The organism is Candidatus Thiodubiliella endoseptemdiera (assembly GCF_964212635.1).
In the GTDB taxonomy this organism is placed as follows: Bacteria; Pseudomonadota; Gammaproteobacteria; order PS1; family Pseudothioglobaceae; genus Thiodubiliella; species Thiodubiliella endoseptemdiera.
This window is the reverse complement of record NZ_OZ156463.1, coordinates 1,417,018-1,878,390: the sequence shown is the minus strand read 5'-3', so window position 1 is coordinate 1,878,390 and position 461,373 is coordinate 1,417,018. Positions and strand designations below refer to the sequence as shown.

The window sequence follows — 461,373 nt, the reverse complement described above, 5'->3', positions numbered from 1 at the left end:
GTAAAGGTGTAGGTGATGTCTTCACCAACTTTAGCGGCGTCGGACTTGTCATCAGTAATACTTAAACCAATCCCCAAACCTGGAGTTGACTCGCTGTTGTCAATATCACTGGATGTAATCTTCTTAAAACCGTTTGAACCTAATAGCCCGTCAGTGCCTGATATATCAATCTTAACAAAACCATCTGCAAAATAAACCCTATCGCCATTAGAGGCTGTGAAGGAGACTTCTTCTTGGTATTCAGTACCGTTAATATTAACAGTTCTTTTGAAGGTGTAGGTATTGCCATCTAGTGTTTGTTCGTAGTTGTTAAAAGTGCCGGTTAAATAAATTAAATCATTGCCACCTGTTGAAGTAAGCCCTGTTGCATCGACTTTGGTGCCTTGTCCTACATAGACGGCATCGTCTCCACTATTGCCAGATGCTTTTAATGCTTGTCCGTGAGATTCAAGTCCGGTGATATCGGAATACCAGTTGACGAAGAAGCCGTTGGTGTTGCTGATGAAGTATTTTGTTTGTCCTGGCATGGGGTTGTCCTTTGTGTTGTTATAACTGATTATTAATTATACATATTTACTTATTCCTTTAAGTTTAAGTTTTTTATTAGTTTACCTTATACAAGAATAAGATTATCAGTTATAAAGTGCCCTAATGCAACTGTGTCGGGAGTAGAGGAGCCACCAATACCAGAAACCCCTTGTAGATTGATAACCAAATCAGCAACATCATCTGTAACCGTGCCATCAGCATCAATCGTTAGTTTGGCACTACCTGCAGTGCCAGTATCTGACACTGTAATATATTTATCAATATTAGCAAAAAGTGTCGCTTGGTTACCACTAGCAGTAATAAAATCTTTTAAATCTAATTTATCACCACCAGCACCAAATATGAAGCCAGTTATGGTGTCTTCGCCATTATCTGTACTTGCATAAACAAAAATATCACTGCCTGCACCGCCATTTATAGTGTCGTTGCCTGCACCACCATTTATAGTATCGTCACCTGCACTACCCGTTATAGTATCGGCGTTATCGGTGCCGATATAAAAATTATATGCAAATGCCCAAGTTTTACCTGAGGTATTATCAATACCTGCAAAGTCATTACCCGAGGTGTCAGTTATAACGCCTGATGCCATTTTGATGTAATAAACACCTGAAGTTAAACTACTTGGGTTAAGAGTGAGTGTTGTGTCGCTAATATTAGCATTAGTAATGCTAATAGTTGCAACTTTTTCTGCGCTATTCCAGATTTCAACAATGCCACCATTTGTTTTGATGTTTTCAGAAAACTCAATTACTAGATTTGAAGGCTCGCCTAAGACATTGGTATCGCTGGTTTTTTCTGTAAAGGTTGGAACTTGTCCATCTACAGAAGAAGGCTGTTGATTGTAGTAGTATTTAAGGGTGCCATCAGCCTCACCCACTACCAAATCTAAATCACCATCGCCGTCAATATCGGCTAGGGTTGGTCTGGAAGAATCCCCCACATCAATGCCATTAAAAGGATTGTCATCTCCAGTTTTTGCTTCATAAGCAGGGTTAGAAGTAGTACCTGTATTTTGATAGTATTTAAGGGTGCCATAAAACTCACCCACCACCAAATCCAGGTCGCCATCGCCGTCAATATCGGCTAGGGTTGGTTTGGAAGAATATCCCACATCAATGCCATTAAAAGGATTACTATCTCCAGTTTTTACTTCATAAGCAGGGTTAGAAGTAGTGCCTGTATTTTGATAGTATTTAAGGGTGCCATAATTCTCACCCACCACCAAATCCAGGTCGCCATCGCCGTCAATATCGGCTAGGGTTGGTTTGGAGTAAAGCCCCACATCAATGCCATTAAAAGGATTGTCATCTCCAGTTTTTGCTTCATAAGCAGGGTTAGAAGTAGTGCCTGTATTTTGATAGTATTTAAGGGTGCCATAATCCTCACCCATCACCAAATCTAGGTCGCCATCGCTGTCAATATCGGCTAGGGTTGGTGAGGAAGAATATCCCACATCAATGCCATTAAAAGGATTGTCATCTCCAGTTTTTGCTTCATAAGCAGGGTTAGAAGTAGTGCCTGTATTTTGATAGTATTTAAGGGTGCCATCATACTTACCCACCACCAAATCTAGGTCGCCATCGCCGTCAATATCAGCCAAGATTGGCACAGAAACATACCCCACATCAATACCCTCAAAAGGATTATTGCCCAAACCTGTTTTTTCAATATACTCAAGCTTAGTCTTAGCCAACACTACTCTATCAGCGGTAAATACTGGTGCATTACCTGCGACATCTGTTATATTATTTAGCGTAATATCGCTTGTTGGATTGTCAATATCAAAGTCTGTGGCGACAATGCTATCTCCAGCTTGAACGCTATATTTAAACACCAGTTTCTTATCACCTGCAGTTGTAGAGGCAGTTTTATCCAAAACAAAGTCTTTGCCTGCAATGACCACTTTAGAGCCTGTGGTGTTATTAAGTTTCAAGGTCTCGCTCATTGTCAGTGTTAGGCTGATAACATCCCCTACCTTAAAAGCAGATTGTCCTGCTGGAATATTGCTTAAAGTCCATGAGTTAGTAGCCGTTGAAGTTTGGGCTTGTCCATCTACAGAAGAAGGTTGTTGATTGTAGTAATATTTAAGGGTGCCATAAACCTCACCCACTACCAAATCTAGATCACCATCGCCATCAATATCGGCTAGAGTTGGTTTGGAAGAATCCCCCACATCAATGCCATTAAAAGGATTGTCATCTCCAGTTTTTGCTTCATAAGCAGGGTTAGAAGTAGTACCTGTATTTTGATAGTATTTAATGGTGCCATAAAACTCACCCACCACCAAATCCAGGTCGCCATCACCGTCAATATCGACTAGGATTGGTGAGGAAGAATATCCCGCATCAATGCCATTAAAAGGATTGTCATCTCCAGTTTTTGCTTCATAAGCAGGGTTAGAAGTAGTGCCTGTATTTTGATAGTATTTAAGGGTGCCATCATTCCCACCCACTACCAAATCTAGGTCACCATCGCCGTCAATATCGACTAGGATTGGTGAGGAAGAATATCCCACATCAATGCCATTAAAAGGATTACTATCTCCAGTTTTTGCTTCATAAACAGGGTTAGAAGTAGTGCCTGTGTTTTGATAGTATTTAAGGGTGCCATTATTCTCACCCACCACCAAATCTAGGTCGCCATCGCCGTCAATATCGGCTAGGGTTGGTGAGGCAGCATTTCCCACATCAATGCCATTAAAAGGATTGCTATTTCCAGTTTTTACTTCATAAGCAGGGTTAGAAGTAGTGCCTGTATTTTGATAGTATTTAAGGGTGCCATAAAACTCACCCACCACCAAATCCAGGTCGCCATCGCCGTCAATATCAACCAAGATTGGCACAGAAACAATCCCCACATCAATACCCTCAAAAGGATTATTGCCCAAACCTGTTTTTTCAATATACTCAAGCTTAGTCTTAGCCAACACTACTCTATCAGCGGTAAATACTAGTGCATTACCTGCGACATCTGTTATATTATTTAGCGTAATATCGCTTGTTGGATTGTCAATATCAAAGTCTGTAGCGGCAATGCTATCTCCAGCTTGAACACTATATTTAAACACCAGTTTCTTATCACCTGCAGTTGTAGAGGCAGTTTTATCCAAAACAAAGTCTTTGCCTGCAATGACCACTTTAGAGCCTGTGGTGTTATTAAGTTTCAAAGTCTCACTCATTGTCAGTGTTAGGCTGATAATATCGCCTGCCTTAAAAGCAGATTGCCCTGCTGGAATATTGCTTAGAGTCCATGGATTGGTCGTGATTGGGATTGGGTTAATGGTGTCATAAGTTACCGCTGTGCTAGTGCTAATTGTTGAATTAGTGCCATCACTAAGCGTTACTACAGCCGTGTAGGTTTTTCCATCGGCTAATTCAGATGGCATATTGGCATGTGCCAGTGTCCAAGTTTTATCATTCGCAATGGTTGGCAAACTTGAAACTGTGGCTACTGAATTACTGCCTTCAAAAAATTCAATCTTAGTAATAGATAAGGTACCTGCTCCCGCTACTGTGCCTGAGAGTGTGGTTGCATCTTTCTCGTTATTATTAATGTAATTATCATCGGCACCTGCCCAAACAATGTCGGTAGTAAGGACGATGGTTTTAAATGCCCATTGGTTGCTGTTTTTAGCAATACCCAGTGCATCGTTGCCTGACATATCCGTTATAGCACCAGAGTTCATTTCTAAATAGTAACTGCCTGCGGTAAGTTTATTATTGGTTAAACCTAATGCTGATACATCAATAGTAAGTTTATCATTGGTAATGCTAAATTTATTTGTATCACTAGCGATATTAATCGTTGCTACTGTTACATCGCTACTATTCTTGATGAGAATACTGCCCGTACCTGCTTTAATATTTTCACTAAAGTCAAGCACTAGATCTGAGGTTTCACCTAAGGTAACACTGGCTTGTGTTGTTAGAGTTGGAACTTGTCCATCTACAGAAAAAGGTGGTTGATTGTAGTAATATTTAAGGGTGCCGTCAATCTCACCTATCACCAAATCCAGGTTGCCATCGCCGTCAATATCGGCTAGGGTTGGTGAGGCAACATTTCCCACATCAATGCCATTAAAAGGATTGTCATCTCCAGTTTTTGCTTCATAAGCAGGGTTAGAAGTAGTGCCTGTGTTTTGATAGTATTTAAGGGTGCCATTACCTTCACCCACCACCAAATCTAGGTCGCCATCGCCGTCAATATCGACTAGGATTGGTGAGGAAGAATATCCCGCATTAATGCCATAAAAAGGATTGTCACCTCCAGTTTTTGCTTCATAAGCAGGGTTAGAAGTAGTGCCTGTGTTTTGATAGTATTTAAGGGTGACATCACTCTCACCCACCACCAAATCTAGATCACCATCGCCGTCAATATCGGCCAGGGTTGGTGTGGAAAAATCCCCCACATCAATGCTATTAAAAGGATTGTTACCTCCAGTTTTTACTTCATAAGCAGGGTTAGAAGTAGTGCCTGTATTTTGATAGTATTTAAGGGTGCCATAAGCCTCACCCATCACCAAATCTAGGTCGCCATCGCCGTCAATATCGGCCAGGGTTGGTGCGGAAAAATCCCCCACATCAATGCTATTAAAAGGATTGCTACCTCCAGTTTTTACTTCATAAGCAGGGTTAGAAGTAGTGCCTGTATTTTGATAGTATTTAAGGGTGCCATAAGCCTCACCCATCACCAAATCCAGGTCGCCATCGCCGTCAATATCGACCAAGATTGGCGTGGAATAACTTCCCACATCAATGCCATTAAAAGGATTATTGCCCAAACCTGTTTTTTCAATATACTCAAGCTTAGTCTTGGTCAACACCACTCTATCAGCGGTAAATACTGGTGCATTACCTGCGACATCTGTTATATTATTTAGCGTAATATCGCTTGTTGGATTGTCAATATCAAAGTCTGTAGCGGCAATGCTATCTCCAGCTTGAACGCTATATTTAAACACCAGTTTCTTATCACCTGCAGTTGTAGAGGCAGTTTTATCCAAAACAAAGTCTTTGCCTGCAATGACCACTTTAGAGCCTGTGGTGTTATTAAGTTTCAAGGTCTCGCTCATTGTCAGTGTTAGGCTGATAACATCGCCTGTCTTAAAAGCAGATTGTCCTGCTGGAATATCGCTTAGAGTCCATGGATTGGTCGTGATTGGGGTTGGGGCTTGAGTATCTACAGAAGAAGGTTGTTGATTGTAGTAATATTTAAGTTTACCACTCTGCCCACCCACCACCAAGTCTAGGTCGCCATCACCATCAATATCAGCTAGGACTGGTGCGGAATAATCCCCCACATCAATGCCATCAAAAGGATTGCTATCTCCAGTTTTTACTTCATAAGCAGGGTTAGAAGTAGTGCCTGTATTTTGATAGTATTTAAGGGTGCCATAAGCCTCACCCACCACCAAATCTAGGTCGCCATCGCCGTCAATATCGGCTAGGGTTGGTGAGGAAGAATATCCCACATCAATGCCATTAAAAGGATTGTCATTTCCAGTTTTTGCTTCATAAGCAGGGCTAGAAGTAGTGCCTGTATTTTGATAGTATTTAAGGGTGCCATTCCTCTCACCCACCACCAAATCTAGGTCGCCATCGCCGTCAATATCGACTAGGATTGGTGAGGAAGAATATCCCGCATTAATGCCATTAAAAGGATTGTCATCTCCAGTTTTTGCTTCATAAGCAGGGTTAGAAGTAGTGCCTGTGTTTTGATAGTATTTAAGGGTGCCATCATTCTCACCCACTACCAAATCTAGATCACCATCGCTGTCAATATCGGCTAGGGTTGGTGCGGAATAAATCCCCACATCAATGCCATTAAAAGGATTATTGCCTCCAGTTTTTGCTTCATAAGCAGGGCTAGAAGTAGAGCCTGTATTTTGATAGTATTTAAGGGTGCCATCATCCTTACCCACCACCAAATCTAGATCACCATCGCCATCAATATCAGCCAAGGTTGGTGTGGAATAATACCCTACATCAATACCCTCAAAAGGATTATTGCCCAAACCTGTTTTTTCAATATACTCAAGCTTAGTCAACACTACTCTATCAGCGGTAAATACTGGTGCATTACCTGCGACATCTGTTATATTATTTAGCGTAATATCGCTTGTTGGGTTGTCAATATCAAAGTCTGTAGCAGCAATGTTATCTCCAGCTTGAACGCTATATTTAAACACCAGTTTCTTATCACCTGCAGTTGTAGAGGCGGTTTTATCCAAAACAAAGTCTTTGCCTGCAATGACCACTTTAGAGCCTGTGGTGTTATTAAGTTTCAAGGTCTCACTCATTGTCAAAGTTAGGCTGATAACATCCCCTGCCTTAAAAGCAGATTGTCCTGCTGGAATATTGCTTAGAGTCCATGAGTTAGTAGCCGTTGGAGTTGGGGCTTGTCCATCTACAGAAGCAGGTTGTTGATTGTAGTAATATTTAAGGGTGCCATCATTCTTACCCGCTACCAAATCTAGGTCGCCATCGCCGTCAATATCGGCTAGGGTTGGTGAGGCAGCATTTCCCACATCGATGCCATTAAAAGGATTGTCATCTCCAGTTTTTGCTTCATAAGCAGGGTTAGAAGTAGTGCCTGTATTTTGATAGTATTTAAGGGTGCCATCAGTCTCACCCACCACCAAATCTAGGTCGCCATCGCCGTCAATATCGGCTAGGGCTGGTTTGGCAGAATATCCCACATCAATGCCATTAAAAGGATTGTCATCTCCAGTTTTTGCTTCATAAGCAGGGTTGGAAGTAGTGCCTGTATTTTGATAGTATTTAAGGGTGCCATAAATCTCACCCACTACCAAATCTAGGTCGCCATCGCCGTCAATATCAGCCAAGGTTGGTGAGGAAGAATATCCCACATTAATGCCATTAAAAGGATTATTATCTCCAGTTTTTGCTTCATAAGCAGGGTTAGAAGTAGTGCCTGTATTTTGATAGTATTTAAGGGTGCCATAAGCCTCACCCACTACCAAATCTAGATCACCATCGCCATCAATATCAGCCAAGCTTGGTGAGGAAAAATCCCCCACATCAATGCCATCAAAAGGATTGCTATCTCCAGTTTTTGCTTCATAAGCAGGGTTAGAAGTAGTGCCTGTATTTTGATAGTATTTAAGGGTGCCATTCTTCTCACCCACTACCAAATCTAGGTCGCCATCGCCGTCAATATCGGCTAGGGTTGGTGCAGAAATATCCCCCACATCAATACCCTCAAAAGGATTATTGCCCAAACCTGTTTTTTCAATATACTCAAGCTTAGTCAACACTACTCTATCAGCGGTAAATACTGGTGCATTACCTGTGACATCTGTTATATTATTTAGCGTAATATCGCTTGTTGGGTTGTCAATATCAAAGTCTGTAGCGGCAATGCTATCTCCAGCTTGAACGCTATATTTAAACACCAGTTTCTTATCACCTGCAGTTGTAGAGGCAGTTTTATCCAAAACAAAGTCTTTGCCTGCAATGACCACTTTAGAGCCTGTGGTGTTATTAAGTTTCAAGGTCTCACTCATTGTCAGTGTTAGGCTGATAACATCGCCTGCCTTAAAAGCAGATTGTCCTGCTGGAATATCGCTTAAAGTCCATGGATTGGTCGTGATTGGGGTTGGGGCTTGAGTATCTACAGAAGAAGGTTGTTGATTGTAGTAGTATTTAAGGGTGCCATTACCTTCACCCACCACCAAATCTAGGTCGCCATCGCCGTCAATATCGGCTAGGGTTGGTGAGGAATAACCTTCCACATCAATGCCATTAAAAGGATTATTGCCTCCAGTTTTTGCTTCATAAGCAGGGCTAGAAGTAGTGCCTGTATTTTGATAGTATTTAAGGGTGCCATTCCTCTCACCCACCACCAAATCTAGGTCGCCATCGCCATCAATATCGGCTAGGGTTGGTTTGGAAGAATCCCCCACATCAATGCTATTAAAAGGATTGCTACCTCCAGTTTTTACTTCATAAGCAGGGTTAGAAGTAGTGCCTGTATTTTGATAGTATTTAAGGGTGCCATAATACTCACCCACCACCAAATCTAGGTCGCCATCGCCGTCAATATCAGCCAAGTTTGGCGCAGAAACATACCCCACATCAATGCCATTAAAAGGATTGTCATCTCCAGTTTTTGCTTCATAAGCAGGGTTAGAAGTAGTGCCTGTGTTTTGATAGTATTTAAGGGTGCCATTACCTTCACCCACCACCAAATCTAGGTCGCCATCGCCGTCAATATCGACTAGGGTTGGTGAGGAAGAATATCCCGCATTAATGCCATAAAAAGGATTGTCATCTCCAGTTTTTGCTTCATAAGCAGGGTTAGAAGTAGTGCCTGTGTTTTGATAGTATTTAAGGGTGGCATTACCTTCACCCATCACTAAATCCAGGTCGCCATCGCCGTCAATATCAGCCAGGGTTGGCGCAGAAGCATTCCCCACATCAATACCCTCAAAAGGATTATTGCCCGAACCTGTTTTTTCAATATACTCAAGCTTAGTCAACACTACTCTATCAGCGGTAAATACTGGTGCATTACCTGCGACATCTGTTATATTATTTAGCGTAATATCGCTTGTTGGATTGTCAATATCAAAGTCTGTAGCGGCAATGTTATCCCCAGCTTGAACACTATATTTAAACACCAGTTTCTTATCACCTGCAGTTGTAGAGGCAGTTTTATCCAAAACAAAGTCTTTGCCTGCAATGACCACTTTAGAGCCTGTGGTGTTATTAAGTTTCAAGGTCTCACTCATTGTCAGTGTTAGGCTGATAACATCGCCTGTCTTAAAAGCAGATTGTCCCGCTGGAATATCGCTTAAAGTCCATGGATTGGTCGTGATTGGGGTTGGGTTAATGGTGTCATAAGTTACTGCTGTGCTAGTGCTAATTGCTGAATTGGTGCCATCACTAAGCGTTACTACAGCCGTGTAGGTTTTTCCATCGGCTAATTCAGATGGCATAGCAGAATGTGCGAGTGCCCAAGTGCCGTCAGCTGCAACAGCTGGTAATCCTGAAGTTATTGCTGTGCCTACTGTATTACTACCTTCAAAAAACTCAATTTTGGTAATCGTTAAAGTACCTGTTCCAGTTACTTTGCCTGAGAGTGCGGTTGCGTCTTTTTCACTATCATTAATGTAGTTATCATCGGCACCTATCCAAGCGATTGTGGTAAAAAGTGCTTTGGTTGCAAATACCCATTGGTTAGTATCTTTAGTAATGGCAGCAGCATCGTTACCTGCTATGTCAGTTACTGTGCCTGCATCCATGGTGATATAGTAACTGCCTTGGGTTAATTTATTATCAGTTAAACCTAATGCTGACACATCAATGGTGAGTTTATCGCCAGCAATGCTAAATTTATTTGTATCACTAGCGATATTAATGGTTGCTACTGTTACATCGCTACTATTCTTGATGAGAATACTGCCCGTACCTGCTTTAATATTTTCACTAAAGTCAAGCACTAAATCTGAGGTTTCCTCTAAGATAACGCTGGCTTGTGTTGTTAGAGTTGGCGCTTGTCCATCTACAAAAAAAGATTGTTGATTGTAATAATATTTAAGGGTGCCATCCTGCTCACCTGTCACCAAATCTAGGTCGCCATCGCCGTCAATATCGGCTAGGGTTGGTACGGAATAAAACTCCACATCAATGCCATTAAAAGGATTACTATCTCCAGTTTTTACTTCATAAGCAGGGTTAGAAGTAGTGCCTGTATTTTGATAGTATTTAAGGGTGCCATAATACTCACCCACCACCAAATCTAGGTCGCCATCGCCATCAATATCGGCTAGGGTTGGTGAGGAAGCACTTCCCACATCGATGCCATTAAAAGGATTGTCATCTCCAGTTTTTACTTCATAAGCAGGGTTAGAAGTAGTACCTGTATTTTGATAGTATTTAAGGGTGCCAGCACTCTCACCCACCACCAAATCTAGGTCGCCATCGCCGTCAATATCGGCTAGGGTTGGTGCGGAAAGATTCCCCACATCAATGCCATTAAAAGGATTGCTATCTCCAGTTTTTACTTCATAAGCAGGGTTAGAAGTAGTGCCTGTATTTTGATAGTATTTAAGGGTGCCATAAGCCTCACCCATCACCAAATCTAGGTCGCCATCACCGTCAATATCAGCCAAGGTTGGCGTGGAAGAACCTCCCACATCAATGCCATTAAAAGGATTATCACCTCCAGTTTTTGCTTCATAAGCAGGGCTAGAAGTAGAGCCTGTATTTTGATAGTATTTAAGGGTGCCATCATCCTTACCCACCACCAAATCTAGATCACCATCGCCATCAATATCAGCCAAGGTTGGTGTGGAATAATACCCCACATCAATACCCTCAAAAGGATTATTGCCCAAACCTGTTTTTTCAATATACTCAAGCTTAGTCTTAGCCAACACTACTCTATCAGCGGTAAATACTGGTGCATTACCTGCGACATCTGTTATATTATTTAGCGTAATATCGCTTGTTGGATTGTCAATATCAAAGTCTGTAGTGGCAATGCTATCTCCAGCTTGAACACTATATTTAAACACCAGTTTCTTATCACCTGCAGTTGTAGAGGCGGTTTTATCCAAAACAAAGTCTTTGCCTGCAATGACCACTTTAGAGCCTGTGGTGTTATTAAGTTTCAAGGTCTCGCTCATTGTCAGTGTTAGGCTGATAACATCGCCTACCTTAAAAGCAGATTGTCCTGCTGGAATATCGCTTAAAGTCCATGGATTGGTCGTGATTGGGGTTGGGTTAATGGTGTCATAAGTTACTGCTGTGCTAGTGCTAATTGCTGAATTGGTGCCATCACTAAGCGTTACTACAGCCGTGTAGGTTTTTCCATCGGCTAATTCAGATGGCATAGCAGAATGTGCGAGTGCCCAAGTGCCGTCAGCTGCAACAACTGGTAATCCTGAAGTTATTGCTGTGCCTACTGTATTACTACCTTCAAAAAACTCAATTTTGGTAATCGTTAAAGTACCTATTCCAGTTGCTTTGCCTGAGAGTGTGGTTGCGTCTTTTTCACTATCATTAATGTAGTTATCATCGGCACCTATCCAAGCGATTGTGGTAAAAAGTGCTTTGGTTGCAAATACCCATTGGTTAGTATCTTTAGTAATGGCAGCAGCATCGTTACCCGCTATGTCAGTTACTGTGCCTGCATCCATGGTGATATAGTAACTGCCTTGGGTTAATTTATTATCAGTTAAACCTAATGCTGACACATCAATGGTGAGTTTATCGCCAGCAATGCTGAATTTAGTTGTCTCAGTAATATTAATGGTTGCTATTACTCTATCATCACTACCTTTAATAACAATACTACCTGTACTACCTGCTTGAATGTCTTCATTAAAATCAAGTATCAGGTCTGAGGTTTCACCCAATTCGGCCGAAGCTTGTGTTGTTAGGATTGGGGCAGTGTTGTCCACTACCACATCATTAGATTCAGCTGAAATAAGTGCTGTTGCAGTGAGTGCATTTGGCGCAAGGGTATCAATAACCTGAATATCATTTGCTGCAACCATATTTCTATTACCAGCAATATCTACAAATTTATCAGCAGCAACGCTAACTTCTAGATTGCCTTGAGTATCTGTATTAGGCACAACAACTAAGGTATAGGCTTTATTGGCATTAACACCTGTGGTAACCAATACTAAATCAGCAGCACCTTTAATAGTGCCATTGGTAATAACAATGTCCTCTTTGGTAAACTCTGTTACTACCTCGTTAAAGGTAAAGGTAAAGATGATTTCTTCACCTGCTTTGGTTGTAGCGTCTTCATTATCGGTAATGGTCAAGGTTGGTGCAACCGTATCAACTTTAAAATCACCTATTTTCTCTATCGCTGGGTTACTAGCAGTATCTTTTATATTGACTTTATAGCTGTAAGTTTGTCCATGGGTTAATGCTTGTAAATCTGTGGCTGTAACAGTAATGGTTGCACTATTGCTGGTAACAGTGCCTGTATAAGTTTTTTGGTTAATAACTAGTGAGACTTCTTGATTGTTTTCTACACCAGTTGTGGCAACTGTTACAGTGCCATTTCTGTTGTCTTCAATAGCGTTTAAAATATCTCCCCAGTTTAGTGTAATGTCTCCAATAGTTGGTACAACACCATCAACATTACGGTCTAATTCAATAGGATAAGTGCCTGTGGTGGTAACTATATTACCTACTGCATCGGTTACTCCTGTTAAGGCAATTGCACTTGCACTGGTAATCTCAAAATCTGCTTTATTGATACTATCATCGACTTTGACAGTGTAAGTAAAGAATAATTGTTTTAACTCATCTACTGATGCCCCTGCTTTGGCGGCACCTTTGCCGGTATCTAGTGTAAATTCCTTATTACCAATGGTCACTTTGCTACTGGTAGCATTGCTTAACGAGAGTGCTTCATTGGTTGTCATGGTTAACTCAATAACATCATCCACTTTAAAGCCTGATTGCCCATCTGTTGGTGAGTTGACTGCCCAGCTTGTTATGATTGGGGCAGCAGTGTCAATTAAAACAGGGGTGGTATTGCCACCTGTGCTTGTGCCGCCGCCTGTTGAAGATAAATTTATTTCAATTGTGTAGGTCTCGCCACTGACTAAAGTCGGTATTTTACTATTGGCTAATGTCCATTCGGTACCATTGGCAGAGGCAAAAGTGGGTAGGTTACTGGTCTCTACAACTTTGTCATTGGCTGTTGTTCCACTGGTTGCTTTAAATGTAATAGCACTGATAACAACGCCTGTTGCACCGCTAGAATTTGTTAATGTGCCTTGAATGGCAAGTGTGCTAAATTCACTGGCATTGATACCATTGTCGCTAACAGAATTACCACTTGCATCTACCCATTGTGCTGTGGTGGTGAATGAATAGACCAGAAAGCCCCAACCACTATTGCTGTCAATACCCTCATAATTATTACCTGCAGTATCTTTAAAAGTGCCTGCATCAATTTTGACATAGTAATTCTTATTGGCTATTAAATCACTACCTGGATTAATAGTGATAATTTTGTTAGTGCTATCAAGACTAACTTGGTTAGCTATATCAATCGTAATAAGAGTGCCAGGGTTGGCTTTATCATAAATGACAATACTGCCTGCTGTGTTTATTGTAACTGCCTCTAAAAAGGTCATCGTTAAGTTTTCATTAGGTGCCATATTGCCACTGAGTGTTGCTACTGGGGCTTTGGTGTCAATTGCTTGCTCGTTATTTGCTGCTGTTGTGCTGTAAGCATTGCCCGCACTGTCTGTAATTGCAGGATTAGCAGACACTGACACTGTTAAGTTAGAACCTACATCTAGGTCACTGCCAGGTACAACGGTCAAGGTATAGACTTTACCTGCATCAGCAGGTGTTGTGCTGGCAATTAAATCAGTACCTGTCTTAATAGCACCATTGCTGATGTTGATAACACTTTTATCAAAACCTGTTACTGCTTCACTAAAGGTAAAGGTATAGGTGATTGTATCGCCAGTTTTAAGGGTTAAAGTATCAGCCTTGTCATCGCTGATAATCAAAGTTGGGGCTTGAGTATCAAAACTTTGATTATTGCTGGCAGCAGCTGATTTTAGTGCTGTGTTAATTTTAGAAGTAGCAGCATCAACGGCTACTGTAAGGCTTATTATGCCTTTGCTGTTTGCAGGAGGGGTTAGTTCTAAAGTATAGACACTTTCACTACCATTAACAGAGGTAAAAGTACCTTTTGTACCGCCTGTAACTGTAATATCATTTATATCAAAATCTGTAACTGCTTCATCAAAAGTAAAGGTGTAGGTGATGTCTTCACCAACTTTAGCGGCGTCGGACTTGTCATCAGTAATACTTAAACCAATCCCCAAACCTGGAGTTGACTCGCTGTTGTCAATATCACTGGATGTAATCTTCTTAAAACCGTTTGAACCTAATAGCCCGTCAGTGCCTGATATATCAATCTTAACAAAACCATCTGCAAAATAAACCCTATCGCCATTAGAGGCTGTGAAGGAGACTTCTTCTTGGTATTCAGTACCGTTAATATTAACAGTTCTTTTGAAGGTGTAGGTATTGCCATCTAGTGTTTGTTCGTAGTTGTTAAAAGTGCCGGTTAAATAAATTAAATCATTGCCACCTGTTGAAGTAAGCCCTGTTGCATCGACTTTGGTGCCTTGTCCTACATAGACGGCATCGTCTCCACTATTGCCAGATGCTTTTAATGCTTGTCCGTGAGATTCAAGTCCGGTGATATCGGAATACCAGTTGACGAAGAAGCCGTTGGTGTTGCTGATGAAGTATTTTGTTTGTCCTGGCATGGGGTTGTCCTTTGTGTTGTTATAACTGATTATTAATTATACATATTTACTTATTCCTTTAAGTTTAAGTTTTTTATTAGTTTACCTTATACAAGAATAAGATTATCAGTTATAAAGTGCCCTAATGCAACTGTGTCGGGAGTAGAGGAGCCACCAATACCAGAAACCCCTTGTAGATTGATAACCAAATCAGCAACATCATCTGTAACCGTGCCATCAGCATCAATCGTTAGTTTGGCACTACCTGCAGTGCCAGTATCTGACACTGTAATATATTTATCAATATTAGCAAAAAGTGTCGCTTGGTTACCACTAGCAGTAATAAAATCTTTTAAATCTAATTTATCACCACCAGCACCAAATATGAAGCCAGTTATGGTGTCTTCGCCATTATCTGTACTTGCATAAACAAAAATATCACTGCCTGCACCGCCATTTATAGTGTCGTTGCCTGCACCACCATTTATAGTATCGTCACCTGCACTACCCGTTATAGTATCGGCGTTATCGGTGCCGATATAAAAATTATATGCAAATGCCCAAGTTTTACCTGAGGTATTATCAATACCTGCAAAGTCATTACCCGAGGTGTCAGTTATAACGCCTGATGCCATTTTGATGTAATAAACACCTGAAGTTAAACTACTTGGGTTAAGAGTGAGTGTTGTGTCGCTAATATTAGCATTAGTAATGCTAATAGTTGCAACTTTTTCTGCGCTATTCCAGATTTCAACAATGCCGCCATTTGTTTTGATGTTTTCAGAAAACTCAATTACTAGATTTGAAGGCTCGCCTAAGACATTGGTATCGCTGGTTTTTTCTGTAAAGGTTGGAACTTGTTCATCTACAGACAAAGGTTGTTGAGCTTGTCCATCTACAGGTTGTTGATTGTAGTAGTATTTAAGGGTGCCATCATACTTACCCACCACCAAATCTAGGTCGCCATCGCCATCAATATCAGCCAAGGCTGGTGAGGAAGAATCCCCCACATCAATGCCATTAAAAGGATTGTCATCTCCAGTTTTTGCTTCATAAACAGGGTTAGAAGTAGTACCTGTATTTTGATAGTATTTAAGGGTGCCAGCACTCTCACCCACCACCAAATCTAGGTCGCCATCGCCGTCAATATCGGCTAGGGTTGGTGCGGAAAGATTCCCCACATCAATGCCATTAAAAGGATTACTATCTCCAGTTTTTACTTCATAAGTAGGGTTAGAAGTAGTGCCTGTATTTTGATAGTATTTAAGGGTGCCATTCCTCTCACCCACCACCAAATCCAGGTCGCCATCGCCGTCAATATCGACTAGGGTTGGTCTGGAAAAATCCCCCACATCAATGCTATTAAAAGGATTGCTATCTCCAGTTTTTGCTTCATAAGCAGGGTTAGAAGTAGTGCCTGTATTTTGATAGTATTTAAGGGTGCCATTACCTTCACCCATCACCAAATCTAGATCACCATCGCCATCAATATCAGCCAAGTTTGGCGCGGAATAACCTCCCACATCAATGCCATTAAAAGGATTATTGCCTCCAGTTTTTGCTTCATAAGCAGGGCTAGAAGTAGTGCCTGTATTTTGATAGTATTTAAGGGTGCCATTCCTCTCACCCACCACCAAATCTAGGTCGCCATCGCCGTCAATATCAGCCAAGATTGGCACAGAAACATACCCCACATCAATACCCTCAAAAGGATTATTGCCCAAACCTGTTTTTTCAATATACTCAAGCTTAGTCAACACTACTCTATCAGCGGTAAATACTGGTGCATTACCTGCGACATCTGTTATATTATTTAGCGTAATATCTCTTGTTGGGTTGTCAATATCAAAGTCTGTAGCGGCAATGCTATCTCCAGCTTGAACGCTATATTTAAACACCAGTTTCTTATCACCTGCAGTTGTAGAGGCAGTTTTATCCAAAACAAAGTCTTTGCCTGCAATGACCACTTTAGAGCCTGTGGTGTTATTAAGTTTCAAGGTCTCACTCATTGTCAGTGTTAGGCTGATAACATCCCCTGCCTTAAAAGCAGATTGTCCTGCTGGAATATTGCTTAGAGTCCATGAGTTAGTAGCCGTTGGAGTTGGGGCTTGTCCATCTACAGAAGAAGGTTGTTGATTGTAGTAATATTTAAGGGTGCCATCAGCCTCACCCGCTACCAAATCTAAATCACCATCGCCGTCAATATCGGCTAGGGTTGGCCTGGAAGAATCCCCCACATCAATGCCATTAAAAGGATTGTCATCTCCAGTTTTTGCTTCATAAGCAGGGTTAGAAGTAGTACCTGTATTTTGATAGTATTTAAGGGTGCCAGCACTCTCACCCACCACCAAATCTAGGTCGCCATCGCCGTCAATATCGGCTAGGGTTGGTCTGGAAGAATATCCCACATCAATGCCATTAAAAGGATTGTCATCTCCAGTTTTTGCTTCATAAGCAGGGTTAGAAGTAGTGCCTGTATTTTGATAGTATTTAAGGGTGCCATTCTTCTCACCCACCACCAAATCTAGGTCGCCATCACCGTCAATATCGGCTAGGGCTGGTTTGGCAGAATATTCTACATTAATGCCATTAAAAGGATTGTCATCTCCAGTTTTTGCTTCATAAGCAGGGTTAGAAGTAGAGCTTGTATTTTGATAGTATTTAAGGGTGCCATCACTCTCACCCACCACCAAATCTAGGTCGCCATCGCCGTCAATATCGGCTAGGGTTGGTTTGGCAGAATATCCCGCATCAATGCCATTAAAAGGATTGTCATCTCCAGTTTTTGCTTCATAAGTAGGGTTAGAAGTAGTGCCTGTATTTTGATAGTATTTAAGGGTGCCAGCACCCTCACCCACCACCAAATCTAGGTCGCCATCGCCGTCAATATCAACCAAGATTGGCACAGAAACATACCCCACATCAATACCCTCAAAAGGATTATTGCCCGAACCTGTTTTTTCAATATACTCAAGCTTAGTCTTGGTCAACACCACTCTATCAGCGGTAAATACTGGTGCATTACCTGCGACATCTGTTATATTATTTAGCGTGATATCTCTTGTTGGGTTGTCAATATCAAAGTCTGTAGCGGCAATGTTATCTCCAGCTTGAACGCTATATTTAAACACCAGTTTCTTATCACCTGCAGTTGTAGAGGCGGTTTTATCCAAAACAAAGTCTTTGCCTGCAATGACCACTTTAGAGCCTGTGGTGTTGTTAAGTTTCAAGGTCTCACTCATTGTCAAAGTTAGGCTGATAACATCGCCTGTCTTAAAAGCAGATTGTCCTGCTGGAATATCGCTTAAAGTCCATGGATTGGTCGTGATTGGGATTGGGTTAATGGTGTCATAAGTTACTGCTGTGCTAGTGCTAATTGCTGAATTGGTGCCATCACTAAGCGTTACTACAGCCGTGTAGGTTTTTCCATCGGCTAATTCAGATGGCATAGCAGAATGTGCGAGTGTCCAGGTGCCGTCAGCTGCAACAGCTGGTAATCCTGAAGTTATTGCTGTGCCTACTGTATTACTACCTTCAAAAAACTCAATCTTAGTAATAGATAAGGTACCTGCTCCCGCTACTGTGCCTGAGAGTGCGGTTGCGTCTTTTTCACTATCATTAATGTAGTTATCATCGGCACCTATCCAAGCGATTGTGGTAGAAAGTGCTTCGGCTGTAGCGTCTTCATTGTCAGTAATGGTTACAGTTGGTGCAACCGTATCAACTTTAAAATCACCTATTTTCTCTATCGCTGGGTTACCAGCAGTATCTTTTATATTGACTTTATAGCTGTAAGTTTGTCCATGGGTTAATGCTTGTAAATCTGTGGCTGCAACAGTAATGGTTGCACTATTGCTGGTAACAGTGCCTGTATAAGTTTTTTGGTTAATAACTAGTGAGACTTCTTGATTGTTTTCTACACCAGTTGTGGCAACTGTTACAGTGCCATTGCTGTTGTCTTCAATAGCGTTTAAAATATCTCCCCAGTTTAGTGTAATGTCTCCAATAGTTGGCACAACACCATCAACATTACGGTCTAATTCAACAGGATAAGTACCTGTGGTGGCAACCATATTACCTACTGCATCGGTTACTCCTGTTAAGGCAATTGCACTTGCATTGGTAATCTCAAAATCTGCTTTACTAACGCTATCATCGACTTTGACAGTATAGGTAAAGAATAATTGTTTTAACTCATCTACTGATGCCCCTGCTTTGGCGGCACCTTTTCTGGTATCTAGTGTAAATTCCTTATTACCAATGGTCACTTTGCTACTGGTAGCATTGCTTAACGAGAGTGCTTCATTGGTTGTCATGGTTAACTCAATAACATCATCCACTTTAAAGCCTGATTGTCCATCTGTTGGTGAATTGACTGCCCAGCTTGTTATGATTGGGGCAGCAGTGTCAATTAAAACAGGGGTGGTATTGCCACCTGTGCTTGTGCCGCCGCCTGTTGAAGATAAATTTATTTCAATTGTGTAGGTCTCGCCACTGACTAAAGCCGGTATTTTACTATTGGCTAATGTCCATTCGGTACCATTGGCAGATGCAAAAGTGGGTAGGTTGCTGGTATCTACAACTTTGTCATTGGCTGTTCCACTGGCTGCTTTAAATGTAATAGCACTGATAACAACGCCTGTTGCACCGCTAGAATTTGTTAATGTGCCTTGAATGGCAAGTGTGCTAGATTCACTGGCATTGATGCCATTGTCGCTAACAGAGTTACCGCTTGCATCTACCCATTGTGCTGTGGTGGTGAATGAAGAAACCAGAAAGCCCCAACCGCTATTGCTGTCAATACCCTCATAATTATTACCTGCAGTATCTTTAAAGGTGCCTGCATCAATTTTGACATAGTAATTCTTATTGACTATTAAATCACTACCTGGATTAATAGTGATAATTTTTTTGGTGCTATCAAGACTAACTTGGTTAGCTATATCAATCGTAATAAGAGTGTCAGAGTTGGCTTTATCATAAATGACAATACTGCCTGCTGTGTTTATTGTAACTGCCTCTAAAAAGGTCATCGTTAAGTTTTCATTAGGTGCCATATTGCCACTGAGTTCTGCTACTGGGGCTTTGGTGTCAATTGCTTGCTCGTTATTTGCTGCTGTTGTGCTGTAAGCATTGCCCGCACTGTCTGTAATTGCAGGATTAGCAGACACTGACACGGTTAAGTTAGAACCTACATCTAGGTCACTGCTAGGTACAACGGTCAAGGTATAGACTTTACCTGCATCAGCAGGTGTTGTGCTGGCAATTAAATCAGTACCTGTCTTAATAGCACCATTGCTGATGTTGATAACACTTTTATCAAAACCTGTTACTGCTTCACTAAAGGTAAAGGTATAGGTGATTGTATCGCCAGTTTTAAGGGTTAAAGCATCAGCCTTGTCATCGCTGATAATCAAAGTTGGGGCTTGAGTATCAAAACTTTGATTATTGCTGGCAGCAACTGATTTTAGTGCTGTGTTAACTTTAGAAGTAGCAGCATCAACGGCTACTGTAAGGCTTATTATGCCTTTACTGTTTGCAGGAGGGGTTAGTGCTAAAGTATAGACACTTTCACTACCATTAACAGAGGTAAAAGTACCTTTTGTACCGCCTGTAACTGTAATATCATTTATATCAAAATCTGTAACTGCTTCATCAAAAGTAAAGGTATAGGTAATAACTTCACCAACTTTAGCGGTGTCGGACTTGTCATCAGTAATACTTAAACCAATCCCCAAACCTGGAGTTGACTCACTGTTGTCAATATCAGTGGATTCAATTCTCTTAAAAGCGCCTGTATTTAAATTTAATAGCCCGTCATTGCCGGTTATATCAATCTTAACAAAACCATCTGCAAAATAAACCCTATCGCCATTAGAGGCTATGAAGGAGACTTCTTCTTGGTATTCAGTACCGTTAATATTAACAGTTCTTTTGAAGGTGTAGGTGTTGCCATCTAGTGTTTGTTCGTAGTTGTTAAAAGTGCCGGTTAAATAAATTGAATCATTGCCACCTGTTGAAGTAAGCCCTGTTGCATCGACTTTGGTGCCTTGTCCTACATAGACGGCATCGTCTCCACTATTGCCAGATGCTTTTAATGCTTGTCCGTGAGATTCAACTCCGGTGATATCGGAATACCAGTTGACGAAGAAGCCGTTGGTGTTGCTGATGAAGTATTTTGTTTGTCCTGGCATGGGGTTGTCCTTTGTGTTGTTATAACTGATTATTAATTATACATATTTACTTATTCCTCTAAGAGGCCTTTGCATAAATCAACTAAAAACACATCAAACTGGTAAAATAAACACCCTCTAAATCAACCATAAAAATACTAAAATGTCCTGGAAAAACACTCAACAAAACTCATTCGCAGATTCTCTTGTCGTTGAGCATAAATCCCTATCAGAACTTGATGATGTTCACAACATCATTAACTGGAATGAGATAGAGCAAACACTTTCAAATTTGTATTCATCCAAGCGAGGTGCGCCCAGTTACCCGCCATTGATGATGTTCAAGATTCTCATCCTTCAAGCTTGGTATGACCTCAGCGATGAAGCCCTAGAGAAACAAATTGCCAGAGACTTAATGTTCAGACGCTTTATTGATTTATCCCTATCTGAGAATGTAGCAGACCATTCAAGCATATGGCGTTTTAGACAACTGCTTAATACGGAGCAACTATTAGAGACCTTTGCATAAATATGAATAATCATCAAAACGCCATCTTTCATCAAATTACAAACTTTTTAAAAACACCCTTAGCCCTGCTAGGAGTGGATTTAAAAAATTTCCAATTTAATAAAATCTGTCATTTTGCTAATCATCCCTATTTATGCAAAGGTCTCTATTAGAGCCATTACTAGAACGAATCAACAATCACTTAGAGCAAAACTCAATTATTGTAACGCTAGGTTCAATTAACATCATTGATGCCACCGTCATAGAAGCCAAACAATCGCGTAAGCGCAAGGGTAAAGATAGCAACAATACCCAAGACTCAGAAGCTGGCTATAATGTGAAGACCGCAGCCGATGGCAAACGCAAAACCACCTATGGCTTTAAAATGCACGCCAATACTGATGAATATGGCTTTGTTAAAAAAATGACCTACACCCCTGGCAATGTCCATGACAGTCAAGAAATGGATAAGTTACTCAACAAGGCTCATGGTCAAGTTTTTGCTGATAGTGCTTATGCCAACAAAAAGAACGATGAAAGACTCGGTAAACACAATAACAAAATACTGCACAGAGCCTACAGAAACAAGCCTTTAACCAAACAACAAAAACAAGACAACAAACAACGCTCATCCATTCGCTATATTGTTGAACGAACCTTTGGACTGTTAAAACTTCACCACGGATTAGGCAAGGCAAGATACCTTGGGTTAGAACGCAATAAAGCCAAAGCACAGCTTATTGCCATGAGCCATAATCTTAAAACTGGGATGAATATTTTTAAAGAAATGCAACGGTTAAAAACGCTTAGGTATTATTGTGTCCAATGAGTGGCAAAAAGTTAAAATAGAAGAAAAAGCCAAGAAAACAGGGTGTTTTTAGATTTTTATTGGAAAATTATAAGAAATTTTAGACAATATTTTTGAAAAATGATAAAAATGAAAATCAAGATAATAAATTATGAATTACGCAAAGGTCTCTCAAAGTATGAGCCGTAGAGCTAACTGTTGGGACAATGCAGTCATGGAGCGCTTTTTTAGAAGCCTCAAGACTGAACGATTAAACTATCAAAGTTTTGCAAATCATTATGAAGTCGTGCAAAATGTAGAAAGTTATATCTACTTTTACAATTGCAAAAGGATTCATTCAGCGATTGGGTATTTAACACCCGCTCAGAAGGTGGCTGAATTGGAAAAAGTGGCTTAAAATTAAAATGTGTCCAAGTTTGTTGAGCCATTACAGGTCTTATTGTGGTCGGAATCGATGCTCTTTTTGTCATAGCACCACCTTAAAGCGTAACTTTCCTTTTTTTAGCAGACAAAAAAAGACCTGCAACAGAATTACAAGTCTTTTTTAGTATTGATTTTTTGCTTATTTTCATCATAAAATTCTTAAATTAATTAAAAATTTGTATGAAAAAAGCAAAGATATAAACTAAAATTAAAAACATTTTTTAATAATAGTTTATGAATTTGGCTCCTCGAGCTGGGCTCGAACCAGCGACAAATGGATTAACAGTCCATTGCTCTACCAACTGAGCTATCGAGGAATAAGTGGAATATTATAACGATAACTGAGCTTTATAATCAATTATTTTTACTAAATTTATGTAATAAAAAAGGACGCTAAAGCGTCCTTTTTTTTAACTGTTCTTTAATAATAATTACTTAGAAGAGCCTCTTGCAACTGAATCTGCATAGCCTTTAGCGTATGCATCTGCTTGTGCCTTGGCGAAACCATCGGCTTGGCCTTTGGCAAAACCATCCGCTTGACCTTTAGCGTAAGCATCGTAAGCACCTGAAGCTTTGCCATCAGCGACACCTGAGCCACTAGCATCATTTTTGTTTTTAGTGTCAAACTTCATACCGAAGTCTGTGTCATTCATCCAGTTGTTAGCACCTTTGAATGGACCCCAGTTTGAGCCACCATTGAATGGACCCGCATTAGAACCACCGTTGAATGGCCCCCAATTGTTACCACCACTAAATGGACCCCAGTTAGTACCAGAATTCATAGGGCCGAAGTTTGATCCAGAATCAAAGGGCCCCCAATTATTGCCACCACTGTATCTGCTATTGTTGCCATTATTACCAAAAAAACTAGCTGACACTGCCGTTGTTGCGATTGTTGTTGCGATTACAACTACTTTTACTAATGTTTTCATTATATTCTCTCCGTTTTTAACAAAAATACCAACAAAATGTCAATATTTGAACTTTGATTATAACCAAAAAGATTAACCAAAAACCATTAAAGTGAGACCTTTGCATAAATATGAATAATCATCAAAACGCCATCTTTCATCAAATTACAAACTTTTTAAAAACACCCTTAGCCCTGCTAGGAGTGGATTTAAAAAATTTCCAATTTAATAAAATCTGTCATTTTGCTAATCATCCCTATTTATGCAAAGGTCTCTATTTGTTTAGGACAGTGAGTCAATCATCGCATCGCCAAATTCAGAACAAGATAATAAGGTGGCGCCTTTCATCAATCTTTCTAAATCATAAGTAACCGTCTTATTTTGAATCACACTTGACATCGCTGTCAGCACCGCATCTGCCGCCTCAGTCCAACCTATATGTCTCAGCATCATTTCTGCGGATAAGATAATCGAGCCTGGATTGACTTTATTTTGCCCTGCATATTTTGGTGCTGTGCCGTGTGTGGCTTCAAATACAGCGATGTTATCTGACAAATTTGCACCAGGGGCAATGCCGATGCCACCGACTTGTGCGGCTAAGGCATCGGAAACATAATCGCCATTTAAATTAAGGGTGGCAATCACTGAATATTCTTCGGGGCGTAATAAAATTTGTTGTAAAAAGGCATCAGCAATCACATCTTTAACGGTAATCATTGTGCCAGTATTTGGATTTTTAAATTCACACCAAGGTCCATCGCCAATTACGCTTGCACCAAATTCGTCTTGTGCAAGTTGGTAGCCCCAATCTCTAAAACCGCCTTCGGTAAATTTCATAATATTGCCTTTATGCACCAAAGTAACGGAATCTTTGTCATTGTCAATTGCATATTGTATCGCTGCTCGCACTAAACGCACAGTGCCTTCCTGAGAAACAGGCTTGATACCGATACCCGAAGTATCGGGAAAGCGAATTTTAGTAACACCCATTTCATTTTGTAAAAAATCAATGACTTTTTTAACTTCCACAGTGCCTTGTTGATACTCAATACCTGCATAAATATCTTCAGAATTTTCCCTGAAAATAACCATATCCACTTTTTCAGGGGCTTTAACAGGTGTTGGCGTGCCTGTAAAATATTGCACTGGTCGTTGGCAAATAAACAAATCTAATTGCTGACGAATTGCCACATTCAATGAACGCATACCTCCGCTAACTGGCGTAGTGAGCGGGCCTTTGATGGAAACAGCAAACGCTTTAATTGCATCCAGTGTTTCTTGTGGTAGGTATTCGCCATAAATAGCATTGGCTTTTTCACCGGCATAAATATCCATCCATTGAATGGCTTTTTTGCCTTTGTAAGTTTTTTCGACAATCGCATCAATCACTTTTTTCATCACTGGCGATACATCAGCACCGATACCATCCCCTTCAATATAGGTAATAATTGGCTGGTCTGGCACTTGAATCACGCCATTTTTAAAGGTAATTTTTTCGCCATTTACAGGTAGATGAATGTACTGATAAGTCATTATATTTCTCAATTTAAAAAACGCATTATTTTAGCATCTTCGCCATCTGCATAATATTTTTTACGCAAGTTAATCGTCTCAAAGCCCAATTTTTGGTAAAACGATAAGGCGTTATCATTTGACAGTCGCACCTCAATAAAAATTGCCTGTGTGTCCGTCGTGGACAAAAAATGCTGAAACAATTGCATACCCAAACCCTGATGCTGATACTGAGGGTGGATACATATATTGAGTAAATCGGTAAAATCTGGCGTACGCAAAGCAATGCTATAACCCACCAACTGACTATCTACACATATTAAATGTGCTAAAGTGTTGGGATTATCAAGACTCTGAGCAAACTGTACCCTGTGCCAAGGGGACTGATATGCTAATTGCTCTATTGCCAAAACAGCGTCAATGTCTTGTGGGGTAAATGGATTAAAGGAAATATTGATAGGCTTTATTGTTGGTTTCATTTTGATAAAAATAACCGAGTTCATCAAAACTACGCTCAATCTCTTCAACATTATCCACTTGCAAGCCAATCAAAACACGCCCAAAGTCCGCACCATGGTTTCGATAGTGGAATAAAGAGATGTTCCATTTGTTACCTACTTTCTGTAAGAAATTGAGCAAAGCACCAGGGCGTTCGGGAAATTCAAAACGATACAGTGCTTCATTTTCTACCTCCGCCCTACCGCCGACCATATAGCGAATGTGGCTTTTAGCAATAGAATTATCACTCATATCTAGCACATCAAATGATTGCGTCAATTTGCTAATCAAGGCTTGTTTTTCGTCAAGTCCTTTGCTGAGTGCTACACCCACGAAAATACGCGCTTGGTCGGACGGTGTATAACGATAATTAAATTCCGTGATAGCGTGTTGTTCCAATAATTGGCAAAAATTTAAAAAACTGCCTGCTTTTTCGGGGATGGTAACAGCAATAATAACTTCATTATGCTCGCCTAAATCAGCGCGTTCGGCAACATAGCGTAAACGGTCAAAATTCATATTTGCACCGCTGACGATACTAATAATATTGTTACCATGCAAGTGTTTATCGACAACATAGCGTTTTATCCCTGCCAACGCCAACGCCCCCGAAGGTTCAACAATATGACGATTTTGATTATAAATATCTTTAATCGCTGCACACATTTCATCATTACTCACCAAAACGGTATCATCAACCAAAGTTTTAGCAATGCGTAAATTTTCAGTACCTACTTTTTTAACCGCAACCCCTTCGGCAAAAGTGTCCACTTCCTCTAAAACGGCATGGGTATCACTGGTAATTGAGCGAGTTAATGCCGCAGAACCAACAGGCTCAACGCCAATAATTTTAATCTCTGGTCGTAGTGTTTTAATCACACTGGCAATACCTGTAATCAAGCCACCGCCACCTACGGGTATAAAAATATAATCAATCTCTTCTAATTGCTCTAATAATTCATAAGCAATTGTCCCCTGTCCAGCAATGACATCCACATCATCAAATGCGTGAATAAAAGTATAGCCCTTTTGCTTAGCAATATTTTGTGAAAAATCAAAGGCTTCATCGTAATTATTGCCAAATAAAATCACCTCTGCACCCCAAGATTTAACCGCATCCACTTTAATTTTTGGGGTGATTTTAGGCATCACAATGACGGCAGAAATACCTAGTTTTTTTGCAGAAAAAGCCACCCCTTGCGCATGATTTCCCGCTGAACAAGTAATCACCCCTTGGGCTAATTGCTCAGGGCTCAAAGTGCGAATTTTATGATAAGCGCCGCGTAATTTAAAAGAATGAACAGGGGTTAAGTCCTCGCGTTTCAAATAAATTTTATTGCCTAAATTCGTGCTAATTTGACTGGCAAATTCTAACTGAGTTTTACTAACAACCTCACTAACAACCTCTCGTTTGATGCGACTAACAATATTTTGCATGTAACTCCTTCAAATAATCAACACTCACATAAGTTGCATCAATAGCATCCCCTTTAATCACAGTAAATGGCTGATTTGGCTCACCCAAATTATCTAACACTACCAATGCACCCTCAAAACTGTGTGATTTGGTATATTCATTGACAGTAACAAGCGTTTTTAAATACGCCTCTGTTGCCGAAATAATACCATTATGCGAATCCTCAAAAACAACACACTCCGCCGCCTTTAAACCCATTTTATCCAATACCCAATGATAAATATCCCCCGCTGGTTTTAGATTTGATACCACATCCCCTGCACCAATCACCTCAAACCAATCCAATGCCTCACGCCCCAAAGTGTTGGCAATCAACGCATCCACATTCGCAGGCGTGGTGGTGGTGGCAATTGCCAATCTCAACCCAGCATCACGCGCTTCCTTAAACAAACGCACCACACCCGTTCTCAAAGGAATATCTCCAGCATCCACCAAACGCACATAAATTTTAGTTTTTAAAGCATGGGTCTCTTTAGCAAACAGATCAACATTATCACACTCAAACTCGGGTTTGTAGTTTTTGATGTAATGTTTAATACGCAATTGCCCGCCTGTTACATCTAATAATTTATGATAAAGTTCATTTGACCAATACCAATCCAAGCCTAATTCCTTAAAAGCAAGGTTAAAAGCAACAAGATGCCCATCACGCTCAGTGTTTGCCAGTGTTCCATCTACATCAAAAATAAGTGCTTTTAATGTCATAATATATTTATAATAGTCCGATTAATAAAATTATCATTTTAAAGTTAAAACATTATGCCAGAACCTATTTTTCAAGATATTCCTGATTATAAGTCAAAGAAGGGCGAAGATTTTATGAGTGACGGTCAAACCCAACACTTTAAAGCCAAACTAAACGCCTGGAAAGATCAGTTGATTAACGATGCTGAAACCACCATCACCCATATTCAAGAAGACTCATCAAAAGTTGCCGATATTAATGACAGAGCAACGCTTGAAGAAGAATTTGCACTTGAGTTAAGAACCCGTGACCGTGAAAGAAAACTCATCGGCAAGATTGAAAAAACCCTACATTTAATTGAATTGGGTGATTATGGTTATTGCAAAACTTGCGGTGCTGAGATTTCTTTGATGCGTTTAGAGGCTCGTCCTACCGCAGATGAGTGCATTGATTGTAAAACGATTGCGGAAAGAAAAGAGGTTTAGAAATGTTGATAAGACTGACAAGTTTTATCCAGTCCTTTTATTTCTAAACCTGATTCAACAATCACACCAATTTTTGTCAAAACAACACCCAATTTTTTTTCAATAGACTGAATGGTGTCTAATTGCGACTCTGGCACAGTAAAACAAAGTTCATAATCATCCCCCCCTGCCAACGCCACACACCAATCACCCGTATTGGCAATATATTGTGCGACTTCATTAGACAACGGCAAAGCATCCAAATCAATACTAGCACCAACTTTTGAATGCGATAAAATATGTGATAAATCTTGCTCTAAACCATCAGAAATATCAATACAACTACTAGCAACACCTAATAAAACTTGTCCTAATTTTACTTGTGGCTCTGGATGATTAAATTGCGTTAGCAAGTTTCTTGATGGGATTTTTTGGTTTTGAATTTGTTGCCACGCTAACGCCGCATCACCCAAAGTATTAGATACAAAGATACCATCACCCACCTTTGCACCTGAACGCATCAAGGCTACGCCTTGAATAGTGCCAGTAGCATTAATAGTGATGCTAAGCATACCTTTAGTGGTATCGCCACCGATTAATTTAATATTATATTCTGTAGCAAGTGCTTTGAGTGAAGAAGAAAAATCCTCAAGCCATTGCTCGTCAATATTTGGCAAAGTAAGTGCCAAAGTAAAATAATTTGGCGTTGCACCCATTGCCGCCAAATCACTCAAATTAACCGCCAAAGCCTTATAAGCAATATCAACTGGAGAAGTGTCAACGGGGAAATGCACCCCTTCAATCAAAGTATCAACCGTAGTAACAAATTGCTGATGAATACCAACATCAATCAACGCACAGTCATCTCCAATACCTGCACCCCAGTCAAAATATTTATTGATTAATTCAAACTCACTCAACATACTATTTGTAAGAGGTAGAGCCTCTAGAGACCTTTGCATAAATAGGGATGATTAGCAAAATGACAGATTTTATTAAATTGGAAATTTTTTAAATCCACTCCTAGCAGGGCTAAGGGTGTTTTTAAAAAGTTTGTAATTTGATGAAAGATGGCGTTTTGATGATTATTCATATTTATGCAAAGGTCTCTCTTACATGTAGGCATTTTGTTTTTGTGAATGGTCTGTCACATCGAGGATGCTTCTAATTTCGGGATAGATACCTTTGAGTTGTGCTTCTACGCCGTTCTTAAGGGTAACTTTGACTGATGAACAGCCTTGGCAACCGCCACCAAAATTTAGAATGACATCCATCTCATCGGTAATTTCCACCAAGTCAACGAAGCCACCGTGTGAAGCCAGTTGCGGATTGACTTCGGCAGCAATGGTATATTTGATTTTTTCTTCAAGTGGTGCGTCGTCTTTTGGCACTTCACCTTTGGCATTCGGTGCAGTGATGGCAAGTTTTTTGGCTGAACCCTCTTCTTTTAATAGCACTTCAGACTCTTTTAAATAGTCAAAATTAGCTTTATCAATGAAGGCATTAAAACCTTTATATTCAAATTTGGAATACGCTTTACCTAAATCTTTAGAATAACAAAAATTAAAAGTAACAGCAGCGGCAGGGGTGCCGGCTTTTTCGATATCAACTTTTAATGCCAAATCTTCTTCACCTTGCTGTTCAAATAAATCTGCTACATAAGTTTCTGCTTCGTTAGTAATGTTAAACATTTTCTCTCCTAAAAATTATATTGTCAATTAAACGCGTTGGACCTAAAAATACCGCACATAATATCGCAATTTTACTCGTATTATCAGTGATTTTCTTAAGGGTATTTGCATCTAACAATTCTAAATAATCCAACTTAAAATAGCGTTGCAGTTGTTCGGCAGCAGATTTCACATCCAATTCACGCCGCTCAATTTGCCCCAAAATCTTGTGTAATTGTGGTGCAATTTTTCGCTCACCCTTGCTTAAATATTGATTACGGGTGCTCATTGCCAAACCATCCGTCTCACGCACAATCTCCCCAGAAACAATCTCAACTCCCGAAGTAAAGTGTTTAACAATGTGCAACTGCTGATAATCCTTCCGCCCAAACACCGCCACATCAGGCCGAACAATCTCAAACAACCGCCGCACCACCTGCACCACCCCATTAAAAAAATGCGGTCGTGTTTGCCCACACAAAATCTGCCCTATCGCACCCACATCAACATCCAATGTCATCCCATCAGGATAAATCGCCTCAGCACTTGGAGTAAATACACAATCTACCCCCTGCGCTTCAAGCAACGCTAAATCCTCCTCCATCGTGCGTGGATAAGTACCAAAATCCTCACCCTCTGCAAACTGCGCTGGATTCACAAAAATACTCACCACCACCCTATCCGCATACTTTTTAGCAACATCAATCAATGACAAGTGCCCTTGATGCAGTCCACCCATCGTTGGTACAAAGGCAATTTTTTGTCCTTTTTTGCGCCACTCGTTCAGCGTAGCTTGCAATGCAATGATGGTGTTAAAATTTTGCATCTTTAGATTTTTTTTTGGTTTCTAAAATTTTGTCAAAAAGGGGTTTGAAGCCATCGAAATTTGACTTTTCAAAATCATCATTTTTACATTCATCAGCAAATTTAACTTTATTAAATTTTGATTTAACCTCTTGAAATGTTTTAGATTTTTTGGTAACAAATTCTATCAATATATCTATTGGAAAATAATCCTCAACTTCAAAATCACTACAAGTAAAGCCATTTTTTTTAGGATACAATTCTATATGAATATTATTTTTAATACCTCCATCAAAATCTTTTTTGTCAACATTTATGTCTAATGTTTTTTTAATGCATTTATATCCAGAATCATCGTTATCAAAAAAAGCAATTATTGTCTGTTCTGTTTTGGGTTTAAACTCTGAAATTATTTTATTCAAAGTATCTACATCCGTTCCACCCAACCATAAAAAATTAAAATCTAAGCTTTCATACTTTGAATTATCTTGTTTTAATATTTTTAATGCCTGTGATATATAAGCCTCATCAGTTTTCCCCTCAACAATTAAAATATCTTTATTGGATTGTAAAAATAGTTGCTGCTCTGATACACCCATTAAATCACCAGTTAACTCATTTAATAGCTTTTCTTGGGTGTTATAATTTTCGTTAATTTTGCCATTTTCAATATAAGCCAAATGTTTATTATCAAAACTGTGGGCAAGGGTTGGCGAATGCGTGGTTAAAATAATTTCCCTGTTATTGTAGTTTTCTAATATTTCAGGAATCAATTTTTTATTAGCAATGTGGATATGTGCATCAGGCTCATCAAACAATAATAATGAATTTTCATCTGGCAACACTTCTAACGCTAATTTTAATAATATTTGTTTTTTTCGTCCTTCGCTAAAATCTTTAGTTGTTGTGCCGTTTTCAAAATGTAATTCTAAGTTGGCAATAAGCTTATCTTTATCATCTTTTGGTAAATATGCCACACACAATAAATTAAATAATTGCCTATGGGTGTCAGCAACTAATGTTTTAAAATTCTCAATTGTTTCTGTTTTTGAGTGGCAATATTGGTGTGTACTTTCCTTATTGTTTTTAATATATGCAATATCATGAACAAATTGAGTAACTAAATTTGGTGTTTTATGAAATTTTTCAATATTTTTGGAGTGCAATCCAATATTAAAGCGTTTAATATTACTATCAATAATATCACTTACATCAATATCTGAAATAATCATTACTAACAACGCAATATCCCAATAATATTTATTGACATATAGCATTTTTTGATTATTGGTAGCAATCTCATTTCCTGAAATTATATTTTTGTTGTAAGTCAAATAGAACTGACGATAATAATAATTCCACATTCTTAACTCTTCGCCACTGTAAAGAGCAATTACTTGGGAAGGTAAATATTTGTAAACCTTGGTAGTAGAATAATTATTAATAACTTCATAAAAACCTGTCATATCTTTATGTTTAAAGTTTTTTTTACCCCTCTCTTTAACTTTAAAACCAATATCATATTGTTTATTTCTAAAACAATTAACTTCACAATCGTTAATACTATAAGTAATATCAAAATAAAAATTTACAAGATTTAGAGATGGTTTCTCAAAGTCGTATAGAAATTTAAAGATAGCACTAATTGCCTCTAATACATTGCTTTTGCCGCTGGCATTATTACCAATTAAAACAGTAATACCGTCTTGGCTTTCGAAATTAATTTTAAAATTTTTAAGGTTTTTAAATCCTTTAACTGATAACTTTTTAAGACGCATTAAAAATCTCCGCTTCAAGTTCTTTTAAGGCTAGCGTTTTGTTGTATTCTGCTTGCTGTTTTAAGTCTTGAATTTCATTTTTAATTGCTTGGATATGGTTTGCTATTTTATTTTGGATTTCCAAAGGTGGAATTACTATTGGATAAGTTTTAATCTTTTGAGAATTTAAATTTGGCTGATTGTTACCACTAGCTAATGCTCTCAAATTATGGTATTCATTTTGCAAATAAAACCAAACATAGTCAATATTTATATTTTCCATAAATTTATGTAAAACAGCACAAGCTTGGTTAGTTGTGGTATCTATATTAAGTTTTGATATCCTCCCTCTTGTTAGACCCTGCCCATACATTGCCATAATCAAGCTATTTTTAGGATAAAGTTTAAGATTTTTATTTGTCATTGCCTCATGTGTAATTTTTTCTGATGTATTTGATATGTATCCATTTCTAACTTCGGTTGTCTTTACCCACGGAATATTGCCTTTATAATAATCTAAGTTATCCCTTGAAGGGGTTCCGCCACTTCCTATACTGCAAATATCAGAGACTTTAAATACTGAATATAAACTCTTAATATTTACTTTTGTTTTTGTTGCAAAATCAAAACCCCATTCTTGTAAATTTTTAAACTCCACAAATCGCAAAATATCTTTATTTTGCACCTTCTTCGCAGGTAGCTCAATACCTAATTCTTGATACAGATAACCCTCTATTTCTTGCTCTTTTTGCCTGGCTTGTTGTTCCTGATTTTTGGCAAGATTGAGTTTTTCTTGATAGTTTTTAACCAGTTGTTGTTGAATCTCTAAAGGAGGTAATGGGATTTTTAAATTTAAAATATCTTGTGTTTTGTAAGTTTCCCTACCAACTGAGTCATTAGATGATAAATATCTTAAAAACCTTTTTAAAACTATAAACAAATATTCTTTAGTTATTTTTTTATCATCAAAAGAACAGGGGATAAATGTTGATGTTGAAACAAAAGCATTATTTGAAAATGCGAATAATCCATTTTGAGTATGTAATTTTGCAAACACTAAATCATTTTTTTTGATTTGTATTCTTTTTTTAACTTTAAATTCACGCCCTAATGCTTTTTTTCTAACTGATATTACATTGGTTTTTGATGATATTGTAGGTTCTTCATATATAATACTATCATCTATCGTTATTTTTCTTTCACCTGTTAAATCTTTTAAAACATAACTTAGTTTTACTAAATCAAAATTAATACTATAATTTACTGATAATTCACTTATAACGCTCCAATTATCTAATTCTTTATATTGAACAAATTGTAATAAAGCACTCACAATATTACCAAAGTGTATTTTGTTTTCTATACTGGGTAAAAACCTCTGCCAACTCTGGTAATTGACTATCACCTTGTTTACCTGTGGTGGTTATCCCCGCTTGTTTGATGTCTGCAATAGGGATTTCATAATTAAACTCATTTTTAATAATGGCTTTTATTTCTTGCTGTTTTTTATTTTCAACGTCTTTAAGTTGTTTCTTTAAAAGTTTCTTTTCATCTTTGATTTTTGCGTCTTTGACCTTGAGTTTTAATTGCTTTTCAATTTTCTTTATTTTCTCTGCGTATTTAACATCAATTTTATCTGTTGTTTGTTGTTTGATTGTTGCGTATTTTTGTTGTTCTTTATCAGTGAATTTTTTAAAAAATACTAGAGAAGTTTTAACCGTTGCTCCTGATGAGATAAATACATCTTGTGGTAGAGATACAATTAATAATATTTTTGCCCTTGACTCAAAATAATCTCGTGCTTTTTGCAAGTTGGATGAATTTAAAACCCCCTCAGGCAAAACAATACCCATTCGCCCACCTGCTTTTAATAAATCTAAACAACGCTCTACAAACAATACCTCGGTTGCTCCTGAGGTTTTTCCCACTTCAAAAAGTCCCCTGATAGATTTGCCAATGTTATGGGTTACTTGCTTTATTTCCTCATTGTATAACTCTTCACCATATTCTTTTCGGTATTTTTCAATAGTAGTTTCATTGGTATATCTATCATCCTCTTCAACCGTTGGTGTGGTTTTATTCAGTGTTGTGCCAAACGGTGGATTAGTAACAATCATATCAAAACGATTTCTAAAAATGCCGTTAATGTTTAACAAGCCATCATTATGATGAATACCATTATGCCCGTCACCGTGCATAATCATATTCATTTTAGATACCCTTGCCATTCGTGGATTAGCATCTGTGCCAAAAATGGATTTGTGTGATAATTTTTGTATTCTTTTTTCTTGTTCTTTATTGGCTGTTATTACAAATTCATCATATTGTTTTTTTAAATTTTCATCATCAATATTTTCTAAATTTTCGCCAAAAATCTTTTTTTGTTTTTGTTTTTTTAACTCGATATACTCATCGTCAATCTGTTTTTTGATTGTTTCAAATACTTTAATTAAAAAACCACCGCTACCTGCACAAGGGTCACAAACCAGTTCATTTTCTGATGGCTCTAATAAGTCTACAATAAAATCAACAATCGTTCTAGGTGTAAAAAACTGTCCCAATTCCCCTCTAAAAGTTCGCCCTAAAAACTTTTCAAACGCAATACCTTTAACATCAGCACTGGTTGAAGTAAGGTTGTAGATTTGTAATTCTGTAACAATTGCCTCAAAACTACCTTCTCTGATTTTTATTTTTTCATTCTCATCAAAAATACCATCTTCAGCAAAATCTTTTTTTACCTCTTCGAAAAGGTGTTGCATATAAGATGGCGGTGTTTTATTTTGTAGTTTTAATATTTCCACCTCTCCTTTATTTGCTTCATCAAAATTACCATTTTTTACATACTCTTCCTTTTTATTGTTTTGCCATTTAATTTGATTATTTACCTCCAACTTCCATTTATCAATAAATGTGGTTTTTGATTTTTCGAATTGAACTTTATCAAACTTAGCTCTTTGCTCTGGTTTGCGTTCATACATAATTTTAATAAACAAAATTTTACTAATTTCGTCAAAAGCAGCCTCTGGAGATAATTTATCATTATTTCTAATAATATTATGACATTTATGCAATAGTTTTGCGAATTCATCGCCTGTAAATTCTTTGGTTTTTGCCAATGCTTTTTTTAGTTTTTCATCATCTAAAATAGTTTTAGCATTGGGAATGTCATTAACAGGTTGCAAGTGTAAAGGCAATTCATTTTCAATAGTTTTATAAACTTGCAACTCGCTACCATTGCTAATTGCAAATAATTTGGCTCTACTCCAAGTTGCATAGTTATAACCTTGATAACAATCTTCTACTTTTAGTTTTAAATTCCCAGCTTTTAATTCTACTACTAAAAATGCTGTTTTATTTTGCTCTTTATCTTCTTTAGTTTTCCAAATGACTAAATCAGCACTTGCCCTGCCTGTGCCACGCTGTGAAGTGGTTAGTTTAATCTCTTGAGCCATTTGCTTTAATGAATAATCATACTCATTAATAAGTTTACAAATAAAGTCTTGCCTTACAATTTCCTCAGATTTCGTTTCAAGCCATCTGTCTTTTAATGGTGCAAAAATTTCTCTTTTATTATTTTTATATTGAACTTCTAACATATTGTTTTAATATTTTAATTTTAAGTTATTTTACTCTAAATGCGATTAGAAAAAATATGCCATTGGAGACCACTGCATTAACCCAGTGCAACTTGTTAACCGCTTCCACTGCACTCATAAATGTTGACAATTTCTACTTGTTAAGTATGATGTCATTTTTTGGTATCATAAATCTATGAACAACAAACACAGAGGATTTATTATGAAATACAAAGGCTATAAGGCAGTCGTTAAATTTAATGAGGGGGATGATTGTTTGGTGGGTAAAGTAATCAATATAGAATCACCTACAGCCATCGTATTTGACGCACAAAGTGTAACCGAATTAAAAACAGAGTTTCACGCTATGATTGATTTTTACCTGCAAACTTGCAAAGAAAAAGGCATTACGCCAAAAAAACCTATGAGCGGTCAAATGACAATTAGAATGTCGCCAGAAACACATGCCAGTTTATTGTCCACAGCACATACCCAAGGATTGAGTGCAAACAAATTTATTAATCAAGCAATAGAACAAAGATTACAATCCTAGTTGGGTTGTTTACCTATAATTCTAATTCTTCTGTAATATCTGATTTTTGAATAATGCTAATTTGTGCCATTATTTTTGTTTTTCCAGTAATTTTTTCATTTCTTTATCAAAATCAGACTCAAAAAGTTTGTCTTGAATAGGGCGATATTTTAGGGCAATTACTGCTTTTAAATTATAGTGTTTAGTGTTGTAGTTTTTGCCATCAGTTGCAGTTTACATTACCCCAAAACCTCAAACAACTTTCTAAATTTTCTTATATAGCAAACCCTAAGAAGCCCTCTTCTTTTTCTGATTCAATTTTATACTTTCTTGATACACATCCATTGGTTTTTTATATTTCAATGTTTCATGGAATCTTTGGTGATTATAAAACTCAATATAATCATCTACATCCGTGGTTAACTCACTGATAGTTTGGTATTCGTTTAAATAAATCCTTTCACATTTAGCACTTCTCCAGAAGCGTTCAATGCAGATATTATCTGTGGCTCTGCCTTTGCCGTCCATTGAGATAGTAATACCCAGTTTTTTGAGTCGCTTGGTGTGCACCTCACTGGTGTATTGACTGCCTTGATCGGTATTAAATATCTCTGGGTGCGGGTATTTTTCTAAAGCATCGTTGAGTACGCTCATCACTAACTGTGAATCCATTGTGTTGGATATTCTGTGTGATAAAACAGCCTTGGAATGCCAATCAATAATAGCAGCCATATACACCATACCTCCCGCAATCTTAATGTAGGTGATGTCTGTACTCCAAACTTGATTAGCGTGGTTAATACCAAGACCTCGAAGCTTATAACTGTATTTTTTATGTGCTTTGATTGGTATGGCTGTATTAACCTGTTTAACCGCTAACACCGCTTTTAACCCCAACGCTTGGCGATAACGAGCCACTGTGTTTAAACTTACCTTGTAACCGTCTTCAAGTAGTTGTTGATGCACTTTTTTCTCACCGTAAATAGGTATTTGTTCAAACACCTTGGTGATATGAGATTTAATTTTATCTTTACGCACATTGGTACGCGGTGTGTAATATAAGCCACTCCTGTTAATGCTCAACAGTTGGCATTGTTGATTAATTGATAAAGGTTGTGTTGCAGATGTTGAAGACGGCTTGAAGTCAACTAATTGTTTAAGATTAGATAAGCCCAAGCTTTTTAGCTTTTTTGCTAACCATTCCTTCTCTACGGTTACCTTGCCTACCAGAGCTGTTAAGCGCTCATTTTGTTTTTGTGATTTAACAAGCTCTTCTTTGTATTCTTTAACCGCCTTGGATGGCTCCATGGCAATTTCAGCATTAGCAAGGAAGGTTTTCTTCCAGTTTTGTAGGTTTTGTGGAAGGATGTTATGCTTGCTAGCAATCTGCACCAAGGTGCTTTCATTTTGTAATAACTCAAGCACTAATTTTGTTTTAAATGCTGAGGTGTATTTGGTTCGTTTTTTACTCATTTTTTTACTCCGATTTTTTTTGTTTAGTTTAACGGGTTTGAAATAAGAAAGTTTAGATTGTTGTCTGAAATTGTTGGGGTTTTATAGTTACCGAGAAATCCTCGGCAACTGAATTTTTATCCAATTCACCTGTTTGAAAAATATTTTTTAAATGCAATGAAACATTATCTACCGAACACTCAAATAATTGTGCTATCAATTTTTGCGTTAGCCAAACAGTTTCACCCTCAATTCGCACATTGATATTATCTTTACCTGCTTGGGTAGTGAAAATTAAAAATTCAGCGGTGGAATTTTTGATGGTTAGGTTTTTAGTCATTTTCTTTGCTCAATAATAACAAAACTAAGCCAATTAATTTATCTTTTTCACTGGGGTTTGAAGTGGCAATTAACAAAGTGAGTGTCGTCAAAGTTTGTGGGGTAATTTTTGACTGATAATCAAAGCCACTTTGTTGTAAAAACCAAATAAAACTAAAAGCCCCTGTGCGTTTATTACCATCATTAAATGGATGATTTTTAACAATAAAATAAAGCAAATGTGCAGCTTTTTCTTCAACACTTGGGTAGGCATCTTTACCAAAAACGGACTGAAAAACATTGGCAAAAACTCCTGTCAAACTGTCTTTTTTCTTTTCTTAGGGACCTTTGCATAAATAGGGATGATTAGCAAAATGACAGATTTTATTAAATTGGAAATTTTTTAAATCCACTCCTAGCAGGGCTAAGGGTGTTTTTAAAAAGTTTGTAATTTGATGAAAGATGGCGTTTTGATGATTATTCATATTTATGCAAAGGTCTCTCTTAGGCAAACAACTGAGTGGCTTGTTTTTTTATCATCAAATCATTTTTAAATCGACCAACGACTAAATACAAACTCTCTGCCTTTATTTCAATTTGACTTTTGTTTAACCCTTCTTGAGGCAGTTTATCTTCATCAAACGCCTCCAAACTAAACCAAGTATTGGCAAATGATTGAATCAATTCCAAAACATCATCACTATCAACTTTATTTTTAGCAAGCGATTTAACATCCTCCACCGCACTCATAAATGCTTGATAATTTTGCTCAATACGGTTTTTATTGATGGTATAGCCTTGAGTAATATGTTGCTTTAAGGTTTTAGTTGCCCAAATCCTAAATCTAGTACCCAAAATAGAATTAATTCTATAGCCAACAGCAATAATGGCATCTAAATTATATTCTTTAACCTGTCTTTTAACCTGTCTATTACCTTCTTTTTGAACTTGTAAGGATTCTTTACAAGTTGATTTTTCTATTAATTCGCCATCAGAAAATATTTGTTTTAAATGAATAGTAATATTTTGCGGTGTTACTTCAAAAATCTGAGATATTTGTTTTTGAGTTGCCCAAATAGTTTCTGCATTTGAATCTGTTTTTAATTCAATTGCGCCGTTTTTTGCTTGGTAGATTGTTGGGTTTTTAGTCATTATTATTTTTTGCTGAAAGTAATTTTTTACCTGCTTCTATTGCTGGATGAGACTCCCCTTTTGAATCCAAAAAAGCACCAGAATCTTTACTGATAGCTGCCAATAAATTATTCATATGTATTATTAATAACTCATTATCTTTATCATCTAAGCTTGTAATAGAGTCTTTGTAGCCAACAAACGATTGAGCTATTACTGCTTTGTGTGTGTAGGATTCTTCTAATTTTTTACTTTCAGCACGACGATTACCTACAAATATAACTAACCATAGAAAGAGTGAAAAAATAGGAACATGGGGGATAAACCCAATTAATGCTTCGTTAATATTGGTGACTTTTATATCTATACTGAGAATGGAATAAATCACCGTGCTTATTAATATTATAAGAAAACTTTTCTCCCAAATGCGACGACTTTTTTTATATTCTTTTGATTTTTCTTTAAAATTATTAGATAGACTGATGCTAGTTGTACCTGATATTAATTCCTTGTTTATTTTTTCCTCAAGTTCCTTTAATATTCCTTGAGATTCTTTAATTTCAGCTTTAATTTTCTTTATATATCCAATTTTTTCAACATCATCACCATCATCATTTACATATTTAGAGCCAAAAAAAATACTTTCTATTTCTTTAAATTCTTCATTTCTATTTGTAAATTTAGAAACCAATTTATCTAATTGTGTTTTTATACTTTCATTCTCTTCATCATCTTTTAGCACTTTATAATGCATATTAATAATTTCATCATATTTTTTTACTATTTCAATTCTACTATTTTCTATCTCTTCTAAAAATCCAATTTTCCCAGTTTCATCATATTTGTTTAAAATATCTGACTTTATATCTTCTATAGTTTTTCTACTTTCGCAAATATCGTCATGAACTGAATTAATTTTATTTGCATTATTGATTGTTTTTTCAAATAATTCTATTAACTCCGGCTTTGTCATTTTTTTTATTACTTTACTCATTTTTGTTACTCCCAAAAACTCAATTTCTGCTCTTTTGCCCAAATCTCAAATTCATTCACAATCTCATGCAAGTCATACTTTTGAATTAGACGGTTGTGCTCATCTAATTTTCTTTCGTTAAATCCATCTACTTCATAAATTTCTTTGCCTGAGTTTTTCCTGACTGCTGAGAAAATTGTTAAATCGTATTTTCTTGTTGATTTTATAAGTTCTGATAATTGCATAATTTGTTTGTTTTTTGAATTATTTTACAGATTTCACTCAGAACACGCTTGCAAAAAATACGCCAATGGGGTTGGGTTGATTTTTGCATATTCTAGCAAAATATAATACAACGCCTTGTTATGGTTGTTAATGGTTGGTGGCTTAATGCCGATTTGCAAACATTGTGCTAGCATAATCAATCGCCCGATGCGACCGTTGCCGTCGCTAAATGGATGGATGATTTCAAAATGATAGTGTGATTGGGCAATATCGCTTAGGTGTTGGATGTTGTTATATTTTTTTACCCAAAATTCTAATTCTTCTGTAATATCATTTGGATGGGTGAGTTGGGTATTGACATTTGGTAGAACTCTTTGCTTGGTGGAAAATTCGCCGGCATTATTTATCAAACCACGCATTAGCACTTTATGCCAATTTTTAATTTGTTGTAGGGTAATCTCCGTTTGAAAATTTTGGGCGATTTCTTGGGTGATGTGGTGAATGTTTTGCACCGCTGCTACTGATGTCGCTTGGAAATTATTAGGCACGGTATTATCAAGCACAATGGCATTGAAGTCCATTTCTTGTGTGCCTGTTTCAATCTCGAGAGAGCCGGCTGCCATTTGTCTAAGTGTCTTATCCATAATAGCGGGTTCAAACAAAAAATCACCCAATTTAATGCCTTTGACGACCTCGCTGATACTGCTTACATTGGGCAAAAATATATATTGACACCATAGCAAATCAATCTTATCTTGATTTTTAATTTTAATCTTTTGGGGGTTGTCATTCCATGCAACTAGCGTCATTCGGGTAATGCCTAGTGCTTGCGCAAAAGCCACTGAAGTTTGGTAATAATTCTGTAAATCACGCAACTTTTGAGTGTAAGAAATATTTTTGTAATTAAAATCCATAGTGTGTATTTTTTTGTATAGTTTTTTGTATAGTTTTTAATTATTATATACTTTGTGTATAGTTTTTTGTATAGTTTTTAATTATTATACACTTGGTGTATGGTTTTTAATTATTACGGTTTTTTTAGAGACCTTTGCATAAATAGGGATGATTAGCAAAATGACAGATTTTATTAAATTGGAAATTTTTTAAATCCACTCCTAGCAGGGCTAAGGGTGTTTTTAAAAAGTTTGTAATTTGATGAAAGATGGCGTTTTGATGATTATTCATATTTATGCAAAGGTCTCTTTAATAACTGTGTTTATCGGTGGGGAAGGTTTGATTTTTGACTGCTTGAATGAAGTCGTTGGTAGCGGATTTTATGCTGCCGTTGGTGAGAAAGTTTTTGACAAATTTGGGTGGGTTTTGGGTGATTCCGAGCATATCATAACTGACCAATACTTGCCCATCACAGTCCACACCTGCTCCGATGCCGATGGTGGGGATGTTGAGTTGTTGGGTTATTTTGCGGGCGAGTGATGCGGGTATGCATTCAATGACAAGGGCTTGCACGCCCCAACTTTCGAGTGCTTTGGCATCGTCTAGAATGTTTTGAGCACTGTCTTTGTCTTTGCCTTGCACTTTATAGCCTCCCATTGCTATGACTGATTGTGGTTGCAAGCCGAGGTGTCCGCAAATGGGGATGTTATTTTCAACTAATATTTTAAAACACGCTTCGTGTTCTCGCCCACCTTCAAGTTTGACCATTTGTGCGCCCCCGTTGATTAATTGTTGTGCATTTTGTAGGGTTTGCTCGGCATTTGTGTAACTTTGATAGGGCATATCGGCAATTAATAACGCTTTACTCACGCCTTTTGCTACCGATTGCGTATGGTAAACCATTTCCTCTGTCGTAACAGACAAGGTATTTTCATCACCTTGAATAACATTGCCGAGTGAGTCGCCTATTAGAATAATATCAATGCCACATTCGTTAAATATTTTGGCAAATGCGTTGTCATAGGCTGTTAAACAAGTGATTTTTGTGCCGGATTGTTTGTGGGTTTTTAATTGTTGGATGTTCATAATTTAATTAGCGTTGAGGTGTCTAGTTTGTCAATTAATGCCTGAATAGGGCCTAATACTGGCACTTTAAAATCGGGTTCAATTTCTGCGAGTGGCACCAATACAAATGCACGGTTCATCATTTCTGCATGGGGCACCATCAATTGTTTAGAGGCAATCACTTGCACGCCATAAGTAATAATATCAAGGTCAATCGTCCTTGCCCCCCATTTTTTCTCACGCACCCGATGTTGTTTGGTTTCAATATTTTGACAAACATAAAGCAATTCCAACGCCGTAAGATGGGTATGCACTTCACATACTGCATTAATATAATCGGGTTGTTTGGTGCCGTCAATCGGTGGTGATTGATACAAACTTGATAATGCCACTACTTTGACATCAGCTGTTGTGTTGAGTGCAATCAAGGCATCTTTAATTTGTTGTTTTGGGTTGTTTAGGTTTGAGCCTAGTCCGATGTATGCTAGCATTATTTAATCCAATTTTCAGTTTTTAGCCCTTCTACACGGTCAAATTCTCTGAGGTTGTTACTGACTACTGTCGCCCCTAAACTGCGTGTGTGAGCGGCAATCCATAAATCATTATCGCCAATAATTTGACCTTTTTTAGATAAATCTGCTTTAATTTCCCCGTAATGTTTGGCGGCTTCTTTATCAACTTGAACAACTTGAGTGAGTGCGACAAAATTACTGACAACGGTTAATGATTTGTGGCGATATTGACTTTTATTTGCACCGTATAATAATTCGCCATAAGTAATAGAGGAAATTGCCATACGATTAGAGGGAATATGGGAAAAACGGCTTAATATTACAATTGGTTTTTTCTTAATCAGGTAAATACAGATATTAGTATCTAAAATGTAATCAATCATCCAAACTTTCTCTTTCTATTGGTGGTGTATCGCCCCTTCCCTCTATCATAAAATCATCGGGCATGTCCATTAAAGCCATTAAAGCATCGGCAACACTGGACTGTTTTTTCTTAATAGGTTTCATAATTAAATTATCACCTTCTTTGGTAATATCTACTTCATTCACATCAAAACGCAAGGCTTTTGGTAAGCGAACGGCTTGGGAATTGCCTGATTGGAATACTTTTGCTAACATAATAAACTCCTAAAAATATATACGGTTCAGTATATACTATTTTAATGAAAAAATGCTGATTTAATTTTTTACCTGATTCAAAGATGGGGTGAGTGGGTGTTAAGTCTTTTAATTGCAGTGTTTTCTATCTTTTTTTGGCTTGAATATTTCTCTATTTTTTTAATTAAAGCAAAGTCAGGTGTCTTATATAAATTTACCTACTAAACAATGCAGCCCACAATATAACACCGCCAGCAATGGCTAAGCCAGTGAGAATACCTGAATCTCTTTGGCGTTTTTTGACTTTGTCTCTAACTTCATCCATTGAGTGAATACCCAAGATTTTCATATAGCCCATCATTTCAACTTCGTTGCCACTTTTTACAATTAAATCCAAAAATACTTCCATTTCATCAAATGTAGCAGTTTCTAGAATAATCTTCTCTTGGATTCTTTCTAATTCTTTATATTCTTGCTTTAGCAATGACATTATTTTAAACAGTTTAAGTATATTTTCAAAGTCACTAAGAAGCCTTTTATTTAATGCTGTTTCACTTTCTTTATCACCTAATTGTTCAATTATATCTTGTAGCCCTTGTGTTGTTGCTACGAACTTAAACACATTTTCTAAATTTTTAATGAAATCTACTGTATCCATAAAATAATTTGGATACAATATTTTTAACTCTCTAATATCCTGTATTGATAATAAAACAACCTCAACCTTTTTATCCTGAATTGCTAATTCCATTGCTGAGTACTCTTCATTAGCCTGCTTAAATTGATCTTTACTATATCTATTGCATATCTCTGTTGTTTGATTGGAAAAATTCATTTTTAGTAATAGATATTGTTCTGCTGAATTTTTATCTACACCCTCAAAAGCAATATGGATATTTTGAAATGTATCTAATAACTTTAACTTTTCAATCTTTGGCTTTATATCTTTTACACTTTCAAGAATTGCATCTACCTTTTCTTCCTCCGAAGCAGCAAACAATATACTAATATCCTTGAATACCTCTAAATATTTATTGTCGCCATAGCTTTGTTTTAATGATTGATTTAAATATGTACCTAACACTTCAACTGCTGTTGCCCAACTATGTTGAATTTCGGTTCTTATTTGTATCTCTACTTTACACTGCTTCTGTGACTTAATTTGTTCATCATACTTGTAAATCATATGAATGCTTCTGTATCCACTATGACGGGGCGATTCAATATAATTGTCCTCTTTTACAAATTTAAATTTAGAGTTTTTATATTCTTTCTTGATTTCATCTTTTATTAAGTTAACTTCATTCATATTACCCAAAATAACCCTCAAACCAACAATATCTTGCATTTGAGATAATTTCATGTTTGTTTGTATTTGAAGTTTTTTAACAATTGATGGATTTCTTTTTACTCTTTCTGCAAGAAGTGCGTTAATACCCTGCTGTTTTAATATTTCCTCTATCATCTGACGACATAAATTCATTGGGCGTTGATGAATTATTCTGAATTGTTGGAGTATTGAGTCCGCCTCTTCTGATGAAATCTGACTGTCTTTGCCAGCTAACCTTTTGCCTGCTTGGTCAATTTTTTTATTACTAATTACCATATGACTGTTAGCAACCAATTAAAGTATAGAGAAAGTATAGGGAATAATGCATTTTTATCTGAAAATAGAGATTAACATTTAATTAGTGTGCCAATAACTTCACCTACATGTAAACGGGTAAGTACATCGTCAGTTTTACCTGAAGCAATGATAGTATTAGTGCTAGTTTTAGCAGCAGTTCTGGCAGCTAAAACTTTGGTGTACATACCGCCAGAGCCAAGTGATCCGCCTGTTCTGCCAGCAACTTGTTTCAGTTTTTCATCATCCACATGGATTTTATCGATTAACTTGGCATCGGCATTTTGGCGGGGGTCGGCATCATATACACCGCCTTGGTCGGTCAAAATAACCAACTGATTTGCACCAACCAAATTTGCTACTAATGCGGCTAAAGTATCGTTGTCACCAAATTTAATTTCTTCGGTCGCAATAGTGTCATTTTCGTTGACAATTGGCACGGTACCCATTTCTAATAAGGCGTTTAGGGTGGCACTGATGTTACTGCTTTGCTCGGTATTGGCAAGGCTATCGTGTGTTAGTAGCACTTGTGCGGTGTGGATGTTGTGCTTGGAAAATAAAGATTCGTAAGTTTGCACTAAACCCATTTGCCCAACGGCGGCAGCGGCTTGTAATTGGTGAATATCTGTTGGGCGGGTTTCCCAGCCTAGGCGTTTCATACCTTCGGCAATGGCACCACTGGATACCAAAATTACCTCTATATTTTGTTTTTTAAGTTCGGCAATTTGTGCTACCCAGTCAGCAATGGCGGGTTTGTCTAAACCTTTGCCATCATTCGTAAGCAGGGCTGAGCCGATTTTAACAATCCATCTATGCTTCTTCATTTGCTTTTGTCAGTTTAAACAGTCCTGCAATCAAATCCTTGCAACCTAAGCCATTCAACGCAGAAATATAAAATACTTCGCCTTTATATTTAATTGCCTTGACGATTTTAGCGGTGATTTCGTCGCGTTCGTCTGCTGGCAATAAATCCATTTTATTAATGGTTAATAATCGTGGCTTATTTGCCAAGTCTTGGTCGTATTTTGCCAGTTCGTTTTCAATAATTAAAAAATTATCAATAGGGTCGGAACCATCGGCTGGCATCACATCTAATATGTGTAATAACGCTTTGGTGCGTGCTAAGTGTTTTAAAAATTCAAAACCTAGCCCTACGCCCTCGCTGGCATCTTCAATCAAGCCAGGAATGTCTGCCATTACAATATGCTCATCATAATACGACACCACGCCTAAAGACGGGTGTAGCGTGGTAAATGGATAATCTGCCACTTTTGGTCGGGCACTGGATATTTGCCTAATTAAACTGGATTTTCCCGCATTTGGCATACCCAGTAGCCCAATGTCTGCCATCACGCTCATTTCTAAACCAATTTCACGAACTTCACCTGGTGAGCCTGGTGTAGTTTTACGGGGGGCACGATTGATACTGGATTTAAAACGGGTGTTACCCAAACCGTGAAACCCGCCTTTGGCAACCAGTATTTTTTGTTCGTGATTAATCATTTCGCCAATCATTTCATCGGTTTCTAAATCATAGATTTTAGTGCCTAATGGAATTTCTACCACTAAATGATCGGCAGACTTGCCCCGTTTATTTTGCCCTGAACCCGGTTGCCCGTTTTTTGCTCTAAATAAACGATTAAAACGGAACTCACTGAGCGTGTTTAACCCTTCCTGCCCTTGAAAATATATATGCCCACCATCGCCACCATCGCCACCATCAGGTCCACCATCGGGGATATATTTTTCCCGACGAAAGCCCAAACATCCTGCACCACCTTTTCCAGCTTCAATACGAATTGAAGCAGAGTCAACAAATTTCATTTAAAATCACTAAAATAGACAATAACCCGACATTATACCTCTTATCAATGAACCTAATCTCTTACAACTTAATCGGATATTTACTCCTGCCGGTGATGCTGTTGCGTCTGCTATTCAAAGGCTTTAAATCGATTGGCTACCGCCAAAGAATTGGCGAGCGATTGGGGTTTGTTAATGCCATTCAAGCGGATGTAATTTGGGTACATTGCGTTTCAGTCGGTGAATTTAGGGCGGCAATTGTCTTAATTGATGCACTGATTGCACAATATCCTAATGACAAAATATTGGTAACTAGCACCACACCAACTGGCTCTAAGGCAATCATTGAGTATTATCAAAGTAAGGTGTTGCACTGTTATTTTCCTTTTGATTTACCGTTTATTATTACTCGTTACCTGCGGAAAATCAATCCTAGAATTTGCCTTTTATTAGAAACAGAAATTTGGCCAAATCTTGTTTACAGCCTAAATAAAAATAATGTGCCAACTTTATTGGTCAATGCCAGATTGTCGTCTCGTTCATTGTCAAAATACCAAAAATTTGCACCCAAACTTGTTAAAAAAACCTTAAATAAATTTACCCTAATCGCAGCACAAAATAAAAACTCTGCTGATCGTTTTGCACAATTAGGGGTCAATAATAGCAGGATAACCATCGCTGGTAATATCAAATTCGACCAAAATACAAGCATAGATTTAGCTCTATCTGAGAAATTAAAAACCATTGCCGGTCATCGCAAAATCGTGGTATTCGCCAGTACCCACAAAGGCGAAGAAGCACAAATTATTAACGCCTATTTATCCAATCCTATTGATGCATTGATGCTGATTGTGCCACGACATCCTGAACGCTTTGGCGAAGTATATGACTTCGTCAAAAAAAGTGGCTTAAAAATCTACCAACGCTCCAACAATCAGTTTTGTGCAGATTGTCAGGTGCTATTAGGGGATTCTATGGGTGAGATGATGGCGTATTTTGCAATAGCCGATATTGTCTTTATGGGCGGTAGTTTGGTGGCAACTGGTGGACACAATATGCTAGAACCTGCTGCACTTTCTAAACCGATTTTATTCGCTTCAAATGTGTTTAATTTTAGTGAAATATCTACCGACTTATTAGCACAAAATGCCTGTATTCAAGTGCAAAATGCAGATGAATTGTTAATAGAAATTGTCGAATTATTAAACAATGAAGAAAAAGCCAAAACTTTGGGTGAGAATGCCAATCGGTATTTTAAATCTCAGCAAGGGGCGGTTGGTAATTTAATTAAACAAATTAAATTATTACTGTGAGACCTTTGCATAAATAGGGATGATTAGCAAAATGACAGATTTTATTAAATTGGAAATTTTTTAAATCCACTCCTAGCAGGGCTAAGGGTGTTTTTAAAAAGTTTGTAATTTGATGAAAGATGGCGTTTTGATGATTATTCATATTTATGCAAAGGTCTCACTGTAAATGCTTTCTCACAAATGCCGCTGTGCGTTGATTGGCGTCTTTGGCGGCTAAATCATCAGCAAAAGTTCTGACATGCTCTGGGCGAAAATCAAAGCCACGACCCACCCCTGGATAGACAATTAATTCGGCATCAATGCGGTTAGTTTTTAATACTTTGATGCCTAATAAAATTGGACGCAATCTTTGGTATTGTTCGTGTTCGCCAATAAAGATTAAGGTTGGCACTTTCAAATCGTTAATCTCTGACGCATATTGATAAACCTGCTCCACTTCGGAAGCATCAGGGTCTTGCCAGTGTGGATAATATGAGACATAACACGCTACTTTTTCCGCTTGTTGTTTGTGTGTAACCAAGGCTTTTAGTGTCATATAACCACCACGAGTATGTGATACTGTGCAGACTTTGTTGCCAATAATATCATCTCGTTCTAGCAATACATCAATGCCTTTTGCCACATGGTGATCGTAAGCAGGGGTGTGTTTGTTTGGGAATGGCGGTTTGAGATAAGTACCAAACATATTCGGTGCCAAAACGATAAAGCCACGAGCTGCCAAGCGTTTTACTCTCGGCAAAGTCCAATCATCCAACCCTCGACGACCGTGCTGGAATAAAATCGGCAGGTATTTTCCAGGCTGCGTTGGCTTGAATAAAAACGCTTCAACTTTGACTTCACCATCCATATAAGTTATTTCCTGCATAGATACTTGATGATTTTGTGGTACAGGCAACTGCCCTTCTTGCCACCACGCATCATCCCACCAGCGTTTTTCTTGATCTTGCGGATAGTTAATTTCCAGCCAAGGTTTAGACGGGTGCACCCCAGCAAAAACCAAACTGGATAAACATAAAATTAAAAATGTGAGACCTTTGCATAAATAGGGATGATTAGCAAAATGACAGATTTTATTAAATTGGAAATTTTTTAAATCCACTCCTAGCAGGGCTAAGGGTGTTTTTAAAAAGTTTGTAATTTGATGAAAGATGGCGTTTTGATGATTATTCATATTTATGCAAAGGTCTCAATGTACTAATTTTTATCATTGACAAGATATATTTCACTATCGTTAGCTAAGAATTCTTCAGATTTATAATTCATCTCTACTTTGATTGCATTGATTTTCTTAATCTCTGCTTCGTCCATCGTTTTAATTTCTTGGGTAATTTTCATAGAACAGAACTTAGGTCCACACATTGAGCAAAAATGTGAAGTTTTTGCTGCTTGTTTTGGTAAAGTTTCATCGTGATATTTACGGGCAGTATCAGGGTCTAAACCAAGGTTAAACTGGTCTTCCCAGCGGAATTCAAAACGGGCTTTGGACAAAGCGTTATCACGAATTTGTGCACCAGGATGCCCTTTAGCTAAGTCAGCGGCGTGGGCAGCGATTTTGTAGGCAATAATACCCTGTTTAACATCATCTTGATTGGGCAAGCCTAAATGCTCTTTTGGGGTGACATAACAAAGCATCGCACAGCCATACCAGCCAATTTGTGCCGCTCCAATCGCAGAGGTAATGTGGTCATAACCTGGGGCGATGTCGGTTGTTAATGGGCCTAAGGTATAAAATGGGGCTTCGCCACATTCGTCAAGTTGCTTTTCCATATTTTCTTTAATCATTTGCATTGGCACATGCCCTGGACCTTCAATGAAAGTTTGTACATCGTGCTTCCATGCCACCTTGGTTAACTCGCCTAAGGTCTCTAATTCGCCAAATTGTGCTGCATCATTCGCATCAGCAATACAACCTGGGCGCAAGCCATCGCCCAATGAAAAAGTAACATCATAGGCTTTCATAATTTCACAAATTTCCTCAAAATGCGTATAAATAAAACTCTCTTTATGATGTGCCAGACACCATTTCGCCATAATCGAACCGCCCCGAGAAACAATGCCCGTAATTCTGTCAATCGTTAATGGTACATGATGCAAACGCACCCCCGCATGAATAGTAAAGTAATCAACGCCCTGCTCAGCCTGCTCGATTAAGGTATCACGGAACACTTCCCAAGTCAAATCTTCGGCAACGCCATTCACTTTTTCCAAAGCTTGATAAATCGGCACAGTGCCAATCGGCACCGGTGAATTACGAATAATCCACTCACGGGTTTCGTGGATATTTTTACCTGTGGATAAATCCATAATCGTGTCAGCACCCCAGCGAATACCCCACACCATTTTATTCACTTCCTCTTCAATACTGGATCCAAGTGCTGAATTGCCGATATTACCGTTAATTTTTACCATAAAGTTACGACCAATAATCATCGGCTCAGTCTCAGGGTGGTTAATATTCGCAGGAATAACAGCGCGCCCTCGTGCCACTTCGTCACGGACAAATTCAGCGGTAATAATATCGGGAATGTTAGCACCAAACGATTCGCCTTTTTGTTGCCCAATTTTGTCCTTATAATCTTGCCATCTGCAATTTTCACGAATGGCGATATATTCCATCTCAGGCGTGATAATGCCTTGACGCGCATAATGCATTTGCGACACATTTTTGCTCGATTTTGCTCGACGCGGCGTACTTAAATGCTCAAAACGCAATTCGTTGAGTTCTTCATTATCACGGCGTTCGTTAGAAAAGTTTGAGCTTAACCCTTCTAAAACCTCTGTATCACTGCGTTCTTCAATCCAATTCGACCTAATATTGTCAAGTCCTTTTCGCAAATCAATATTAACACTGGGGTCGGTATAAACGCCCGATGTATCATAAACATACACAGGGTCGTTCTTTTCCGCTAACTCGCCAATCGTATCAGTCAGTGTAATTTTACGCATTGGCACTTGAATATCAAGGCGAGAACCCTTGACATAAATTTTTTCTGAATTGGGTAATGGTTTAATAAACGCTTCGTCCACATTGGACATTTGCCCTAAGGTTTTGCTTGCTATGCTCATTGGTAGTATAATCCGTTAATTATTAATATAAAAAGTTACTATGACAATTTTAACCCATAGACCGCGTCGTATGAGAAAACACGCACATACCCGTGAATTAATGCGTGAAAACATACTAACAACAGACGATTTAATCCTGCCAATTTTTATTGTAGAAGGTAAAAATCAACGCCAAAACATTGATTCTATGCCTGATATTCAGCGTTTAAGTATCGATCAACTCCTAATTGAAGCCGGTGAAATTATTGCACTAGGCATTCGTGTTATTGCACTTTTTCCCATCGTTCCAGAAGATAAAAAATCACTTGACGCCAAAGAATCCTTCAATAAAGACGGTTTGGTACAAAATGCCGTTCGTGCTTTAAAACAAACACATCCAGAATTAGTTGTCATCACCGATGTTGCTCTCGACCCATTCACCACCCACGGACAAGACGGTTTAATTGACGACAACGGCTATGTTCTCAACGATGAAACCACCAAAGTTTTAGTCAAACAAGCCCTTTCCCATGCTGAAGCAGGTGCCGACATCGTCGCCCCAAGTGATATGATGGACGGTCGTATCGGTGCAATCCGTGAAGCATTAGAAAAAAACGGCTTCATTCACACCAATATTCTTGCCTACTCAGCCAAATACGCCTCCAATTATTACGGTCCATTCCGTGACGCTGTCGGTTCTGCCCAAAATTTAGGGAAATCCAGCAAAGAAACCTACCAAATGGACCCTGCCAACTCTGATGAAGCCATCCGTGAAGTCGAATTAGACATTGAAGAAGGTGCTGATATGATAATGATAAAACCCGGTTTGCCATACCTAGATATCGTCTATCGCATCAAACAAACATTCGGTATGCCAACCTTCGCCTACCATGTCAGTGGCGAATATGCCATGCTCAAAGCCGCCAGTCAAAATGGTTGGATAGATGAAGAAAAAGTTGCACTTGAAACATTATTGTCTTTTAAGCGTGCTGGTGCAGATGCAATACTTACCTACTACGCCAAACAAGTGGCAATTTGGCTTAAATAGCGTATCCTTCTCTCTATTCTAACCATATTGGAATAAAAAAAATATTTAGTCATATGGGTTTACTAAACCCTTATTATATTTTTAAAATCCGCCCTGTAAAATAAAAAATACTTGCTATTTTCTAACTGTGCTGTTTAAATTGAACGATTAACTGAAATGATTTTCTAATTCTTTTGAGAATTATAGCTTTCCGAATAGAAAATTACTTGATCCTTGTTCCATTTAAGTACCAATTCTTTTAGCTTGTCTTTTTCTTTATATATTTCACCAAAATTATTTATTTGTTCTTCGGTTATTCTATACCCATCTTTTCTTAAAGTTTCTCTTGTTTTATATGGAAAAATAAAAGAGTCCTTACATATATTTGGGTAGACTAAATATTGAGCCATTAACTTATTAAGAGTCTTTGGTTTAACAAAATAAGGATTTAACCCACCTTGAAACATAACAATCATTTTTGAGGTATTTCTTAGCTTAGAATCATAAACTTGCATAAAATCAAAGAAAATACCCAGTAAGACTCTTTCTACTATGGATGGGTTTTTCAATATAGTTTTTGCACCCTCCATACCGATACTTGCATCTCCTATTGGATGATACGTGTCATTACTTTTGTTATGATATAAAACTTGCTTAGGTGAAGCGGCATGACCAATTCCTTCATACCACAAACATTCAATATTATCATCTTCCTTAATGTAGCTCTTAAGTATTCCATATTCACCACCATTTTTGTTAGTTGTACAATGTACATTGTATGCTCTAAAAACAGTCGCTACATCTTTTCTAGTTAACAGATATTCTTTCCTATCTTTTTGCAAAATAAGAACAATGTCATTTTTAAATGTTGTATCAAAATAATCATATATACATTTTAGATTATTACTATTTCTTCTATTCTTTTGTTGACTTTGCTCATAAAAAACCCATATGCATTTTCCAATTATTGAAAATTCATGCATATCGTTATTTTTTAAATTTTTTACAGCATCTTGAAGTTCTTCGATTGAGTCTTTTAAATTATCAACAATCAATTTATCATGATTAAATTTCACAATGAGTACCTTGACTAAATTAGAATATCTGTAATTTTACAGAAAAAAAATAAGGGGTGCCTTGAATTCAGGGAAAATGGGAATGGGAATAAGAACGGAAAGAGGGGAAGGGGAGGTACTACCCTTTTTTACTTTTTTTACCCAAAGGAGTTTGTAGTACTCTCTTTATTTTTGCTATCTAAATACAACACATCAGGACAAAAATCTTGACCATTTTTCCACTGAATACTATCCATAAAAGCTTTAACACTTTTAAAATAACTTTTATCTTTAAGTTGTTTAAAAAAACCTTTATTAAGGTATGGCGTTACATCAAAGACTTTAACTTCATCATTTGTAAAAGTTAAAATCAATTTATAATCATCTGTTGGCACTACATTTTTTATTCTTGGATACATATATGCGCCTCTTATTTTAAGGGTCAATTTTAAATATTTCTTCACCATTAGAGACCTTTGCATAAATAGGGATGATTAGCAAAATGACAGATTTTATTAAATTGGAAATTTTTTAAATCCACTCCTAGCAGGGCTAAGGGTGTTTTTAAAAAGTTTGTAATTTGATGAAAGATGGCGTTTTGATGATTATTCATATTTATGCAAAGGTCTCATGCAGTTTATGCTATACTTTTAGTCAATTAACTCTCAATAATTTAAACCTATGAATATAAATATTAGCATATGGGGCTGGAAAGGTCTTGGAGTCGTTTGGGGACATATTGGACATGTAATGATTTCTAATTTAGATAATGAAGTAATATTAAGCCAATATCCGCATAAATATGGACAAAAATTTACACCCAAAGGTCCAAACACTAAATTTTCATTTAAAGATACTTACAATGAAGAAAAAAGCACACCTGATGTTATATTTAGTTTGGTTATAAAAAAGAATTTTGTAGAAAGTTTTATAGAAACTGTTAATAATCATACGGAAAGAAAAATATGGGATTGGGATCCAAAAAATCCCTCTGAAACACATTGTACCAGATCAGCTTATGAAGCCTTAAAAAGTGGTGGGGTTTTAATCGATCAAGACAATGTGTACAAAATTGAAAATAATGAAAGAAAAGAAATTTTGCCTAACTCAATTTGGTACCTGCTAGACGATTTAGGCATAAAACCAATAATGCAGAAAAAAGACAACTTATTGCAAAAAATTATTGAGGATAATGAAAAAATTATTACATTTGTTAGACATCAAGATTTGTGGAATTAAATTATTATTCAATCACTTGCAACCATTGACGCATTAGCTAAATTAAAATGTCGTTTACTAAACTCTATTCTCAATCAAACTTTCTACCACTTCCAGTTCAGCCAAGGTTGAGGGTATCACTGAGATTATCATAATCAGTTTCAGTAATTTTTCTCAAAATATGACGCATAATTTTATCGCTACGAGTTTTGGGTAACTTAGCTTAGAAATAACCTTACTAAAACCAATACTTTGGATAATGTCGCTTAGGATTATTTGAAAGATTATTGATAAGCAATGCAATAATCAGCATTAGAAAAACACCAATACTTATCGGTGTCAAAACAAATAAATACCCCATATGATGGATTTCTACACCGCTGATAACAGTAATAAGTGCTGTTGCACCTCCAGGTGGATGCATTGTACGAGTTAAATGCATTAATACGATACTGATTGAAACAGCCAATGCAGCTAATAGCGTGGTATCTAAAGGTAAATATTTATAAAGAGTTACACCAACTAGAGCAGAAACAATGTGCCCACCAACTAAATTTCTTGGCTGGGAAAATTCTGCATGGGGTGCACCATAAATCAAAGCAGCAGATGCGCCAAAAGAACCAACTAAAAACAATTTACTTAATAATTCTATATGTATCAATTGGCTAAGAATTGATACAGAATAAATACCTAAAAATGCACCCAACCAAGACCATGCAATCTGATTTAATGGCATTCTTGGTGGAGATATTGAACTACCTTTCATTCTTTTAAAATAAGACATTTATCGAACTCTATTTTTAATCAAATCATCCACTGCTTCGGGCTCTGCCAATGTTGAAGTATCACCTAAGTTACCGTAATCATCTTCGGCAATCTTACGCAAAATACGACGCATAATCTTCCCACTACGGGTTTTTGGTAGCACAGGTGCAAATTGAATTTTATCAACATTCGCGATTGGCCCAATTTCGTTACGGACTAATTTAACCAATTCTGCTTTGATTTTGTCGCTTGGATCTGTTCCTTTCATAATAGAGACATAAGCATAAATCCCCTGCCCTTTGATGTCGTGAGGGTAGCCGACAACTGCGGCTTCAGAAACACTTTTATGCAGGACTAAGGCAGATTCAATCTCTGCCGTCCCTAAACGATGACCTGAAATATTGAGGACATCATCTACTCTGCCAGTAATCCAATAATAGCCGTCTGCATCGCGTTTAACACCATCGCCAGCAAAATATTTTCCAGGGAAGGTGGTGAAATACGCTTCCATAAATCGTTCGTGATTGTTATAAAGTGTACGCATTTGCCCTGGCCAAGAACGGGCTAAAACTAGGATACCTTCGGCTGCTCCTGTTAATACTTCGCCTTTTTCATTAACAACTTGTGGCTCAATACCAAAAAATGGCTTGCTTGCTGAACCGGGTTTTAAAGCAGTGGCATAAGGCAAAGGGCTAATCACATGTCCGCCCGTTTCGGTTTGCCACCAAGTGTCAACGATGGGGCAATTGCCATTGCCGATTTTGTGATAATACCATTCCCAGGCTTCCGGATTGATGGGCTCGCCAACGGTGCCGAGAATACGCAGGCTTGAACGGTCGGTTTTTTCTACAAAATCATCGCCTGCACCCATTAATGCACGGATTGCGGTCGGCGCTGTATAAAAAGTATTTACTTGGTGTTTGTCAATCACCTGCCAAAAACGAGCGGCATCGGGGTAAGTCGGAACGCCCTCAAACATCAGTGTCGTTGCGCCATTGGCAAGGGGCCCATAGACAATATACGAATGCCCTGTTACCCAACCGACATCGGCAGTGCACCAATAAATATCGCCCTGCTGATAATCAAACACATATTTATGCGTGATAGCAGCATACAACAAATAACCACCCGTAGTATGCAACACCCCTTTTGGCTTACCAGTTGAACCCGAAGTATAAAGAATAAACAAAGGTGTTTCCGCATCAAATGACTCACATGGGCAAATATCATCCATCTCTGCCACTAAATCGTGATACCAAACATCTCGCTCACCCCACACCACCTCGCCCTTGGTATTTTGCACCACAATCACGCTATCAACACAATCACAGGCGACAATCGCTTGATCAACATTGGCTTTAAGCGGCGTCGCCCGACCGCCACGCAAACCTTCATCAGCAGTAATCACAATTTGACATTTCGAATCAAGAATTCTATCTTTTAACGCCTCAGGTGAAAAACCCCCAAATACTACTGAATGAATTGCCCCAATCCGTGCACACGCCAACATCGCATAACTCGCCTCTAAAATCATCGGCATATAAATACACACCCTATCGCCTTTTCTCACACCGAGTTTTTTCAAACCATTTGCTAATTTTGCCACCTCGTCGTGCAGTTCTTGGTAAGTTACTTTTTGACTGATTGCCGGATTATCCCCCTCCCAAATAATCGCTGTTTGATTGGCTCGTTGTGACAAATGACGGTCAATACAGTTATACGCCACATTCAACTCACCACCCTTAAACCACTCAATTAAGCCGGTGTTGTAATCCACTTTAGAAGTGGTTTCCCATTCCTTATCCCAATCTAAAAACTGTCTGGCCTGCGTTGCCCAAAACACATCAGAATTCTCAATTGAATCTTGATACATTGAAAGATATTTGGCTTCGTTAATAAGAGGGATTCTATCGGATTTTGCAATTGGATACATGGTCTTTATTTTAGTTGTTATAAAGGTATTGATAATACCTAAAAAAATACCTGTTTATTAAGACCTTGCACAATTGGTAAATTTATTCCTAGAGACCTTTGCATAAATAGGGATGATTAGCAAAATGACAGATTTTATTAAATTGGAAATTTTTTAAATCCACTCCTAGCAGGGCTAAGGGTGTTTTTAAAAAGTTTGTAATTTGATGAAAGATGGCGTTTTGATGATTATTCATATTTATGCAAAGGTCTCTCCTAATATTAACCCTGCATTAACCTATACTCCTCAAGGGTAAATAAAATAGCACCTTTCTCGCCAAAAAAAAACTCGTCAAATAACCGTCTATTTTTTTAGATAGAAAATGTACTATTTCCTATATTCCCTACGACGCACTAGGTTATTCGGTAAATATCTTTAAGATACCTTGGGCTTTGTGTTCGGTTTCTGCCAGTTCGCGTGTGGCAATGGAATCAAAGACGATGCCACCGCCTGCCCGAAAAGTGAGAGTTTGATTTTGTTGGGTTAGAGTGCGGATGAGGATATTGAAGTCCATTTTGCCATTACTACTGATGTAGCCGAGTGAGCCTGTGTAGGCTTGGCGGGGTTGTTGTTCAAGTTCGGCAATAATTTGCATACAGCGAATTTTGGGGCAACCAGTGATAGTACCTCCAGGAAATAAGGCACGGATTAGATCTTTAATGGTGATACCCTGTTTGAGTTTACCTTGTATGTTGGAAACGATGTGATGGACGAATGGGTAGGTTTCTAATGCCATTACTTCGTTAACATGGACTGTGCCGTATTCACATACTCTACCTAAATCATTGCGTCCTAAGTCGAGTAGCATAATGTGTTCGGCTTGTTCTTTGGGGTGATTGATGAGTTGGGCTTTGAGGCGTTCGTCTTCTTCGCCTTGTCCACGGGGGTGTGTGCCTGCGATTGGGCGGGTTTCTACTTGCTTGCCATCAACACTGAATAAGCGTTCTGGCGATGATGAAATGATGCTGAAACCGTCAAATTGTGCCAAAGCAGCAAAAGGGGCGGGGTTGGATTTTTTTAACGCTTGGTATATTTGGGTGGGTTTGAGTGCGTCGTTTAACTGGTATTGCCATTGTCGAGATAAATTAACCTGAAATACATCACCTGCAATGATGTAATCCCGACTGCATTTAACACCATTAATAAATTTAGACGCTTGTTCTGATGTCAATTCGCCTTGAATAGGGCTTAGTGGGATATCTTGCAGTTGTGCAATGTCTGATAGCACTTGGTTTATGCGTTGTTGGTCGTCAAATTGATCTAGCAGATAGGTTTTCTGCTGTTGGTGGTCAATCACAATAGCAGTTGGGATTTTGACGGCAATAGCAATGGGTTGACTACCATTCAGTAAGTTGTCTTTAAGTATCGGCTCAATTTGTCCGATGAGTTCGTAGGATAGATAGACAAACCAACCTCCTGTGAAGGGTAAGTCGCTTTTCATGGTAGAGGATTCCGTCTTGCGTTCTAATTCAGAGAGAAAATCAAAATCAACTAAATTATTGAGTACGATTTGCTCAATGGGATGAGAGAAAAGGATGGAATAACGATTATTTTTATTGTGATTGACGCTTTCTAATAAAAATGGATATCGTTGTGCGTTCAAATGACATAGACTGTCTAACGCTACCTCAGGGATTTCTAAGGGGGACACTACAGGTTTTTTTTTAAGAATTATTTGTAAACAAACTCAACACGGCGGTTTTTTTGCCAGCCGATTTCATTATCTATTTTACTAATTGGCTTTTCTTCGCCATAACTAATTACCTTAATTCTATCGGCAATATGGTAAAGACTCATCACTTCTTTAACGCGTAAAGCACGATTTTCAGCTAAAGCTAAGTTGTATTCACGCGTACCACGAGCGTCTGCATGCCCTTCTAGATGCAATCTTATTTGTGGGTTGTCTTGCATAAATTGCACATGTTTGATGATTTCTTGGGTAGCATCCTTACTAATTTCATCTGCATTAAAATCAAAATACAAAGTAAAACTGACATCACTGGCTTCTAACGCTGATAATATTCTTTCTTTTTCCTGTTTTGGCATTGATGCTACTGATTTTTCTTGTGATTCTTGCCATTCAAAACTTGATTGTTCACCAATAATCGCAGGTATTTCATTTTGCCCTTTGTCTTCAATCACTACCTTTTTAGTTGATTTTCCGCTGGAAAACTTGTCCATTATCGAGCAGCCACTTAATACTGCCATTAATGACAAAATAATTAATAATTTCATCTTTTTCTCCTATTTATTTTAAGTGAGTAGACCAATTTGGCTCTCTAACTTCTGCGTTATACGAAGATAATTCGTATGAACGATTACCCTCCACGGATATGACAGATAATACCCCTTTTGTTTTACGATTACTAGAAAAAATAATCATATCGCCATTTGGTGAAAAATGGGGTGATTCGTCTAATTGTCCATTGCTTATCACTGTTAATTCACTAGTTTTAAGGTTTAATAGTGCAATGCGATAGTCACTATCCACACGATGTACTAAGGCTAATTGCTTGCCGTCGGGGGAAAATGTGGCTTTGGCATTGTAACGCCCTGAGAAAGTAACACGGTTAACTTGATTGGTTGCTAAATCTCTAATATAAATCTGTGGTTGTCCAGAACGGTCGGAAGTGAAGACAATGCGCTTGCCGTCAGGGGAATAACTGGCTTCTGTGTCAATGCCTTGGTGCTTAGTCCAGCGGGTGAAGCGGTTGCTTTCTAAGTTGTAAGCATAAATGTCTTTGTTGCCCTTGAAAGACATTGTCATCAGCAAACTTTTACCATTTGGATGCCAACTGGGTGAAGAGGCGATGCCGTCAAAATGTGGCAATCTTTGCACTTTTTTATTAGCGAATGGGTGCCAAATAAACACCTCTGAACGCCCGTTTTCAAAGGAAACATAGGCAATTTTTTTGTCTTTATAGTTACGGTCTGGCGACCAGACTGGGGAAAGCATCGGACTGCTGTGCTTGATGCGACTTTTAGCATTCATCGCATCAGCATCAGCTATATTAAGTCGGTAGATTTTTTTGCCTTTACTGTCTTCTTTGACAGTAATATAAGTCAATAGCGTGTTAAATGAGCCATTTTCGCCCAAGAGTGCCTCGTAAATATTGTCACTAATTTGGTGTGCAACTTTTCTAAAATCACGGGTGTGGATACGAGTTGAGCGAGAAAGTAATTTGGCGTTGTTATAAACATCAAATAAAGTAAAAGAAAGTCGGTAAATTTTGCTACTTTCCTGCTCAATACTACCAATAACTACAGCCTCTCTGTTTTTTTTCTTCCAAAATTCTGTATTAAATTTATCTACAACAGTGCTGGGAATAATTGCATTGAAACGCCCTGAACGGGTTAAATTGGTGTGAATAATTTTTGAGATATCTTTATCTTGCGCCCCTTTACCAATCAGTTTGAATTTGCTGATAGCAATGGGAAAGGTATTTTCGTCTTTTTTGACTACGGTAACTTCTAATACCCCATGTGCCATACCGACACTGAGTATTAAAAACAACGCTAGCCACAGTTTTGATTTCATTCTCTTTCTTCAAGCCAATTCATTTGGATAGCTTCTAGGATTTTTTCACCTGATTTATCAGGGATATCGTCAAATTCTTTAAGGTCTATCACCATCTTATGCAAATCCACAAAATTAATATAAGTCGGGTCAAAGTCTGGGTGTGCCTCATCAAGGGCAATGGCAATATCTAAAGAGTCAGTCCAAAGCATAATTATCTCACTATGAGACCTTTGCATAAATAGGGATGATTAGCAAAATGACAGATTTTATTAAATTGGAAATTTTTTAAATCCACTCCTAGCAGGGCTAAGGGTGTTTTTAAAAAGTTTGTAATTTGATGAAAGATGGCGTTTTGATGATTATTCATATTTATGCAAAGGTCTCACTATAAAAAAACTAAATTATAAACCACTAAAAGACTTGGTTTGGTGTTTTTTTATTGCTACTGTCCCGTTCCACTGAATGCACAAATTCTAAACTCTTAACACTGTACATCACTTCATCAAGTATGGCGATATTAGGCACGCTGATGACGATGTTTAGCCCCTTCATAGCATGGTCATACTCTTCCACTTTGATATTTTCAATATTGACATTGATTTTGGCAATGGCATTGGCAATTGATGCTAACATACCTCGGCGATTTTCCATTTTCACACAGATTGCTACTTTAAATTCCTCATCCTCGTTTGTTTGCCAATCCACTGCCAGCCATTGCTCACCTTTTTGCTTAGCACGAAGCAAATTACCGCAACCATCACGGTGTAATACTAACCCTTTACTGTTGGTTAACACACCAAACATCCTATCGCCTGGTATCGGATAACAACAATGAGCAAAATTAATCTGATTGTTTTTTGTGCCTTTGATACTGATGCGATTGGCATCAATATCACATTCTTTAGCATGTAGCTTGTTGAGCACAAAAGAGATAAGTACTTCAGATAAGGCAATTTTGATATACAAGTCGGCTTTTGTATCGTATTTTAGGTCGGTTAAGCATTCCTGCCATTTTTCTTCAGTCACAGGTTCGCCATCGCCCTGATACTCTAGGGCGTTAGTTAATAAATACTCGCCGAGTTGTATCAATTCAGAAACAGATTTTTCTTTAAGGTTAGACTTAATGGAAGTTTTTGCCTTAGGAGTAACCACCATTTTTAGCCATGATGGATGTGGTTTGGCATTTTCATCGGTGATAATTTCAACGGTTTGTCCTGTTTTTAACACCTTGGAAAGTAGAGTATTCACTTGATCTATCTTTGCTTTGAGCGTGTGATTGCCAACTTTGGTGTGGATAGCATAGGCAAAATCTAATACCGTAGCTTTGTATGGTAATTGGATAATTTCACCTTTGGGGGTGAATACGAAAACTGTAGATGGGAACAAATCCATCTTAGTTTCTTCTAAAAATTCGACGGAAGTGCCTGAATTTTCTTGAATATCTAATAACGAGCCAAGCCAGTTGTTAGCCAGTTTTTGAGGTTTACTTCCCTTATTTTTATAGTGCCAATGTGCTGCAATACCATATTCAGAGATAAAGTCCATATCTTTTGAGCGAATTTGCACCTCAATAAAAACTTTACTCGGTCCAAATAAAATGGTGTGTAAAGATTGATAGCCATTGACTTTAGGCAAGGCAATATAATCTTTAAATTTGCCAGGTAAGGGCTTATAGAGATTGTGAATAATGCCGAGCGCTTGATAGCACTCAGACACATCTTCTACAACTACTCTAAACGCATACATATCAAGCACTTCTGAGAATTTTAGATGCTTACTCACCATCTTTTTATAGATACTATAACCGGCTTTTTTGCGTCCACTGGTCCTAATATTACTCAATCCCTCTTGTTCTAATCGGTATTTGATTTCCTCTTGGATTTGACAAATGATTTCTTTGAGGCTGCCGTAGCGTTTGTCAATTTGATGAGTTAAAACTTGGTAGCGATATGGATACATATATTTAAAGCAGAGTTCCTCTAACTCAGTTTTAATTGAGTTGATGCCTAAACGACGGGCAATCGGTGCATGAATTTCTGCGGTTTCTTTAGCGATACGGTATTGTTTTTCACGATTGACTGAGCCCAAGGTGCGCATATTATGCAGCCTGTCGGCAAGTTTAATCATCATCACTCGCATATCACTGCTCATTGCTAAGAACAATTTTCTAAAGTTTTGTGCTTGTTTTTCAATGTTTGAATGAAATTTTAAATCCGTAAGTTTGGAGACACCCTGCACAATATGTGCCACCTCTTCGCCAAAGTCTTTAACGATATCTTTTTGCATTAATGTGGTATCTTCAATACAATCGTGCAATAATGCGGCAACAATACAATAATAATCAAGTTTAAGTTCTGCCAAAATCATTGCCACATTAATCGGGTGAAAAACATACGCCTCGCCTGAACGGCGATATTGCCCATCATGGGCTGTGGCAGCTACCATATAAGCCTTATAAACGCCCTCAACCTCTGCTTTTGACATATAAGTATTTAGCACTTCGCATAGGTCGCTGATTAGAATTCTGTTTTCGGGTAAATTCATTTAACAAATAGTATTAACTAAAATATTGCTTATTATGATACAAGCACACCAGTATAATATTGCCACATATTTTATAAATAATGCCCCATACTTATGAGACCTTTACAAAATACAATCAAATTTACCCTACTTTTACTATTAACTCTGTCATTTAGCGGTTGTTTTTGGAGTGATAAAGAGCAAAGAGAGTCTATCACCAAGGGCTGGTCACCTAAAACTTTTTTTAAAGAAGCCAAAGAATCGGATTCAACGGGGGAATCTATTGCCTTATTTGAACAACTACAAGCCGCCTATCCCAGCTCCAAATATGCACTACAAGCTAAGTTAGAAATCGCTTATAGACTATATAAAAACGAGGATTACAATGAAGCAATTTCAAATCTGAATAATTATATCAAATTGTATCCTAATCATTTTTCAACGCCGTATGCTTATTATTTACGCGGTGTTATTTCAGAAGGGAAATCTCGTTCAATTTTAGATAATTATTTAACTGACAATGCTCAGAGAGATGTAGGGTCGGTGCGTGATGCGTTTAACTACTACTTGGCTTTAATCGACAAATTCCCTAAAACAGAATACACTGAAGAGGCAAAAACGCGTTTGATTATTTTGCGTAACATTTTGGCAAGACATGAGTTATTTATAGCGATTTATTACACTAAAAGAAATGCTAATATTGCTGCTATCAATCGCTCTAAATTCATTATTGAGAAATACCCAAATACACCATCAGTCCCCGCAGCATTGCATTTAATGGCACATAACTATGAACATATCGGCATGCACACTTTAGCAAAAGATGCGCGTCGTGTACTGGTAAAAAGTTACCCAACTTATAAGCCACATTACAATTTAGACAACTAATATTCGCAACAAGGTATGAATAAAAACGAGCATTTATTTGCACTTAAAATATCGTCCATTATGGCAACTCGGATGTTTGGGTTGTTTATGATATTTCCTGTTTTTTCTGTATATGCCACGCAATATGAAAACACCACACCCTATTTAATCGGCTTAGCGATTGGTATTTACGGTTTAACACAAGCGGTATTACAAATTCCTTTCGGCTATTTATCTGATCAATATGGGCGTAAACCTTTGTTGGTGGCTGGGCTGGTATTTTTCTTTATCGGTAGCGTTGTAGCAGCGAATTCCACCGATATTATTCATGTGGTGATTGGCAGGGCTCTACAGGGAAGCGGTGCGATTTCTGCCGTGCTAATGGCATTTTTGGCGGATTTCGTTTCCAAAGAGCAGCGTTCTAAGGCAAACGCTTTTGTGGGTATGCAGATTGGGTTGGCATTTATGCTTTCTCTATTAATTGGTCCAATGATTACTGTTAATTTAGGGCTTTCAGGGTTATTTTGGGTAATCGCAGGGCTTTCTATTGTTGCAATGGTAATCGTTGCCACTCTACCACATGCCAAACCATGCACGCAATATGTGCTATCTATGGCAAACTTAAAGCAAGTATTGACGGCAAAATTACTCAAATTGGATTTTAGTGTTTTCACTTTACACTTGATTTTGACTTGTATTTTTATCGTTATGCCCTTGCTACTGGTTGAAAATAAAATTGTTCTGAGTGATTTAAGTGATAATTGGCGAGTTTATTTACCAGTGATGCTGCTTTCTTTTGTGGGTATGTTGCCAATTATCATCGTTGCCGAAAAGTTTAAAAAGCACAAATTCATGATGATTTCCGCTATTTTAATTATGTTACTGAGTCAATTATTATTTTATAAAATATCATTAAGTTACACCGCATTTTTGGTTTTAATGACTCTATTTTTCATCGCTTTTAATGCCATGGAAGCAATGCTACCATCGATGATATCAAGAATTGCAACAGATGACAAACGCGGATTGGCAATGGGAATGTATTCCACCTCTCAGTTCTTAGGTGCATTCGTTGGTGGTGTCGTTGGTGGTGCTATTTATCACATAAAAGATTTAAATAGTGTATTCTTATTTACCTTATTAATGACAATAATTTGGCTGGGCGTGGTGCTCAGTATAAAATCACAAAAACTTTAAAGGAGAAATGATATGGCAGGTATTAACAAAGTAATTTTAGTGGGAAATCTCGGTGCAAAACCAGAGGTTAAATACGGTTCAACAGGCAATGCGATGACCAATTTAAGCGTTGCAACCAGTGAATCTTGGACAGATAAAAACACAGGGCAAAAACAAGAACGCACTGAGTGGCATCGTGTGAGTTTATTTGGCAAACTGGCTGAAATCGCTGGTCAATATTTAGACAAAGGTTCTAAAGTTTATGTAGAAGGTAAGTTACAAACTCGCAAATGGCAAGACCAAAGTGGGCAAGATCGTTATACCACCGAGGTCGTTGTCTCTGGTTTTAATGGCACTTTACAAATGCTCGACCGCCGTGAAGGAGGCGCACCCGCCCCACAGCAACAATCAGCCCCTGCCCAACAAGCACCTCAATCTGCACCAGCACCACAGGCACAAACTCCTGCTGCTGACCCTATTACACCAGTTGATAATGGTGGTTTTGATGATGATATTCCTTTTTAGGACTGAATTAACTCCATTAAAAAGCCCGCTATTGCGGGCTTTTTTTTGAGTTTGGAAATAGTATTATTTAATCGTTCTAGCAGTTGTGGCTTTATCATCCCAATAATTGGCTTTGTTTTTCAACACCCAACGCACCCCGCCCTTTGGGTCATCCACATCACCTACATAGCGTGGAATAAGATGCACATGCAAATGCATCACACTTTGCCCCGCAGCTTGACCATTGTTAACGCCAATATTATAGCCATTAGGTGAAAATTCCTCATCTAAGATTTTCTTAGCATCCTGCACCGCCTTACCGATGGCTAACAATTCCTCTTCTGTGGCTTCAAAATAAGTAGCAAAATGTCGTTTAGGTACAATAAGCGTATGCCCTGGTGAGGCTGGATAACTATCAATAAAAGTTTTAGTGTAATCACATTCACCTATCACCCGCTCATCTCTTAATTCACAGAAAATACAATTTTTACTCATTTTTTTATTAGATATGTTCTTATTTGAAAAGACAACATTTTACCTGTTGATAATTAAAAAAATTAATAATTCTAGAGACCTTTGCATAAATAGGGATGATTAGCAAAATGACAGATTTTATTAAATTGGAAATTTTTTAAATCCACTCCTAGCAGGGCTAAGGGTGTTTTTAAAAAGTTTGTAATTTGATGAAAGATGGCGCTTTGATGATTATTCATATTTATGCAAAGGTCTCTCTAAAACCCTAAAAACAAAAAAAACCAGCAACAAGCACTGGTTTCTTTATAATACAAATCAAATCTAATTACTTAACTTGGTTAAGTTTAGGCAGAGTCTGTATGTTATTATTGTTGTATGGATTGTAACCATAACCACGGTTGTTGTAGTTATTACCACCCCAACTATTGTTATTATCAAATTCATCAAACATATTACCCATTTCCTCAGCATACCAACGAGGATCCCAATAATCATACGGATTATAAGCAAAAAAACCATTATCTTGCTGATAACCACGACCTTGATTGTAGTTATTATAACCATTGTTATTATTAAAACCGTTATTCCATGGCATATTATTACCGTTCCAAAATGCATTTACACTCATTGTAAATACAAACATTACGACAGCTAAAATTTTCTTCATTTTGTCTTCTCCTTTTATAAAATTAAAATAAGTTTTATATCCTAGAGACCTTTGCATAAATATGAATAATCATCAAAACGCCATCTTTCATCAAATTACAAACTTTTTAAAAACACCCTTAGCCCTGCTAGGAGTGGATTTAAAAAATTTCCAATTTAATAAAATCTGTCATTTTGCTAATCATCCCTATTTATGCAAAGGTCTCTCTAATCCAAAGAATAATAAATATTTACATTTTTTTGAATTAGATTTATATTATAACAGACTAATATACACTAACTAACTTGTTTATGTTTTATACGCATTTAACGACTGAGTTGGCTTTGGGTATAATAGCGTTTATGAACACAACACAACAACTAAAATCCCTTTTACAACAACGCATTCTTGTGTTGGATGGTGCTATGGGAACCATGATTCAAAAGCACAAACTGAGCGAGGAATCCTATCGTGGCGACCGCTTTCAAGATTGGCACATCCTTGTGCAAGGCAATAACGACCTACTTTCTTTAACCCAACCGCAAATTATTCAAAATATTCACCGTGAATACCTTGCGGCGGGTGCAGATATTTTGGAAACTAATACTTTTAATGCCACACGCACTTCGATGTCGGATTATGAGATGGAAGCATTAGCCTATGAAATTAATGTAGAAAGCGCCAAACTCGCCAAACAAGCCTGTGATGAATTTTCAACCGATGACAAACCGCGTTTTGTCGCAGGAGTAATTGGCCCAACATCACGCACCTGCTCACTATCACCTGATGTCAATGACCCCAGTTTTAGAAATGTTTCATTCGATGAATTGGTCGGCGTATATTCCGAATCCACCCGTGGCTTAATTGCAGGCGGGTCGGATATTATCCTGATTGAAACCATTTTTGACACGCTCAACGCCAAAGCCGCTATTTTTGCCGTGCAACAAGTATTTGAAGACGACAATATTACATTGCCAATTATGATTTCAGGCACCATTACCGATGCCTCAGGACGCACCCTATCAGGTCAAGTAACCGAAGCGTTCTACAATTCACTACGCCATGCAAACCCCATTTCTATTGGTCTTAATTGTGCATTAGGCCCTGATTTACTGCGTCAATATGTGGCTGAACTGTCACGAGTTGCTGATACTTTTGTTTCTGCCCACCCAAACGCAGGCTTGCCCAATGAATTTGGCGAATACGACTTAGACGCACCCACTATGAGCCAACAAGTCGGAGAATGGGCACAATCGGGCTTGGTTAATATCCTCGGTGGCTGCTGTGGTTCTACCCCCGAACATATTCAAGCCATTGCCGATGCGGTTAAGGATTTAACACCAAGAGAAATCCCTGTCATTCCCCTAGAATGTCGGCTTTCAGGTTTAGAGGCCTTTAATATTGGTGAAAAATCCTTATTCGTGAATGTGGGTGAACGCGCCAATATCACCGGTTCTGCCAAATTCAAACGACTGATTTTAAATGAAGAATACGAAGAAGCACTGGATGTCTGTCGCACGCAAGTAGAAGAAGGTGCACAAGTGGTTGATATTAATATGGACGAAGGTATGCTTGACGGCAAGGCGGCAATGATTCGCTTTATGAATTTAATTGCCTCTGAGCCCGATATTTCCAAAGTGCCAATTATGGTGGATTCTAGCAAGTGGGAAATTATTGAGGCTGGGCTAAAATGCACACAAGGCAAGGCGATTGTTAATTCCATCTCACTCAAAGAAGGCAAAGACAACTTTGTTAAATATGCCAAATTATGCAAACGCTATGGTGCAGCCATTATCGTTATGGCATTTGACGAAGTTGGTCAAGCAGATACTCAAGCACGCAAAATCGAGATTTGCACCAATGCTTACAATATTCTGGTTTATGAAATTGATTTCCCACCAGAAGACATTATTTTTGACCCTAATATCTTTGCCGTTGCCACAGGTATTGAAGAACACGACAATTATGCGGTTGATTTTATTCAAGCCACCCGAATAATCACCCAAAATCTGCCTTACGCCAAAATATCAGGCGGTGTTTCCAATGTTTCATTCTCATTTAGAGGCAACAACCCCGTGCGGGAAGCCATTCACTCAGTTTTCCTCTACCACGCAGTACAAGCAGGTATGACCATGGGCATCGTCAACGCTGGACAATTAGTGGTGCTTGACGATATTGACCCCAAACTTAAAAAAGCCGTTGAAGATGTGGTGCTTAACAGCGACCCAGAAGCAGGCGAACGCTTGGTTGATATAGCAGAAGAATTTTCAGGAAATTTGGTCAAAAAAGACAACAGCAAAGACCTAGAATGGCGCACTTGGGCAGTAGAAAAACGCCTAGAACACTCACTGGTAAAAGGCATCACCAAATTCATTGACGAAGACACGCAAGCAGCTTTTGATAAATTGGGCCGCCCTATTCTCGTCATCGAAGGCCCGCTAATGGCAGGGATGAATATCGTCGGCGATTTATTCGGTGCCGGCAAAATGTTCTTGCCACAAGTGGTCAAATCTGCCCGAGTAATGAAAAAATCAGTCGCCTATTTAGACCCTTTCCTTGCAGAAGAAAAAGACGACTGTGCTGCCAGCTCACAAGGCAAAATCTTAATGGCAACGGTGAAAGGCGATGTACATGACATTGGCAAAAATATTGTTGGCGTTGTGCTTTCGTGTAACAACTACGAAATCATTGATTTAGGCGTTATGGTGCCAACCGAAACCATACTCGAAACCGCCAGAAAAGAAAAGGTCGATATTATCGGACTCTCAGGACTCATCACCCCCTCCCTCGATGAAATGGTCTTTGTCGCCAAAGAAATGACCCGCCAAGGCTTTGAAATCCCCCTAATGATTGGCGGTGCTACCACCTCCAAAGCACACACAGCGGTAAAAATTGAACCCGAATACAACAAAGGCGTGTTTTATGTACAAGATGCCTCCAAATCAGTCGGCGTTGCCAGTAGCCTACTCTCTAAAGAATTAAAACCCGCCCTCTTAGCCGACACCAGAGCCGACTACGAAAAAGTCCGCGACCGTCGTGCTAATAAAGGCAAAAGCAAACTGGTTAACATGGCCAAAGCCCGAGCCAACAAACCCAAATTAACTTTTGACTCAATCACCCAACCCAAACAAATCGGCGTCCAAGTTTTTAAAAACTACGATCTAGCAGAAATCTTCACCTTTATCGATTGGGTGCCCTTCTTCCGCACCTGGGAATTGGCAGGCAAATTCCCCGACATTCTCACCGATAAAGTAGTAGGAGAATCCGCCTCCGCCCTATTCAAAGATGCCAAAGAAATGTTTAAAAAAGTAATTGACGGCAAACTGTTGCAAGCCAACGCCGTTGTCGGTTTATTCCCAGTCAACAGCATCAACGAAGACATTGAATTATACGATGAAAACGGCGAAACCGTCATGCATCTCAACCATCTTCGTCAACAACTCGACAAAAAAGGCAATACCCCAAACTTCTGCTTAAGCGACTTCATCGCCCCAAAAGACAGCGGCATTCAAGATTATATCGGTGCATTCGCCGTTACCGCAGGCATCAACATTGACCCACTGGTTCAAGCCTACGAAGCCGACCACGACGACTACAACGCCATTATGATCAAAGCCGTCGCTGACCGCCTGGCAGAAGCCTTTGCCGAATTAATGCATTACAAATTCCGCACCCAAATCTGGGGCTATAGCAACGAAGACATTAACAATGACGAATTCATCGAAGAAAAATACCGTGGCATCCGCCCTGCCCCCGGCTACCCCGCCTGCCCAGAACACAGTGAAAAAGAAAAAATATGGCAACTACTCGATGTCGAAAAAAACATCGGTATGACCCTCACCAGCTCCTACGCCATGCTCCCCACCGCCGCCGTCAGTGGCTGGTATTTCGCCCATCCCAACGCCCGCTACTTCGGCGTCGCCAAAGTCAATCAAGAACAACTAGAAGACTACGCCAAACGCAAAGGCATCTCCACCGAACAAGCCGAACGCTTGCTTTCACCCAACCTAGAATAAAGCACAAAGAATTTATACACCAAACTCAAAAAAACCAAAATCAGCTACAAAACCATTCAATTAGAGACCTTTGCATAAATAGGGATGATTAGCAAAATGACAGATTTTATTAAATTGGAAATTTTTTAAATCCACTCCTAGCAGGGCTAAGGGTGTTTTTAAAAAGTTTGTAATTTGATGAAAGATGGCATTTTGATGATTATTCATATTTATGCAAAGGTCTCAATTAGATAGTCCGCCTACGCACAGGCATCAAAACCAGAAAATGCGACATTTTTACCGAGCAAAACCACATCTCGCTATTCATCTACCAAGATAAACCCCGCGGAAAACACGCCAAACCTAAAACTCAACTACAAGGCCAATTCGACCCCCCCTACGCAAGATACGACATCAACCGCATCAAAATAAAAGCCACCGATGCCCAAGCAGCACTGACGAAGCCATCGCCCTTAGCGCTAATCTTAATCATACTAGTGATTACAAAGGCGGCAACCTCATCCACTTCGCTAATCTTGAATACAAATCTGACATTCGTAGAGAAGACACCATCACCCTTGACAAGGTCGAACCTTGTCAAGGTAATGAGGGGTGTGAAACTGGGGGTAGCTACGACACTCTTAAAGTTTGTGTTATCTGAATTTCTTTTAAAACAATTCTTTCAGCACCCTTACTTTGTCCGCCTTCATACATAGTAGTGAGTACAAAATAACTACTTGTGAAAAGTGTGATTGTTATTGCTAAAACAATGTATTTCATTTTCTCTCCTTAATTTCGACTTCTCTCAGGGCGTGTGCAAGTTTGTCTAATGAAGCGTTGATGAGTTTGTATGCGCCTTCTGCACCATAGGTTTTGGCAATTTCTAGGGCTTCGTTGATGACGACTTTATAAGGTACTTCAAAGCTATTTTTGAGTTCGTATGTGCCGAGATAGAGAATAGCGTGTTCTACAGCGCCGAGTTCATCGGTGTTGCGACTGATGGTTGGGGTAATGAGTTCGTCTAACTCATTGCGGTTTTTTAAGATATTGATGAACAAATCTGAGAAAAAGGCTTTAGAAATTTTGCCTTTCTTTTGATTTAAAAACTGTTGTTCGATTTTCAACACCTCTCCACCTGATAGCATATATTGGTATAAGGCTTGCACGATACGCTCTCTGGAACGATGTTTTGGAGTGGTAGGTGACATTAGTTAGTCTTATCCATCAAATATAGCATTTCAATCATTGCCATGGTGGCTTCTTCGCCTTTGTTGCCTTTGTAGCCACCTGCTCTGCCGATGGTTTGCTCCATATTGCTGGTGGTTAACACGCCAAAGGTAGTTGGCACTTCATATTGATACGATACATCAGCGATGCCACGGGCGCATTCATTGCAAACAAAGTCAAAATGTGGGGTTTCACCGTTGATAACTGCACCTAAAGTAACAATACCATCGATTTCTTTATTTTTTTTAGCCAATTTTTTAGCCATAAGTGGAATTTCAAATGCGCCAGGAACATAAAAAACATCAACATTTTCTACCTTAATACCATATTTAACAAGAGTTTCCTGTGCCGCAGCCAATAATTTATCACCAATCTCTTGGTAGAAATAACCTACAATAATGGCAATTCTTTTATTTTCTAAAAAACCTTTATTTGCATCTTTATCAAATTTAAAATTCATAATTCCTACTTTTTATTTGTAATATATTCAACTACTTCTAAACCGAATCCCTTCAAGGCATTCAGCTTTCTTGGACTGCCTAAAATACGCATTTTACCCACGCCCAAATCAGACAAAATCTGCGCACCAACACCGTAAGTTTTAACATCATTACTACCTTCGTGTGTGCGAATGAGTAAAAATACACCACTTTCTTTTTGACTGATGTGCTCTAGAGCGTCATCAACCCCTAGGGAACTGCTGTTTTCTTGTAAGATATCGGTAAATATATTTTCCATATGCACACGCACGCACACAGGGCTGTCTTTGTCGATATTGCCTTTAACTAAGGCTGTGTGCATCTGTTGATGGATAGTGTCTAAGAACGATACCAAAGTAAAGTCACCATATTTGGTGTTGAATGGTCGCTCATTTATACGCTCAATAGTTTTTTCATTTTCTACACGGTAAGAAATCAAGTCTTCAATCGTACCCCATTTAATTTGGTGTTTTTCAGCAAAAATCTCTAAATCATCGCGACGCGCCATTGATCCATCTTCATTAAGAATTTCAACAATTACCGATGCTGGCTCTAAGCCTGCAAGACGGGCTAAATCACAACCTGCTTCGGTATGTCCTGGGCGAATCAACACGCCACCTGGCTGCGCCATCAATGGAAAAATATGCCCCGGTTGCACAATATCAGCAGGCTTGGCGTTTGGTGCGACTGCATCTAAAACTGTTTTTGCCCTGTCTGCTGCTGAAATACCCGTAGTTACACCTTCAACAGCTTCGATAGAAACTGTAAAGTTAGTGCCATTCGCATCGTTATTTTGTGCAACCATTAATGGTAAATTCAACTGTTTACAGCGCTCTTGTGTCAGCGTTAAACAAATTAAGCCTCTACCATGCGTTGCCATAAAATTAATGTCTTCTTTAGTGCAAGTCGCCGCAGGGATGATTAAATCACCCTCATTTTCACGATCCTCATCATCTAACAAAATAATCATTTTGCCTTGTTTATAATCTTCTAATATCGCTTCAATACTGGATTTAGTTTTCATTCTTATTATTTGTTATTTATTAATTGTTCAAGATGGCGAGCGATAATATCCACTTCTAAATTCACTATATCACCTGTGTTTAACTGCCCCATCGTCGTGGCAATCAAAGTGTGTGGGACGACATTAACATCAAACACATTTTTTTCAATGCTATTGACCGTTAAACTCACGCCATTTAAAGTAATTGACCCTTTTTTAGCAATGTATTTTACCAAAGACGGTGGCACACTAATTTTAAAACGCACAGATTCGCCCTCACTCGCTTTGTCAACCACTTCGCCCTGCCCGTCTACATGTCCACTGACCAAATGCCCATCAATACCTTGATTAAGCCTAAGTGCTTTTTCTAAATTAATCCTATCACCTATGGACAAACTACCCAAATTGGCACAATTTAATGTTTCCTGTGACACATCAGCAATAAAACTATCGCTCTCAATCTCAATCGCTGTTAAACACACGCCATTGACCGCAATACTATCACCGATTGCCACACTAGAAAAATCTAAATCACTTGATACAAAAGCAAATACTGCACCTTTGTCATGTATGATTTTGTTTTTGATTTGGCCGACAGCTTGGATAATGCCTGTAAACATAAACGCTCTAATATTGTAAAGGCATTGATTTTACGCTATTTATTTTCAAGACAATAACAAAAACACCCACCCAACAACACAATGACCCATGCCAAATAAATCCACAACATTATTAACATCAGGATAGACAGTGTGCCATAAATCAACTCGTAAACAGGAAAATATTGAATATAAATAAATAAAAGATACTTGATTATTTCCAGCCCAATGGTAGCAACTATGCCCGCTTTAAGTGCATTGGCAAATCGCACTTTTTTTAATGGCGTGGCATAATACAAAATTGAAAAACCTAGGCTAGATAAGCCCAATGTCGCCAAAAATGGCGTATAAGATGCGGTTGGCAATTGGGTAAAAAATTCCAACGCCACTACATACGAACTCACAAACAATGAAGCACCGACCAAAATCGGCCCAACAAACAACACCAACACATACGACACCAAACTCTGCACCCAATGACGACGGCATTTATCGTGCCAAATTAGATTAATGCGTTTGTCAATTTCAAGTAACAACAAAACCACGGTCAACAATAAAAATACAAAAGTAAACCCTTTTAATGCCTGTGCATGAGCAATAAACTGCTGAACATAATTTGTTGCTATATCATAGTTCTTTGGCAAAAGTTGAGAGAATAAAAATTGCTCCAAATGTTGCTGCAACTCCGCAAAATAAGGTGAAAGAGAAAACACACTTAAGCCCACCGCCAACCCTGGCACAATCGCAAACAAAGTAGAAAACGACAATATTGCTGCAGAATCAAACCCCTCTCTGTTAATAAAACGAACAACCGTTTGTTTGATAATATCTATCACGCATCCCCCCTTATAAAAGACCACTACACTGACCCAGTGCGTCGTAAGAAATATAGAAAACAATACATTTTCCACTCAAAAAATAAGAGGTATAGCCCGTTATTTGACGAATTTTTTAGGCAAGAAAGGTGTCGCTGTATATATTTCACTCTTCCGTCCTCTTGAGACCTTTGCATAAATAGGGATGATTAGCAAAATGACAGATTTTATTAAATTGGAAATTTTTTAAATCCACTCCTAGCAGGGCTAAGGGTGTTTTTAAAAAGTTTGTAATTTGATGAAAGATGGCGTTTTGATGATTATTCATATTTATGCAAAGGTCTCTAATAGATATAAATTATACCAAGTTAGCAAATTCTTTACCTTCTAATAATGGACGGTGACCATTTCTACCATTTCTACTTCTGTGATTTCAAATAATCTTCATAATTACCCGCATAATAATTCGCACCCTGCTCCGTTAACTCTACAATCTTGGTTGACAACGAAGAAACAAACTCCCTATCGTGGCTGACAAAAATCAAAGTGCCTTCGTAATTTTCTAGGGCGAGGTTAAGGGCTTCAATGGATTCCATATCAAGGTGGTTAGTCGGCTCATCCATCACCAATACATTTGGATTTTGAAGCATCAATTTACCGAATAACATTCTGCCTTTTTCGCCACCAGAAAGGGATTTAATACTTTTTTCTATATCGTGTTTGCCAAATAACATTTTGCCCAACACTGAGCGCATATCTTGCATATCTTGTTTTGGCTTTTTAAACTGTGTCATCCAGTCTAGCACTGTCATATCTTCGGCAAAATCGTCGCTGTGGTCTTGTGCATAATAGCCAATATTGACATTTTCGCTCCACTTTATTTTGCCTTTATCTGCCTTAATTTCACCAACCAAGGTGCGTAATAGTGTGGTTTTTCCAACACCATTTTGCCCAATGACAGCGATGCGTTGACCTACTTCAAATAGAAAATGAATGTCTTTTAACACGGACAAATCATCAAAATTTTTGCACAATCCGGTTACCTCAATAATATTACGATGCAACGCCTTGTCTTGCCTAAAATTAATATAAGGACTGATGCGTGATGAAGGTCGCATATCATCCAGCACAATCTTATCCAGTTGTTTAAGGCGTGAAGTCGCTTGTTTAGATTTAGATGCATTCGCCGAAAAACGCGATACAAAATGTTTAAGCTCCTTCATTTTCGCTTCTTTTTTAGCGTTATCCGCTGACATTTTTTCCTGAATTGCCGTAGCAGCAATCATAAACTGGTCATAATTACCTGGAAAAGTCTTCAATGCACCATAATCCAAATCCGACATATGCGTACACACCCCGTTTAAAAAATGCCTATCGTGAGAAATAATCACCATAGTCGCCTTGCGTGCCTTCAACACCCCTTCTAGCCAACGAATTGAGTTAATATCTAAGTTATTAGTCGGCTCATCCAGCAGTAAAATCTCAGGGTCAGAAAACAACGCCTGTGCCAACAGCACCCGCAACTTCCACCCTGGTGCAATCTCACTCATCAAGCCATAATGCTGATCCTCAGGAATATCCAAACCCAATAACAACTCACTGGCTGAAGATTCCGCCATATAACCATCCATTTCAGCAAATTCCATCTCTAATTCTGCTACTTTGGTGCCATCTTCTTCGCTCATTTCAGGCAAAGCATAAATACGGTCTCTTTCTTTTTTAATTTCCCACAGTTTTTCATGCCCCATAATCACCGCATCAACCACACGATATTCTTCGTAAGCAAACTGGTCTTGACGCAAAACACCTAACCGCTCACCATCACTAATACCAACAGTGCCTTGGCTTGGGATTAATTCGCCAGTCAAAATCTTCATAAAGGTTGATTTGCCACAACCATTTGCTCCGATTAGACCATAGCGATTACCATCACCGAATTTAATGGAAATATTTTCAAATAAAGGTTTTTCACCAAATTGCATAGTGATATTAGCAGTAGAAATCATAAATTTATTGTTGTTTTTTGAAAACGCACATTATCCCATAAGGATTATTAAAATCTTAACTAATCACTTTGTAATTTAAGGTATAAATAGCGTTCCAATTGCTTACTTATAATTTTATGCTTTCAAAACTGTTTAATGCCACGGGGCAATTACCTGATAAACATCTGCTTTTTACTATTTTAAGCCTACTCACCTTTGGTTTTATACTGTCTTCCTCTGCTTCTATTGGTCATTTTGGCTCTTATGATAAAGCTATCAATCAATTGATTTATATTGTGCTCGGTATAGGTGTGGGTGCTATTGTGATGAAAGTGCCTTTATATTTTTATAAAGAAAATCGTTATTTGTTGGTTTTACTTACCCTTGCATTATTGGTTATCGTGCTTACACCCTTAGGAAAAACTATTAATGGCTCTACGCGTTGGATTGATTTGGTGGCATTCAGGTTACAGCCTTCTGAAATCTTAAAAATTGTGATGATTTTATTCACTGCAGGATTTTTAGTTGAGCAAGAGAAAGATTTAAGAAGTCCGTTACTTGGAATTTCTAAGGCGTTAACCATTATTTCTGTTCCCAGTTTATTATTGGTTGCCGAGCCTGATTATGGTGCGACTATTATCATTGTAGCAACTATATTGGTTATGTTATTAGCAGCAGGGGTTTATATAAAACAGTTGATTTACGCAGGTTTTATTGCCATTGTGCCGATTGCGATATTGATTGCATTTAATAAAAATCGAGTGGACCGCTTTATATCTTTTTGGGAAGATGACTTTTGGTTTAATAATTCTGATAAGGTATGGCAAACCAAACAGGCGTTGATTGGTATTGCTAGAGGTGATTGGACAGGGGCGGGATTGGGCAATAGTATTCAAAAATACACTAAATTGCCTGAGCCACATACGGATATGATTTTTTCGATTATTGGTGAAGAAACAGGGATTATTGGCATGGGATTTGTGTTGTTTATCTTCACTTATATCATACTCAAAGGTTTTAACATTGCCAAAGCAGCACTTAAAGACAATCGCAGATACAGTTCATATGTTGGTTTTGGTATTTGCACTTGGTTAAGCATGCAGTTTAGCGTGAATATTGCGATGAATCTTGGTTTAATTCCGCCCAAGGGTTTTACTTTACCGATGGTCAGTTATGGAGGGTCTAGCATGATATTTACATTGATTTCGATGGCGATTTTATTGAGAATTGATATGGAAAGTAGAGCAGAATCCTCAAAACGGAAGTATTATGTCTGATAATAAAAAAATACTCATTATGTCGGGTGGCACAGGGGGGCATATATTTCCTGCGTTAGCTATTGTTAAAGAATTGAGCGTGAATCCTGTTAAGATTGAGTGGCTGGGGTCTAAAAAAGGCATGGAAAATAGGTTGGTGCCGAAACATGGTATTAAACTACATACCGTGAGTGCTGTGGGTTTGCGGGGGAAAAACCTATTGAGTCTTATTAAAGCGCCTTTTTTGCTTTCATTGGCATTGTTGCAAACATTTGTTGTGTTTATGCGTGTTAAGCCTAGCGTGGTATTAGGTATGGGGGGGTTTGCGTCAGGTATTGGTGGTGTGGTGGCGTGGATATTGCGTATTCCGTTGGTCATTCATGAGCAAAATTCTGTCCCTGGGACGACCAATAAAAGCTTGTCAAAAATTGCAACGCAAGTTTTTCAGGCTTTTGATGGGGCATTTTCCGATGACGAGGTTATTACTTCGGGCAATCCTGTGGCATTCAAACCTAAAAATAACAATAAAAAAGGGGAAAAGTTGAATGTCTTGATTGTGGGTGGCAGTTTAGGGTCAAAACCCATCAATGATATTGTTAGCCAACTCAATATTGACATCAACATCTGGCATCAAACGGGCAAACAACATTTGGATAGCGTCAAGTTACAATACAAGAATAAAAATGTAAAAGTAGTGGCATTTATTGAGGATATGGCAGTTGCCTACGCATGGGCAGATGTGGTTTTGTGTCGTGCAGGGGCAATGACGGTATCGGAATTGATGTTGGCAGGTAAGCCGAGTATTCTCATTCCCTTGCCCTATGCGATTGATAATCATCAGTTTTATAATGCGAAGATTTTAGCTGACAATCAAGCAGGGATTCTGATTGAGCAAAAGGATTTAACTCTTGCGATGCTTGAAAAAACTTTACTTAAACTAAATAAAAAGAGCATTCAAACAATGGCAAACAACGCCAAACAATTGTCTAAACCTAATGCGGCAAAACTGATTAGTGCGTATTTGCTGTCTGTTGATTGATACCCAACTTTTTAAACAAGATTTGATCAGTGCCAGTGTCTGGATTATCCGTTGTCAGCAGTTGATCACCATAAAAGATAGAGTTTGCACCTGCAAAGAAACACAACGCCTGCATTGCTTCACCCATTTCAGTGCGTCCTGCTGACAATCTCACTACTGATTTTGGCATCATAATGCGTGCCACAGCAATGGTGCGAACAAATTCGCTTTCTGTTGGTGGTGCTATTTTTTCAAACGGTGTGCCTGGAATAGGCACCAAAAGATTGAGTGGCACAGAATCGGGGTGTTTTTCAAGGTTGGCTAACGAACGCAACATTGATGCACGGTCAGTTTGTGCTTCGCCTAAGCCTAAAATACCGCCACTGCAGACATGAATATCTGCATTTTGCACAGATTCTAAAGTGTCTAATCGGTCTTGAAAATTGCGCGTGGTAATCACATTTGAATAATTTTCTTTTGAAGTGTCGATGTTATGATTGTAATAATCCAACCCTGCTTCTTTGAGTGTAAACGCCTGTTCCTGTGTCAACATACCCAAAGTAACGCAAGTTTCCATACCCATTGCCTTGACCCCTTGAATCATCGGAATGACTTTATCAAGGCTCTTATCGGTAGGATTACGCCACGCAGCCCCCATACAAAAACGCGTTGCACCATTGTCTTGTGCAGTTTTTGCCTCTGCAAGCACTGTGTCAATTTCCATCAACTTCTCTCGCTCTAAACCCGTGTCGTATTTAGAACTTTGCGAACAATAAGAGCAATCTTCAGGACAGGCACCCGTTTTAATATTCAATAATGAACTAACCTGCACCGAATTAGGGTCAAAATGCGCTCTATGTATCGTATGTGCTTTAAATAATAAGTCGTTAAAAGGCAAGGCGAATAACGCCTCAACTTCTGCCAGTGTCCAATCGTTTCTTAATGCTATCATAAAGTCGGTATTTTACGCAAAAAAAAGCCATACAACTGTATGGCTTTTTAAAAATTACTTAATTAGAGACCTTTGTAGTACATAGGTCGCTATCAATTAGCAACTATAATACATATCAAACTCAACCGGATGAGGGGAAGCACGCAATGCGGTTACTTCTTCCATTTTAAGTTTAATAAATGAGTCAATCACAGCATCAGTAAAGACACCACCTTGCTTCAAAAACTCACGATCGGCATCCAACGACTCTAATGCTTGGTCTAATGAGCCACAAACTTTAGGAATTTGTGCTTTTTCAGCGTCGGACAATTCATATAAATCTTCATCACCCGGTTTGCCTGGGTCAATCTTATTTTTAATACCGTCAAGACCTGCCATTAACATTGCTGAAAATGCCAAATAAGGATTGGCAGTAGGATCAGGGAAACGCACTTCAATACGACGACCTTTTGGGTTGGAAACAAAAGGAATGCGAATAGCAGCAGAACGGTTTTTAGCTGAATAAGCCAACATTTCAGGTGCTTCAAAGCCTGGGACTAGACGCTTGTAAGAGTTAGTTGAAGAGTTCGTAAAGGCATTTAATGCTCTAGCATGCTTAATAATACCGCCAATATAATAAAGTGCCATTTGGCTTAATTGACCATACTCATCGCCATCAAATAAGTTTTTACCGTCTTTGGCAATTGATTGGTGAACATGCATACCGTTACCATTATCAACCGCAATTGGTTTAGGCATAAAGGTCGCTGTTTTGCCATACATATGCGCAACATTGTGAATACAATATTTAAGAATTTGAGTTTCGTCTGCTTTTTTTACTAGCGTATTAAACAAAGCACCAATTTCACACTGTCCAGCAGTGCCTACTTCGTGATGATGAACCTCGGTAGTAACGCCCATCTCTTCAATAGCCAAACACATTTCTGCACGCAAATCGTGTAATGAATCCACGGGAGGAACTGGAAAGTAACCGCCTTTAATTCTAGGGCGATGTCCTTTATTTCCGCCTTCAAAATCAGAACCTGATTCCCAATCTGCTTCCTCAGAATTAATTTCATAAAACGCTTTGCCTAGTCCAAAACCTGTGTCCCACTTGACACTATCAAAAACGAAAAATTCTGGCTCGTTACCAAAATAAGCGGTATCTCCGATACCCGTTTCATTTAAATAATCTTCTGCTCTTTTAGCAATAGAACGAGGGTCTTTTTCATAGCCTTTCAAATCATTTGATTCAATAATATCACAAGTAATATTAAGGGTTGATTCTTGCGTGAATGGATCCAGAACTGCAGTTGAAGTATCTGGTTTCATAATCATATCAGATTCGTTAATCGGCTTCCAGCCTGCAATTGAAGAACCGTCAAACATTTGCCCCTCTTCTAATTTCTCAGCATCAATTGTATGTGCTGGCACACTCACATGTTGCTCTTTACCAATGGTATCAGTAAAACGAAAATCAATAAATTTGACCTCGTTTTCTTTAATCATATTCATTACATCATTTGCAGACATAGTTTTTCTCCTGTTTAATTATTAAAATTTACTGACAATCATTGTCAAAATAGCTTGCCCCATTGCAAACAAAAACAGCCAACAATTCTACCCTATTTTGTTAAGCTGATATTAAAATTTACAAATAGATGCAATGGACACAACTCCAATTCAACAACAATACTTTGCCAGTTTTATTCCAAAACTAAATTACCGCCATCAATTCAAAGTATTTAACAGAAGTAGGTAAATAGTTGCCCCTGTTAAGATAATTCTAACCACTTACAAGAGTATCGAAACCGATATTAATGATGAAATATTTAGTTTGCCTTAGTGCGGGCTATCTTTTTTATGATGAAGTAAGTGTTATATAAAAAAGATTCTATGGGGATAATTTTTGAAAATAACTTTAGAGAAAAGCTATATCAAAACTCATTCTTAAATTAAAATTAAGCGTTAATTACTTCACTCATTTCATCAGACTTCTCATCAACGGCAGTGGAGGATAATTCAGCCTCAACTTCTGCTGCAATTGCACTGTCTGCTTTTTTCTCTTGTACTGATAATTCTACCTCCAAAGCGTTGACTTCAGTTAAGATGGATGCATTAATTAAACCTGCTTCAATTTCTCTTAGGGCAACAACTGTGCCTTTGTCCTTGCCAACATCCAAAGTTGAGCGATGACCGCCAGAGTTTAATTGGTGTGCGCGTTTTGCTGCTACCAATACCAATTCAAAACGATTTTCTACAAAATCCAAACATTCTTCTACAGTTACTCTTGCCATGCTTTAACCTTCCAACTTCAAATACGATAAAATGAAGCAATTTTACACGAGAAATGACAATGGAAAGACTGATTGTTTTAGATACAGAAACCACAGGAATTGAACCTTCTGAAGGGCATCGCATTATTGAGATTGGTTGCACTGAAATTATTGACAGACAAATCACCAAAGACAATGAATACCATCAATATATACAGCCAGAGCGTTTAGTGGGGGATTCTGAGCGAATTCATGGCATTAAAGATACTTTTTTAAAAGAAAAACCAAAATTTGAAGAAATTGCCGAAGAGTTTTTAGAATATATTGAGGGTGCGACTTTGGTGATTCATAATGCACCATTTGACCTTGGTTTTTTAAATCATGAATTGGCACTAATGGGTGCCGAACAACGCATTGAAGACAATTGCAAAATTATAGACTCATTAGAAGTATCCAAAGAGCAGCGCCCTGGCGGTATGCACAATCTTGATGCACTTTGTCGGCGTTTTGAGATTGATGCCTCCGAACGAACGGTTCACGGTGCATTGCTTGATGCAAAAATCTTGGCACAAGTTTATATTGCAATGACGGGTGGACAATTTACCTTATTTAGCGAAAGTCAACATGCAGAAAATGACAGCATTAAAATCAAAAGAGTGGATTCTGACCGTACACAAATCAAAATAGTGATGGCAAATGAAGCAGAACTTAAAGCACACAATACTTATTTTGAGACCTTTACATAAATAGGGATGATTAGCAAAATGACAGATTTTATTAAATTGGAAATTTTTTAAATCCACTCCTAGCAGGGCTAAGGGTGTTTTTAAAAAGTTTGTAATTTGATGAAAGATGGCGTTTTGATGATTATTCATATTTATGCAAAGGTCTCATTTTGACAAAGTTAAAGAACAATAAACATTTGCACCCCTTAACACAGTATAATAATCTTTTTTTCGGAGTATAGCGCAGTTTGGTAGCGTACCTGGTTTGGGACCAGGTGGTCGGGGGTTCAAATCCCTCTACTCCGACCATTTTTATTTGTTGTTTTCAGAAACCTAAATAGTCACCCTCTTAAAACAAAAAAATTTGCGCCCTTAGCTCAGCTGGATAGAGCAACGGCCTTCTAAGCCGTAGGTCACACGTTCGAATCGTGTAGGGCGTACCATACAAGCTTATGATGGATAACCTAGGTAGAAAATATTCTATCAACATCCTTTTCATTGAAAAACAAATGCTCATTACAGATTTCATTGTGAATGGCAATTTCGCCACGCTCCTCTAAGAGTTTTCTGGCTTCTTCCTCCCCTAAATTAAGAACAACGGTTTCAAAGCGTTGTTTATCTTTTTGGCATTCATAGTGGACGGGAGTTTTATCAAATAATTCAACCGTTTCTTCGTGAAATAGGCGATATAACAGTAAATCTGCTGTTAACTCACAGAGTTCTTTGTCAGTAACTGTGTTTGCCAAGGTTTTGATTCGATGCCAATCTTCGCTATCATTGCTTTCCGACTCTGGCATTTTTTGTATGAGTATTGCGCACAAATTATCCTTGTCGGAGCTTACCCAAAGTTTGGACTCAAGTTGCTCTGATTGAGAAAAATAATCTTCAAAAGTTTGTAGCAATCCTGCGTCATTTCTGGGGATTAATGATTGGAAACTGGCATCAGTTTGGGCATTGTATAAGGTGGCAACGATTTGCCCTTTGCCAAGTATAGCATTAAGTGTGTTGTCAGCAGAAATATCACCATTTACACGCACCATACCACGGATTTTTAAATCGTGAGTAACTTCGACTAACAGTAAATTAACTAAGCCATCACCTTGTGATTGTAGGGTAAATTTACCTTTGTGCTTCATTCCACTGGACAACATAATGGCCAAGGCACTGATTTCACCGAATAATCGTCTGACTTTCTCAGAATAACCACGGTTTTGAATCATTGCCTGCCATTCATTAGAAAGTAACAGGTGTTGCCCGCGAATATCTAGTTCTTTGAATAAAAAGCGTCTATGGATGTCCATTGGTTTTAGTTTTGGTAAGTTTTGATGAGACCTTTGCATAAATAGGGATGATTAGCAAAATGACAGATTTTATTAAATTGGAAATTTTTTAAATCCACTCCTAGCAGGGCTAAGGGTGTTTTTAAAAAGTTTGTAATTTGATGAAAGATGGCGTTTTGATGATTATTCATATTTATGCAAAGGTCTCATAAAGCATTTTCCAAAAATAAATCAATCTTATTCTGATATTTTTGCAAAATTATACTATGGACTGGCAAAATTAGTCAATCTATGCTCAATGAGACCTTTGCATAAATAGGGGTGATTGGCAAAATGACAGATTTTATTAAATTGGAAATTTTTTAAATCCAATCCTAGCAGGGCTAAGGGTGTTTTTAAAAAGTTTGTAATTTGATGAAAGATGGCGTTTTGATGATTATTCATATTTATGCAAAGGTCTCTCAATATTATATTCTTTACAAACTTCATCAAATGGATGTATTTCGCTTAGTATTATTCATTAAAAATCAGCATAAGTGAATCTAGTTTCTCTATCTATGCTATCACGGTAGTTCATTTTTCTTGTTTTAGGCTAAATAGTTAGATTGTTACTATGTTTCTCAAAACCTATTGTAAAAGGCCATAATTTTGTATTTTTTTAAACTAATTCATCGGTAAAATCGCCGTTATGGACTACAAAGACTTTATCACTAAGCTATTCGCTTATCTAAAAAATCACATTGGTAAATTGGTGTTTACTTCCTTGCTGATGATACTTGCAACTGCATTGGAAAGTGCAATTCCTGAGATTACAGGGCGTATTGTTGATGATTTGTTTGTCGGTGAGCGTAGTGGCGATACTGCGTTACTGTATGCGGGGATATTGTTAATTGTGATTGTAGTTAGCTCGTTATTGGCATTGACTTCTACGGCAGCTAGTTCCTGGGTGTCTAATAGAGTAATTATGAACTTGCGTGAAGATATGTTTACCAAGTTATTAAAACTACCTAAGACTTATTTTGATAAAAATGCGACGGGAAAAGTGCTGTCAAAATTGACTTACGATGTCGAGCAAATTGCATCTGCAGCTTCAACAATTTGGCTAAGTTTTGTTAAATCTTCGATATTTGTACTTATTTTAATTGGCTATTTATTTTACAAAAGTTGGGAGTTGAGTCTGAGTTTGATTGTATTCTTGCCGTTGGTATATCTCATTGTCAAATTATCATCAAGCCGTATGCGTAATTCCAGCAAGCAAGTGCAGCAATCAATTGGCAATATGACACACTTATTAGATGAAAATATTTCTGGCAATTCCTTAGTGAAAATTTATCAAGCACAGCAACAAGAAAATAAAAAATTTGGTAAATTGATTAAAAACATCCGTCAGCAACGCTTTAAAGTGGATATGACCAGTGCAATTAATATGGCAGTCGTCAATATTTTGATTGGCTTATCACTCGGCAGTGTGGTGTATTTTTCTGCCACTTATTTAAAAATGAGTGCAGGTGAGTTTTTGTCTTATTTTACTGCAATGGGCATGCTAGTAAAACCCGCCAAAAGCCTGATAAACATCAACAAACCCCTACAAGGGGCAATGGCAGCAGGGGAAAGTGTATTTGGCTTAATAGCTGAAAAAGAAGAAGTTAACCAAGGAAAGAAACAATTAAAGGCTGTCAAAGGTGATATTTCATTTAAAAATGTTTGCTTTGGCTACAACGACAAATGGCAAGTATTAAACAACATTAATTTAGACATTAAAGCAGGGGAAACCGTTGCGATTGTCGGCTCTACAGGTAGTGGTAAAACGACAATTATTCAATTATTAGCAAAATTTTACTCTATCAATTCAGGCTCAATCAGCATTGATGGCACGGATATTAGTGAATTTGAATTAGACTCATTGCGTTCACAAATCGCGTTCGTCGATCAAAATGTTCGTCTATTTAATGACAGCGTCAAAGGCAATATCGCACTCGGTCAAATTAAAAATATGAGCAATGATAAAATTGAGAACGCCGCCAAAGTCTCTAACGCTTATGATTTTATTCAGAAATTGAGTGAAAAATTTGACTCACAAATTGGCGAAGATGGCGTCTCACTCTCTGGCGGACAACGACAACGATTAGCGATTGCCAGAGCGATTGCCAAAGACAGCCCAATTTTGATTTTGGATGAGGCTACTTCAGCCCTAGATTCTGCCACTGAAAAACAAGTGCAATCTGCCATCGATGAAATGCAAAAAAACCGCACCACGATTATCATTGCCCATCGTTTAAGCACTGTGAGAAAAGCAGATAAAATTATCGTGCTACGACAAGGTAAGATTATTGAGCAAGGTTCACATCAGGCACTACTAGATGCTGATGGCGAGTATGCATCACTCTATAAACATCAGTTTAATTAAATGAGACCTTTGCATAAATAGGGATGATTAGCAAAATGACAGGTTTTATTAAATTGGAAATTTTTTAAATCCACTCCTAGCAGGGCTAAGGGTGTTTTTAAAAAGTTTGTAATTTGATGAAAGATGGCGTTTTGATGATTATTCATATTTATGCAAAGGTCTCTAAATATTTAGTCGCATACAACACTTAACAGATTAGCAAAAAAAAGATTGATATTTTTCCATAAAAAAACCCGCCTAAATAAGGCGGGTTTTTGTTTTTATGGGTGTCTTACTTTATGAGACCTTTGCATAAATAGGGATGATTAGCAAAATGACAGATTTTATTAAATTGGAAATTTTTTAAATCCACTCCTAGCAGGGCTAAGGGTGTTTTTAAAAAGTTTGTAATTTGATGAAAGATGGCGTTTTGATGATTATTCATATTTATGCAAAGGTCTCTTTATACAAGAATAAGATTATCAGTTATAAAGTGCCCTAATGCAACTGTGTCGGGAGTAGAGGAGCCACCAATACCAGAAACCCCTTGTAGATTGATAACCAAATCAGCAACATCATCTGTAACCGTGCCATCAGCATCAATCGTTAGTTTGGCACTACCTGCAGTGCCAGTATCTGACACTGTAATATATTTATCAATATTAGCAAAAAGTGTCGCTTGGTTACCACTAGCGGTAATAAAATCTTTTAAATCTAATTTATCGCCACCAGCACCAAATATGAAGCCAGTTATGGTGTCTTCGCCATTATCTGTATTTGCATAAACAAAAATATCACTGCCTGCACCGCCATTTATAGTGTCGTTGCCTGCACCACCATTTATAGTATCGTCACCTGCACTACCCGTTATAGTATCGGCGTTATCGGTGCCGATATAAAAATTATATGCAAATGCCCAAGTTTTACCTGAGGTATTATCAATACCTGCAAAGTCATTACCCGAGGTGTCAGTTATAACGCCTGATGCCATTTTGATGTAATAAACGCCCGAAGTTAAGTTACTCGGGTTAAGAGTGAGTGTTGTGTCGCTAATATTAGCATTAGTAATGCTAATAGTTGCAACTTTTTCTGCACTATTCCAGATTTCAACAATGCCACCATTTGTTTTGATGTTTTCAGAAAACTCAATTACTAGATTTGAAGGCTCGCCTAAGACATTGGTATCGCTGGTTTTTTCTGTAAAGGTTGGAACTTGTCCATCTACAGAAGAAGGTTGTTGATTGTAGTAGTATTTAAGGGTGCCATCAAACTCACCCACCACCAAATCTAGGTCGCCATCGCCGTCAATATCGGCTAGGGTTGGTGAGGAAGAATATCCCACATTAATGCCATTAAAAGGATTGTCATCTCCAGTTTTTGCTTCATAAGCAGGGTTAGAAGTAGTGCCTGTGTTTTGATAGTATTTAAGGGTGCCAGCACTCTCACCCACCACCAAATCTAGGTCGCCATCGCCGTCAATATCGGCTAGGGTTGGTGCGGAAAGATTCCCCACATCAATGCCATTAAAAGGATTGCTATCTCCAGTTTTTGCTTCATAAGTAGGGTTAGAAGTAGTGCCTGTATTTTGATAGTATTTAAGGGTGCCATTCTGCTCACCCACCACCAAATCTAGGTCGCCATCGCCGTCAATATCGGCTAGGGTTGGTGCGGAATAATCCCCCACATCAATGCCATTAAAAGGATTGCTATCTCCAGTTTTTGCTTCATAAGTAGGGTTAGAAGTAGTGCCTGTATTTTGATAGTATTTAAGGGTGCCATTCTGCTCACCCACCACCAAATCTAGGTCGCCATCGCCGTCAATATCGACTAGGATTGGTGAGGAATAATTTACCACATCAATGCCATTAAAAGGATTGTCATCTCCAGTTTTTGCTTCATAAGCAGGGCTAGAAGTAGTGCCTGTATTTTGATAGTATTTAAGGGTGCCATTCCTCTCACTCACCACCAAATCTAGGTCGCCATCGCCGTCAATATCAGCCAAGATTGGCACAGAAACATTCCCCACATCAATACCCTCAAAAGGATTATTGCCCGAACCTGTTTTTTCAATATACTCAAGCTTAGTCGTGGTCAACACCACTCTATCAGCGGTAAATACTGGTGCATTACCTGCGACATCTGTTATATTATTTAGCGTAATATCGCTTGTTGGATTGTCAATATAAAAGTCTGTAGCGGCAATGCTATCTCCAGCTTGAACGCTATATTTAAACACCAGTTTCTTATCACCTGCAGTTGTAGAGGCGGTTTTATCCAAAACAAAGTCTTTGCCTGCAATGACCACTTTAGAGCCTGTGGTGTTATTAAGTTTCAAGGTCTCGCTCATTGTCAGTGTTAGGCTGATAACATCGCCTGTCTTAAAAGCAGATTGTCCTGCTGGAATATCGCTTAAAGTCCATGGATTGGTCGTGATTGGAGTTGGGTTAATGGTGTCATAAGTTACTGCTGTGCTAGTGCTAATTGCTGAATTGGTGCCATCACTAAGCGTTACTACAGCCGTGTAGGTTTTTCCATCGGCTAATTCAGATGGCATAGCAGAATGTGCGAGTGCCCAAGTGCCGTCAGCTGCAACAGCTGGTAATCCTGAAGTTATTGCTGTGCCTACTGTATTACTACCTTCAAAAAACTCAATCTTAGTAATAGATAAGGTACCTGCTCCCGCTACTGTGCCTGAGAGTGCGGTTGCGTCTTTTTCACCATCATTAATGTAGTTATCATCGGCACCTATCCAAGCGATTGTGGTAAAAAGTGCTTTGGTTGCAAATACCCATTGGTTAGTATCTTTAGTAATGGCAGCAGCATCGTTACCCGCTATGTCAGTTACTGTGCCTGCATCCATGGTGATATAGTAACTGCCTTGGGTTAATTTATTATCAGTTAAACCTAATGCTGACACATCAATGGTGAGTTTATCGCCAGCAATGCTGAATTTAGTTGTCTCAGTAATATTAATGGTTGCTATTACTCCATCATCACTACCTTTAATAACAATACTACCTGTACTACCTGCTTGAATGTCTTCATTAAAATCAAGCGTCAGGTCTGAGGTTTCACCCAATTCGGCCGAAGCTTGTGTTGTTAGAGTTGGCGCTTGTCCATCTACAGAAGAAGGTTGTTGATTGTAATAATATTTAAGGGTGCCGTCAGTCTCACCTATCACCAAATCTAGGTCGCCATCGCCATCAATATCGGCCAGGGTTGGTGCGGAATAACCCCCCACATCAATGCCATCAAAAGGATTATCACCTCCAGTTTTTGCTTCATAAGCAGGGTTAGAAGTAGTGCCTGTGTTTTGATAGTATTTAAGGGTGCCATTCTGCTCACCCACCACCAAATCTAGGTCGCCATCGCCGTCAATATCGGCTAGGGTTGGTTTGGAATAATTTCCCACATCAATGCTATTAAAAGGATTGCTACCTCCAGTTTTTGCTTCATAAGCAGGGTTAGAAGTAGTGCCTGTGTTTTGATAGTATTTAAGGGTGCCATTACTCTCACCCACCACCAAATCTAGGTCACCATCGCCGTCAATATCGGCTAGGGTTGGTTTGGAAGAACGCCCCACATCAATGCCATTAAAAGGATTGTCATCTCCAGTTTTTGCTTCATAAGCAGGGTTAGAAGTAGTGCCTGTATTTTGATAGTATTTAAGGGTGCCATTATCCTCACCCATCACCAAATCTAGGTCACCATCGCCGTCAATATCGGCTAGGGTTGGTGAGGCAGCATTTCCCACATCAATGCCATTAAAAGGATTGCTATCTCCAGTTTTTGCTTCATAAGCAGGGTTAGAAGTAGTGCCTGTATTTTGATAGTATTTAAGGGTGCCAGCAACCTCACCCACCACCAAATCTAGATCACCATCACCATCAATATCAACCAGGGTTGGCGCAGAAACATTCCCCACATCAATACCCTCAAAAGGATTATTGCCCGAACCTGTTTTTTCAATATACTCAAGCTTAGTCTTGGTCAACACCACTCTATCAGCGGTAAATACTGGTGCATTACCTGCGACATTTGTTATATTATTTAGCGTAATATCGCTTGTTGGATTGTCAATATCAAAGTCTGTAGCGGCAATGCTATCTCCGGCTTGAACGCTATATTTAAACACCAGTTTCTTATCACCTGCAGTTGTAGAGGCGGTTTTATCCAAAACAAAGTCTTTGCCTGCAATGACCACTTTAGAGCCTGTGGTGTTATTAAGTTTCAAGGTCTCACTCATTGTCAAAGTTAGGCTGATAACATCCCCTACCTTAAAAGCAGATTGTCCTGCTGGAATATTGCTTAGAGTCCATGAGTTAGTAGCCGTTGGAGTTGGGGCTTGTCCATCTACAGAAGCAGATTGTTGATTGTAGTAATATTTAAGGGTGCCATCATTCTCACCCACCACCAAATCTAGGTCGCCATCGCCGTCAATATCGGCTAGGGTTGGTTTGGAAAAATCCCCCACATCAATGCTATTAAAAGGATTGCTACCTCCAGTTTTTGCTTCATAAGCAGGGTTAGAAGTAGAGCCTGTATTTTGATAGTATTTAAGGGTGCCATTCTCCTCACCCACCACCAAATCTAGGTCGCCATCGCCGTCAATATCGGCTAGGGTTGGCGTAGCAAAATCCCCCACATCAATGCTATTAAAAGGATTGATACCTCCAGTTTTTGCTTCATAAGCAGGGTTAGTGCCTGTATTTTGATAGTATTTAAGGGTGCCATTCTTCTCACCCACCACCAAATCTAGGTCGCCATCGCCGTCAATATCGGCTAGGGTTGGTTTGGAAAAATCCCCCACATCAATGCTATTAAAAGGATTATCATCTCCAGTTTTTACTTCATAAGCAGGGTTAGAAGTAGTACCTGTATTTTGATAGTATTTAAGGGTGCCATCACTCTCACCCACCACCAAATCTAGGTCGCCATCGCCGTCAATATCGGCTAGGGTTGGTCCGGAATAATTCCCCACATTAATGCTATTAAAAGGATTGTCATCTCCAGTTTTTTCTTCATAAGCAGGGTTAGAAGTAGTGCCTGTATTTTGATAGTATTTAAGGATGCCGTCACTCTTACCCACTACCAAATCTAGGTCGCCATCGCCGTCAATATCAGCCAAGGTTGGCGCAGAAACAAACCCCTTAACATCAATACCCTCAAAAGGATTATTACCCAAACCCGTTTTTTCAATATACTCAATCTTAGACAACACTACTCTATCAGCGGTAAATACTGGTGCATTACCTGCGACATCTGTTATATTATTTAGCGTAATATCGCTTGCTGGATTGTCAATATCAAAGTCTGTAGCGGCAATGTTATCCCCAACTTGAACACTATATTTAAACACCAGTTTCTTATCACCTGCAGTTGTAGAGGCAGTTTTATCCAAAACAAAGTCTTTGCCTGCAATGACCACTTTAGAGTCTGTGGTGTTATTAAGTTTCAAGGTCTCGCTCATTGTCAGTGTTAGGCTGATAACATCGCCTGTCTTAAAAGCAGATTGTCCCGCTGGAGTATCGCTTAAAGTCCATGGATTGGTCGTGATTGGGGTTGGGTTAATGGTGTCATAAGTTACTGCTGTGCTAGTGATAGTTGTTGAATTGGTGCCATCACTAAGCGTTACTGCAGCCGTGTAGGTTTTTCCATCGGCTAATTCAGATGGCATAGCAGAATGTGCGAGTGCCCAAGTGCCGTCAGCTGCAACAGCTGGTAATCCTGAAGTTATTGCTGTGCCTACTGTATTACTACCTTCAAAAAACTCAATCTTAGTAATAGATAAGGTACCTGCTCCCGCTACTGTGCCTGAGAGTGCGGTTGCGTCTTTTTCACTATAATTAATGTAGTTATCATCGGCACCTATCCAAGCGATTGTGGTAAAAAGTGCTTTGGTTGCAAATGCCCAAGTGGTGTCAGCACCTAAATTAGTGATACCTGCAAAGACATTGCCTGCCATATCGGTGATTACGCCAGATGCCATTTTGATGTAATAAGTGCCTTCAGTTAAATCAGCAGTAGGATTAATAGTAAGTTTATCGTTAGCAATGCTAATTTTACTATTGTCAATAGCAATGGTTTCTACAATGGTATTGTCGCTGGCTTTATGAATGACAATATTGCCTGTGCCGGCTTTGATGTTTTCACTAAAGTCAATTACTAGGTTAGAGTCTTCACCCAAGATAACGCTCATTGCTTGTGCGGTGAGAGTAGCAGTAGTAGTATCCACAGTAATCGCCAAAGCATCAGAAACTGCACTTTCATTACCCGCAGCATCTGTTGCTCTTGCGGTAATGCTGTGTGGGGTTGTGCTTTGGGTTAAACTGATATCAATAGAGAATGTGCCATTAGCCTTTACTGTTTCAGAGCCTATGGCTGTTGTGTTGGTACCATTGTATAATCTTATAGTAGCACCAACTTCTGCACTGCCTGTGATGGTGAGGTTTGAGGTTTTATTAGTTAGGTTGTCACTATTACTTGTGCCTGAATCGTCCTCTGTGGCTAAATCTAAACTTATGGGTTTGCTGGGTACAACGGTATCAACTTTATGACTATTACTAGCGTATTCTGTGCCAATACTTCCTCCAATTGCCGCATCTTTTGCCACACCAACAAATAAGTCAGTTGTTGAGTTATCTGTCACTCTGACTACTAACGAATAAACACTACCACTGCCACTGAAAGCACCTTTTGTTCCACCTGTCACTTCAATATCAGTTTTATCAAAACCAGTAACATCATCTTTAAAAGTAAAAGTATAGGTAATATCTGTGCCTACCTTTGCCTTGTTAATGATGCTTGTTTCTGCTAAATCATCAGTAATACTTAAACCAATCTCTAAACCTGGAGTTGACTCACTACCGTCAATATCAGTGGATATAATTCTCTTAAAAACACCTGCTTCTGATAGCCCATCATCGCCTGTTATATCAATCTTAACAAAACCATTTGCAAAATAAACCCTATCGCCATTAGAGGCTGTGAAGGAGACTTCTTCTTGATAATCGGTACCGCCAATATTAACAGTTCTTTCAAAAGTGTAGGTGCTGCCAGCTACTGTTTGTTTGGTGTATTCATTAAAGGTGCCGGTTAAATAAACAACATCGTTACCACCTGTTGAGGTGAGTCCTGTTGCATCAACTTTGGTGCCTTGGGCAACATAGACTGTGTCATTGCCACTATTGCCAGATATCTTAAATACTGAGCCTTTGACACCAGGGGTAATGTGCTCACCGTTGTTATCAGAAATAAATACTTTAGTAGCACCACCTTTGTCAATGGCGGGTTGACTGGTTAAAGGGTCGGTGGGTGTGCTTGAACTGGAGTCAATATCAGTGGATTTAATTTTCTGAAAAACGCCTGCATTTGATAGCCCATCATTGCCTGCTATATCAATCTTAAAAAAACCATTTGCAAAATAAACCTTGTCGCCATTAGAGGCTGTGAAGGAGACTTCTTCTTGGTATTCAGTATCGTTAATAGTAACCGTTCTTTTGAAGGTGTAGGTATTGCCATCTAGTGTTTGTTCGTAGTTGTTAAAAGTGCCGGTTAAATAAATTGAATCATTGCCACCTGTTGAAGTAAGCCCTGTTGCATCGACTTTGGTGCCTTGTCCTACATAGACGGCATCGTCTCCACTATTGCCAGATACTTTTAATGCTTGTCCGTGAGATTCAACTCCGGTGATATCGGAATACCAGTTGACGAAGAAGCCGTTGGTGTTGCTGATGAAGTATTTTGTTTGTCCTGGCATGGGGTTGTCCTGTTTTATAAAAATTAAATTGTATTATACATAACTTATTCCTTCAAGTTCAAGTTTTTAAATTTTTGGACTTAGTAAACCCTGAAAATATTACCAATTTGGTATCTAATCAAGGGGCTTTATTCTAACCCTAATTGTTTCTATTTTGGTTGATATTTTTCCATAAAAAACCCGCTTTAATAAGGCGGGTTTTTTATTAGCTTGCTTTATGTAAGAATAAGATTATCAGTTAGAGACCTTTGCATAAATAGGGATGATTAGCAAAATGACAGATTTTATTAAATTGGAAATTTTTTAAATCCACTCCTAGCAGGGCTAAGGGTGTTTTTAAAAAGTTTGTAATTTGATGAAAGATGGCGTTTTGATGATTATTCATATTTATGCAAAGGTCTCTCTAAGTTCAAGTTTTTAAATTTTTAAATTTTTGGTTGATATTTTTCCATAAAAAAACCCGCTTTAATAAGGCGAGTTTTTGTTTTTATGGGTGTCTTACTTTATGCAAAGGTCTCTTTATACAAGAATAAGATTATCAGTTATAAAGTGCCCTAATGCAACTGTGTCAGGAGTAGAGGAGCCACCAATACCAGAAACCCCTTGTAGATTGATAACCAAATCAGCAACATCATCTGTAACCGTGCCATCAGCATCAATCGTTAGTTTGGCACTACCTGCAGTGCCAGTATCTGACACTGTAATATATTTATCAATATTAGCAAAAAGTGTCGCTTGGTTACCACTAGCGGTAATAAAATCTTTTAAATCTAATTTATCACCACCAGCACCAAATATGAAGCCAGTTATGGTGTCTTCGCCATTATCTGTATTTGCATAAACAAAAATATCACTGCCTGCACCGCCATTTATAGTATCGTTGCCTGCACCACCATTTATAGTATCGTCACCTGCACTACCCGTTATAGTATCGGCGTTATCGGTGCCGATATAAAAATTATATGCAAATGCCCAAGTTTTACCTGAGGTATTATCAATACCTGCAAAGTCATTACCCGAGGTGTCAGTTATAACGCCTGATGCCATTTTGATGTAATAAACACCTGAAGTTAAACTACTTGGGTTAAGAGTGAGTGTTGTGTCGCTAATATTAGCATTAGTAATGCTAATAGTTGCAACTTTTTCTGCGCTATTCCAGATTTCAACAATGCCACCATTTGTTTTGATGTTTTCAGAAAACTCAATTACTAGATTTGAAGGCTCGCCTAAGACATTGGTATCGCTGGTTTTTTCTGTAAAGGTTGGAACTTGTCCATCTACAGAAGAAGGTTGTTGATTGTAGTAGTATTTAAGGGTGCCATTAGCCTCACCCACTACCAAATCTAAATCACCATCGCCGTCAATATCGACTAGGGTTGGTTTGGAAGAATCCCCCACATCAATGCCATTAAAAGGATTGTCATCTCCAGTTTTTGCTTCATAAGCAGGGTTAGAAGTAGTGCCTGTATTTTGATAGTATTTAAGGGTGCCAGCACTCTCACCCACCACCAAATCTAGGTCGCCATCGCCGTCAATATCGGCTAGGGTTGGTGCGGAAAGATTCCCCACATCAATGCCATTAAAAGGATTGCTATCTCCAGTTTTTGCTTCATAAGTAGGGTTAGAAGTAGTGCCTGTATTTTGATAGTATTTAAGGGTGCCATAAACCTCACCCGCCACCAAATCTAGGTCGCCATCGCCGTCAATATCGGCCAGGGTTGGTGCGGAAAAATCCCCCACATCAATGCTATTAAAAGGATTGCTACCTCCAGTTTTTACTTCATAAGCAGGGTTAGAAGTAGTGCCTGTATTTTGATAGTATTTAAGGGTGCCATTATCCTCACCCATCACCAAATCTAGGTCACCATCGCCGTCAATATCGGCTAGGGTTGGTGAGGCAGCATTTCCCACATCAATGCCATTAAAAGGATTGCTATCTCCAGTTTTTGCTTCATAAGCAGGGTTAGAAGTAGTGCCTGTGTTTTGATAGTATTTAAGGGTGCCATTACTCTCACCCACCACCAAATCTAGGTCGCCATCGCCGTCAATATCAACCAGGGTTGGCACAGAAACATACCCCACATCAATACCCTCAAAAGGATTATTGCCCGAACCTGTTTTTTCAATATACTCAAGCTTAGTCTTAGCCAACACCACTCTATCAGCGGTAAATACTGGTGCATTACCTGCGACATCTGTTATATTATTTAGCGTAATATCGCTTGTTGGGTTGTCAATATCAAAGTCTGTAGCGGCAATGCTATCTCCAGCTTGAACACTATATTTAAACACCAGTTTCTTATCACCTGCAGTTGTAGAGGCAGTTTCATCCAAAACAAAGTCTTTGCCTGCAATGACCACTTTAGATCCTGTGGTCTTATTAAGTTTCAAGGTCTCACTCATTGTCAGTGTTAGGCTGATAACATCGCCTGTCTTAAAAGCAGATTGTCCTGCTGGAATATTGCTTAGAGTCCATGAGTTAGTAGCCGTTGGAGTTGGGGCTTGTCCATCTACAGAAGAAGGTTGTTGATTGTAGTAATATTTAAGGGTGCCATCAGCCTCACCCACTACCAAATCTAAATCACCATCGCCGTCAATATCGGCTAGGGTTGGTGAGGAAGAATATCCCACATCAATGCCATTAAAAGGATTGTCATCTCCAGTTTTTGCTTCATAAGCAGGGTTAGAAGTAGTGCCTGTATTTTGATAGTATTTAAGGGTGCCATCATCCTCACCCACCACCAAATCTAGGTCGCCATCGCCATCAATATCGGCTAGGGTTGGTTTGGAAGAATATCCCACATCAATGTCATTAAAAGGATTGTCATCTCCAGTTTTTGCTTTATAAGCAGGGTTAGAAATAGTGCCTGTATTTTGATAGTATTTAAGGGTGCCATTATTCTCACCCACCACCAAATCTAGGTCGCCATCGCCGTCAATATCGGCTAGGGTTGGTGAGGAAGTAATTCCCACATCAATGCCATTAAAAGGATTGCTATCTCCAGTTTTTACTTCATAAGCAGGGTTAGAAGTAGTGCCTGTATTTTGATAGTATTTAAGGGTGCCATTCTGCTCACCCACCACCAAATCTAGGTCGCCATCGCCGTCAATATCGGCTAGGGTTGGTGAGGCAGCATTTCCCATATTAATGCCATTAAAAGGATTGCTATCTCCAGTTTTTGCTTCATAAGCAGGGTTAGAAGTAGTGCCTGTGTTTTGATAGTATTTAAGGGTGCCGTCACTCTTACCCACTACCAAATCTAGGTCGCCATCGCCATCAATATCAGCCAAGGTTGGCACAGAAACAAACCCCTTAACACCCTCAAAAGGATTATTGCCCGAACCTATTTTTTCAATATACTCAATCTTAGACAACACTACTCTATCAGCGGTAAATACTGGTGCATTACCTGCGACATCTGTTATATTATTTAGCGTAATATCGCTTGTTGGGTTGTCAATATCAAAGTCTGTAGCGGCAATGTTATCTCCAGCTTGAACACTATATTTAAACACCAGTTTCTTATCACCTGCAGTTGTAGAGGCAGTTTTATCCAAAACAAAGTCTTTGCCTGCAATGACCACTTTAGAGCCTGTGGTGTTATTAAGTTTCAAGGTCTCACTCATTGTCAGTGTTAGGCTGATAACATCGCCTGTCTTAAAAGCAGATTGTCCTGCTGGAATATCGCTTAAAGTCCATGGATTGGTCGTGATTGGGGTTGGGTTAATGATGTCATAAGTTACTGCTGTGCTAGTGCTAATTGCTGAATTGGTGCCATCACTAAGCGTTACTACAGCCGTGTAGGTTTTTCCATCGGCTAATTCAGATGGCATAGCAGAATGTGCGAGTGCCCAAGTGCCGTCAGCTGCAACAGCTGGCAATCCTGAAGTTATTGCTGTGCCTACTGTATTACTACCTTCAAAAAACTCAATTTTGGTAATCGTTAAAGTACCTATTCCAGTTGCTTTGCCTGAGAGTGTGGTTGCATCTTTCTCGTTATTATTAATGTAATTATCATCGGCACCTGCCCAAACAATGTCGGTAGTAAGGACGATGATTTCAAATGCCCATTGGTTAGTATCTTTAGTAATGGCAGCGGCACCGTTGCCCGCTATGTCAGTTACTGTGCCTGCATCCATGGTGATATAGTAACTGCCTTGGGTTAATTTATTATCAGTTAAACCTAATGCTGATACATCAATGGTGAGTTTATCGCCAGCAATGCTGAATTTAGTTGTCTCAGTAATATTAATGGTTGCTATTACTCCATCATCGCTACCTTTAATAACAATACTACCTGTACTACCTGCTTGAATGTCTTCATTAAAATCAAGCATCAGGTCTGAGGTTTCACCCAATTCGGCCGAAGCTTGTGTTGTTAGAGTTGGCGCTTGTCCATCTACAAAAAAAGATTGTTGATTGTAATAATATTTAAGGGTGCCATTATTCTCACCCACCACCAAATCTAGGTCGCCATCGCCGTCAATATCGGCTAGGGTTGGTTTGGAAAAATTCCCCACATCAATGCCATTAAAAGGATTACTATCTCCAGTTTTTACTTCATAAGCAGGGTTAGAAGTAGTGCCTGTATTTTGATAGTATTTAAGGGTGCCATTCTGCTCACCCACCACCAAATCTAGGTCGCCATCGCCGTCAATATCGGCTAGGGTTGGTTTGGAAAAATTCCCCACATCAATGCCATTAAAAGGATTACTATCTCCAGTTTTTACTCCATAAGCAGGGTTAGAAGTAGTGCCTGTATTTTGATAGTATTTAAGGGTGCCATTAGTCTCACCCACCACCAAATCTAGGTCGCCATCGCCGTCAATATCGACTAGGATTGGTGAGGAATAATTTACCACATTAATGCCATTAAAAGGATTGCTATCTCCAGTTTTTACTTCATAAGCAGGGCTAGAAGTAGAGCTTGTATTTTGATAGTATTTAAGGGTGACACCATCCTTACCCACCACCAAATCTAGATCACCATCGCCATCAATATCAGCCAAGTTTGGCGTGGAATAACCTCCCACATCAATGCCATTAAAAGGATTGTCATCTCCAGTTTTTGCTTCATAAGCAGGGTTAGAAGTAGTGCCTGTATTTTGATAGTATTTAAGGGTGCCACCAACCTCACCCACCACCAAATCCAGGTCGCCATCACCGTCAATATCAGCCAAGGTTGGTGTGGAATGATCCCCCACATCAATACCCTCAAAAGGATTATTGCCCAAACCTATTTTTTCAATATACTCAAGCTTAGCCTTAGTCAACACTACTCTATCAGCGGTAAATACTGGTGCATTACCTGCGACATCTGTTATATTATTTAGCGTAATATCGCTTGTTGGATTGTCAATATCAAAGTCTGTAGCGGCAATGCTATCTCCGGCTTGAACGCTATATTTAAACACCAGTTTCTTATCACCTGCAGTTGTAGAGGCAGTTTTATCCAAAACAAAGTCTTTGCCTGCAATGACCACTTTAGAGTCTGTGGTGTTATTAAGTTTCAAGGTCTCGCTCATTGTCAGTGTTAGGCTGATAACATCGCCTGTCTTAAAAGCAGATTGCCCTGCTGGAATATTGCTTAAAGTCCATGGATTGGTCGTGATTGGGGTTGGGTTAATGGTGTCATAAGTTACTGCTGTGCTAGTGATAGTTGTTGAATTGGTGCCATCACTAAGCGTTACTACAGCCGTGTAGGTTTTTCCATCGGCTAATTCAGATGGCATAGCAGAATGTGCGAGTGTCCAGGTGCCGTCAGCTGCAACAGCTGGTAATCCTGAAGTTATTGCTGTGCCTACTGTATTACTACCTTCAAAAAACTCAATCTTAGTAATAGATAAGGTACCTGCTCCCGCTACTGTGCCTGAGAGTGTGGTTGCATCTTTCTCGTTATTATTAATGTAGTTATCATCGGCACCTATCCAAGCGATTGTGGTAAAAAGTGCTTTGGTTGCAAATGCCCAAGTGGTGTCAGCACCTAAATTAGTGATACCTGCAAAGGCATTGCCTGCCATATCGGTGATTACGCCAGATGCCATTTTGATGTAATAAGTGCCTTCAGTTAAATCAGCAGTAGGATTAATAGTAAGTTTATCGTTAGCAATGCTAATTTTACTATTGTCAATAGCAATGGTTTCTACAATGGTATTGTCGCTGGCTTTATGAATGACAATATTGCCTGTGCCGGCTTTGATGTTTTCACTAAAGTCAATTACTAGGTTAGAGTCTTCACCCAAGATAACGCTCATTGCTTGTGCGGTGAGAGTAGCAGTAGTAGTATCCACAGTAATCGCCAAAGCATCAGAAACCAAACTTTCATTACCCGCAGCATCTGTTGCTCTTGCGGTAATGCTGTGTGGAGTTGTGCTTTGGGTTAAACTGATATCAATAGAGAATGTGCCATTAGCCTTTACTGTTTCAGAGCCTATGGCTGTTGTGTTGGTACCATTGTATAATCTTATAGTAGCACCGACTTCTGCACTGCCTGTGATGGTGAGGTTTGAGGTTTTATTAGTTAGGTTGTCACTATTACTTGTGCCTGAATCGTCCTCTGTGGCTAAATCTAAACTTATGGGTTTGCTGGGTACAACGGTATCAACTTTATGACTATTACTAGCGTATTCTGTGCCAATACTTCCTCCAATTGCCGCATCTTTTACCACACGAACAAATAAGTCAGTTGTTGAGTTATCTGTCACTCTGACTACTAACGAATAAACACTACCACTGCCACTGAAAGCACCTTTTGTTCCACCTGTCACTTCAATATCAGTTTTATCAAAACCAGTAACATCATCTTTAAAAGTAAAAGTATAGGTAATATCTGTGCCTACCTTTGCCTTGTTAATGATGCTTGTTTCTGCTAAATCATCAGTAATACTTAAACCAATCCCCAAACCTGGAGTTGACTCACTACCGTCAATATCAGTGGATATAATTCTCTTAAAAGCACCTGCTTCAAATAGCCCATCATCGCCTGTTATATCAATCTTAACAAAACCATCTGCAAAATAAACCCTATCGCCATTAGAGGCTGTGAAGGAGACTTCTTCTTGGTATTCAGTATCGTTAATATTAACAGTTCTTTTGAAGGTGTAGGTAATGCCATCTAGTGTTTGTTCGTAGTTGTTAAAAGTGCCGGTTAAATAAACAACATCGTTACCACCTGTTGAGGTGAGTCCTGTTGCATCGACTTTTGTGCCTTTGGCAACATAAACCGTGTCATTGCCACTATTGCCAGATATCTTAAATACTGAGCCTTTGACACCAGGGGTAATGTGCTCACCGTTGTTATCAGAAATAAATACTTTAGTAGCACCACCTTTGTCAATGGCGGGTTGACTGGTTAAAGGGTCGGTGGGTGTGCTTGAACTGGAGTCAATATCAGTGGATTTAATTTTCTGAAAAACGCCTGCATTTGATAGCCCATCATTGCCTGCTATATCAATCTTAAAAAAACCATTTGCAAAATAAACCTTGTCGCCATTAGAGGCTGTGAAGGAGACTTCTTCTTGGTATTCAGTATCGTTAATAGTAACCGTTCTTTTGAAGGTGTAGGTATTGCCATCTAGTGTTTGTTCGTAGTTGTTAAAAGTGCCGGTTAAATAAATTGAATCATTGCCACCTGTTGAAGTAAGCCCTGTTGCATCGACTTTGGTGCCTTGTCCTACATAGACGGCATCGTCTCCACTATTGCCAGATACTTTTAATGCTTGTCCGTGAGATTCAACTCCGGTGATATCGGAATACCAGTTGACGAAGAAGCCGTTGGTGTTGCTGATGAAGTATTTTGTTTGTCCTGGCATGGGGTTGTCCTGTTTTATAAAAATTAAATTGTATTATACATAACTTATTCCTTCAAGTTCAAGTTTTTAAATTTTTGGACTTAGTAAACCCTGAAAATATTACCAATTTGGTATCTAATCAAGGGGCTTTATTCTAACCCTAATTGTTTCTATTTTGGTTGATATTTTTCCATAAAAAACCCGCTTTAATAAGGCGGGTTTTTTATTAGCTTGCTTTATGTAAGAATAAGATTATCAGTTAGAGACCTTTGCATAAATAGGGATGATTAGCAAAATGACAGATTTTATTAAATTGGAAATTTTTTAAATCCACTCCTAGCAGGGCTAAGGGTGTTTTTAAAAAGTTTGTAATTTGATGAAAGATGGCGTTTTGATGATTATTCATATTTATGCAAAGGTCTCAGTTAACATTAAGTGCTGATTTACTGTTCATTTTGCTTAATACTAAATAGCCACTTGTTCTCTCAACCAAGGTACCTACGCAAGACTTATTTTGAGAACCTGTAATTAAATCACCTTCCCAGTAACCGGCAATCATTCTATTGTCAATGTCTTTAAGTCTATAGCAAATAAGTTGATTAATTTCTGGTTTTATTGTTAAGTTCAACTGACAAGGTCCGGCCTTGTCAAGAAAATAATGTTAGATAAGGATGGTGCCGGTGTCAACTAGATGACTGAGGTTAGTGGTATTGATATCTACCGCTGTTAAGGTAATGTCAAAACTGCCGATGCTGAGGGTGCTGTCTTGTCCGCTTTTGCTGAGGGTGATGGCACCGAGTTTGGCATTTTCATCTAGGTGTTTAAGGGCGTAGGAAATATTAAGGGTGTCGTTGAAAAGGTCAAAATTGGTGATGGTGGCGTCTTTGAGGGGACTGTATTGGTTGGTGGGGGTGAGGCCGTTCCAGTTGAAGTGTTCGGTGAGTTTGTCGCTGGCGGTGTAGGTGGTGATGGCGTCCATGTCTTGGTGGTGGGTGGTTTTAACTTTGATGATGTGGGTGGTGCCTTGGGCGTAGTAGAGGGAGGCGTCACTCCAATTACCTTTTGAACTAACAAAATCTAATATTCCATCGCCATTAATATCGCCTAATGCAGGGGATCCTGACCTAATAATAGGGTATTTTGGGTCAGTGTCTTTATCAAGTGTATGGTTAAAAAAATTATCATCGCCTTGTTGGCGGGCAAAAACTGGGGTGTTAATTGTGCCGATATTTTTATAATAACTGATGGCGTCGCCATTATTCTCGTTATAGTCACTGCCAGATGTTAGGTCTAAATCGCCATCGCCATCTAAATCTTTAAAGTTTAGTTGGACATTTTTGCCTAAATCTAGTCCTGTTAGTGTATGGTCGGTTTTTATTGTGTAAGTGCCGTTATTATTTTCATAATAGGAGAGGATGCCGTCGTCAAAATTGGAGGTTACTAGGTCGATATCGCCATCATTGTCTAAATCTACTAAGGCGTGCATTGTGTTGTTGCCTAAAATAGTATTTGCGAAAGGGTTTTGGTTGCCTTCTATTTTTACGAATGTGCCATTATTATTTTTGTAATAGTGGTTATTTGTTAGGAGGTCCAAATCGCCATCTTGGTCCATGTCGGCGAAGGTGTGGGTGAGGTTGTTGCTGGTGTTTTTGAAGGGGTTGTTGTCTTGGGGGACGGGGGTGAAAGCGATTGGGTCGCCGGGGGTGGCGGTGTTTTTGTAGTAGAGAACGCCAGAAGAGTAGGTGTCGGGGCGGTTGGCGTTGTAGGCGAGTTCAGGAATGGTGTCGTTGTCTAGGTCGATTAAATTGATGGAGGTGAGGGTGGTAGAAAGATGGCCTCCGATGAAGCTGAAGGGGTTGTCGGCGCCGGTTTTGCGTTCGAAGGCATCGCTGTTCTTTAATAGAGCTAATTCTGTGGTGAGGTTGTTGATTGCTACGCCTGCGGCATTGGTTACGCCTGTTAAATGGGTGTTGTTGACGATGAAATCGCCGATGATTAGGTGGTCGCCTTTAACGACGGTGTAGTCGAAACTGAGTTTGGTTTTATCGGTACTACTGTCAAAAGCGGTTTTGTTGATGTTGAAGCGTTTGTTGGCGACGGTGATGTAGGCACTGGTGTCGGCTACTTGGACGGCTTCGCTGACGGTTAGGGTGAGGGTCATTGTGTCGCCGATGGAGAAGTATTCTTGTCCTGTGGGTGGGGTGTTGAAGACCCAGTTGTTGGTGTTAGCACTGGTGTCAGTGTTGATAGTAGGTGGGTTTTGGTCGATGACTTTGTAGTTGACTGAGGTGCTGGGTTGGCTGGGCTTATTGCCGGCGGCATCGTGCCAATCGGTGCCAATGGTGAGGGTGTTTATGCTGTCTGTAATGCCTGTATCGGGGGTGAGGATTGCTGTCCAGACGAAGGGACCTAAACCTGTGTTTTGCCTAAATCCACTGAGACTGGCATTTTCAGCGGTGATGTCATCTATTGTAAAGTCTAGGACTTTTTCTTTAAAATGGAATTCGACTAGGGTGGTGTCGCCTGTGGCGAGGGAGGTGTCGTGGATTTTAATGAGGGGGGCTTCGGGGGGTGTGGTATCGATGATGGGGTGTTGGATGTTGTGATAATAATAGGTTTTATATTCTGTGGTAACGACTAAATCCATTTTGCCGTCAAAATCAACATCTACAAAATTGGGGGTGCCTTCTTTAAAGTTATTGAATGGGTTGTTTTCTGGTGTTTGCCATTTCCATATGTTGTTGATGTTTTTATAATAATGCCAGCCAGAACTGCTGCCGATTAGCAGGTCTAAATCACCGTCTGCATCGACATCAGCGAAGGCGGGGGCACTGATAGTGCCGACATCCATGGTGAAGGGGTTGTTTTCGCCTGTTTGTTGGGTGAATACACCTTGGTGATTGGTGAAGTAATGTAGGCCTCCTTCGGTGTCGCCTATAATGGCATCTGGATCGCCATCTGCATCAATGTCAGCGAAGGTGGGGGTGGCAACTCCTGTGATGTTGATTTTGGATAGTGAGTGTGCGTTCTGGAGAGTATAACTGCCATTTTGATTTTCAAAGTATTTTAATACATTGGTATGATGGCTAAATACATATTTTTCCTCAATATAATCATAATGTGCCTTTAGCTGAGCCACAAACATATCTAAATCGCCATCGCCATCAACATCAGCAAAAGAGGCTGAATTTAGTGAACCGCCACTCTTCTGATCAGTGCTAGCGGAATCCCATTGATGAAGAGGTGTGCCCACCCCTTCTTTAAACTGCAAGCCGTCGGCAGAACCTTGGAAAAAATAAAAAGCGAGGGCTGTCGAAGTGGAGGCATACCCATGTGTTGAAATAACATCCATATAACCATCAGCATTAATATCTGCATAAAATTGTTGTATTGCTTTGCCATCAGTTGTAGGTGTATCATTATTAAGTGTAAGTGACGCAGATAATTTAAACAAGCCCTGCCCTCCTAATCCTAACTGCACCTGATCTGGCATTGTCGCTATATCAATAGCATTATCCGAAGCATCCGTAACACCTGTTAAAAAGACCTGCTCTTTATCAACAACAAAGTCAGACAAACCTAAAGTGTCTCCCGCTTTCACGGTATAAGTAAAGGTCAAAACAGTTTTATCCGTTGCACCGTCAAAAGCTGCTTTATCAACCTCAAAACGCTTACCGCTAATAATCAAATAAGCTTGCTCGTTGTCAACCTTGATATTACCCGTTAGCGTTAAGGTAATGGTAATAGTATCGCCTTGGGCAAACGCTTCTTGTCCGATAGGAGGTTTATTACTCTCCCAGTTTTGTGGTTTGATGCGGTTGGTATCGGTGAAGACTTGATAATTGCCTAAGGTTAGACTGGCGGCGGGTGTGTTGCCGTTTAGGTCGTGCCAGTTGGTATTTACAGTAATGCGGTTGTTGTCTTTGTTGATGTCGTCAGTTGGGGTCAAGGTGGCAATATAAGAAAATGGCTGGGTGCTGTGGCGATTAGGATTGAGTTTTAACTGTCCTAATGTAGCGTTGTCAGCACTGAATGTAGCGTTGTCAGCACTGAGATTACTCAGGCTAAAACCTTTCACAGCTTCACTAAAATTAAATATCACTTGGGTGCTTTCACCCTTGAGTAGTGTGGTGTTTTTAATCAGAAGGGTTACCCTAGGCGCTATGGTATCAATCACTTCTGAGTGCTGGCGTTGGTAGTATTGTAAGCCGTTTTGATCGCCTATGATTAAATCTAAGGTGCCGTTGCTGTCTATGTCGGCAAAGGTTGGTTTGGCGTTATTACTAACGGCAATATCGGCAATTGGGTTATTGCTACCAGTTTGCACAGTGAACACACCGATGGTGTTTTGGTAATAGTGCAGTTTGCCATTTGAATCGCCTATTACAAGGTCTAAGTCGCCGTCTTGGTCGATGTCAACAAAAGTTGGGCTGGCGTTAGCGTGAGTAATGTTTTGGAAAGGGTTGTTGATGGCACTGACTTTGGTAAAGGTATTTTTGGTGTTTTGGTAATAGGTTAGTTTGCCTGTAGTGTTGCCGATGATGAGGTCTAGGTAGCCGTCTTGGTTGATGTCGGCGAAGGTTGGGGTGGCGTTTGCGCCGATGCTGATGTGGCTGAATGGGTTGAAGTTTGAGGCAACGAGGTTGAAACTTTGTTGGGTGTTTTTGTAGAAATAGAGTTTGCCATCGCCGGCACCAACAATAAGGTCTAGGTCGCCGTCTTGGTCAATATCAGCAAAGGTTGGGGTGGCGTTGGTATGTTGAATGTTTTGGAAGGGGTTATTTAGGGTTATTTTGGTAAAACTGTTGGTGCCGCTGTTGTTTTTATTTTGGTAATACGACAATGTGCCTGTGGCATTGCCGATAATGAGGTCTAGGTCGCCGTCTTGGTCAATATCAGCGAAGGTTGGGGTGGCGTTGTTAGTGGTGTTGATGCTGTCAAAAGGATGGGTGCTAGGTTGATAAAAAATGGCAGATGAGTAGAGGCTTGTTTCTGCTAAAGTGGATAGATCAAGTGTGTTTCCTGCTAGGTCGGTAACTCCGTTGAGGGTGATTTTATCGGCACTAATAACGGCTTGTTGCCGTGCCATGGTTTCATTGGCTTGGACTTGATGGGTAAAGACAAGTTGTTTGTTGCTAGTGGCACTGGATTTGAATGTGTCAAGGGTAAATACTTTGTCGTCCATTATGAGTTGAGAACCAGTGGTATTGCCAAATTTTAAAGATTCGTCTGTGGTAAGACTGAGTTCAATGAGATCACCTAATATAAAGGCATTTTGTCCCGTTGGCGGGGTGTTAATATGCCACCAACTATTGGCAATGGGTAATGGCGGTGTTTCATCTATGGTGATTAATAGCACATTACTGTCTTTACTGACATTGCCTGATTGGTCTTGCATAAATGCGATGATGCCGACTTCTGTGCCATCACCGCCTAAGATTGCTTTATTAACCTCAATCAGGCACTTGCCATTGTCAATATCAGCTTGTGTAATAATATAAGGATTGCCCAGTGTTTTTGAGCTGGTTTTAAGCTGAATTTTGTCATCTTTTTTGGCATCTGGTTGTAAGGCAATTTCTATGTTAATGGTGGATTCTGTTGCATTAAGGTATTGGTCTTCACCTTGTTTGACAGCTAAGATAGGCGAAGATTGATGCTCAGAGGTTACAGATACTTGGATAGGTGCTGCGGGCGTATTGCCGGCGATATCTGTCCAGCCTGTGGTAATGAAAAAACTGATATGGATAGAATCTATGTTTTTTGTTGCTGTGTAGGTGGCGGTATAACGACTAAGATTGGTGCTATCAATGCTTAAATTAGTGAGGTTGCCATTGGCTGTGGTGATGTCATTAAGGTTAAAACTGCTTGTTGCCAGTGCTTCACTAAAATCAAAGGTAACGGTTGCGGTGTCGCCATTTCTCAAAAAATTGGTGTTGTTCATGCTAATGGCAATGGTGGGTCTTTCTAAATCTGTTGTTTGTACGGATTGTGCGCTAGTGCTGAGATTCCCTGCACTGTCTTTTGCTGCACCAGTAGCAACGCTAACGGTTATGTCATTTGCTGAGCCTGTTTGAGTAACGATTAGGGTGTAGCGTGTGTCACTCACTTTGGTGAACAAGCCTTTCTTGCCGTTGCTTACGCTAATATCAGTTTCGTCAAAGTTTATAACTGCTTCACTAAAGCTAAAGGTATAGGTGATATTGGCATTAATGCCAGCGTCTCCTGTTATATTATTGCTAATAATGAGTGTTGGTAGCGTAGTGTCAACCATATGCTCAGCATTATCGGCTACAGCAGCGTGTGTTATTACTGCTGTGTTGCCTGCAGTATCTGTAAGCGTACCACCATTTAAATTGAGCGCATTTGCAACAATTGCTAATCCATTAGCATCAGTATCACCAGTTGCAACGGTATATGTAAATATCAATTTATCTGAACCTGAACCCGATGCATAAGTTGCATATTTGCCAGATAATAGTGCAATTCTTGGGCTGTCAGTTACGGTTGTATTCTCACTCATGGTAACCGTTATTTCAACAGTATCACCTGCTTTGTAAGTCTTATCGGCACCTGGGTTACTAGTAAATACTACGCTACTAACTGTTGGGGCAGTGAAGTCGTAAGTTACTGCTTTGCTGGTTTTAGTAACCTCTGTGCTGCCGTCTTTTAAGTCAATTTTAGCGATATAAGTTTTGCCATCTGCTAAATCTGGCATATTGGCAGCTGTAATAGACCAAGATTTAGCAACACCGCTTACTGTTGCAGGCTGGGTAATATTTGATTTAGCAATGGTAAAGGCAGCAGTTGATGAAGTTACACCATTTGTTACCTCGTAAAATCTAATTTCTTCAATCGTTGGGGTTATAGTTGCACTGGTAACAACACCTGAGAGTAAGTCTGTTCCTTTCTCTGTGTTATTAATGTAGTTATCATCGGCACCTATCCAAGCGATTGTGATAGAAAGTGCTTTGGTTTCAAATGCCCATTGGTTAGTGTCCTTAGTAATACCTAATGCACTATTGCCTGCCATGTCAGTTATCATCCCTAGGTTCATTTCTAGATAATAATTGCCTGCGGTAAGTTTGTTGTTAGTTAAACCTAAATTTGCGATATTGATGGTCAGTTTGTCGTTAGTAATACTAAATTTATTTGTATCACTAGCGATATTAATGGTTGCTACTGTTACATCGCTACTATTCTTGATGAGAATACTGCCCGTACCTGCTTTAATATTTTCACTAAAGTCAAGCACTAAATCTGAGGTTTCCTCTAAGATAACGCTGGCTTGTGTTGTTAGAGTTGGCGCTTGTCCATCTACAGAAGAAGGTTGTTGATTGTAGTAGTATTTAAGGGTGCCATCATCCTTACCCACCACCAAATCTAGGTCGCCATCGCCGTCAATATCGGCTAGGACTGGTACGGAATTAAGCCCCACATCAATGCCATCAAAAGGATTGCTATCTCCAGTTTTTGCTTCATAAGTAGGGTTAGAAGTAGTGCCTGTGTTTTGATAGTATTTAAGGGTGCCATAATACTCACCCACCACCAAATCTAGGTCGCCATCACCGTCAATATCGGCTAGGGTTGGTTTGGAAAAATCCCCCACATCAATGCCATTAAAAGGATTGTCATCTCCAGTTTTTACTTCATAAGCAGGGTTAGAAGTAGTGCCTGTATTTTGATAGTATTTAAGGGTGCCATTAGCCTCACCCACTACCAGATCTAGATCACCATCACCATCAATATCAGCTAGGGTTGGTGCGGAATAATTTCCCACATTAATGCCATTAAAAGGATTGTCATCTCCAGTTTTTACTTCATAAGCAGGGTTAGAAGTAGTACCTGTATTTTGATAGTATTTAAGGGTGCTATTCTCCTCACCCATCACCAAATCTAGGTCGCCATCGCCGTCAATATCAGCTAGGGTTGGTGCGGAATAATTTCCCACATCAATGCCATTAAAAGGATTGCTATCTCCAGTTTTTACTTCATAAGCAGGGTTAGAAGTAGTGCCTGTATTTTGATAGTATTTAAGAGCGCCATAATTCTCACCTACTACCAAATCTAGATCACCATCGCCATCAATATCGGCTAGGATTGGCGTAGCAAAATCCCCCACATTAATGCCCTCAAAAGGATTATTACCCAAACCCGTTTTTTCAATATACTCAAACTTAGCCAACACTACTCTATCAGCGGTAAATACTGGTGCATTACCTGCGACATCTGTTATATTATTTAGCGTAATATCGCTTGCTGGATTGTCAATATCAAAGTCTGTAGCGGCAATGTTATCCCCAGCTTGAGCACTATATTTAAACACCAGTTTCTTATCACCTGCAGTTGTAGAGGCGGTTTTATCCAAAACAAAGTCTTTGCCTGCAATGACCACTTTAGAGCCTGTAGTGCTATTAAGTTTCAAGGTCTCACTCATTGTCAGTGTTAGGCTGATAACATCCCCTACCTTAAAAGCAGATTGTCCTGCTGGAATATCGCTTAAAGTCCATGGATTGGTCGTGATTGGGGTTGGGTTAATGGTGTCATAAGTTACTGCTGTGCTAGTGATAGTTGTTGAATTGGTGCCATCACTAAGCGTTACTGCAGCCGTGTAGGTTTTTCCATCGGCTAATTCAGATGGCATAGCAGAATGTGCGAGTGTCCAGGTGCCGTCAGCTGCAACAGCTGGTAATCCTGAAGTTATTGCTGTGCCTACTGTATTACTACCTTCAAAAAACTCAATCTTAGTAATAGATAAGGTACCTGCTCCCGCTACTGTGCCTGAGAGTGTGGTTGCATCTTTCTCGTTATTATTAATGTAGTTATCATCGGCACCTATCCAAGCGATTGTGGTAAAAAGTGCTTTGGTTGCAAATGCCCAAGTGGTGTCAGCACCTAAATTAGTGATACCTGCAAAGACATTGCCTGCCATATCGGTGATTACGCCAGATGCCATTTTGATGTAATAAGTGCCTTCAGTTAAATCAGCAGTAGGATTAATAGTAAGTTTATCGTTAGCAATGCTAATTTTACTATTGTCAATAGCAATGGTTTCTACAATGGTATTGTCGCTGGCTTTATGAATGACAATATTGCCTGTGCCGGCTTTGATGTTTTCACTAAAGTCAATTACTAGGTTAGAGTCTTCACCCAAGATAACGCTCATTGCTTGTGCGGTGAGAGTAGCAGTAGTAGTATCCACAGTAATCGCCAAAGCATCAGAAACCAAACTTTCATTACCCGCAACATCTGTTGCTCTTGCGGTAATGCTGTGTGGGGTTGTGCTTTGGGTTAAACTGATATCAATAGAGAATGTGCCATTAGCCTTTACTGTTTCAGAGCCTATGGCTGTTGTGTTGGTACCATTGTATAATCTTATAGTAGCACCGACTTCTGCACTGCCTGTGATGGTGAGGTTTGAGGTTTTATTAGTTAGGTTGTCACTATTACTTGTGCCTGAATCGTCCTCTGTGGCTAAATCTAAACTTATGGGTTTGCTGGGTACAACGGTATCAACTTTATGACTATTACTAGCGTATTCTGTGCCAATACTTCCTCCAATTGCCGCATCTTTTGCCACACCAACAAATAAGTCAGTTGTTGAGTTATCTGTCACTCTGACTACTAACGAATAAACACTACCACTGCCACTGAAAGCACCTTTTGTTCCACCTGTCACTTCAATATCAGTTTTATCAAAACCAGTAACATCATCTTTAAAAGTAAAAGTATAGGTAATATCTGTGCCTACCTTTGCCTTGTTAATGATGCTTGTTTCTGCTAAATCATCAGTAATACTTAAACCAATCCCCAAACCTGGAGTTGACTCACTACCGTCAATATCAGTGGATATAATTCTCTTAAAAGCACCTGCTTCTGATAGCCCATCATCGCCTGTTATATCAATCTTAACAAAACCATCTGCAAAATAAACCCTATCGCCATTAGAGGCTGTGAAGGAGACTTCTTCTTGGTAATCGGTATCGCCAATAGTAACCGTTCTTTTGAAGGTGTAGGTAATGCCATCTAGTGTTTGTTCGTAGTTGTTAAAAGTGCCGGTTAAATAAACAACATCGTTACCACCTGTTGAGGTGAGTCCTGTTGCATCAACTTTGGTGCCTTGGGCAACATAGACTGTGTCATTGCCACTATTGCCAGATATCTTAAATACTGAGCCTTTGACACCAGGGGTAATGTGCTCACCGTTGTTATCAGAAATAAATACTTTAGTAGCACCACCTTTGTCAATGGCGGGTTGACTGGTTAAAGGGTCGGTGGGTGTGCTTGAACTGGAGTCAATATCAGTGGATTTAATTTTCTGAAAAACGCCTGCATTTGATAGCCCATCATTGCCTGCTATATCAATCTTAAAAAAACCATTTGCAAAATAAACCTTGTCGCCATTAGAGGCTGTGAAGGAGACTTCTTCTTGGTATTCAGTATCGTTAATAGTAACCGTTCTTTTGAAGGTGTAGGTATTGCCATCTAGTGTTTGTTCGTAGTTGTTAAAAGTGCCGGTTAAATAAATTGAATCATTGCCACCTGTTGAAGTAAGCCCTGTTGCATCGACTTTGGTGCCTTGTCCTACATAGACGGCATCGTCTCCACTATTGCCAGATACTTTTAATGCTTGTCCGTGAGATTCAAGTCCGGTGATATCGGAATACCAGTTGACGAAGAAGCCGTTGGTGTTGCTGATGAAGTATTTTGTTTGTCCTGGCATGGGGTTGTCCTGTTGGTTGTGATGTGATGTAATGTTTAATGATACCTAAAAAAATGGGGAGGTAACCAAAAAAAAGATGTAATAATTGCTAAAAATTAACTGACAAGGTTCGACCTTGTCAAGGTAATTTTTCCACTCAATGGCTTTGCAGTGATTTTTTATAAAATTAGTGGATTTTAGAATGGGCAAAAAAATACCGACTAAAAAGTCGGTATTTTTTATGACTTACTAGATTACATTACCCGTGCAACACCGCTCCATGTCCTTCACTTTTAAGGAGTGCGTCCGAATACACTTCTTTATAATTAGCTTCTTCATAAGCAACCCCTGTTCCGAGATTATTTTCTATAACCCCAGCAGTGCCCTCTATTCTTTTACCACTAAAAGTATTATCATTTATCTCGGACCAGTTATATTGATCATATAAATCGTCAGTATAATCAGCAACAGTAGAAGGAGTTGCAATGTCTCCATTATAGTGATCTAGATAGATAACATCATTAATATCAGTATCACCCATAAGAGCAACATGTCCAGCATACTGTGTATAGGTATTTGGTGCCATAGAAACAGCGACTGCAATATCTTTGTCGGGTCCTGCTGCAATCTCTAGAGGGTTTTGATATATAGCACCTTGATGCGCACTAACCCACCAATTACTGTCAGCCAACATATCTGTGCCTGCAACTTGTATCTTTGATTGTGTACTCCGATTATTATCGATGTCCGGATTATAATCTTTCGGCGTTACTGTGTCAAATGACATGCTGATGGCTGCAGACTCTTGATTGCTAGCAGTGCCAGTAAAAGCACCTACACCAATGCTGATTGTATAATGTGTGGCAAAGTCAAAATCAAACTCAGGATTAATTGTAACAATTGACTTATCACCAACATTTGTGATTGTAACCATATTTGAATCAACTGCAATAGTTTGATTATTTTGGGTCGTATCACTTTTCCAACCATGTCCATCAACACCATTTGTGCTATCGCCATCAGAATCGTTAGTATCCGTTAGTACAATGTTAAAATTTGAATTAGCAGTAACTATTTCACTAAAAGTTAAGACAATTGGGGAGCGCACATCAATGTTTTGCGCTTCATTAATTGTCGAACTAGCGACTGGCTTCTCTACCACAGATATTGATACAGTTTGCTCTGTCTTATTACCTGCGACATCTGTAGCAGTGATGGTGATTTGGTCTGCTGTGGTAGATTCAACGGTTGGTTTTTCTTTGTAAGTTACAACACCTGTATCTGTATCAAAATTAAATTTAGCCATATCTGTGCCACTGATTGCATAAGTAACACTAGAATCACCACCATTAACTTCGGCATCATAAACGGCAATATCTTGACCAGCAACACCCGTACCTGTGTTACCACTGCTAAATACTGGTGGCGTAGTGTCAATCATATGGTCGGCATTATCGGCTACAGCAGCGTGTGTTATTACTGCTGTGTTGCCTGCAGTATCTGTAAGCGTACCACCATTTAAATTGAGCGCATTTGCAACAATTGCTAATCCATTAGCATCAGTATCACCAGTTGCAACGGTATATGTAAATATCAATTTGTTGGAACCTGAGCCTGATGCATAAGTTGCATATTTGCCAGATAGCAATGCAATTCTTGGATCGCCAGCTACAATTGTATCCTCACTCATAGTAACCGTTATTTCAATAGTATCGCCCGCTTTGTAAGTTTTATCTGTGCCTGCATCGCTGGTAAATACTACGCTGCTAACTATTGGGGCAGTGAAGTCGTAAGTTACTGCTTTGCTGGTTTGAGTAACTTCTGTGCTGCCGTCTTTTAAGTCAATTTTAGCGACATAAGTTTTGCCATCTACTAAATTTGGCATGTTGGCAGCTGTAATAGACCAAGATTTAGCAACGCCACTTACTGTTGTAGGTTGGGTAATATTTGTTTTATCAATGGTAAAGGCAGCAGTTGATGAGGCTACACTATTTGTTACCTCGTAAAATCTAATTTCTTCAATCGTTGGGGTTGGAGTTGCACTGGCAACAACGCCTGTCAACTGATCTTCTGCTTTTTCAGCATTATTAATAGTATTATCTAAATCCATTGCACCTTTCCAGTTAACACTGGTAGATAAATTTTTAGCGTGGATTGTAACTGTTTGTGTTGCTGTATTACCTGCTGTGTCAGTTGCGGTAATGATAACCTCGTGGTCGGCTTCTGCTGTTTGCGTTGATTTATAGGTTAACTGACCTGCGGCGGCTGCAGCAGCATCTTTGAACTCAAACAAAGCTGCGTTAGCGCCACCTGTGATTGAGTAAGTGATGTTTGCATCAGCTGCACCACCATTGTCAGTCGCACTAGCATCATAAACAACAGTAGTATTAGCAGCTTTAGTAGCGGCATTAGAACTTGCTGTATTGCTACTAAATGCTGGATCTGTAGTATCAACAGTAACTGACAAGGCAGTAGAGGTTGGTGCACTTACATTGCCTGCAGCATCGGTTGCTTTAGCAGTGATACCTGTTGAGCCTGCTGTCAAAGTAACCTCTTTGTTAAATACACCACTGCTATTTGCAGTCGTTGTGCCTAATGAAGTGCTACCATTGAACAATTCTACAGTCGCACCTGCTTCTGCTTTACCGGTAATGGTTACAATGGTTTTGTTGGTGATATTATCATCGTCGCTAGAACCTGTATCATCTGAGGTTGCTAGGGCTAAATTAGAGGGTGCATCTGGGGCTTGGGTGTCGACAGTAATCGTATTGGTAGTGGCAGCTGGACTATCAAGATTTGCGGCGTTGCCAGCAATGTCGGTGATGGTGCCTGTGTTTTTGAGTGTCAGTTTGTTGGTGTCAGCGGTAATGCCACCTGCATCGTCTGTCTCATTATTAACAATTATGTAAGCAAATTTTAATGTATCTGTGCCTGAACCTGATACATAGGTTGCTACTCTTGCATTGGCACCTACCATGATTTCATAGGTTGGTTTGTCTGTATCCTCATTGGCAGTAACTATAACTACTTCGCTCATGATAATGCTAACAATTACTTTGTCACCTGCCATAAGTGTGTCTGTTTTGGCTACATCTGCACTGTTGGTAGCACTGATAACCACGCTTTCTACGGTTGAGTCTCTGGTATCTAAGGTGTAAAAATGTTGAGCAACAGCACCAATTTTGTCAGTTTTAACGCTAGTAGCGGTTGCATCTGCACCTGTAATAGCAAGTTGAATTCTGCTGCTACCTTCATTTAAAGTGGCGTCAAAACTAACGGTTGTGCCTTTGGCTGTTGTATGCTCTGTATCTTTCCAAGTTGCACCATCATCTACGGAATACCAAAGTTTTTGACCAGTAGTTAGATCGGCATCTAAGGTAGCAGTGATAGTTTGGTCTGCTTCATTAGTAATGAAGTCAGCGTCTGTTTTTCCATTATCATCAGAAATATCAATACTTTTTATAGCAACTACATTTGCCTTTAAATTATCAGCAAAGTCGCCTATACTGTCTTGAGAAGCGACTGCATACTCTTTATATTCTTCTAATTTAGCAACGGCTATTTTGTATGCTTCTTCAGCAGTAGCAAGGGTTGCTTTAGCAGCGGCAAGGGTTGTATTTAGTGTTGCTAAAGCATCGGCATCAGTGCCGTCATCAGCGTCAACTGCAGTTTGTGCGGCTGTTACTGCGTCTTGTGCAGCTGTTACTGCAGCTGCTTTAGTGGCAACATCAGTAGTAATAGTGACTACTTCAGCAGCCATTTTAGTGTTAACAACAGTTAAACCAGTAACTAGCTTACCAGCAGTAGTGGAATCTAGTGCGCCTTTGTCTTTAATGTCAGCAGAGATTTCAGCAATAGCAGCTACAAAACCACCTGCATATCCAGAAAGTGCGCCAGCCATATAACCTGCTTTTTTTGAACCTGACTCATCACCTTGACTGTTAATCGTGTCAATTTTTGTGGTGAGAATGTTGCTGTCTAATCCAAGGGCTTCTTGAGTTAGTTTGTTGGCATTATCAATGACTGTTTTGTCAACAGCGGTATCAGGGTTGCCACCAGCAACTTTATAGGCAATCGTGGTTTGGACATTGATATTAATCGTCGTTGTGCCTGAACCAATCACGGCAACGGCAAATAAAGGAGTGCCTACTTCTTTATTAATATCTGTTGCTTCATCTTTATGCATAACAGTGTCAGCGAGTTTGACATATACAGGACCTGTGTAATTAGCATTTTCGCCTGTGAAGGTGATTGTATAACTACCGTCATCCTTAAGCGAGCCAGTGCCTAATTCATCGCCAGAGCCGTCTGCTTTCATTACTGTAACGGCATCATCGCCACCTGATACATATTTACCTGCTGAGAAAAAGCCAGTAATGGTTGTGCCGATATCACCAGCAGCACCGCCGCCACCAAGTGCAACTGCACCAGCAAGCAAGCCAAGTGTTGCCATGCTAGTAGAACTTAATGAGCTAGCGGCTTCTGAGAAACTTTCAGATGTTACGCTAGAATTGCTAGAGATGAAAGTTTCATCGCCGTAGAAATATACTAACTGTGTGCCATCTTCTAAGGTAACGAAAGTGTCAACAACATGATATAAACCATTTTCAGCAGGGAGAGAAACTAGGCAAGATAAATCTGTAGAACAAATTGTAAAATAATCATCGAATATAACAACACTGTCTTCTAAAGTTACTTCTAAGTCATCACCGACTTTTTTGGCAATCACATCAAAATTTTCTTTACCGTCTTTAACGCTTAATTCATAAGCAATGCCTGACTTAGCTTGAATATGTTGCTCACCTTTATCGGCAATAATAACTTCTTTACTTAAAGTTTCAGCAACTTTCATTGCTTTAATTTGCATTGCCTTTAGTTGTGCGGCTGTTTTAACTGTTTTGATTGTTGTGTTTTTCATTATTCTCTCCTGATATTATAATTTTGAATGAATTGTAATTGTAAAGTGTCCATTATATTCTAAATATAAGCAAAAGATTGGGAATTTTTAAAAAAAAATAAATTACACATGGAGACCTTTGCATAAATAGGGATGATTAGCAAAATGACAGATTTTATTAAATTGGAAATTTTTTAAATCCACTCCTAGCAGGGCTAAGGGTGTTTTTAAAAAGTTTGTAATTTGATGAAAGATGGCGTTTTGATGATTATTCATATTTATGCAAAGGTCTCACATGGTTAAGAAGCTTTAAATAAAATATTTGGTTTAGGAAGAGCAACTAATCTCAAGCTCTTGCGCCCAATCTGGCGCTATATTTGTATAAGTTTTAAAATCTGAGTGTTCGTCAAAAGGATTGGCGAGTAAATTAAATAATGTGTCAATCTCACTATAATCTTTTTCATTTTGGGCTTTACGAATGGCAACTTCTGCCAAGTAATTACGCAGGATAAATTTAGGATTTACTCGGTTCATTAACTCGGAACGCTTTGGGTTTTTGTCTTGTTGAATACGAGATTGGTAGGTTTTTAACCATGTTTTATAGTGTTTGTCATCTGCTAATCTAGCTAAATTAGATAGATTGCGAATGCTATTAGTGTAGTCTTTTTTATGTTGGTGTAATAGACTTAGGAAATTGCCAATCAGTTGATTGTCTTGTTCATCTTTTGTTAGTAAGCCGAATTTTTGACGCATCAAGGTTGAATAATAATGCACTAGGTGAGGTTGGTAATCTGCCAGTGCGGTTTTGGCTTGTTTGCCAGTGATTAAACTACTGAGTGCGTCTGCCAAACGCGATAAATTCCACAGTCCTATCCCTGGTTGCTGGTCAAAAGCATAGCGCCCTTCGTGATCGGAGTGGTTGCAGATAAAATGTGGGTCGTAGGTTTCTAAAAATCCAAATGGACCGTAATCAATGGTTAAACCGAGGATTGACATATTGTCGGTATTCATCACTCCATGGGCAAAACCTTGTGCTTGCCAGCCGGCAATCATTTTGGCGGTGCGTTTCACGACGATAGCGAGAAAATCCACATATTTATCATCGCCTTGGCATTCAGGATAATGCCGTTCAATGACAAAATCGGCCAGTTTTTTGACGGCGTCTTTTTGCCCACGGGAGGCGAACAATTCAAAATGACCAAAACGAATATGGCTGGGTGCAGTGCGCATGACAATTGCCCCTGTTTCAATGTTTTCTCGATAAACTTCGGTCTCACTGCCTACTAAAGTTAATGCCTCAGTAGTTGCAATATTTAACCCTCGCATTGCAATTGAACACAGGTATTCGCGAATAGAGGAACGCAACACTGCCCGCCCGTCTGCCCCTCGTGAGTATGGGGTTTGCCCTGCACCTTTTAATGAAAATTCGTATCCGTTTGTTTGCCCAATTAAACAACTGCGGCCATCGCCTAATTGCGGGGTAAAGTAACCGAATTGATGTCCTGCATAAATACTGGCAATGGGCTGGGTGTCTTGAAATTTTTGTTCGCCTGATGCGACTTTTAGCAAGGCGTTACCCTCTAAATCCAAACCAATCTTACTGTAAAGCGATTGATTTTTATGGATTAAAAAAGTATCTTTTAGGGGTTGTGTTTCAATGGGTTTGAAAAATTCCTCACCCAATGTTGCAAAATCTAACAAGTGTTAGATGTTGTTTAACATACCCAAAAGTGTGTCTTTTAAAGACAAGCGTTCTTTCTTCAAAGTGTTTAAATACTCATCAGAAGTTGGGGTGATTTCTTGCTCGATACGCACGATTGCTTTATCAACGCCTTCGTATTCGAATGCTAAGCGTCTAAAATGTGCGTTGCTCATTTTAAGAGTGTGAATGGCGTCTTTTTTGTCTGGAAATTCATTGATTAATGGATGGTGGTTTTGCATATTTTTCTCCTTGGTTGTGAGACCTTTGCATCAATACGAATAATCATCAAAATGCTCTCTTTCATCAAATTGAAAATTGTTTAAAACACTTTTAGCTCTGCTAAAAGTAAATTTAAAAAATTCTAATTTAATAAAATCTGTCATTCTGCTAATCATCCCTATTTATACAAAGATTTTATTGTAATTTTTTTCGTAGTAATTGATTGATAATTTTCGGGTTGGCTTTCCCCCCCGTGGCTTTCATTATTTGACCCACAAAGAAGCCTAAAATCTTCTCGTTGCCCGATTTAAACTGTGCGACTTGCGGGGTGTTATTGGCAATAATTTCATCTACAATTGATTCAATCTCGCCCGTATCACTCATTTGTTTTAAACCTTTGGCTGCAATAATTTCATCGGCACTGCCTTCGCCACTCCACATCGCCTTAAATACATCTTTGGCAATTTTACCAGAAATAGTATCGTCACCAATACGACTAACGAGTAACGATAAATCCGGTGCGGAAACGGGAGAATTTTGGATTTCAATTTGGTCTTTATTTAACAAGGCACTCAACTCGCCCATTACCCAATTCGCACAAAGTTTGGCATTCGATTCATTGCCTTTTAGCATAGTCTCAAAATAATCAGCCAAGGGCTTTTGTGCGGTCAATATTTCGGCATCATATTCACTTAAAGCAAACGCTTTAATAAAACGGGCTTTCTTTTCCAGTGGCAATTCAGGTAATTGTGCTTTAATCTCAAGCAATAATGCATCTGAAATTTCAATCGGCAATAAATCTGGGTCAGGGAAATAACGATAATCGTTGGCTTCTTCTTTCGAACGCATTGAACGAGTTTCGTGTTTGACTGAATCATACAGTCGCGTTTCTTGTGCCACTTCACCACCTTCTTCTAAAATATCTTGCTGCCTTTCCACTTCAAGATTAATGGCCTTTTCTAAAAATTTAAAAGAATTGATATTTTTAAGTTCAGCACGCGTCCCCAATTTTTCCTGCCCCAGCGGACGAATAGAAACATTGGCATCACAACGGAATGAGCCTTCTTGCATATTGCCATCACAAATATCGATATATTGCACCAAAGCGTGAATTTTCTTCGCATACGCCACCGCTTCCTTGGCACTGCGCATATCGGGTTCAGAAACAATTTCCAGCAACGGCGTGCCTGCACGATTAAGGTCAACAGCGGTGTAATCATCAAACATATCATGGACGGATTTACCGGCATCTTCTTCAAGGTGTGCACGGGTTATGCCCACAGTTTTAACCGTATTGCCAATGGTAATATCAATCTGCCCCTCACCCACAATCGGCCAATCAAGTTGTGAGGTTTGGTAGCCTTTTGGTAAATCAGGATAAAAGTAGTTCTTTCTATCAAAAACATTGCGTTGATTAATGTGTGCATCAATTGCTAAACCAAATTTAATGGCTTTATTAACTACCTCTTTATTTAATACTGGCAACACACCTGGTAAACCCAAATCAACCGCGCACGCCTGTGAATTCGGCTGCGCACCAAACTGAGTTGAAGCCGCTGAAAATATTTTAGATTTTGTATTTAATTGGGCATGAATTTCTAGCCCGATTACTGTTTCCCATTCCATATTTAATTCCTAATTAATGACCAATATATTCTTCCAAAGATTTTCCCACCAATGCATTTAAAGAAATATTATTTTTTAACGCTCTTTGATAAGCCATTTTATGCAATTTGGGGCTAATGCGTATATTAAAAATTCCTTTATAAGTTTTTTGCGCTTCTATCCCCAATTTTTTACAAGTACTCAGATAATCATCAACACTGTCTTGAAAATTTTTCTCCAAACCCTTAACCGTATCCGCCTCAAATGTAACTAAATCATCAATCATCTCTAACTTGCCAAAAAAACACTTGTCTTCATTGGAATATTCAACGCTACCGATATAGCCTTTATGTTCAATTGTATTGCTCATAATATCTCCTTTAATTTTTCTTGTATTTGCCTAATTAAATACTCTTTTAAAACATTGTTTGGGTGTGGTTTGTGCAAATTAATGACACTTCTATGCGATTTATGATAAAACTTCACCCTTGATCCAACACCTTCTAGTTTTGCATAGCCCAAAGAAAGTAACAAAGTTTCTAATTCGTTAAATGTTAAATTTTTTTAATGGGTTGTGCTAAAAATTGATTAAGCGGTTTATCTTTTTTACTCATTTTCTAATGATACTATAAAACAGTTACAAAAATAAATAATTTGTGTATTCCAATTTAAACAAGATAAAATAATTGGGGGTCAAAGTGTCATTTAGGCGAAATGAATTGTTAGGTATTTTTATAGTCATAAGTTATTATTTTTAAAGTAAAAAATATTATTTAATCACACACTGATTCTAATTATTATAAAATAAAAAGTCGCTTTTTGATGAATATTTTAGGTTATTAGGGGCGCCCTTCACTCAAACAACTCATTTTATAATGCTTACATATCAAGTAGTTTATTAGCCATCAATTATTCTTGATTATTTAGAAATCTTTTTGCCATTCTACCCCAATCAGCCCGAGCCTCTTGGGTGCGATCTTTTTGTTCGCCATCTGGCTGCTGGTCTTCATATCGTGCCCATGCCATCATAAGAAGTTTTAATGCATCAAAAGCATTACCTCCTTGTTTGTCGTCTTTTTCTAATAACTCAATTAATTTTGGGTAAACCGGATGGTTGATATTTAAAATAATCATAATTTTCCCACCTTTAGGGAGGACGCTAAAAAAAGCATCGCCATCAATATCACCATCTTTAATAATATACTTCAAGTCATCATCTACTATTGATGCCGCTATTTCTTTTGCATTTTCTATACCTGCTTCATCTAATCCATCAGCTATTTGAGACATTTTGTCTTGATTGCTTAAACTTTCTCCTTTGTCACTTTTTCCTATATTTCCCTCACTCTTTAGTTTGTCGGTGGCATTTGTTGCTATTTCTTCAGCGGTAACAATATTTCGGTCTGGTCTTGTATTTTTAGTTTGCAATTTTATTGCTTTTCTCATTTGCCCTATAATTGAATCTACTTTTTCTGCAATTTCTATTAAAACCTCAGTGGGATCCTTATCTGCTCTTAACTCATCCTTATATTCTAGTAAGGTCTGACCTTCATATATACCTTCATTCATATTGGCTAAGTCAGCTGTAAAATTTCTTGCAGACTGTTTGTTGTTCGCTACTCCAAATACATCATCAAGAGATGGAGGGAAATTTACCTCAACACCCCACCATCTTTCCGTCACATCATGCTGTATTGTCCACTTAGTATCTAAATCTAGTTCTCTATTAGCTCGCACAATAGAAACCCCTACATTTTGTTGTGCATGCTTTCCATGTGGAGCACTTCCAGCATTACCGTATTTTTTCACATCTCTACTGTCTTCTTTTGCATAAGTAAATTTAATACTTACTTCATGTTGACTATTGTTATGATTGACTTTAAATTTAATTTCATAGCCCTCACCTTCCCATTTTTTGAACATAGCATTATTTTCAAAGGGCTTTGGACATGAAGTCTTATTCATTAAATAAATAGGGTCATTAGCCTTAAAATTGTTATTTCCAGTATTGGATAAGGACAGTTGTCCATTTTCAGTTTTAGCAATCATTTCAATTGAGACTGCATTATCTTGGATAAAATATCGATACATACGGCCAATTATAAACTCTGAGTGTTTAAAAATAGATTTTGCAGTTTTCCACATACACCTGTCAATTTTTGACCATAAAACCAATGTCCCGCTTTCTCCGTTTATATATTCTTTAAATTCATTGGGGACATTTTTTTGAGCAGGTTCTGGCACTTCTTCTAATCCATTATTAGTAATCTCATCTAAATCAAGATAACTATACAAAACATCACCGTTATTTTGCCAAGTATAGACTTCTACTTTTTTACATTGAGAAATTGAAGAATTAGGTAAACCCATGCCAAACTTACCTATACCCTCTTGATTTTCTGCGGTTAAATGCGTTCCATTACCAAATCCTAATGATAATTCTAGTGTATCTTTGTCCATCCCGTTGCCATTATCAATCACTGCAATTTCAGATAAATTTCTTCTGCCATTATTACTGTCTTCTATGCAGACTAACTTTATTTCACTCGCACCCGCTTGTATTGAATTGTCTATTAATTCTGCTAGTGCATAAGCTGCATTTTTATAACCATTATCTCTCATTGCTTTTACAACTAAATGAGTTGCCACTATTTTTTGTGCCATTATTTATTCTCCCAAACATCATCCCAATTATTAAAAGCCTTAGCAATATTGCCAAAACCACCTAATTTTTTATCTACCACGGTAACAATCTTTGCTTTTTTTGTTGCCGCCTGCTTTTATACCTCTAATCGCTCCAACCCATAAACAATATCCTCCCACATTCGATTAATACCATTTTTAAAAAGTAATGATACTAAAAAGTGCTGATAATTGTTTGTTTTAGTACGCTTAAAAAATCGAGGATACTTATTGCTATCCTTGATTTTTTAAGCACGCTAAAACAGACAATGATTAGTGCTTTTGTATTCAATACTTTCCCATAAGCGATTAACATCTTTCTTTTCCCATGAATATGGTCTTTGATATGCAGGTATGTAGAAGCTTTTACCAGGTTTGTCTGTAAATAACGACTGTATATTTTTTGGTTCAACAGTAAATAAATTTTCTATATCCATAGTATTTTTTTTCCTTTTATAATTATCCTATAATCGCTTTTTCAATCTGTTTGGCAAACTCAATGCCATCTTTAGGGCGTATATTTTTATCATTGTGTAACGCATTAAATATCGGCTCAAATAATTTTTCAGGACCAGACCAATCTTCCTTTCTTAATACTCCTGTTGGATGTGTGTTATTAACAATCAACCAAAATATTGACGCTAATTGAAACACATCTGATGATTTACTAATATTATCATCGATGCTACAATTAAGATTATTTGCTTCTGGAGACATCCAAAAAGCAGGACCTAATTTCTCTCTATCTCTAGTAATTGAATCTTGCTCTATGTCCTCATTAAATTTACATAAGCCATAATCACTCAATAACCACGATCCGTTAGAAATTAAAATATTATCTGGTTTAATATCTCTATGAATAGCTTGCTTATGCAAACATGCTAACGCTTTGGATAATCCTCTAAATTGAGCAAAATACTCTTCTTTGGTAAAATCCTCCTTATCTTCAAATCGCTTTGTTAGGGTTTTTTCAGCAAGCTCCATAACAATAAACGGATTTTTTCTGTATCTGCCACTATCTATATATTCAATTAAATGTACATGCCTATCAATTGCTTTATTCAATTTAATTTCTTTATCAAATCTACTGGCTCTATTTCCATATAATTTAATTTGAAATTTGATTGCGTATTCACTGCTAGTAGCCTCGTTAACGCATTTATACACTCTAGCATTGCCGCCCTTTCCCACTTCTTCTAAAACACTATAAGTTGACTGACTCTCTCCCGTTACTTCGTTTGGTGGATTAAAATTATTGCTCATTTTTTTTAAGACAATTACCGCAAATAAACTGTGCATTGGTTAATTGGTGATTTATTTGTTCATTATCCCAATATAATTTTGATTTATTTACATGCCATTCTCCGCACTCATCTTCGTAACTTAAATTGTCCTCTATTTGACATTTTCCACAATAAAAATACGATGGACATCCGTATGTACCCGTTGAACTCAAGCCCACATCATTGACTTGTATTATCTCAACCCAATCAAAAGCTATACTACTGAATTGCTCGTTACTTTCAACAGAGGTATTATCAACATATGTTCCAGATAGTATATTAACTAAAAATCCAATTCTCCACTCTCTGCTTGCTTTGGAATTTGCATCGGACAAACATTTTGTAGCATAATCTCTAAACAGGCTTATATCTGAATGAGGATTAGTATATTCATGCATAAACATTAAATCTGTTCGTAAGTTTCCCAAATCTTTATTTGCAATATCATGCCCTAATCTTCTTAGTTTGCTTATTGCGAAAAATAAAGCATAAAAATCTGCTTTTTGCTTGAACCTTGTCTCACTAATAAATCCTTTAAATTTTAGTTCTTTACGATAAAGAATTGTTATTGGACCGCTTGTTCCAGTATGGTTTTTTTCATTAAAAATCAGATGTATGTCTTTAAGTATTTCAACAAATTCCTTCTCTATTTTTTCCTTTTCAATAGTGTCCCAATTAGCATAATCTTTGTAGAAATTATCTAATGTATTTTTTTTATCTTGAATGCCCCCTATTAGTCCAACTAGTAATTCAGAGACATATTCAGCATCACCAAATCTTCTTCTGTTAGTAATAGTAAAAATTTTTGTATCATCAAAAAAAGAATTGACTGCTAACTTTTCAGCTAATGTTAAAAAATCACCAGGAAAATCTGAACGCCTCAATTCTTGTTTATTAAGAACAGTGGAATATTTATTGACACGTGAATATATCTCTCTAAGTTGTTCATCTGAGGCATCATTTATCTCATTAAAATCTAATTTATACCTTAGAAAATCATTTTTTATATTTTCTGGCAATTCACTAAAATTTTTACCTAAAAGTTTTCCGTCGTAAGGCTTCTTTAAAGAAAACTCACCTCTAATAAATGCTAGAATAGCTGTAATTCTTTGTTGTCCATCTATTACCGATCGATACGGATTTCCATTTTTTACAATATTGGATACAAATATTTTCGGCATTGGTATGTTTTTTAAAATAGTATCCATTAGCATTATTTCTGCCGCACGACCCCATACAAATTTTCTTTGAAAATCTGGTCTTATTTCTAAACGGTTATTATCTGTCCAATCCTTTAAATCAAGAATACTATTTGACGATGGTTGCCAGTTAATTTTTTTCATTATCACCCCTATAAACTACAAATCAAACAAGCCTGATCCTCATCATCTTGCCCATCTTCTATTAAAATATCTTGCCAAGAGCGATTGTCTTTTTTCTTTGCAATTTGCTCTTTTCTTTTCTTGCTGTTTGCTAAAATTTCATCTTTCTGTTCAACCAGCTTTTCAAGGGTCATACCTTGTATCCATGTATAACCTTGTCCGCCTTCTTGTTTTTCCATTTCAACTGCTATTGCAAATTCTTTAGGGTGTCTTTCAGATAGCCCTATCCACTCTTCTCGGCGTTGAAAAAAGCAAAAGAAGCATCCTGAACGGCTACGCCATTCGTAATACTCTGGAATACCTACCGTTTCTCTCAATAAACTAAAAATATCTTCCCTAACTAAACCATCTTCAATAAAAGGGTAAACTGGTTTGATATTTTTTTTATTACTAATATAACCTTCACGATTTTCATCGGCACGAATACCAATATAAGAAATACATTCGTCATCGCCAATAAATTCCTCAAAAGGGGCTAACTTCATGTCTTTAGTGCACCAACGCTGTTGTGGCGATGGCAACATTCCATCTTTCATCTTAAGATGATGAAAAAAGTCTTTCTTATTCTCATTTCCTAATTTTTTTATTTCTTGACCTAGATAGATTTCTAATTTATCCAAAAAAGTATAAATTTCGGGTAATTCTACCCCTGTATCTGTAAAAAAATATTCTATCTCAGGAATTTTATTTTGTTGTTTAAGGTATATCGCCAAAGCTGCACTATCCTTGCCACCAGAAATACCCAACACATGTCTTATTTTTTTACTCATTTTGTGCCTGTTCTAATAAATTACCAATAACTCGTTTGTCTATGCCTCTTATCAACTCCCCCATAATTTCTTCTTTATTTGATGCCTCTTTTAATAACACTTGAATTTCGTTTTTAATTTGTTCATCTTCAAAGCTAAGGCGTTTATTTTGAATATGAACTGCGTATAAATTGACAACTAAATTGCTATTTTCAGATAATAATTTCATTGATGCTGCACTGTCTGTATCACTCCATTCTTTAGGGGTTTTATTCATTACAAAGGTAAATAATCTCGCAAAATAATCATCAACACCGCCATATTCTTGTGCGATATTAAAAATAAATGTGGTAATTTTTTTGTTAATAACATAATGCTTTAAAGAATTTCCATATTCCACTAATTTGGTTTTAACTTGTGCTTTTTCTTCTTTATTGACGCTTAATTTTTCAGCCAATACCTCTATCTGACTTTCAATCATTTTTTCATAAGCATTTTTAATTTCTTGTAATGATTGCTTTATTACACCACCAAAACCCTCGGCATTGCTTTTATCAAAACCGCATACTTCTGGTAACTTTCTAAATAATAAGTCTTGAGGGCTTTTGTTATTTTTAAAGGCATCCCTTACTTTTTGTGCAACATCAGAAATATCTTTAGTTTGTTTGGTGTAAGGTGGAATATCTTTTATAAACATTGCCATTGCTTGGAATAATTTTGGTGCACTTGGTGCGCTCTTACCGTCTAGTAAACTCTTTTCGTATTCCTGTAAAAATGATTGGGTAATACCTTCTATTTTGAATTGTTGGAAAGTAAAGGTATCTGGGCGTTTTAAAAAACGCTCCAAATGTTCGGTTGTAAAATACGGCACATAAAAACGGTCTTCGTAAACAGCGATTTCATCTTTATAAAATAAATAAACGGCAATATAAAAAATAGGCAATACTGGCTTTTTAACGCCAAAAGGTGGCAAAGTTAAAACTTCATCTAAAGTGGAAAAATTTTGCGCCTGTTCTTTGGCATCGTTAAAAAATTTTTCTATTCTTTTCCACACTTCTAAATAATTGGCATCTTTTTTAGGTGGTGTAATTTTCCAGCCACTTCCTATTTTTCTATGCATACCACTGTTTTCCAAAATGGCTTTATACATACTTTTTTCTGCGGGATATTTTTCAATACCTAGGTCTTGTTTATCAGAATTATTTAATAATGCTATTAGTAACTTCTTACGACCTGCATTCGCTTGTGCTGATGGATTGTTTCTATTAATAAGTTCATTTTTAACAACTGGCGTTTGATAATAAATATCCTCCAATGTGCGAGAAAGTAATTTTTGAATGTCTCTTTTATTGTTTATACCTTTCTGAACTTGATTGTGTTGATACCAGTGGCAATTGATGGGATTTTCTACAATTTTATTCAGTTCATTGGTTGTCTCCCTTTCAACATTGGCCGAATATATTCTAATTTCTCTTTGTACTACCGGGTCTTGTTGAACAACTGGATTATGTACTTTTATATATTCTAAAGCTGTTTGATTTCTAACAACTTGTTTAATTTGTTCACTATTGCTTAATAAAACACAAATATCTTGCTGGGAAAAATGTTGCACCACCTTGGTTTTAAAGATTTTTTCATCTTTTGGTGTGTCGCTTAAACAAAAAATAATTCTTGGGTTTACCGCCTGTTTATCTTGTTGCTTGTATTTTGATATATTAATAAAAAATGGTTCAAAATAAAACAAACTGTGTTTTTCGATTGAGTATTTTTTTGCGACAAATGGCAAAAAAACTGAGGTTTCATTTAATTTATCCGCAACATTTAATACACATAGTTGCGCTTCTTGATGGGCTAATTCGGCATTTATGTCAAAATCACTGCCCTGCCATACGCGATATTCATTGTTAAATTTTCGATAATAAACAATTGATTGTTTTTCAAGGTTTAGGATATTTTCTTCAAAAAGACCATCACACAACTTTAACAATGTCGTTGATGCGGGAATTTTGCTGATGATATTTAATAAGCCAATGGTTTTGAGTAAATTTATCTCTTTGGTATTGCTTGTTGAAAATCGTTCTATCGCACTATTAGCCTCAACTACTGTTCTTTGCACCTGCAAATCATTGGTTAATATTTGACCTGTTAAAAAGTAATCAAAAATATCAGCTGGCAAGATAAATTCCCCTGCCGTTAGTTCGTCTAATTTTTTAGTCAATGAAAAGGGTTCTGATCCACCTAAATAATTGAATAAAGTTCTCTCATTTTGAGCGACTTTTTGGCATAGAGTAGGTAGTAATAATGCTGTTACTGGATGTAATGGGTAGCAATTTTCAAATAAATTTTGTGCAGTTTCTGTGTCAAGTGAAATGGGTAATAAATTATTTTTTTGCAGGGTTTTAACTGCATTTTTTATTGTAATTTGTATGGGTTTTAGTTGTGTTTCGTTTAACTTATTTTGAAACACTCGCCCCATAATATGTAACGATTGGGTAACAGTTTCTACAAACGATAAGACCTCATACCTGCCTTGTATTTTTGCCCATTCATTTTTAAGTTTGGTGTTTAAATTTTTACCGTATTGCTCAAAAGATTGATGCAATAAAACAAACAATAAAATATTGTTATCGTAAGTCGCCTCAGCAAGTATCTGTAATAGAAAAATATCATCGCTTTCATGGCGAGCTGAATATTCTAAAAACTTACCCAACTCATCAATAACGATTAACAAGCCTTTACCGCCATTATTTTGAATATTATTTTGAATATTAACTACTAGATTACTTACTTTTGACAATGAAGCCTTATCATTAGATAATAGTTTATCAATCATTGCTATACTTGTATTGTCCACTATATTTAACACTGAATAATAATCAGCAACACTTGTTCTTAATGTCTTTAAAAATACGCTAATAAGTGAATCTGGGCTGCCTGTAATTAGCACCTCACAATAGCCGTTAGAACCCTTTAAGTGCTTATTGATATTGGTTGCAAAACCAGCGTTTTCTGTGCATAATTTTTTACACGCTAATTTACTAAGTGTTGTTTTTGGATTGCCGAGTAAATGACTTAAATAAAGGGCAAATGATGATTTTCCTGAGCCGTAAGAACCAATCAATGACCAAGCTTTATTGGTATTGGTATTTTTTTGTGTATTAATTATGTTCTGAATATTTTGCATTGCAGTTGAAGTTAAAATATAACTTTCTAGCAACGCTTGAGCCGATTTATCTCTCTCTAAATTAATAGATTTAGTGAGTGTTGTTTTGACAGAGATTAATTGATTAAGCGGCATAATATTTTTCTAAATATTCGTAGGTCTCAGTTGAGGTATTTTTATGTAGTTGAAAAATACCGGCGTCTTCTCTTAAGTAGTAGTCATTGTATTCTTGTGTTATTCTTTCTAAAATAGCAATTAACTCATCTTCTCTTATTTTTAAAGCGGGTGCGAACGCATTATCCCCATACATTAAATCTTGAATAGAAACGGTTTTACTGTCTTTAAATTTATCATTGATATTGTGAGCAATAACTTCAATTGGCGTGTTTTTTGGACTAAAGGAAAAATGATACTTTCCATCAAAATGTTTGATCAAACCCAGTAAAGATAAGGGAGACTCCAGCATATCTTCTATTTGGGTTTTTTTTGATTTGTGTGGTGCATACATCCTTAAAATCACTTGAATATCCATTTTTAAAGTCTCTTTTGACCCTTTCCAGTTATTCTCTCTTGCATAAGATAAAAAAGCATTTCCCGCCTCTTCTGCGCTGAACTCATTTTGATGAAAGTGATTAAACAACCAATAAATTGAAGTTGCTTTTTTTTTGTTTTGAGCCAGTGTTAAATGCAACAACCATAAAGAAGCATCATCCTCTAAATAAGTATCTTTTTCGTTTAAAAATTTACCAAAATCAGTGATAACATCATTATCTATCACTTTGGTTGCTTCCAGCCAATAACGGATAGCAGCAACCATATTTTTACCAACACCCAAATTAACTGTTGCATCGTCAGAGGTGAAAACCTCGGCTAATTTTTTACTGTCTTTTTCTTGTACCGCTTGAATACCTTTTGTTATCCAACCATAACGAAGTTGAAAAGAACCATGTCTGCCAATTGTAAAGGTGTTGCTCATACATATATTTATAAGAAAATTTTAATTAATTTTAACAGTTATTTGCCGAATTTGACTTAATAATTATGGTGTTTTTGTGTGATGGTCAGTTTGTTGCTGAAACTGATGAGCAACATTAAGTAATTTAGATTCTGACCAATAATTACCAATAAGTTGCAAGCCGACTGGCATTTTTTGAGAGAGTCCGGCGGGGATGCTCATTGCTGGTAAGCCTGCAAGATTGGCACTTAGAGTATAGATGTCGGCTAAATACATTGCCACTGGATCTTTAATTGCACCTAAATCCCATGCGGTAGTTGGTGAAACTGGACCCATAATCACATCAACTTCTGTAAAAGATTTTTTAAAGTCATCGCTAATTAAGTGTCTGATTTTTTGTGCTTTGAGATAATAGGCATCATAGTAACCTGCTGATAACGCGTAAGCACCGACCATAATGCGGCGTTTGACTTCACCACCAAATCCTTCTGTACGGGAACGAACATAGAGGTCTTCTAAATCTTTTGGGTTATCACAACGGTGTCCGAAACGCACGCCGTCCATTCTGGATAGATTAGAGGAGCATTCGCAGGGGGCAACGATGTAATAGGTGGGGATGGCGTAGGCTGAGTTGGGCAGGGAGATTTCTTTTACTGTTGCACCCATGGCTTCAAATTCTTTGACGGCTGCCATTATTTGAGAGGCTACGCCGTCGTTTAGTCCGTCTGAGAAGAATTCTTTTGGTATGCCGATGGTAATGCCTTTTATTGGGTCATTTAGGTTGGCGGTGTAGTCTTCGACATCGCGTTGGGCGCTGGTGGAGTCTTTGTCGTCAAAACCTGCCATTACATTGAGTGTTAGGGCGGCGTCTTCGGCAGTTTGTGTCATTGGTCCTGCTTGGTCTAGGCTAGATGCGTAGGCAATCATACCGTATCTTGAAACTCGCCCGTAGGTTGGTTTGATCCCAGTGATACCGCATAAACTAGCGGGCTGACGAATGGATCCGCCAGTATCGGTGCCTGTGGCAAAAGGGGTTAGGCGGCCTGCGACTGCTGTTGCTGAACCGCCTGATGAACCACCTGGAACTTTGTGGGTATTCCATGGGTTTAGGGTGGCACCATAGTAGGAGTTTTCTGTGCTGGAACCCATAGCAAATTCATCCATATTGGTTTTACCTAGCATTACCATATCGGCTTGATTAAGCTGGTGGCTGACGGTGGAATCGTAGGGGGCAATGAAATTATCTAGCATTTTAGAACCTGCTGAAGTTTTCACGCCATTGGTGCAAAAAATGTCTTTGTGCGCGTAGGGAATGCCTGTTAATATGCTCGTTTCGCCTTTAGCAATTTTGCCGTCGGCAATTTTTGCTTGAGTCATTGCTGATTCATCGGTTATGGTGATGAAGGCGTTGAGGTCTGAGGCGTTAATTCTGTTCAGATAGTGCTGGGTTAGTTCGACAGAGGAAAAATCTTTATTTTTTAGCCCTTGGGCTAGTTGGGCAATAGTTTTTGTGTGCATAGTTATTCAATAACGGTTGGGACTAGGTAGTGTCTGTTGTCAGTTTTAGGGGCGATTGATTGGAAGACTGTTGAGTTGTCTGTTTCAGTAACCACATCTTCTCGCAGGCGTTGGGTCATATGTAGCGGATGTGCCATTGGGGCAACACCATCAGTGTTGATTTCAGAGAGTTGCTCGGCAAGTATCAAGATATTATTTAACTCTTGCGTGGTTTTATCTAACTCATCGCCTTCAATGCCAAGTTTGGCTAAATAAGCAATTTGTTTGACTTGGGCACTATCAATCATTTTATTACAAGAATGGCACGCTATCAAACACACGCATTGGTTTGGAAAAAGAAGAGCGTAATTGAGAAATGTCTTTTTGCATCCACAACATAGATTTTTGCATACCAATCATATTGTTGTTCATTTCTTGCATATTTAGAAGCATTGGTTTCAGTGTGCTCATCTTGGTATTGATTTGTGACATATCATTGGAAATATTGTCTAAGCGGTTTAATTTGCCTGCAATTACAGACATGTTTTTGCTCATAGAATCCATATTTTTATCCATATTGCCAACTGAGCGATTCATTTGTGCAACATTTCTTGATAAGTTATCAATGCTAACTACCATAGAGGACATATTTTTACCCATTTTAGGATCCATCGAACCTGCTAATTTGGTCATATCTTGAGTAATGGAATAAATAATCATAAACCCGCCAAATGCCAATGCTCCAAAAACAACGAGTGCAGGCATAAAAAAGCGTTCAAATTTGGTGTCAGTGCGTTTGTCTGCATGTGATTCTACATTTTCTAACATTTTTTCTAAATCGGACATTTTAGTAGTGATCATTACATCGTCTTCATGCACTGCCTTGTTTTCAATGTCTTTGTTGTCTGTGTTATTTTTTGTACTCATAAAAATTCCTTAATTATTTGCTCTAAATTGTTTGGTTGATAATCATCACTGATAAACGCTTGTCCTAATTGACGCATTAGCACTAAACGCACTTCGTTGTTAATGGCTTTTTTATCAACACTCATTGCATTTGTAAAATCTTGGTAGTCTATTTTACTGTTGATAGCCACAGGTAGATTGGCTTTTTGTAATAAATATTCAACTTGTTTTACCTCTTCATTATTGATAAAACCTTCTAATTTAGATAACTTAGTTGCCATCAACATCCCTACTGCAACGGCTTCTCCATGTAAATACACACCATAACCCAAAGTGTTTTCAATCGCATGTCCAAAGGTATGCCCAAAATTAAGCAAGGCGCGTTTACCTGATTCCAATTCATCTTGAGCAACAATATCGGCTTTATCGGCACAGGATTGATAGACGGTTTCGATAATTAATGTTTTATCACGAGCCATCAACGCTTCAATATTATCTTGTAAATAAGTGAGGAAACCCACATTGCCCAATAAGCCATATTTAATGACCTCAGCCATGCCTGCTGAATACTGCCTATCGTCTAGCGTGTCCAGCGTATCCACATCAATCACCACACATTTTGGCTGATAAAATGCGCCAATCATATTTTTACCGAGTGGGTGATTAACGCCAGTCTTGCCGCCTACGCTGGAATCCACCTGTGAGAGTAGCGTGGTTGGGATTTGGATAAAATTAACGCCTCGCTGATAACTTGCTGCTGCATAACCTGTCATATCGCCCACCACGCCACCGCCAAGGGCAACGAGTGTGCAGGTGCGGTCAAAACGGGCTTCTAATAATGCGGTAAATATTGTGTTAACCGTGTCTAGAGTTTTATATTGTTCGCCATCAGGCAAAATAACCTCAGCCACTGTAAAGGCAGAAAGTAAGGCTTTGACCTTGGCAAGATAAAGGGGGGCAACGGTGATGTTGGTCACAATCATCACTTGCTTGCCAGCAATATGATTGGTGAGTAATTCTTTTTGGCTAAGTAAATTCTGCCCAATATAAATGGGGTAAGATTTTTCGCCTAAGTCGAGATTAAGTGTTTTCATTATTAATTATGCAAATTTTCTTTCTTCACCATCGCCAACAACATTTTCCACGCAACGACTACAAAGTTCAGGGTGTTCGTCATTATTACCAATGTCTTCACGATGATGCCAACAACGCACGCATTTCTGGTGTTCGGATTTTGATACCTTAATAAACACACCAGCACCTGCCTCAATGCAATCATCGGTTTTTTCGCTGATTGGATGAATTCTGGCATAAGAAGTAATAAACACAAAACGCAATTCATCGCCTAATTCTGATAATATTGCATTATCAATATTATCGGCACAATAAATATCAACCTCAACATCTAAAGACGAACCAATTTCTTTATTACGGCGTAATTTTTCTAACAGTTTGCGAATAAGTGGGCTGATAAGTGATCTGATTTCATGAATTTGAGCAATCAAATTAAAAGAAGTAGTTTCTCCAAAAGTACAATATTCAATATTCTCAGAATTAGAATTACTCCTATCCTGAGTTAAATATTCAGAAAATTCCGTGATATCATAATATTCCTCTAAAAAAATACTTTTCTTAGGTTTATTTGGCATACTCTGCCAAATTTCTTCTGCAGTAAACGACAAAATTGGTGCTATCCAGCGTACCATAGTATGAGTTAAATGATAAAGAGCAGTTTGTGCGCTACGACGCGCTAAAGAATTTTTTTTACAAGTATATTGCCGGTCTTTAATAATATCCAAATAAAAACTACCTAAAGTATTGGTGCAAAAACCAATAATTGCTTTAACAGCGGTATGAAATTGATATGTACCGTAATAACCTTGTTCGTGGACTATCTGCCTCTGTAACATTGCTGCATACCCTACAATCCATTGGTCTAATGGCAACATATCATCATGCTTAACCAAGTTATCGGCAGGAGAGAAATCGTGCATATTTGCCAACATAAAACGCATAGTGTTGCGAATTTTTCGATAGCCATCACTCGCACCTTTTAAAATCTCATCAGAAACCGTCATCTCGCTCGTGTAATCAGTGCTAGCAATCCACAAACGCAAAATATCTGCACCTAAATTATTTACCACCTTTTGCGGACTCATTACATTGCCGAGTGATTTAGACATTTTTTTACCGTCTTTATCAACGGTAAAACCGTGTGTTAATACTTGCTTATAAGGTGCTTTGCCGTTCATCGCTACTGATGAAATTAGTGAAGATTGGAACCAGCCACGATGTTGGTCAGAGCCTTCCAAATACAAATCTGCCACGGCTGATAACTCGTCTCTTTGCTTTAAAACAGCAAAATGAGAAACGCCTGAATCAAACCACACATCTAGCGTATCGGTGGTTTTATCATAATCTTTCGCCTCATCACCGAGGAAATATTCAATGCTGGATTCAAACCACGCCTCAATACCATTTTGCTCAATCTTATCCGCCACAGTGGCAAATAATTCCTGCGTATTAGGGTGCAATTCACCCGTTTGTTTATGTACAAACAGCGTGATTGGCACGCCCCAAAATCGTTGGCGAGAAATACACCAATCTGGGCGATTACCCACCATCAGTTCAATGCGTTTTTTGCCCCAATCGGGTATCCATTCTACTTTTGGGATTTCTGCATTGACGGTATCACGCAAGCCACTTTGCTGCATAGACACAAACCACTGCGGCGTTGCTCTAAAAATAACAGGTGTTTTGTGTCGCCAGCAATGTGGGTAAGAATGCATCAATGGCTCGTGCTTAATTAAAGTATTTGTCTTTGCTAAAATTTCAATCACGCTGGCATTGGCTTTAAAAATAAACTGTCCGCCAAGCAATTCGGTATCTTCAAAAAATACCCCACGACCATCCACAGGACACTCAACGGGTAAATCATATTTCAAACCCACCGCATAGTCTTCCTGACCATGTGCAGGTGCGGTGTGTACTGCCCCTGTGCCTGCCTCAGTAGTAACATGGTCGCCCAAAATAATCGGCACTTGCTTGTCATAAAATGGGTGCTGTGCTTTTAAACCCTCAAGTTCGCTGCCCAAAAAAGTCTGCTCGCCAACAGTAGCACTTTGCATATCATAACGAGAAAGTGCATTTTCAGCCAAGGCTTGTGCCAACAATAAATATTCATCGCCCGTATCAACCAATACATAGTCTAATTCAGGATGCAAAGCAACGGCTTCATTTGCAGGCAATGTCCATGGTGTGGTGGTCCAAATAACGATGGATACGGGTTTGTCAACACCAAATAGCGTGTTATCAAGCAAGGTAAATTTAACATCAATCGCATCGGATTGTTTGTCCTTATATTCCACTTCTGCCTCTGCTAACGCCGAGCCGCACTCGGTGCACCAATGCACAGGTTTGTATCCTTTAGACACATGTTTATTCTCAACCATCTTGCCTAAGGCACGCACAATATTTGCCTCATAAGCAAAGTCTTTGGTCAAATAAGGATTATCCCAATCGGCAAAAATACCCAAGCGTTGAAAATCAGTTTTTTGTTTGGCAACTTGCGTATCGGCATATTTTCTGCACTCAGCTCTAAAGGCATTGGCATCAATTTTATGCCCAACTTTGCCTTTTTTCTTTTCAACATTGAGTTCAATCGGCAAACCATGGCAATCCCAACCTGGCACGAGCGGTGCATCAAAGCCAGACAAAGACTTGGATTTAACAATAATATCTTTCAGCACCTTATTGACCGCATGACCAATATGAATATCCCCATTTGCATACGGCGGACCATCATGCAAAATAAACTTTGGCTTACCTTTGTTGTGCTTACGAATTTGAGTGTATAAATCGTCATCTTGCCATTTTTGCAAAAATCCACCCTCTCGATTGGCGAGATTGGCTTTCATGGCAAACTGGGTAAACGGTAAATTTAGAGTGGATTTGTAATCAGACATTGGCTCTTAAACAGTGCTAAAAAAAACATTATTATACTTGATGTAAAAGGTATTTAGCCTTTCAAATTAACTGCATCTAAGAGCAATTTCACTTGCCCTGGTTTTAGGTATTCATGCTGATTGGCTTTGAGTTTGTCAGGTAAGCGAATTTCACCAAAACGAATGCGAATGAGGCGAGAAACTTTAAAACCTAGTGCCTCCCACAGGCGGCGCACTTCTCGTTTTCGACCTTCTTTCAGCACTACTTTATACCAACGATTTGCACCCATTCCACCGCCGACTGTCACCCGAGAGAATTTGGCAAAACCATCTTCCAACTCTATACCTTCGGTCAGTTGCTTCAAATCTTCGTTTTCTACTTGTCCCAGCACACGCACCGCATATTCACGGTCAATTTCAGAACTTGGGTGCATTAATTTATTGGCTAAATCACCGTTATTGGTGAACAATAATAAACCCGATGTGTTGAGATCCAAACGCCCTACCATTACCCAGCGCGATTCTTTGGGTAATAATTCGTACACACTTTTACGCCCTTCTTCGTCTTTGTTTGAGCAAATAATGCCTGCTTGTTTATTCAGAATAAGTACTTTAGTCTCTTCTTCCTTATAACGCCCAAGGTCAATTTTTCGACCATCAATTTTGACCGTATCCGTAATCTCAGCCTTATCGCCGATATTCGCTGTTTTATTATTAACTTCAATACGCCCTTGTTCAATCAAACGCTCTGCCCAACGACGAGAACCATAACCTGCTGTGGCAATTAATTTTTGTAGTCTATCCATTGAGAATATTAATAAATTTCTCAAACTCAATATAAAGATTGGGATTGTTATTTTGCTTCCTAAGATACACAACAAAAGGTTCGGATTGTTTATAAATTGCAATAATCATAGACTTCTGTGATTTTTTAATCATCTCAATATCGTAAATATCTGCATTCACACCAACACTGATGTTTTCATAATGAGACCTTTGCATAAATAGGGATGATTAGCAAAATGACAGATTTTATTAAATTGGAAATTTTTTAAATCCACTCCTAGCAGGGCTAAGGGTGTTTTTAAAAAGTTTGTAATTTGATGAAAGATGGCGTTTTGCTAATCATCCCTATTTATGCAAAGGTCTCCTTATGTTTTATCGTGTTGTTAATCAACTAAGGGTCATTATATCATAAAAATGTTCCGTCTTTAGTAAACAATACCCATGGCTTCTCTGACTTCTGCCATGGTTTCTTGAGCAACACCACGGGCTTTTTCAGAGCCTTCGTGGATGATTTGTTTGATGAGCTCAGGGTCAGATTGATATTTAGCAATGCGTTCTTGCATTGGGCTTAATTCTTCTTTTATCGCATCAATGATAGGTTGCTTACATTCGATACAGCCCATTTTCGCATAGGTGCAACCGTCTTGTACCCAGTCGCAAGTTTGTGCGTCAGAATAAATTTTATGCAATTGCCAAACTGGGCATTTTTTTGGATCACCAGCATCGGTTAATTTTACTCGGGCTGGGTCGGTCGGCATACGCTTCACTTTGGTTTCAATTTCTTCTGAAGTATCGCGTAAAGAGATAGTGTTGCCATAAGATTTACTCATTTTTTGCCCATCTAAGCCTGGCATTTTTGAGGCTTTTGTAAGGATTGATTCTGGCTCAGGCAAGATAATTCTACCAACACCTTCAACATAACCTAACAATCTTTCTCTATCGCCCAAAGTAATATTTTGCTGCTCCCTGAGTAAGGCTTGTGCTTTATACAAAGCTTCTAAATCCCCTGTTTCTTGGTAGCTTTTACGCAATGAACGATAAGATTTTGCTTGTTTTTTGCCCATTTTAGTAACAGCTAGCTCGGCTTTTTCTTCAAAATCCGCCTCTCGTCCATACACATAATTAAAACGCCTGGCGACTTCTCGTGTGAGTTCGATATGGGCAACTTGGTCTTCGCCCACTGGCACCAAACCTGCTTTGTAAATCAGAATATCAGCACTTTGTAATAATGGATAACCCAAGAAACCATAAGTGCCCAAGTCTTTAGTTTTAAGTTTTTCTTGCTGGTCTTTATAAGACGGCACTCGCTCTAACCAAGACAGTGGCGTGGTCATTGATAGCAATAAATGCAACTCTGCATGCTCTGGCACTTTTGATTGCACAAAAATCGTTGAGGTATTTGGATTGATACCCGCTGCCAGCCAATCAACCACCATTTCTGAGACATTACCTGCAAGGTCTATTTTGTCAGAATAATGCGTGGTAAATGCGTGCCAATCGGCGACAAAAAAGTAAGAATCATACTCATTTTGTAATGTCAGCCAATTTTTCAATACACCATGATAATGCCCTAAATGCAATGCACCTGTAGGTCTCATTCCTGATAAAACTCTATTTTCCATTAATTATTTCCAATCCTGTTATGACTAAATTTTGGCAATATTCGGCTAGTTTAATGTTAACCAATTTTTGCCCCCCGCCTGTTATTAAAATCTTACCTGAAAACGCTTTACAACGGCTTTCAATGTAATCACTCAACATATTTTCTGTGCCTAATTGCCACGATTTTTGACTGTCATTGCCAGCAAATTTTTTACCCGCTTGCAATTGACAAAGCCCTGGTGCAATACCGCCGTCAATATGCTTGCCATGCTGCACAATATCAATAGTCACAAAGGTCCCTATATCTATTAGCATAAAATCTTGCTCAGGATATTTTTCAATACCTGCTACCAATCCTAAAAAACGGTCAACACCTAATTGTGCTAAATTATAATCAAAAACTAGACCTGTATAAGCCTTAGGTTGAATAATAATGGGATTAGAAAAATGCGCAATCAGTTGCTGATTTGCCACACAGGCAATGCTGCTGGTTTGATGTTGCGGTATGGCATTGGGCTGAAAATTTTTAATCTCAACACAGTAGTAATCATTGCCAATCTTCCAACCAATGCAACTGTTTCCAATATCAACAAATAAATGACTAGACACCATTAATCAAAATATGTGCATAAATACTGGCGCCGTATCCTAATGCAATCACGGGCGTCCATTTCAGATGTGAGACAAAAGTGTAAAGCCCTTTTGATTGCCCCATCAAAGCCACACCTGCTGCTGAACCAACTGCAAGCAAACTACCGCCCACACCTGCAGTCAAGGTAACCAGTAACCATTGACCTTGGCTCATCTCAGGGTTCATTGTCAGTACGGCAAACATCACTGGGATATTATCAACTACTGCTGATAAAACACCAATCAAAATATTAGCATTAGTGGCACCGAGTGTGGCATACATTACTTCTGAAGTAATCGCCAAATAGCCCATAAAGCCCAAACCGCCAACACTTAAAATCACTCCGAAAAAGAACAACAAGGTATCCCATTCAGCCCTTGCTACTTTTTTGAAAATATCAAAATCATCATCTGCCTTTTGGTGGATAAAGAACGACACTATCATCAAATAACTCAACCCCAGCATCATACCCATCGCAGGGGGCAAGTGTAAGAAGTTATGAAAACCAACAGCGGTTGCAATTGTCAAAATAAATAACGCAACAATCCATATCCCTCCCTTGTTAATTGTTACGACACCCTTTGTTGCGGAAGGAGATTCATTTTCAATGAAAAAGTGCATAATTGCTGCTGGCACGATAAAGTTAATCAATGAGGGGATGAATAAAGTAAAGAATTCTGAAAATTCAACAATGCCTTTTTGCCAAACCATTAGCGTGGTAATATCACCAAATGGACTGAACGCACCGCCTGCATTCGCTGCCACGACAATATTAACAAAGGCAATAGACACAAAACGCACATTACTGCCACCGATTGCCATTACCACTGCCCCTGTAATTAATGCAGTGGTTAAATTGTCTGCAATGGGTGAAATAAAGAACGCCAAAAAGCCTGTAAGCCAAAACAATTGTCTAAATGATAAGCCTTGACTAATCAGCCAAACTTTGAGTGCCTCAAAAACTTGTCGCTCTCTCATCGCTTCAATATAAGTCATTGCCACCAATAAAAACAAAAATAACTCTGCATATTCTAACAAATTATGTCGTAATGCTATTTCTGTGCCGTGTGGTAGCCCCTGAGAAGTATATACCCAGGCAATCATCGCCCAAATAATCCCTGCCACAAAAATGACTGGTTTGGATTTTCTAAAACAAGTAAATTCTTCCACCATCACCAAAATATAAGCAACAGCAAATAAGGCTAATGACACATAACCTACCCAATGACCTGTTAAATCAAGTGTTTGCTCTGTACCGCTGTTGGCAAAGGCAAAAACAGGGAATAGCAATGGCAAGAATACCAAAATTTTAGTTAGTTTCATAAGTTTTTAGTGTGAAAAATCAGTCAATTCAAGTAACTTGATTGGCTTATTGTTAATAAAAAGAGTTTGCCCTCTTTCAGCAATCTTCAAAACTGCAAAAAAACAATATTTTACTTGATTTAACACCGTTCCTACCGTTTTCGTGTCGTCTTCTAATGTTATTTTATCGAGTGGTAAGACTTCAAAATCGCATTCAAATTGATACAATCTTTTCTTTGGTTTTCCCAGATAATGCACGCGTGCCACCACTTCTTGCCCAGGGTAACAGCCTTTAGTAAAACTCACGCCGACTTCATCAATATCTAAATTAAGGTCTTGTGGGATGAATTTCTCACTGGTTACCAGTGTTATCTGTACCCCCTCAGCAGGATTTTCCTGATGGTTAACCCCACTAAAAATCACTTCGGCATTCAGTGCAAACATTTTCAAGCGATTGTGCACCACTGTTTGCAAGTCTGGGGCAAAATCCAAATAAAAATCATCTCCCTGCTTTTGCACCCATATCAATGCAATAATACGACCCTGATGTTGGCAATAAGCATTCAGTTGCCATTCCCCATCGGCAATTTTATCAATATCATTTGACAATTGCCCTTGTAGAAAACTTTGTGCATCTTTGCCGCTGACTTTGAGTTTTGGTGTTCTTTTTAACATAAGCGGTAGATTATACCCTTTTCAGCAGACGAAAAAAAACCGAGACTTACTCTCGGTTCTTTTTAACCAATATTGATTATTTTAATGCCATGCAATCATCGTTAATAACATTGGAATTGAAAGAATGACATTAATTGATGAAGCTAAAGCTGCATTCTTTTTAGCCGTTGCAATTTCTTCCGCTGTTGCTTCTTTCATACCTAAGATTTTTTGCTGATTTGGCCAGATAATAAACCACACATTAAACGCCATAATTGTGCCCATCCACGCACCAATGCCAATCACTTGATAACCGTCTGCAAGTGAAAATGCACTAATAATACCACTCATACCACGAGATTGTAACGCTAACAATACCAAGCCTAAAACCCAAGTCGTAGCTGCCGCCATACGAAACCACAATAACGCTCTTGGTGCAATATATTTACCAATCGCTGCTGGACCTGGTCCATCATCATCAGCCAACGCCTCTCCCATTGCAGGCACTTGCACAAAATTAAAGTAATAAAGCAGACCGATCCAAACAATACCTGCCAATACATGCAACCAAACGCTAAGTGCATAATGCTGATTAACGATAGCATCCATACCCACAAAATAAACCACAATTGCAGTGGTAACAAAACCAAGTGCAACCTTACACTGAATTAAATTAATACGATTAAACATACTTTTCTCCTTAATTATAAAGTTGACAATTATAATAGGTTATTTACTTATATTGCTACTAATTTTATTCTGCAGGTATCGCAAAGAAAATCACATAAAGTAGGATAATTGAAATAACGATATAAAGCACCCTTTGCACAATTGTCATACGAGATTTAGCTGGGCAATCTTGGCGACAATAATATAGTGCTAATAGGGTTTGTGATAAATAATAAGTCGCAAACGCTTTAGAAGCCAAAGCGATTATCCCCATCAAATCCACACTCCAAACCAGCAAAATGGCACACATCGAAACACCAACATAAGCAACTTTGGTTGATAAACGCTTATTGCTATTTTCATTAAGAAGACCGCCTGCACCACCTGTATCGGCAATGGCAGCACTGAATTGGCTCATTACCGCAGCAACCATTAACATCAATGGCAATATAAGTGCGGCTGAACCTGTGGCATCAATAATATCTGCTAACTCCACCTGCATTAAATCTATATTTTGCACAATTGGCATAAATAAAATAACCGACACCACATATAATATACCCGAGATTATTTGCGCATTACGCATACTATCAACACGAATTTTAGCAGAATATTTTTCGCCAATAAATCGTGAAGTTTCAAAGCCCTGTACCACTAACAAAGCACCTGCCAACATTTGTATTTGCGTAGAAATTGGTCTTTGCTGATGCACAAATTCAAGCGTCTCGCCTCCTGCCAAAAAATTCATTCCAAATACGCCTAAGCCAATCAGCAACGCCACAATAATTGCTAATTGCACTGTCATTGATAACGATTCTAACTTTTCTAATCCACTCAAGCCTTTGATATAGCCCACTACAGCGATAAAAATAATAATACTGGTCGTCATCCAGCGCTCATAAATGAGGCTGGAAATACCCAAATAATTCAAAGAAAAAGACGACAGTAAAGATAAATAAAACGCGACAGCAACCATATAAGCCAATACCAAAACAATGTTGCCAATATATTCAATTTCTTTAGTTCTTTTTAACAGTGTACCGTCAGCAATTCGTGGCTCAACATGGCAAATGTTAAAGCGAATCACATGCCCAATACCATACGCCAGTAAAACAATACCTAGCACAGCAAGTGGCGAAAGTTTGCCGACAATACTTGCCAACAACGGTGCCATAATCAAAAATCCACTGCCAACAATAGACGAAAGTGGTGTTAACATCGCTTGCCATTTTTGATTGTTTCTCAATACAGGGCGTGACAAAAAGACGATAACCATAAGTGAAGTTAGTACCAATAAACCATTAAAAACTATCTCATTTCCCATTGTCAATACACCTTAAAATATTGTCAAAATTATACATAAAGAGACCTTTGCATAAAGTATGAATAATCATCAAAACGCCATCTTCCATCAAATTACAAACTTTTTAAAAACACCCTTAGCCCTGATAGGAGTGGATTTAAAAAATTTCCAATTTAATAAAATCTGTCATTTTGCTAATCATCCCTATTTATGCAAAGGTCTCATAAAATAAATCGAATGCCTGAATTACCTGAAGTTGAAACCACCAAACGCGGGCTTGAACCGCTAATTGTCAATCAAATCATTGAACAAGCAGTTTTATATCGTGCCAATTTACGCTGGGAAATTCCCAAACATCTGCCAACAACACTTGCCAATCAAATGGTTAATTCAATTGCAAGACGAGGTAAATATTTACTGATTAAATTTAAAGTTGGCACGCTGATTATTCATTTGGGAATGAGTGGCTCAATTAAAGTGGTGAATAACAATACGCCACTCAAAAAACACGACCATTTTGAATTGTCCTTTACCAATGGAAAATCTATGCGTCTAAATGACCCTCGTCGGTTTGGTGCAGTGCTATTTTCCGCAGACAATACCCATTCTTTATTAGACAGTTTGGGTGTTGAGCCATTGGAAAATTTATTTGATGACACCTACCTATATAATAAGTCACGCAAAAAACAACAAAACATCAAAGCCTTTATTATGGACAGCAAAATAGTGGTTGGCGTGGGCAATATTTACGCCTGTGAAAGTTTGTTTTACGCTGGCATTGACCCTAAACGCAAAGCAGGTAGTATCAGCAAAAAACGCTATGCAATACTAACGCAGCGTATCAAACACATTCTCACTCAAGCCATCAAAGCAGGTGGAACAACGCTACAAGATTTCTCCTCTGTCGATGGTCAACCCGGTTATTTCTCACAAACTTTGTCCGTGTATGGGCGTGAAAATGAAAACTGCACGCAATGTAACGGTAAAATAATGCGTTTTACACAAAATCAACGGTCTTCGTTTTATTGCCCATCATGTCAGACATAATCACGCCACGAGAAATGCTAGAAAGCAATTGTAGCACCAATTCAGAACCTTTTGCTTTGCAAAATTTAGGTAATTATATGGAACCTGAGTTCAGTGAAAACTGTATTTTAATTATCGACCCTGGAATGAAACTTCATCTGCGTGCCTATGCTGTGGTGCGTTATAACGGCGAACTGTATTTCCGTCAATACATTGAACGAGGGGCAAATAAATTTTTAGTGCCACTCAATATACAACACGATGAAATTGAACTTGATGGTGAATTTGAAACCATTGGTTGCGTGGTACAACAAAAACAACGCAAGCAAAAAGCCCTACATTATTATCATTTAAACCCAAAAACCAAAGAAATGGATTTTACCATCTCTGGAAAAATCAAAGAAAAAGGAGAATAATATGGAAAAGAAAATACATTTAAGAGTCAGTCTCATTGAGACCTTTGCATAAATAGGGATGATTAGCAAAATGACAGATTTTATTAAATTGAAAATTTTTTAAATCCACTCCTAGCAGGGCTAAGGGTGTTTTTAAAAAGTTTGTAATTTGATGAAAGATGGCGTTTTGATGATTATTCATATTTATGCAAAGGTCTCTCATTATGTCAATATTTATGATTGGCATTATGTCGTTTGTTGTTACCTATCTAAACATCGGCTGGATTGAGCAAACGGTTGGTAAATGGTTGTCTAGTTTTGGAATTGCTTGGCTGGTCGGCTTTCCACTATTGTATATATTTTCACCGATTTTTAAAAGAAAAATTGTTAAGTCGCTATCCAAATAAGGTGTGCCATTCTGCCTGAATTTGCACCATCTCGGCGATAAGAAAAATAATCTTCCTCTTGTTCAACCGTGCATTGTCCGCCTCCTGTGATAGCTTTAACGCCCAAATCATTTAAAATAATGCGTGCCGCTTGGTAAATATCTAAATGATATTTTGTCCCTTTTTGCGTGAATGCTGCACCGAGTTTTCTATCTTTAGCCGTAAATCGTTCAAACACCTCTCCTCCCACTTCAAGGTTTTTTACAGAAATCGCCGCACCAAAATGTATCCGCAAATCCCTATTATCAAATGACTGAATAAATGCTTCAATCACCCCGTTTAAAATCCCCTGCCAACCCGCATGTGCAACGCCCACTTGCGTACCCGACTGATTAGACGCAAAAATAGGCAAACAATCCGCCGTCATCACCGCACAAACCACACCTTTTTTACGCGTAACAATCGCATCCCCCTCACAATCGTGAGAATTTGCATCAAGACAAATATTGGAATGCGTTTGACTTAACCATTTTGGCATACTGGGTAAATTAAAGCGTTGCACCAACAATTTTCGATTATGCATAACAGCATCAAGGCTATCACCCGTATGCGTCGCAAGATTAAAATTTTCATATCCATCAACACTCGCCCCGCCTATTAAATACCTTGGCGTCGTTAATAACCTCACATTATTTGGAAAATCAAACCGCATCATTAAGTATGTAAGAGGTTCAATCTCTTACACAGGATCATATTTTTCTAAAACATCAAGAATATCTCGCATATCTTGTGGTAATGGTGCTTTCCATGACATTTTTTCTCTGGTAATTGGGTGTATTAGCGTTAGCTTTTTGGAATGTAGCGCTTGGCGTTTAAAGCCTTTTAATGCATCTTTTAATACTTCATCTGCCTTTTTTGGAAAACGAGTTTTGCCTCCATACATAGGATCAGCCAGTAAAGGATGTCCAATATGCGACATATGCACACGGATTTGATGAGTGCGTCCTGTTTCCAAAATCGCCTTAATATGTGTATGGTGTGCAAATCGTTCAATCACCCGATAATGCGTAGTTGCCTCTTTACCCTCGCCTTCCTCAGCCACCGCCTGTTTAATGCGGTCTTTTGGGTCGCGTCCAATCGGCGCTTCCACTGTGCCGCCCGAAATCATATGTCCATATACAATTGCCGAATATTCCCTATCAATTTGATGCTCTTGCAACTGCTCTACCAAGTTTTTCTGTGCTAATTCACTGCGTGCTACCACCATTAAACCCGAAGTATTTTTATCCAAGCGATGAACAATACCCGCCCTATCAAGTTTTACCAACGATGAGTCAAAATACAATAACGCATTTGCCAATGTCCCCGTCCAATTACCTGCTCCTGGATGTGTTACCAATCCAACTGGCTTATTAACAATAATAATATCCTCATCCTCATAAATCACATCAATCGGAATGTCCTCACCCACCCAATCATTGGTTTTTTCTTTTTTAATCTCAAGCACCACAATCTCACCGCCCAACACTTTATCTTTAGGTTTAAATGATTTTCCATTAATAAAAGCACTGCCCGCTTTCACCCAAGCTGTGATTTTGGAACGAGAATAATCCGGCAACATAATTGCTAATGCACTGTCAATGCGTTGTCCGATTAGACGGTCTGGAATAATGATATTAAGTTGATTCATATTTTTTTTAACTGAATATTTTAAAAGAGACCTTTGCATAAATAGGGATGATTAGCAAAATGACAGATTTTATTAAATTGGAAATTTTTTAAATCCACTCCTAGCAGGGCTAAGGGTGTTTTTAAAAAGTTTGTAATTTGATGAAAGATGGCGTTTTGATGATTATTCATATTTATGCAAAGGTCTCTAAAAATTTAACGCAGTCAAAAAAGAAAAAGACGCAGCGTAAAATGGGTAATTTGGTGTCCCGTAGGAGATTTGAACTCCTGTCGTTAGGATGAAATCCTAAAGTCCTGGGCCAGCTAGACGAACGGGACAACTGGTATTTTACACTTTTTTAAGACCAAAAAAAAAACGGCTCAATTAAAAATTGAACCGTTTTGATATTTGGTATCGCCTAGGAGAATCGAACTCCTCTTACCAGGATGAAAACCTGGAGTCCTAACCGATAGACGAAGGCGACATAACATTTTCTTTACTTGGTGGAGCTAAGCGGGATCGAACCGCTGACCCCGACACTGCCAGTGTCGTGCTCTCCCAGCTGAGCTATAGCCCCAATGAAAAACTAGATGCTAAGCAAAAAGAGGTAAATTATAGTCTCTATGCCAAATTAGTCAAGTTAAAATAGCGTTATGTTGAAAAAAAAATACATAGAAAAATCGTTCACTTTAGAAATTCTTTATCATATCGGTGCATTAGAAGATTCAATTCATTTTATTTTTGACCATGATAGTAAAACTTGTGCCATTGTTGATCCTGCGTGGGATGCATCGTTATTTATCCAACGCATTAATAACAAAGGTTATAAACTTACTGATATTTGGCTAACGCATTGGCATTTTGACCATACCAATGCAGTGGATGAAATTGTGGAAAAAACAGGGGCGAAAGTTACTATAGGTGTTAATGAAGTGCCTTATTTGCAAATTGACAGTGTGCCTGAAACTGTTGAAAATAATGACACTATTTTTATCGGTAATACAGCGGCCAAAATTATCAATACACCAGGTCATAGTGCTGGCGGAATTTGCTATTTATTAGATGGGCATATTATTGTTGGCGATACTTTGTTTGTTTATGGGGCAGGACATTGTTCATTGCCTGGTGGCAATATAAGCGAGTTGTTCCATTCTATGCAAAAACTCAAGCAAATTGATGATACAGCGATGCTACATTGTGGGCACGATTACGGTTGCAAAATTGAAACCACAATGGGGGAGCAAAAACAAGGGAATGCTTATTTGTTGATTGATAATGAGGCGGACTTTGTGCGTTTTGTAGAAGGAATGTCGGTTGGTCAATATCCTTATCCAACTGAAGCATTGACCAAATCTGAGATTCAAGCAATGTTATGATTGGTTTTTTCGGTGGCTCATTTGATCCTGTGCATTATGGGCATTTAAAAATGGCTCGTGCGATTAAGCAAGAATTGGGTTTAAGTCAACTTTTTCTAATGCCATGTAAAACACCAGTGCATAAAAACAAATTGCATTTTTCTAATCAACAGCGTCTTAAAATGCTCAATTTGGCACTGCTTGAATTTAATGAATTAAAAATTGACACGCGTGAAATGGATAGGCAAAGTGCTTCCTACACCATTGACACACTCAAACAAATCAAAGCAGAATACCCAGATGAAAAGATTTTCCTGATTATCGGAGAAGACAGTTTTAATACACTCGAAACTTGGAAAGACTACTCACAATTCAGCAACTATGCACAATTGGTAGTGTTACCCAGACCTACTTATGCAAGAGGTTCAACCTCTTGCATTGATGTTATTTTTGCACAAACGCCGTTGGTTGATGTTTCTTCTACGCAAATTCACGCTAAAATAGTCGCTGGTGAGAATCTTGATGGCTTGTTGCCTGAGAATATTATTAATTATTTAAGTAAATTATGAATTTAAAAGAACAACTGAACGCCGTTACTGGCATTATTGACGAACTCAAAGGTGAGGAGGTCGTTACTTTGAAAATCTTGGATCAAAGTGCAGATATTGAGGCAATTGTGATTGCCACAGGTCGTTCTACTCAACATGTGCGAGGCATTGCCAATAATGTGAAAATTGAAGCTAAACGCCTAGGTATGAAAGTCGTCGGCATCGAAGGTGCTGAAACGGGGCATTGGATGTTAATTGATTTGGCGGAGGTAATTGTCCATGTGATGACCGAAAAAACCAGAGAATTTTATAAGCTAGAAAAATTATGGTCTGGTACAGATGAAGAAAAAGACAGAGACCCAATCAAGGATAATAACGCATAAATGCGTATAAATTTGATTGCCATTGGTAAGAAAATGCCTGGTTGGATACAGACAGGGATTGATTATTATCAAAAGCAACTACCTAGGGAGATGAATTTTAATTTAATCACTCCTGAAGGGCAAAAACGCAAAAATACCAACATCAAACAAGTCAAAGAAACAGAAGGCGAACTGTTATTGAAAAATAGCACCGGCTCAAACATTATTATCGCCTTTGACGAACACGGCAAACAAAACACCACCAAGGAAATTGCCAAGGCAATGGAAAATTGGCAACAAAATGGCGACACTGTCTCATTGCTAATCGGCGGTGCTGACGGTTTGAGCGATAGCGTTAAAAAACAAGCCACCCAATTATGGGGTTTATCCAACCTCACCTTGCCACATTCGATGGCACGATTATTAACCGTGGAGCAGATTTATCGCGCCCACTCATTATTAACCAATCATCCATACCATAGGGAGTAATTTATGCAATTAGAATTAATCAGTTTCAAACTTTGTCCATTTGCACAGCGGGCAATCATCTCACTCAATGCACAAAATATCGATTTTAAAATGACTTATATTAACCCAATGAATCCACCCGATTGGTTTAAGGAAATATCACCAACGGGTCAAGTGCCTCTATTAAAAGTAGATGATACCCCCATTTTTGAATCGCTGGTAATCACTGAATTTATCAATCAAATCAGCACTGAAAATTTCCACCCTACTGACATTGTTAAAGCGGCCAATAATCGCTCTTGGATTATTTATTCGTCTGATATACTCGGCAATATGTTTACTATTATTACTGGCGATGAAGAAAAATTTAACTCAGCGAAAACTGAATTAATGGAAAGATTCGCAAAAGTCGGTGCGGCAAAGGCTCAAGGGAAATTCTTTAATGGCGATGAATTTAATATGATTGATGCGGCTTTTGCCCCTATTTTTATGCGTCTTGCATGGATTAATGAATTTACCGACAACGCAATTCCCTTGACAGAATTACCTGAAATTGCTGCATGGAGTGATGCAGTTTTAGCCTTGGATGTGGTAAAAAATTCTGTGGTTGATGGCTTGGATGATGTCTATTTATCCAACATTGAAAATCGTGAAGGGTATTTGTCCACTTTGCTGATTGATTAATTTTTAAAGGAGAGATGAGAATGAACTGGCGACTTAATGTAGAGAAAAAATTTGAAAATTTAGCAGATTTTATTTCTGATAATAGTAAAAAAACCATTGTTGTGGTATTGCTGATTGTGGCGGCACTAGGCTCCAATCTGCCTAATCTTAAAATGGACACCTCAACAGAAGGGTTTTTGCATAAAACTGATGAATTACGCATTAAATATGATGAGTTTCGCGACCAATTTGGTAGAGATGAAAAAATCTTAATCGCTGTTAAAACCCAAGATATTTTCAACCCTGATTTTCTTAAAAAACTGGCAACACTGCACCGAGAATTAGAAGATAATTTGCCCTATATTGAAGAAGTTAATTCTTTGATAAATACCAGAAATACCCACGGCACGGCCGATAGTTTAATTGTTGAAGATTTATTTGAAGACTATAAAATTGATAAAGCCACGCTCAGTGCTAAAAAACAACTGGCAATTTCCAACCCTTTATTAAAAGATTTATTATTTAATGGCAATAAAACTTTTACCAATATTATTATTGACACCCAGACTTATTCCAGTTTTGATGAAAATGGTGAAAAAATTGTTGTCAACGAAGAAGATGAGTTTGCCGAAGAAACAATTAACAGCACGCCAAAAATCTATTTAACGGATGCTGAAAATACCAAGATTATTGAAGCAGTGCAGCAAATCACTAAAAAATATGAAGATGATAACTTTAAAATTCATCTTGCAGGGTCGGCGTTGTTTTCAGGGGCTATCAAACAAGCCATGCAAAAAGACACTAAAAGTTTTATTCAAAAAATGCTGATAATGGTTATTATTGTTTTGGCACTTATGTTTCGGCGTGTCTCAGGCGTTATATTGCCCCTTATTACGGTTATTTTAACTATCATTAGTGCAGTTTCACTCATGGCATTATTTGACGCTCCATTTACGATTGTTACCCAAATTATGCCCTCATTTTTACTGGCAGTTATTACGGGTGCAAGCATCCATTTATTAGCCATTTTTTATAAAAGATTTGCAGAAACTGGCAATAAAAAAGCAGCATTGCGTTTTGCCATGGGGCATTCTGGCTTTGCCATTGTGATGACTTCGCTTACCACTGCCGCTGGAATGTGGTCGTTCTCTTTTTCTGAGGTTGCACCAGTTGCAAATTTAGGTATTTTTGCCAGTAGCAGTATCGCGTTAGGATTGTTATTTGTGTTGATTCTCCTTCCTGCTATGATTGCCACACTCAAACTTAAGCACAAGCCAATTACCAAGCATAATTTTGCTATGGATAATATTTTGCACAAAATTGCAAATTTTGCACTCAATCGTGCCAAGTCTATTGTGATAGTGAGTAGCCTTATGATTGTGGTCGCTGTATTTTTTGCAACGCAAATGAAATTTTCTCATCACCCGTTAATTTGGTTTGAGTCCGATAATCCTGTGCGTGTTAGCGTTGAAACCATTGATAAAGAATTAAATGGCTCGATGACTTTAGAAATTATTGTCGATACTGGACGAGAAAATGGACTATATGAACCAGAAATATTACAAAAAATTGAGAGGGCTACCAATTATCTTAATACCCTTAAAGAGAGGGAACTTTTTGTAGGAAAAACCATTACCTTAGTTGATGTATTAAAAGAAACTAACAAAGCACTGAATGCTAACGATCCTGCATTTTACAAAATCCCAACCGATAAAGATTTAATTGCACAAGAGTTATTTTTATTTGCCAATAGTGGCAGCGATGATTTGGAAGATTTTGTTGATTCCAGTTTTTCTAAGGCACGCATAACGGTTAAGGTGCCTTATGTTGATGCCATTAAATACAATCTATTTTTAGAGGAGATTAAGGTCAAAATTGCACAAGAATTTGGCACTGATGCCAAGGTTTCTTTCACGGGGATTGGTGTTTTACTTTCTAGTATTATGACAAAATCTATCCATTCTAGTGCCATTAGTTATGTGCTAGCATTTGGACTGATTGCCATTATGATGATACTTTTAGTTGGTAATATCAAAATTGGACTCATTAGTATGATCCCAAATATCTTACCAATGCTAACTATTGTGGCAATAATGGTGGCTTTTGGTATTCCTTTTGATATGTTCTCAATGCTTGTGGGGGCGATTGCACTGGGTCTTGCGGTAGATGACACGGTGCATTTTATGCACAATTTTAATCGCTATCGCCTAGAAGGTAAAAATGTTGATGAAGCGACAAGGCTAACTTTGATTGGTACAGGGCGGGCAATCGTGGTTACCTCTATCGTGCTTTCGCTTGGGTTTTTGGTGTTGCTAAGTGCGAGTATGACCAATATGTTTAATTTTGGTGTTTTAACTGCTAGCGCTATTTTTGTTGCCCTTATTGCTGACTTTTTACTCGTGCCTGCTATTATGAAACTATTGGAAAAATAATAATAAAATTATCAATCTTATGCAAATCAAAAGCCCTCCTTATATAATAAGTTCAAAAATTGTTCATTTAATTGCTGAAATTAGTGAAGAATTAACTAGGATTGAGATTAACCAAAAAGAAATAATCACACCGAAATTACGCAAGGAAAATCGCATAAAAACACTTGTTGGAACTTTGGAGATTGAGGGGAATTTTTTAGGCATAGAAAAAGTTACTGCGATTTTAGAAGGCAAAAAAGTTCTAGGGACAATGTTAGAAGTTGCTGAAGTAGAGGGTGTGATTGGCGCTTATAAAGAATTGGAACAATATAAATTTGACGAACTTGATGATTTGTTAAAATCCCACCAAATTTTAATGAATGGTATTTTAAAAAATTCTGGAAATTTTAGAGGCGTTAATGTCGGGGTTGGAAATCATATAGCACCTGCTGCAAAAAATGTGCAGTATTTAATGCAGAATTTATTTAACTGGTTGAAAGATAGCGACGAACATTCATTGATAAAATCTTGTGTTTTTCATTATGAATTTGAATTTATTCATCCATTTTCTGATGGCAACGGTAGAATAAGTAGGCTTTGGCAAAGTGTCATTTTATATAATTGGAGGGCTGTCTTCAACGCCATACCCACTGAAAGTATTGTGCGAGATAATCAACAAAAATATTATGACACTTTAGAAGAATGCAATAGTCTTGGAAATAGCACTAAATTTATAGAGTTTATGCTCACTATTTTGCTTGATGCTATACGAAAAAACATCGAAAAAAATAAAAAATATGTCCATACAAATGTCCCTATAAATGTCCCTATAAAACGCATAGATAAAATTCTAAATTTAATTCAAAATAACCATAGAATAACCATACCGCAAATTGCAACTAAACTTAAACTAACCGATAAAACCATACAGAGAGATTTAGAAAAACTAAAGAATGCAAATATTTTAATTAGAGTTGGCAGTCTAAAAACAGGAAGTTGGAAAATTATCAATAACAAGGAGTAAATTAATGAAAAAATTATTATTACCTGTATTATTTTTGAGTTTTAGCGTCAATGCTTTAACAGGATTAGAAATTATGCAAAAAGTAGATGCTAGAGATGATGGCAACAGCCTTGTTTCCACCATGCAAATGATTTTAATTGATAAACACGGTAAAAAACGCATCCGCCAAATGCGCACTTTTTCCAAAGATATTAATGAAAATACCGAACACAAATCTATCTTTTTTCTTTCCCCTAGTGATGTTAAAAATACGGCATTTTTAACCTTTGATTATAGCGATGACGACAAAGATGATGACCAATGGATGTATCTTCCTGCACTCAAAAAAACCAAACGCATTCCAGCCAGCGATAAAGATGGTGCCTTTATGGGTAGTGATTTTTCCTATGCAGATATGACCGATAAAAATCTTGATGATTATCATTTTAAACTATTAAAAGAAAGTGTTGTTAAGCGCAAAAATGGCAAAAATCCTGTATGGGTCATCCAATCTTTGCCAAAAAATCAAGCGGTGATTGACGAAACTGGCTACACCAAAAGCATTTTATATATCCGCAAAGATAACTATATGCTTGCTCGTGCTAAGTTTTATCTTAAAAAGGCTAGCCGAGTGAAATATATGGATGTGCGAAAAATGAAAAAAATTGAGGGTATTTGGGTGGCAACACAAACCACAATGACCACAAAATCTGGCAAACAAATGCTACACAAAACGGTTTTGAATAATAGCAATATTAAAATGAATGTTGCGATTGATGATGAGATGTTTAGTATTCGTAAAATTGAAAAAGGTCTGTAAATGCGATTTATTCTAATTTTTTTAATCACTTTTTCACTAAATGCTGAGGAGGGATTTGACGATGGGTTTGATGATAATGTTGACGAAATAGTCATTAAAACTGCACCGCCTGAAAAAGGCTCGATATATGGCACTGTTAATTTAGAATCCCATTACAATCTAAATAACAATAAAAATATATCTTCGGCTAAAATTCTAACAGACTTAAATGCTGAATACAAACTGGATAATAACGCCAAAATAAGTGGTAATTTAAAGGCTTATCATGATTTCATATTTAATGCCAGTAACAACTATACAACCACACCCGATGGCTATAAAAATGAGTTAAATTTAAATGAATTAAATATTGAAGGCAGCATTAATTCAAATCTTGACTTTAAAATTGGCAGACAAATTGTCGTTTGGGGTAAGTCCGATTCTATTCGCATTACCGATATTTTAAACCCATTGGACAATCGCACACCGGGGCTGGTTGATATTAAAAATTTGCGTCTTGGTAGAATCATGAGCAAATTAGATTATTATCAAAATTCCTTAAAATTTTCTGCCACTGTGCTACACGAAAATCGTTTTAGCAAAAATCCAAAATTTGGTTCTGATTTTAAAACCAGTGCTGATTTGCCAGAAAACAAACCCAGTGATGGCTTAAAAAATACCGGCATTGCCCTCAGCCTAACAGGCGAGTTTTCTGGTTATGATTTTGGCATTTATTTTGCCGACACTTACCTCGACAAACCTTATCTTGAAAATGGCGTTTTACAATTTGATAATAAATCAAAAATGTTCGGCTTTGCCTATAATCAAGTGATTGACAGTTTTTTGCTCAAAACGGAAGCCGCCTACTTTGACAAGATTAAATACTCAGGCGTTGATGACACAAAATCAAGAATTGACAGTTTAATCGGCGTGGAATATACAGGCATCAGTAATGGCTCAATTGGCTATGAGTTAGCACTTAGAAAAATCAATCATTACGACCCTGCCATCAACACCCAATCTAACAACTTCACCCAACAAGAAACCTACCAACACGCATTGCGTTTCACCCAGTCATACCTTAATCAAACTCTTGATTTAACTGCAATTTTAGGTGCATTTGGTAAACAAGGTGATGCCGGTGGTTTTGCCCGAATTGCACTAGATTATGCTATTGACGATAAACTCTCAATAAGCGGTGGCATCATTGATTATATGGGTGGCTCTACTACTGCTGATTTAACCAAGGACAATGATAGAATTTTCACCAAAATCAGTTATTCTTTTTAGAGAGACCTTTGCATAAATATGAATAATCATCAAAACGCCATCTTTCATCAAATTACAAACTTTTTAAAAACACCCTTGGCCCTGCTAGGAGTGGATTTAAAAAATTTCCAATTTAATAAAATCTGTCATTTTGCTAATCATCCCTATTTATGCAAAGGTCTCTTAGAATTTAAATAATTGCCAAGACATTCTCGGGCGGTCGACCAATAACGGTGCCTTTATTAGTTTTCACAATTGGGCGTTCAATCAAGATTGGGTTGCCAATCATTGCTTGAATTAAATCGCCTTCACTGAGTGATTCATCGGCTAAATTATTGTCTTTGTAGGGTGCTTCGTGCGTCCGCATTAAGGCTCTAGCATTTATATCCAAGTCTTTAATCAGTGCTTTGAGCTCTTCGACAGTTGGTGTATTTTCTAAATATTTAATTACTTCAAAATCCACGCCTTTTTCTTCTAAAATACTTAAAGTCAATCTTGATTTTGTACATCTTGGATTGTGATAAATTTTTGCACTCATTTGGTATACTCATTATGAAAAAAATACTCATTATACTCGCTCTTATTTTACCTTTAGGTGCTGTTCAAGCAATTTCGTTGGACAGTCTTTTTGCCAAAAAAACCGTGCAATTGCCCAAATTTTCAGTCATAGATATGAATGGAAAAACGCATAACAATGACACAGTCAAAGATAAATATTTGGTGGTTAATTTTTGGGCAACTTGGTGTCCACCGTGTTTAAAAGAAATTCCTGCTTTTGTGGATTTTTATAACAAGTATTCAGATAAAGTGGAAATATTGGGTATGGATTATGAAAATGCTGATAAAGAAAGAATTGCCGAATTTACGGATACTTTTATGGTAAATTATCCGATTATCTTATCCACGAGTAACAATCAACCTGCGTTCAAAAAATTTGGCGAAGTGGTTGGAATGCCAACAACTTATGTGTATGCACCTGATGGTGCGTTGGTTGATTATTATATGGGTGCGATTGATATGAAAGTACTAAAAAAGGCAATTCAAGTCAAGTAACCAAAGTCTTAAATGCTAAATTTTCATCTCTAACCAATCGTGGCACTAAATAACCGCTGAGTTTTTTACTTAATTCCTTATGCAGTTTGACAGAGTCTTCATCACTGACTAAAAAGTGTTCTGCACCATTTACCTTGTCCAATAAATGTAAATAATACGGCAAAATACCTAAATCAAATAAACCTAATGACAGTTTGCTCAAAACAGGTACAGAATCATTCACCCCTTTGAGTAAAACTGATTGATTTAATAAACTGATATTACTGAGTTTTCGTATTGCTATCGCAAACTCATTTGAGAGTTCGTTGGCGTGATTAATGTGTAGCACCATCACCATATTGAGTGTGGTTTTGTTTAACATTTTGATGAAATCAGGAGTGAGCCTACTCGGTGTTACCACGGCACTACGAGAGTGAATGCGCAAGGTTTTAATGTGTAAAATAACCTCAATTTTATCAATCAATGATTGCAATTTTTCATCACTCAAACTTAGTGGATCGCCACCGCTCAATATCACTTCATCAATTTCTGTGTGCTGACGGATATAGTCTTCAATTTCTGCCCAATTACTGACGGCATCATGTTCGTTGTAATTAAAATTTTGTCGAAAACAATATTGGCAATGAATGGCGCAGACTCTGGATGCAATCAATAAAACTCGATTAGGGTATTTATGTATCAATCCTGCAACAGGTGAATTACTTTCATCTGCTAAAGGCGACGCACTGAAAGCATCTTGATGCTGAGTATTTATACTGATAACTTGTTTTAATAAAGGATCGTCGGGGTTATTTTTATCAATTAAATTGGCAAATTCCAAAGGGATTTTAATAGGAAAACTTTTATCTTGGAATTGTTGCATCTTAAAAAATGCATTACAATTGTCTGCCCCTTTGAGTGTGTTGCGTGTGTTGTATTGCCAATGATTGCCCATAATAAAAAACCCCGCTAAAAAACGGGGCTTTTAAAAAAATATTTTAATCAGTGATTAACAAAAATTTGCAAAGTTTGCATCAGTTTGTTCTTTGCCATCTTCGTATCCTGACTCATATTCATCAGTAATTCTCTGCTCTTCAAGCTCTGGGTTATGCAAGAAACCCGCTACCCAACCTTGGATATAGTTGTCGTTTACGCCCATTTCTTCCATTTTTTTCACACCTTCGTAGTAAGTCATTACTGATACTCCTTAATTTTTATTTAAATAATGTTTATAATTTCACTCTCTGATATCGAACAAAAATTATTGGATATAAGAGAAAGATAATATTATAACCATTTAAAAATAAAATACAACGAAAAAATATGAATTTATCTGAAATAATCGACGGACTTAATGACAATCAATCTCAATCAGTAATTTTGGAAGAAGGTCAGAATGCCCTGATACTTGCAGGTGCAGGCTCTGGTAAGACACGAGTATTGACACATCGTATTGCTTATTTAGTAACGCAAAAAAATGTTCATATTGACGCTATCTTAGCAGTCACTTTTACCAATAAAGCATCCAAGGAAATGCGTGAACGACTTGAAATGCTATTAAGACGCCCAATTAGGACGATGTGGGTGGGGACTTTTCACGGTTTGGCACACCGATTATTGCGTACTCACGCTGCTGAAGCCAACCTTAGCCCACAATTTCAAATCCTTGACCAGCAAGACCAATATCGTATTGTTAAACGACTAATGAAAGAAAATGAGATTGATGAATCTAAATTCCCTGTTCGTAAGGTGCAATGGTTCATCAATCAGCAAAAAGATGAAGGCATTCGTCCTGGCGATATTGACGCTGGACACAATTATTTTGTAAAGAAAAGCCTTGAAGTGTTTACCTTATATGAAAAACATTGCAATGCCAATGGCTTGATTGATTTTGCTGAATTGTTGGTGCGCAGTTATGAATTGTTAAAAAATAATCCTGCGTTGTTAACGCACTATCAAGAACGCTTTCAGCACATTTTAGTTGATGAGTTTCAAGACACCAATACCGTGCAATATCGATGGATTAAGCAATTGTTCAATGGCAAAAATAATGTCTTTTGTGTTGGCGATGATGACCAATCTATTTACGGTTGGCGTGGAGCAAAAATTGAAAATATCACAAAACTTGAAACCGATTTTGCACCAATTCAAACCATTCGCCTTGAGCAAAATTATCGTTCAACAGGCAATATTCTCAATGCCTCAAATGCACTAATTGCCCATAATAAAAACCGTATGGGTAAGTCGCTATGGACGGATGCAGGCGATGGTGAGTTGATTAATTTATACGAAGCGCGTACCGAAATCGATGAGGCAGATTATGTCGTTAGCACAATTCAAAAACACATTAATGATGGCACACCAGCCAATCAATGCGCCATTCTTTATCGCTCAAATGCACAGTCCAGAGCATTTGAAGAACGATTGATTAAATACAATGTGCCTTATATTATTTATGGCGGTTTGCGTTTTTTCGAGCGTGCCGAGATTAAGGATGCCCTCTGCTATTTACGCTTGATGGAGAACACCGAAGATAGCGTTGCCCTTGAACGCATTATCAATTTTCCAACCCGTGGTATCGGCAATGCTACGGTTGAAAAAATACGCGAGTTTGCCAATATGAATCAAACAAGCTTATTCCAAGCAGCTACTAGCATAGCATCAACCTTGCCAACCCGTGCTGCTAATGCCTTAGTCGGGTTTATTCACCTCATTGAAGAAATGCAAGACCATGCTAAAAATTTAGATTTATCTGAAAAAGTGGCTTATTTAATCAAACAATCGGGTTTAGTTACTCACTATACTAACGATAAAATTGACAAAACAGGCAGTAAAACCGCCAACCTTGAAGAACTCATCGCCGCTGCTGGACAATACAATCACGAAGAAGACAGTGAAATGAACGAAGTTACAGGCTTTATCTCTCTCGCATCACTTGATTCTAGTGGCGATAGCAGTGCTCCACCAACGCAAAATGTGCAATTAATGACCATTCATTCCGCCAAAGGCTTAGAGTTTCCATATGTATTTTTGACGGGGATGGAAGAAGATTTATTCCCATCAAGACAATCCAAAGACGAACCACATTTATTAGATGAAGAAAGACGCTTATGCTATGTCGGTATGACGCGTTCAATGAAAAAACTGACGCTCTCATTCGCGATAAAACGCTTCCTACACGGGCAATCCATCTACGCCTACCCTTCTCGATTTTTGTCAGAGTTCCCAAGAGAATACCTAAATGAAATCAAACAAAAATATGGCGCAACTCAAGAAAATTACAAAAAAGATGATATCTTTAACCAAGATATCAAACCACAAGCAAATGGTGATTTATCCATTGGTAAAACTGTCAAACACGGTAAATTTGGATTTGGCACAATTCTTAATTTTGAAGGTGAAGGCGACAGCGCCCGAGTGCAAGTCAAATTCAAAACTGCAGGAACAAAATGGTTGATTAGCTCGTATGCTAACTTAGAATTCGTTTAGTTTTTAAAGACTGCGATGTTTTTTAATACTGTCATAGGCCTTATTAATCTTCTTTGACTGCTCGTTGGCAAAATCCATAAACTCTTTAGGCAATCCTTTTGATTGAATTTTATCGGGGTGATAAGCACCTATGGCTTTTCTATAAGCTCTTTTTATTTCTTTATCGGTGCTGTTGATGTGGCAATTGAGTAATTCATAATGTTCATTTATGCCACTGGTTTGATGGGTGTTTCCTGAAGAGGTGTTGCTGTATTTATGATAAATATTGTCGTTTAAACCTAAATATCGGGGTATTTCTCTTAAAATATTTTCTTCTTCTGGGTGAATTGTGCCATCAGAATAGGCAACATCCCAAAGCACGGCATAAGTGATTTCACACATTTCTTTGCTGGCAGTTGCTCTGTATTGGCTGGCGTATTGGTAAATAGATTTTGTGTTAGATGACGCTTCTCTAAAGGCGTTAATAGCCGTCTTTTTATCTTCACTATTCAGCCTTATGGTGCCCATAAAGCGAGTAACGGCTTCAATTTCTTCTTTGCTGATGATACCGTCTGCTTTTGCTATCTTTGCAAGTATTGAAAAGAGAGAAGTGAGAAACGACTCTGTTGCTTCATTGTGTTTATTGGTAAGAGATGCGTTCATGGCGGATTTCACTACCCAGCCTAGCAAAACGCCAATTAATGCCCCAATATAGCCATTAATCGAATAACCTAAAATGGCGGCTAAAAAAATCATTTAATTTAATGTCTTTTTTAAATCGTCAACGGAAACGCTTTGTACCGTTTGTTCATCAGTATAAACGGGTTTCATCTTGGTGTGTGTGCCGCTGTCTTTTTCAATTGCCACTTGTCTGGAAACAACAATATCCAAACAGTCAGTAATCATTTTTTGCGTTTGTTCTGTCAGTGGATGACGCATTCCTGGCTTGGTCATTGTGTCCTTTGCAACAGAAATAAGGGTTTTTCTGACCGCACTTAATAAGCGGATTTCAAAGTCTGGAGTTTTTTTGCTCATAATAATTCCTGAATGGCTTGTTGATGAATTTCAAGCGCTATTTTATACTCATCGGCAAGATAACCTCTCATTGATTGTAATTTTTCACTGCCTGTCCATTCTTTATCAATGACTTTTTCCACCAACTCGGGGTGATTACAAATGAGCACCATATCACACCCACTTTCAAGCGATACTTTCACGCGTTTAACAATGTCTTTGTAAAAATGCGCACCTTGCATTGATAAATCATCACTAAACACCACGCCATTAAAACCGAGTTGTGCTTGCAAAATTTCTTTAATCCATTTTGATGAAAAACCCGCTGGCTTATCATCCACTTCAGAATACACCACATGTGCTGGCATCACCGCATCTAAACCATGATTCGTCAAGTCTTTAAAAATCGACATATCCCGAGCAATTTCCTCCATCGGACGCTCATCAATTGGTAAATCTAAGTGCGAATCTGCTACTACGAAACCATGTCCGGGGAAATGTTTTCCCACGCATTTCATCCCTGCTTCATGCATGCCTGTAATTAACGCACCTGCCAACTTAACCACCGCATCAGGATTGGAATGAAAAGCTCTATCGCCAATCACTGAAGAGTTACCATGATCTAAATCCAGCACAGGTGCGAAAGAAAAATCGATGTCAATGGCTAATAATTCCGCTGCCAAAACATAGCCACAAGAATGTGCTTGTTCCAAGGCCAAGTCTGGATTTTGGTCATAAGCTTCACCGAGCTTTGCCATTGCTGGAAGATGAGTAAACCCTTCCTTAAAGCGTTGCACCCTACCACCTTCATGATCGATACAAATCAATAAATTTTGATTTTCCAAACGCATAGACTTAATCAATGCTGTCACCTGATGAATATCTTCAAAATTACGCGAGAATAAAATCACACCACCAATACTCGGCTTTGCAAGTTGTACTTTTTCTGCTTCTGTGAGTGTCAAACCCAGTACATCCATCATTATTGAACCCATCATATTTAGTATCCTTAATTAAATATATGTTTAAATTTTCTACTAATCCAAGTCAGCATAATCAGACTTGGAACAACCATTAAAGCAGTGATAGCAAAGAAAACCACCCATTCCCCGCCAAGCATCTCCACCCATTCTTGGGCTTCTAAACTATCCACCATCCAACCACTACCCCCTGCAAATAAAGTCCTACCGAAGTTACCTGCCGATGCCATTAATGCGTATTGTGTTGCCGTGTAAGCACGATTAGTTAAGTGGGAAATGAAGGCAACAAAGGCAACTGTTGAAAATGCTGCGGTAAAATTATCCAACAAAATTGCCATTGCAAATACCGTGGTATCTGGGCCGACAAACGCCAAATAAGAGAAAATTAAATTAGTACTCGCCATGGCTATACCACTAATCATCAGTCCACGAACCAACCCATAATGCACGGTAATTATACTGGCGAGAATTGAGAAGAAAACTGTCAATACTGAACCTGCCAACTTAGAATAAGTGGCAATTTCACCTGTGGTAAAGCCAATTTCTTTGTAAAAAATCAATGACATTCTGCCTAAAAATGCCTCGCCAATTTTAAAGAATACAATAAATAATAAAATAACCAAAGCCGTTTTACCAAAACGCACAAAGAAGTCTTTGAGTGGCTCAACCGCCGTGGACAAAAACCATGCGCTTATCTTTTGCCATAGATTGTGCCCACCCAATAAATTCTCATACTCTTTTTGTGCCTGTTCTTGCACGACTTCTCGTTGAGATTCTGGCTCATCTAGCCATAAAGTATTTAAAATAAAACCCACCACAAAGATGCTAATAATCAAATAAACCGACGACCAATCTTGTCCAAAATCGGACAAATATAATGCCACTGCTCCAAGAAAACCATAACCGACCCACCAGCCAGAAGTTGCCATTGCTGCTGTCGCAGGCAGTTTGTCCTTTTCTGCCAAACTAAACGCATCAATTCGATAGGCATCAATCACGATATCCTGCGTACTCGACACAATAGCAACCAACAAAGCCAATAAACTAACCCAAACCAAACTGTTTTTTGGGTCGGTAAAAGAAATAGCAATAATTAGCAAAAGTAACAAACTTTGCAACACCAAAAGCCACGAACGACGCTGTCCAAATCGCTTAGTCAGTATAGGAATTTGCACCCTGTCCAACAAAGGTGCCCATAGCCAGTTGATAGAATACACCGCAAAAACTGAACCGAAAAAACCAATCGCCGTGCGTGTCAGCCCTGCATCTTTGAGCCATAAAGTCATTGCCGAACCGATGATTACCCACGGAAAACCACTGGCAATACCATTTAAAAAAATAAACAACATTCTTTTATCTAAATAAGTTACTAATAATTTATTCATTTAACACTGCTCCCACTCCATTCCATCGTGTCGCCAGCCATTAATATTACCACGCTGATTATGCTCATCAAGATCACCCTCAAATCCACTCACAATATGCGCAACATTGGTAAAACCGTGACTAATCAAGCATTGCCCCGCATCGGTAGAACGATAACCGCTACGACAAATTAAAATAATTTCTGTCCCTAATTGACAACCAAAACGCTTAACTGCTGCAATAAATTCATCTGTATGTGGCTCCCAATCTGGCTCATCCACCCAAGGCACAAAAATATGATTTAACGGTCTACCGACAAATTTATTCTCCGCCTCAGTCCGCACATCAATTAAAACCGCCGCAGGATTATCGCGCAATCGCGCACTGGCTTTTTTGGGTAAATATTGCGTTAATTGACTCATTGCTCCATTATAACCACATCTTCGCCCACTTCAACCGTATCAAACATCGCAATCAACGCCTGATTACGCATCCGAATACAGCCCTTTGAACCTGGCACGCCCATCGGCACTTCGTCAGGCGTGCCGTGGATATAAATATAACGCTCTTTAGTATTTTGATTATGTATTTCAACGCCTTCTAACCAAAGAATTCGTGTCAAAATCCAATCTCTATCAGGATTCTCATGCAATAATGCTGGTGAAAAAACCTCCCCCGTTGGCACCCTACCAACCAACACTGCCCCCGCTTCAAGCTCCCCACCAATTTTCTCAGCAATTTTAAATCTCCCCGTTGGCGTGCAAAATGAGCCTTCTATTTCACCAATACCATTTTTGGCACTGCTAATCGAATAAGTTTTATCTGCAAACTTCAAGGTTTGATTGTCAATATTAATTTCTATCATTTTGTAAACAACGCAATCGATTCAACATGGGCAGTTTGCGGAAACATATCCATCACTCCTGCGGTTTCTAGTGTGTAACCCATCTCAATTAATTTTTCGGTATCTCGTGCCAAAGTCGCAGGATTACACGACACATAGACCAAGCGTTCAACACCAAGTTTGGGTAATAGTTCCACAATTTCAATCGCCCCTGAACGGGCGGGGTCAATCAGTGCTTTATTGTATTTTTTGCCTCTAAACCATTCAAAACCCGCCACTTCCTTAAATAAATCTGCCTTATAAAAATCCACATTTTGAATATCATTTCTCTGTGCATTTTCCTTGGCTCGTTCAATCAGCCCACTGTCACCTTCAATACCGACCACATATTTTGCATAACGCGCCATCGGCAAAGTGAAGTTACCCAAACCACAAAACAAATCAATCACTTCATCGTTGTTATTAAGAGCAAGCAAATCAATCGCCAATGACACCATCTTTTGATTCAATTTGAAATTCACTTGAGTAAAATCTGTGGGCAAAAACGCCATTTCAATATTGTACTTAGGGTGCGAATAAGTCAAAACGACTGGCTCGCCCAACGGTTTCACCGTCTCTTCGCCACCACTTTGGGTATAAAACGAAATGCCCAAATCACTGGCACAATCCAATAATATTTGCCCATCTTTTACACTTAACGGCTCAAGATGCCTCAGAATGAGTACCGTATTATTTTCAGCAACGGCAACCTCTAATTGTGGCACTTGTGATTTGATTGAAAGTTTTTCTATTGCACTACCTAACGCCACCAAATGTTCACCAATTGAAGGATGTAAGACTTCACACCTATCCATATTCGCAATCCAGCCTGATTTTTTTTCTCGAAAACCCACTAATACTTTATCTTTTTTAGCCACAAAACGCACCCCCAAACGCGCCTTACGCCGATAACCCCAATCTTGCACTTGTAAAGGTTCAAGCCAATTTTTTGGCTCAGTTTTGGCTTGCTGTTCGAATGCATCTTTTAGCCATTTGCCTTTGGCATCAATTTGGTCTGCACTGGATAAATGTTGGAATGAACACCCCCCACAAATACCAAACACTGCACACTTTGGTGTAATACGCTTAGGTGATGCAACCAGCACTTCACTCACATCTGCTTCTTCAAATTTAGCACGCGAAAAAGCCCGTTCCGCAATCACTTTTTCACCCGGTAATGCACCACTCACAAAAATCACTTTTTCCTCTAAATGCGCAATGCCTCGCCCTTCGTGAGAAAGCGATTCAATCTCTAATTCGTAAATTTTAGGTTTTAATTTTCTTCTTCTGCCCATTTATACCCCCCTAAAATAGATTGTAATTCTGCACCGATTACATTGTCTTTTTGAGATTTAGAATAAACCGACATTAAAACAATTTTTTGCTCTTTAAGTGCTTAATTCTTAATTCTACAATTTTACATCTCCTCAACCGCAAACCAAAAATCACTTTTAAAATTTCTATTGAATGCATTCTCCCTTGCTCAATATCATTAAAACTATTACAAACTTAAAGACTCATCAAGAGACCTTTGCATAAATAGGAATGATTAGCAAAATGACAGATTTTATTAAATTGGAAATTTTTTAAATCCACTCCTAGCAGGGCTAAGGGTGTTTTTAAAAAGTTTGTAATTTGATGAAAGATGGCGTTTTGATGATTATTCATATTTATGCAAAGGTCTCATCAAGATAATTATTTTTTCATAACTGATGCAACGCCCCCTGAAAACTTTTTAAAGGTAACATCCCCCGAAAAGCTTGCAGAAAAAGATCCCTCACTTGTTGTGTATTCAGCTTTTAGTGAAGGCGGAGCAGCGCTTATTTGTGTTACATGAATAGCACCTGCCTCCAAAGCACAATAATTTTGTTGCATTCTGAGGACGGTGAATTTTTGTGGATTGTTGAAAGGATAGACTTTTAGAGTGCAATCAGGACCATATACAGACCCTTGTGTCATTACAAAATAGCCCTGCTCTTTGTCTATCTTGCCGTTATAACAACTCACCACATCCGCTGTATAAGGACCGGGTAAAAAAAAGTCTAAGAGTCCACACGCCAACATTGAATTTGCAGGCGCCGCTGTTAGTAACGATAAAAGAAACAGTGTTATGATGCGTTTTTTCATTTTTAGAGACCTTTGCATAACATAGGGATGATTAGCAAAATGACAGATTTTATTAAATTGGAAATTTTTTAAATCCACTCCTAGCAGGGCTAAAGGTGTTTTTAAAAAGTTTGTAATTTGATGAAAGATGGCGTTTTGATGATTATTCATATTTATGCAAAGGTCTCTAATTTAAAAGCAGTATGTTATCAGTTTGAGCGTTTAAGTGCAGACTTTATTCACAAATCCTTAGACAAGCCCTAAGCCCTATTCCAAAGTCCAACATTAAGGGATTTGAGGTTAAACTCAGTTTTGTTGTCGCCACTACCGTTGCTTTCACCAATCACAACCTTAACGCTTGTCCAAGTGTCCCAGCGGTTAACCTTGTGCGTTGGGGTGGGGATGGTGGCAGAAGCACCGTTGCCATTAACGCAAAGGGTATAGCCGTTGTAAGTAATGCTGGCTTGTAATTGTTGTAGTTGTTTGTTGTCTAGCCCGAGTTCGGTTTGTTTTTCGGGGGTGGAAAAAATGTAGGTGTCCATGATTTTTAGTTCGTCGTTGAGTTGACTGTATTGTTTGCTGTTCATAATATTCTCGGTTAAGATTAAAGGAGACCTTTGCATAAATAGGGATGGTTAGCAAAATGACAGATTTTATTAAATTGGAAATTTTTTAAATCCACTCCTAGCAGGGCTAAGGGTGTTTTTAAAAAGTTTGTAATTTGATGAAAGATGGCGTTTTGATGATTATTCATATTTATGCAAAGGTCTCTAAAGGTTAAAAGGCTTTGGTAGCAGGGTTGAAAAGTTGGAATAAAAAAGTTTTGAGGTGGTTGAAAAAACTGGCAAGGACATTGCTAAAACTGGTGTGCTGGTTGAGGTTAGTAATCAGGTTGTTGAAAAAACTGGTGTGCTGGTTGGAACTAGCGATAAGGTTGTTGAAAAAACTGGTGTGCTGGTTGGAACTAGCGATAAGGTTGTTGAAAAAACTGGTGTGCTGGTTGGAACTAGCGATAAGGTTGTTGAAAAGACTGGTGTGCTGGGTGAAACTAGCGATAAGGTTGTTGGTTTTATTGTTATTTCGGGCGACCACAAGGGTCGCCCCTACGGTTTTGTTGTTGTGTGGGGTGTTCATTCTATTTCTTTTGGATGTATTGTAGGGGCGACTCTTGTGGTTGCCCGAACCTGAGGCGATTTTGAAAAGGGCAATAAAGAAACCACTGACAATCGTGGCTGGGTGGTTGGATAACTGTGTTTATATTAAACGCTGTTTGGGTGGGATTAGCGGTAGCGGTTGCTGATTGTGTGTGGATTTCACACCCCTAGTTTTGAGACCTTGTCAAGGATGGGTTATAAAAATAGGCGGGTTAATGGAAATCTTGCCGTTTGTGTGTGGGGTGGGGTTGTGTTTGTGGAAAATATTGGCTTTGCTGGTGGATTTGGTGGATGTTTTTTGTAGATGCAGATGGGGTAAAGGGGGGGGGAGTGGGTTTGTGATTGCTATTTTTAGATTGGGGTGTTAGGTATCTAGTAATTCAACCCAGTGTTTGACGGGTATTTTTGTGCCTTGTTGTAGGTGCATTAGGCAACCGATGTTGGCGGTAACAATTATTTCTGGGTTATTTGTGGTTAGGTGTTTGAGTTTGTTGGCTCGGAATTGCTTTGAAAGTTTTGGTTGAAAGATTGAATAAGTGCCTGCTGAACCGCAGCAAAGATGTGCGTCTTTGACGGGGGCGGGGGTGTAGCCTAATTGTTGTAGGATTGAGGTGACTAGACCGCCTAACTGCTGTCCGTGTTGCAAGGTGCAGGGTTCGTGGTATGAAATGTTTTGGTTGGCTAATTTGAGTTGTGATAAATCTTGGTTGGCTAAGAACTGGGCGATGTCTTTTGTCTTTTTGGCAATTTGTTGTGCTTTTTGGTGGTATTCGTCGTCTTGGTCAAATAATGAACTGTAATCTTTTACCATTGCTCCGCAACCGCTGGCACTGGATATGATTATCTCGAAGGGTTGCCATGTGTCAATATTGTGCTTGATTTTTCTTAAGGCTTCATCGTTTGCGCTTAGGTGTTGGTCGATTGCACCGCAGCATTGTTTTTGGGGGGTTTCTTTTATTGTGTAGCCGAGTTTGGTTAGGATGTTTTTAATGCTGTGATTGATATTGGGGGCGAGTGTGGGTTGTATGCAGCCGCTTAGTAATAATACTTCTTTGGTTGATGTTTTTGGTTTGATAATGGGTGTTTGGATGCGGGAGTGTTGGAATAAGAATCCAACTGTGTTGAATAGTGTGGGTGTGGTTAGAAATTTGCGTATTGCGAAACGAGAGGCTTTTTGCCATAGGGGGCGTTTGTGCTCTATTGCCGCCCTGCCAATGTCTAACAAATGCCCGTATTCTACGCCTGAGGGGCAGGTTGTTTCGCAAGAGCGGCAGGTTAAACAACGGTCTAAATGTTGCAAACTGTTGGCAGAAGTGTCGTTATTTTCCAAAGCCGATTTAATTAAATAAATTCGCCCACGAGGTGAGTCCAACTCATTGCCTAATAGCTGATAAGTCGGACAAGTTGCCAAGCAAAATCCGCAATGTACACATTTGCGAATAATGTCGTTGGCTTTGAGGTTTATAATGTCTATGGTTTGCATTTTTGTTTGGTAAATATCATTGTTTTTAGATTAGAGGAGACCTTTGCATAAATAGGGATGATTAGCAAAATGACAGATTTTATTAAATTGGAAATTTTTTAAATCCACTCCTAGCAGGGCTAAGGGTGTTTTTAAAAAGTTTGTAATTTGATGAAAGATGGCGTTTTGATGATTATTCATATTTATGCAAAGGTCTCTAATAATAAATTTTCCAATATTTGTCGTAAGAGTAGTTTTTTTTATTTTTTTGAGTATAAAAATTAAATTGGCTTATTTTTTCTTTAAAAATATCAAGTTCTGAATTTTCAAAGCCAATTCGACCTAAGGCAAAGCCAAGCAATTGAAAATAAGGATATATCAAATCAAATTTTTCTACAACAGAAAAAACTTTGTCAACATTAAGATTGTTTTTTAAGGGTTTAAAGTTATCTATAATAGTCTCAAAATCTTTAAAGTATTGAATATTTATTAAAATTTCTACTAATGAACGATGAATAGAAGACATTTTTAAATTTTTATACTCTATAACCTCAACTTGATCGCTAAATTTAGGCGTTAAAAACACAATATAGTGCTCTCCATACTTGGCAGTTGAATGAGTATATCTATATTTTTTTTTATAAGCATTATCTATTAGCGATTGGGTAAGTTTGCTTAAAACTCGTTTTTTTTCTTTCTGTTCTTGAGAATAAAAAATAAAGTCATCTTTAAAATTGGATAATTCTTGTAAATTTAAGGCAGTTGTCATAGAAAAAAAAGTATTTTTTGCCAATGAATCAACAAAGTCATAAACTGTAATATCAGATAAAGAATATCTTTCTTGATTAATTTTATCTGAGACCACTATGTGAGTTCTTAAAGAAAGATTCTCTTGTAGTTGAGTAAAAAAACTTTGACTTGTCGTCGTTTGGGATACTTGAGAGTTTTCCTTTAAACAATTTAATATATCGGTTATTTCTCTGTATTTATAAACTTTTTTTTGAAGTAATTTTTTCTTAATAATTGCTAAATTCTTATCTAATAGAGTTTTGCGTTTATTTTTCATAAATATAAATATTAGTATATATACTAATATTATAAAGTATTTTTATATTTATGTCAAATTTGACAAAACTTAATACTACAGTTAAAATAAAGTATATATACTTTATTTAAATTTTGGTAATTATGCTAATTTATGTTTATAAGCAAAATCAATTCCTCGGGGAATTAGAAGAAGAAAATAACAATATTACCTTTACTTACAGTAAATATATTGATAAAAATTACTATATTGTTAGTATGAAAAATACAATAAATAAACTTGATGATCTGCCATTAGTTTTTAAAAATTTACTGCTGGAAAATAGTGATTTAATCAATATAAAAACACCAACAAAAATTGAAAAATTACTGCTTTTGCAAGACACTCATGGAAGTTATCAATTTAAAAAACTCAAGTCTAATTCTCACAGTAAAGATAAAATACATAACTATCAAGATGTTAAAAATGAGATTTTAGAAAACAATTATATTTTCCCAAATATTTTAGACTACAAAATAAATATTTCTCCAGAAAGATTAAACACAAATAACAAAAATAATATTATAGGTCTTAGTGGGTTTCAGCATAAATTTAGCATAATTAAGGATGATGAGAATAAAATAATTACTCCTGCAACAAACGATAGCAATTATTTCATCAAACCGTATAACGAATATCATCTAAATTTTAATCAAAATTTATACATTCCATGTTTATTAATTAATGAACATTTATTTATGACTATTGCTAGAGATTTGGGATTTTCTGTGCCATACAACGCTATTGTTAAAGGTAAGAACGACTACCACTACATTATTAAACGCTTCGACAGATTTGGTCAAATAAAATTTGACCATGAAGAATTTGCAACAATGTTAGGGTTTGATACAAACACCAAATATGATGCAACTATTATTGAAATTCTAGAAGAAGCGCAAAAATATTTGTCAAAAATAGAATTAAAGCAACTACTATCTTTTATTTTTTATTCTGTTGTCATATCGCACGGAGATTTACACTCTAAAAACTTATCGCTAATTCATCAATCAAATGCATTTAGTGAAAGCAATAAAAGTCTTTCGCCCTATTATGACATATCAACAACAGCCCTATATAGACTAGCTGAAAAAAATGATATTGGTATGCGTATTTACAGTAAAAAGAAAAAGATTAAAAAACAAGACTTTTTAAAATTAGCTAAAAAATTTAAAATCAATGATTTTGAAGATGAAATAACAAGGATTAGTCAGTACTTCGTTAATAATTTTCAAAAATATATAAACAAGCTGCCCGATGACATTAAAAATAAACCTATTACACAGTCAAGGTATAACACCAAAAAATCGTTTAAATTTATATTGGAAAAGTATTACAGGCAACGCTGTAAATACATCAAAGACAAGATTGATACTAGTTTAGTTCCAGACGATAATATCTTTACATAAAACCCATCGCTACTGAAAAAACCCTTTCGGGTCAAATACCAATTTTAATTTCTGCTCAATCGCAGTTCTTAACACTGATTTATTCTCTAATTTAACAGAGGCGTTAAGTTTACCAACATACGCACTGGGTAGGACTTTGAAACTGATTTGAGTGATGATGGCCAACTGGCCTTTTGAGCCGACTAATAGGCGGGCGACATCGTAGCCGGCGACATTTTTCATTACTTGACCGCCGAAGGTGAGGGTGTCGCCGTTGCCGTCGATGATTTGGATGCCTAGGACGCTGTCGGCAATGTCTTGTCCGCCATTGGCGTATGTGGCACCGATACTGCTGTCGTCTTTGGCGTAAAAGGGGAGGGATTGGTTGATTTATGCAAAGGTCTCTAATAAAATATTAACAGTTTCTATTTTGGTAAATACAGGTATCTAATACAACACCGTAAAGGTTACAAAATGTGGTGCCTGTTGGTCACTTATTTTATACCTGCTTCTGCCCATGATTTTTAGTTAGATTTAGTTAGTATGCATTCCCACGCACAGCGTGGGAACGAGAGACAGCGTAGGAACGAGGGAAAACATAAAATCTTGTGGAAATCTATCAATATTACGCATCACTGCCTGAATCAATACGCTAGTTTCCACGCCATAAAGACTGGCTAAATCACTATCCAGCATTACTTTTCCATTTTAATTCTGCTGGAATGAGTGAGGTGTAATTATTTTGAATCAGTTCCAGTTCTTTGTCTTTATCATCAAATATTTTTAAAAATATCATCCACCCTAATTGCTCTATTCTTTGGGCATCACTATTGACACCTTTATCTTGTCGCATTATGTTTTGGATTGATTTTACTATTGAGGTTATGTTTGTCATTGTTTTTTATTTATTTCCATCATCATATTGTAATGCTCTTGTTGGTTGGTTTTTTCAAATATTTTTTGAAAAACATTAGAAAATTTCTCTTGCGTGTCGCCTTGGTCTTCAATATATAGGTCATCTGAGATACCGTGAGAGCCATCATTAATCCATGATAGCAATGCTTTACATATTTGTTTTTCTTCGCTATCATCAAAATTATTAATCAAGTCATCATCGCCATATTTGCCTAAAATTTTAAAATAATGCTCTATTATTCTTCTCATTGTATTTTGAAGTGTAGCACTTGAGTTATTTTCTGAGTTTTTTAGTTCCTGCCATAACAACTCATAAGAGTTTTTTATAGGATTTTTCATTTCAAAACATTGGATAGATGAAATTTTATTATTTTGTCTTAAAATCCAATAAAAAGTATCTTTTGATGTGTGTGTTCTACCGTCAATAAACGAAGCTTCTTTATGAAAATAAACATTATGTGTTAGAACGAATACCTGTTTTATAATGCCTATATCTTCCCTAGTATTTTTAATTATTTCTTTTAATAGAGTGCTAACAATAAATAATACATTGCTATCTAAACTAGATATTGGGTCATCAACAACTAACACTCTATCATCTGTAATAGAGTTTTCGTCTATTGAACCTTTAGCTAATTGCATAAAATACAAAAATGTAATAAAAGTCATTTCGCCTTCGCTTAAAGTATTTCTTACGACGTCTCCATTTTCTCTTTGTATTTGATATTGATTTTTATCTTCTTTTGATGACTCTATAGAAAAATTTAAAAATCCAAAGTTTTTGAGTGTGGAATTAATAGAGTTAATTGTAGGTTGAATGCTAGTTACATTTTTAGTTAATTTTTTAATTTCTTTATCAAGTTCTTCCCATTCCTCTCGTTTGTCTGAATCTTGTTTTGTTAATTTATTAATTCCTTCATCTAATCCAGAAATAGACTTGTTGTGTTCTGTTATTATTGTTTTGTTTTCATCGGTTATAAATTTCCAAATAGATTTAATTAGCTGTTTTTTTTCAATTTGAAAATTGTCTACAATATTATTATGCTTTTTTATTTCTGTATTAGCATTTTCTATAATTACTTTTATCTTTTCTAATTGCTCTAATGTTGAAGTTAGTTCAATATCTCTACTAGGTTCTTTTATTTTGTTATCCAATAAAATTTTATTAGCATCAAATTGACTAGATAATGTTTTTAAATATGCTGAAAATGTATCAATATTAATTTTTGTCTCTCTGTTGCTTTTTTCACTACTTTCAAGCAATTCTAATTTATTGATTAAATTATGAGTTAGTAATTTATAATTTTCTGCACTACTTTTAATAGTTTTAATTTTGTTTGTAAAAGATTCATCAAAGTAACTTTCTAATTTACTTTTAAAACTTTCCGTAATTGTTTCTTCTTGGCAAAATGGGCAAATTTCATTATCATCTTGCAAATATTCTCTACCCTTATTCACCCAATCATTTAGATTTAATGTTTGAATTAATTGGGCAATATCGACATCTGATTTTCCTATTATTTTGTCATTCCATATTGTTTGGTTTTCAATTTGTATTATCTCATTAAAATCAATTTTATCAAAAAGTTCTATATTTTGAGGAGCTGTGCCAAAAATAGTTTTTGCTTTTGCTTTTAACTCTTCAAAGTTTAATAAATCTGAAGTGTTGTTATTGAATTCCAATAGGAGTTTTCCTTTAAAAGACTCTTTTTGCATACTTCCTGTAAATGCTTCTTTAAAATTTTGTTCATATTTTTTATAAATATCTTTCCAAACCTTATCTCTAAATTCATCTTGCTGTGTGCTTTTTGTCTTTTCTTGTGTGTCTAAAGCTGTTTTCTTTTTTATTCCATCTTTTTTAATTATTCCTAATTCTTCCTGTTTGCCTTCTATACTTTTTTTCTCTTCTGTGGTTGCTTTTCCCAAAGTAAAAACACCAGCAATTGAAGTGCTACCAAAATTCTCATCTCTAAATTTTTTGTTATACACTAGAGCATCTATTTTTTGTTCATTTTTCCATTCAATAGAGCAATCAGAGAAAGAACTTTCATCTGCTAATAAATTTGAAATGGTTGTTTTCCCACTACCATTTGCACCATAAATAAAATTAATTTTTTTTAAATTACCAATTTCTATACCAGTTTCATCATAACTAGCAATATCGCTTATCTTAATTTTTGAAATCATTATGCAACACTCCTATAAATCTCCAACTCACCCAACGCCTGTAAATACCCTATTTTACCCCAAACAACTCAACAATTTCCAGCGGTGAACCGAGTGCGTCAAGTGGTTTGACTTGGAGGGTTTACATATCCTCAATACCTTCATTGGCGTATTTGTCCAGCAGGGTTTCTAGTACTTTGCGGGCTTGTTCGCCAAATAGTTGCGTTTTTTGTTGCTGGCATGCCATTTTTGCAAAAAATCATCTAATGAATGATATTGTTCACGTACTTTTTGATGGGTGTAATCTTTTAAACTGGCAGTGATAAGTTTGCCGTTTATATCTAAATATTGCACTCATTTATTGATTTGATGTATTGTCTTGAACTCTATATTCAATTCTATACAATTTTAGAAAATTTCCGACCTTAACTTTTTGTCATTGTGTCATTTGAAAATATTCCTAGGATCAAACACCGATTTTAGCCGTTGCTCAATATCAAAGCGTAATATTGAGGTGGATTTATTTTTGACAGGTGGTAATAATTCGCCAACATACGCACTGGGTAACACTTTAAAACTGATTTGGGTGATGATAGCTAAACGCCCTTTTGAGCCGACTAATAGGCGGGCGACATCGTAGCCGGCGACATTTTTCATTACTTGACCGCCGAAAGTGAGGGTGTCGCCGTTGCCGTCGATGATTTGGATGCCTAGGACGCTGTCGGAGATGTCTTGTCCGCCGTTAGCATAGACTGCGCCGATACTTTGGTCGTCTTGTGCATAAAAGGACAGTGCTTGATTGTTTTGGGCGAGTTGGGTTTTTATTTCGGCGATTTTAGTGCTGGCTTTAACGGTTATTACCAGCTCTTCGGGGTAATATTCTACCACGCCTGAGTAATCTAATAATGTGCTATTGATAGTCAGACTATCAGAGGTTTTGACTAGATTTTGTAGTTGTTGAATGCGTGTGTCTATGGACTTGTTCATTGAATTATTCACTAGAACCGCTCCAATTCTGGGTGGGGTAATTTGCCGTGATGGATGTGCATTGCACCCAGTTCGGCGCAGCGGTGTAATTCGGGGACGGCTTTGCCGGGGTTGAGTAAGGATTGAGGGTCAAATGCGGCTTTAATTTTGTGGAAAATTGCCAATTCTTTGGCGTTGAATTGATGGCACATTGCGTCTAATTTTTCTACGCCCACGCCGTGCTCTCCTGTAATTGTGCCGCCCATATCAACGCTGAGTTTTAGGATGTCTGTGCCGAATTTTTCGGTTTTTTCCAACTCGCCTTTAACATTCGCATCATACAAAATCAGGGGGTGTAAATTGCCATCGCCTGCATGGAAAACATTCGCTACTCTGAGTTGATATTTTTGGCTTAAAACATTAATTTTCTCTAACATATCTGCCAAATATCGCCTTGGGATAGTGCCGTCCATACAATAATAATCAGGCGATAATCTACCGACTGCTGGGAAAGCAGATTTTCGACCTTTCCAAAGATTAAGGCGCTCTTCTTCACTTTCAGAAACCTTTAACGATGAAGCACCTACCAGCACTTTTAACACAGTATCAATTTCTGCTTGTACTTGCTCAGTCGTGCCATCTAACTCGCACAATAATAACGCTTCTGCGTCTAATGGATAGCCTACATTGGCAAAGCCTTCGGCGGCTTCAATGGCAAAACTGTCCATCATTTCCAACCCCGCAGGAATAATGCCCGCTTTAATAATATCTGCCACAGCATTTGCACAATTACGCACCGAATCAAACCCTGCCATCACCACACGGGCAAGTTCGGGAGTTGGGGTGAGTTTGACGGTAATTTCAGTAACCACGCCCAGCAGCCCTTCCGAGCCATTCATCAACGCCAACAAGCCCAAACCTTCATCTTCACGATTCAAAATCAGCTCTTCGCCATCAATCGTGAGTATTTTTAAAGCGGCAATATTATGCACCGTCAAGCCGTATTTCAAACAATGCACCCCGCCCGAATTCTCCGCAACATTACCCCCAATCGTGCAAGCAATTTGGCTGGATGGGTCAGGTGCATAATACAGCCCAAACTCTGCTACTGTCTCACTAATAACAATATTCCTTACCCCTGGCTCAACCACTGCCAGCCGATTTTTCACATCAATTGATTTAACTTTATTCAGTTTTGAAAGTCCCAACACCACCGACTCCGCCAACGGCATCGCCCCACCTGCCAACCCTGTGCCTGCACCTCGTGTTACTACAGGCGTGTTATGCGCTTTACAAATTTTCAACACTTGTTTAATCTGCTCAACACTCTCAGGTAACACTACTGCTAAAGGTTTTTGTCGATACACACTCAAGCCATCGCATTCAAATGGGCGGATGTTTTCCTCGCCTGTAATGACATTACCCTTAGGCAGAGTGTGAGATAATTCTTGAATAATTGACATAATAAGACATTATAATGGCTTCTTTAAAAATTTAAAACTATAAAACTATGAAATCATTCAACCCCCCTGTGAGAACTTTAATGGGTCCAGGTCCTTCTGATGTTCATCCGAGAATTTTATCAGCGATGGCACGCCCGACTATTGGGCATCTTGACCCTACTTTTGTGGGGATGATGGATGAGACTAAGGAAGCGTTGAAGTATGCTTTCCAAACTGAAAATGAATTAACGATGCCAGTATCAGCACCAGGTTCTGCGGGGATGGAGACTTGTTTTGCTAACTTGGTTGAGCCAGGGGACAAAGTTGTTATTTGTATCAATGGTGTGTTTGGAATGCGTATGCAGGAAAATGTAACGCGTTTTGGTGGCGAGGCAGTCATTGTTAATGACGATTGGGGAAAGGCAGTTTCAACGGATAAAGTTGAACAGGCGTTGAAAGATAACCCTGATACGAAAATTTTGGCTTTTGTGCATGCAGAGACTTCAACAGGTGCGCGTTCTGATGCACAGGCACTTTGTAAAATTGCACACGATAACGATTGTATCACTATTGTTGATGCAGTTACTTCGTTGGGTGGTTCTGAGTTGCGGGTTGATGCGTGGGAGATTGATGCAATTTATTCAGGCACGCAAAAATGTTTGTCGGCAATGCCGGGGATTTCGCCAGTGAGTTTTAATGAACGGGCTTTGACCAAAATTCGCAATCGTAAAATGCCAGTTACTTCTTGGTTTTTAGATTTGAATTTGGTGATGGGTTATTGGGGTGAAGGGGCAAAACGCACTTATCACCATACGGCACCAGTGAATACTTTATACGGTTTACACGAATCGTTGGTGATGTTAACTGAAGAAGGTTTGGAAAATTCTTGGGCGCGTCATCAGACCAATCATGAATTATTGCGTGATGGTTTGGAGGCGATGGGTATTAACTTTTTGGTTGATAAAGCCGATCGTTTACCACAATTAAATTCTGTCTTTATTCCAGAGGGGGTAGATGATGCACAAGTGCGAGCAACTTTGTTGAATGATTATAATTTAGAAATTGGTGCGGGACTTGGTGCATATGCTGGCAAAGTTTGGCGTATTGGTTTAATGGGACACTCTTCTAGAAAAGAAAATATCACGCTTTGTTTGGCAGCGCTCAAAGAGACACTTGGTGAGACCTTTGCATAAATAGGGATGATTAGCAAAATGACAGATTTTATTAAATTGGAATTTTTTTAAATCCACTCCTAGCAGGGCTAAGGGTGTTCTTAAAAAGTTTGTAATTTGATGAAAGATGGCGTTTTGATGATTATTCATATTTATGCAAAGGTCTCTTGGTAAATAAATTGTTTTAAGTTGCAAAAAAAAGGCAGTCAATTGACTGCCTTTTTTATTACCTAAAACATAAAAGGTTGAACCCCTTACATTGGCAAATAGTTATTTTATTTTTGCCAATAATTCTGCTTCGGTTTCAACACGATCTGGGTCTGATAGGCAACAATCGACTGGGCAAACTTCAACACATTGTGGTTCGTCAAAATGCCCAACGCATTCGGTGCATTTGTCGCCATCAATTTCGTAGATTTCATCGCCCATAAAAATGGCTTCATTTGGGCACTCTGGCTCGCAGACATCGCAATTGATACATTCGTCGGTGATTAATAAGGACATATTGAACTCCGTGTTACTTTATAATTTAATTTGGTGTATTTTAACTGATTAAAGTGCGTATTTTTGGTAACATAATGACTTTATTTTAACACCCATAAACACCATGGTAATGACACGCGTTTTATTCCTATTTTCTGTTTTATTCCTATCTATTTCAGCATCTGCACAGTTAAGCAACGGCTTGTATGCCAATTTACACACCAATCAAGGCGATATTATTGTCAAACTTGCCTATGAAAAAACACCACTCACAGTAATTAATTTTGTCGGTTTGGCAGAAGGCACCAAATTTTCCAACAAACAACTTGGTAAGCCTTTTTATAATGGTCTAAAATTTCATCGTGTGATTAATGACTTTATGATTCAAGGTGGGGACCCGCTTGGAAATGGCACAGGAGGTCCAGGCTACCAATTTTCCGATGAGATTACTGATTTAACACACGATAGAGCAGGTATTTTGTCAATGGCTAATTCGGGTCCAAATACCAATGGCTCTCAATTTTTTATCACTCACAATGCCACGCCTTGGCTGGACGGTAAACACACTGTTTTTGGTCGTGTGGTAAAAGGCATGGGTGTAGTTAATCGCATAAAAAAAGGGGATTTTATTCGTAAGCTGAAGATTATTCGCATTGGTGAAAAGGCTGAAAACTTTCAAACTGATGAAGCAGCGTTTCAAAAATACAAAACTATTAAATGAGACCTTTGCATAAATATGAATAATCATCAAAACGCCATCTTTCATCAAATTACAAACTTTTTAAAAACACCCTTAGCCCTGCTAGGAGTGGATTTAAAAAATTTCCAATTTAATAAAATCTGTCATTTTGCTAATCATCCCTATTTATGCAAAGGTCTCAAATAATTCATGTTTTTAGAATTCATCAATTTTTTCACCCAACTTGATGCGGGCTTTAGTGTTTTACAATACCTGACGCTTCGTGCTATTTTGGCGATGTTGATGTCTTTGTTTATCACGCTCGCCTTGGGTGGTTTTTTCATTAACAAATTACAGCAGTTGCAAATCGCTCAAATTATTAGAGATGATGGTCCACAGTCTCATTTATCTAAGGCAGGCACGCCGACAATGGGCGGTATCTTGATTTTATTTTCCTTTATTAGTAGTGTGCTAGTGTGGGGCAATTGGCACAATATTTATCTTTGGATTGTGGTGGTTACTGGGCTGGTTTTTGGTGCAATTGGTTTTGCTGATGACTATTTAAAAATTACTAAAAAATCCTCTAATGGGTTAAGCGCTAGACAAAAATACTTAGCACAATCCTTTAGTGCAATTGCCATTGCTGCTTGGTTGATCGGCAACACACAGCAACCTATTCCCACTGATCTTTTAATCCCTTTTTCCAAAGATTTGACATTGCCATTAGGTGCAATAGGGCTGGCTATTTTTTCTTATTTTGTCATTGTTGGCAGTTCGAATGCAGTCAATCTAACCGATGGGCTAGATGGCTTAGCAATTATGCCAGTTGTCCTAATCTTAGGTGCACTGGCAATTTTTGCTTATATTAGTGGCAATTATAGTTTCTCCCAATATCTGCATATACCGTTTATGTCAGCCACCAGCGAAATATTCGTTGTTTGTGCTGCATTGATTGGCGCTGGCTTAGGTTTTTTATGGTTTAATACCTATCCTGCTGAAGTGTTTATGGGTGATGTTGGCTCTTTGTCTCTTGGTGCAATTTTGGCAGTGATTGCCATTATTGTTCGCCAAGAAATCTTACTATTCATTATGGGTGGTATTTTTGTCGCTGAAACGCTTTCTGTGATGATTCAAGTATTTTGGTATAAACGCACCAAAACCCGCATTTTCCTAATGGCGCCTCTTCATCATCATTATGAGAAAAAAGGCATGTCCGAGCCAAAAATTATCGTGCGTTTTTGGATGGTTACTTTAATTTTAGTGCTAATCAGTCTAGCCTCTATTAAAATACGCTGATGAACACATTAGACAAATGGGATGAGCGTTACTTATCATTAGCAAAAGAAATTGCCACTTGGTCAAAAGACCCCTCTACTCAAGTCGGTGCGGTTACCGTTGGTCGTAAAAAAGAAGTGCTTTCTCAGGGGTTTAATGGCTTCCCACGAGGCATTCACGATACCGATGAGCGCTACAATAACAGAGAAGATAAATACAAATTTGTGGTTCATGCAGAAATGAATGCAATTTACAATGCCACTTATTCTGGCACTTCACTGGATGGTGCCATACTCTATGTTTACGGTTTGCCAATTTGCTCAGAATGTGCCAAGGGCATTATTCAAGTCGGCATTAAAAAAGTAGTAGTGGAAAAATCCAAAGAACTTGACAACTGGAATGACAGTGTCAAACTCTCAAAAGCGATGTTTGATGAAGCTGGCGTTGAACTCATTATTAAATAATGTCTATTATGAAAGTAACCAGAAAAATATTTTTTATCATTATTGTTGTATCGCTATTAGGTTTAAATGTGGCAACACTTGTTAGTGCTACTGCTTATAATGCCTTATATGGATTGCTTTCCCACCTACCTATTCCTTCATTACTTAACAACAGCATAGCGACAAAGCATCAAACACTTAAACACAAGAATACAAAACTTATAAAGGAAAATAAAGAAATAAAAAAGGACAATAAGTTACTCAAAAATATAACTCGTGGCTTTATCGCTAACAACCAACAAAAAGCAAAAATAATAAAGACTGCTATCAAAAGAATGAGAATACGCACAGCCAAAATTGCCACCTCCAACTTTGTCTCAATACCCTTTGAATCCATTCCTATTTTGGGTATCGACACGATTGTGGCAGCGGCAGGAACAGAAATTTATCTATCTTGTAAGAATATGAAAGACTTGGATAAAATCAATAATATAACTAACCCCAGTAATGCCGACAATCAAAGTGATAAAGTTTGTGGTTTGCAAGTGCCTACTGTTGATGAAATAAAAAATAAAATTGGATTATGAACGAAGTTTCTAAAAGACGCACTTTTGCGATTATCTCTCACCCTGATGCGGGTAAAACGACGGTAACTGAAAAATTGTTGTTGTATGCAGGTGCCATTAAAACAGCGGGCAGTGTTAAGGCGAGGAAGGCAAACACCCATGCTACTTCTGACTGGATGGAAATGGAAAAAGAAAGGGGCATCTCTATTACCTCATCGATTATGCAATTTGAATATGATAATCATGTCATTAATTTACTAGATACACCCGGGCATGAGGATTTTTCAGAAGATACTTATCGCACTTTGACGGCAGTGGATTCTGCCTTGATGGTAATTGATGTTGCCAAAGGTGTAGAGATGCGGACAATTAAATTAATGGAAGTGTGTCGATTGCGTGATACGCCTATTTTGACTTTTATCAATAAATTGGATAGGGAAGGTAAAACGCCGATTGATTTGTTGGATGAGGTGGAAACGGTGCTGAATATTGAATGTGCGCCGATTACTTGGCCGATTGGTATGGGTAAATCGTTTAAGGGGGTGGTGCATTTATTGGAGGACAAGATATATTTGTATGAGGCGGGGAAAAACTCTGAAATTGGGGAGGAAATTGTGATTGAGGGGGTTGATAATCCTGAATTAAGCACAGCCTTAGGAGAGGATGTGGTTGCCCAAATGCGGGAGGAAGTAGAATTGATTCGTGAAACGACCACACCTTTTGCTTTGGATGAATTTTTGACAGGTAAACAAACGCCTGTGTTTTTTGGCTCAGCCATTTCAAATTTTGGCATTCAAAATCTACTAGACGGGTTTCTTGAATATGCGCCGATACCGCAAAAGCGTGCGTCAGATATTCGAAAAGTCAATCCTGATGAGGAAAAACTCACAGGTTTTGTGTTTAAAATTCAAGCCAATATGGACCCAAAACACCACGACCGACTTGCTTTTATGCGTATTGTTAGTGGCGAATATAAAAAAGGTATGAAAGTCTTGCAAGTTGCCACTGGTAAGCAAATAAAAATTGCCAATGCGGTTACTTTTATGTCGCGTGAACGCTCATCAGCGGAAGTAGCATATGCGGGGGATGTTATTGGTATTCACAATCACGGCGGTATTGCTATTGGCGATACTTTTACTCAAGGGGAGAAACTCAGTTTTAAAGGTATTCCTAATTTTGCACCAGAATTATTTCGTCGTGCTGTTTTAAAGGACCCGCTCAAAGCCAAAGCCTTGCAAAAGGGATTGGATCAATTATCAGAAGAAGGGGCAACGCAAGTGTTTCGCCCACTAATTAATAATTCACAAATTTTAGGTGCAGTTGGTGTCTTGCAATTTGATGTGGTCGCCCATCGTTTGAAATATGAATATAGTGTTGATTGTCAATTTGAGAATATTGCCGTTGCCACTGCTCGCTGGATAACAGGCGAGGACAAGGATATTGAACAGCTTAAAATTAAGGCAGGTAATAATGTAGCAATTGACTCTGCGGGTGTATTGACTTATTTGGCACCGTCTATGGTTAACTTGCAATTAACTGAAGAACGCCATCCAAATATTACTTTTGCTGCCACTCGTGAGCATTAAATAGTTGCAACTATTTAAATGAATTATTCGTATAAAATGTAACTGAATTTGAAGGAGATATTATGCTATTAGAAATTGTATTTGCCGCAGGCTGTTTTTGGGGTGTAGAAAAGAATTTTGAACAAATACCGGGTGTGGTGGATGCTGTCTCTGGCTATGCTGGTGGGAATTATGATAATCCAACTTATCGCACTGTATTGGCAAATAAAGATAATAACAGTGGGTTTAATTTTTTAACACTGCTTGAAAAAATAGGTTGGACTGATGAAGATGAAGAAGGAAATGAAGAGCCTGATAAACGCATTCTTAATCACACCGAAGCGGTCAAAGTAACTTATGACACAAAAATGGTCTCTACCGAATTTTTAATCAAAAATTTCTGGGAACTCCACAACCCCACACAAACCGATGGACAAGGCAACGATAAAGGCAACAACTATCGTTCTGCCATTTATTGGACAACAGACGAACAAAAAAAAATTGCCCTACAAACCAAAGATGAATATCAAAAATTACTCACAGATAAAGGCCTTGGTGAAATTGTTACCGAGTTAAAACCACTGGATAAATTCTGGCCAGCAGAAGATTACCATCAAAACTACCTCGCAAACAATCCAAACGGCTACTGCCCCAATCATAAAACAGGAGTAAAGTTTGCCAACAAAGGCATGAACAAAGAAGAACTCAGTGGCACTTATAACCAACACCTGAAAGACCTTATCTTAAAACCCCTAGAAGGCAAAGAAATTGTGGTGATTGAATCCGATGCTTATTGTCCGTATTGTGTCGCTTTTAAGCAAAAAGTGCTAGACAATTATAGGGGCAGTATCCCTGTTAGAAGCGTATTTGCACACAACCTTAAAGGCTATACAATCAAAACCCCAACCTTTGCCACGCCAACTATTTTATTTATCGAAGATGGTGTAGAAAAAGCAGGTTTTCAAGGCTATCTATCGCCAAAAGAATTTTACAAAGCCTTGGGTAAATTCAAACTCGGTGATTCCAAAGCCTTTGACATCGCCTTTAACCAAGGCACTGAAGGTAGATTTTGTAAGCAATATGATATTTTCAAAAACACCCCTGATGGCGTCTTTGTTGACAAACTTTCAGGCGTAGCACTGTTTGATACCACCGACCGCTTCAACTCTAAAAGTGGCTGGCTCAGTTTCACCAAAGCCATTGACGGCACCACACTTGAAAAACCCGACAACAGTTACGGTATGAATCGTATCGAAATCCTTTCCAAAAGCACTGGCATCCACTTAGGACATGTATTTGAAGACGGTCCAGATGGCAATCGTCGTTTCTGCATCAATGCCACTGTGTTGGATTTTGTTGCTAATAAAAAATAACTTTAACAACTTGAGACCTTTGCATAAATATGAATAATCATCAAAACGCCATCTTTCATCAAATTACAAACTTTTTAAAAACACCCTTAGCCACTGCTAGGAGTGGATTTAAAAAATTTCCAATTTAATAAAATCTGTCATTTTGCTAATCATCCCTATTTATGCAAAGGTCTCACTTAAGATAACACGATAATTATTCATTATTCTTTTGTTTCTGTTACATCCTCATTACTTTTAACTGGTGCACCGTTAACCGTATCTACTTCGCTTGCTATTACTTCATCATCTTCGGTTTCGGCAATTTTAGCCACTGACACCAACTTTTCGCCTTTGGCGATGTTAATTAGGGTTACACCTTGGGTATTCCGACCAATGATGGAGATGTCAACGGCACGGGTTCTGACTAGTGTGCCTTTGTTGGAGATAAGCATCATTTCATCTTCGTCCGTTACTTGAATTGCGCCGACAACTTTGCCATTTCTGTCGCTGGTTTTAATAGATATTACACCTGAGCCACCGCGTGCTTGGGCACGGTATTCGTCAAGGTTAGTGCGTTTCCCATAGCCTTTTTCGGTGGCAGTAAGGATTGGGCTGTCGACATTAGCAACGATGGCTGAGACAATTTCATCGTCTTTCAGTCTCATACCTCGAACACCAATCGCTGTGCGACCTACGGCACGGACATCGTCCTCTTTAAATCTAATTGATTTACCGTTTGCTGAAAACAGCATAATATCATTGTCGCCCGAGGTGATTTTAACACCAACTAATTTATCACCATCTCTCAAGTCGATGGCAATAATACCGCCTTTTCTTGGGCGTGAGAAGTTGGTGAGTGCAGTTTTTTTACAGGTGCCACTACTGGTTACCATAAATACAAATTGGTCATCGGTAAATTCGGATACTGGCAGAATAGCGTTAATGACTTCTTCTTTTTCCAGGGGTAATAAATTAATAATTGGCTTGCCACGAGCAACGCGTGATGCCATTGGCAATTCATATACTTTAAGCCAATGCACCTTGCCTTTTGATGAAAAACACAAGACGGTGTCGTGTGAATTTGCTACAAATAATTGATCAACAAAGTCTTCGTCTTTCATTTTTGTTGCCGCTTTGCCTTTGCCGCCACGGCGTTGTGCTTGGTAATCGCCTAACGCTTGTGCTTTAACATAGCCACCGTGTGATAAAGTAACCACGCGTTCTTCCTGTGCAATGAGGTCTTCTAAAGTTAAGTCAATCTTATTTTCTAAGATTTCACTCATTCTATCGTCAGCAAAATTATCACGCACTTCAACTAATTCATCACGAATCACTTGCATCAGTTTTTCAGGAGTTTGGAGGATGTCTAATAGGTACTTGATAGATTCTAATAATTCGTTAAATTCATCAAAAATCTTGTCTTTTTCTAGGCCAGTTAAACGATGTAGTTTCAAGTCCAAAATTGCTTGTGCTTGTTTCAATGACAATTGATAATCACCATTTTCCTGCAAACCAAGTTCGGCTGCTAGCTCTTCTGGCTTGAATAACGCCATATCACGGTCGCCAATCAGGTCTTTAATAACACTGCCTTCCCAAGTTCTGGCAATTAGTTGCTCTCTTGCATCAGTTGGGCTTGGGGCGGCTTTTACCAATTCAATAATTTCATTAATGTTGCTTAAAGCCACTGACAAACCTTCTAAAATGTGCGCACGATTTCTCGCTTTATTCAACTCAAAAATAGAGCGGCGAGTAACCACATCACGACGATGGGCAATAAAGGCATCTAAAATCCCTTTAAGCGTCATCAATTTCGGCATACCTTTGTCAATCGCAACCATATTGATGCCGAAAACCGTTTGCATTTCAGTTAATTTATAGAGATTATTGAGCATCACTTCTGGTACTTCGCCACGACGCAATTCAATCACCATACGCATACCATCTTTATCAGACTCATCTCTTAAACCGGTAATGCCATCCACTCTTTTATCTTTAACCAATTCAGCAATTTTGCCAATCAATTTGGCTTTATTGACTTGATATGGCAGTTCAGTTACAACGATACTTTGCTTGTCTTCGCCCTCCACATGAGAAACAGAACGCAAATAAATCTTACCTTTGCCTGTTTCGTAGGCTTGGCGAATACCTGATGCACCATTGATAATACCTGCTGTTGGGAAATCTGGACCTGGCATAATTTCTAATAATTCATCAGTCGTAACGCTGTCATTGTCAATCACTTTTAGGCAGGCGTTGATTGCCTCACCTAAATTATGGGGTGGAATGTTGGTTGCCATACCTACCGCAATACCCGATGAACCATTTACCAATAAGGTTGGTACGCGCGTTGGAAGTACGCTTGGCTCCGATTCTGAGCCATCGTAGTTGTCAATAAAATCAACGGTTTTTTTGTCTAAATCACGCAATAATTCGTGCGAAAGTTTTGACATGCGAATTTCTGTATAACGCATTGCTGCTGCACGGTCACCATCAACTGAACCAAAGTTACCCTGTCCGTCAATAAGAATACTACGCATTGAAAATGGTTGTGCCATGCGGACAATAGTGTCATAGACTGCCGTATCACCGTGTGGGTGATATTTACCAATCACATCACCGACAATACGGGCTGATTTTTTGTAGGCTTTGTTGTAGTCATTGCCCAGCACATTCATTGCGTAAAGAACACGACGATGCACAGGTTTTAGTCCATCTCGCACATCAGGCAAGGCGCGACCAACGATGACGCTCATTGCGTATTCCAAATAGGAATCTCGCATCTCATCTTCAATGGTAACTACGGGGAAATTAGGTTCAAAAACTTCAGGAATATCGGTATTTTCAGACATACAAAAATGGCTTTAATAAATTGACTTTTATTTTACCCTAAATAAGGGAGAATTAGTAGCTTATGCGTTTCTTTTTTGAACGGCGTTTGCCAATGTTTTAAGCAGTTTTTCGGTATCATTCCAATTGATACAGCCATCGGTAATACTGACGCCGTATTTGAGTAATTTCAATGACCCAACGGGCTGATTTCCTTCGTTCAAATGTGACTCTATCATCACCCCAGCAATCTGCTTAGAGCCTGCACTAATTTGCTCGGCAATATCTTTGCCAACCTTAATTTGATTTTTGAATTTTTTCTCACTATTGGCGTGTGAAAAATCTACCATCAATTGCTGTGGCAACTTCGCATTGGCAAGTTTTTCAACCGTTTCTTTTATGCTTTCACTATCAAAATTGGTATCATCTTTGCCACCACGCAAAATCACATGGCAATTTGAATTACCTAATGTTGTGTAACGATTAATCATGCCTTTTTTATTAATCGACCAAAACATATGCGAACTACTGGCAGAAACCACCGCATCAATAGCTACCTGAACACCACCATCTGTCCCATTTTTAAAGCCCACAGGACAAGATAACCCTGATGCCAGTTCACGATGTGTTTGACTTTCTGTGGTGCGTGCGCCAATAGCACCCCACGAAATCAAATCAGAAATATATTGCGGGGTAATGAGATCCAAGTATTCGGTAGCTGTCGGTAAGCGTATTTTTGCCAAATCCAGCAATAATTTGCGTGCCAAATCAAAGCCTTTTTCCATATGATTGCTATTATCCAAATCTGGGTCATAAATCAAACCCTTCCATCCAACAGTAGTGCGTGGCTTTTCAAAATACACCCGCATTACAATAAATAAATTGTCTTTGAGCTCGTCTCGCAAGGTTGCTAATTTTTCAGCATATTCTATCGCTGCCTTGGTATCGTGTATAGAACAGGGCCCAACAACGACTAGTAGGCGTTTATCCTTACCTTTCAGAATATCAGCAATAGTTTGACGCGCATCAACAATAAAATCAGACTCGGGCTTCTTGACCTCATGTCGCTTGATATACACCATTGGGGGAGTAATAGACTCCGATTTAGTAATGCGGATATTGCTAATTTTTTGTAAAATCTTCTTTAACATGGTCTAAATTTTATTTTTCTCAATAACTGCATAAGCTGAATGGTTATGAATAGATTCAAAATTTTCTGATTCTAAACGGTAGTAATCAATACTGTCATTCGCATTCAAGCCGACCGCGATATCACGCACTAAATCTTCAACAAAAGCAGGATTGTCATAAGCTCTCTCGGTCACAATTTTTTCGTCATCTCGTTTTAAAATCGCATACAACTCACACGATGCTTGCGCTTCTGCCAAATCAATTAAATCCTCTATCTGCAAAGTTTTACCCTTTGCAATTCTCGCTTTAATAGTAATATGTGAACGCTGATTATGCGCACCATATTTAGAAATACTCTTTGAACATGGGCAAAGACTGGTCACTGGCACCACAACCTTCGCCATCACTTCGGTCACACCTTGATTTAAAATACCATACAAAGTTACCTGATAATCCATCAACGATTCTACACCCGAAGACGGGGCTTTTTTGTTGCGGAAAAATGGGAAATCAACTGTTACATATGCATTATCTGCATCTAATTTTGCCTGTACTTTATCAATAATCTGACCAAAATTACCACAGTTAAATTCACAAGACCCTGTATTTAAAATCTCAATAAAACGCGACATATGCGTGCCTTTCACATGCTCTGGCAAGGTTACCGTCATGGTCCAATTACCCACCGTTGGATTTTTATTGCCAGCACGGTCAATATAAGTCATCGGGTGTGAAATATCCTTGATGCCTACTTTATCAATAACGATTTGTCGAGTGTCTGCATTATTTTGTGTATCGGGTAAATTACATATGCTCATTTATCTTGGCTCCGAATAGGTAACAGATGCTCTGGGCGTTTCCCAAATAATTACTTCGCAAACACGGACATCTTGATTATTAATTAATTTTGCAACTTCTTGATACATATATTTTGCAATATTTTCAGCAGTTGGATTGAGTTTATCAAAAGGCGTAATCTCATTCAAATATTGATGATCCAATCTTTTAACCACTGCTTTGGTTTGTTTTTTGATTTCGCGAAAATCAATCGCAATGCCGTTCACATCAAGCTCCTGCGCCTCAATAGACATCTCAACCCCCCAGTTATGGCCATGCAAGCGTGCACAATCACCAGGATAGTTTCGTAAGGAATGGGCTGCACCGAAATCGGTAACAATTTTTAAGACGAACATAGTAATTCGGAAAAATTGGAAAGGCGTTATTATACCAACTACTGATACAGTATTACACTTTGAATTACTAGAGACCTTTGCATAAATAGGGATGATTAGCAAAATGACAGATTTTATTAAATTGGAAATTTTTTAAATCCACTCCTAGCAGGGCTAAGGGTGTTTTTAAAAAGTTTGTAATTTGATGAAAGATGGCGTTTTGATGATTATTCATATTTATGCAAAGGTCTCTAATACTATAATCCAAAAATTAGATTTAGGCTTAAGTATAGATTTAGGATCAGACGCAACCACACTCGTGCCGACATCTATCGGAGCGGTTTTCAGTTTGTCCTTTGCTTTGTTATTTCCTTGTTTTGCCGATTTTGAATACCATTTAATAGCCTGTTGATAATCTTCTAAAACACCCTGCCCAACTTCGTACATATACCCCACATCGTATTGTGCTTCAATATGCCCTTGTTCTGCTACTTTTTTATACCATTTTAAAGCCTGATTATCATCTGTACGAATGTCATGCACAGAATCATTAGCACTTCTGCCTTCATATATACGCCCCAAATTATATTGTGCGTTAGCGTTTCCTTGTTCTGCAAGGGCTTTTGTTTGAAAAAAATCTAAAGCTACAGTTGAAAAACTAAGCCCTAGAAGAAATGTTAATAAAAATGTCTTATTTTTTTTAATCAACTGCTTCAATTTTAGAAAGGTTTTGATAACCTTTTGGTAGTAAATTACCGCGTCTTGCACGGGTACCAATATAGTTGGTAAGGTCTTGGAATTTGATGGTTAGGTGGCGTTTTCCTGCAGTAACTTTTAGATTTTGAGTTGCCAATAGGATACAGATGCTGACGACAAATTCTGTACCATCTTTCATTTCTTTTGATGGGATTTGAATGAGTTTGTTGCCTTTGCCTTTAGATAAAATTGGTAATTCAGCCACTGGAAACACTAATAAACGCCCACGATTAGTGGTTACGGCGATAAATTGATTATCTAAATCATCAACATTAATGACAGGCATTACTTTAGAAACACCAGGCAATGATAAGGAAGTTTTACCTGCTTTTTTCTTAGATAATAAATCGCCAATAGTGGCAATAAAACCATAACCTGCACTAGAAGCCAACAAAATATGTTGCTCATCATCACCCATAACCACATCAACAAATTCAGCGCCCATCGGTGGAGTCAATCGACCAGTAAGTGGCTCACCTTGCCCTCTGGCACTTGGTAAAGAGTTTGCACTTAATGAATAAGAACGCCCTGTTGAATCTAAGAAAATTGCATTTTTATTGCTACGACCTTTGGCACTGGTTGAGTAGCCGTCGCCTGATTTGTAATTTAGGGCGCTAGAGTCAATATCGTGCCCTTTGGCACTACGAACCCAACCCTTATCGCTCAATACTACCGTAACATTTTCAGCAGGCATCATATCATCCTCGCTGAAGGCTTGAGATTGTATAGAACTCGGCTTAATACTTGATCGTCTTTTGTCGCCGAACTCTTTAACAATGACCCTTAATTCATTTTTAATGTAAGTTTTTAGTCGGGCTTCACTTGATAATAATAAGTCTAATTTTTCTTTTTCAGCGACTAATTCCTCTTGTTCACTTTGAATTTTCATCTCTTCTAATTTGGCAAGATGACGCAGTTTTAATTCCAAAATTGCTTCGGCTTGGATTTCGCTTAACTTAAAACGAGCAATCAATATTGACTTGGGTTTATCATTTTCTCGAATAATGGCAATCACTTCATCGATATTCAAAAAGGCAATTAATAAACCTTCTAAGATGTGCAACCTTGCCAAAATTTTATCCAAACGGTGGTCTAGGCGATTGGTAACCACTTGCGTGCGATAGGTGAGCCATTCTTTCAGCATTGGGATGAGTGGTTTAACCTGTGGTTTACCGTCCAAACCAATCACATTCATATTGACGCGGTAATTTTTTTCCAAATCAGTAGTGGCAAATAAATGCGACATTAACGCATCAGTATCTACACGATTTGACCTTGGAACAATCACAATCCGAGTTGGATTTTCGTGGTCGGATTCATCACGAATATCCTCCACTAATGGCAATTTCTTCTTACGCATTTGGTCGGCAATCTGAGTGATAACTTTAGAGCCAGAAGTTTGATATGGTAAGGTTTCAACAACAATTTCACCCTTTTCTTTTTGGTAAGTGGCACGCATTTTAACGCTACCATGCCCTGTTGCATAAATCTGTTTAATATCCGCTTCACTTGAAACAATATCCGCAGCAGTTGGATAATCAGGTGCGGGCATAATTTGCATAATTTCATCTAACTCAGCTGATGGTTTATCCAGCAATTGAATACAAGCATTCACCACTTCGGTCAAATTATGCGGTGGCACATCGGTCGCCATACCCACGGCAATACCTGAAGTTCCATTCAATAAAAGATTGGGGATTTTTGCTGGCAATTGCTTCGGCTCTTGCAAAGAACCATCAAAATTATCCGCCCATTCCACTGTGCCTTGATTGATTTCCGAGAGCAATAAATCCGCATAACGAGATAATTTGCTTTCGGTATAACGCATCGCCGCAAACGATTTTGGGTCATCAGGTGCACCCCAATTCCCTTGCCCATCAATAAACGGATAACGATACGAAAACGGCTGTGCCATTAACACCATCGCCTCATAACAGGCACTATCGCCGTGCGGATGAAATTTACCCAAAACATCACCAACAGTTCGAGCAGATTTTTTAAATTTAGCCGTTGATTTAAGCCCCAATTCACTCATCGCATAAACAATACGGCGTTGAACAGGCTTTAGCCCATCGCCCACAAACGGCAATGCACGGTCAAGAATGACATACATCGAATAATCAAGATAAGCGCGTTCACTAAATTCAGCGACACTTTGTTGTTCAAGGTTGATTTGGCTCATTTTTCCCTAATTTTTCCCTAAAGGAATACATAAAAGTTCGGATTATTTTAACCGAATTGCTAAACGCTTTAATTGAAAGTGTAAAGTTTTCTAACTTTTCTAACATTGTTGAGTAAACAGATAATTAACTTAATCGCCCTACATATTGTCAATACATTTTACCAAAAAACATTTATTCATCAATAAGGGGATACAAAGTTTGTTATTTAAATACAAGAAAGGTTAACCTTTTGTCGCTTCATGTTTAGTGTGAAGATCATTTTTTTTAAAAATGCTCCAAAATTATTAAGAGTTATACGACTCTTTCCTAAATATTACAAGAGTCCTTTGCATAAATAGGGATGATTAGCAAAATGACAGATTTTATTAAATTGGAAATTTTTTAAATCCACTCCTAGCAGGGCTAAGGGTGTTTTTAAAAAGTTTGTAATTTGATGAAAGATGGCGTTTTGATGATTATTCATATTTATGCAAAGGTCTCAATATATTTAAATTATGCTAATTACCATCAAAAAAATTATCTTTATTGGGTTCTTTATCTTAAGTACGCCATCTATAGCCCAAAAAATTACAACGATTAAAATGCCTTCGGGAGAAGATATAGAGCTTAGAATTTTTCCTGCAAAAGGAAATGTTTTGCTACTAGGGTTTCCATGTGATTTCGACAAAAGTAAAAACGAAGAATCCGTTGCCAAATCTTTATCTGAAGATGGCTTAGAAGTATGGATGCCAGACATATTAAGCACTTATATGCTGCCAAAAGTGCGTAGTAGTTATGCAAAAATAAAGAATGAAGACTTAGTTCGTATTGTCCAAAAAGCTATAAAAACAGGCAAAGATATTTATTTGATTGCTTCTGGGGCTGGCACACAACTAGCATTACGCGCCGCAGCAAAATGGCATGAAAAATATCAAAATTCTGACGGTTTAAAGGGGTTAATATTATTATTTCCTCGGCTTAATAGTGCTGAGCCTATACCTGGCGTTAAGCCAAAATATGTTAGTGCGGTTGGTACAACTAAAAAACCAATTATGATATTAGAAGGTGGCAGAACCCCAAATAAATGGGGGCTTAAACATTTAAGTATGAAATTAAGTGCAGGTGGCAGTAAAGTTATTTCCAAAGTTATACCCGATATTCGAGGATATTTTTTTAAACGCAAAGACCCAAACAGAACTGAAGATATGGTTACTTCAGAACTATCTGGTTTAATCAAAGTGAGTCTATTTTACTTACAAAAAGGAATTTTAGAATGAATAAAATATTCTTGGCATTATTACTTATAATTACGCTAAACACAAACGCAGTAGAGCTTAAAAAATACACGGGATTAATTAAAAAACCCACTATTTCCCTGCCAGATTTAAATGGCAAAATACATACCTTGTCCCAATATAAAGGGAATATAGTTTTAGTGCAATTTTGGGCAACTTATTGCCCGCCTTGTATCAAGGAGATGCCCTCCATGAATAGTTTACAAAGTAAGCTCAAGAAAGCAGATATACCTTTTAAAATCTTAGCCATTAATATGGCAGAAAGTAAAGCCGAAGTTGAAAAATTTGTAAAAATTGTTAATCCAGAATTTACTATATTAATGAACGAAGACGGCTCTAGTATTCAACAATGGCAAGTATTTGCAGCACCTTCAAATTTCTTGATTAACAAACAAGGTGAAATTATTTATACTTTATTTGGCGGTGTTGAATGGAATTCTAAAGAAATTGTTAAAAAGATAACACAACTCTCAAAATTCTAAAAACCTATTTAAAATCTTCGGTAGTAATACACGAACAAAATAAATTTCTATCACCATATACATTATCAATACGCTTCACAGGCGGGAAGTATTTATTTGCCACTAGCGACTCAACTGGATATAACGCCTGCGTTCTGGTGTAAGGATAATTCCATTCCCCTGACATCTCATGTGCAGTGTGTGGTGCATTTTTCAATGGGTTATTTTCTCTATCCCATTTGCCAGAAATTACATTTTGAATTTCATTATAAATACTAACCATTGCGGTGATAAATCTGTCTATTTCTCGCTTTGATTCACTCTCCGTTGGCTCAATCATCAGCGTGCCTGAGACGGGAAATGACATCGTTGGCGAATGAAAACCGTAGTCCATCAAACGCTTGGCAATGTCTTCTTCAGTGATACCACTCTCATCTTTCAGAGGGCGGATGTCAATAATACATTCATGTGCTACCATACCTTGATCACCTCGATAGAGAATTGGGAAATGGTCTTTGAGTTCGGTGGCAATATAATTGGCGCTGACAATAGCAATTTCGGTTGAACGCTGCATGCCGTGCTTGCCTAATAATTTAATATAACTCCAAGAAATGGGCAAGATTGAGGCAGAACCATACATCGCTGCCGAAACGGCGTTTGAATCTTTAACCAACGGGTCTCCTGGTAAGAATTGTGCCAAATGTGCTTTTACGCCAATAGGCCCCATACCCGGACCGCCACCGCCATGCGGAATGGCAAAAGTTTTGTGTAAATTAATGTGCGACACATCAGCACCAAACTCACCCATACGAGTAAGACCCACCATTGCATTTAGGTTAGCACCATCTAAATAAACTTGCCCGCCTCTGGTGTGAATAATGTCACATATTTTTTGTATTTGAACTTCAAATACGCCATGTGTTGATGGATAAGTTACCATAATTGCAGCAAGATTATCGGCGTGTTTTTGGGCTTTTTCTTGCAAATCATCTACGGAAATATTGCCTGATTCATCACATTTTACAATCACCACTTTCATCCCTGCCATCACGGCACTTGCGGGGTTTGTGCCATGTGCTGAGGAAGGGATTAAGCAAATATTACGATGTGCATCACCACGAGACTGGTGATACGCATGAATCGCAAGTAGCCCTGCAAATTCACCTTGAGAGCCTGCATTTGGCTGTAATGATACTGCATCATAGCCTGTTATCTCACACAGAGCGTGCTCCAAATCTTTGAATAATTGCTGATAGCCTTGTGTTTGCGTTGCGGGTGCATAAGGGTGTAATTTTGAAAACCCTGGCAATGAAATCGGATACATTTGCGTAGCGGCATTGAGTTTCATAGTACAAGAGCCTAGTGCAATCATTGAGTGATTAAGGGCAATATCCTTGTTTTCCAAGCGCTTTAAATAACGCATCATTTCTGTTTCCGAGTGGTGCAAACTAAAGACTGGATGAGTCAAAAACACGCTTTCCCGCACTTGCCCATGACAAGGTTCGACCTTGTCAAAGCATGACAAGGTCGAACCTTGTCCAAAAGAACCTTGTCCAAAAATAGCTAACAAGGATTTTAAATCTTCTGTGGTAGTGGTTTCATCCATTGCAATCGTTAGTTGATTATCATTCAACAAACGCAAATTGATATTTTTTTCTTGTGCCTGTTTAAATAGTGCTTGTGCTTTATCAGTGTTAATCGTAATTGTATCAAAAAACTGTGTACTTGCTAATTCAAAGCCCGCATCGCTCAAACTTTTTGCCAATGTTGCCGCCTTTAAATGCACCTTAGTCGCAATATTTTTCAGCCCTTTTGCACCGTGATAAATACCGTACGCCGCCGCTAACACTGCTAACAAAACCTGCGCCGTACAAATATTACTGGTGGCTTTATCACGACGAATATGCTGCTCACGGGTTTGCAAAGACATCCGCATTGCCAAGTTACCAAGTGTGTCTTGAGACACACCAATAATACGCCCTGGCACCATGCGTTTAAATTCATCACGGGTGGCTAAAAACGCAGCATGAGGACCGCCGAAACCCATTGGCACACCGAAACGCTGAGAGTTGCCAATAGCAATATCTGCACCCATCTCAGCTGGGGTTTTAAGTAAAGTCAGTGCTAAAAGATCACAAGCAACAATGGTTAATACATTTTGCATTTTGGCTTTTGCAATATCAGCGCTCAAATCACGCACTTCGCCATTTGTGCCTGGTGATTGTAACAAAGTAGCGAAACAATCAGAAAAATCATCGCCCTGGATATCTGCCACTACTAACTCAATGCCGAGTGGCTTGGCACGCGTTTGTAAAATCGTAATGGTTTGCGGATGAGTGTTTCTGTCGATTAAAAACCGATTAGATTTGTTTTTACGATTAACGCGTTTTGCCATCATCATCGCTTCCGCCGCAGCTGTCGGTTCATCTAACAATGACGCATTAGAAATATCCATCCCCGTCAAATCTATAATCATCTGCTGAAAATTGAGCAGCATCTCCAAACGCCCCTGCGAAATCTCCGCCTGATAAGGCGTATAAGCCGTGTACCAGCCTGGATTTTCTAAAATATTTCGCTGAATAACAGTCGGTATCAAAGTCCCGTAATATCCCTGCCCAATAAAATTAGTTGCAATCGTATTTTGATTCGCCAGTTCAGTCGCCAATGCCAGTGTATCCCGTTCACTTATGCCCTCATCAATCGCCATACGATTACCGAATAAAATACTCTCTGGCACAGTTTTAGACACAACATCAGCAACCGATTTTTGTTCGATAATAGTTAACATTGAAACAATATCCACTTCACTGGGTCCAATGTGTCTATCTAAAAAGTCGCTCATAAATAAGGATGTGTATAAAAATTTAAAGCATGAATTTTAATCTTAAATGAAAAAAAATACCACTTAAAAATATAGGGTTTATTAACTGGTTTAAGAAAAAAATAAAATACCATTATAGTAGTTTAAAGGTAAATATTTATTACCTACTGAGACCTTTGCATAAATAGGGATGATTAGCAAAATGACAGATTTTATTAAATTGGAAATTTTTTAAATCCACTCCTAGCAGGGCTAAGGGTGTTTTTAAAAAGTTTGTAATTTGATGAAAGATGGCGTTTTGATGATTATTCATATTTATGCAAAGGTCTCCTACTATCAAATAAAAAATTACAGATATTAAAAATTAATTAAATATAAATACCAATCAATCTATATAATAATAATAAAAAGACAAGAATAAATTATGTTTGGATTTGGTGAAAAAATAGCGGGTTATGATATCCTCGTTTTTAATGAGCGAGAGGTTCGAGCGGCAGCGGGAATTGTATTTTTCTTTGCATTCATGGCTTTTTTGAATGGATTTTTGACAGGCAATAATGAACCAACTAAGTTAATGGTAACAGTGTTTTTGTTTGATTTCTTTATTCGTGTTTTTGTCAATCCAAAATATTCGCCGTCAATGGTGGTGGGGCGTTGGATAGTAAATAATCAAATGCCAGAGTATGTTGGTGCACCACAAAAAAAATGGGCGTGGAGATTTGGATTTTTCTTAGCACTGATAATGTTTTATTTGGTGGTGTTGAATGATGTGCGTGGTATGGTGAATATTCTGACTTGTGCGTTGTGCTTGGGTTTGTTGTTTTTTGAATCGGTATTTGGAATTTGCGTGGGTTGCAAGGTTTATAATGCTTATCACAAGGGCGGTGCAAAACATTGCCCAGGTGAATCATGTGATTTGGCGAGAAGTCGACTGCCAATTCAAAATTTGAATGTGGTACAAAAAGTAATTTTTATGTTGTCAATATTGACATTGCTATATTTAATGTTCGGTGATATTGTTGATTTTTTACTTAAAGAGACCTTTGCATAAATAGGGATGATTAGCAAAATGACAGATTTTATTAAATTGGAAATTTTTTAAATCCACTCCTAGCAGGGCTAAGGGTGTTTTTAAAAAGTTTGTAATTTGATGAAAGGTGGCGTATTATTCATATTTATGCAAAGGTCTCTTAAAGGATAAATATGAAAAATATAAAAATTTTATGGACAATTATTGTGGCGCTCGGACTCATTGTGTTTGGTGCTGGGTATCAACTTATAACGGGTTCCACGGTGGTATCCTCGGATGGGCGAACGGCAATTGTTCTCACTAAGAATGAGCGTAATTTTGTATTGGGTGAAATGCGGGGATTGTTGGGACATATGCAACAGTTGGTCGCGGCGGCGGCGGATCGGGATATAGATAAAACGATTGCCATTGCAAAAAGGTTGAATAGCGATTCACAAGGTGAGAAGCAAGTCGGTATTATTGCTAAAACACCATTGAATTTTAAAAAAATTACAGCCAATATTCATTCGCAATTTGGCAAACTTTATGAAGATTCTGTAAAAAAAAGAGATGTGAATCATTCGCTTAAACAGGTGTCCATGATTATGCAAAATTGCATTGCTTGTCATGGCGCTTACACGATAATAGAAGAACAAAAATAAAGGAGGAAGTGTGAAAAATTTAAAAAAAATATTAACTTTATTGACATTGGTAGCGAGTTTTTCAGCAATGGCATTGCTTGGTTTTGGTGACAATAATGCATCTAAGAATAAAAACAAGGTGGCAAAAGACTGTGAAGTTCCCGCATTCGCAAAAGCCATTGGTCATAAAGATCAATGGCTTTTACACAACGGTTGTCCACCAGAAAAAAAGGCTAATAAAGATAAAGGCGCTGAAATTAAAGACGCTAAATAATCTGGCAAGCCTCGTCAAAATCAAGACGGGGCGAGCGTGGAAATATTTTACTGGCATCGCCATAGCCGATGCCACAAATGAAAATAGATTTGGTTTTCCCATCAGGGAAAAATGCAGTGTCTAAAGTAGACGCATTAAAGCCACCCATTGGACCACAGTCTAAGCCTATTGAGCGAGCTGCCAGCATAAAATAAGCGCCTTGCAAAGTGGCATTCATTAAACCAACTTCTTTGATTTTGTCAGGTTTACCTTCGTACCAACCTTTAGCATCAGTATGCGGAAATAACTTGTCGAGTTTTTCATAAAATTCAGTATCATAACTAATGATTGCTACCGCAGGTGCAGTCATAGCTTTATCCACATTGCCTTCGTCGAGATGAGCTTTAAGCTTGGCTTTTACTTCATCTGAACGCACAAAAGTAATACGAGCAGGGCAAGTGTTAGCAGCGGTTGGACCGAACTTCATTAAATGGTAAAGCTGGTGAATTTGTTCATTTGAAATGTCTTTGTTTAGCCACGCATTATGGCTTCTCGCCTCTGTAAATAAAATGTCCATTGTGTTCTTGTCAAGCATTATAATATCCTATATTATGTTTTTATAAAAAATCAGAATGTTAGATTATATATTTTTTGACACAGTACTCGCAAGAAAATTTAAAGACCACTTAACAAAAGTGGGCATAGAATTTCAAACTGAAAAAGACGATGATTTTGGCTCGGTGCAAGGTGAAATTGTATCTATTACCGATGAAACCAGTGATGAAATATTGGACAAATTACAAACACTGTATGATGAGTTGCAAGAAGAAATGGAACAAATATTAGAACAAGGCGGTGATGGCTTATCAATGAACGCCGCAGGTATGGAAGTGCAACTCAAAAACGGCAGCATGTGTACGCTACGAGTTGAACCAGCGATTGTTACACGGATTTTAACGGTGTTAGAATTTGATGAGTTGCAAGCATTTATTGATAATATTGCCAAAAGTGTTGAAGAACCTGATGATGGGCATTTTTGCCACAATATAAACAAGGATTAACGATGAAAAAAATTACAATTATTGGTGCGGGTTTTGCGGGTTTAACGGCAGTTAGAACGCTGAGAAAATTAGATAAAACAGTGGAAATTACGCTAATTTCTCCGAAGGCAGAATTGGTTTATATGCCGAGTTTAATTTGGGTGCCATCGGACGCAGTTAGCAAAAAAGATATTATTGTGCCATTGGATAATTTCTTTAAGCGAATGAATGTTCGCCATGTGACTCATAAAGTAGTAAATTTGGAAAATAATGGTAGAACTGTTATGCTTGATAATGGTGCACGAGTAGATAATGATGCGTTAATTATTGCGTCAGGCGGGTGTTTTATTAAAAAATTACCGGGTATTGATATTGCCATCACCCCTTGCGAAGGTTTGAGTGCTGCCGAGCAGATACGCGACAAAGTTAAGGCGATGAACGGGGGCAATATCGCTATTGGCTTTGCAGGCAATCCGAAAGAACCAAGTGCAATGCGTGGTGGACCGATGTTTGAATTTTTATTCGGTTTAGACACACAACTTCGCAAAGAAAAACGACGCGATAAGTTCAATTTAACTTTCTTTACTCCTGCGGAAAAACCCGGTGCTAGATTAGGAGAAAAAGCTGTTGATGGCTTATTGGGCGAGATGAAAAAGCGTAACATTACAACCCATCTTGGCAATAAAATAAAAGAATTTACCGATGAAAAAGTGATTACTGAAGGCGGTGAATTTGATGCTGATTTAATTCTATTTATGCCAGGAATGACAGGCAATCAATGGTTTGGCAATACTGAACTTGAACTCAGTGAAGGTGGATTGCTCAAAGCCAATAAATTCTGTCAAACTTCGCTTAAAAAAGTTTTTGTTGCAGGTGATTCAGGCTCTTTTCCTGGTCCAGAATGGATGCCAAAACAAGCACATATGGCAGATTTACAAGCCGAAGCTGCTGCTAAAAATGTCTTAGAATTATTAAATGGCGAGATTGCGAGTCACACCTTCAAAATTGAATTAATGTGCATTGTTGATTCAAATAATAAAGGAATATATATCTCACGCACAGAAAAAGGTGGGTTGATGCTGCCGAATTGTCGCCTATTGCACATTGCCAAAAAAGTATTCGGCTGGTGGTATTTGCGTCAATATCGTTAAGGAGATATTATGTCAGATTGTCTATTTTGTAAAATCATCGCAGGTGATATTCCTGCCGAAAAAATTTACGAAGATGACGATGTATTCGCCTTCCACGATATCGGCGCACAAGCACCGCATCATTTTTTAGTCATTCCCAAAAAACACATTGCCACGCTAAACGATACAGATGACACCACTTTAATCGGCAAACTTATCTTAACTGCCAGTAAAATTACCAAAGATTTAGGCTTTGCAGAAGACGGTTACCGTGTCGTTATGAACTGTAACGAACAAGGTGGACAGACGATTTATCATATTCATCTACACTGTTTGGGTGGTAGAAATTTAACTTGGCCGCCAGGTTAAAAATTTCAACACCATTTTATTCGTTACATTTTTCAAATTTAGTAGTGGGGTTTAACTACCGCGAATATTTGTATGTATTTGATTTTCTATATTGGCGTGGAGTTAGCGGTGGTTGGTAAAAACCCCAAAAACCTAGTTTTTTAGATTTAGCGGTAGTTTCCTCTTGCTTATAGACATCTCCATAAGCAAATGCCATCCCTGCCTCTACCATTGCTTTGGCGATGTCGGTGTTACCTTTGTATAGCTGAATTAAAACGCGTTTATAATACCCGATAGCAATTGGGGTGACGGCAACTCTGCCATCTGTATTGGTAAGTAGCCTTTTTAAATAGCCTTTGGCTAATCGTCCGCAGTCAATATTGTTGCCTTGGATTTTTTGACAAGGTTGGGTGATTTCTGGGGTATCGATGTTAGCAATACGCATTTGCAAACTGACGCTATCGCCATCAACAATATATAGAGTTTTTTCACTGTCTAAAACAAAGTTTTCGATATCTGCAAAGGCGTTGCTGGCTAATAAAATGCAAAAAATAAATAATCTCATATAAAGCAATAACTCGGTAAAATAAATTATTTTATAAGATGTTGAACGCAGCGTGAGTGCTTTAAAAAAAATACAATTTGATAGCGATGGATTGATCCCAGCGATTGCTCAGGATTTTGCTACTGGAAAAATTTTGATGTTTGCATGGATGAATGCGGAGTCTTTGGCATTGACGATTGAAAAGCAACAGGCGGTATACTATTCTCGCTCACGCAAAAAGTTGTGGTTTAAGGGTGAAGAGTCGGGACACACGCAATTGATTAAAGAAATTTTCACCGATTGTGATAATGATGTTATCCTGCTCAAAGTAGAGCAAACTGGTGGTATCGCTTGTCATACAGGGAGAAAATCTTGTTTTTTTCAAAAATTAGAGCATAATAATTGGATTGCTGTTGAACCTGTGTTAAAAGATCCAAAGGATATTTATGGATAATATTTTAAAACAATTAGAAGATATATTAGAACAACGCAAAAGTACTGACGCAGATAGCTCTTATGTCGCCTCTCTATATGAAAAAGGCACAGATGAAATCTTAAAAAAGATTGGCGAAGAGTCTGCCGAAGTGATTATGGCAACTAAAGATGATGACAAAGATAAAATCATTTATGAAGTGGCAGATTTATGGTTTCACACATTGGTATTATTACGCCACAAAGACATTAAAATGGATAAAATAGAAGCAGAGTTATCCAGACGATTTGGTTTATCAGGTTTAACAGAAAAAGCCAATCGTAACAAATAAATTTACAGGAGAGAAATTATGATGCCAGGACCATTTGAATTGATTATTATTTTGGTGATTGTTTTATTGCTATTTGGCGGTAAGCGCTTAAAAAACATTGGTGGTGACTTGGGTGGTGCTATCAAGGGTTTTAAGAAATCAATGAAAGAAAGTGAAAGTGATGATAAAAATACCGTCATTGACGCCAAAGTCGTAGAAAAAGAAGAAGTTAAATAACCTCGCCTTATGTTTGATATTGGTTTTTGGGAATTCGCCTTAATTGGTATCATCACTTTGATTATAGTTGGTCCTGAAAGAATGCCAGGAATTGCTCGCACTGCGGGTCGTTATATTGGTAAAGGTAAGCGCTTTGTTGCCAAAATTCAAGAAGATATTGGTGAAGAATTAGAAGCCGACAAACTCAAAGAACATCTTAATTTAAAAGACAACGATTCTAATATCCTTGAAATCTTTGATGAGGCCAAAGACACTCTTGATAACATCAAAAACGATGTTAATAAAAAATTATGACCAATAAAGAAATGACATTGGTTCAACATTTGATTGAACTGCGTGATATTCTGTTACGCTCAAGCATTGCAATTTTAGTGATTTTTATTAGTCTATTCCCTTTTGCTAATGAGGTTTATGCTTCTATCGCAGCACCAATTATCGATGTATTGCCGACGGGTTCTAATATTATTGCTATCGGCGTTATTTCACCATTTTTAACCCCGCTCAAAATGGCACTTATTATTGCGGTTTATTTAGCAATGCCTTATTTACTCTATCAAATTTGGTCATTTATTGCCCCTGCACTTTATAAACACGAAAAGCGAATGATTATGCCACTGGTGGTTTCTTCTACCCTTTTGTTTTATGCGGGATTATTGTTCTCATTTTATGTTGTATTCCCTGTTATTTTTGGATTTTTATCCAGTATTGGCCCAAGTGTGGTGGACTTTACCCCAGATATTCAATATTATTTAGATTTTGTGCTTAAAGTATCATTTGCTTTTGGGGTAGCATTTGAGGTGCCGATTGCCACTATCTTAATCATTATGTTTAATATGACCACGATTGAAAAACTCAAAAAAAATCGCCCTTATGTGGTGATTGGTGCGTTTGTATTAGGGATGTTATTGACGCCACCTGATATTATTTCACAAACACTGATTGCCATCCCTATGTGGTTATTATTTGAAGCAGGATTAATTTTTGCACCTATGTTCAAACGCCAAGAATCAGCCTATTCTGAAGACGATACAGACCCTGATAATTCTCCTATCATGGATAAAAAAAAGAAAAAAGAATCAACCAGTCCTGATGAAGTTAGGGGAGAAAGGGAAGAGGAGGAAGAATGGGACGATTGGAGTGAGAAAGAGTGGGGAAAAATTGAAGACGACTTTAAAAAATTAGATAAAGAAGACGAAGAAGATCAGTCTAATAACTCAAAAGCGTGAATCACGCTCTCAGCCACATCAACAATGCGTTTATTTTTATCCATTGCCATCTTGCGTAAAGCTTGATAAGCCTCATTTTCAGTAATATCTTTGTGTTTCATCAGTAAACCCTTGGCCTTCTCAACCGCCTTGCGTTCTGACAACTGGTTACGAGTCGCATCTAATTCATCTTTAAGTGCCTGAAACTCTCTAAACCTTGCCATTGCCACATCAATGATAGGTTGCACGCGATTCTCTTCCAGTCCATCAACGATATAAGCATTAACACCAGATTTAATTGCCGAGCTTGCCATTTCAGAATTAGATTCTTCAGTAAACATAACAATCGGTTTGGGCTTGGTTTTGTTAATGTCGGTGAGATTGGCAAACACTTCACTATCAGGAATATCAGCATTCAAAATCACCACATCTGCATGCGTCATTTCATTACTGTTTTGCAAGTGTGCACTACTGTCCATACGGCAAATAACCTCGTGCCCCTGATCTTGTAAAGCACGACGCAACATCGCCGAACGACCTGTGTTTTCGTCAACTAGAATAATTTTAAGTGCTGTGTTCATAAAAAGTGCATTATACTGCTTTTTAGACGAAAAAACCCCCCCAATGAAGGGGGTTAAAATTCATACGAATTAAGGGGTTAGAAAGATTTGCTAATACTAAATACTGTATTTTTTTCATCAAGCGTGTTATAAGAAGCAGAAGAATCACTATCTGAAACCATAGTAAACCCTAATGTATAATCTAAACCCGCATAAGATTTACCAAAGCTAAGTCCGTAAGTCATGTAATCACTACTATCGCCTGACACGGCTTCAGAGTATTTACCAGCTGTTACAGATACATCTATATCACTGATATTAACGCCATAGCTACCTTCAATATAATCACCTACTTTGAGAGATTTCTTGCCATCGCCTTTGTAATAAGTTAAGCCAAAGTCACCATAAGAAGCGCCAACATAAACTTCATCAAAATTCAAAGGGTTGCTAGCTGCATCCTTCGAATAACGATAAGCAATATAACCAACCTCATAACCAATATTCCCTGCTTCACCTGAATAAGAGCCATAGTAATCAAATTCAGAGCCATCTGCCACATTAGAGCCCCAGATACCAGCAGCAAAACCGCTTTTATGTGTATAGTCAAAACCACCTTGAATGGTTTCTTTGTCATTAGATTGAGTCTTACCACGCCAAATGTAATCATTGGCAATAGTTATATTGGCACTAATCGGAGACGCTACCTCTTCAGCGGCAAATGACGCTGAGCCAAGAGTTGAAGTTAGACACAATGCTAGCAATAGTTTTTTTGTTGTATTTTTCATAATTTTTTCCTTATTTATAATTTTAATTTTGTCAAAAGCAAAATTACTTTTGACTTGTTTTATTATGCTGAGACCTTTGCATAAATATGAATAATCATCAAAACGCCATCTTTCATCAAATTACAAACTTTTTAAAAACACCCTTAGCCCTGCTAGGAGTGGATTTAAAAAATTTCCAATTTAATAAAATCTGTCATTTTGCTAATCATCCCTATTTATGCAAAGGTCTCATGCTATTTAAAAAATAGCATTACTTAGTTGTGAATTCTGGATAAGCATGTAAACCACATTCCGATAGGTCAACCCCTTCCGCCTCTTCTTCTTCCGATACTCGAACACCCATAACCGCTTTAATTATTAGCCAAAGTGCTAATGAGGTGCCGAATACCCAAATAAAGATGGTTGCTGCACCGAGTAATTGACCTGAAAATGACACAGACTCATTGGTCAATGGCACGGCTAATAAGCCCCATAAACCCACCACACCATGTACAGAAATCGCACCGACTGGATCATCAATTTTAAAGATACTGTCCAATGCTGAGATTGAGAATACAACGATAACACCACCAACAGCACCGATAAGCGTCGCTTCTAAGGCACTCGGCGTATCAGGACCCGCAGTAATCGCAACCAAACCTGCCAATGCACCGTTGAGTGCCATTGTTAAGTCTGCTTTGCCCCATAGAATTTTAACCAATAGCAAGGCTGCAATCACACCACCAGCGGCGGCGGCATTAGTATTTAAAAACACCATTGCCACAGCGTTAGCACTTTCTTTACTTGCCATTGCTAATACGGAGCCACCATTAAAACCGAACCAACCCATCCATAAAATGAATGTGCCCAAAGTTGCCATTGGCATATTCGCCCCTGGAATCGCATTTGATGAGCCATCTTTATTGTATTTTCCTCGACGCGCACCCAGCACAATCACACCGGCTAATGCCGCCGCTGCACCTGCCATATGCACAATGCCTGAGCCTGCGAAGTCAGAAAAACCGTAGTCGCCCAGTGTAAACAAGCCGAATACTGCTTCACTATTCCAAGTCCAAGCACCTTCCATTGGATAAATGACAGCTGTAAATATCACGGCAAAAACGAAAAATGAAAATAACTTCATTCTTTCTGCTACTGCACCCGAAACAATTGACATCGCTGTTGCGACAAACACCACCTGGAAGAAGAAATCAGAAGGTTTGGCGTAAGTAGCGTCTTTCGCAACTGTCTCAATTCCTTCTAACATAACGCCACCGCCATACATTAAGTCATAGCCATAAATCATATAGGTGGTGCAAGCAATCGCAAACAAACCTATATTTTTAGTTAATATTTCCGTCGTATTTTTACTGCGAACCAAGCCTGCTTCTAACATTGAGAAACCTGCTGCCATCCACATTACCAAAGCACCCATTACTAAAAAGTAAAAGGTATCAAGAGCAAATTGCATTTCTATAATTGCATTTTCCATATCGCCTCCTTATAATGCTACTTCGCCAGTTTCACCCGTTCTAATACGGACAACCTGCTCTAAATTACTCACAAAAATCTTGCCATCGCCAATTTTACCTGTGCCATCAGATTTTGCTGATTTACTGATAATTTCAATCACACTATCGACTTGATCAGCTGAGATTGCAATTTCTAATTTAACTTTAGGTAAAAAATCTACCGTATATTCTGCACCCCGATAAAGTTCTGTATGTCCTTTTTGACGGCCAAAACCTTTTACCTCTGTTGCCGTAATTCCTGAAACACCTACTTCAGAAAGGGCTTCTCTTACTTCATCAAGCTTAAAAGGCTTGATAATTGCTGTTATCATTTTCATGTAACTTCCTCCTAAAAAGGGTTTTCTGCTTAACTGCAACCCCCCATAAACAAAAAAAAAGCCAGCAACCTAACTAACGCAAAAATACGCAAGTTGGATTACTGGCTTCTATACCGTTCCTCTCGTTCCTCTCGTTCCCTCTTTGAAACTGACGAAAAAAATGCTTATTTAAATTCCTTTCAAGAAAAGAATCTAAATAAACATCTATGTTTTGTGTTAATTTTCCATCGTTGGAGAATAACTGTTGACCATTATAACTTAAAAAACAACGCCGTCAATATTTAATTTTTTATCATGGTTAAATATTCTACTTCAGTCAATACTTTAACATCAAATTTTTCTGCCGCTTCAATTTTTTTCTGTCCGACTTTTTCGCCAATTACTAAATAATCAGTTTTTGCACTGATGCTACTTACTACTTTAATGCCAATTGACTTAGCATATTTTTTCATTTCCTCTCGTGAGTTACTCATTTTTCCTGTGAAAATAATTTTTTTGTCAGCAAGTGTGTGACTAAAGTCTGTCAAATCTTTCTTTAAAGAGGTAATTTCTAAATTAAATTTTTGCTCAAATAATAAGTCAAATTCAGATTTTATAGTAGCAAATCCATCAATAATTGCCTGTGCAGTCAGTTCGGCAAAGCCTTCAATCTCTACTATTTTCTTAACTGTTAACGCAAAAACTTCTATCAATGAACATACACTCAGTAAGTTTTCGCAATTACCCATTCCCAATCTAGGCACACCAAAGGCAGCTAAAAAACGCCAATCTTCAATTTTTTCAGACTTTGACCTGTCTAATTGCCTAATAAGATTGGCGCTGGTTTTTTCACCAAAACCCATTACGGTTAAATCACCAATGGTTAAATTATAAATTTGTGAAATTTTGCGAATGTCATTTTCGTATAATTTTTTAATCGTGGCAATACCAAAGCCATCATTATTTGCCAATATCTTAAAAAAATACTCCATTCTTCCTATCACTTGTGCGGGACATACTGCGTGATTATTACACATTAAAAAATCAGATTCCCATTCTAATTTTTGACCGCAACTTGGGCAATTTTCCGGAATATCAGTCGGTGCTGATTTTAAGACTTGATTGATTTTAGGAATTACTAAACCTGAACGGGTTAATTCAATAATAGAGCCTCCACCCAATCCTTGTGCTTTAACCAAACCGTAATTATGCCCTGTGGCACGATAAATCGTCGCACCACTGAGTAAAGTCGGCTCTAATTCTGCCACTGGGGTAATTTTGCCTGTGCGTCCAACTTGCGGGGTCACCGACAGCACCTTTACTTCGGCTTTGTCAATATTTTCTTTAAAGGCAATCTGCCAACGATGAAATTTTCGATTAGCCCCCATCTGCTCTTTTAAATCTTCATTGATTGTTTCAAAAACAATGCCGTCCACATCAAAATCTATCTCATTTAAGGTGATTTGTGCAATTGTTTCAAATTGCGCTACCAACTCATCTATACTGCCTAGCCAAACAGGTAATTGACTAAAAGGCACAAATAAAGCGGCTTTATCTGCAATCGCTTGTTTTGCTAATTCATCCAATTCTTTTTCTTTAATCAGACTTGCTTGAAAGTTGCGTGGGTATTCAAAATCCTTAGATAAATGCGACTCAAAATAACTTTGTTTAACCACGATTTCACCTGCACCCTGCCCGCGTCCAGTATCATTGTAAACTTGCAGTCCTCGCTCAAAAACACGGCTAATATCACTACCTTTTTTACCATCTCCTCGAGTGTAAAGTCTGGTGCCGTCATCATAACCTGCAAAGCCGTCTAATTTTGGTGTGGCTTTTATTTGAATATCACTGACTGGTAAATAAATTTCGGTGGCAGCTTTTTTTAATCGCTCTATCCACTTGCTGATTTCTTCCCAAGTGTATGCTTTATCTGTTGAAAGCATCACTGCTGGCAATAAAACTTTCTCTTCAGAAAACCCTCGTCCTTCAGGTTCTATCGATTGAAATAGTGGATGGCTTGGTAAGCGTTTTTTAAGGGCGGCAAGATAGATAAAATCGTAATCTTTATCGCTGATAATCGGCTCACCTGCTCGGTAAGCGAGATTGGCCGCTTGACAAAACTGCACTAAATCATCATCAGACAAATCATCCAACAAGATTTTCTGCTGAATAATTTGCTTAACAATCGTTGATGACAGTGCCACCCCTTTACTTTAAAACTGTTTAGCTATTTTGCCTAACAATTCATAACTAAAGTCAATAGTGGCTTGTTCGTTTTTCTCAGTCAGGTCATTAAAATATACTTCTGTGGTTTCACTATCCACCTGTCTAACAACAATTTGATATGATTTTTTAATCGCGTCATCGCCAAACAAGAGTGAGAAAACACCCTTGTCTTTTTCTTTAGCTACATTGACGTAAAAACTACCTTCTTTCACATCTTTGTCTTCAACATCAATATTTAATTGATCAAGTGCCCAACCTATATTCTCCCAAGTGTCGTATTTACTTAAAGAAAATTGAAGTTTTGCATAGCCACCAATACCGTCAACTAATTTTACATTTGATTGCTTTTTCTTTTTAGCCGCTGCAATTTGCTCCCTTGCTTTTGCATGGTCGCCACCTAAATAAATCATAAAACGGTAAAGCATTTCAGTCTCTAATGACGCATCTTTAGGGCGAACTTGCCAAATGGTATTTTCACTATCGCCACCTTCGTTAGTAATAACTTCCTCCATAGAATTAAGCGTCAAATGAACTTCTGTCTTCTTGCCATCAGCAATAGGCTCCATTCTTATTCTATATTTATCCACAATTGGCAATGCATATCTTGCTTTAATTGCCTTTCTCAACATTGAACGAATTAAACCGATAGATTGGTCGGGAATTTCAGGACGATTTTCTAAAAAATCCGTTTCCATTACGCCAATTTTTTTATTGGTTTTTTTAATCGAAAAACCATGTGATTTAAAGAAAGATCTTGCTAAGTTCCACACTATCTCTGGTTTTTTATCAACCACCAACCAACGAATTTGCCCTACTTTTTTAATTTCAACGCTGGAAGGGGTAGTTAACACTTTTGATACTTTATTTCCAATAGAATCATTTTTAGAGAAACTAATCGTATCTTCTTCAATATTTTTCACATACTCACTTAACTTGAACGCATTCTGAGAACTCGGCTTAGTTAAATCCGGTGGTATTTCTAAAGAAGTAACCGTTTTATTTGAATAATATTGAATGTCTCTTGCGCCAAGTCCATCTTTAGCTTTTTGCTTTGCTTCGTTAAATGAAAAACATCCTGCTACAGAAAAAGCAAGTAAGGTTACTGTTACTATTTTGATCATATTGTCACTCCTAAGTTAACTAAATCTTGCTCTAATACCACACGAGCCTCTTGTGATAATTTCGTCAAGGGTAAGCGAATACCGCTTTCACATTTCCCCATTTTATACATCACCCATTTCACAGGAATTGGGCTTGATTCTATAAATAAATGTTGGTGCAAATTATATAAGTTTGCATCAATGCCTTGTGCACTTTTTTTATCACCTTCAAAAGCCAATTGATACGCACTTGATACTTCTACTGGTACCACATTACAAGTAACTGAAATACCGCCATGACCGCCCATTAAAATAAATTCAACCGCAGTAGCGTCATCACCGCTATACAATAAAAAATCGTCTGGGCATTCATTAATCAACTCCTGAGCGACCGATAAATCACCTGTCGCATCTTTCATACCAATAATGTTGTCAATCGCCGACAAACGCACCGCCGTCTCTACCGACAAATCAACTGCCGTTCTACTTGGCACATTATATAAAATTTGGTCAATATCAACTGCGGCTGCAATCGCCTTATAATGCTGATACAATCCTTCCTGCGTTGGTCTGTTGTAATACGGTGTTACCAATAAACACGCATCTGCACCTATATCTTTAGCAGCCTGCGTCAGTTCAATCGCTTCAGAAGTGGAATTGGCGCCTGTGCCTGCAATAACAGGAATACGCCCCTTAGCAAACTCAACGGTTTTTTGCATTACTTTAATATGTTCAGGCTGATTTAGCGTTGCACTCTCGCCTGTCGTTCCCATAGAAACAATGGCTTTTGTGCCGCTCTCAATATGAAACTCAATCAAACCCGCAAGGGCATCAAAATCCACCGAGCCGTCTTCCAACATTGGGGTAATTAGGGCGACTATTGCGCCTGTTAATGGGTGTTTAATTCGCATTGCGTTATTATATATAAACTACTCACCTTTTTAGACTAATTAAATAAGACCTTTACAAGTTATAGCCTACTTCCTCATGCGAAGTGATATCTAACCCTTGTTGCTCTTCCTCTGCACTCACTCTCAAACCAGTAATCATACCCACCACTTTAAGAATAATATAAGTCGCAACCGCTGTATAAGAAAAAGTTGCCACCACGCCGATAAACTGCACGCTCAACTGCGAACTGATGGTCATCCCTTCCGCCAACCCCTGTCCGCTAAACAAACCCAATTCACTCGAAGCAAAAACACCCGCCATCATCGTGCCCAAAATACCGCCAACACCGTGCACTGGAAACACATCCAACGAATCGTCAATTTTCCATTTTTGCTTAATGATAATCACCGCATTAAAACAAACAATTCCCGCAATAAAACCAATTACCAACGCACCTGCAGGACCCACAAAGCCTGAGGCTGGTGTAATCGTGCCTAATCCAGCCACCATACCTGTTACTGTGCCTAACGCCGTCGGCTTGCCAAATTTAACCCACTCATAAATCATCCAAGTCATCGCCGCCGTGGCTGCTGAAATATGCGTGACCAACATTGCCATCGCCGCATCGCCATTCGCTGCTAATGCCGAACCGCCATTAAAACCAAACCAACCGACCCAAAGCATGCCTGCCCCTGTAACCACCATCGTCATATTATGAGGCGGCATCGGCGTCTTTAAAAAACCTTTACGCGGACCTAAAACAATCGCCGCTACTAACGCACCAACCCCTGCAGTGATATGCACAACCGTACCGCCAGCAAAATCCAATAAACCCATCTCCTGTAACCAACCGCCACCCCATACCCAATGAGTAACAGGTGCATAAACCACAATCAGCCAAATCGCACTAAATAACAACACAGCGGAAAACTTCATCCTTTCAGCAAAACCACCAATAATCAAAGCAGGTGTAATAATTGCAAAAGTCATCTGAAATAAAGCAAACAAACTCTCAGGAATATCGCCACTCAACGAGCCTTCAAGCACACCTGACAACATAAACTTAGACAAACTACCAAAATACGCATTCCCCTCAGCAAAAGCGATTGAATATCCTGCCACCAACCATAAAACTGAAACAATCCCCGCAATAGCAAAACACTGCATCAATATCGACAAGATATTTTTACTACGAACCAATCCACCATAAAACAACGCCAGACCTGGTAGTGTCATAAACAACACCAGCGCCGTCGAAGTTAAAATCCACGAAGTATTAGCACTATCTAAATTCTCCGCAAAGACACCCATAGGCAATAACGCCAATACTATTAATAATCTTTTCATTTTATTTCCCTACAATGCGTCTTGATCAGTTTCTCCAGTGCGAATACGCACCACTTTCTCTAAATTACTAACAAAAATTTTGCCATCCCCTACTTTACCCGTATTGGCAACATTAGTAATGGTTTGAATAACTTCCTCCAACTTTGACGCTGGAATTGCAATCTCTAATTTAACCTTAGGCAAAAAATCCACCTGATACTCTGCACCACGATACAGCTCCGTATGCCCTTTTTGACGACCAAAGCCTTTAACCTCTGTTACCGTGATACCAGATACACCTGCCTCTGACAAGGCCTCCCTCACATCATCCAACTGATGTGGTCTAAGAATTGCAGTTATAAATTTCATATCTATCCTGTTTACATATTAATATAAAAAGTCATTATACAAAAATTGCCAAACTAAATTTATCAATTTTACAAAAAATCAATGCATCAATACAAAGCCATTGAGTGGCAAAGCCTTTTTTAAAAAACATTAAAAAATAAGTGGGCAACTATAAGTGGGCAACTAGGCAACTAGTGGGCAACTATAAAATCTAAAATCTCTAAAAAACCAATACCTAATTTTATAAAAACTTTCTAGGGATAACTTTACACAATGTATATTATTCCCCCCCATTTTTTCAAGGTATCATTATAATATTAAACATTACAACCAAAGGACAACCCCATGCCAGGGCAAACAAAATACTTCATCAGCAACACCAACGGCTTCTTCGTCAACTGGTATTCCGATATCACCGGACTTGAATCTCACGGACAAGCATTAAAAGTATCTGGCAATAGTGGAGACGATGCCGTCTATGTAGGACAAGGCACCAAAGTCGATGCAACAGGGCTTACTTCAACAGGTGGCAATGATTCAATTTATTTAACCGGCACTTTTAACAACTACGAACAAACACTAGATGGCAATACCTACACCTTCAAAAGAACGGTTACTATTAACGATACTGAATACCAAGAAGAAGTCTCCTTCACAGCCTCTAATGGCGACAGGGTTTATTTTGCAAATGGTTTTTTTAAGATTGATATAGCAGGCAATGATGGGCTATCAAATGCAGGCGTTTTTCAGAAAATTAAATCCACTGATATTAACTCCAGTTCAAGCACACCCACCGACCCTTTAACCAGTCAACCCGCCATTGACAAAGGTGGTGCTACTAAAGTATTTATTTCTGATAACAACGGTGAGCACATTACCCCTGGTGTCAAAGGCTCAGTATTTAAGATATCTGGCAATAGTGGCGATGACACAGTTTATGTTGCCAAAGGCACCAAAGTCGATGCAACAGGACTTACCTCAACAGGTGGTAGTGATTCAATTTATTTAACCGGCACTTTTAACAACTACGAACAAACACTAGATGGCAATACCTACACCTTCAAAAGAACGGTTAATATTAACGGTACTGAATACCAAGAAGAAGTCTCCTTCACAGCCTCTAATGGCGATAGGGTTTATTTTGCAGATGGTTTTTTTAAGATTGATATAACAGGCAATGATGGGCTATCAAATGCAGGCGTTTTTCAGAAAATTAAATCCACTGATATTGACAACAGCGAGTCAACTCCAGGTTTGGGGATTGGTTTAAGTATTACTGATGACAAGTCCGACACCGCTAAAGTTGGTGAAGTTATTACCTATACCTTTACTTTTGATGAAGCAGTTACAGATTTTGATATAAATGATATTACAGTTACAGGCGGTACAAAAGGTACTTTTGCCTCTGTTAATGGTAGTGAAAGTGTCTATACTTTAGAACTAACCCCTCCTGCAAACAGCAAAGGCATAATAAGCCTTACAGTAGCCGTTGATGCTGCTACTTCTAAAGTTAACACAGCACTAAAATCAGTTGCTGCCAGCAATAATCAAAGTTTTGATACTCAAGCCCCAACTTTGATTATCAGCGATGACAAGGCTGATACTTTAACCCTTAAAACTGGCGATACAATCACCTATACCTTTACCTTTAGTGAAGCAGTAACAGGTTTTGATAAAAGCGTTATCAACATCAGCAATGGTGCTATTAAGACAGGTACTGATTTAATTGCCAGCACAACACCTGCTGATGCAGGTAAAGTCTATACCTTGACCGTTGTACCTAGCAGTGACCTAGATGTAGGTTCTAACTTAACAGTGTCAGTGTCTGCTAATCCTGCAATTACAGACAGTGCGGGCAATGCTTACAGCACAACAGCAGCAAATAACGAGCAAGCAATTGACACCAAAGCCCCAGTAGCAACACTCAGTGGCAATATGGCACCTAATGAAAACTTAACGATGACCTTTTTAGAGGCAGTTACAATAAACACAGCAGGCAGTATTGTCATTTATGATAAAGCCAACCCTAGCACCCTTATTACTATTGATATAGCCAACCAAGTTAGCCTTGATAGCACCAAAAAAATTATCACTATTAATCCAGGTAGTGATTTAATAGTCAATAAGAATTACTATGTCAAAATTGATGCAGGCACTTTTAAAGATACTGCAGGTAATAATTATGAGGGTATTGACAGCAATAGTGGTTGGGGCTTTCTGGTCTCTTCATTCACCACCACAGCACAATGGGTAGATGCAAGCGGTAACTCTGTTAGCGACAATGGTATCAATGCCAGTGAATCTAGCACACTTGCCATTCAAGGCACATTAACAAATTCTGGCGGTGCAGCAGGCGTTGTTATCAGTGCTATTACATTTAAAGCAGCCAGTGGAACAGCCAATGACAAAGTTGTAGATACCAGTAACCTACCCACTTTTGCCTCTGCCGATGGTACCGAATGGACATTAGCCAATAATAAAATACCGACTTTAGTCAGTGGTGAGACCTATACGATTGAGATAAATTTATCTTCAGCAGGTGGTGGTACAAGTACAGGTGGTAACGCTACCCCTGTTCTAATTGACACCATAGCCCCAACCATAACAGACTGGGCAGTCAATTCACCAACAGATGGACAATCAGGCTTTAAAGTAGGTGATGTTATTGAGCTAACCATGACAACCAATGAAGCACTCTCGTTAAGCAATGCTACCAGTAGCAAAGTAACCATTGACGGTAAGGAATTTACACTAAATACCAGCAAAGGTGCCGCCAAAGCAGGGGCATCAGCAGATGAGTTAAAACAATTATTCTTTACCTACACTGTCAAAGTCGATGATAGCGTTAGTAAAGCAGATTTTGAGATTACCAATGCAAGTGCAATTGCCTTAACAGGAGTAACCGATGCAGCAGGTAATATGGTTGCCACCACAGGCACTTATCCTATTGAATTAGACCGTAATGTTGATGGTGTTGTACCAACTATTGGAGACATTACACTAAATTGGGGAGATATTTTAAACGCTATTGAAGACAACAGCAATGGCACTGTAACAGTTGCTACAACTGGTGTAGAAAACAATCAAGAAGTCTCACTAGTTATTAACCAAAAAACTTATACAGGTACTGTTACCAACAATAGTGCAACCATTACTGTTGCAGCCACAGATTTACAAGCATTAACCCATGGACAAACTTACAGCTATAAAGTCAATATAAAAGATACTGCTGGTAACCCAGCGATAGAGAAAATAGGTGATTTTAAAGTTGATACGGTTGTGCCAACCTTGACCATTACCGATAATGAAGACGCTACAACCAAAGCAGGTGAAGAAATCATCTTTACCTTTGCCTTTAACGAGGCAGTAACAGAGTTTACCAAAGATGACATTGTTATTACTAATGGCGCTATTAAAAATGGTGCTGATTTAGTATTGGTTACCACAGGTGTTAATGCCAATAAAGCCTATACCTTAATTGTTGTGCCTAATACAGATACCGAAGGCAATTTAGAAGTTAGCGTTGCTGCTGATAAATTTGTAGATATTGCTGGCAATAGAAATACGGTTGCAGCGAGTGATACTCAGGTTATTGATACCCTTGCGCCAAATGCACTCACTGCAACAGCAACACTTATTTCAAATACAGATTCTGATATCACAGTAACAAGCACAGATTCTAGTGTGGGTTATTTGGTTCACAACTCATTGTCTGGCGATGCGATTAATACAGCTGCTAAACTTGAAGCTTTAGTAACTAGCAATAAAGTCAATGTAGTAAGGGGATTAGGTGATAATAGCGCTCATAATTTTAACCCGAATGGATTAATAGAGGGTACTTATAATTGGTATTTGGTTGATCAAGCAGGAAATATTTCAGCTGAATCTAATGATGTGGTAATGGACAACACTGCCCCAATCCTAACAACACAAGCTTCGGCCGAATTGGGTGAAACCTCAGACCTGATGCTTGATTTTAATGAAGACATTCAAGCAGGTAGTACAGGTAGTATTGTTATTAAAGGTAGTGATGATGGAGTAATAGCAACCATTAATATTACTGAGACAACTAAATTCAGCATTGCTGGCGATAAACTCACCATTGATGTGTCAGCATTAGGTTTAACTGATAATAAATTAACCCAAGGCAGTTACTATATCACCATGGATGCAGGCACAGTAACTGACATAGCGGGTAACGATGCTGCTGCCATTACTAAAGATACTAACCAATGGGTATTTGCAACCAAAGCATTTTCTACCACAATCGCTTGGATAGGTGCCGATGATAACTACATTAATGATAGTGAAAAAGACGCAACCGCACTCTCAGGCAAAGTAACTGGAATAGGTACTTTAACGATTACCAAAATTGAGTTTTTTGAAGGTAGTAATACAGTAGGCACAGCAATAACTTCAGGATTACCAGCTGTTGCAGCTGACGGCACTTGGGCACTCGCACATTCTGCTATGCCATCTGAATTAGCCGATGGAAAAACCTACACGGCTGTAGTAACGCTTAGTGATGGCACCAATTCAACAATTAGCACTAGCACAGCAGTAACTTATGACACCATTAACCCAACCCCAATCACGACCAATCCATGGACTCTAAGCAATATTCCAGCAGGACAATCTGCTTTTAAGGTAGGGGATGTTATCAGCCTAACACTGACAATGAGTGAGACCTTGAAACTTAATAACACCACAGGCTCTAAAGTGGTCATTGCAGGCAAAGACTTTGTTTTGGATAAAACTGCCTCTACAACTGCAGGTGATAAGAAACTGGTGTTTAAATATAGTGTTCAAGCTGGAGATAGCATTGCCGCTACAGACTTTGATATTGACAACCCAACAAGCGATATTACGCTAAATAATATAACAGATGTCGCAGGTAATGTACCAGTATTTACCGCTGATAGAGTAGTGTTGACCAAGACTAAGCTTGAGTATATTGAAAAAACAGGTTCGGGCAATAATCCTTTTAATGGCATTGATGTGGGGAAATTTTCCGCACCAACCCTAGCCGATATTGACGGCGATGGCGACCTGGATTTGGTGGTGGGTAAGAATGTTGACCTTAAATACTATCAAAATACAAGCTCTACTTCTAACCCTGCTTATGAAGTAAAAACTGGAGATAGTAATCCTTTTAATGGCATTGATGTGGGATATTCTTCCAAACCAACCCTAGCCGATATTGACGGCGATGGCGACCTGGATTTGGTGGTGGGTGAGTATAATGGCACCCTTAAATACTATCAAAACACAGGCACTACTTCTAACCCTGCTTATGAAGCAAAAACTGGAGATGACAATCCTTTTAATGGCATTAATGCGGGATATTCTTCCTCACCAATCCTAGTCGATATTGACGGCGATGGCGACCTAGATTTGGTGATGGGTGAAGGTAATGGCACCCTTAAATACTATCAAAACACAGGCACTACTTCTAACCCTGCTTATGAAACAAAAACTGGAGGTAGCAATCCTTTTAATGGCATTGATGTGGGGGATTTTGCTACGCCAACCCTAGCCGATATTGACGGCGATGGCGACCTAGATTTGGTGGTGGGTGAGAGGTATGGCACCCTTAAATACTATCAAAATATAGGCACTACTTCTAACCCTGCTTATGAAGTAAAAACTGGAGACAGCAATCCTTTTGATGGCATTGATGTGGGGATTTATTCCGCACCAAACTTGGCCGATATTGACGGCGATGGCGACCTAGATTTGGTGGTGGGTAAGTATGATGGCACCCTTAAATATTACTACAATCAACAACCTTCTTCTGTAGATGGACAAGCCCCAACTCTAACAACACAAGCTAGCGTTATCTTAGAGGAAGCCTCAGATTTAGTGCTTGACTTTAGTGAAAATATTAAAGCAGGTACGGGCAGTATTCTCATCAAGAATAGTAGCGATGTAACAGTAGCAACGATTAATATCGCTAGTGATACAAATAAATTTAGCATTACCAATGATAAACTTACTATTGATGTATCAGCATTAGGTTTAACCAATAATAAACTTACCGTAGGCAGTTACTATTTAGAAATGAACTCTGGTGCTATAACGGATATGTCAGGCAACGATGCACTGGGTATTGCTAAAAACAGCAACCAATGGGCATTTGAAATCATCGTCCTTACTACCGACATTGTTTGGGCAGGTGCCGATGATAATTACATTAATAATAACGAGAAAGATGCAACCACACTCTCAGGCACAGTAGCGGGAGCAGGTACCTTATCTATTACTAAGATTGAATTTTTTGAAGGCAGTAATTCAGTAGCCACAGTTTCAAGTTTGCCAACCATTGCGGATGATAAAACTTGGACACTGGCACATGCCAATATGCCAACTGTACTAGTTGATGGAAAAACCTACACGGCTGTAGTAACGCTTAGTGATGGCACCAATTCAACAATTAGCACTAGCACAGCAGTAACTTATGACACCATTAACCCAACTCCAACGGCTACTAACTCATGGACTCTAAGCAATATTCCAGCCGGACAATCTGCTTTTAAGACAGGCGATGTTATCAGCCTAACACTGACAATGAGCGAGACCTTGAAACTTAATAACACCACAGACTCTAAAGTGGTCATTGCAGGCAAAGACTTTGTTTTGGATAAAACTGCCTCTACAACTGCAGGTGATAAGAAACTGGTGTTTAAATATAGCGTTCAAGCTGGGGATAACATTGCCGCTACAGACTTTGATATTGACAATCCAACAAGCGATATTACGCTAAATAATATAACAGATGTCGCAGGTAATGCACCAGTATTTACCGCTGATAGAGTAGTGTTGACCAAGATTAAGCTTGAGTATATTGAAAAAACAGGTTCGGGCAATAATCCTTTTGAGGGTATTGATGTGGGGAATACTTCTGCGCCAACCCTGGCTGATATTGACGGCGATGGCGACCTAGATTTAGTGGTGGGTGAGGAGAATCACACCCTTAAATACTATCAAAATACAGGCACTACTTCTAACCCTGCTTATGAAGCAAAAACTGGAGGTAGCAATCTTTTTAATGGCATTGATGTGGGGGGTTTTGCTACGCCAACCCTAGCCGATATTGACGGCGATGGCGACCTAGATTTGGTGGTGGGTGAGAATAATGGCACCCTTAAATACTATCAAAACACAGGCACTACTTCTAACCCTGCTTATGAAGCAAAAACTGGAGATGACAATCCTTTTAATGGCATTAATGCAGGATATTCTTCCTCACCAATCCTAGTCGATATTGACGGCGATGGCGACCTAGATTTGGTGATGGGTGAGGCTTATGGCACCCTTAAATACTATCAAAATACAGGCACTACTTCTAACCCTGCTTATGAAGCAAAAACTGGAGATGACAATCCTTTTAATAGCATTGATGTGGGGGATTCTTCCAAACCAACCCTAGCCGATATTGATGGCGATGGCGACCTAGATTTGGTGGTGGGTGAGTTTAATGGCACCCTTAAATACTATCAAAATACAGGCACTACTTCTAACCCTGCTTATGAAGCAAAAACTGGAGATGACAATCCTTTTAATGGCATTGATGTGGGGCGTTATTCCGCACCAGTCCTAGCCGATATTGATGGCGATGGCGACCTAGATTTGGTGGTGGGTGAGCAGAATGGCACCCTTAAATATTATTACAATCAACAACCTTCTTCTGTAGATGGACAAGCGCCAACTCTAACAACACAAGCCAGCGTTATCTTAGAGACCTCAGATTTAGTGCTTGACTTTAGTGAAAATATTAAAGCAGGTACGGGCAATATTCTCATCAAGAATAGTAGCGATGTAACAGTAGCAACTATTAATATCGCTAGTGATACAAATAAATTTAGCATTACCAATGATAAACTTACTATTGATGTATCAGCATTAGGTTTAACCAATAATAAACTTACCGCAGGCAGTTACTATTTAGAAATGAACCCTGGTGCTGTAACGGATATGTCAGGCAACGATGCACTGGGTATTGCTAAAAACAGCAACCAATGGGCATTTGAAACCATCGTCCTTACTACCGACATTGTTTGGGCAGGTGCCGATGATAATTACATTAATAATAACGAGAAAGATGCAACCACACTTTCAGGCACAGTAGCGAGAGCAGGTACCTTATCTATTACTAAGATTGAATTTTTTGAAGGCAGTAATTCAGTAGCCACAGTTTCAAGTTTGCCAACCATTGCGGATGATAAAACTTGGACACTGGCACATGCCAATATGCCAACTGCACTAGTCGGTGGAAAAACCTACACGGCTGTAGTAACGCTTAGTAATGGCACCAATTCAGCAATTAGCACTAGCACAGCAGTAACTTATGACATCATTAACCCAACCCCAATCACGACCAATCCATGGACTCTAAGCGATATTCCAGCAGGACAATCTGCTTTTAAGGCAGGCGATGTTATCAGCCTAACACTGACAATGAGCGAGACCTTGAAACTTAATAACACCACAGGCTCTAAAGTGGTCATTGCAAGCAAAGACTTTGTTTTGGATAAAACTGCCTCTACAACTGCAGGTGATAAGAAACTGGTGTTTAAATATAGCGTTCAAGCCGGAGATAGCATTGCCGCTACAGACTTTGATATTGACAACCCAACAAGCGATATTACGCTAAATAATATAACAGATGTCGCAGGTAATGCACCAGTATTTACCGCTGATAGAGTAGTGTTGGCTAAGACTAAGCTTGAGTATATTGAAAAAATAGGTTTGGGTAATAATCCTTTTGAGGGTATTGATGTGGGGAATGCTTCTGCGCCAACCCTGGCTGATATTGACGGCGATGGCGACCTAGATTTGGTGATGGGTAAGAATGATGGCACCCTTAAATACTATCAAAACACAAGCACTACTTCTAACCCTGCTTATGAAGTAAAAACTGGAGATAGCAATCCTTTTAATAGCATTGATGTGGGGGATTATTCCAGACCAACCCTAGCCGATATTGACGGCGATGGCGACCTAGATTTGGTGATGGGTGAGTTTTATGGCACCCTTAAATACTATCAAAACACAGGCACTACTTCTAACCCTGCTTATGAAGTAAAAACTGGAGATAGCAATCCTTTTAATAGCATTGATGTGGGGGATTATTCCAGACCAACCCTAGCCGATATTGACGGCGATGGCGACCTAGATTTGGTGATGGGTGAGGCTTATGGCACCCTTAAATACTATCAAAATACAGGCACTACTTCTAACCCTGCTTATGAAGTAAAAACTGGAGGTAGCAATCCTTTTAATAGCATTGATGTGGGGGATTTTTCCGCACCAACCCTAGTCGATATTGACGGCGATGGCGACCTGGATTTGGTGGTGGGTAAGAATGATGGCACCCTTAAATACTATCAAAATACAGGCACTACTTCTAACCCTGCTTATGAAGCAAAAACTGGAGACAGCAATCCTTTTGATGGCATTGATGCGGGGGATTATTCCTCACCAACCCTAGCCGATATTGATGGTGATGGCGACCTAGATTTGGTGGTGGGTAAGTATGATGGCAACCTTAAATACTACTACAATCAACAACCTGCTTCTGTAGATGGACAAGCTCAACAACCTTTGTCTGTAGATGAACAAGTTCCAACCTTTACAGAAAAAACCAGCGATACCAATGTCTTAGGCGAGCCTTCAAATCTAGTAATTGAGTTTTCTGAAAACATCAAAACAAATGGTGGCATTGTTGAAATCTGGAATAGCGCAGAAAAAGTTGCAACTATTAGCATTACTAATGCTAATATTAGCGACACAACACTCACTCTTAACCCAAGTAACTTAACTTCGGGCGTTTATTACATCAAAATGGCATCAGGCGTTATAACTGACACCTCGGGTAATGACTTTGCAGGTATTGATAATACCTCAGGTAAAACTTGGGCATTTGCATATAATTTTTATATCGGCACCGATAACGCCGATACTATAACGGGCAGTGCAGGTGACGATACTATAAATGGTGGTGCAGGCAACGATACTATAAATGGCGGTGCAGGCAGTGATATTTTTGTTTATGCAAGTACAGATAATGGCGAAGACACCATAACTGGCTTCATATTTGGTGCTGGTGGTGATAAATTAGATTTAAAAGATTTTATTACCGCTAGTGGTAACCAAGCGACACTTTTTGCTAATATTGATAAATATATTACAGTGTCAGATACTGGCACTGCAGGTAGTGCCAAACTAACGATTGATGCTGATGGCACGGTTACAGATGATGTTGCTGATTTGGTTATCAATCTACAGGGGGTTTCTGGTATTGGTGGCTCCTCTACTCCCGACACAGTTGCATTAGGGCACTTTATAACTGATAATCTTATTCTTGTATAAAGAGACCTTTGCATAAAGTAAGACACCCATAAAAACAAAAACCCGCCTTATTAAAGCGGGTTTTTTTATGGAAAAATATCAACCAAAAATTTAAAAATTTAAAAACTTGAACTTAGAGAGACCTTTGCATAAATATGAATAATCATCAAAACGCCATCTTTCATCAAATTACAAACTTTTTAAAAACACCCTTAGCCCTGCTAGGAGTGGATTTAAAAAATTTCCAATTTAATAAAATCTGTCATTTTGCTAATCATCCCTATTTATGCAAAGGCCTCTTAGAGGAATAAGTAAATTATGTATAATAATAATCAGTTATAACACCCAAAGGACAGCCCCATGCCAGGACAAACAAAATACTTCATCAGCAACACCAACGGCTTCTTCGTCAACTGGTATTCCGATATCACCGGAGTTGAATCTCACGGACAAGCATTAAAAGCATCTGGTAATAGTGGAGACGATGCCGTCTATGTAGGACAAGGCACCAAAGTCGATGCAACAGGGCTTACTTCAACAGGTGGCAATGATTCAATTTATTTAACCGGCACTTTTAACAACTACGAACAAACACTAGATGGCAATACCTACACCTTCAAAAGAACGGTTACTATTAACGATACTGAATACCAAGAAGAAGTCTCCTTCACAGCCTCTAATGGCGACAGGGTTTATTTTGCAAATGGTTTTTTTAAGATTGATATAGCAGGCAATGATGGGCTATCAAATGCAGGCGTTTTTCAGAAAATTAAATCCACTGATATTAACTCCAGTTCAAGCACACCCACCGACCCTTTAACCAGTCAACCCGCCATTGACAAAGGTGGTGCTACTAAAGTATTTATTTCTGATAACAACGGTGAGCACATTACCCCTGGTGTCAAAGGCTCAGTATTTAAGATATCTGGCAATAGTGGCAATGACACAGTCTATGTTGCCCAAGGCACCAAAGTTGATGCAACAGGACTCACCTCAACAGGTGGTAACGATGTTGTTTATTTAACCGGCACTTTTAACAACTACGAACAAACACTAGATGGCATTACCTACACCTTCAAAAGAACGGTTACTATTGGCGATACCGATTACCAAGAAGAAGTCTCCTTCACAGCCTCTAATGGCGATAGGGTTTATTTTGCAGATGGTTTTGTTAAGATTGATATAACAGGCGATGATGGGCTATCAGAAGCAGGTGCTTTTAAGAGAATTATATCCACTGATATTGACGGTAGTGAGTCAACTCCAGGTTTGGGGATTGGTTTAAGTATTACTGATGATTTAGCAGAAACAAGCATCATTAACAAGGCAAAGGTAGGCACAGATATTACCTATACTTTTACTTTTAAAGATGATGTTACTGGTTTTGATAAAACTGATATTGAAGTGACAGGTGGAACAAAAGGTGCTTTCAGTGGCAGTGGTAGTGTTTATTCGTTAGTAGTCAGAGTGACAGATAACTCAACAACTGACTTATTTGTTGGTGTGGCAAAAGATGCGGCAATTGGAGGAAGTATTGGCACAGAATACGCTAGTAATAGTCATAAAGTTGATACCGTTGTACCCAGCAAACCCATAAGTTTAGATTTAGCCACAGAGGACGATTCAGGCACAAGTAATAGTGACAACCTAACTAATAAAACCTCAAACCTCACCATCACAGGCAGTGCAGAAGTCGGTGCTACTATAAGATTATACAATGGTACCAACACAACAGCCATAGGCTCTGAAATAGTAAAGGCTAATGGCACATTCTCTATTGATATCAGTTTAACCCAAAGCACAACCCCACACAGCATTACCGCAAGAGCAACAGATGTTGCGGGTAATGAAAGTTTGGTTTCTGATGCTTTGGCGATTACTGTGGATACTACTACTGCTACTCTCACCGCACAAGCAATGAGCGTTATCTTGGGTGAAGACTCTAACCTAGTAATTGACTTTAGTGAAAACATCAAAGCCGGCACAGGCAATATTGTCATTCATAAAGCCAGCGACAATACCATTGTAGAAACCATTGCTATTGACAATAGTAAAATTAGCATTGCTAACGATAAACTTACTATTAATCCTACTGCTGATTTAACTGAAGGCACTTATTACATCAAAATGGCATCTGGCGTAATCACCGATATGGCAGGCAATGCCTTTGCAGGTATCACTAATTTAGGTGCTGACACCACTTGGGCATTTGCAACCAAAGCACTTTTTACCACAATCGCTTGGATAGGTGCCGATGATAACTACATTAATAATAACGAGAAAGATGCAACCACACTCTCAGGCACAGTAGCGGGAGCAGGTACCTTATCTATTACTAAGATTGAGTTTTTTGAAGGTAGTAATACAGTAGGCACAGCAATAACTTCAGGATTACCAGCTGTTGCAGCTGACGGCACCTGGACACTCGCACATTCTGCTATGCCATCTGAATTAGCCGATGGAAAAACCTACACGGCTGCAGTAACGCTTAGTGATGGCACCAATTCAACAACTATCACTAGCACAGCAGTAACTTATGACACCATTAACCCAACCCCAATCACGACCAATCCATGGACTTTAAGCGATATTCCAGCAGGACAATCTGCTTTTAAGGTAGGGGATGTTATCGGCCTAACACTGACAATGAGCGAGACCTTGAAACTTAATAACACCACAGGCTCTAAAGTGGTCATTGCAGGCAAAGACTTTGTTTTGGATAAAACTGCCTCTACAACTGCAGGTGATAAGAAACTGGTGTTTAAATATAGTGTTCAAGCTGGAGATAGCATTGCCGCTACAGACCTTTATATTGACAACCCAACAAGCGATATTACGCTAAATAATATAACAGATGTCGCAGGTAATGCACCAGTATTTACCGCTGATAGAGTGGTGTTGACCAAGACTAAGCTTGAGTATATTGAAAAAATAGGTTTGGGTAATAATCCTTTTGAGGGTATTGATGTGGGGGAGATTTCTGCACCAACCCTGGCCGATATTGACGGCGATGGTGATCTAGATTTGGTGGTGGGTAAGGATGATGGCACCCTTAAATACTATCAAAATACAGGCACTACTTCTAACCCTGCTTATGAAGCAAAAACTGGAGGTGATAATCCTTTTAATGGCATTGATGTGGGAGGTTATTCCACGCCAACCCTAGCCGATATTGACGGTGATGGCGACCTGGATTTGGTGGTGGGTAAAGGTAATGGCACCCTTAAATACTATCAAAACACAGGCACTACTTCTAACCCTGCTTATGAAGTAAAAACTGGAGATGACAATCCTTTTAATGGCATTGATGTGGAAAATGCTGCCTCACCAACCCTAGCCGATATTGACGGTGATGGCGACCTGGATTTGGTGTTGGGTAAGAATGATGGCACTCTTAAATACTATCAAAATACAGGCACTACTTCTAACCCTGCTTATGAAGTAAAAACTGGAGATAGCAATCCTTTTAATGGCATTGATGTGGGGTATTTTTCCAAACCAACCCTAGCCGATATTGACGGTGATGGCGACCTAGATTTGGTGGTGGGTGAGGATGATGGCACCCTTAAATACTATCAAAATACAGGAACTACTTCTAACCCTGCTTATGAAGCAAAAACTGGAGGTAGCAATCCTTTTAATAGCATTGATGTGGGAGTTTTTCCTACACCAAACTTGGCTGATATTGATGGTGATGGCGACCTAGATTTGGTGGTGGGTGAGCAGAATGGCACCCTTAAATACTACTACAATCAACAACCTGCTTCTGTAGATGGACAAGCCCCAACTCCAACGGCTACTAACTCATGGACTCTAAGCAATATTCCAGCAGGACAATCTGCTTTTAAGGCAGGCGATGTTATCAGCCTAACACTGACAATGAGTGAGACCTTGAAACTTAATAACACCACAGGCTCTAAAGTGGTCATTGCAGGCAAAGACTTTGTTTTGGATAAAACTGCCTCTACAACTGCAGGTGATAAGAAACTGGTGTTTAAATATAGCGTTCAAGCTGGAGATAGCATTGCCGCTACAGACTTTGATATTGACAACCCAACAAGCGATATTACGCTAAATAATATAACAGATGTCGCAGGTAATGCACCAGTATTTACCGCTGATAGAGTAGTGTTGGCTAAGACTAAGCTTGAGTATATTGAAAAAACAGGTTCGGGCAATAATCCTTTTGAGGGTATTGATGTGGGGGATTTTTCCAAACCAACCCTAGCCGATATTGACGGCGATGGCGACCTGGATTTGGTGGTGGGTGAGGGTGCTGGCACCCTTAAATACTATCAAAACACAGGCACTACTTCTAACCCTGCTTATGAAGCAAAAACTGGAGGCAATAATCCTTTTAATGGTATTGATGTGGGATATTCTTCCTCACCAACCCTAGCCGATATTGACGGCGATGGCGACCTAGATTTGGTGGTGGGTGAGAGTAATGGCACACTTAAATACTATCAAAACACAGGCACTACTTCTAACCCTGCTTATACAGCAAAAACTGGAGGTAGCAACCCTTTTAATGGCATTGATGCGGGAGATTCTCCCTCACCAACCCTAGTCGATATTGACGGCGATGGCGACCTATATTTGATGATGGGCGAGGCTTATGGCACCCTTAAATACTATCAAAATACAGGCACTACTTCTAACCCTGCTTATGAAGTAAAAACTGGAGATAGTAATCCTTTTAATGGCATTGATGTGGGGGATTTTTCCGCACCAACCCTAGCCGATATTGACGGCGATGGCGACCTAGATTTGGTGGTGGGTAAGGATGATGGCACCCTTAAATACTATCAAAATACAGGCACTACTTCTAACCCTGCTTATGAAGCAAAAATTGGAGATGACAATCCTTTTAATGGCATTGATGTGGGGGATTATTCCTCACCAACCCTAGCCGATATTGACGGCGATGGTGACCTAGATTTGGTGGTGGGTAAGAATGATGGCACCCTTAAATACTACTACAATCAACAACCTGCTTCTGTAGATGGACAAGCTCAACGACCTCTGTCTGTAGATGAACAAGTTCCAACCTTTACAGAAAAAACCAGCGATACCAATGTCTTAGGCGAGCCTTCAAATCTAGTAATTGAGTTTTCTGAAAACATCAAAACAAATGGTGGCATTGTTGAAATCTGGAATAGCGCAGAAAAAGTTGCAACTATTAGCATTACTAATGCTAATATTAGCGACACAACACTCACTCTTAACCCAAGTAATTTAACTTCAGGTGTTTATTACATCAAAATGGCATCAGGCGTTATAACTGACACCTCGGGTAATGACTTTGCAGGTATTGATAATACCTCAGGTAAAACTTGGGCATTTGCATATAATTTTTATATCGGCACCGATAACGCCGATACTATAACGGGTAGTGCAGGTGACGATACTATAAATGGTGGTGCAGGCAACGATACTATAAATGGCGGTGCAGGCAGTGATATTTTTGTTTATGCAAATACAGATAATGGCGAAGACACCATAACTGGCTTCATATTTGGTGCTGGTGGTGATAAATTAGATTTAAAAGATTTTATTACCGCTAGTGGTAACCAAGCGACACTTTTTGCCAATATTGATAAATATATTACAGTGTCAGATACTGGCACTGCAGGTAGTGCCAAACTAACGATTGATGCTGATGGCACGGTTACAGATGATGTTGCTGATTTGGTTATCAATCTACAAGGGGTTTCTGGTATTGGTGGCTCCTCTACTCCTGACACAGTTGCATTAGGGCACTTTATAACTGATAATCTTATTCTTGTATAAAGAGACCTTTGCATAAATATGAATAATCATCAAAACGCCATCTTTCATCAAATTACAAACTTTTTAAAAACACCCTTAGCCCTGCTAGGAGTGGATTTAAAAAATTTCCAATTTAATAAAATCTGTCATTTTGCTAATCATCCCTATTTATGCAAAGGTCTCTTAGAGGAATAAGTAAATTATGTATAATAATCAGTTATTACAACCAAAGGACAACCCCATGCCAGGACAAACAAAATACTTCATCAGCAACACCAACGGCTTCTTCGTCAACTGGTATTCCGATATCACCGGACTTGAATCTCACGGACAAGCATTAAAAGCATCTGGCAATAGTGGAGACGATGCCGTCTATGTAGGACAAGGCACCAAAGTCGATGCAACAGGGCTTACTTCAACAGGTGGCAATGATTCAATTTATTTAACCGGCACTTTTAACAACTACGAACAAACACTAGATGGCAATACCTACACCTTCAAAAGAACTGTTAATATTAACGGTACTGAATACCAAGAAGAAGTCTCCTTCACAGCCTCTAATGGCGACAAGGTTTATTTTGCAAATGGTTTTGTTAAGATTGATATAACCGGCAATGACGGGCTATTAAATTTAAATACAGGCGCTTTTAAGAGAATTGAATCCACTGATATTGACAACAGTGAGTCAACTCCAGGTTTGGGGATTGGTTTAAGTATTACTGATGACAAGTCCGACACCGCTAAAGTTGGTGAAGTTATTACCTATACCTTTACCTTTGATGAAGCAGTTACAGATTTTGATATAAATGATATTACAGTTACAGGCGGTACAAAAGGTACTTTTACCTCTGTTAATGGTAGTGAAAGCGTCTATACTTTAGAACTAACCCCTCCTGCAAACAGTAAAGGCATAATAAGCCTTACAGTAGCCGTTGATGCTGCTACTTCTAAAGTTAACACAGCACTAAAATCAGTTGCTGCCAGCAATAATCAAAGTTTTGATACTCAAGCCCCAACTTTGATTATCAGCGATGACAAGGCTGATACTTTAACCCTTAAAACTGGCGATACAATCACCTATACCTTTACCTTTAGTGAAGCAGTAACAGGTTTTGATAAAAGTGTTATCAACATCAGCAATGGTGCTATTAAGACAGGTACTGATTTAATTGCCAGCACAACACCTGCTGATGCAGGTAAAGTCTATACCTTGACCGTTGTACCTAGCAGTGACCTAGATGTAGGTTCTAACTTAACAGTGTCAGTGTCTGCTAATCCTGCAATTACAGACAGTGCGGGCAATGCTTACAGCACAACAGCAGCAAATAACGAGCAAGCAATTGACACCAAAGCCCCAGTAGCAGAACTCAGTGGCAATATGGCACCTAATGCAAACTTAACGATGACCTTTTTAGAGGCAGTTACAATAAACACAGCAGGCAGTATTGTCATTTATGATAAAGCCAACTCTGACACTCTTATTACGATTGATATAGCTAACCAAGTTAGTCTTGATAGCACCAAAAAAATTATCACTATTAATCCAGGTAGTGATTTAATAGTCAATAAGAATTACTATGTCAAAATTGATGCAGGCACTTTTAAAGATACTGCAGGTAATAATTATGAGGGTATTGACAGCAATAGTGGTTGGGGCTTTCTGGTCTCTTCATTCACCACCACAGCACAATGGGTAGATGCAAGCGGTAACTCTGTTAGCGACAATGGTATCAATGCCAGTGAATCTAGCACACTTGCCATTCAAGGCACATTAACAAATTCTGGCGGTGCAGCAGGCGTTGTTATCAGTGCTATTACATTTAAAGCAGCCAGTGGAACAGCCAATGACAAAGTTGTAGATACCAGTAACCTACCCACTTTTGCATCTGCCAATGGTACCGAATGGACATTAGCCAATAGTAAAATACCGGCTTTAGTCAGTGGCGAGACCTACACAATTGAGATAAATTTATCTTCAGCAGGTGGTGGCACAAGCACAGGTGGCAATACCACCCCTGTTTTAATTGACACTGCTGCCCCAATCATAACAGGCTGGGCAGTCAACTCACCAACAGATGGGCAATCAGGCTTTAAAGTGGATGATGTTATTGAGTTAACCATGACAACCAATGAAGCACTCTCGTTAAGCAATGCTACCAGTAGCAAAGTGACCATTGGTAATAAGGAATTTACACTAGATACCGGCAAAGGTGCCGCCAAAGCAGGGGCATCAGTAGATGAGTTAAAACAATTATTCTTTACTTACACTGTCAAAGTCGATGATAGTATCAATAAAGCAGATTTTGAGATTACCAATGAAAGTGCAATTACCTTGACAGGGGTAACCGATGTAGCAGGTAATATAGTTGCCACCACAGGTACTTATCCTGTTGAATTAGACCGTAATGTTGATGGTGTTGTGCCAACTATTGGAGACATTACACTAAACTGGGGAGATATTTTAAACGCTATTGAAGACAACAGCAATGGCACTGTAACAGTTGCTACAACTGGTGTAGAAAACAATCAAGAAGTCTCACTAGTTATTAACCAAAAAACTTATACAGGTACTGTTACCAACAATAGTGCAACCATTATTGTTGCAGCCACAGATTTACAAGCATTAACCCATGGACAAACTTACAGCTATAAAGTCAATATAAAAGATACTGCTGGTAACCCAGCGATAGAGAAAATAGGTGATTTTAAAGTTGATACGGTTGTGCCAACCTTGACCATTACCGATAATGAAGACGCTACAACCAAAGCAGGTGAAGAAATCATCTTTACCTTTGCCTTTAACGAGGCAGTAACAGAGTTTACCAAAGAGGACATTGTTATTACTAATGGCGCTATTAAAAATGGTGCTGATTTAGTATTGGTTACCACAGGTGTTAATGCCAATAAAGCCTATACCTTAGTTGTTGTGCCTAATACAGATACCGAAGGCAATTTAGAAGTTAGCGTTGCTGCTGATAAATTTGTAGATATTGCTGGCAATAGAAATACGGTTGCAGCGAGTGATACTCAGGTTATTGATACCCTTGCGCCAAATGCACTCACTGCAACAGCACTTATTTCAGCTGAATCTAATGATGTGGTAGTGGACAACACTGCCCCAATCCTAACAACACAAGCTTCGGCCGAATTGGGTGAAACCTCAGACCTGATACTTGATTTTAATGAAGACATTCAAGCAGGTAGTACAGGTAGTATTGTTATTAAAGGTAGTGATGATGGAGTAATAGCAACCATTAATATTACTGAGACAACTAAATTCAGCATTGCTGGCGATAAACTCACCATTGATGTGTCAGCATTAGGTTTAACTGATAATAAATTAACCCAAGGCAGTTACTATATCACCATGGATGCAGGCACAGTAACTGACATAGCGGGTAACGATGCTGCTGCCATTACTAAAGATACTAACCAATGGGTATTTGCAACCAAAGCACTTTTTACCACAATCGCTTGGATAGGTGCCGATGATAACTACATTAATGATAGTGAAAAAGACGCAACCGCACTCTCAGGCACAGTAGCGGGAGCAGGTACCTTATCTATTACTAAGATTGAGTTTTTTGAAGGTAGTAATACAGTAGGCACAGCAATAACTTCAGGATTACCAGCTGTTGCAGCTGACGGCACTTGGGCACTCGCACATTCTGCTATGCCATCTGAATTAGCCGGTGGAAAAACCTACACGGCTGTAGTAACGCTTAGTGATGGCACCAATTCAACAATTAGCACTAGCACAGCAGTAACTTATGACACCATTAACCCAACCCCAATCACGACCAATCCATGGACTCTAAGCGATATTCCAGCAGGACAATCTGCTTTTAAGGCAGGCGATGTTATCAGCCTAACACTGACAATGAGCGAGACCTTGAAACTTAATAACACCACAGGCTCTAAAGTGGTCATTGCAGGCAAAGACTTTGTTTTGGATAAAACCGCCTCTACAACTGCAGGTGATAAGAAACTGGTGTTTAAATATAGTGTTCAAGCTGGAGATAGCATTGCCGCTACAGACTTTGATATTGACAATCCAACAAGCGATATTACGCTAAATAATATAACAGATGTCGCAGGTAATGCACCAGTATTTACCGCTGATAGAGTAGTGTTGACTAAGACTAAGCTTGAGTATATTGAAAAAATAGGTTTGGGCAATAATCCTTTTGAGGGTATTGATGTGGGGGATCGCTCCAAACCAACCCTAGCCGATATTGACGGCGATGGCGACCTAGATTTGGTGGTGGGTGAGATTAGTGGCACTCTTAAATACTATCAAAATACAGGCACCACTTCTAACCCTGCTTATGAAGTAAAAACTGGAGATGACAATCCTTTTAATGGCATTGATGTGGGGAATCTTTCCGCACCAACCCTAGCCGATATTGACGGCGATGGCGACCTAGATTTGGTGGTGGGTGAGTATTATGGCACCCTTAAATATTATCAAAATACAGGCACTACTTCTAACCCTGCTTATGAAGCAAAAACTGGAGATAGCAATCCTTTTGATGGCATTGATGTGGGGGATCGCTCCAAACCAACCTTAGCCGATATTGACGGCGATGGCGACCTAGATTTGGTGGTGGGTGGGGCTTATGGCACCCTTAAATACTATCAAAATACAGGCACTACTTCTAACCCTGCTTATGAAGCAAAAACTGGAGATGACAATCCTTTTAATGGCATTGATGTGAGGTATTATTCCACACCAACCTTAGCCGATATTGACGGCGATGGCGACCTAGATTTGGTGGTGGGTGAGCAGAATGGCACCCTTAAATACTATCAAAATACAGGCACTACTTCTAACCCTGCTTATGAAGCAAAAACTGGAGATGACAATCCTTTTAATGGCATTGATGTGGGGCTTTACTCCAAACCAACCCTAGCTGATATTGATGGTGATGGCGACCTAGATTTGGTGGTGGGTGAGAAGAATGGCACCCTTAAATATTATTACAATCAACAACCTTCTTCTGTAGATGGACAAGCCCCAACTCCAACGGCTACTAACTCATGGACTCTAAGCAATATTCCAGCAGGACAATCTGCTTTTAAGGCAGGGGATGTTATCAGCCTAACTCTGACAATGAGTGAGACCTTGAAACTTAATAACACCACAGGCTCTAAAGTGGTCATTGCAGGCAAAGACTTTGTTTTGGATAAAACCGCCTCTACAACTGCAGGTGATAAGAAATTGGTGTTTAAATATAGCGTTCAAGCTGGAGATAGCATTGCCTCTACAGACTTTGATATTGACAATCCAACAAGCGATATTACGCTAAATAATATAACAGATGTCGCAGGTAATGCACCAGTATTTACCGCTGATAGAGTGGTGTTGACCAAGACTAAGCTTGAGTATATTGAAAAAACAGGTTTGGGCAATAATCCTTTTGAGGGTATTGATGTGGGGATTGTTTCTGCGCCAACCTTGGCTGATATTGACGGCGATGGCGACCTGGATTTGGTGGTGGGTGAGACTTATGGCACCCTTAAATACTATCAAAATACAGGCACTACTTCTAACCCTGCTTATGAAGCAAAAACTGGAGATGACAATCCTTTTAATGGCATTGATGTGGGATATTATTCCAAACCAACCCTAGCCGATATTGACGGCGATGGCGACCTAGATTTGGTGGTGGGTGGGAGTGATAGCACCCTTAAATACTATCAAAATACAGACACTACTTCTAACCCTGCTTATGAAGCAAAAACTGGAGATGACAATCCTTTTAATGGCGTTGATGCGGGATTACCAATCCTAGTCGATATTGACGGCGATGGCGACCTAGATTTGGTGGTGGGTGGGAGTGATGGCACCCTTAAATACTATCAAAATACAGGCACTACTTCTAACCCTGCTTATGAAGCAAAAACTGGAGATAGTAATCCTTTTAATGGCATTGATGTGGGATATGCTTCCTCACCAACCCTAGCCGATATTGACGGCGATGGCGACCTAGATTTGGTGGTGGGTGAGTTTTATGGCACCCTTAAATACTATCAAAATACAGGTACTACTTCTAACCCTGCTTATACAGCAAAAACTGGAGACAGCAATCCTTTTGATGGCATTGATGTGGGGATTTATTCCGCACCAAACTTGGTCGATATTGACGGCGATGGCGACCTAGATTTGGTGGTGGGTGAGGAGAATGGCACCCTTAAATATTATTACAATCAACAATCTTTTTTTGTAGATGGACAAGCGCCAACTCTAACAACACAAGCCAGCGTTATCTTAGAGGAAACCTCAGATTTAGTGCTTGACTTTAGTGAAAATATTAAAGCAGGTACGGGCAGTATTCTCATCAAGAATAGTAGCGATGTAACAGTAGCAACTATTAATATCGCTAGTGATACAAATAAATTTAGCATTGCTGGCGATAAACTCACCATTGATGTGTCAGCATTAGGTTTAACTGATAATAAATTAACCCAAGGCAGTTACTATATCACCATGGATGCAGGCACAGTAACTGACATAGTGGGTAACAATGCTGCTGCCATTACTAAAGATGCTAACCAATGGGTATTTGCAACCAAAGCACTTTTTACCACAATCGCTTGGATAGGTGCCGATGATAACTACATTAATGATAGTGAAAAAGACGCAACCGCACTCTCAGGCACAGTAGCGGGAGCAGGTACCTTATCTATTACTAAGATTGAGTTTTTTGAAGGTAGTAATACAGTAGGCACAGCAATAACTTCAGGATTACCAGCTGTTGCAGCTGACGGCACCTGGACACTCGCACATTCTGCTATGCCATCTGAATTAGCCGATGGAAAAACCTACACGGCTGTAGTAACGCTTAGTGATGGCACCAATTCAGCAATTAGCACTAGCACAGCAGTAACTTATGACACCATTAACCCAACCCCAATCACGACCAATCCATGGACTTTAAGCGATATTCCAGCAGGACAATCTGCTTTTAAGGCAGGGGATGTTATCAGCCTAACTTTGACAATGAGTGAGACCTTGAAACTTAATAACACCACAGACTCTAAAGTGGTCATTGCAGGCAAAGACTTTGTTTTGGATAAAACTGCCTCTACAACTGCAGGTGATAAGAAATTGGTGTTTAAATATAGCGTTCAAGCTGGAGATAGCATTGCCGCTACAGACTTTGATATTGACAACCCAACAAGCGATATTACGCTAAATAATATAACAGATGTCGCAGGTAATGCACCAGTATTTACCGCTGATAGAGTAGTGTTGACTAAGCTTGAGTATATTGAAAAAACAGGTTCGGGCAATAATCCTTTTGAGGGTATTGGTGTGGGGAGTGCTTCTGCGCCAACCCTGGCTGATATTGACGGCGATGGCGACCTAGATTTGGTGGTGGGTGAGAGGAATGGCACCCTTAAATACTATCAAAATACAGGCACTACTTCTAACCCTACTTATGAAGCAAAAACTGGAGATGACAATCCTTTTAATGGCATTGATGTGGGGCGTTCTTCCTCACCAACCCTAGCCGATATTGACGGCGATGGCGACCTAGATTTGGTGGTGGGTGAGAATGATGGCACCCTTAAATACTATCAAAACACAGGCACTACTTCTAACCCTGCTTATGAAGCAAAAACTGGAGATGACAATCCTTTTAATGGCATTGATGTGGGGCGTTCTTCCTTACCAACCCTAGCCGATATTGACGGCGATGGCGATCTAGATTTGGTGGTGGGTGAGGCTTATGGCACCCTTAAATACTATCAAAATACAGGCACTACTTCTAACCCTGCTTATGAAGTAAAAACTGGAGATAGCAATCCTTTTAATGGCATTGATGTGGGGCATTATTCCACACCAACCCTGGCCGATATTGACGGCGATGGCGACCTAGATTTGGTAGTGGGTGAGGATTATGGCACCCTTAAATACTATCAAAATACAGGCACTACTTCTAACCCTGCTTATGAAGCAAAAACTGGAGATGACAATCCTTTTAATGGCATTGATGTGGGATATTCTGCCAAACCAACCCTAGCCGATATTGATGGCGATGGCGACCTAAATTTGGTGGTGGGTAAGTATGGTTATGATGGCACCCTTAAATACTACTACAATCAACAACCTTCTTCTGTAGATGGACAAGCCCCAACTCCAACGGCTACTAACTCATGGACTCTAAGCAATATTCCAGCAGAACAATCTGCTTTTAAGGCAGGGGATGTTATCAGCCTAACTTTGACAATGAGTGAGACCTTGAAACTTAATAACACCACAGGCTCTAAAGTGGTCATTGCAGGCAAAGACTTTGTTTTGGATAAAACTGCCTCTACAACTGCAGGTGATAAGAAACTGGTGTTTAAATATAGCGTTCAAGCTGGGGATAGCATTGCCGCTACAGACTTTGATATTGACAACCCAACAAGCGATATTACGCTAAATAATATAACAGATGTCGCAGGTAATGCACCAGTATTTACCGCTGATAGAGTGGTGTTGACCAAGACTAAGCTTGAGTATATTGAAAAAACAGGTTCGGGCAATAATCCTTTTGAGGGTATTGATGTGGGGTATGTTTCTGTGCCAATCTTGGCTGATATTGACGGCGATGGCGACCTAGATTTGGTAGTGGGTGAGAATGATGGCACCCTTAAATACTATCAAAACACAGGCACTACTTCTAACCCTGCTTATGAAGTAAAAACTGGAGATAGCAATCCTTTTAATGGCATTGATGTGGGAAATACTGCCTCACCAACCCTAGCCGATATTGATGGCGATGGCGATCTAGATTTGGTGGTGGGTGAGCGTGATGGCACCCTTAAATACTATCAAAACACAGGCACTACTTCTAACCCTGCTTATGAAGTAAAAACTGGAGATAGTAATCCTTTTAATGGCATTAATGTGGGGGATTTTTCCAGACCAACCCTAGCCGATATTGACGGCGATGGTGATTTAGATTTGGTAGTGGGTGAGGCTGATGGCACCCTTAAATACTATCAAAATACAGGTACTACTTCTAACCCTGCTTATGAAGCAAAAACTGGAGATGACAATCCTTTTAATGGCATTGATGTGGGAGATTCTTCCAAACCAACCCTAGCCGATATTGACGGCGATGGCGACCTAGATTTGGTGGTGGGTGAGAGTGATGGCACCCTTAAATACTATCAAAATACAGGCACTACTTCTAACCCTGCTTATGAAGCAAACATTGGAGATGACAATCCTTTTAATGGCATTGATGTGGGGCGTTATTCCGCACCAGTCCTAGCCGATATTGATGGCGATGGCGACCTAGATTTGGTGGTGGGTAAGTATGATGGCACCCTTAAATACTACTACAATCAACAACCTTCTTCTGTAGATGGACAAGCCCCAACTCCAACGGCTACTAACTCATGGACTCTAAGCAATATTCCAGCAGGACAATCTGCTTTTAAGACAGGCGATGTTATCAGCCTAACTTTGACAATGAGTGAGACCTTGAAACTTAATAACACCACAGGCTCTAAAGTGGTCATTGCAGGCAAAGACTTTGTTTTGGATAAAACTGCCTCTACAACTGCAGGTGATAAGAAACTGGTGTTTAAATATAGTGTTCAAGCTGGAGATAGCATTGCCGTTACAGACTTTGATATTGACAATCCAACAAGCGATATTACGCTAAATAATATAACAGATGTCGTAGGTAATGCACCAGTATTTACCGCTGATAGAGTAGTGTTGTCTAAGATTGAGTATATTGAAAAAACAGGTTCGGGCAATAATCCTTTTGAGGGTATTGATGTGGGGTATGTTTCTGTGCCAATCTTGGCTGATATTGACGGCGATGGCGACCTAGATTTGGTAGTGGGTGAGGATTATGGCACCCTTAAATACTATCAAAATACAGGCACTACTTCTAACCCTGCTTATGAAGCAAAAACTGGAGGTGATAATCCTTTTGATGGCATTGATGTGGGGGATTATTCCGCACCAGTCCTAGCCGATATTGATGGTGATGGCGACCTAGATTTGGTGGTGGGTGAAGGTAATGGCACCCTTAAATACTATCAAAATACAGGCACTACTTCTAACCCTGCTTATGAAGCAAAAACTGGAGATAGCAATCCTTTTAATAGCATTGATGTGGGGGATGTTTCCGAACCAACCCTAGCCGATATTGACGGCGATGGCGACCTAGATTTGGTGGTGGGTAAGGATGATGGCACCCTTAAATACTATCAAAACACAGGCACTACTTCTAACCCTGCTTATGAAGCAAAAACTGGAGGTAGCAATCCTTTTAATGGCATTGATGTGGGGAATATTTCCGTACCAACCCTAGCCGATATTGACGGCGATGGCGACCTAGATTTGGTGATGGGTGAAGGTAATGGCACCCTTAAATACTATCAAAATACAGGCACTACTTCTAACCCTGCTTATGAAGTAAAAACTGGAGATAGCAATCCTTTTAATGGCATTGATGTGGGATATTCTTCCAGACCAACCCTAGCCGATATTGATGGCGATGGCGACCTAGATTTGGTGGTGGGTAAGTATGATGGCACCCTTAAATACTACTACAATCAACAACCTTCTTCTGTAGATGGACAAGCGCCAACTCTAACAACACAAGCCAGCGTTATCTTAGAGGAAACCTCAGATTTAGTGCTTGACTTTAGTGAAAATATTAAAGCAGGTACGGGCAGTATTCTCATCAAGAATAGTAGCGATGTAACAGTAGCAACCATTAATATCGCTAGTGATACAAATAAATTTAGCATTGCTGGCGATAAACTCACCATTGATGTGTCAGCATTAGGTTTAACTGATAATAAATTAACCCAAGGCAGTTACTATATCACCATGGATGCAGGCACAGTAACTGACATAGCGGGTAACGATGCTGCTGCCATTACTAAAGATACTAACCAATGGGTATTTGCAACCAAAGCATTTTCTACCACAATCGCTTGGATAGGTGCCGATGATAACTACATTAATGATAGTGAAAAAGACGCAACCGCACTCTCAGGCAAAGTAACTGGAATAGGTACTTTAACGATTACCAAAATTGAGTTTTTTGAAGGTAGTAATACAGTAGGCACAGCAATAACTTCAGGATTACCAGCTGTTGCAGCTGACGGCACTTGGGCACTCGCACATTCTGCTATGCCATCTGAATTAGCCGATGGAAAAACCTACACGGCTGTAGTAACGCTTAGTGATGGCACCAATTCAGCAATTAGCACTAGCGCAGTAGTAACTTATGACATCATTAACCCAACCCCAATCACGACCAATCCATGGACTCTAAGCGATACTCCAGCGGGACAATCTGCTTTTAAGGCAGGGGATGTTATCAGCCTAACTTTGACAATGAGTGAGACCTTGAAACTTAATAACACCACAGGCTCTAAAGTGGTCATTGCAGGCAAAGACTTTGTTTTGGATAAAACTGCCTCTACAACTGCAGGTGATAAGAAACTGGTGTTTAAATATAGCGTTCAAGCCGGAAATAGCATTGCCGCTACAGACTTTGATATTGACAACCCAACAAGCGATATTACGCTAAATAATATAACAGATGTCGCAGGTAATGCACCAGTATTTACCGCTGATAGAGTGGTGTTGACCAAGACTAAGCTTGAGTATATTGAAAAAACAGGTTCGGGCAATAATCCTTTTAATGGCATTGATGTGGGAGGTTATTCCACGCCAAACTTGGCTGATATTGACGGCGATGGCGACCTAGATTTGGTGGTGGGTGAGCAGAATGACACCCTTAAATACTATCAAAATACAGGCACTACTTCTAACCCTGCTTATGAAGCAAAAACTGGAGATAGTAATCCTTTTAATGGCATTGATGTGGGATATTATTCCAAACCAACCCTAGCCGATATTGACGGCGATGGCGACCTAGATTTGGTGGTGGGTGAGGTTTATGGCACCCTCAAATATTATCAAAATACAAGCTCTACTTCTAACCCTGCTTATGAAGCAAAAACTGGAGATAGCAATCCTTTTAATGGCATTGATGTGGGAAGTGATTCCTCACCAACCCTAGCCGATATTGACGGCGATGGTGACCTAGATTTAGTGATGGGTAAAGGTAATGGCACCCTTAAATACTATCAAAACACAGGCACTACTTCTAACCCTGCTTATGAAGCAAAAACTGGAGATGACAATCCTTTTAATGGCATTGATGTGGGATATTATTCTTCACCAACCCTAGCCGATATTGACGGCGATGGCGACCTGGATTTGGTGGTGGGTGAGAATTATGGCACCCTTAAATACTATCAAAATACAGGCACTACTTCTAACCCTGCTTATGAAGTAAAAACTGGAGATAGCAATCCTTTTAATGGCATTGATGTGGGGCGTTATTCCGCACCAGTCCTAGCCGATATTGATGGCGATGGCGACCTAGATTTGGTGGTGGGTGAGAATAATGGCACCCTTAAATATTATTACAATCAACAACCTTCTTCTGTAGATGGACAAGCGCCAACTCCAACAGCTACTAACTCATGGACTCTAAGCGATATTCCAGCAGGACAATCTGCTTTTAAGGCAGGGGATGTTATCAGCCTAACTTTGACAATGAGTGAGACCTTGAAACTTAATAACACCACAGGCTCTAAAGTGGTCATTGCAGGCAAAGACTTTGTTTTGGATAAAACCGCCTCTACAACTGCAGGTGATAAGAAACTGGTGTTTAAATATAGCGTTCAAGCTGGAGATAGCATTGCCGCTACAGACTTTGATATTGACAATCCAACAAGCGATATTACGCTAAATAATATAACAGATGTCGCAGGTAATGCACCAGTATTTACCGCTGATAGAGTAGTGTTGGCTAAGACTAAGCTTGAGTATATTGAAAAAACAGGTTCGGGCAATAATCCTTTTGAGGGTATTGATGTGGGGATTGTTTCTGCGCCAACCTTGGCTGATATTGACGGCGATGGCGACCTAGATTTGGTGGTGGGTGAGAGTAATGGCACCCTTAAATACTATCAAAATACAGGCACTACTTCTAACCCTGCTTATGAAGCAAAAACTGGAGGCAATAATCCTTTTAATGGCATTGATGTGAGGTATCGCTCCAAACCAACCCTAGCCGATATTGACGGCGATGGCGACCTAGATTTGGTGGTGGGTGAGAATCATGGCACCCTTAAATACTATCAAAACACAGGCACTACTTCTAACCCTGCTTATGAAGCAAAAACTGGAGATGACAATCCTTTTAATAGCATTAATGTGTGGATTTATTCCGGACCAACCCTAGCCGATATTGACGGCGATGGCGACCTAGATTTGGTGGTGGGTGAGAATCATGGCACCCTTAAATACTATCAAAACACAGGCACTACTTCTAACCCTGCTTATGAAGTAAAAACTGGAGATAGCAATCCTTTTAATGGCATTGATGTGGGAAATTCTGCCTCACCAACCCTAGCCGATATTGACGGCGATGGCGACCTAGATTTGGTGGTGGGTGAGCTTTATGGCACCCTTAAATACTATCAAAATACAGGTACTACTTCTAACCCTGCTTATACAGCAAAAACTGGAGACAGCAATCCTTTTGATGGCATTGATGTGGGGCTTTATTCCGCACCAAACTTGGCCGATATTGACGGCGATGGCGACCTAGATTTGGTGGTGGGTGAGGAGAATGGCACCCTTAAATATTATTACAATCAACAACCTTCTTCTGTAGATGGACAAGCGCCAACTCTAACAACACAAGCCAGCGTTATCTTAGAGGAAACCTCAGATTTAGTGCTTGACTTTAGTGAAAATATTAAAGCAGGTACGGGCAGTATTCTCATCAAGAATAGTAGCGATGTAACAGTAGCAACTATTAATATCGCTAGTGATACAAATAAATTTAGCATTACCAATGATAAACTTACTATTGATGTATCAGCATTAGGTTTAACCAATAATAAACTTACCGTAGGCAGTTACTATTTAGAAATGAACTCTGGTGCTATGACGGATATGGTAGGCAACGATGCACTGGGTATTGCTAAAAACAGCAACCAATGGGCATTTGAAACCATCGTTCTTACTACCGACATTGTTTGGGCAGGTGCCGATGATAATTACATTAATAATAACGAGAAAGATGCAACCACACTCTCAGGCACAGTAGCGGGAGCAGGTACCTTATCTATTACTAAGATTGAATTTTTTGAAGGCAGTAATTCAGTGGCTACAGTTTCAAGTTTGCCAACCATTGCGGATGATAAAACTTGGACACTGGCACATGCCAATATGCCGTCTGAATTAGCCGATGGAAAAACCTACACGGCTGTAGTAACGCTTAGTGATGGCACCAATTCAGCAATTAGCACTAGCACAGCAGTAACTTATGACATCATTAACCCAACCCCAATCACGACCAATCCATGGACTTTAAGCGATATTCCAGCAGGACAATCTGCTTTTAAGACAGGCGATGTTATCAGCCTAACACTGACAATGAGTGAGACCTTGAAACTTAATAACACCACAGGCTCTAAAGTAGTCATTGCAGACAAAGACTTTGTTTTGGATAAAACCGCCTCTACAACTGCAGGTGATAAGAAACTGGTGTTTAAATATAGCGTTCAAGCTGGAGATAGCATTGCCGCTACAGACTTTGATATTGACAATCCAACAAGCGATATTACGCTAAATAATATAACAGATGTCGCAGGTAATGCACCAGTATTTACCGCTGATAGAGTGGTGTTGGCTAAGACTAAGCTTGAGTATATTGAAAAAATAGGTTTGGGCAATAATCCTTTTAATGGCATTGATGTGGGAGGTTATTCCACGCCAATCTTGGCTGATATTGACGGCGATGGCGACCTAGATTTGGTGGTGGGTGAGAGGAATGGCACCCTTAAATACTATCAAAATACAGGCACTACTTCTAACCCTGCTTATGAAGCAAAAACTGGAGGCAATAATCCTTTTAATGGCATTGATGTGGGGTATCGCTCCAAACCAACCCTAGCCGATATTGACGGCGATGGCGACCTAGATTTGGTGGTGGGTGAGAGTAATGGCACCCTTAAATACTATCAAAATACAGGCACTACTTCTAACCCTGCTTATGAAGCAAAAACTGGAGGCAATAATCCTTTTAATGGCATTGATGTGGGGTATCGCTCCAAACCAACCCTAGCCGATATTGACGGCGATGGCGACCTAGATTTGGTGGTGGGTGAGAATAATGGCACCCTTAAATACTATCAAAACACAGGCACTACTTCTAACCCTGCTTATGAAGCAAAAACTGGAGATGACAATCCTTTTAATGGCATTGATGTGGGATATTCTTCCAAACCAACCCTAGCCGATATTGATGGCGATGGCGACCTAGATTTGGTGGTGGGTGAGCTTTATGACACCCTTAAATACTATCAAAATACAGGTACTACTTCTAACCCTGCTTATACAGCAAAAACTGGAGACAGCAATCCTTTTGATGGCATTGATGTGAGATATTCTCCCTCACCAACCCTAGCCGATATTGATGGCGATGGCGACCTAGATTTGGTGGCGGGTAAGAATGATGGCACCCTTAAATACTACTACAATCAACAACCTGTTTCTGTAGATGGACAAGCTCAACAACCTCTGTCTGTAGATGAACAAGTTCCAACCTTTACAGAAAAAACCAGCGATACCAATGTCTTAGGCGAGCCTTCAAATCTAGTAATTGAGTTTTCTGAAAACATCAAAACAAATGGTGGCATTGTTGAAATCTGGAATAGTGCAGAAAAAGTTGCAACTATTAGCATTACTAATGCTAATATTAGCGACACAACACTCACTCTTAACCCAAGTAGTTTAACTTCAGGTGTTTATTACATCAAAATGGCATCAGGCGTTATAACTGACACCTCGGGTAATGACTTTGCAGGTATTGATAATACCTCAGGTAAAACTTGGGCATTTGCATATAATTTTTATATCGGCACCGATAACGCCGATACTATAACGGGTAGTGCAGGTGACGATACTATAAATGGTGGTGCAGGCAACGACACTATAAATGGCGGTGCAGGCAGTGATATTTTTGTTTATGCAAGTACAGATAATGGCGAAGACACCATAACTGGCTTCATATTTGGTGCTGGTGGTGATAAATTAGATTTAAAAGATTTTATTACTGCTAGTGGTAACCAAGCGACACTTTTTGCTAATATTGATAAATATATTACAGTGTTAGATACTGGCACTGCAGGTAGTGCCAAACTAACGATTGATGCTGATGGCACGGTTACAGATGATGTTGCTGATTTGGTTATCAATCTACAAGGGGTTTCTGGTATTGGTGGCTCCTCTACTCCCGACACAGTTGCATTAGGGCACTTTATAACTGATAATCTTATTCTTGTATAAAGTAAGACACCTATAAAAACAAAAACCCGCCTTATTAAAGCGGGTTTTTTTATGGAAAAATATCAACCAAAAATTTAAAAATTTAAAAATTTAAAAACTTGAACTTAGAGAGACCTTTGCATAAATATGAATAATCATCAAAACGCCATCTTTCATCAAATTACAAACTTTTTAAAAACACCCTTAGCCCTGCTAGGAGTGGATTTAAAAAATTTCCAATTTAATAAAATCTGTCATTTTGCTAATCATCCCTATTTATGCAAAGGTCTCATAAAGTAAGACACCCATAAAAACAAAAACCCGCCTTATTAAAGCGGGTTTTTTATGGAAAAATATCAACCAAAAATTTAAAAATTTAAAAACTTGAACTTAGAGGAATAAGTAAATTATGTATAATAATAATCAGTTATAACACCCAAAGGACAGCCCCATGCCAGGACAAACAAAATACTTCATCAGCAACACCAACGGCTTCTTCGTCAACTGGTATTCCGATATCACCGGACTTGAATCTCACGGACAAGCATTAAAAGTATCTGGTAATAGTGGAGACGATGCCGTCTATGTAGGACAAGGCACCAAAGTCGATGCAACAGGGCTTACTTCAACAGGTGGCAATGATTCAATTTATTTAACCGGCACTTTTAACAACTACGAACAAACACTAGATGGCAATACCTACACCTTCAAAAGAACTGTTAATATTAACGATACTGAATACCAAGAAGAAGTCTCCTTCACAGCCTCTAATGGCGATAGGGTTTATTTTGCAGATGGTTTTTTTAAGATTGATATAACAGGCAATGATGGGCTATCAAATGCAGGCGTTTTTCAGAAAATTAAATCCACTGATATTGACCCCAGTTCAAGCACACCCACCGACCCTTTAACCAGTCAACCCGCCATTGACAAAGGTGGTGCTACTAAAGTATTTATTTCTGATAACAACGGTGAGCACATTACCCCTGGTATCAAAGGCTCAGTATTTAAGATATCTGGCAATAGTGGCAATGACACAGTTTATGTTGCCAAAGGCACAAAAGTTGATGCAACAGGACTCACCTCAACAGGTGGTAACGATGTTGTTTATTTAACCGGCACTTTTAACAACTACGAACAAACACTAGATGGCATTACCTACACCTTCAAAAGAACGGTTACTATTGGCGATACCGATTACCAAGAAGAAGTCTCCTTCACAGCCTCTAATGGCGATAGGGTTTATTTTGCAGATGGTTTTGTTAAGATTGATATAACAGGCGATGATGGGCTATCAGAAGCAGGTGCTTTTAAGAGAATTATATCCACTGATATTGACGGCAGTGAGTCAACTCCAGGTTTGGGGATTGGTTTAAGTATTACTGATGATTTAGCAGAAACAAGCATCATTAACAAGGCAAAGGTAGGCACAGATATTACCTATACTTTTACTTTTAAAGATGATGTTACTGGTTTTGATAAAACTGATATTGAAGTGACAGGTGGAATAAAAGGTGCTTTCAGTGGCAGTGGTAGTGTTTATTCGTTAGTAGTCAGAGTGACAGATAACTCAACAACTGACTTATTTGTTGGTGTGGCAAAAGATGCGGCAATTGGAGGAGGTGTTGGCACAGAATACGCTAGTAATAGTCATAAAGTTGATACTGTTGCACCCACTAAGCCAACAAGCCTAAATTTGGAGGCGATAGACGATACAGGCAAATCTAACACCGATAACCTCACCAACAAAACCACAGGTTTAACCATCACAGGCACTGCAGAAGCAGGTTCAATCGTGCAGTTGTATAAGGGCGGAGTCGCTATTACAGGTGCAACAGCAACAGCAGACGATGATGGTAAATTCTCTATTGACATAGCGTTAGCCGAAAGCACAACCCCGCACAACATTACCGCAAAGGCAACAGACGCTGCTGGTAACCAAAGTATCGTCTCTGATCCCCTGGCAATCACCGTAGATACAACTGCAGTATCTGAACCAACCGTCACCCTAAAAAATGACACAGGCATAAACGGCAATAATACCGATAACATAACTAATGACTGGGCACTAAATACTTCAACACTTGAAGCCAATAGTACGCGTGCATACCGTTTAACAAGAGCAGGTGTTGAAATAAGCACAGTGACTACAGCAGCGAGTTATGCTACCTATATGAGCAATGCAACTGATGCTACTTACAAGCTCGCTATTACCGACACCGACGCAGCGGGTAATAAATCAGAAGAGGGAATAATTGAATTTACCCTTGATACCCAAGTTAATAATCCAATTATTACAGCCATAGCCACCGATAACATCATTAACGCCTCTAAAGGCTTCACCATCACTGGTAGCGGTGAATCAGGTGCAAGGATTAGTGTTAGTTTTGCAGGGCTGACTGTCAACAATACCGCCGTCGTTGGCAATGATGGCAACTGGATACTGTCTGTAACAGCACTTACGCTAACTCAAGGCACTTTAAAAGTTGACATTACTCAAATAGACATTGCTGGCAATAGTAATACAGAAAGCACAACAGTCAAAGTAGATGCTGCCCCAACTGCCTTATATGACGGCAACAAAGCAGACTTTGTTAATCAAATTGCTACAGATAGTAACATAACTCTATACTTTAACGAGGCTATTACACTGAGCACAGACAGCAATAAAACCGTTCGTATTTACAAAGTTGATGGCGCAAACTCAACCCTAGTTGAAAGCATTGCCATCACCAATACACAACAAGCCAATTTAAGCGCAGACCAAAGAACCTTAAGCATCAATCCTACTAATGCATTAATAGCAGGTGCTGATTACTATGTGCAAATCAGTTCAGGTGCAGTTGTAGATTCTATTGGTAATAATTTTGCTGGTATTGATGATACTACTACTTACAAGTTTGTCGCTGTTGACTCTGCCACAGTTCTTGCCAAAATTTATGCAGATTCTAGTTATTCTGGCAATACCCCAGATAATGACAAGACCACTGCTGAAGAGTTGTCTGTAGTTGCCACTGGGGTTAATCGTTATTTAATTGAGCGTTATCAAACTGCGATTTTGGCAAAAACAGATTTTACCAATCCAACAGATAATGCCAGCCGAGCGACTATGCTTGCTGAGGTGCAGGCGTTGGTGAATGCGAAGAGTGCCAGTCTTAATGATTTTTACAGTGACAGTAGCTTTAATGATGATATTGGTGATATGGACACTTCACTAGTAAATAATACACTCTATATGTTCTATCTTGCTAAAAATTTCAACCAAGACATTGGTGGTTGGAATGTTGCAAATGTTGCAAATATGGAATATATGTTTACTAAGGCCACTGCCTTTAATCAAGATATTGGCAATTGGAATGTTGCAAATGTTTCAGAAATGAGAGGTATGTTTGCTGGTGCCACTGCCTTTAATCAAGACATTGGCAATTGGAATGTTGCAAATGTTACAAGTGCAACTGATATGTTTCAAGATGCTACTGCCTTTAACCAAGACATTAGTTCATGGAATACTGGTAAGGTTCAACATACAGATAATATGTTTAATGGTGCTACTGCCTTTAATCAAGACATTAGTTCGTGGAATATTAAGAGTTTGTCAGTTGCTACTAACATGTTTAATGGTGCTACTGCCTTTAGCACCAGCAACTACGACCTGCTGTTAGCAGGCTGGTCAGATATTGATGCCACTGTTGGTGAGAGCATTAAGAGTGGCATTAAATTTGGTGCAAGCTCAACCCAATACACCAATGCCACTGCCCGCCAAGCACTATCAAATAAAGGCTGGATTATCACTGATGCTGGATTACTTGCTGATAGCAATAATGACGGCACCACAGATGTTTTTGTTGGCAGTAATAATGCAACTACTGATGACACAGCCACATTAAACAAAAGCACTGAATCCATATCCGTCAGCCTACACGGCTTAGGTGGTAACGACACACTAAAAGGTGGCTCAGGCGATGACAAACTCTACGGTGGTGCGGGCGACGACACACTAAGAGGTGGTGCAGGAGCGGATACTTTCTTTTACGGCTACAAAAACGCAGATAATGACACTATTACCGACTTTAACATCACTCAAGGCGATAAACTTGATTTAAGGTATTTACTCGATGGATATAATGGCATTGTTGCCGATTACATTCAAGTGTCAGGTGATGCTAATAAAACCATACTAAGTATTGATGTCAATGGTAGTGTAGGCGGTAGTAATACAAATGTTACCATCACTTTGGACAACATTGATGCTGGCACTGTGGATGCTAACTGGCTAAAGAGTAATATTTTATTTTCCAATGTCCCCACTATTAAAAGTGTAGCAATCAACAATATTATTGATTATGCTAAAGCAACCAATGGATTTACCATTAACGGTATTGGCAAAGCAGGCGCCGAAGTTGTTATTAACTTTGAAGGCATCACTGGCAATACCACTACCTCAGTAGATAGTGCAGGCAACTGGTCTCTAAGAGCAACAGTCAATCTTGCAGCTCTTACCCAAGGTGATTTAACAATTTTTGCAAGAGAAACAGGCAGTGTTAGTTACGGCATAAAAACAGTAACAGCAGATACCCTTGCCCCTGAGACGCTATACAACGGCAAGGCAGCAGGTGTGAGTAGTAAAATAATTGAAACTGGAGACTTGGTCTTATTTTTCAATGAAAAAATCAAACTTAGCACCGATAGCAGCAAAGTGATTAAAATCTACAACGGCACTGATGGCGGCAATCTTGTTGAAACCATCGCCATTACTTCTGATCAAATCACTCTAGATACTGACCAAAGGACATTAAACATTGACCCTAGCGATAATTTGGTAGCAGGTAATTATTATGCTCAAATCAGTTCAAGTGCAATCACTGATATTGCAGGTAATGACTTTGCCGGTATTAGCGACACGGATACTAACACTTACCAATTTAAGGTGGTTGATTCTATTGGCATTATGGCTAAGATTTATGCAGATTCTGCTTATACAGGTAATACCCCCGATGCCGATAAAGCCACTGCTGAAGACTTGTCTAATATTGCCATTGGGGTGAACCGTTATTTAGAGTCGCGCTATCAAACTGCCATTGCAGCAAAAACAGATTTTACCAATCCAACAGATGATGCCAGTCGAGCGACTATGCTTGCTGAAGTGCAGGCATTGGTGAATACGCAGAGTGCTAGTCTTGCTCAACTTTACAAAGAAAAACGCAATTTTAATGATGACATTAGTGATATGGATACTTCGTTGGCAACTAATATGAGTTCTATGTTTGAGCATGCTTATTCCTTTAATCAAAAAATTAATAATTGGGATGTTGGCAAGGTTACGAATATGAGATATATGTTTGCTAATGCCAGTATCTTTAATGCTAACATTAGTTTATGGGATGTTAGTGAAGTGACTGATATGAATTATATGTTTGCTACTGCCTTTAGCTTTGATCAAGATATTGGTTCGTGGGATGTGAGCAAAGTTACAAATATGAATGGTCTGTTTTATCAAACTATATTTAACCAAGATATTGGTTCGTGGAATATCAAAAGTTTAACTAAAGCTGATGGTCTTTTTCAACATAACTCTACTTTCACGACAAGTAATTACGACTTGCTGTTGGCAGGCTGGTCAGATGTTAATGCCACTATTGGTGAGAGCATCAAGAGCAATGTTTTACTTACTGTAGATATAACCAAATACACCAATGCCACTGCCCGCCAAGCACTATTAGATAAAAACTGGACTATCACCGATGCTGGATTACTTGCTGATAGTAATAATGACGGCACTACAGATGTTTTTGTTGGCAGTAATGATGTAGCTGTTGATGACGCAACCACATTAAACAAAAGCACTGAATCCATATCTGTTGCCCTACACGGCTTAGGCGGTGATGACATACTAAAAGGTGGCTCAAGCAATGACAAACTCTATGGCGGTAGTGGTAACGATACGCTAACAGGTGGCACAGGAGCAGATACTTTCTTCTATGGCTACAAAAACGCAGGTAATGACATTATTGCCGACTTTAACATCGCTCAAGGCGATAAACTTGATTTGAGTTATTTACTAGATGGTTACACTAACGCTAAAAATATCGACGACTACATTACAGTTGAAAACACCAGCGGTAAATCCAAACTGGTTATTGATGCTGATGGTGCTGCCAATGGTATTACCGCCGATGTTAGTATTACTTTAAGCAATATTGACTATTCGGATGTCTTGTTAAATAACTTAATTTCTGCGGGTAGTTTGGTGCTTGAATAGAAATCATTGATAATTTTATTTTTGGATTTCTCTGACTACAATCATTTTGTATTCCAATATATCACGCATAGAATAACCAATACCTCCCGTGCCGTAGCCCGAGTGTTTTCTGCCACCAAATGGCATCCAATCTACTCGGAATGTGGTGTAGTCGTTAATCATTACCGCAGAGGCTTCTAATCGTTTGGCAATATCTGTTGCTTTATTGATATCGTCGCTAAATACTGCCGATTGGAATGATACATTTAAACTATTGGCTTGTTCTATTGCCTCATCAATACTGTCATAGCCATAGATGCAGACCACGGGGGCGAAAATTTCTTGGGTTGAAACCTTGGCACTTTTTGGCGGGTTGAGCAATACTGTTGGTTCGTAAGCAACTTGGTTAATGCGTTTTCCGCCCGTCATCAATTGTGCACCTGATGCGACTGCTTCATTGACCCATAATTCAATTCTATCGGTTTCTTTTGGGGATATTAGAGGTCCTAAATCGGAATCTTCGTTAATGGCATCGCCGACAATTTGTTGGCTGGCAATTTTGGCAATTTTTTTTGCCAAATCTTCGGCTTTACTATTCGGTATATAAACGCGTTGCACGGAAACACAGACTTGCCCAGAATGATACATACTGGCTTTAACCACACCGTTGATAAAACCCTGTTCATCTGCATATTCATCAAAAATTAAAGGAGCGACACCGCCGTGTTCCAAGGCACAACGCACCCCTGGGGCGAGTTTTGATTTTAGCAACCAGCCTACTTTAGCCGAGCCGATAAAACTGAAAAATCCTATCCTTTTATCGGTAACCAATTTCTCTGCATTTTCAGTATTGACCAAAGCCAATTGCACCCAACCTTTTGGTAATCCTGCTTGTTCTATTAACTCGGTAAGTCGTAGGGTGCAAAGTGGGGTTTTGCTGGCAGGCTTGATAATCACGGGGCAGCCTGTAGCAACGGCAGGAATGACCTGATGAATGGCTAAATTGAGCGGGTGATTAAAGGCACTGACTGCGACAACTACGCCGATTGGTTCGAGTATCGTGTGTGCGGTATGCCCTGCCCCTGCTGGAGTGTAGTCCATTGGGATAGTTTCGCCTTTGATATTGCTAAGTTCAAGAATGGCAATATGGATACCACTAATGGCACGGGTAACTTCAATTCTAGCATCACGAATGGGTTTACCGCCTTCGTTGGCAATTAAGCGGGCAAAATCCTCCTGCTCATTTTTCACCAAATCTGCTAATTTTTGCAATATTTGGATGCGTTTTTGCTCTGGCAAGCACCCTGTTTTATGTAGTTGTTGTGCGGTTGATAGCATTTGTTCTACTTGCATACTATCGTGCATTTCTAATTTGGCTAATACTGCGCCTGTGTAAACTTGATTAACGGTTAATATCGCCATATTTATATCTCTTTTAGTTGATTAGGAAACAATTTTTCATTCTCATGATAATCAATAGGTGTGTCAATAATATGCACACCGCCCTGAGAAAAACAAGATTCAATCAATGACTTAAATTCATCGGCACTTTGCACTTTATGTCCTTGTGCACCATAACTATGGGCATATTTAACAAAATCAGGGTTATTATAAGTCAAACCAAAATCCTCAAAACCATTGCCTTCTTGCTTCCAACGAATCATACCGTAAGCACTGTCAGTAACAATTAATACGACCAAATTAAGTTTCAAACGCACTGCGGTTTCCATTTCTTGTGAATTCATCATAAATCCGCCATCACCGCAAATTGCCATCACTTGTCGCTGGGGGTATAACAAGGCACAAGCCATTGCACTTGGCAGACCTGCACCCATGGTTGCCAAAGCATTATCCAGTAGCACTGTATTGGGCATATAAGTGTGATAATGGCGTGCAAACCAAATCTTATACATCCCATTATCGAGTGCAATGATTGCATCTTCATTCAAGGCACGACGAACATCAGCAACGATTCTCTGTGGTAGCATAGGATATGCATCATCATTATCTTTCTCGTGGATTACTTTTTTGATGTCTGCTTTAAAGTTTAACAATTCTAATGAGCAGTTCGGTAACATGGAATCCAACGCTTGTGCCAAACGATCAACGGTGGTTTGAATATCGCCAATAATTTCTAACTGTGGAAAATATACTTCGTCAACTTGTGCTGAATTAAAATTAATATGAATTACCTGAGTGCCACCTTTATGCATAAAAAATGGTGGTTTTTCCACCACATCGTGACCAATATTGATAATCAAATCTGCCATTTTAACCGCTCTATGTAACACATCTCCATCTGATAACGCCGCTGTGCCTAAGAACAAAGGATTTTTACAGCTAACCACGCCTTTGCCCATTTGGGTATTAAAAAATGGAATACAAGTTTTGTTAATGAAATCTTGCATGGGTCTAAATAACTTTTTTCGATTGGCACCAGCACCGATTAAAACCAATGGATTTTTAGCGTTTTTAATCATTTCTACCGCCGTTTTTATGCTTTTTTTGTCCGCATCAGGACGACGCATTTCATGCACAGGAAATAAATGCCAATCCTTGATTTTTTCAGCCGCAACATCCTCAGGTAGTTCCAAATGCACAGCACCTGGTCTTTCTTCTTCTGCTAGACGAAACGCATCACGCACCATTGACGGAATCATACTACCATTTACAATTTGCTTACTGGATTTGGTCAATGGTTCCATCATGCGCACCACATCAATAATTTGAAAACGCCCTTGTTTACTAGAATGAATTGGCTTTTGTCCGGTAATCATTAACATTGGAAAAGCCCCAAGTTGGGCATACGCTGCACAAGTAACAAGATTAGTCGCGCCTGGTCCGAGTGTGGCAAGGCACACACCCGCCTTACCTGTTAAACGACCATAAGTTGCCGCCATAAATGCAGCCCCTTGTTCATGGCGGGTGAGGATAAATTGAATGGATGATGCTCTCAAAGAATCCAGTAAATCAAGGTTTTCTTCACCTGGTACGCCAAAAATATATTCAACGCCTTCGTTTTCAAGTGCTTTGACAAATAAATTAGATGCTTTCATACTATTTCCCTAAATGTTGCATTGGATAAAGTTCACTCATTGGAATTGACCGACCATTGTTTTGCACAATACGCACATGATTGCGATTCAATTTTCTAGGTTCTGATACGCCACAAGAATGGGCAATAACTTCAACTGCATGATTCATATTGTGTACATAGTTGGCAACTTTGGTGGCTTTACTTTTCGGGTCTAGTCCTTTTTGTAAGCGTTTATTGTGCGTAGTAATACCAGTTGGGCAGGTATTTTTATTGCATTTTAACGCTTGAATACAGCCAATTGAAAACATAAACCCTCTAGCAGAAGTGATAAAATCAGCGCCTGCACATAATGCCCAAGCTACTTCAGATGGGGTAATTAGTTTACCAGAGGTAATGACTTTAACACGCTCTTTGAGATTGTATTGAATAAGTTTATCAACCAATAAAGGTAGCGTTTCTTTAATGGGCAAACCGACATTGTCTAATAGTGGCATAGGTGCTGCCCCTGTGCCACCATCACCACTATCAAGCGTGATAAAATCAGGTGCTGATGCTTCGCCTTGCTTGTTAATTTCCTGGAAAAAATCATCTAGCCAATCGGTCGCACCAACCACCGATTTAAACCCAGTAGGTTTACCAGTAACCTCGCGTACATGATTAATCATATTCAATAAATCTTTTACATTGCTAATTTCAATGTGTCGATTAGGTGATATGGAATCTCCACCAAGGCTAATACCACGAATTTGTGCAATCTCAGAAGTTACTTTAGCACCTGGCAAAATACCTCCTTTGCCAGGTTTTGCACCTTGACTCATTTTAATTTCAAACATTTTAACCTGCTCATATTTAGCAATCTCAATTAACTTTTCATCACTTAAATTACCTTGCTGATCACGCACGCCATATTTTGCCGTGCCTATTTGAAAAACAATATCTGCACCGCCTTCCAAATGATAAGGCGACAAACCTCCTTCACCAGTGTTATACCAACAACCTGCCATTGCTGCACCATTTGAAAGTGCTAAAACTGCAGGTTTGGAAATGGCGCCAAAACTCATACCTGAAATATTAAAAAGTGATTTTGCAGTATAAGGTTTTTGACAAAAACCTTTGCCAATAGTAATCGGGCGAGTTTCAGATGCATCTTTATCTAAAGTTGGGAAAGGACAATTAGCAAAAATCGAAGTATTTACAGGACTTAGGTTTTTAGTTGAGCCAAATGCAACGGTGGTGTCTGTATTATTAGCTGCTTTATGCACCCAATCACGCTCTGCACGATTAAATGGCATTTCCTCTCTATCCATGGCAAAGAAATATTGACGAAAAAACTCACCCAAACTAGAAAAAATACTACGAAAATGTCCAACAACGGGATAATTGCGTAATACTGCGTTTTTTCTTTGGCTCATATCATAGATAAAAACAACAATGATGAGTAGAACAAACAAACCAATTACAAAAACAAACAGTGTGGATAAAGCCTCCAAAATAGGCGTTGCTGTTTCAAGCATTTCTCTCATACCCTCCGCTTTCATTTTTGATGGTGTTTGTTACAAATTAAAGCATCTATTGATATTCTGCCTTGCCCATAAATCACAATAACTAAGAGCATTATGCCCCAAAGTTTATGGTCATAATAGCCTCCTTCCCATAAAACAGGATACGATACGACGGCAATGATGTTAAACAAAAATAATGCCAATGCCGATAAACGCGTTGCCAGTCCAAGCACCAAAAGCACAGGCAAAACGAGTTCCGCTGCTGTGGCTAAATAGGCTGCTAATTCCCAAGGAATCAGGGGGACGCTGTATTCGCTTTTAAATAAATATCGCGCACCTGAGGATAAGAAAGGCATCTGCGAATCCCAACTGCCGAGTTTTGTTAGCCCTGCACGAAAAAACGCATCTGCGACATAAAGACGCAAAAAAAGTTTAAAAATATCGTCGGTGTATTTATGTAATACTTCAAATATTTGATTGTATAAATTGGTTAATTTTCTCATTTTTTCTCCTTGAGACCTTTGCATAAATAGGGATGATTAGCAAAATGACAGATTTTATTAAATTGGAAATTTTTTAAATCCACTCCTAGCAGGGCTAAGGGTGTTTTTAAAAAGTTTGTAATTTGATGAAAGATGGCGTTTTGATGATTATTCATATTTATGCAAAGGTCTCCATTAATACTTGACCAACTCAGGTGTTCTGAGATTAAATCAGGTTTAAACCGTTCAATAGTCTCTTTTAGATGTTGTAAATGCTGCAGGTTCAATTTGTCACTTGATCCAAGCGAAAGCCTCACACCATGTAAACTAATTGGATAATGCTCGGCTATTTGCTCCAGTTGATAGGTAGCCAGATTGTCATAAAAAAAGTTTTCACTGTGTATTTCAAACCAGTCAATATTCGGGCGATCATCTAACACTTGTTGCAAGTGCGGATGACGAAGTCCAATGCCGACACCTTTAATCATTCAACTACCAAAACTGATACCAAGGCTTGCCATTATTAATGGGTATTTTTGTAGTGGGCAGGCCTTTGTCAATCCAGCCATAGTTGATGCCGCCCTTTAGTTCAAAAATATTTTTATAGTCAGTTTTTGTATTTAAAAATTTACCAATAGTTTTAGTGCGATTGGAATGCGCGCAAACTAAAATAAAAGGCGTGTCTTTAGTTTTTATAATACGAGATAAATCTTTAAGCCATTTCTGCACATTATAATTACCTCGATGATCAAAAAATGTGAGTTTATATGCCCCCTTAATAATGCCATATCGCTCGTATTCATCTTGTCGACGAACATCAATAACTGCAACACCTTCAGCTATTTTTGCCTGCACTTGCTTAGTCGAGAGAGTTGTAAAATCTGCTATTACATTCAAAGAGAATAACAACAAGAACATTGATATTAATTTTTTCATATTTATGCAAAGGTCTCTAATAGTTAATAAAATTTGTTACCATTCAATCTACGCATACTATTGACCAATAGTTGCACTAATTTAGCGTTTTAAATTTATTTTTACCCAGCCAAAACTGGTCGGCTTTCACAATAAATCCAGGAATGTCTTTTCCCCAACGGCGTTTTGTTTCTTTGCTGTAATTAAGATAAAGTTTGTCATCAACAATCGCCCAAAGTGTTGGGTCGCCATACACGCCTTCACCATCAATCCCCATACGCCAAGCACAATGTCCGCCATATTGCGGTGCATACTTTTCTGGATGGGCTTTAAATAGGGCTAAATTGCCTGCATCTTTAAAATGCCATTGTTTATTTTTATATTCCAATGCAAAATCGGCACTGCCTTCAACGCTGGTATTTTGTGTGAAATAATTAACCGCATCATAACCTTCAATAGCGTATTCATTGCCCTCACTCCCTGCACCAAACCATGCTTTTTTGGTATAGACAAAATCCAAGGAAAGCACATGCAATGCAAAAGTACTTAGCCCTATTAATGCGATTATTTTTAGTATTTTATTCATATTTTCCCCTTTTTAATTTTGGCTATTTTAACAGTATTAATACCATGAGACCTTTGCATAAATAGGGATGATTAGCAAAATGACAGATTTTATTAAATTGGAAATTTTTTAAATCCACTCCTAGCAGGGCTAAGGGTGTTTTTAAAAAGTTTGTAATTTGATGAAAGATGGCGTTTTGATGATTATTCATATTTATGCAAAGGTCTCACCATTTTAAAAAAATAATGGGGCAAAAAAAATGCTGATAATTGTTTGTTTTAGCATGCTTAAAAAATCATTACTTTTTAAAATGGTATTAGTTAAGCACATAGCTTGTGGATTCAAAAATACCAGTGATAATTGAGATGTAGATAATTGAGGTGATTGAGGTGCCAGAAATAATACCAATGAGAATATTTTTAAGCTTAATGTCAATGATTGAGAGAAAATAAACCAACACATTAATTGAGATACCAGGGATAAAACAGAGGGCAAAAATGATGGGGATTTCTGTGTTTTTAATTTTTTGTTCAAAATCGAGTATTTTTTGTGGTACTTTAAAGTTTAATTTATGGGAAAAATTATAAATAATGAAGCAGTAGCTGATAATGGCGATTTGAATAGCGATGAACACTTGGAGGAAGGAAAAAATATAAATGCCTGCTAACAAAAATGCCGTTCCCGGTAACAAGGTCAAACCCCTGACAATCAAAATTAGAATATAAGCAATGTATGAAACTAAAAAATATTGTGTGTTTAACAGTGTTTTTAGCATTTTGACATCAATCTCATAACCGCTAAAATAGAGATAAACTAGCCCCATAATATTAAGTGCAATAAAGCCATAAAATAAATATTTTTTATTAATATTTTTCATTGTCAAGCACTTCTAATTGGTTTAATTGATGATAAAAATCGACTAAATCTTTGGGTTTTTCGCCATATCTAGGATTGTCGTGCATTTTTAAAAAAGGACGGGAATTGAGTTCTAGAAAAATGCACGCTTGCGCTTTAAAATCAACTTCAATGCCTTGTTTACAAATGACATCAATGCCTAAAATATTGGCATCAAAAAAATGCAGTATTTTCTCTAAATCTTGTTGGTTGCTGTCCGTTAGTTTGCTTTTATCAATCACTTCAACACTAGAACCTAATTTAAGTGAGATTTTATGGTGTAGATAAACTTTTTGGTTAGACTTAGGCACGGTGGAGAGGTGCATTTTTTGCTGTTTTAGATGCTTTTTAATGGCATTATTTTTAGGGATTGGGCGGGTAATGGGGGCGAGTTGCTTTTGCTTTCTGAGTTGGTTTTCAATGTCAATTAAATGGTCGATTGTTTGCAATCCGTCGCCTATAACAAAGGGCGGGTAGCGTCGCAGGACTGACATAACACCGAATTTTGTCATTACTATACGGTAGTTTTTGCCTAGTAAATATTCTTCTATGATGCTATTTGTCCACCATTTTTTAACACCGATACTTGCTTTGGCTAATTGTGCTTTATTTTCAATGGGAAAATAGGCACCACGGGAAAACCCACCTACATTGGGCTTAATAACTAAGGGAAAACCGTATTGTTGATAAAATTGAAATGCTGAATAGGGGTTAATGAAAGTCCTGCCATTGGCGTAAGGGAGTGCATTTTCTTCAAATGCTAATCTGGCTTGTTTCTTTGAACGACAAGCACGACGCACTTCAAGTGAATTGTAATCACTACAGCCAGATAAAAAGAAGCGTGATAAAAACTGATGCAATACTTTCATTATTGCCTAACTTTGGATTGATAATGTTTGATAATTTTCCTAGAAAAAACAAAGTGATTAAAGTGATCTTTAGGGGTGGTAGCACTCACTTTAACTAAATGCTTCATATTGTCCTTAATAAATTTATATTTACTTTTCTTGGGAATGCTATTATCTAGTAAATGAATGGGAAATGGTGCGAATAAATTAATTTCAATAATATGGAAAGAACCTGACAATAATACTTCCTTAGAATCTGCTCTCAGTCCTACTCTGGCAATGCGAAAAGGGGGTAATTCTTGTAAATAGGTTTGCAGAATATCCAATTCTTTTGCGCAAAAATCGGGGGTAATGTCTTGATATATTGTGTTCTTATTGTAAATGCTATTGACTGGATAACGCTCGCCCGAATGATTAATCGACTGGGCGATATTGAGCGTGCTTAAACGGGCTTGATTATCTGCATCACGAATATAGAAAATTTCATATTCTTGTTTTTCATGTGCGGCATATTGCACAATATAAGGAATTTTTTCACTTTCTGGATTGAAATTTAAAAAATCTTGTTGATTGTCAATTTTGATAATGCCATTGGAATTTTGACCCCATTCTGGTTTTAAAAAGACGGGAAACGCTTTTGGCAAGTTGTTTTTTAAGTTGTTTTTATCCAAATAATTTTGTTCAAGACGCCACTTTTTTGGAATACGGGCATCCATATCAATTTTAGAATAAAAACCCTTGTTCTTGTTATACCACTCGGCATTAATCTGAAAATAATACCAAGGAGGAATGCCCAAGCGAATCGACCAAAAAATATAATAAAAAATCAATCTAAATGTCAAAAATTTCTCCTTTCATTGGATTGTCTGAATAATAATGTAGGCTGATGCTTTTTTGCGTTGCACTAATTTGATGAATATAATTATCCATTTTTCCTTTTATACCTTTGTTGTAACGAAACTCTCTATTATTAATTTCCCTAAATTTAAGTTCGGTTAATGCATCTTTGTCAAAACTTTTACAACTCAAAGAGCCTTCAAGTATATAAATAAAAGACTGCTCGGGGTGCCCATGAATGCGCGTTATTGCACCTTTATCCCAACACAGCAAACCCAGCCAACAATCCTTATTATCACGGATAATATTTCTGGTGTAATTACCCTTGTCAAAATATAAGTTTTTAGACTCTATTTCTTGTGCCAAGACTTTGATTTGTTCAACCGCCAAACCATGCTGTTCATTGGCCAGTAATTCACATAAGACTTTGAAATCAAACTCAGTGGTATGTCTGTAATCGTAATTTTTAATTTCTTTAAACATTGTATTTTATTGACTTTCCTGTTTCAATAATGCGATTGAATAACTCAACTAATGTCGCTTGATTGATATTAACATTACTGATTAACAGTCGAAATACCAATTTTTCTTCTATATAGGCACAAGCGAGTAAAATCTGCTCCTCTTGTAACAATCTATTGCGTAAATTTTGATTAAAAGTATTGGCGTCTTTTGCTTTAAAGCGAAAACACACATTAAACGAACTGCGTTTAACCACCATTTCTAATTCATTACTGGTATTGATAAAATCCTCGGCAAATTTTGACAACTGGTAATAATTTTCAACCCTGTCCGCAAAACCTTGTTTGCCATAAAATTTCCAATCTAAAAACCACTTTAAACTGTCCACACGACGACTGCATTGTAGAGAATTAACACCCAAATCAACTTTATTATCTCGAAAAATATAGCTATTATCGCCATCTGCACAAGTGCAGGATAATAAATTTTGATGATTTAATAATAAAAAATTACACATTAAATTGCTGCCCAGCATTTTATGAAAATCCATTGTAAAAGAATCTAATTGTTCAATACCCTTTAAAAATTTAGCTTTTAAAATTGAACTCATTACCACTGCTCCGCCCCAAGCACCATCACCATGTAACCAAAAATGGTATTTGTCTCTTAACTTAGTCAAGTGTTTAATATCATCATAAGCACCACGCACCGTTGTCCCTAAAGTGGCACAAACAAAAAAGGCGGTGCCACCCTTTTTTTGGGCGGCTCGAATGGCATCATCCAGTGCGGAAATATCCATTCCCCCCTTGTCCGTTGTCTGAATTTTAATCAAATGTTGCGTGCCGATACCCAAAATATTGGCCGCTTTATCCAATGAATAATGTGCATCGCAACTCACAAAAGCAAACAAAGGTTTCTGATTGAACAACCCTTGTTGTTTGGTGTTTTTTGCCACTTGATTGCGTGCCACCATCATTGCAATCATATTGGCATTGCTGGAACCCGTTGTCATCTGCCCTTCGCCCTGTTTAAAGCCGACACAATCAAGCATTTGCTCAAGCATATAAGCCTCCATCAAAGTGGCAACGGGTGCAGATTCAAAGGTGCAGGCAGAAGTGTTGCTCAGGGCAGTCACAATCTCGCCCACTATGGAAGGAGGATTGGCACCCGACCACATACGATTGGCAAAATTAGGGTGGCTGGTGTCAGGAGAATATTCTAAATATTGTGCTACCCAAGTGAACAATTGCTGCCAATCTTGCACACCTGATTGGTTTAAATCAAGTTGCTTGCTTAACGCCTCAATTGACTGGTAATTAACCAATGAGTTACTGGACTTCAGTTTTGTTTGTTGTCGGGTTTGTGCTATTTTTTTAAGCAGATCACTTTCTTGCATAGTGCCGCTATTTATGCTTTTTTATTTAACCAAACCAATACTAGACCTAATAACAAAATAGACAAGGCTGCATTGGCTAAACCAGCGTCGGTTTGTATTTGTCCATTTTCATTCCATTTAACCACCCATCCTAATGGGGTGAATAAATGGAAAAAGACCGCACCTGCCATTACCGATGATGCCATTAAACCGCCAATACAGTGTAATTTTTCTCTTTTTTGCCGCCATATGATAGGCGACAATAAAACCAAAGCGGTCAATAACTCAAAACCACCAACGATATAAGCACCATATTGAACAAACAACCCGCCAATTGTTTCACCTAAAAAGCCACTCATCCATGCACCCAAAGTGGTGAAAATATGCAAAGGCTCTGCTGCCCCACTGAATTTATATGGCAATGAACTTAGGAAAATATACGCCGCCCATAAGGCAATCAACCAACTCACACTAACTTTAATAATATTATTCATTTTTTACCCCTTGTTATTATAACTATTGTGCCTTATAGGCGATTTAATACTTTACCAGAATTGAGAACTTCTCTGACCATTTGTGCCGCTTCTTCGAGAGATTTTACCCGCTTAGTGTGCCATAAAACCAAACTGGCTGACAAAACCAAACCATCATAAAATAAACTTTTTTCTCCTGAAAGTGCTGCTTTCCCGAGTGAAACGGTATATTCAGCCAATGCCTCAATGTCATTTTCAGCCGTTAACCCCTCAGGAAAAGTAATTGCACGCATCTCTTGCTCAATACCGAGTGATTTAGGCTCAATATCCACACGGTTTTTTTCTTCAACACCTTGATACGATACCATTAAGCCTTTTTGACGCAAAGACGGAATTACGCCCCCCTCAACACCACGCACCAACAATGCCGTATCCATACCTGATGCATTAATCAAGTGCGCGTAAATTGGCGGATAAGGTTTATGCACATAGCCCAAAATTGCGTGTGTGGTTTTGCCTCTCAACGGAGCAATTAATGTTTCTACGGTATTAATCACGGTGCGTTTAATAATGCGATCACGCAATGACACCAAATCGTGTAACCCACTGCAATAACTGGCTTGGTCAATATAACTCCAGCCAATTGCATCGTTTTCTAATCGTGCTTTCGCCTCTGCGGTTGAGTGATCAACGCTTAACCCTAGCGCTTGATTGATATGGCGATGTGTCAATCCAAATTTTGGTGAAACGCTGTCCAATCCGTGAATGACCGTCGGCAAACCGAGTTCTGCCAAAACAGGGGGCAGGAACGATGACACGGGAATTGAGCGATTATAACCACTGTATGGGTCACCCAAATCTACCAAGTTTTCAACTGCCACCGCTTGCTTGTCGCTCTCTAACAGAATAGCAGCTAAAATACCTTCATTTTCGTCCATACTCTCGCGTTTCATTCGCAAAGCAATTAAGAAAATTGCCGATTGCACATCATCAATCTCGCCACGCAAAATAGCTTGCATACCATCTCTAGCTTCTTCAAAAGCGATATCCTTACTTAGATCTGGACCTGTGGCAATGCGTTGAATAATGGATTTTAATAATGCTTGTGAATTCATAATTGTATATATATTTGGTGATTTTTTTGTTTGACAGCGTAGGTTTGCATATTGTCTACATCGGCTTCTGAACTGTCGCCTGTGGCTAAATCAAAACTGTAACCGTGCAATGAACATTTAACGCGATTACCTTTTAAACAGCCTAATGTCAACTCAATGTCTTCGTGTGGGCAACGATTTTCTGCTGCATATAACACGCCGTTGTTTGTCGTTACAAATATTTTCTTACCTTCGATAGTGGCTTCAACCATCGTGCCTTCTTTGGGCGCGGCATCCAATACCTTAACCCACATTAAAAGTAACTCCAAACACTATTTTTATCCAATTGTGTGCTACATTGTTGTAATTGTCGCTGATAGCGTTTGGCGTTTCCTTCCACTTTTTTGGCAACGCTTATGAGCCAGTCTTTTTCCTTATAAGTTTTGCGATTAAAACCACCATGACCTTCGTGATAAGCCAAATATTGGTTATAAGCATCACGCTTACTAATTTTTGAGAGTTTCTTAGATTTGCTGATATACCAACCCACAAAATCAGCAGCATCGGCAAATTTATCACGCATTGCGTCATAATTGCCTGTGTCCTTCTGATACCATTCCCAGGTTTCCATTTTGACCTGTGCAAAACCATACGCATTGCTTGGTCTGGTCCAAGGAATAATACCAAATAAAGAATCTCTTGGTGGTCTTGCATCTGATTCAAAATGCGACTCTTGATAAATAATCGCAAGCTGCACATAAGCCGGTACGCCGTATTTTTTTTCTGATGTTTTGACTGCTTTATACCAACGAACTTCCTCGTCCATTAAAACACAAATATTATCAACCGTGATTGCGGGTGTGGAAAAACAACCTGCTAAAAATAATGGCAAAAATAACAAGGTGAGACCTTTGCATAAATAGGGATGATTAGCAAAATGACAGATTTTATTAAATTGGAAATTTTTTAAATCCACTCCTAGCAGGGCTAAGGGTGTTTTTAAAAAGTTTGTAATTTGATGAAAGATGGCGTTTTGATGATTATTCATATTTATGCAAAGGTCTCAAGGTTATTCTTTTCATTATTGCCCTAAAAAGACCTGGTAAATAACCGCCGCTTGGGTGATAAATAAAACAGCAAAAAGTCCTTTAATAACACCATTAGACAACGGCCTAGATTGGGCAGCCATTTTACCACCGCCACTTGCCAATTCAACATCTGTTGCTACCCAGCCCTTATCAGAATTTTCTACATTAAACACCACGCGAGCGCCTGTTTTTAAACGCGATTTATTAAATATATTTTTCTGATGCACAAAATACTGCTCATCATCATCCCCAGCAATAAAACCATATCCCTTTGTGCCGAACTTGGCAACCTTACCTTCCATTTTAGCCATCTTTTTCTTCCTATTTTTTATGCAAATAATATGTTGCTTTTTCAATAAAATCTACACCTGCGTGTAGATACTTTGGTTCATTTTTAATATCATTAAAACATTCTAACTGCTGATATTTAAACCTTTCAAACAGTGTATTTACCTCTGTTTCATCGACTGCAAACGGCGGTCCACTGATTTGTGCTTGCGGATAATTCAAAGTCAATAGTAACATCCGACAATTGCTTGGTATTATATCGTATAAATGTTGTGCATACTTCGTCCTTAACTCCTCAGGTAATGCGATCAATGAGGCTCTGTCATAAACGGCACTAACCACCTCCAAATGATAAGTATCAAGAGCAAAATAATCACCACAGAAAATACGGATATTCTGTCCATTATAAACCGTGAAATCACGAGCTTTCTGAACTGTATAAGGTATTGCATTCTCTTTAAAAAAAGCATCCACCGCATCCGCACTCAATTCCACGCCAATAACTTTATATCCTTGTTCAAGCAAATACACCATATCCTGACTCTTGCCACACAAAGGCACAAACACTGTCCCTGCCTTTCGCAACTGCAAACTGTCAATAAATTTCACTAGTCTCGTATTTGGTGTATCCCTATGCCACCCTGTCTCGCCGTCTTTCCAACGCTGTATCCAATCTGTCATCTTTACTCCTATATAATATGCACTATGAACATTAAACGACCAAGCCGTAAAACCATAATGCAATTTATGATGGTTATTTTAGCCATTTTTGTCATTCGTGCGTGGCAACAACAAGATTTAAGTGTTGGCATGGTGCCGAGTTTCACATCCCAAACCCTGAGTGGTCAAGTTGTGAACAGCAACCCTCTGCCCGACCAGGCTATGCTAATACACTTTTGGGCAACTTGGTGCAGTATCTGTCGATTAGAAAATGACAATATTCAAGCACTCAGCAAAGACTATAAAGTCCTCAACATCGCCATGCAATCAGGAACCAATACTGAACTCAAAAAATACGCTAACAAACACAATATGCGACTTGATAATATCATTAACGACAACTCAGGGTCTTTGGCAAAGTTATTTGGTGTTCGTGCCACACCGAGTAGTTTTTTCATTAACACCAAAGGCAAAATTCAATTTGTTGAAGTTGGCTATGTTACCACTTGGGGCTACAAACTTAGGCTTTGGTGGGCAGGATTGTGAATATTAAAGATTGGCATCCGCAAGCAGAAGCCCTGCTAAAAACCGATTCTGCCAAACAACTCAAAACCTTTTTAACCTATCAAAAACAACAAGAAATCACAATTTTTCCCCATTCTAGCAACTGGTTTAAAGCTTTTGATTTAACCCCTTTTGACCAAGTAAAAGTCGTGATTTTAGGACAAGACCCCTACCACGGCGATGGACAAGCGCAAGGATTGAGTTTTTCCGTCCCTAATGGCATAAAAATTCCACCCTCACTCAGAAATATATACCAAGAATTAGAATCAGATTTAGCTATCTCGCCCGCCCAAAGTGGCAACCTAGAACACTGGGCAAAACAAGGTGTCCTACTACTCAACAGCGTCCTAACTGTCGAAAAAAACACCCCAAACGCACATGCCAACTCAGGCTGGGTAGATTTTACCAATGGCATCATCACTCTCCTCAGCGAACAAAAAGAACACATAATTTTCCTGCTCTGGGGCGCCTATGCCCAACGCAAAACCGAACTCATCAACCCAGCTAAACACCTAATCTTGAGTGCTGCCCACCCCTCTCCATTCTCCGCCCACAAAGGTTTTTTTGGTTGCAAACACTTTTCAAAAACCAACGACTATCTTGAAAAATACAATCAACAGCCAATAGACTGGTAAAAATATCATTTGACAATAGTATAATGTTGAGACCTTTGCATAGTTAAGAGTGGATCTAAAAAATTCCAATTTAATAAAATCTGGCATTTTGCTAATCATCCCTATTTATGCAAAGGTCTCTTAGTAAACAATAAAATATAAAAATGAAACTAATAATAGACGACGCATGCTATGCCTATGACAAAATATTTGGTTCTTTTGGGGATATTGTGGCTATTGCAGGGCGAGATATTACGGCTACGACGGTGCGTGATGCAGATGTGTTGATTGTTAGGTCTCGGACTCAGGTTGATGCAGAATTGCTTGATGGTAGTTCGGTTAAATTTGTTGGCTCAACGGTGGCGGGATTAGACCATGTGGATCAGAATTATTTGCAGGTGAATGGGATTACCTTTTTTTCAGCACAAGGGTGTAATTCAATGGCGGTAGCTGAGTTTGTTATTAGCACGATTGTCAATTTAGCTGATGAATTGGGTTTTAATTATCATACAAAAACTTTAGGGATTATCGGTGTTGGTAATGTAGGCTCACGATTGGCGGCTAAGGCGGATTTATTGGGCATCAAAACTTTGCTTAATGATCCACTACGCCAAGAGCAAGGGAGTTTAGTCGATTTTGTGGATTTGAATACGGCACTCAGTGCCGATATTGTCACTTTTCACACACCATTGACTAAAGATGGCAAGTACCCGTCTTATGGGTTGCTTAATGCGAGTAACTTTCATTGTATTACCGATGAAACTATCTTGTTCAATGCTGCACGGGGTGGTGTAATTAATGAAAGTATTTGGGAGAATACACAAACCAAAGTTAATGTGATTGACTGCTGGGAAAACGAGCCTAATATCAATCAAACACTACAGAAAAGTGCTTATTTGGCCACTCCACACATCGCTGGACATTCGATTGATGCTAAATTTCAAGGTAGTTTTATGGTGTATGCAGCACTCTGTGATTTTTTGGGTGAGCAACAAGATGAAAGCATAACAAATTTAATCAATCCTGCCGTATTCAACATTGAAAAAGATACGCTCAAAGACACTCTAAATACAATCTACGACTTTAAACAAGATACTGCCGCAATTGTTGATATTAGTAACTTTGAACTTTACAGAAGAAACTATCCAATTCGTTATGAATGGCACCATTATAAGAGTGGTATTAAATTGCCAATTGCTTAACTAACCCTTGAAACAAGGCTGTTTAGAATATTTATCTAACTCGACTTCTTTATCTTTGAATAATTCTGTATTGGTAATATGATGGATGGAGACAACCTCTTTGTTGATTTTTGTCATCTTGTTTAAAGTTTGGCTTTTGCCTGTTCTAGTCATACCATGCCATTGTTCTAATAGGCGTACACTGTTGATTGGTTTTTGATTTTCTCTAGGTTGGGTTTGAATATTTACCAGCTCTTCTCGCACTTTTATTTGCGGTGTCCAAGTGGTGTCAATATTCATTTCTTGCCAGACTTCATCAGCTGTTTTAAAATCAAACCCTTCTAAATCTAATGCCTTAGCAAGCATACAGACGATTTCCCAGTCAGGTTTTGACTCTCCCGCAGGAGGTAAAAAGGCATTTTGCTCTAAATAGCGTCTTTCTGAATTTTTCATGTGCCCTGTTTTTTCTGACCAACTGCATACAGGTAAAACGATATCTGCAACTTCCGTGGTTAGGGTTTTAGTGAAATCTGAGACGATTAGATTGTCAATTTTTCGATAGTTAATCATACTGTGAACTGGATTTGTGCCCATTACCCACATTGTTTTAATTTGCTCGGTTGAAAAAAATTCAGTAGCGGTTAGGTCGCTAGTTCGAATACCGATTTCCCTTGCGCCCATCGCGTTACATTGCCCTGTTAATGACAATACGCCGCATCCGGGTTTGTTGATATTGCCTGTTTTAATATGAGCATTAATCAGTGCGTTAACTTTCTCTACTGCATCGGTTGACTGCGTCAATCCTTGCGAATAGACACTCAACGATTTCTTATTTTTGAACCATTCTTGATTGGGTAAATCATCAATAAGCTGCATATCCATTGCGGGTTCAACTTGGATAAATAAGTCTGATTTCTTTGCAGTAGTGCTTTCATAGACATCAACACAAACCACGAAGGCTTTTGATTTTTTAATATGATTAAAGACAATTGGATGACAATCTGCGGTGTTACTGCCGATGATAAAAATGGTTTCTGCCTCATAAATATCGTCATAAGAAACAGGCACAATATCATCACCATAGGCGCGTTTATTTGCTTCAACTGTAGAATACATACACAATCTGGAGTTGCTTTCAAGGTTCTTAATACCGAATGCATTGGTAAATTTCTTTGCCACATACAAATCTTCCATTAATAATTGTCCTGACAAATACAGAGCGATTTCATCTTTTGGCGTTGCAGTAAATAACGCTGCCATTTTCGCAATTGTTGTGTCCCAATCCCCTGAATTTGGCACTACCAACCTATTTTTATCGGTGCCAATAGTTTCTAATAAAGTTTGCCCTTTAATACAGAGCATACCTTTATTAACGGGCGAATTTTTATTGCCAATTAACTTCCACTCTGAGCCAACACGACTAATTTCAATGCCGCAACCGACACCACAATATGGACAAGTTGTTTTAAAACTCATAAATACCTCATTTAATAACCAACAATAATAATACAATATTAAGCGCAAAAGAAAAAGCGATTAGTAAACGATACTTTTTCAAAGCATTTTCTGGACTACTTCCCTCTTTTACCGAGAATAATGCTTGATTGGGATGTGATAAATCATACAAAAACTCGCTCAATACTTCATAACGACCTGCTCTTTTTAGATTGCAGGCTTTTTGCACTGCTCCATCAATCCAAATCGGCACATGTGGATCGTACTTTAAAATAGAGTCATACGACAATTTTTCTAATTTTTTAATGCTCAAATTTCTGTCTAATTTATCTTTATAAGGCACGCAACCCGCCAACATTTCATACACAATCGCACCCAAACTAAACTGGTCTGATGCTTGTGAAACTTCATCATTTAAAATTACTTCAGGGGCGGTGTAACCTTGCGTTCCTTGATTATTGCTGGCGTCAATTGGACTCAATAATTCTTCCACGCCAGCAATGCGTGCCGCACCAAAATCAATGAGTTTAATCTGCCCAATTTTATCAATCATAATATTTTCAGGTTTCAAATCACAGTGCAGCATTTCTTGTCTATGAAAAGCTCTGATACCACTAATAATCTGCTTAACAATACTCAGCACTACATCCATATCAGGCGATGGGTTTTCATCTATCCATTGTCTCAGCGTCTTTCCTTTAATGTATTCCATCGCATAAGCAAGGAATTTATCTTGCATATTTGATTTGTGGATTTTTACCACATTTGGACTTTGAATGCGTTGCCCAACCCATTGTTCATACATAAAATATTGCAAATATTGGGCATCGTCTTCAAAATTAATAGATGGTGTTTTCAACGCCACTAATTCGCTGGTAGTGATATTTTTTGCCAAATACAATTGAATTTTTGCCGTTGATACTAACAATGATTCTATCTCAAAACCATTAATTTTCATACCTTTTTCTAAATCGGGTGGCACGGGTTTTTGCGTCAATTCATCAAATACCTCGTTCAAATTTTTCTCAGGCAATTGTTCTACTTGACAAATCATTGCTGAAATATTGTCTTTAGAACCTGCTTTTAATGCTTGTTCAACCAAATCTTCACAACTGCATTTTTCACCCAAACTCTGTTGCAACTCTTCTTTACGCAACACATCATGCACGCCATCAGTCGTTAATAAAAACAAATCCTGCGGCTGTATGTCAAAAGTTTGATAATCAACGCTGACTTTTAAATCAAATCCGATGGCTCTTGATAAATAAGTTTTTTCTTTGTTGACATTCAGCACATGGTCTTGGGTAAGTTGCGTTAAAACCCCATTACGATAACAATAAATACGAGAATCGCCCACATGAAAAATATGTGCAGTATTGGATTTAACAATCAAAATACTCAGCGTGGATAACATTGAGGACTCTTCCCCAGCACGCATAGACTGCGAATAGAGCCAATTATTCAACGCTGAAATTACCTTGATAGCCGCATGTTCGGTACCCCAAGAATCTGGCGTGGCATAATAATCACTCAGAAAACTCTTAACACAACAACTGCTGGCTTCTTTTGCCCTTGCCGACGCACTCACACCATCTGCCATCACGCTGGCAATGCCTTTGTATTCTAACGCTTGGTCATCGGGTGTGTAATAAGCACAATTGTCCTGATTTTCAGGTTTAACACCTGCGATAGAATGAGAATTAATGGTGAGTTTAAGTGATTGCATTTTATTTAGCGTGTCTTAATTGACCTTAATAACCTCGACAGTGCCGTCATCTAAAATTTCCGTCATATGCCCTTTTGGCTCTTCTAAAAACACCACAATCAAGGTCAAAACCACCCCACTCACCAACCCAATCAACATAAAAAACTGGTCGTAATCCACTAAAGAGTTTGCCGTTAAAAACATCACTGCACCAACATTACCAAACGCACCTGTCATCCCTGCAATCTGCCCCGTAAGCCGTCTTTGAATTAACGGCACCATTGCAAATATCGCACCTGAACCTGCTTTGGAAAAGATACCGCCAGCAATGGTTAAAAGGATAACCGAATAAATAGACCATTCTTTTTCCACAGTGCCCAACGCCAAAAAACTCAAAGCAACGCCTGAAAAAGTAACGATTAAAATAATTTTCCTACCAAATTTATCACTCAAATAACCGCCACCAGGGCGTGCAAATAAATTGATAAACGGATAAATGCCCGCCAATAGAGCCGCATAAATTTTATCCAATCCGAACCAATCAACATAAAACATTGCTAAAATTGAAACCACGGCCAATTCTGTGCCAAAAGTAACAAAATACGCCCAATTTAAAATAGCCACTTGCTTAAATTTATATTGATGTTGTTTGGGTACACTGGCTTTTAAATGTTGTGCATTTAACTGCCAAGTTCTCAATGTCTGCACAATAAAAAGAGCGGCCAAAGTGGCAAAAACACTTAACGCCAGCGTGGCTGAAATCATCTCTATATCCCTCAATTTCCAAGTCATTAACGACAAAGCAAGATACAAAGGCACATTCATTGCAATATATAACGCCAAATCTGCATAACTGCTGACCTCCATTGCACCCGATTTTTTCGGCTTAAAATATGTCGAACCCTTTGGTGTATTGGTTACATTAAAGTAATAAAAAACACCGTAAGCAATCGCCACCACACTGGCAGCAGTAATCGCATAACGCCAACCATCAACCCCTGCAAAACTGCTGGCAATAAAAGGCAAAGTCATCGCCGCACCGGCAGACCCAAAATTACCCCAGCCACCATAAATACCCTGTGCTACGCCCGTTTGTTTGGCGGGAAACCACTCAGAAATCAGGCGAATACCCACCACAAAACCCGCACCAATAAAGCCCGATAAAAAGCGTAATAATGCCAATTGTTCATAAGTTTGCATCCAACTAAACGCAATGGAAACTAAACCGCCTAAAATTAAAATGCTAGAAAACATAATCTTAGGCCCGAACTTATCCACCAACATTCCCACCACAATCCTAGCTGGAATTGTCATTGCCACATTCAAAATTAATAAAACTTTGGCTTGTTGTTCGGTGAGTGATAACGCCTCACGAATAAACGGCATCATCGGCCCAAGACTGAGCCACACCACAAAGGTCATAAAAAAAGCAAACCAAGTTAGATGTAAAATCCGATACTTGCCTTTAAATGAAAATAGCGTTAATTTATCTTGCATCATCTTATTATCTATTGCCCTATTATTCTTGCTGCGTCCTTTACGCCGATTGCCTATGGTCAGTCGTTACCCACGGATTTTTAACCGTCTTAGGCAACGCATCCGCCCATTTTTTAATCTGCTCAGGTGTGTCTAATTGCGATTGGATATAATCCAAACCCACGCGTTCCTCAAAATGCATCACCCGCTCAAGATAATTCGCCTCAATACGATACAATTGCACAAACGCCTTCAAATATTCCACCACATCCGCTTCCTTTTCAAAAAAACGGTCTTTCAAACACGCTTTAGTGCGAATACCACACGCACCTGCCACATGAATTTCATAACCCTTTTCCGTGCAAATAACACCGAAATCTTTAATCGTCGATTCCGCACAATTGCGTGGGCAACCACTCACACCCATTTTAAATTTATGCGGCATAAAATGCGACCAAACCGCATCCTCCATCTTCACCGACAAACCCATTGAATCCTGCGTGCCCATCATACAATGCTCAGTGCCAACGCAAGATTTACAAGTTCTAGTCGCCTTACCATACGCATAACCCGACGCCATACCCGCCGCCGCAATCTCATCCCACATATCGTTTAAATTCTCCTTAGGAATACCGAGTAAATCAATGCGTTGCCCACCCGTTACCTTAACCGTTGGCACCTCATATTTAACCGCAATCTCTGCCAATGATTTGAGCTCTGCCGGCGTGGTCAAACCACCCTGCATTTGAGGCACAATAGAATAAGTACCATCTCGTTGCTTATTGGCGTGCATTTTTTCATTATGCGGTCGCTCCGCATCATTATGCACATACGACGCATTAAATTGCGAGGATAAATAATAATTAATTGCCGCACCACAAGCATCACAAACATCAGTGAAATCCATTGCCAAACGCACTTCGTCAATGCTTTTAACCGTATCAAGCGCTCTAATATAATGTCGCACCTCCTCCGTTGAATGCGTACTACAATCACAAAGCGTGTCCTTGGTCACCAATTCTGCCCCCGACACAAAACTGAATATTTGCTTAGCCACCGACTCACAACCGCCACAACCTGTGGCACAGCCCGTCTCCTCTTGCACCGCTTTAAACGAATCACAACCCCCTACAACAGCAGAGACAATATCGCCCTTAGTAACCCCCATACAACCACAAACCTGCTCATCATCTGCCATTTTTTCAACACCACCTGCCCCTGCACTGGCTGCATCAACACCAATATCGCCAAACAACAAAGTTTTACGCATATCGGTAATATCCGTTTGTTTTTTAATCAAATCAAAATAAAATAACCCATCGGTAGAATCGCCAAACAATACCGCACCAACCAATTTATTACCCCGAATAGACAATCGTTTGCGTGTATTTAACGCATGATCTTTAGAACACATCACCTCATCATCTGCATTCGCAAATTCACCCGCCGAAAACACATCCACCCCAGAAATCTTTAACTTAGTTGAAATATCCGACCCCGTATATATATGATGCGACACCTCACACACCTGCTCAGCACAAACACGCGCCTGCTCAAACAACGGTGCCACCAAACCATACGACATACCACGGTGCTTAATACACTCGCCAACCGAATAAATCGCAGGGTCAGAAGTCATCATCGTATCATTCACAACAATCCCCCGATTCGTTTGCAAACCAATCTCACTCGCCAACGCATCATTCGGCACAATACCCACCGACATCACCACCATATCGGTTGCCATCGTTGACCCATCCTCAAATTCTATTGACTCCACTTTACCACTGCCTTTAATATGAGTGGTAATCGCACCCAATTTAAAAACAATATTTTTCTCCTCCAATACCTTCTGCAACAAGTCACCTGACGACGAATCTAACTGCATATTCATAATAGAATCCATATTGCCAATCACCGTTACCTCAAAGCCCAATTCATTCAGTCCATTCGCCGCTTCCAGCCCCAATAAACCCGTGCCAATCACAGCCACTTTTTTACCCTTCGCCGCATTCTCCTGCATATATTCAACATCATAAATGTCTCTAAACGAAACCACACCCTCCAACTCCTTACCTGGTAACGGCAAAATAAACGGCGTCGAACCCGTACACAATACAAGACGGTTATAATCCAAGGCACTACACTCACCCTCATCATTTTGAACCGTCACACTTTTACCCTTCCTATCAATCGCCGTTACCGTGCAACCCGGTTTAAAAGTAATATTATTTGTCGCAAAATAATCCTCGTTATGCGTCTTAATTTCATCAAAAGTTTTCTCCCCCGATAAAACTGGCGATAACATAATGCGGTTATACGGCAACACCGTCTCCGCACCAATAATCGTGATTTGATACATCGTCGGATCAATCTTCAACATCTCATCCACCACCTTCATTGCACTCATTCCCGAACCTACTACCACCAATTTTTTCATTTTTCTTTCCTATTGTTAGAGACCTTTGCATAAATATGAATAATCATCAAAACGCCATCTTTCATCAAATTACAAACTTTTTAAAAACACCCTTAGCCCTGCTAGGAGTGGATTTAAAAAATTTCCAATTTAATAAAATCTGTCATTTTGCTAATCATCCCTATTTATGCAAAGGTCTCTGTTAAATAATAAAAAAAAGCCAGTTAAAAAATCGTCATGACAACAATCTTCTAACTGGCTTCAATACCTTGTTAATTCACCTCACTACCTTTGAGCTGATTAAAAAAAAACGCTTATTCGGTCCTCAAAAAAAAATGAAACCAAATAAACGCCAATGTTTGTTTTACTACCCATCGTTGGATAGTCATAAATCTATTATACCTTATCAAACCTTTGCGTAATTATGATTGATTAGCAAAAATTGACAAGGTTCGACCTTGTCAAGATAAAAAATCCACCTCATTTAGACGGGATTTTTATATTTTCAATGATGTCGTTATCCAGTCTAGAAACGAATAATTCATCGCTTTGCGCTGCTACTCGTGAGTGTATTATTGGAGACCTTTGCATAAATAGGGATGATTAGCAAAATGACAGATTTTATTAAATTGGAAATTTTTTAAATCCACTCCTAGCAGGGCTAAGGGTGTTTTTAAAAAGTTTGTAATTTGATGAAAGATGGCGTTTTGATGATTATTCATATTTATGCAAAGGTCTCATTACATATTCTTCCCTTCCTTCAAGTTTTTAATTTTTTTTGGGTTTTTAGATAAATCAATATGAATAGGGTCACTATCTGAACTGCCATTTAATAATATTGATAAAATAACCTTATGGATAAAATAAGAATTCAAAAAAATGACTTTGATATAGGTACCGAAGTTGCTCTCGCTAAAAATAATGACAGTAACATTGGTGCTACTGTCAGTTTTGTTGGTTTTGTGCGTGATTTAGAAAATACACTTATTAAAAAAATGACACTTGAGCATTACCCAAAGATGACTGAAAAAGCCCTTTCATCCATTGTCAATCAAGCACATGAGCGTTGGGAATTAGGTAATATCACTGTCATTCACCGTATTGGCGACCTGTGTTCCAACGAACAAATTGTCTTGGTAATTACCAACAGCAAACATCGAAAATCTGCTTTCGAATCTTGCGAATTTATCATGGACTACCTAAAAACCCAAGCACCTTTCTGGAAAAAAGAATACACTAAAAATAAAAGCATGTGGGTCAGTGTTAAGGACAGTGATAACAAACAAAAAGATCGTTGGACCCGTTCAACACCATAAAATTTTACTAAATAATATGAGACCTTTGCATAAATAGGGATGATTAGCAAAATGACAGATTTTATTAAATTGGAAATTTTTTAAATCCACTCCTAGCAGGGCTAAGGGTGTTTTTAAAAAGTTTGTAATTTGATGAAAGATGGCGTTTTGATGATTATTCATATTTATGCAAAGGTCTCAATATGCGTAAAATCAGGGCTTAAATTATGCCAAGTGAATTTTTGATTGAAGAATTTAGAATGTCGCCAGTGATTATATTAGCACCAGTTTTGTTAATGCTTTGCACACTTATGTTATTGTCAAATATGTGGGCTATGTGATACAATCAATAGAATAACTTAATTATAAACCGACTAAATCTATTATGAATAATCAACAAGTTGATTGCGACTGTGATACAGTGCCACAACCCTTACTCTCTGTTGACAAAGCCTTAGAAATCTTAACAAGTTCTATTAAAGTTACTAATGACACTCAATTAATAGCACTTGATGATGCTTTAGGCAGGGTTTTAGCGACGGATATTTGTTCGGATATTGCAGTGCCAGGATTTGATAATTCAGCAATGGATGGTTATGCAATTCATCTGCAAGAAGAGCAGATTAATACATCAGGTGGGTTTGTATTTGAAATTACTGACCGCATTGCCGCAGGAAATATGGGCAATACACTCTTACCTGGCTGTGCAGCACGGATTTTTACAGGGGCACCGACACCAAAAGGGGCAAATACGGTGATGGCACAGGAAGAATGTGAGTTGATTGATGATAGCACTAAGATTGAAATTTATCGACCAATTGCATTAAATGAAAATATTCGTCCATTGGGGAATGATATTCAATTAGGCGATATGATTTTGCCAAAAGGTAAGCAACTAAAGCCGCAGGATATTGCATTGGCTGCGTCTGTGGGTGTGGGAGAGTTAAAAGTATTTAAACAAATTAAGGTTGGGATTTTTTTTACAGGAGATGAGTTGATTGAGCCTGGGAATACTTTAAAGCAAGGGAAAATTTTTAATTCTAATCGTTACTCTTTGGTGGCAATGCTGAATAAACTTGGCTGTGAGGTCATTAATCTTGGTAATATTAAAGATTCATTTGATGCGACTTGTGATGCGTTGAAAAGATTGCAATCGAAGTGTGATTTAATTATAACCACGGGAGGCGTATCAGTTGGTGAAGAAGACTATGTGAAGCCCGCAGTGGAAAAATTGGGTAAATTAGATTTATGGCGAATTAAAGTAAAACCAGGAAAACCGTTGGCTTTTGGGCATATTGATAATACTGCATTTATTGGATTACCAGGCAATCCTGTGTCAGCAATGGTAACTTTTTTCTTATTTGTCCAGCCTTTTATTAAAAAAATGCAGGGAATAAATTCATATCAAAATCAAGCGATGCAAGTGCAATGTGGTTTTGATTGGCACCGACCGAGACCACGACGCGAGTTTGTCAGAGTCCGATTAAATCATTCAACAGTACCTATTTCCGCTGAACTTTATTCCAAGCAAGGTTCGGATGTTTTAAGTTCGATGGTTTGGGCGGATGGTCTGATTGAAGTGCCAGAAGATAGTGCTTTTTCACAAGGTAAAATACTTAATTATTATTCATTGACTTAAAAAATATGAACAAACTAACCCATATTAACAACAAAGGGAATGTGCAAATGGTAGATGTGTCAGACAAGGAAATTACCACGCGGACTGCCAAAGCAAAATCTGTGGTGCTGATGCAGCCATCCACTTTAGAGTTGATTACTTCTGGGCAGCATAAAAAAGGCGATGTATTGGCAGTGGCGCGCATTGCAGGAATTCAAGCGGCAAAAAAATGTGCGGATTTGATTCCACTCTGCCACCCTCTTATGCTTACCAAAGTGGGAGTGGAATTGACTGCAAATATCGAAAAATCAAGTATTGAAATTGTTGCCACTACAAAACTTGATGGTAAAACAGGCGTAGAAATGGAGGCACTGACAGCAGTAAGCGTTGCAGCGCTCACAATTTACGATATGTGCAAGGCGGTTGACCGTGGAATGGTGATTAACCAAATTCAGGTACTGGAAAAATCAGGTGGCAAGTCTGGAAATTGGAAAGTATTTGATTGAGACCTTTGCATAAATAGGGATGATTAGCAAAATGACAGATTTTATTAAATTGGAAATTTTTTAAATCCACTCCTAGCAGGGCTAAGGGTGTTTTTAAAAAGTTTGTAATTTGATGAAAGATGGCGTTTTGATGATTATTCATATTTATGCAAAGGTCTCTGATTAAAATTTTATCAACAAAAATCTAATCTATGCGCCCTATTAGTAGTCAACAAATAACCGCTGTCATCTTGGCAGGAGGTCGCTCTAGTCGTATGAATACTCAGGATAAAGGGTTGATTCAACTCAATCAAAAGCCCTTAATCCAGTATGTAATTGAAGCTATTGAAAATGAAGTGAGCAATATCTTAATCAATGCCAATCGCAATCAAGAAATCTATCAAAAGTTTGTAAAAAACCCAGTTATTAAAGACAATACCACAGATTTTCAAGGACCTCTAGCAGGTCTTGCCAAAGCCATGGAAATTGTTACAACACCTTATATATTAATGTTACCCTGCGATTGCCCAATGATTGGTACAGCATTATTGACTACTTTAAAAGACCAACTAATAGAACAAAATGCGCAAATTTGTGTGGCTCACGATGGTGAACGATTACAACCTACTTTTGCCTTATTAAAAACTAACTTACTTGAAAGTTTGCTGACTTATCTAGCTGCTGGTGATAGAAAAATAAGTTTGTGGTATCATCAACATCAACTCTCCATTGCTGATTTGTCTCAATATCAAGATTTTTTCCTTAACCTCAACACGCCACAAGATTACGCTCTTTTAACCAAAAAAATATCTGTTGAAAATGTGCCAATACTCGGTTTTTCCGCCTTTGGTGGCACCGAAAAAACTACTCTAATCATTCAACTAATTACCTATTTAAAACAAAAAAACATTCGTCTCGCTTATCTCAAACATAATCACCATAATTTTGAAATAAACCATCAAGGAAAAGAGAGTTATGAATATTATCATGCAGGAGCCGACCAAGTATTAACCAGCTCTAGAAACAAATTTTCCCCAATTAATCGCTGTAAAAAACAAGAATTAGGATTATTTGATTTACTCAACCAATTAAACCTAGTGCAACTGGATCTTGTTTTGATTGAAGGCTTTAAAAAAGAAAATTTCCCTAAAATAGAACTACAAAGAAAAGCCCTTAATCACCCCAATATTTTTGAAAATGACGACAATATCATCGCCTTTGCTAGTGATGAAATTTTCACTAAATGTGACAGAGTGCCATTAGATATTAATAATATTGAACAAATTGGTGATTTTATTTTGGCATATATCGCACAACCTTAAAGTTTGCTAAAAATCGGATATATTTAGAGACCTTTGCATAAATATGAATAATCATCAAAACGCCATCTTTCATCAAATTACAAACTTTTTAAAAACACCCTTAGCCCTGCTAGGAGTGGATTTAAAAAATTTCCAATTTAATAAAATCTGTCATTTTGCTAATCATCCCTATTTATGCAAAGGTCTCTATTAAACAATTAGCGCAACTTATACCAAAACTTTGTTTTATGGGTTTTTTACGCAGTTAATTCTGTGTCGTTATAGATAAATTTACAAATCTGTAGGTTTAATACACTTTACCATTCTTTCTCAAGGGTTGCATAAGTAGGATTAGAGGCAACACAGAACACTGGTATAATGATTACCATAGGAAGGCATTATTTTATTTTCGGGTACAAATAAATTGACAACATTAATTGACCCATTTTCAAGAAAAATAAACTATTTGCGTATTTCCGTTACCGATCATTGCAATTATCGTTGTTTTTATTGTCGGGACGAATTTCACAATAACCGTACCACACGCTCCGAGGTATTGAGTCTTGAAGAAATTGCACGAATTGCTCGACTTTTTAGCGAACTAGGGGTTTCAAAAGTTCGTCTCACAGGTGGTGAACCGCTCATTCGTAAAAATATTTTATCCCTAGTTGAAATGTTGGGAAAAATTCCAAATATTAACGACATGCCGTTATCAACCAATGCACATTTATTAAAACAACATGCACAAGAATTACAGCATCTAGGTGTTAATCGGGTTAATATTTCCATAGACTCCTTGCAAGAAAAACGCTTTTCTGACATTACCCGTGGCGGTGATTTAAGTAAAGTAATCAAGGGAATTGATGCCGCAATTACGGCAGGAATGCACCCAATAAAACTTAATATGGTGGTTATGCAAGATACTAATGCAGATGAAATTGAAGCAATGCTTGATTTTGCCATTGATAGAGAAATTGACATTCGTTTCATTGAAACTATGCCCATTGGAACCAGTGGTATTGAAGCATCAAGACAACATATTAGCCAAGCGGATATTTTAGCTAGAGTAGAGGCACACCTAAAGCAAGACTTGCAAAAAATACAATTACACGACACTGATGGACCTGCTCATAATTATCAAATTATCAACTCAAAATCAAGAGTTGGAGTTATTTCTGCTGTATCGGATAACTTTTGCACCACTTGTAATCGTGTGCGTTTAACGGCAAAAGGTCAATTAATTTTATGTTTAGGGCAAGAAAACTCCGTTTCTTTGCGAGATGCTATTCGTGCCCATAAAACTGACGATGAAATCAAGCAAATTATTATTAATGCCATTGGTAAAAAACCGGAAAAACACGAGTTTGATACTAATATTAATAATATTGAACTACGCCAAATGGTGGAAATTGGCGGATAAAAAAATATGAAGATCAAAATAATCGCCCTTATTTACACAAAGACCTCTATAAGAGACCTTTGCATAAATATGAATAATCATCAAAACGCCATCTTTCATCAAATTACAAACTTTTTAAAAACACCCTTAGCCCTGCTAGGAGTGGATTTAAAAAATTTCCAATTTAATAAAATCTGTCATTTTGCTAATCATCCCTATTTATGCAAAGGTCTCTATAAAATTAATCGGTAACAACTATTATTTTTTCAAATAAAACTTTTTTATGAAAATACTTTATTTCGCCTCGCTTAAAGAATCGCTTAAAATTTCAAATGAAGAGATGGAAATAATTACTAATATATCTGTTAGAGAATTAAGATTAATTTTGATTAGCAAATACGGTGAGCAATATTTTCCAAGCAATATTTTATGTGCGGTTAATCACGAAATTGCAACCGATTCAACCCAATTAAATAATGCGAATGAGGTGGCTTTCTACCCACCTGTTACTGGAGGATAAAATGAATAATGCAAAAATTAAAGTCAGCTTTATTACTATTTTAGACCGTGCTAGATAGAGTGAATATGAATATGAGACCTTTGCATAAATAGGGATGATTAGCAAAATGACAGATTTTATTAAATTGGAAATTTTTTAAATCCACTCCTAGCAGGGCTAAGGGTGTTTTTAAAAAGTTTGTAATTTGATGAAAGATGGCGTTTTGATGATTATTCATATTTATGCAAAGGTCTCTATTAGTGGGTAGAAACAGCGAATAACACTTCCCAAACAACATTCTTTGTGCGGTTAATCACGAAACTACAAAGAGACTCAGACAAATTGAATAACAATGATGAGGTAGATTTTACCCACCAGTCACAGAGGGGTAATAACCACTTTGAATTGCTCAAAAATCAGTAAAATTGTCTTGATAATAATAAACTAGAAAACCAATGAAACTATACGCCCCCTGGGAAAAAGCCTTTAAGAAAATTTCAACACCTTTTGAGCATTTTTTACACGCTCAAACCACAACAGGAGTGGCATTAATGCTGACAACGGTATTGGCATTAATCCTTGCTAATTCTTCTTTATCTGATGTTTATACGCACATACTACATACAAATATAGATTTGACCATAGGCACTTGGTCACTGTCTCACCCTATTCATTATTGGATTAATGATGGGTTGATGACTTTTTTCTTTTTTATCATTGGACTTGAGATAAAAAGAGAAGTCTTGGCAGGAGAGCTGTCAAATATTAAAGTAGCAATTTTGCCGATTTTGGCTGCTATCGGCGGAATGATATTTCCTGCATTACTATACTTGATAATCAATAATGGTGGTGAAGGCGCAATTGGCTGGGGAGTGCCAATGGCAACCGATATTGCCTTTGCAATTAGTGTGTTGGTACTGTTAAAAAAGAGCATACCGACAAGCCTTGTCACCTTTTTAGTCGCATTGGCAATTGTAGATGATCTTGGTGCTGTTTTGGTGATTGCTACTTTTTATACTGACCAAATCCATTTATTGCCGTTAGCCTTGTCGGGGGTGTCTTTTTTAATATTGGTTGCTTTCAATCGATTTGGCATTCATACAATGTTGCCTTATTTGGCAGTGGGTTTATTTATGTGGTTTTTTATGCTGGAATCCGGCGTACACGCTACTATTTCAGGCGTTATTGCTGCGATGGCAATTCCGTCAAAACCTAAAAGAATACCCTCAGATTTTCCTAAGAAAATTAAAGGTTTGCTTGATGAATATGGTGAACACTCAAATCAGAGCGAACATAAGTTAAATGAAAAACAAAAAACAGTGTTAATGAAAATGGAAAGGAATATCAATGAAGTGGGAACGCCTGCTTCAAGATTAGAAAATGATTTACACCTGCCCATTGCCTTAATTGTTATCCCTTTATTTGCATTAGCAAATGCAGGAATTGTGATTGATTTAAATTCAATTGGTACAACGATTATGCAGCCTATCCCTGTTGGCATTATGTTTGGACTTGTCGTGGGTAAGGTAATTGGTATTTTTGGTGTCACCTGGTTGGCAATCAAAAGCAAGATTGCCAGATTGCCAAAAAACAGCACAATGAGTCAGATATTTGGCGTCTCCTTGTTAGGAGGTATCGGCTTTACTATGTCTATTTTTGTGGCTGATTTGGCATTTTTAGGTTCACCCGATTTTATCTTCCAAGCAAAAGTGGGGGTATTGGCAGCGTCTTTATTCTCTGGCGTATCTGGATATTTATGGCTAAAACTCATTGACAAATCTACTGAAACATTATGAACAAAACGCAAATCAAGATAGGTTTTATTACCATTTCTGACCGTGCTGCACGCGGCGAATATAACGATATTGGTGGTCCTTCCATGCAAGCATGGGTTAAAAATGCGTTGCTTTCGCCCTATACGATAGAACATATTATTATTGAAGACGAACAATCTTTGATTGAGCAAACAATGATTGATTTTGCTGATAATAAAAACTGCAATCTCATTCTCACCACAGGTGGCACAGGACCTACTACGCGTGATGTAACACCTGAAGCCACGCATGCTGTATGTGAGCGAATTTTTGATGGTTTCGCCGAACAAATGCGCACTGTTAGTTTAAAAACCGTACCAACTGCTATTCTCTCTCGTCAAACCGCAGGTACGCGTGGTAATAGTTTGATTATCAATCTACCCGGAAAACCCGAGGCAATTGCAGTATGCTTGGGTGCAGTATTTTTGGCAGTGCCAAAATGTTTGGAATTGTTAGACAGTTCAAATATTCAAATTGACTTGGATTTTGTAGAACAAAATTTTTAATTATTCGAGACCTTTGCATAAATAGGGATGATTAGCAAAATGACAGATTTTATTAAATTGGAAATTTTTTAAATCCACTCCTAGCAGGGCTAAGGGTGTTTTTAAAAAGTTTGTAATTTGATGAAAGATGGCGTTTTGATGATTATTCATATTTATGCAAAGGTCTCATATAGAATAAATATTATACAAAGACTTCCTCTAGAATATTATTTTTGATTTTTTCCCAGTAAATAAGCACCTATCATTGCTTGTGTGATATTTTCACTATGCTCTGATTTGGGGATGTACTGCTGAATAATGCGTTCAATTTTTGGCAGACATTCTATTTTTTGGTGTACTGCTTTTAGTTTTTCCAAGTCTAACACACCGTTATTAACACAGCCAACAACACAGCCTTTTTCATTAGAAAAAATAATGTCTTGATCCATCATTATTTCTAGTTGGTATGAATATAAATCAATATCATTTGCTTTAGCAATAGAGATATAAACCGATTGATAAAAATCATCATGATAGATAATATGTTCAACATCAAAAGTATTTTTTAAGGCATAGTGCTGCCCTTGATAATCAAAATCGATGGCGGCAGTAAGAGTATTTTTAAACATTATTTGGTTAATGATAAGAACAGTTTGGGTAACTCTTGTGGCAAAGATTCAATACGGTCAATGACAGAATAATGAGAGCCAAAAATATCAGAAATATACTCATCTGCTTTTTTATCTAAACTAATACAATACGGGTATAAACCTTTTTGCTGTACTTCTTGCACGGCTTTATGAGTGTCTTGAATCAAAGCTTGTGGGTCGTGAATATCGATATCTGCCGGCTCGCCATCCGTCAAAATTAGCATCAGTTTTTTATCACTTTCTTGCATTTCTAAATAATGCGCTCCGTGACGAATTGCCGCACCCATTCGGGTAGAAAACTCTGCTTTTAAATCTGCTAAACGCGATTTAACAGCATCATCCCAATGCTCGCTATAGCCCTTGATATGGTAATACATTACTTTTTCTCGGGTATCTGAGTTAAAGCCCGCAATGGCAAAGTTGTCACCTAATTGCTCTACTGCCCAACCCAATAATGACACCGCTTCTTGTGATAATTCTAAGATGGTTTGCCCAGATTTACCTACAACTTCATTCAAAGACTGCGATAAATCCAGTAACAATAAAACAGAAACGCTACGCGAATCGTGCTCAAAATCAACATTGATTCTGGTATCAGGTTGTGTGCCATTTTTCATATCAATCACACTACGCAAAGCAATATCTAAATCCAACTCTGCACCTTCTTCTTGGTAGCGAATACGCTTTTTATTCTGCGGTTTGAGTAAATCTAACACTTTTTTAAGCTGCTTAACCAATGCCGAATGTTTATCCAAAATTCTGTCAATCTTAGAGGCATCTGTATGCGAGTGCAAGCGTTCATAAACAGCCGTCCAATTGGGTTTATAAGACTCATACATATAGTCCCACTCGTCATAATAATGTGGTGGAATAACTTCAATGTCCTCTTCATCCTCTTCATCAGTGCGTTGTTCGTGTGCAAAGATTTCATCTTCTTCATCAAACTCTTCAATAAACAACCACATTGAGCGATTATCATCACGATAAGAGACTTCTGTATTATCAAAATAAACATTCGCCAATGCATCTGAATTACCTCTGGTTTTAATCAAATACCCTAAACCAAGGTTCAAACTATCAGCTGTACTGCTCTCTCCTGTTGCCATTAATGCCTTAAACTTTTCAACATAGATCAGGATAAATTCATTCTTATAAGGGTGCTTATCATCAAGTAATGCGCGTGTCAACATAATGCCGCGATGCCTTAGACAAGATTGATTACTGTCATCACAATCAAACTCATCGACAATAGGGATTAAGCTCAACCACAGTTTTTTTAAGCCTGGATATTCTTGAATTGCCAAATATTCAACCCTAGCATCTTCAAAAATTTCAGCAAAAAAACGCTGTTGTGGTGATGCATTGTCTGCCACAATTTTTGTGGTGAATTGGTAATGTGCGATTAAGTGTGCGACCAATGCCATGTAGCGCCTGCACGCATTAACTTCGCCAAATTTTTCATAAATATCAGGCAGGCGAATAATATCATCTTCTAAATAAGGATGAAAATGCTCTAGCTTTTCAAAATCTGGAGAATACGGCGCATACATAAAATTAGTTTTCCAAAGTGCCCTTTGAAAAAGATTGATTTCTCGCTCAACATCACTAAACAATAAACCTTTTCTTTGGCGTTGGAATACCGCTTTTGAATCTGCCGTTGTCAGTGAAAAATAGTCTTTTTGACGCTCTGGATGGTCTTGAAAATAGCGTAAACCGTAATCAATCCACTCGTAAATTCCTTCAAATTCTAGCTGCTCTAACAGTAAACTCATATTCGCAAGCATCGCCTCTAATGAAGGTGACGGATGTGTGTCATGAATGCCGTGCACTGAAAAAGTAGTCTTACTTAAATGGTATTCAATCAATGCTAAATATTCATCAAGTTGGGTGCTTTCTGTATGCTCAACAACCGCAACAAGCCCACTCAAAAATGGCTCTACAGAGGCTTTATTTGGGGTTCTGCAAATTTTTTGATAAGTAAAATCAACGATTTTTTTGATACTACCATCGCCATAATATTCACCCACCCAAGGCATCACTTTAAGAAAAGCGATAGATAAGGCATCACCCTGCCCAATCTTGCCTAAGAATTCAGCACCTTCATAATATTCATCCAAACTTTGCTCTGAGAGTTTTTCAATTGCTTGCTCAATATTCAGTTCAAAAACTTTTTGAACAGTTTTAAAGGCACAGTTTAATTTTTTCATTTTTAACAATCCTTCTAAATTAATTTTTGTTTAAGTTCTGTTAAAAATTTGTTATGCTTATTTTGTGCTGCGGAAATATATTCATCTAATTTTTTAATGTCACGGTTAACCGCCTCTAAGTCAATTTTTTCTTCAGGTTTGGCAGTGTTGACATAACGAGAAATATTTAAATTAAAATCATTCTCTTTAATTTCATCCATTGAAACACACCTGGAATAACGAGGCTGTTCTTTACGATACCTATAAGTATCAACAATTTTTGTTATGTCTTGTGGTCTTAGCGTATTTTGTCGTTTGCCTTTTTGGTAGTTTTCTTCATCACTGGCATTGATAAATAAAATATCATCAGGTTTTTTACACTGTTTTAAAATCAAAATACACACAGGAATACCGGTAGAGAAAAACAACCCTGCTGGCAAACCAATCACGGTATCAATATTGCCATCTTCTAATAATTTTGTGCGTATTTTCGCCTCAGCACCCCCACGGAATAGCGCCCCATGTGGCAAAATAATTGCCATCACCCCTTGTGGGCTTAAAAAATTAAAACCATGCAACAAAAAAGCAAAATCAGCGGTTGATTTTGGTGCTAATCCGTGGTTTTTAAAGCGCACATCTTTACCCATTTCCTCAACAGGGTTCCAACTATAACTAAACGGCGGGTTGGCAACAATGCCGTCAAACTTCATTTGTTTAGAAGGGTTTTGCTCACGCAATATACCCCAATCATTGGCAAGTGAATCCCCGTGAAAAATCTCAAATTCACTGTCTTTAACGCCGTGAAGCAACATATTCATTCGTGCTAAATTGAGACCTTTGCATAAATAGGGATGATTAGCAAAATGACAGATTTTATTAAATTGGAAATTTTTTAAATCCACTCCTAGCAGGGCTAAGGGTGTTTTTAAAAAGTTTGTAATTTGATGAAAGATGGCGTTTTGATGATTATTCATATTTATGCAAAGGTCTCTAAATTATAAGTAGTGATATTTTTTTCTTGGCCGTAAATTTTATCAATACTATTTGCACCGAGTTTATTACGCACATTTAATAGTAGCGAACCCGAGCCACAGGCGAAATCAAATACGCTGGCTAATTTTTGTTTTTTGCCAGCCGTTGGGTCTTGCCCATCTAGGGTTACGATTTCTGACAATATGATGGATATTTGTTGCGGGGTATAAAATTCCCCTGCTTTTTTACCACCGCCAGCAGCAAATTCACCAATTAAATACTCATACGCATCACCTAGCACATCACTTTTGTTAGAAAAATCAGCGATACCATCTGCAATTTTAGAAATAATGATGCAAAGTTTGTCATTTCTTTTGGTGTAATCTTTGCCTAATTTATCAGGAGTTAGGTTAATCTCTGAAAACAAGCCCTGAAAACTACTATGAAAAGATTCATTTTCAATATATTTAAACCCCTTTTGCAAGGTATCTAATAATTCTGTATCTTGCGTTTCTGCCATATTGGCAATTGCGTCCCACAGGTATTTAGGCTCAATCACATAATGCACTTTGCGACGCATTTGGTCTTCAAACATTTTAATATCTGCTTCGTTGTCTTGATACCACAACTGCAAAGGGCTAATAGGCGTGTTGGTATTATCAGGATAATCGTTTAATAATTCTTTTTTAACCGCACTAATATAGTTATCCGACAGGTAGCGTAAAAATAAAAATGACAGCATATAATCCCGAAAATCATCTGCATTCATTGCCCCACGCAGTTCATTGGCAATACCCCATAAAACTTTACCTAATTGTTGTTGTTCGTCTTTACTCATTGTTTTTCCATTGATAGGTAATTTTTAGGTCGTTAAAGTAATTCCAAGTAATAATTTTTTTATGTTGCATTCTACCAACAACAATACCAGGGGCGGTGCCAATTTCCTTTGCAAAACTAACAACATCTTTTTTTGTTTTTAAAGAAGATAAGTCATATTTTTGAGGAATTAAAATATCAGCAGCAAAGTTATTCGCTTCTTCTTCTAGCGTCTCGTTTATCTCAAAACCCCTTCCTCCCTCTAAAAATAGCTGTTTTGTATGTTTTAAAATATGCGCAATTTCATGAAAAAATGCAAACCAAAGATGGTCGTTTGTTTTATGCCGCAAACTTAATAACAATAAGGCTTTATCTCTGGTTAGCCATTTTGTAGCACCACTCACCGGGCATTGTTTAGGCGTTGGTACAAACACCACGGCAATGCCGCACGCTGCGCAAAGTTTTATTAATTTTGGCCTAAAATCATCAGGGTCTTTCGAAAGTGTCAACACCCTAAAATCGCCTAAAGTTTCTTTTAATTTTTTCTTATTAAAAGAATTGCAATCAATCTGATGTCCTAGCCTTTCCCCTTGCCTTACCCAAGTTTGAATGGCAATATCACTTCTGTTAAATTTGTCAGATGATTTAAAAACAACTTGATAATTATTGTTTTGCATATTTCTAAAGGCATCAATAGATGCGACACCATAAAATTTTAAACATTCTGTTATCTGCGAAACCTGATCACTAAATTTATTTATCCAATTAAATTTAATCATATCTTTTAAGGGTAATTCTTTTAACCAAGAAATAGAATGAGTTAACACTATTGACTCTTTTTCTTTTTCTAAAGCAATGCGATAATCTCCCTCCAAGTTTAGCCAAAAATTAGCAGAAATCCCTAAAACTTTTTCAAGTCGTAAGGCGGTAATTTCGTTAATCGTTGCAGTGCCATTGATAATCTTGTGGATATGTTTTGCTGAGTACCCTGTATTGGTTGCAAGGCTAGTTTTTGACAAACCAATATCCTCCATTCTTTCAACAATACTATCCCCTGGAATAACTTCATGCATCCAATCAGGGTTAAAACTGTATAAATTTTTACTCATGATAATCTCCAATATAATTGATATTAATTTCCCTAACTTTGTTCCAAATTATGTTGTTGTTTTCATCTTTGGCAGACTCTATTGCAAAAAAAGTTAATCTAACGCCCTGAAAAACAGTTATTGCAAATTGATCTTTTTTGTTGCCTTTTAATGGGTGAGGTTTGTCAAATTTAAAATCCCCCAATTGATTAACTGCTTTTAATTGTTGTAATCTTTTAAATAAAAATTTAGCATTTTTATCACCAAATTTTTTATTTGCTTCTTTTTTCGTATTACACAATTTTTCAAGTTTTCTTGTGCTAAAAAATATTTTCATAAATTAAAAAAACATAACCAATTAGGTAATAAATTTTATCATGGAATGATTAAGCAATGTTTGCTTACTTTAGTTTTCTGGAAATAATTTTTGCATTAAGCCTTTTTTGTGTTGTTTAAGGCTTAATAATTTTTGGCTTTGGGCATCAATTAATTCATCAAGTGAGGTTAGGCAATCGGCTATTTTTTGTTGTTCTTTTAAACTTGGTAAATTTATCTTTATGGTCTTTAAATCAGAAGCGTTGTATGATGGTAACGCTCCAACTTGCGCATATTTTGATAATTTTATAGTATCAAACCACTGCTTAATAAATATAATATTTGTTGCTGGTATAAATGCCATCATATTGTTATCAATCAAAAAAATATTAGCAATTCTTTTGCGTTCTAAGAATACCGCTGCACCAACTTTAGCAAAAATAATTGATTGTTCATTAATTGGTTTATAGTTTAGTCGCAAAATTTGCTCACTATTCACATAGTTATTGGCTGTAATCATAACTTTTTTATTGCTTTCAATATATGACATTTAACAGCAAAATTATTCATTAAAGAGACTTTAATTTGCCAAAACACTTGATAAAAATTAACTTTTAATCAAAAATAGCGTCAATCGCACCACGCATCGTCTCACGCACTTCGGCATCATCCGTAATCGGACAAACCAGCGACATATGGCATGCGTCTTTAACCCCAACGCCTGAGGCAATCAGCTTACCTGCATAGTTTAATAAACGCGTAGAAGCGCCCTCGTCAAGCCCGTGACCAACTAAATTACGCGTCGCTTGCGCAAGCTGTACCAATTTGGATGCCATGTCTGCATCAACACCTGATTCTTTTGCGACAATGCTTGCTTCTAATTCAGCGGATGCATAGTCAAAATCCATTCCTGTAAAACGCTGTTTGGTAGATTGTTTTAAATCTTTCATTAATGACTGATAGCCTGGGTTATACGAAATCACCAATTGAAAGTCAGGGTGTGCCTTTACCAGCTCGCCTTTTTTATCCAACATCAACTCGCGTCTATGGTCGGTCAAAGAGTGAATGACGACCATAGTATCTTGACGCGCTTCTACCACCTCATCTAAATAACAAATTGCACCGTAACGAGCCGCCAAAGTAAGCGGGCCATCGACCCAATGCGTGCCATTTGAATCAAGCAAATAGCGACCAATTAAATCACTGGCGGTAATATCTTCGTTACAAGAAACGGTAATAATTGGCTTATCTAATTGATGTGCCATATGCTCAATAAATCGTGATTTACCGCAGCCTGTTGGGCCTTTTACCATGACGGGTAATCTTGCATTATAAGCAGCAGTGTAGAGTTCTACCTCATTTGATTGTGCTTCATAAAACGGTTCTTTTTCAATTTTAAATTGATTAATATCAAAATCTGGCATAATTCCATCCTTAATAATCGTTAGTATTTATACTAAAAAAGCCCCTGTAAAAATAACTTTTCACAGAGGCTTTTTTTAACTATTTGTTACAAGTTTACTTGTGAACGCCTAACTTGTCTCTCCAACCAGGATATAGAGTATCAGCATCACCTGGGAACGACTCAAATGCACGAGCAAATTCATTATGGTCTTTAGCGAATTCAATCGGATCAGCTTTAGCCATCCAACAATCATACGCTTGACGAAGTGACTTAGCACCTGCCGCAGGAGAATCGATGTGACCGTAAGAACCACCACCAGAAGTGTTGATTACATTACCATGACCTAAGTTTTCAAAGAAACCCGGAAGACGCAATGCATTCATACCACCAGAAATAATTGGCGTAGTCGGCTTCATACCAAACCACTCTTGATGATAAGCTGGACCATCAGCACTATCACGCTCAATCATATATGCAATATGTTTGTCATCTGTACCACCTTCCATTTTACCAAAGCCCATTGTACCCACATGGATACCAGACGCACCCATAAGGCGAGAAAGTTTAGCAAGAACAAATGCAGTGTAACCACGAACAGCTGATGGAGAAGTGATTGCTCCATGACCCGCTCTATGGTAGTGTAAATATTGGTCAGCAAAATTACGACGCGCTGTTGTAACCATACCACAACCACCAACATAACCGTCAACTAGGAATGCAACATGGTGTGCATTTTCACCAAATGTTTCCAAGATGTATTCACCACGAGCAATCATTTCATGATGGTCGTCAGCAGTAATGTTTGCAGAGAAAATCTTAGCTTCGCCTGTCTCGTCTTGCGCACGCTTCATAGCATCAGCAACTAGAGGTGTTACATCCTTCATGCGAGCATAAACTTGGTTACCTTGAGGCTCATCGTTTTTAATAAAATCGCCACCTAACCAGAATTGGTATGCTGCTTCAGCAAAAGGCTTCGGACGAAGACCTAACTTAGGCTTAATAATAGTACCGGCAATGTAACCACCATTTGTACGGTCACGGCCTAACAAGTTCCAAAGGTCTGTAATATCCATTGATGGGCCATCGAAAATATCAAGCATTTGCTTAGGAACATGGAAGTCAAACATTTGCGCACATTGAACATCACCCATGCCTTGATTATTACCAATTGCAAGCGTAAGGAATGACACAACCATCGCACGGCCATCAATCATATTACGATCAAACAAGCCACATGGGTATGCAATTTTCATGATGCCTTTAGCTTCATCAATTTCATAAACCATTGCATCTAAGTCTTTAGTAAAATCATCAGTTGTTGATACCTCTACATTTGTTCCTGTTGAACTCTCTGCTGCAAAATGCGCAGCAGTTTCTAAATAACCACCAAAACCTGGCATTGGTGTCATTGTGTAGGCTACAAGAATGTGGCCGCCTTCTTTGATTAGCGTGTCTTCGTCTAATGACAAATCTGCATATCTATTTGATTGATCCATTGTGGACTCCTTCTATTAAAAAAACAACATCATACAATAACAAATAAATAATGTAAAATAATATTTATTTAGTAAATAATAACTAAAACTTATGATTAACTACACACTCAAACAACTGTATAGCTTTGAGGCAGTTGTGCGTTTAAAAAGCTTCACCAAAGCCAGCAAAGAATTAAATATCACCCAACCCGCCGTATATATGCAAATCCAACAATTAACACAAAATATCGGCACAGACCTTGTAAATACTAAGGGAAAGAGAATCTCTCCCACCCATATCGGCAAACAATTCTACCAAACCTGTCTAGCCGTCATCAAAACCCTAGAACAATCCAAAGCTGACATCGAACAAACCCTTAACCCCGACTCTGGTCACCTAGAAATCTCCGTTGCCACCACCACCAATTCTTTCGTCTCCCGTGCCCTGGCACAATTCAAAAAACAACACCCTAAAATGACCTTCCACCTAGAGGTTACCAACCGCCAACTATTACTAGAAAAACTCTCCCACCACAATGCTGATTTAGTCATTATGGGTGAACCTCCTAAAGATATGTCCCTAATCGCCCAACCTTTTATGGAAAACCCCCTCATCGCCATCTCTCACCCAAACCACCCACTACTCAAAAACAAACGCAATTCCATCAAAAAACTCAACAAAGAAACCCTAATCACCCGTGAACAAGGATCAGGCACTCGCATCACCATCGAACGCACCACTGGAATGAAATTCAACTCAGAAATAGAGATTAACTCCAACGAAGCCATCATTGAAGCCGTTCAAGCAGGGTTAGGCATTGGTTTTGTCTCCAAACATACCGTGCAATTAGAACTAGAAAACAACATCATTAAACAATTAAATGTAGATAAATTTCCCGTCACCCGCCACTGGTTCGTCGTCCACAGCGCCAAAATCCAACTCACCCCCATCGCCCAACGCTTCAAAGACTTCATTATCACCCTAGCCCCTTGACACCCTCAATGGACAAATACTATGCTCATCGAAATGGTCACCTCCAAACGAGGAATGCTTCTTTCAAGATAAAGGCTTGGTCTCTATTCATCGCCCTGTCCAAACTCATTGACAAATTTCTATAACCAAAAAAAACCACTCTGCTTTTTTGTGGATAATCATCACTCTTAATCAAACACTTCAAGCGAGACCTTTGCATAAATATGAATAATCATCAAAACGCCATCTTTCATCAAATTACAAACTTTTTAAAAACACCCTTAGCCCTGCTAGGAGTGGATTTAAAAAATTTCCAATTTAATAAAATCTGTCATTTTGCTAATCATCCCTATTTATGCAAAGGTCTCCAAGCATTATTCGGTTGTCAGAAAACCTTTACAAATGATGGCTTGATAAAGATAACAGAGAATTTTATTTATTCGCTTTTGGCTTGGTGCGTTTTCTTTCAGTTTCATTCAACAAACGCTTACGAATACGGATATTGTTTGGTGTTACTTCTACCAGCTCATCATCGTCGATGAATTCTAATGCTTGTTCAAGGTCTAATTTGATTGCAGGAGTTAATGAAACTGCTTCATCTGTACCTGAGGCACGAACATTAGTCAGTTGCTTGCCTTTCATAACATTAACCACTAAATCATTTTCACGAGTGTGGATGCCGACGACCATACCTTCGTAAATATCAGTGTTGTGTTCAACGAAGAATTTACCTGATTTTTGCAAGTTGAAAATTGCGTAGGCAACCGCTTGACCTTGTGTCATTGAAATGAGTGAGCCGTTATTTCGTTGTCCGATAATGCCGTCTTTTTGTGGCTTATAAGCGTCGAAAGTAGAGTTCATCAAACCTGTGCCTGTGGTTGCTGTCAAAAATTCTGTTCTGAAACCAATCAAGCCACGAGCAGGAATGTTAAAGTCTAATTTAACACGGCCATTACCGTCTGGCATCATATTGGTGAGTTCTGCTTTTCGCTCACCCAACTTTTCCATCACCGTGCCTTGATGCTGACTTTCAACATCAACGCTTAAATCTTCAAACGGCTCACAAGTTACACCATCAATCTCTTTTAAAATAACTTGTGGGCGACCTACTGCTAACTCAAAACCTTCACGACGCATGGTTTCAATCAAAATAGAAAGGTGTAATTCACCACGACCTGAGACGATAAATTCTGATGGATCGTCTGTATTAGCAACGCGTAAAGCAACATTGTAAATCAATTCTTTATCCAGACGGTCGCGGATATTTCGTGAAGTAATATACTTGCCATCTTGCCCTGCAAATGGCGAGTCATTCACACGAAATGCCATTGATACCGTCGGCTCATCAACGCTAAGTGGTGGTAATGCTTCTGCATTTTCCACATCACAAACCGTATCTGAAATAGAAATGCCTTCAATACCCGTAATACAGGCAATATTGCCCGCTTCCGCACTATCAATATCCACCTTTTCCAAACCCATAAAGCCCATCAAACCTGCAACCTTTCCCTTGCGTTCTGTGCCATCAGCACTCATAATCATCACTTGTTGATTCTTCTTAATCGTGCCACGAGTGATACGGCCAATACCGATTGCACCAACGAATGATGAATAATCTAACGCGGTAATTTGCATTTGTAATGGGGCTTTAATATCAACTTCTGGTGCTGCTACTTTTTCAACGATGGTTTCAAACATTGGGGTCATATCGCCCTCACGCACATCGTCTTCTAAAGACGCGTAGCCATTAATACTTGAGGCGTAAATAATGGGGAAATCTAATTGCTCATCGGTTGCACCGAGCTGATCAAACAGGTCAAACACTTGGTCAATAACCCAGTCAGGACGCGCTGCATCTTTATCAATTTTATTGATAACTACAATTGGATTGAGCCCTTGGTCAAAGGCTTTCTTAGTCACAAAGCGAGTTTGTGGCATTGGGCCTTCTTGTGCATCAACTAGCAATAAAACCGAATCTACCATTGACAATACTCGCTCTACCTCACCACCGAAGTCTGCGTGTCCTGGAGTGTCAACGATATTAATATGATAACCATTCCATTTAATTGCTGTGTTTTTACTGGAAATCGTAATGCCCCGTTCTTTTTCTAAATCATTCGAGTCCATCATTCTGTCTGAAGACTCAAAACGATCATTGAAAGTCTGTGACTGCTCTAATAATTTATCAACTAAAGTCGTTTTTCCGTGGTCAACATGGGCAATAATGGCAATATTTCTAAGTTTCTCGTTCATACGATTTTTTAAGGGTGGTGAAAAAAACATTATTATCCCCTAAACTGCCTATAATATCCAGCAGTATTAGCGTTTAATGATGTAAGCAATAATGGCAAAAAATAAAGGCAGTTCTGGGCGTTGGATGAGTGAGCATTTGAGTGATGAGTATGTCAAGCGTGCGCAAAAAGAAGGCTATCGTTCAAGAGCAGTTTATAAATTAACTGAAGCTATTGATAGAGATAGGTTTATTAAATCGGGTGATATTGTATTAGACTTAGGTGCTGCACCTGGAGGATGGAGTCAGGTTGCTATCAAAATCGTAGGTAAAAAAGGTCAGGTGATTGCCAGTGATATTTTGGATATTGAACCGATTGATGAGGTGGATTTTTTGCAAGGAGATTTTACTGAATTATCCGTTTATGAAGAATTATTGTCATTGATTAAGAGTGAAAAAGTCAATGTAGTGCTGAGTGATATGGCACCGAATATGAGTGGGCAGTTATCCGTTGATATTCCAAAATCGCTGCATCTTTGCGAGTTAGCGTTAGATATGGCAGTCAAAACGCTGACGCCGAATGGCTATTTCTTTATCAAGGTTTTTCAAGGAGTAGGGTTTGATGAGTATGTCAAAGCCTGTCGCGCTGCTTTTGTCAAAGTGGTAATTCGCAAACCAAAAGCATCTCGTGCTCGTTCTAAAGAGGTTTATTTACTGGCAAATGGGATAAAATAACCCCTATGAAATTTGAAGATATTCAACAATTAATTCAAGATGATGTTACCAAAACAGATGAGGTGCTGGTTGAGCATTTAAGTTCTGATGTAGCGTTGATTAATCAGATGAGCAGCTATATTGTTAATGCAGGGGGCAAGCGTTTACGCCCGCTATTGCTGTTACTCTGTGCTCGTGCCACTGATTATCAAGGCACACATCATCATTTGATGGCGGCGGTAATTGAGTTAATTCACACGGCAACTTTGCTACACGACGACATTGTCGATGAATCTGAGTTGCGCCGGGGAAAAGACACGGCTAATGAAGTTTGGGGTAATGCTGCTAGCGTTTTAGTTGGTGATTTTCTGTATTCTCGTGCTTTTGAAATGATGATTAAACCCGAGTCAATGCGTATTATGACTATCTTATCTAAAGCCACCAATGAAATCGCACAAGGAGAAGTATTGCAATTGCTTAATTGTCAAAATGCAGCGCTTACCGAAGCTGAATATTATCAAGTGATTGAACGCAAAACAGCGGTGTTATTCCAAGCAGCAACACAGATTGGTGGTATTTTGTCCGAAGTAGATAATGCCCAAGAAAAAGCACTTAAAGACTACGGGTTATATCTCGGCAATGCTTTCCAAATTATTGATGATGTGTTGGATTATCAATCTGATGCCTCAACGATGGGTAAAGAAGTTGGCGATGATTTGAGTGAAGGCAAGACCACTCTGCCGATGATTTATGCTCTTGCAAATACTTCGGGTGCAGATAAGCAATTACTTGAATATGCGATTAATAATGCTGACAATTCCAAAATTCAGCAAGTAATTGCCATTTTGCAATCCGTCAAAGCCTTTGAATATACTCGTGAACAAGCGCAAAAATCAGCCGATTTAGCCAAGCAATCTTTATCTATTATTAAAGATTCTGAATACAAAGACGCACTCATCGCACTTTGCAATTTGTCGCTACAGAGAAAATCTTAAATGGCATTATCCGCTGAGTTAAAAACTCAAATTCGCGATTCTTTTATCGCTTTAAAAAACGATATGAATGGCTTCCAACTGCGAGGCTCACAGAACAAAATGATTGCCGAAATATCCAAAACCTTAACAGGGGAATACCCAGATAGCAACCGACTTTTATGCGTAGAAGCACCAACAGGCACAGGCAAAACTTTTGCCTATTTGCTCAGTGCCATTCCGATTGCCAAAGCCAACAAAAAAAAATTAGTCATTTCTAGTGCTAATGTCGCTTTGCAAGAACAACTGCTGACCAAAGATTTGCCAGAAGCAAAAAAATATTGCCCCGTGGATTTTCAATACGAATTAGTCAAGGGACGCTCTCGTTATGTGTGTATTCGAAATCTGATTAATTTGGCTGAAGGGAACACAGAGGATGATGCCAATCTCTTATTTGATGAGCCACCTGGCGTCTATCAATTGAAAGAAATGAAAGACTTATTAGACGATTATTCTGCCAAAAAATGGAATGGTGAAGTGGATGATTTAACCCGCACACCCGACCACAATATGTGGGGAAAAATTGCCTGCAATCGCTTTACCTGCACGGCAAAAAGTTGTGAATTTTATAATGATTGTTCTTTTTTTAAATCTCGCAAAAAAATCAGCAAAGCTGATGTTATCATTGCTAATCACGATTTAGTTTTGGCTGACATCTCAACGGGCAATACAATTTTGCCCGATGTTAATGAGTCAATTTTCATTTTTGATGAAGCACATCATTTGAATGCCAAAGCACTTTCGCATTTTTCTCTGAGTGTTAGCACCGAATTTATAAAAAGTAGTATTCGTCAAGTCAAAGGCGTGAGTGAACAGATTTGTAAACTCAGTCAACAAGACGCTATTGAATTCAACATCAAACAAATGGATGATTATCTGCAAGATTTAAGTCTTTTATTTAAGTCTTTGTCTTTTGATGATGATGTGCATTTATTTAAACAAGGGAAAGTGGATAATGCTATTGCTGAAATTGCTCAACATATCAACACTCTAAATACCCAGCATTTATCTCGATTTGTTATCCTTAAAGATTCGTGGATAGACTACCTTAGAATCAAGCCAATTGACAAGCAAACCTCTGACACTTTGAACAATGCCATCGGCGAATGCGAGCAACATATGATTGGCATTAATGAGTTGTTAACTTCATTTTTAAAAACTGATGATACCAAACAATCCCCTTATTCCCGCTGGATTAGTGAAAAACTTACCAATAAAAAAACTAACTACACACTCAACAGCGCACAAACTGATATTTCCACCAATTTAGACAACCTGATTTGGTCAAAAGTCTCAGGCTGCATCCTAACTTCTGCCACCCTATCTTCACTCGGTAGTTTTGACAGACTCAACAAACAATTGGGTTTGGTGAAAGTAGAAAACCAATATTTACGCCTGCCTTCGCCTTTCTCATTTGAGCAAGTGGATTTTATTGTTGCTAAATTCAACGCCAACCCAACACAAGTCTACGAGCATACACAAGAAGTTGCCACACAATTATTGGAGCGTATTAACAACGATGAAGGCACCTTGGTTTTATTCGCTTCAAACAAACAAATGCAAATGGTGGCAGATTTGGTTGAAAATAAGTTAGAACCGCATTTGTTGGTACAAGGTGAATATTCCAAAAAATTGATTTTAGAAAAACACATTAGCCTGCGTCAACAAGGTCAAGGGTCAGTCATCTTTGGATTGGACAGTTTTGCCGAAGGCGTTGACCTCAAAGGTGATAATCTCACTCATGTGGTTATTGTTAAATTGCGTTTCAGTGTGCCTAATTCCCCTATCGACAAAACCCTTGCAGACTATTTGCAATCGAAAAATCGCAATCCTTTTATGGAAATTTCATTGCCAGACGCATCGCTCAAACTCATTCAAGCCTGTGGTCGTTTAATCCGAACGGAAACTGATACTGGGAAAATTACCATTTTTGACAATCGACTAGTAACAAAGTTTTATGGTAAACAACTATTAAATGCCTTGCCCAGCTACAATATCGTCATCGAGTAGTATTAGAATTCTAGTCGCTGACTGAGACGCAATTTCCTCGCTTTGAATACAGCATTTTTAATGAGGTTTTTTTGTTCAAAATCTAGTAATATCTCATCAATGATGGGGATGCTTTTTTCAAGGCTTAGTCCAATAGTAAGGCGTTTATCATAGAGGATTTTTAACATTAAATAGTCTAATCCTGTCAGTAAGTCTAAAATACTTTTATCATTTGCCACTGATGGGTTGACCCAATCTGAATCATTTGGCAAACCCATAGCCTGAGTTAATTCCTCTACAATACAAGCAGGCAGTAAACCGTATTTCATCGCATGGTCCACAGGGATAATCACCGTAGCTTGAACCAGTTCGTACATTCGATGTTTGATAGATAATAAACAATTTGATTCTGTGGCAATATTCTTAATTTTGGTATTGGTGTATTTTTTAATTGCTTCTGCGTAAAACTCGCGTTTGGTGAGGATAATTTTAAAATTAGGATTTTTGTCACTTTGAGTGATTGGTAAAGCGCTAATATCAGAAAGGTCTTTAAAATGGTCATCAATCATATTTTCAGCCATTTTAAAAGGCGGTGGAAATTTAAAATAATTTATCTGATATCTAATACCCTTATTCCAACGCCTTAATTTGCTTGTGCCTTTTCTATATTCATTTTTGTAAGCAATTTCAAAAAAAGCTTTTTTGATGTAATTCTTTGACTGCCATGTCGCATCTTGTGCATCAACACGCAACACCAATGTGAGTAATAAACATAAAACCCTCAACCCAAAAAACATCTATTTTTCGTTAAGCGCACCGCCAAACCCACGAGAAATAGGCTTGATGAGATAGGTAAATAATGAACGCTCTCCAACCTTAATATCAACTGTACCTGACATACCAAGCTTTGGATTGATAAGCTTAGATTTTTCATTATCCTCATGTTCTGGACCTTCAATTTTGATATTAACTTGATAAAAAGCCATTTCCCTACCTGAAGGACCTTTATCCAATAAAGTATCAGAACTAATATAAGTCACTGTGCCTTTCAAACCACCAAAAATTGTATAGTCAAAAGCATCCAGCTTAATCGTTGCTGTCATGCCAAGTGTTAGCCTGCCAATATCCACTGGATTAATTTTTGCCTCCAAAACAACGCCGCCCTGAGAAGGGGATATTTCCATCAACTGCTCGCCCGAGCGTAACACACCGCCAACTGTAGTCACTTTTAAATCCTTAACAATACCATTCACAGGGGAATACACATCGGTATATTGCAAAACACTGCGCTGTTTTTTCAACTTATACAAAATACTGGATAATTCACCCTCCAATTTCTTAGCTTCGGCACTAAATTTTTCATAAAATTTATTCTCAGTATCAGCCACTTTACGCTGAAGATCTAACACCTTTTGCTTGTATTTTAATACTTCTAATTGACCAACATCACCATCTTTTTCTAGATTTTTGGTAATTCTCCATTCCTCGGTGCTAATTTGGAGGCTTTCTCGCAATATTGACATTTCTTGCCTTAACGAACGCTCTTGTTGATTGTATAACGCGGTTTGAGCTCGAATAAAATCAGGGTATTTTTTTGACAACTTATCAAATATTAATGGCTTTTTCAATAAAATAGCTGTTACTCTTGAAAGTCCTGATTTAAGGTGTGCCGCTTGGGATTCAACTTCATAATAACCCGCTTGCGCACGGTCTTTTTCCAATGTTGCTAGCAATTGTCCCTGCTTAACGACTTCGCCCTCTTTAACCAAAAGTTTAGACAGGACACCACCATCTGCCACTTGAATAACTTGGTTGCTGCCATTTGCCACTACTTTGCCTTGAGAGCGAACAGTTTCATCAATATCAAACAAAGTTGCCCACAAAACAAAAACCACCAAACCGCCCAAAAGTACATAAACAATTGAGAACGAATGCTCTATTTTTAACAAGACAGTTTCTAACTTCATAAATACTCCTTTTTAACCTTTTATTTGCGCCTGTACTTGTTCTTGTGTTGGTGCTTGTTGTGTTGTTTGTGTCTTGCCAGAAAGCTGAGCAATCACTTCTTCTTTTGGTCCATTTAAAACAATTTGATTTTTATTAACCACAATCAAACGATCTACTAATTCTATCATTTCCATCTTATGTGTCACCAATACCAAAGTATCTTCAGGTTTAATAGTTTGCTTAAACATATTAATCAATAACGCTTCTAAGTTTCTATCAACTGATGCAGTTGGCTCATCCAGTAACCATACTTTTGGTTTACGCAACACTACGCGAGTTAAGTTTAATAATTGCTTTTGTCCGCCAGATAAACCTAAGCCGCCTTCAAAAATTTCATGCTCCAAGCCTTTTTCGCTAGCAGTGATGACACTGTCCAATAATCCCGTCATTTTTGCTGCTGCTAAGATTTTTTCATCACCTGGGTCAACCAAGCCAAGAATCAAATTTTCTCTTACTGTGCCTTTAAATAAACGCCCTTCCTGCTGTAAAAAACCAATGTTTTCAGCCAATATTGGCTTAGAGATGTGTGCCAAATCAATATCATTCATCATTATTCTGCCCACATTCGGCTTATACATACCACTTAGCAAACGCAATAATGAAGTTTTTCCAGAACCAATCGGACCTAAAACCCCAACCTTTTCACCTGCCTTAATAGTAAGCTCTGGCAACACTAATGCTATTTTTTCACCATGATTAAATTGAGTTTTCGCTTCAATAAAGTAGTCAATCTTTAAATTTTCAGGAATAATTGGCTGTTCAATGCCGTCATGATCACACTTTAAATCCCAAATAACATCAAGGGAACGAATGGCTGATTTGGTGTTTGCCCATTGCACCAAATGTGCAGGAATTTGAGCCACTGGTGCAAGAATTCTACCCGATAAAATAGAACAAGCAATCAATCCACCCATAGTTAAACCGCCACCACCAATCATCATTGCACCTGTTGCCACCATAAGCACAAATGAAGATTGTTGAAAAAGTGCGACCATATATTGAGATTGGTCAGTCATTCGCTTCATCTCTAAATCATAGCCACGCCCTTCATCGGTAACATTCATCCAGTTTGAAAGCATACGCCAACCGCCTTGTCCCGACTTGATAGTTTCCGCACCTTCCACTGATTCTACCAACATACCCACTTTAAGATTCACTGACTCGTTAATGTTGTCTGCCAAATTCTCAATTTTTTTATGAAAATACAGTCCCGTGAGTGTTGCAATCACAAAAAATGCAACTGGCACAAGTGCCAATTTACCTGCAATGGCAACAATCAATAAGACATAAAACAAGATAAATGGCACATCCACCACTAAATAGGTAGTAATAGTTGACAAGAAAGCACGCACTGACTCATAACCACGCATTTGCGATGCTAAACTACCGACACTTTTAGGAAGTTGATCCATGCGTAATGCTAAAAATCGTTTATACACATCTCTAGAAAGACGCCTGTCAATATTCTCAATCAGTTTTTCATACAAACCTGCACGCACCAGTTTGGCAAAGAAATCTAACAATGTCAACACCAACACGCCAATAGTTAGCACCATTAAAGTTTGTGCCGCACCTGTTGGCACAACCCTATCATATACTTGCATTGAATAAAAAGCACTGGCAACTGCGATTACATTAATAAACACACCTGCTATAGAAGCGTCAATTAACCATTTTTTATGGATGATAATCTCATTTTTAACCATTTGAAAAATTCGACTTTCGCCAACATCAAGTTTTTTCTTCATTTTTAAAGAAAAAATCTCGTATTCTTTCAAATCATCAATAACCAACTCTAACCAGTTTTGTTGCTCAGCAGAAAACCATTCACCAACCCATTCACCTTTAGAATTTTGGCTTTTAAGAATGCCCCAACCTTGTCCTGCGTCAAAAATTAATAAAGGCAACAAAGAGGGATCTTTAAGTGTATTTACTTTCTTTGGAGAAGGTAACAGTAACTCTGAGAAAATGCCTTTCAACATTACCAGTCTGCTTACTGATTCATCATACTTATCTTCAACAACTTGTTGTAATTCTACTCTGTCAAAACGCGAGCGTTGCAATTGTGACAAGCGTTGTAAACATATTAATAAATTCTGTTTTATGTTATCTTTTGACATATTTTTTTATCCAAAGGGCATCAGTTAAAAAGAACTTTAGGTTACTCTAAACCAAGCACCAAAAACTTATTTAAAAACTGAATGAGGGTTATTTACTAGATTTTGATTTAACAACCTTTTTAACACCCTTTCTCTTAGGAAGTTTTCCATCTACAAGGGTTGTCTCAAGGACAATATCTGCAAAAGTTGATTTTTTAACTCTACTAGAGACAGGTTTAGCGGTTTTCAAAACTGGTTTAGTGATTTTTGACTTGACTTGATCTTGTTTAACTTGAGTTGCAGAAATTCCTTTAAACATAGAAACTTTGCTCGTTTTCTTTTCACCAGAAGACTCTCCTATAGTACAGCCTTGAAGGGAAAACAACGACAATACCACTACTAAAATATTTCTAATTTTCATACATACTCCATTTTTTTAAAATCATTAATTTTTACCACTATCTGCTCAGTAAAACTCTCTTGTATTTATTGTGCTTTTGACGCGACTTTTTCTTAACTCCGCTGATTATAAATACTTTTTCCTTGGAAAGGGGGGTATTTTTTTATTTTTTTATTATTTTTGTTGATTTTGCTTGTTGTGCCTTTCACAAGAGGTACAAGATTATTGACAATATTTATCTTATGTTGATTGGCAGGGCGTTGGGTGGAAGTGGTATTTTTCTTAATTACCAATCTTGCCTTCCTTGGCTTTTTATTTTTAATTTTCTCACTTATTAGTCTTTCTTTTTTTTGCTTTCGCTAATTTGATTTTTTTTAATAATTTTGAAAGACTGTTTGACTCTTTGATTCTAGGTTTTAATGAGACCTTTGCATAAATAGGGATGATTAGCAAAATGACAGATTTTATTAAATTGGAAATTTTTTAAATCCACTCCTAGCAGGGCTAAGGGTGTTTTTAAAAAGTTTGTAATTTGATGAAAGATGGCGTTTTGATGATTATTCATATTTATGCAAAGGTCTCAATATAGGTTTAACGCCATTAATACTGTTATTTATTGCTTTAGGCTCAATCTTATCAATAATTTTTTTAATCGAAACTGGGGTTGATATTTGTGAAGTTGGCGACTTGTTAATTGCCTTTAGCTTGAGTAAAGGTTTTTGAGTTTTTGGTTTAGTTATCACCTGATGAGGTGTCAAAATCACTTTCTCAATCATTATCTTTGGACTGGGTTTAGCTGCTTTAACAATTGGCGTATTGACAATTGGAGTTGAGGCTATAGATGTCCTAGGTGCAATAATAGAGGTTTTTTTCTTTAGTAGGCTCGCTTGTTTAGAGGGCGTTAATTTGCGTGGATTATTTTATTTTTTATTGGTAATTGGCGTTTCTTTCACTTTGATTAATACTGGCGCAATATTTACCTTTTGTTGTTCAGCTTTCTTTATTAATTTTGTTTTTAGATTTTTTTTATTCTCTTCTTCTTGATCCAGAAGTTTTACAAAGGTTATGAAATCTCTTTTCTTTAAAGAAGTTTTAAAGATTTGATGAGTGCTGTCAATATCAAGATGCCACATAACTTTTTCTACTGGTTTTTCAGTAGGTATAACAAAATTTAACATCTTGTCGATTGGACCTTGTGCTTCTTTAAGTTTAATTTCTGGATGCCAAAGCATTTTATCTGTTTGATTAAATATTGGGCTCTCGCTAGATACCAAAATATTGCTAATATCTTCAACATGGATAAAAATACGCCAATTTACCAATATTGTTTCACCATAGACACCTGCCAATTGAGATTCTAATTGAGAAACTTCACGAATAGAGTTCATTACCTCTTGCCATGATTTTCTACCTGCTAAAAATTGTCGATAATAGGACTTTCGGACTTTCTCAGTATTGGCTAACGATGACTCGAGCAACGCTTTTTGTTTTTCCAAAGAAATAGAAGACATCCAATCTAGTTCAATTTGTTGGGCTTCTTTGTTTTCTTCATCTTTAATTTTTGCCTGTAATGATTGATAGCGACTCTTGATTTGCCTAGTTTGTGAAAAGTTAGACAAGCCTGCACCAAAACTACTATTAAATTCAACAAAAACACGGTCTTCGCTTTTAGCATCCTTAGTATTAAAATTGCCCCATTGGCGTTCTAATTTAAGATTAATGCCTGGATAAAGTCTAGCACGACTTTGCTCTAATTCAGCTTTAACTACCAAACTTTCTGCCTTAATTTGTTTAACTTTAGGACTCATTAGCAGGGCTCTTTTGCGTAACTTGTTTCGATTATTCTCAAACTTAATAATACTAAAATCTTTAATTAAATCTTTTGGGTTTAGGGAGGCGCCTAACAATTCTTCCAAGCGCAACAGACTATTTTTATGTTGAATAATAGCCGAATTAAGTCCTGCATCCGCCTGAGTCGAACGAGAATTTGCCAAGTTTAAATCGCTACTAGAAGATAGACCTTGTTTAATACGACGCTTCAACCGAGCACGCAATACATCATGCTCTTCTTTGCTTTTTTTGTAAGATTCTTTTTTTAAATAACTATCATACCATCTACTATAAGCATTAATAACCCTTGAAGCCAGATCTTGTTGTGCAACCTTGGTTGATGCCCGAGCCGATAGAAGTCTAGCTCTTGATTTTTCCAAGCCTGCATCAATAGAGCCGCCCGCCCAAAGTGGTTGCGTTAAACTCAAGACTGAAACGCGCTCATCGCCATTATAACTAGCATCTGTATCAGAACTGCTAACCTGTCTAACTGAAAACTGAGGTGTTGGGAAATATTGCCATTTAGCACTGGTTACTTCATCTTTAGCCGAATCTTCTAAAAAAATACTACTCTTAATTGAAGGGTGGTAAGTAATTGCCTTGTTAATTAAACTTGGCAAACTAAATGCACCAGAGGCCTGTGTTTGTGCATTAGCACCAGCTGTCAAGATGCCAAATAAAAATACAGTAATTGTTACTTTATTATTCAAAATTATAAAACAATTAAATCGTTGCTACTTAACATTGCAGACAAATCAATACCTGTAACACCTGTCAAAGTAATTTCAATATCGGCAGTGAATGCACCACTATTACCTGTTGTGCCATTAGCATCAACTTTCACTATAGTATCGCTACCACTAACTTCACTAGTGATGAATTCAGATAAGGTAGAATTTGAATCGTAGCCTACCAGCAAATCTTTGATATCTAACTTATCAGTGCCTTTAGTGAAATCAGTAATAGTGTCATTACCGTCAGTTGTATTATTATAATCAAAAACATCGGAACCGCCATTGCCTGTCAATGTATCGGAACCGCCATTGCCTGTCAATGTATCGTTACCCAGCCCACCTACTAAAACATCCTTAAATGTGCTTCCAGTTAGTGTATCGTCACCTTTTGTGCCAATTTTTAAGTTATCAACCAGGTTACCTGCTTTGTCTTTTAAATAATAACTATCAGTACTGGGTTTGCTGTAGCTTACTTTAATATCATTAATATCATTTACCGATTCTTGAACAGTAAGCTGAACTTTGTTACCGTCCACTATTACACGACTAACTGAATTATCCTCAATAACAAATGAATTCCTTGCAGTGCTACTCGTTACATCAAAATTGTTCAAATCTTCACTAAAAGTCAAAATAATCGCATTGCCAGAACTTTCTATTGAACGATATTCAGGCACAATATTATCAATAACAACTTCAGAGCTAATCTCAGAAGTGGTTTTATTTTTAGCTTTATCAGTTTGACGAACTCTAATGTCTCGTGCGTCGTAAGTGGTATTCTTTGCTAATTGAAAAGAATAATCTGTGCTATCAGAATTGCTAATTTCATGTCCATCGCTATTCGTGCCACCAGATTCACTATCTGTAAAATCATAAGCGGTCCAACTATCGCCACCATTAAGTGTATATTCCCACCACGCACCTTTTTCTATATTACTTACTTCAATAGTAGAGTTACTAGTAATTTTATCGCTTGTAGATACGCCTGTATCCGTCAATGTAATAGTGGGTGAACTTACTACAGCATCAACAATAAAGTTCTTTGTATCTGATGCAACACTAATATTACCTGTTTTATCAACTATTTTAACATTCAGCCCATAATCTTTGCCTTCGACAGAGTTATCAAGATATAAAGTAGTATCTTTATAACCTCTGCCAATATCTGCCTGAGTTAGCCCAATAGTTGTTAGTAATTTGTCGCTATCTTTGGTATTATAATATTTTAATAAATCGCCTTCCACTGCTGCGTCAGTAAATTTTACTCTGACAACTAATCTCCTATCATCCGTAATCATATCATCATCAATAATGCCTTGATCGTCGCCTACATTGTCAGTAATACTTTCAATAATTGGCTTGGTTGGTGCAACATTATCAATGGTAAAAGTTTGTTCGCTAATAGCCACTAGAGAATTACCTGCCTTGTCTTGTAAGGCTTTAGTATTGTCAGTTTGTGTGTAAGATAACTTCAACTCAGTCGCAGCATTTATATCTGTTGTCATTATAATAATTACTTTCTTTCCGGTGGTAGTGACACTTTTAATATCACTATTGGCAACTTGATTGTTTCCAATAGAAATAGTGAATGAATTTTTATCAAAAGTCGGCAACTTAACTATATCTTCAGTAAAAGTTAAAACAATATGACTTTCAAATGCATTTGTATCTGTATTTTTAACTCTAAATATTTCTTCATCTTCGGTGCCGTCATATTCTACCGCTGTGCTATCAATTTTCCAGGCACTATTTTTAACTATATCATTTCCAGTATTGGCGTTACCTGCACTGTCAGTTTGTCTAACTTTGACACTACCTGCGGTATACTCAGTATTTTCATTTAGTTCAATCTCTGCCGCGCCCTTTTCGTCACTATCATAAGTAATAGTACTCGTAAGTGTTGTCCAGTTATCAGTGCTGCCATCTAAAATATATTCAACTTTAGCACCTTTTTCAATGTTACCAATTTTTATCGTCTTATTACTAGTGACACCATCTATACCACTTGTGCCAGTATCATCTTTTAAGCTCAGTGTTAATTTTTCAACATTACCGTCATAAACAATTGAACGCTCAGCCGACAATTCACCTTGGTTACCCACTTGGTCAATAATCTTTACCTTGAAGTTATAATCCTTATTGCTATTGCCCACGCCTGCACTCAAAGTTGATAATGCTACTTCTTTCCAACCCCTAGTAATATCCGTTTCAGTCAGTGTTGCATATTTGGAGTGTGTGTAACCTGTGCCGTCGTTTTTTATTATTTGAATTCTATCGCTTTTTTCTGCATCGCTACCTGTTAAAGAAATGCGAATAGTTGGCGTACTATCATTAGTTGTTTCGTTATTTTCAATGAGTTTATTGTTGCCAGTTACTTTATCAATACTTACTTTACCTGGTGCGATTGTGTCTAAGGTGTAAGACTGTTGAGAAATTGCACCCTTAGTATTATCAGCTACATCGCCCACACCCACCGTGTCAGCAGTAACGGAAAACTGAATAATATAGTCCCCTTCTTTTAAATCTTTATCCCATGAAATATCAAGGTTACTAACTTTATTAGTAATATCCTCCCAAGTCACGCCACTATCTACACTACCCCAAAGTTTTTCGCCACTAAGTGCCTTTTTAAGAGTTGCTGTAATGGTTTGAGTTTTGGTTTTAGTAATAAAATCACTGTTAGTATTGCTTGATCCATAAGTTGTATCATCACTAATCTCAATATCGGTAATATTGATTTCATACTGAGCAATGTAATCATCCAAATTGGTGCCTGACATATTATCTGTATTTTTACTCTTTGCTTGGTTTAAACCTGCTAAAAAGTCCCCTTTTGTTTCCTCATCCAGCACACCATTATCATCAATCTTAGTCGCTAAATTAGTCAAGACCGTTTGTGTGGTTTTAGTGGCGTTGCCATTACGGTCTTTAGTCTCCATACCAGAAATACCTGCCAATGCGTACCCTAGCACCTTAGCGCCAGCACTGGCAGAACTGTCATAACTGTCCGCATTAACCACTGCAGGTTTGGTGCTGCTAATATCCACACCCTCTGCGTTAAACGCCTTACCAACAGCTGTGTTGGCAGTAGCAAGGTCAGTTTTTATATCGTCAACATCGACCAATTTAGTTTTACCATCTAGCGTCTTGCGCACAATAATTTCAGTCAATGGATTAACCATTGCGGTAATATTACTCTTGCCATCTGACTTAACAATCACTCGTAACTCAGTCGTTAAATCTTTTTCCTCGCCCGTACCTTCGTCTATATAATCTTTTTTAGTGCCATCTGTGATTCTCAAAAGAATATAGCCTGTGTAATCTTTTTTAATTTCAATACTAAACGAACCGTCATCCTCAATAGTTACATCAGCATCTAATACATCACCATTTTTATCGTAAGCTGTTAATTTTAAATCGTGTCCCTTGACAACCTGCCCCGCACTAACACCTCCATTGATAATAAATTTCACTAGGCTGTCGCCACCGCCGCCACCACCGCCGCCACCGCCTGCTAATGCAAGTACACCTAAAGCACCTGTACCCATAGTAGATAAGGACCACGGAGTATCTGCACTATCATGTAATTGATCTAAAAATTGTGACAACGCACTTTCGCCAGAAGCCATTGCTTGAAGTGCCGCTTTATCACCGTAAACATAAACAATTTCAGTGCCGTCAGCTAAAACTTTGGACTGATTGTTGATTATGTGATATAGCCCACCCGCTGCGGGTAAAGAAACTACACAATTTAAATTAGTGCAATTTGAAAAGTAATTATCAAATATAACCGTAGTAGAGTTATCTAACGACAGTGTTAAATCATCGCCTACTTTCTTCGCAACAACATCAAAATCTGCATTTAATACTTTATTATCTTGTTGAAAGATAATTTGATAAGCTTCGCCACTTTTGACTTGAATATGTTTATCTTGAGTTTGCTTGATGACAATATTTTTTTGTCTTAGAGCACCAGAATTGATTGCTTGTTGCACTGTAATTTGTTGATTTTTTGCCACTATCTTTTTCCCAAAATAAAAATTATATTTATGTATGCTAACTCGTTAGCAAAATACTGAATGTCAGTATTATACATAATTAAAAAATAATGTCAGTATTATACATAATTAAAAAATATTTTCCCTATAGATATTACTTAAAAACGCCAGAAAGATTTATGTAATAACGCCATTAGCGTCAAAATTTCCAAACGACCAAGAAGCATGGAAAAGCTAAGAATCCATTTCGCGGTGTCACTGATAGTAGTATAGTTAGCGGCGACTTTACCAAGTCCAGGGCCAAGATTATTGATACTAGCAGCGGTGGCGGAGAAACTACTGACTTGATCCAATCCTGTGAGCATTAAGGCAATCATAATGCCAAAAAAAGCAATAATATAAAGGGCAAAAAATCCCCAGACTGAAGTTAAAGTGCTGGCAGGGACACTTTTTTTGTTGAGTTTAATATTGATTTGAGCATTGGGGTGGATAAATTGTTTAATTTCTTTGGCAGCCAGTTTAAACATTAATAATACTCTAACTACTTTAATACCGCCTCCAGTCGAACCTGCAGATGCGCCAATAAAACTGGCAAAAATAAGTAACACGGGCAATGCCATACCCCATAATGAAAAATTGGTAGAGGCAAAACCTGTAGTAGTCGCCATGGAAACACTTTGGAAAATACCATATCTGAATGCTTCGCTAAAGCTTGCATATTGTCCCGTATTAAGCAAGTAAACAAAAACTACCAATGTTAAGGCAACAAGAAAGGCGGTATAAGTTTTAAATTCTGAATCTAGGTAATAATGATTAATATGGTTTTGACGCCAAACGAAAAAATGCAGGGAAAAATTAATACCTGCAAAGAACATAAACACCACAGCAACCATCTCAATAAGTGCAGAGTCAAAATACCCAATAGAAGCATCATACGGGGAAAAACCACCGATAGCAACAGTAGAATAACTATGCACGATAGCATCAAACGCACCCATCCCTGCAAGGTAGTAAGCCAATCCACAAGCAACAGTAAAACCAATATAAATTAGCCACAAGACTTTGGCGGTTTGGGTCAATTTTGGGGTTAATCGGTCTTTAGAAATACCGCTGGATTCTGCATGATAAAGTTCCATACCGCTGACGCCCAACATCGGCAAAATTGCCAATGCCAAAACGATGATACCCATACCGCCAAGCCATTGTAATTGTTGACGGTAATAAAGAATGGATTTTGGTAAATCATCCAGCCCAGAAATCACTGTTGCCCCCGTGGTAGTCAGCCCCGACATTGACTCAAAAAACGCATCACTAAAGGACATTATCAATACATCAGAGAGTAAAAATGGGATAGTCGCAAACAGCGATAATACAAACCAAAAACTCACTACTACAAGAATACCTTCGCGAATTCTAAACTCTTTTTTAGTTTTCCTGAACGGTAGCCAAAGTGCAAAACCACTGACTAATGTGGCTAAAAATGCTACCACAAATTCTGAAGAATGTTGCTGTGCATAAATTACATCCACCACTACGGGTGGTAACTGTGTCAGACTGAAAACCATCAACAACAAACCAATGGTTTTAAATACGATACTAAATTGCATGATTAAAAATATCCCTCAAATAATTCTTCTACTTGGTGAATTTTACTGACATCGCTTAACACCAAAACCACATGGTCAAATTCTTCAATAACTAAGATTCTAGATGCCATAATCACTTCATCACCTCGCACAATTGAACCAATGACAACTCCTTCAGGCAGGTTAATTTGCTCAATGGATTTACCCACAACATCGGAATGATCTTTATCTCCATGCACGATTACTTCAATTGCCTCTGCTTTGCCATTGCGTAGCGAATGCACTCTCATTGTATCGCCTTTGCGAATGTGTGACAAAATGCCAGAAGTGGTGATTTGGTCAGGGGAAATGACAATATCAACATAGTCATTTTGGGTGGCTAAATCTTCGTAAATATTGCGTTTTACCAAAGCAATGGTTTTGTGTGCACCGAGCCGTTTTGCCAAAATGGAGGACAATACATTAATCTCATCGGAATCAGTCAGTGCTAAAAATAAATCTGTTTGCTCAATGCCTTCTTCTTTAAGTAAATCCTCGTCGGAGGCGTTGCCACGCAAAACAATGGTATTTTCCAGTTTATCGGCAATTTCAACAACGCGTTCTTTGCCAAGTTCAATAATATGAATATTGTGATTTTGTTCTAAATATCTGGCAAGATTTAGTCCAATCAAGCCGCCGCCTGCAATCATAATATTTTTATACGGTGTATCAACGCGTCTAAACTCACGCAGTATCTTGGATATACTTTCTTTTTTGGTAACAAAATACACGCGGTCGCCATCTTTAATCACCGTATCGCCATAGGCTGGAATTGCCTGTCCATTACGGTAAATACTGACGATACGCATTTTTGTTTTTGGTAAATGTGCGTGTAAATCTTTAATCGGATGCCCAACAATAGGAGTGCCCGCATAAGCTTTGGTTTCGACCAATTGCACCAATCCATTTTCAAATTCATACACTTGTTCAGCCCCAGGCTCTTCCACCATTCGCTTGATAAAATTGGTTACTAATTCTTCTGGGGTGATAACAAAATCAATCGGGGCAATGGCTTTAAATTCAGCTTGATTAAGATATTCAGAGGTGCGAATACGGGCAATTTTTTTGCCAACTTTAAAGATAGTGTCGGCAATTTGACAGGCTAAAATGTTACGCTCATCAGATTTGGTAACGGCAATCACTAAGTCTGTCGTTCTGATGCCTGCTTCTTCCAAAATATTTGGATATGAAGCATACCCACAAACAGTTTTAATGTCTAAATGGCGTGCAAGATCTGATAAATTAGCGACATCTTTATCAATAACGGTAATTTCATTTTCATCGTCTTTATTTAGATATTTTGCCAAAGACGCACCCACTTGCCCCGCCCCCAATATTAATATTTTCATTTTTTGTCAATCCCCAAATCTTTTAACTTACGATATAGTGTGGTTCTTTCCAATCCTGCAATGTCTGCAACCTTGGCAATATTATGGTTATTTTCATTGAGATGATGGGCAAAATATTGTTTTTCAAAAATATTCCTCACGGTTTTTAAAGGCAAATCAAAATTCATCCCCTGCATCGCCTGCTCATTTTCATTGGCTTTTTCAGAAAGTAATTTACGCACCAACGGTAAAATATCGTGTAACGGTTTTTTAAGAAAATCAACCGCACCAAGTTTGATGGCTTTGACCACATCTTGGTGCTCTGCATGGCCTGACATCATCACTATAGGCATTGAAAACCCAGCATTCATCCATTCCTCTAACAGAGACATTCCGTCTTGCCCTGGCATCCAAACATCCATCATAATCAAATCAAATGATTGGGTTTTGACAATGATTTTTGCCTCAGCGGCATTAGCAGCCAAAACCACGCTGTAATTGACATCTTCAAGCGTGTCTTTGATGGTTTCAGAGTTAATTTGTTCGTCGTCAATAATAAGAATATTTCCAATTATCATCCTTTCTCCTTTATGTGTTCAAATTCAATGGTAACAACCGCTCCGTGTGGCTTGACATTAGCAGCAAAAATGCGTCCGTCATGCTGTTCAATAATATTTTGCACAATTGCCATTCCCAAGCCACTGCCTTTGGCTTTGGTGGTAACATATGGTTCAAATACCGACTCCAATATTGACTCTGCAAAGCCGTCGCCATTGTCTTCAATACTTAGGCGCACTATACGCTCATCTTTTATGTATTTAGTGGTAATACGCACAATCAAATCACGCCCGTCTTCAGCAGCTTCGATGGCGTTTTTAACTAAGTTAATCAACACTCTAGAAATGCTGTTAGCATCTAAGAATAATTCAGGTACATCGCCTGATAAATCAAACTCAATACTAATATGATTTTGTGCCTCATATAAAGCAATAGATTGATTAACAAGTGCATTAAGGTCCAATAATTTACGCTCAATTTGAGGGGTATTTGCGTAGTCGGCAAAGGCGCTGACCATAGCATCCATTGACTTCACTTGGTCAATGATAACGGTAGTGGTTTTATCGACAATTTCTAAATCTTTGCCTTTAAGTGTGCCTAAGAATTTGTTTCTTAATCGTTGCGCGGATAATAAAATCGGCGTTAGTGGGTTTTTAATTTCGTGTGCCATTCGTACTGCTACCCCACCCCATGCAGCTTTTTTCTGTGCACGGTGTAGTTTAGTAATGTCTTTAATGATAATGACATAGCCCAATGTTTTGTCATCGTCATTTAGGACTGCACCTTGGCAAGATAAGAGGATATGGCGGTCAGGTAGTGCCACCTCAATCTCTTCACTCCACTCATTTTCCCCTTGATCAAATCTATCTTGAATGATGAAAAATAGTGGCTCAAGGTAAGTATTTTTTTCCGCAATATTACTATAAAAACTACCCACAAATTGTTGCTCTTCTTGAATGGATAATATTTTGCTAATCACTGGATTAATAAACTGAATATTTTTATTTTGATCCAAGCCAATCACACCAAATGAATATTTGAGAATGGTTTCTAAATAGATATTATGAGTGCTAAGTCCTTGTCGTGATTGTTGGATTTGTTTTGACATTTCATTAAATTGCTCAATCAGACGACGCACATCTTTGCTCTTTTCTTTATTGCGAACCATTACCCCGTAATTCCCCTTGGCAATTTCTTTGGTCGCAAGTGAGAGATTTTGCATTGGGCGCATCAAATGGTCAATCAATCTTAGGACAATCAGTAGCATACTCAAAATTGTCAATAAAATGGTGGAGGAAAAATCCAGTAAAAAGCGTTTTTGCGTAATCGAAGTATTAACATCAAAAACAATAGCAGAGGCAAAATTATAAAAGCTTTTGACCTTCCCTAAAAAATGCAATAAATGAGGGTCAGTAGCATACACAGCAGTTAAATCCAGAGTTTTTTTCTTATCGGATTTTTTGTCTAAATATTGGGTGGACATTTGCACTTGAAACAATTTTAATTCTTCATCCTCAAAAGCAACTAAATTCTGCTGACTAGAAAGTGACTGATTATCTTCCACTACACAAGTATTGTTTTGACTGACTTTTGCAATAATTTCATCTTTTTCATTTTTAAGCACCAATGAACAAGCATATCTTTTATCAATCAAACCTTGAACAAAAGTTCGCATTTTATTGTCGTAATTTTCTGTACTTCCTTGGAAATTAGAATAACTTTGAATTTGTTGCAATAGTACTTTAGTGAAATCAATATAACGGTCATCTCTAACCACTTGTAAACCTTGATATAAAGTATTGATTTGACCTAAAAAATTCTTGTTAAAATTATTATAAGTCTGCTCAGATCGTTCAACATTATCGTGAATAGTTTGGAATGAAAATAGATAAAAAGATAACACAGGGGCAATTGTCAATAAAGGCACAATTTTGATAAATGACCAAGTAAAACGCGCACCAATAACGCCATTTTTGCTATCCTTTTTGAGTTTGGCAACCGCAAAAAACAAATAATAACTCGCAACAATAAGTGCGACTATATTATAGGATACCAATATCCACCACCAATCTTTAATCAACTCTGGATTGAGTCCCATATAAGACAATCCGCCGAGTGAGATTAAGAAAACCATCGCCCAAGTCCATTTATCGGGTGTTTTCCTAGTGGCAAAATCCTGCTTAAAAATCATCGTTTACTAATACTGTCATTACAATAATGCGCTGATTATCGCATAAAAATCACCGTTGTAATCATTTGTTGCTAAAATGCGACAAATGATTATAAATAATAATGAATTAGCCGAATTTTTACATCGTATTAAAGATGAGACCGAGTTGGCAATTGATACTGAATTTAAGTGGGTGAGCACCTTCTATCCACAATTGTGTTTATTGCAAATTGCAACTGAGAAGGAAGCCGAATGTATTGATATTTTAGCGATTGAGGACTTACAACCTTTGTTTAATAAAATTTATCAGCCTGATGTACTATGGATTGCCCACGCTGCGCGTAACGATATTGAAGTATTATACCAATATTCAAAACAACTGCCTGCATATGTTTTTGATACACAAATTGCCCCCGATTTATTGAAGGATTTGCGTCCAGAAGATAGTAATTTCGGGGCACAAATATCGTATCAAGCACTGACAGAAATTTTGCAAGGAGTGGTTTTGGACAAGGCTTATACTCGACTAGATTGGACGACTCGCCCTTTGCCTGAAAAAGCGGTGGAATATGCGTTAGATGATGTAGTTTATTTGATTAAAAATTATGCACAACTAAAAACCTTGCTTGAAAATGAGCGAAAGCTGGATTGGCTAATGCAAGAAGGGAAATCTATGCTTGATATTAGACTATATGAAACGGATATTTTTCAATCTTGGACTCGTGTCAAAGGGTTTTCTCGTATCCCTAAACATTTACATACGCTTGCAGTGCAGTTGGCAGGCTGGCGAGAACGGATGGCAATTGATAAAAATAAGCCAAGACGCTGGATAATGACGGACAATAATTTAATTAATATCACAATGGGGAAAACGCAATTAAATGATGACAAGCGACGAAAATTTGAGAGTTTTTTGACTGAAAATCCTTATGAAATTGAGCTGGATACACGCAAAAATATACTGCCAACACCTGAGGAAAAAGCACAGAAACTGATTTTGCAAAAACTCATTCAAGAAAAAGCAAATCAGTATAATTTGACAATAGAAGTTATTGCAAGTGGCAAAACTTTGTTAAGATACATTCGTGGCGACCAGTCGGTGAATTTTCTCAGCGGTTGGCGTTTTGATTTATTAAAAGAGGAGTTAGAAAATGCAAAATAGTTTGAAACCAGTATCGGCGGGTAATATCCCCGATGAAGTCAATGTTATTATCGAAATCCCTGCGAATTCATCGCCAGTTAAATACGAAATTGACAAAGAGACAGGAGCAATGTTCGTTGATAGATTTATCTCAACCCCAATGTTTTACCCATGTAATTATGGCTTCGTGCCTGACACTTTATCTGATGACGGCGACCCAGCAGATGTATTGGTCATCACCCCTTATCCGCTGATTCACGATTCGGTAATTACTGCCCGCCCCGTTGGCGTGTTACGGATGACTGACGAAGAAGGGCAAGACTACAAAATTTTAGCAGTACCAACTGATAAACTGTGCAAATCTTATGCTGATATCAAGGATATTAGCGATGTTAACAGCGTTTTAAAAGACCAAATCGAACATTTTTTTACCTACTACAAAGACCTTGATAAAGAAAAATGGGTAAAAATTGACGGCTGGGGTAATGTAAATGAGGCAAAACAAGAATTACAAGCCTCTGCTAACGCTTATCAAACTCACCTCCTCAGCACCCCCAACTCATTGTAAGAGGTTCAACCTCTTACATCAATGATGAAAAATAGTTTTCAAATTATTGGTGGAGTACATCGAGGACGGAAATTCTATTTTCCTGAGGCTGATGGTTTGCGTCCAAGCCCTAATAAAGTGCGTGAAACTTTGTTTAATTGGCTACAGTTTGAAACAGCAGGAAAAACTTTTTTAGATTTATTTTCTGGTAGTGGTGCTTTGAGTTTTGAAGCGATTTCTCGTGGGGCAAAACACATCGTCAGCGTTGAAAAAAATAATACTGCATTCGATTTTTTACAAGAAAATAAACGCTTATTAAAGGCAGACAATTTGACGATTTTTAACCAAGACGCGTTTGATTTTTTAGATAAAAAAAGCACAGAATGGTTTGATTTCATTTTATTAGATCCACCTTTTTACAAAAATTATTTAGAAAAAATTTTAAAATTAATGACAAAAAATGACTTTATTGCTAAAGATGGTAAAATCTACATAGAATCTGAGTTTGAGATAACGGATGATTTCCTAAAAAATGCGTTTACTATTAATAAACAAAAAAAATCAGGGGCAGTATATTATTGCTTGATACAACCATTATAACTATGAAAAAAATTGCAATTTATCCAGGGTCATTTGATCCGATTACCAACGGCCACATTGATTTAATAAAACGCGCCAGTAAACTATTTAATACAGTGATTATCGGCATCACACAAAACAGCAAAAAATCAGCTTTTTTGAGTATTAATGACAGGATTGAGAGTGTCAATACTGCATTACTAGGCATTGATAATATCAAAGTATTGAGTTTTAATACTTTATTAGTGGATTTTGCCAAAGCACAAAATGCGCAGATTATTTTGCGTGGTTTGCGTGCTGTAAGTGATTTTGAATACGAATTTCAACTCTCAGGAATGAACAAACATCTCAACCCTAATATCGAAACCCTGTTCATGACCCCTGCGGAGCAATATGCCAATATTTCCTCTTCATTAGTGAGAGAAATTTTATCTTTAGGTGGTGATATTAGTGCATTTGTGCCAAACAATGTGGAAAAATTACTAAAAACAAAAATTTAAAAAAATATTTTTTTTACTTTTTCTCTTGAATTTATTTTTTGTATCCTTACATAAGATTCATAAAATAACAAAAAACAGGAGAAAAAAATATGTCAAAAATTATTGGAATTGACTTAGGAACAACAAATTCATGCGTTGCCATTATGGAAGGTGGCAGCGTAAAAATCATTGAAAACTCTGAGGGTGATCGCACCACCCCGTCTATTATTGCATTCCCAAAAGACTCAGAAGAAGTTTTAGTTGGTCAATCAGCTAAACGCCAAGCGGTTACCAACCCTGAAAATACTTTGTATGCGATTAAACGATTAATTGGTCGTCGTTTTGATGAAAAAGCGGTGCAAAAAGACATTGATTTAGTACCTTATAAAATTGTTAAAGCAGACAATGGCGATGCGTGGGTTGAAATAAATGGTAAGAAAATGGCAGCCCCTGAAATTTCTGCAAAAGTCATTGGTAAGATGAAAAAGACGGCTGAAGATTACCTTGGTGAGAAAGTAACGGAAGCGGTAATTACCGTACCTGCTTACTTTAATGACTCACAAAGACAGGCGACTAAAGATGCGGGTAAGATTGCAGGTTTGGATGTTAAACGCATTATTAATGAGCCAACTGCGGCAGCATTGGCTTATGGTGTGGATAAATCAACTGGTGATAAAACTGTTGCTGTATATGATTTAGGTGGCGGTACATTCGATGTATCTATCATTGAAATGGAAGACATTGATGGTGAGAAGCACTTTGAAGTATTGTCAACGAATGGTGATACTTTCTTGGGTGGTGAAGATTTTGACCAGCGTATTATGGATTTCTTGGTTGAAGAATTTAAAAAAGAGCAAGGTGTTGATTTAAAAAATGATCCAATGGCATTACAACGCTTGAAAGAAGCGGCAGAAAAAGCAAAAATTGAGTTATCTTCTTCTGAACAAACTGAAGTTAATCTTCCGTATGTAACAGCCGATGCGTCAGGCCCTAAACACCTTAATATTAAATTGACGCGTGCCAAGTTAGAGTCGTTAGTTGAAGACCTAATCAAGCGTTCAATTGACCCTTGTCAAATTGCGTTAAAAGATGCAGATTTGACTGCCAAAGACATTGATGAAGTAATTATTGTTGGTGGCTCTACGCGTATGCCAAAGGTACAGGAAGAGGTAAAAAAGTTTTTCGGCAAAGAGCCTAAAAAAGATGTCAATCCTGATGAAGCAGTGGCAATGGGTGCCGCTATTCAAGCAGGTGTTTTGGGTGGTGATGTCAATGATGTATTGTTATTAGATGTGACTCCATTATCACTGGGTATTGAGACAATGGGTGGTATTATGACGAAGTTGATTGAGAAAAATACAACTATTCCGACGAATGCAAATCAGACTTTCTCAACGGCAGCCGATAATCAATCAGCGGTAACCATTCATGTATTACAAGGTGAGCGCGATGTAGCCAGTGCAAATAAATCACTTGGTCAGTTTAATTTAGAAGGCATCCCTAATGCACCAAAAGGTCAGCCCCAAATTGAAGTAACTTTGGACATTGACTCTGACGGTATCTTGAATGTGTCTGCTAAAGACCAAAATACTGGCAAAGAGCAGAGCATTACCATTAAAGCATCGAGTGGTTTAAGCGATGAAGAAGTTGAAAAAATGATTAAAGATGCGGAAGCTAATGCTGAGGAAGATAAAAAATTCCAAGAACTAGTAACTTCACGCAATATGGCAGATTCATTGGTGCATTCCACTAAACAGATGTTGGACGATTTGAAAGACGAAACTTCGGAAGAAGAAAAATCAGCGATTGATACAGCGATTGCAGAACTTGAAGAAGCTATAAAAGGCGAAGACAAAGAAGCTATTGATGCAAAAGTACAGTCTTTGAGTGAGGCAGCACAGCCATTAGCTGAAAAAGCACAAGCGAAAGCAGGTGGCGGTGCAGAAGGTGGCGATGGATTTACCGATGCAGCGAATGCAGGCGCTAAAGATGACGATGTGGTAGATGCAGACTTTGAAGAAGTGGACAACGACAAGAAATAAAATCCACTTTTAAAATCATCAGTAATTAACCTTCTTTTACAGAGGGTTTTTTACTTTTATTGAAGGAAAAAATTATGGCAGAAAGAGATTATTACGAAGTACTCGGTGTAGCAAAAGGTGCCGATGTAAAGGCAATTAAAAAAGCCTATAAGCGTTTAGCAATGAAGCACCACCCTGACCGCAACAAAGACACTAAAGAAGCGGCAGAAAAGACTTTTAAAGAAATTCAAAAGGCTTATAGTATTTTATCGGATACCGAAAAACGCCAAGCCTACGACCAATTTGGTCACGCAGGTGTGAATGGCAGTGCCGCAGGTGGCGGTGGCAACCCATTTGGTGGTAGCGGTGGCTTTGGTGATATTTTTGGTGATATTTTTGGTGGTGGTCGTCAACAACAAGCCAGTAATCGTGGCTCAGATTTACGCTATGATTTAGAAATTGACCTCGAAGAAGCTGCTAAAGGAAAAACCGTTCAAATTCGCATTCCTAAAGGAGAAAAGTGTGATACTTGTAATGGCTCTGGTGCTAAACCTGGCACCAGTGCAAAGACTTGTGGTACTTGCCATGGTGCAGGTCAAGTACATATGCGACAAGGTCCTTTCCAAGTGCAACAACCTTGTCCACAATGCAATGGTGTTGGTCAAGTCATCAGTTCCCCTTGTGGTGATTGCCACGGAAAAGGTGTGGTACGCAGACAAAAAACACTCTCAGCGAAAATCCCTGCGGGGGTTGATTCTGGTAATCGCATTCGTCTTACAGGTGAAGGTGAAGCAGGACTGCGTGGTGGTCCAGCTGGTGATTTATATGTAGAAATCCATGTCAGACCACATAATATTTTTGAACGCCATGGTAATGATTTGTATTGTAGTGTGCCGATTAATTTTGCATCGGCAGCATTGGGTGGCACAGTTGAAGTACCAACTTTAGAGGGTAAGCTAAACCTTAAAATCCCTGAAGGTACACAAACCAATCGCCAATTCCGTCTAAAAGGCAAAGGTGTAACAATCTTACAAGGTGGTGGTGCAACAGGGGATTTGATTTGCCAAGTGCAGATTGAAACGCCTGTTAATCTCAGTAGCAAGCAAAAACAATTATTGAAAGAGTTTTCAGGTTCCTGTGGAAAGAAACAACACCCCGAGTCGAACTCCTTCTTTGGTAAAATGAAGTCATTTTTAAAATAAAGTATAAGGACACAACAGTGAAAATCACACAAATCAAAGCACGCGAAATTTTAGATTCCAGAGGCAATCCAACTATTGAAGCAGACATCACTCTTGAAAATGGCACAATGGGGAGTGCAATGGTGCCATCAGGTGCATCAACGGGTGAACGAGAAGCATTAGAATTGCGTGATGGGGATAAATCTCGTTATTTGGGCAAGGGTGTTTTAAAAGCGGTGGCTTTTATTAATACTGAAATTGCACAGGCGTTAAAAGGCTTTGATATTGCTGACCTTAGTAAAATTGACCAAGCAATGATTGACCTTGATGGCACTCAAACCAAATCTCGTTTGGGTGCGAATGCCATTTTGGCAGTGTCATTAGCCGCTGCACATACAAATGCAAATGCTTTAAACAAACCTTTATATGACACACTTAATTTAGGTGCTAAATACAAATTACCTGTACCAATGATGAACATTATCAATGGCGGTGAACATGCAAATAATAGCGTGGATATTCAAGAATTTATGATTATTCCTGCGGGTGCGCCGACCTTTAAAGAGGCGTTGCGTTATGGTGCAGAGGTATTCCACAAGTTGAAATCTGTTTTGGAAGCCAAAGGACTAAATACAGCGGTGGGTGATGAAGGCGGTTTTGCACCAGACTTAGCCTCCAATGAAGAGGCAATTAAAGTAATTTTAGAGGCAATTAAAGATGCCGGTTTTGTAGCAGGTAAAGATATTTACATCGGTATTGATGCCGCCAGTTCTGAGTTTTATGAGAATGGCACTTACAATCTTGCTTCTGAAAATCGTTCGTTAACTTCTGAAGAATTTGTTGATTATTTGGCAGACTGGGTAGCAAAATACCCAGTAATTTCCATCGAAGATGGTATGGATGAAAACGATTGGAATGGTTGGGCTTTATTAACAAAAAAAATTGGCAACAAAGTGCAGTTAGTCGGTGATGATTTGTTCGTGACTAACAGCAAGATTTTGGCAGAGGGTATTGAGAAAAGCATCGCCAATTCAATCCTAATTAAAGTCAATCAAATCGGTACTTTAAGTGAAACTTTTGAAGCAATGGCAATGGCAGAAAAAGCAGGTTACACTTGCGTAATGTCACATCGTTCTGGCGAAACAGAAGACACAACAATTGCTGATTTGGCAGTAGCAACAGGCTGTGGACAAATTAAAACTGGCTCACTTTCTCGCTCTGACCGTTTGGCAAAATATAACCGCTTACTTCGCATTGAAGAGGAGTTGGGTGCTAATGCGATTTACCCTGGCCTTTCTACATTTAACCACCTAAATTAAGGTAGGCAGACCGCTACTTGGAATCACTTTCAACTTCTTGGCTAATCATCATCCTTATAGGGTTGATTTTGGCGTCCGCTTTCTTTTCATCAGCTGAAACTTCGATGATGGCAATTAATCGCTATCGCCTAAAAACACTTGCCAAAACCAACGAAAGAGCCAAATACACCGAGCGTTTATTAGGTAATTTAGACCATCTAATTGGCACAATTTTACTAGGTAATAACTTGGTCAATATTTTTGCTTCCAGTGTTGCTACCCTCTTGGCAATTAAATTATGGGGTGATGGCTCAGTGGTGATGGCATCTTTAGCGTTAACTTTTGTGATTTTGGTTTTTGCAGAAACCACGCCAAAAACTTTTGCCGCCAAACACCCTGAAAAAATTGCCCTACCAGCTTCCGTTATTATTAATGTCTTGGTTAAAATCTTCAAGCCATTTGTTTGGTTTGTTGCACAATTGAGCAAACTAATTTTGATGATACTTGGCGTTAAAAACAACGAGTCTATTGATGAGATTAGTTCGGAAGAATTAAAAATGGTAGTAGATGATGCCAAGCCGATTATTGCGTCAAATTATCAAAAAATGTTGCATAACATCATTGACTTAGAGAAGGTAAAAGTAGAAGATATTATGATTCCGAGACACGAACTCATCAGTATTGACACCAGCAAACCCGATGAAATCATCAAGCAATTACAACGCACACAACACACGCGTTTATTGACTTATGACACATCAAGTGACAATATTACTGGCGTTTTACATATGCGCAATGTGGTTAACTTGTATGCCAAAGATGAGTTCAGTATTGAAAATGTATTGGCAGCAGTGCGCAAGCCATATTTTGTACCCGAAGGCACTTCGTTGGCACATCAATTGGAACACTTTCAGACAAAAAAAAGACGCTTGGGTTTAGTCGTTGATGAATATGGAGAAGTGCGTGGCTTAATTGTTTTGGAAGATATTTTGGAAGAGATTGTTGGTCAATTCACTTCCAATCAAAACGAAAGCATTGATGAAATTATCAAGCAGGAGGATGGCAGTTATTTGATAGATCCAAGAGTGAGCATTCGCGAACTTAACGCCTTGTTGGACACAAATCTTAGTGTTGATAAGGCTAAAACTTTAAATGGACTTATCTTGGAAGAATTACAAAGTATTCCGAAACGCGATATAAGTATTAAAATTGATAATATCTTGATAGATATTATTCAAATTGCCGATAGTGCGATAAAACTGGTTAAACTGACAAAGATTGACCCATCTTAACTACCAATCCAGCTTGTAAATCAAACTGATGAGTGTTACTCAATAAAATCACAGTTGAACCCATATTAAAACGCCCCAACTCTTCGCCTTTTTTAAGACTGATATTTTTATCGCTATAATCCACACTGAATTGTTTGCCATACGGTGGGGTAATTTGTCCATGCCACACAGTATCCATACTACCGACAAAAATTGCACCGACTAAGACAATGGTATAGGTATCAAAATAACACACCACTCGTTCGTTTCTAGCAAACAAATTATCAACTGATTGTGCGGTTTGTTGGTTAACTGAAAACAAATCTCCACCAATATAATCCATTTTTAACAACTTGCCGTCAAACGGTGCATGAATACGATGGTAGTCGCTTGGGGATAAATAAATAGTGGTGAAATCTTTAAAATCTGTGTCATTGCCTAGCAAGGCTTTCAAAGTAAATTTTTTGCCTTTGGCTTGAATTAAATCGCCGTTTTTGATATTGCCTGCTTGTGAGACTGTACCATCAACTGGGCTGATTAATCCATCACCGATTGGACGGACATCGGGCTTTAATGAGCGGGTAAAAAAGTCGTTGAAATTTTTATAATCTTCTATATTTTCACGATTCGCTTGGGATAAATCCACCTGATAAGTTTTGACAAACCAATGAGTGAATTTATTTTTTATCCACTTATTTTCAATACGGGCAAAGCGAAACATTAGCCCAGAAAGACTATGCTGTGGAATAATATATTGTAGAAAAATCATTCGGATAATTGTTTTTGCAGATAAATCAATGCTTCATCAAACGGCACTTCTACTTTATCAGGGTTATTTCTGGCTTTGTATTCAATATTGCTATTATCAGCATGCGTATCGCTCAAAACCAGCCGATGTGGAATACCTAATAACTCACTTTCAGCAAACATAATACCCGCTCGTTCTTTTTTATCATTCAATAAAACTTCAATACCTGCATCTAAACACTGTTGATACAAATTATCTGCCAATTCTTTAACGCGGGTTGATTTGGTGTAATTAATTGGCACAATTACCACTTGGAATGGGGCAATACTGGCTGGAAAAATAATCCCCCTATCATCATAATTCTGCTCAATAGCAGCAGCAATAACACGGGTAACTCCGATACCATAACAGCCCATCAACATCACTTCTGCTTTGCCAGATTTGCCGATGACATTGGCATTCATTGCTTTAGAATATTTATCACCAAGCTGGAAAATATGCCCGACTTCAATACCGCGTTTGATGACTAATTTTCCTTTGCCATCAGGGGAATCATCGCCTTCAACAGCGTCACGCAAATCAGCAGTTTTAAATTCAATATCTGTCCAATTAACTCCTGTTAAATGTTTATCCCATTCATTCGCACCGCACACAAAATCACACATCACGGCTGCGGAATAATCAACAATTAGATCAATACTCAAACCTTTAACGCCGATAAACCCTTTTTTTAACTCTAAAGATTTGATCTCTTCATCACTTGCCAATTCAAACTCACCCCATAAATTCTGTGCTTTGGTTTCATTCAAATCGTGGTCGCCACGCAAAGCCACCGCTTTGAAACCCTCTTTGGTTTTAAGGATTAAAGTTTTAACGCAGTCTGCTTGTTCAACATTTAAAAACTCAGCCACGGCTTCAATACTGGTTTTTTTCTTAGTCAGCACCATTTTTTCAACAGCACTTGGCGAACAAGTAGCCGTCTGTTCAGAAAAAACAACTTTTTCAATATTCGCCGCATAATCCGATTTATCAGAAAAACAAATCGCATCCTCACCCGACTCTGCCAACACATGAAACTCAATCGAATTTTCACCGCCAATACTGCCACTATCAGCCAATACAGGGCGATAATCTAAACCAAGTCGTTCAAAAATTCGACAATAAGTGCTGTGCATTTTGTCAAATTCCTTCTGCAAACTGTCTTGCTCTAAATGAAAAGAATATGCATCTTTCATAATAAATTCACGCGAACGCATTACCCCAAACCTAGGGCGAATTTCATCACGGAATTTAGTTTGAATTTGATAGAAATTTATCGGTAATTGCTTATAACTATTGAGATACTGCCCTGCCAAATTAGTAATCACTTCTTCGTGTGTTGGGCCGAGGCAAAATTCTCTGCCATGGCGGTCATTAAAACGCAACAATTCCGCACCATACTCATCCCAACGCCCTGACTCCTGCCACAATTCTGCGGGCTGTGCCACAGGCATCAGCACCTCTTGTGCATTTGAATTGTTCATTTCTTCACGAATAATTTGCTCAACTTTTTGCAAAACTTTGAGACCTATTGGTAAGTAAGAATATAAGCCCGAAGCAAGTTTAGAAATAAGCCCTGCACGAATCATCAATTGATGTGAAATAATCTGCGCATCATTTGGCGCTTCTTTTTGCATTGGGATAAGAATTTGACTGGTTTTCATTTATAATAGCGAAATAAAAACAACCAATTTTACCTATGCCCGATATTCAAACACTTTTAATTTATATAATTCCTGTGCTTTTTGCCATCACCGTTCACGAGGTAGCACACGGTTGGGTTGCTTCAAAGCTAGGCGACCACAGTGCCAAAATGATGGGAAGACTTACTCTGAACCCTATTAAACATATTGACCCGATAGGCACGATTTTGATGCCTGCAGTACTATATTTAACCGGCTCTCCTTTTCTATTTGGCTGGGCAAAACCCGTGCCTATCAACCCCAACGCCCTGAGGAATCCAAAACATGATATGTCGTGGGTAGCACTAGCAGGCCCTATGTCTAACTTTATGATGGCAGGATTGTGGCTAGCATCTATCTTTATTGCCTTTGAAATCAAATCACAATTTTTAATTGATATGGCACAAATTGGCATTAGTATTAACTTAGTACTGGGTGTGTTAAATTTACTCCCTCTGCCTCCACTGGATGGCTCACGCGTGGTCAGTTCATTATTACCCAACAAATTAGCCTATGAATATAACAAATTAGAAGCTTATGGTTTATTTATTCTCTTAGGTTTACTTTTCTTGGGTATCTTTGAAAAAGTCATTTTACCCATTGTTAAAATATTACAAACCTTTATGCTTCACACTGTTGGCTTGATTTAAATACTTGAACTGTAATAATCTAATTTAATTAGAGACCTTTGCATAAATATGAATAATCATCAAAACGCCATCTTTCATCAAATTACAAACTTTTTAAAAACACCCTTAGCCCTGCTAAGAGTGGATTTAAAAAATTTCCAATTTAATAAAATCTGTCATTTTGCTAATCATCCCTATTTATGCAAAGGTCTCAATTAGATTTGATATTTATCACTCATTCCCACGCACATGGAAACGAAAAAAAATTACACTCTAACCCTAATTATTCTTATAACCATTTCTCATTACGAACTTGAACAAAATTGCAATGATAGCAATACTCCAGACAATAACCGCTCCGCTTGGCAAATCCATCAGTGATGATGCGATTAAGCCAAGCCCGTAACCTGAACCACCAATTATATAACCTTTCAATAATACCTTGTTGCTTCCAATGCTTCCCAGCGCTGGGATAATCAGACTGGCAAACACTAGGTAAACCCCCACTAATTGCACTGAACTGGTCACAGCAATGGCAAACAGTAAGTAAAATCCTAGGTGGTTTAATTGTTGTTTAAATTTAAACAACACCAGCAATATTAAACCTGCTACTAATGCTGTAGGCAAGAGTTGCCCCCAAGTAATCCACAATATTTGTCCCACCAGTAAATCTTTGAGTGATTCACCGCCATGCGGGTTATCCGCCAAGAGTAAAATACTAGCAGTAGCTGCCAGTATAAAGGTTACACCAATTAGGGCTTCCTGATATTTTTGACAGCGTTTCTCTAACCAGCCCAATGCAGTTGCAGCAATTAATGCACTGCCCACTGCGGCTATTTGCACTTCCCAGCCATGAGCTTCCCAGCCGAAACGGTAAGCGGTAATGACACCCAAGCCTGCAATTTGGGCAATCGCCAAATCAATAAAAATAATGCCGCGTTTAAGCACTTCCTGACCAAGCGGTACATGGGTTGCCAATATTAATAAACCCGCGATAAAAGCGGGTCCTAGAATGGCATACTCTAACCCTTCAACGCTCACAAATGCACTCCGATTAATTGATCTACAATCCGTCCAAACCAAACTATTAAAGTCTCATTTTTAACAGGGCTAAAACTAAGACTGATAACAGGTATGCTTGTTTTTTTTGATAGCCAATGTGCTGGCTTTTGATTCTGATAAGTTGCACTCAGAATCATCTCCGCTGGGTTTTGTTTTAATTGAGTCAGTAACTTGCTTAAATAGGCGCTACTGGGTGGAATACCTGGTTTTGGTTCAAGTGTGGCAATCTTTTTTAATCCCAGCCATTGTTCCAGATACACCCAACTATTATGGCTAACAACAACTCTCTTACCCTGCAAGGTTTGCGTTTTTTGCTGCCATTTTTTAATCGCTTGTTGCCATTGCTGTGCAAACTGTTGTCCGTTTTGTTGATACAAACTGCGATTGGCTGGGTCAACACGCATCAGCCGTTGCGTGAGTGCATTGGCGATCTGTTGAATACGGCGTGGATCAAAGTGAATATGCGGATTCCCAGCCGCATGAATATCCCCCAAACTGCGATCTAGAACGGCAGGTTTTTCTAATAGGGCGACCTGATTGGCCGCCATAAAATACCCAGCTTGCCCAGATTGAATCTTGCCATTGCCTGATTTACGCAGCAACAAAGGCAGCCAGCCCACCTCCAATTCGGCACCCGTACATACCAGTAAGTCAGCACGGCGTACCTTGGCGATTAGACTAGGGCGTGCCTGTATATGATGTGGGTCTTGCTGAGCGGTGGTGGCACTGAAAACTTTGACAGCACTGCCGCCAAGTTGCCGTGACAATGCTGCCCATTCAGGTTCGCAAGCGAAGACATTGATTTTGGCGTAAGCCGAATTCAAGCCAAATGATAATAGCAACACCGCCAAACCAGTTTTTGTTATCCATTGATATAACATAGTATTTTCTCCTAAAACTGGTGAGCACCATGACTGCCGAGGCTCATGGTGTATTGCAATAAGATTTGATTATCGCTCTTTTCATAGGAATCATCCTTGTTGAATTGCAAGCGCACTCGGCTAAATTCACTCGGCAACCAATCCAATGCGAGACTGGTGCGTTTAGGTGTATGCCCTTCATTATCCAACCCCGCTTCTTTCAGTACATTGACATTAGAACCCGTGTTATTGCTGTCTAGCTGGTCATAACGCAAACCCAATTGCCATTGAGGTTTAAACTTATAGGTTGTTTGTGCATACCAGCCTTTTTGATGCCCATCATAGCTTGTTGTCTCAACAGGAGGCCCACTGTTTAGCATAGTAACATTACCCATTTCCTTGCGATCAAAATATTCAGTTTGAAATTTGAAATTTTGATTTTTTGGGTTGCCATTAGGCGCCCATTTATAGACAAAATCCAGTGCATTAATTTTACTGTCACCACTAAATGAAGGTGTTTCTGTTGTTGTGCCACCATGTGAATGACCACCACTTTGACGACCCTTTATATCATTTGCCTGCCAATGACTTGCACCCAACTGCCAACTGTGTTCAATACCAATATCACCACCTATATCCGCAAATGCAGTCCACGCACCTAAACCATTTGCCTTACCACCTGCGGGGAAACGATTGCCACTTAACAACTCTGTGCCGAACTGCAAAAAGGTATCTGTAGGTGCAATATAACTAATTTGCAAACCATCGTCAGCCAATTGATTACCAAATAAACCACGATAAATTAACGGGGCATCAGCAAAATCCCAAGCGTGGGCGTGTTGCTTATTTAAATAACCGATCTCTGAAAGAAAACGACCGCCCTTTACAGTTAAACCATTGCCTAGACCTAATGTTTGAATAAATGCTTCTTCCAGTTCTACTTCTGTTGCGCCTTCATGTTCAGCAATAGCAGTCGTTAATTTACCATAGAATTTGTCGTCAATATTGGCACTTATAGCAATTTCAGTATGGCCTACAGAAAACCCTTTTTCACCCAAACCTGATTCAGGACCGAGCGCGAACCCAGGTAATTCATAATCCTCTGGATCATTGTCAAAATTGGCATAGCGACCATCTAAAATGACGCTAATAGCAGGATTAAAGTTATTTTTCCCTGATGATATTTTTTGTGCAGTGTTGTTTTGTTTTAAAGCAACCTGAACTTCCTGAGCCTTGGAATTTGCTTGTTTTGCATTTTCCTCTGTCTTTAGTAATCGAACTTCCAGTGTTTGAATACGCCGTTCATAGTCTTTTTTGAGGGTATCTAGTTGTTGTTTTATGGCCTCTGTTTCACTGTTAGCAAAGACAAAAGTTGAATTAAATAGTGTGGTTGCTATTGCAACCGATAGTAATATTTTACGCATAAGAATTTCTCCTGTGAGACCTTTGCATAAATAGGGATGATTAGCAAAATGACAGATTTTATTAAATTGGAAATTTTTTAAATCCACTCCTAGCAGGGCTAAGGGTGTTTTTAAAAAGTTTGTAATTTGATGAAAGATGGCGTTTTGATGATTATTCATATTTATGCAAAGGTCTCCCTGTAAATATAATATTCGCCACGACATACAAAAGTCTGTGACGGTCAAAAAATGATTTATTTATTTACAAAAGAGAGGGAGGAGCGCGGGAAAAATATGCTGATTGTGGTAAAGATAGCCAAATACTAACGATTTGAGGGATGGATTGTACGCGACTAACTAGAATGGTTAATTGCAACATAGGAGAAATCAGCCCATCTCCTAATCTCTCGCATTGCTGAAATATTTGACAGGATTGATCTTCCTCATGAAACGAATGATCTACAGCGTGAAACAGCACACCAAACTGCCCAATAAGCAATAAGATGCTTATAAGTGCTACCATATGTATCTGAGTGTGATTTCGATTTATCATTTGATGTAAAGCCTAACATGTGAGTTAAACTCACGCCAAAAAGTTTTAATTCTACAGGAAAGTATTTTTTATGGGGGGTCTTTCTGCAACCTAAGCAAAAAAACCACTAATATACCATCTAAGAATGGCAGTATAAAAAAATTAGGGAAGTCGGTCTGTAAGCCGGGTTCTGTTATTGATAATCATTCATCTACGCATATTATTACTAATATGCTTTAGCACTCTACCCGCTACCTTGTGCGAGCAGCACCAATGGTAGCCTATTTGAGCTTGCTCCAAGTGGGGTTTACCTTGCCGCGGTTGTTGCCTTCCACGCGGTGCGCTCTTACCGCACCTTCTCACCTTTTCCCATAAAAATGGGTAGTCTAAATCTCTGCAGCACTTTCCATTATGTTACCATATCTGGCTGTTAGCCAGCACTTTGCTCTATGGAGCCCGGACTTTCCTCTGATAGAAAACTACCAGCGACTATCCGACCAACTTCGGGGGTAATTATATATTAACTCAGTATTAATGACTTTCTTTTTATATTAGAATGAGACCTTTGCATAAATAGGGATGATTAGCAAAATGACAGATTTTATTAAATTGGAAATTTTTTAAATCCACTCCTAGCAGGGCTAAGGGTGTTTTTAAAAAGTTTGTAATTTGATGAAAGATGGCGTTTTGATGATTATTCATATTTATGCAAAGGTCTCAGAATGTTATAATATAATTTTAATCAAGCGAGAATTAAGAATGAAAAAAATAATACTTACAATGCTAACTTTATTATCTTTAAATGCAAACTCAGCGGTTTATTTAGAGTTTGAGAAGTATGAGAATTCTTCTGAAGGTGTTCAATCAGGTATTACTAAATGTAAAGATGCCAGAGATTGCATGAAGAAAGTTGATTGGGCATGGAGAACTGGTAAGTCGGTTGATTGTGCCAGATTAACAATGTGGAGAAAGAATACTGGGCAAAAAGCTGTGAAAATATGGTCAAGAGATTTCCGCTCCCCTTATTGGGCGGCTAAACAAGAGGCGTTAATATGGAGAGATGCTTCCGATTAAAATTTGATGGATATTTTCACCTTGCGAATCCACAGCGACTGTAACGGGCATATTTTTTACTTCAAACTCATAAATTGCCTCCATCCCCATTTCTTCAAAGGCAATTTTTTTGGCTTTTTTAATGGATTTAGAAATCAGATAAGCAGCACCGCCCACGGCAATTAAATAACTGGCCTTGTGTTTTTTGATACTCTGAACGGTTGCCTCACCTCGTTCTGCTTTGCCAATCATCCCTAAAATACCAGTGTTTTCTAACATCATATCGGTGAATTTATCCATTCGTGTGGCAGTAGTGGGTCCTGCAGGACCAATCACTTCATCGCCAACGGCATCAACTGGTCCGACATAATAGATAAATTTATTATTAAAATCCACGCCTTTTGGTAGCCCTTCGCCATTATCTAACATTTTTTTAAGGCGGCTGTGTGCGGCATCCCTACCCGTGATAATTGTACCTGTGAGTAGCAAAGTATCGCCTACTTTCCAATCATTCATTGCTGATTTTGTTAGGCTGTTTAAGTCGATTTGTCGATACTGAGAATAGTCAATTTCTAATTCTGGATACATATTAATATCCACTTCTGGCAATTTCGCCACGCCTGAACCGTCTATTGAAAAATGCAGATGACGAGTAGCTGCACAGTTTGGAATCATGGCGACTGCTTGGGAGGCAGCGTGAGCTGGGTAGTCTTTGATTTTAACATCTAAGACAGTAGTTAAACCACCTAAGCCTTGCGCACCAATACCGAGATTGTTGATTTTTTCCATTAATTCTAAACGCAATTTTTCAATATTGCTTGGATTGGATTTTTGAACGATGTCTTGAATGTCAATTGGTTGCATCAAACTTTCTTTTGCCATCAGCATCGCTTTTTCGGCAGTACCGCCGACGCCGATACCGATTACACCCGGTGGACACCAGCCAGCACCCATGGTTGGAATCATTTTCATTATCCAATCGGCAACATTGTCATCAGGTTGTAAGACGGTGAATTTTGCTTTATTTTCTGAGCCACAGCCTTTAGCAGCGACGATAAAATCTAATTTGTTACCTTTGACAATTTTCATATGAATGACAGCAGGTGTGTTATCTTTAGTATTGGTTCTGGAAAATAATGGATCGGCAACGATGGAAGCACGCAAAGGGTTATCTGCATTGGTAAAGGCTTGTTTAACGCCTTCGTTAATCATTTCTTCTAAAGACATTTCAGCGTCCCAAGTTACTCCCATACCTACTTCAACAAATACATTGACGATACCTGTGTCTTGGCATAATGGGCGTTGTCCAATAGCGGCCATTTTTGAGTTAATAAGGATTTGGGCGATGGCATTTTTGGCAGTTTTGTGCGTTTCTTTTTCATACGCATTTGTCATCGCCTGAATAAAGTCAGAACTGTGATAATAAGAAATGTATTGCAATGCATTGGCAACGCTTTCAATGACTTGATTTTGTTGGATGTTCATATTTAAATTTTGTAAAAATTTGTGGGTAACTTATAGTATTATATATCTTTTTATTTTATCTACTATCTAACTGGAGTTTTTATGTTTAATTTTTTCAAATCCCAGAGTCTTTCTATTGACCTTGGTACTGCCAATACCCTTATTTATATGGATGGTGAAATTGTCCTGAACGAGCCGTCTGTTGTTGCTATTTATCACGATAGAAGTTCTGCAGAAGCAACAGTTATCGCGGTCGGTAAAGATGCTAAGGATATGTTAGGCAGAACTCCTGGTTCGATTGAGGCGATTCGTCCAATGAAGGACGGCGTGATTGCAGATTTCAAAATTACAGAAAAAATGTTACAGCACTTTATTAAAAAAGTATTGAATGCTGGATTTTTCTCACCAAGTCCTAAGGTGCTTATTTGTGTGCCTTGTGGTGCAACGCAAGTTGAGCGTCGTGCGATTAAAGAAAGCGCTGTGGGTGCAGGTGCACGCGATGTATATCTCATTGAAGAGCCAATGGCAGCAGCATTGGGTGCAGGTATGGCGATTAAAGAAGCATCTGGTGCGATGGTGGTTGATATTGGTGGTGGCACAACAGAAATTGCAATTATGTCATTGAATGGTATTGTTTATTCTGACTCATTGCGTGTCGGTGGCGATGTATTTGATGATTATATTATTAAATTTGTGCGTCGTGAACACGGTATTATTATTGGTGAATCGACGGCTGAAAAAATCAAGCAGGAAGTGGGTTCGGCTTATAAAACCAGCGTTATCAAGAAAATGGAGTTTAGCGGCAGAGATGTTGCCAAAGGCATTCCAGTCAGTTTTGAAGTAACTAATACAGAAATCAGAGATGCCTTGCAAGAGCCATTAGTGACTGTTATTGGTGCAATAAGAATCGCACTTGAGCAAACACCACCTGAGTTAAGTTCTGATATTGCGGAAAATGGATTAGTATTAACGGGTGGCGGTGCATTATTGGACGGTTTAGATAAACTCATTAGCCAAGAAACCAAACTCCCTGTGCGTATCGCTGATGACCCTTTAACTTGTGTGGCTCGTGGTGGTGGTGTTGCACTAGAAATGATTAGTCAGCACAATATAGGGTTTTTGTCAGCAGAGTAATTGTTCTAAAATATCGGGGTAAGGTATCTGAGTTATGCAATTTTTAAAACTTTTTATACCTATTTTAATTGCAATTTTTTTAATCTTTTCAGATTATAAATTTTCTTATTTGGACAGTGTTAAACAATCAATCGCTCGGCTAATATCGCCAGTATATTTATTGGTTAATCTACCTTCTCAATTCTACATTTGGATTAACGAACAAGGCACAAGTAAGCAATTTTTACTTAATCAAAACAAACGACTAAATGTGGAATTGACCCGTCTCAAGGTTGACTTGCAAGACCACAATGCACTCTTATTAGACAATCAAAAACTCAGTGACTTACTAAAATCACGCTATCAACTTGATAAGGGCATCTTTGTATTGGCGCGCGTTGGTGCTATTAGTCAATCACGACTAAAAAAACAAATTGTTATTAATAAGGGCGTCGGTGATGGCATTGAAATTGGTCAAATTGTACTTGGTGCTGATGGTGTGCTTGGACAGGTCAGTCAGGTAACGCCACTGTATTCAACTATTTTGTTGATTACTGACCCTACTCAACATATTCCTATTAAAAACCAGCGTAATGGCATTCGTGGCATTGGTAAAGGCATTGCGTCACAGCAGGGTAAATTAATGGTGAATTTTATTGAATCTGGGCTTGATGTCAAAGTGGGAGATGTGTTTTTAACCAGTGCGATTGGCTCAAAATTCCCTGCAGGATACCCGGTAGGTCGCGTGATTCACATAGAAAACCGAACAAACGACCCGTTCCTGCATATTGAATTAACACCGACGCAAACCATTCAGCAGTTAGAATTTGTTTTAATCAATAAAAGGGTGAAATAGAATGCATACTCAAAGACCTTATCTTTTCCTAACTAAAATAACACTGTTTGTACTCATTATTAGTGCGTTTCCTTTGCCTGATATTCTTACAGATATTGCCCCTTTTTGGGTGCTGTTATTTTTTACTTATTGGCTGACTTATTTTACGACACAAGGACGATTTTTTATTGCTTTGCTATTGGGTATTTTTATTGATATTTTGTATGGGGATATTTTAGGACAAAATGCTTTGGCACTCATTTTAAGTGGGGCATTTATTGTCAAAGTAAAACAGTCACTTGCTGTATCTAATATCACCACACAGCAAATTTATGTCTTTACCGCTGCTAGTATTTACTTAGGTATTTTGCTGTCGATACATATGATATCCACGCAAAGTTTTGACTTTAATTATTATTTATTGTTCACACCATTCACCAGCGCATTCCTTTGGCCGATAGTGCAATTAACACTTTCAAAATGTAGGCATTAACCGATACTCAATGATGACTTATGAATAAAATTAGCAACACTTCGTTGGAAAGTCAGATTTTTTCTAATAGAGTAATTCTATCCATTGCTTTTATCTTGATTTTAACCATCATTTTAATCTCAAGAGTTTTTAACCTGCAAATCAACAACTACGAATATTACACTGAAGAATCTCTAGGCAATCAAATGCGTACGCTGCCGATTACACCAACGCGTGGCGATATCTTTGACCGTAATGGGAAAATTCTTGCCACCAATCAACTTGCTTACAGACTAACACTCACGCCTGAAAAAACCAAGGATATTGTCAAAACACTGTTAGCGCTTAAAGAACGAAAATTCATTAACGACAAAGATATTGCCGCTTTTAAAAAATATAGGGGGCGTTATAAAAATTTTCATAGTATTCCTTTAAAGCACAAACTTAGTGAAAAACAAGTGGCAGAATTTTTAGTCAACAACCCTTTTATTGGAATTGATATTGAGCCTTATTTTCACCGAGTGTATCCTAATGGTGCTTCCAGTGTGCATGTGGTCGGCTATGTTTCAAGGATGAATAAAAAGGACAAAAGTTTCTATAACAAAGAGGATTACCTTGGCACTTCTTTTGTCGGAAAAACAGGTATTGAAAGACAATACGAAACACTATTACACGGAAAAAATGGAAAAAAACAAATAGAACGCAATGCTGCTGGGCGTGTTGTCAACACCGAAATCATCCAAGAATCGAAAACAGGGGTGGATTTATATCTAAGCATTGATTTGGATATGCAGAAAAAAGCCGAATCTTTGCTCAAGGGAAGACGCGGTTCAATTGTTGCCATTGATGCCACGAATGGTGAAGTATTGGTGATGGTGAGCACCCCTATTTACAACCCTAACTGGTTTGTAAATGGCATTTCTCACAAGAATTATAAGCAATTACAAACTTCAAAAGATATCCCCCAACTCAATCGTGCCATTCAAGGCTTATACCCTCCAGGTTCGACAGTTAAGCCGATGGTTGCACTCGCAGGACTTGAGCAAGGGCTGATTACTGCTCACAGTGAATCTTACTGCCCAGGTTTTTTTAAACTGCCTAATGTCAAACGAAAGTTTAACGACTGGAAACGCTCTGGGCACGGGGTGGTGAATGTAAAAGATTCTATTGCACAATCCTGCGATGTGTTCTTTTATGAACTGGCTAACAAGATGGGCATTGATAATTTGCATGATGGTTTAGAACTCTTTAACTTTGGCAAAAAAACAGGAATTGACATTCCCGGGGAACGCGGCGGCATCTTGCCTTCAAAAGCATGGAAAAAAATCAATAAGAATGAGCCTTGGTATCGTGGGGAAACTTTGATTACAGGGATTGGGCAGGGTTTTATGACGACTAGCCCATTACAACTGGCTGTTTCTACGGCGGCGCTGGCCAATAAAGGGGTAATTTTCCAACCAAAAATATTAAAAAGTATACAGGTTTCTGGCGAGGTAATCAAAGAAGTGGTGCGAGGCTATAGTAAGCAAATACCGATTAAAGATATTCATAATTGGGAGAATGTGATTGATGGAATGAAACGCACCATTTACTCACCAAAAGGCACGGGTAGAAGGCTCAATAAAAAATTGAGCTATACTTTAGCAGGAAAAACAGGGACGGCACAAGTATTTGGATTGGACGCAGAAGAGCAATATATTGCTGCCAATCTTGATGAACGCTTACGCGACCATGCACTATTTACTGGATTTGCACCAATTGAAAGCCCTAAAATTGTGATTGCAGTTATTGTTGAAAATGCGGGTAGTGGCAGTGCGAAAGCAGCACCACTGGCTAAAAAAGTATTGGATATTTATTTTAAAAAATTAGCTAAGAAAGGTTTGTAACTGTACTTCTTGAATGGGGAAAGTAAGGGTATTGTCCATTTTATAGCGTGCTTTGAGTTGGTCCAATTGTGGCTGGTTAATTTCATCGTATAAAATGATAATTTTCGCTTCTGGGGAATTGCCCTCTAAAGTGGCTAATAATGACTCAATATTACTCACACGGTCACGGAATTCTGGATTGTGACTAAACTCTAATACGACAGCATCGTATTGGTTTTTCTTGGCTGATTTAACTGCCCTTCTTTGTGAATCTTCAAAATCCACTGTAAAGCCTAATTGCTGAAACAAAGGGGTAAAGTCGTCAAAACCACCCTCATCAACGAAAAATAATAATCGTTTACTCATTGTGTTTCCTGTTGTGCGTAAAAAGTTTGCTTAAAGGTGACAAATGCATTATTTTCAATGGCTTCTCGCATACCTGCCATTAAATCTTGGTAATAATGTAGGTTGTGAATGGTATTGAGTCGCGCTCCTAAGATTTCATTTTTGCGTTGTAAATGGTGTAAGTAGGATCGGGTATAATTTTTACAGGTATAACAACCACAGCGTTTATCTACGGGAGTTATGTCTAATTTATATTGTGCGTTACGAATTTTGACAATACCGGTTGAGGTGAATAAATAGCCGTTGCGCGCATTGCGGGTTGGCATCACGCAATCAAACATATCGATGCCTCGTTCAACCGCCTCCACCAAATCACTTGGCGTGCCGACGCCCATTAAATAACGGGGTTTGTCGGCAGGCAATTGTTCGGGTAAATAATCCAATACTTTAATCATTTCCGCCTTGGGTTCGCCCACACTTAAACCGCCAATTGCATAACCGTCAAAGCCAATATTCATCAAAGCCGTTGCCGATTGAGATCGTAAATCTTCAAACATACCACCCTGCACAATGCCAAATAAAGCATTCGGATTGTTTAATTTTTCATGTGCCTCTTTTGAACGATGTGCCCAACGCAATGAAAGTTGCATAGATTTATCTGCGATGATTTTATCAGCAGGATACGGGGTGCATTCATCAAAAATCATCACGATATCTGAGCCTAATTCGTGCTGAATTTGCATTGACTCTTCGGGTCCCATAAAAATTTTATCGCCATTTTTAGGCGAACGAAACTCAACACCTGACTCGCTAATTTTACGCATATCTCCCAAACTAAATACTTGAAAACCGCCTGAATCCGTCAAAATTGGCCCTTGCCAATGCATAAAATTATGCAAATCACCATGGGCTTTAATGACCTCAGTTCCCGGAGTAATCGCCAAGTGAAAAGTATTACCAAGAATAATTTGTGCACCGAGTTCTTGTACCTCTTCGGGGGTCATTGCTTTGACCGTGCCATAGGTACCAACGGGCATAAAGGCAGGGGTTTCAACCTTGCCTCGTGTAAAAGATAAAGTACCACGGCGGGCTTTAGTATCTGTATTTTTTAAATTAAATTTCATTTTTTGTGTCCTTTCGCTTGCTTGACTGCATTTGCCAAAGTTGCGCGTATTTACCTTGCATTGCTAATAATTCTTCGTGTGTACCTTGTTCAAGAATCGTACCCTCGCCTAAGACGATAATTTTATCAGCATCAACGATGGTAGAAAGACGATGTGCAATGACCAAAGTGGTGTGTTCATTACCCAATTCTTTTAAGGCTTTTTGCACCATTTTTTCTGAGTAAGAATCAAGTGCTGAAGTGGCTTCATCAAAAATTAAAATGGGTGGATTTTTAAGTAGCACTCTGGCAATCGCCATACGCTGTTTTTCGCCACCTGATAATTTAAGTCCTCGCTCTCCTACTATCGTATCATAGCCATCAGGTAACGCATCAATAAATTGATCAATAAAAGCTGCTTTTGCCGCTACCTCTACTTGTTGCTGAGTTGCGCCCTGTTTGCCATAAGCAATATTGTAATAAATGCTTTCGTTAAACATTACCGTGTCTTGCGGCACCACGCCAATTGCTGATTGTAGCGAGTTTTTATCCACGGTTTTAATATTTTGCCCATCAATCAGAATTTCACCGTTACTCGCATCATAAAATCGGAACAGTAATTTAGCCAAGGTAGATTTACCCGCCCCAGATTGCCCGACAATAGCCACTTTTTTGCCTGATTCAATAGTAAAATTCACATTTTTTAAAGTTTTATTTTTATTTTCATAAGCAAAAGAAACTTGCTTAAACTCAACCTTGCCTTGACTCACTTTTAAGGCAGGTGAATTTTTAGCATTCTGTACTTTTGCACGACGGTCCAACAAATCAAACAGATTGTTCATATCGATAAAATTATGTTTTATTTGTCGGTAAACAATACCCAAAGAACCGAGTGGCAAAAACAACTGCAGTAATAGCGCCTGAATCATAATCATATCGCCCAAGCCCAATGTCTGCTCAACCACACCCTGCGCTGCCATAATTAAAATAATTGTTACCCCCACAGCAATCACACTAGATTGTACAAAATTGAGTGCTGTCATTGAAGTAAAACTCTTGGTTGCCACATCCTCCCAACGCCCCATCGTTTTATCGTAACGATTCACTTCAAAATCTTCCCGATTAAAATATTTCACCGTTTCATAATTAATCAAACTGTCCACTGCATTGGTATTTGCCTCAGATTGCATATCATTCATCTCGTAACGATATTTCATCCGCCAAGTGGTGATTGCCAAAGTCAATGCGATATAAAATGACACCGTTGCTAATGAAATCCCAGCAAAAAAAACATCGTAATTTATCCACAACAATCCAACTACCATCGCAATCTCAAAAAATGAAGGGATGATATTAAAGACGAAAATAGACAATAAGGTAGAAACGCTTTGCGTGCCACGGTCAATATCACGAGTAATGCCGCCAATACGACGGTCTAAATGAAAAGACAAATCCAGCGTATGCAAATGCTTAAATACCCCCAAAGCAATCAAATGCATTGCATGATAACGCACCCGAGCAAACACCGCATCTCGCAACTCATTAAACAAAGCACTGCTGAGACGCAATACCCCATAAGAAAACAACAAACCCAAGGGTAAAACCACCAATATATCGGGTTGGTCAAGCCCATCAACAATACCTTTAAGTGCGACTGGCACTGCCACATTGGCTAATTTGGCAGCGATAAGAAACAGCGTTGCCAAAATAACACGCCCACGCATTTTCAGCAAATAAGGGGCTAATTTCTTTAGTACCTTGATATCCTGTGTTTTGAAGTCATAAGCTTTGGTTTGTTTATTGATATTTTTCATCGTTAATTGGGTAATTCTCAGGCAAAATTGCTCCTTTCTCTAAGGCAATTTTAACCACCTTTTTATTTCTAGATTGCACTGGATTCTGCATTAATTCCGTCTTACAAAAACTGTGCATCTCATACATCTGCGGGTGCGTGTGATTACATTGAGACCTTTGCATAAATATGAATAATCATCAAAACGCCATCTTTCATCAAATTACAAACTTTTTAAAAACACCCTTAGCCCTGCTAGGAGTGGATTTAAAAAATTTCCAATTTAATAAAATCTGTCATTTTGCTAATCATCCCTATTTATGCAAAGGTCTCATTCTAATACATGAAAACTCGCCCCCCCCTAGACACCAAGGACCATCATCCTTAATCTTACCCTTAATCAAATAAATTCTGTATTACAGATATTTTTTTTGTGCTCAAATAACTCTTCAATTACTCACGCTCCCTATTTGGATATTTGATATACAGCGGTGAACGCAGAGTGAATATTTTACTCAAGACCTTTGCATAAATAGGAATAATTATCAAAAATCCACTTTTCACTCACTTGACAATTTTTTAAACCCTGCCTTGCCACTACTAGAAGTAAGTTTAAGAAAATCACCAATTAGCATTTTTTTCAATACTCTTGAGGGTAAAAATTGAATTTTACTAATCATCTCTATATTATGCAAAAGTCTCTACAAAAAGAATTAATTTAGCGATTGAGCATTTAATATCCGTTCAGAATATAGCTGAATTAAAGAAAGTAACTTAAAATGTGTCCAGGTTTGTAGGACTATTGCACTAAAGCACCAATCCCGACAAATAGTTACCTAACTCGTTTAAAATACCTGCTAATTATCACTTACCCAAACATCGGAGATGGGCGCAGGTGTTGCCTGTGAATACCTAATTCTTTGAATAAAAAAATGCCTACAAGTATTCATTAATTGAGACCTTTGCATAAATATGAATAATCATCAAAACGCCATCTTTCATCAAATTACAAACTTTTTAAAAACACCCTTAGCCCTGCTAGGAGTGGATTTAAAAAATTTCCAATTTAATAAAATCTGTCATTTTGCTAATCATCCCTATTTATGCAAAGGTCTCAATTTTAGTAAATTTTAACGATGTTATTTATTTTATTAAAAATTGAATTGGATTTTGAGTTAAGTATAAACACTGTCCAAATATCCTGAAAGGCGGTAACGGAAATCGCGTCTAAATCTCGTTTAAGTTTCCAAAAGAGTGTGGCTGAGTCTTGTTCGGATTGATAGTCTATCGTAGTGAGCCGTACTCCAGTACCGCCTGGTAGGTCTTTTCCTAGAAATATGAATACAGCAACATCTCCTTCAGCCCAAGCCCAGTTAGGAGCATCCATAGTAGATGACATATCATGCCAAAAATCTTGCCATTCTTGGGCATTTTTCATAACGGCAAAGCGAGATGAGTTATTGACTTGAGTATCAAAAATCCAGTTTTGACGAATATACTCGGGTGTTATTTCAAGGATTTGATTATTCATATTTTTTTGTTCAAAACTATTGGTGTTTATGGCATAAGTCACATTGCCTACAAAATAAAACAGCAGCAATAGTGCTGCTGTTTTTGCTAACTTTAGCAACGCTTAAGCTTCCAAAACGATTTGATCGTTATATTCGTTTTGGTGTGTTTCTAGATAAGTCACAGCATTCGCAAGATTAATCTTTGTATAGCCAACAGGAGAACTAGGCGTTGGATTCGGTGATACGACATCACTCAAAGTTAAAGTTAAGTCATAAGTACTGGTAAACCCCTTATTGTAACCATCGTAATAATCTACTCCTACATAATAAGTACTGGTAAACCCCTTATTGTAACCATCGTAATAATCTACTCCTACATAATAAGTACCTGCATCCAATGTTTTTTGATAACCAATATCAACACTGCCCCACTCCCAACCGTTGTGAAGCAATTTACCGCTACTATCATAAAGGTTTAAGTCTACATCGGAAGATAAGTTAGACAATAAGAAATCAACCTTGCCATTAGCACTCAACTCAAACTGAAAAAAGTCTTTATCGTCTGTTCCCTTAGTCACTGAATCTTGTAATAATTTAGCACCATTACTCAAAGTACCTAACTTATTGGCTGTTGCTATTGTGCCATCTGAATCAGGTGTCGGCACATGAGTCTCTGGTTCTGGTGTCTGCACCAAAGTGTCTTTATTAAATAAAGTTGTATCTGTAGTTGTTGTATCTGTAGTTGCAGTTGTTGCACCTTCATTAATGGTATACCCGCCTACTTTATCGCCAGTTTTTTGAATTAGATCTAAGAATTCTTCATCGGTTAATTTATGCCCTAATAAATCTATTGCTGCTTCTTGCAGGACTGCAGCAGAACCTGCAATGGTTGGCGCAGAAAAACTAGTGCCTGAAATTGAGTGTGCAATACCATTATTGTCAATCACATTGATATTTTCACCTAAGGCAGCAACATCAGTTAAATCCTTATGCTGTTGCGAGAAACTGGTAAATTCACCATCCGCATTAGTAGCAGAAACTGAAATAACACTCTCACTAGAAGCCAAAAGATTAACACCGTCACAACTATAAGATGCCTTACTGTTACCTGAAGCAACGGTAACAATCACACCTTTGTCGTCAAGTACCTGATATTCATCAGAACCTAACCAAGTAGTTGGCGTTTGTACATTGCCCAAACCCAAGGATAAATTAACTGCAGTAATACTATAAGCATCTGTGTTGGCAACCACCCATTGTAATGCTTTTTCAATATCAGAATTATACGCACCTGATGAGCCATCTGAAAATACTTTTAAATGAATAATTTTAACACCAGAAGCCACATTTTGAGCAACATTCGCAACTTGTCCACCATGATTACCGCCACTATTTATTGCGTCGTTGTCGTTGTCTGCAAAATCATAAGAATAAACAACATTGCTGTTAGTGTAACTAGTTGAAATACCTTGATCAATTACAACGATGGTTTGCCCAGCACCTGTATATTTACCTGTGTAATTATCTAATTCCATAATTTTATCTCCATTATCGTTAAATTAAAAAAGATTATACGCTATTTTTTTAAGACTTTTTCATAAATTTTATGCAAATAGAGACCTTTGCATAAATATGAATAATCATCAAAACGCCATCTTTCATCAAATTACAAACTTTTTAAAAACACCCTTAGCCCTGCTAGGAGTGGATTTAAAAAATTTCCAATTTAATAAAATCTGTCATTTTGCTAATCATCCCTATTTATGCAAAGGTCTCAAATAGAGATGCTTATCAAAAATTCACTTTTCACCCACTTGACGATTTTTTAAATCCTGCCTTATCTCTGCTAGAACTGAGTTTAAGAAAATCACCAATTGAGCATTCTTATCAACACCTTTTTTTGAGGGGTAAAAATTGAATTTTACTAAATATCATGCCAAAAATCTTGCCATTCTTTGGCATTTTTCATAACGGCAAAGCGAGATGAGTTATTGACTTGAGTATCAAAAATCCAGTTTTGACGAATATACTCGGGTGTTATTTCAAGGATTTGATTATTCATATTTTTTTGTTCAAAACTATTGGTGTTTATGGCATAAGTCACATTGCCTACAAAATAAAACAGCAGCAATAGTGCTGCTGTTTTTGCTAACTTTAGCAACGCTTAAGCTTCCAAAACGATTTGATCGTTATATTCGTTTTGGTGTGTTTCTAGATAAGTCACAGCATTCGCAAGATTAATCTTTGTATAGCCAACAGGAGAACTAGGCGTTGGATTCGGTGATACGACATCACTCAAAGTTAAAGTTAAGTCATAAGTACTAGTAAACCCCTTATTGTAACCATCGTAATAATCTACTCCTACATAATAAGTACCTGCATCCAATGTTTTTTGATAACCAATATCAACACTGCCCCACTCCCAACCGTTGTGAAGCGATTTACCGCTACTATCATAAAGGTTTAAGTCTACATCGGAAGATAAGTTAGACAATAAGAAATCAACCTTGCCATTAGCACTCAACTCAAACTGAAAAAAGTCTTTATCGTCTGTTTCCTTAGTCACTGAATCTTGTAATAATTTAGCACCATTACTCAAAGTACCTAACTTATTGGCTGTTGCTATTGTGCCATCTGAATTAGGTGTCGGCACAGGAGTCTCTGGTTCTGGAGCAGGAGACACATCACTCAAAGTTAAACTCAAATCATAAGTGCTAGTGACTCCTTTATTGTAACCATCGTAATAATCTACTCCTACATAATAAGTACCTGCATCCAATGTTTTTTGATAACCAATATCAACACTGCCCCACTCCCAACCGATGTGAAGCAATTTACCGCTACTATCATAAAGGTTTAAGTCTACATCGGAAGATAAGTTAGACAATAAGAAATCAACCTTGCCATTAGCGCTCAACTCAAACTGAAAAAAGTCTTTATCGTCTGTTTCCTTAGTCACTGAATCTTGTAATAATTTAACACCTGCGGTTAATGCACCAATTTTTTGAGCGGTTAGAATTGTGCCATCATCTACAACAAGCCCTGGGTCAGTTTTAGGAATAATAACTTGTGGCACCTCTACTGCCGCCCCTGCTGATTGTGTCTGCACCAAAGTGTCTTTATTAAATAAAGTTGTATTTGTAGTTGTTGTATTTGTAGTTGTAGTTGTTGCACCTTCATTAATGGTATACCCGCCTACTTTATCGCCAGTTTTTTGTATTAGATCTAAGAATTCTTCATCGGTTAATTTATGCCCTAATAAATCCATTGCTGCTTCTTGCAGGACTGCAGCAGAACCTGCAATGGTTGGCGCAGAAAAACTAGTGCCTGAAATTGAGTGTGCAATACCATTATTATCAATCACATTGATATTTTTACCTAAGGCAGCAACATCAGTTAAATCCTTATGCTGTTGCGAGAAACTGGTAAATTCACCATTCTCATTAGTAGCAGAAACTGAAATAACACTCTCACTAGAAGCCATATAATTAACACCGTCATAACTATAAGATGCCTTACTGTTACCTGAAGCAACGGTAACAATCACACCTTTGTCGTCAAGTGCCTGATATTCATCAGAACCTGACCAAGTAGTTGGCGTTTGTACATTGCCCGAACCCAAGGATAAATTAACTGCAGTAATATTATAAGCATCTGTGTTGGCAACCACCCATTGTAATGCTTCTTCAATATCAGAAGAATACGCAACTGATGAGCCATCTGAAAATACTTTTAAATGAATAATTTTAACACCAGAAGCCACATTTTGAGCAACATTCGCAACTTGTCCACCATGATTACCGCCACTATTTATTGCGTCGTTGTCGTTGCCTGCAAAATCATAAGAATAAACAACATTGCTGTTAGTGTAACTAGTTGAAATACCTTGATCAATTACAACGATGGTTTGCCCAGCACCTGTATATTTACCTGTGTAATTATCTAATTCCATAATTTTATCTCCATTATTGTTAAGTTATAGAAAAGATTATACGCTATTTTTTTAAGACTTTTTCATAAATTTTATGCAAATAGAGACCTTTGCATAAATATGAATAATCATCAAAACGCCATCTTTCATCAAATTACAAACTTTTTAAAAACACCCTTAGCCCTGCTAGGAGTGGATTTAAAAAATTTCCAATTTAATAAAATCTGTCATTTTGCTAATCATCCCTATTTATGCAAAGGTCTCAATTTATATAAAGGTCTTTATTTGTTATTAAAAAGAATGATTAATTTGTTCAAAGTCGAATCCACGAGATTGTAAAAAGCGTTGTTGTTTGGATTTTTCTTTGTAATTACTGGGTGCTTCTTCTCCGTATTTTCTAATTCTAATGTTTTTTGCTAAAGCAAAAAAATCATGCTCTGATAAATCAAAATGTTCTATGCCTCGTTGTCGTAAATCCATAGCAATTTTAATTGGACCTTTGCCTTGGTTAAAACGCATTTGTATAAATTCATTGGTAAAGCGTTCATCAGATTGATAATTCTCTTTTTTAAGTTTCTCTAATGCCAGGGTAACTTCGTCGTCTTCGTGCCATTGAATGAGTTTTTTATAAAGCTCCACATAAGAATGCTCGCGTTTTACGAGCATTTCCATAGCACTATTGTAAGCGGTTCTACTCAGCGTCTTTAGCGTTAGCCTTTGGTTTGGCTTTCGCTTCCTCTTCATCCGAACCTAAAACGATGGCTTTAATTTTCGCTTCTAAATCAGCACACATTTCTGGATGTTCTTTTAAATAATCGCGTGCTTTGTCTTTGCCTTGTCCAATTCTTTCTGTGCCAACACTATACCAAGCCCCTGCTTTTTCTACCAACTCGTGCTTAACACCTAAGTCAATGATTTCACTTTCACGAGAGATGCCTTCGTTGTAAAGAATTTGGAATTCTGCTTGTTTGAATGGTGGTGCGACTTTATTTTTCAACACTTTAACACGGGTTTCGTTACCCATAATTTCATCGCCTTTCTTAATAGCACCGATACGGCGAATGTCTAAACGCACGGATGCATAGAATTTCAAAGCATTGCCACCCGTAGTGGTTTCAGGGTTGCCAAACATTACGCCAATCTTCATTCTTAATTGATTAATAAAAATAACCATCGTATTGGTTTTCTTAATATTAGCAGTTAATTTTCTCAAGGCCTGAGACATTAAACGCGCTTGCAAACCCATATGCGATGCACCCATTTCGCCTTCAATTTCTGCTTTTGGCGTGAGTGCAGCTACCGAGTCTATCACCACAATATCAACACTACCTGAACGCACTAACATATCCGTGATTTCCAACGCTTGCTCGCCTGTATCAGGCTGAGAAATCAACAAGTCATCTGTATTGACACCCAATTTTCTTGCATATTGTGGATCTAGGGCATGCTCTGCGTCAATAAAGGCAGCTGTGCCACCGAGTTTTTGCATTTCTGCAATTACATGTAAGGTTAAAGTGGTTTTACCTGAAGATTCAGGACCATAAATTTCAATCACGCGCCCTTTTGGCAAACCGCCGATGCCGAGTGCAATATCTAAACTTAGGCTGCCCGTAGAAACGGCTTCAATGTCTGAACTTGCTTCTTCATCACCAAGAAACATCACCGATCCTTTGCCAAATTGTTTGTCAATCTGTGCTAATGCTGATTTTAGAGCTTGTTTTTTCTGCTCATCCATAATGTTTCTCCTTAGGTTAAAATAAGCGTTTAATTTTACGAGTAATTGGATACATTGTGGTAACTTTTTCAACAAATGACACGCAATTTATGTCGCTGGCACTCAAACTTGCTCGCAAGGGGCAATATGGCGTCCAATCTAACCCGATGGTGGGTTGTGTAATTGTCAAAAATGGGGAAATTATTGCTGATGGCTATCATCAAACTTTTGGCGAAGCCCATGCAGAAATTGATGCATTAACAAAAATTAACCATCAGGCAAACGATGCAACGCTATATGTCACTTTGGAGCCCTGTGCACATCAAGGAAAAACACCGCCATGTGTGCAAGCGATTATTGATGCAGGTGTTGAATCCGTGGTGATTGCTACGCTTGACCCTAATCCTTTGGTAAGTGGCAAGGGTATAGCAATGTTAAAAGACGCAGGTATTGTTGTTAAAATCGGGTTACTTGAAGATGAAGCCAAGCAACTAAATCGTACTTTTATCAAGCGAATGAAAACCAATTTACCTTTTGTAACTTGCAAAATTGCCATGAGTTTGGATGGAAAAACGGCAATGGCATCAGGTGAAAGCAAATGGATTACGGGTGAGTCAGCAAGAGCAGATGTGCAAAAATTACGCGCCCAACATCAGGCAATTATGACAGGTTCTGGCACTATATTAGATGACAATCCATCAATGACTGTGCGCCTTGATACGCTTAATAGTCAGCCATTACGCGTAGTGGTGGATGGTAAAAACCAAATTACTGACATGAGTTTGAATATTTTTTCAACTGATGCTGAAACACAAGTTTTTAACACTGAGAATACCAAAGTCAATAGTGTTGGAAAATTAGATTTAAACGATATTCTCTCGCAATTAGCAATCCAAGGTGTTAATAGTATTTTACTTGAAACAGGGCCTCATTTGATTGGCGCAATGGTGGGTGCAGGATTAGTGGATGAATTCATTATTTATATGGCACCGATATTAATGGGCAATGGCGCCAATTCAATGATAAATCTGCCAATTCAAACAATGGGCGACAAATTAGCACTCACTATTAAAGATATTAGAATGGTTGGCGAAGACATCAAAATAACAGCAATACTAAAATGAAAACACTTACCAATAAAAATGTTATTTTAGGTGTGAGTGGCTCAATTGCTGCTTATAAAGCCCCCGATATCGTGCGTCGCTTACAGGATTTGGGTGCGGAGGTGCGTGTGGTTTTAACGCAATCTGGCTCGCAATTTGTGACTGAATTGTCTTTGCAAGTAACCTCTAAAAATAAAGTACATCATAATTTGTGGGATAAAGAAGCTGAGTTGTCAATGGGACATATTGAATTGGCAAAATGGGCAGATGCTATTTTAATTGCCCCTGCAAGTGCTAATACTATTGCCAATTTGGCGTTAGGTAAGGCGAATGACTTACTCAGTAGCGTAGTTTTAGCAAATGATTGTCCACTACTGATTGCCCCTGCGATGAATCAACAAATGTATAGAGCTGACAGTGTGCAAGAAAATTTAAATACTTTAATTAGGCAACAAGCAACCATTATTCAACCTGAGAGTGGCGAACAAGCCTGTGGTGATATTGGTGAAGGGCGTTTGGCTGAGTCTGTGGATATTGCTCAACAAGTGAGTATGCTTTTTCAAAGCACCAAGTTGAGTGGCAAAAAAGTATTGATTACCCTAGGTGCGACGATTGAAGCGATTGATCCTGTGAGATTTTTATCCAATCATTCAAGTGGCAAGATGGGCTCGGCATTATCTGATGCTTGTATCGAAGCGGGTGCGCAAGTAACTTTAATTCACGGCAATATTGGTATCAATCTCAACCCAAAAGCGACTGCAATTTCAGCGATGAGTGCCGAGCAAATGTATCAAGCAGTAATGTCAAATATTGCCGGGCAAGACATTTTTATTGCCTGTGCTGCAGTGAGTGATTATTGCATTAAAAATGTTGAAAAAAACAAGATTAAAAAGTTAAATGAAAATCTAATTTTGGAATTAACACCAACCAAAGACATTTTAAAAAAAGTCTGTCAATTAACACAAAAACCAATCTGTATCGGCTTTGCTGCAGAGACCCAAAATTTGACTGAAAATGCTAAAAATAAGTTAAAAAACAAAGGGTGTGATGCAATTATTTTAAATGATGTTTCTAAGCCCGATTTTGGCTTCAAAAGTGATAAAAATGAAGTGCTATTTTTGACTACAAAAAACAGTCAAAAAATCGAAAAAAATAGCAAACAAAAAATTGCTCGAAAGATTATTGATGTATTAACTGAAAAATTTTTATAAACACACTAAAACCTTGTTAAATCAACACTCAAGAAAGTTACCCACAAAACTGTGGATAACTCTGTGAACATCTTCATTAAAATAGCAAAAAATGTTGATAGATTGCGATTTCTTATAATTTTGTATAAAAATTAATCAACTATTTTTTATCGTTAAAAATCAATAATTTATAAAAAATAGTTAGAAGTAATATTCTGTGTTAATGTGACAATTTAACTTTTATTTCGTTATAGGGGAAAACTTTTACTGTTTCACGCATTAAATCAAGTGTTTCATAGGTTATTATAAAATAATAATACGATTAACGCTCAACTTAATTACCGTGTCATTTTATTGCAACTATTTATGTTTATTTATGCCTTAAATTTCCTGTTTGGAATCCTGCTATTTTCACTCAAAAATACACTGCAAATTACCAATGATGAGTGGGTGGCATTTTTCGTATTATTTTTAGTAATTTTAGCGGGTTTTAAGCGTTATAAAGCCATCAGTTTAGGTTTGATATTTTTCTTACTAGGTTTTGCCTGGATGGGAATTATATCGACACAAGTACTTAACACTCAAATCACAGAAAAATACCTTAATAAGCCCATTTTAGTGACAGGTAAGATTGTCAAATTACCTGAAAAAACGAAGCACAATACCAAATTCTTTTTTCAAGCGAAATCCCCTTTTTCAGGACAATTAAAACTTGCTTGGTACAGTCATAAAAAAGTTTTTGTACCTGAATTGCAGGTGGGGGATACTTGGCGGTTATTACTCAAAATAAAACACAATAACAGTTACCAAAATTTGAGTGGTTTTGATTATGAAAAATGGCTATTTTATAAACGCATTGATGCGACTGGCTATGTAAAAAATTCATCTTTCAATCAATTAATTGAACCTAGTCAGTCGATTTCATCGATTGATAAAATCAGACAAACCATCCGCCAAACCTTATCCCCTATTCTTAATCAGCAAAAATTTGGTGGTGTGCTTAATGCTCTCATTATCGGTGACCGTTCTTTGATTAGCAATCAACATTGGGAGCTCTTTAAAGCGACTAATACCACACACCTTAGTGTTATCTCTGGCTTGCATATTGGGCTTATTTCTGGCTTTGCATTTTTGCTGGTGCAATTCTTTTGGCGTCGTTCTACGCGTTTGAGTTTGATATTACCCGCACAAATTACGGGCGCCTATTTTGGATTGTTTGTTGCATTTTTATACGCATTGATTGCTGGATTTTCCATCCCCACAGGCCGCGCCTTCATTATGGCAAGTGTGGTTTTTCTGTCAATCATCTTAAAACGCCATCATAATATTTGGCAATTATATAGTTTAGCATTACTTTTGGTATTACTCAACAACCCACTGAGTGTACTTAGTGTTGGTTTTTGGCTGTCTTTTTATGTAGTAGCAGTGATTATCTATGGCACCAAACAACACCAGAAAAAATCTTGGTTTTATCGCCTCATCTACATCCAATTATTAATCAGTTTCTCTACACTGCCACTCACTATTTGGTTTTTCTCAACAGCTTCAATTATCTCTCCAATTGCCAATTTAGTTGCCATTCCTGTGTTCAGTTTTATCATCACCCCATTTGCTCTACTTGGTGCCTTATTTAACTTTATTGGACTCACTACATTAGCGGAAATCGTTTTTTCAATTGCTAATCAAGCCTTGCTCTATTTGTCCATATTGTTAGAGCAATTGCAACAATTTGAGTTTCACAAATGGCATTATGCGCAAACTTCCTTAGTGGATTTAACACTCTTTATCTTAGCAATATTTATTGCTATATCGCCAAAAGGGCTAAAACTGCGTTGGCTCTCCGTTCCTATTTTAGGGTTGTTATTTTTGACACCCAATCAAAAGATGGACAGTCGTTCAATGCGCATTAGCACACTTGATGTTGGACAAGGATTGGCCCATGTAGTACAAACCAGAAACCATATTTTATTATTTGATACTGGAGCAAGATATCCTTCTGGTTTTAATCTGGGTAACAGCGTCATTACCCCCTATTTACAGGCAAAACACATTCAATACTTAGATAAAGTCATTGTTTCTCATGGGGATAATGACCATATTGGCGGGATTAACAATATTTTAGAAAACTTTCAGGTAGGTGAAATACTCAGTTCTGTGCCTGAAAAAATCCAAGTAAAAGTGACAAATTGCCAGGCAGGGCAACAATGGCAATGGGATGGAATATTGTTTGAAATCTTAAATCCTGATAAAAAATCTACCTTTAAACGCAATAATGCATCCTGCGTCCTGAAAGTCTCTAATGGAAAATACAGTGCGCTATTGACAGGTGATATTGAAAAAGAAGCTGAGTATTATCTTGTGAAAAATAAAAAAGAAAAACTAAAAAGCAATCTTTTAATAGCACCACATCATGGTAGTAGAACTTCTTCAACACAGCCATTTTTAACTGCAGTATCGCCCGAATTAATCATCATTTCAAATGGTTTTCAAAATCGCTTCCGACACCCGAGTAAAGCAGTAATGAAACGCTATCAATACAACGGAATCAAAACTCTGCAAACCGATTGCTCAGGACAAATTGATGTATTTCTGAGCGACAAAATTGAAATTCAAGAATACAGAAAAAACGCCAAACGCTATTATTTGCGTCAATGTGAGTAATTAACATGACTGGCATTAGAACTTAACAAAGCGTTAATAGTTTCTATCAATTGTTGATTTGGGCTCACAGCATACTCATTATTCAACTGCATAAAACCGCTGGATTCTTTAATTTGATAATGCAATTTAACTGGGCATCGTCCTTGATTTTGCCTGAGTAAGGTTGCCAATTGTTCAAACAGTTTTAAGTGTTGATGGTTGAGCGATATTTCAAAACTTCTGGCGTATCTTTCTTTAACTATATCAATAGTTTCAATTTTATTTACCACCAATTGCCAGCCATCTCGATAATCGTCTTTTTCGATAGTGCCCGAAGCCACTACCACTGCATCAATATTTAATTGTTCACTCACCCCTTCTATTGCCAATATCTTGGAAAAAATAACCGCATTTAAAGTGAGTTGTCCATCCTCAAGAACGATAGATGCCATTTGGTCGCCCTTTCTCGTGGTGCGATAATACACATCAGAAATCAACGCCAATATCCGCACTTCTTTATTATTTCTAAAAGTCAAATCCTTAGGTAAAGTCGCAGAAAATACCTTAATATCATCCTTATACTCATCTGTCGGATGCTGATAAAAATAATAACCCAACACACTCTTTTCAAGTTGCAGTGTTTGTCGGAATGAAAATGGTGGTACAGACTCATAATGCACTTCATATTCTTGACAACCTTGTGCTTCAGAAAACAACGCATTTTGCCCACTTGAATGGTCATTTTGCCGTTGTTCTGCTTGCTTCATTGCACTCGGATAAGTCTTAATAAGCACTGCTCTGTCCACCCCAAATTCATCCAAGGCACCACTATAAATTAACGCTTCAAGTGCGCGTTTATTTAGTGCTCTTTTTTCAATGCGCATACAAAAATCAAACAAATCTTGGTATGCTCCATTAGTGTTTCGTTCGGCAACCAAAATTTCAACTACTGCCTCACCTACACCTTTAATTGCACCTAAGCCATAAGTCAGAGTTTTTGCATCTTTGATGCTAAATTCATATAAAGATTCATTCACATTCGGGCCTTTAATCAACAACGCCATCGCTCGCACTTCACTTACGGTAAAATTGATTCTGTCCGTGTCATCCATCATTCGTGAAAGCACCGATGCCATAAAGGCAGCAGGGTAATGTGACTTTAGCCACGCTGTTTGATAGGACACATAGGCATAAGCTACCGAGTGAGATTTGTTAAAACCATAGCCTGAAAACTTATCAATTAAATCAAAAATTTCATTGGCTTTTTTCTCATCAATGTCATTTTTTGCCGCACCTTTAACAAAGACACTGCGTTGCTTTTCCATTTCCGAAGCAATTTTTTTGCCCATTGCCCTACGCAATAAATCCGCACCACCTAAGGAGTAACCTGCCATTACTTGTGCTGATTGCATTACTTGCTCTTGGTACAAGAACACGCCATTCGTCGGTGCCAAAAGTCCTTCTAACATTGGGTGTGGATATTTGACTTTTTGCGTGCCGTGCTTGACATTAATATAGTCATCTACCATGCCTGCATCAAGTGGACCTGGACGATAGAGTGCTAACATTGCCACAATATCTTCAAATGAATCCGCCTGCAATTTTTTCAAATACCCACGCATTCCGTCCGATTCCAATTGAAAAATACCAGTGGTATCGCAGCGTTGCAACAATTCATATACCGCATCATCGTCCAATGGCAAAGTATCAATATCAATCAATTCTTCGCTCAAACCTTTGGCGTGAATGAGTTTGACGGTTTTATCAATAACGGTTAAATTTGACAAACCCAAGAAATCAAACTTAACCAGCCCGACTGCTTCCACATCTTTCATATCAAACTGCGATACTACTCCATCTTCATCGCTGGCTTTATAAGTCGGGCAGAAATCACTAATCTTACTCGGAGCAATCAATACACCGCCTGCGTGTGTACCAACATTACGCACCAAACCTTCCAGCTTTAAAGATAAATCTATCAAGGCAGTCACACTTTCTTCAGAATCATAGCGATTTGCCAATTCTTCTGAAAACCACTTGTCTTTATTTTCCTGAGAATCATCCTCTGAAAAACGCCCCAATGCACGCGATAAATTGATTTTCAAGTCATTCGGTATAGACTTAGAAATGCGGTCACTAAAACCATAAGGGTGTCCTAAAACACGCCCCACATCACGCACCACCCCTTTTGCTGCCATAGTGCCATAAGTGATAATTTGGGATACCTTCTCAGAGCCATATTTTCTCGAAACATACTCAATCACTTCATCACGGCGATCGGTGCAGAAATCTATATCAAAGTCTGGCATTGACACACGCTCAGGATTTAGAAAACGCTCAAATAGTAACTCGTGTTTAATCGGGTCAACATTAGTAATGCCGAGTGCATATGCGACTAATGAACCTGCACCAGATCCACGACCAGGTCCGACAGGGATGTCATTTTCTCTGGACCAGCGAATAAAATCAGCAACAATTAAGAAATACCCTGGGAAATCCATTTTGTTAATGACTGAGAGTTCAAAATCTAATCTATCATCATAAATCTTTCTTTCAACTTCAAGCCCCTCTAAACGCTTTTCCAATCCCGTTTTAGATTCTTGAGAAAAAAAATCAGCCATCGTCAGCCCCTTAGGTACAGGAAAGTCTGGTAAATAATTTTTATCATTTAACTCAAAATGTACATTGCAGCGTTTGGCAATCTCAACACTATTAACCAATACTTCAGGCAGGTCAGAAAATAACACATTCATTTCTTCACTAGATTTCAGGTATTGATCAGCACAATAGCGTTTCTTGCGTCGTGCATCGTCTAAAAAACCACCTTGAGTAATACAAATACGCGCTTCATGTGCTTCAAATTCGTCTTTTTCTAAAAACTGAACATCATTTGTTGCCACCAAAGGAATATCAAACGCCAAACCCAATTTCAAACAAAGATGCAGGCATTGCTCATCATTGGTTCGATTGGTACGCTGCACTCCTAAATAAAACCGATTGCCAAACAATTGTTGCCAAAATTGTGCCTTTTCTTGCGCTTCAGATATTTTATTCTCAAGCAGTGCTTGTGCGATATCGCTATGCACAGGGGGGGCAATCAGTATCAACCCTTGATTGTATTGCTGTAATTGTTCAAGGGTAATATTCGCACCCTCCATTCCTTCCCCTGTTTGATAGGACAAAGAGATGAGTTCAGAGAGGTTTAAATACCCTTTTCTGTCTTGACACAGCAACAACAAAGAAGAATTTTTCTCTTCCCCTTTAAGCGTAACTTCTGCACCAAAAATCGGCTTGATACCCGCCTCTTTAGCTGCCTTATAAAATTTAACTGCTGCAAATAAGTTATTATTATCCGTCAATGCAATCGCATTCAAGCCCAAATCTTTCGCTTGAGTAACGAATTTAGAAATGCGAATTAAACTACTATCAACAGAATATTCGCTATGGCAATGAAGGTGAACAAAATCAGTAGTGGACATCTAAAAAATATAAAAAATAATGAGGTATTAAGTTTCATTTTACAACTAAAAAATCCTAATAATTACCCCACCTTTAATTATTTATTGTCATCAAATATATACTTCTATTTGAGACCTTTGCATAAATATGAATAATCATCAAAACGCCATCTTTCATCAAATTACAAACTTTTTAAAAACACCCTTAGCCCTGCTAGGAGTGGATTTAAAAAATTTCCAATTTAATAAAATCTGTCATTTTGCTAATCATCCCTATTTATGCAAAGGTCTCTATTTAAAACAATAAAATGATTGCTTACGAAAAAAAAGGTTAAACCAAAATTCACTCTACCCTATAATAAACACATGATTTTATACGCACTTAAATTTATACTATAATCAATCACATGGCAGATATACGCGCACATTGGAATGCACTCCACCAAAACAAAAATCATAATGAGGTCAGTTGGCATCAAGTTCGTTCAACGATTTCGTTGGATTGGATTTTGGATGTTGTTGATAAGGACGCTACAATTATTGATGTGGGCTGTGGCGTGTCAGTGTTAGCGGATAATTTGTTGGCACAAGGATATCAGCATTTGTCTTTGTTGGAAATTTCGTTAAGCGCAATAGAGGTAATGAAAATTCGATTAGCAGATTGCCTTGAGCAAGTGCATTTTTATAATGACAATATTTTGGATTTGCAAATACAATCACGATTTGACCTTTGGCACGACCGTGCTGTATTTCATTTTTTGACTGACGAAAAAGACCAGAAAACTTACATAGAAAAACTCAAACAACACCTTAAATCAGATGGATATTTCCTACTATCTACCTTTTCACCCACAGGTCCAAAGCAGTGCTCTGACCTCAATATAGTGCAATACGATACTGATAAAATTACTCGCCTATTAGGTGCTGATTTTGAACTCATTAAAACCACCCATGAAACCCATCCCCACCCAAATGGTACGACACAGGATTTTAATTATTTTTTATTTCGGACAAAAAAATACCCCAATAAAGGGGTATTTTTTCTATAATGTTAAATAGTCTTAAAATTTAGGACCTGCATTAGCTTGGTCAACAGCTTGCTTTTGACCAAGAATTGCATGTGCCTTAGCAATATTAATAAGCTTAATAGCGCCTACAGTATTACCCTTCTTCTCCAACTTTTTTGCTTTCGCTAAAAGCCCTTTTTTACCACCAATCGTTTTCCAAAGCATACCTGCTTTTTTAGCTTTCTTGATTTCTTTCTTAGCTGCTTTTAAGGCAGACTTATAAGAAGAAGAGCCATCGTTAGAAGCCTTTTTAGCAGCAGGTGCAACCTTGGTTACAGAATAACCACTCTCTGATGCACAACCTACTTGTAGCGATAACGCAAATGCAGTTAATATTGTTATTAATAGTTTTTTCATGTTATTCTCCTATTGTCTGTATTCAGTGCCAGAAACTTCCATACCATTACTCATCACAGTATGGAAAAATTCTAGATTGTTATATTCACTTTTTTGTCTTTTAAATGGTTGTGCACGAACTTGCTTGTTACAACCGCCATAACGACGCTGGATAGTACCAAAGCCATCACCTTTCTTCTTGGCCCATTTACCACGCCACACTGGAAAATGAGTGGTTTGACCCAGTGCGGGTGAAAGTGTATCTCCACGAATACGCTTACCTGCATTATATACATGGCAGTTTGCACAAGATAAATTCAACTGACCCCGTTTGGCGTAGAAGAATTTTTTACCTTCGTTATAAGCTGCTAATGCTTTAGCATCACCTTCTGGAACAATTACATTGATTTTTTGACCTTCAGCAAGTGTGGTTAAGTAAGCCCCCATATAAGCCAACTTACCTTTACCAGAACCAATTTTTTTCTCGCCGTTTTTCACACGACAATTGATAATAGCGCCTTCTAAGCCAACCACTTTACCTTTAGCTGCATCCCATTTTGGATAGTTAGCACGAATATTTTCGTCGCCACCGGGAAAACAGCTTGAGTATGTTTTACCATTTTTAAAAGGTTTTTTCCATAACTTCTCACCTTTTTCCACAAGATCTTCAAATGGAGGCATTTCCATCGCAGCTTCAAACTGCAACATCTTGTCTTTACTCATCGCATAAGGACCTTTAGAAAAGTCATTTAATGACAATTCAGGAAATCTTTTCTTAAAGAAGCCTTGGAAGGCATCAATGTCAGCTTGAACAACTGACGACTGTTGCACCGCAAATGTGGCAGTTGAACTTAATAAAGCCGCTACTGCTACTGTTGTTATTAATTTTTTCATTATTCTCTCCTCAATAAAAACAAGATTACTTAGACTTTGCAGTCTTAGTACCTGTTTTACCTAGATTATCCTTGTATTTAAGTGTGATAGTATCACCTTTAGCACCAGGAACTTTAAACTTAAAGTATGGGTCCTTAGATACTGAACTACCAATATCTGCATTAACCATTTTAGTGCCGTTGTGTAACACGACCATACTCATAATGTGATTTGCAGGCACCAACTTACCTTTCTTCTTACGAAGACCTGTTTCCATCGGGTGTTTAATAAGTGCTTTAATACTAATAACACCTTTTCTAGCCTTTGGCTTTAATTTAATCTTTGCCATAATAATTTTCTCCTAATTAATATATTGAATTAACCGCCGCAGCCGCCAATAGTTACTTTAACTTCTTTCGTTACTTTCGTTGCATGCCCGCCAGCCGTTACTAATGCATCTACTTTAGAGGTCTTACCCATCTTGATACGAGTAGAAACAAAGCCAACTGCACCAGACAAATTAAACGAAGCCGCCAATGGTGTAGTATTGTTACGAACTAAAACAGAAATATTACTCACATCACTCATCTTAGAGGCGTCAATTTCCATTGGAACTACTGCACCGTTTTCAGCAATCTTAGGTGCTTTAAACTTAAATGAACCTGCACCTGCACCTGCTGCACTTGCTTTTGTTTTATTTGACATAGCTTTAAACTCTGCTGAAGCAGCAAAAACTGTTGATGGCATTAATAAGCCTGCACCTACTGCCGTTGCAACGGCAGAACCTGCCATTGCACTTTTTAAAAATAATCTTCTTTTCATTTTATTCTCCTTAAACTATAATGAATGAATATAATCTGTAACCTTGTCAATCTGGTTCTCAGTTAATATTTTGTGCCTACCGAATGGTAACATAACCGAACCTGGCACCTTTACTGTTGCATCCCAAATCTGTGCTCTTAACACAGCCTTACTTGGAAATCTTGCCTTCATTGCAATTAGCGGTGGTGCAATATTACCTGCCTGCGTACCACCTGAAATTGAATGGCAAGCCAAACAATTCCCTAATTTACGATCAAAGGCAATTTCTTGACCTGTCATTGCGTCCTTAGCAATTGCTTCCATTGGAACGACAAATAATGCCGTCAATGTCACAACTGTTGAGACAAAAATGCTTTTCTTCATACTTCTCTCCTCTTATATATAAAAAAAATAAAACCCCTTAGTTAGGTTTGTAAAAACTAACTAAGTTGGCAATAATACACAGATTAAAAACAAATGCAACACTATCATTAAAACATAATATTAACAACTTCTAAACTTGCTCTGCTGCCTTGATAAGTGCACGGGCTTTGTGCATTGTTTCATTCCATTCAGATTGTGGCACTGAATCATAGACAATTCCTGCACCCGCTTGTATATATAGCATTTCATCTTTAATTACAGCAGTGCGAATGGCAATAGCCATATCCATACACCCATGCCAAGAAAGATAACCAATTGCCCCTGAATAAATATTGCGTTTTAATGGCTCGACTTCATTAATAATTTCCATTGCGCGTACTTTTGATGCACCACTTAGCGTGCCGGCAGGAAAAGTAGCTTTCAACACATCAATCGCACTCATTCCCTCTTGCAAAGTACATTCAACATTGGAAACAATATGCATCACATGTGAATAGCGCTCTACCGACATTTTATCTGTCAGTTTAACCGTACCAGTTTTGGCAATACGACCTAAATCATTACGCCCTAAATCAATCAACATTAAATGCTCAGCGATTTCTTTTTCATCTGCCAGTAACTCTTTTTCAAGTGCCAAATCTTCTGCTTTAGTTTTACCCCTGGATCGTGTACCAGCAGCTGGACGCACCGTAGCACGCCTGTCTTTATCAACACGAGTTAGAATTTCAGGTGATGAACCGACAACTGTCATATCGCCTAAATTTAGATAATACATATAGGGGGATGGATTTAGGTGTCGTAATTGACGATAGAGCTCAATTGGCGGTGCACTAAATTTTGCACTTAGGCGTTGTGATGGCACTACTTGCATCACATCACCAGCTACAATATATTCTTGAATTTTTTTAACCGTGGCTTTGTAATTTTCTTCACCAAAACTGGAGACAAAATCGTGTTCACTAAGATTGTCTGATTGATACTCCGACTGGCTCACTGGCACTTGAATACCCGCCGACATTTCATCTAATCGAATTTGTGCCTCTTCATAACTTTGCTTACTTGGGTCAATATGGGTAATTATAAAGGCTTGATTTAGCACATTGTCAAATACCACTAAATCATTTGACACCATCAACAAAATATCAGGTGTACCTAATTCGTCTTTTTTATTAATGTTGGCTAATCTTGGCTCAATATAGCGAATAATTTCATAGCCAAAATAACCCACCAGTCCGCCATTAAAATTTGGCAAAGCGTCAAGTTTTGGCACTTTATATTGGGTTAAATATTGATCAATCCAATTTAATGGGTCTTCCACTTGATGAGATTTAAGTAATTCACCTTGCCGTTCAATTTGAACTTCGTAATCAAACACTTTGATGACATCTTGCACATTCAAGCCAATCATTGAGTAGCGACCCCATTTTTTACCCCCTTCAACTGATTCAAAAAGATAGGAATACGGTGTATCTGCTAAAGTTAAATATAAATTTAACGCCGCATCCGTGCCAACATCAATTTCAAGAGATTTATAAACAGGGATATGGTTATATCCATCTGCTACATATTTATTAAAGGAATCTTTATTCATCTTAGTATTTTAAACCACCAGACGAAAAAAAACCGTACTAATCATTAATACGGTTTTTTTATTTTTAAATGTTAATGCTTGCTATTGTTCAGCGGCCGCTTCCGCTTCTGCTTCTTCAGCAACTTCACTCAACTCAGCCGACAATGCCGCTTCTGCTTCTGCTGTTTGCATAACAGCTTTTTCTGCACGCTTAGCACGGCGTTCTTGATGATGGACAAAGCCTGTACCTGCTGGAATTAAACGACCAACAATAACATTTTCTTTAAGTCCTAACAGGTTATCCACACGACCCGTTGTTGACGCTTCCGTCAATACACGCGTTGTTTCTTGGAACGATGCCGCAGAAATAAACGATTCAGTTGCCAATGATGCTTTAGTAATACCCATCAACAATCTTTGATAAAGTACTGGATCTTTGCCCTGCGCTACTAACTGTTTGTTGGTTTCAATAACACGAGCATACTCAGCAGTTTCACCGTTAACAAACGATGAATCACCCACATCAAGTACTTCTACCTTACGCAACATTTGCTTAACAATCACCTCAATGTGCTTATCGGAAATATTTACCCCTTGTAGGCGATAAACATTTTGCACTTCTTTAACTACATAGTTAGCCAATGCCTCTACACCCAATAAGCGTAGAATATCGTGCGGATTTGATGGCCCATCAGAAATCACATCTCCTTTTTCAACAGTTTCGCCATCGAAAACATTAATTTGACGCCACTTGTGAATCATCATTTCTGTCGTCTCCCCTTCATCCGAAGTAATAATCAAACGGTCCTTAGACTTAGTTGGATTACCAAAACTAATCACTCCTGTTGCTTCTGCAAGCAATGAGTGGTCTTTGGCTTTACGCGCTTCAAATAAGTCAGCAACACGCGGTAAACCACCGGTAATATCACTGGTTTTAGACTGGTCTTTTGGAATTTTTGCCAACACTTCACCTGCGGTAATCATTTGACCATCTTCCAAGGTAATCTTAACTTCTGATGGTAAATAGTGCGTTGACAAGATGATTTCGGTATCTTTTGCATCAACCATTTTAATCATTGGCTTCAAGCCTTTGGCTGCTGATGATCTTTCTGCTTCTTTAATCATTTCGAAGAAGGTTAGTCCTGTTAGCGGGTCAGAATTTTTGTTAACAGTAACACCTTCAACAAAATCAACAAAAACCACACGACCTGCTTGCTCAGAAATAATTGGATGTGTATGCGGGTCCCAATCAGCAACCTTATCTTTTGCCTTCACTTTACCGCCGTCTTTAACATGGGCAATCGCACCATAAGGAATCCTGTAGCGTTCCACTTCTTGGCCTTTCGCATTGCGAACAGTTACTTCAGAAGAACGAGAAATAACCACTAAATCGCCACTCGCATTGGTAATTGATTTAAGGTTTTCAAAATGAACCACACCATCGTTATCAATGTTAATACTGCTCACTGCAGTCGATGCAGAGGCTGCACCACCAATATGGAAAGTACGCATTGTCAGCTGTGTGCCTGGCTCACCAATTGATTGTGCTGCAATAACACCCACAGCCTCACCAACGCCAATTTTGTGACCACGTGCCATATCATTGCCATAACAAGAAGCGCAAACACCGTAGCGTGCGTCACAAGTAATCGCAGAACGCACCTTGATAGACTCTACACCAACTTCGTTAATCTTGTCTGAATCTTCTAAAGTAACCTGATGACCCTTAGGCAATAATACTTCCTTAGAATCTGGCATCATTACATCTTCAGCCATTACTCGACCAAGTACCGCTTGTCCTAAAGTTTGCACAATATTGCCGCCTTCAATGGTGGCTTTCATCATTAAGCCGTTTTCTGTACCACAATCCTCTTCATTAACAACCAAATCTTGCGCAACATCCACCAAACGACGGGTTAAATAACCTGAATTCGCTGTTTTAAGTGCCGTATCGGCTAGACCTTTTCGAGCACCGTGTGTTGAAATAAAGTATTGCATATTGTTCAAGCCTTCACGGAAGTTTGAAGTAATTGGTGTTTCAATAATTGAGCCATCTGGCTTGGCCATTAGACCACGCATACCTGCTAACTGACGCATCTGTGCAGGAGAACCTCTAGCACCAGAATCGGCCATCATATAAACAGAGTTAAATGAAGGCAGTTTTTCAGTTTTTCCTTCAGCATTAACAAAGTCGTCAAAACCAATCTCATCCATCATCGCTTTTGCAACCGTTTCAGAGGTTCTTGACCAAATATCAATCACCTTATTATATCGCTCACCATCAGTTACCACACCTTGTGCATATTGCTTTTGCACTTCTTTCACTTGCGTTTCAGCTTCTTTAATCGTGCCTGCTTTAGAATCTGGAATGGTCATATCATTTGAACAAAATGAAATACCAGATTTGGTTGAGTATTGGAAACCCATATACATCATCTGGTCAGCGAAAACAACGGTGTCTTTGAGTTCTTGTGTTTGGTAGCAAACATGAATCAAGTTAGAAACTACTTTCTTACTAATAGCCTTGTTAATCAAATCAAATGACAATCCTTTCGGCAAAATTCTTGAAAAAATCGCACGACCTACAGTGGTATCAACCACTCGTGTAGTACTTGGTGTATATCTACTCTCGTCTTTTTTATATTCTTGAATACGCAATTTCACTTTTGCATGTAAAGTCGTTACCCCTGCCTCATATGCATTAAGTGCTTCAGTTGGACTGGCAAAAATCATGCCTTCGCCTTGCTGATTAATCATATCACGCGTCATATAGTAAAGACCTAAAATTACATCTTGCGAAGGCACAATGATTGGCTCGCCACTGGCAAGGTGTAAGACATTGTTAGACGCCAACATCAAAGTTCTTGCCTCTAATTGTGCTTCTTCGGATAATGGTACATGTACTGCCATTTGGTCACCGTCAAAGTCAGCGTTAAATGCACCACAAACCAAAGGGTGCAATTGAATTGCTTTACCTTCTATCAATAATGGCTCAAAAGCTTGGATGCCTAAACGGTGTAAAGTCGGTGCACGGTTAAGCATCACTGGATGCTGATGCACGACTTTTTCTAAAATATCCCAAACCACTGCTTCTTCGCCTTCAACCATTTTCTTCGCTGCTTTAATGGTTGAAGCTAAGCTTTGTGAAATCAAACGGTTGTAAACGAACGGTTTAAATAATTCTAATGCCATTTTCTTTGGTAAGCCACATTGGTGTAATTTAAGGTATGGACCACACACAATCACCGAACGACCTGAATAGTCAACGCGTTTACCGAGTAAGTTTTGACGGAAACGACCTTGCTTACCTTTAATCATATCGGCAATTGACTTCAACGGACGACGGTTGTTACCCATCACCGCACGGCCACGACGACCATTATCAATCAATGAATCGACAGCTTCTTGGAGCATACGCTTTTCGTTACGAACGATGATTTCAGGGGCGTCTAACTCTAATAAACGACCTAAACGGTTGTTACGGTTAATCACACGACGATACAAATCATTCAGATCAGAAGTGGCAAAACGACCGCCATCTAACGACACTAATGGGCGTAAATCAGGTGGTAGAATTGGCAATACATTTAATACCATCCACTCAGGTTTGTTACCTGATTGAATCAAAGAATCAATTAACTTCAAACGCTTATTGTATTTTTTAAGTTTGGTCTGACTCTTGGTGTTTAAACTGTCTTCACGAAGATTAGCCGCTTCTTTTTCAAGTTGCATATCCTTTAGAACATCTTGGATTGCTTCTGCACCCATTTTTGCTTCAAATTCATCATCACCGAATTCATCCAAGGCATCAAAATACATTTCTTCCGTCAATAGTTGCTTATGCACTAAGGGGGTGTTACCTGGATCGGTAACCAAAAATGCTTCAAAATATAACACTCGCTCAATATCTTTCAAAGTCATATCCATCAATAGTCCAAGACGCGATGGCAATGATTTTAAATACCAAATATGGGCAACTGGTGCTGCGAGGTCAATATGACCCATGCGTTCACGACGCACTTTGGATAAAGTTACTTCAACGCCACATTTTTCACAAACCACATTGCGGAATTTCATGCGCTTGTATTTGCCGCACAAACACTCAAAATCTTTCATTGGACCAAAAATCTTAGAGCAGAACAAACCTTCGCGTTCAGGCTTAAAAGTTCGATAGTTGATAGTTTCAGGCTTTTTTACTTCGCCATAAGACCATGAGCGAATTTTTTCAGGGGACGCTAAACCAACTCTAATCGCATCAAAATCCTGTTCTTTGTTTTGACTTTTTAAAATATTTAATAAATCTTGCATATTATTTCTCCTAATTAGTGTTGTTCAAGTTCAACATCAATACCCAATGACCGAATTTCTTTAACCAATACATTGAAGGATTCTGGCATTACTGATTCAGTAACATTTACCCCGTCAACAATGCTCTTATACATCTTCGCACGACCAGCAACATCATCCGACTTAACAGTTAGCATTTCGCGCAAAGTGTGTGCCGCACCATAGGCCTCTAATGCCCAAACTTCCATCTCACCAAAACGCTGCCCACCAAATTGTGCTTTACCACTCAATGGTTGCTGTGTGACCAATGAATAAGGACCTGTTGAACGTGCATGCATCTTGTCATCAACCAAGTGATTCAGTTTCAACATGTGCATATAGCCAACGGTAACTGGACGGTCAAATGGTTCGCCTGTGCGACCATCATAAAGTTGTTCTTGTCCCGATTCTGGTAAGCCTGCTAGCTTCAATAATGATTTAATGTCTTCTTCTTTAATGCCATCAAATACAGGGGTTGCCATAGGCACCCCCTCACGAAGGTTGTTTGCTAACTCAATGATTTCTTCATCGCTAAATGACGCCAAGTCTTCTTGCTTACCATGAGAGTTATAAACTTTGTCTAAAAACACTCTGATTTCTTTAACCATTTCGGTGCGTTTTTCATCAAGCATTGCCGCAATCTTATAGCCTAAGCCTTTTGCAGCATAACCTAAATGGACTTCTAATACCTGCCCAACATTCATTCGAGAAGGCACACCAAGTGGATTAAGGACCACATCAATAGTAGAGCCATCTGCAAGATAAGGCATATCTTCTACTGGAGAAACACGGGAAATAACACCCTTATTTCCGTGACGACCTGCCATTTTATCACCGACTTGTAAAGTCTTGCGTGTTGCCACATAGACTTTTACCATCTTCATCACACCTGGTGGCAATTCTGCACCTTCGTCAATCTTTGCTTTTTCATTTTTAAAGTATTCATCAAACTCAACTTGCTTGGCTTTTGCTTGCTTCGCTAATACGGCTACTTCTTTATTAATCGTTGCATCTTTGACTTTAAGTTTTGCAAGGTCTGCGGCTTCTAACGACTTCATATTCTTAGCGCTTAGCTTCTCACCCGCTTTGATACCTGCAGCGGCTTTTGTCAATTCATTGCCTGATAATTTTGAGCGAATACGACGCAGAATATCGCCATCAATAATACCGAATTCATCGTCAATGTCTTTTCTAATTTTTGCCAAACGACTTTCATCAATGCTCACTGCACGCGCATCTTTTTCAACGCGGTCACGAGTAAAGACTTGAACATCGATAACTACGCCTGATTTAGATGCACCAATGCGTAATGAAGAATCTTTCACACTATTGGCTTTTTCACCAAAAATAGCGCGTAATAATTTTTCTTCTGGCGAAAGCACTGTTTCGCTCTTAGGGGTAACTTTACCCACTAAGATATCACCACCTTTAACACGAGCACCAACATAAACAATACCTACTTCATCAAGTTTTGACAAAGCAGATTCGCTCACATTAGGGATATCAGCCGTAATTTCTTCCGAGCCTAAAGTGGTATCTCTTGCGTAAGCTGTCAATTCTTCAATATGAATTGTTGTATAACGGTCTTCTTGAATCACATTTTCAGAAATCAAAATTGAGTCTTCAAAGTTATAACCATTCCAAGGCATAAAGGCAATCTTCATATTCTGACCGAGTGCCAATTCGCCTAAATCCGTTGAAGGACCGTCGGCTAATACATCGCCTGCGGCAATTTTTTCACCCGTTTTGACTAAAGGCTTTTGGTTAATACAAGTGTTTTGGTTAGAACGAGAATACTTAGTTAAGTTGTAAATATCAACACCCAATCCACCTTCTTTTGCTTGCTTAGAATCAACACGAATAACGATACGAGACGCATCTACTGCCTCAACCACACCACCATTTTTAGCTGTTACACAAACACGCGAATCAGTCGCTACAACACGCTCAATACCTGTTCCCACTAACGGCTTTTCAGCACGCAATGTTGGCACCGCTTGGCGTTGCATATTTGAACCCATTAATGCACGGTTAGCATCATCGTGTTCTAAAAATGGAATTAATGACGCTGCTACTGATGAGATTTGCTTAGAGTCAATGTCAATTAAAGTTACATCTTCAGAATTCACCAAAACAAATTCATTTTTATGACGACAAGAAATCAAATCATCAGTCAATTTACCTTTTGCATCAACACCGGCATTTGCCTGTGCAATGGTGTGTGCAATTTCATCAATCGCAGATACATAAATAATTTTAGAGGTTACTTTACCGTTTTTAACAACTTGATATGGCGTCTCTAAGAAACCATAATTATTAGTTTTCGCATAAACCGCCAAGGTGTTAATCAAACCAATATTTGGCCCTTCTGGAGTCTCAATCGGGCATAAACGACCATAGTGTGATGGATGCACATCACGCACTTCAAAACCAGCGCGTTCACGCGTCAAGCCGCCTGGGCCTAAGGCAGAAATACGACGCTTATGTGTTACGCCTGAAAGTGGATTTACCTGATCCATAAACTGCGATAACTGTGAAGAGCCAAAGAATTCTTTAACCGCAGCAGAAACTGGGTTTGAGTTAATCAAATCTTGTGGGGTTAATTCATCCGTTTCCGCCAAGTTTAAACCTTCTTTGACTGCTTTTTCAACACGCACCAAACCAATTCTAAATTGGTTTTCAATCATTTCACCGATTGCTCTAACGCGTCTATTTGCCAATGTATCAACATCATCAACAGAATCTTTACCGTCTTTAATATCAATCAATAGTTTGACCACATTCAAAATATCGTCATTAGTCAAAATGTGCTCGCCTTTTTCAGATTCAATGCCTAAACGACGATTAAGTTTCATACGACCCACTTTAGATAAGTCGTAACGGTCATTTTTGAAGAATAGATTCTTAAACAATAAGTTTACTGCATCTTCCGTTGCTGGCTCACCTGGACGCATTACATGATAAATTGACATACGCGCTTCAATTTCAGTTTGCACTTCATCTAAACGTAAGGTGTTAGAAATATAAGCACCCGTCTCAGATTCGTTAATATAAATCAATTCAAGTTTTTTAACTTTATTCGCTATAATTAATTCTAAAGTTTCTTCATCAATAACCGTATTAGCAGCAATTAAAATTTCGCCTGTTTCCTTGTCAATCACATCTTGAGAAATCACTTTATCCAATAAATAATCCAATGGAGTATTCATTGATTTAATATTGGCTTTCTCTAAAATCTTAGTATGCTTAGCAGTAATACGACGACCTGTTTCGACCACAACATCTTTACCAGAGAGTATATCAAACTCAGCTATCGTACCACGCAACTTAGTCGGAGATAAATCAATATCGCAAGATTTTGCCTTCAGTTTAACATTAACTTTTTCAAAGAAAGTATCCAATATTGTTGTTGAATCAAGACCCATTGCGCGCAATAAAGTCGTTATAGGTAATTTACGGCGACGGTCAATACGCACATATAAGTGTGCATGATGGTCAAATTCAAAATCCAACCAAGAACCACGATAAGGAATAATGCGTGATGAGAATAAAATCTCACCAGAAGAGTGTGTTTTACCTTTATCATGTTCAAAAATCACACCTGGAGAACGATGCAGTTGAGAAACTACAACTCGTTCAGTACCATTAATTACAAAAGTGCCTGTGTCTGTCATCAATGGTAATTGGCCAAGATAAACATCCTCTTCAATGACTTGTTTTATTTTGCGTTTTTTCTTAAGTGTTGAACCGTTCTTATCAAATAAAACAAGGTTTAATTTAACCCGCAAGATTGAAGCAAAAGTAACGCCACGCAATTTACATTCTTCGACATTAAATTTTGGCTCTTGTAATTCATAATCAACATATTCAATCTCTGCATAACCATTGTTCGCAGTGATTGGGAATACAGATTGAAAAACTGCATGTAAACCAACATCCTCTTTATCTTTTTTACCCTCTTGGATAAAGCCGTTAAATGATTCAATTTGGATAGCCAATAAATCTGGTTCCGTTAAGATTGATTCTCTTGAGCCAAAATTATTTCTAATTCGTTTTTTTTCAGTAAATGAATAAGCCATAGCACCTCACATATTTAATCTTACAATTTAACAATTTTTAAAAGACAATATATTAATAAAGTCTTCTAACTAATAGGGTCAGTCTATAAAAAGTTATAGACTGATAAAAACACCAAAATCCCCTTGCGGAGATTCTAGTATTTAGTAGAACTAATTACTTAAGTTCTACAGTAGCACCAGCTTCTTCAAGCTGCTTTTTAACATCTTCAGCTTCAGCTTTAGATGCACCTTCTTTAATTGCTGCAGGCGCTGCTTCAACCATATCTTTAGCCTCTTTAAGGCCTAGACCAGTGATACCACGAACTGCTTTAATAACGGCAACTTTCTTCTCACCAAAGCTCGTCATTACTACATCAAACTCATCTTTCTCTTCTGCTGCTGCACCAGCGTCGCCCGCTGCTGCTACAGGTGCTGCTGCTGCTGCCGCTGCAGATACACCGAACTTCTCTTCCATTGCAGAAACTAATTCTACAACATCCATTACTGACATATCAGCAATTGCATTTAAAATATCTTCATTGGTAATCTTAGCCATGATATTTACTCCTTTTTATTTATATTATTATTGTTTTTGTTGTGCCACTGCTGAAACCACGCGAGTGATTTGACCTGGGACATCATTAAGACTCCTTGCCAATTTCTCTACTGGTGCCAACATCAATGCCATAACTAAGCTAATCGCTTGGTCTTTGGTTGGTAAGGCTGCGATACGCTTCAGTTCACTTGCCTCTACAAAGTCACCTGAAACCCCCAGACCTTTAACAACTAAATCTTCATTTTCTTTTATGAAATCGTTAAATACGCGTGCCACTGCACCTGGATCTTCTTGTGAAAAACCAAGAACCACAGGCCCACTTAACACAGGCATAACACATTCACATGTCGTATCCACTAATGCTCTTTTTGCCAATGAATTCTTTACAACGCGTAAAGAAACACTTGCATTCATCGCACTAGCTCGAAGATTAGTCATTTGCTCAACTGTCAAACCACGATACTCAGCTACGCCAACAGCAATACTACCCTCAGCGAGTGTATTTACTTGTTTGACAACAACTTTTTTTGCTTCAAGATTTAGAGCCATTTTGCCTCTCTCCTATAACAGTTTAAAAAGAAAGTTATAAAATTATAACTTTCGCCCTTAGAGTACTTTCATACCCTCTACATAGGCCGACTGTACTACCAATCAATTAAACAAATACTCCAAAAGGAATATTTGCACCTATGGTCTTTGAGGTCATAGAACAATCTAAATCCAAGACCCGAAAGAATTTTTTTTTGGTTAATTAAGTATCAACCGATGCTAAATCAACACTGATACCTGGACCCATTGTTGATGAAACATTTAATCTTTTAAAATAAATACCTTTTGCAGAACTTGGCTTGGCTTTTTTCAATGCACCCATAAGGGCATTGATATTTTCAGCCAATGCTTCTGGTGTAAATGAAGCTTTACCAACGCCAGCATGAATAATTGCAGCCTTATCCGTGCGATAACGCACTTGGCCTGCTTTTGCATTGTTCACGGCAGTTGCAACATCAGGTGTTACTGTGCCTACTTTAGGATTAGGCATCAAACCACGAGGACCCAATACTTGGCCTAAACGACCAACAACACCCATTGCATCTGGGGAGGCAATCACGACATCGTAGTTAAGGTCACCATCTTGCATAGTTTTCATTAAGTCTTCCATACCGACCACATCAGCGCCTGCTGCTTGTGCTTTTTCCACATTATCGCCTTGTGTGAATACTGCAACACGAACTAATTTACCAGTTCCGTTTGGCAATACCACTGCACCGCGCACATTTTGGTCAGATTTACCAGCATCAACACCTAAGTTAATACTCACATCAATAGACTCATCAAACTTAGCAGTTGAGCAGTCTTTTAATAAAGTTAACGCCTCAATGATTGAATACTGTTTACCAATTTCAACTTTCACTGCGATGTCTTTTTGTTTTTTAGTTAATTTAGTCATCTACCTAACCCTCCACTTCAATACCCATTGAACGGGCTGTACCTGCGATAATACTTATTGCTGCATCCATATCATTTGCATTTAAATCTTTCATTTTAATTGTTGCAACTTCTTCTAATTGAGCACGAGTAATCTTGCCAACTTTTTCAAGATGTGGCACACCACTACCTTTTTTAATGCCCGTTACCTTTAGAATTAACAAAGCTGCTGGTGGCGTCTTAGTAATAAATGTGAAACTACGGTCGCTATAAACCGTAATAACCACTGGCACTTTCATACCTTTATCAATATCTTGAGTTGAAGCGTTAAACGCTTTACAGAAATCCATAATATTCACACCATGCTGACCCAGTGCTGGACCTACTGGCGGTGAAGGATTTGCTTCTTGTGCTGGAATCTGCAGCTTGATATATGATTCAATTTTTTTAGCCATTTTTTATCTCCTTATGGGTACAAACGCTTAATTCAAAACTAAGCTTCCCTGTTAAATCAGCCCGAAAGCTCTATTTTTAAGTCTTCGTTACTTGCGAAAACTCTAATTCTACTGGAGTAGTGCGTCCAAAAATTAACACCTCTACTTTCAGTAAATTCTTTTCATAGTCAACCGCTTCTACAGTGCCGTTAAACTCATTAAATGGTCCATCAATAACCAAAATCTCTTCACCTGGCTGATAAGCCACTTTAGGCTTAGGCTTGTCTGCACCTTCCTGAACACGCGCCATAATTTTATCAACTTCACGCTGAGTAATTGGTGATGGCTTGCCTGAAACGCCGCCAATAAAACCAATCACATTCGTGGTGTTTTTTACTGCCAACCAACTTTTCTCAGTAAGTTCCATATGAATTAACATATAGCCTGGGAAAAACTTGCGTTCTGCTGTTTTTTTCTGACCGTCTTTAAGCTCTACTACCTGCTCAGTTGGAATCATAATCTCGCCGAGTACTTCCGTTAGACCTTCTCTCTCAACTGACTCTTCAATCGCAAGTTTTACTTTCGCTTCATAACCGCTTCTTGCGTGAAGTACATACCATCTCTTAGACATCTTATAATCCCTTTTAATTTGTTAATAGTTGAACGGCCCAAGTAAAAAACGCATCAACAATCCATAAGAAAATAGCGACAATAACCACTGCCACCATAATCATACCGGTTGTCTTAATCGTCTCATCCTTAGTTGGCCAAACAACTTTGCGTAATTCAATTTTTGTTTCTTTGAAGAACACATTTAAGCGAATGCCCTGTGGTGATTTAAAAAATACAAATCCTGCTAACACCAAACCCACAAGTAAAACTAACACCTTGTAAAGCGTTGTATTCAACGCCAATGGGTCTAAATAAAAAAGCACAAGCGAGCCTATAACAATAAGGATTGATACTATTGACCCTATTAATGACTCCGCTTTAACTTGACTTTCTTTATTTTTACTCACATTACATCCTTTAATATGGCAGGCAAGGAGGGCCTCGAACCCCCAACCAACGGTTTTGGAGACCGCCACTCTACCAATTGAGCCACTTGCCTAAGTTAAGAATGCCTATATCAATCAAATAACGACTAAAGACATTCTTATTAAGGCTCAAAATATCTGAGCCAGTTTATTCTTCCTTAATCCGTCACCTTAGCAACAACACCCGCACCAACCGTGCGACCCCCTTCTCTAATTGCAAATCTTAAACCGTCTTCCATTGCAATTGGTGATAATAACTCTACTTCCATCTTAACATTATCACCTGGCATAACCATTTCTACATCTTTTGGTAATTGACAAGCACCTGTTACATCGGTTGTTCTAAAATAAAATTGTGGACGGTAGTTGTTAAAGAATGGCGTGTGTCGTCCACCTTCATCTTTGCTAAGTACATATATTTCTGCTTCAAACTTTGAATGTGGCTTAATTGAACCAGGCTTAGCCAATACTTGACCTCGTTCTACATCTTCTCGTTTTGTACCTCTTAGAAGAACGCCAACATTGTCACCTGCTTCTCCTGAGTCTAATAACTTACGGAACATTTCAACACCTGTACAGGTTGTTGTTTGTGTGTCTCTAATGCCAACGATTTCAATTTCATCGTTGACATTGACAATACCTGCTTCAATACGGCCTGTTACTACAGTACCACGACCAGAGATTGAGAATACATCTTCAATTGGCATAATAAAATCTTTATCCGTATCTCGTTTAGGTGTAGGAATATACGAATCTAGCGCTTCAACTAACTTAATAATTGAAGGTACGCCAATATCTGAAGTATCGCCTTCTAATGCTTTAAGTGCAGAACCGAAGATAACTGGAGTGTCATCACCTGGGAAGTCGTATTCAGTAAGCAGTTCACGGATTTCCATTTCAACTAATTCTACTAATTCTTCGTCGTCAACCATATCTGCTTTGTTCATATAAACAAGAATGTATGGAACACCTACTTGCTTAGACAAAAGGATATGCTCACGAGTTTGAGCCATTGGACCGTCTGTTGCAGCAATAACGATGATGGCGCCATCCATTTGAGCAGCACCCGTAATCATATTTTTGACATAGTCAGCGTGTCCTGGGCAATCAACATGGGCATAATGACGACTCTCTGATTCATATTCTACATGGGCGGTTGAAATGGTAATGCCGCGTTCTCTTTCTTCAGGTGCATTATCAATATCTGCATAATCGTTAAATTCACCGCCGTTTACTTCTGCCATTACTTTGGTCATGGCTGCTGTTAGAGTTGTTTTGCCGTGGTCAACATGGCCGATTGTGCCAACATTGACATGGGGTTTGGTTCTTTCGAATTTTTCTTTTGACATTTTATTTTCCTCTTATTTATTACAAATTAATGGAGCTCACCAGCGGATTTGAACCGCCGACCTCTTCCTTACCAAGGAAGTGCTCTACCGACTGAGCTAGGTGAGCGCAACCTCTTTCACTATGGAGCGGGTAACGAGAATCGAACTCGTCTCATTGGCTTGGAAGGCCAAGGTAATACCAATATACGATACCCGCAAATCCTTTTCGCTTTTTGGTGGAGGGGGAAGGATTCGAACCTTCGAAGGCGGAGCCGACAGATTTACAGTCTGTTCCCTTTGGCCACTCGGGAACCCCTCCCCAAAAAACAATCCGCTATTATCCCATAACTTGCTATGGGTAAACAAGTTTTTTTATGAAATAAATACACTCGGAATCAAAGGCGTGAAACACCGCTCAAAACCGCCGCATCAAACACAGCTTTTGGCACGACAGAAATTAATCTTTTGTCAAATGGTTTTGGGATAATGTAATCCTTACCAAAACTAATGGCATCAACATTATAAACTTCTAAAACTTCCTGCGGGACATCAAGTTTTGCCAAGTCTTTAAGCGCGTGTACAGCGGCAATTTTCATTTCTATATTTATCTCTTTCGCTTTTGCATCTAACGCCCCTCTAAAAATAAAAGGAAAACCCAAAACATTATTAACTTGGTTTGGATAATCACTGCGTCCCGTTGCCATAATCAAATCATTGCGTACCGAATTGGCATCTACAGGGGAAATTTCAGGGTCAGGATTTGATAAGGCAAAAACAATCGGATTATCCGCCATTGATTTTACCATCTTCTTAGACACTAAATTTGCCGAGGCTACGCCCACAAAAACATCACAGTCTTGCATCGCCTCTGCCAAAGTTTGCTTGCCTAAATCATTTGCATAAGCCGATTTTTCTTGACTTAAATTCTTTCTATTTGGCGTTACCACGCCCTTAGAATCCACCAATAAAATATTAGATTTTTTAAAACCTAATTCACATAACAAATTAAGTGTTGCAATACCTGCCGCACCTGCACCAAGGCAAGTAAGTGTAATATTTTCCAAGGTTTTCCCTTGAATTTCTAATGCATTTAAAAGTCCAGCGGCAATAATAATTGCCGTCCCATGTTGGTCATCATGAAAAACAGGAATATCTAGCGCTTCAATTAGTTGCTTTTCAATTTCAAAACAACGCGGTGCAGAAATATCTTCCAAATTAATTCCACCAAAAGTTGGGGCAATATTTTTCACTGTTTGCACAAATTCATCCACCTCTTGCGTATCCACTTCAATGTCAAATACATCCACATCTGCAAACTTTTTGAACAAGACTGCCTTACCTTCCATCACTGGCTTTGACGCCAAAGGCCCAACATTTCCTAAACCCAATACCGCAGAACCATCTGATATCACTGCCACTAAATTAGATTTAATTGTATAGTCATTCACCAATTCTGGATTTTTAACAATTTCCCTAACAGGTGCCGCCACCCCTGGCGTATAAGCCAATGACAAATCCTCTTTAGTTTCCAGAGATTTATGCGAAGTGACAATCAATTTTCCTGGTCGATTGCCCTTGTGATAATCCAATGCTGCTTGATGTAATTCTGAACTCATATATTGACACTTATTTAATAATGATAAAACGCAAAAAATTATACAAGATAGCGACTTATGTAAAGTTAATAATAAAAGTGTTAAAAAGTGGAATAAAGTGGTATATAATGTTTATTTATACATAAAAAAAAGGGGGGCTATGCAACTAAAAAAATCAATTATTATTGGGATTTTGTCTACTGTTTCACTAAGCTCATTAGCATTAATGGGTAGCCAACAGGCACAAACTAATAATTTAAAACCCTTTCTTGTTATTGGTATTGTTACTCTCATTCTTGGTGCAATAGCAACTTACCAGAAATATTTACAACAGCATTAATATTGAGTTATGTTTCGTGGGGTTCATAATTTAGCAATTGATGTCAAAGGAAGATTAAAAATCCCAACGCGTCACCAAATGCAAATTAACAAACTTTGTGCGGGCAAGATGGTACTCAGTATTCACCCAGATGATGCATGTTTATTGCTTTATCCTTTACAAGAATGGTTGATACTTGAAGAAAAAGTCAGTGCCCTGCCATCTCTCAATGTCCACACCAAACGCCTAAAACGCAAACTCATCGGTCACGCAACCGACTGCGAGTTAGACAATGCATCGCGTATTCTTATCCCTGCTACACTTAGGGGATACGCAGAAATTGACAAAAAAATAATTATGAGTGGACAAGGGCATAATTTTGAATTATGGGATGAAAATGCGTGGCATAAACAACTCGCCAATCTCGACTCACTCAGCAAAGAAGAATCCATCCCAGATGAGGTTAGTCAGTTGTCATTGTGACCAGTAACCATCACCAATCAGTGATGTTTAATGAGTCTATCAAAGGCTTAGCAATCAAAAATAATGGCATTTATATAGACGCCACTTTTGGCAGGGGTGGACACACACAAGGCATTTTGGATCAATTAGGTGACGACGGCAAAGTTATCGCTTTCGACCAAGACATTACCGCCATTGATTATGCCCAACAATATTTTAACGATGCACGATTGGAAGTGATTCACAGTCCTTTTGCCAATATGCGTACAATTCTTAGCAAAAAGAATCAACTCGGAAAAATCAACGGTATTTTAATGGACCTTGGCGTTTCATCACCGCAACTTGACAATGCAGAACGCGGTTTTAGTTTTAACGCCGAGGGTCCTTTGGATATGAGAATGGACCAAACCGTTGGTATCAGTGCATCTGAGTGGCTCGCAACCACGAATGAAACTGAGATTGCCAATGTCATTTACCAATTTGGCGAAGAACGCAGAAGCCGACACATTGCCAGTGCCATCAAACAATTTCAAGCAGAAACCCCCCTAGAAACTACCCTACAACTTGCCAATATCGTCGCAAGCGTTGTTAAAACAAAAAAAAACAAACACCCTGCTACCCGTACTTTTCAAGCTATTCGTATTTTTATCAATCAAGAACTCGAACAACTTTCCGACACACTCGAACAAACACTTGACATTCTTGCCCCCAAAGGTCGCCTGTCAATTATCACTTTTCATTCCATCGAAGACCGTATCGTCAAACAATTCATTCAAAAAAAATCCAAGCAAAGGCAATTACCCAAAGGTTTACCAATTATGAATAACGAAACTGAGAAAATGCCACTCAAAGATTTAGGGAAAAGTTTTGCCAGTACAAAAGAAATTGACAACAGCCGTCGTTCAAGAAGTGCAATATTACGCATCGCTGAAAAGACACTTATATGCTAAAAATAACCCTTAATCGTGTTAGTATATTACTTGCTTTGTCCATTGTTGTCTTGTCTTTTTTAACAATTTTTTGGCACCATCAAAGTCGTGTACTTTTCAAAATCACTAACTCTGTGCAAAAAACTAATCAAGCAATCATCGCAAAACAAAAACAGCTGCTGAGTGAATATTTTGAACAAACAAGCGGTAGCAAAATTCAAACAAAGGCTACTAGCCAATTGCGTATGCATCTCCCCACCAAAGTGAGAGAACTAACTCTATGACAGCCAAATTCAAAGCACTTTTCCAAATTTCTAGAACACAGCATTATTCAAGCCGACAAAGCATTGTCCAATGGGTTTTTATTATACTTATCTGCGGTTTTGGTTACCGAATTATTAGCATTCACCAATTAGATGCTGGCAATATTACTTTACAAGAAAGAGGCGACAAACAAGCGTATAAAGAATTTAAATCCACCGCCCGTCGTGGTAACATTTTAGATAGAAATGGTGAAATACTTGCCAGCAGTTTGATTTTGAAAAAGGTAAACCTTGATTCAACCCAAATTCAACCTATCTTTATCCCAAAACTCGCTAAAGCGTTAGAAATGTCAGAAATAGAACTGCGAGCAAAAATTGAGCAAAAATTGAGCAGGCAGGCAGGCAGAAAAAATTTAATACTTCAAAAAAATATTTGGCTCAACAGCCCAATTCTCAAAAAATTGGAAAAACTGAAAAAGGCCAAATTAAAAATTTGCAAAACCAATAAAAAACAAAAAAAAGTCTGCAAAGACGAAAATATACATGGTGTCAGACTGCAAACAGACACCCGCAGATACTATCCAAAATCCGCTTCATTAGCCCCGTTGATTGGTCGCGTCAATCACAAAAGAATAGGAGTTTCTGGACTTGAAGGTGAATTTGAACCAGTACTTGCTGGGCAAAATGGGATTAAAACTATGCATTTTAATCACACTTCGCCAACAGAATATTTTAGTCCCGTGGTAAAAACAGAACTCAAACATGGCAATGACATCACCCTAACCATTGACTCTAATATCCAATTCCACACCTACGCTGCCGTCAAAAAATCCGTTGAAAAACACGAAGCTGGTTCTGGCTCTGCCATAATCCTCAATCAAGATGGTGAAATTTTGGCACTCGCCAACTACCCTGCCGATGACCCAAATGATAAAACTGTTTACCACGCAGAAAATTATCGCAACCATGTACTGTCAGACAAAATTGAGCCTGGTTCAACCATGAAGCCATTCACTATGCTTTTGGCATTAGATAAAGGGAAAATTACTGCCACTGATGATGAAAAAATTGATGTTAGCAAGCGTATTGGTCACATTAAGCCCGATGGTAAATATTTTCAGATGACTATAAAAAAGATTTTGCAAAAATCCCACAATCTTGGCACCGTCAATGTCTCTGAACGATTAACCAAAGAAGATATGTATACTACTTGGGACAAATTAGGTTTTGGTCGCCCGCTCGGACTCATCCCCAGCATTGAAACTCCCGGCACTTTAAGACCTCCAAATTCATGGTCAACTGCAGCCAAACGCACTTTGTCTTACGGCTATGGTCCAATGCAAGCCAATTTGGCACAACTCGCTCGAGCCTATTTAGTTTTTGCCAATGATGGTAATATTCCCCCGCTCAAATTAGTCAAAGGCGTCAGTTCCTACGAAGAGAAAAGACAAGTTTTTAGTAAAGAATCAACTCATAAAATTGCCAATTTACTTGATGCAGTTGTATCGCTCAAAGGCTCTGGTTACCGTGCAAGAATCAAGGGCTACAATATTGCTGGAAAAACAGGCACTGCAGAAATGGTAGTTGATGGAAAATACAACAAAGACGGTGCAAAACGCACTTTCTTCGCTGGCTTTGTCCCCGTCAAAAATCCAAAATATATTATGGTTGTCAGGCTCGACCATCCAAAAAAATGCTATGCCTACTACAATCCAAAAATAAAAATCTCCTGCGAAGGCTCCAACTCTGCAGCAATGGTATTCAAAGACGCCATGCAAAATATCCTAAACAGCGACCAATCTATCAAAATTTTGGCTAAGAAATAAGGTTTTATTAAGATATAGAGACCTTTGCATAAATAGGGATGATTAGCAAAATGACAGATTTTATTAAATTGTAAATTTTTTAAATCCACTCCTAGCAGGGCTAAGGGTGTTTTTAAAAAGTTTGTAATTTGATGAAAGATGGCGTTTTGATGATTATTCATATTTATGCAAAGGTCTCATAAAGTAATCTATAAACTTTACAATTTACTTGATAGAACACTTATTTTTAACTTTGCTTTTCTGAATGCCTTCCATCACAAGTCGTTGTGCCTCTAAGGTGTTGGCGTTTGATATTGAACTTTTTACTTTTGCACTTGCTTGGGATTTTTCGGCTGTATTTAGGGCGGATTGGAATTCGTCTCGAGCTTGGTTTTCGCTTAAATGGGGGGTGAGTACGCAAAGCTCTTGTAGGCGTTTATAGACGCCTTGCTTGGATTTAAAGGGTTTGATTAAATCTTCTTGGGTGATGTCTTCGTCAATTTCGGCTGAGCGTACTAACTCTAATAATACTTCTGATTTTTCAATATTGCGTACTCGCACTTCAACGGTGCCGTCGGAAAGTGATGGGTAATTCAATAGCAGGCTAATCATTTTTGCCATTGAGGCTTTAACCGATTTATTTTCTTTCGGAGCGGGGCTAAAATCGGAGTAATCTCCTTCAAAATCTGGCATTGAAGGTTCGTAGTCCATTTCAACTGGTGCTTGCATTTGTATATTTTCTGCTTGCCTGTCAAAGACGATTTGAACTTGCTCAACACTTTGTCCTACTTCCTGTGCGACACCTTCAATAAGTTGTTGTTGGTAAACATCGTAAGTGACTTGAGTAATCAATATTGAAACTTTTTCTAGGAATAAAGTTTTGCCTTCAATGGTGTTAAAGTCAACTTCTGCTTTTGCTTTGATGTGATCAAATAGGAATTTTGAGAGTGTTTGTGCTTTTTCAATGCGTTTTTCAAAGTTGCTTGCCGATTCTTTTTTCACCAGAGTATCTGGGTCTTCACCATCGGGTAGGAATAAAAATTTAATCAGTAAACCCGATTTAATTATCGGCAGGGCAATTTTCAGGGCTTTCCAGGCGGCAGATCGTCCTGCGTCGTCGCCGTCAAAGCAGAAAACAATGGTTTTGGTGGTGCGGGCTAATATTTGTAGGTGGTCGGGGCTGGTGGCCGTGCCTAAGGTTGCCACTACTTTGGTGATACCTTCTTCGTGCAGTGCAACTACATCCATATAGCCTTCGACTACTAAAATGTAGTCCATTGTGCGTGAGTATTTACGGGCGTGATGTAGCCCGTAAAGTTCTTTTGATTTAAAGAAAATTGGGCTTTCTTGTGAGTTGAGGTATTTTGCTTTTACGTTTTTATCAAATGCCCTACCACCAAAGGCAATCACATTGCCTCTGCTGTTTTGAATGGGGAACATTAAGCGGTCATGGAAAAAATCGTAGTCGCCATATTCGCCAGTTTTGACCAATCCCAATGCTTTTAAATCGGTAACATCTTGCTCAGTATTTTCAAAGTTCGTTAGCAAATCTTTATTACCTGGCGTAGCAAAACCTAAGCCAAAACGCCTGGCAATTTCGCCACTAATACCGCGTTCTTTTGCGTAATTGACGGCTTTGGTTTTGGCAAGTGAGCTTTTCAATTGTTGCTGATAAAACTCGCTAACTTTTTCAGATAACGCACGATAGCGTTCTAAACTAGGGTCGGCAGGCTTGCCACTTTTATCATATTCAATTTTGAGTCCAAATTCATTGGCAATGGTTTCAACGGCTTCCACAAAACTGGCGTTTTCATATTTTTCTATGAACTTAATTGCACCGCCACTCTCACCGCATTTGAAACAGTGATATAATTGCTTTTGACTATCAACAGAAAAGTTGTTATTTTTACCTCCGTGAAATGGGCAAGGTCCACGATAGCCACTGCCCATTTTTTTGAGCGTCAAGCGTTTACTAATCAAATCAACAATGTCAATTTGATTGGGTAAATCGTTAAGAAAATTTTGATTGATGTAAGGCAAATTTTTAACCTAAATAAAATAGAATAAAAAAACCATTTTAATGAAAAAACAAACTTTTTATCATCCTAAATTTATCCCAACTTGGATTTTAATTTCTTTAATGAAATTAGGTGCACGACTTTCATTTAAAACGCAAGTGGCAATGGGAAAAGTGATGGGGCGTATTCTGTATCGGGTATTGGGCAAATTTAGACGGATTGCATTAATTAATATTACTCGTTGCTTTCCTGATAAAAATCAAACTGAGGTTAAACAATTAACCAAACAACATTTTGAGTCTATTGGTATCGCTTTTTTTGAATCTTCTAACTGCTTTTATTTAGACAGCACCAAACTCAAACAGCGATATAACATCAATAATGCCCATATTTTAGAAGAAGCTTTGGCACAGAAAAAGAAGGTAATTTTATTAGTGGGGCATTTCACTACGATGATGTTAGCAGGCAGGATGTTGCTGCAAAATTTTGAATTTGCCGATGTTTATCGTCCGCAAAATAACGCATTATTTGATGCGGAAATGACACAGCAATTTATCAAACATGGCTCAACGATGATTAAAGCCAATGATTCAAGAGCGTTAATCAAAATACTCAAATCAGGACTGCCTATTTGGTATGCGCCCGATCAAGATTTAGGTAAAAAGCGTTCGGTGTTTGTCCCATTTTTTGGCATACAAACTGCCACCATTAATGCTACCGCAAAATTAGCAAAGATTGATAACACTGTGGTTATTCCGCTCACTTTCTCGCGTAAAAAATTGGGCTATGAATTGAATTTTTCTTATGCAATAGAAAATTATCCAACAGCAAATGACACAGAAAACGCCACAACTACCAATCAAATATTAGAGCAACAAATACTACAAGCACCCGAACAATATTTGTGGATTCATCGTCGTTTTAAAAGTCGCCCGAATAGTGAAGAGAGTTTTTACTAAAAGAGTATCAACCTAAATTCAATTAGCGTATAATTGCCTCTTTTATATTTTTAGCAAAAGAAACATTATTATGTCAATTGATACACAAGCAATCATCAAAGAATATCAAACTGCGGAAGGCGATACGGGTTCTACTAATGTTCAAGTCGCCTTATTAACGGCTCGCATTAAGCATTTAACTGAGCATTTTAAAACACACAAAAAGGACCACCACTCAAGAAGAGGTTTATTGCATTTAGTTTCTCAGCGCAAAAAATTATTGACTTACCTCAGAGGTAATAATGCTCCTGCTTATTCAGATTTAATTTCTCGCTTAGGTCTTAGAAAATAATTCCTTAGTAAGAAATAAAAAAAGCCCCATTTTTGGGGCTTTTTTGTGCCTAATTTTCGTTAAAATACCCTTATGGAACTCTCTCCCACTTATCAAAAAATTAACGATTTAATTCAGCGTTCCACTGCTTTGTCTCAGCATCTTAATTTAGAAGAAAAGCGTGGTCGTCTTGAAGAAGTGCTATTAGAAATGGAAAACCCTAATGTTTGGTCTAATCCAGAAGTGGCACAAGCACTCGGCAAAGAAAAATCAACCTTAGAATCGATTTGCCAGACTTTTAATAACGCAGATGCGATTTTAGAAGATGCTAAAGAACTGCTAGATATGGCACAATCTGAAAATGATGAAGACACTGCTAACAGTGTGATTACTGATTTGGAAACAATTGAAATTTCCATTGCGAAGTTAGAATTCCAAAGAATGTTCAGTGGCAAACTGGATATGAACTACGCTTACTTGGATATTCAATCTGGCTCAGGTGGTACAGAAGCCCAAGACTGGGCAGAGATGGTGCTACGAATGTATTTGCGCTGGGGTGAAAAACACGGTTTTAAAGTCAAACTCATGGAAGTTTCAGCTGGCGAAGTGGCTGGTATTAAATCTGCTACCATTCATTTTGAAGGAGAATACGCCTTTGGCTGGCTCAGAAGCGAAATTGGTATCCATCGCTTAGTACGCAAATCTCCCTTCAATGCTAACGGCAAACGCCACACCTCTTTTTGCTCTGTATTTGTATCGCCCGAGATTGACGATAAGATTGATATTGAAATCAAAAAAACCGACATTCGTATTGACACCTATCGTGCTAGTGGTGCTGGCGGTCAGCATGTTAATAAGACTGATTCGGCTGTACGCCTCACCCACTTGCCCACCAACACCGTAGTGCAATGCCAAGATGGACGCTCACAACATGCCAATAAAGACCAAGCGATGAAACAACTCAAATCCAAACTTTATGAATTAGAAATGCAAAAACGCAATAGTGAAAATCAAGAAACCGAAGACGCTAAATCTGACATTGGCTGGGGCCATCAAATTCGTTCTTATGTATTGGACCAATCTCGCATCAAGGACCTACGCACAGGGGTTGAATCATCTAATACACAAGATGTCTTAGATGGCAACTTAGATAAATTTATTGAGGCAAGTTTAAAAGCGGGATTATAGCTTTCTTTGTTTTTGGTAACTTTTACCCCATTTTTCTAACGATAAAATCGTATTTTTAAGTGATTCCCCCTGCTCCGTAAAACTATACTCAACCTTAGGTGGCACAACTTTATACACTTTTCGATGAATTAAACCATCACTTTCAAGCTCTCTTAATTGCTTGGTAAGCATTCTTTGTGTAATATTTGGCATAATTTTTTTTAACTCGCCAAATCTTTTTTTACCATCAATTAGATGATAAAGAATGACGCCCTTCCATTTTCCACCAATTAAACTAAGTGTTAGCTCTACAGGGCAATTTTCACCTCTTTTTTCATTTTTTTTCATAGTCCGCCCCTCCCTTTAGTATATTAAATGATACTATATGCCAATTATGTGCCTACTTGACAATAATATACTATATATTATAACATAGCGTTTTTAAATTTAATTAAGGAGAGACCTTTGCATAAATATGAATAATCATCAAAACGCCATCTTTCATCAAATTACAAACTTTTTAAAAACACCCTTAGCCCTGCTAGGAGTGGATTTAAAAATTTCCAATTTAATAAAATCTGTCATTTTGCTAATCATCCCTATTTATGCAAAGGTCTCAAGGAAAAAATGAAAAAAATAATACAAAGTATCTCTATGGTTTCATCATTAGCTATATTAACGGCTTGTGGTAATCTAGCACTTGAGGACAAGGTTACATTTGAAAAAGAACAATTACCCAAAATAGAAAAACTGGTTATTAATAAAAACATCGACAAACAACAAGCTAACCAAATGATATTAACAGCAAGAAAATATGCTGCCTTTTGGGATACAGGGATAGAAAAATATGCAAAACAAGCGTTAGCAAATGATTTTATGGACCTTAATCTTCCTCAAGGTAGGAAACAAGGAAAGCAAGGACCTTTAAATGCCTCAAAGTGGTTTAGGGGTGTTGTGCCTAATTTAAGTGCAAAAATAAAGGAAATGATAATTGCCAAAAATCAAGTTATTTCACGCTTAGAATTTACAGGTAACTTTACGGGTAAATTTCACAATATTATTGGCAAGGGTCAAGCAATTAAATTCAGCGCTGTTGATATTTACACGATTAAAAATGGGAAAATACAAACCAATTGGCACCTTGAGGATAATCAAACTTTAACGGATCAATTAACTAAATATCCGCCAACTAAAGGATTTGAATTAAGTAGCAATGCTATTAAGGAAGGTAAAAATATAACTGCTAATCAATATTGGAATAATTTTGGTTGCACAGGGACAAATGAGCGACCTGATTTATCTTGGGAGACCTTTGCATAAATATGAATAATCATCAAAACGCCATCTTTCATCAAATTACAAACTTTTTAAAAACACCCTTAGCCCTGCTAGGAGTGAATTTAAAAAATTTCCAATTTAATAAAATCTGTCATTTTGCTAATCATCCCTATTTATGCAAAGGTCTCCTTGGATAGGTGTTCCTAAAAATGCTAAAAGTTTGGCAATGACTTTTTATGACAAAGACGCACCAACGGGCAGTGGATTTTGGCATTGGACGGTCTACAATATCTCTGTCAATACAAGCAGTATCAACCCAGATTTTTTGCCGCAAGGTGCAGAAGATGCAAATACAGATATAGGCAAACCTGGCTATTTTGGACCCTGCCCTCCCGTAGGTAGAACGCATAACTATGTATTTACCCTACACGCCTTAGATGTGGAAAAATTAACCCCGCCAACGGGGGCGACTTCAGCTTTGGTTAGATTTTTTATCAATCAACACACAATCGCTAAAACAACCCTATCAGTTGTCGCAGGACCGAGAAAATAAAGGAGAAAAAATAATGACTCATCAAATTATAAAAGACTTAAATTGGCGACACTCAACCAAAAAATATGACGCCAACAAGCAAGTATCAACCGAGGATTTTGCGGTAATTTTTGAAGCAATGCGTTTATCAGCATCGTCTATTAACTCACAACCTTGGCGTTTTGTGGTAATAAAAAGCCAAGAGGCTAGGGCAAGAATGAGCCAAACATTTGCCCATAAATTTGAATTTAATGAGCCGCATATTCGCGAAGGTTCTGCCATTATTTTATTCGCTCACAATCCTAAATATACCCGTGAAAATTATGCCGAAGTAGTGGACAAAGGCATTGAAGACGGCAGAACCAAACCCGAAGATAGAGAGGATGCTTTTGGTGGATTTTTCTTTGCTGAGCTCAATACCAGTAAAAACGGCGATACTTCAACTTGGACAAAGGCACAGCTATATTTAGCACTGGGTAATACGCTACATACTTTGGCGCGTTTAAAAATTGACTCTACGCCGATAGAGGGGTTGGATATTGATTTAGTCAATCAAAAATTTAAAAAAGAATTAGGCGGTTATCAATGTGAAGTCGCACTGGCAATAGGCTATCGACACACCGAAGATTATAACGCCAAACTAGCAAAAACTCGACGTAGCCTAGAAAGTGTTTTATTTGAGATATAAAAATGAATATAACCTTTAATCATATTGCCTTGAGGTGTGAAAATATTGATGCCGTTGCTTCATTTTTTATACAAGTTATTGGTTTAAAAAAGGCGCTAGACCTTCTTTTTCTTTTCCAGGATTTTGGCAATATTCACTAGAAAATAACCAACTTCCTATTATTCATATTTTTAGCAGAGAGGCTAAATTTAGAGGTTCTTTATCAAAAAATAGTAGCAATAATGGTTTATTTGATTATATTGCCTTTACTAGAGAGGGCTACCAGGATTTCATTAACCATCTTAAGCAATTAAATATTCTTTTGATGAATCCCCAATACAAACATTAGACAAGTATTTGTATCAGGTCCAAAAGGGTTGATTGTTGAAAACGATTTCGTTATAAATTTATAATTTTAGGAGAATTAAATGAAAATATTACTAGTAACCGCAGGTCATTCAATTTTTGATGCCAAAGGGCAGCTCAATGGATTTTTAAGTTATTTAACAGATAAAACTCTGAGTGAAAAAAGTCATAAGGTCAAAATATCCGATGTGACCAAAGACACTTTGGATATGGACAGAGAATTAAACAAACTTTTATGGGCAGATGTGGTTATCTATATTATGCCGATTATGTGGTTTAATATGCCCGCTCCACTGGTTAAATGGCTTGATGAGGTTTTACTTTATGAAAAAACTTTTGTAATTACCGATGCCTATGGTGAAGGCGGTCAAGTGCCAGCCAATAAATTTATGATTGTTACCACTTCAAACATGAAAAGCAGTGACTTAGGTAAAGACTTTGTGCTAAAAAACGCACCGCATATTGATGATTTATTACAACCCTTAATAATGACCAACCATTATTTAAGCATTAGAGAACAACTTCCAACTTTTCATGCAGATAATGTGATTGCAGGTGAAACTGATTGGATTAAAAAGGCTTACATTAAACACCTTAACACACATTTTTAACGCTACCATTTTCAAAAAATAATGAGACCCCTAATCCAAAAATAGAAATCACAAACCTAGCGCCACCGACGAATTCAAAACCCTTTACCTCATCTGCATTTACAAAAAAATAGTCATCAAACCTATGGGTGGGACTAATATTTTTTGCAAACACAGATGGGGTAAGGGATGGCACTATCTTGGATTGGGTGGGTAAATATCCTGTCTCCGATATAAGATAAGACCTTACGAGTATTTATTAGTGGAGACCTTTGCATAAATAGGGATGATTAGCAAAATGACAGATTTTATTAAATTGGAAATTTTTTAAATCCACTCCTAGCAGGGCTAAGGGTGTTTTTAAAAAGTTTGTAATTTGATGAAAGATGGCGTTTTGATGATTATTCATATTTATGCAAAGGTCTCTAGTATATAATTTATTATAGAATGATAATATAAGGTGAATTATGAGTAATAACATAGTAATAACAAATAAAGAGGAACTTGAGGGTTTGATAAAAACATACAAGCCTCTTACTTTAGAAGCGATAGAGGCGATAGAGCCTATAGATTATATAGCTATATTAGAGGGGACTTGGTGTGATAGCGATGGCAACACAGTGATAAGTTTTATAAAAAAGACGATTTTTCTTCCTTTACTTGATGTAAGCCAAGTATTTTATGTAAACACTGTAAAAGCACATACGGATATAGGCAATGTAACTACTTATGCTTTAATCGGAACGATTGCAGTAGATGTTGGACTAACTTGGGAGTTCGCACTTTATTTGACAGTTGATAGTGACGGTAAATCAATTGAACTCTCATATAATGCAAGTATTGTTGGAGGCGGAGGGTCTGGGATTGGATCTGCTGGCACCCTTACAAAGAAGTGCTAATATAAAACTTGCTATAAACTTAAAAAATAAACCTTTTTGATTGTTGTTAGTTCTTTTTTTTTATACTATTTTATACATTACCCCAAAACCTCAAACAACTTTCTAAATTTTCTTATATAGCAAACCCTAAGAAGCCCTCTTCTTTTTCTGATTCAATTTTATACTTTCTTGATACACATCCATTGGTTTTTTATATTTCAATGTTTCATGGAATCTTTGGTGATTATAAAACTCAATATAATCATCTACATCCGTGGTTAACTCACTGATAGTTTGGTATTCGTTTAAATAAATCCTTTCACATTTAGCACTTCTCCAGAAGCGTTCAATGCAGATATTATCTGTGGCTCTGCCTTTGCCGTCCATTGAGATAGTAATACCCAGTTTTTTGAGTCGCTTGGTGTGCACCTCACTGGTGTATTGACTGCCTTGATCGGTATTAAATATCTCTGGGTGCGGGTATTTTTCTAAAGCATCGTTGAGTACGCTCATCACTAACTGTGAATCCATTGTGTTGGATATTCTGTGTGATAAAACAGCCTTGGAATGCCAATCAATAATAGCAGCCATATACACCATACCTCCCGCAATCTTAATGTAGGTGATGTCTGTACTCCAAACTTGATTAGCGTGGTTAATACCAAGACCTCGAAGCTTATAACTGTATTTTTTATGTGCTTTGATTGGTATGGCTGTATTAACCTGTTTAACCGCTAACACCGCTTTTAACCCCAACGCTTGGCGATAACGAGCCACTGTGTTTAAACTTACCTTGTAACCGTCTTCAAGTAGTTGTTGATGCACTTTTTTCTCACCGTAAATAGGTATTTGTTCAAACACCTTGGTGATATGAGATTTAATTTTATCTTTACGCACATTGGTACGCGGTGTGTAATATGAAATAATTAGGGTCAGAAATAATTAGGGTCAGAGTGTTATTTTTACGCTAAAATAATATTTCTCTTTTGTATTCTGTATTTCAAAATGGCAAGACTAAAACGCATAACTCCAGCAGATATTCCTCAGCACATCATACAACGAGGTAATAACAAACAGGTGTGTTTTGCAAATGAAACTGATATGAAAGCCTACTTACAATGGCTTAAAGACTTTTCAGGTAAATACAGCGTTAGTATCCATGCATGGGTACTTATGACTAATCATATTCATTTGCTTTGCACACCTAAAACCAGTGATGGCATTGGTAAAATGATGCAATCTTTAGGCAGAATGTATGTTGGGTATTTTAATCACACTTATAAGCGTACAGGTACACTTTGGGAAGGACGATACAAGTCATCTATCATACAATCTGAGCGTTATTTACTGAGTGTTTATCGTTATATTGAACTTAATCCTGTGCGTGCAGGTATGGTAGTAAGTCCAAGTGAGTATAGTTGGTCAAGTTATAATTTTAATGCTTTGGGTGTTGCCAATAACCTGATTACGCCACATCAGGAATATTTGGCATTGGGTAATAATGCAAAGGCAAGAAGTGCATCTTATATTGAATTGTTTAAAACAGAAATAGACGATAAACTACTTTATAATATCAGGAAAAATATTAACAAAGGGCTGGCACTTGGTAATGAGGTTTTTATCAAAGAAATTGAAGTTTTGAATAATGCTAGGGTAAGTAGTAGAAAAGCGGGAAGACCGAAGAAAAATGTTGAATAAATTACACTCTGACCCTGATTATTCTTGACCCTGATTATTCTAATAAATTACACTCTGACCCTGATTATTCTTCCTAAATATAAACTAAGTTATGATTTTCAAAATAATAAATAAAACAGGGCTACTTATATTGGTGCTCGTATTAACTGGATGCTCAAAAACACTGACACCTAAATCTATAGTTGTATTCGGAGATTCTTTGTCTGATCAAGGTAATCTTCTTGCAATCTTTAGTTATGCACCTTACTTCCAAAACATTCATATGACTACGCCACCATCGTCGCATAATGGTCGCGCGTTTACCAATAAATTATTAGCAGTTGAGTATTTAGCCAAACATTATAAAATTGATTTGTCACCTGCTTGGAATTATAAAAAATCAAATACTGATATACAGGCAAGCATTCATAAAAATAAGTCATATGCGAATACTGTTGCTGCCATCGTATCAAATAGTAACTTTCAAGAAATGGATAAAAACAGTGATTTACGCAAAGAAGCAGAGTTTTTGATTGAAACTTTACTTGATAAAGTGCACTCAACGACCTTGGATGGCAATAATTATGCAATTGCCAATACAACGATTGCCTCTGATTATGATGGATTCTTTAATATGTTATTCAATGCATTGTCTTTGCCTCACCAAATTGCAAAATATAAAAAACATGGGGATAAAAGCGACATTGAAAAAACCTTATTTGTTATTATGACAGGTGGCAATGATATTTTTAATATTACTCTAGATCAATCTCTTTCTGTGTATGATAAAAAAGTAGCAGTCTCTAATTTAATCCCTATTATAGTTAACTCTATTCATGAATTACAGATACTTGGTGCAAAAAAAATACTGATTCCTGGCTTGCCAGATATTGGAAACGCGCCAGCTTTTTACAACAAACCCTTTGAGCAATTAATATCTGAATTATCTAAACACTTTAATGAGGAATTGAGTAAAAGCATTCATCAGAACTTCTCTAAAAAACAAGTCAAATGGTTGCCGATTGAGCCATGGCTTTCTAATTTAGAAAATAATTGGAAACCTTCTCAACTCAAACATAAGGCATGTGTATCCGATATTTCCAATCAATACATTGACTGGAAAAAATTATTTATTCAACAAGAGCTTGATGTAAAGTTCGTTGGCAATTGCACGCAACAGGCGCTAGACAATGGGGAGTATTTTTATTATGATTCTGTCCATGGCACTAATGCTGTTTATGAAAAATTAGGTAAATTACTGATACAGACTACTTCGAAATTTTTCTCTCAATAAAAGAATACACGCCCCACCAGTCCAAAGGTCAAGTAAACTTCTTTCTGAGACCTTTGCATAAATAGGGATGATTAGCAAAACGCCATCTTTCATCAAATTACAAACTTTTTAAAAACACCCTTAGCCCTGCTAGGAGTGGATTTAAAAAATTTCCAATTTAATAAAATCTGTCATTTTGCTAATCATCCCTATTTATGCAAAGGTCTCAAGGAGAATAACCATGGCAAATGAAGGCTATCACGAAGCAGAACAAAACTTAACTCAAGCAACCAAAGATATGCACAAAGCAATCGTGTCTTTAATGGAGGAATTAGAGGCAATTGATTGGTATAATCAGCGCATTGATGCCTGTCAAGATGAGGAATTATCGGCAATTTTGGCACACAATCGTGATGAAGAAAAAGAGCATGCGGCAATGGTGTTGGAATGGATTAGACGAAAAGATGGTGCTTTTGATAAGGAATTAAAAGACTATCTTTTTACTGAGAAACCGATTGCACATTAATTTTTCTATATTTTAGAGGGGCTAACAAACTGTTTTTAGATTAGGGAATATATAAATATGACAACACATTATGACATGATAGCGATTGGTGCAGGTTCTGGTGGTTTGTCGGCGGTTGAGCGTGCAGCAGAATACGGTAAAAAATGCTTAGTAATTGAAGTGAAAACCATTGGTGGCACTTGCGTGAATGTGGGCTGTGTGCCTAAAAAAGTAATGTGGTTTGCTGCCAATACTGCCACACAGATTAACAATGCGCAAGGTTTTGGTTTTGATATTGAGGTTAAAAACTTCTCATGGAACAAGCTCAAACAAGGTCGTGATAACTACATCAAAGGTATTACCGACTGGTATGATGGCTATTTAGAGAAACTCGGTATTGATTATATTCATGGCTTTGGCAAATTGGTGGATAAAAATACGGTGTCTGTCAACGGTGAAGAATATACCGCTGAGCATATCGTGCTTTCCCCAGGTGGTGAACCTGCTGTGCCGCATATTGAGGGGGCAGAATACGGCATTACTTCAGATGGGTTTTTTGAATTAGAAGCGCTGCCTAAAAAAGTCGCTGTCATTGGTAGCGGGTATATTGGTGTTGAATTAGCAGGTGTGCTTAATGCACTCGGCAGTGAGGTTGAGATTTTTGGTAGAGCCGATTCCTTGTTGCGTGGCTTTGATCCAATGATCCAAACTGCTTTGGACAAAGACTATACCGCCCACGGCATCCGCATTCATCACAGTACAACGATTGATAAAGTATCAGCAGATAAAACCCTATTCACCAATCATGGTGAGTTTGGTGGTTTTGATGAAATTATTTGGGCAGTGGGTAGAAACCCAATGACTCAGCATTTAGGATTAGAGAATGCAGGAATCAAATGCGACCAAAGAGGCTTTATCCCAACGAATAAATTTCAAACTACCAATATTGATAGTATATTTGCACTTGGTGATGCGACGGGTCGTACTCCTCTTACCCCTGTTGCTATTGCCGCAGGTAGAAGATTATCGGATAGAATTTACAATAACATGACTGACCGACATTTAGACTACAAGAGTATTGCCACCGTGGTATTTTCACATCCACCGATTGGCACAATTGGTTTAACTGAAACTGAAGCCAATGAAAAATTTGACAAAGTTAAAGTTTACAAATCAGAATTTACCCCAATGGCAGACGCCCTCTTAGACCACAAAACCACTACCGCATTAAAATTAGTCTGTGTAGGTGATGATGAAAAAGTCATCGGTTGTCATATTATGGGGCACGGTGCCGATGAAATGCTACAAGGTTTTGCAGTTGCCATAAAGATGGGTGCAACCAAAAAACAGTTTGATGATACTGTTGCTATTCATCCAAGCAGTGCTGAAGAATTGGTAACGATGCGATAAATGCTATTTGATATTATTACTCATATGGAGACCTTTGCATAAATATGAATAATCATCAAAACGCCATCTTTCATCAAATTACAAACTTTTTAAAAACACCCTTAGCCCTGCTAGGAGTGGATTTAAAAAATTTCCAATTTAATAAAATCTGTCATTTTGCTAATCATCCCTATTTATGCAAAGGTCTCATATGGTTTTATAAAAATTGCATTATTTCTAATTTGTCGAAATAGGGAGCTTTTTTAAAATTTAAGATTTTGTGTTTAAGTATTTCTTTAAACATACTGCCCTGCAACCCAGCCAGAAGACCATGCCCACTGGAAATTATAACCACCTAACCAACCTGTGACATCAACAGTTTCACCGATAAAATATAATCCCTGTTGTTTGTTAGATTCCATTGTTTTTGACGAGAGTTCTCGGGTATCAACACCGCCCACGCAGACTTCTGCAGTACGCATGCCTTCTGTACCACTTGGAGCTAATGTCCAATGGTTGAGCTGTTTTCCTAAATCTGATAAATCAGTTTTTTTGATTTGATTGAGCGGGGTATTGGCTAAATTTTTATCGGTTAATGTATCAGCTAAACGAGTGGCTAAACGCTTAGAAAAATAGGTACTTAGAGCGGTTTTAAGTAGGATTTTTAAGTGGGTATTTTGCATTGCTAATAGCCAATCACTTGCGTCCAAATCGGGTAATAAATTAATGGTAATTTTATCGCCTTTTTGCCAATAGGACGAAATTTGCAAAATAGCAGGACCACTGATGCCACGATGTGTAATTAAAATCCCTTCTCTAAAACTTTGATTATTACACGCCACAACAGCGTCAACGCTAATCCCTGATAAGCCCTTAAAATAATATTCAATGTCGGTTTGGTTGAAAATCAATGGCACTAATGCAGGTTTAAAATTAATAGAATTGTGACCGAATTGTTTGGCGATTTGTAAGCCAAAATCAGTCGCCCCCATTTTGGGGATAGATGCACCTCCTGTGGCAATAACTAATGAATCTGATTGAAAATCGCCTTGGCTAGTGGTGAGTGTGTATTGGGTTTGATGGGTGATATTTTCAATCTGGGTGTTGCATTGTATATCTGCTATTTGACAATTTTCTAGCAGCATTACCAAGATGGCTTTTGATTTTTCATTACAGAATAATTGTCCTAAAGTTTTTTCAGTCCAATGCAATCCTGCCTTTTCTAAAAATGCTATAAAATCCCATTGTGTATAACGCGATAATGCAGATTTGCAAAAGTGGGGGTTGTTAGAAATATAAGCCCCGGGGTCAATATGCAAGTTGGTGAAATTGCAGCGACCACCGCCTGAGATGAGAATTTTTTTGCCGATTTTGTCTGCCTTGTCAATAAGTAAAACTGTGCGTCCTCGTTGTGTAGAATGTGCAGCACACATCAATCCTGCTGCCCCTGCGCCGATGATAATCACATCATAGTATTTCACAATAACGATTGCACAGTGTCAATAACATTCTGGTCATCCCATTCCAACGCCCCGCGATAACCATAACGAATGACACCCTCTTTATCAATTAGAAAATTAGATGGGTAGGCATACACGCCCCATTCTTTCACGGCTTGTCCACTTTCGTCTAATAAAATAGGCAATGTTAGCCCTATTTTTTTGACAAATTTTGCAATTTTGTGCTGTGACTCACCAACATTAATGGTGATAATTTTAAAATATTTTGAGTTAAACTTTTGTTGCAAACGCACCAAAGATGGGATTTCTTTGATACAAGGATTGCACCAACTTGCCCAAAAATTAATCAGCAATACTTGCCCTTTATAATCGTTAATTTGTGCTATCTTGCCGTCAAGAGTTTTGAGCTTTAAAGGTAGGTTTTGTTTACCATGATATTTTTGTAAAAGTAAATCGCTAAAAGTCACTTTAGCATTGGTGTTAATATCAATATTTGGAGACAATATTTTCGGTGCAGTGATGGTTTTCATTAACTGCACTGCTTGATGATAAGTATTTGCCAACCCTGCTTTTGCCTTAATGCTGAGTTTTGATAATTCTTTCGCTTTTTTCATATGGAAACCATACCCAACCCCTGTTAGATGGTGCATAAATACCGCACTTCCGCCCTGTTTGAGTTGGGCTAAAATTTCTTTACTACGCATAAATTTTGTGCCGAATTGTGGCAATAAAATATAGGTAGGTAAATTACTCATCTTAGAAATATTAATATATTTTGCCATGCCTCCCAAACTAGGTCTGCCGTCAAGCAAGTGTGGGGAATGAAAAATATGCCCTTTAATAAAATCAGAATTTGGATATTTTAACTGCCATTGATAGGCGATTTTAAGTGCTAATTGTGCCCCCCTACCTGTAGCAACAAAGACGATATTTTTAAATGATTTCTTTTTGGCAATGACAATTAAATTAACTAAATCATCGATATCAAAGCGGTTGATACTACTTTTATATTTGGGAATCATATAACTGTCATGTAAATTAAGCGCCCACACATCATAACCCTTCGTTGCTAATTGTTTGGCAGTAACTTTATAGCCCTCACCAAACCCTTTCCCCGCTGGTAGATAGACAAATAAAATGTCGCCTTTTGAGTGATAAGCATCAATGTTAATCACATTGCCCGAATCAAGTTCAATCTCTAATTCTTGTCCTGCAAAAGCAATCAAAGGCAGAAAAATAAAAATCCAGCCGTAAAATCTACGCTTCATAGTTGTATATGTCTATCAAATAATACAACATCGTGCCTTCCGATGAACGCGCTGGACCAACGACTTTGGCTGGGTAAAATTTATTTTCAGGATTGGCTTGTGCGACTGCTGTTTCAAAATCTTCCACAATTTCAACACTTGCTGCTGGCACTCTTTCGCGTTTGACGCGGGGAATGCGCACAACTGCAAATTGTTCTTTAGCAAAATTTGCTCGTGGGTGCGGGTCTAATGAGTAGCCGTTAACCATCAGAAATAATGTTAGCGCCACACACTTGATTTGCTGGTACGGCAACATGAATTTTTGCTGGTAGCGACAAATTCATCGCATTCACTCGGCTCACAAATTCTGCTTTATCAACCCCGCCACCAATCATTTCATTAAAGGCTTTTTCTTCCCAAATAGAACTCACGGTTCTACCGCCATAATCATGTGCAGGATAGACTGCAGCTTCATCAGGTAATGCAAATAAACTCTGAATTGAGTCAAATAATTTGTCCGCCGAACCACCTTGAAAATCACAACGACCACAACTTCTAATCAACAACGCATCACCAGTAAAAACTTTGCCATCAACAACATATGACATACAGCCATCGGTATGCCCTGGTGTTGACATTGCCATGACTTTGTATTTGCCGAATGCCAGTATGTCGCCCTCTTTGATTAAAATATCAGCACAAGCAACTGAATTTGCCTCACCTAATACGATTTTCGCATCAGAAAATCGCTCTTTTAGTGGGCAAGAACTGGTGATATGATCGGCATGTACATGGGTTTCAATAATATATTTGAGTGTTAAACCTAATTCTTCAATTAAACCAATATCGCGCTGTTTGGTTTCTTGCACAGCATCAATAATAATGGCTTCCTTGCTCTCAAAATCAGCCAATAAATAAGTATAAGTTGAACTGAATTTTTCAAATAATGGGCGAAATATCAGACTCATGGCAATACTTTTTTAAATGGTTTGACAATCACATTAGCGTAGGCACCTGATTCTAAATAGGGGTCGGCATCTGCCCAAGTTTGTGCATCTGCAAGGTTATCAAATTCTGCCACGACTAATGAACCTGTAAAACCTGCTTCACCTGGCTCGTTGTTGTCAATCGCAGGGCATGGTCCCGCCAAAATCAAACGCCCTTCATCTTTTAAAATCGTTAAGCGTTCGATGTGTTCAGAACGCACTGACATTCTTTTTTGTAATGAGTTTTCAACATCTTGCGAAATAATTGCGTATAACATTATGACAACTCCAGCACATCTTGCATTGAATACATTCCCGCAGATTTACCCTGCAACCAACGCGATGCACGCACTGCGCCATTCGCAAAAGTCATTCTCGATGATGCTTTGTGGGTGATTTCAACTCGTTCACCTTCCATAAAGAAACTCACAGTATGCTCACCAACAACATCACCCCCACGAATAGTAGAAAAACCGATAGTTTCTCTGTCGCGTGGTTTTTCAATGCCTTCACGCCCATATACAGCGCACTTGGACAAATCTCTGCCCAACGCATTTGCCACTACTTCGCCCATTTTAAGTGCTGTACCTGACGGTGCATCGACTTTATGGCGATGATGTGCTTCTACAATTTCAATATCAGATTCGTTGCCAATCACACGCGATGCCAATTCTAATAATTTCAACGAAAGATTAACGCCAACGCTCATATTTGGTGCAAAAACGATAGGGATTTGTTGTGATGCTTCTGTCAAAACTTGTAATTCATCATCGTTAAAACCTGTGGTGCCAATCACCATTTTTTTGCCCGATCGTTCACAAATCTCTAAATATTTGAGGGTAGCGGCAGGGCGAGTAAAGTCAATCAACACATCGAATTTATCCAACGCATCGTTTAAATCATCGCCTTTATCAAACGCCACGCCTAATTCCACACACTCATTTTGGTTAATGGCTTCAATAATGGTTTGCCCCATACGCCCTGATGCACCAGTTACTGCTATTTTTATCATCTTGTCTCTCTTAAATAAGTGAATAACGGAATTATATATAATTCAATGCGTCAACTTTGGTTTGATTTTTAAAAATACAGGGTGCTTGTATTTTTTATTGTTGGTCAACCCGTAATATTTGAAAGTGATTTCACTGCCGATTATCGGTGGGTTTTGGCGTTGTTGGTCGGTAAAGCCCGATCCAATTTTAAGTATTTTCCCTGTTTTTGTTTGGCATTTGAGTGCACCCATTTTGTTGCTGTATTTGCCTTTTCCAGATAATATTTCAAGGACAGTGCATTCTTCATCTTGGTATTTTTTGATTTTTAAAGCACTGGATAAGCGACCTGTTTGATAAAGTGTTTTTGGATTACGAACAACGATTCCCTCGCCTTTTTTGCTGATGATTTCATTCAAAAAATCGTTCAGTTGTTGTTTAGATTTCACAGGTATTTGTTGAATAATTCTAATGGTTTTACTGGGATGTTGTTGCAAATAATCTTGCAAAACTTTTAAGCGTTGCAAGATTCCACCCTTTTGATTTGGCACTTCAAAAATATTAAAACTGACTTTTTGCCAGCGACTGTCGGGTTTTTTTCGCCTAACAATTGACGACACCCCTTCAAAGTCTGCACGCTTGGTCCAAAGTTCGCCATCAATGGCAAAATTTGGAAAATTAGCTGTCCATGATTTCGGCGGATTGAGAATAACACCACCCCGACTGATTAACTTTTCCCCATCCCAAAATCCTCTAATACCATCCAATTTTTCACTCATTACCCAACCGACAACATCCAGTTTTTCGTTGTAGGTTTTGAGAAGAAATAAATCGGGTTTTTCTGCAAAAACCAAACAAGAAGAAAAGAGTAAGAATAATAGTGTTTTAATTTTCATTGGTTTTGATTGAGTTGCTTAAAAATTGATAATTGATGGTGTGCTTCATCGACAGAACCCAACTGCTCAATGCCTTGCGAAATCCAGTTTTTGACCTTTTCATCGATAACAACTGTGTCAAAAAGTTGCTGTCTTTTTGCGTCCTCAAGCATCCCTTCTGCGACCAATTTATTGATATGCCCTAAGATTGTGGGGAGCGCTAATGCGCGTTGTTGGGCGATTTCTGCTATGGGTAAATCTTGCTCAATGAGATTTAAAGTTGTTTGATAAGTGGGGTGTATTTTGTTGGATTGCTCAACTTTAGTAACAGACGCCTCTTGCACCAAATTTTGCACGGGTTCTTGAAAATCTTCTGTTCTCAATGTTGCTAATAATGTTAAAAAACGCTTGCCATATTTTTCAATTTTTATTTTTCCAACGCCGTTAATTTGCAATAAACTGGCTTCATTATCTGGCAAAAAATGTGCCATTTCTGTCAATGTTTTGTTGTCAAAAATGATGTAAGCGGGCATGCCTTCTTCTTGGGCGATTTCTGCTCTTAATGCTCTTAATTTTTCAAAAATTTCTGCGTCAACTTCATATTCTTGCTTTGCAATTTTCTTAGGTTTTAATACCTTGCTTTGCGTTTGTAAATTACTCGTGCGAATATCAACCGCCTGCTCAGACTTCATAATTTGCATCGCTAAATTCGTTAATTTCAACCCTTTAAATTCACCTATTGTTAACGCATCTATTTCTAACAAACGGTCGCCAATAACTTTCCATTCTGCTCTGCTGATGCCACTGCCAACGCCATAAACAGACAATTTTTGATGCTCGCTATTTAAGACTTTTTGGTTTTGCGAACCCAATAAAACATCCACAATATGCCCTTGCCCAAATCGCTGTTCGGTGCGATAAACCGTCGATAAAAACATTTTCGCCTGCTCGCTAATATCACTGCGTTCAACATCAGGGTTTAGGCAATTATCACATTGGGTTTTGCACGCTAGCATTTCATCGTCAAAATAATGACTTAATGCTTGATGTCGGCAACCTTCAGAAAAAGCGTATTTTTTAATTAAACTGAGTTTATGATAAGCGGCACTTCGATAAGTTTCGTCTTCGATATCAGCAATAAAACGCCCTAACAAGCCCAAATCTCCTGTGGAATAAAGCAGTAGAACTTCACTTGGTAATCCATCTCTGCCTGCCCTGCCCATTTCTTGGTAATAGGCTTCCATGGTTTTTGGGATTGACATATGCACGACAAAACGAATATTACTTTTGTCAATCCCCATACCGAAAGCGATAGTGGCAACCATAATATCAATATCATCATTCACAAACTCATTAAACGCCTGATGGCGTTCTTCTGCTGATAAGCCTGCGTGGTAGGCGCATGCTTTTAAACCTTGTTTTCTTAAAAAAGCACTGAGTGTTTCCGTATTTTTGCGTGAAAGGGTGTAAATAATACCTTGTTCATTTTGATGATTTTGCAAAAAATCCATCAATTGTAATTGCCCATTTCCTTGTCGTGGTTTGACATTGATAAATAAATTATCTCTAAAAATTTTGCCACGAATAATATTACTGTCTTTAAACTGTAATTGATGAACAATGTCTTTTTCCACTTGTGTGGTTGCTGTTGCGGTAAAAGCAGCGACACCGATATCGGGAAAATGGGTTTTTAACAAGCCTAATTGACGGTAATCTGAGCGAAATTCATGTCCCCATTCACTCACACAATGGGCTTCATCAACAGCAAAAAAAGCAATATTGAGGGTGCTTAAAAACTGTAAAAAATAGCTGTTTTGCAATCGTTCTGGTGCGACAAAAACAAATTTTATTTCACCCTTTTTTAAGCCAGCCTCCGCCTGATTATTTTCTTCATGACTTTGCAATGACGACATCATCACCGCCCGAATACCCTTGGCTGTCAAGCCATGCACTTGGTCCTGCATCAATGCCAATAAAGGCGAAACCACAACCACAACGCCATCCATTAGTAAACCTGGCAATTGGTAACACAGCGATTTACCACCCCCTGTCGGCAGGATTAATAAAACATCTTCACGATTAAAAATTTTGTCAACAACCACTTCTTGTAGTGGACGAAAACCATCAAACCCAAAAGTATTGCGTAGGATTTGATGTTTATCAGGCATAATTTTTACAGTTGATCTTCTAAAAATCCGTTTTTCTTAGTGACACAATCAATATCCTGCAAGGCTTTTAGCATTTCAGACATTTTATCAATCGGAATCATATTCGGCCCATCGCTAAGTGCTTCATTAGGATTTGGATGAGTTTCCATAAAAAATCCTGAGACACCAACGGCTGCCGCGGCTCTAGCAACGACTGGCACCATTTCTCTTTGCCCGCCAGATGTGCCGCCTTGCCCACCGGGCTGTTGTACAGAATGCGTGGCATCAAAAACAATCGGTTGCCCCGTGGAACGCATACTAGATAAGCCGCGCATATCGGAAATCAAAGTATTGTAGCCAAATGAAGTGCCACGGTCGCACAATGTGATTTGCTGATTACCTGTTTCAAAGACTTTATCAACTACATTTTGCATATCCCACGGTGCTTGGAATTGGCCTTTTTTGATATTAACAGGAATCCCTTGCTTGCAAACATTTTGAATAAAGTTAGTTTGACGCACTAAAAAAGCGGGGGTTTGCATCATATCTACCACTGATGCAACTTCATCTAATGGGGTGTCTTCGTGAACATCGGTTAAAACTGGCACGCCAATTTCGTCTTTAACTTTTTGCAAAATACGCAACCCTTCTTCAATTCCCAAGCCTCTAAAACTATTGGTACTAGTACGATTTGCCTTATCATAAGACGATTTGTAAATAAAATTGATACTCAATTCGTCAGTAACTTGCTTCAAATAAGCAGCAGTTTCCATCGCTAGCGCTTCAGATTCAATTACGCAAGGACCTGCGATAAGGAAAAATGGGTATTCAAGGCCGACTTCAAAATCTAATAATTTCATATTATTGTTTATTATAAAAACTCAGCGTCAATTATATTCGTTTAAAATGGCAACTATGACAAATACGCCCGACATTCTTAAAAAAATTATTGCCCGCAAGGAAGAGGAGATTGCCGCTCGTAAAGAAGTGATTTCTGCAAAAAAAATGCTTGAAACTGCCTATAATAACCGTGATACACAAGACTTTTACCAAGCATTAAAGGACAAAGCAGATTTAAAACAGAACGCCGTTATTGCAGAAATCAAAAAAGCATCACCTTCTAAAGGCATATTGCGTGAAGATTTTAACCCGGTTGAAATTGCTAAAAGTTATCAAAAAGCAGGAGCAGCGTGTTTATCAGTGCTGACTGACAAAGATTTTTTCCAAGGTGATGATCAATATTTGACCGATGTGCGTAAGGCTGTATCAATCCCTGTTTTACGCAAAGAATTCATCATTGACCCTTACCAAGTTTACGAATCCAGAACGCTCGGTGCCGATTGCATTTTGCTCATTGGTGCTTGTTTAACTGATGAGCAAATGGAAGACCTTGCAATGCGTGCGATTGCCATCAATATGGATGTGTTGGTTGAGGTGCACAATATGGAGGAATTACTTCGCACTTCACAATTAGGCTTACCGATGATTGGCATCAATAATCGCAACCTACACTCTTTTGATGTGTCTTTAAATACTACGATTGAACTAATGAAAGCAGTGCCAGAAGACACTTTAATCATTACTGAAAGCGGTATTTTGACTGCAGAAGATGTTGCTTTTATGCGTGAAAATGAAATTTACAGTTTCTTAGTCGGCGAGGCATTTATGCGTCAGGACAATCCAGGCATAGCATTACAAGAAATGTTCAAATGAATACAGTTAAATGGGTTGATGGCATGACAATGATTGGCGAATCTGCCAGCGGACATACCATTGTGATGGATGGTCCAAAAACATTAGGGGGTAAAAATCTCGGCGTGCGTCCAATGGAAATGTTGCTACTCGGCATGGGTGGTTGCACCACAGTTGATGTGGTGTCCACACTGAAAAAAATGCGTGAAGAAGTGCATGATTGTCGTGTAGAAATCAGTGCAGAACGCTCCGAAGAACACCCAAAAGTTTTTACTAATATCCACCTACATTTTATTATTGAAGGCAGTAACTTAAATGACAAAAAAATTGAAAAAGCCATTAGTTTATCCGCAGATAAATACTGCTCTGCTTCCATTATGCTCGGTAAAACTGCCACTGTCACTCACGACTTTGAAACTTATGAATAACATCTGGGGTTGGGTTGGCACAATCACAGGTATCACTGGCGGTATATTAGTGGCACTTAATTTTGAATATTCAAAATTTGGCTATATTTTCTTTATGATTTCCGCGGTTAGTTGGGCTGTTCAAGGGTTAAAAAATGATGACAAATCGTTAGTTCTGCTTAACACTGTTTTTATTTGCGTCAATGCGTTAGGTATGTACCGTTGGTTTTATTAGAGACCTTTGCATAAATATGAATAATCATCAAAACGCCATCTTTCATCAAATTACAAACTTTTTAAAAACACCCTTAGCCCTGCTAGGAGTGGATTTAAAAAATTTCCAATTTAATAAAATCTGTCATTTTGCTAATCATCCCTATTTATGCAAAGGTCTCTATTAATCTTCTTCGCTCTTTCTTTCACTGCTTATGCGGATAATCCAATTCGTGTGGAATTAGAAAAACTGGATATAGAAGCTATACTTGAACGCCAACAACAGCGCAGTCAAATTGAAATTGACCTTTATTATAAAAAACAAAAAGATAAACAAACAATTTACCAATATCAGTCCAAATCTAATAAACCACAGTGGAATAAAACTGAAAATGCCTTATCAAATATTGAAAAAAGTATAGAAAATAAATTACAATTTAAAGGTAGTTTAGGCGAAATCAAGGTTAAACCCGGCCTTAAACAAAAAATTAATGTTAAGTACAAATATGCTTTCTAATGAGACCTTTGCATAAATATGAATAATCATCAAAACGCCATCTTTCATCAAATTACAAACTTTTTAAAAACACCCTTAGCCCTGCTAGGAGTGGATTTAAAAAATTTCCAATTTAATAAAATCTGTCATTTTGCTAATCATCCCTATTTATGCAAAGGTCTCCTAATATTTTTTTATTTCAAGTATAATACTTTTCTCACGGAGAGTTGGCCGAGTTGGCTGAAGGCGCGCCCCTGCTAAGGGCGTATAGGGTTTATCCCCTATCGAGGGTTCGAATCCCTCACTCTCCGCCATTATTCTATAAGAAAACCCTTTAAAATCAACATTTTTTAGGGTTTTTTTGTTTCTAATTTAAAAATGTATACCAGTATGTATACACAATAAATTTTCTCTACCGCTCATCAATCCACTGTTTTATTTCGCTAAGTTTCCAGCCTACGCTGTTTCCACCAAGGCTTACTCGCCCTGGAAACTCGCCTTTATTCTCTAATCGCCATAAAGTGGTTCGTGATAATCCAGCCATACTTTGCACCTCTTCAGCTCTAATAATGCGCTCAGGCGAACTTTGAGGGATAATAGACTTGGTTTTATGCTGGGTAACAGTGCTAAGTAAAAATTCCAGTAGCTGGTAGCCAAAAAATTCAATGTTTTTAGTTGTTAGTTCAATATGATTAAGATTGCCTTGTTTTAAAATTTTTCTAAGTTCTGCTATCGATATTCTCAAAAATAGCGATGCCTCAGCAATAGAAAACTGTAATACCCCCAAAAAACCAAACACTTCTAAAGTAGAAAATTCTATAATAAAAACAAGGAGTTTTCACAATGAAAAAATCAAGATACACAGACACACAAATCGTCAATATTCTTAAACAAAACCAAGCAGGAGAATCTGCTGCCAACCTATGCCGTGAATACGGCATGTCTCAAGCCACTTTCTATAAATGGCGTTCAAAATATGGGGATGCAGATGTTAACATTGTCAAAAGACTTAAAGAGTTAGAAACAGAAAATTCAAGACTTAAAAAGATGTATGCAGACGAACGCCTAATGTCTCAAATCAGATTGGAAGCACTTGAGGGAAAGTTCTAGCGCCATCTTCTCGTAAGAAGATGGCGAGTAAGCTCAAAAATAAGCATCAAGTTATAAAACCCCAACAATTTCAGACAACAATCTAAACTTTCTTATTTCAAACCCGTTAAACTAAACAAAAAAAATCGGAGTAAAAAAATGAGTAAAAAACGAACCAAATACACCTCAGCATTTAAAACAAAATTAGTGCTTGAGTTATTACAAAATGAAAGCACCTTGGTGCAGATTGCTAGCAAGCATAACATCCTTCCACAAAACCTACAAAACTGGAAGAAAACCTTCCTTGCTAATGCTGAAATTGCCATGGAGCCATCCAAGGCGGTTAAAGAATACAAAGAAGAGCTTGTTAAATCACAAAAACAAAATGAGCGCTTAACAGCTCTGGTAGGCAAGGTAACCGTAGAGAAGGAATGGTTAGCAAAAAAGCTAAAAAGCTTGGGCTTATCTAATCTTAAACAATTAGTTGACTTCAAACCGTCTTCAACATCTGCAACACAACCTTTATCAATTAATCAACAATGCCAACTGTTGAGCATTAACAGGAGTGGCTTATATTACACACCGCGTACCAATGTGCGTAAAGATAAAATTAAATCTCATATCACCAAGGTGTTTGAACAAATACCTATTTACGGTGAGAAAAAAGTGCATCAACAACTACTTGAAGACGGTTACAAGGTAAGTTTAAACACAGTGGCTCGTTATCGCCAAGCGTTGGGGTTAAAAGCGGTGTTAGCGGTTAAACAGGTTAATACAGCCATACCAATCAAAGCACATAAAAAAATACAGTTATAAGCTTCGAGGTCTTGGTATTAACCACGCTAATCAAGTTTGGAGTACAGACATCACCTACATTAAGATTGCGGGAGGTATGGTGTATATGGCTGCTATTATTGATTGGCATTCCAAGGCTGTTTTATCACACAGAATATCCAACACAATGGATTCACAGTTAGTGATGAGCGTACTCAACGATGCTTTAGAAAAATACCCGCACCCAGAGATATTTAATACCGATCAAGGCAGTCAATACACCAGTGAGGTGCACACCAAGCGACTCAAAAAACTGGGTATTACTATCTCAATGGACGGCAAAGGCAGAGCCACAGATAATATCTGCATTGAACGCTTCTGGAGAAGTGCTAAATGTGAAAGGATTTATTTAAACGAATACCAAACTATCAGTGAGTTAACCACGGATGTAGATGATTATATTGAGTTTTATAATCACCAAAGATTCCATGAAACATTGAAATATAAAAAACCAATGGATGTGTATCAAGAAAGTATAAAATTGAATCAGAAAAAGAAGAGGGCTTCTTAGGGTTTGCTATATAAGAAAATTTAGAAAGTTGTTTGAGGTTTTGGGGTAATGTAAAATATGACTGTGAACAGTCGAGATTCTACTTGAGAATAGTGCGGAAAATGGGGGTATTACACCCACCATTAGGCGAATGGGTTTTGAAGGTCTGCCATTGTCAGGACAATAATGCTTAGCAAAGGTTTGCCAGTTGATACTATGAGAGAGTTGTATTAAAGGGTCTTTAGTGTCTAGTTAAGAGAGTTGTATTAAAGGGTCTTTAGTGTCTAGTTGAGAAAGAAGTTCACTATGGAATAGATTTTGTTGCCCTGCGTTTGGACTGGATTTAGTAAGCATATTTTTTAAGCAAAACGACCAAGAAATTAGGGTTATTTTAACACAAATTGGTTGATTTGTTTGGGGTATTTGTTTATTTTATTGTTATATATCAAATAGTTGGGTGGTTTTTAAGGGTTGACCAATTACACTAGGCATTATTCATACTAAAGTATTAGGATTTGTAAAATACTTTCATAGCAAGTTTGTGCTTAATAAAAATATTTTTCGTACCTTTCCATTTAATACCGCCAAAGATAAAAAATACTCATTTTTTACAATCCATACTGAATAATAATTTTTTATTCTTGCAGGGCCTTCGACCTTCGACCTTGATAAAATATGGGAAAAATCTACTTCATTCAGCATGTTGCATGTTAACCCTGTTTCCAAAGCTTTAAAATGTGCCTCTTTTAATGTCCACAGTTTGATAAAGAAATCATGTTTGTTTACTTGTGTAGTATAAATTTTTTTTTCTTTACTTGTGAACACCATCTTTATAATTTCTTTATCTAATGCAATAATACGCCTCTGCTCAATATCAATAGCTGCGTTTTTTTGCATAGAAATCAGGATGCTTCCATAGCCAGTTGCTTTAGAAATACTGAAGTAACAAAAAAAATCAACCATATCAAGAACAGGCCTTCCACACTTTAAGCTCTTAAACCTCCAAGAACTAGGGGGAATATCACAAAAATAAAAGCTAAGTATTTTCCTTAAATAGGCGTGAATAATTATATAATTTCTCTTGGAAGACTTATTTATATATTTATTTGCTTTCTCTCTCTCTGTATAATCTAGTGTCTCATATAAATCTCTTATATTGCCATCCTTAAAAGAAACAACCCAAATGTAAAAAGAAAAAGGGTTTATTTTTCTAGAAAATTGCATATATTGGATACATAATTTTCTTGTAGAACTGACATATGATTACCAGGGATTTCGTAAATATCTAACTCTAAAAGATTGCCCCATCCGTAATCTTCTGGTATATTTTTATTTCGGTATATGCCATCTAACATATCGTCTTTCACCCTTAACAAGCAAGAATAACAACTAAAAGGCAACGGTTTGGGAATATATATTTTGGAACACTCTATATGTTGCAAGCTTATCGATAGGAAAGATTTCAACATGCTTTCCTCTATTTCTATATTGTTTCTTTGCAAAAAAGATAATATTTCATCCAAATTTTTTAATGATTTTATTCTCTTTTTTTGAATGTCCATCCCTCTAGAAGTTATAAAATTATATATTAGCACATTAATTGCATTGTCTTTATTTCCTAAATCAATAGGCAGCGGATGGAAGGCATCTAGAATAATAAATTTATCAACTTTATCGCCATTTTTTAACAATTGATGCACCATTTCATACGCTATTGTTGCGCCAAAAGAATAGCCAAGTAGTGTGTACGGCCCTCTGGATTGAACTTTTTTCATTTCTATAATGTTGTATTTAGCTATATTCTGCACACTTGGTAGCACGTTTTTCTTTAATTCTGTATGCTGTATAGCATAAAGTTTGTATTTTCCCTTTAAACAATCTCCTAATTTTTGAAAACTAATAGCATCAGCACCCAAACCCGGAATGGCAAACATGCTTGTTTTTTTACTATTATTTATAGGAATAACCACATCTGATGTAAGTAAATTCTGATTGTTTAAGATATTCTCTAGCTCAATAATACTAGGAGATCTGAATAACGCACTTAAAGGAATACTTGCGTCAAAATTTTTGTTTATTCTATTAATTAAAGTTACCGCTAAAAGAGAATGCCCTCCCAAATCAAAAAAACTATCTTTAATACTAACTTCATTTATTGCCAAAACTTCTTTAAAGATATTGGCTAATCTTTTTTGAACATTTGTCTTTGGTTCGACATATTTTTTTAAATTATTTTTTTCTGCCCCTATTGATAAAAGACTTTTTTTATCAATTTTCCCGTTTGGCGTTAGTGGGAACGAATGAATGACCTTGACAAACTTTGGCAACATATACTCTGGTAATTTACCCTCTAATACATTGTTTATATTTTGTAAAAAATAACTAGAAGAGGATGCAGGGTTATTGAAAAAAATATTAGGAATTTTATCTAATTTCTTATATGCCGAAAAGGCTATATCGTTCTCCGTTGTCACAATTAAATCAAAATATTTTTGATCGTATGTTGGTGATATTTCATACTTATAGCCTTTTTCTTTCAAATAACATGCTATTTCAAAAATATATAATCCAAACTCATTAGATTTCTTTTTACTTTTTATTTCACTAATACTTTTAAAGCCGCTTAAGCAACGATTTTGTATTTTTTTTACAATTAATGTTTTATCTAAAGTATTGATTAATTCAATCAAATTATCAAAAGAGTTAGTTTCCAGCCAAGTGTATTCAGAAAAATCTTTGCACCCGATTGTCTTAACTCCATTATTCGAAATATAAAGCGTAACATCATATCTAAAATTATTTATTTCATTAAAAAACAACCCTTCCTTCAATGAAATTTTTACATCCACAATCTTATTAAATTTTTGCATTAAAGATAAAAAATAAGCTGGATGGATAAATAACTCCTCCTCTCTTTCTTTTCTTTCTTTTATAAAATTTATTTCTTTTAGATTATTTCGGAGAGCATCATTTTTAAAAAGATAAATTGAATGGTAAAATTCTTCTTGTAATCCAAAATTAATCACATCCCCTATAAAAATACGCCCTTCTTTTACACCAATGGAACTAATAACCCTGCCTATAACACTCTCTAAGTACAATATATTAGGAAAATACTGGATTACAGAGTTTATAATTATTGTATCTACTTTGTTGCTTGGCACTTTAAAGTCATCAGCTTTATCACAGTAAACTTTAACATTACTTTGATTTTTTTTACTAATTTCTGCTCTTAAATTAGAAATAACCACTTCTGATATATCTATTCCTATATAATTTTTAACTTTTTTATAAAGCCTGTATAGCAAAAGACCTGTGCCACAACCTACTTCTAAAACCTCTTTAGGGTTTAAATCTAATACAGAGTTTGTGGTATTTTCAACCCATTCCAACATTTCTTTTTCAGGGATATTTTTTTCAGTATAGCTACTTACCCAGCCATGAAATTTTGAGTCTTTTTTAAAATTATCTGAATTATCTGAATATGTGTTATCCCAAACATTTCCCCACACATTTACAATTTTATCAGTTACAAAAAATTTCTCTTGATAGGCTTCATCCAATTGACAAAACAATCTTATATTTAATAAGTCATCGACCACACAAATAGAACTTTTAATTCCATCTATTTTACTAACAACATTTTCTATTTCTCCCAGTTCAATTCTAAATCCCCTTATTTTTACCTGTTCATCCACCCGTCCGACATACTCAATATTTCCATCTTCTAAATATTTTGCCAAATCTCCAGTCTTATAAAGCCTTTCACCCTCTAAATAAGGATTGTCCACAAACTTTTGGCTTGTTAGTTTACTGTTGTTTAAGTATCCCCTAGCTAATCCATCTCCAGATATGCATAACTCTCCAACCACTGATCGTGGCACTAAATTTAAATTATCATCTAGTAGGTATATTTGGGTGTTATTTATTGGCTTACCAATGTTGACTTTGCGTGAGAGTGATAGTCTAGATGTTGTTGACCATACTGTCGTTTCTGTTGGTCCGTACATATTCCATAAGAATATATTTTTACTTTTTAATAAATAACTTTTTAAATTAAACTGAATCTCCTCCCCTCCACACAAAATAATTAGTTCTTTTTTTGGTTTCCAATCATTCTTCATCAGCATGTTGAATGTCGCTGGAGTAGCTTGAATACAATTGATATCGTTATTACTTATAATTGCGTCCAATGCTTGCGGGGATTTTCTATCTTCATTAGAGGCTACACTTAACTTGCCACCTAAAACTATAGGGGTGAAAATTTCTAAAACATGTATATCAAAAGAAACGGGGGTGACAGATAATAAATGTAAACTATGATTTACATTTAATTCTTTAGTTATATGATGAATAAGATTCAAAACACTTCTATGCTCAACCATAACCCCTTTCGGTTTACCTGTAGAGCCAGAGGTAAATATAACATATGCCAAATTCCTAGAACTCATATTAACTTTCGGATTCTTTATGGAAAAGTCTTTTAAATTAATCCTATCTAAAAAAATAATTGCGCTTTTAACATTTACTAAAAACTCTTTTAAATGCATTTGTGTCAAAATAAAAGACGCCTTAGAGTCTTTTATCATATAGTTGATTCTATCTTTTGGGTAGGTTGGATCTATAGGGACATAGGCGGCACCAGCCTTTAGTACAGCCAAAAGTCCGACAACCATTTCTATTGATCTATCTACACATATTCCAATTAAATCTTCAACCTCTACCCCTTGTTGAATTAAATAATTTGCCAGCTTGTTTGCCTCTTCATTTAACTCTTTATAAGCAATCTCTTTATCTTTATATACAACAGCTATTGCATTAGGTGTATTTTTTACCTTTTCTTCAAATACCCTATGTATTGTTTTTTCTCTTGGGTAGTCCTTTTTTGTATTATTACACTCATCTAACAGCCAATGCTTTTCTTTTTCACTGACTATGTTAATATTTTTAAGTTTTTTGGTGTCATCATCTAAAACATGGTTTAGTACTGTTTTAAATCCCTCAATAAAATTGTTTATATAGTGATCACTAAATAATGAGGTTGAATACTCTACAGAACAATAAAGTTGCTCATTTATTTGGTTAACATCTAGTGTTAAATCAAACTTAGATGTTTTATGTTGAAGCTCAATATTTTCTATTTTTAGATTTGGCAATTCAAATAAATCTTGCGGAGTATTTTGTAAAATTAGCATTACTTGAAATATAGGCGACCTAGAAGTATCTCTAGGTGTTTTGAGTGCCTCAACAATTTTTTCAAATGGAATGTCTTGAAAATCATAGGCTTTTTTTGTCTTTTTCTTTAAATCTGATAGCAATTCTAAAAAACTCAATTCCTTATTTACGGAAACTTTGATAGGCAGCGTATTCACAAAAAAACCAATCAACTGTTCAACGTCGAATGTTTTTCTATTGGCAATAGGGCAGCCAATAACAAATTTTTTCTGACTTGTATATTTGTGAAGTAAAATAGAAAATACGGACAGCAAAAACATAAAAAGAGTTACCTTGTGCGTCTTGCAAATGGAGTCAATCTCATTAAAAATATTTTTTCCTATTTGAAATTTAACTCTTTTTCCGTTATATTTCTGAATAGCTGGCCTGGCATATGAAGTTGGCAATAACAACATAGGTATATCTTTTAGTTCTTGCTTCCAGTAATCTACACCATTTTTTAATATTTTCAACATGTTCTTTTTTTGCCATGCCGCATAATCTCCATATTGAATTCTTAGAGGGTTTAAGCTTTTTGGCCGCTGACTTGAAGAAGACTTATATAATATCGACAACTCTTTTAAAAATATATTTATAGACCAGCCATCAGAAATAATATGGTGCATATTAACAAACAAGTAATACTCGCATTCGTCAGTTTTAAATAAACTTGCACGAAATAATAAACTCTTTTCTAAATCAAAATTTCTGAGTAATTCGTTGTCAACCAAGGGAAATAAATCAGCATTACTTATCTCAGAGTAATTTAAAACAAAAGCATGGTTATCATTCACATATTGAATAATTTTTTCCTCTTCTTTAACAAAATTAGTTCTTAATACATCGTGTCTTTGTAGTATGCATGAAATTGAATGTTCTAAAGTTTTTATATCAAGAGATCCGCTCAACTTAACTAAAGAAGGCATGTGATACGTCTTGCTATCCCCTCCTTCGTATACACTTAAAAACCACAATCTTTCCTGTGAAAAAGAAAGCTCAAAGATACTCCTTTCATCGAGTCTTGAAATTAAATCTTCATTTATCGAACTATTAATAAAGTTAATAATTTCATTTTTTTGCTCTTTTAATTTATTTTTTAATTCATCTGTTAAACAATTTTCTGGCGCTTTCACTTTTAAGTTATCATTTTCAACGCTTAGTGTTATATTTTTTTTATTCAATTCCTTCAATAGACTAATCAACATATGAACTCCTCTCTTAAGTTGTCTTTGTCTTCAATCTGAGTTGAGTCATCATTCTTTATAACATCTAGAACACCTGACAACTCTTTTATATTTCCCAACTCAAACAATAACTTTAGTTGAAACTGAACATTAAACTCTCGATTAATTTTAGAAATAAGTTGTGTGGCCAGTAAAGAGTGCCCACCAAGATCAAAAAAATTGTCTTTAATGCCAACTCTATCTACATCTAAAATTTCTTGAAAAAGCTTAACAAGCCTTTCTTGCGTGTTTGTTTGTGGTTCAATGTATTCTTCACTAGAGATAAATGTAACGTCAAGTTCAGACAAATATTTTTTATCTATTTTTCCATTTAGAGTTAATGGCATTTCCTTTAACTTTATAACGACAGATGGAATCATATGCCTAGGTAAAATTCTTTCTAAATGAAATATGACCTCTTTACTGTCAATATCTTGATTATTTATTACCGTAACATATGCTACAAGCATTTTTCCTAAAACTTCGTCATTTTTAACAATAACACAACCTTCTTTGAAGTTTGATATAGATAATAATTTCTGCTCTATTTCTCCCAGCTCAATTCTAAATCCCCTTATTTTTACCTGTTCATCCACCCGTCCGACATACTCAATATTTCCATCTTCTAAATATTTTGCCAAATCTCCAGTCTTATAAAGCCTTTCACCCTCTAAATAAGGATTGTCCACAAACTTTTGGCTTGTTAGTTTACTGCTGTTTAAGTATCCCCTAGCTAATCCATCTCCAGATATGCATAACTCTCCAACCACTGATCGTGGCACTAAATTTAAATTATCATCTAGTAGGTATATTTGGGTGTTATTTATTGGCTTACCAATTGGAATGTTTTTTGGCGTATCTTGTTTATCAATAAGATAACTTGTTACTACGTCACTACACTCTGTAGGTCCGTAACTATTAATAATTTTTAATTTTAATTCTGGTGCAATCACTTTTTTGAAATTAATTGGCTCTCCTCCCAAATAAACAGTTTTCAAACTATGTAAAGAGTTTGTATTATTCTTTGCCTCTAATATTGCATAATACGCTGATGGTGTACAGTTTAAGAGGGTTACTTTATGTTTATCAATAAGTTGGACAATTATAGATGGGCTAAATACGCCATAAGAAGGGAAAATTAAACTGCCGCCACTATGTAAAATTGAAAAAATATTTTTTTGTGTTAGGTCAAAACTTAAGGAGCTAATGATTAAGACAGATGTTTGCCTATTAAAACAAGATTTTTTTCTATACCAGTCATATAAATTTACCAATCCATTATGCTCAACCATAACCCCTTTCGGTTTACCTGTAGAGCCAGAGGTAAATATAACATATGCCAAATTCCTAGAACTCATATTAACTTTCGGATTCTTTATGGAAAAGTCTTTTAAATTAATCCTATCTAAAAAAATAATTGCGCTTTTAACGTTTACTAAAAACTCTTTTAAATGCATTTGTGTCAAAATAAAAGACGCCTTAGAGTCTTTTATCATATAGTTGATTCTATCTTTTGGGTAGGTTGGATCTATAGGGACATAGGCGGCACCAGCCTTTAGTACAGCCAAAAGTCCGACAACCATTTCTATTGATCTATCTACACATATTCCAATTAAATCTTCAACCTCTACCCCTTGTTGAATTAAATAATTTGCCAGCTTGTTTGCCTCTTCATTTAACTCTTTATAAGCAATCTCTTTATCTTTATATACAACAGCTATTGCATTAGGTGTATTTTTTACCTTTTCTTCAAATACCCTATGTATTGTTTTTTCTCTTGGGTAGTCCTTTTTTGTATTATTACACTCATCTAACAGCCAATGCTTTTCTTTTTCACTGACTATGTTAATATTTTTAAGTTTTTTGGTGTCATCATCTAAAATTGCATCCAATATTAGCTCATAGTTATTTGTCGGCTTACCGTCTCCAAAAAAACCATAATGGTATGAAAATCTAACAAATGGTGTTTTAGATGAATAAACTGTAAACTGAACTTCGTTTTTACCAACACTCCCAGTTGAAAAAAAAGATTTACCAAATAACGGTATATGGTTAACGCCAAATATTGTCTCTCCTTGTATTAACAAATCCTGGTTATTCATTGAAATATAAGGCTTTTCTGTACTTCGATATTCTTCTACTTTTTTCACAAATTCTATAAAGCTCATGTCTTTATCCAACCAAGAACGTCTAATAACTAATGGGATAATGTTTACATAAACTCCAAGAATCATTGTTTTTAAATTATTTCTTGTCGTTTCTGGCTCGTTAAAAACTATATTGTTCTTAAAATTATGCATTTTATGAAGCATTAGAACATACACAGAAATTAGAATAGAAAATAGCGATACGTTGTGTTTTCTTTGAATAACTTTTAATTTTTTTCTAACATGGTTATTGAGTATTAAGTCATCTTTGTTTAATTTTCCTAAATTTTGAGTAGGAACCATGCTTGGAGGTGTAATGACAGACTGTAATTTCCCTTCCCAGAAAGAATTATTTTCCTTAAATTCTTTGGCAAACAAATCACTCCTATTGGAGTACATAGTTTCAAAGTTAAAATCATTTAATTTTTGGTTTTTACCATATGATTTGTATATTTTTTGCACAAGTATATAAAACCCCAACAATTTCAGACAACAATCTAAACTTTCTTATTTCAAACCCGTTAAACTAAACAAAAAAAATCGGAGTAAAAAAATGAGTAAAAAACGAACCAAATACACCTCAGCATTTAAAACAAAATTAGTGCTTGAGTTATTACAAAATGAAAGCACCTTGGTGCAGATTGCTAGCAAGCATAACATCCTTCCACAAAACCTACAAAACTGGAAGAAAACCTTCCTTGCTAATGCTGAAATTGCCATGGAGCCATCCAAGGCGGTTAAAGAATACAAAGAAGAGCTTGTTAAATCACAAAAACAAAATGAGCGCTTAACAGCTCTGGTAGGCAAGGTAACCGTAGAGAAGGAATGGTTAGCAAAAAAGCTAAAAAGCTTGGGCTTATCTAATCTTAAACAATTAGTTGACTTCAAGCCGTCTTCAACATCTGCAACACAACCTTTATCAATTAATCAACAATGCCAACTGTTGAGCATTAACAGGAGTGGCTTATATTACACACCGCGTACCAATGTGCGTAAAGATAAAATTAAATCTCATATCACCAAGGTGTTTGAACAAATACCTATTTACGGTGAGAAAAAAGTGCATCAACAACTACTTGAAGACGGTTACAAGGTAAGTTTAAACACAGTGGCTCGTTATCGCCAAGCGTTGGGGTTAAAAGCGGTGTTAGCGGTTAAACAGGTTAATACAGCCATACCAATCAAAGCACATAAAAAATACAGTTATAAGCTTCGAGGTCTTGGTATTAACCACGCTAATCAAGTTTGGAGTACAGACATCACCTACATTAAGATTGCGGGAGGTATGGTGTATATGGCTGCTATTATTGATTGGCATTCCAAGGCTGTTTTATCACACAGAATATCCAACACAATGGATTCACAGTTAGTGATGAGCGTACTCAACGATGCTTTAGAAAAATACCCGCACCCAGAGATATTTAATACCGATCAAGGCAGTCAATACACCAGTGAGGTGCACACCAAGCGACTCAAAAAACTGGGTATTACTATCTCAATGGACGGCAAAGGCAGAGCCACAGATAATATCTGCATTGAACGCTTCTGGAGAAGTGCTAAATGTGAAAGGATTTATTTAAACGAATACCAAACTATCAGTGAGTTAACCACGGATGTAGATGATTATATTGAGTTTTATAATCACCAAAGATTCCATGAAACATTGAAATATAAAAAACCAATGGATGTGTATCAAGAAAGTATAAAATTGAATCAGAAAAAGAAGAGGGCTTCTTAGGGTTTGCTATATAAGAAAATTTAGAAAGTTGTTTGAGGTTTTGGGGTAATGTAGTATACTAATTTGCACTAACGATATTGCATCAACAATAACATGGTGCGCCATTAGAGATATTGCTAATAGTTTGTTTTCTTTATATATCAATATTGGCCTTATTAAAGATGAATCAGAAAGGGAAATAATCTTTTGGGCGTTTTCATATAGCTCTTCTTCTATATTGCCTAAGTCATTTATCTCAAATTCATAAATTAAGTCTCTACCATCATTTTTAGTTTCGTACATATATAATTCATCAAAATATTTACAAATTCTTAAATTTTGAAATTTAATTTTTTTAAAAATAAAATTAATTATTTTCTTAATAACTTCTACTTGATAAGAGCCCTCTGTAAAAAAGTATCCTCCTATTAAGTATTGTCCATTAAAACTAACCTCCCCCTCTAAATACAAGTCTTTTTGTATTTGTGTCAATGGAGTGATATTTTTGCTTAAACTATTCAATTTTTGAATTCTATTATTGAAAATATCAAAAAGCATAATAGGGGTTTTTGAATTTTCTAATTTTGTCAATATAGAAACAAAATTATCAACAAACCTTTTCATCTCTTTATTGCAAAAGTCACCACTATATTCGCATTGAATCAAAAGATCGGTACCGGAAGTGTTAGCTGTTAGTGTTAATGGAACTTTTCCTTCTGTACTATTCACAGAACTGATTTGATAATCTACATGATTAATTGTGCCTTCTGTATTAATGCGAGTGCTATTAAAGGCACACTGTATGTTATTAGAACTTAAATCAGGGTATTGCCTCCTTAAATTTTCTATTAAAATTTGCAAAGGCACCCTTTGGTTGCCAGCCCCTGAAATCACTTTATTTTTTACCTGATTCAAGACGGTTAAGAAATCATCGGAATAATCTATATCTATCTTTATTAAAATCATATCGACAAAAAAACCTACAGTCGACTGCAATTCATTACCTTCTCTATTGCTTACCGGCATAACAATAAGTATTGAAGATTGGGCTGTGTATCTATACAGTAAAATTGCATAAACGCTTAATAATAAGTGCGTAATTGTAACATTATGCTTTTTTTGTATCTCTCTAAGGTTAGGCAGAGTATTTAGTGCAATTTTATTTGTGAGAATATTAAACTTTGTTTTTTTGGTCAGTGTTTTGTGTAAGTTTTTAAGGTTCATCTTCCTCGGGAAAGGATTGAACTCCTTCTCTAAAAATACCAAACTTTCTTTAAGTTTTTGTTTTTCAAAAACACTTTTTTCCCATGCACTATAGTCCGAGTATTGAACCTTTATCGGATGTAATTTCTTTAAATTTAATACACCATTTAGCTCTTTTAAAATTATTTTAACCGACTCTTCATCTGCAATAATATGATGCATATTTAATAATAATATTGATCTTTTTTTACTAACCTTTACATATGAAACATTAAAAAAAGGAGGATTTTTTCTCAAATCAAAACATCTTATCACTTCAGCGTAATAAGTTTTTTTTATATCTGCTTCTGATAAGCTTTTAACCCTAGTTAAATCAAATATTTTTATATCAAATTCTATTTTATTTAAAACTTTTTGAAAAATACCTTTTTTACCTTCTACAAAAGCTGTTCTTAATATTTCATGTCTATTCACAATTTTAACGAAAGCATCTTTTATTTTACTGACTGAAAAAACCCCTTTGAAATCAACAAGAATTGGCATATTGTATTTAATACTTTCAGGATCCTCTTGAAAAGAAAACCATAAGCGCTCTTGGGCATAACTTAATGGTGCTTTATTTGTATGTTTTTCTATAGGTATTAGACTATATTCTTTTTCACTCTCCTTGCCTAAAGAGTCTAATTTTCTAGAAATTAAGTTTATATTTCCCAACTCAAACAATAACTTTAGTTGAAACTGAACATTAAACTCTCGATTAATTTTAGAAATAAGTTGTGTGGCCAGTAAAGAGTGCCCACCAAGATCAAAAAAATTGTCTTTAATGCCAACTCTATCTACATCTAAAATTTCTTGAAAAAGCTTAACAAGCCTTTCTTGCGTGTTTGTTTGTGGTTCAATGTATTCTTCACTAGAGATAAATGTAACGTCAAGTTCAGACAAATATTTTTTATCTATTTTTCCATTTAGAGTTAATGGCATTTCCTTTAACTTTATAACGACAGATGGAATCATATGCCTAGGTAAAATTCTTTCTAAATGAAATATGACCTCTTTACTGTCAATATCTTGATTATTTATTACCGTAACATATGCTACAAGCATTTTTCCTAAAACTTCGTCATTTTTAACAATAACACAACCTTCTTTGAAGTTTGATATAGATAATAATTTCTGCTCTATTTCTCCCAGCTCAATTCTAAATCCCCTTATTTTTACCTGTTCATCCACCCGTCCGACATACTCAATATTTCCATCTTCTAAATATTTTGCCAAATCTCCAGTCTTATAAAGCCTTTCACCCTCTAAATAAGGATTGTCCACAAACTTTTGGCTTGTTAGTTTACTGTTGTTTAAGTATCCCCTAGCTAATCCATCTCCAGATATGCATAACTCTCCAACCACTGATCGTGGCACTAAATTTAAATTATCATCTAGTAGGTATATTTGGGTGTTATTTATTGGCTTACCAATTGGAATGTTTTTTGGCGTATCTTGTTTCACTGTATAAGTTGTGGTAAAAGTAGTGTTTTCTGTTGGCCCATAACCATCTACAACACTTAAAGAGCTAAATTTATTACGCAAATATTCAACTGTCAAAGAGTTAACTACCTCCCCTCCTGTTAAGATGGTTTTTAAAAAACATATATCGTCTTTTTTTAAAGTGTATGCCCATTTATCAAAAAATGCGGCTGTTAGCCATAACACATCAATTTTATATTTACTCAAAAAATTATTTAAAATCCTAAATTCTATGTCTGCATGTGGATATAGAATTAGAGATCCATTATTTAGCAAAGTATAATATATTTCAAAGATTGAGGCATCAAAAGAAATTGTAGAAAGCTGCATTATCTTCGGACATTTCAAATTAATATATTTCTGGTTTAAGACAAGATTCAAAACACTTCTATGCTCAACCATAACCCCTTTCGGTTTACCTGTAGAGCCAGAGGTAAATATAACATATGCCAAATTCCTAGAACTCATATTAACTTTCGGATTCTTTATGGAAAAGTCTTTTAAATTAATCCTATCTAAAAAAATAATTGCGCTTTTAACATTTACTAAAAACTCTTTTAAATGCATTTGTGTCAAAATAAAAGACGCCTTAGAGTCTTTTATCATATAGTTGATTCTATCTTTTGGGTAGGTTGGATCTATAGGGACATAGGCGGCACCAGCCTTTAGTACAGCCAAAAGTCCGACAACCATTTCTATTGATCTATCTACACATATTCCAATTAAATCTTCAACCTCTACCCCTTGTTGAATTAAATAATTTGCCAGCTTGTTTGCCTCTTCATTTAACTCTTTATAAGCAATCTCTTTATCTTTATATACAACAGCTATTGCATTAGGTGTATTTTTTACCTTTTCTTCAAATACCCTATGTATTGTTTTTTCTCTTGGGTAGTCCTTTTTTGTATTATTACACTCATCTAACAGCCAATGCTTTTCTTTTTCACTGACTATGTTAATATTTTTAAGTTTTTTGGTGTCATCATCTAAAACATGGTTTAGTACTGTTTTAAATCCCTCAATAAAATTGTTTATTGTATCTTTATGGAAAATATCCTTATTGTAGTTAAGATCTGCATGAATGCACTTTCCATCATCAATGAAAACAATTGACATGTCTGATCCATTTGTACCAAAAGATCTAATAGGCAAATACGATAACTTTACATTTTCAATTACTTTTTCAAGCTTTCCAGTATAAGTATATGTTGTAAATACTCTTTGTAGTGGGTGATACGGCAACTTCCCAATATTTGAAAATAATTTGTTAACTTCCGAAAATGGGTATTGTTTATATTTTTGAAGGTTTTTAATTTCTGATTTTATTTTTTTTAAAAAACATTTGAACGATTCATTTTCATTTGGCTCAACAATCAATGGAAGAGAATTAATAAAACAGCCGGAAATATTTTTTGTACTTTTGTCTCTTGTGCTTAGGGCAATTGATAAACAACAATGTTTTGCTCTATTTCGTTGATACATAAATGTATTTAACACTCCCAATAAGAAAATAAAAGGAGTTATTCTATTCTTTTTAGAATGCTTTTTGAGTAAGCTCGTCTCTCCTATTTTAAAATTAACTAACCCTCCATTTCCAGACCCCTCCTCAGGATAGGGAAGGTCTGGCTTAAATTCACTTAAATACAGTGTTTTTCTAAAAACATTTTTCCAATACTTTGTGGGTTCAGTGTCGTTCAAAGCACTTTCTTTTCTTACTAGAGAACAACTAACTTCTTCATTTGAATACTTTGTTATTTTACACCGCTCACCTTTAATCAAAATTTCGTTGTACGTGTCAAAAAAATCATGTAAAAGTTTCATTGATGTCACATGGTCAGAAGCAATATGATGAGCTCTAACAATTAAAACATGTTTACGGGAATGGTATTTTAAACATACAAAATCAAAGACTTTCTTACTAATATCGAATGTTTTGTTTAAGATATTATTATATTTTTCATCTTGTTTTTTTTCTGACAAATCAGATAAATCATAAAATGAAATTAGATTATTTAGAGCTATGTTTAAATTGTCTTTCTTAATTAAAGTGTCATTTAATATTTGAAAACTACATCTAGCTATCGGTGTTTTTTTCATAACACCGATAATTGTATTTACAATATTTTCATATTTAATATTACCTTGAATTTTTAATGCAGTTAGCTCAAGCAATGCCTTTCTTTCATTATTTGATAAAACAATATTTTTAAAATAAATTGCCTCCTCTTCCAGGGAGGCGTGATAAATATTTTTTGGAAGTTGATTCTTTCTACTCATTATTAAGTATCCTTTAATGTAAAGATTTTAAGGTTAACATTGAACGCAAACTATTATGTCTAAAAATTGTAAGTTATATTCATAAATATCGTATCTTGATTTTTAATTTCATTAAAAAATACTGATCCAGAAATATAATCAATAGCCCCGATATCTACGCTAACTCTATCTGTAACATCATACTTTGCCGAAATTTTTTGAAGCCCTCCTTTATTCATGCTAACCCCATAAAGGGAGAGTAAATAATTTATATGGAGTGTTGCGTTCATAAAATCAGAGTTAACACCAAAAGCATGCTGATAAGTATCCCTATTTAAAAGATTAGGCTCGTCAAAAAGCTTAATATCGTAGTTATTGAAATGTCTAAGTGAAAAATCATAATTAATTATTGTGTCAACAGCTCCACTGTATTCCACGCCAATTAAAGAATCGGTCCGTGAAAAATGTTTTTCCTGTGTGGAAGTGAACCTTAGTCCATCAAAATAGGCGGCCTCAACTTTGACAAGCCATGAGTCATTGATTATGTTTAATGCCGCTCCAAACATTGTTGTTTTCTCATGCGTAATTCTTGGATTCGATTCTATTGGAATGCAGCCAGAATCATCACGAATTCTTGCCGCATAAAGGCTTATATCCCATTCTGGAAAGGCGCGATCAATCGAGAGTGCATAAGTTATATCATTGTAAGACTCATTATCTGGCATTACAAAGGGTGACAAAGAAAACACAGATCCAAACGGAGGGAGTTTACTAAAACGTTGCTCTAAAATAACTATAGGAGTTATGCGCCAATTTTCAGTGAAATAATCAAATCTTGCCATAGTGACTGGAAGGCGCAAATCTTCAATATTAGTTACCCCAGGAATACGATTATCCAAGGGGTTGAGTATATCAGTAATGCGTATATTATCACTCCTCCCCCACACAATAACTTGACGACCCAGCTTTATATCCAAATCATCACCAGCGCTTCCTTCAATATAGGCGTCAAAAACCTCCTTTTGACTTCTGAACGCATTCAATTCATCCTGAGTATACCGATCACTCTTAATATCGTATATTAAGTCATAATATATTTTAGCGTTACCTTTGAACTTCCAATTACCATTAAAATTATGATTATAATCCAAAAAAAGTGCACTATTCAAAGACTCTTGTGCCGTGTCACTATTGTAACCATAGGCTAGATGTTGTTGCAAGTACCCTGAAAAACTATTTAAGCTACCTGCATACACATTATTTAGAATAAACGCTCCACATAATAATAAATACTTCAATATTTATACTCCCTTGTCCAAACGTCTTATTGTAAAAATTTTATCCTTAATATTAGGATTTAATCTAATATTTCTTAATTTCATGGTAGTTTTATGTAGAAAGATTTCTCCTCTTTTTGTTGTCATTTCCATATCATCTACAATCCAAATATTTTTATTTTTATGGGTGTTGAGTATATTCATATATTTTGCTTTTCCATTTTTCATAAATCCTATGGATTTAATTATCATATAGCTGTCTTGCGCTATAGTGTTGATTGTCCTTGTATAAGCAAACTTTTGAATAATTTCACTTGTTTTTGGGATGCTTTCTATTTTCCATGCTAGAGTACCGTTAACCTCCTCTTCCCCTAAATATTTATACACATAGTTTTCTAAATTTGGTTTTGTTAGATCAAAATATGAAAAATCAGACCCCATAAAACTAGAGGATTTATTTGAGCTTGCTATATGTTTAATACGTTTAAGTTTCGGTAGAAATATCCACTGACTATCTTCTTTTACTGATTCATCATTATAATCATATGTTAAAAATGCTGTATTTCTAACACTTGAAGGAGAGGTGAAAAACATAATTTGACGCTTATCTTTCCCGTAATACTTGCTATAAACTTTCATTTTTTTTACTCTTTTATTTCCAAATTTATCAACAGATGTCATTTCCATGTCTTGAATAAGAGTCTTTGCATCTTCACGCTGATAAACCTCTCTCATAATTTTCAAAGGGTCCACTTTATCCGCACTATAAACAGGAGAAAATGTCACTATCAACATAAGGAGTAATAAATTTTTCATAGTTATTTTTTTTTAATTTGTGTTGTAAAAGAAATAAGCGCCGGCAAAAAAAGCAGGTCTGTTATTAGTGCAAAAATAAGGGCGCTTATAGTTACAATAGCGAAATTTTGATTTGGGGTAAAAACACTTAAAAAGAATACAGAAAAAGACAAGGCTAAAATGAATGTAGTAAATATAATAGCTTTGCCTGCATATAAATAAACTTCATTAAAACTATCAATTAATTTTCTTTTTCTTTTTTGTGCATCAAAATATTTTAATAAAAAATGTATAGTATCATCAACTGATAACCCGATAATGATTGCCCCAGATATTGCTATCCCCATATCAATAGGTATCCCAAGCCATCCAAGCAATCCGGCAATTAAAACTACCGGTATAATGTTTGGCACTAGTAAAATCCAAAGCTTTCTCATGTCTTTAAGTACCGCCAACATGATAAAAGAAACAAAGGACAGGGTTAGAAAAAAAGAATAGATAAGAGTTTTAGAAACATCTTTTTGCAAAAAAGCATTCATAGCTGTTTGCCCTGTTATATCTACACCATACCCAGTATTAGACCACCATTTTTTAACAAAATTAATCATTTCCAAATCTTTACTTGTATTAACAATGTTAGTCGAAACATTAATCAGGAATTTTTGTCTTTTAAAATCTACCTTTCCTGTTAACCCCGCTCCTTGTTCAGATGAAATCTCATGTAATAACAAATATTGTGCCACTAGATCTTTGTCATCTGGAATTTGGTCCTGACCATTTAAAAGAATATTGTATTCTTTAACGATATCTAAAAGTGAATCAATGTGCCTTATGTCTTTTGGAAATGCACTTTGATAGTCCCGATAAAATCTTTCAATATTTTTTAGAAAATTTGGTTCATTTACCCCATCTTGCTTCTTGCTATCCAAAACTATACTATACGACATTGGTCCTGTTATATTTTCCATAATAAATTCTGCAGATTGCCTAATTTCTACTTCTTTATCAAAAAGGTTTATTAGGTTTGAGTCTATTTTTAATTTAGATGCTCCTATTGACATCACCCCCACTAAAAAAATAAAGAAAAATACGATTATTTTATCGTACCTTACTATAAATACGCCATAACTATTGTTTGAGTGTTTTAAATTGTTTTTTGTTTTTTGTTTAATGTTTATGTTTAATGTGAGCAACATTGCAGGTATCCAAATTATAGACAGCATAAAAGCAAACAAGGCTCCTGTTGCAATTGCTAGTCCTAAAGTTTTTATAGGCGCTATGCTTGAAACATAAAGAGTTAAGAATCCAATAGATGTTGTTAATGATGTTAAAAATATGGGTAAAAAATTCTTGTCTAACGTCTTTTTTACGGCGTTCAAATTATCCAACCCACTTTTTCTTTCTTGAATCCAAATAGTAAATATATGTATAGAATCAGCTATGCCTATAGCCATAATAAAAATAGGGATACTTACAGTAAAATTATTTAATTTAAATCCGAATAACAACTGCATTACAAACACCATTAATATAGTAAGAATTACTACACATATTGGTATTAGAATGCCACTTATATTTTTAAATAAAAAAGCTAGAAGAGCGGCGACAAAAAGAAAACTTAAGGGAACCAACAATGTAGTATCCCTTCCTGCCACATTGATAAATGCTTGTGTCATTACTGGTCCTCCATTTAACCAATACGAGTAACCTGTTTTTCTATGCTCCTCTCTAATTAACGACATTATTTTTTGCATTATTACCCCACTAACATCCCTTCCTTCATTGGCATTAGGGGTTAATTTTGCGAAAATTATCGTAGTTTTTGCATCTTTAGAAATAAACGAATTCAGCATGCCTTTTGTTTTTAAAGAAATTTTTTTTAGTTCTTCTAATTTTTTTACACTTAAAGAGTTAATGTTTTGAATAAAATTATTTACTAAAATATTATCTTCATCTAAGTGACTTAAATGGACATGTTGATAGTTCACTAAGGAGTCAACCTTCTCTATATGAGGAATGGTCGCAAGTTTTTTAGTTAAGCTTTCTATACTTTTTAAAGGTTTTTTATTGAAAATACCACTTTCATCCTTAAAAGCTACTATAACACCAATATCATTACCAAACTCTTCTCTCATTAGGTCATAATTTAGTAAAATTTTAGAATCTTTTTCAAACCAAACCCTGTAACTCCCATCAATTGTAAGGCTTAATAAATTCAAACTTAATAAAAAAACGATAAAAGGTATTGTGATAGCGATAATTCGGCTATATTTATTTAAAAAAACCATGTATTGATTGAGTATCATATGTTTTATTATACTCTATAACTTTATAAAACCCCAACAATTTCAGACAACAATCTAAACTTTCTTATTTCAAACCCGTTAAACTAAACAAAAAAATCGGAGTAAAAAAATGAGTAAAAAACGAACCAAATACACCTCAGCATTTAAAACAAAATTAGTGCTTGAGTTATTACAAAATGAAAGCACCTTGGTGCAGATTGCTAGCAAGCATAACATCCTTCCACAAAACCTACAAAACTGGAAGAAAACCTTCCTTGCTAATGCTGAAATTGCCATGGAGCCATCCAAGGCGGTTAAAGAATACAAAGAAGAGCTTGTTAAATCACAAAAACAAAATGAGCGCTTAACAGCTCTGGTAGGCAAGGTAACCGTAGAGAAGGAATGGTTAGCAAAAAAGCTAAAAAGCTTGGGCTTATCTAATCTTAAACAATTAGTTGACTTCAAGCCGTCTTCAACATCTGCAACACAACCTTTATCAATTAATCAACAATGCCAACTGTTGAGCATTAACAGGAGTGGCTTATATTACACACCGCGTACCAATGTGCGTAAAGATAAAATTAAATCTCATATCACCAAGGTGTTTGAACAAATACCTATTTACGGTGAGAAAAAAGTGCATCAACAACTACTTGAAGACGGTTACAAGGTAAGTTTAAACACAGTGGCTCGTTATCGCCAAGCGTTGGGGTTAAAAGCGGTGTTAGCGGTTAAACAGGTTAATACAGCCATACCAATCAAAGCACATAAAAAATACAGTTATAAGCTTCGAGGTCTTGGTATTAACCACGCTAATCAAGTTTGGAGTACAGACATCACCTACATTAAGATTGCGGGAGGTATGGTGTATATGGCTGCTATTATTGATTGGCATTCCAAGGCTGTTTTATCACACAGAATATCCAACACAATGGATTCACAGTTAGTGATGAGCGTACTCAACGATGCTTTAGAAAAATACCCGCACCCAGAGATATTTAATACCGATCAAGGCAGTCAATACACCAGTGAGGTGCACACCAAGCGACTCAAAAAACTGGGTATTACTATCTCAATGGACGACAAAGGCAGAGCCACAGATAATATCTGCATTGAACGCTTCTGGAGAAGTGCTAAATGTGAAAGGATTTATTTAAACGAATACCAAACTATCAGTGAGTTAACCACGGATGTAGATGATTATATTGAGTTTTATAATCACCAAAGATTCCATGAAACATTGAAATATAAAAAACCAATGGATGTGTATCAAGAAAGTATAAAATTGAATCAGAAAAAGAAGAGGGCTTCTTAGGGTTTGCTATATAAGAAAATTTAGAAAGTTGTTTGAGGTTTTGGGGTAATGTAATATTCAGCTTGGTTTTGATTTTTAGTGTTGTTGGTTTTGAAACTTAAAAACTCCCGAAAGGGAGTTTTTGTTATTTTAAAGTCATTTATCCATTATGCCGAGAATTGTAAATAATCACTAATTCTTCTTTGGATATATCTTCTTTTGGCAATTTGCCTTTAATTTTCACTAAGTCAAATTCCGTCTCATCATTTTCAGCAAAATCAATAATTTCTTCATTATTCATTGCTTTATATTCCCACCACTCGTTAATCATCGGTCTAGCTTTTTCAACAACCTCATCTTTTGTTGCCCCAAAAAATATATGTTCTATTTCGTATTTACCCTCTGAAATAATATAGCAATACATTTACTCTCCTTTTTTAAAATACAAACTTATTTTTTATAAAATTATTCATCAACCAAATTACCCTGCATTTTTATAAGCCCTTCATAATCACCATTATCAGCCTGTTTTAAAGCTTGAATATAATCATCTCTATGGATATTTTCTTTAGCAAGTAAATTTTCATTCCATCCAGTTGCTGACAAGCCATTTTGCTTTAAATAAATATTGGCAAGCATCCTAGACCACCTACCATTACCATTTAAAAATGGGTGAATAACCACTGCTCTATGATGTAGCCTTGTTGCTATTTCTATTGGGTTAAAACTTTTATTCGACTGCCAAAAATCTAAATCATCGGCTAGTTTTTTAAGCTCAATGCTAACAAGATAAGCTTTAACCCCAAAATTAAGCTCAACTATCCTTACCTTTCCAGCCCAGTCCCATACATCGCCAAACATTTCCTTATGCAGTTTCAAGAAAAAATCAGTATCAAAAGACGCTGATTTTTTATCTAGCACACCTCCCAAATAATCAAGACTGGCTTTTAGAATGTTTTGAGCCTCTAAAAAATAAATTTCATTGGTGCCGTAGGTTTTGTTTTTATCCAGTTTTAAACCTGATAAATCACTCCCATAAGTAGCATCAGCAATTTTGGTTTTATCATCCATTGGTCAAATATAATTAAGCGTTAAAAATTGAATTAGTTAACCCACAAGCTTTTTTGGTGCTGGTGTAAAAAGCTATTTTTAGCTTGTTCCACCAGCAAATTTAACTGCTCATCATTTAAGCCTTGCTGTTCAAGTGAGGAGGTATCTTGCACCAGTGAAACCATATAAATAGCTTTTTCTTTGGCTCTGTTTTGTTCCAGTTCATTAATACTAAGTGTTTCATTGCCAGCAAAATCAAGACCAAGTAAGTGGGTTACACTTTCTACGGTAGAGAGTTTTACATCTTCCCCCGCTAAAAACCTTGTAACCGTTCTGTTACCAAGACGAGAGAGCTTAGCGATATTATCAATCGTTAAGCCGATTTGCTTTTTTCTTTTTTGCACTCGTTCGAGTAATTCTAATCTAGTCATAATGATGTATTTTAACAAGTAAGTTGTTAGTATTATGTCATAAATGGCTAAAAAATCAAATTTACTTTTCAAAAACTTCGGTTTTACTTAAAATATCTTTCAAATAAGTGGCTATAGGAATAAGTCCAGCCCTTGTTTTGATTTGCTCATATTCACTGATAGTAAAACGCAAACCAATAAGCTCAGATTGTTTTTCAGCCTTTGGCTTGGGTTTGCGTCAAGCTGGGCTGTTTTGGTTGGTTGCTGATTTTTCTAAATTGATTAGTGTGTTTTTACTTTTTACTTTCCATACGGATACATCGTTTTTACCTGGCATATTTAGTGTCGATTAAATGATAAATATCGTTAAATTGCTTATTCACTTCCCTGTATTGGTAGTTTGCCAATCAAGAGGCTTGCATTAGTTGTGAGATTGATTTTTCTTGCTCAAATATAGTATCAAACACACTGGAGTATTTAAGAGGCAATACGGGAATATTTGGGCTGATTTGTGAATGCACTGCATTTTGGATATTTTGCATATCTTCACATTTTGACCAATTAGTAAAAATATCGTTCTTGTTACGCTTTTGTAGTTTAGTCGCAATCACAACAACATTTTTATTAAGCTCCAATACCTCGGCAATGGTGTTTAAACCAGCTTTAATTGCCTTTACTTCGTTGTAGATGGGCACAAGCACTACATCAGACTGTTTAATCGCTGTAGCGATACTTAGGGCTGTTTTTGAGATTAAACCAGCCAAATCAAAAACCATGTCAATATCACTGCCTACTTCGGGAAATGGCTCATTCAAGTCAAGACAAAACAAATGCTCATCAGCAATAAAGCCATCAAACACATGGTAAGGCTCGTTAGTTCAAATAGCGTATCCCCTGTCTAGGGCTATATTGGTTGCAATCGGGGTTTTACCAGCAGATCACTTAGTGCTGTATACAGTGATTTTCATAATTATTGGGTTAATTGAATTAACAAGATATTTCACAATAACCAATATAATCAAAAAACTGATATTGCAAATTATTGTGAAATAATCAATTAAATCAGTATTTCTAGTTATTTCGATATACTCAAAATAACAAGAATAATTGATAATTTTTAGTGAATGAAAATAACTGAGTTAATCAATATTTTCTAAGCACTCGAAAATATATTTATAGGGAAGTGTTAGTCACTTTGATTTTTTAGCTTATCTAAGTAATTAGCGTACCACTGCATCATGTCCGTGCGTTCCTCCAAGTACTGCGCATGATTATAAGCACCACGCACTTTATTACGCTCTTGGTGGGCAAGTTGTTTTTCAATGACATCACCTCTAAATTTGTTTTCATTTAGAATGGTTGATGCCATACTTCTAAAACCGTGTGCCACCATACGACCATGATATTTACCATTTTGCATTCGCTTGAGAGCAACATTGACTGAGGCTGAACTCATTGGCTTTTCTTGGTGTATGCTACTTGAAAAAATATACTCACTTTGCCCTGTGATTGGTAATAACAATTCAAACAACTTTTTGACCTGTTTAGAAAATGGGATTAAATGTTCTTGATTCATTTTCATAAGCTCAGCAGGAGCCACTCAGATTTTTCAAAATCTATATAACTCCATTTTGAATTAGCAAGCTCACTAGGTCTAACAAAAATATAGGCTGATATAAGTAAGGCAGATTTAACTATAATTGTACCGTGATATTCGTCCATATCCCGCAACAATTCGCCTATATTGTCCTCATCCGTCAAGGTTGGCATATGTTTGGTTTTTGAGTTTTTAAGCATACCTCTATAATCCTGAGTTACATCACGATTACAGTAACCTTTAGCCACACCGTAACGAAAAATCATCGAACAACAAGAATTAACACACTTGCCAGTTTCAACATATCCCAAATCTTGAATAGACTCAATGATATTAAAAAGCATTGGGGCTTCAATATCTTTTAGTGGAATTTTACCAACAAGAGGGAATAGGTATATTTCCAGCCTACGCAAAACCAATTTATTATGCCTGTCATTGCTATGCTGATAATGTTTAGCATGCCAATCAAGCGCAACCTCTCTAAAAGGTCGTTCAGTTGCTAGTTTGATTTTTTGAGTTTGCTTGTGAGCGGAGGGGTTAATACCTTGCTCCAACATATCCATATATTCCCTTTGTTTGGCTTTTGCCTGTTTCATGGAAATTTGCGGATATTTCCCAAGCGAGACCATACAGCGTTTTTTTAAAAACGAGTATCTGAATCGCCATAATTTGCTTCCTGTTGCTTTGACCAAGAGCGATAAACCAGCATCTACATTGATGGTATAATCGTTATTTTTCGGCTTAGCGTTTTTTATTTCTATATTTGTTGCCATAATTGTTCCTTATTTTATCAGATGAAAATGTATACTAATCGTATACCACTTTGTTTGCAGTAGAGAGAAACCATGTGAAACAGCTTGAAACTATAACGCTTTGATTTATAATTAAAAATAGTAGACATTGAGACAAACTGAAACAGCATAAAACATTGCTTCAGATTTCTCACTCTCCGCCATATTACTTTTTACGCATCGTCTTTTTCTGACTGCGTTGAATTTCAAAAAATACTTAGTTACATAGTTTTTTCTATGTGCTTTCGTATTTCTGAAATTCGCCTTGTCAGAAGAAAAAATACTTGTAATAATTCTAGTGCTTTTTTAATTGCATAAAACTTATAAAGATACTTACCCTATTTCAATATCCTTACTAATATATAACAAACAAAAGTTAGGGGTTGTGAATAAAACTGATTCATATCCATCCGCATATTTTATTTACAACCCTTGAGTCTTAGTAGTATCAAAACCCTATTTTTTAAGGTAAAATTTTCAGATTATTTACACCAATCTTATTATGACTGACACCCCTTTAATAATTGCAGGAAAAATATACAACTCTCGTTTGTTGGTTGGCTCGGGCAAGTATAAAGACCTTAATGAGACTAAATTAGCAACAGAGGCTGCGGAAGCAGATATTATTACGGTGGCAATTCGTCGGACCAATATCGGACAAGATGTGAATGAGCCCAATTTATTGGATGTTGTATCACCAGAAAAATATACCATTTTGCCAAATACAGCAGGTTGTTACACTGCCAAAGATGCGGTACGGACTTGTCAATTAGCGCGTGAATTATTGGGTGGGCATAACTTGGTTAAATTGGAAGTATTGGGTGATGAAAAAACACTTTACCCGAACATTGTTGAAACTTTAGTCGCTGCACAAATCTTGGTAGATGACGGTTTTGATGTAATGGTTTATACCAGCGATGACCCAATTATTGCTAAAGAATTAGAAAATATCGGCTGTTGTGCTGTAATGCCGCTCGCCTCACTCATCGGCTCAGGACAAGGTGTTACTAACCCTGCCAACATCAAACTCATCAAACAACACGCCAATGTGCCTGTACTCGTTGATGCAGGTATAGGCTGTGCAAGTGATGCAGCAAAAGCGATGGAACTCGGCTGTGATGGCGTATTGATGAACTCTGCAATCGCTAATGCTGAAAATCCAATCTTGATGGCAAGTGCGATGAAACACGCTGTTATTGCAGGTCGTGAATCTTTCCTTGCAGGCCGAATGATAAAAAAAGCTTATGCTTCAGCTTCATCGCCGATGGAGAATTTAATTTAATTGAGACCTTGCATAAATAGGGATAACTAGCAAAATGTCAGATTTTATTAAATTGGAAATTTTTTAAATCCACTCCTAGCAGGGCTAAGGGTGTTTTTAAAAAGTTTGTAATTTGATGAAAGATGGCGTTTTGATGATTATTCATATTTATGCAAAGGTCTCCAAAGGTCTCTAATTACCTTCTTACAATCTGATTCATAATATATTGCGTTAATAACGGCACTGGACGACCTGTTGCACCTTTTTTAGCGCCACTTATCCATGCTGTGCCTGCGATATCAATGTGCGCCCAGCGATAATCTTTAGTAAAATGTGACAAAAAACAAGCAGCAGTGACTGTGCCTGCTTCACGCCCACCAATGTTGCCCATATCGGCAAAATTTGACTTCAATAACTCATCATATTCATCGTCTAACGGCAACTGCCACGCAGTGTCTAGTGCGGTTTTACCTGCTGCAATCAAATCATCAGCTAAATCTTGATCATTTGCCATCACGCCACAATGATGTTTCCCCAAAGCAACAATTACCGCACCCGTTAGCGTTGCCGTATCAATGACCACTTCTGGATTAAATTTTACAACATAGGTCAGTGCATCGCACAAAATCAAGCGCCCTTCGGCATCGGTATTTAAAATCTCGATGGTTTTGCCCGACATCGAAGTAACCACATCACCCGGCTTAGAGGCATTATGCGCTGGCATATTTTCAACCGTTGGCACGACAATCGTCAGATTCACTTTGAGTTTCATCTCTGCCACTGCATGCATTGTGCCGAGCACACCTGCTGCACCACACATATCGTATTTCATCTCATCCATACCTGCACCTGGCTTCAAAGAAATACCACCAGAGTCAAAAGTTACACCTTTACCTACTAAAACAATCGGCTTGGCAGCGCCATTACCTGTATAACTCAAACTAATGAGTTTTGGTGCTTCAATCGAGCCTTTAGACACTGACAATAAAGAACCCATACCCAATGCCGACATATCGGCCTCTTCCAATATTTCACATTTAAGCCCAAATTTCTTGGCTAATCCCTGCGCTGTTTCTGCCAAATAAGTCGGCGTACAAACATTCGATGGCATATCACCTAGCATACGAGTTAGTGCCATACCCGATGCAATCGCCATCCCTTTATCAATACCATCTTGCTTACCGTCTGCAAAAGTCACGCTCTGTAATATATTTACTTCAGGGATATCTAAATCCACTTTTTGCACCTGGTAATCATTATTTGCTATTGCCTGCGTCATAATCCCAACAAAATCATCAACTGCAAGTGTTGGTAAAAATAATGCCGATAAATTAAATTTATTTGCCGTTTGTGCCAAAGTTATTGCCAATTTTTTCAGCATTTTTGCCGTCGGTGCATTATCGCCCAAACCGATATTTAGTTGATTGTTATTAAAACTGATTTTATTTAATTTAAGTGTTTTGTCAAAATTAACCTGTGTATCTGTCTGTGAAGCAACCGCATTGATTTTAAATTCCATTTTTTTTACAACCTGTTTTGATAAAATAATGCGTATAATTTTATCATTTTCCACACAGACTTATTATGTTTAAATTATTACTCATTATCTCAGTATTATTTATCAATACTGCCTTTGCCAATAAAGTCGATATCGTCAACAGTCTTAGTCCTTTTTTCGGAGAAATAAAGAAAAAAGATGTTTCTAAAACTAAATTTGATGGCGTGTATGAAGTCATTTTGCACAATCCAATCAAATCATTACTCATCTCAGCCGATGGTAAATACTTAATTCAAGGTGATATTATCAACCTACGAACAGGCACACCACTAAAAGCAAGTTCACATATTAATGGTATTAAACAAGCATTAATCAGCACCATTAATGATAAAGATAAAATCATTTTCAAAGCAAAAAATGAAAAATATAGTGTCCATGTCTTTACTGATGTCGATTGCCCCTACTGCAAAAAATTACACGCACAAATGTCGAAAATGAACGCACTCGGTATCACCATTAAATACCTTGCTATGCCACTCAAATCACTCCATCCAACTGCTCAAGGGAAAATGGAAAAAATTTGGTGTGCAGGCGATAGAGTAAAAGCAATGAATGACTACAAAACCAAAAATATAATCCCAAATTCAAAAGACTGTAAAAACCCAGTCGCAAAACAATTATTAATCGCAAAGCAACTTGGCATACAGGGTACACCCGCTATTTTCCTTGCTGATGGAACGCACATACCTGGTTATTTACCTGCCAAAAAACTTTTAAAAGAAATCCAGAAGAAACTTGGAAAATAATACTCGACTCATTGCCCTAAATGCAATCTGTTCAGTTGTTTTAAAGAAAAAATCACTCTCTACTTTTCCCTACCCAAACGATGTCAGTTCGTTGACAAAATCTTTGGTTTTTGGCACTTTGCGTTTTTATCACCAACTCAACGACATTGTCACTGAACGACTCAAACACTCATTAGAAAAAGAAGATTTAAACATTCACTGCTTGATGATTTTAGGTGCTTACCAAATTTTGCACAGCAATATTGCCGAACACGCCAGTATTTTCGAAACCGTGAATATCGCTGAAACCATTGGACAACCATGGGCAAAACCATTAGTGAATGCCATCTTGCGACAGATTCAACGCGATAAAGAAAAACTACTCAAACAAACACATTATTCACACCCAACTTGGCTATTAAAAAAAATCAAGCAGTATTACCCCAACGATTTTGAACAAATATTCAAGCAGAACAATACCCAAGCACCAATGACACTTCGTCTACATCCACAGCACGATATTGACGCCAACCTTGACGCGACAAAAATCACAGTTGCACCGCAAGCACGAGTTTTAAATCAGGCAATGGATGTGTATGATATTCTTGATTTTGACGAAGGCTCGTGCTTCGTCCAAGATGCTTCTGCCCAACTCGCAGGACACTTACTTAATCCAAAAAATACCGATTTAATTCTCGACGCCTGCTGTGCTCCTGGTGGCAAGACTACCCACCTCAGCGAACTCGCACCAACATCTAAAATTATTGCCCTAGACAGTAGCAATGACCGCCTAAAACGCGTCCAAGAAAATATCAATAGATTTAAAATCAACAACATTAGCCTCACGCAAGGCAATGCCCAAACTCAAGATTGGTGGGACGGAAAATTATTCGACAAAATTTTGCTTGATGCACCCTGTTCGGCCACTGGCGTTATTCGTCGTCATCCTGATATCAAATTACTACGAAAACCCAAAGATATCAGCGTTTTAGTTGCTCTACAAAAAGACATTCTCAATAATTTATGGACAATGCTTAAACCAGGTGGCATATTACTCTATGCCACTTGCTCCGTCCTAAAAAATGAAAATGAAACTCAAATTGCGCAGTTTTTACAAAACCACTCAGATGCAATAGAAGAAAAAATCATGCTTGATTGGGGGCTTAAAACCACTCACGGCAAACAACAAATACCCTGTTATGAGTTTGATGGCTTTTATTACGCCATACTTAAAAAATTGGTGTAGAATTACCTAATATTTTTTTATTTAAAGGATATTTTATATAACTCTTATAACTCTCGGAGGAGAACATGAAAAAAATACTACTAGGTATTACTACATTAATACTGCTAACATTAAACGTTCAAGCAGCTAATCCAAAATATGTCATTCAGGTCAGTACAGATGATGCTAGAACACAAAAAATTGCACTTAATAATGCAGTTAACTTACAAAAGCATTATGGTGGTGCAGACAAGGTCGACATTGAAATTGTTGCTTTTGGTCCAGGTTTAGGCATTTTAACAACAAACAATAAAAACTCTAGTCGCGTAGAAAGAATGGCGTTAAATAATATTAAATTTAGTGCCTGTCAAAATACTATGCGTGGTTTTAAGAAAAAGAAAGGTCATTTTCCAACATTAACTGATGGTGTTGATAAAACACCTGCTGGTGTGGTCCGAATTGGCGAACTACAACAACAAGGTTATTCATATATTCGACCTTAAGGAAAAGTAGCAAACTATCTAATAAAATAGGCGCTTTAAGCGCCTATTTTATTAGATAGCTGGTTATTTTTTTTACTTCTCCAATGCAATATCTAACACTTCATCAATCCACTTAACTTTAATCACATTAAGTTTGCCTTTGATTTTTTCAGGCACTTCTGAGAGTTCTCGTTCGTTATCATCAGGAATAATAACAGTTTTGATGCCGCCACGCAAAGCGGCGAGCATTTTTTCCTTGAGTCCGCCGATTGGGGTGATTTCACCTCGTAGGGTGATTTCGCCAGTCATGGCAACATCGGCTTTGACTTTTTTACCTGTTAGTACGGAAACTAAGGCGGTGCACATTGCTGCACCTGCACTTGGTCCATCTTTTGGAGTGGAGCCATCGGGGACATGAATGTGAATATCGAGTTTTTCCTGAAAGTCGTCAGCGATGTTGAGCTCTTTGGCACGGGTGCGGGTTACGCTCATTGCAGCTTGGATGGATTCTTTCATTACATCGCCGAGTTGTCCAGTGTAGTTAAGTTTACCCTTACCTTTGTAAGCAGTGGCTTCAATGGTAAGCAAATCACCGCCGACTGATGTCCATGCTAGACCTGTTACTTCGCCGATTTGGTTGTTTTCTTCTGCTAAACCAAAACGGTGTTTGTGAACACCGAGATATTTTTCTAAATTTTTATCGCTGATGGTGGCTTTGGTTTTGCGTTTTTTCAAGACCACTTCTTTGACAATTTTTCGACAAATGGTGCTGATGGTTCTGCTGAGATTACGCACACCTGCTTCACGGGTGTAATAGCGAATGATATCTAAAATAGCAGAGTCTTTGAATAAGATTTCTCGCTCGGTAACACCGTTGTTTTCCATTGCTTTTTTGATTAAATGGCGTTTGGCAATTTCTAATTTTTCATTTTCGGTGTAGCCTGCCAATTCAATGATTTCCATTCTATCCAACAAGGGTTGTGGCAAGTCTAATGTGTTGGCTGTAGCGACGAACATTACTTGTGATAGGTCATAATCGACTTCAATGTAATGGTCGTTGAAGGTGTTATTTTGTTCTGGATCTAAGACTTCTAACATGGCACTTGAAGGGTCGCCTCGATGGTCGGATGCCATTTTTTCAATTTCATCAAGTAAAAATAGGGGGTTTTTAACTTTAACCTTTTGCATTTTTTGAATGATTGAGCCTGGCATTGCACCGATATAGGTACGACGGTGTCCACGAATTTCCGCTTCATCTCGAACGCCACCGAGCGCCATACGCACGAATTTTCGATTGACCGCTCTAGCGATTGATTCGCCGAGCGAGGTTTTTCCGACACCTGGAGGTCCAACCAAGCATAAAATATTAGCTTTGTTGTGGGTAACCCGAGTTTGCACCGCTAAATGTTCTAGAATACGCTCTTTGACTTTGTCCAAACCATAGTGGTCGTCGTCCAAAATTTTCTGCGCTTTGGATAAATCATTGTTAATCTTAGTTTTCTTTTTCCACGGCACATCGCATAGATTTTCAATATAAGTGCGAATAATGGAGGCATCGGAAGATTGTGATGACATTCTTGAGAGTTTCTTGAGTTCGCTTTTGGCTTTTTCTTTAGCATCTTTTGGCATTTTTGCTTTTTCAATACTTACCTGCAAATCCTCAATTTCATTTTCATCTTCTGCCTGACCCAATTCTTTTTGAATGGATTTCATTTGTTCATTCAAATAATAGTCTCTTTGGTTGGACTCCATTTGCTTACGCACACGGGATTGAATTTTTTTCTCAGTGCCTAAAACATCAATTTCTCCTTGAATTGCCGATAAAATTTTATCCAGTCTCACTTGTGCACTATTGCCACCTAAGAGCTCTTGTTTTGCGTCAGTTTTTAATACCAAATTGGCAATGATAATATCGCTGAATCGTTCAACATCGCTTACATCTTTGAGCATATTCAACACTTCTTCTGGAATCTTTTTATTGAGTTTGATATATTTTTCAAAATTTTCTAATGCCAGTCGCATCATCGCTTCTACTTCGACTTCTTTGCCTGCTTTAAGGCTGAGTTCATTGACTTTAACTTCGGTATAACCTTCAGCTTCCACAAATTCTTTAATTTCAGCGCGTTTAACACCTTCAACCAATACTTTAATTGTGCCATCAGGCAGTTTTAGCATTTGTAAAATGGTTGCCAAAGTACCGACGGTGTGTAATTCGGTATTTATTGGGTCTGAGGTTTTTTCATCTTTTTGGGCAACTAAAAAGATGAATTTGTTTGTGCCCATTGCTTGGGTAATGGCGTTGACGGATGATTTTCTACCAACAAAAAGTGGCATTACTGTGTGCGGAAACACCACCACATCCCGTAGTGGCAATAGTGGCACTAATTGCTGATTTAAATCAATGATATCTGCTGTGTCTTTTGTTCCCATAATAGTGTAACACCTTTTAAACTTAGTAATTTAGATAGATAGTGATGAGTAACATTGATTTCAAGTACCCACTGTCCAAAATCATCCACTTTTTCATTATGGATATAGCCAATATTGTGAATTTCACTACGAATATAGGCGCTTTTAACATCAATTTGTATTTTGGCATGCGTCATCATTCCACTCAATTGTTCAGCTAATGCCTGATAGAGTAATTCTATGCCAGCACCAGTGTATGCTGAAATCCACACACGGAAAATCTTGCCATTTTCATCTCTGTCCAATCTCGGTTCAACATTTTCTACACAATCAATTTTATTCATCACCAAAATACTGGGCACTTTATCGGCATCAATATCGGCAATAATTTCATTCACTTGCTCAATTTTCTCACTATGGTATTCATCGGACGCATCGACTATATGTAATACCACATTCGCCTGACTGGTTTCTTCCAAAGTAGATTTAAAAGCAGCCACTAAATCGTGGGGCAAGTTTTGAATAAAACCAACGGTATCGGCAATCACTGCCTCGCCAGAAGCTGGTAATATCACCCGTCTAATCGTAGAATCCAAAGTGGCAAAAAGTTGGTCATTAGCAAATACTTCCGCCTTGGTAATCGCATTAAATAGAGTGGATTTACCCGCATTAGTATAACCAGCTAAGGCGACCATCGGTAGTTCGTTTTTGATACGGGCTTTACGCCCCAAATCTCGCTGTTTATGGACTTTATCTAAACGCTTAATGATATTTTTGATGCGCACAGAAATCAGGCGTTTGTCCGTTTCTAGTTGGGTCTCGCCTGGGCCTCTCAAGCCGATACCACCCTTTTGTCGTTCAAGATGTGTCCAACCTCTTACCAGTCGTGTCGATAAGTGTCTGAGTTGTGCCAATTCAACTTGTAATTTTCCTTCAAATGAACTGGCTCTAAGGGAAAAAATATCTAAAATTAAACCCGTGCGATCCATCACTTGGCATTCAAGGTCTTTTTCTAAATTGCGTTCTTGCGAAGGGGAAAGTTCAGCAGAAAAAATCACCAAATCTAGTTCTAATTCTTTCACTAACTCTGCCAACTCTACTACTTTACCCGAGCCAATAAAGTGTTTGGCTTTAGCGCTATTGCGAATAACTTTGAGATTTTTGATGACATTTAGTCCAGACGATTTTGCCAATTCTAAAAATTCATCCATACCATTGTGAATATGCCGATTGGTGGGAAGTTCTATATAAACAAGCAGTGTGCGTTCGCCTTGGCCAACAGCATTTTTTTGTTTATCAAATAATTCCAATTTAGTAGGTTAAGAAGCCTTTTCAGGTTGCTTCTTTACCTTATAAACTATCAATGGCTCTTTAGTTTTCTCAACCACAGCCTTATCAATCACGACTTCGATCGCATCGGTGAGCGATGGCAATTCAAACATCGTATCTAATAGTAAATATTCTAAGATAGAACGCAATCCCCTAGCCCCCGTTTTGCGTTTAATTGCCAATTTAGCAACAGCCACTAAAGCAGGTCTTTCAAAGGTTAGTTTAACGCCTTCCATTGAGAATATTTCTTGGAATTGCTTTACTACTGAATTTTTTGGCTTGGTTAAAATTTGTATCAATGCTTTTTCATCTAATTCACCAAGCGCTGTTTGCACGGGTAACCGACCGACCAATTCTGGAATTAAGCCATAACTGATTAAGTCTTCTGGCTCAATTAAACTGAATAAATCGGTCAATGTTTTTTCTTTATTCAAATCCTTAACATTGGCAGAGAATCCAATACCTGTGGCTTTTTCAACGCGTCTGCCGATGACTTTATCCAAGCCATCAAATGCACCACCGCAAATGAATAAAATCTTTGAAGTGTCAACATCAATAGTTTCTTGATTTGGGTGTTTGCGTCCGCCTTGTGGTGGCACGGAAGCGACTGTGCCTTCAATTAATTTCAACATTGCTTGTTGCACGCCTTCGCCTGAAACATCACGAGTGATTGATGGGGAATCTGAGCGACGAGAAATTTTATCAATTTCATCAATAAAAATAATACCCTGTTCTGCACGCTTAGCATCAAAATCACATTTTGACAATAAACTTTTAATCACATTTTCAACATCATCACCGACATAGCCTGCTTCGGTTAAAGTCGTCGCATCTGCTACCGTAAAAGGCACATCTAAAAGTCGTGCCAAAGTTTGTGCTAATAATGTCTTACCTGAGCCTGTCGGGCCAATCATTAAAATATTGGATTTATCTAACTCAACTTCATTGGAAACATAGCCCGTTTGCAAGCGCTTATAATGATTATAAACCGCAACGGATAATACTTTTTTCGCATGGTCCTGGCCAATCACATATTCGTTTAAAAAATCGCGTAGTTGCTTAGGTGTGTATTTCCAATCTTGGTGTACTTCAGCTAGCTCTTGAACAGTTTGCTCTTCAAGTAAACCATGGCAAGATTCGATACATTCGTTACAAATATAGACGCCAGGGCCTGCAACTAAGCGCCCAACATCAGATTTTGCTTTGCCGCAAAATGAACAATTTAACTCTTTAGTATTCTCTGCCATAATTTAGCGTTTTGTTAGTACTTTGTCGATTAGACCGTATTTTGCTGATTCAGACGCAGACATAAAATTATCTCTGTCAGTGTCTTTTTGGATATTTTTGATAGACTGACCAGTATGTTTTTTAAGGATGTTATTGAGTTTTTCCCTCACCTTAAGAATCTCTTGGGCGTGAATATCAATATCACTTGCCTGACCAGAAAAACCACCGAGCGGCTGATGAATCATCATTCTTGCATTGGGTAGTGCAAAGCGTTTATCCTTAGCACCCGCTGTTAGTAACAAAGCACCCATACTCGCTGCTTGACCGATACATAAAGTCGAAACATTGGGCTTGATGAACTGCATAGTGTCATAAATTGCCAACCCCGCAGAAACCGAACCACCTGGGGAATTAATGTATAAATGAATGTCTTTATCTGGATTTTCAGATTCTAAAAACAACATTTGCGCGACAATGACATTTGCCATGTAGTCTTCCACTGGACCCACCATAAAAATAACGCGTTCTTTTAAAAGACGCGAATAAATATCATAAGCTCGCTCGCCACGGGCAGATTGCTCCACCACCATTGGGATTTGATTGAGGTTTTCTATTGTCATTATGCTTGGGCTTGTTGAGTAACCGCTTCAAAAGTTGTCTTTTTCGCAGTCACTTTGGCACTTTTTAAAATCACTTCTTGCACCATTTCTTCCACTACCATTGACTCAATAGAAGTCATTCTAGAAGGGTCTGCATTATAGTAATCTATCATTTGCTGTGCTTGCTCACCATAAGACGCTGCCATTTCTGCTAATTTAGCATCCAATTGTTTTTTTGTGGCTTCAATCTTATTTTCAGTTGCAATTTGATTCACCAATAAACCCAATTTAACGCGTCGTGCCGCCTCAGGATTAAAAGTAGAAGCAGGCATATCACCTTGGGATGCCATACCTTGTTGCTGCATACGCTGTTGCATATCTTGCAATAGAACTTTTGCCTCTTGGTCAATACTTGCCTGTGGCACTTCAAAATCATTGACTTCTAATAATGCACCAAATAAAGCATCTTTATTTTGGTTGGCTAAACGGGTTTTAAGCTCTACACCCATTTGCTCTGACATACTTTTCCTCAGTCCATCCATTGTCTTCTCGCCAAATTTTTCTGCAAATTTATCGTCTAATTTTGGTGCTGTCGGTGCAGCCACTTCTTTCATGTCCACCTCAAATACCACTTCTTTACCTGCCAATTGTGGCGCATGATATTCTTTTGGGAAAGTTAAGTTTAGCGTAGTAGATTCGCCAGCAGAAATACCTTGTAGCCCGTCTTCAAAACCTGCAATCATTGAGCCTTTGCCCAATACCATTTTAAAATCAGCAGCAACACCACCTTTAAATACCTCTCCATTTAACGAGCCTTTAAAGTCAATTATCACCTGGTCACCGTCTTTAGATTTGCGTTTAACCGCTTTAAATTCAGTCTTTGAATCGGCCAAACCTTTTAAAGTTTTGTCTTCATCTGCTTTGGTAATTTTAGCCTCTAATTGCTCAACTTTTACTTTTGAAAAATCAGCAATTTTAATTTCTGGATATACTTCGAACTCAACTGTGTAAGAAAAAGTTTTTTCATTTTCGGCATCAATTTTAGTAATATTTGGTCGTGACGCTGGATTAACTTTTGCGTCTGTTAATGCGTCCACCAAAGTATCATTCACTACATTATTAACCGCATCTGAATTCGCCCGAACACCAAATTGCTTACGCAAAATAGCCATTGGCACTTTGCCTTTTCTAAAGCCATCAATTTGTGCTTTGGTGGCGATGTCTTTAAGGACTTCGTCTGTTTTTTGCTTAAATAAGTCAGCTGTCAATTCAACTGTCAATGCTCTTTTTAGTCCGCTTAATATTTCTAGTGAAGTTTTCATTTTATAAATCCGATATTATTCTTAAAAAAGGGTTGATTATACCTGAATTACAGGCAATAAAAAAGGCAGTAAATACTGCCTTTTTTAGAGACCTTTGCATAAATAGGGATGATTAGCAAAATGACAGATTTTATTAAATTGGAAATTTTTTAAATCCACTCCTAGCAGGGCTAAGGGTGTTTTTAAAAAGTTTGTAATTTGATGAAAGATGGCGTTTTGATGATTATTCATATTTATGCAAAGGTCTCTAAAAATATATTTATTTCAAACCAGAGATATAGGCTGAAACTGCGTCAATCTCTTTATTGGTTAAATTCTTAGTAAAGTTAATCATCATACCTTCATAGTCATTCGTTCTGCTCGGCTTGTTTTCACCTGTTTGCAAGTTGATTGAATACTGACGGAATAATTTAAGCTGTTTAGCAATATACATTGAATGTTGCGATGCCAATGCTGGAAAACCTGCTGATGGCACACCTTTGCCTTGTGGACCGTGACAAGCAATGCAAGCGGTAACATCAGTTGATTTTTTGCCACCACGATAAATCTTTTGCCCCAACACAAGAGCATCTCCTGTCGCAGGAACACCTGAGGAAACTTTTTGCGATGCATAATAAGCAGCTAAGTTAGCGATATCTGCCTTGGTGAGTGGTGCAACCATCCCTGCCATTACAGCATCAACACGGGAACCTGTTTTAAATTCTTTAAGCTGTTTTATTAGGTAATCTTCATTCTGTCCTGCAATTTTTGGAAAAGTAGGTGCGATTGAATTACCGTCAACACCATGACAAGCAATACAAGTAACTGATTTGGCTTTTCCTTGTGTTACATCACCTGTGGCGAAAGACTGCGTTGAAATTAAAGTCAATGTTAAGGTAAAAATTAGTGCTAATTTATTCATAATGGGTTTTCCTTTTATGCGAAAAAATAAGGCGACATTATACGCAATATTAAACCTCAAAATAAAAAAACCTTTGCAAAATGCAAAGGTTTTTATTATTTATTTAAACTGTTTAAAAAATAATTATTGTGTCGCTAACCAATCAGCGATTTCTTGCTCATGTCCTTTAGCCAAACCTGCCATTGCACTCATAGTTGGGTCTTTGCGTGCACCCGACTGAAAGTCTTTAAGTTGCTTAACAATATAAGCCGCTTGTTGCCCAGCAAGGCTAGGATAAATTGGAATAGCTGATTTACCTGTAGCACCGTGACAAGCAGAACAAGGAGTATAAGCCGCTGGAACACCTGCTTGAACCATTGAACTCATTGACATTACTGCCGCCGTTACTACTAAAACTTTTTTTGTTGTTGAAAACATAATTATCTCCTGATTTTTATTTTATTAAAATATATAATGGTACCTTTTACCATAGTGCAATATTATACCTTCCTTATATCAACATGAGCAATAATTATCACCCCGCAAAATTTTTACTCTCCTGCCCGTCACTAAAAGGCTGTCCGCCAGATCAAGGCTATGAAGTGATTTTTGCTGGTCGTTCAAATGCGGGTAAATCCAGTGCCATTAACACCATTACTTTACAAAAAAAGTTGGCAAAAGTTTCTCGCACCCCTGGCAGAACACAGCATTTAGTGTTTTTTGAATTGGATGAAGATCGGCGTTTAGTGGATTTACCAGGTTATGGATATGCCAAAGTGCCTGAGGCGGTGAAAAAGCAATGGCAAATTGATATGGGCGAATATTTTGCAAAACGCAATTGTTTAGCAGGTGCAGTGCTGGTGATGGATGTGCGTCGCCCGCTAACACCGTTTGATCAGATGATGCTAGATTGGTGTATAAATGTGAATTTACCCACACAGATTATTTTAACCAAATCTGACAAGATTAAAAAAGGTGCTGCTAGTAACGCATTAATGAAAGTTAAACGCGCGATTGAGTCTTATCCTTATGTACAAGTGCAATTGTTTTCCAGTTTAAAAAAACAGGGCTTAGATTTATTAGGTGCAAGATTAGACACTTTTTTTGCCTATGTGGATTAACGCTGACACCAGCAAACTCAGTCAAACTGACACGGTTATCTTGGCAAATAATCGTCAAGTTTTAGCATTTCAAAAAACTTGGGGATTGCAAAAAGGCAATTCTGCTTTGCCAAAAGCTCTGTCTTGGCAACAATTTTTACAAGAATCTTGGCAATTCCTTGAACCTAATTCATCGCAACGATTACTCTCAAACAATGAATCCCGCACCCTAATTGAACGCTCAATGTTGAAATTGGGGCAAAATGAAGTCAATAGCCGTCTATTAGATGAAGTGATTAAAAACAACGATTATTGCAAAAACCATCTAATTGAATACGCTCAATTATCGCAAACAAATATTACCAATTGCATCTTATTCGTAGATTGGATGGAAGATTATCAGCAGACCAAAAAGAATAACAATCTACTGGACATCAATGATTTATCAGCATTGGTGATTAAACACCCTATTGAGATTAGCAAACCTTATATTTATGGTTTTAAAACGCTAACGCCCGTGCAGTCGTTACTTTTAGATAAAATTGGCTATCAAGTGCTGAAAGGCGAACCAAAAAATCCACAAAATGACAATCAAATTTTTCAAACAACTGAGGATGAAATCAACACAGTCGCACAGTGGGCAAAGGATTTACACGCACAGAACCCTGACAAATATATTGCCATTGTCTGCCCAACTTTGAACCGTGAGCATCATCAAATAAAATCTATCTTTGACCAAGTATTTTCTAATACGCTGATTGAAACAGGGGGAAAATCTTATAATATTTCCCTAGGTCTGCCCTTGAGCGACTATCCGTTAATTCGCCATATTCTCAATATTTTGACGCTGTGCCAACAACTGCAAAGCAACCATATTAGCACCGATACTTTTAATGCAGTCATCACTTCACCCTATATTTCTGACGCGCAAAAAGAACAATCAGCTCGTGCTTTATTAGTAAATAAAGTGCTAAAACTTGAAAAAACACATTTTCGATTTTCTCATTTAAAAAATATTTTAGACGCCACGCCACAACTCAAAAATAGCATACAGTTCACCCTTACACAAGTGTCAAAGACAAAACAACCCCACGATCAATGGCTGTCATTATTTGATAACTGTTTGCAAAACTGGGGTTTTGCCGTTGACAGAACCTTATCCAGTACGGAATATCAACTTTTTAACAAATACCAATCTGCCCGTTTAGGACTCAATCAACTGTCACAAGCAAGCGAAACGATAACAATGTTAAATGCCATTTTAGATTTAAAAAAGTGGCTATCGCAAGTGATTTTCCAAGCCCAATCAGCCAAAACACCGATTCAAATACTCGGCAGTTTAGAAGCCGAAGGCTTGGTTTTTGATTATGCCTGGGTAGTAGGAATGACCGATGAATTTTTGCCCGTTGCACTCAATGCACCGCGTTTTATCCCCAGTGATATTGCCCAGCAGCACCAAATTCCACACAGTAATTTTGCATTGATTAGTAAAGACGCACAAGACACACTCAACAATTTAACGCACTTAGCAAAGTCGGTGATTTTCTCTTATGCCAAAACCCATTTTCAAAGCGAACAGCAACCCACTCCTTTATTTGAATTCACCACCCACCACCCACCATCTGCACACAAATATCAGCCTGTAGTAATGGATAATCTAACAGATACCCAGTCTAATCCAATCACAGATACCCAAGTAAACAACGGTGTCGGAATCTTAAAAGACCAAATGGCATGTGCATTCAAAGGCTTTACCCACCGACTAAAAACACACACTTTTAACGAACCACACATCGGACTAAGTAGAATGGAACAAGGCAATATTATCCACAAAGCCTTGCAATATTTTTACCAAGACATCCACACACAAAAAGCATTATTGGCATTAGACGATGATAAGTTAGAAGGATTAATTCAGCAAAAAATACTGTCTGCACTTAATTATTATGATGAATCAGGTTTTAAAAACATTGAACAAATCAGAATTACCCAAATCCTCCACCAATTCATTGCCATAGAAAAAACTAGAAACCCCTTCACCGTAGTATCTACCGAAGAAGAAATGCACGCCGTCGTCTCTGGATTACAATTCACCACCCGACTCGACCGACTCGATGAAATGGACAACGGCGATAAAGTTATTTTTGACTACAAAACCGGAAATCCTACCGTCAGTCACTGGTGTGGCGAAGCCATCCAAGAACCGCAATTACCCATCTACGCAACAAGTAAAGATACGCAAGGTATCGCATTCATCCAGCTCAATGCCGACAAAATCAGCATCAAAGGACTATCAAAAGACGAAGAATCCCTGCCCAAGCAATCTGCTAGAAATTCCTGTAAAGAATGGGATGAACAAATCATCATTTGGGAAAAAATACTAAACGCTGCCAGCCAAGATTTTCAACAGGGCAAAGCACAAGTTTTACCTAATAAAATTGCTTGCCAATATTGTGAATACGATGCACTCTGTCGCATTAAAAAATAATGACACTAAAAAATACCACCTCATTCCCACACGCAGCATAGGAATGAGAAAATAGTGAAGTTACTCCTACAAAAAAAACCCAGTAATTAAACTGGGTTTTTAATTGACAAGGTCGAACCTTGTCAATTAGAACTTCCAGCGGAGGGTGCCTTCGATGCCGTTGCTGTGGGCTTTGTTGTTGGTGGATTGGGTGCGTTGGTAGTTGATGGTGGTGTTGGTGTCGCCTTTTTGGTAGGTGATGCCTAGTTTTAGGCTTATTTCTTGCTCGGCGTTTTGGCTGATGTAGGTGGTACCTTCTCTGCGAATGTCGGATTTGTATTCGAGGTTGGCGAAGCGGGTGAGGTTGCCGTCTTCGTAATCGCTGGTGTGATTGATGTCAACACCGATGGCAAGGGCTTCGTCGGTGGTGGTTTCGCTGTTGGTAAGGGCGTCGGTGGCTTTCATTTTGATGCGGCTGATGTCGTATCTTGCGTAGGGGGAAAGGTCTAATTTTCCTTTTTGCATATTGCCACGATAGGCGACGGAGGCGAAATAGCCGTTGCTGTTTTGGTTGTCGCTGGTGGTGGTGGAGTTGACTTTGTGGGTGCCTTTGGCAATGCCGAGGACGGCTTCAATGGCGGTGTGTTGGTTGAGTTCTAATGCACCGTAACTGGAGAGTGTGTATTGGGTGGTGTCCACATCGCCTGTGAAGTCGGTGCCGGTGGCGCTGCGGTCTTCCTTGCCTAAGCCTAAAGCGAAACCGATTGTTTTGGTTTTGTCAATGCGTCTGTCAAGTCCAACATTGATGGATTTGAGGTTAAACTCAGTTTTGTTGGTGCCTGTGCCGTTGCTTTCACCGATGATGATTTTGGCACTTGTCCAAGTGTCCCAGCGGTTAATCTTGTGATTAGGGGTGGGAATGGTGCTGGACATTCCATTGGCATTTAGCACTTGATTAAACGCCGTGCCGGGGTTGCTATTGGCGAAGTTGATTTGAATGCCGTTGACAAAGCCGTTAGTAAAACTACTTTGTTGGTTTTGCTTTTGACGAAGGTGAGAGAGCCTGCCCATCACCGTTTTTCTGACTCTGGAGAGTAGCACTTTGGTGGCTGCTTTGGATTCTTTACGCACGGCGGTGGCGATGATTTCAGCATTGTTGACGGTAACGGTGGTGGTGGCTTCGATGCCATTTACGGCCACTTTGAAGGTAAATTCTTCGCCTTCCATAGCAGCAGTGGTGTCAAAGGTAACGGTTTTGGTGTCGGTGGCACTCAGGGTGATGCCAGTAGGGGCTGTCCAAACATAAGTAAGGGCGGTGTCGGGGTCAAAGGCGTTGGCGGTGAGGGTAACGGTTTTGTTGATGCTGGTTTTGCCACCGCCAGTGATGTTGACGCCTGTGGTGGCTTCATCTACATTGTTGAGGGTAAGGGTGATGACTTGCTCGGCGTTGTTGTCGTCGCCAGTGCCGGTGGAGGCTTTGACTTTGACGGTGTAGGTGTTGGGGGTGGTTTCAAAGTCGGTGGTGCTGCCGTTAAAAGTTAGGGTGTTGTTGTTGGTGCCGCTGAGGGAGAATAGATTGCTGGGGTTTTCAAGAATGCTAAAGGTGGCAGTATCATCGCTGGCTACTAAAGTGTGGGTTTTGCTGGTGCCTTCGTTGGTGGTTAGGGTGGCAGTAGAATTGATGGCGAGGCTGCCGCCGCAGTTGCCGTCGATGCAAAGAGTGTAGCCATCAAAATTAGAATAAGATGCGGAAGTTAAGTCAATAATATCGCCTGCTACTAAACCTATCTCTGCAAGAGTGAAAGTGCAAAAATTTATTGTATGAGTGTATTCGCCACTACTTTCAGTTGGTGACTTTAGAGCACAACTTGTTTTAGGAACTCCGTTTAGAGTGATACTAACATGTGCTTCCTCTGCTATCGGTTGTTACAAATGGAGTATTTACAAAATTAGTAATAACATGGTACTCTTTGGTAGCAGGGTTAGGGTTGAGGGTGGCAAAGGCTTGAGTGGTAAGCAAAAGCAAAAAAGCACTGATAACAAAACGAGAAAGTGTGTTGATGGTATTCATAATAATAACTCCTGAAGGAAAGTAAAAAATGGGTCTTAATAAGTTAAGACCTAAAAGGTATGTGAGAAAATTTGTCTATTAAGTAATGGCGAATGAGAAATTGGTGCTGTAGGTGCCGACTTCGCCGCTGGTGATGCCGTAGCGGGCGGATAGATGGCAGAATTGACCGACTTTGTCGGGGGTGGAGAATATGTAGGCGTTCATTGTGTTAGACGCCGTTCGGGGTTGGTGTTAGATATTGCTAATTGCGTGTGCTGTGCTGTGCTGTGCTGTGCTGTGCTGTGCTGTGCTGTGCTGTGCGGTGCGGTGCGGTGCGGTGCGGTGCGGTGCGGTGCGGTGCGGTGCGGTGCGGTGCGGTGCGGTGCGGTGCGGTGCGGTGCGGTGCGGTGCGGTGCGGTGCGGTGCGGTGCGGTGCGGTATTATATGTAAATTTCATAAGTTGGGTATTATCCCTAGTTTTGAGACCTTGTCAAGAGGTGGATTAAAATTTGTCGATGATTTTAGAAAGGGTTACAAAACCGCCCATGACGATTATTAGTAGCACCATATTTTTGTTTAGGGATTTTTGGATGGAATGCTCAACTTGTTCGGCGAGTAAGGTGAATTTGCCTTCTAGGGCGGTGAATTTGCCTTCTAGTTTGGAGAATTTGCCGTCGAATTTGTTTTCTAGGGCAATGACGCTGTCGGTTACCTCGTTGAGTTTTAGATCAAGGTGGTTGATGTGGTTGTATTGGGATTTGAGTAGTAAAGTGTTGATGTCGTCTTGGGACAGGCCTTTTCCTTGAGAAAAGCGTTCCTCAATTTCCTTGACTTTGGGGGTAATCATCTCGATGAGCATATCATCTACATTGGTTTTGTTCATGGGGGTTTTGATTAGTTTTAAGTGGGTTATTATCCCTAAAAAAGCGGGGGTGTGTGGGGTTTTTGGTGGGCATTATTTTTACAAAATGGTATTCGTTGGGGTTGGTCTGATATTTTGATATAACGCAATAACATTTCGTCTTTTGGCTTGAATTTCAACGCCAATATTTTCTGGATTCAGTTGGGAGATGTCGATTGCATTTAGCAGATTTCTGAGTTCAATAATGCGGCTAACATCAATATCTAATAATTCAAAAGTTGTGAGTAACTCTGTAAATCGCTCTTGTCGTCTGAGTGCGTCGGTTTTGGCAAAAAAATCGACTATTTCATTGCTAGATTGTGTATCAAATTTATTGGCAAAGTGGTGGTATTGATTAACAAGTTTGGAGAGTTCTTGGTATTTTTTTGGGCATTTAATGCGTTTACATAATGCGGTAATGGCGGTTTGTTTTTCGTCTTTTAGCCAAATGGCAAATTTTATTTGTGGCTTGGTATTAAGATTGTCCAAGATTAAGAATGGGTTTTGGTGAGGGAGATTGTCGGGTATTTTAAGTGCAGGGAAAACGCGGGCGTAAGCACCGCAAGCCAGTAAAACTTTAAAAAATGGGGAGGGGGTTGTATAGGATAAAGATTTTTCTAATTCTTTAAAAACCCGCTCAGGTGTGAGGGCATCTACCTCGCCCAAGGTTACCATTTGCTGCATAAGTTGGTGGGTTGGATGGGCAACTTTGAAGCCAAATTTTTTGAAGCGGGCGGCAAAACGCGCCACTCGTAATATCCGCACGGGGTCTTCGCTAAATGCGGTGGATATGTGTTTGAGTAAGCCGTTATTTAAATCGGCTTGTCCATTAAAAGGGTCGAATAATACGCCGTCTTTTTGGGCAATGGCGTTAATGGTTAAGTCTCTACGGGATAAATCTTGTTCAAGGGTAACGCTTTTTGATGTGTCAAATTCAAAGCCTTTGTAGCCCTTGCCCACTTTGCGTTCCACTCTGGCAAGTGCATATTCTTCTTGTGTACCTGGGTGTAAAAATACGGGGAACTCTTTGCCTACTTGACGATAGCCTAAGTCCAGCATCTCTTCTGGTGACGAGCCGACAATCAGCCAATCTTTTTCGGTATTGTCATCGGCAATACCCAATAGGTAATCACGGACAGCACCGCCAACTAAATACTTTTTCATTGTTGTGGGAAATCAGAATAAATAAAGACAAGATTTGCCTATAATACACGAATGAATTCAAAAAACGAAAAAATACACTTGCATATTCTTGGTATTGCTGGCACATTTATGGGGTCGCTGGCACTGATTGCTAAACAAATTGGGCATAAAGTAACGGGGCAGGATCAGGGGGTTTATCCGCCAATGAGCATCCAACTTGATGAGCAAAATATTGATTACACGCAAGGTTACGCTGTGGAAGATTTGCCTATGGCTGATATTTATATTATTGGGAATGTTTTGTCACGGGGTAATGCTTGTGTGGAAGAAATTTTAAATCAGCGTTATACTTACACTTCTGGCGCACAATGGTTGTGTGAAAATGTGTTGCGTGATAAATGGGTGCTTGCCGTTGCTGGTACCCATGGAAAGACCACCACGGCAAGTATGTTGGCTTGGATTTTAGAATATGCTGGTTATAACCCCAGTTTTTTGATTGGTGGCGTGGCTGAAAACTTTGGTATCTCCTCACGCTTGACAGAGTCTAATTTTTTCGTCATCGAAGCCGATGAATACGATACTGCTTTTTTTGATAAACGCTCAAAATTTGTGCATTATCAGCCCCGAACTTTGGTGATTAACAATCTTGAATTTGACCATGCTGATATTTTTGATTCTATTAAAGATATTCAAAAACAATTCCATCACCTAATTCGCACTGTGCCTAATAGCGGTCTGATTATTCATCCACAAGGTAATAAAAATATTGACCAAGTGCTGGATATGGGGATTTATTCAGAGCAACAAATATTGCCTACTTCTAAACTATTGTTGAGTGAAAATGGCACTTCATTTAATATTGAGAATAGCACAGTAGATTGGAATCTTTTGGGTGAGCATAATATGCAAAATGGTTTAAGTGCAATCTATGCTGCCCATCATGCTGGTGTGCCACTTGCTATTGCCTGTGAAGCATTGAATACTTTTCAAGGGGTTAAACGACGCTTGGAAGTGAAGTATCAAACGGATAATATTACTTTATACGATGACTTTGCCCACCACCCTACTGCCATTCAAACGACGCTTTTGGGCTTGCGTGCTAAAATCGGTAATGAAAAAATTATTGCCATTTTGGAACTGCGTTCTAACACGATGAAGTCGGGTGTCCATCAACAATCGTTGGTAGATGCATTAAGTGAAGCTGACCAAGTATTGATTTTGAAACCAGACAGTCAGGATTGGGATATTGATGCTTTATTTAATAAAAACAGTTTATTTGATTCCGTTATAGACATCGTTACCGCACTTAGTCAAATCAAACAAGGGCATTTTGTGATAATGTCGAATGGCGGATTTGATGATATTTTTGGCAAACTTATCACTAAGAGACCTTTGCATAAATAGGGATGATTAGCAAAATGACAGATTTTATTAAATTGGAAATTTTTTAAATCCACTCCTAGCAGGGCTAAGGGTGTTTTTAAAAAGTTTGTAATTTGATGAAAGATGGCGTTTTGATGATTATTCATATTTATGCAAAGGTCTCACTAAATTAGAAACTTAAAACCAATATTCCTAATGTCGCCAAAAATAAGGCAAAGAATTTTTTGAGTTTCTTACCGTCAACTTGGTGAGAAACCTTAGCACCAAGTGGGGCAAAAATTACGCTCATTGCCACAATACTCAATAATGCTCGGGTATCAATAAAACCCAAGCCACTAGTATTTTTCAAATGCCAACCTGCAACAATGAATCCAAACGCACCTGCAATGGCAATTGGCAGCCCCACGGCAGCCGAAGTGGCAATAGCATTTTTAATATCAACTTTATTGTAGGTTAAGAACGGTGTGGTCATCGTGCCACCGCCAATACCAACAATAGCAGAAACCAAACCAATGAGATAACCAACGAGCAACCAAACCCAACGACTCAAATTATCTAGGTGGGTTGAACTACTCAGTCCAAAATACAGTATTGCTGCTACGGTAATTTCAAACCCAGCAAGGAATAACCGCAAAAAATCAAAACTCATCATTTTAGTCAGCATTGCCCCACTAAATGCCCCAAGTAAAATCATCGGCGTCAGTTTTCTAAAATATTGCCAGTGGATTGCCCCGTGTTGATGATGTGCTCGCACACTTGAAAGCGAAGTAAAAACAATCGTTGTCAATGCGGTGCCAACTGCGGTGTGCATTAGAATAGATTGTTCAACTTGTCCTGCTAATAAATATAACAATGCAGGAACGATAATCAACCCACCACCGACACCGAGTAATCCAGCAATAAAGCCAGAGAACACACCTAAACCCAATAAAGAAATTATTTCAACCAAGTGCTTACTTCGTTAATGAGCAGTTCATCCTTGTCATTAAAAAAATGGTCAGCATTCACTTTTTTTTGTATGTAATTTTTATTGTTACTGGAGGCTTGTAGTCGTTCGTTAACAGAGTCAAGTACTGGCTTAATATCGTCTGTGCCATATAAATCTAACATTGGAATGCGAATATTAGCCAAATATTTAACTGCTAAATCTGGCATTCCAATGGCAACAAAATATTTGAGTGAATGCTGCTGATTATCTAAATAATGTGCGCTCATTACGCTACCCAAACTATGGGATACAATTGCATCTGCATCTAAACTTTGTTGCTGTAAATAATTAATTGCAACTTTAATACGCTTATCAGCCTGAGTCAGCAAAAATAGATATTCAGTTATCTTTTTATCATTTGCCAATACTGGCATTTGAATGGATAAAGTGTGCCAACCTTTTTCACTCAATGCAACGCGCAATGGCCGAATAACTTGCGCCCAATCGGGATGAGCACCCAAACCATGAATAATAAGTGCAGTTCGCTTGGTCTTAGTTTCACTGGGTGTATAAAGTGACATAAACTTATGTCCATTGGCATTTAACCACACCACTTCACCATCCATTAAACCGTCTTCCACCTGTGTTGCCCAACGCCCTTCTTTAGCGTAATCTGGCGTAGTTTGTGCAAAAGAAAAATTACTAACGAGCAATAAAATTGATAAGATTTTCATAATTCACCTCAAAGAGCAAATGAATTCATTATAGAATAGAGACCTTTGCATAAATATGAATAATCATCAAAACGCCATCTTTCATCAAATTACAAACTTTTTAAAAACACCCTTAGCCCTGCTAGGAGTGGATTTAAAAAATTTCCAATTTAATAAAATCTGTCATTTTGCTAATCATCCCTATTTATGCAAAGGTCTCGAATAGTTAGAAAGGGTGCTTAAGAAAGTTTAGTTCTAATGAGTGCAGAAACTGCGCCCATATCTGCTTTACCGTCTAATTGTAGCTTGAGTATGCCCATCAGTTTGCCCATATCTGCCATAGAACTTGCACCGCTATCAGCGATGGCTTTATCAACGGCAGTGGCAATTTCAGCATCTGAGAGTTGTGCAGGCATATAGTGATTGATAATCACCAATTCTGCTTCTTCTACTTCAACTAAATCATCACGACCTGCTTGTTTGAATTGTGAGATTGAGTCTTTACGCTGTTTAACCATTTTTTGAATGACAGCCAATACCTGAGTATCATCAACTTCAATGCGTTCATCGACTTCCTTTTGCTTAATCGCACCTAAAATCATACGAATGGCTTTTAAACTGTCTTTATCTTTCGCCTTCATCGCGGTTTTCATATCGCTAATAATGCGTTGTTTTAATTCTGACATCGTAACCCTTGTGTTTAGTTTCAATAAAAAAAATCAGCAATAAAAATTACTGATTTTTGAATAAATAGCTTGTGATTTTAATCAGCCAAGTTTTTTAATACATACGCTTGCGGTGAATTCGGTTTTTAGCCCTTTCTTTATGGGTACGCTTAACCGCTGCTGCTTTCATACGCTTATTCACCCAAGTTGGCTTTTCGTAGAATTCTTTTTTACGCACATCGGTAATAACACCCGCTCTGTCACAAGTTCGACGGAAGCGTCTAAGTGCGATATCAAATGGCTCGTTCTCTCTTACTTTAATTGAAGGCATATATATTTCCTTTATGAATCTGTAGAATCGTCAGCAGAAGTGCTGTCGAAATCAACTAATTGAACAATCGCCATTGGCGCTTTATCGCCAGTACGAAAACCATCTTTAAGAATACGGGTATATCCGCCTGAACGACTCTTATAAAATGGACCTAACTGGGTAAATAATTTAGCCACCATTGCGCTGTCGCGTAATTTTGAAAACACATTGCGACGACCAGCAACGCTATCTGTTTTTGCTTTGGTAATTAATGGTTCTACCACACGGCGAAGTTCTTTTGCTTTTGGTAAAGTGGTTCTGATTGTTTCGTGAAGAAACAATGAATTTGCCATATTCTGGAACATCGCTTTACGATGAGAAGAATTACGATTTAGTTGTCTACCTGACTTTCTATGTCTCATGATATTTCCTTATTCACTCATTAAATCAACTGGTGGCCAATTTTCAATGGCAGTGCCTAAAATTAGACCTTTATCAGTTAATACTTCTTTGATTTCATTTAATGACTTACGACCTAAGTTAGGTGTTCTCAGTAAGTCTTGCTCAGATTTCTGGATTAAATCACCGATATAGTAGATTTGCTCCGCTTTTAAGCAATTTGCACTACGAACCGTTAGCTCCAATTCATCTACTGCTGCCAACAACTGTGGGTCAAAATCATCTGAAGTCGGTAACGCTTCTTCTTCTTCAACTAATTCTAATTCAACAAATGAAGATAACTGCTCTTGTAAGATAGTTGCCGCACGCTTAATTGCTTCTTCCGCATTAACAGAACCATTTGTTTCAAGTTCAATATTAAGCTTGTCAAGGTTTACTTTCTGTTCAACGCGTGCTGCGTCAACTGTAAAACTGACACGCTTAACAGGTGAAAAACTTGCATCTAACTGCATACCGCCAATCGTTGAAGCTTCATCATCGCGCACAACTGCTGCATCATAACCAATACCCGTGCCAATCTTAAGTGTCATACGC

General features: G+C 38.1%; 422 protein-coding genes, 11 tRNA genes, 1 other RNA gene and 10 pseudogenes (2 of these 444 cut by a window edge). 151 read left to right on the top strand and 293 right to left on the bottom strand.

What is annotated here, in order from left to right:
• The 3 genes from AB8525_RS10005 to AB8525_RS09995 all read right to left on the bottom strand — a co-directional run.
• Window positions 1–527: the 5' portion of an FG-GAP-like repeat-containing protein gene (locus AB8525_RS10005; RefSeq protein ID WP_369177726.1), read on the bottom strand. Its footprint begins 11,830 nt before the window's first position; only the first 527 of its 12,357 coding nucleotides appear in the window; it begins with the start codon at window positions 525–527; its stop codon lies beyond the left edge, outside the window.
• Window positions 528–613: 86 nt separating this feature from the next.
• Window positions 614–14,839 carry an FG-GAP-like repeat-containing protein gene (locus tag AB8525_RS10000; protein WP_369177724.1) on the bottom strand — a complete coding sequence of 4,742 codons (14,226 nt, stop codon included), beginning with the start codon at window positions 14,837–14,839 and terminating at the stop codon, window positions 614–616.
• Window positions 14,840–14,925: 86 nt separating this feature from the next.
• On the bottom strand, window positions 14,926–21,012 hold the full coding sequence (locus AB8525_RS09995; RefSeq protein WP_369177722.1) for an FG-GAP-like repeat-containing protein: 6,087 nt from the start codon (window positions 21,010–21,012) through the stop codon (window positions 14,926–14,928).
• 142 nt (window positions 21,013–21,154) lie between these two features.
• On the opposite strand from AB8525_RS09995, the gene AB8525_RS09990 reads away from it, so the two are divergent.
• The 4 genes and pseudogenes from AB8525_RS09990 to AB8525_RS09975 form a co-directional block, all read left to right on the top strand.
• Window positions 21,155–21,520, top strand: coding sequence for a transposase (locus tag AB8525_RS09990; RefSeq protein WP_369177720.1), 366 nt, complete (start codon window positions 21,155–21,157; stop codon window positions 21,518–21,520).
• A gap of 2 nt (window positions 21,521–21,522) precedes the next feature.
• Entirely contained in the window at window positions 21,523–21,672 is a 150-nt protein-coding gene (locus AB8525_RS09985; protein WP_369150050.1) for a hypothetical protein, read from the top strand.
• Window positions 21,654–22,328: a transposase gene (locus AB8525_RS09980; protein WP_369177718.1), complete on the top strand. Its 675-nt coding sequence runs from the start codon at window positions 21,654–21,656 to the stop codon at window positions 22,326–22,328. Before AB8525_RS09985 ends, AB8525_RS09980 begins: the two co-directional genes overlap by 19 nt.
• Window positions 22,329–22,473: 145 nt before the next feature.
• Window positions 22,474–22,704: pseudogene (locus tag AB8525_RS09975) on the top strand (integrase core domain-containing protein); the annotation flags it as partial.
• A 267-nt stretch (window positions 22,705–22,971) separates the two neighbouring features.
• On the opposite strand, the gene AB8525_RS09970 reads toward AB8525_RS09975, so the two are convergent.
• Window positions 22,972–23,047, bottom strand: a tRNA-Asn gene (locus AB8525_RS09970).
• A 114-nt stretch (window positions 23,048–23,161) separates the two neighbouring features.
• Window positions 23,162–23,662 (bottom strand): hypothetical protein, encoded by a 501-nt coding sequence (locus AB8525_RS09965; protein WP_369177717.1) that lies wholly within the window; start codon window positions 23,660–23,662, stop codon window positions 23,162–23,164.
• Between the two features lie 110 nt (window positions 23,663–23,772).
• Here AB8525_RS09965 and AB8525_RS09960 point away from each other — a divergent pair, with 110 nt between their 5' ends.
• On the top strand, window positions 23,773–24,012 hold the full coding sequence (locus AB8525_RS09960) for a hypothetical protein (RefSeq protein ID WP_369177715.1): 240 nt from the start codon (window positions 23,773–23,775) through the stop codon (window positions 24,010–24,012).
• Here the strand turns inward: AB8525_RS09960 and icd are convergent.
• From icd to AB8525_RS09940, 4 genes are read right to left on the bottom strand one after another with little or no spacing between them, the layout of a single operon-like run.
• On the bottom strand, window positions 23,924–25,174 hold the full coding sequence (icd, locus tag AB8525_RS09955; RefSeq protein ID WP_369177713.1) for an NADP-dependent isocitrate dehydrogenase: 1,251 nt from the start codon (window positions 25,172–25,174) through the stop codon (window positions 23,924–23,926). The two genes, AB8525_RS09960 and icd, sit on opposite strands and share 89 nt — an antisense overlap.
• A gap of 8 nt (window positions 25,175–25,182) precedes the next feature.
• Complete coding sequence (rimI, locus tag AB8525_RS09950) at window positions 25,183–25,632, bottom strand: ribosomal protein S18-alanine N-acetyltransferase (protein ID WP_369177711.1); 450 nt, start codon at window positions 25,630–25,632, stop codon at window positions 25,183–25,185.
• Window positions 25,595–27,088 (bottom strand): threonine ammonia-lyase, biosynthetic, encoded by a 1,494-nt coding sequence (gene ilvA / locus AB8525_RS09945; protein WP_369177709.1) that lies wholly within the window; start codon window positions 27,086–27,088, stop codon window positions 25,595–25,597. The genes rimI and ilvA overlap by 38 nt, the downstream gene beginning before the upstream one ends.
• A complete protein-coding gene (locus AB8525_RS09940; protein ID WP_369177707.1) occupies window positions 27,072–27,833 on the bottom strand; it encodes an HAD-IA family hydrolase in 762 nt (253 codons plus the stop codon). Before AB8525_RS09940 ends, ilvA begins: the two co-directional genes overlap by 17 nt.
• A gap of 54 nt (window positions 27,834–27,887) precedes the next feature.
• Between AB8525_RS09940 and dksA the strand changes: the two genes are divergently transcribed.
• Window positions 27,888–28,298, top strand: coding sequence for an RNA polymerase-binding protein DksA (gene dksA / locus AB8525_RS09935; protein ID WP_369177705.1), 411 nt, complete (start codon window positions 27,888–27,890; stop codon window positions 28,296–28,298).
• On the opposite strand, the gene thiL is transcribed toward dksA, so the two are convergent.
• Genes thiL through AB8525_RS09900 form a run of 7 tightly spaced genes read right to left on the bottom strand, consistent with a single transcriptional unit; the run spans window position 28,295 to window position 36,104 of the window.
• Entirely contained in the window at window positions 28,295–29,239 is a 945-nt protein-coding gene (gene thiL / locus AB8525_RS09930; RefSeq protein ID WP_369151425.1) for a thiamine-phosphate kinase, read from the bottom strand. The two genes, dksA and thiL, sit on opposite strands and share 4 nt — an antisense overlap.
• Window positions 29,224–29,370 (bottom strand): hypothetical protein, encoded by a 147-nt coding sequence (locus tag AB8525_RS09925; protein WP_369149988.1) that lies wholly within the window; start codon window positions 29,368–29,370, stop codon window positions 29,224–29,226. The genes thiL and AB8525_RS09925 overlap by 16 nt, the downstream gene beginning before the upstream one ends.
• A gap of 19 nt (window positions 29,371–29,389) precedes the next feature.
• A complete protein-coding gene (locus AB8525_RS09920) occupies window positions 29,390–29,968 on the bottom strand; it encodes an NfuA family Fe-S biogenesis protein (protein ID WP_369177704.1) in 579 nt (192 codons plus the stop codon).
• Window positions 29,961–30,773, bottom strand: a complete 813-nt coding sequence (panC, locus tag AB8525_RS09915; protein ID WP_369177702.1) for a pantoate--beta-alanine ligase — start codon at window positions 30,771–30,773, stop codon at window positions 29,961–29,963. Before panC ends, AB8525_RS09920 begins: the two co-directional genes overlap by 8 nt.
• On the bottom strand, window positions 30,760–32,529 hold the full coding sequence (locus tag AB8525_RS09910) for an ATP-dependent endonuclease (RefSeq protein ID WP_369177701.1): 1,770 nt from the start codon (window positions 32,527–32,529) through the stop codon (window positions 30,760–30,762). Before AB8525_RS09910 ends, panC begins: the two co-directional genes overlap by 14 nt.
• On the bottom strand, window positions 32,519–33,841 hold the full coding sequence (locus tag AB8525_RS09905; RefSeq protein ID WP_369177699.1) for a restriction endonuclease subunit S: 1,323 nt from the start codon (window positions 33,839–33,841) through the stop codon (window positions 32,519–32,521). The genes AB8525_RS09910 and AB8525_RS09905 overlap by 11 nt, the downstream gene beginning before the upstream one ends.
• A gap of 4 nt (window positions 33,842–33,845) precedes the next feature.
• A complete protein-coding gene (locus AB8525_RS09900) occupies window positions 33,846–36,104 on the bottom strand; it encodes a restriction endonuclease subunit M (RefSeq protein WP_369177697.1) in 2,259 nt (752 codons plus the stop codon).
• A gap of 202 nt (window positions 36,105–36,306) precedes the next feature.
• Here AB8525_RS09900 and AB8525_RS09895 point away from each other — a divergent pair, with 202 nt between their 5' ends.
• Window positions 36,307–36,636 (top strand): type II toxin-antitoxin system HicB family antitoxin, encoded by a 330-nt coding sequence (locus AB8525_RS09895; protein WP_369177695.1) that lies wholly within the window; start codon window positions 36,307–36,309, stop codon window positions 36,634–36,636.
• A 267-nt stretch (window positions 36,637–36,903) separates the two neighbouring features.
• Here the strand turns inward: AB8525_RS09895 and AB8525_RS09890 are convergent, their stop codons facing one another.
• From AB8525_RS09890 to cgtA, 16 genes are all read right to left on the bottom strand, one after another.
• On the bottom strand, window positions 36,904–38,088 hold the full coding sequence (locus tag AB8525_RS09890) for an IS3 family transposase (protein ID WP_369150786.1): 1,185 nt from the start codon (window positions 38,086–38,088) through the stop codon (window positions 36,904–36,906).
• Between the two features lie 52 nt (window positions 38,089–38,140).
• Window positions 38,141–38,407 carry a hypothetical protein gene (locus tag AB8525_RS09885; protein ID WP_369177693.1) on the bottom strand — a complete coding sequence of 89 codons (267 nt, stop codon included), beginning with the start codon at window positions 38,405–38,407 and terminating at the stop codon, window positions 38,141–38,143.
• Window positions 38,400–38,705 (bottom strand): type II toxin-antitoxin system death-on-curing family toxin, encoded by a 306-nt coding sequence (locus AB8525_RS09880; protein WP_369177691.1) that lies wholly within the window; start codon window positions 38,703–38,705, stop codon window positions 38,400–38,402. Before AB8525_RS09880 ends, AB8525_RS09885 begins: the two co-directional genes overlap by 8 nt.
• Window positions 38,706–38,723: 18 nt before the next feature.
• Window positions 38,724–38,870 (bottom strand): hypothetical protein, encoded by a 147-nt coding sequence (locus AB8525_RS09875; protein ID WP_369177689.1) that lies wholly within the window; start codon window positions 38,868–38,870, stop codon window positions 38,724–38,726.
• 19 nt (window positions 38,871–38,889) lie between these two features.
• Entirely contained in the window at window positions 38,890–39,537 is a 648-nt protein-coding gene (locus AB8525_RS09870) for a virulence RhuM family protein (protein ID WP_369177687.1), read from the bottom strand.
• Window positions 39,530–40,510 carry a hypothetical protein gene (locus tag AB8525_RS09865; RefSeq protein ID WP_369177685.1) on the bottom strand — a complete coding sequence of 327 codons (981 nt, stop codon included), beginning with the start codon at window positions 40,508–40,510 and terminating at the stop codon, window positions 39,530–39,532. Before AB8525_RS09865 ends, AB8525_RS09870 begins: the two co-directional genes overlap by 8 nt.
• Window positions 40,511–40,515: 5 nt before the next feature.
• On the bottom strand, window positions 40,516–40,734 hold the full coding sequence (locus AB8525_RS09860) for a hypothetical protein (RefSeq protein ID WP_369177683.1): 219 nt from the start codon (window positions 40,732–40,734) through the stop codon (window positions 40,516–40,518).
• A 33-nt stretch (window positions 40,735–40,767) separates the two neighbouring features.
• Window positions 40,768–41,628 carry a Fic family protein gene (locus AB8525_RS09855; RefSeq protein WP_369177681.1) on the bottom strand — a complete coding sequence of 287 codons (861 nt, stop codon included), beginning with the start codon at window positions 41,626–41,628 and terminating at the stop codon, window positions 40,768–40,770.
• Between the two features lie 124 nt (window positions 41,629–41,752).
• On the bottom strand, window positions 41,753–41,899 hold the full coding sequence (locus AB8525_RS09850; protein WP_369149988.1) for a hypothetical protein: 147 nt from the start codon (window positions 41,897–41,899) through the stop codon (window positions 41,753–41,755).
• Between the two features lie 18 nt (window positions 41,900–41,917).
• Window positions 41,918–42,694, bottom strand: a complete 777-nt coding sequence (gene panB, locus AB8525_RS09845; protein ID WP_369151387.1) for a 3-methyl-2-oxobutanoate hydroxymethyltransferase — start codon at window positions 42,692–42,694, stop codon at window positions 41,918–41,920.
• Window positions 42,691–43,164, bottom strand: coding sequence for a 2-amino-4-hydroxy-6-hydroxymethyldihydropteridine diphosphokinase (folK, locus tag AB8525_RS09840; protein ID WP_369151385.1), 474 nt, complete (start codon window positions 43,162–43,164; stop codon window positions 42,691–42,693). Before folK ends, panB begins: the two co-directional genes overlap by 4 nt.
• Window positions 43,164–43,568 carry a type II toxin-antitoxin system VapC family toxin gene (locus AB8525_RS09835; RefSeq protein WP_369177679.1) on the bottom strand — a complete coding sequence of 135 codons (405 nt, stop codon included), beginning with the start codon at window positions 43,566–43,568 and terminating at the stop codon, window positions 43,164–43,166. Before AB8525_RS09835 ends, folK begins: the two co-directional genes overlap by 1 nt.
• On the bottom strand, window positions 43,561–43,803 hold the full coding sequence (locus tag AB8525_RS09830) for an antitoxin (RefSeq protein ID WP_369177677.1): 243 nt from the start codon (window positions 43,801–43,803) through the stop codon (window positions 43,561–43,563). Before AB8525_RS09830 ends, AB8525_RS09835 begins: the two co-directional genes overlap by 8 nt.
• A gap of 193 nt (window positions 43,804–43,996) precedes the next feature.
• Entirely contained in the window at window positions 43,997–45,388 is a 1,392-nt protein-coding gene (locus tag AB8525_RS09825; protein WP_369177675.1) for a RelA/SpoT domain-containing protein, read from the bottom strand.
• Between the two features lie 71 nt (window positions 45,389–45,459).
• Window positions 45,460–46,230, bottom strand: coding sequence for a glutamate 5-kinase (proB, locus tag AB8525_RS09820; protein ID WP_369177673.1), 771 nt, complete (start codon window positions 46,228–46,230; stop codon window positions 45,460–45,462).
• The gene (gene cgtA, locus AB8525_RS09815; RefSeq protein ID WP_369177671.1) at window positions 46,217–47,230 is read right to left on the bottom strand and encodes an Obg family GTPase CgtA; all 1,014 of its coding nucleotides are present in this window, start codon (window positions 47,228–47,230) and stop codon (window positions 46,217–46,219) included. The genes proB and cgtA overlap by 14 nt, the downstream gene beginning before the upstream one ends.
• Window positions 47,231–47,277: 47 nt before the next feature.
• On the opposite strand from cgtA, the gene waaA reads away from it, so the two are divergent.
• Complete coding sequence (gene waaA / locus AB8525_RS09810; protein WP_369177669.1) at window positions 47,278–48,522, top strand: lipid IV(A) 3-deoxy-D-manno-octulosonic acid transferase; 1,245 nt, start codon at window positions 47,278–47,280, stop codon at window positions 48,520–48,522.
• Here the strand turns inward: waaA and AB8525_RS09805 are convergent.
• The 3 genes from AB8525_RS09805 to thiC are packed head-to-tail and all read right to left on the bottom strand — an operon-like array spanning window position 48,506 to window position 51,588.
• Window positions 48,506–48,664, bottom strand: coding sequence for a hypothetical protein (locus tag AB8525_RS09805; RefSeq protein WP_369177667.1), 159 nt, complete (start codon window positions 48,662–48,664; stop codon window positions 48,506–48,508). The genes waaA and AB8525_RS09805 overlap by 17 nt on opposite strands.
• Window positions 48,665–48,679: 15 nt before the next feature.
• Window positions 48,680–49,693, bottom strand: a complete 1,014-nt coding sequence (locus AB8525_RS09800) for a dienelactone hydrolase family protein (RefSeq protein WP_369177665.1) — start codon at window positions 49,691–49,693, stop codon at window positions 48,680–48,682.
• A 23-nt stretch (window positions 49,694–49,716) separates the two neighbouring features.
• The gene (thiC, locus tag AB8525_RS09795; RefSeq protein ID WP_369177664.1) at window positions 49,717–51,588 is read right to left on the bottom strand and encodes a phosphomethylpyrimidine synthase ThiC; all 1,872 of its coding nucleotides are present in this window, start codon (window positions 51,586–51,588) and stop codon (window positions 49,717–49,719) included.
• 40 nt (window positions 51,589–51,628) lie between these two features.
• Here thiC and hemB point away from each other — a divergent pair, with 40 nt between their 5' ends.
• On the top strand, window positions 51,629–52,615 hold the full coding sequence (hemB, locus tag AB8525_RS09790) for a porphobilinogen synthase (protein WP_369177660.1): 987 nt from the start codon (window positions 51,629–51,631) through the stop codon (window positions 52,613–52,615).
• Window positions 52,616–52,779: 164 nt separating this feature from the next.
• Here hemB and AB8525_RS09785 read toward each other — a convergent pair whose 3' ends face one another.
• From AB8525_RS09785 to AB8525_RS09775, 3 genes are all read right to left on the bottom strand, one after another.
• Complete coding sequence (locus AB8525_RS09785) at window positions 52,780–53,670, bottom strand: hypothetical protein (RefSeq protein WP_369177658.1); 891 nt, start codon at window positions 53,668–53,670, stop codon at window positions 52,780–52,782.
• A 137-nt stretch (window positions 53,671–53,807) separates the two neighbouring features.
• On the bottom strand, window positions 53,808–54,131 hold the full coding sequence (locus tag AB8525_RS09780) for a DUF2442 domain-containing protein (protein ID WP_369177656.1): 324 nt from the start codon (window positions 54,129–54,131) through the stop codon (window positions 53,808–53,810).
• Window positions 54,116–54,262, bottom strand: a complete 147-nt coding sequence (locus AB8525_RS09775; protein WP_369149988.1) for a hypothetical protein — start codon at window positions 54,260–54,262, stop codon at window positions 54,116–54,118. The genes AB8525_RS09780 and AB8525_RS09775 overlap by 16 nt, the downstream gene beginning before the upstream one ends.
• Window positions 54,263–54,330: 68 nt before the next feature.
• On the opposite strand from AB8525_RS09775, the gene AB8525_RS09770 reads away from it, so the two are divergent.
• Window positions 54,331–54,888: a hypothetical protein gene (locus AB8525_RS09770; protein WP_369177654.1), complete on the top strand. Its 558-nt coding sequence runs from the start codon at window positions 54,331–54,333 to the stop codon at window positions 54,886–54,888.
• A gap of 217 nt (window positions 54,889–55,105) precedes the next feature.
• On the opposite strand, the gene AB8525_RS09765 is transcribed toward AB8525_RS09770, so the two are convergent.
• From AB8525_RS09765 to AB8525_RS09725, 9 genes are all read right to left on the bottom strand, one after another.
• Window positions 55,106–55,651, bottom strand: coding sequence for an HPP family protein (locus AB8525_RS09765; RefSeq protein ID WP_369177652.1), 546 nt, complete (start codon window positions 55,649–55,651; stop codon window positions 55,106–55,108).
• Window positions 55,652–57,565, bottom strand: a complete 1,914-nt coding sequence (gene acs / locus AB8525_RS09760; protein ID WP_369177651.1) for an acetate--CoA ligase — start codon at window positions 57,563–57,565, stop codon at window positions 55,652–55,654.
• An 88-nt stretch (window positions 57,566–57,653) separates the two neighbouring features.
• Entirely contained in the window at window positions 57,654–57,800 is a 147-nt protein-coding gene (locus AB8525_RS09755; RefSeq protein WP_369149988.1) for a hypothetical protein, read from the bottom strand.
• Window positions 57,801–57,962: 162 nt separating this feature from the next.
• On the bottom strand, window positions 57,963–59,255 hold the full coding sequence (locus tag AB8525_RS09750; protein WP_369177649.1) for an aminodeoxychorismate synthase component I: 1,293 nt from the start codon (window positions 59,253–59,255) through the stop codon (window positions 57,963–57,965).
• Window positions 59,256–59,275: 20 nt separating this feature from the next.
• Window positions 59,276–59,839, bottom strand: coding sequence for an OmpA family protein (locus AB8525_RS09745; RefSeq protein WP_369177647.1), 564 nt, complete (start codon window positions 59,837–59,839; stop codon window positions 59,276–59,278).
• Window positions 59,840–59,852: 13 nt separating this feature from the next.
• The gene (gene tolB / locus AB8525_RS09740) at window positions 59,853–61,142 is read right to left on the bottom strand and encodes a Tol-Pal system beta propeller repeat protein TolB (RefSeq protein ID WP_369177645.1); all 1,290 of its coding nucleotides are present in this window, start codon (window positions 61,140–61,142) and stop codon (window positions 59,853–59,855) included.
• Window positions 61,139–61,333 (bottom strand): Fe-S cluster assembly protein IscX, encoded by a 195-nt coding sequence (iscX, locus tag AB8525_RS09735; RefSeq protein ID WP_369153115.1) that lies wholly within the window; start codon window positions 61,331–61,333, stop codon window positions 61,139–61,141. The genes tolB and iscX overlap by 4 nt, the downstream gene beginning before the upstream one ends.
• Window positions 61,334–61,335: 2 nt before the next feature.
• Complete coding sequence (locus AB8525_RS09730) at window positions 61,336–61,491, bottom strand: hypothetical protein (RefSeq protein WP_369151343.1); 156 nt, start codon at window positions 61,489–61,491, stop codon at window positions 61,336–61,338.
• A 44-nt stretch (window positions 61,492–61,535) separates the two neighbouring features.
• Window positions 61,536–63,668: a bifunctional (p)ppGpp synthetase/guanosine-3',5'-bis(diphosphate) 3'-pyrophosphohydrolase gene (locus tag AB8525_RS09725; protein WP_369177643.1), complete on the bottom strand. Its 2,133-nt coding sequence runs from the start codon at window positions 63,666–63,668 to the stop codon at window positions 61,536–61,538.
• A gap of 93 nt (window positions 63,669–63,761) precedes the next feature.
• Between AB8525_RS09725 and AB8525_RS09720 the strand changes: the two genes are divergently transcribed.
• The 3 genes from AB8525_RS09720 to ssb are packed head-to-tail and all read left to right on the top strand — an operon-like array spanning window position 63,762 to window position 66,215.
• A complete protein-coding gene (locus AB8525_RS09720; protein WP_369151338.1) occupies window positions 63,762–64,535 on the top strand; it encodes an outer membrane protein assembly factor BamD in 774 nt (257 codons plus the stop codon).
• A gap of 15 nt (window positions 64,536–64,550) precedes the next feature.
• A complete protein-coding gene (locus AB8525_RS09715; protein ID WP_369177641.1) occupies window positions 64,551–65,711 on the top strand; it encodes an MFS transporter in 1,161 nt (386 codons plus the stop codon).
• Window positions 65,712–65,723: 12 nt separating this feature from the next.
• Window positions 65,724–66,215, top strand: a complete 492-nt coding sequence (ssb, locus tag AB8525_RS09710; protein WP_369151336.1) for a single-stranded DNA-binding protein — start codon at window positions 65,724–65,726, stop codon at window positions 66,213–66,215.
• 63 nt (window positions 66,216–66,278) lie between these two features.
• Here the strand turns inward: ssb and AB8525_RS09705 are convergent, their stop codons facing one another.
• The 3 genes from AB8525_RS09705 to AB8525_RS09695 form a co-directional block, all read right to left on the bottom strand.
• Entirely contained in the window at window positions 66,279–66,689 is a 411-nt protein-coding gene (locus AB8525_RS09705; RefSeq protein ID WP_369151334.1) for an HIT family protein, read from the bottom strand.
• A 71-nt stretch (window positions 66,690–66,760) separates the two neighbouring features.
• Window positions 66,761–66,907, bottom strand: a complete 147-nt coding sequence (locus tag AB8525_RS09700; RefSeq protein WP_369177639.1) for a hypothetical protein — start codon at window positions 66,905–66,907, stop codon at window positions 66,761–66,763.
• A gap of 86 nt (window positions 66,908–66,993) precedes the next feature.
• On the bottom strand, window positions 66,994–67,335 hold the full coding sequence (locus AB8525_RS09695; protein ID WP_369177637.1) for a hypothetical protein: 342 nt from the start codon (window positions 67,333–67,335) through the stop codon (window positions 66,994–66,996).
• Window positions 67,336–67,396: 61 nt separating this feature from the next.
• Between AB8525_RS09695 and AB8525_RS09690 the strand changes: the two genes are divergently transcribed.
• The gene (locus AB8525_RS09690; RefSeq protein WP_369177635.1) at window positions 67,397–67,618 is read left to right on the top strand and encodes a hypothetical protein; all 222 of its coding nucleotides are present in this window, start codon (window positions 67,397–67,399) and stop codon (window positions 67,616–67,618) included.
• A 58-nt stretch (window positions 67,619–67,676) separates the two neighbouring features.
• Window positions 67,677–71,330: a methionine synthase gene (metH, locus tag AB8525_RS09685; RefSeq protein WP_369177634.1), complete on the top strand. Its 3,654-nt coding sequence runs from the start codon at window positions 67,677–67,679 to the stop codon at window positions 71,328–71,330.
• 60 nt (window positions 71,331–71,390) lie between these two features.
• Here metH and AB8525_RS09680 read toward each other — a convergent pair whose 3' ends face one another.
• From AB8525_RS09680 to AB8525_RS09635, 10 genes are all read right to left on the bottom strand, one after another.
• Entirely contained in the window at window positions 71,391–71,537 is a 147-nt protein-coding gene (locus AB8525_RS09680; protein WP_369149988.1) for a hypothetical protein, read from the bottom strand.
• A gap of 169 nt (window positions 71,538–71,706) precedes the next feature.
• Window positions 71,707–71,910: a hypothetical protein gene (locus tag AB8525_RS09675; protein ID WP_369177632.1), complete on the bottom strand. Its 204-nt coding sequence runs from the start codon at window positions 71,908–71,910 to the stop codon at window positions 71,707–71,709.
• Between the two features lie 29 nt (window positions 71,911–71,939).
• Complete coding sequence (locus AB8525_RS09670) at window positions 71,940–72,089, bottom strand: hypothetical protein (RefSeq protein WP_369151323.1); 150 nt, start codon at window positions 72,087–72,089, stop codon at window positions 71,940–71,942.
• Window positions 72,086–72,517, bottom strand: coding sequence for a transcription antitermination factor NusB (gene nusB, locus AB8525_RS09665; RefSeq protein ID WP_369177631.1), 432 nt, complete (start codon window positions 72,515–72,517; stop codon window positions 72,086–72,088). The genes AB8525_RS09670 and nusB overlap by 4 nt, the downstream gene beginning before the upstream one ends.
• The gene (gene ribH, locus AB8525_RS09660) at window positions 72,517–72,996 is read right to left on the bottom strand and encodes a 6,7-dimethyl-8-ribityllumazine synthase (RefSeq protein ID WP_369151318.1); all 480 of its coding nucleotides are present in this window, start codon (window positions 72,994–72,996) and stop codon (window positions 72,517–72,519) included. The genes nusB and ribH overlap by 1 nt, the downstream gene beginning before the upstream one ends.
• A 5-nt stretch (window positions 72,997–73,001) precedes the next feature.
• A complete protein-coding gene (gene ribB / locus AB8525_RS09655) occupies window positions 73,002–74,039 on the bottom strand; it encodes a 3,4-dihydroxy-2-butanone-4-phosphate synthase (RefSeq protein ID WP_369177629.1) in 1,038 nt (345 codons plus the stop codon).
• A 5-nt stretch (window positions 74,040–74,044) separates the two neighbouring features.
• Window positions 74,045–74,638 carry a riboflavin synthase gene (locus AB8525_RS09650; RefSeq protein WP_369177627.1) on the bottom strand — a complete coding sequence of 198 codons (594 nt, stop codon included), beginning with the start codon at window positions 74,636–74,638 and terminating at the stop codon, window positions 74,045–74,047.
• Window positions 74,639–74,673: 35 nt separating this feature from the next.
• The gene (locus AB8525_RS09645; protein WP_369177625.1) at window positions 74,674–75,453 is read right to left on the bottom strand and encodes a YihY family inner membrane protein; all 780 of its coding nucleotides are present in this window, start codon (window positions 75,451–75,453) and stop codon (window positions 74,674–74,676) included.
• A gap of 145 nt (window positions 75,454–75,598) precedes the next feature.
• Complete coding sequence (locus tag AB8525_RS09640; protein WP_369151310.1) at window positions 75,599–75,760, bottom strand: hypothetical protein; 162 nt, start codon at window positions 75,758–75,760, stop codon at window positions 75,599–75,601.
• Between the two features lie 91 nt (window positions 75,761–75,851).
• Window positions 75,852–77,438 carry an ABC-F family ATPase gene (locus tag AB8525_RS09635; protein ID WP_369177623.1) on the bottom strand — a complete coding sequence of 529 codons (1,587 nt, stop codon included), beginning with the start codon at window positions 77,436–77,438 and terminating at the stop codon, window positions 75,852–75,854.
• Window positions 77,439–77,554: 116 nt separating this feature from the next.
• Between AB8525_RS09635 and AB8525_RS09630 the strand changes: the two genes are divergently transcribed.
• Complete coding sequence (locus AB8525_RS09630) at window positions 77,555–78,694, top strand: FtsW/RodA/SpoVE family cell cycle protein (protein WP_369151307.1); 1,140 nt, start codon at window positions 77,555–77,557, stop codon at window positions 78,692–78,694.
• On the top strand, window positions 78,687–79,712 hold the full coding sequence (gene murG, locus AB8525_RS09625; RefSeq protein ID WP_369177621.1) for an undecaprenyldiphospho-muramoylpentapeptide beta-N-acetylglucosaminyltransferase: 1,026 nt from the start codon (window positions 78,687–78,689) through the stop codon (window positions 79,710–79,712). The genes AB8525_RS09630 and murG overlap by 8 nt, the downstream gene beginning before the upstream one ends.
• On the opposite strand, the gene bioB is transcribed toward murG, so the two are convergent.
• The 3 genes from bioB to rpoZ all read right to left on the bottom strand — a co-directional run bounded on the left by bioB (window position 79,684) and on the right by rpoZ (window position 82,919).
• A complete protein-coding gene (bioB, locus tag AB8525_RS09620) occupies window positions 79,684–80,643 on the bottom strand; it encodes a biotin synthase BioB (RefSeq protein WP_369177619.1) in 960 nt (319 codons plus the stop codon). The genes murG and bioB overlap by 29 nt on opposite strands.
• 96 nt (window positions 80,644–80,739) lie before the next feature.
• On the bottom strand, window positions 80,740–82,155 hold the full coding sequence (glnA, locus tag AB8525_RS09615; RefSeq protein ID WP_369177617.1) for a type I glutamate--ammonia ligase: 1,416 nt from the start codon (window positions 82,153–82,155) through the stop codon (window positions 80,740–80,742).
• A 428-nt stretch (window positions 82,156–82,583) separates the two neighbouring features.
• A complete protein-coding gene (gene rpoZ / locus AB8525_RS09610) occupies window positions 82,584–82,919 on the bottom strand; it encodes a DNA-directed RNA polymerase subunit omega (RefSeq protein WP_369151297.1) in 336 nt (111 codons plus the stop codon).
• Window positions 82,920–82,978: 59 nt separating this feature from the next.
• On the opposite strand from rpoZ, the gene dnaQ reads away from it, so the two are divergent.
• From dnaQ to AB8525_RS09595, 3 genes are all read left to right on the top strand, one after another.
• Window positions 82,979–83,644, top strand: coding sequence for a DNA polymerase III subunit epsilon (dnaQ, locus tag AB8525_RS09605; RefSeq protein ID WP_369177615.1), 666 nt, complete (start codon window positions 82,979–82,981; stop codon window positions 83,642–83,644).
• Between the two features lie 211 nt (window positions 83,645–83,855).
• Window positions 83,856–83,932, top strand: a tRNA-Pro gene (locus tag AB8525_RS09600).
• Window positions 83,933–83,989: 57 nt separating this feature from the next.
• A tRNA-Arg gene (locus tag AB8525_RS09595) sits at window positions 83,990–84,066 on the top strand.
• Window positions 84,067–84,087: 21 nt separating this feature from the next.
• Here AB8525_RS09595 and AB8525_RS09590 read toward each other — a convergent pair.
• The 3 genes from AB8525_RS09590 to AB8525_RS09580 form a co-directional block, all read right to left on the bottom strand.
• Window positions 84,088–84,963 (bottom strand): Hsp33 family molecular chaperone HslO, encoded by an 876-nt coding sequence (locus AB8525_RS09590; protein WP_369177614.1) that lies wholly within the window; start codon window positions 84,961–84,963, stop codon window positions 84,088–84,090.
• Window positions 84,930–85,094 carry a hypothetical protein gene (locus AB8525_RS09585; protein ID WP_369151293.1) on the bottom strand — a complete coding sequence of 55 codons (165 nt, stop codon included), beginning with the start codon at window positions 85,092–85,094 and terminating at the stop codon, window positions 84,930–84,932. The genes AB8525_RS09590 and AB8525_RS09585 overlap by 34 nt, the downstream gene beginning before the upstream one ends.
• A 73-nt stretch (window positions 85,095–85,167) precedes the next feature.
• Window positions 85,168–85,347, bottom strand: coding sequence for a hypothetical protein (locus AB8525_RS09580; protein ID WP_369177612.1), 180 nt, complete (start codon window positions 85,345–85,347; stop codon window positions 85,168–85,170).
• Window positions 85,348–85,591: 244 nt separating this feature from the next.
• Here AB8525_RS09580 and msbA point away from each other — a divergent pair, with 244 nt between their 5' ends.
• Entirely contained in the window at window positions 85,592–87,310 is a 1,719-nt protein-coding gene (gene msbA, locus AB8525_RS09575) for a lipid A export permease/ATP-binding protein MsbA (protein WP_369177610.1), read from the top strand.
• On the opposite strand, the gene AB8525_RS09570 is transcribed toward msbA, so the two are convergent.
• From AB8525_RS09570 to AB8525_RS09400, 35 genes and pseudogenes are all read right to left on the bottom strand, one after another.
• A complete protein-coding gene (locus tag AB8525_RS09570; protein ID WP_369177608.1) occupies window positions 87,307–87,456 on the bottom strand; it encodes a hypothetical protein in 150 nt (49 codons plus the stop codon). The two genes, msbA and AB8525_RS09570, sit on opposite strands and share 4 nt — an antisense overlap.
• A gap of 125 nt (window positions 87,457–87,581) precedes the next feature.
• A complete protein-coding gene (locus tag AB8525_RS09565; protein ID WP_369149986.1) occupies window positions 87,582–87,734 on the bottom strand; it encodes a hypothetical protein in 153 nt (50 codons plus the stop codon).
• An 18-nt stretch (window positions 87,735–87,752) separates the two neighbouring features.
• On the bottom strand, window positions 87,753–95,048 hold the full coding sequence (locus AB8525_RS09560; RefSeq protein ID WP_369177606.1) for a beta strand repeat-containing protein: 7,296 nt from the start codon (window positions 95,046–95,048) through the stop codon (window positions 87,753–87,755).
• A gap of 238 nt (window positions 95,049–95,286) precedes the next feature.
• Window positions 95,287–95,433: a hypothetical protein gene (locus tag AB8525_RS09555; protein ID WP_369149988.1), complete on the bottom strand. Its 147-nt coding sequence runs from the start codon at window positions 95,431–95,433 to the stop codon at window positions 95,287–95,289.
• A 134-nt stretch (window positions 95,434–95,567) separates the two neighbouring features.
• Window positions 95,568–102,860, bottom strand: coding sequence for an FG-GAP-like repeat-containing protein (locus tag AB8525_RS09550; protein ID WP_369177604.1), 7,293 nt, complete (start codon window positions 102,858–102,860; stop codon window positions 95,568–95,570).
• 238 nt (window positions 102,861–103,098) lie between these two features.
• Complete coding sequence (locus tag AB8525_RS09545) at window positions 103,099–103,245, bottom strand: hypothetical protein (RefSeq protein WP_369149988.1); 147 nt, start codon at window positions 103,243–103,245, stop codon at window positions 103,099–103,101.
• Window positions 103,246–103,269: 24 nt separating this feature from the next.
• Window positions 103,270–103,413 (bottom strand): annotated as a pseudogene (locus tag AB8525_RS09540) (IS30 family transposase); the annotation flags it as partial.
• Between the two features lie 87 nt (window positions 103,414–103,500).
• Window positions 103,501–113,559, bottom strand: coding sequence for an FG-GAP-like repeat-containing protein (locus tag AB8525_RS09535; RefSeq protein ID WP_369177602.1), 10,059 nt, complete (start codon window positions 113,557–113,559; stop codon window positions 103,501–103,503).
• A 238-nt stretch (window positions 113,560–113,797) separates the two neighbouring features.
• Window positions 113,798–118,456: a beta strand repeat-containing protein gene (locus AB8525_RS09530; protein WP_369177600.1), complete on the bottom strand. Its 4,659-nt coding sequence runs from the start codon at window positions 118,454–118,456 to the stop codon at window positions 113,798–113,800.
• Window positions 118,457–118,558: 102 nt separating this feature from the next.
• Window positions 118,559–118,711, bottom strand: coding sequence for a hypothetical protein (locus AB8525_RS09525; RefSeq protein WP_369177598.1), 153 nt, complete (start codon window positions 118,709–118,711; stop codon window positions 118,559–118,561).
• Window positions 118,712–118,762: 51 nt separating this feature from the next.
• Window positions 118,763–120,136, bottom strand: a complete 1,374-nt coding sequence (locus AB8525_RS09520) for a YdiU family protein (RefSeq protein WP_369177596.1) — start codon at window positions 120,134–120,136, stop codon at window positions 118,763–118,765.
• Between the two features lie 3 nt (window positions 120,137–120,139).
• Entirely contained in the window at window positions 120,140–120,376 is a 237-nt protein-coding gene (locus AB8525_RS09515; RefSeq protein WP_369177594.1) for a YdcH family protein, read from the bottom strand.
• A 175-nt stretch (window positions 120,377–120,551) separates the two neighbouring features.
• On the bottom strand, window positions 120,552–121,982 hold the full coding sequence (gene gatB, locus AB8525_RS09510; protein WP_369177592.1) for an Asp-tRNA(Asn)/Glu-tRNA(Gln) amidotransferase subunit GatB: 1,431 nt from the start codon (window positions 121,980–121,982) through the stop codon (window positions 120,552–120,554).
• 13 nt (window positions 121,983–121,995) lie between these two features.
• Window positions 121,996–122,331 carry a type II toxin-antitoxin system HicB family antitoxin gene (locus tag AB8525_RS09505; protein WP_369177590.1) on the bottom strand — a complete coding sequence of 112 codons (336 nt, stop codon included), beginning with the start codon at window positions 122,329–122,331 and terminating at the stop codon, window positions 121,996–121,998.
• Window positions 122,328–122,483, bottom strand: a complete 156-nt coding sequence (locus AB8525_RS09500) for a type II toxin-antitoxin system HicA family toxin (protein WP_369153114.1) — start codon at window positions 122,481–122,483, stop codon at window positions 122,328–122,330. The genes AB8525_RS09505 and AB8525_RS09500 overlap by 4 nt, the downstream gene beginning before the upstream one ends.
• 387 nt (window positions 122,484–122,870) lie before the next feature.
• Complete coding sequence (locus AB8525_RS09495; RefSeq protein ID WP_369151271.1) at window positions 122,871–124,625, bottom strand: ATP-binding protein; 1,755 nt, start codon at window positions 124,623–124,625, stop codon at window positions 122,871–122,873.
• A 275-nt stretch (window positions 124,626–124,900) separates the two neighbouring features.
• On the bottom strand, window positions 124,901–125,080 hold the full coding sequence (locus AB8525_RS09490; RefSeq protein ID WP_369151269.1) for a DUF262 domain-containing protein: 180 nt from the start codon (window positions 125,078–125,080) through the stop codon (window positions 124,901–124,903).
• A gap of 22 nt (window positions 125,081–125,102) precedes the next feature.
• Window positions 125,103–125,942 (bottom strand): protein kinase domain-containing protein, encoded by an 840-nt coding sequence (locus tag AB8525_RS09485; protein ID WP_369177588.1) that lies wholly within the window; start codon window positions 125,940–125,942, stop codon window positions 125,103–125,105.
• Window positions 125,896–127,269: a DUF262 domain-containing protein gene (locus tag AB8525_RS09480; RefSeq protein WP_369151266.1), complete on the bottom strand. Its 1,374-nt coding sequence runs from the start codon at window positions 127,267–127,269 to the stop codon at window positions 125,896–125,898. Before AB8525_RS09480 ends, AB8525_RS09485 begins: the two co-directional genes overlap by 47 nt.
• An 8-nt stretch (window positions 127,270–127,277) precedes the next feature.
• Window positions 127,278–128,078 (bottom strand): phosphoadenosine phosphosulfate reductase family protein, encoded by an 801-nt coding sequence (locus AB8525_RS09475; RefSeq protein WP_369151264.1) that lies wholly within the window; start codon window positions 128,076–128,078, stop codon window positions 127,278–127,280.
• The gene (locus tag AB8525_RS09470; protein ID WP_369177586.1) at window positions 128,071–130,890 is read right to left on the bottom strand and encodes a hypothetical protein; all 2,820 of its coding nucleotides are present in this window, start codon (window positions 130,888–130,890) and stop codon (window positions 128,071–128,073) included. Before AB8525_RS09470 ends, AB8525_RS09475 begins: the two co-directional genes overlap by 8 nt.
• 454 nt (window positions 130,891–131,344) lie before the next feature.
• On the bottom strand, window positions 131,345–132,196 hold the full coding sequence (locus AB8525_RS09465) for a DUF4007 family protein (RefSeq protein ID WP_369151261.1): 852 nt from the start codon (window positions 132,194–132,196) through the stop codon (window positions 131,345–131,347).
• Between the two features lie 63 nt (window positions 132,197–132,259).
• The gene (gatA, locus tag AB8525_RS09460; RefSeq protein ID WP_369177584.1) at window positions 132,260–133,693 is read right to left on the bottom strand and encodes an Asp-tRNA(Asn)/Glu-tRNA(Gln) amidotransferase subunit GatA; all 1,434 of its coding nucleotides are present in this window, start codon (window positions 133,691–133,693) and stop codon (window positions 132,260–132,262) included.
• Between the two features lie 2 nt (window positions 133,694–133,695).
• The gene (gatC, locus tag AB8525_RS09455; RefSeq protein ID WP_369177582.1) at window positions 133,696–133,980 is read right to left on the bottom strand and encodes an Asp-tRNA(Asn)/Glu-tRNA(Gln) amidotransferase subunit GatC; all 285 of its coding nucleotides are present in this window, start codon (window positions 133,978–133,980) and stop codon (window positions 133,696–133,698) included.
• 4 nt (window positions 133,981–133,984) lie between these two features.
• Window positions 133,985–134,599 (bottom strand): hypothetical protein, encoded by a 615-nt coding sequence (locus AB8525_RS09450; protein ID WP_369151258.1) that lies wholly within the window; start codon window positions 134,597–134,599, stop codon window positions 133,985–133,987.
• Window positions 134,596–135,672: a 3-dehydroquinate synthase gene (aroB, locus tag AB8525_RS09445; RefSeq protein ID WP_369177580.1), complete on the bottom strand. Its 1,077-nt coding sequence runs from the start codon at window positions 135,670–135,672 to the stop codon at window positions 134,596–134,598. The genes AB8525_RS09450 and aroB overlap by 4 nt, the downstream gene beginning before the upstream one ends.
• A 6-nt stretch (window positions 135,673–135,678) precedes the next feature.
• On the bottom strand, window positions 135,679–138,543 hold the full coding sequence (gene ileS / locus AB8525_RS09440; protein WP_369177578.1) for an isoleucine--tRNA ligase: 2,865 nt from the start codon (window positions 138,541–138,543) through the stop codon (window positions 135,679–135,681).
• Between the two features lie 53 nt (window positions 138,544–138,596).
• Window positions 138,597–139,328 (bottom strand): pseudouridine synthase, encoded by a 732-nt coding sequence (locus AB8525_RS09435; protein ID WP_369151254.1) that lies wholly within the window; start codon window positions 139,326–139,328, stop codon window positions 138,597–138,599.
• The gene (locus AB8525_RS09430; RefSeq protein WP_369177576.1) at window positions 139,321–139,524 is read right to left on the bottom strand and encodes a DUF4760 domain-containing protein; all 204 of its coding nucleotides are present in this window, start codon (window positions 139,522–139,524) and stop codon (window positions 139,321–139,323) included. The genes AB8525_RS09435 and AB8525_RS09430 overlap by 8 nt, the downstream gene beginning before the upstream one ends.
• A 209-nt stretch (window positions 139,525–139,733) precedes the next feature.
• The gene (locus tag AB8525_RS09425) at window positions 139,734–140,930 is read right to left on the bottom strand and encodes a tryptophan--tRNA ligase (protein ID WP_369151247.1); all 1,197 of its coding nucleotides are present in this window, start codon (window positions 140,928–140,930) and stop codon (window positions 139,734–139,736) included.
• Complete coding sequence (locus tag AB8525_RS09420; RefSeq protein ID WP_369177574.1) at window positions 140,920–141,522, bottom strand: type III pantothenate kinase; 603 nt, start codon at window positions 141,520–141,522, stop codon at window positions 140,920–140,922. Before AB8525_RS09420 ends, AB8525_RS09425 begins: the two co-directional genes overlap by 11 nt.
• A complete protein-coding gene (nhaD, locus tag AB8525_RS09415) occupies window positions 141,512–142,864 on the bottom strand; it encodes a sodium:proton antiporter NhaD (protein WP_369177572.1) in 1,353 nt (450 codons plus the stop codon). Before nhaD ends, AB8525_RS09420 begins: the two co-directional genes overlap by 11 nt.
• Before the next feature lie 6 nt (window positions 142,865–142,870).
• Window positions 142,871–143,518 (bottom strand): folate-binding protein YgfZ, encoded by a 648-nt coding sequence (locus AB8525_RS09410; protein ID WP_369177570.1) that lies wholly within the window; start codon window positions 143,516–143,518, stop codon window positions 142,871–142,873.
• Window positions 143,519–143,599: 81 nt separating this feature from the next.
• Window positions 143,600–144,106 (bottom strand): urate hydroxylase PuuD, encoded by a 507-nt coding sequence (locus tag AB8525_RS09405; protein ID WP_369153113.1) that lies wholly within the window; start codon window positions 144,104–144,106, stop codon window positions 143,600–143,602.
• 145 nt (window positions 144,107–144,251) lie between these two features.
• Complete coding sequence (locus AB8525_RS09400; RefSeq protein WP_369177569.1) at window positions 144,252–145,490, bottom strand: hypothetical protein; 1,239 nt, start codon at window positions 145,488–145,490, stop codon at window positions 144,252–144,254.
• A gap of 58 nt (window positions 145,491–145,548) precedes the next feature.
• Here AB8525_RS09400 and AB8525_RS09395 point away from each other — a divergent pair, with 58 nt between their 5' ends.
• The 3 genes from AB8525_RS09395 to AB8525_RS09385 are packed head-to-tail and all read left to right on the top strand — an operon-like array spanning window position 145,549 to window position 146,911.
• Entirely contained in the window at window positions 145,549–145,701 is a 153-nt protein-coding gene (locus AB8525_RS09395) for a hypothetical protein (protein WP_369177567.1), read from the top strand.
• 5 nt (window positions 145,702–145,706) lie between these two features.
• Window positions 145,707–146,516: a bifunctional DNA-formamidopyrimidine glycosylase/DNA-(apurinic or apyrimidinic site) lyase gene (gene mutM, locus AB8525_RS09390; protein WP_369179059.1), complete on the top strand. Its 810-nt coding sequence runs from the start codon at window positions 145,707–145,709 to the stop codon at window positions 146,514–146,516.
• Window positions 146,504–146,911, top strand: coding sequence for a S24 family peptidase (locus AB8525_RS09385; protein WP_369151237.1), 408 nt, complete (start codon window positions 146,504–146,506; stop codon window positions 146,909–146,911). The genes mutM and AB8525_RS09385 overlap by 13 nt, the downstream gene beginning before the upstream one ends.
• Window positions 146,912–146,930: 19 nt before the next feature.
• On the opposite strand, the gene AB8525_RS09380 is transcribed toward AB8525_RS09385, so the two are convergent.
• Window positions 146,931–147,092, bottom strand: coding sequence for a hypothetical protein (locus AB8525_RS09380; RefSeq protein ID WP_369151235.1), 162 nt, complete (start codon window positions 147,090–147,092; stop codon window positions 146,931–146,933).
• 4 nt (window positions 147,093–147,096) lie between these two features.
• Here AB8525_RS09380 and AB8525_RS09375 point away from each other — a divergent pair, with 4 nt between their 5' ends.
• Window positions 147,097–147,297: a DUF2798 domain-containing protein gene (locus tag AB8525_RS09375; RefSeq protein WP_369177565.1), complete on the top strand. Its 201-nt coding sequence runs from the start codon at window positions 147,097–147,099 to the stop codon at window positions 147,295–147,297.
• On the opposite strand, the gene pgeF is transcribed toward AB8525_RS09375, so the two are convergent.
• From pgeF to AB8525_RS09345, 6 genes are all read right to left on the bottom strand, one after another.
• Complete coding sequence (gene pgeF, locus AB8525_RS09370) at window positions 147,278–147,991, bottom strand: peptidoglycan editing factor PgeF (RefSeq protein WP_369177563.1); 714 nt, start codon at window positions 147,989–147,991, stop codon at window positions 147,278–147,280. The two genes, AB8525_RS09375 and pgeF, sit on opposite strands and share 20 nt — an antisense overlap.
• A 24-nt stretch (window positions 147,992–148,015) precedes the next feature.
• The gene (rluD, locus tag AB8525_RS09365) at window positions 148,016–148,966 is read right to left on the bottom strand and encodes a 23S rRNA pseudouridine(1911/1915/1917) synthase RluD (RefSeq protein WP_369179057.1); all 951 of its coding nucleotides are present in this window, start codon (window positions 148,964–148,966) and stop codon (window positions 148,016–148,018) included.
• 20 nt (window positions 148,967–148,986) lie between these two features.
• Window positions 148,987–149,136 (bottom strand): hypothetical protein, encoded by a 150-nt coding sequence (locus tag AB8525_RS09360; protein ID WP_369151228.1) that lies wholly within the window; start codon window positions 149,134–149,136, stop codon window positions 148,987–148,989.
• Window positions 149,137–149,206: 70 nt separating this feature from the next.
• A tRNA-Glu gene (locus tag AB8525_RS09355) sits at window positions 149,207–149,283 on the bottom strand.
• A 71-nt stretch (window positions 149,284–149,354) separates the two neighbouring features.
• Window positions 149,355–149,429 (bottom strand) — tRNA-Glu (locus AB8525_RS09350).
• Between the two features lie 17 nt (window positions 149,430–149,446).
• Window positions 149,447–149,522, bottom strand: a tRNA-Ala gene (locus AB8525_RS09345).
• 76 nt (window positions 149,523–149,598) lie between these two features.
• Between AB8525_RS09345 and AB8525_RS09340 the strand changes: the two genes are divergently transcribed.
• Genes AB8525_RS09340 through AB8525_RS09295 form a run of 10 tightly spaced genes read left to right on the top strand, consistent with a single transcriptional unit; the run spans window position 149,599 to window position 158,021 of the window.
• Window positions 149,599–150,321, top strand: coding sequence for an MBL fold metallo-hydrolase (locus tag AB8525_RS09340; RefSeq protein ID WP_369177561.1), 723 nt, complete (start codon window positions 149,599–149,601; stop codon window positions 150,319–150,321).
• Window positions 150,318–150,869, top strand: a complete 552-nt coding sequence (gene nadD, locus AB8525_RS09335) for a nicotinate (nicotinamide) nucleotide adenylyltransferase (RefSeq protein ID WP_369177559.1) — start codon at window positions 150,318–150,320, stop codon at window positions 150,867–150,869. Before AB8525_RS09340 ends, nadD begins: the two co-directional genes overlap by 4 nt.
• Complete coding sequence (gene rsfS / locus AB8525_RS09330; protein ID WP_369151222.1) at window positions 150,866–151,231, top strand: ribosome silencing factor; 366 nt, start codon at window positions 150,866–150,868, stop codon at window positions 151,229–151,231. Before nadD ends, rsfS begins: the two co-directional genes overlap by 4 nt.
• Window positions 151,232–151,699, top strand: a complete 468-nt coding sequence (gene rlmH / locus AB8525_RS09325) for a 23S rRNA (pseudouridine(1915)-N(3))-methyltransferase RlmH (protein ID WP_369177557.1) — start codon at window positions 151,232–151,234, stop codon at window positions 151,697–151,699.
• A 3-nt stretch (window positions 151,700–151,702) separates the two neighbouring features.
• Window positions 151,703–152,362 (top strand): glutathione S-transferase family protein, encoded by a 660-nt coding sequence (locus AB8525_RS09320; RefSeq protein ID WP_369177555.1) that lies wholly within the window; start codon window positions 151,703–151,705, stop codon window positions 152,360–152,362.
• A gap of 20 nt (window positions 152,363–152,382) precedes the next feature.
• Window positions 152,383–154,773, top strand: coding sequence for an RND family transporter (locus AB8525_RS09315; RefSeq protein ID WP_369177553.1), 2,391 nt, complete (start codon window positions 152,383–152,385; stop codon window positions 154,771–154,773).
• A gap of 19 nt (window positions 154,774–154,792) precedes the next feature.
• On the top strand, window positions 154,793–155,776 hold the full coding sequence (locus AB8525_RS09310) for a Fic family protein (protein WP_369177552.1): 984 nt from the start codon (window positions 154,793–154,795) through the stop codon (window positions 155,774–155,776).
• A gap of 4 nt (window positions 155,777–155,780) precedes the next feature.
• Window positions 155,781–156,575, top strand: coding sequence for an outer membrane lipoprotein-sorting protein (locus tag AB8525_RS09305; protein ID WP_369177550.1), 795 nt, complete (start codon window positions 155,781–155,783; stop codon window positions 156,573–156,575).
• Window positions 156,576–157,844 (top strand): DUF1302 family protein, encoded by a 1,269-nt coding sequence (locus tag AB8525_RS09300; RefSeq protein ID WP_369177548.1) that lies wholly within the window; start codon window positions 156,576–156,578, stop codon window positions 157,842–157,844. It begins immediately after the preceding gene.
• A gap of 18 nt (window positions 157,845–157,862) precedes the next feature.
• A complete protein-coding gene (locus AB8525_RS09295) occupies window positions 157,863–158,021 on the top strand; it encodes a hypothetical protein (protein ID WP_369151210.1) in 159 nt (52 codons plus the stop codon).
• Here AB8525_RS09295 and arsC read toward each other — a convergent pair.
• Window positions 158,014–158,361, bottom strand: a complete 348-nt coding sequence (arsC, locus tag AB8525_RS09290) for an arsenate reductase (glutaredoxin) (RefSeq protein ID WP_369151209.1) — start codon at window positions 158,359–158,361, stop codon at window positions 158,014–158,016. The two genes, AB8525_RS09295 and arsC, sit on opposite strands and share 8 nt — an antisense overlap.
• A gap of 14 nt (window positions 158,362–158,375) precedes the next feature.
• Between arsC and AB8525_RS09285 the strand changes: the two genes are divergently transcribed.
• Window positions 158,376–158,876, top strand: a complete 501-nt coding sequence (locus AB8525_RS09285) for a TlpA family protein disulfide reductase (protein WP_369177547.1) — start codon at window positions 158,376–158,378, stop codon at window positions 158,874–158,876.
• Here AB8525_RS09285 and AB8525_RS09280 read toward each other — a convergent pair.
• Both AB8525_RS09280 and AB8525_RS09275 read right to left on the bottom strand, forming a co-directional pair.
• The gene (locus AB8525_RS09280) at window positions 158,869–159,810 is read right to left on the bottom strand and encodes a KamA family radical SAM protein (RefSeq protein WP_369177545.1); all 942 of its coding nucleotides are present in this window, start codon (window positions 159,808–159,810) and stop codon (window positions 158,869–158,871) included. The two genes, AB8525_RS09285 and AB8525_RS09280, sit on opposite strands and share 8 nt — an antisense overlap.
• 54 nt (window positions 159,811–159,864) lie before the next feature.
• On the bottom strand, window positions 159,865–160,050 hold the full coding sequence (locus AB8525_RS09275; RefSeq protein ID WP_369151204.1) for a hypothetical protein: 186 nt from the start codon (window positions 160,048–160,050) through the stop codon (window positions 159,865–159,867).
• A 128-nt stretch (window positions 160,051–160,178) separates the two neighbouring features.
• Here AB8525_RS09275 and uvrD point away from each other — a divergent pair, with 128 nt between their 5' ends.
• Entirely contained in the window at window positions 160,179–162,344 is a 2,166-nt protein-coding gene (gene uvrD / locus AB8525_RS09270) for a DNA helicase II (protein ID WP_369177543.1), read from the top strand.
• Between the two features lie 3 nt (window positions 162,345–162,347).
• On the opposite strand, the gene djlA is transcribed toward uvrD, so the two are convergent.
• The 11 genes from djlA to AB8525_RS09215 form a co-directional block, all read right to left on the bottom strand.
• Entirely contained in the window at window positions 162,348–163,079 is a 732-nt protein-coding gene (gene djlA / locus AB8525_RS09265; RefSeq protein ID WP_369151201.1) for a co-chaperone DjlA, read from the bottom strand.
• Window positions 163,080–163,358 carry a hypothetical protein gene (locus tag AB8525_RS09260; RefSeq protein ID WP_369177541.1) on the bottom strand — a complete coding sequence of 93 codons (279 nt, stop codon included), beginning with the start codon at window positions 163,356–163,358 and terminating at the stop codon, window positions 163,080–163,082.
• Window positions 163,355–164,335, bottom strand: coding sequence for a beta-N-acetylhexosaminidase (gene nagZ, locus AB8525_RS09255; RefSeq protein WP_369177539.1), 981 nt, complete (start codon window positions 164,333–164,335; stop codon window positions 163,355–163,357). Before nagZ ends, AB8525_RS09260 begins: the two co-directional genes overlap by 4 nt.
• Window positions 164,336–164,346: 11 nt before the next feature.
• Window positions 164,347–165,702 (bottom strand): AmpG family muropeptide MFS transporter, encoded by a 1,356-nt coding sequence (locus AB8525_RS09250; protein ID WP_369177537.1) that lies wholly within the window; start codon window positions 165,700–165,702, stop codon window positions 164,347–164,349.
• Window positions 165,703–166,104, bottom strand: a complete 402-nt coding sequence (locus tag AB8525_RS09245) for a rhodanese-like domain-containing protein (protein WP_369151194.1) — start codon at window positions 166,102–166,104, stop codon at window positions 165,703–165,705.
• Entirely contained in the window at window positions 166,101–166,547 is a 447-nt protein-coding gene (locus AB8525_RS09240; RefSeq protein WP_369177535.1) for a L,D-transpeptidase family protein, read from the bottom strand. The genes AB8525_RS09245 and AB8525_RS09240 overlap by 4 nt, the downstream gene beginning before the upstream one ends.
• On the bottom strand, window positions 166,544–167,860 hold the full coding sequence (rlmD, locus tag AB8525_RS09235) for a 23S rRNA (uracil(1939)-C(5))-methyltransferase RlmD (protein ID WP_369177533.1): 1,317 nt from the start codon (window positions 167,858–167,860) through the stop codon (window positions 166,544–166,546). Before rlmD ends, AB8525_RS09240 begins: the two co-directional genes overlap by 4 nt.
• Before the next feature lie 214 nt (window positions 167,861–168,074).
• Window positions 168,075–168,233 (bottom strand): hypothetical protein, encoded by a 159-nt coding sequence (locus AB8525_RS09230; RefSeq protein ID WP_369151191.1) that lies wholly within the window; start codon window positions 168,231–168,233, stop codon window positions 168,075–168,077.
• A gap of 27 nt (window positions 168,234–168,260) precedes the next feature.
• Window positions 168,261–168,842: a hypothetical protein gene (locus AB8525_RS09225; RefSeq protein WP_369151190.1), complete on the bottom strand. Its 582-nt coding sequence runs from the start codon at window positions 168,840–168,842 to the stop codon at window positions 168,261–168,263.
• Window positions 168,843–168,931: 89 nt separating this feature from the next.
• Window positions 168,932–169,294: a hypothetical protein gene (locus AB8525_RS09220; protein ID WP_369151188.1), complete on the bottom strand. Its 363-nt coding sequence runs from the start codon at window positions 169,292–169,294 to the stop codon at window positions 168,932–168,934.
• The gene (locus tag AB8525_RS09215; RefSeq protein WP_369150108.1) at window positions 169,276–169,425 is read right to left on the bottom strand and encodes a hypothetical protein; all 150 of its coding nucleotides are present in this window, start codon (window positions 169,423–169,425) and stop codon (window positions 169,276–169,278) included. Before AB8525_RS09215 ends, AB8525_RS09220 begins: the two co-directional genes overlap by 19 nt.
• 74 nt (window positions 169,426–169,499) lie before the next feature.
• Between AB8525_RS09215 and AB8525_RS09210 the strand changes: the two genes are divergently transcribed.
• Complete coding sequence (locus AB8525_RS09210; RefSeq protein WP_369177531.1) at window positions 169,500–169,859, top strand: hypothetical protein; 360 nt, start codon at window positions 169,500–169,502, stop codon at window positions 169,857–169,859.
• Window positions 169,860–170,189: 330 nt separating this feature from the next.
• Here the strand turns inward: AB8525_RS09210 and glcF are convergent, their stop codons facing one another.
• From glcF to AB8525_RS09195, 3 genes are read right to left on the bottom strand one after another with little or no spacing between them, the layout of a single operon-like run.
• Window positions 170,190–171,308 carry a glycolate oxidase subunit GlcF gene (gene glcF / locus AB8525_RS09205; protein ID WP_369177530.1) on the bottom strand — a complete coding sequence of 373 codons (1,119 nt, stop codon included), beginning with the start codon at window positions 171,306–171,308 and terminating at the stop codon, window positions 170,190–170,192.
• A gap of 30 nt (window positions 171,309–171,338) precedes the next feature.
• Complete coding sequence (locus AB8525_RS09200) at window positions 171,339–171,488, bottom strand: hypothetical protein (RefSeq protein WP_369150108.1); 150 nt, start codon at window positions 171,486–171,488, stop codon at window positions 171,339–171,341.
• Window positions 171,489–171,504: 16 nt separating this feature from the next.
• Window positions 171,505–172,353, bottom strand: a complete 849-nt coding sequence (locus AB8525_RS09195) for a hypothetical protein (RefSeq protein WP_369177528.1) — start codon at window positions 172,351–172,353, stop codon at window positions 171,505–171,507.
• A 236-nt stretch (window positions 172,354–172,589) separates the two neighbouring features.
• Between AB8525_RS09195 and AB8525_RS09190 the strand changes: the two genes are divergently transcribed.
• The gene (locus AB8525_RS09190; RefSeq protein ID WP_369177526.1) at window positions 172,590–173,777 is read left to right on the top strand and encodes a HipA domain-containing protein; all 1,188 of its coding nucleotides are present in this window, start codon (window positions 172,590–172,592) and stop codon (window positions 173,775–173,777) included.
• A gap of 9 nt (window positions 173,778–173,786) precedes the next feature.
• Here the strand turns inward: AB8525_RS09190 and AB8525_RS09185 are convergent, their stop codons facing one another.
• The 7 genes and pseudogenes from AB8525_RS09185 to AB8525_RS09155 form a co-directional block, all read right to left on the bottom strand.
• A complete protein-coding gene (locus AB8525_RS09185; protein WP_369177525.1) occupies window positions 173,787–173,999 on the bottom strand; it encodes a hypothetical protein in 213 nt (70 codons plus the stop codon).
• 345 nt (window positions 174,000–174,344) lie between these two features.
• Window positions 174,345–174,452 (bottom strand): annotated as a pseudogene (locus tag AB8525_RS09180) (ORF6N domain-containing protein); the annotation flags it as partial.
• A complete protein-coding gene (locus AB8525_RS09175) occupies window positions 174,442–174,651 on the bottom strand; it encodes a type I restriction-modification system subunit M N-terminal domain-containing protein (protein WP_369177524.1) in 210 nt (69 codons plus the stop codon). The gene AB8525_RS09175 and the pseudogene AB8525_RS09180, both read right to left, overlap by 11 nt.
• Window positions 174,648–176,858 carry an AAA family ATPase gene (locus AB8525_RS09170; RefSeq protein WP_369177523.1) on the bottom strand — a complete coding sequence of 737 codons (2,211 nt, stop codon included), beginning with the start codon at window positions 176,856–176,858 and terminating at the stop codon, window positions 174,648–174,650. Before AB8525_RS09170 ends, AB8525_RS09175 begins: the two co-directional genes overlap by 4 nt.
• Window positions 176,858–177,185, bottom strand: a pseudogene (locus AB8525_RS09165) (type I restriction-modification enzyme R subunit C-terminal domain-containing protein); the annotation flags it as partial. The pseudogene AB8525_RS09165 and the gene AB8525_RS09170, both read right to left, overlap by 1 nt.
• 96 nt (window positions 177,186–177,281) lie before the next feature.
• Window positions 177,282–177,824, bottom strand: a complete 543-nt coding sequence (locus tag AB8525_RS09160; protein ID WP_369177521.1) for a dehydrogenase — start codon at window positions 177,822–177,824, stop codon at window positions 177,282–177,284.
• 11 nt (window positions 177,825–177,835) lie between these two features.
• Window positions 177,836–179,266, bottom strand: coding sequence for an FAD-linked oxidase C-terminal domain-containing protein (locus AB8525_RS09155; RefSeq protein ID WP_369177519.1), 1,431 nt, complete (start codon window positions 179,264–179,266; stop codon window positions 177,836–177,838).
• A gap of 47 nt (window positions 179,267–179,313) precedes the next feature.
• On the opposite strand from AB8525_RS09155, the gene AB8525_RS09150 reads away from it, so the two are divergent.
• On the top strand, window positions 179,314–180,438 hold the full coding sequence (locus AB8525_RS09150) for an alanine--glyoxylate aminotransferase family protein (RefSeq protein WP_369177517.1): 1,125 nt from the start codon (window positions 179,314–179,316) through the stop codon (window positions 180,436–180,438).
• Here AB8525_RS09150 and AB8525_RS09145 read toward each other — a convergent pair.
• Together AB8525_RS09145 and AB8525_RS09140 are read right to left on the bottom strand one after the other, a co-directional pair.
• On the bottom strand, window positions 180,355–180,567 hold the full coding sequence (locus AB8525_RS09145) for a hypothetical protein (RefSeq protein ID WP_369177515.1): 213 nt from the start codon (window positions 180,565–180,567) through the stop codon (window positions 180,355–180,357). The genes AB8525_RS09150 and AB8525_RS09145 overlap by 84 nt on opposite strands.
• Before the next feature lie 120 nt (window positions 180,568–180,687).
• Window positions 180,688–180,921, bottom strand: coding sequence for a YfhL family 4Fe-4S dicluster ferredoxin (locus tag AB8525_RS09140; RefSeq protein WP_369151173.1), 234 nt, complete (start codon window positions 180,919–180,921; stop codon window positions 180,688–180,690).
• Window positions 180,922–181,030: 109 nt separating this feature from the next.
• Between AB8525_RS09140 and AB8525_RS09135 the strand changes: the two are divergent.
• The 7 genes and pseudogenes from AB8525_RS09135 to msrA all read left to right on the top strand — a co-directional run.
• Window positions 181,031–181,597: pseudogene (locus AB8525_RS09135) on the top strand (peptidylprolyl isomerase); the annotation flags it as partial.
• Window positions 181,598–181,636: 39 nt separating this feature from the next.
• On the top strand, window positions 181,637–181,786 hold the full coding sequence (locus tag AB8525_RS09130) for a hypothetical protein (RefSeq protein WP_369150286.1): 150 nt from the start codon (window positions 181,637–181,639) through the stop codon (window positions 181,784–181,786).
• A 3-nt stretch (window positions 181,787–181,789) separates the two neighbouring features.
• Window positions 181,790–182,875 (top strand): phospho-N-acetylmuramoyl-pentapeptide-transferase, encoded by a 1,086-nt coding sequence (mraY, locus tag AB8525_RS09125; RefSeq protein ID WP_369177514.1) that lies wholly within the window; start codon window positions 181,790–181,792, stop codon window positions 182,873–182,875.
• The gene (locus tag AB8525_RS09120; RefSeq protein ID WP_369151170.1) at window positions 182,875–183,318 is read left to right on the top strand and encodes a cytidine/deoxycytidylate deaminase family protein; all 444 of its coding nucleotides are present in this window, start codon (window positions 182,875–182,877) and stop codon (window positions 183,316–183,318) included. Before mraY ends, AB8525_RS09120 begins: the two co-directional genes overlap by 1 nt.
• A gap of 8 nt (window positions 183,319–183,326) precedes the next feature.
• A complete protein-coding gene (locus AB8525_RS09115) occupies window positions 183,327–183,884 on the top strand; it encodes a hypothetical protein (protein WP_369151169.1) in 558 nt (185 codons plus the stop codon).
• Window positions 183,881–185,449 carry a peptide chain release factor 3 gene (locus AB8525_RS09110; protein ID WP_369177512.1) on the top strand — a complete coding sequence of 523 codons (1,569 nt, stop codon included), beginning with the start codon at window positions 183,881–183,883 and terminating at the stop codon, window positions 185,447–185,449. The genes AB8525_RS09115 and AB8525_RS09110 overlap by 4 nt, the downstream gene beginning before the upstream one ends.
• 62 nt (window positions 185,450–185,511) lie before the next feature.
• Window positions 185,512–186,801: a peptide-methionine (S)-S-oxide reductase MsrA gene (gene msrA, locus AB8525_RS09105; RefSeq protein WP_369177511.1), complete on the top strand. Its 1,290-nt coding sequence runs from the start codon at window positions 185,512–185,514 to the stop codon at window positions 186,799–186,801.
• Window positions 186,802–187,001: 200 nt separating this feature from the next.
• Here msrA and gyrA read toward each other — a convergent pair whose 3' ends face one another.
• From gyrA to AB8525_RS09065, 8 genes are all read right to left on the bottom strand, one after another.
• Window positions 187,002–189,629, bottom strand: a complete 2,628-nt coding sequence (gyrA, locus tag AB8525_RS09100) for a DNA gyrase subunit A (RefSeq protein WP_369177509.1) — start codon at window positions 189,627–189,629, stop codon at window positions 187,002–187,004.
• 60 nt (window positions 189,630–189,689) lie between these two features.
• Complete coding sequence (locus AB8525_RS09095; RefSeq protein WP_369151126.1) at window positions 189,690–190,757, bottom strand: 3-deoxy-7-phosphoheptulonate synthase; 1,068 nt, start codon at window positions 190,755–190,757, stop codon at window positions 189,690–189,692.
• A gap of 3 nt (window positions 190,758–190,760) precedes the next feature.
• Window positions 190,761–191,555 (bottom strand): GTP cyclohydrolase FolE2, encoded by a 795-nt coding sequence (folE2, locus tag AB8525_RS09090; RefSeq protein WP_369177507.1) that lies wholly within the window; start codon window positions 191,553–191,555, stop codon window positions 190,761–190,763.
• Window positions 191,556–191,930 carry a 6-carboxytetrahydropterin synthase QueD gene (queD, locus tag AB8525_RS09085; RefSeq protein ID WP_369151123.1) on the bottom strand — a complete coding sequence of 125 codons (375 nt, stop codon included), beginning with the start codon at window positions 191,928–191,930 and terminating at the stop codon, window positions 191,556–191,558.
• A gap of 67 nt (window positions 191,931–191,997) precedes the next feature.
• The gene (locus AB8525_RS09080) at window positions 191,998–192,144 is read right to left on the bottom strand and encodes a hypothetical protein (protein ID WP_369149988.1); all 147 of its coding nucleotides are present in this window, start codon (window positions 192,142–192,144) and stop codon (window positions 191,998–192,000) included.
• Between the two features lie 2 nt (window positions 192,145–192,146).
• Complete coding sequence (locus tag AB8525_RS09075) at window positions 192,147–192,617, bottom strand: tetratricopeptide repeat protein (RefSeq protein WP_369177505.1); 471 nt, start codon at window positions 192,615–192,617, stop codon at window positions 192,147–192,149.
• The gene (gene parC, locus AB8525_RS09070; RefSeq protein ID WP_369177503.1) at window positions 192,610–194,847 is read right to left on the bottom strand and encodes a DNA topoisomerase IV subunit A; all 2,238 of its coding nucleotides are present in this window, start codon (window positions 194,845–194,847) and stop codon (window positions 192,610–192,612) included. Before parC ends, AB8525_RS09075 begins: the two co-directional genes overlap by 8 nt.
• A gap of 314 nt (window positions 194,848–195,161) precedes the next feature.
• On the bottom strand, window positions 195,162–195,311 hold the full coding sequence (locus AB8525_RS09065; protein WP_369150108.1) for a hypothetical protein: 150 nt from the start codon (window positions 195,309–195,311) through the stop codon (window positions 195,162–195,164).
• Between the two features lie 31 nt (window positions 195,312–195,342).
• Between AB8525_RS09065 and AB8525_RS09060 the strand changes: the two genes are divergently transcribed.
• On the top strand, window positions 195,343–196,104 hold the full coding sequence (locus AB8525_RS09060) for a hypothetical protein (protein WP_369151119.1): 762 nt from the start codon (window positions 195,343–195,345) through the stop codon (window positions 196,102–196,104).
• The gene (locus tag AB8525_RS09055; RefSeq protein WP_369177501.1) at window positions 196,101–196,604 is read left to right on the top strand and encodes a peroxiredoxin family protein; all 504 of its coding nucleotides are present in this window, start codon (window positions 196,101–196,103) and stop codon (window positions 196,602–196,604) included. The genes AB8525_RS09060 and AB8525_RS09055 overlap by 4 nt, the downstream gene beginning before the upstream one ends.
• Window positions 196,605–196,608: 4 nt before the next feature.
• Here AB8525_RS09055 and gcvP read toward each other — a convergent pair whose 3' ends face one another.
• Together gcvP and AB8525_RS09045 are read right to left on the bottom strand one after the other, a co-directional pair.
• A complete protein-coding gene (gene gcvP, locus AB8525_RS09050; RefSeq protein WP_369177499.1) occupies window positions 196,609–199,425 on the bottom strand; it encodes an aminomethyl-transferring glycine dehydrogenase in 2,817 nt (938 codons plus the stop codon).
• Between the two features lie 139 nt (window positions 199,426–199,564).
• On the bottom strand, window positions 199,565–199,717 hold the full coding sequence (locus AB8525_RS09045) for a hypothetical protein (RefSeq protein ID WP_369151115.1): 153 nt from the start codon (window positions 199,715–199,717) through the stop codon (window positions 199,565–199,567).
• Window positions 199,718–199,828: 111 nt separating this feature from the next.
• On the opposite strand from AB8525_RS09045, the gene AB8525_RS09040 reads away from it, so the two are divergent.
• The 3 genes from AB8525_RS09040 (at window position 199,829) to AB8525_RS09030 (ending at window position 201,328) form a co-directional block, all read left to right on the top strand.
• Window positions 199,829–200,455: a DUF4395 domain-containing protein gene (locus tag AB8525_RS09040; RefSeq protein WP_369177497.1), complete on the top strand. Its 627-nt coding sequence runs from the start codon at window positions 199,829–199,831 to the stop codon at window positions 200,453–200,455.
• 152 nt (window positions 200,456–200,607) lie between these two features.
• Window positions 200,608–201,075, top strand: a complete 468-nt coding sequence (locus AB8525_RS09035) for a hypothetical protein (RefSeq protein WP_369177495.1) — start codon at window positions 200,608–200,610, stop codon at window positions 201,073–201,075.
• A 10-nt stretch (window positions 201,076–201,085) separates the two neighbouring features.
• On the top strand, window positions 201,086–201,328 hold the full coding sequence (locus AB8525_RS09030) for a hypothetical protein (protein WP_369151109.1): 243 nt from the start codon (window positions 201,086–201,088) through the stop codon (window positions 201,326–201,328).
• Here the strand turns inward: AB8525_RS09030 and AB8525_RS09025 are convergent.
• Window positions 201,321–201,902, bottom strand: coding sequence for a malonic semialdehyde reductase (locus AB8525_RS09025; RefSeq protein WP_369151108.1), 582 nt, complete (start codon window positions 201,900–201,902; stop codon window positions 201,321–201,323). The genes AB8525_RS09030 and AB8525_RS09025 overlap by 8 nt on opposite strands.
• A gap of 100 nt (window positions 201,903–202,002) precedes the next feature.
• Between AB8525_RS09025 and AB8525_RS09020 the strand changes: the two genes are divergently transcribed.
• Genes AB8525_RS09020 through AB8525_RS09010 form a run of 3 tightly spaced genes read left to right on the top strand, consistent with a single transcriptional unit; the run spans window position 202,003 to window position 203,846 of the window.
• Complete coding sequence (locus AB8525_RS09020) at window positions 202,003–202,368, top strand: hypothetical protein (RefSeq protein ID WP_369177493.1); 366 nt, start codon at window positions 202,003–202,005, stop codon at window positions 202,366–202,368.
• Window positions 202,369–202,370: 2 nt separating this feature from the next.
• Window positions 202,371–203,498 (top strand): NAD(P)/FAD-dependent oxidoreductase, encoded by a 1,128-nt coding sequence (locus tag AB8525_RS09015; RefSeq protein WP_369177491.1) that lies wholly within the window; start codon window positions 202,371–202,373, stop codon window positions 203,496–203,498.
• A 9-nt stretch (window positions 203,499–203,507) separates the two neighbouring features.
• Complete coding sequence (locus tag AB8525_RS09010; protein ID WP_369177490.1) at window positions 203,508–203,846, top strand: histidine triad nucleotide-binding protein; 339 nt, start codon at window positions 203,508–203,510, stop codon at window positions 203,844–203,846.
• A 55-nt stretch (window positions 203,847–203,901) separates the two neighbouring features.
• Here AB8525_RS09010 and AB8525_RS09005 read toward each other — a convergent pair whose 3' ends face one another.
• Complete coding sequence (locus tag AB8525_RS09005) at window positions 203,902–204,390, bottom strand: thermonuclease family protein (RefSeq protein WP_369177489.1); 489 nt, start codon at window positions 204,388–204,390, stop codon at window positions 203,902–203,904.
• A gap of 52 nt (window positions 204,391–204,442) precedes the next feature.
• Here AB8525_RS09005 and hisI point away from each other — a divergent pair, with 52 nt between their 5' ends.
• The 5 genes from hisI to tatC are packed head-to-tail and all read left to right on the top strand — an operon-like array spanning window position 204,443 to window position 206,575.
• Entirely contained in the window at window positions 204,443–204,823 is a 381-nt protein-coding gene (gene hisI / locus AB8525_RS09000; protein ID WP_369177487.1) for a phosphoribosyl-AMP cyclohydrolase, read from the top strand.
• Window positions 204,816–205,133 (top strand): phosphoribosyl-ATP diphosphatase, encoded by a 318-nt coding sequence (locus AB8525_RS08995; protein WP_369177485.1) that lies wholly within the window; start codon window positions 204,816–204,818, stop codon window positions 205,131–205,133. Before hisI ends, AB8525_RS08995 begins: the two co-directional genes overlap by 8 nt.
• 18 nt (window positions 205,134–205,151) lie before the next feature.
• Window positions 205,152–205,349, top strand: coding sequence for a twin-arginine translocase TatA/TatE family subunit (gene tatA, locus AB8525_RS08990; RefSeq protein WP_369151093.1), 198 nt, complete (start codon window positions 205,152–205,154; stop codon window positions 205,347–205,349).
• 9 nt (window positions 205,350–205,358) lie between these two features.
• Window positions 205,359–205,643 carry a Sec-independent protein translocase protein TatB gene (tatB, locus tag AB8525_RS08985; protein WP_369177483.1) on the top strand — a complete coding sequence of 95 codons (285 nt, stop codon included), beginning with the start codon at window positions 205,359–205,361 and terminating at the stop codon, window positions 205,641–205,643.
• 11 nt (window positions 205,644–205,654) lie between these two features.
• Window positions 205,655–206,575, top strand: a complete 921-nt coding sequence (tatC, locus tag AB8525_RS08980; RefSeq protein ID WP_369177481.1) for a twin-arginine translocase subunit TatC — start codon at window positions 205,655–205,657, stop codon at window positions 206,573–206,575.
• Here the strand turns inward: tatC and AB8525_RS08975 are convergent.
• Both AB8525_RS08975 and AB8525_RS08970 read right to left on the bottom strand, forming a co-directional pair.
• Window positions 206,551–207,135 carry an ANTAR domain-containing response regulator gene (locus AB8525_RS08975; protein WP_369151086.1) on the bottom strand — a complete coding sequence of 195 codons (585 nt, stop codon included), beginning with the start codon at window positions 207,133–207,135 and terminating at the stop codon, window positions 206,551–206,553. The genes tatC and AB8525_RS08975 overlap by 25 nt on opposite strands.
• Window positions 207,136–207,212: 77 nt before the next feature.
• Complete coding sequence (locus tag AB8525_RS08970; protein ID WP_369151084.1) at window positions 207,213–207,899, bottom strand: TorF family putative porin; 687 nt, start codon at window positions 207,897–207,899, stop codon at window positions 207,213–207,215.
• Window positions 207,900–207,985: 86 nt separating this feature from the next.
• Between AB8525_RS08970 and AB8525_RS08965 the strand changes: the two genes are divergently transcribed.
• On the top strand, window positions 207,986–208,147 hold the full coding sequence (locus AB8525_RS08965; protein WP_369151082.1) for a hypothetical protein: 162 nt from the start codon (window positions 207,986–207,988) through the stop codon (window positions 208,145–208,147).
• Between the two features lie 2 nt (window positions 208,148–208,149).
• Here the strand turns inward: AB8525_RS08965 and AB8525_RS08960 are convergent, their stop codons facing one another.
• The 7 genes from AB8525_RS08960 to AB8525_RS08930 form a co-directional block, all read right to left on the bottom strand.
• Window positions 208,150–209,370, bottom strand: a complete 1,221-nt coding sequence (locus tag AB8525_RS08960; RefSeq protein ID WP_369177479.1) for an ammonium transporter — start codon at window positions 209,368–209,370, stop codon at window positions 208,150–208,152.
• 9 nt (window positions 209,371–209,379) lie between these two features.
• Entirely contained in the window at window positions 209,380–209,727 is a 348-nt protein-coding gene (locus tag AB8525_RS08955; RefSeq protein ID WP_369151079.1) for a P-II family nitrogen regulator, read from the bottom strand.
• 281 nt (window positions 209,728–210,008) lie between these two features.
• Window positions 210,009–211,910, bottom strand: coding sequence for a helix-hairpin-helix domain-containing protein (locus tag AB8525_RS08950; protein WP_369177477.1), 1,902 nt, complete (start codon window positions 211,908–211,910; stop codon window positions 210,009–210,011).
• Window positions 211,911–211,919: 9 nt separating this feature from the next.
• On the bottom strand, window positions 211,920–213,053 hold the full coding sequence (gene bamC, locus AB8525_RS08945; protein ID WP_369177475.1) for an outer membrane protein assembly factor BamC: 1,134 nt from the start codon (window positions 213,051–213,053) through the stop codon (window positions 211,920–211,922).
• On the bottom strand, window positions 213,050–213,943 hold the full coding sequence (gene dapA / locus AB8525_RS08940; RefSeq protein ID WP_369177473.1) for a 4-hydroxy-tetrahydrodipicolinate synthase: 894 nt from the start codon (window positions 213,941–213,943) through the stop codon (window positions 213,050–213,052). The genes bamC and dapA overlap by 4 nt, the downstream gene beginning before the upstream one ends.
• Before the next feature lie 52 nt (window positions 213,944–213,995).
• Window positions 213,996–215,270, bottom strand: coding sequence for an ammonium transporter (locus AB8525_RS08935; RefSeq protein ID WP_369151071.1), 1,275 nt, complete (start codon window positions 215,268–215,270; stop codon window positions 213,996–213,998).
• Between the two features lie 9 nt (window positions 215,271–215,279).
• Window positions 215,280–215,618 (bottom strand): P-II family nitrogen regulator, encoded by a 339-nt coding sequence (locus AB8525_RS08930; RefSeq protein ID WP_369151070.1) that lies wholly within the window; start codon window positions 215,616–215,618, stop codon window positions 215,280–215,282.
• Window positions 215,619–215,942: 324 nt separating this feature from the next.
• On the opposite strand from AB8525_RS08930, the gene AB8525_RS08925 reads away from it, so the two are divergent.
• From AB8525_RS08925 to AB8525_RS08895, 7 genes are all read left to right on the top strand, one after another.
• Complete coding sequence (locus AB8525_RS08925; protein ID WP_369177471.1) at window positions 215,943–225,968, top strand: FG-GAP-like repeat-containing protein; 10,026 nt, start codon at window positions 215,943–215,945, stop codon at window positions 225,966–225,968.
• 134 nt (window positions 225,969–226,102) lie between these two features.
• Window positions 226,103–226,258, top strand: a complete 156-nt coding sequence (locus AB8525_RS08920) for a hypothetical protein (protein ID WP_369151063.1) — start codon at window positions 226,103–226,105, stop codon at window positions 226,256–226,258.
• Window positions 226,259–226,307: 49 nt separating this feature from the next.
• Complete coding sequence (locus tag AB8525_RS08915; protein ID WP_369177469.1) at window positions 226,308–231,740, top strand: beta strand repeat-containing protein; 5,433 nt, start codon at window positions 226,308–226,310, stop codon at window positions 231,738–231,740.
• An 18-nt stretch (window positions 231,741–231,758) separates the two neighbouring features.
• A complete protein-coding gene (locus AB8525_RS08910) occupies window positions 231,759–231,914 on the top strand; it encodes a hypothetical protein (protein ID WP_369151063.1) in 156 nt (51 codons plus the stop codon).
• A gap of 46 nt (window positions 231,915–231,960) precedes the next feature.
• Window positions 231,961–248,121, top strand: a complete 16,161-nt coding sequence (locus AB8525_RS08905) for an FG-GAP-like repeat-containing protein (protein ID WP_369177467.1) — start codon at window positions 231,961–231,963, stop codon at window positions 248,119–248,121.
• Between the two features lie 126 nt (window positions 248,122–248,247).
• The gene (locus tag AB8525_RS08900) at window positions 248,248–248,400 is read left to right on the top strand and encodes a hypothetical protein (RefSeq protein WP_369149986.1); all 153 of its coding nucleotides are present in this window, start codon (window positions 248,248–248,250) and stop codon (window positions 248,398–248,400) included.
• A gap of 151 nt (window positions 248,401–248,551) precedes the next feature.
• A complete protein-coding gene (locus AB8525_RS08895; protein ID WP_369177465.1) occupies window positions 248,552–254,359 on the top strand; it encodes a BspA family leucine-rich repeat surface protein in 5,808 nt (1,935 codons plus the stop codon).
• Window positions 254,360–254,374: 15 nt separating this feature from the next.
• Here AB8525_RS08895 and AB8525_RS08890 read toward each other — a convergent pair whose 3' ends face one another.
• From AB8525_RS08890 to AB8525_RS08795, 20 genes and pseudogenes are all read right to left on the bottom strand, one after another.
• Window positions 254,375–255,760: an aldehyde dehydrogenase family protein gene (locus AB8525_RS08890; protein WP_369177463.1), complete on the bottom strand. Its 1,386-nt coding sequence runs from the start codon at window positions 255,758–255,760 to the stop codon at window positions 254,375–254,377.
• A gap of 2 nt (window positions 255,761–255,762) precedes the next feature.
• The gene (locus AB8525_RS08885) at window positions 255,763–257,394 is read right to left on the bottom strand and encodes an acetolactate synthase large subunit (protein ID WP_369151055.1); all 1,632 of its coding nucleotides are present in this window, start codon (window positions 257,392–257,394) and stop codon (window positions 255,763–255,765) included.
• A 1-nt stretch (window position 257,395) separates the two neighbouring features.
• Window positions 257,396–258,898 (bottom strand): FMN-binding glutamate synthase family protein, encoded by a 1,503-nt coding sequence (locus AB8525_RS08880; protein WP_369177462.1) that lies wholly within the window; start codon window positions 258,896–258,898, stop codon window positions 257,396–257,398.
• Between the two features lie 11 nt (window positions 258,899–258,909).
• Window positions 258,910–259,404: a DoxX family protein gene (locus tag AB8525_RS08875; protein WP_369151051.1), complete on the bottom strand. Its 495-nt coding sequence runs from the start codon at window positions 259,402–259,404 to the stop codon at window positions 258,910–258,912.
• Entirely contained in the window at window positions 259,377–259,535 is a 159-nt protein-coding gene (locus tag AB8525_RS08870) for a hypothetical protein (protein WP_369179079.1), read from the bottom strand. Before AB8525_RS08870 ends, AB8525_RS08875 begins: the two co-directional genes overlap by 28 nt.
• 75 nt (window positions 259,536–259,610) lie before the next feature.
• Window positions 259,611–259,847: pseudogene (locus AB8525_RS08865) on the bottom strand (DUF692 family multinuclear iron-containing protein); the annotation flags it as partial.
• A gap of 4 nt (window positions 259,848–259,851) precedes the next feature.
• Entirely contained in the window at window positions 259,852–260,295 is a 444-nt protein-coding gene (locus AB8525_RS08860; RefSeq protein ID WP_369151049.1) for a rhodanese-like domain-containing protein, read from the bottom strand.
• A gap of 76 nt (window positions 260,296–260,371) precedes the next feature.
• The gene (locus AB8525_RS08855) at window positions 260,372–260,860 is read right to left on the bottom strand and encodes a YHS domain-containing (seleno)protein (protein WP_369177460.1); all 489 of its coding nucleotides are present in this window, start codon (window positions 260,858–260,860) and stop codon (window positions 260,372–260,374) included.
• Window positions 260,861–260,882: 22 nt separating this feature from the next.
• Window positions 260,883–261,050, bottom strand: a complete 168-nt coding sequence (locus AB8525_RS08850; protein WP_369151046.1) for a hypothetical protein — start codon at window positions 261,048–261,050, stop codon at window positions 260,883–260,885.
• Between the two features lie 105 nt (window positions 261,051–261,155).
• The gene (locus tag AB8525_RS08845; RefSeq protein WP_369151044.1) at window positions 261,156–261,716 is read right to left on the bottom strand and encodes a hypothetical protein; all 561 of its coding nucleotides are present in this window, start codon (window positions 261,714–261,716) and stop codon (window positions 261,156–261,158) included.
• On the bottom strand, window positions 261,703–262,602 hold the full coding sequence (locus AB8525_RS08840) for a cyanophycin synthetase (protein ID WP_369177458.1): 900 nt from the start codon (window positions 262,600–262,602) through the stop codon (window positions 261,703–261,705). The genes AB8525_RS08845 and AB8525_RS08840 overlap by 14 nt, the downstream gene beginning before the upstream one ends.
• Window positions 262,602–263,423, bottom strand: a complete 822-nt coding sequence (locus AB8525_RS08835) for a hypothetical protein (RefSeq protein ID WP_369177456.1) — start codon at window positions 263,421–263,423, stop codon at window positions 262,602–262,604. The genes AB8525_RS08840 and AB8525_RS08835 overlap by 1 nt, the downstream gene beginning before the upstream one ends.
• Window positions 263,413–263,901: a hypothetical protein gene (locus AB8525_RS08830; protein WP_369151040.1), complete on the bottom strand. Its 489-nt coding sequence runs from the start codon at window positions 263,899–263,901 to the stop codon at window positions 263,413–263,415. The genes AB8525_RS08835 and AB8525_RS08830 overlap by 11 nt, the downstream gene beginning before the upstream one ends.
• Window positions 263,894–265,276 (bottom strand): aspartate aminotransferase family protein, encoded by a 1,383-nt coding sequence (locus AB8525_RS08825; RefSeq protein ID WP_369177454.1) that lies wholly within the window; start codon window positions 265,274–265,276, stop codon window positions 263,894–263,896. The genes AB8525_RS08830 and AB8525_RS08825 overlap by 8 nt, the downstream gene beginning before the upstream one ends.
• 11 nt (window positions 265,277–265,287) lie before the next feature.
• Window positions 265,288–265,749, bottom strand: coding sequence for a hypothetical protein (locus AB8525_RS08820; protein ID WP_369177453.1), 462 nt, complete (start codon window positions 265,747–265,749; stop codon window positions 265,288–265,290).
• Between the two features lie 32 nt (window positions 265,750–265,781).
• Complete coding sequence (locus tag AB8525_RS08815; RefSeq protein WP_369177452.1) at window positions 265,782–266,843, bottom strand: anthranilate phosphoribosyltransferase; 1,062 nt, start codon at window positions 266,841–266,843, stop codon at window positions 265,782–265,784.
• Entirely contained in the window at window positions 266,840–267,136 is a 297-nt protein-coding gene (locus AB8525_RS08810; RefSeq protein WP_369151032.1) for a Rieske (2Fe-2S) protein, read from the bottom strand. The genes AB8525_RS08815 and AB8525_RS08810 overlap by 4 nt, the downstream gene beginning before the upstream one ends.
• On the bottom strand, window positions 267,136–267,870 hold the full coding sequence (locus tag AB8525_RS08805) for a transglycosylase SLT domain-containing protein (RefSeq protein ID WP_369177450.1): 735 nt from the start codon (window positions 267,868–267,870) through the stop codon (window positions 267,136–267,138). Before AB8525_RS08805 ends, AB8525_RS08810 begins: the two co-directional genes overlap by 1 nt.
• A 33-nt stretch (window positions 267,871–267,903) precedes the next feature.
• The gene (locus AB8525_RS08800; protein WP_369177448.1) at window positions 267,904–268,221 is read right to left on the bottom strand and encodes a cold-shock protein; all 318 of its coding nucleotides are present in this window, start codon (window positions 268,219–268,221) and stop codon (window positions 267,904–267,906) included.
• Between the two features lie 10 nt (window positions 268,222–268,231).
• A complete protein-coding gene (locus AB8525_RS08795; protein ID WP_369151026.1) occupies window positions 268,232–268,879 on the bottom strand; it encodes a thiopurine S-methyltransferase in 648 nt (215 codons plus the stop codon).
• A gap of 24 nt (window positions 268,880–268,903) precedes the next feature.
• Between AB8525_RS08795 and AB8525_RS08790 the strand changes: the two genes are divergently transcribed.
• The 3 genes from AB8525_RS08790 to AB8525_RS08780 all read left to right on the top strand — a co-directional run bounded on the left by AB8525_RS08790 (window position 268,904) and on the right by AB8525_RS08780 (window position 271,238).
• A complete protein-coding gene (locus AB8525_RS08790; RefSeq protein WP_369177446.1) occupies window positions 268,904–269,404 on the top strand; it encodes a redoxin domain-containing protein in 501 nt (166 codons plus the stop codon).
• Window positions 269,401–270,057 carry a uracil-DNA glycosylase gene (gene ung, locus AB8525_RS08785; protein ID WP_369177444.1) on the top strand — a complete coding sequence of 219 codons (657 nt, stop codon included), beginning with the start codon at window positions 269,401–269,403 and terminating at the stop codon, window positions 270,055–270,057. Before AB8525_RS08790 ends, ung begins: the two co-directional genes overlap by 4 nt.
• A 143-nt stretch (window positions 270,058–270,200) precedes the next feature.
• Window positions 270,201–271,238, top strand: a complete 1,038-nt coding sequence (locus AB8525_RS08780; protein WP_369177442.1) for a 4-phosphoerythronate dehydrogenase — start codon at window positions 270,201–270,203, stop codon at window positions 271,236–271,238.
• Here the strand turns inward: AB8525_RS08780 and AB8525_RS08775 are convergent, their stop codons facing one another.
• Genes AB8525_RS08775 through nirB form a run of 4 tightly spaced genes read right to left on the bottom strand, consistent with a single transcriptional unit; the run spans window position 271,239 to window position 278,293 of the window.
• Window positions 271,239–272,693: a molybdopterin-dependent oxidoreductase gene (locus tag AB8525_RS08775; protein ID WP_369151018.1), complete on the bottom strand. Its 1,455-nt coding sequence runs from the start codon at window positions 272,691–272,693 to the stop codon at window positions 271,239–271,241.
• Window positions 272,694–272,700: 7 nt separating this feature from the next.
• Window positions 272,701–274,398 (bottom strand): protein kinase domain-containing protein, encoded by a 1,698-nt coding sequence (locus AB8525_RS08770; protein WP_369177440.1) that lies wholly within the window; start codon window positions 274,396–274,398, stop codon window positions 272,701–272,703.
• 15 nt (window positions 274,399–274,413) lie between these two features.
• The gene (locus tag AB8525_RS08765) at window positions 274,414–275,874 is read right to left on the bottom strand and encodes an MFS transporter (RefSeq protein WP_369179055.1); all 1,461 of its coding nucleotides are present in this window, start codon (window positions 275,872–275,874) and stop codon (window positions 274,414–274,416) included.
• A gap of 40 nt (window positions 275,875–275,914) precedes the next feature.
• Window positions 275,915–278,293: a nitrite reductase large subunit NirB gene (nirB, locus tag AB8525_RS08760; RefSeq protein ID WP_369177438.1), complete on the bottom strand. Its 2,379-nt coding sequence runs from the start codon at window positions 278,291–278,293 to the stop codon at window positions 275,915–275,917.
• Between the two features lie 35 nt (window positions 278,294–278,328).
• On the opposite strand from nirB, the gene AB8525_RS08755 reads away from it, so the two are divergent.
• Window positions 278,329–278,478: a hypothetical protein gene (locus tag AB8525_RS08755; RefSeq protein WP_369151015.1), complete on the top strand. Its 150-nt coding sequence runs from the start codon at window positions 278,329–278,331 to the stop codon at window positions 278,476–278,478.
• Window positions 278,479–278,844: 366 nt separating this feature from the next.
• On the opposite strand, the gene AB8525_RS08750 is transcribed toward AB8525_RS08755, so the two are convergent.
• Window positions 278,845–278,994, bottom strand: coding sequence for a hypothetical protein (locus AB8525_RS08750; protein WP_369150113.1), 150 nt, complete (start codon window positions 278,992–278,994; stop codon window positions 278,845–278,847).
• 132 nt (window positions 278,995–279,126) lie between these two features.
• Here AB8525_RS08750 and AB8525_RS08745 point away from each other — a divergent pair, with 132 nt between their 5' ends.
• Window positions 279,127–279,588, top strand: a complete 462-nt coding sequence (locus AB8525_RS08745) for a molybdenum cofactor biosynthesis protein MoaE (protein ID WP_369151013.1) — start codon at window positions 279,127–279,129, stop codon at window positions 279,586–279,588.
• On the opposite strand, the gene AB8525_RS08740 is transcribed toward AB8525_RS08745, so the two are convergent.
• Window positions 279,577–279,750, bottom strand: coding sequence for a hypothetical protein (locus AB8525_RS08740; protein ID WP_369151012.1), 174 nt, complete (start codon window positions 279,748–279,750; stop codon window positions 279,577–279,579). The genes AB8525_RS08745 and AB8525_RS08740 overlap by 12 nt on opposite strands.
• 202 nt (window positions 279,751–279,952) lie before the next feature.
• Between AB8525_RS08740 and glp the strand changes: the two genes are divergently transcribed.
• Both glp and moaC read left to right on the top strand, forming a co-directional pair.
• Window positions 279,953–281,206 carry a gephyrin-like molybdotransferase Glp gene (gene glp, locus AB8525_RS08735; RefSeq protein ID WP_369177437.1) on the top strand — a complete coding sequence of 418 codons (1,254 nt, stop codon included), beginning with the start codon at window positions 279,953–279,955 and terminating at the stop codon, window positions 281,204–281,206.
• A 5-nt stretch (window positions 281,207–281,211) separates the two neighbouring features.
• On the top strand, window positions 281,212–281,691 hold the full coding sequence (moaC, locus tag AB8525_RS08730) for a cyclic pyranopterin monophosphate synthase MoaC (protein WP_369177435.1): 480 nt from the start codon (window positions 281,212–281,214) through the stop codon (window positions 281,689–281,691).
• On the opposite strand, the gene AB8525_RS08725 is transcribed toward moaC, so the two are convergent.
• Window positions 281,627–281,833 carry a hypothetical protein gene (locus AB8525_RS08725; RefSeq protein ID WP_369151005.1) on the bottom strand — a complete coding sequence of 69 codons (207 nt, stop codon included), beginning with the start codon at window positions 281,831–281,833 and terminating at the stop codon, window positions 281,627–281,629. The genes moaC and AB8525_RS08725 overlap by 65 nt on opposite strands.
• Before the next feature lie 112 nt (window positions 281,834–281,945).
• Between AB8525_RS08725 and mobA the strand changes: the two genes are divergently transcribed.
• From mobA to AB8525_RS08700, 5 genes are all read left to right on the top strand, one after another.
• A complete protein-coding gene (gene mobA / locus AB8525_RS08720; RefSeq protein ID WP_369177434.1) occupies window positions 281,946–282,992 on the top strand; it encodes a molybdenum cofactor guanylyltransferase MobA in 1,047 nt (348 codons plus the stop codon).
• A 43-nt stretch (window positions 282,993–283,035) separates the two neighbouring features.
• Window positions 283,036–283,185, top strand: a complete 150-nt coding sequence (locus AB8525_RS08715) for a hypothetical protein (protein ID WP_369150050.1) — start codon at window positions 283,036–283,038, stop codon at window positions 283,183–283,185.
• A 210-nt stretch (window positions 283,186–283,395) separates the two neighbouring features.
• Window positions 283,396–284,391 carry a GTP 3',8-cyclase MoaA gene (moaA, locus tag AB8525_RS08710; RefSeq protein ID WP_369177432.1) on the top strand — a complete coding sequence of 332 codons (996 nt, stop codon included), beginning with the start codon at window positions 283,396–283,398 and terminating at the stop codon, window positions 284,389–284,391.
• 69 nt (window positions 284,392–284,460) lie between these two features.
• Window positions 284,461–284,622 carry a hypothetical protein gene (locus AB8525_RS08705; RefSeq protein ID WP_369177430.1) on the top strand — a complete coding sequence of 54 codons (162 nt, stop codon included), beginning with the start codon at window positions 284,461–284,463 and terminating at the stop codon, window positions 284,620–284,622.
• A 31-nt stretch (window positions 284,623–284,653) separates the two neighbouring features.
• A complete protein-coding gene (locus AB8525_RS08700; protein ID WP_369150997.1) occupies window positions 284,654–284,890 on the top strand; it encodes a MoaD/ThiS family protein in 237 nt (78 codons plus the stop codon).
• A gap of 40 nt (window positions 284,891–284,930) precedes the next feature.
• Here the strand turns inward: AB8525_RS08700 and AB8525_RS08695 are convergent, their stop codons facing one another.
• A complete protein-coding gene (locus AB8525_RS08695) occupies window positions 284,931–285,107 on the bottom strand; it encodes a hypothetical protein (protein ID WP_369150994.1) in 177 nt (58 codons plus the stop codon).
• A 313-nt stretch (window positions 285,108–285,420) separates the two neighbouring features.
• On the opposite strand from AB8525_RS08695, the gene nhaA reads away from it, so the two are divergent.
• Window positions 285,421–286,665 carry a Na+/H+ antiporter NhaA gene (nhaA, locus tag AB8525_RS08690; RefSeq protein WP_369177429.1) on the top strand — a complete coding sequence of 415 codons (1,245 nt, stop codon included), beginning with the start codon at window positions 285,421–285,423 and terminating at the stop codon, window positions 286,663–286,665.
• Window positions 286,662–287,189 (top strand): molybdopterin adenylyltransferase, encoded by a 528-nt coding sequence (gene mog, locus AB8525_RS08685; RefSeq protein ID WP_369150990.1) that lies wholly within the window; start codon window positions 286,662–286,664, stop codon window positions 287,187–287,189. The genes nhaA and mog overlap by 4 nt, the downstream gene beginning before the upstream one ends.
• Here the strand turns inward: mog and AB8525_RS08680 are convergent, their stop codons facing one another.
• From AB8525_RS08680 to AB8525_RS08635, 10 genes and pseudogenes are all read right to left on the bottom strand, one after another.
• Window positions 287,190–287,339 carry a hypothetical protein gene (locus AB8525_RS08680; protein ID WP_369150687.1) on the bottom strand — a complete coding sequence of 50 codons (150 nt, stop codon included), beginning with the start codon at window positions 287,337–287,339 and terminating at the stop codon, window positions 287,190–287,192.
• 56 nt (window positions 287,340–287,395) lie between these two features.
• A complete protein-coding gene (locus tag AB8525_RS08675; RefSeq protein WP_369150988.1) occupies window positions 287,396–287,797 on the bottom strand; it encodes a hypothetical protein in 402 nt (133 codons plus the stop codon).
• Entirely contained in the window at window positions 287,797–290,025 is a 2,229-nt protein-coding gene (locus tag AB8525_RS08670) for a nitric oxide reductase activation protein NorD (RefSeq protein ID WP_369177427.1), read from the bottom strand. The genes AB8525_RS08675 and AB8525_RS08670 overlap by 1 nt, the downstream gene beginning before the upstream one ends.
• Window positions 290,026–290,039: 14 nt before the next feature.
• A pseudogene (locus AB8525_RS08665) lies at window positions 290,040–290,834 on the bottom strand (N-6 DNA methylase); the annotation flags it as partial.
• 161 nt (window positions 290,835–290,995) lie between these two features.
• A pseudogene (locus tag AB8525_RS08660) lies at window positions 290,996–291,814 on the bottom strand (N-6 DNA methylase); the annotation flags it as partial.
• Complete coding sequence (locus tag AB8525_RS08655) at window positions 291,807–292,901, bottom strand: HigA family addiction module antitoxin (RefSeq protein WP_369177425.1); 1,095 nt, start codon at window positions 292,899–292,901, stop codon at window positions 291,807–291,809. The pseudogene AB8525_RS08660 and the gene AB8525_RS08655, both read right to left, overlap by 8 nt.
• Entirely contained in the window at window positions 292,894–293,217 is a 324-nt protein-coding gene (locus AB8525_RS08650; protein WP_369150976.1) for a hypothetical protein, read from the bottom strand. Before AB8525_RS08650 ends, AB8525_RS08655 begins: the two co-directional genes overlap by 8 nt.
• 69 nt (window positions 293,218–293,286) lie before the next feature.
• Window positions 293,287–293,745, bottom strand: coding sequence for a restriction endonuclease subunit S (locus AB8525_RS08645; protein ID WP_369177424.1), 459 nt, complete (start codon window positions 293,743–293,745; stop codon window positions 293,287–293,289).
• A 64-nt stretch (window positions 293,746–293,809) separates the two neighbouring features.
• Window positions 293,810–294,619, bottom strand: a complete 810-nt coding sequence (locus AB8525_RS08640; protein ID WP_369150972.1) for a CbbQ/NirQ/NorQ/GpvN family protein — start codon at window positions 294,617–294,619, stop codon at window positions 293,810–293,812.
• 94 nt (window positions 294,620–294,713) lie between these two features.
• Entirely contained in the window at window positions 294,714–296,096 is a 1,383-nt protein-coding gene (locus tag AB8525_RS08635) for a ribulose-bisphosphate carboxylase (RefSeq protein WP_369150971.1), read from the bottom strand.
• Window positions 296,097–296,187: 91 nt separating this feature from the next.
• Here AB8525_RS08635 and AB8525_RS08630 point away from each other — a divergent pair, with 91 nt between their 5' ends.
• Window positions 296,188–297,069, top strand: coding sequence for a LysR family transcriptional regulator (locus AB8525_RS08630; RefSeq protein WP_369177422.1), 882 nt, complete (start codon window positions 296,188–296,190; stop codon window positions 297,067–297,069).
• A 203-nt stretch (window positions 297,070–297,272) separates the two neighbouring features.
• The gene (locus tag AB8525_RS08625) at window positions 297,273–297,590 is read left to right on the top strand and encodes a hypothetical protein (RefSeq protein ID WP_369150964.1); all 318 of its coding nucleotides are present in this window, start codon (window positions 297,273–297,275) and stop codon (window positions 297,588–297,590) included.
• Here AB8525_RS08625 and typA read toward each other — a convergent pair.
• A complete protein-coding gene (gene typA, locus AB8525_RS08620; protein WP_369179053.1) occupies window positions 297,481–299,301 on the bottom strand; it encodes a translational GTPase TypA in 1,821 nt (606 codons plus the stop codon). The genes AB8525_RS08625 and typA overlap by 110 nt on opposite strands.
• Before the next feature lie 91 nt (window positions 299,302–299,392).
• Here typA and rlmE point away from each other — a divergent pair, with 91 nt between their 5' ends.
• Genes rlmE through dinG form a run of 3 tightly spaced genes read left to right on the top strand, consistent with a single transcriptional unit; the run spans window position 299,393 to window position 303,033 of the window.
• The gene (gene rlmE, locus AB8525_RS08615; protein ID WP_369177420.1) at window positions 299,393–300,013 is read left to right on the top strand and encodes a 23S rRNA (uridine(2552)-2'-O)-methyltransferase RlmE; all 621 of its coding nucleotides are present in this window, start codon (window positions 299,393–299,395) and stop codon (window positions 300,011–300,013) included.
• A 5-nt stretch (window positions 300,014–300,018) separates the two neighbouring features.
• The gene (locus AB8525_RS08610) at window positions 300,019–300,987 is read left to right on the top strand and encodes a polyprenyl synthetase family protein (RefSeq protein ID WP_369177418.1); all 969 of its coding nucleotides are present in this window, start codon (window positions 300,019–300,021) and stop codon (window positions 300,985–300,987) included.
• Window positions 300,988–303,033, top strand: a complete 2,046-nt coding sequence (dinG, locus tag AB8525_RS08605) for an ATP-dependent DNA helicase DinG (protein WP_369177416.1) — start codon at window positions 300,988–300,990, stop codon at window positions 303,031–303,033.
• 2 nt (window positions 303,034–303,035) lie between these two features.
• Here dinG and AB8525_RS08600 read toward each other — a convergent pair whose 3' ends face one another.
• The 12 genes from AB8525_RS08600 to AB8525_RS08545 form a co-directional block, all read right to left on the bottom strand.
• Window positions 303,036–303,797 carry a DUF2927 domain-containing protein gene (locus AB8525_RS08600; protein ID WP_369177415.1) on the bottom strand — a complete coding sequence of 254 codons (762 nt, stop codon included), beginning with the start codon at window positions 303,795–303,797 and terminating at the stop codon, window positions 303,036–303,038.
• Between the two features lie 12 nt (window positions 303,798–303,809).
• Window positions 303,810–304,979, bottom strand: coding sequence for an HlyD family efflux transporter periplasmic adaptor subunit (locus tag AB8525_RS08595; protein WP_369177413.1), 1,170 nt, complete (start codon window positions 304,977–304,979; stop codon window positions 303,810–303,812).
• 12 nt (window positions 304,980–304,991) lie between these two features.
• Complete coding sequence (locus AB8525_RS08590; RefSeq protein WP_369177411.1) at window positions 304,992–307,139, bottom strand: ATP-binding cassette domain-containing protein; 2,148 nt, start codon at window positions 307,137–307,139, stop codon at window positions 304,992–304,994.
• An 88-nt stretch (window positions 307,140–307,227) separates the two neighbouring features.
• A complete protein-coding gene (locus AB8525_RS08585; RefSeq protein WP_369150946.1) occupies window positions 307,228–307,539 on the bottom strand; it encodes a hypothetical protein in 312 nt (103 codons plus the stop codon).
• 388 nt (window positions 307,540–307,927) lie between these two features.
• The gene (locus tag AB8525_RS08580) at window positions 307,928–308,083 is read right to left on the bottom strand and encodes a hypothetical protein (RefSeq protein ID WP_369150944.1); all 156 of its coding nucleotides are present in this window, start codon (window positions 308,081–308,083) and stop codon (window positions 307,928–307,930) included.
• Window positions 308,076–308,294, bottom strand: coding sequence for a hypothetical protein (locus AB8525_RS08575; protein ID WP_369177409.1), 219 nt, complete (start codon window positions 308,292–308,294; stop codon window positions 308,076–308,078). The genes AB8525_RS08580 and AB8525_RS08575 overlap by 8 nt, the downstream gene beginning before the upstream one ends.
• Before the next feature lie 144 nt (window positions 308,295–308,438).
• Window positions 308,439–310,058, bottom strand: a complete 1,620-nt coding sequence (locus AB8525_RS08570) for a TolC family protein (protein ID WP_369177408.1) — start codon at window positions 310,056–310,058, stop codon at window positions 308,439–308,441.
• A 2-nt stretch (window positions 310,059–310,060) separates the two neighbouring features.
• Complete coding sequence (locus tag AB8525_RS08565) at window positions 310,061–314,101, bottom strand: hypothetical protein (RefSeq protein ID WP_369177406.1); 4,041 nt, start codon at window positions 314,099–314,101, stop codon at window positions 310,061–310,063.
• Between the two features lie 137 nt (window positions 314,102–314,238).
• Entirely contained in the window at window positions 314,239–315,687 is a 1,449-nt protein-coding gene (locus AB8525_RS08560) for a TrkH family potassium uptake protein (RefSeq protein WP_369177404.1), read from the bottom strand.
• A gap of 2 nt (window positions 315,688–315,689) precedes the next feature.
• On the bottom strand, window positions 315,690–317,054 hold the full coding sequence (trkA, locus tag AB8525_RS08555) for a Trk system potassium transporter TrkA (RefSeq protein WP_369177402.1): 1,365 nt from the start codon (window positions 317,052–317,054) through the stop codon (window positions 315,690–315,692).
• Entirely contained in the window at window positions 317,051–317,611 is a 561-nt protein-coding gene (locus tag AB8525_RS08550; protein ID WP_369177400.1) for a response regulator, read from the bottom strand. Before AB8525_RS08550 ends, trkA begins: the two co-directional genes overlap by 4 nt.
• Complete coding sequence (locus AB8525_RS08545; RefSeq protein WP_369177399.1) at window positions 317,608–319,782, bottom strand: PAS domain-containing sensor histidine kinase; 2,175 nt, start codon at window positions 319,780–319,782, stop codon at window positions 317,608–317,610. The genes AB8525_RS08550 and AB8525_RS08545 overlap by 4 nt, the downstream gene beginning before the upstream one ends.
• Before the next feature lie 85 nt (window positions 319,783–319,867).
• Here AB8525_RS08545 and AB8525_RS08540 point away from each other — a divergent pair, with 85 nt between their 5' ends.
• The 8 genes from AB8525_RS08540 (at window position 319,868) to AB8525_RS08505 (ending at window position 328,299) form a co-directional block, all read left to right on the top strand.
• Window positions 319,868–320,923 carry a ribonuclease D gene (locus AB8525_RS08540; RefSeq protein ID WP_369177397.1) on the top strand — a complete coding sequence of 352 codons (1,056 nt, stop codon included), beginning with the start codon at window positions 319,868–319,870 and terminating at the stop codon, window positions 320,921–320,923.
• Entirely contained in the window at window positions 320,913–321,470 is a 558-nt protein-coding gene (gene ppa / locus AB8525_RS08535) for an inorganic diphosphatase (RefSeq protein ID WP_369177395.1), read from the top strand. The genes AB8525_RS08540 and ppa overlap by 11 nt, the downstream gene beginning before the upstream one ends.
• Before the next feature lie 21 nt (window positions 321,471–321,491).
• On the top strand, window positions 321,492–322,049 hold the full coding sequence (rsmD, locus tag AB8525_RS08530) for a 16S rRNA (guanine(966)-N(2))-methyltransferase RsmD (protein ID WP_369150927.1): 558 nt from the start codon (window positions 321,492–321,494) through the stop codon (window positions 322,047–322,049).
• A 2-nt stretch (window positions 322,050–322,051) separates the two neighbouring features.
• Window positions 322,052–322,528, top strand: coding sequence for a pantetheine-phosphate adenylyltransferase (gene coaD / locus AB8525_RS08525; protein WP_369150924.1), 477 nt, complete (start codon window positions 322,052–322,054; stop codon window positions 322,526–322,528).
• A gap of 89 nt (window positions 322,529–322,617) precedes the next feature.
• A complete protein-coding gene (gene dnaK, locus AB8525_RS08520; protein WP_369177393.1) occupies window positions 322,618–324,549 on the top strand; it encodes a molecular chaperone DnaK in 1,932 nt (643 codons plus the stop codon).
• A gap of 74 nt (window positions 324,550–324,623) precedes the next feature.
• On the top strand, window positions 324,624–325,730 hold the full coding sequence (gene dnaJ / locus AB8525_RS08515) for a molecular chaperone DnaJ (protein WP_369177392.1): 1,107 nt from the start codon (window positions 324,624–324,626) through the stop codon (window positions 325,728–325,730).
• 17 nt (window positions 325,731–325,747) lie between these two features.
• A complete protein-coding gene (gene eno, locus AB8525_RS08510) occupies window positions 325,748–327,028 on the top strand; it encodes a phosphopyruvate hydratase (RefSeq protein WP_369177391.1) in 1,281 nt (426 codons plus the stop codon).
• 17 nt (window positions 327,029–327,045) lie between these two features.
• Entirely contained in the window at window positions 327,046–328,299 is a 1,254-nt protein-coding gene (locus AB8525_RS08505) for an HlyC/CorC family transporter (protein WP_369177389.1), read from the top strand.
• Here the strand turns inward: AB8525_RS08505 and asd are convergent.
• Together asd and AB8525_RS08495 are read right to left on the bottom strand one after the other, a co-directional pair.
• The gene (gene asd, locus AB8525_RS08500) at window positions 328,271–329,047 is read right to left on the bottom strand and encodes an archaetidylserine decarboxylase (RefSeq protein WP_369177387.1); all 777 of its coding nucleotides are present in this window, start codon (window positions 329,045–329,047) and stop codon (window positions 328,271–328,273) included. The genes AB8525_RS08505 and asd overlap by 29 nt on opposite strands.
• Window positions 329,044–330,729 carry a proline--tRNA ligase gene (locus tag AB8525_RS08495; protein ID WP_369177385.1) on the bottom strand — a complete coding sequence of 562 codons (1,686 nt, stop codon included), beginning with the start codon at window positions 330,727–330,729 and terminating at the stop codon, window positions 329,044–329,046. The genes asd and AB8525_RS08495 overlap by 4 nt, the downstream gene beginning before the upstream one ends.
• A gap of 35 nt (window positions 330,730–330,764) precedes the next feature.
• Between AB8525_RS08495 and AB8525_RS08490 the strand changes: the two genes are divergently transcribed.
• Window positions 330,765–331,397 (top strand): site-2 protease family protein, encoded by a 633-nt coding sequence (locus AB8525_RS08490; RefSeq protein ID WP_369150909.1) that lies wholly within the window; start codon window positions 330,765–330,767, stop codon window positions 331,395–331,397.
• Between the two features lie 48 nt (window positions 331,398–331,445).
• Window positions 331,446–331,595, top strand: coding sequence for a hypothetical protein (locus AB8525_RS08485; protein WP_369177384.1), 150 nt, complete (start codon window positions 331,446–331,448; stop codon window positions 331,593–331,595).
• A gap of 60 nt (window positions 331,596–331,655) precedes the next feature.
• Here the strand turns inward: AB8525_RS08485 and AB8525_RS08480 are convergent, their stop codons facing one another.
• From AB8525_RS08480 to AB8525_RS08460, 5 genes are all read right to left on the bottom strand, one after another.
• Window positions 331,656–332,417, bottom strand: coding sequence for a metal ABC transporter permease (locus tag AB8525_RS08480; RefSeq protein WP_369177383.1), 762 nt, complete (start codon window positions 332,415–332,417; stop codon window positions 331,656–331,658).
• The gene (locus AB8525_RS08475) at window positions 332,414–333,319 is read right to left on the bottom strand and encodes a metal ABC transporter substrate-binding protein (RefSeq protein ID WP_369177382.1); all 906 of its coding nucleotides are present in this window, start codon (window positions 333,317–333,319) and stop codon (window positions 332,414–332,416) included. Before AB8525_RS08475 ends, AB8525_RS08480 begins: the two co-directional genes overlap by 4 nt.
• Before the next feature lie 11 nt (window positions 333,320–333,330).
• Window positions 333,331–334,881, bottom strand: a complete 1,551-nt coding sequence (locus AB8525_RS08470) for a hypothetical protein (RefSeq protein ID WP_369177381.1) — start codon at window positions 334,879–334,881, stop codon at window positions 333,331–333,333.
• 515 nt (window positions 334,882–335,396) lie between these two features.
• Window positions 335,397–335,738: RNase P RNA component class A (gene rnpB / locus AB8525_RS08465), an RNA gene on the bottom strand.
• 41 nt (window positions 335,739–335,779) lie between these two features.
• Window positions 335,780–335,935 carry a hypothetical protein gene (locus AB8525_RS08460; RefSeq protein ID WP_369150900.1) on the bottom strand — a complete coding sequence of 52 codons (156 nt, stop codon included), beginning with the start codon at window positions 335,933–335,935 and terminating at the stop codon, window positions 335,780–335,782.
• Between AB8525_RS08460 and AB8525_RS08455 the strand changes: the two genes are divergently transcribed.
• Entirely contained in the window at window positions 335,924–336,307 is a 384-nt protein-coding gene (locus tag AB8525_RS08455) for a hypothetical protein (protein ID WP_369177380.1), read from the top strand. The genes AB8525_RS08460 and AB8525_RS08455 overlap by 12 nt on opposite strands.
• Here the strand turns inward: AB8525_RS08455 and AB8525_RS08450 are convergent.
• Window positions 336,281–337,771, bottom strand: a complete 1,491-nt coding sequence (locus AB8525_RS08450) for a fumarate hydratase (RefSeq protein WP_369150893.1) — start codon at window positions 337,769–337,771, stop codon at window positions 336,281–336,283. The genes AB8525_RS08455 and AB8525_RS08450 overlap by 27 nt on opposite strands.
• Window positions 337,772–337,852: 81 nt before the next feature.
• On the opposite strand from AB8525_RS08450, the gene AB8525_RS08445 reads away from it, so the two are divergent.
• The 4 genes from AB8525_RS08445 to mrdA are packed head-to-tail and all read left to right on the top strand — an operon-like array spanning window position 337,853 to window position 342,056.
• Window positions 337,853–338,884 (top strand): rod shape-determining protein, encoded by a 1,032-nt coding sequence (locus AB8525_RS08445; protein WP_369177379.1) that lies wholly within the window; start codon window positions 337,853–337,855, stop codon window positions 338,882–338,884.
• A gap of 34 nt (window positions 338,885–338,918) precedes the next feature.
• The gene (gene mreC / locus AB8525_RS08440; protein ID WP_369177378.1) at window positions 338,919–339,719 is read left to right on the top strand and encodes a rod shape-determining protein MreC; all 801 of its coding nucleotides are present in this window, start codon (window positions 338,919–338,921) and stop codon (window positions 339,717–339,719) included.
• 1 nt (window position 339,720) lies between these two features.
• Complete coding sequence (gene mreD, locus AB8525_RS08435) at window positions 339,721–340,191, top strand: rod shape-determining protein MreD (RefSeq protein ID WP_369150886.1); 471 nt, start codon at window positions 339,721–339,723, stop codon at window positions 340,189–340,191.
• Between the two features lie 20 nt (window positions 340,192–340,211).
• On the top strand, window positions 340,212–342,056 hold the full coding sequence (mrdA, locus tag AB8525_RS08430; protein WP_369177377.1) for a penicillin-binding protein 2: 1,845 nt from the start codon (window positions 340,212–340,214) through the stop codon (window positions 342,054–342,056).
• Here mrdA and AB8525_RS08425 read toward each other — a convergent pair.
• Genes AB8525_RS08425 through AB8525_RS08410 form a run of 4 tightly spaced genes read right to left on the bottom strand, consistent with a single transcriptional unit; the run spans window position 342,036 to window position 345,459 of the window.
• The gene (locus AB8525_RS08425; RefSeq protein WP_369150881.1) at window positions 342,036–342,401 is read right to left on the bottom strand and encodes a hypothetical protein; all 366 of its coding nucleotides are present in this window, start codon (window positions 342,399–342,401) and stop codon (window positions 342,036–342,038) included. The two genes, mrdA and AB8525_RS08425, sit on opposite strands and share 21 nt — an antisense overlap.
• Window positions 342,398–343,504 carry a tRNA guanosine(34) transglycosylase Tgt gene (gene tgt / locus AB8525_RS08420; protein ID WP_369150878.1) on the bottom strand — a complete coding sequence of 369 codons (1,107 nt, stop codon included), beginning with the start codon at window positions 343,502–343,504 and terminating at the stop codon, window positions 342,398–342,400. Before tgt ends, AB8525_RS08425 begins: the two co-directional genes overlap by 4 nt.
• Window positions 343,494–345,296, bottom strand: coding sequence for an ABC transporter ATP-binding protein/permease (locus AB8525_RS08415; RefSeq protein ID WP_369177376.1), 1,803 nt, complete (start codon window positions 345,294–345,296; stop codon window positions 343,494–343,496). Before AB8525_RS08415 ends, tgt begins: the two co-directional genes overlap by 11 nt.
• Entirely contained in the window at window positions 345,280–345,459 is a 180-nt protein-coding gene (locus AB8525_RS08410; protein ID WP_369177374.1) for a hypothetical protein, read from the bottom strand. The genes AB8525_RS08415 and AB8525_RS08410 overlap by 17 nt, the downstream gene beginning before the upstream one ends.
• 4 nt (window positions 345,460–345,463) lie before the next feature.
• Here AB8525_RS08410 and AB8525_RS08405 point away from each other — a divergent pair, with 4 nt between their 5' ends.
• Together AB8525_RS08405 and AB8525_RS08400 are read left to right on the top strand one after the other, a co-directional pair.
• Window positions 345,464–345,682 (top strand): hypothetical protein, encoded by a 219-nt coding sequence (locus AB8525_RS08405; RefSeq protein ID WP_369177372.1) that lies wholly within the window; start codon window positions 345,464–345,466, stop codon window positions 345,680–345,682.
• 564 nt (window positions 345,683–346,246) lie between these two features.
• The gene (locus AB8525_RS08400; RefSeq protein WP_369177370.1) at window positions 346,247–346,408 is read left to right on the top strand and encodes a hypothetical protein; all 162 of its coding nucleotides are present in this window, start codon (window positions 346,247–346,249) and stop codon (window positions 346,406–346,408) included.
• Here the strand turns inward: AB8525_RS08400 and AB8525_RS08395 are convergent.
• Both AB8525_RS08395 and AB8525_RS08390 read right to left on the bottom strand, forming a co-directional pair.
• Window positions 346,395–346,805, bottom strand: coding sequence for a hypothetical protein (locus AB8525_RS08395; protein ID WP_369177368.1), 411 nt, complete (start codon window positions 346,803–346,805; stop codon window positions 346,395–346,397). The genes AB8525_RS08400 and AB8525_RS08395 overlap by 14 nt on opposite strands.
• Window positions 346,806–346,907: 102 nt before the next feature.
• Entirely contained in the window at window positions 346,908–348,320 is a 1,413-nt protein-coding gene (locus AB8525_RS08390) for a S8 family serine peptidase (protein ID WP_369177366.1), read from the bottom strand.
• A 97-nt stretch (window positions 348,321–348,417) separates the two neighbouring features.
• Between AB8525_RS08390 and AB8525_RS08385 the strand changes: the two genes are divergently transcribed.
• The gene (locus AB8525_RS08385; RefSeq protein WP_369150286.1) at window positions 348,418–348,567 is read left to right on the top strand and encodes a hypothetical protein; all 150 of its coding nucleotides are present in this window, start codon (window positions 348,418–348,420) and stop codon (window positions 348,565–348,567) included.
• Between the two features lie 142 nt (window positions 348,568–348,709).
• Here AB8525_RS08385 and AB8525_RS08380 read toward each other — a convergent pair whose 3' ends face one another.
• Entirely contained in the window at window positions 348,710–348,847 is a 138-nt protein-coding gene (locus AB8525_RS08380; RefSeq protein ID WP_369177364.1) for a hypothetical protein, read from the bottom strand.
• A 102-nt stretch (window positions 348,848–348,949) separates the two neighbouring features.
• Entirely contained in the window at window positions 348,950–350,737 is a 1,788-nt protein-coding gene (locus AB8525_RS08375) for a S8 family serine peptidase (protein ID WP_369177363.1), read from the bottom strand.
• 99 nt (window positions 350,738–350,836) lie between these two features.
• Here AB8525_RS08375 and AB8525_RS08370 point away from each other — a divergent pair, with 99 nt between their 5' ends.
• A complete protein-coding gene (locus AB8525_RS08370) occupies window positions 350,837–351,055 on the top strand; it encodes a hypothetical protein (protein WP_369177362.1) in 219 nt (72 codons plus the stop codon).
• Here the strand turns inward: AB8525_RS08370 and AB8525_RS08365 are convergent.
• The gene (locus tag AB8525_RS08365) at window positions 351,008–351,388 is read right to left on the bottom strand and encodes a regulatory protein RecX (RefSeq protein ID WP_369150854.1); all 381 of its coding nucleotides are present in this window, start codon (window positions 351,386–351,388) and stop codon (window positions 351,008–351,010) included. The two genes, AB8525_RS08370 and AB8525_RS08365, sit on opposite strands and share 48 nt — an antisense overlap.
• Window positions 351,389–351,407: 19 nt before the next feature.
• Complete coding sequence (gene recA / locus AB8525_RS08360; protein WP_369177360.1) at window positions 351,408–352,451, bottom strand: recombinase RecA; 1,044 nt, start codon at window positions 352,449–352,451, stop codon at window positions 351,408–351,410.
• A gap of 89 nt (window positions 352,452–352,540) precedes the next feature.
• Here recA and ribD point away from each other — a divergent pair, with 89 nt between their 5' ends.
• From ribD to AB8525_RS08345, 3 genes are all read left to right on the top strand, one after another.
• Window positions 352,541–353,554 carry a bifunctional diaminohydroxyphosphoribosylaminopyrimidine deaminase/5-amino-6-(5-phosphoribosylamino)uracil reductase RibD gene (ribD, locus tag AB8525_RS08355; RefSeq protein ID WP_369179051.1) on the top strand — a complete coding sequence of 338 codons (1,014 nt, stop codon included), beginning with the start codon at window positions 352,541–352,543 and terminating at the stop codon, window positions 353,552–353,554.
• Window positions 353,551–354,744 carry a bifunctional phosphopantothenoylcysteine decarboxylase/phosphopantothenate--cysteine ligase CoaBC gene (coaBC, locus tag AB8525_RS08350; RefSeq protein ID WP_369150849.1) on the top strand — a complete coding sequence of 398 codons (1,194 nt, stop codon included), beginning with the start codon at window positions 353,551–353,553 and terminating at the stop codon, window positions 354,742–354,744. The genes ribD and coaBC overlap by 4 nt, the downstream gene beginning before the upstream one ends.
• A 345-nt stretch (window positions 354,745–355,089) precedes the next feature.
• Window positions 355,090–357,384, top strand: a complete 2,295-nt coding sequence (locus tag AB8525_RS08345) for a DNA internalization-related competence protein ComEC/Rec2 (RefSeq protein ID WP_369177358.1) — start codon at window positions 355,090–355,092, stop codon at window positions 357,382–357,384.
• On the opposite strand, the gene dnaE is transcribed toward AB8525_RS08345, so the two are convergent.
• Window positions 357,372–360,842, bottom strand: coding sequence for a DNA polymerase III subunit alpha (dnaE, locus tag AB8525_RS08340; protein WP_369177356.1), 3,471 nt, complete (start codon window positions 360,840–360,842; stop codon window positions 357,372–357,374). The genes AB8525_RS08345 and dnaE overlap by 13 nt on opposite strands.
• A gap of 127 nt (window positions 360,843–360,969) precedes the next feature.
• Here dnaE and AB8525_RS08335 point away from each other — a divergent pair, with 127 nt between their 5' ends.
• Window positions 360,970–361,128, top strand: coding sequence for a hypothetical protein (locus AB8525_RS08335; protein WP_369150844.1), 159 nt, complete (start codon window positions 360,970–360,972; stop codon window positions 361,126–361,128).
• A gap of 100 nt (window positions 361,129–361,228) precedes the next feature.
• Window positions 361,229–361,870: a class I SAM-dependent methyltransferase gene (locus AB8525_RS08330; protein WP_369150843.1), complete on the top strand. Its 642-nt coding sequence runs from the start codon at window positions 361,229–361,231 to the stop codon at window positions 361,868–361,870.
• 12 nt (window positions 361,871–361,882) lie between these two features.
• Here the strand turns inward: AB8525_RS08330 and AB8525_RS08325 are convergent, their stop codons facing one another.
• From AB8525_RS08325 to AB8525_RS08230, 20 genes are all read right to left on the bottom strand, one after another.
• On the bottom strand, window positions 361,883–362,245 hold the full coding sequence (locus AB8525_RS08325) for a hypothetical protein (RefSeq protein WP_369177354.1): 363 nt from the start codon (window positions 362,243–362,245) through the stop codon (window positions 361,883–361,885).
• Between the two features lie 9 nt (window positions 362,246–362,254).
• Window positions 362,255–363,118, bottom strand: a complete 864-nt coding sequence (gene soxA, locus AB8525_RS08320) for a sulfur oxidation c-type cytochrome SoxA (RefSeq protein ID WP_369177352.1) — start codon at window positions 363,116–363,118, stop codon at window positions 362,255–362,257.
• A gap of 25 nt (window positions 363,119–363,143) precedes the next feature.
• Window positions 363,144–363,446 carry a thiosulfate oxidation carrier complex protein SoxZ gene (gene soxZ / locus AB8525_RS08315; RefSeq protein WP_369150839.1) on the bottom strand — a complete coding sequence of 101 codons (303 nt, stop codon included), beginning with the start codon at window positions 363,444–363,446 and terminating at the stop codon, window positions 363,144–363,146.
• A gap of 29 nt (window positions 363,447–363,475) precedes the next feature.
• Window positions 363,476–363,919, bottom strand: a complete 444-nt coding sequence (gene soxY / locus AB8525_RS08310; protein WP_369177351.1) for a thiosulfate oxidation carrier protein SoxY — start codon at window positions 363,917–363,919, stop codon at window positions 363,476–363,478.
• A 15-nt stretch (window positions 363,920–363,934) separates the two neighbouring features.
• Window positions 363,935–364,282 (bottom strand): sulfur oxidation c-type cytochrome SoxX, encoded by a 348-nt coding sequence (gene soxX, locus AB8525_RS08305; RefSeq protein ID WP_369150836.1) that lies wholly within the window; start codon window positions 364,280–364,282, stop codon window positions 363,935–363,937.
• A gap of 130 nt (window positions 364,283–364,412) precedes the next feature.
• Window positions 364,413–365,873, bottom strand: a complete 1,461-nt coding sequence (gene trpE / locus AB8525_RS08300; RefSeq protein WP_369150833.1) for an anthranilate synthase component I — start codon at window positions 365,871–365,873, stop codon at window positions 364,413–364,415.
• An 81-nt stretch (window positions 365,874–365,954) separates the two neighbouring features.
• Complete coding sequence (gene rpoC / locus AB8525_RS08295; RefSeq protein ID WP_369177349.1) at window positions 365,955–370,160, bottom strand: DNA-directed RNA polymerase subunit beta'; 4,206 nt, start codon at window positions 370,158–370,160, stop codon at window positions 365,955–365,957.
• 14 nt (window positions 370,161–370,174) lie between these two features.
• On the bottom strand, window positions 370,175–374,257 hold the full coding sequence (gene rpoB / locus AB8525_RS08290) for a DNA-directed RNA polymerase subunit beta (protein ID WP_369177347.1): 4,083 nt from the start codon (window positions 374,255–374,257) through the stop codon (window positions 370,175–370,177).
• Window positions 374,258–374,411: 154 nt separating this feature from the next.
• Window positions 374,412–374,792 (bottom strand): 50S ribosomal protein L7/L12, encoded by a 381-nt coding sequence (gene rplL / locus AB8525_RS08285; RefSeq protein ID WP_369150827.1) that lies wholly within the window; start codon window positions 374,790–374,792, stop codon window positions 374,412–374,414.
• A 27-nt stretch (window positions 374,793–374,819) separates the two neighbouring features.
• Window positions 374,820–375,341, bottom strand: a complete 522-nt coding sequence (rplJ, locus tag AB8525_RS08280) for a 50S ribosomal protein L10 (RefSeq protein ID WP_369177346.1) — start codon at window positions 375,339–375,341, stop codon at window positions 374,820–374,822.
• 202 nt (window positions 375,342–375,543) lie between these two features.
• Window positions 375,544–376,239, bottom strand: a complete 696-nt coding sequence (gene rplA, locus AB8525_RS08275) for a 50S ribosomal protein L1 (RefSeq protein WP_369177344.1) — start codon at window positions 376,237–376,239, stop codon at window positions 375,544–375,546.
• A 4-nt stretch (window positions 376,240–376,243) separates the two neighbouring features.
• A complete protein-coding gene (gene rplK / locus AB8525_RS08270) occupies window positions 376,244–376,672 on the bottom strand; it encodes a 50S ribosomal protein L11 (protein ID WP_369150821.1) in 429 nt (142 codons plus the stop codon).
• Between the two features lie 76 nt (window positions 376,673–376,748).
• The gene (gene nusG, locus AB8525_RS08265) at window positions 376,749–377,282 is read right to left on the bottom strand and encodes a transcription termination/antitermination protein NusG (RefSeq protein ID WP_369177342.1); all 534 of its coding nucleotides are present in this window, start codon (window positions 377,280–377,282) and stop codon (window positions 376,749–376,751) included.
• A gap of 13 nt (window positions 377,283–377,295) precedes the next feature.
• Window positions 377,296–377,670: a preprotein translocase subunit SecE gene (gene secE / locus AB8525_RS08260; RefSeq protein ID WP_369150816.1), complete on the bottom strand. Its 375-nt coding sequence runs from the start codon at window positions 377,668–377,670 to the stop codon at window positions 377,296–377,298.
• Between the two features lie 16 nt (window positions 377,671–377,686).
• A tRNA-Trp gene (locus AB8525_RS08255) sits at window positions 377,687–377,762 on the bottom strand.
• 84 nt (window positions 377,763–377,846) lie between these two features.
• Window positions 377,847–379,037, bottom strand: coding sequence for an elongation factor Tu (tuf, locus tag AB8525_RS08250; RefSeq protein WP_369177340.1), 1,191 nt, complete (start codon window positions 379,035–379,037; stop codon window positions 377,847–377,849).
• Between the two features lie 30 nt (window positions 379,038–379,067).
• Window positions 379,068–379,143 (bottom strand) — tRNA-Thr (locus AB8525_RS08245).
• Between the two features lie 16 nt (window positions 379,144–379,159).
• Window positions 379,160–379,233 (bottom strand) — tRNA-Gly (locus tag AB8525_RS08240).
• Window positions 379,234–379,250: 17 nt separating this feature from the next.
• A tRNA-Tyr gene (locus AB8525_RS08235) sits at window positions 379,251–379,335 on the bottom strand.
• Between the two features lie 76 nt (window positions 379,336–379,411).
• Entirely contained in the window at window positions 379,412–380,632 is a 1,221-nt protein-coding gene (locus tag AB8525_RS08230) for a malic enzyme-like NAD(P)-binding protein (protein ID WP_369177338.1), read from the bottom strand.
• Between the two features lie 139 nt (window positions 380,633–380,771).
• Here AB8525_RS08230 and AB8525_RS08225 point away from each other — a divergent pair, with 139 nt between their 5' ends.
• The 5 genes from AB8525_RS08225 to AB8525_RS08205 are packed head-to-tail and all read left to right on the top strand — an operon-like array spanning window position 380,772 to window position 384,410.
• On the top strand, window positions 380,772–380,951 hold the full coding sequence (locus tag AB8525_RS08225) for a hypothetical protein (protein WP_369150812.1): 180 nt from the start codon (window positions 380,772–380,774) through the stop codon (window positions 380,949–380,951).
• Window positions 380,952–380,960: 9 nt separating this feature from the next.
• Window positions 380,961–381,413 (top strand): division/cell wall cluster transcriptional repressor MraZ, encoded by a 453-nt coding sequence (gene mraZ / locus AB8525_RS08220; RefSeq protein ID WP_369177336.1) that lies wholly within the window; start codon window positions 380,961–380,963, stop codon window positions 381,411–381,413.
• Window positions 381,414–381,436: 23 nt separating this feature from the next.
• Window positions 381,437–382,342 carry a 16S rRNA (cytosine(1402)-N(4))-methyltransferase RsmH gene (rsmH, locus tag AB8525_RS08215; RefSeq protein ID WP_369177334.1) on the top strand — a complete coding sequence of 302 codons (906 nt, stop codon included), beginning with the start codon at window positions 381,437–381,439 and terminating at the stop codon, window positions 382,340–382,342.
• Complete coding sequence (locus AB8525_RS08210; RefSeq protein ID WP_369150805.1) at window positions 382,336–382,605, top strand: cell division protein FtsL; 270 nt, start codon at window positions 382,336–382,338, stop codon at window positions 382,603–382,605. Before rsmH ends, AB8525_RS08210 begins: the two co-directional genes overlap by 7 nt.
• Window positions 382,602–384,410, top strand: coding sequence for a peptidoglycan D,D-transpeptidase FtsI family protein (locus tag AB8525_RS08205; protein ID WP_369177332.1), 1,809 nt, complete (start codon window positions 382,602–382,604; stop codon window positions 384,408–384,410). The genes AB8525_RS08210 and AB8525_RS08205 overlap by 4 nt, the downstream gene beginning before the upstream one ends.
• Window positions 384,411–384,614: 204 nt before the next feature.
• Here the strand turns inward: AB8525_RS08205 and dnaG are convergent, their stop codons facing one another.
• A complete protein-coding gene (gene dnaG / locus AB8525_RS08200; protein ID WP_369177331.1) occupies window positions 384,615–386,429 on the bottom strand; it encodes a DNA primase in 1,815 nt (604 codons plus the stop codon).
• A gap of 40 nt (window positions 386,430–386,469) precedes the next feature.
• Here dnaG and AB8525_RS08195 point away from each other — a divergent pair, with 40 nt between their 5' ends.
• From AB8525_RS08195 to prfB, 3 genes are all read left to right on the top strand, one after another.
• Window positions 386,470–387,366: a lysophospholipid acyltransferase family protein gene (locus tag AB8525_RS08195; protein WP_369177329.1), complete on the top strand. Its 897-nt coding sequence runs from the start codon at window positions 386,470–386,472 to the stop codon at window positions 387,364–387,366.
• Window positions 387,367–387,436: 70 nt separating this feature from the next.
• Window positions 387,437–387,697, top strand: coding sequence for a 30S ribosomal protein S15 (gene rpsO / locus AB8525_RS08190; protein WP_369150797.1), 261 nt, complete (start codon window positions 387,437–387,439; stop codon window positions 387,695–387,697).
• A gap of 72 nt (window positions 387,698–387,769) precedes the next feature.
• Window positions 387,770–388,864, top strand: a complete 1,095-nt coding sequence (gene prfB / locus AB8525_RS08185) for a peptide chain release factor 2 (protein ID WP_369177327.1) — start codon at window positions 387,770–387,772, stop codon at window positions 388,862–388,864.
• On the opposite strand, the gene AB8525_RS08180 is transcribed toward prfB, so the two are convergent.
• Window positions 388,859–389,191: a winged helix-turn-helix transcriptional regulator gene (locus AB8525_RS08180; protein WP_369150795.1), complete on the bottom strand. Its 333-nt coding sequence runs from the start codon at window positions 389,189–389,191 to the stop codon at window positions 388,859–388,861. The two genes, prfB and AB8525_RS08180, sit on opposite strands and share 6 nt — an antisense overlap.
• Before the next feature lie 127 nt (window positions 389,192–389,318).
• On the opposite strand from AB8525_RS08180, the gene AB8525_RS08175 reads away from it, so the two are divergent.
• The 6 genes from AB8525_RS08175 to AB8525_RS08150 all read left to right on the top strand — a co-directional run bounded on the left by AB8525_RS08175 (window position 389,319) and on the right by AB8525_RS08150 (window position 392,297).
• The gene (locus AB8525_RS08175; RefSeq protein ID WP_369177325.1) at window positions 389,319–389,474 is read left to right on the top strand and encodes a hypothetical protein; all 156 of its coding nucleotides are present in this window, start codon (window positions 389,319–389,321) and stop codon (window positions 389,472–389,474) included.
• Entirely contained in the window at window positions 389,471–390,163 is a 693-nt protein-coding gene (locus AB8525_RS08170; RefSeq protein WP_369177323.1) for an ester cyclase, read from the top strand. Before AB8525_RS08175 ends, AB8525_RS08170 begins: the two co-directional genes overlap by 4 nt.
• 2 nt (window positions 390,164–390,165) lie before the next feature.
• On the top strand, window positions 390,166–390,318 hold the full coding sequence (locus AB8525_RS08165; protein WP_369177322.1) for a hypothetical protein: 153 nt from the start codon (window positions 390,166–390,168) through the stop codon (window positions 390,316–390,318).
• The gene (locus AB8525_RS08160) at window positions 390,297–390,674 is read left to right on the top strand and encodes a YbhB/YbcL family Raf kinase inhibitor-like protein (RefSeq protein WP_369177321.1); all 378 of its coding nucleotides are present in this window, start codon (window positions 390,297–390,299) and stop codon (window positions 390,672–390,674) included. The genes AB8525_RS08165 and AB8525_RS08160 overlap by 22 nt, the downstream gene beginning before the upstream one ends.
• 13 nt (window positions 390,675–390,687) lie before the next feature.
• Window positions 390,688–391,341 (top strand): nitroreductase family protein, encoded by a 654-nt coding sequence (locus AB8525_RS08155; protein ID WP_369177319.1) that lies wholly within the window; start codon window positions 390,688–390,690, stop codon window positions 391,339–391,341.
• 407 nt (window positions 391,342–391,748) lie between these two features.
• Window positions 391,749–392,297 (top strand): NAD(P)H-dependent oxidoreductase, encoded by a 549-nt coding sequence (locus tag AB8525_RS08150; RefSeq protein WP_369177317.1) that lies wholly within the window; start codon window positions 391,749–391,751, stop codon window positions 392,295–392,297.
• A 238-nt stretch (window positions 392,298–392,535) separates the two neighbouring features.
• On the opposite strand, the gene AB8525_RS08145 is transcribed toward AB8525_RS08150, so the two are convergent.
• Complete coding sequence (locus AB8525_RS08145; protein WP_369151068.1) at window positions 392,536–392,685, bottom strand: hypothetical protein; 150 nt, start codon at window positions 392,683–392,685, stop codon at window positions 392,536–392,538.
• A gap of 58 nt (window positions 392,686–392,743) precedes the next feature.
• Between AB8525_RS08145 and AB8525_RS08140 the strand changes: the two genes are divergently transcribed.
• Window positions 392,744–393,175 (top strand): hypothetical protein, encoded by a 432-nt coding sequence (locus tag AB8525_RS08140; RefSeq protein WP_369177315.1) that lies wholly within the window; start codon window positions 392,744–392,746, stop codon window positions 393,173–393,175.
• A gap of 126 nt (window positions 393,176–393,301) precedes the next feature.
• Here the strand turns inward: AB8525_RS08140 and AB8525_RS08135 are convergent, their stop codons facing one another.
• Entirely contained in the window at window positions 393,302–394,051 is a 750-nt protein-coding gene (locus AB8525_RS08135) for an IS3 family transposase (RefSeq protein WP_369177313.1), read from the bottom strand.
• Window positions 394,052–394,159: 108 nt separating this feature from the next.
• Between AB8525_RS08135 and AB8525_RS08130 the strand changes: the two genes are divergently transcribed.
• From AB8525_RS08130 to AB8525_RS08110, 5 genes are all read left to right on the top strand, one after another.
• Window positions 394,160–394,852 (top strand): transposase, encoded by a 693-nt coding sequence (locus tag AB8525_RS08130; RefSeq protein WP_369177311.1) that lies wholly within the window; start codon window positions 394,160–394,162, stop codon window positions 394,850–394,852.
• 91 nt (window positions 394,853–394,943) lie between these two features.
• Window positions 394,944–396,125 (top strand): SGNH/GDSL hydrolase family protein, encoded by a 1,182-nt coding sequence (locus tag AB8525_RS08125; RefSeq protein ID WP_369177309.1) that lies wholly within the window; start codon window positions 394,944–394,946, stop codon window positions 396,123–396,125.
• A 220-nt stretch (window positions 396,126–396,345) separates the two neighbouring features.
• Entirely contained in the window at window positions 396,346–396,630 is a 285-nt protein-coding gene (locus AB8525_RS08120; protein WP_369150756.1) for an encapsulin-associated ferritin-like protein, read from the top strand.
• Window positions 396,631–396,687: 57 nt separating this feature from the next.
• Complete coding sequence (gene gorA, locus AB8525_RS08115; RefSeq protein WP_369150755.1) at window positions 396,688–398,019, top strand: glutathione-disulfide reductase; 1,332 nt, start codon at window positions 396,688–396,690, stop codon at window positions 398,017–398,019.
• Between the two features lie 44 nt (window positions 398,020–398,063).
• Window positions 398,064–398,252 (top strand): hypothetical protein, encoded by a 189-nt coding sequence (locus tag AB8525_RS08110; protein WP_369177307.1) that lies wholly within the window; start codon window positions 398,064–398,066, stop codon window positions 398,250–398,252.
• A gap of 42 nt (window positions 398,253–398,294) precedes the next feature.
• Here AB8525_RS08110 and AB8525_RS08105 read toward each other — a convergent pair whose 3' ends face one another.
• Genes AB8525_RS08105 through kdsA form a run of 9 tightly spaced genes read right to left on the bottom strand, consistent with a single transcriptional unit; the run spans window position 398,295 to window position 406,562 of the window.
• The gene (locus AB8525_RS08105; RefSeq protein WP_369177305.1) at window positions 398,295–399,479 is read right to left on the bottom strand and encodes an NAD(P)/FAD-dependent oxidoreductase; all 1,185 of its coding nucleotides are present in this window, start codon (window positions 399,477–399,479) and stop codon (window positions 398,295–398,297) included.
• Window positions 399,476–400,726, bottom strand: coding sequence for a TlpA family protein disulfide reductase (locus AB8525_RS08100; protein WP_369177303.1), 1,251 nt, complete (start codon window positions 400,724–400,726; stop codon window positions 399,476–399,478). The genes AB8525_RS08105 and AB8525_RS08100 overlap by 4 nt, the downstream gene beginning before the upstream one ends.
• The gene (locus AB8525_RS08095) at window positions 400,716–400,973 is read right to left on the bottom strand and encodes a hypothetical protein (RefSeq protein ID WP_369177302.1); all 258 of its coding nucleotides are present in this window, start codon (window positions 400,971–400,973) and stop codon (window positions 400,716–400,718) included. The genes AB8525_RS08100 and AB8525_RS08095 overlap by 11 nt, the downstream gene beginning before the upstream one ends.
• Window positions 400,966–401,673: an MBL fold metallo-hydrolase gene (locus AB8525_RS08090; RefSeq protein WP_369177300.1), complete on the bottom strand. Its 708-nt coding sequence runs from the start codon at window positions 401,671–401,673 to the stop codon at window positions 400,966–400,968. The genes AB8525_RS08095 and AB8525_RS08090 overlap by 8 nt, the downstream gene beginning before the upstream one ends.
• Window positions 401,670–401,969: a YciI family protein gene (locus tag AB8525_RS08085; RefSeq protein ID WP_369177298.1), complete on the bottom strand. Its 300-nt coding sequence runs from the start codon at window positions 401,967–401,969 to the stop codon at window positions 401,670–401,672. Before AB8525_RS08085 ends, AB8525_RS08090 begins: the two co-directional genes overlap by 4 nt.
• A complete protein-coding gene (gene dapB / locus AB8525_RS08080) occupies window positions 401,969–402,703 on the bottom strand; it encodes a 4-hydroxy-tetrahydrodipicolinate reductase (RefSeq protein ID WP_369177296.1) in 735 nt (244 codons plus the stop codon). The genes AB8525_RS08085 and dapB overlap by 1 nt, the downstream gene beginning before the upstream one ends.
• A 42-nt stretch (window positions 402,704–402,745) precedes the next feature.
• Window positions 402,746–403,576: a DNA ligase gene (locus AB8525_RS08075; protein WP_369177294.1), complete on the bottom strand. Its 831-nt coding sequence runs from the start codon at window positions 403,574–403,576 to the stop codon at window positions 402,746–402,748.
• On the bottom strand, window positions 403,573–405,723 hold the full coding sequence (recQ, locus tag AB8525_RS08070) for a DNA helicase RecQ (protein WP_369177292.1): 2,151 nt from the start codon (window positions 405,721–405,723) through the stop codon (window positions 403,573–403,575). Before recQ ends, AB8525_RS08075 begins: the two co-directional genes overlap by 4 nt.
• Before the next feature lie 5 nt (window positions 405,724–405,728).
• Complete coding sequence (gene kdsA / locus AB8525_RS08065) at window positions 405,729–406,562, bottom strand: 3-deoxy-8-phosphooctulonate synthase (protein ID WP_369177291.1); 834 nt, start codon at window positions 406,560–406,562, stop codon at window positions 405,729–405,731.
• A gap of 55 nt (window positions 406,563–406,617) precedes the next feature.
• On the opposite strand from kdsA, the gene trpC reads away from it, so the two are divergent.
• The 7 genes from trpC to AB8525_RS08030 all read left to right on the top strand — a co-directional run bounded on the left by trpC (window position 406,618) and on the right by AB8525_RS08030 (window position 408,824).
• Complete coding sequence (gene trpC / locus AB8525_RS08060; RefSeq protein WP_369179049.1) at window positions 406,618–407,415, top strand: indole-3-glycerol phosphate synthase TrpC; 798 nt, start codon at window positions 406,618–406,620, stop codon at window positions 407,413–407,415.
• Window positions 407,412–407,822 carry an OsmC family protein gene (locus AB8525_RS08055; RefSeq protein ID WP_369150736.1) on the top strand — a complete coding sequence of 137 codons (411 nt, stop codon included), beginning with the start codon at window positions 407,412–407,414 and terminating at the stop codon, window positions 407,820–407,822. Before trpC ends, AB8525_RS08055 begins: the two co-directional genes overlap by 4 nt.
• On the top strand, window positions 407,815–408,036 hold the full coding sequence (locus AB8525_RS08050) for a hypothetical protein (RefSeq protein WP_369177289.1): 222 nt from the start codon (window positions 407,815–407,817) through the stop codon (window positions 408,034–408,036). Before AB8525_RS08055 ends, AB8525_RS08050 begins: the two co-directional genes overlap by 8 nt.
• 16 nt (window positions 408,037–408,052) lie before the next feature.
• Window positions 408,053–408,202: a hypothetical protein gene (locus tag AB8525_RS08045; protein ID WP_369150050.1), complete on the top strand. Its 150-nt coding sequence runs from the start codon at window positions 408,053–408,055 to the stop codon at window positions 408,200–408,202.
• Window positions 408,184–408,531, top strand: a complete 348-nt coding sequence (locus AB8525_RS08040) for a hypothetical protein (protein ID WP_369150732.1) — start codon at window positions 408,184–408,186, stop codon at window positions 408,529–408,531. Before AB8525_RS08045 ends, AB8525_RS08040 begins: the two co-directional genes overlap by 19 nt.
• Window positions 408,532–408,549: 18 nt before the next feature.
• Window positions 408,550–408,771, top strand: a complete 222-nt coding sequence (locus AB8525_RS08035) for a hypothetical protein (RefSeq protein WP_369150730.1) — start codon at window positions 408,550–408,552, stop codon at window positions 408,769–408,771.
• Window positions 408,732–408,824 (top strand) — tRNA-Ser (locus AB8525_RS08030). The genes AB8525_RS08035 and AB8525_RS08030 overlap by 40 nt, the downstream gene beginning before the upstream one ends.
• Before the next feature lie 98 nt (window positions 408,825–408,922).
• Here AB8525_RS08030 and AB8525_RS08025 read toward each other — a convergent pair.
• Window positions 408,923–409,297 (bottom strand): helix-turn-helix transcriptional regulator, encoded by a 375-nt coding sequence (locus AB8525_RS08025; RefSeq protein WP_369177287.1) that lies wholly within the window; start codon window positions 409,295–409,297, stop codon window positions 408,923–408,925.
• Window positions 409,298–409,353: 56 nt separating this feature from the next.
• Here AB8525_RS08025 and AB8525_RS08020 point away from each other — a divergent pair.
• From AB8525_RS08020 to AB8525_RS08010, 3 genes and pseudogenes are all read left to right on the top strand, one after another.
• Window positions 409,354–409,605 (top strand): annotated as a pseudogene (locus tag AB8525_RS08020) (transposase); the annotation flags it as partial.
• Between the two features lie 153 nt (window positions 409,606–409,758).
• A complete protein-coding gene (locus tag AB8525_RS08015; RefSeq protein WP_369177285.1) occupies window positions 409,759–410,415 on the top strand; it encodes a transposase in 657 nt (218 codons plus the stop codon).
• Entirely contained in the window at window positions 410,372–410,944 is a 573-nt protein-coding gene (locus AB8525_RS08010) for an IS3 family transposase (RefSeq protein WP_369179047.1), read from the top strand. The genes AB8525_RS08015 and AB8525_RS08010 overlap by 44 nt, the downstream gene beginning before the upstream one ends.
• A gap of 507 nt (window positions 410,945–411,451) precedes the next feature.
• Here AB8525_RS08010 and AB8525_RS08005 read toward each other — a convergent pair.
• From AB8525_RS08005 to AB8525_RS07995, 3 genes are read right to left on the bottom strand one after another with little or no spacing between them, the layout of a single operon-like run.
• The gene (locus AB8525_RS08005; RefSeq protein WP_369177283.1) at window positions 411,452–412,147 is read right to left on the bottom strand and encodes a 4'-phosphopantetheinyl transferase superfamily protein; all 696 of its coding nucleotides are present in this window, start codon (window positions 412,145–412,147) and stop codon (window positions 411,452–411,454) included.
• Window positions 412,126–417,342, bottom strand: a complete 5,217-nt coding sequence (locus tag AB8525_RS08000) for an amino acid adenylation domain-containing protein (RefSeq protein WP_369177281.1) — start codon at window positions 417,340–417,342, stop codon at window positions 412,126–412,128. Before AB8525_RS08000 ends, AB8525_RS08005 begins: the two co-directional genes overlap by 22 nt.
• Entirely contained in the window at window positions 417,336–419,969 is a 2,634-nt protein-coding gene (locus tag AB8525_RS07995; protein ID WP_369177279.1) for an amino acid adenylation domain-containing protein, read from the bottom strand. The genes AB8525_RS08000 and AB8525_RS07995 overlap by 7 nt, the downstream gene beginning before the upstream one ends.
• Window positions 419,970–420,060: 91 nt before the next feature.
• Between AB8525_RS07995 and AB8525_RS07990 the strand changes: the two genes are divergently transcribed.
• The gene (locus tag AB8525_RS07990; protein WP_369150786.1) at window positions 420,061–421,245 is read left to right on the top strand and encodes an IS3 family transposase; all 1,185 of its coding nucleotides are present in this window, start codon (window positions 420,061–420,063) and stop codon (window positions 421,243–421,245) included.
• A gap of 6 nt (window positions 421,246–421,251) precedes the next feature.
• On the opposite strand, the gene AB8525_RS07985 is transcribed toward AB8525_RS07990, so the two are convergent.
• From AB8525_RS07985 to AB8525_RS07970, 4 genes are read right to left on the bottom strand one after another with little or no spacing between them, the layout of a single operon-like run.
• Complete coding sequence (locus AB8525_RS07985; protein WP_369177277.1) at window positions 421,252–426,225, bottom strand: amino acid adenylation domain-containing protein; 4,974 nt, start codon at window positions 426,223–426,225, stop codon at window positions 421,252–421,254.
• Between the two features lie 59 nt (window positions 426,226–426,284).
• Window positions 426,285–427,502 carry a DUF1302 family protein gene (locus tag AB8525_RS07980; protein ID WP_369177276.1) on the bottom strand — a complete coding sequence of 406 codons (1,218 nt, stop codon included), beginning with the start codon at window positions 427,500–427,502 and terminating at the stop codon, window positions 426,285–426,287.
• 3 nt (window positions 427,503–427,505) lie between these two features.
• Window positions 427,506–428,297, bottom strand: coding sequence for an outer membrane lipoprotein-sorting protein (locus AB8525_RS07975; protein WP_369177274.1), 792 nt, complete (start codon window positions 428,295–428,297; stop codon window positions 427,506–427,508).
• A gap of 2 nt (window positions 428,298–428,299) precedes the next feature.
• Window positions 428,300–430,582, bottom strand: coding sequence for an RND family transporter (locus AB8525_RS07970; RefSeq protein ID WP_369177272.1), 2,283 nt, complete (start codon window positions 430,580–430,582; stop codon window positions 428,300–428,302).
• A gap of 109 nt (window positions 430,583–430,691) precedes the next feature.
• Here AB8525_RS07970 and AB8525_RS07965 point away from each other — a divergent pair, with 109 nt between their 5' ends.
• Window positions 430,692–431,876, top strand: coding sequence for an IS3 family transposase (locus AB8525_RS07965; protein ID WP_369177270.1), 1,185 nt, complete (start codon window positions 430,692–430,694; stop codon window positions 431,874–431,876).
• Window positions 431,877–432,015: 139 nt separating this feature from the next.
• On the opposite strand, the gene AB8525_RS07960 is transcribed toward AB8525_RS07965, so the two are convergent.
• From AB8525_RS07960 to AB8525_RS07935, 6 genes are all read right to left on the bottom strand, one after another.
• Window positions 432,016–432,279, bottom strand: coding sequence for a hypothetical protein (locus tag AB8525_RS07960; RefSeq protein WP_369177268.1), 264 nt, complete (start codon window positions 432,277–432,279; stop codon window positions 432,016–432,018).
• Window positions 432,280–432,320: 41 nt separating this feature from the next.
• Entirely contained in the window at window positions 432,321–432,926 is a 606-nt protein-coding gene (locus tag AB8525_RS07955; RefSeq protein ID WP_369177266.1) for a mobile mystery protein B, read from the bottom strand.
• 32 nt (window positions 432,927–432,958) lie between these two features.
• On the bottom strand, window positions 432,959–433,408 hold the full coding sequence (locus tag AB8525_RS07950; RefSeq protein ID WP_369177265.1) for a hypothetical protein: 450 nt from the start codon (window positions 433,406–433,408) through the stop codon (window positions 432,959–432,961).
• A 314-nt stretch (window positions 433,409–433,722) separates the two neighbouring features.
• The gene (locus tag AB8525_RS07945; protein WP_369177263.1) at window positions 433,723–434,175 is read right to left on the bottom strand and encodes a hypothetical protein; all 453 of its coding nucleotides are present in this window, start codon (window positions 434,173–434,175) and stop codon (window positions 433,723–433,725) included.
• 326 nt (window positions 434,176–434,501) lie between these two features.
• The gene (locus tag AB8525_RS07940) at window positions 434,502–434,897 is read right to left on the bottom strand and encodes a tyrosine-type recombinase/integrase (RefSeq protein WP_369177261.1); all 396 of its coding nucleotides are present in this window, start codon (window positions 434,895–434,897) and stop codon (window positions 434,502–434,504) included.
• Complete coding sequence (locus AB8525_RS07935; protein WP_369177260.1) at window positions 434,894–435,685, bottom strand: tyrosine-type recombinase/integrase; 792 nt, start codon at window positions 435,683–435,685, stop codon at window positions 434,894–434,896. The genes AB8525_RS07940 and AB8525_RS07935 overlap by 4 nt, the downstream gene beginning before the upstream one ends.
• Window positions 435,686–436,202: 517 nt before the next feature.
• Here AB8525_RS07935 and AB8525_RS07930 point away from each other — a divergent pair.
• A complete protein-coding gene (locus AB8525_RS07930) occupies window positions 436,203–436,985 on the top strand; it encodes a thiazole synthase (RefSeq protein ID WP_369179045.1) in 783 nt (260 codons plus the stop codon).
• Between the two features lie 247 nt (window positions 436,986–437,232).
• On the opposite strand, the pseudogene AB8525_RS07925 reads toward AB8525_RS07930, so the two are convergent.
• Window positions 437,233–438,483 (bottom strand): annotated as a pseudogene (locus AB8525_RS07925) (leucyl aminopeptidase); the annotation flags it as partial.
• A gap of 65 nt (window positions 438,484–438,548) precedes the next feature.
• On the opposite strand from AB8525_RS07925, the gene AB8525_RS07920 reads away from it, so the two are divergent.
• The 3 genes from AB8525_RS07920 to AB8525_RS07910 all read left to right on the top strand — a co-directional run bounded on the left by AB8525_RS07920 (window position 438,549) and on the right by AB8525_RS07910 (window position 440,975).
• The gene (locus AB8525_RS07920; RefSeq protein WP_369177259.1) at window positions 438,549–439,268 is read left to right on the top strand and encodes a DsbC family protein; all 720 of its coding nucleotides are present in this window, start codon (window positions 438,549–438,551) and stop codon (window positions 439,266–439,268) included.
• Window positions 439,258–440,493 carry a 16S rRNA (cytosine(967)-C(5))-methyltransferase RsmB gene (rsmB, locus tag AB8525_RS07915; RefSeq protein WP_369177258.1) on the top strand — a complete coding sequence of 412 codons (1,236 nt, stop codon included), beginning with the start codon at window positions 439,258–439,260 and terminating at the stop codon, window positions 440,491–440,493. The genes AB8525_RS07920 and rsmB overlap by 11 nt, the downstream gene beginning before the upstream one ends.
• Window positions 440,494–440,558: 65 nt before the next feature.
• A complete protein-coding gene (locus AB8525_RS07910; protein ID WP_369177257.1) occupies window positions 440,559–440,975 on the top strand; it encodes a DsrE family protein in 417 nt (138 codons plus the stop codon).
• Between the two features lie 72 nt (window positions 440,976–441,047).
• Here AB8525_RS07910 and lon read toward each other — a convergent pair whose 3' ends face one another.
• The 8 genes from lon to AB8525_RS07870 form a co-directional block, all read right to left on the bottom strand.
• A complete protein-coding gene (lon, locus tag AB8525_RS07905) occupies window positions 441,048–443,384 on the bottom strand; it encodes an endopeptidase La (RefSeq protein ID WP_369177255.1) in 2,337 nt (778 codons plus the stop codon).
• Window positions 443,348–444,673: a ribosome rescue GTPase HflX gene (gene hflX, locus AB8525_RS07900; protein WP_369177253.1), complete on the bottom strand. Its 1,326-nt coding sequence runs from the start codon at window positions 444,671–444,673 to the stop codon at window positions 443,348–443,350. Before hflX ends, lon begins: the two co-directional genes overlap by 37 nt.
• A gap of 9 nt (window positions 444,674–444,682) precedes the next feature.
• Window positions 444,683–445,939 carry an ATP-dependent Clp protease ATP-binding subunit ClpX gene (gene clpX, locus AB8525_RS07895; RefSeq protein WP_369177252.1) on the bottom strand — a complete coding sequence of 419 codons (1,257 nt, stop codon included), beginning with the start codon at window positions 445,937–445,939 and terminating at the stop codon, window positions 444,683–444,685.
• Window positions 445,940–445,942: 3 nt separating this feature from the next.
• A complete protein-coding gene (gene clpP, locus AB8525_RS07890) occupies window positions 445,943–446,539 on the bottom strand; it encodes an ATP-dependent Clp endopeptidase proteolytic subunit ClpP (RefSeq protein ID WP_369177250.1) in 597 nt (198 codons plus the stop codon).
• Entirely contained in the window at window positions 446,539–447,840 is a 1,302-nt protein-coding gene (gene tig, locus AB8525_RS07885) for a trigger factor (RefSeq protein WP_369177248.1), read from the bottom strand. The genes clpP and tig overlap by 1 nt, the downstream gene beginning before the upstream one ends.
• Before the next feature lie 84 nt (window positions 447,841–447,924).
• Complete coding sequence (locus tag AB8525_RS07880) at window positions 447,925–448,071, bottom strand: hypothetical protein (protein ID WP_369149988.1); 147 nt, start codon at window positions 448,069–448,071, stop codon at window positions 447,925–447,927.
• Between the two features lie 28 nt (window positions 448,072–448,099).
• Window positions 448,100–448,741: a cytochrome c gene (locus AB8525_RS07875; RefSeq protein ID WP_369150708.1), complete on the bottom strand. Its 642-nt coding sequence runs from the start codon at window positions 448,739–448,741 to the stop codon at window positions 448,100–448,102.
• A gap of 123 nt (window positions 448,742–448,864) precedes the next feature.
• Window positions 448,865–449,158, bottom strand: coding sequence for a cytochrome c (locus AB8525_RS07870; RefSeq protein WP_369150705.1), 294 nt, complete (start codon window positions 449,156–449,158; stop codon window positions 448,865–448,867).
• Window positions 449,159–449,241: 83 nt separating this feature from the next.
• Between AB8525_RS07870 and yihA the strand changes: the two genes are divergently transcribed.
• Together yihA and AB8525_RS07860 are read left to right on the top strand one after the other, a co-directional pair.
• Window positions 449,242–449,841 carry a ribosome biogenesis GTP-binding protein YihA/YsxC gene (yihA, locus tag AB8525_RS07865; RefSeq protein WP_369150704.1) on the top strand — a complete coding sequence of 200 codons (600 nt, stop codon included), beginning with the start codon at window positions 449,242–449,244 and terminating at the stop codon, window positions 449,839–449,841.
• The gene (locus AB8525_RS07860; protein WP_369177246.1) at window positions 449,831–452,308 is read left to right on the top strand and encodes a PD-(D/E)XK nuclease family protein; all 2,478 of its coding nucleotides are present in this window, start codon (window positions 449,831–449,833) and stop codon (window positions 452,306–452,308) included. Before yihA ends, AB8525_RS07860 begins: the two co-directional genes overlap by 11 nt.
• Window positions 452,309–452,434: 126 nt before the next feature.
• Here AB8525_RS07860 and AB8525_RS07855 read toward each other — a convergent pair whose 3' ends face one another.
• The 5 genes from AB8525_RS07855 to AB8525_RS07835 all read right to left on the bottom strand — a co-directional run bounded on the left by AB8525_RS07855 (window position 452,435) and on the right by AB8525_RS07835 (window position 456,402).
• A complete protein-coding gene (locus AB8525_RS07855) occupies window positions 452,435–453,514 on the bottom strand; it encodes an autotransporter outer membrane beta-barrel domain-containing protein (RefSeq protein WP_369177244.1) in 1,080 nt (359 codons plus the stop codon).
• Between the two features lie 670 nt (window positions 453,515–454,184).
• Window positions 454,185–454,358 carry a hypothetical protein gene (locus tag AB8525_RS07850; RefSeq protein ID WP_369177242.1) on the bottom strand — a complete coding sequence of 58 codons (174 nt, stop codon included), beginning with the start codon at window positions 454,356–454,358 and terminating at the stop codon, window positions 454,185–454,187.
• Window positions 454,359–454,436: 78 nt separating this feature from the next.
• A complete protein-coding gene (locus AB8525_RS07845) occupies window positions 454,437–454,562 on the bottom strand; it encodes a hypothetical protein (RefSeq protein WP_369150697.1) in 126 nt (41 codons plus the stop codon).
• Window positions 454,563–454,839: 277 nt separating this feature from the next.
• Window positions 454,840–455,220 (bottom strand): hypothetical protein, encoded by a 381-nt coding sequence (locus AB8525_RS07840; protein ID WP_369150696.1) that lies wholly within the window; start codon window positions 455,218–455,220, stop codon window positions 454,840–454,842.
• Between the two features lie 78 nt (window positions 455,221–455,298).
• Complete coding sequence (locus tag AB8525_RS07835; RefSeq protein ID WP_369177240.1) at window positions 455,299–456,402, bottom strand: polynucleotide adenylyltransferase; 1,104 nt, start codon at window positions 456,400–456,402, stop codon at window positions 455,299–455,301.
• Between the two features lie 72 nt (window positions 456,403–456,474).
• Here AB8525_RS07835 and mpl point away from each other — a divergent pair, with 72 nt between their 5' ends.
• Window positions 456,475–457,785, top strand: a complete 1,311-nt coding sequence (gene mpl, locus AB8525_RS07830; RefSeq protein ID WP_369179043.1) for a UDP-N-acetylmuramate:L-alanyl-gamma-D-glutamyl-meso-diaminopimelate ligase — start codon at window positions 456,475–456,477, stop codon at window positions 457,783–457,785.
• On the opposite strand, the gene AB8525_RS07825 is transcribed toward mpl, so the two are convergent.
• Genes AB8525_RS07825 through AB8525_RS07815 form a run of 3 tightly spaced genes read right to left on the bottom strand, consistent with a single transcriptional unit; the run spans window position 457,692 to window position 459,426 of the window.
• Window positions 457,692–457,910, bottom strand: coding sequence for a hypothetical protein (locus tag AB8525_RS07825; RefSeq protein WP_369177238.1), 219 nt, complete (start codon window positions 457,908–457,910; stop codon window positions 457,692–457,694). The two genes, mpl and AB8525_RS07825, sit on opposite strands and share 94 nt — an antisense overlap.
• A 23-nt stretch (window positions 457,911–457,933) precedes the next feature.
• Entirely contained in the window at window positions 457,934–458,713 is a 780-nt protein-coding gene (locus AB8525_RS07820) for a sulfite exporter TauE/SafE family protein (protein WP_369177237.1), read from the bottom strand.
• On the bottom strand, window positions 458,701–459,426 hold the full coding sequence (locus AB8525_RS07815; protein WP_369150690.1) for a DUF3530 family protein: 726 nt from the start codon (window positions 459,424–459,426) through the stop codon (window positions 458,701–458,703). Before AB8525_RS07815 ends, AB8525_RS07820 begins: the two co-directional genes overlap by 13 nt.
• Window positions 459,427–459,481: 55 nt before the next feature.
• On the opposite strand from AB8525_RS07815, the gene AB8525_RS07810 reads away from it, so the two are divergent.
• Window positions 459,482–459,631: a hypothetical protein gene (locus AB8525_RS07810; protein ID WP_369150687.1), complete on the top strand. Its 150-nt coding sequence runs from the start codon at window positions 459,482–459,484 to the stop codon at window positions 459,629–459,631.
• A 13-nt stretch (window positions 459,632–459,644) separates the two neighbouring features.
• Here AB8525_RS07810 and AB8525_RS07805 read toward each other — a convergent pair whose 3' ends face one another.
• The 4 genes from AB8525_RS07805 to rpoA form a co-directional block, all read right to left on the bottom strand.
• Window positions 459,645–460,091, bottom strand: a complete 447-nt coding sequence (locus AB8525_RS07805) for a GatB/YqeY domain-containing protein (protein ID WP_369150685.1) — start codon at window positions 460,089–460,091, stop codon at window positions 459,645–459,647.
• 94 nt (window positions 460,092–460,185) lie between these two features.
• Window positions 460,186–460,401: a 30S ribosomal protein S21 gene (gene rpsU / locus AB8525_RS07800; protein WP_369150683.1), complete on the bottom strand. Its 216-nt coding sequence runs from the start codon at window positions 460,399–460,401 to the stop codon at window positions 460,186–460,188.
• An 11-nt stretch (window positions 460,402–460,412) separates the two neighbouring features.
• On the bottom strand, window positions 460,413–460,802 hold the full coding sequence (gene rplQ / locus AB8525_RS07795) for a 50S ribosomal protein L17 (protein ID WP_369150681.1): 390 nt from the start codon (window positions 460,800–460,802) through the stop codon (window positions 460,413–460,415).
• A gap of 9 nt (window positions 460,803–460,811) precedes the next feature.
• On the bottom strand, window positions 460,812–461,373 hold the 3' portion of the coding sequence (gene rpoA / locus AB8525_RS07790; RefSeq protein ID WP_369150679.1) for a DNA-directed RNA polymerase subunit alpha. Its footprint extends 419 nt past the window's final position; only the last 562 of its 981 coding nucleotides appear in the window; its start codon lies off the right edge, out of view; the stop codon is at window positions 460,812–460,814.

Excerpts from the sequence above, each read along its gene's own strand:
- AB8525_RS08445 (WP_369177379.1), top strand. The coding sequence starts at position 337,853 with ATGTTTAATTTTTTCAAATCCCAGAGTCTTTCTATTGACCTTGGTACT.
- tolB (WP_369177645.1), bottom strand. The coding sequence starts at position 61,142 with ATGAAATCAAAACTGTGGCTAGCGTTGTTTTTAATACTCAGTGTCGGT.
- acs (WP_369177651.1), bottom strand. The coding sequence starts at position 57,565 with ATGTATCCAATTGCAAAATCCGATAGAATCCCTCTTATTAACGAAGCC.
- AB8525_RS09150 (WP_369177517.1), top strand. The coding sequence starts at position 179,314 with ATGAAATCATTCAACCCCCCTGTGAGAACTTTAATGGGTCCAGGTCCT.
- rplL (WP_369150827.1), bottom strand. The coding sequence starts at position 374,792 with ATGGCTAAGATTACCAATGAAGATATTTTAAATGCAATTGCTGATATG.
- AB8525_RS08045 (WP_369150050.1), top strand. The coding sequence starts at position 408,053 with ATGAATAATCATCAAAACGCCATCTTTCATCAAATTACAAACTTTTTA.
- AB8525_RS08725 (WP_369151005.1), bottom strand. The coding sequence starts at position 281,833 with ATGAATAATCATCAAAACGCCATCTTTCATCAAATTACAAACTTTTTA.
- soxA (WP_369177352.1), bottom strand. The coding sequence starts at position 363,118 with ATGAAAAAATTAATAACAACAGTAGCAGTAGCGGCTTTATTAAGTTCA.
- AB8525_RS09035 (WP_369177495.1), top strand. The coding sequence starts at position 200,608 with ATGAAAAATATAAAAATTTTATGGACAATTATTGTGGCGCTCGGACTC.
- gatC (WP_369177582.1), bottom strand. The coding sequence starts at position 133,980 with ATGATTGATAGTGCCCAAGTCAAACAAATTGCTTATTTAGCCAAACTT.
- AB8525_RS08040 (WP_369150732.1), top strand. The coding sequence starts at position 408,184 with ATGCAAAGGTCTCTATTAATCTTCTTCGCTCTTTCTTTCACTGCTTAT.
- AB8525_RS08960 (WP_369177479.1), bottom strand. The coding sequence starts at position 209,370 with ATGGAAAATGCAATTATAGAAATGCAATTTGCTCTTGATACCTTTTAC.
- AB8525_RS09530 (WP_369177600.1), bottom strand. The coding sequence starts at position 118,456 with ATGAAAAACACAACAATCAAAACAGTTAAAACAGCCGCACAACTAAAG.
- AB8525_RS08965 (WP_369151082.1), top strand. The coding sequence starts at position 207,986 with ATGAATAATCATCAAAACGCCATCTTTCATCAAATTACAAACTTTTTA.
- AB8525_RS09700 (WP_369177639.1), bottom strand. The coding sequence starts at position 66,907 with ATGAATAATCATCAAAGCGCCATCTTTCATCAAATTACAAACTTTTTA.
- thiC (WP_369177664.1), bottom strand. The coding sequence starts at position 51,588 with ATGAGCATAGCAAGCAAAACCTTAGGGCAAATGTCCAATGTGGACGAA.
- recQ (WP_369177292.1), bottom strand. The coding sequence starts at position 405,723 with ATGCCTGATAAACATCAAATCCTACGCAATACTTTTGGGTTTGATGGT.
- AB8525_RS07835 (WP_369177240.1), bottom strand. The coding sequence starts at position 456,402 with ATGAAAAAGTATTTAGTTGGCGGTGCTGTCCGTGATTACCTATTGGGT.
- glcF (WP_369177530.1), bottom strand. The coding sequence starts at position 171,308 with ATGCAAACCATAGACATTATAAACCTCAAAGCCAACGACATTATTCGC.
- AB8525_RS09725 (WP_369177643.1), bottom strand. The coding sequence starts at position 63,668 with ATGAATTTACCCGAAAACAGAATTCTAATCAGCGACCTATGCGAAGTG.
- tgt (WP_369150878.1), bottom strand. The coding sequence starts at position 343,504 with ATGAAATTTAATTTAAAAAATACAGATACTAAAGCCCGCCGTGGTACT.
- uvrD (WP_369177543.1), top strand. The coding sequence starts at position 160,179 with ATGAATTTATCTGAAATAATCGACGGACTTAATGACAATCAATCTCAA.
- tatA (WP_369151093.1), top strand. The coding sequence starts at position 205,152 with ATGATGCCAGGACCATTTGAATTGATTATTATTTTGGTGATTGTTTTA.
- moaC (WP_369177435.1), top strand. The coding sequence starts at position 281,212 with ATGAACAAACTAACCCATATTAACAACAAAGGGAATGTGCAAATGGTA.
- AB8525_RS09170 (WP_369177523.1), bottom strand. The coding sequence starts at position 176,858 with ATGATTTCAAAAATTAAGATAAGCGATATTGCTAGTTATGATGAAACT.
- AB8525_RS08820 (WP_369177453.1), bottom strand. The coding sequence starts at position 265,749 with ATGAATAATATTATTAAAGTTAGTGTGAGTTGGTTGATTGCCTTATGG.
- AB8525_RS08975 (WP_369151086.1), bottom strand. The coding sequence starts at position 207,135 with ATGAACACAGCACTTAAAATTATTCTAGTTGACGAAAACACAGGTCGT.
- mreD (WP_369150886.1), top strand. The coding sequence starts at position 339,721 with ATGCATACTCAAAGACCTTATCTTTTCCTAACTAAAATAACACTGTTT.
- dapB (WP_369177296.1), bottom strand. The coding sequence starts at position 402,703 with ATGATAAAAATAGCAGTAACTGGTGCATCAGGGCGTATGGGGCAAACC.
- AB8525_RS09490 (WP_369151269.1), bottom strand. The coding sequence starts at position 125,080 with ATGGATATAGAAAATTTATTTACTGTTGAACCAAAAAATATACAGTCG.
- AB8525_RS07910 (WP_369177257.1), top strand. The coding sequence starts at position 440,559 with ATGAAAAAAATACTACTAGGTATTACTACATTAATACTGCTAACATTA.
- AB8525_RS08695 (WP_369150994.1), bottom strand. The coding sequence starts at position 285,107 with ATGAATAATCATCAAAACGCCATCTTTCATCAAATTACAAACTTTTTA.
- AB8525_RS08770 (WP_369177440.1), bottom strand. The coding sequence starts at position 274,398 with ATGCAATCACTTAAACTCACCATTAATTCTCATTCTATCGCAGGTGTT.
- AB8525_RS07855 (WP_369177244.1), bottom strand. The coding sequence starts at position 453,514 with ATGGAAGGCGAAGAATTTACCTTCAAAGTGGCCGTAAATGGCATCGAA.
- AB8525_RS09095 (WP_369151126.1), bottom strand. The coding sequence starts at position 190,757 with ATGTTAAAGAAGATTTTACAAAAAATTAGCAATATCCGCATTACTAAA.
- AB8525_RS08160 (WP_369177321.1), top strand. The coding sequence starts at position 390,297 with ATGCAAAGGTCTCCTTGGATAGGTGTTCCTAAAAATGCTAAAAGTTTG.
- AB8525_RS09160 (WP_369177521.1), bottom strand. The coding sequence starts at position 177,824 with ATGAACAAGTCCATAGACACACGCATTCAACAACTACAAAATCTAGTC.
- AB8525_RS08595 (WP_369177413.1), bottom strand. The coding sequence starts at position 304,979 with ATGAAGTTAGAAACTGTCTTGTTAAAAATAGAGCATTCGTTCTCAATT.
- AB8525_RS09545 (WP_369149988.1), bottom strand. The coding sequence starts at position 103,245 with ATGAATAATCATCAAAACGCCATCTTTCATCAAATTACAAACTTTTTA.
- dapA (WP_369177473.1), bottom strand. The coding sequence starts at position 213,943 with ATGCGAATTAAACACCCATTAACAGGCGCAATAGTCGCCCTAATTACC.
- coaBC (WP_369150849.1), top strand. The coding sequence starts at position 353,551 with ATGAAAACACTTACCAATAAAAATGTTATTTTAGGTGTGAGTGGCTCA.
- folK (WP_369151385.1), bottom strand. The coding sequence starts at position 43,164 with ATGCTAGCATACATCGGACTAGGCTCAAACCTAAACAACCCAAAACAA.
- AB8525_RS09565 (WP_369149986.1), bottom strand. The coding sequence starts at position 87,734 with ATGAATAATCATCAAAACGCCATCTTTCATCAAATTACAAACTTTTTA.
- AB8525_RS09430 (WP_369177576.1), bottom strand. The coding sequence starts at position 139,524 with ATGCAAAGGTCTCATTATGAAAACATCAGTGTTGGTGTGAATGCAGAT.
- AB8525_RS07845 (WP_369150697.1), bottom strand. The coding sequence starts at position 454,562 with ATGAACGCCTACATATTCTCCACCCCCGACAAAGTCGGTCAATTCTGC.
- ribH (WP_369151318.1), bottom strand. The coding sequence starts at position 72,996 with ATGAATTTTAAATTTGATAAAGATGCAAATAAAGGTTTTTTAGAAAAT.
- AB8525_RS09260 (WP_369177541.1), bottom strand. The coding sequence starts at position 163,358 with ATGAGCAAAAAAACTCCAGACTTTGAAATCCGCTTATTAAGTGCGGTC.
- AB8525_RS09535 (WP_369177602.1), bottom strand. The coding sequence starts at position 113,559 with ATGCCAGGACAAACAAAATACTTCATCAGCAACACCAACGGCTTCTTC.
- AB8525_RS08680 (WP_369150687.1), bottom strand. The coding sequence starts at position 287,339 with ATGAATAATCATCAAAACGCCATCTTTCATCAAATTACAAACTTTTTA.
- AB8525_RS08875 (WP_369151051.1), bottom strand. The coding sequence starts at position 259,404 with ATGCAAAGGTCTCAAGGAGAAAAAATGAGAAAATTAACCAATTTATAC.
- AB8525_RS08585 (WP_369150946.1), bottom strand. The coding sequence starts at position 307,539 with ATGAAAATTAGAAATATTTTAGTAGTGGTATTGTCGTTGTTTTCCCTT.
- AB8525_RS07965 (WP_369177270.1), top strand. The coding sequence starts at position 430,692 with ATGAGTAAAAAACGAACCAAATACACCTCAGCATTTAAAACAAAATTA.
- AB8525_RS09900 (WP_369177697.1), bottom strand. The coding sequence starts at position 36,104 with ATGTTAGAAGTTCAATATAAAAATAATAAAAGAGAAATTTTTGCACCA.
- AB8525_RS08810 (WP_369151032.1), bottom strand. The coding sequence starts at position 267,136 with ATGTGGGTTAAGGTATTGGATGCCGCGCCCAAAGAAGGCACGATGGTT.
- AB8525_RS08630 (WP_369177422.1), top strand. The coding sequence starts at position 296,188 with ATGATTAACTACACACTCAAACAACTGTATAGCTTTGAGGCAGTTGTG.
- AB8525_RS08830 (WP_369151040.1), bottom strand. The coding sequence starts at position 263,901 with ATGTTTAAAGAAATTAAAAATTACGATTACAGACATACCACTGAGTTT.
- AB8525_RS08780 (WP_369177442.1), top strand. The coding sequence starts at position 270,201 with ATGAAACTAATAATAGACGACGCATGCTATGCCTATGACAAAATATTT.
- AB8525_RS09765 (WP_369177652.1), bottom strand. The coding sequence starts at position 55,651 with ATGTCTTATTTTAAAAGAATGAAAGGTAGTTCAATATCTCCACCAAGA.
- AB8525_RS08095 (WP_369177302.1), bottom strand. The coding sequence starts at position 400,973 with ATGGTTAACGGCTACTCATTAGACCCGCACCCACGAGCAAATTTTGCT.
- AB8525_RS07860 (WP_369177246.1), top strand. The coding sequence starts at position 449,831 with ATGTGGATTAACGCTGACACCAGCAAACTCAGTCAAACTGACACGGTT.
- tatC (WP_369177481.1), top strand. The coding sequence starts at position 205,655 with ATGACATTGGTTCAACATTTGATTGAACTGCGTGATATTCTGTTACGC.
- msbA (WP_369177610.1), top strand. The coding sequence starts at position 85,592 with ATGGACTACAAAGACTTTATCACTAAGCTATTCGCTTATCTAAAAAAT.
- AB8525_RS08610 (WP_369177418.1), top strand. The coding sequence starts at position 300,019 with ATGAAATTTGAAGATATTCAACAATTAATTCAAGATGATGTTACCAAA.
- rsfS (WP_369151222.1), top strand. The coding sequence starts at position 150,866 with ATGAATTTAAAAGAACAACTGAACGCCGTTACTGGCATTATTGACGAA.
- AB8525_RS08230 (WP_369177338.1), bottom strand. The coding sequence starts at position 380,632 with ATGAGTTCAGAATTACATCAAGCAGCATTGGATTATCACAAGGGCAAT.
- AB8525_RS09195 (WP_369177528.1), bottom strand. The coding sequence starts at position 172,353 with ATGAAAAATAAACGCAAAACTCTATTAGATAAGAATTTAGCAATTATT.
- AB8525_RS09870 (WP_369177687.1), bottom strand. The coding sequence starts at position 39,537 with ATGACTAAAAACCCAACAATCTACCAAGCAAAAAACGGCGCAATTGAA.
- AB8525_RS09220 (WP_369151188.1), bottom strand. The coding sequence starts at position 169,294 with ATGCAAAGGTCTCCTTTAATCTTAACCGAGAATATTATGAACAGCAAA.
- AB8525_RS07985 (WP_369177277.1), bottom strand. The coding sequence starts at position 426,225 with ATGAGTAGAAAGAATCAACTTCCAAAAAATATTTATCACGCCTCCCTG.
- AB8525_RS07990 (WP_369150786.1), top strand. The coding sequence starts at position 420,061 with ATGAGTAAAAAACGAACCAAATACACCTCAGCATTTAAAACAAAATTA.
- AB8525_RS07870 (WP_369150705.1), bottom strand. The coding sequence starts at position 449,158 with ATGTTTTCAACAACAAAAAAAGTTTTAGTAGTAACGGCGGCAGTAATG.
- typA (WP_369179053.1), bottom strand. The coding sequence starts at position 299,301 with ATGAACGAGAAACTTAGAAATATTGCCATTATTGCCCATGTTGACCAC.
- AB8525_RS08790 (WP_369177446.1), top strand. The coding sequence starts at position 268,904 with ATGAACATTAAACGACCAAGCCGTAAAACCATAATGCAATTTATGATG.
- AB8525_RS08180 (WP_369150795.1), bottom strand. The coding sequence starts at position 389,191 with ATGAAAAAAAATGAAAAAAGAGGTGAAAATTGCCCTGTAGAGCTAACA.
- AB8525_RS08715 (WP_369150050.1), top strand. The coding sequence starts at position 283,036 with ATGAATAATCATCAAAACGCCATCTTTCATCAAATTACAAACTTTTTA.
- AB8525_RS09080 (WP_369149988.1), bottom strand. The coding sequence starts at position 192,144 with ATGAATAATCATCAAAACGCCATCTTTCATCAAATTACAAACTTTTTA.
- AB8525_RS09340 (WP_369177561.1), top strand. The coding sequence starts at position 149,599 with ATGTTGAAAAAAAAATACATAGAAAAATCGTTCACTTTAGAAATTCTT.
- AB8525_RS08365 (WP_369150854.1), bottom strand. The coding sequence starts at position 351,388 with ATGGAAATGCTCGTAAAACGCGAGCATTCTTATGTGGAGCTTTATAAA.
- AB8525_RS08405 (WP_369177372.1), top strand. The coding sequence starts at position 345,464 with ATGAATAATCATCAAAACGCCATCTTTCATCAAATTACAAACTTTTTA.
- AB8525_RS08390 (WP_369177366.1), bottom strand. The coding sequence starts at position 348,320 with ATGGAATTAGATAATTACACAGGTAAATATACAGGTGCTGGGCAAACC.
- AB8525_RS09305 (WP_369177550.1), top strand. The coding sequence starts at position 155,781 with ATGAAAAAATTATTATTACCTGTATTATTTTTGAGTTTTAGCGTCAAT.
- AB8525_RS08870 (WP_369179079.1), bottom strand. The coding sequence starts at position 259,535 with ATGAATAATCATCAAAACGCCATCTTTCATCAAATTACAAACTTTTTA.
- AB8525_RS08560 (WP_369177404.1), bottom strand. The coding sequence starts at position 315,687 with ATGCAATTTAGTATCGTATTTAAAACCATTGGTTTGTTGTTGATGGTT.
- AB8525_RS08410 (WP_369177374.1), bottom strand. The coding sequence starts at position 345,459 with ATGCAAAGGTCTCAATGTAATCACACGCACCCGCAGATGTATGAGATG.
- AB8525_RS09835 (WP_369177679.1), bottom strand. The coding sequence starts at position 43,568 with ATGATTGATTACATTTTAGATACTAATATCTGTATTTACCTGATTAAG.
- AB8525_RS07955 (WP_369177266.1), bottom strand. The coding sequence starts at position 432,926 with ATGGATGATAAAACCAAAATTGCTGATGCTACTTATGGGAGTGATTTA.
- lon (WP_369177255.1), bottom strand. The coding sequence starts at position 443,384 with ATGGGAACAAAAGACACAGCAGATATCATTGATTTAAATCAGCAATTA.
- AB8525_RS08460 (WP_369150900.1), bottom strand. The coding sequence starts at position 335,935 with ATGAATAATCATCAAAACGCCATCTTTCATCAAATTACAAACTTTTTA.
- AB8525_RS08805 (WP_369177450.1), bottom strand. The coding sequence starts at position 267,870 with ATGAATAATCATCAAAACGCCATCTTTCATCAAATTACAAACTTTTTA.
- AB8525_RS08415 (WP_369177376.1), bottom strand. The coding sequence starts at position 345,296 with ATGAAAAATATCAATAAACAAACCAAAGCTTATGACTTCAAAACACAG.
- AB8525_RS10000 (WP_369177724.1), bottom strand. The coding sequence starts at position 14,839 with ATGCCAGGACAAACAAAATACTTCATCAGCAACACCAACGGCTTCTTC.
- AB8525_RS08825 (WP_369177454.1), bottom strand. The coding sequence starts at position 265,276 with ATGCAAGAAAGTGATCTGCTTAAAAAAATAGCACAAACCCGACAACAA.
- AB8525_RS08845 (WP_369151044.1), bottom strand. The coding sequence starts at position 261,716 with ATGAAAAATATTAATAAAAAATATTTATTTTATGGCTTTATTGCACTT.
- AB8525_RS09990 (WP_369177720.1), top strand. The coding sequence starts at position 21,155 with ATGTCCTGGAAAAACACTCAACAAAACTCATTCGCAGATTCTCTTGTC.
- AB8525_RS08130 (WP_369177311.1), top strand. The coding sequence starts at position 394,160 with ATGGCAAGACTAAAACGCATAACTCCAGCAGATATTCCTCAGCACATC.
- AB8525_RS09705 (WP_369151334.1), bottom strand. The coding sequence starts at position 66,689 with ATGAGTAAAAATTGTATTTTCTGTGAATTAAGAGATGAGCGGGTGATA.
- AB8525_RS09825 (WP_369177675.1), bottom strand. The coding sequence starts at position 45,388 with ATGGTAATTAGTAATAAAAAAATTGACCAAGCAGGCAAAAGGTTAGCT.
- AB8525_RS08425 (WP_369150881.1), bottom strand. The coding sequence starts at position 342,401 with ATGAGTAAACGATTATTATTTTTCGTTGATGAGGGTGGTTTTGACGAC.
- AB8525_RS07815 (WP_369150690.1), bottom strand. The coding sequence starts at position 459,426 with ATGAAAATCTTATCAATTTTATTGCTCGTTAGTAATTTTTCTTTTGCA.
- mreC (WP_369177378.1), top strand. The coding sequence starts at position 338,919 with ATGCAATTTTTAAAACTTTTTATACCTATTTTAATTGCAATTTTTTTA.
- AB8525_RS07875 (WP_369150708.1), bottom strand. The coding sequence starts at position 448,741 with ATGAATAAATTAGCACTAATTTTTACCTTAACATTGACTTTAATTTCA.
- AB8525_RS07960 (WP_369177268.1), bottom strand. The coding sequence starts at position 432,279 with ATGTATTGCTATATTATTTCAGAGGGTAAATACGAAATAGAACATATA.
- AB8525_RS08905 (WP_369177467.1), top strand. The coding sequence starts at position 231,961 with ATGCCAGGACAAACAAAATACTTCATCAGCAACACCAACGGCTTCTTC.
- AB8525_RS08015 (WP_369177285.1), top strand. The coding sequence starts at position 409,759 with ATGAGTAAAAAACGAACCAAATACACCTCAGCATTTAAAACAAAATTA.
- AB8525_RS09720 (WP_369151338.1), top strand. The coding sequence starts at position 63,762 with ATGAGACCTTTACAAAATACAATCAAATTTACCCTACTTTTACTATTA.
- AB8525_RS08400 (WP_369177370.1), top strand. The coding sequence starts at position 346,247 with ATGAATAATCATCAAAACGCCATCTTTCATCAAATTACAAACTTTTTA.
- AB8525_RS09830 (WP_369177677.1), bottom strand. The coding sequence starts at position 43,803 with ATGTTAGCAAAAGTATTCCAATCAGGCAATTCCCAAGCCGTTCGCTTA.
- AB8525_RS08675 (WP_369150988.1), bottom strand. The coding sequence starts at position 287,797 with ATGTTTAAAAATACTCTTACTGCCGCCATCGATTTTGATTATCAAGGG.
- AB8525_RS08745 (WP_369151013.1), top strand. The coding sequence starts at position 279,127 with ATGGATAAAATAAGAATTCAAAAAAATGACTTTGATATAGGTACCGAA.
- AB8525_RS08485 (WP_369177384.1), top strand. The coding sequence starts at position 331,446 with ATGAATAATCATCAAAACGCCATCTTTCATCAAATTACAAACTTTTTA.
- AB8525_RS08655 (WP_369177425.1), bottom strand. The coding sequence starts at position 292,901 with ATGAGTAAAAATTTATACAGTTTTAACCCTGATTGGATGCATGAAGTT.
- AB8525_RS09230 (WP_369151191.1), bottom strand. The coding sequence starts at position 168,233 with ATGAATAATCATCAAAACGCCATCTTTCATCAAATTACAAACTTTTTA.
- AB8525_RS09310 (WP_369177552.1), top strand. The coding sequence starts at position 154,793 with ATGCAAATCAAAAGCCCTCCTTATATAATAAGTTCAAAAATTGTTCAT.
- AB8525_RS08495 (WP_369177385.1), bottom strand. The coding sequence starts at position 330,729 with ATGAAAACCAGTCAAATTCTTATCCCAATGCAAAAAGAAGCGCCAAAT.
- AB8525_RS09175 (WP_369177524.1), bottom strand. The coding sequence starts at position 174,651 with ATGACAAACATAACCTCAATAGTAAAATCAATCCAAAACATAATGCGA.
- AB8525_RS09155 (WP_369177519.1), bottom strand. The coding sequence starts at position 179,266 with ATGTCAATTATTCAAGAATTATCTCACACTCTGCCTAAGGGTAATGTC.
- AB8525_RS09200 (WP_369150108.1), bottom strand. The coding sequence starts at position 171,488 with ATGAATAATCATCAAAACGCCATCTTTCATCAAATTACAAACTTTTTA.
- AB8525_RS09940 (WP_369177707.1), bottom strand. The coding sequence starts at position 27,833 with ATGACATTAAAAGCACTTATTTTTGATGTAGATGGAACACTGGCAAAC.
- mobA (WP_369177434.1), top strand. The coding sequence starts at position 281,946 with ATGAATACTCAGGATAAAGGGTTGATTCAACTCAATCAAAAGCCCTTA.
- AB8525_RS08635 (WP_369150971.1), bottom strand. The coding sequence starts at position 296,096 with ATGGATCAATCAAATAGATATGCAGATTTGTCATTAGACGAAGACACG.
- AB8525_RS09780 (WP_369177656.1), bottom strand. The coding sequence starts at position 54,131 with ATGCAAAGGTCTCTAATGGTGAAGAAATATTTAAAATTGACCCTTAAA.
- gorA (WP_369150755.1), top strand. The coding sequence starts at position 396,688 with ATGACAACACATTATGACATGATAGCGATTGGTGCAGGTTCTGGTGGT.
- nirB (WP_369177438.1), bottom strand. The coding sequence starts at position 278,293 with ATGAAAAAATTGGTGGTAGTAGGTTCGGGAATGAGTGCAATGAAGGTG.
- clpP (WP_369177250.1), bottom strand. The coding sequence starts at position 446,539 with ATGACAATAGAAAACCTCAATCAAATCCCAATGGTGGTGGAGCAATCT.
- nusG (WP_369177342.1), bottom strand. The coding sequence starts at position 377,282 with ATGTCTAAGAGATGGTATGTACTTCACGCAAGAAGCGGTTATGAAGCG.
- AB8525_RS08895 (WP_369177465.1), top strand. The coding sequence starts at position 248,552 with ATGCCAGGACAAACAAAATACTTCATCAGCAACACCAACGGCTTCTTC.
- AB8525_RS08890 (WP_369177463.1), bottom strand. The coding sequence starts at position 255,760 with ATGGCGATATTAACCGTTAATCAAGTTTACACAGGCGCAGTATTAGCC.
- AB8525_RS09025 (WP_369151108.1), bottom strand. The coding sequence starts at position 201,902 with ATGCTTGACAAGAACACAATGGACATTTTATTTACAGAGGCGAGAAGC.
- AB8525_RS08150 (WP_369177317.1), top strand. The coding sequence starts at position 391,749 with ATGAAAATATTACTAGTAACCGCAGGTCATTCAATTTTTGATGCCAAA.
- AB8525_RS09525 (WP_369177598.1), bottom strand. The coding sequence starts at position 118,711 with ATGAATAATCATCAAAACGCCATCTTTCATCAAATTACAAACTTTTTA.
- soxZ (WP_369150839.1), bottom strand. The coding sequence starts at position 363,446 with ATGGCAAAGATTAAATTAAAGCCAAAGGCTAGAAAAGGTGTTATTAGT.
- AB8525_RS09635 (WP_369177623.1), bottom strand. The coding sequence starts at position 77,438 with ATGATTTCTACTGCTAATATCACTATGCAATTTGGTGAAAAACCTTTA.
- AB8525_RS08000 (WP_369177281.1), bottom strand. The coding sequence starts at position 417,342 with ATGTTGATTAGTCTATTGAAGGAATTGAATAAAAAAAATATAACACTA.
- AB8525_RS09630 (WP_369151307.1), top strand. The coding sequence starts at position 77,555 with ATGCTTTCAAAACTGTTTAATGCCACGGGGCAATTACCTGATAAACAT.
- parC (WP_369177503.1), bottom strand. The coding sequence starts at position 194,847 with ATGAGCCAAATCAACCTTGAACAACAAAGTGTCGCTGAATTTAGTGAA.
- dnaJ (WP_369177392.1), top strand. The coding sequence starts at position 324,624 with ATGGCAGAAAGAGATTATTACGAAGTACTCGGTGTAGCAAAAGGTGCC.
- mraY (WP_369177514.1), top strand. The coding sequence starts at position 181,790 with ATGTTTTTAGAATTCATCAATTTTTTCACCCAACTTGATGCGGGCTTT.
- AB8525_RS07975 (WP_369177274.1), bottom strand. The coding sequence starts at position 428,297 with ATGAAAAATTTATTACTCCTTATGTTGATAGTGACATTTTCTCCTGTT.
- AB8525_RS09550 (WP_369177604.1), bottom strand. The coding sequence starts at position 102,860 with ATGCCAGGACAAACAAAATACTTCATCAGCAACACCAACGGCTTCTTC.
- gatB (WP_369177592.1), bottom strand. The coding sequence starts at position 121,982 with ATGGAATGGGAAACAGTAATCGGGCTAGAAATTCATGCCCAATTAAAT.
- AB8525_RS09695 (WP_369177637.1), bottom strand. The coding sequence starts at position 67,335 with ATGAAGAAAATTTTAGCTGTCGTAATGTTTGTATTTACAATGAGTGTA.
- AB8525_RS09285 (WP_369177547.1), top strand. The coding sequence starts at position 158,376 with ATGAAAAAAATACTCATTATACTCGCTCTTATTTTACCTTTAGGTGCT.
- AB8525_RS09185 (WP_369177525.1), bottom strand. The coding sequence starts at position 173,999 with ATGAAAAATGTCGCCGGCTACGATGTCGCCCGCCTATTAGTCGGCTCA.
- AB8525_RS08775 (WP_369151018.1), bottom strand. The coding sequence starts at position 272,693 with ATGAGTTTTAAAACAACTTGTCCATATTGTGGTGTCGGTTGCGGCATT.
- AB8525_RS07850 (WP_369177242.1), bottom strand. The coding sequence starts at position 454,358 with ATGAATACCATCAACACACTTTCTCGTTTTGTTATCAGTGCTTTTTTG.
- AB8525_RS08205 (WP_369177332.1), top strand. The coding sequence starts at position 382,602 with ATGACAGCCAAATTCAAAGCACTTTTCCAAATTTCTAGAACACAGCAT.
- AB8525_RS08550 (WP_369177400.1), bottom strand. The coding sequence starts at position 317,611 with ATGATAATTGGAAATATTCTTATTATTGACGACGAACAAATTAACTCT.
- AB8525_RS07805 (WP_369150685.1), bottom strand. The coding sequence starts at position 460,091 with ATGTCAGAATTAAAACAACGCATTATTAGCGATATGAAAACCGCGATG.
- soxX (WP_369150836.1), bottom strand. The coding sequence starts at position 364,282 with ATGAAGAAAAGCATTTTTGTCTCAACAGTTGTGACATTGACGGCATTA.
- panB (WP_369151387.1), bottom strand. The coding sequence starts at position 42,694 with ATGAACATCCAACAATTAAAAACCCACAAACAATCCGGCACAAAAATC.
- AB8525_RS09730 (WP_369151343.1), bottom strand. The coding sequence starts at position 61,491 with ATGAATAATCATCAAAACGCCATCTTTCATCAAATTACAAACTTTTTA.
- AB8525_RS08165 (WP_369177322.1), top strand. The coding sequence starts at position 390,166 with ATGAATAATCATCAAAACGCCATCTTTCATCAAATTACAAACTTTTTA.
- rplA (WP_369177344.1), bottom strand. The coding sequence starts at position 376,239 with ATGACTAAATTAACTAAAAAACAAAAAGACATCGCAGTGAAAGTTGAA.
- queD (WP_369151123.1), bottom strand. The coding sequence starts at position 191,930 with ATGTTCGTCTTAAAAATTGTTACCGATTTCGGTGCAGCCCATTCCTTA.
- AB8525_RS09690 (WP_369177635.1), top strand. The coding sequence starts at position 67,397 with ATGAATAATCATCAAAACGCCATCTTTCATCAAATTACAAACTTTTTA.
- AB8525_RS08375 (WP_369177363.1), bottom strand. The coding sequence starts at position 350,737 with ATGGAATTAGATAATTACACAGGTAAATATACAGGTGCTGGGCAAACC.
- AB8525_RS08075 (WP_369177294.1), bottom strand. The coding sequence starts at position 403,576 with ATGAAAATTAAAACACTATTATTCTTACTCTTTTCTTCTTGTTTGGTT.
- AB8525_RS08370 (WP_369177362.1), top strand. The coding sequence starts at position 350,837 with ATGAATAATCATCAAAACGCCATCTTTCATCAAATTACAAACTTTTTA.
- AB8525_RS08335 (WP_369150844.1), top strand. The coding sequence starts at position 360,970 with ATGAATAATCATCAAAACGCCATCTTTCATCAAATTACAAACTTTTTA.
- AB8525_RS08650 (WP_369150976.1), bottom strand. The coding sequence starts at position 293,217 with ATGAAAATATTTTTTAGCACAAGAAAACTTGAAAAATTGTGTAATACG.
- hemB (WP_369177660.1), top strand. The coding sequence starts at position 51,629 with ATGACAATTTTAACCCATAGACCGCGTCGTATGAGAAAACACGCACAT.
- ppa (WP_369177395.1), top strand. The coding sequence starts at position 320,913 with ATGCAAAATAGTTTGAAACCAGTATCGGCGGGTAATATCCCCGATGAA.
- AB8525_RS09555 (WP_369149988.1), bottom strand. The coding sequence starts at position 95,433 with ATGAATAATCATCAAAACGCCATCTTTCATCAAATTACAAACTTTTTA.
- AB8525_RS09190 (WP_369177526.1), top strand. The coding sequence starts at position 172,590 with ATGAAAAATACAATAAATAAACTTGATGATCTGCCATTAGTTTTTAAA.
- AB8525_RS09435 (WP_369151254.1), bottom strand. The coding sequence starts at position 139,328 with ATGGATAGACTACAAAAATTAATTGCCACAGCAGGTTATGGTTCTCGT.
- proB (WP_369177673.1), bottom strand. The coding sequence starts at position 46,230 with ATGAAGAAGCATAGATGGATTGTTAAAATCGGCTCAGCCCTGCTTACG.
- rplK (WP_369150821.1), bottom strand. The coding sequence starts at position 376,672 with ATGGCTAAAAAAATTGAATCATATATCAAGCTGCAGATTCCAGCACAA.
- AB8525_RS09145 (WP_369177515.1), bottom strand. The coding sequence starts at position 180,567 with ATGAATAATCATCAAAACGCCATCTTTCATCAAATTACAAACTTTTTA.
- ribD (WP_369179051.1), top strand. The coding sequence starts at position 352,541 with ATGTCGCTGGCACTCAAACTTGCTCGCAAGGGGCAATATGGCGTCCAA.
- AB8525_RS09980 (WP_369177718.1), top strand. The coding sequence starts at position 21,654 with ATGCAAAGGTCTCTATTAGAGCCATTACTAGAACGAATCAACAATCAC.
- mutM (WP_369179059.1), top strand. The coding sequence starts at position 145,707 with ATGCCTGAATTACCTGAAGTTGAAACCACCAAACGCGGGCTTGAACCG.
- AB8525_RS09755 (WP_369149988.1), bottom strand. The coding sequence starts at position 57,800 with ATGAATAATCATCAAAACGCCATCTTTCATCAAATTACAAACTTTTTA.
- AB8525_RS08915 (WP_369177469.1), top strand. The coding sequence starts at position 226,308 with ATGCCAGGACAAACAAAATACTTCATCAGCAACACCAACGGCTTCTTC.
- AB8525_RS08995 (WP_369177485.1), top strand. The coding sequence starts at position 204,816 with ATGGATAATATTTTAAAACAATTAGAAGATATATTAGAACAACGCAAA.
- AB8525_RS08645 (WP_369177424.1), bottom strand. The coding sequence starts at position 293,745 with ATGTCATATATTGAAAGCAATAAAAAAGTTATGATTACAGCCAATAAC.
- nhaA (WP_369177429.1), top strand. The coding sequence starts at position 285,421 with ATGCTGACAACGGTATTGGCATTAATCCTTGCTAATTCTTCTTTATCT.
- AB8525_RS09140 (WP_369151173.1), bottom strand. The coding sequence starts at position 180,921 with ATGTCCTTATTAATCACCGACGAATGTATCAATTGCGATGTCTGCGAG.
- AB8525_RS08470 (WP_369177381.1), bottom strand. The coding sequence starts at position 334,881 with ATGAATAATCATCAAAACGCCATCTTTCATCAAATTACAAACTTTTTA.
- AB8525_RS09425 (WP_369151247.1), bottom strand. The coding sequence starts at position 140,930 with ATGGAAAATAGAGTTTTATCAGGAATGAGACCTACAGGTGCATTGCAT.
- AB8525_RS09120 (WP_369151170.1), top strand. The coding sequence starts at position 182,875 with ATGAACACATTAGACAAATGGGATGAGCGTTACTTATCATTAGCAAAA.
- AB8525_RS09590 (WP_369177614.1), bottom strand. The coding sequence starts at position 84,963 with ATGCAAAGGTCTCATCAAAACTTACCAAAACTAAAACCAATGGACATC.
- AB8525_RS09280 (WP_369177545.1), bottom strand. The coding sequence starts at position 159,810 with ATGGGCAATCATTGGCAATACAACACACGCAACACACTCAAAGGGGCA.
- trpC (WP_369179049.1), top strand. The coding sequence starts at position 406,618 with ATGACAAATACGCCCGACATTCTTAAAAAAATTATTGCCCGCAAGGAA.
- AB8525_RS08850 (WP_369151046.1), bottom strand. The coding sequence starts at position 261,050 with ATGAATAATCATCAAAACGCCATCTTTCATCAAATTACAAACTTTTTA.
- AB8525_RS09480 (WP_369151266.1), bottom strand. The coding sequence starts at position 127,269 with ATGAAAAAAATTAACTGGCAACCATCGTCAAATAGTATTCTTGATTTA.
- AB8525_RS08625 (WP_369150964.1), top strand. The coding sequence starts at position 297,273 with ATGAATAATCATCAAAACGCCATCTTTCATCAAATTACAAACTTTTTA.
- AB8525_RS09860 (WP_369177683.1), bottom strand. The coding sequence starts at position 40,734 with ATGCAATTATCAGAACTTATAAAATCAACAAGAAAATACGATTTAACA.
- AB8525_RS09800 (WP_369177665.1), bottom strand. The coding sequence starts at position 49,693 with ATGAATAATCATCAAAACGCCATCTTTCATCAAATTACAAACTTTTTA.
- AB8525_RS08740 (WP_369151012.1), bottom strand. The coding sequence starts at position 279,750 with ATGAATAATCATCAAAACGCCATCTTTCATCAAATTACAAACTTTTTA.
- AB8525_RS09040 (WP_369177497.1), top strand. The coding sequence starts at position 199,829 with ATGTTTGGATTTGGTGAAAAAATAGCGGGTTATGATATCCTCGTTTTT.
- AB8525_RS09680 (WP_369149988.1), bottom strand. The coding sequence starts at position 71,537 with ATGAATAATCATCAAAATGCCATCTTTCATCAAATTACAAACTTTTTA.
- tig (WP_369177248.1), bottom strand. The coding sequence starts at position 447,840 with ATGAAAACTTCACTAGAAATATTAAGCGGACTAAAAAGAGCATTGACA.
- AB8525_RS08100 (WP_369177303.1), bottom strand. The coding sequence starts at position 400,726 with ATGAAGCGTAGATTTTACGGCTGGATTTTTATTTTTCTGCCTTTGATT.
- AB8525_RS09045 (WP_369151115.1), bottom strand. The coding sequence starts at position 199,717 with ATGAATAATCATCAAAACGCCATCTTTCATCAAATTACAAACTTTTTA.
- AB8525_RS08545 (WP_369177399.1), bottom strand. The coding sequence starts at position 319,782 with ATGATTTTTAAGCAGGATTTTGCCACTAGGAAAACACCCGATAAATGG.
- AB8525_RS07935 (WP_369177260.1), bottom strand. The coding sequence starts at position 435,685 with ATGGCAACAAATATAGAAATAAAAAACGCTAAGCCGAAAAATAACGAT.
- AB8525_RS09850 (WP_369149988.1), bottom strand. The coding sequence starts at position 41,899 with ATGAATAATCATCAAAACGCCATCTTTCATCAAATTACAAACTTTTTA.
- trpE (WP_369150833.1), bottom strand. The coding sequence starts at position 365,873 with ATGAATAAAGATTCCTTTAATAAATATGTAGCAGATGGATATAACCAT.
- AB8525_RS07970 (WP_369177272.1), bottom strand. The coding sequence starts at position 430,582 with ATGATACTCAATCAATACATGGTTTTTTTAAATAAATATAGCCGAATT.
- AB8525_RS09225 (WP_369151190.1), bottom strand. The coding sequence starts at position 168,842 with ATGAATAATCATCAAAACGCCATCTTTCATCAAATTACAAACTTTTTA.
- AB8525_RS09315 (WP_369177553.1), top strand. The coding sequence starts at position 152,383 with ATGAACTGGCGACTTAATGTAGAGAAAAAATTTGAAAATTTAGCAGAT.
- AB8525_RS09925 (WP_369149988.1), bottom strand. The coding sequence starts at position 29,370 with ATGAATAATCATCAAAACGCCATCTTTCATCAAATTACAAACTTTTTA.
- ribB (WP_369177629.1), bottom strand. The coding sequence starts at position 74,039 with ATGAAAACTAAATCCAGTATTGAAGCGATATTAGAAGATTATAAACAA.
- AB8525_RS08125 (WP_369177309.1), top strand. The coding sequence starts at position 394,944 with ATGATTTTCAAAATAATAAATAAAACAGGGCTACTTATATTGGTGCTC.
- AB8525_RS09470 (WP_369177586.1), bottom strand. The coding sequence starts at position 130,890 with ATGATTGATAAACTATTATCTAATGATAAGGCTTCATTGTCAAAAGTA.
- AB8525_RS09395 (WP_369177567.1), top strand. The coding sequence starts at position 145,549 with ATGAATAATCATCAAAACGCCATCTTCCATCAAATTACAAACTTTTTA.
- AB8525_RS08085 (WP_369177298.1), bottom strand. The coding sequence starts at position 401,969 with ATGTTATACGCAATTATTTCGCAAGATGTTGAAAACTCATTACAAAAA.
- AB8525_RS09300 (WP_369177548.1), top strand. The coding sequence starts at position 156,576 with ATGCGATTTATTCTAATTTTTTTAATCACTTTTTCACTAAATGCTGAG.
- AB8525_RS09770 (WP_369177654.1), top strand. The coding sequence starts at position 54,331 with ATGAATATAAATATTAGCATATGGGGCTGGAAAGGTCTTGGAGTCGTT.
- AB8525_RS08475 (WP_369177382.1), bottom strand. The coding sequence starts at position 333,319 with ATGTTATATCAATGGATAACAAAAACTGGTTTGGCGGTGTTGCTATTA.
- AB8525_RS08380 (WP_369177364.1), bottom strand. The coding sequence starts at position 348,847 with ATGAATAATCAAATCCTTGAAATAACACCCGAGTATATTCGTCAAAAC.
- AB8525_RS08580 (WP_369150944.1), bottom strand. The coding sequence starts at position 308,083 with ATGAATAATCATCAAAACGCCATCTTTCATCAAATTACAAACTTTTTA.
- AB8525_RS08455 (WP_369177380.1), top strand. The coding sequence starts at position 335,924 with ATGATTATTCATATTTATGCAAAGGTCTCAGAATGTTATAATATAATT.
- soxY (WP_369177351.1), bottom strand. The coding sequence starts at position 363,919 with ATGAAAAGAAGATTATTTTTAAAAAGTGCAATGGCAGGTTCTGCCGTT.
- AB8525_RS08705 (WP_369177430.1), top strand. The coding sequence starts at position 284,461 with ATGAATAATCATCAAAACGCCATCTTTCATCAAATTACAAACTTTTTA.
- thiL (WP_369151425.1), bottom strand. The coding sequence starts at position 29,239 with ATGCAAAGGTCTCTAGAGGCTCTACCTCTTACAAATAGTATGTTGAGT.
- nagZ (WP_369177539.1), bottom strand. The coding sequence starts at position 164,335 with ATGATGGGTTCAATAATGATGGATGTACTGGGTTTGACACTCACAGAA.
- AB8525_RS08035 (WP_369150730.1), top strand. The coding sequence starts at position 408,550 with ATGAATAATCATCAAAACGCCATCTTTCATCAAATTACAAACTTTTTA.
- rsmH (WP_369177334.1), top strand. The coding sequence starts at position 381,437 with ATGTTTAATGAGTCTATCAAAGGCTTAGCAATCAAAAATAATGGCATT.
- rlmD (WP_369177533.1), bottom strand. The coding sequence starts at position 167,860 with ATGGGCAGAAGAAGAAAATTAAAACCTAAAATTTACGAATTAGAGATT.
- rsmD (WP_369150927.1), top strand. The coding sequence starts at position 321,492 with ATGATGAAAAATAGTTTTCAAATTATTGGTGGAGTACATCGAGGACGG.
- AB8525_RS09065 (WP_369150108.1), bottom strand. The coding sequence starts at position 195,311 with ATGAATAATCATCAAAACGCCATCTTTCATCAAATTACAAACTTTTTA.
- AB8525_RS09585 (WP_369151293.1), bottom strand. The coding sequence starts at position 85,094 with ATGAATAATCATCAAAACGCCATCTTTCATCAAATTACAAACTTTTTA.
- AB8525_RS09465 (WP_369151261.1), bottom strand. The coding sequence starts at position 132,196 with ATGAGCAACACCTTTACAATTGGCAGACATGGTTCTTTTCAACTTCGT.
- bamC (WP_369177475.1), bottom strand. The coding sequence starts at position 213,053 with ATGATCAAAATAGTAACAGTAACCTTACTTGCTTTTTCTGTAGCAGGA.
- AB8525_RS08575 (WP_369177409.1), bottom strand. The coding sequence starts at position 308,294 with ATGATTGAGAAAGTGATTTTGACACCTCATCAGGTGATAACTAAACCA.
- mog (WP_369150990.1), top strand. The coding sequence starts at position 286,662 with ATGAACAAAACGCAAATCAAGATAGGTTTTATTACCATTTCTGACCGT.
- mraZ (WP_369177336.1), top strand. The coding sequence starts at position 380,961 with ATGTTTCGTGGGGTTCATAATTTAGCAATTGATGTCAAAGGAAGATTA.
- AB8525_RS08385 (WP_369150286.1), top strand. The coding sequence starts at position 348,418 with ATGAATAATCATCAAAACGCCATCTTTCATCAAATTACAAACTTTTTA.
- AB8525_RS09965 (WP_369177717.1), bottom strand. The coding sequence starts at position 23,662 with ATGAAAACATTAGTAAAAGTAGTTGTAATCGCAACAACAATCGCAACA.
- AB8525_RS07920 (WP_369177259.1), top strand. The coding sequence starts at position 438,549 with ATGTTTAAATTATTACTCATTATCTCAGTATTATTTATCAATACTGCC.
- AB8525_RS09245 (WP_369151194.1), bottom strand. The coding sequence starts at position 166,104 with ATGAGTCAATTAACGCAATATTTACCCAAAAAAGCCAGTGCGCGATTG.
- ileS (WP_369177578.1), bottom strand. The coding sequence starts at position 138,543 with ATGTCTGATTACAAATCCACTCTAAATTTACCGTTTACCCAGTTTGCC.
- AB8525_RS09485 (WP_369177588.1), bottom strand. The coding sequence starts at position 125,942 with ATGCACAGTTTATTTGCGGTAATTGTCTTAAAAAAAATGAGCAATAAT.
- glp (WP_369177437.1), top strand. The coding sequence starts at position 279,953 with ATGAATAATCAACAAGTTGATTGCGACTGTGATACAGTGCCACAACCC.
- AB8525_RS09715 (WP_369177641.1), top strand. The coding sequence starts at position 64,551 with ATGAATAAAAACGAGCATTTATTTGCACTTAAAATATCGTCCATTATG.
- AB8525_RS09495 (WP_369151271.1), bottom strand. The coding sequence starts at position 124,625 with ATGGCACAAAAAATAGTGGCAACTCATTTAGTTGTAAAAGCAATGAGA.
- AB8525_RS08050 (WP_369177289.1), top strand. The coding sequence starts at position 407,815 with ATGAATAACATCTGGGGTTGGGTTGGCACAATCACAGGTATCACTGGC.
- metH (WP_369177634.1), top strand. The coding sequence starts at position 67,677 with ATGAACACAACACAACAACTAAAATCCCTTTTACAACAACGCATTCTT.
- dnaK (WP_369177393.1), top strand. The coding sequence starts at position 322,618 with ATGTCAAAAATTATTGGAATTGACTTAGGAACAACAAATTCATGCGTT.
- AB8525_RS09275 (WP_369151204.1), bottom strand. The coding sequence starts at position 160,050 with ATGACTTACTACGAAGGTGTGAAAAAAATGGAAGAAATGGGCGTAAAC.
- AB8525_RS09385 (WP_369151237.1), top strand. The coding sequence starts at position 146,504 with ATGTCAGACATAATCACGCCACGAGAAATGCTAGAAAGCAATTGTAGC.
- ilvA (WP_369177709.1), bottom strand. The coding sequence starts at position 27,088 with ATGCAAAATATTGTTAGTCGCATCAAACGAGAGGTTGTTAGTGAGGTT.
- AB8525_RS09505 (WP_369177590.1), bottom strand. The coding sequence starts at position 122,331 with ATGAGCAATACAATTGAACATAAAGGCTATATCGGTAGCGTTGAATAT.
- asd (WP_369177387.1), bottom strand. The coding sequence starts at position 329,047 with ATGATTTTTCTACAATATATTATTCCACAGCATAGTCTTTCTGGGCTA.
- nhaD (WP_369177572.1), bottom strand. The coding sequence starts at position 142,864 with ATGAAACTAACTAAAATTTTGGTATTCTTGCCATTGCTATTCCCTGTT.
- yihA (WP_369150704.1), top strand. The coding sequence starts at position 449,242 with ATGAGCAATAATTATCACCCCGCAAAATTTTTACTCTCCTGCCCGTCA.
- AB8525_RS07840 (WP_369150696.1), bottom strand. The coding sequence starts at position 455,220 with ATGAACAAAACCAATGTAGATGATATGCTCATCGAGATGATTACCCCC.
- AB8525_RS08755 (WP_369151015.1), top strand. The coding sequence starts at position 278,329 with ATGAATAATCATCAAAACGCCATCTTTCATCAAATTACAAACTTTTTA.
- AB8525_RS08345 (WP_369177358.1), top strand. The coding sequence starts at position 355,090 with ATGTTTATTTATGCCTTAAATTTCCTGTTTGGAATCCTGCTATTTTCA.
- rplJ (WP_369177346.1), bottom strand. The coding sequence starts at position 375,341 with ATGGCTCTAAATCTTGAAGCAAAAAAAGTTGTTGTCAAACAAGTAAAT.
- rpoB (WP_369177347.1), bottom strand. The coding sequence starts at position 374,257 with ATGGCTTATTCATTTACTGAAAAAAAACGAATTAGAAATAATTTTGGC.
- AB8525_RS09410 (WP_369177570.1), bottom strand. The coding sequence starts at position 143,518 with ATGTTAAAAAGAACACCAAAACTCAAAGTCAGCGGCAAAGATGCACAA.
- AB8525_RS08935 (WP_369151071.1), bottom strand. The coding sequence starts at position 215,270 with ATGAAAAGATTATTAATAGTATTGGCGTTATTGCCTATGGGTGTCTTT.
- rplQ (WP_369150681.1), bottom strand. The coding sequence starts at position 460,802 with ATGAGACATAGAAAGTCAGGTAGACAACTAAATCGTAATTCTTCTCAT.
- AB8525_RS09745 (WP_369177647.1), bottom strand. The coding sequence starts at position 59,839 with ATGAAATTATTAATTATTTTGTCATTAATGGCAGTATTAAGTGGCTGC.
- pgeF (WP_369177563.1), bottom strand. The coding sequence starts at position 147,991 with ATGATGCGGTTTGATTTTCCAAATAATGTGAGGTTATTAACGACGCCA.
- AB8525_RS08090 (WP_369177300.1), bottom strand. The coding sequence starts at position 401,673 with ATGAGTCTGATATTTCGCCCATTATTTGAAAAATTCAGTTCAACTTAT.
- rluD (WP_369179057.1), bottom strand. The coding sequence starts at position 148,966 with ATGAATCAACTTAATATCATTATTCCAGACCGTCTAATCGGACAACGC.
- rpsO (WP_369150797.1), top strand. The coding sequence starts at position 387,437 with ATGTCAATTGATACACAAGCAATCATCAAAGAATATCAAACTGCGGAA.
- rlmH (WP_369177557.1), top strand. The coding sequence starts at position 151,232 with ATGCGTATAAATTTGATTGCCATTGGTAAGAAAATGCCTGGTTGGATA.
- AB8525_RS08450 (WP_369150893.1), bottom strand. The coding sequence starts at position 337,771 with ATGAACATCCAACAAAATCAAGTCATTGAAAGCGTTGCCAATGCATTG.
- AB8525_RS08880 (WP_369177462.1), bottom strand. The coding sequence starts at position 258,898 with ATGAGAGAAATGCTTGAAACAGCAACGCCTATTTTGGAGGCTTTATCC.
- AB8525_RS09450 (WP_369151258.1), bottom strand. The coding sequence starts at position 134,599 with ATGAGTACAAAAAATAACACAGACAACAAAGACATTGAAAACAAGGCA.
- AB8525_RS08750 (WP_369150113.1), bottom strand. The coding sequence starts at position 278,994 with ATGAATAATCATCAAAACGCCATCTTTCATCAAATTACAAACTTTTTA.
- AB8525_RS08055 (WP_369150736.1), top strand. The coding sequence starts at position 407,412 with ATGAATACAGTTAAATGGGTTGATGGCATGACAATGATTGGCGAATCT.
- AB8525_RS09920 (WP_369177704.1), bottom strand. The coding sequence starts at position 29,968 with ATGTTTAACATTACTAACGAAGCAGAAACTTATGTAGCAGATTTATTT.
- AB8525_RS09910 (WP_369177701.1), bottom strand. The coding sequence starts at position 32,529 with ATGCGTCTTAAAAAGTTATCAGTTAAAGGATTTAAAAACCTTAAAAAT.
- recA (WP_369177360.1), bottom strand. The coding sequence starts at position 352,451 with ATGGATGAGCAGAAAAAACAAGCTCTAAAATCAGCATTAGCACAGATT.
- tatB (WP_369177483.1), top strand. The coding sequence starts at position 205,359 with ATGTTTGATATTGGTTTTTGGGAATTCGCCTTAATTGGTATCATCACT.
- AB8525_RS08540 (WP_369177397.1), top strand. The coding sequence starts at position 319,868 with ATGATTATAAATAATAATGAATTAGCCGAATTTTTACATCGTATTAAA.
- AB8525_RS09375 (WP_369177565.1), top strand. The coding sequence starts at position 147,097 with ATGCAAAGGTCTCTCATTATGTCAATATTTATGATTGGCATTATGTCG.
- AB8525_RS09405 (WP_369153113.1), bottom strand. The coding sequence starts at position 144,106 with ATGGATGCTATCGTTAATCAGCATTATGCACTTAGCGTTTGGTTGCAT.
- AB8525_RS08930 (WP_369151070.1), bottom strand. The coding sequence starts at position 215,618 with ATGAAATTTATAACTGCAATTCTTAGACCACATCAGTTGGATGATGTG.
- AB8525_RS09775 (WP_369149988.1), bottom strand. The coding sequence starts at position 54,262 with ATGAATAATCATCAAAACGCCATCTTTCATCAAATTACAAACTTTTTA.
- AB8525_RS08765 (WP_369179055.1), bottom strand. The coding sequence starts at position 275,874 with ATGCAAGATAAATTAACGCTATTTTCATTTAAAGGCAAGTATCGGATT.
- AB8525_RS08490 (WP_369150909.1), top strand. The coding sequence starts at position 330,765 with ATGCCCGATATTCAAACACTTTTAATTTATATAATTCCTGTGCTTTTT.
- AB8525_RS09005 (WP_369177489.1), bottom strand. The coding sequence starts at position 204,390 with ATGAGATTATTTATTTTTTGCATTTTATTAGCCAGCAACGCCTTTGCA.
- AB8525_RS09055 (WP_369177501.1), top strand. The coding sequence starts at position 196,101 with ATGAATAAAATATTCTTGGCATTATTACTTATAATTACGCTAAACACA.
- AB8525_RS09670 (WP_369151323.1), bottom strand. The coding sequence starts at position 72,089 with ATGAAATACATTGTTTTAGCAATAACAATCACACTTTTCACAAGTAGT.
- AB8525_RS08395 (WP_369177368.1), bottom strand. The coding sequence starts at position 346,805 with ATGAATAATCAAATCCTTGAAATAACACCCGAGTATATTCGTCAAAAC.
- AB8525_RS08815 (WP_369177452.1), bottom strand. The coding sequence starts at position 266,843 with ATGAATTCACAAGCATTATTAAAATCCATTATTCAACGCATTGCCACA.
- AB8525_RS09875 (WP_369177689.1), bottom strand. The coding sequence starts at position 38,870 with ATGAATAATCATCAAAACGCCATCTTTCATCAAATTACAAACTTTTTA.
- AB8525_RS09380 (WP_369151235.1), bottom strand. The coding sequence starts at position 147,092 with ATGAATAATCATCAAAACGCCATCTTTCATCAAATTACAAACTTTTTA.
- AB8525_RS09890 (WP_369150786.1), bottom strand. The coding sequence starts at position 38,088 with ATGAGTAAAAAACGAACCAAATACACCTCAGCATTTAAAACAAAATTA.
- AB8525_RS09650 (WP_369177627.1), bottom strand. The coding sequence starts at position 74,638 with ATGTTTACAGGCATTATCCAAGCTGTCGGCCAAATCAAAAACAAAATC.
- AB8525_RS09400 (WP_369177569.1), bottom strand. The coding sequence starts at position 145,490 with ATGGGAAATGAGATAGTTTTTAATGGTTTATTGGTACTAACTTCACTT.
- AB8525_RS09250 (WP_369177537.1), bottom strand. The coding sequence starts at position 165,702 with ATGAATAAATTATTAGTAACTTATTTAGATAAAAGAATGTTGTTTATT.
- murG (WP_369177621.1), top strand. The coding sequence starts at position 78,687 with ATGTCTGATAATAAAAAAATACTCATTATGTCGGGTGGCACAGGGGGG.
- gatA (WP_369177584.1), bottom strand. The coding sequence starts at position 133,693 with ATGCACACAAAAACTATTGCCCAACTAGCCCAAGGGCTAAAAAATAAA.
- waaA (WP_369177669.1), top strand. The coding sequence starts at position 47,278 with ATGAACCTAATCTCTTACAACTTAATCGGATATTTACTCCTGCCGGTG.
- AB8525_RS09570 (WP_369177608.1), bottom strand. The coding sequence starts at position 87,456 with ATGAATAATCATCAAAACGCCATCTTTCATCAAATTACAAACTTTTTA.
- nusB (WP_369177631.1), bottom strand. The coding sequence starts at position 72,517 with ATGTCACCTACCACTCCAAAACATCGTTCCAGAGAGCGTATCGTGCAA.
- AB8525_RS09320 (WP_369177555.1), top strand. The coding sequence starts at position 151,703 with ATGCAATTAGAATTAATCAGTTTCAAACTTTGTCCATTTGCACAGCGG.
- iscX (WP_369153115.1), bottom strand. The coding sequence starts at position 61,333 with ATGCTTTGGACTGACTCTTTAGATATTGCCATTGCCCTTGATGAGGCA.
- cgtA (WP_369177671.1), bottom strand. The coding sequence starts at position 47,230 with ATGAAATTTGTTGACTCTGCTTCAATTCGTATTGAAGCTGGAAAAGGT.
- AB8525_RS07825 (WP_369177238.1), bottom strand. The coding sequence starts at position 457,910 with ATGAATAATCATCAAAACGCCATCTTTCATCAAATTACAAACTTTTTA.
- dnaE (WP_369177356.1), bottom strand. The coding sequence starts at position 360,842 with ATGTCCACTACTGATTTTGTTCACCTTCATTGCCATAGCGAATATTCT.
- AB8525_RS08920 (WP_369151063.1), top strand. The coding sequence starts at position 226,103 with ATGAATAATCATCAAAACGCCATCTTTCATCAAATTACAAACTTTTTA.
- AB8525_RS07880 (WP_369149988.1), bottom strand. The coding sequence starts at position 448,071 with ATGAATAATCATCAAAACGCCATCTTTCATCAAATTACAAACTTTTTA.
- AB8525_RS09295 (WP_369151210.1), top strand. The coding sequence starts at position 157,863 with ATGAATAATCATCAAAACGCCATCTTTCATCAAATTACAAACTTTTTA.
- AB8525_RS09475 (WP_369151264.1), bottom strand. The coding sequence starts at position 128,078 with ATGAGTAAAAAAATAAGACATGTGTTGGGTATTTCTGGTGGCAAGGAT.
- dksA (WP_369177705.1), top strand. The coding sequence starts at position 27,888 with ATGCCAGAACCTATTTTTCAAGATATTCCTGATTATAAGTCAAAGAAG.
- kdsA (WP_369177291.1), bottom strand. The coding sequence starts at position 406,562 with ATGAAATTATTAGATTTTGAAGTCGGCCTTGAATACCCATTTTTCCTT.
- clpX (WP_369177252.1), bottom strand. The coding sequence starts at position 445,939 with ATGGCAGAGAATACTAAAGAGTTAAATTGTTCATTTTGCGGCAAAGCA.
- rpsU (WP_369150683.1), bottom strand. The coding sequence starts at position 460,401 with ATGCCTTCAATTAAAGTAAGAGAGAACGAGCCATTTGATATCGCACTT.
- AB8525_RS08925 (WP_369177471.1), top strand. The coding sequence starts at position 215,943 with ATGCCAGGGCAAACAAAATACTTCATCAGCAACACCAACGGCTTCTTC.
- msrA (WP_369177511.1), top strand. The coding sequence starts at position 185,512 with ATGCTATTAGAAATTGTATTTGCCGCAGGCTGTTTTTGGGGTGTAGAA.
- AB8525_RS09360 (WP_369151228.1), bottom strand. The coding sequence starts at position 149,136 with ATGAATAATCATCAAAACGCCATCTTTCATCAAATTACAAACTTTTTA.
- rpoZ (WP_369151297.1), bottom strand. The coding sequence starts at position 82,919 with ATGGCAAGAGTAACTGTAGAAGAATGTTTGGATTTTGTAGAAAATCGT.
- AB8525_RS08855 (WP_369177460.1), bottom strand. The coding sequence starts at position 260,860 with ATGAATAAAATACTAAAAATAATCGCATTAATAGGGCTAAGTACTTTT.
- rimI (WP_369177711.1), bottom strand. The coding sequence starts at position 25,632 with ATGAAACCAACAATAAAGCCTATCAATATTTCCTTTAATCCATTTACC.
- AB8525_RS08325 (WP_369177354.1), bottom strand. The coding sequence starts at position 362,245 with ATGAAAAAACTATTAATAACAATATTAACTGCATTTGCGTTATCGCTA.
- AB8525_RS08110 (WP_369177307.1), top strand. The coding sequence starts at position 398,064 with ATGAATAATCATCAAAACGCCATCTTTCATCAAATTACAAACTTTTTA.
- gcvP (WP_369177499.1), bottom strand. The coding sequence starts at position 199,425 with ATGAGCGACTTTTTAGATAGACACATTGGACCCAGTGAAGTGGATATT.
- AB8525_RS08170 (WP_369177323.1), top strand. The coding sequence starts at position 389,471 with ATGAAAAAAATAATACAAAGTATCTCTATGGTTTCATCATTAGCTATA.
- mrdA (WP_369177377.1), top strand. The coding sequence starts at position 340,212 with ATGAATAAAATTAGCAACACTTCGTTGGAAAGTCAGATTTTTTCTAAT.
- AB8525_RS08145 (WP_369151068.1), bottom strand. The coding sequence starts at position 392,685 with ATGAATAATCATCAAAACGCCATCTTTCATCAAATTACAAACTTTTTA.
- rpoC (WP_369177349.1), bottom strand. The coding sequence starts at position 370,160 with ATGCAAGATTTATTAAATATTTTAAAAAGTCAAAACAAAGAACAGGAT.
- AB8525_RS08670 (WP_369177427.1), bottom strand. The coding sequence starts at position 290,025 with ATGAAAAAATTAAACTGTGCCTTTAAAACTGTTCAAAAAGTTTTTGAA.
- tuf (WP_369177340.1), bottom strand. The coding sequence starts at position 379,037 with ATGTCAAAAGAAAAATTCGAAAGAACCAAACCCCATGTCAATGTTGGC.
- trkA (WP_369177402.1), bottom strand. The coding sequence starts at position 317,054 with ATGAAAATATTAATATTGGGGGCGGGGCAAGTGGGTGCGTCTTTGGCA.
- AB8525_RS08955 (WP_369151079.1), bottom strand. The coding sequence starts at position 209,727 with ATGAAAATGATAACAGCAATTATCAAGCCTTTTAAGCTTGATGAAGTA.
- bioB (WP_369177619.1), bottom strand. The coding sequence starts at position 80,643 with ATGATAGCATTAAGAAACGATTGGACACTGGCAGAAGTTGAGGCGTTA.
- AB8525_RS09015 (WP_369177491.1), top strand. The coding sequence starts at position 202,371 with ATGAAAAAAATTACAATTATTGGTGCGGGTTTTGCGGGTTTAACGGCA.
- AB8525_RS09110 (WP_369177512.1), top strand. The coding sequence starts at position 183,881 with ATGAACGAAGTTTCTAAAAGACGCACTTTTGCGATTATCTCTCACCCT.
- AB8525_RS09960 (WP_369177715.1), top strand. The coding sequence starts at position 23,773 with ATGAATAATCATCAAAACGCCATCTTTCATCAAATTACAAACTTTTTA.
- AB8525_RS08155 (WP_369177319.1), top strand. The coding sequence starts at position 390,688 with ATGACTCATCAAATTATAAAAGACTTAAATTGGCGACACTCAACCAAA.
- folE2 (WP_369177507.1), bottom strand. The coding sequence starts at position 191,555 with ATGAGCATATGTAATTTACCCGATACACAAAATAATGCAGACACTCGA.
- AB8525_RS08195 (WP_369177329.1), top strand. The coding sequence starts at position 386,470 with ATGAAAAAACAAACTTTTTATCATCCTAAATTTATCCCAACTTGGATT.
- AB8525_RS09060 (WP_369151119.1), top strand. The coding sequence starts at position 195,343 with ATGCTAATTACCATCAAAAAAATTATCTTTATTGGGTTCTTTATCTTA.
- AB8525_RS07810 (WP_369150687.1), top strand. The coding sequence starts at position 459,482 with ATGAATAATCATCAAAACGCCATCTTTCATCAAATTACAAACTTTTTA.
- AB8525_RS09895 (WP_369177695.1), top strand. The coding sequence starts at position 36,307 with ATGAAATACAAAGGCTATAAGGCAGTCGTTAAATTTAATGAGGGGGAT.
- AB8525_RS08885 (WP_369151055.1), bottom strand. The coding sequence starts at position 257,394 with ATGAAAGCATCTAATTTATTTGTCAAAGCACTTGAAAACGAAGGCGTT.
- AB8525_RS08700 (WP_369150997.1), top strand. The coding sequence starts at position 284,654 with ATGAAAATACTTTATTTCGCCTCGCTTAAAGAATCGCTTAAAATTTCA.
- AB8525_RS09560 (WP_369177606.1), bottom strand. The coding sequence starts at position 95,048 with ATGCCAGGACAAACAAAATACTTCATCAGCAACACCAACGGCTTCTTC.
- nadD (WP_369177559.1), top strand. The coding sequence starts at position 150,318 with ATGATTGGTTTTTTCGGTGGCTCATTTGATCCTGTGCATTATGGGCAT.
- djlA (WP_369151201.1), bottom strand. The coding sequence starts at position 163,079 with ATGATTTTTTTAGCCGCCATTTTAGGTTATTCGATTAATGGCTATATT.
- AB8525_RS08140 (WP_369177315.1), top strand. The coding sequence starts at position 392,744 with ATGAGTAATAACATAGTAATAACAAATAAAGAGGAACTTGAGGGTTTG.
- AB8525_RS08005 (WP_369177283.1), bottom strand. The coding sequence starts at position 412,147 with ATGCAATTTTCTAGAAAAATAAACCCTTTTTCTTTTTACATTTGGGTT.
- AB8525_RS08795 (WP_369151026.1), bottom strand. The coding sequence starts at position 268,879 with ATGACAGATTGGATACAGCGTTGGAAAGACGGCGAGACAGGGTGGCAT.
- AB8525_RS08640 (WP_369150972.1), bottom strand. The coding sequence starts at position 294,619 with ATGCCAGATTTTGATATTAATCAATTTAAAATTGAAAAAGAACCGTTT.
- AB8525_RS09580 (WP_369177612.1), bottom strand. The coding sequence starts at position 85,347 with ATGAATAATCATCAAAACGCCATCTTTCATCAAATTACAAACTTTTTA.
- glnA (WP_369177617.1), bottom strand. The coding sequence starts at position 82,155 with ATGTCTGCAAATGATGTAATGAATATGATTAAAGAAAACGAGGTCAAA.
- AB8525_RS08800 (WP_369177448.1), bottom strand. The coding sequence starts at position 268,221 with ATGGCTAAAATGGAAGGTAAGGTTGCCAAGTTCGGCACAAAGGGATAT.
- dinG (WP_369177416.1), top strand. The coding sequence starts at position 300,988 with ATGGCATTATCCGCTGAGTTAAAAACTCAAATTCGCGATTCTTTTATC.
- AB8525_RS08175 (WP_369177325.1), top strand. The coding sequence starts at position 389,319 with ATGAATAATCATCAAAACGCCATCTTTCATCAAATTACAAACTTTTTA.
- AB8525_RS09515 (WP_369177594.1), bottom strand. The coding sequence starts at position 120,376 with ATGCAAAACCACCATCCATTAATCAATGAATTTCCAGACAAAAAAGAC.
- AB8525_RS09885 (WP_369177693.1), bottom strand. The coding sequence starts at position 38,407 with ATGACTAAAAACCTAACCATCAAAAATTCCACCGCTGAATTTTTAATT.
- AB8525_RS09115 (WP_369151169.1), top strand. The coding sequence starts at position 183,327 with ATGAAAGTAACCAGAAAAATATTTTTTATCATTATTGTTGTATCGCTA.
- prfB (WP_369177327.1), top strand. The coding sequence starts at position 387,770 with ATGGAACTCTCTCCCACTTATCAAAAAATTAACGATTTAATTCAGCGT.
- AB8525_RS08910 (WP_369151063.1), top strand. The coding sequence starts at position 231,759 with ATGAATAATCATCAAAACGCCATCTTTCATCAAATTACAAACTTTTTA.
- AB8525_RS09010 (WP_369177490.1), top strand. The coding sequence starts at position 203,508 with ATGTCAGATTGTCTATTTTGTAAAATCATCGCAGGTGATATTCCTGCC.
- ssb (WP_369151336.1), top strand. The coding sequence starts at position 65,724 with ATGGCAGGTATTAACAAAGTAATTTTAGTGGGAAATCTCGGTGCAAAA.
- AB8525_RS08860 (WP_369151049.1), bottom strand. The coding sequence starts at position 260,295 with ATGAAAAAATTAATATCAATGTTCTTGTTGTTATTCTCTTTGAATGTA.
- coaD (WP_369150924.1), top strand. The coding sequence starts at position 322,052 with ATGAAAAAAATTGCAATTTATCCAGGGTCATTTGATCCGATTACCAAC.
- AB8525_RS08590 (WP_369177411.1), bottom strand. The coding sequence starts at position 307,139 with ATGTCAAAAGATAACATAAAACAGAATTTATTAATATGTTTACAACGC.
- rlmE (WP_369177420.1), top strand. The coding sequence starts at position 299,393 with ATGGCAAAAAATAAAGGCAGTTCTGGGCGTTGGATGAGTGAGCATTTG.
- AB8525_RS09855 (WP_369177681.1), bottom strand. The coding sequence starts at position 41,628 with ATGGATTTTAATTACAAAAATATTTCTTACACTCAAAAGTTGCGTGAT.
- gyrA (WP_369177509.1), bottom strand. The coding sequence starts at position 189,629 with ATGTCTGAAAATACCGATATTCCTGAAGTTTTTGAACCTAATTTCCCC.
- AB8525_RS08840 (WP_369177458.1), bottom strand. The coding sequence starts at position 262,602 with ATGAAAGTATTGCATCAGTTTTTATCACGCTTCTTTTTATCTGGCTGT.
- AB8525_RS09130 (WP_369150286.1), top strand. The coding sequence starts at position 181,637 with ATGAATAATCATCAAAACGCCATCTTTCATCAAATTACAAACTTTTTA.
- aroB (WP_369177580.1), bottom strand. The coding sequence starts at position 135,672 with ATGAAAACACTTAATCTCGACTTAGGCGAAAAATCTTACCCCATTTAT.
- AB8525_RS09995 (WP_369177722.1), bottom strand. The coding sequence starts at position 21,012 with ATGCCAGGACAAACAAAATACTTCATCAGCAACACCAACGGCTTCTTC.
- AB8525_RS09215 (WP_369150108.1), bottom strand. The coding sequence starts at position 169,425 with ATGAATAATCATCAAAACGCCATCTTTCATCAAATTACAAACTTTTTA.
- AB8525_RS09865 (WP_369177685.1), bottom strand. The coding sequence starts at position 40,510 with ATGAGTAAAGTAATAAAAAAAATGACAAAGCCGGAGTTAATAGAATTA.
- dnaQ (WP_369177615.1), top strand. The coding sequence starts at position 82,979 with ATGGAAAGACTGATTGTTTTAGATACAGAAACCACAGGAATTGAACCT.
- panC (WP_369177702.1), bottom strand. The coding sequence starts at position 30,773 with ATGCAAAATTTTAACACCATCATTGCATTGCAAGCTACGCTGAACGAG.
- AB8525_RS09985 (WP_369150050.1), top strand. The coding sequence starts at position 21,523 with ATGAATAATCATCAAAACGCCATCTTTCATCAAATTACAAACTTTTTA.
- AB8525_RS09805 (WP_369177667.1), bottom strand. The coding sequence starts at position 48,664 with ATGAATAATCATCAAAACGCCATCTTTCATCAAATTACAAACTTTTTA.
- AB8525_RS09240 (WP_369177535.1), bottom strand. The coding sequence starts at position 166,547 with ATGATAGAAATTAATATTGACAATCAAACCTTGAAGTTTGCAGATAAA.
- AB8525_RS09640 (WP_369151310.1), bottom strand. The coding sequence starts at position 75,760 with ATGAATAATCATCAAAACGCCATCTTTCATCAAATTACAAACTTTTTA.
- AB8525_RS08210 (WP_369150805.1), top strand. The coding sequence starts at position 382,336 with ATGCTAAAAATAACCCTTAATCGTGTTAGTATATTACTTGCTTTGTCC.
- AB8525_RS09420 (WP_369177574.1), bottom strand. The coding sequence starts at position 141,522 with ATGGTGTCTAGTCATTTATTTGTTGATATTGGAAACAGTTGCATTGGT.
- AB8525_RS08225 (WP_369150812.1), top strand. The coding sequence starts at position 380,772 with ATGCAACTAAAAAAATCAATTATTATTGGGATTTTGTCTACTGTTTCA.
- AB8525_RS07940 (WP_369177261.1), bottom strand. The coding sequence starts at position 434,897 with ATGAAAATGAATCAAGAACATTTAATCCCATTTTCTAAACAGGTCAAA.
- AB8525_RS08330 (WP_369150843.1), top strand. The coding sequence starts at position 361,229 with ATGGCAGATATACGCGCACATTGGAATGCACTCCACCAAAACAAAAAT.
- AB8525_RS08900 (WP_369149986.1), top strand. The coding sequence starts at position 248,248 with ATGAATAATCATCAAAACGCCATCTTTCATCAAATTACAAACTTTTTA.
- icd (WP_369177713.1), bottom strand. The coding sequence starts at position 25,174 with ATGACTTATCAGTACATTCATCTACCTGTAAATGGCGAAAAAATTACC.
- AB8525_RS08970 (WP_369151084.1), bottom strand. The coding sequence starts at position 207,899 with ATGAAAAATACAACAAAAAAACTATTGCTAGCATTGTGTCTAACTTCA.
- arsC (WP_369151209.1), bottom strand. The coding sequence starts at position 158,361 with ATGAGTGCAAAAATTTATCACAATCCAAGATGTACAAAATCAAGATTG.
- AB8525_RS08120 (WP_369150756.1), top strand. The coding sequence starts at position 396,346 with ATGGCAAATGAAGGCTATCACGAAGCAGAACAAAACTTAACTCAAGCA.